Origin of the sequence: Methyloversatilis sp. RAC08 (assembly GCF_001713355.1) — a bacterium.
GTDB lineage: Bacteria > Pseudomonadota > Gammaproteobacteria > Burkholderiales > Rhodocyclaceae > Methyloversatilis.
This window is the reverse complement of the sequence record NZ_CP016448.1, coordinates 1192598-1644393: the sequence shown is the minus strand read 5'-3', so window position 1 is coordinate 1644393 and position 451796 is coordinate 1192598. Positions and strand designations below refer to the sequence as shown.

The 451796-nt window shown below is 65.2% G+C and carries 430 protein-coding genes, 4 tRNA genes, 3 rRNA genes and 2 pseudogenes (2 of these 439 running past the window's edge); 229 read left to right on the top strand and 210 right to left on the bottom strand.

What is annotated here, in order from left to right:
- The 3 genes from BSY238_RS07570 to BSY238_RS07560 all read left to right on the top strand — a co-directional run.
- Positions 1–850, top strand: the final stretch of a protein-coding gene (locus tag BSY238_RS07570) for a serine/threonine protein kinase (protein WP_069038591.1). 1007 nt of this gene lie to the left of the window's left edge; 850 of the gene's 1857 nt are visible here — the last part of the coding sequence; its start codon lies beyond the left edge, outside the window; it ends in the stop codon at positions 848–850.
- A gap of 117 nt (positions 851–967) precedes the next feature.
- Positions 968–1933, top strand: coding sequence for an AAA family ATPase (locus tag BSY238_RS07565; RefSeq protein WP_069038590.1), 966 nt, complete (start codon positions 968–970; stop codon positions 1931–1933).
- Between the two features lie 177 nt (positions 1934–2110).
- Positions 2111–3352: a Coenzyme F420 hydrogenase/dehydrogenase, beta subunit C-terminal domain gene (locus tag BSY238_RS07560; protein WP_069038589.1), complete on the top strand. Its 1242-nt coding sequence runs from the start codon at positions 2111–2113 to the stop codon at positions 3350–3352.
- Here the strand turns inward: BSY238_RS07560 and BSY238_RS07555 are convergent, their stop codons facing one another.
- The 3 genes from BSY238_RS07555 to metG form a co-directional block, all read right to left on the bottom strand.
- Positions 3353–3799 (bottom strand): hypothetical protein, encoded by a 447-nt coding sequence (locus BSY238_RS07555; protein WP_069040539.1) that lies wholly within the window; start codon positions 3797–3799, stop codon positions 3353–3355.
- Positions 3800–3920: 121 nt separating this feature from the next.
- The gene (locus tag BSY238_RS07550) at positions 3921–4238 is read right to left on the bottom strand and encodes an acylphosphatase (protein WP_069038588.1); all 318 of its coding nucleotides are present in this window, start codon (positions 4236–4238) and stop codon (positions 3921–3923) included.
- Between the two features lie 2 nt (positions 4239–4240).
- Positions 4241–6376 (bottom strand): methionine--tRNA ligase, encoded by a 2136-nt coding sequence (metG, locus tag BSY238_RS07545; protein WP_069038587.1) that lies wholly within the window; start codon positions 6374–6376, stop codon positions 4241–4243.
- A 174-nt stretch (positions 6377–6550) separates the two neighbouring features.
- On the opposite strand from metG, the gene apbC reads away from it, so the two are divergent.
- Together apbC and BSY238_RS07535 are read left to right on the top strand one after the other, a co-directional pair.
- The gene (apbC, locus tag BSY238_RS07540; RefSeq protein ID WP_069038586.1) at positions 6551–7639 is read left to right on the top strand and encodes an iron-sulfur cluster carrier protein ApbC; all 1089 of its coding nucleotides are present in this window, start codon (positions 6551–6553) and stop codon (positions 7637–7639) included.
- 29 nt (positions 7640–7668) lie between these two features.
- Complete coding sequence (locus BSY238_RS07535) at positions 7669–7971, top strand: hypothetical protein (RefSeq protein ID WP_069038585.1); 303 nt, start codon at positions 7669–7671, stop codon at positions 7969–7971.
- A 2-nt stretch (positions 7972–7973) separates the two neighbouring features.
- On the opposite strand, the gene BSY238_RS07530 is transcribed toward BSY238_RS07535, so the two are convergent.
- From BSY238_RS07530 to BSY238_RS07480, 11 genes are all read right to left on the bottom strand, one after another.
- A complete protein-coding gene (locus BSY238_RS07530) occupies positions 7974–8600 on the bottom strand; it encodes a class I SAM-dependent methyltransferase (RefSeq protein WP_069038584.1) in 627 nt (208 codons plus the stop codon).
- Positions 8597–9082: a thioredoxin fold domain-containing protein gene (locus BSY238_RS07525; protein ID WP_069038583.1), complete on the bottom strand. Its 486-nt coding sequence runs from the start codon at positions 9080–9082 to the stop codon at positions 8597–8599. Before BSY238_RS07525 ends, BSY238_RS07530 begins: the two co-directional genes overlap by 4 nt.
- Complete coding sequence (locus BSY238_RS07520; RefSeq protein ID WP_223300311.1) at positions 9079–9981, bottom strand: MBL fold metallo-hydrolase; 903 nt, start codon at positions 9979–9981, stop codon at positions 9079–9081. The genes BSY238_RS07525 and BSY238_RS07520 overlap by 4 nt, the downstream gene beginning before the upstream one ends.
- 73 nt (positions 9982–10054) lie before the next feature.
- Complete coding sequence (gene soxB / locus BSY238_RS07515; RefSeq protein WP_069038581.1) at positions 10055–11779, bottom strand: thiosulfohydrolase SoxB; 1725 nt, start codon at positions 11777–11779, stop codon at positions 10055–10057.
- 7 nt (positions 11780–11786) lie between these two features.
- A complete protein-coding gene (gene soxX, locus BSY238_RS07510; protein WP_083223960.1) occupies positions 11787–12434 on the bottom strand; it encodes a sulfur oxidation c-type cytochrome SoxX in 648 nt (215 codons plus the stop codon).
- A 10-nt stretch (positions 12435–12444) separates the two neighbouring features.
- The gene (gene soxA / locus BSY238_RS07505) at positions 12445–13251 is read right to left on the bottom strand and encodes a sulfur oxidation c-type cytochrome SoxA (RefSeq protein ID WP_069038580.1); all 807 of its coding nucleotides are present in this window, start codon (positions 13249–13251) and stop codon (positions 12445–12447) included.
- A gap of 91 nt (positions 13252–13342) precedes the next feature.
- On the bottom strand, positions 13343–13654 hold the full coding sequence (gene soxZ / locus BSY238_RS07500; RefSeq protein WP_069040537.1) for a thiosulfate oxidation carrier complex protein SoxZ: 312 nt from the start codon (positions 13652–13654) through the stop codon (positions 13343–13345).
- A 50-nt stretch (positions 13655–13704) separates the two neighbouring features.
- The gene (gene soxY / locus BSY238_RS07495) at positions 13705–14175 is read right to left on the bottom strand and encodes a thiosulfate oxidation carrier protein SoxY (RefSeq protein ID WP_083223959.1); all 471 of its coding nucleotides are present in this window, start codon (positions 14173–14175) and stop codon (positions 13705–13707) included.
- 11 nt (positions 14176–14186) lie between these two features.
- Positions 14187–15215, bottom strand: a complete 1029-nt coding sequence (locus BSY238_RS07490; protein WP_069038579.1) for a c-type cytochrome — start codon at positions 15213–15215, stop codon at positions 14187–14189.
- On the bottom strand, positions 15199–16530 hold the full coding sequence (gene soxC, locus BSY238_RS07485) for a sulfite dehydrogenase (RefSeq protein ID WP_069038578.1): 1332 nt from the start codon (positions 16528–16530) through the stop codon (positions 15199–15201). The genes BSY238_RS07490 and soxC (BSY238_RS07485) overlap by 17 nt, the downstream gene beginning before the upstream one ends.
- Positions 16531–16532: 2 nt before the next feature.
- Positions 16533–16916, bottom strand: coding sequence for an ArsR/SmtB family transcription factor (locus BSY238_RS07480; RefSeq protein ID WP_069038577.1), 384 nt, complete (start codon positions 16914–16916; stop codon positions 16533–16535).
- A gap of 146 nt (positions 16917–17062) precedes the next feature.
- Between BSY238_RS07480 and BSY238_RS07475 the strand changes: the two genes are divergently transcribed.
- From BSY238_RS07475 to BSY238_RS07455, 5 genes are all read left to right on the top strand, one after another.
- Positions 17063–17434: a c-type cytochrome gene (locus BSY238_RS07475; RefSeq protein ID WP_223300310.1), complete on the top strand. Its 372-nt coding sequence runs from the start codon at positions 17063–17065 to the stop codon at positions 17432–17434.
- Complete coding sequence (locus tag BSY238_RS07470) at positions 17431–18705, top strand: NAD(P)/FAD-dependent oxidoreductase (RefSeq protein WP_069038576.1); 1275 nt, start codon at positions 17431–17433, stop codon at positions 18703–18705. Before BSY238_RS07475 ends, BSY238_RS07470 begins: the two co-directional genes overlap by 4 nt.
- A gap of 122 nt (positions 18706–18827) precedes the next feature.
- On the top strand, positions 18828–19394 hold the full coding sequence (gene dcd, locus BSY238_RS07465) for a dCTP deaminase (protein WP_069038575.1): 567 nt from the start codon (positions 18828–18830) through the stop codon (positions 19392–19394).
- A 155-nt stretch (positions 19395–19549) separates the two neighbouring features.
- The gene (locus BSY238_RS07460) at positions 19550–20218 is read left to right on the top strand and encodes a PEP-CTERM sorting domain-containing protein (protein ID WP_069038574.1); all 669 of its coding nucleotides are present in this window, start codon (positions 19550–19552) and stop codon (positions 20216–20218) included.
- Positions 20219–20377: 159 nt separating this feature from the next.
- Positions 20378–22630, top strand: coding sequence for an arginine/lysine/ornithine decarboxylase (locus BSY238_RS07455; RefSeq protein WP_069038573.1), 2253 nt, complete (start codon positions 20378–20380; stop codon positions 22628–22630).
- Between the two features lie 66 nt (positions 22631–22696).
- On the opposite strand, the gene BSY238_RS07450 is transcribed toward BSY238_RS07455, so the two are convergent.
- Positions 22697–23125: a dihydrofolate reductase gene (locus BSY238_RS07450; protein WP_236952621.1), complete on the bottom strand. Its 429-nt coding sequence runs from the start codon at positions 23123–23125 to the stop codon at positions 22697–22699.
- Positions 23126–23187: 62 nt separating this feature from the next.
- The gene (locus tag BSY238_RS07445) at positions 23188–23982 is read right to left on the bottom strand and encodes a thymidylate synthase (protein ID WP_069038572.1); all 795 of its coding nucleotides are present in this window, start codon (positions 23980–23982) and stop codon (positions 23188–23190) included.
- 165 nt (positions 23983–24147) lie between these two features.
- Here BSY238_RS07445 and BSY238_RS07440 point away from each other — a divergent pair, with 165 nt between their 5' ends.
- Entirely contained in the window at positions 24148–25617 is a 1470-nt protein-coding gene (locus tag BSY238_RS07440) for a hypothetical protein (RefSeq protein ID WP_190295067.1), read from the top strand.
- Positions 25618–25829: 212 nt separating this feature from the next.
- Here BSY238_RS07440 and BSY238_RS07435 read toward each other — a convergent pair whose 3' ends face one another.
- Positions 25830–26414, bottom strand: a complete 585-nt coding sequence (locus BSY238_RS07435) for a YqiA/YcfP family alpha/beta fold hydrolase (protein ID WP_069038570.1) — start codon at positions 26412–26414, stop codon at positions 25830–25832.
- Positions 26414–27238 carry an undecaprenyl-diphosphate phosphatase gene (locus BSY238_RS07430; RefSeq protein WP_069038569.1) on the bottom strand — a complete coding sequence of 275 codons (825 nt, stop codon included), beginning with the start codon at positions 27236–27238 and terminating at the stop codon, positions 26414–26416. The genes BSY238_RS07435 and BSY238_RS07430 overlap by 1 nt, the downstream gene beginning before the upstream one ends.
- 215 nt (positions 27239–27453) lie before the next feature.
- Between BSY238_RS07430 and BSY238_RS07425 the strand changes: the two genes are divergently transcribed.
- From BSY238_RS07425 to mtgA, 3 genes are read left to right on the top strand one after another with little or no spacing between them, the layout of a single operon-like run.
- Positions 27454–28326 carry an energy transducer TonB gene (locus BSY238_RS07425; protein ID WP_069038568.1) on the top strand — a complete coding sequence of 291 codons (873 nt, stop codon included), beginning with the start codon at positions 27454–27456 and terminating at the stop codon, positions 28324–28326.
- Positions 28327–28330: 4 nt separating this feature from the next.
- Positions 28331–29164 (top strand): shikimate dehydrogenase, encoded by an 834-nt coding sequence (gene aroE / locus BSY238_RS07420; protein ID WP_069038567.1) that lies wholly within the window; start codon positions 28331–28333, stop codon positions 29162–29164.
- A 14-nt stretch (positions 29165–29178) separates the two neighbouring features.
- Positions 29179–29871: a monofunctional biosynthetic peptidoglycan transglycosylase gene (mtgA, locus tag BSY238_RS07415; protein ID WP_069040533.1), complete on the top strand. Its 693-nt coding sequence runs from the start codon at positions 29179–29181 to the stop codon at positions 29869–29871.
- Between the two features lie 191 nt (positions 29872–30062).
- On the opposite strand, the gene mog is transcribed toward mtgA, so the two are convergent.
- The gene (gene mog, locus BSY238_RS07410; protein ID WP_069038566.1) at positions 30063–30662 is read right to left on the bottom strand and encodes a molybdopterin adenylyltransferase; all 600 of its coding nucleotides are present in this window, start codon (positions 30660–30662) and stop codon (positions 30063–30065) included.
- Positions 30649–31230 carry a ribosome biogenesis factor YjgA gene (gene yjgA, locus BSY238_RS07405; RefSeq protein ID WP_069038565.1) on the bottom strand — a complete coding sequence of 194 codons (582 nt, stop codon included), beginning with the start codon at positions 31228–31230 and terminating at the stop codon, positions 30649–30651. The genes mog and yjgA overlap by 14 nt, the downstream gene beginning before the upstream one ends.
- A gap of 124 nt (positions 31231–31354) precedes the next feature.
- Between yjgA and pmbA the strand changes: the two genes are divergently transcribed.
- From pmbA to BSY238_RS07385, 4 genes are read left to right on the top strand one after another with little or no spacing between them, the layout of a single operon-like run.
- Positions 31355–32695, top strand: a complete 1341-nt coding sequence (gene pmbA / locus BSY238_RS07400; RefSeq protein ID WP_069038564.1) for a metalloprotease PmbA — start codon at positions 31355–31357, stop codon at positions 32693–32695.
- Positions 32692–33789 carry a TRAP transporter substrate-binding protein gene (locus BSY238_RS07395; protein WP_069038563.1) on the top strand — a complete coding sequence of 366 codons (1098 nt, stop codon included), beginning with the start codon at positions 32692–32694 and terminating at the stop codon, positions 33787–33789. The genes pmbA and BSY238_RS07395 overlap by 4 nt, the downstream gene beginning before the upstream one ends.
- Before the next feature lie 43 nt (positions 33790–33832).
- A complete protein-coding gene (locus BSY238_RS07390) occupies positions 33833–35410 on the top strand; it encodes an MBOAT family O-acyltransferase (RefSeq protein WP_069038562.1) in 1578 nt (525 codons plus the stop codon).
- Positions 35411–35417: 7 nt separating this feature from the next.
- Positions 35418–36491 (top strand): hypothetical protein, encoded by a 1074-nt coding sequence (locus BSY238_RS07385; protein WP_069038561.1) that lies wholly within the window; start codon positions 35418–35420, stop codon positions 36489–36491.
- A 75-nt stretch (positions 36492–36566) separates the two neighbouring features.
- Here BSY238_RS07385 and metK read toward each other — a convergent pair whose 3' ends face one another.
- Positions 36567–37730, bottom strand: a complete 1164-nt coding sequence (gene metK, locus BSY238_RS07380) for a methionine adenosyltransferase (RefSeq protein WP_069038560.1) — start codon at positions 37728–37730, stop codon at positions 36567–36569.
- Between the two features lie 170 nt (positions 37731–37900).
- Between metK and BSY238_RS07375 the strand changes: the two genes are divergently transcribed.
- The 13 genes from BSY238_RS07375 (at position 37901) to BSY238_RS07315 (ending at position 50457) form a co-directional block, all read left to right on the top strand.
- On the top strand, positions 37901–38782 hold the full coding sequence (locus BSY238_RS07375) for a lysophospholipid acyltransferase family protein (RefSeq protein ID WP_069038559.1): 882 nt from the start codon (positions 37901–37903) through the stop codon (positions 38780–38782).
- A 9-nt stretch (positions 38783–38791) separates the two neighbouring features.
- On the top strand, positions 38792–39220 hold the full coding sequence (locus BSY238_RS07370; RefSeq protein ID WP_069038558.1) for a CoA-binding protein: 429 nt from the start codon (positions 38792–38794) through the stop codon (positions 39218–39220).
- Between the two features lie 10 nt (positions 39221–39230).
- Complete coding sequence (dapF, locus tag BSY238_RS07365) at positions 39231–40064, top strand: diaminopimelate epimerase (RefSeq protein WP_069038557.1); 834 nt, start codon at positions 39231–39233, stop codon at positions 40062–40064.
- Positions 40065–40071: 7 nt separating this feature from the next.
- Positions 40072–40722: a DUF484 family protein gene (locus BSY238_RS07360; RefSeq protein ID WP_069038556.1), complete on the top strand. Its 651-nt coding sequence runs from the start codon at positions 40072–40074 to the stop codon at positions 40720–40722.
- 230 nt (positions 40723–40952) lie between these two features.
- Entirely contained in the window at positions 40953–42179 is a 1227-nt protein-coding gene (locus tag BSY238_RS07355) for a class I SAM-dependent rRNA methyltransferase (RefSeq protein ID WP_069038555.1), read from the top strand.
- A gap of 69 nt (positions 42180–42248) precedes the next feature.
- Complete coding sequence (gene dksA / locus BSY238_RS07350; RefSeq protein WP_069038554.1) at positions 42249–42686, top strand: RNA polymerase-binding protein DksA; 438 nt, start codon at positions 42249–42251, stop codon at positions 42684–42686.
- A gap of 15 nt (positions 42687–42701) precedes the next feature.
- Positions 42702–43031 (top strand): hypothetical protein, encoded by a 330-nt coding sequence (locus BSY238_RS07345; RefSeq protein WP_069038553.1) that lies wholly within the window; start codon positions 42702–42704, stop codon positions 43029–43031.
- Positions 43032–43176: 145 nt separating this feature from the next.
- Complete coding sequence (locus BSY238_RS07340; RefSeq protein ID WP_223300309.1) at positions 43177–45138, top strand: TonB-dependent receptor; 1962 nt, start codon at positions 43177–43179, stop codon at positions 45136–45138.
- Positions 45139–45288: 150 nt separating this feature from the next.
- The gene (locus tag BSY238_RS07335) at positions 45289–46509 is read left to right on the top strand and encodes an STAS domain-containing protein (protein ID WP_069038551.1); all 1221 of its coding nucleotides are present in this window, start codon (positions 45289–45291) and stop codon (positions 46507–46509) included.
- Positions 46510–46575: 66 nt separating this feature from the next.
- Positions 46576–47115, top strand: coding sequence for an ATP-dependent protease subunit HslV (gene hslV / locus BSY238_RS07330; RefSeq protein WP_069038550.1), 540 nt, complete (start codon positions 46576–46578; stop codon positions 47113–47115).
- Between the two features lie 26 nt (positions 47116–47141).
- The gene (gene hslU, locus BSY238_RS07325; RefSeq protein ID WP_069040532.1) at positions 47142–48464 is read left to right on the top strand and encodes an ATP-dependent protease ATPase subunit HslU; all 1323 of its coding nucleotides are present in this window, start codon (positions 47142–47144) and stop codon (positions 48462–48464) included.
- Positions 48465–48545: 81 nt separating this feature from the next.
- Positions 48546–49025, top strand: coding sequence for a disulfide bond formation protein B (locus BSY238_RS07320; RefSeq protein ID WP_069038549.1), 480 nt, complete (start codon positions 48546–48548; stop codon positions 49023–49025).
- Positions 49026–49134: 109 nt separating this feature from the next.
- The gene (locus tag BSY238_RS07315) at positions 49135–50457 is read left to right on the top strand and encodes an NAD(P)/FAD-dependent oxidoreductase (protein WP_069038548.1); all 1323 of its coding nucleotides are present in this window, start codon (positions 49135–49137) and stop codon (positions 50455–50457) included.
- A gap of 24 nt (positions 50458–50481) precedes the next feature.
- Here the strand turns inward: BSY238_RS07315 and BSY238_RS07310 are convergent, their stop codons facing one another.
- The 5 genes from BSY238_RS07310 to gpmA form a co-directional block, all read right to left on the bottom strand.
- Positions 50482–51234 (bottom strand): HesA/MoeB/ThiF family protein, encoded by a 753-nt coding sequence (locus tag BSY238_RS07310; RefSeq protein WP_069038547.1) that lies wholly within the window; start codon positions 51232–51234, stop codon positions 50482–50484.
- 26 nt (positions 51235–51260) lie between these two features.
- Positions 51261–51722: a hypothetical protein gene (locus BSY238_RS07305; RefSeq protein ID WP_069040531.1), complete on the bottom strand. Its 462-nt coding sequence runs from the start codon at positions 51720–51722 to the stop codon at positions 51261–51263.
- Between the two features lie 85 nt (positions 51723–51807).
- Positions 51808–53196, bottom strand: coding sequence for a S41 family peptidase (locus tag BSY238_RS07300; protein ID WP_069038546.1), 1389 nt, complete (start codon positions 53194–53196; stop codon positions 51808–51810).
- Positions 53197–53229: 33 nt separating this feature from the next.
- The gene (locus BSY238_RS07295) at positions 53230–54456 is read right to left on the bottom strand and encodes a murein hydrolase activator EnvC family protein (protein WP_069038545.1); all 1227 of its coding nucleotides are present in this window, start codon (positions 54454–54456) and stop codon (positions 53230–53232) included.
- Positions 54453–55271: a 2,3-diphosphoglycerate-dependent phosphoglycerate mutase gene (gene gpmA, locus BSY238_RS07290; RefSeq protein ID WP_069038544.1), complete on the bottom strand. Its 819-nt coding sequence runs from the start codon at positions 55269–55271 to the stop codon at positions 54453–54455. The genes BSY238_RS07295 and gpmA overlap by 4 nt, the downstream gene beginning before the upstream one ends.
- Before the next feature lie 266 nt (positions 55272–55537).
- Between gpmA and BSY238_RS07285 the strand changes: the two genes are divergently transcribed.
- Genes BSY238_RS07285 through BSY238_RS07265 form a run of 5 tightly spaced genes read left to right on the top strand, consistent with a single transcriptional unit; the run spans position 55538 to position 58186 of the window.
- Positions 55538–55948, top strand: coding sequence for a rhodanese-like domain-containing protein (locus BSY238_RS07285; protein WP_069038543.1), 411 nt, complete (start codon positions 55538–55540; stop codon positions 55946–55948).
- Positions 55949–55952: 4 nt separating this feature from the next.
- On the top strand, positions 55953–56210 hold the full coding sequence (gene grxC, locus BSY238_RS07280) for a glutaredoxin 3 (RefSeq protein WP_069038542.1): 258 nt from the start codon (positions 55953–55955) through the stop codon (positions 56208–56210).
- Between the two features lie 41 nt (positions 56211–56251).
- Positions 56252–56731, top strand: a complete 480-nt coding sequence (gene secB, locus BSY238_RS07275) for a protein-export chaperone SecB (RefSeq protein ID WP_069038541.1) — start codon at positions 56252–56254, stop codon at positions 56729–56731.
- Positions 56731–57177 (top strand): SH3 domain-containing protein, encoded by a 447-nt coding sequence (locus BSY238_RS07270; RefSeq protein WP_069038540.1) that lies wholly within the window; start codon positions 56731–56733, stop codon positions 57175–57177. Before secB ends, BSY238_RS07270 begins: the two co-directional genes overlap by 1 nt.
- 16 nt (positions 57178–57193) lie before the next feature.
- Positions 57194–58186 carry an NAD(P)H-dependent glycerol-3-phosphate dehydrogenase gene (locus tag BSY238_RS07265; RefSeq protein ID WP_069038539.1) on the top strand — a complete coding sequence of 331 codons (993 nt, stop codon included), beginning with the start codon at positions 57194–57196 and terminating at the stop codon, positions 58184–58186.
- A 6-nt stretch (positions 58187–58192) separates the two neighbouring features.
- Here the strand turns inward: BSY238_RS07265 and BSY238_RS07260 are convergent, their stop codons facing one another.
- Positions 58193–58675 (bottom strand): tRNA (cytidine(34)-2'-O)-methyltransferase, encoded by a 483-nt coding sequence (locus BSY238_RS07260; RefSeq protein WP_069038538.1) that lies wholly within the window; start codon positions 58673–58675, stop codon positions 58193–58195.
- A 52-nt stretch (positions 58676–58727) separates the two neighbouring features.
- Entirely contained in the window at positions 58728–59435 is a 708-nt protein-coding gene (locus tag BSY238_RS07255) for a ComF family protein (protein WP_069038537.1), read from the bottom strand.
- Positions 59436–59506: 71 nt separating this feature from the next.
- Between BSY238_RS07255 and bioB the strand changes: the two genes are divergently transcribed.
- The 8 genes from bioB to BSY238_RS07215 all read left to right on the top strand — a co-directional run bounded on the left by bioB (position 59507) and on the right by BSY238_RS07215 (position 69049).
- A complete protein-coding gene (gene bioB / locus BSY238_RS07250; RefSeq protein ID WP_069038536.1) occupies positions 59507–60487 on the top strand; it encodes a biotin synthase BioB in 981 nt (326 codons plus the stop codon).
- Between the two features lie 62 nt (positions 60488–60549).
- The gene (locus BSY238_RS07245; protein ID WP_223300308.1) at positions 60550–61407 is read left to right on the top strand and encodes a methyltransferase domain-containing protein; all 858 of its coding nucleotides are present in this window, start codon (positions 60550–60552) and stop codon (positions 61405–61407) included.
- Entirely contained in the window at positions 61404–61577 is a 174-nt protein-coding gene (locus BSY238_RS18530) for a transposase (protein WP_069038534.1), read from the top strand. The genes BSY238_RS07245 and BSY238_RS18530 overlap by 4 nt, the downstream gene beginning before the upstream one ends.
- Before the next feature lie 2 nt (positions 61578–61579).
- The gene (locus BSY238_RS07235; protein WP_223300307.1) at positions 61580–62377 is read left to right on the top strand and encodes an MFS transporter; all 798 of its coding nucleotides are present in this window, start codon (positions 61580–61582) and stop codon (positions 62375–62377) included.
- Positions 62378–62687: 310 nt separating this feature from the next.
- Positions 62688–63044 carry a hypothetical protein gene (locus BSY238_RS07230; protein ID WP_223300306.1) on the top strand — a complete coding sequence of 119 codons (357 nt, stop codon included), beginning with the start codon at positions 62688–62690 and terminating at the stop codon, positions 63042–63044.
- A gap of 126 nt (positions 63045–63170) precedes the next feature.
- On the top strand, positions 63171–65120 hold the full coding sequence (locus BSY238_RS07225) for a 5'-nucleotidase C-terminal domain-containing protein (protein ID WP_069038532.1): 1950 nt from the start codon (positions 63171–63173) through the stop codon (positions 65118–65120).
- Positions 65121–65205: 85 nt separating this feature from the next.
- Positions 65206–68295 carry an ExeM/NucH family extracellular endonuclease gene (locus BSY238_RS07220; protein ID WP_069040530.1) on the top strand — a complete coding sequence of 1030 codons (3090 nt, stop codon included), beginning with the start codon at positions 65206–65208 and terminating at the stop codon, positions 68293–68295.
- Between the two features lie 25 nt (positions 68296–68320).
- Positions 68321–69049 carry a PEP-CTERM sorting domain-containing protein gene (locus BSY238_RS07215; RefSeq protein ID WP_069038531.1) on the top strand — a complete coding sequence of 243 codons (729 nt, stop codon included), beginning with the start codon at positions 68321–68323 and terminating at the stop codon, positions 69047–69049.
- Between the two features lie 9 nt (positions 69050–69058).
- Here the strand turns inward: BSY238_RS07215 and BSY238_RS07210 are convergent, their stop codons facing one another.
- Both BSY238_RS07210 and msrP read right to left on the bottom strand, forming a co-directional pair.
- Entirely contained in the window at positions 69059–69619 is a 561-nt protein-coding gene (locus tag BSY238_RS07210) for a sulfite oxidase heme-binding subunit YedZ (RefSeq protein ID WP_083224131.1), read from the bottom strand.
- Between the two features lie 112 nt (positions 69620–69731).
- Positions 69732–70685, bottom strand: a complete 954-nt coding sequence (gene msrP / locus BSY238_RS07205) for a protein-methionine-sulfoxide reductase catalytic subunit MsrP (RefSeq protein ID WP_069038530.1) — start codon at positions 70683–70685, stop codon at positions 69732–69734.
- A gap of 84 nt (positions 70686–70769) precedes the next feature.
- On the opposite strand from msrP, the gene BSY238_RS07200 reads away from it, so the two are divergent.
- The gene (locus BSY238_RS07200; protein WP_069038529.1) at positions 70770–71582 is read left to right on the top strand and encodes a ferritin-like domain-containing protein; all 813 of its coding nucleotides are present in this window, start codon (positions 70770–70772) and stop codon (positions 71580–71582) included.
- Here BSY238_RS07200 and BSY238_RS07195 read toward each other — a convergent pair.
- Entirely contained in the window at positions 71561–72211 is a 651-nt protein-coding gene (locus tag BSY238_RS07195) for a c-type cytochrome (protein WP_083223957.1), read from the bottom strand. The genes BSY238_RS07200 and BSY238_RS07195 overlap by 22 nt on opposite strands.
- A gap of 145 nt (positions 72212–72356) precedes the next feature.
- On the opposite strand from BSY238_RS07195, the gene yihA reads away from it, so the two are divergent.
- Entirely contained in the window at positions 72357–72986 is a 630-nt protein-coding gene (yihA, locus tag BSY238_RS07190) for a ribosome biogenesis GTP-binding protein YihA/YsxC (protein WP_069038527.1), read from the top strand.
- A gap of 287 nt (positions 72987–73273) precedes the next feature.
- Positions 73274–74284 (top strand): porphobilinogen synthase, encoded by a 1011-nt coding sequence (gene hemB, locus BSY238_RS07185; protein ID WP_069038526.1) that lies wholly within the window; start codon positions 73274–73276, stop codon positions 74282–74284.
- On the opposite strand, the gene BSY238_RS07180 is transcribed toward hemB, so the two are convergent.
- The 14 genes from BSY238_RS07180 to BSY238_RS07115 all read right to left on the bottom strand — a co-directional run bounded on the left by BSY238_RS07180 (position 74271) and on the right by BSY238_RS07115 (position 86729).
- The gene (locus BSY238_RS07180) at positions 74271–74864 is read right to left on the bottom strand and encodes an HAD-IA family hydrolase (protein WP_236952620.1); all 594 of its coding nucleotides are present in this window, start codon (positions 74862–74864) and stop codon (positions 74271–74273) included. The two genes, hemB and BSY238_RS07180, sit on opposite strands and share 14 nt — an antisense overlap.
- A gap of 71 nt (positions 74865–74935) precedes the next feature.
- On the bottom strand, positions 74936–75838 hold the full coding sequence (gene argB, locus BSY238_RS07175; RefSeq protein WP_069038525.1) for an acetylglutamate kinase: 903 nt from the start codon (positions 75836–75838) through the stop codon (positions 74936–74938).
- A 109-nt stretch (positions 75839–75947) separates the two neighbouring features.
- Positions 75948–76370, bottom strand: coding sequence for an Hsp20/alpha crystallin family protein (locus BSY238_RS07170; protein WP_069038524.1), 423 nt, complete (start codon positions 76368–76370; stop codon positions 75948–75950).
- Between the two features lie 71 nt (positions 76371–76441).
- Complete coding sequence (nudB, locus tag BSY238_RS07165; protein WP_069038523.1) at positions 76442–76891, bottom strand: dihydroneopterin triphosphate diphosphatase; 450 nt, start codon at positions 76889–76891, stop codon at positions 76442–76444.
- Complete coding sequence (locus BSY238_RS07160) at positions 76888–77343, bottom strand: barstar family protein (RefSeq protein ID WP_069038522.1); 456 nt, start codon at positions 77341–77343, stop codon at positions 76888–76890. Before BSY238_RS07160 ends, nudB begins: the two co-directional genes overlap by 4 nt.
- A gap of 2 nt (positions 77344–77345) precedes the next feature.
- Positions 77346–77735, bottom strand: a complete 390-nt coding sequence (locus BSY238_RS07155; protein ID WP_069038521.1) for a ribonuclease domain-containing protein — start codon at positions 77733–77735, stop codon at positions 77346–77348.
- Positions 77736–77744: 9 nt separating this feature from the next.
- Positions 77745–79538 carry an aspartate--tRNA ligase gene (gene aspS, locus BSY238_RS07150; protein ID WP_069038520.1) on the bottom strand — a complete coding sequence of 598 codons (1794 nt, stop codon included), beginning with the start codon at positions 79536–79538 and terminating at the stop codon, positions 77745–77747.
- A gap of 44 nt (positions 79539–79582) precedes the next feature.
- Complete coding sequence (locus tag BSY238_RS07145) at positions 79583–80212, bottom strand: DUF502 domain-containing protein (protein WP_069038519.1); 630 nt, start codon at positions 80210–80212, stop codon at positions 79583–79585.
- Positions 80212–80532, bottom strand: a complete 321-nt coding sequence (locus BSY238_RS07140; RefSeq protein ID WP_069038518.1) for an FmdB family zinc ribbon protein — start codon at positions 80530–80532, stop codon at positions 80212–80214. Before BSY238_RS07140 ends, BSY238_RS07145 begins: the two co-directional genes overlap by 1 nt.
- Positions 80533–80653: 121 nt before the next feature.
- On the bottom strand, positions 80654–81508 hold the full coding sequence (locus BSY238_RS07135) for a prepilin peptidase (RefSeq protein ID WP_069038517.1): 855 nt from the start codon (positions 81506–81508) through the stop codon (positions 80654–80656).
- Positions 81509–81526: 18 nt separating this feature from the next.
- Entirely contained in the window at positions 81527–82759 is a 1233-nt protein-coding gene (locus BSY238_RS07130) for a type II secretion system F family protein (RefSeq protein ID WP_069038516.1), read from the bottom strand.
- A 59-nt stretch (positions 82760–82818) separates the two neighbouring features.
- Positions 82819–84534: a type IV-A pilus assembly ATPase PilB gene (gene pilB / locus BSY238_RS07125; protein ID WP_069038515.1), complete on the bottom strand. Its 1716-nt coding sequence runs from the start codon at positions 84532–84534 to the stop codon at positions 82819–82821.
- 101 nt (positions 84535–84635) lie between these two features.
- Positions 84636–85913 carry an HlyC/CorC family transporter gene (locus BSY238_RS07120; RefSeq protein WP_069038514.1) on the bottom strand — a complete coding sequence of 426 codons (1278 nt, stop codon included), beginning with the start codon at positions 85911–85913 and terminating at the stop codon, positions 84636–84638.
- A gap of 3 nt (positions 85914–85916) precedes the next feature.
- A complete protein-coding gene (locus tag BSY238_RS07115; RefSeq protein ID WP_069038513.1) occupies positions 85917–86729 on the bottom strand; it encodes a cytochrome C assembly family protein in 813 nt (270 codons plus the stop codon).
- 37 nt (positions 86730–86766) lie between these two features.
- Here BSY238_RS07115 and ffh point away from each other — a divergent pair, with 37 nt between their 5' ends.
- Positions 86767–88122: a signal recognition particle protein gene (gene ffh / locus BSY238_RS07110; protein ID WP_069038512.1), complete on the top strand. Its 1356-nt coding sequence runs from the start codon at positions 86767–86769 to the stop codon at positions 88120–88122.
- Positions 88123–88141: 19 nt separating this feature from the next.
- Complete coding sequence (locus BSY238_RS07105; protein WP_069038511.1) at positions 88142–88768, top strand: response regulator transcription factor; 627 nt, start codon at positions 88142–88144, stop codon at positions 88766–88768.
- Between the two features lie 6 nt (positions 88769–88774).
- On the opposite strand, the gene BSY238_RS07100 is transcribed toward BSY238_RS07105, so the two are convergent.
- Positions 88775–89386 (bottom strand): lytic transglycosylase domain-containing protein, encoded by a 612-nt coding sequence (locus BSY238_RS07100; RefSeq protein ID WP_069038510.1) that lies wholly within the window; start codon positions 89384–89386, stop codon positions 88775–88777.
- Entirely contained in the window at positions 89386–91113 is a 1728-nt protein-coding gene (locus BSY238_RS07095) for a proline--tRNA ligase (protein WP_069040527.1), read from the bottom strand. The genes BSY238_RS07100 and BSY238_RS07095 overlap by 1 nt, the downstream gene beginning before the upstream one ends.
- 144 nt (positions 91114–91257) lie before the next feature.
- Between BSY238_RS07095 and BSY238_RS07090 the strand changes: the two genes are divergently transcribed.
- The 3 genes from BSY238_RS07090 (at position 91258) to coq7 (ending at position 93126) form a co-directional block, all read left to right on the top strand.
- Positions 91258–91833 carry an RNA pyrophosphohydrolase gene (locus tag BSY238_RS07090; protein ID WP_150123897.1) on the top strand — a complete coding sequence of 192 codons (576 nt, stop codon included), beginning with the start codon at positions 91258–91260 and terminating at the stop codon, positions 91831–91833.
- A gap of 126 nt (positions 91834–91959) precedes the next feature.
- Positions 91960–92502 (top strand): CNP1-like family protein, encoded by a 543-nt coding sequence (locus tag BSY238_RS07085; protein WP_190295066.1) that lies wholly within the window; start codon positions 91960–91962, stop codon positions 92500–92502.
- Entirely contained in the window at positions 92503–93126 is a 624-nt protein-coding gene (gene coq7, locus BSY238_RS07080; RefSeq protein ID WP_069038508.1) for a 2-polyprenyl-3-methyl-6-methoxy-1,4-benzoquinone monooxygenase, read from the top strand.
- A 12-nt stretch (positions 93127–93138) separates the two neighbouring features.
- Here the strand turns inward: coq7 and BSY238_RS07075 are convergent, their stop codons facing one another.
- A complete protein-coding gene (locus tag BSY238_RS07075; RefSeq protein WP_069038507.1) occupies positions 93139–93561 on the bottom strand; it encodes an OsmC family protein in 423 nt (140 codons plus the stop codon).
- Positions 93562–94061: 500 nt separating this feature from the next.
- On the opposite strand from BSY238_RS07075, the gene rplM reads away from it, so the two are divergent.
- From rplM to erpA (BSY238_RS07045), 6 genes are all read left to right on the top strand, one after another.
- Positions 94062–94490 (top strand): 50S ribosomal protein L13, encoded by a 429-nt coding sequence (rplM, locus tag BSY238_RS07070; RefSeq protein ID WP_069038506.1) that lies wholly within the window; start codon positions 94062–94064, stop codon positions 94488–94490.
- A gap of 13 nt (positions 94491–94503) precedes the next feature.
- Positions 94504–94902: a 30S ribosomal protein S9 gene (gene rpsI, locus BSY238_RS07065; RefSeq protein ID WP_069038505.1), complete on the top strand. Its 399-nt coding sequence runs from the start codon at positions 94504–94506 to the stop codon at positions 94900–94902.
- 122 nt (positions 94903–95024) lie between these two features.
- Positions 95025–96056, top strand: a complete 1032-nt coding sequence (gene argC / locus BSY238_RS07060) for an N-acetyl-gamma-glutamyl-phosphate reductase (protein ID WP_083223954.1) — start codon at positions 95025–95027, stop codon at positions 96054–96056.
- Between the two features lie 101 nt (positions 96057–96157).
- The gene (locus BSY238_RS07055; protein ID WP_223300305.1) at positions 96158–96784 is read left to right on the top strand and encodes a DUF6776 family protein; all 627 of its coding nucleotides are present in this window, start codon (positions 96158–96160) and stop codon (positions 96782–96784) included.
- A 23-nt stretch (positions 96785–96807) separates the two neighbouring features.
- Complete coding sequence (locus tag BSY238_RS18015; RefSeq protein WP_083223953.1) at positions 96808–97209, top strand: bactofilin family protein; 402 nt, start codon at positions 96808–96810, stop codon at positions 97207–97209.
- A 47-nt stretch (positions 97210–97256) separates the two neighbouring features.
- Positions 97257–97607 carry an iron-sulfur cluster insertion protein ErpA gene (gene erpA / locus BSY238_RS07045; RefSeq protein ID WP_069038502.1) on the top strand — a complete coding sequence of 117 codons (351 nt, stop codon included), beginning with the start codon at positions 97257–97259 and terminating at the stop codon, positions 97605–97607.
- 16 nt (positions 97608–97623) lie between these two features.
- On the opposite strand, the gene BSY238_RS07040 is transcribed toward erpA (BSY238_RS07045), so the two are convergent.
- A complete protein-coding gene (locus tag BSY238_RS07040) occupies positions 97624–98712 on the bottom strand; it encodes an anhydro-N-acetylmuramic acid kinase (RefSeq protein ID WP_069038501.1) in 1089 nt (362 codons plus the stop codon).
- 108 nt (positions 98713–98820) lie between these two features.
- On the opposite strand from BSY238_RS07040, the gene tyrS reads away from it, so the two are divergent.
- The 9 genes from tyrS (at position 98821) to recQ (ending at position 110219) form a co-directional block, all read left to right on the top strand.
- Positions 98821–100020, top strand: coding sequence for a tyrosine--tRNA ligase (gene tyrS, locus BSY238_RS07035; RefSeq protein ID WP_069038500.1), 1200 nt, complete (start codon positions 98821–98823; stop codon positions 100018–100020).
- Positions 100021–100371: 351 nt separating this feature from the next.
- Positions 100372–101904, top strand: a 16S ribosomal RNA gene (locus BSY238_RS07030).
- Between the two features lie 126 nt (positions 101905–102030).
- Positions 102031–102107, top strand: a tRNA-Ile gene (locus BSY238_RS07025).
- Between the two features lie 29 nt (positions 102108–102136).
- Positions 102137–102212 (top strand) — tRNA-Ala (locus BSY238_RS07020).
- 300 nt (positions 102213–102512) lie between these two features.
- Positions 102513–105400 (top strand): 23S ribosomal RNA (locus BSY238_RS07015).
- Positions 105401–105518: 118 nt separating this feature from the next.
- Positions 105519–105632 (top strand): 5S ribosomal RNA (gene rrf / locus BSY238_RS07010).
- Together the 16S, 23S and 5S rRNA genes with 2 tRNA genes alongside form the textbook arrangement of a ribosomal RNA operon.
- A gap of 141 nt (positions 105633–105773) precedes the next feature.
- Positions 105774–106562 (top strand): tRNA threonylcarbamoyladenosine dehydratase, encoded by a 789-nt coding sequence (locus tag BSY238_RS07005; protein WP_069038499.1) that lies wholly within the window; start codon positions 105774–105776, stop codon positions 106560–106562.
- 193 nt (positions 106563–106755) lie between these two features.
- Positions 106756–108348 carry a DEAD/DEAH box helicase gene (locus BSY238_RS07000; RefSeq protein ID WP_069040525.1) on the top strand — a complete coding sequence of 531 codons (1593 nt, stop codon included), beginning with the start codon at positions 106756–106758 and terminating at the stop codon, positions 108346–108348.
- Between the two features lie 62 nt (positions 108349–108410).
- On the top strand, positions 108411–110219 hold the full coding sequence (gene recQ / locus BSY238_RS06995) for a DNA helicase RecQ (RefSeq protein WP_069040524.1): 1809 nt from the start codon (positions 108411–108413) through the stop codon (positions 110217–110219).
- A gap of 478 nt (positions 110220–110697) precedes the next feature.
- Here the strand turns inward: recQ and BSY238_RS06990 are convergent, their stop codons facing one another.
- The 6 genes from BSY238_RS06990 to BSY238_RS06965 form a co-directional block, all read right to left on the bottom strand.
- Positions 110698–111237: a c-type cytochrome gene (locus tag BSY238_RS06990; protein WP_069038498.1), complete on the bottom strand. Its 540-nt coding sequence runs from the start codon at positions 111235–111237 to the stop codon at positions 110698–110700.
- Positions 111212–112486 (bottom strand): sulfite dehydrogenase, encoded by a 1275-nt coding sequence (gene soxC, locus BSY238_RS06985; RefSeq protein ID WP_083223952.1) that lies wholly within the window; start codon positions 112484–112486, stop codon positions 111212–111214. The genes BSY238_RS06990 and soxC (BSY238_RS06985) overlap by 26 nt, the downstream gene beginning before the upstream one ends.
- A gap of 8 nt (positions 112487–112494) precedes the next feature.
- A complete protein-coding gene (locus tag BSY238_RS06980; RefSeq protein ID WP_150123896.1) occupies positions 112495–113598 on the bottom strand; it encodes an FIST signal transduction protein in 1104 nt (367 codons plus the stop codon).
- Between the two features lie 19 nt (positions 113599–113617).
- Positions 113618–113989 carry a PhaM family polyhydroxyalkanoate granule multifunctional regulatory protein gene (locus BSY238_RS06975; RefSeq protein WP_223300304.1) on the bottom strand — a complete coding sequence of 124 codons (372 nt, stop codon included), beginning with the start codon at positions 113987–113989 and terminating at the stop codon, positions 113618–113620.
- Positions 113990–114243: 254 nt separating this feature from the next.
- Entirely contained in the window at positions 114244–116106 is a 1863-nt protein-coding gene (locus BSY238_RS06970) for an ATP-binding response regulator (protein WP_069038495.1), read from the bottom strand.
- Complete coding sequence (locus BSY238_RS06965; protein ID WP_069038494.1) at positions 116103–116777, bottom strand: response regulator; 675 nt, start codon at positions 116775–116777, stop codon at positions 116103–116105. Before BSY238_RS06965 ends, BSY238_RS06970 begins: the two co-directional genes overlap by 4 nt.
- A gap of 238 nt (positions 116778–117015) precedes the next feature.
- Between BSY238_RS06965 and BSY238_RS06960 the strand changes: the two genes are divergently transcribed.
- Positions 117016–117636 carry a response regulator transcription factor gene (locus BSY238_RS06960; protein WP_069038493.1) on the top strand — a complete coding sequence of 207 codons (621 nt, stop codon included), beginning with the start codon at positions 117016–117018 and terminating at the stop codon, positions 117634–117636.
- 25 nt (positions 117637–117661) lie between these two features.
- On the opposite strand, the gene BSY238_RS06955 is transcribed toward BSY238_RS06960, so the two are convergent.
- The 4 genes from BSY238_RS06955 to mutY all read right to left on the bottom strand — a co-directional run bounded on the left by BSY238_RS06955 (position 117662) and on the right by mutY (position 120758).
- Positions 117662–118360 carry a hypothetical protein gene (locus BSY238_RS06955; protein WP_069038492.1) on the bottom strand — a complete coding sequence of 233 codons (699 nt, stop codon included), beginning with the start codon at positions 118358–118360 and terminating at the stop codon, positions 117662–117664.
- Between the two features lie 44 nt (positions 118361–118404).
- The gene (locus BSY238_RS06950; RefSeq protein ID WP_069038491.1) at positions 118405–119238 is read right to left on the bottom strand and encodes a class I SAM-dependent methyltransferase; all 834 of its coding nucleotides are present in this window, start codon (positions 119236–119238) and stop codon (positions 118405–118407) included.
- Positions 119239–119388: 150 nt separating this feature from the next.
- Positions 119389–119643 carry a YkgJ family cysteine cluster protein gene (locus BSY238_RS06945; protein ID WP_069038490.1) on the bottom strand — a complete coding sequence of 85 codons (255 nt, stop codon included), beginning with the start codon at positions 119641–119643 and terminating at the stop codon, positions 119389–119391.
- Complete coding sequence (gene mutY, locus BSY238_RS06940; protein ID WP_069040522.1) at positions 119640–120758, bottom strand: A/G-specific adenine glycosylase; 1119 nt, start codon at positions 120756–120758, stop codon at positions 119640–119642. Before mutY ends, BSY238_RS06945 begins: the two co-directional genes overlap by 4 nt.
- A gap of 201 nt (positions 120759–120959) precedes the next feature.
- Between mutY and BSY238_RS06935 the strand changes: the two genes are divergently transcribed.
- The gene (locus tag BSY238_RS06935; protein WP_069038489.1) at positions 120960–121460 is read left to right on the top strand and encodes a flavin reductase family protein; all 501 of its coding nucleotides are present in this window, start codon (positions 120960–120962) and stop codon (positions 121458–121460) included.
- Here the strand turns inward: BSY238_RS06935 and BSY238_RS06930 are convergent, their stop codons facing one another.
- The 3 genes from BSY238_RS06930 to BSY238_RS06920 all read right to left on the bottom strand — a co-directional run bounded on the left by BSY238_RS06930 (position 121461) and on the right by BSY238_RS06920 (position 123340).
- Positions 121461–122489 carry a DUF481 domain-containing protein gene (locus BSY238_RS06930; RefSeq protein WP_069038488.1) on the bottom strand — a complete coding sequence of 343 codons (1029 nt, stop codon included), beginning with the start codon at positions 122487–122489 and terminating at the stop codon, positions 121461–121463.
- Between the two features lie 244 nt (positions 122490–122733).
- Positions 122734–122807: transfer RNA gene (locus BSY238_RS06925), tRNA-Gly, on the bottom strand.
- An 80-nt stretch (positions 122808–122887) separates the two neighbouring features.
- Positions 122888–123340, bottom strand: a complete 453-nt coding sequence (locus BSY238_RS06920) for a hypothetical protein (protein ID WP_223300303.1) — start codon at positions 123338–123340, stop codon at positions 122888–122890.
- A gap of 184 nt (positions 123341–123524) precedes the next feature.
- Here BSY238_RS06920 and BSY238_RS06915 point away from each other — a divergent pair, with 184 nt between their 5' ends.
- The 4 genes from BSY238_RS06915 (at position 123525) to trmB (ending at position 127602) form a co-directional block, all read left to right on the top strand.
- Positions 123525–125717, top strand: coding sequence for a TonB-dependent receptor family protein (locus BSY238_RS06915; RefSeq protein WP_069038486.1), 2193 nt, complete (start codon positions 123525–123527; stop codon positions 125715–125717).
- 111 nt (positions 125718–125828) lie between these two features.
- Positions 125829–126032, top strand: a complete 204-nt coding sequence (gene thiS / locus BSY238_RS06910; RefSeq protein WP_069038485.1) for a sulfur carrier protein ThiS — start codon at positions 125829–125831, stop codon at positions 126030–126032.
- A 15-nt stretch (positions 126033–126047) separates the two neighbouring features.
- Positions 126048–126842, top strand: coding sequence for a thiazole synthase (locus BSY238_RS06905; protein WP_069038484.1), 795 nt, complete (start codon positions 126048–126050; stop codon positions 126840–126842).
- A gap of 67 nt (positions 126843–126909) precedes the next feature.
- On the top strand, positions 126910–127602 hold the full coding sequence (gene trmB / locus BSY238_RS06900) for a tRNA (guanosine(46)-N7)-methyltransferase TrmB (protein ID WP_069038483.1): 693 nt from the start codon (positions 126910–126912) through the stop codon (positions 127600–127602).
- Positions 127603–127752: 150 nt separating this feature from the next.
- Here the strand turns inward: trmB and hemW are convergent, their stop codons facing one another.
- From hemW to BSY238_RS06875, 5 genes are read right to left on the bottom strand one after another with little or no spacing between them, the layout of a single operon-like run.
- On the bottom strand, positions 127753–128973 hold the full coding sequence (gene hemW, locus BSY238_RS06895; RefSeq protein ID WP_069038482.1) for a radical SAM family heme chaperone HemW: 1221 nt from the start codon (positions 128971–128973) through the stop codon (positions 127753–127755).
- The gene (rdgB, locus tag BSY238_RS06890; protein ID WP_069038481.1) at positions 128970–129572 is read right to left on the bottom strand and encodes an RdgB/HAM1 family non-canonical purine NTP pyrophosphatase; all 603 of its coding nucleotides are present in this window, start codon (positions 129570–129572) and stop codon (positions 128970–128972) included. The genes hemW and rdgB overlap by 4 nt, the downstream gene beginning before the upstream one ends.
- Positions 129569–130291 carry a ribonuclease PH gene (gene rph, locus BSY238_RS06885; protein ID WP_069038480.1) on the bottom strand — a complete coding sequence of 241 codons (723 nt, stop codon included), beginning with the start codon at positions 130289–130291 and terminating at the stop codon, positions 129569–129571. Before rph ends, rdgB begins: the two co-directional genes overlap by 4 nt.
- Before the next feature lie 2 nt (positions 130292–130293).
- On the bottom strand, positions 130294–131214 hold the full coding sequence (locus BSY238_RS06880; RefSeq protein WP_069038479.1) for a PP2C family protein-serine/threonine phosphatase: 921 nt from the start codon (positions 131212–131214) through the stop codon (positions 130294–130296).
- Complete coding sequence (locus BSY238_RS06875) at positions 131211–132179, bottom strand: serine/threonine protein kinase (protein ID WP_069038478.1); 969 nt, start codon at positions 132177–132179, stop codon at positions 131211–131213. The genes BSY238_RS06880 and BSY238_RS06875 overlap by 4 nt, the downstream gene beginning before the upstream one ends.
- Positions 132180–132342: 163 nt before the next feature.
- Here BSY238_RS06875 and BSY238_RS06870 point away from each other — a divergent pair, with 163 nt between their 5' ends.
- Positions 132343–133197: a YicC/YloC family endoribonuclease gene (locus BSY238_RS06870; protein ID WP_069038477.1), complete on the top strand. Its 855-nt coding sequence runs from the start codon at positions 132343–132345 to the stop codon at positions 133195–133197.
- 184 nt (positions 133198–133381) lie between these two features.
- On the opposite strand, the gene BSY238_RS06865 is transcribed toward BSY238_RS06870, so the two are convergent.
- The 8 genes from BSY238_RS06865 to BSY238_RS06835 form a co-directional block, all read right to left on the bottom strand.
- Positions 133382–134119, bottom strand: a complete 738-nt coding sequence (locus tag BSY238_RS06865) for a PEP-CTERM sorting domain-containing protein (protein WP_083223951.1) — start codon at positions 134117–134119, stop codon at positions 133382–133384.
- A 361-nt stretch (positions 134120–134480) separates the two neighbouring features.
- Complete coding sequence (locus BSY238_RS18920; RefSeq protein ID WP_150123895.1) at positions 134481–134603, bottom strand: plasmid stabilization protein; 123 nt, start codon at positions 134601–134603, stop codon at positions 134481–134483.
- 33 nt (positions 134604–134636) lie between these two features.
- Positions 134637–134798, bottom strand: a complete 162-nt coding sequence (locus BSY238_RS18525; RefSeq protein ID WP_190295064.1) for a hypothetical protein — start codon at positions 134796–134798, stop codon at positions 134637–134639.
- Positions 134799–134842: 44 nt separating this feature from the next.
- Positions 134843–135076, bottom strand: a complete 234-nt coding sequence (locus tag BSY238_RS06855; RefSeq protein WP_069038475.1) for a YlcI/YnfO family protein — start codon at positions 135074–135076, stop codon at positions 134843–134845.
- Positions 135077–135382: 306 nt separating this feature from the next.
- Positions 135383–136600 (bottom strand): acetate/propionate family kinase, encoded by a 1218-nt coding sequence (locus BSY238_RS06850; RefSeq protein WP_069038474.1) that lies wholly within the window; start codon positions 136598–136600, stop codon positions 135383–135385.
- A complete protein-coding gene (locus tag BSY238_RS06845) occupies positions 136597–138030 on the bottom strand; it encodes a bifunctional enoyl-CoA hydratase/phosphate acetyltransferase (RefSeq protein ID WP_069038473.1) in 1434 nt (477 codons plus the stop codon). Before BSY238_RS06845 ends, BSY238_RS06850 begins: the two co-directional genes overlap by 4 nt.
- Positions 138031–138135: 105 nt before the next feature.
- A complete protein-coding gene (gene fabI, locus BSY238_RS06840) occupies positions 138136–138915 on the bottom strand; it encodes an enoyl-ACP reductase FabI (RefSeq protein WP_069038472.1) in 780 nt (259 codons plus the stop codon).
- Between the two features lie 51 nt (positions 138916–138966).
- Positions 138967–141285, bottom strand: a complete 2319-nt coding sequence (locus BSY238_RS06835) for an alpha/beta fold hydrolase (RefSeq protein ID WP_069038471.1) — start codon at positions 141283–141285, stop codon at positions 138967–138969.
- A 399-nt stretch (positions 141286–141684) separates the two neighbouring features.
- Between BSY238_RS06835 and BSY238_RS06830 the strand changes: the two genes are divergently transcribed.
- Together BSY238_RS06830 and BSY238_RS06825 are read left to right on the top strand one after the other, a co-directional pair.
- Positions 141685–142266 carry a hypothetical protein gene (locus BSY238_RS06830; protein WP_083223950.1) on the top strand — a complete coding sequence of 194 codons (582 nt, stop codon included), beginning with the start codon at positions 141685–141687 and terminating at the stop codon, positions 142264–142266.
- A 261-nt stretch (positions 142267–142527) separates the two neighbouring features.
- Entirely contained in the window at positions 142528–143037 is a 510-nt protein-coding gene (locus BSY238_RS06825) for a hypothetical protein (RefSeq protein ID WP_083223949.1), read from the top strand.
- 54 nt (positions 143038–143091) lie between these two features.
- Here BSY238_RS06825 and BSY238_RS06820 read toward each other — a convergent pair whose 3' ends face one another.
- Both BSY238_RS06820 and BSY238_RS06815 read right to left on the bottom strand, forming a co-directional pair.
- Positions 143092–143679: a hypothetical protein gene (locus BSY238_RS06820; RefSeq protein WP_150123894.1), complete on the bottom strand. Its 588-nt coding sequence runs from the start codon at positions 143677–143679 to the stop codon at positions 143092–143094.
- The gene (locus BSY238_RS06815; RefSeq protein WP_150123893.1) at positions 143591–143956 is read right to left on the bottom strand and encodes a hypothetical protein; all 366 of its coding nucleotides are present in this window, start codon (positions 143954–143956) and stop codon (positions 143591–143593) included. The genes BSY238_RS06820 and BSY238_RS06815 overlap by 89 nt, the downstream gene beginning before the upstream one ends.
- A 265-nt stretch (positions 143957–144221) precedes the next feature.
- Here BSY238_RS06815 and BSY238_RS06810 point away from each other — a divergent pair, with 265 nt between their 5' ends.
- From BSY238_RS06810 to BSY238_RS06770, 9 genes are all read left to right on the top strand, one after another.
- Positions 144222–144461 (top strand): RNA-binding protein, encoded by a 240-nt coding sequence (locus BSY238_RS06810; RefSeq protein ID WP_069038469.1) that lies wholly within the window; start codon positions 144222–144224, stop codon positions 144459–144461.
- Positions 144454–145560: an efflux RND transporter periplasmic adaptor subunit gene (locus tag BSY238_RS06805; RefSeq protein WP_083223947.1), complete on the top strand. Its 1107-nt coding sequence runs from the start codon at positions 144454–144456 to the stop codon at positions 145558–145560. Before BSY238_RS06810 ends, BSY238_RS06805 begins: the two co-directional genes overlap by 8 nt.
- Positions 145561–145572: 12 nt before the next feature.
- Positions 145573–148629, top strand: coding sequence for an efflux RND transporter permease subunit (locus tag BSY238_RS06800; protein ID WP_069038468.1), 3057 nt, complete (start codon positions 145573–145575; stop codon positions 148627–148629).
- Positions 148626–150044 carry an efflux transporter outer membrane subunit gene (locus tag BSY238_RS06795; protein WP_069038467.1) on the top strand — a complete coding sequence of 473 codons (1419 nt, stop codon included), beginning with the start codon at positions 148626–148628 and terminating at the stop codon, positions 150042–150044. Before BSY238_RS06800 ends, BSY238_RS06795 begins: the two co-directional genes overlap by 4 nt.
- A 219-nt stretch (positions 150045–150263) precedes the next feature.
- Positions 150264–150884 carry a guanylate kinase gene (gene gmk / locus BSY238_RS06790; protein WP_069038466.1) on the top strand — a complete coding sequence of 207 codons (621 nt, stop codon included), beginning with the start codon at positions 150264–150266 and terminating at the stop codon, positions 150882–150884.
- A 2-nt stretch (positions 150885–150886) separates the two neighbouring features.
- Positions 150887–151093, top strand: coding sequence for a DNA-directed RNA polymerase subunit omega (gene rpoZ / locus BSY238_RS06785; protein ID WP_069038465.1), 207 nt, complete (start codon positions 150887–150889; stop codon positions 151091–151093).
- 55 nt (positions 151094–151148) lie between these two features.
- Positions 151149–153410: a RelA/SpoT family protein gene (locus BSY238_RS06780; protein WP_069040517.1), complete on the top strand. Its 2262-nt coding sequence runs from the start codon at positions 151149–151151 to the stop codon at positions 153408–153410.
- 28 nt (positions 153411–153438) lie between these two features.
- Complete coding sequence (locus BSY238_RS06775; protein ID WP_069038464.1) at positions 153439–153645, top strand: DUF3460 family protein; 207 nt, start codon at positions 153439–153441, stop codon at positions 153643–153645.
- 43 nt (positions 153646–153688) lie between these two features.
- Positions 153689–155143: an exonuclease domain-containing protein gene (locus tag BSY238_RS06770; RefSeq protein ID WP_069038463.1), complete on the top strand. Its 1455-nt coding sequence runs from the start codon at positions 153689–153691 to the stop codon at positions 155141–155143.
- Between the two features lie 67 nt (positions 155144–155210).
- Here BSY238_RS06770 and BSY238_RS06765 read toward each other — a convergent pair whose 3' ends face one another.
- The 6 genes from BSY238_RS06765 to lptM form a co-directional block, all read right to left on the bottom strand.
- A complete protein-coding gene (locus BSY238_RS06765; protein WP_069038462.1) occupies positions 155211–157634 on the bottom strand; it encodes a two-component system response regulator in 2424 nt (807 codons plus the stop codon).
- A complete protein-coding gene (locus BSY238_RS06760; protein ID WP_223300302.1) occupies positions 157631–158710 on the bottom strand; it encodes a sensor histidine kinase in 1080 nt (359 codons plus the stop codon). Before BSY238_RS06760 ends, BSY238_RS06765 begins: the two co-directional genes overlap by 4 nt.
- 148 nt (positions 158711–158858) lie before the next feature.
- A complete protein-coding gene (gene fae, locus BSY238_RS06755; protein WP_069038461.1) occupies positions 158859–159395 on the bottom strand; it encodes a formaldehyde-activating enzyme in 537 nt (178 codons plus the stop codon).
- A gap of 61 nt (positions 159396–159456) precedes the next feature.
- A complete protein-coding gene (locus BSY238_RS06750) occupies positions 159457–159870 on the bottom strand; it encodes an RNA-binding S4 domain-containing protein (RefSeq protein ID WP_069038460.1) in 414 nt (137 codons plus the stop codon).
- A gap of 4 nt (positions 159871–159874) precedes the next feature.
- A complete protein-coding gene (lysA, locus tag BSY238_RS06745) occupies positions 159875–161116 on the bottom strand; it encodes a diaminopimelate decarboxylase (RefSeq protein WP_069038459.1) in 1242 nt (413 codons plus the stop codon).
- Entirely contained in the window at positions 161113–161298 is a 186-nt protein-coding gene (gene lptM / locus BSY238_RS06740; protein WP_069038458.1) for an LPS translocon maturation chaperone LptM, read from the bottom strand. The genes lysA and lptM overlap by 4 nt, the downstream gene beginning before the upstream one ends.
- Positions 161299–161313: 15 nt before the next feature.
- Here lptM and cyaY point away from each other — a divergent pair, with 15 nt between their 5' ends.
- Positions 161314–161634: an iron donor protein CyaY gene (gene cyaY, locus BSY238_RS06735; RefSeq protein ID WP_069038457.1), complete on the top strand. Its 321-nt coding sequence runs from the start codon at positions 161314–161316 to the stop codon at positions 161632–161634.
- Here cyaY and BSY238_RS06730 read toward each other — a convergent pair.
- Complete coding sequence (locus BSY238_RS06730; RefSeq protein ID WP_069038456.1) at positions 161594–164029, bottom strand: penicillin-binding protein 1A; 2436 nt, start codon at positions 164027–164029, stop codon at positions 161594–161596. The two genes, cyaY and BSY238_RS06730, sit on opposite strands and share 41 nt — an antisense overlap.
- 168 nt (positions 164030–164197) lie before the next feature.
- Between BSY238_RS06730 and BSY238_RS06725 the strand changes: the two genes are divergently transcribed.
- The 10 genes from BSY238_RS06725 (at position 164198) to BSY238_RS06680 (ending at position 178400) form a co-directional block, all read left to right on the top strand.
- A complete protein-coding gene (locus BSY238_RS06725; protein WP_223300301.1) occupies positions 164198–165277 on the top strand; it encodes a pilus assembly protein PilM in 1080 nt (359 codons plus the stop codon).
- Positions 165274–165849 (top strand): PilN domain-containing protein, encoded by a 576-nt coding sequence (locus BSY238_RS06720; RefSeq protein ID WP_069038455.1) that lies wholly within the window; start codon positions 165274–165276, stop codon positions 165847–165849. The genes BSY238_RS06725 and BSY238_RS06720 overlap by 4 nt, the downstream gene beginning before the upstream one ends.
- Positions 165846–166514: a type 4a pilus biogenesis protein PilO gene (locus tag BSY238_RS06715; protein WP_069038454.1), complete on the top strand. Its 669-nt coding sequence runs from the start codon at positions 165846–165848 to the stop codon at positions 166512–166514. Before BSY238_RS06720 ends, BSY238_RS06715 begins: the two co-directional genes overlap by 4 nt.
- Complete coding sequence (locus BSY238_RS06710) at positions 166511–167038, top strand: pilus assembly protein PilP (protein ID WP_069038453.1); 528 nt, start codon at positions 166511–166513, stop codon at positions 167036–167038. The genes BSY238_RS06715 and BSY238_RS06710 overlap by 4 nt, the downstream gene beginning before the upstream one ends.
- On the top strand, positions 167035–169155 hold the full coding sequence (locus BSY238_RS06705) for a type IV pilus secretin PilQ (protein WP_069038452.1): 2121 nt from the start codon (positions 167035–167037) through the stop codon (positions 169153–169155). Before BSY238_RS06710 ends, BSY238_RS06705 begins: the two co-directional genes overlap by 4 nt.
- Positions 169156–169232: 77 nt before the next feature.
- On the top strand, positions 169233–169760 hold the full coding sequence (locus BSY238_RS06700; RefSeq protein ID WP_069038451.1) for a shikimate kinase: 528 nt from the start codon (positions 169233–169235) through the stop codon (positions 169758–169760).
- The gene (aroB, locus tag BSY238_RS06695) at positions 169748–170836 is read left to right on the top strand and encodes a 3-dehydroquinate synthase (RefSeq protein ID WP_069038450.1); all 1089 of its coding nucleotides are present in this window, start codon (positions 169748–169750) and stop codon (positions 170834–170836) included. Before BSY238_RS06700 ends, aroB begins: the two co-directional genes overlap by 13 nt.
- Complete coding sequence (locus BSY238_RS06690) at positions 170829–171950, top strand: deoxyguanosinetriphosphate triphosphohydrolase (RefSeq protein ID WP_069038449.1); 1122 nt, start codon at positions 170829–170831, stop codon at positions 171948–171950. Before aroB ends, BSY238_RS06690 begins: the two co-directional genes overlap by 8 nt.
- A gap of 301 nt (positions 171951–172251) precedes the next feature.
- A complete protein-coding gene (locus tag BSY238_RS06685; protein WP_069038448.1) occupies positions 172252–176919 on the top strand; it encodes a glutamate synthase-related protein in 4668 nt (1555 codons plus the stop codon).
- A gap of 14 nt (positions 176920–176933) precedes the next feature.
- A complete protein-coding gene (locus tag BSY238_RS06680) occupies positions 176934–178400 on the top strand; it encodes a glutamate synthase subunit beta (protein WP_069038447.1) in 1467 nt (488 codons plus the stop codon).
- A 624-nt stretch (positions 178401–179024) separates the two neighbouring features.
- Here the strand turns inward: BSY238_RS06680 and BSY238_RS06675 are convergent.
- Positions 179025–179540: a DUF4124 domain-containing protein gene (locus BSY238_RS06675; RefSeq protein ID WP_069038446.1), complete on the bottom strand. Its 516-nt coding sequence runs from the start codon at positions 179538–179540 to the stop codon at positions 179025–179027.
- A gap of 156 nt (positions 179541–179696) precedes the next feature.
- On the opposite strand from BSY238_RS06675, the gene glmU reads away from it, so the two are divergent.
- The 3 genes from glmU to BSY238_RS06660 all read left to right on the top strand — a co-directional run bounded on the left by glmU (position 179697) and on the right by BSY238_RS06660 (position 184744).
- Positions 179697–181055 carry a bifunctional UDP-N-acetylglucosamine diphosphorylase/glucosamine-1-phosphate N-acetyltransferase GlmU gene (glmU, locus tag BSY238_RS06670; protein ID WP_069038445.1) on the top strand — a complete coding sequence of 453 codons (1359 nt, stop codon included), beginning with the start codon at positions 179697–179699 and terminating at the stop codon, positions 181053–181055.
- A gap of 49 nt (positions 181056–181104) precedes the next feature.
- The gene (gene glmS, locus BSY238_RS06665) at positions 181105–182943 is read left to right on the top strand and encodes a glutamine--fructose-6-phosphate transaminase (isomerizing) (protein ID WP_069038444.1); all 1839 of its coding nucleotides are present in this window, start codon (positions 181105–181107) and stop codon (positions 182941–182943) included.
- Positions 182944–183229: 286 nt separating this feature from the next.
- A complete protein-coding gene (locus tag BSY238_RS06660; RefSeq protein ID WP_069038443.1) occupies positions 183230–184744 on the top strand; it encodes a ComEC/Rec2 family competence protein in 1515 nt (504 codons plus the stop codon).
- 21 nt (positions 184745–184765) lie between these two features.
- Here BSY238_RS06660 and BSY238_RS06655 read toward each other — a convergent pair whose 3' ends face one another.
- Positions 184766–185950 carry an AAA family ATPase gene (locus BSY238_RS06655; protein ID WP_069038442.1) on the bottom strand — a complete coding sequence of 395 codons (1185 nt, stop codon included), beginning with the start codon at positions 185948–185950 and terminating at the stop codon, positions 184766–184768.
- Positions 185951–186365: 415 nt separating this feature from the next.
- On the opposite strand from BSY238_RS06655, the gene BSY238_RS06650 reads away from it, so the two are divergent.
- On the top strand, positions 186366–188108 hold the full coding sequence (locus BSY238_RS06650; protein WP_223300300.1) for an ATP-binding cassette domain-containing protein: 1743 nt from the start codon (positions 186366–186368) through the stop codon (positions 188106–188108).
- Positions 188109–188364: 256 nt separating this feature from the next.
- On the opposite strand, the gene BSY238_RS06645 is transcribed toward BSY238_RS06650, so the two are convergent.
- Positions 188365–189099, bottom strand: coding sequence for a YkgJ family cysteine cluster protein (locus tag BSY238_RS06645; RefSeq protein ID WP_069038441.1), 735 nt, complete (start codon positions 189097–189099; stop codon positions 188365–188367).
- A gap of 105 nt (positions 189100–189204) precedes the next feature.
- Positions 189205–190572 (bottom strand): chromate efflux transporter, encoded by a 1368-nt coding sequence (gene chrA, locus BSY238_RS06640; protein ID WP_069038440.1) that lies wholly within the window; start codon positions 190570–190572, stop codon positions 189205–189207.
- Positions 190573–190940: 368 nt separating this feature from the next.
- Here chrA and BSY238_RS06635 point away from each other — a divergent pair, with 368 nt between their 5' ends.
- From BSY238_RS06635 to BSY238_RS06610, 6 genes are all read left to right on the top strand, one after another.
- Positions 190941–191735, top strand: coding sequence for a hypothetical protein (locus BSY238_RS06635; RefSeq protein WP_223300299.1), 795 nt, complete (start codon positions 190941–190943; stop codon positions 191733–191735).
- Between the two features lie 268 nt (positions 191736–192003).
- The gene (locus BSY238_RS06630; RefSeq protein ID WP_223300298.1) at positions 192004–193749 is read left to right on the top strand and encodes a PQQ-dependent dehydrogenase, methanol/ethanol family; all 1746 of its coding nucleotides are present in this window, start codon (positions 192004–192006) and stop codon (positions 193747–193749) included.
- 4 nt (positions 193750–193753) lie between these two features.
- Positions 193754–194551: a substrate-binding periplasmic protein gene (locus BSY238_RS06625; RefSeq protein ID WP_069038439.1), complete on the top strand. Its 798-nt coding sequence runs from the start codon at positions 193754–193756 to the stop codon at positions 194549–194551.
- A 62-nt stretch (positions 194552–194613) separates the two neighbouring features.
- Positions 194614–195027, top strand: a complete 414-nt coding sequence (locus tag BSY238_RS06620; protein WP_069038438.1) for a c-type cytochrome — start codon at positions 194614–194616, stop codon at positions 195025–195027.
- A 33-nt stretch (positions 195028–195060) separates the two neighbouring features.
- Complete coding sequence (locus tag BSY238_RS06615) at positions 195061–195561, top strand: GlcG/HbpS family heme-binding protein (protein WP_083223945.1); 501 nt, start codon at positions 195061–195063, stop codon at positions 195559–195561.
- 105 nt (positions 195562–195666) lie between these two features.
- Positions 195667–196278, top strand: coding sequence for a hypothetical protein (locus BSY238_RS06610; RefSeq protein ID WP_069038437.1), 612 nt, complete (start codon positions 195667–195669; stop codon positions 196276–196278).
- Positions 196279–196986: 708 nt separating this feature from the next.
- Here the strand turns inward: BSY238_RS06610 and thiC are convergent.
- Positions 196987–198936, bottom strand: a complete 1950-nt coding sequence (gene thiC / locus BSY238_RS06605) for a phosphomethylpyrimidine synthase ThiC (protein ID WP_069038436.1) — start codon at positions 198934–198936, stop codon at positions 196987–196989.
- 469 nt (positions 198937–199405) lie between these two features.
- On the opposite strand from thiC, the gene BSY238_RS06600 reads away from it, so the two are divergent.
- The 3 genes from BSY238_RS06600 (at position 199406) to BSY238_RS06590 (ending at position 202921) form a co-directional block, all read left to right on the top strand.
- Positions 199406–200587 (top strand): porin, encoded by a 1182-nt coding sequence (locus BSY238_RS06600; RefSeq protein ID WP_150123892.1) that lies wholly within the window; start codon positions 199406–199408, stop codon positions 200585–200587.
- 69 nt (positions 200588–200656) lie between these two features.
- Complete coding sequence (locus BSY238_RS06595) at positions 200657–202339, top strand: pyrroloquinoline quinone-dependent dehydrogenase (RefSeq protein ID WP_069038435.1); 1683 nt, start codon at positions 200657–200659, stop codon at positions 202337–202339.
- Between the two features lie 186 nt (positions 202340–202525).
- The gene (locus BSY238_RS06590) at positions 202526–202921 is read left to right on the top strand and encodes a c-type cytochrome (protein WP_069038434.1); all 396 of its coding nucleotides are present in this window, start codon (positions 202526–202528) and stop codon (positions 202919–202921) included.
- A gap of 68 nt (positions 202922–202989) precedes the next feature.
- On the opposite strand, the gene BSY238_RS06585 is transcribed toward BSY238_RS06590, so the two are convergent.
- Positions 202990–205041: a sigma-54-dependent Fis family transcriptional regulator gene (locus BSY238_RS06585; protein WP_069040509.1), complete on the bottom strand. Its 2052-nt coding sequence runs from the start codon at positions 205039–205041 to the stop codon at positions 202990–202992.
- Between the two features lie 296 nt (positions 205042–205337).
- On the opposite strand from BSY238_RS06585, the gene BSY238_RS06580 reads away from it, so the two are divergent.
- The 8 genes from BSY238_RS06580 (at position 205338) to BSY238_RS06545 (ending at position 212588) form a co-directional block, all read left to right on the top strand.
- Complete coding sequence (locus BSY238_RS06580) at positions 205338–206417, top strand: ATP-NAD kinase family protein (protein WP_083223944.1); 1080 nt, start codon at positions 205338–205340, stop codon at positions 206415–206417.
- A gap of 142 nt (positions 206418–206559) precedes the next feature.
- Positions 206560–207534 (top strand): thiamine pyrophosphate-dependent dehydrogenase E1 component subunit alpha, encoded by a 975-nt coding sequence (locus tag BSY238_RS06575; protein ID WP_069038433.1) that lies wholly within the window; start codon positions 206560–206562, stop codon positions 207532–207534.
- Between the two features lie 33 nt (positions 207535–207567).
- On the top strand, positions 207568–208578 hold the full coding sequence (locus BSY238_RS06570) for an alpha-ketoacid dehydrogenase subunit beta (RefSeq protein ID WP_069038432.1): 1011 nt from the start codon (positions 207568–207570) through the stop codon (positions 208576–208578).
- Positions 208578–209687, top strand: coding sequence for an acetoin dehydrogenase dihydrolipoyllysine-residue acetyltransferase subunit (locus BSY238_RS06565; protein ID WP_069038431.1), 1110 nt, complete (start codon positions 208578–208580; stop codon positions 209685–209687). The genes BSY238_RS06570 and BSY238_RS06565 overlap by 1 nt, the downstream gene beginning before the upstream one ends.
- Before the next feature lie 141 nt (positions 209688–209828).
- On the top strand, positions 209829–210779 hold the full coding sequence (gene lipA, locus BSY238_RS06560; RefSeq protein WP_069040507.1) for a lipoyl synthase: 951 nt from the start codon (positions 209829–209831) through the stop codon (positions 210777–210779).
- A complete protein-coding gene (thiS, locus tag BSY238_RS06555) occupies positions 210772–210990 on the top strand; it encodes a sulfur carrier protein ThiS (protein WP_069038430.1) in 219 nt (72 codons plus the stop codon). Before lipA ends, thiS (BSY238_RS06555) begins: the two co-directional genes overlap by 8 nt.
- 1 nt (position 210991) lies before the next feature.
- Entirely contained in the window at positions 210992–211804 is an 813-nt protein-coding gene (locus tag BSY238_RS06550) for a thiazole synthase (protein ID WP_269465914.1), read from the top strand.
- Between the two features lie 43 nt (positions 211805–211847).
- Positions 211848–212588 (top strand): SDR family NAD(P)-dependent oxidoreductase, encoded by a 741-nt coding sequence (locus tag BSY238_RS06545; RefSeq protein ID WP_069038429.1) that lies wholly within the window; start codon positions 211848–211850, stop codon positions 212586–212588.
- Between the two features lie 20 nt (positions 212589–212608).
- Here BSY238_RS06545 and BSY238_RS06540 read toward each other — a convergent pair whose 3' ends face one another.
- A complete protein-coding gene (locus tag BSY238_RS06540; protein WP_069038428.1) occupies positions 212609–213361 on the bottom strand; it encodes a YdcF family protein in 753 nt (250 codons plus the stop codon).
- Between the two features lie 110 nt (positions 213362–213471).
- Here BSY238_RS06540 and BSY238_RS06535 point away from each other — a divergent pair, with 110 nt between their 5' ends.
- The 8 genes and pseudogenes from BSY238_RS06535 to BSY238_RS06505 all read left to right on the top strand — a co-directional run bounded on the left by BSY238_RS06535 (position 213472) and on the right by BSY238_RS06505 (position 221682).
- On the top strand, positions 213472–213957 hold the full coding sequence (locus BSY238_RS06535; RefSeq protein WP_069038427.1) for a DUF2802 domain-containing protein: 486 nt from the start codon (positions 213472–213474) through the stop codon (positions 213955–213957).
- Positions 213954–214757, top strand: a complete 804-nt coding sequence (locus BSY238_RS06530; protein WP_069038426.1) for an SPOR domain-containing protein — start codon at positions 213954–213956, stop codon at positions 214755–214757. Before BSY238_RS06535 ends, BSY238_RS06530 begins: the two co-directional genes overlap by 4 nt.
- Positions 214758–215253: 496 nt before the next feature.
- Positions 215254–215508, top strand: a pseudogene (locus BSY238_RS18725) (methyl-accepting chemotaxis protein); the annotation flags it as partial.
- Positions 215482–215967: a CZB domain-containing protein gene (locus BSY238_RS18720; RefSeq protein WP_335625447.1), complete on the top strand. Its 486-nt coding sequence runs from the start codon at positions 215482–215484 to the stop codon at positions 215965–215967. The pseudogene BSY238_RS18725 and the gene BSY238_RS18720, both read left to right, overlap by 27 nt.
- A 127-nt stretch (positions 215968–216094) precedes the next feature.
- Complete coding sequence (locus BSY238_RS06520) at positions 216095–216475, top strand: RidA family protein (protein ID WP_069038424.1); 381 nt, start codon at positions 216095–216097, stop codon at positions 216473–216475.
- A 28-nt stretch (positions 216476–216503) separates the two neighbouring features.
- Positions 216504–218528: an ATP-dependent DNA helicase RecG gene (recG, locus tag BSY238_RS06515; protein ID WP_069038423.1), complete on the top strand. Its 2025-nt coding sequence runs from the start codon at positions 216504–216506 to the stop codon at positions 218526–218528.
- A gap of 66 nt (positions 218529–218594) precedes the next feature.
- Complete coding sequence (locus BSY238_RS06510; RefSeq protein WP_069038422.1) at positions 218595–219707, top strand: FIST signal transduction protein; 1113 nt, start codon at positions 218595–218597, stop codon at positions 219705–219707.
- 13 nt (positions 219708–219720) lie between these two features.
- The gene (locus tag BSY238_RS06505; RefSeq protein WP_069038421.1) at positions 219721–221682 is read left to right on the top strand and encodes a hybrid sensor histidine kinase/response regulator; all 1962 of its coding nucleotides are present in this window, start codon (positions 219721–219723) and stop codon (positions 221680–221682) included.
- A 91-nt stretch (positions 221683–221773) separates the two neighbouring features.
- Here BSY238_RS06505 and BSY238_RS06500 read toward each other — a convergent pair whose 3' ends face one another.
- The 7 genes from BSY238_RS06500 to BSY238_RS06470 all read right to left on the bottom strand — a co-directional run bounded on the left by BSY238_RS06500 (position 221774) and on the right by BSY238_RS06470 (position 229167).
- Positions 221774–223159 (bottom strand): alkaline phosphatase PhoX, encoded by a 1386-nt coding sequence (locus BSY238_RS06500; RefSeq protein ID WP_069038420.1) that lies wholly within the window; start codon positions 223157–223159, stop codon positions 221774–221776.
- A 173-nt stretch (positions 223160–223332) separates the two neighbouring features.
- Positions 223333–224460 (bottom strand): response regulator, encoded by a 1128-nt coding sequence (locus BSY238_RS06495; protein ID WP_069038419.1) that lies wholly within the window; start codon positions 224458–224460, stop codon positions 223333–223335.
- On the bottom strand, positions 224453–225562 hold the full coding sequence (locus tag BSY238_RS06490; RefSeq protein ID WP_069038418.1) for an HDOD domain-containing protein: 1110 nt from the start codon (positions 225560–225562) through the stop codon (positions 224453–224455). Before BSY238_RS06490 ends, BSY238_RS06495 begins: the two co-directional genes overlap by 8 nt.
- The gene (locus tag BSY238_RS06485) at positions 225553–226671 is read right to left on the bottom strand and encodes a sensor histidine kinase (RefSeq protein ID WP_069038417.1); all 1119 of its coding nucleotides are present in this window, start codon (positions 226669–226671) and stop codon (positions 225553–225555) included. The genes BSY238_RS06490 and BSY238_RS06485 overlap by 10 nt, the downstream gene beginning before the upstream one ends.
- A 2-nt stretch (positions 226672–226673) precedes the next feature.
- A complete protein-coding gene (locus tag BSY238_RS06480; RefSeq protein ID WP_069038416.1) occupies positions 226674–227789 on the bottom strand; it encodes an FIST N-terminal domain-containing protein in 1116 nt (371 codons plus the stop codon).
- A gap of 82 nt (positions 227790–227871) precedes the next feature.
- Complete coding sequence (locus BSY238_RS06475) at positions 227872–228312, bottom strand: DUF2721 domain-containing protein (protein WP_069038415.1); 441 nt, start codon at positions 228310–228312, stop codon at positions 227872–227874.
- Between the two features lie 9 nt (positions 228313–228321).
- Positions 228322–229167 carry a 23S rRNA (adenine(2030)-N(6))-methyltransferase RlmJ gene (locus BSY238_RS06470; RefSeq protein WP_069038414.1) on the bottom strand — a complete coding sequence of 282 codons (846 nt, stop codon included), beginning with the start codon at positions 229165–229167 and terminating at the stop codon, positions 228322–228324.
- 125 nt (positions 229168–229292) lie between these two features.
- Between BSY238_RS06470 and BSY238_RS06465 the strand changes: the two are divergent.
- A pseudogene (locus BSY238_RS06465) lies at positions 229293–230021 on the top strand (YoaK family protein); the annotation flags it as partial.
- Between the two features lie 92 nt (positions 230022–230113).
- On the opposite strand, the gene BSY238_RS06460 reads toward BSY238_RS06465, so the two are convergent.
- From BSY238_RS06460 to BSY238_RS18520, 5 genes are all read right to left on the bottom strand, one after another.
- Positions 230114–232150 carry a methyl-accepting chemotaxis protein gene (locus BSY238_RS06460; RefSeq protein ID WP_069038412.1) on the bottom strand — a complete coding sequence of 679 codons (2037 nt, stop codon included), beginning with the start codon at positions 232148–232150 and terminating at the stop codon, positions 230114–230116.
- A gap of 91 nt (positions 232151–232241) precedes the next feature.
- A complete protein-coding gene (locus BSY238_RS06455) occupies positions 232242–233096 on the bottom strand; it encodes a TraB/GumN family protein (RefSeq protein ID WP_223300297.1) in 855 nt (284 codons plus the stop codon).
- Positions 233097–233131: 35 nt separating this feature from the next.
- Positions 233132–234082, bottom strand: coding sequence for a Nudix family hydrolase (locus BSY238_RS06450; RefSeq protein WP_069038410.1), 951 nt, complete (start codon positions 234080–234082; stop codon positions 233132–233134).
- A gap of 103 nt (positions 234083–234185) precedes the next feature.
- A complete protein-coding gene (locus tag BSY238_RS06445) occupies positions 234186–235058 on the bottom strand; it encodes an ATP-binding protein (protein ID WP_069038409.1) in 873 nt (290 codons plus the stop codon).
- The gene (locus tag BSY238_RS18520) at positions 235045–235194 is read right to left on the bottom strand and encodes a hypothetical protein (RefSeq protein ID WP_190295063.1); all 150 of its coding nucleotides are present in this window, start codon (positions 235192–235194) and stop codon (positions 235045–235047) included. Before BSY238_RS18520 ends, BSY238_RS06445 begins: the two co-directional genes overlap by 14 nt.
- Before the next feature lie 112 nt (positions 235195–235306).
- Here BSY238_RS18520 and mltA point away from each other — a divergent pair, with 112 nt between their 5' ends.
- From mltA to BSY238_RS18010, 18 genes are all read left to right on the top strand, one after another.
- Positions 235307–236602: a murein transglycosylase A gene (gene mltA / locus BSY238_RS06440; protein ID WP_069038408.1), complete on the top strand. Its 1296-nt coding sequence runs from the start codon at positions 235307–235309 to the stop codon at positions 236600–236602.
- Between the two features lie 25 nt (positions 236603–236627).
- The gene (locus BSY238_RS06435) at positions 236628–237437 is read left to right on the top strand and encodes an enoyl-CoA hydratase-related protein (protein WP_069038407.1); all 810 of its coding nucleotides are present in this window, start codon (positions 236628–236630) and stop codon (positions 237435–237437) included.
- Positions 237438–237757: 320 nt separating this feature from the next.
- Positions 237758–238477, top strand: coding sequence for a flagellar brake protein (locus BSY238_RS06430; RefSeq protein ID WP_069038406.1), 720 nt, complete (start codon positions 237758–237760; stop codon positions 238475–238477).
- A gap of 175 nt (positions 238478–238652) precedes the next feature.
- A complete protein-coding gene (locus BSY238_RS06425) occupies positions 238653–238943 on the top strand; it encodes a hypothetical protein (RefSeq protein ID WP_223300296.1) in 291 nt (96 codons plus the stop codon).
- A gap of 70 nt (positions 238944–239013) precedes the next feature.
- Positions 239014–240114 carry a mechanosensitive ion channel family protein gene (locus tag BSY238_RS06420; RefSeq protein ID WP_069038404.1) on the top strand — a complete coding sequence of 367 codons (1101 nt, stop codon included), beginning with the start codon at positions 239014–239016 and terminating at the stop codon, positions 240112–240114.
- A gap of 94 nt (positions 240115–240208) precedes the next feature.
- Positions 240209–241456: an NnrS family protein gene (locus tag BSY238_RS06415; protein ID WP_069038403.1), complete on the top strand. Its 1248-nt coding sequence runs from the start codon at positions 240209–240211 to the stop codon at positions 241454–241456.
- A 3-nt stretch (positions 241457–241459) separates the two neighbouring features.
- Positions 241460–241912 carry an RrF2 family transcriptional regulator gene (locus BSY238_RS06410; RefSeq protein ID WP_069038402.1) on the top strand — a complete coding sequence of 151 codons (453 nt, stop codon included), beginning with the start codon at positions 241460–241462 and terminating at the stop codon, positions 241910–241912.
- Positions 241912–242211, top strand: coding sequence for a metal-sulfur cluster assembly factor (locus BSY238_RS06405; RefSeq protein WP_069040505.1), 300 nt, complete (start codon positions 241912–241914; stop codon positions 242209–242211). Before BSY238_RS06410 ends, BSY238_RS06405 begins: the two co-directional genes overlap by 1 nt.
- On the top strand, positions 242205–243281 hold the full coding sequence (locus tag BSY238_RS06400; protein ID WP_069038401.1) for a hypothetical protein: 1077 nt from the start codon (positions 242205–242207) through the stop codon (positions 243279–243281). The genes BSY238_RS06405 and BSY238_RS06400 overlap by 7 nt, the downstream gene beginning before the upstream one ends.
- A gap of 70 nt (positions 243282–243351) precedes the next feature.
- Positions 243352–243753 (top strand): ribonucleotide reductase subunit alpha, encoded by a 402-nt coding sequence (locus tag BSY238_RS06395; RefSeq protein ID WP_223300295.1) that lies wholly within the window; start codon positions 243352–243354, stop codon positions 243751–243753.
- Positions 243754–243777: 24 nt separating this feature from the next.
- Positions 243778–244182 (top strand): SirB2 family protein, encoded by a 405-nt coding sequence (locus tag BSY238_RS06390; RefSeq protein ID WP_150123891.1) that lies wholly within the window; start codon positions 243778–243780, stop codon positions 244180–244182.
- Positions 244183–244207: 25 nt separating this feature from the next.
- Positions 244208–244864: a 5-formyltetrahydrofolate cyclo-ligase gene (locus BSY238_RS06385; protein WP_069040502.1), complete on the top strand. Its 657-nt coding sequence runs from the start codon at positions 244208–244210 to the stop codon at positions 244862–244864.
- A 16-nt stretch (positions 244865–244880) separates the two neighbouring features.
- Positions 244881–246338 carry an AAA family ATPase gene (locus BSY238_RS06380; RefSeq protein ID WP_069038400.1) on the top strand — a complete coding sequence of 486 codons (1458 nt, stop codon included), beginning with the start codon at positions 244881–244883 and terminating at the stop codon, positions 246336–246338.
- Positions 246335–247945, top strand: a complete 1611-nt coding sequence (locus tag BSY238_RS06375) for a VWA domain-containing protein (RefSeq protein WP_069038399.1) — start codon at positions 246335–246337, stop codon at positions 247943–247945. The genes BSY238_RS06380 and BSY238_RS06375 overlap by 4 nt, the downstream gene beginning before the upstream one ends.
- Positions 247942–248817 carry a Rossmann-like domain-containing protein gene (locus BSY238_RS06370; protein WP_069038398.1) on the top strand — a complete coding sequence of 292 codons (876 nt, stop codon included), beginning with the start codon at positions 247942–247944 and terminating at the stop codon, positions 248815–248817. Before BSY238_RS06375 ends, BSY238_RS06370 begins: the two co-directional genes overlap by 4 nt.
- Positions 248818–248933: 116 nt before the next feature.
- On the top strand, positions 248934–252116 hold the full coding sequence (locus BSY238_RS06365; RefSeq protein ID WP_069038397.1) for a BPTD_3080 family restriction endonuclease: 3183 nt from the start codon (positions 248934–248936) through the stop codon (positions 252114–252116).
- Positions 252113–252547 (top strand): type II toxin-antitoxin system VapC family toxin, encoded by a 435-nt coding sequence (locus BSY238_RS06360; protein WP_069038396.1) that lies wholly within the window; start codon positions 252113–252115, stop codon positions 252545–252547. Before BSY238_RS06365 ends, BSY238_RS06360 begins: the two co-directional genes overlap by 4 nt.
- Positions 252544–255204 (top strand): site-specific DNA-methyltransferase, encoded by a 2661-nt coding sequence (locus BSY238_RS18010; protein WP_083223943.1) that lies wholly within the window; start codon positions 252544–252546, stop codon positions 255202–255204. The genes BSY238_RS06360 and BSY238_RS18010 overlap by 4 nt, the downstream gene beginning before the upstream one ends.
- A 125-nt stretch (positions 255205–255329) precedes the next feature.
- Here the strand turns inward: BSY238_RS18010 and BSY238_RS06350 are convergent, their stop codons facing one another.
- The 3 genes from BSY238_RS06350 to BSY238_RS06340 all read right to left on the bottom strand — a co-directional run bounded on the left by BSY238_RS06350 (position 255330) and on the right by BSY238_RS06340 (position 257199).
- Positions 255330–255593, bottom strand: a complete 264-nt coding sequence (locus BSY238_RS06350; RefSeq protein WP_069038394.1) for a CopG family ribbon-helix-helix protein — start codon at positions 255591–255593, stop codon at positions 255330–255332.
- 252 nt (positions 255594–255845) lie between these two features.
- Complete coding sequence (locus BSY238_RS06345; RefSeq protein WP_223300294.1) at positions 255846–256382, bottom strand: LEA type 2 family protein; 537 nt, start codon at positions 256380–256382, stop codon at positions 255846–255848.
- A 166-nt stretch (positions 256383–256548) separates the two neighbouring features.
- The gene (locus BSY238_RS06340; RefSeq protein WP_069038392.1) at positions 256549–257199 is read right to left on the bottom strand and encodes an OmpA family protein; all 651 of its coding nucleotides are present in this window, start codon (positions 257197–257199) and stop codon (positions 256549–256551) included.
- 397 nt (positions 257200–257596) lie between these two features.
- Between BSY238_RS06340 and BSY238_RS06335 the strand changes: the two genes are divergently transcribed.
- From BSY238_RS06335 to arsA, 3 genes are read left to right on the top strand one after another with little or no spacing between them, the layout of a single operon-like run.
- A complete protein-coding gene (locus tag BSY238_RS06335) occupies positions 257597–258520 on the top strand; it encodes a DnaJ C-terminal domain-containing protein (RefSeq protein WP_069038391.1) in 924 nt (307 codons plus the stop codon).
- Between the two features lie 3 nt (positions 258521–258523).
- Positions 258524–258832: a chaperone modulator CbpM gene (locus tag BSY238_RS06330; protein ID WP_069038390.1), complete on the top strand. Its 309-nt coding sequence runs from the start codon at positions 258524–258526 to the stop codon at positions 258830–258832.
- A gap of 10 nt (positions 258833–258842) precedes the next feature.
- On the top strand, positions 258843–260636 hold the full coding sequence (gene arsA, locus BSY238_RS06325; protein ID WP_069038389.1) for an arsenical pump-driving ATPase: 1794 nt from the start codon (positions 258843–258845) through the stop codon (positions 260634–260636).
- On the opposite strand, the gene BSY238_RS06320 is transcribed toward arsA, so the two are convergent.
- Both BSY238_RS06320 and BSY238_RS06315 read right to left on the bottom strand, forming a co-directional pair.
- Positions 260623–261210: a lipocalin family protein gene (locus tag BSY238_RS06320; protein WP_069040501.1), complete on the bottom strand. Its 588-nt coding sequence runs from the start codon at positions 261208–261210 to the stop codon at positions 260623–260625. The two genes, arsA and BSY238_RS06320, sit on opposite strands and share 14 nt — an antisense overlap.
- A gap of 65 nt (positions 261211–261275) precedes the next feature.
- Positions 261276–261638 (bottom strand): putative quinol monooxygenase, encoded by a 363-nt coding sequence (locus BSY238_RS06315; protein ID WP_069038388.1) that lies wholly within the window; start codon positions 261636–261638, stop codon positions 261276–261278.
- Between the two features lie 303 nt (positions 261639–261941).
- Between BSY238_RS06315 and BSY238_RS06310 the strand changes: the two genes are divergently transcribed.
- On the top strand, positions 261942–262745 hold the full coding sequence (locus BSY238_RS06310; protein ID WP_069038387.1) for a PEP-CTERM sorting domain-containing protein: 804 nt from the start codon (positions 261942–261944) through the stop codon (positions 262743–262745).
- A gap of 437 nt (positions 262746–263182) precedes the next feature.
- On the opposite strand, the gene BSY238_RS06305 is transcribed toward BSY238_RS06310, so the two are convergent.
- The 11 genes from BSY238_RS06305 to BSY238_RS06255 all read right to left on the bottom strand — a co-directional run bounded on the left by BSY238_RS06305 (position 263183) and on the right by BSY238_RS06255 (position 277826).
- Positions 263183–263614: a hypothetical protein gene (locus tag BSY238_RS06305; protein ID WP_223300293.1), complete on the bottom strand. Its 432-nt coding sequence runs from the start codon at positions 263612–263614 to the stop codon at positions 263183–263185.
- The gene (locus tag BSY238_RS06300) at positions 263608–264306 is read right to left on the bottom strand and encodes a carbonic anhydrase (RefSeq protein ID WP_069038386.1); all 699 of its coding nucleotides are present in this window, start codon (positions 264304–264306) and stop codon (positions 263608–263610) included. The genes BSY238_RS06305 and BSY238_RS06300 overlap by 7 nt, the downstream gene beginning before the upstream one ends.
- 6 nt (positions 264307–264312) lie before the next feature.
- A complete protein-coding gene (locus BSY238_RS06295; protein ID WP_069038385.1) occupies positions 264313–265095 on the bottom strand; it encodes a peptidylprolyl isomerase in 783 nt (260 codons plus the stop codon).
- 10 nt (positions 265096–265105) lie between these two features.
- Positions 265106–265843, bottom strand: a complete 738-nt coding sequence (gene narI, locus BSY238_RS06290) for a respiratory nitrate reductase subunit gamma (RefSeq protein ID WP_069038384.1) — start codon at positions 265841–265843, stop codon at positions 265106–265108.
- Positions 265840–266541 (bottom strand): nitrate reductase molybdenum cofactor assembly chaperone, encoded by a 702-nt coding sequence (narJ, locus tag BSY238_RS06285; RefSeq protein ID WP_223300292.1) that lies wholly within the window; start codon positions 266539–266541, stop codon positions 265840–265842. The genes narI and narJ overlap by 4 nt, the downstream gene beginning before the upstream one ends.
- 2 nt (positions 266542–266543) lie before the next feature.
- Positions 266544–268067 carry a nitrate reductase subunit beta gene (narH, locus tag BSY238_RS06280; RefSeq protein WP_069038383.1) on the bottom strand — a complete coding sequence of 508 codons (1524 nt, stop codon included), beginning with the start codon at positions 268065–268067 and terminating at the stop codon, positions 266544–266546.
- An 11-nt stretch (positions 268068–268078) separates the two neighbouring features.
- Entirely contained in the window at positions 268079–271873 is a 3795-nt protein-coding gene (locus BSY238_RS06275; RefSeq protein WP_069038382.1) for a nitrate reductase subunit alpha, read from the bottom strand.
- A gap of 54 nt (positions 271874–271927) precedes the next feature.
- On the bottom strand, positions 271928–273583 hold the full coding sequence (locus tag BSY238_RS06270) for an MFS transporter (protein ID WP_069038381.1): 1656 nt from the start codon (positions 273581–273583) through the stop codon (positions 271928–271930).
- Between the two features lie 148 nt (positions 273584–273731).
- A complete protein-coding gene (locus tag BSY238_RS06265; RefSeq protein WP_069038380.1) occupies positions 273732–274979 on the bottom strand; it encodes an MFS transporter in 1248 nt (415 codons plus the stop codon).
- A gap of 238 nt (positions 274980–275217) precedes the next feature.
- Positions 275218–275919: a response regulator gene (locus BSY238_RS06260; protein WP_069038379.1), complete on the bottom strand. Its 702-nt coding sequence runs from the start codon at positions 275917–275919 to the stop codon at positions 275218–275220.
- Positions 275916–277826: a type IV pili methyl-accepting chemotaxis transducer N-terminal domain-containing protein gene (locus BSY238_RS06255; RefSeq protein WP_069038378.1), complete on the bottom strand. Its 1911-nt coding sequence runs from the start codon at positions 277824–277826 to the stop codon at positions 275916–275918. The genes BSY238_RS06260 and BSY238_RS06255 overlap by 4 nt, the downstream gene beginning before the upstream one ends.
- A gap of 170 nt (positions 277827–277996) precedes the next feature.
- On the opposite strand from BSY238_RS06255, the gene BSY238_RS06250 reads away from it, so the two are divergent.
- Entirely contained in the window at positions 277997–280645 is a 2649-nt protein-coding gene (locus BSY238_RS06250) for an ATP-binding protein (protein WP_083224130.1), read from the top strand.
- Between the two features lie 10 nt (positions 280646–280655).
- On the opposite strand, the gene BSY238_RS06245 is transcribed toward BSY238_RS06250, so the two are convergent.
- From BSY238_RS06245 to BSY238_RS06210, 8 genes are all read right to left on the bottom strand, one after another.
- Positions 280656–281537: a phosphoribosylaminoimidazolesuccinocarboxamide synthase gene (locus BSY238_RS06245; protein WP_069038376.1), complete on the bottom strand. Its 882-nt coding sequence runs from the start codon at positions 281535–281537 to the stop codon at positions 280656–280658.
- A gap of 8 nt (positions 281538–281545) precedes the next feature.
- The gene (gene fba / locus BSY238_RS06240; RefSeq protein WP_069038375.1) at positions 281546–282610 is read right to left on the bottom strand and encodes a class II fructose-bisphosphate aldolase; all 1065 of its coding nucleotides are present in this window, start codon (positions 282608–282610) and stop codon (positions 281546–281548) included.
- A gap of 19 nt (positions 282611–282629) precedes the next feature.
- The gene (gene pyk, locus BSY238_RS06235) at positions 282630–284078 is read right to left on the bottom strand and encodes a pyruvate kinase (RefSeq protein ID WP_069038374.1); all 1449 of its coding nucleotides are present in this window, start codon (positions 284076–284078) and stop codon (positions 282630–282632) included.
- A 58-nt stretch (positions 284079–284136) separates the two neighbouring features.
- Positions 284137–285303, bottom strand: a complete 1167-nt coding sequence (locus BSY238_RS06230; RefSeq protein WP_069038373.1) for a phosphoglycerate kinase — start codon at positions 285301–285303, stop codon at positions 284137–284139.
- A gap of 145 nt (positions 285304–285448) precedes the next feature.
- Complete coding sequence (gene gap, locus BSY238_RS06225) at positions 285449–286462, bottom strand: type I glyceraldehyde-3-phosphate dehydrogenase (RefSeq protein WP_069038372.1); 1014 nt, start codon at positions 286460–286462, stop codon at positions 285449–285451.
- A 123-nt stretch (positions 286463–286585) separates the two neighbouring features.
- Positions 286586–288616 (bottom strand): transketolase, encoded by a 2031-nt coding sequence (tkt, locus tag BSY238_RS06220; protein ID WP_069038371.1) that lies wholly within the window; start codon positions 288614–288616, stop codon positions 286586–286588.
- Between the two features lie 225 nt (positions 288617–288841).
- Positions 288842–289726, bottom strand: coding sequence for a phosphoribulokinase (locus BSY238_RS06215; RefSeq protein WP_069038370.1), 885 nt, complete (start codon positions 289724–289726; stop codon positions 288842–288844).
- A gap of 10 nt (positions 289727–289736) precedes the next feature.
- On the bottom strand, positions 289737–290831 hold the full coding sequence (locus BSY238_RS06210) for a class 1 fructose-bisphosphatase (RefSeq protein ID WP_069038369.1): 1095 nt from the start codon (positions 290829–290831) through the stop codon (positions 289737–289739).
- 437 nt (positions 290832–291268) lie between these two features.
- Between BSY238_RS06210 and BSY238_RS06205 the strand changes: the two genes are divergently transcribed.
- On the top strand, positions 291269–292189 hold the full coding sequence (locus BSY238_RS06205) for a LysR family transcriptional regulator (RefSeq protein WP_223300290.1): 921 nt from the start codon (positions 291269–291271) through the stop codon (positions 292187–292189).
- A 21-nt stretch (positions 292190–292210) separates the two neighbouring features.
- Here the strand turns inward: BSY238_RS06205 and BSY238_RS06200 are convergent, their stop codons facing one another.
- Together BSY238_RS06200 and BSY238_RS06195 are read right to left on the bottom strand one after the other, a co-directional pair.
- Entirely contained in the window at positions 292211–293011 is an 801-nt protein-coding gene (locus BSY238_RS06200; protein WP_069038368.1) for an inositol monophosphatase family protein, read from the bottom strand.
- A 4-nt stretch (positions 293012–293015) separates the two neighbouring features.
- Positions 293016–293573, bottom strand: coding sequence for a thioredoxin family protein (locus tag BSY238_RS06195; RefSeq protein WP_069040497.1), 558 nt, complete (start codon positions 293571–293573; stop codon positions 293016–293018).
- Between the two features lie 74 nt (positions 293574–293647).
- On the opposite strand from BSY238_RS06195, the gene BSY238_RS06190 reads away from it, so the two are divergent.
- The 6 genes from BSY238_RS06190 to BSY238_RS06165 all read left to right on the top strand — a co-directional run bounded on the left by BSY238_RS06190 (position 293648) and on the right by BSY238_RS06165 (position 300616).
- Positions 293648–294370, top strand: a complete 723-nt coding sequence (locus BSY238_RS06190; protein ID WP_083223941.1) for a 16S rRNA (uracil(1498)-N(3))-methyltransferase — start codon at positions 293648–293650, stop codon at positions 294368–294370.
- Positions 294370–295854 (top strand): polyphosphate:AMP phosphotransferase, encoded by a 1485-nt coding sequence (gene pap / locus BSY238_RS06185; protein ID WP_069038367.1) that lies wholly within the window; start codon positions 294370–294372, stop codon positions 295852–295854. Before BSY238_RS06190 ends, pap begins: the two co-directional genes overlap by 1 nt.
- 55 nt (positions 295855–295909) lie before the next feature.
- Positions 295910–297232: an amino-acid N-acetyltransferase gene (argA, locus tag BSY238_RS06180; protein ID WP_069038366.1), complete on the top strand. Its 1323-nt coding sequence runs from the start codon at positions 295910–295912 to the stop codon at positions 297230–297232.
- Positions 297233–297256: 24 nt separating this feature from the next.
- The gene (locus tag BSY238_RS06175) at positions 297257–299320 is read left to right on the top strand and encodes a sensor domain-containing diguanylate cyclase (protein ID WP_069038365.1); all 2064 of its coding nucleotides are present in this window, start codon (positions 297257–297259) and stop codon (positions 299318–299320) included.
- 67 nt (positions 299321–299387) lie between these two features.
- Positions 299388–299660: an oxidative damage protection protein gene (locus BSY238_RS06170; protein WP_069038364.1), complete on the top strand. Its 273-nt coding sequence runs from the start codon at positions 299388–299390 to the stop codon at positions 299658–299660.
- A gap of 71 nt (positions 299661–299731) precedes the next feature.
- The gene (locus tag BSY238_RS06165; RefSeq protein ID WP_083223940.1) at positions 299732–300616 is read left to right on the top strand and encodes a tetratricopeptide repeat protein; all 885 of its coding nucleotides are present in this window, start codon (positions 299732–299734) and stop codon (positions 300614–300616) included.
- 144 nt (positions 300617–300760) lie between these two features.
- On the opposite strand, the gene BSY238_RS06160 is transcribed toward BSY238_RS06165, so the two are convergent.
- The 4 genes from BSY238_RS06160 to BSY238_RS18515 all read right to left on the bottom strand — a co-directional run bounded on the left by BSY238_RS06160 (position 300761) and on the right by BSY238_RS18515 (position 304873).
- Positions 300761–301834: a S1 family peptidase gene (locus BSY238_RS06160; protein WP_083223939.1), complete on the bottom strand. Its 1074-nt coding sequence runs from the start codon at positions 301832–301834 to the stop codon at positions 300761–300763.
- 98 nt (positions 301835–301932) lie between these two features.
- Positions 301933–302514: a flavin reductase family protein gene (locus BSY238_RS06155; protein WP_069038363.1), complete on the bottom strand. Its 582-nt coding sequence runs from the start codon at positions 302512–302514 to the stop codon at positions 301933–301935.
- Positions 302515–302518: 4 nt separating this feature from the next.
- Positions 302519–304294 carry a glutamine--tRNA ligase/YqeY domain fusion protein gene (locus BSY238_RS06150; protein ID WP_069038362.1) on the bottom strand — a complete coding sequence of 592 codons (1776 nt, stop codon included), beginning with the start codon at positions 304292–304294 and terminating at the stop codon, positions 302519–302521.
- A gap of 159 nt (positions 304295–304453) precedes the next feature.
- Entirely contained in the window at positions 304454–304873 is a 420-nt protein-coding gene (locus tag BSY238_RS18515; protein WP_069038361.1) for a SoxR reducing system RseC family protein, read from the bottom strand.
- Positions 304874–305429: 556 nt separating this feature from the next.
- Here BSY238_RS18515 and nifA point away from each other — a divergent pair.
- The 7 genes from nifA to BSY238_RS06110 all read left to right on the top strand — a co-directional run bounded on the left by nifA (position 305430) and on the right by BSY238_RS06110 (position 310904).
- Complete coding sequence (gene nifA / locus BSY238_RS06140) at positions 305430–307103, top strand: nif-specific transcriptional activator NifA (protein ID WP_069038360.1); 1674 nt, start codon at positions 305430–305432, stop codon at positions 307101–307103.
- 208 nt (positions 307104–307311) lie between these two features.
- Entirely contained in the window at positions 307312–308451 is a 1140-nt protein-coding gene (nifV, locus tag BSY238_RS06135; RefSeq protein WP_069038359.1) for a homocitrate synthase, read from the top strand.
- Positions 308448–309275 (top strand): serine O-acetyltransferase, encoded by an 828-nt coding sequence (gene cysE, locus BSY238_RS06130; RefSeq protein ID WP_069038358.1) that lies wholly within the window; start codon positions 308448–308450, stop codon positions 309273–309275. Before nifV ends, cysE begins: the two co-directional genes overlap by 4 nt.
- The gene (gene nifW, locus BSY238_RS06125; RefSeq protein ID WP_069038357.1) at positions 309268–309600 is read left to right on the top strand and encodes a nitrogenase stabilizing/protective protein NifW; all 333 of its coding nucleotides are present in this window, start codon (positions 309268–309270) and stop codon (positions 309598–309600) included. The genes cysE and nifW overlap by 8 nt, the downstream gene beginning before the upstream one ends.
- 23 nt (positions 309601–309623) lie before the next feature.
- Positions 309624–310073, top strand: a complete 450-nt coding sequence (locus BSY238_RS06120) for a hypothetical protein (RefSeq protein ID WP_069038356.1) — start codon at positions 309624–309626, stop codon at positions 310071–310073.
- A 22-nt stretch (positions 310074–310095) separates the two neighbouring features.
- Positions 310096–310419, top strand: coding sequence for a (2Fe-2S) ferredoxin domain-containing protein (locus tag BSY238_RS06115; protein WP_069038355.1), 324 nt, complete (start codon positions 310096–310098; stop codon positions 310417–310419).
- A complete protein-coding gene (locus tag BSY238_RS06110; protein WP_069038354.1) occupies positions 310416–310904 on the top strand; it encodes a hypothetical protein in 489 nt (162 codons plus the stop codon). Before BSY238_RS06115 ends, BSY238_RS06110 begins: the two co-directional genes overlap by 4 nt.
- A 286-nt stretch (positions 310905–311190) precedes the next feature.
- On the opposite strand, the gene BSY238_RS06105 is transcribed toward BSY238_RS06110, so the two are convergent.
- On the bottom strand, positions 311191–311808 hold the full coding sequence (locus tag BSY238_RS06105) for a DUF938 domain-containing protein (protein WP_069038353.1): 618 nt from the start codon (positions 311806–311808) through the stop codon (positions 311191–311193).
- Entirely contained in the window at positions 311805–312341 is a 537-nt protein-coding gene (locus tag BSY238_RS06100) for a GNAT family N-acetyltransferase (RefSeq protein ID WP_069038352.1), read from the bottom strand. The genes BSY238_RS06105 and BSY238_RS06100 overlap by 4 nt, the downstream gene beginning before the upstream one ends.
- 471 nt (positions 312342–312812) lie before the next feature.
- On the opposite strand from BSY238_RS06100, the gene BSY238_RS06095 reads away from it, so the two are divergent.
- Positions 312813–313016 carry a DUF1178 family protein gene (locus tag BSY238_RS06095; protein WP_236952613.1) on the top strand — a complete coding sequence of 68 codons (204 nt, stop codon included), beginning with the start codon at positions 312813–312815 and terminating at the stop codon, positions 313014–313016.
- Between the two features lie 162 nt (positions 313017–313178).
- Here BSY238_RS06095 and BSY238_RS06090 read toward each other — a convergent pair whose 3' ends face one another.
- From BSY238_RS06090 to BSY238_RS06055, 8 genes are all read right to left on the bottom strand, one after another.
- Complete coding sequence (locus BSY238_RS06090; RefSeq protein WP_069038350.1) at positions 313179–313790, bottom strand: nitrogen fixation protein NifQ; 612 nt, start codon at positions 313788–313790, stop codon at positions 313179–313181.
- A 32-nt stretch (positions 313791–313822) separates the two neighbouring features.
- On the bottom strand, positions 313823–314131 hold the full coding sequence (gene fdxB / locus BSY238_RS06085; RefSeq protein WP_069040495.1) for a ferredoxin III, nif-specific: 309 nt from the start codon (positions 314129–314131) through the stop codon (positions 313823–313825).
- A gap of 69 nt (positions 314132–314200) precedes the next feature.
- Complete coding sequence (locus tag BSY238_RS06080; protein ID WP_069038349.1) at positions 314201–314398, bottom strand: CCE_0567 family metalloprotein; 198 nt, start codon at positions 314396–314398, stop codon at positions 314201–314203.
- Positions 314399–314408: 10 nt separating this feature from the next.
- Positions 314409–314885, bottom strand: a complete 477-nt coding sequence (locus BSY238_RS06075) for a NifX-associated nitrogen fixation protein (RefSeq protein WP_069038348.1) — start codon at positions 314883–314885, stop codon at positions 314409–314411.
- A complete protein-coding gene (gene nifX / locus BSY238_RS06070) occupies positions 314878–315294 on the bottom strand; it encodes a nitrogen fixation protein NifX (RefSeq protein ID WP_223300289.1) in 417 nt (138 codons plus the stop codon). The genes BSY238_RS06075 and nifX overlap by 8 nt, the downstream gene beginning before the upstream one ends.
- Before the next feature lie 32 nt (positions 315295–315326).
- Positions 315327–316766 carry a nitrogenase iron-molybdenum cofactor biosynthesis protein NifN gene (gene nifN / locus BSY238_RS06065; protein ID WP_069038347.1) on the bottom strand — a complete coding sequence of 480 codons (1440 nt, stop codon included), beginning with the start codon at positions 316764–316766 and terminating at the stop codon, positions 315327–315329.
- Between the two features lie 10 nt (positions 316767–316776).
- Positions 316777–318171 (bottom strand): nitrogenase iron-molybdenum cofactor biosynthesis protein NifE, encoded by a 1395-nt coding sequence (gene nifE, locus BSY238_RS06060; RefSeq protein WP_069038346.1) that lies wholly within the window; start codon positions 318169–318171, stop codon positions 316777–316779.
- Positions 318172–318371: 200 nt separating this feature from the next.
- Complete coding sequence (locus BSY238_RS06055) at positions 318372–318686, bottom strand: hypothetical protein (protein WP_069038345.1); 315 nt, start codon at positions 318684–318686, stop codon at positions 318372–318374.
- Positions 318687–318804: 118 nt separating this feature from the next.
- Between BSY238_RS06055 and BSY238_RS06050 the strand changes: the two genes are divergently transcribed.
- From BSY238_RS06050 to BSY238_RS06035, 4 genes are all read left to right on the top strand, one after another.
- Positions 318805–319230 (top strand): response regulator, encoded by a 426-nt coding sequence (locus BSY238_RS06050; protein WP_069040493.1) that lies wholly within the window; start codon positions 318805–318807, stop codon positions 319228–319230.
- A 10-nt stretch (positions 319231–319240) separates the two neighbouring features.
- Entirely contained in the window at positions 319241–320950 is a 1710-nt protein-coding gene (locus tag BSY238_RS06045) for an AAA family ATPase (RefSeq protein ID WP_069038344.1), read from the top strand.
- 26 nt (positions 320951–320976) lie between these two features.
- A complete protein-coding gene (locus tag BSY238_RS06040; protein WP_069040492.1) occupies positions 320977–321519 on the top strand; it encodes a flavodoxin in 543 nt (180 codons plus the stop codon).
- A gap of 267 nt (positions 321520–321786) precedes the next feature.
- Positions 321787–322314 (top strand): REP-associated tyrosine transposase, encoded by a 528-nt coding sequence (locus tag BSY238_RS06035; protein WP_069038343.1) that lies wholly within the window; start codon positions 321787–321789, stop codon positions 322312–322314.
- 509 nt (positions 322315–322823) lie between these two features.
- Here BSY238_RS06035 and nifK read toward each other — a convergent pair.
- The 3 genes from nifK to nifH all read right to left on the bottom strand — a co-directional run bounded on the left by nifK (position 322824) and on the right by nifH (position 326953).
- Complete coding sequence (gene nifK, locus BSY238_RS06030; protein ID WP_069038342.1) at positions 322824–324383, bottom strand: nitrogenase molybdenum-iron protein subunit beta; 1560 nt, start codon at positions 324381–324383, stop codon at positions 322824–322826.
- A gap of 121 nt (positions 324384–324504) precedes the next feature.
- Entirely contained in the window at positions 324505–325959 is a 1455-nt protein-coding gene (gene nifD / locus BSY238_RS06025; RefSeq protein WP_069038341.1) for a nitrogenase molybdenum-iron protein alpha chain, read from the bottom strand.
- 115 nt (positions 325960–326074) lie between these two features.
- Positions 326075–326953 (bottom strand): nitrogenase iron protein, encoded by an 879-nt coding sequence (gene nifH, locus BSY238_RS06020; protein ID WP_069038340.1) that lies wholly within the window; start codon positions 326951–326953, stop codon positions 326075–326077.
- A 410-nt stretch (positions 326954–327363) separates the two neighbouring features.
- Between nifH and BSY238_RS06015 the strand changes: the two genes are divergently transcribed.
- The 3 genes from BSY238_RS06015 to BSY238_RS06005 are packed head-to-tail and all read left to right on the top strand — an operon-like array spanning position 327364 to position 328878.
- Positions 327364–327831, top strand: a complete 468-nt coding sequence (locus BSY238_RS06015; protein ID WP_083224129.1) for a group II truncated hemoglobin — start codon at positions 327364–327366, stop codon at positions 327829–327831.
- Positions 327812–328405: a hypothetical protein gene (locus BSY238_RS06010; protein WP_069038339.1), complete on the top strand. Its 594-nt coding sequence runs from the start codon at positions 327812–327814 to the stop codon at positions 328403–328405. The genes BSY238_RS06015 and BSY238_RS06010 overlap by 20 nt, the downstream gene beginning before the upstream one ends.
- Positions 328406–328446: 41 nt before the next feature.
- Complete coding sequence (locus BSY238_RS06005) at positions 328447–328878, top strand: ArsC/Spx/MgsR family protein (protein WP_069038338.1); 432 nt, start codon at positions 328447–328449, stop codon at positions 328876–328878.
- Positions 328879–329045: 167 nt separating this feature from the next.
- Here BSY238_RS06005 and BSY238_RS18510 read toward each other — a convergent pair whose 3' ends face one another.
- Positions 329046–329213 carry a hypothetical protein gene (locus BSY238_RS18510; protein ID WP_190295062.1) on the bottom strand — a complete coding sequence of 56 codons (168 nt, stop codon included), beginning with the start codon at positions 329211–329213 and terminating at the stop codon, positions 329046–329048.
- A 44-nt stretch (positions 329214–329257) separates the two neighbouring features.
- Here BSY238_RS18510 and BSY238_RS06000 point away from each other — a divergent pair, with 44 nt between their 5' ends.
- Positions 329258–329533: a DUF6156 family protein gene (locus BSY238_RS06000; RefSeq protein WP_069038337.1), complete on the top strand. Its 276-nt coding sequence runs from the start codon at positions 329258–329260 to the stop codon at positions 329531–329533.
- A 247-nt stretch (positions 329534–329780) separates the two neighbouring features.
- On the opposite strand, the gene BSY238_RS05995 is transcribed toward BSY238_RS06000, so the two are convergent.
- The 17 genes from BSY238_RS05995 to BSY238_RS05915 form a co-directional block, all read right to left on the bottom strand.
- Complete coding sequence (locus tag BSY238_RS05995) at positions 329781–330152, bottom strand: hypothetical protein (protein WP_069038336.1); 372 nt, start codon at positions 330150–330152, stop codon at positions 329781–329783.
- Between the two features lie 3 nt (positions 330153–330155).
- Positions 330156–330389, bottom strand: a complete 234-nt coding sequence (locus tag BSY238_RS05990; RefSeq protein WP_069038335.1) for a hypothetical protein — start codon at positions 330387–330389, stop codon at positions 330156–330158.
- 32 nt (positions 330390–330421) lie between these two features.
- Positions 330422–330718: a 2Fe-2S iron-sulfur cluster-binding protein gene (locus BSY238_RS05985; protein ID WP_069038334.1), complete on the bottom strand. Its 297-nt coding sequence runs from the start codon at positions 330716–330718 to the stop codon at positions 330422–330424.
- A 34-nt stretch (positions 330719–330752) separates the two neighbouring features.
- The gene (locus BSY238_RS05980; RefSeq protein ID WP_190295061.1) at positions 330753–331595 is read right to left on the bottom strand and encodes an SIR2 family NAD-dependent protein deacylase; all 843 of its coding nucleotides are present in this window, start codon (positions 331593–331595) and stop codon (positions 330753–330755) included.
- Between the two features lie 27 nt (positions 331596–331622).
- A complete protein-coding gene (locus BSY238_RS05975) occupies positions 331623–332771 on the bottom strand; it encodes a DegT/DnrJ/EryC1/StrS family aminotransferase (protein WP_069038333.1) in 1149 nt (382 codons plus the stop codon).
- 14 nt (positions 332772–332785) lie between these two features.
- Positions 332786–333049, bottom strand: coding sequence for a hypothetical protein (locus BSY238_RS05970; protein WP_223300288.1), 264 nt, complete (start codon positions 333047–333049; stop codon positions 332786–332788).
- A gap of 1 nt (position 333050) precedes the next feature.
- The gene (nifT, locus tag BSY238_RS05965; protein WP_069038332.1) at positions 333051–333266 is read right to left on the bottom strand and encodes a putative nitrogen fixation protein NifT; all 216 of its coding nucleotides are present in this window, start codon (positions 333264–333266) and stop codon (positions 333051–333053) included.
- Positions 333267–333298: 32 nt separating this feature from the next.
- The gene (locus BSY238_RS05960) at positions 333299–334450 is read right to left on the bottom strand and encodes a cysteine desulfurase family protein (protein ID WP_069038331.1); all 1152 of its coding nucleotides are present in this window, start codon (positions 334448–334450) and stop codon (positions 333299–333301) included.
- Positions 334447–334761 (bottom strand): DUF3024 domain-containing protein, encoded by a 315-nt coding sequence (locus BSY238_RS05955; RefSeq protein ID WP_223300287.1) that lies wholly within the window; start codon positions 334759–334761, stop codon positions 334447–334449. The genes BSY238_RS05960 and BSY238_RS05955 overlap by 4 nt, the downstream gene beginning before the upstream one ends.
- A 72-nt stretch (positions 334762–334833) precedes the next feature.
- Entirely contained in the window at positions 334834–335103 is a 270-nt protein-coding gene (locus tag BSY238_RS05950) for a nitrogen fixation protein NifZ (protein ID WP_069038329.1), read from the bottom strand.
- Complete coding sequence (locus tag BSY238_RS05945; RefSeq protein ID WP_069038328.1) at positions 335096–335449, bottom strand: nitrogen fixation protein NifZ; 354 nt, start codon at positions 335447–335449, stop codon at positions 335096–335098. The genes BSY238_RS05950 and BSY238_RS05945 overlap by 8 nt, the downstream gene beginning before the upstream one ends.
- Positions 335442–336239 carry a 4Fe4S-binding leucine-rich repeat protein gene (locus BSY238_RS05940; protein ID WP_069038327.1) on the bottom strand — a complete coding sequence of 266 codons (798 nt, stop codon included), beginning with the start codon at positions 336237–336239 and terminating at the stop codon, positions 335442–335444. The genes BSY238_RS05945 and BSY238_RS05940 overlap by 8 nt, the downstream gene beginning before the upstream one ends.
- Complete coding sequence (locus tag BSY238_RS05935; RefSeq protein ID WP_069038326.1) at positions 336239–336799, bottom strand: tetratricopeptide repeat protein; 561 nt, start codon at positions 336797–336799, stop codon at positions 336239–336241. The genes BSY238_RS05940 and BSY238_RS05935 overlap by 1 nt, the downstream gene beginning before the upstream one ends.
- Positions 336800–336809: 10 nt before the next feature.
- On the bottom strand, positions 336810–337232 hold the full coding sequence (locus tag BSY238_RS05930) for a HesB/IscA family protein (RefSeq protein WP_069038325.1): 423 nt from the start codon (positions 337230–337232) through the stop codon (positions 336810–336812).
- 10 nt (positions 337233–337242) lie between these two features.
- Positions 337243–337497 carry a 4Fe-4S binding protein gene (locus BSY238_RS05925; RefSeq protein ID WP_335625445.1) on the bottom strand — a complete coding sequence of 85 codons (255 nt, stop codon included), beginning with the start codon at positions 337495–337497 and terminating at the stop codon, positions 337243–337245.
- Positions 337498–337501: 4 nt separating this feature from the next.
- Positions 337502–339076 (bottom strand): nitrogenase cofactor biosynthesis protein NifB, encoded by a 1575-nt coding sequence (gene nifB, locus BSY238_RS05920; RefSeq protein ID WP_069040488.1) that lies wholly within the window; start codon positions 339074–339076, stop codon positions 337502–337504.
- 203 nt (positions 339077–339279) lie between these two features.
- Positions 339280–340857: a flavin monoamine oxidase family protein gene (locus BSY238_RS05915; RefSeq protein WP_069038323.1), complete on the bottom strand. Its 1578-nt coding sequence runs from the start codon at positions 340855–340857 to the stop codon at positions 339280–339282.
- Between the two features lie 219 nt (positions 340858–341076).
- On the opposite strand from BSY238_RS05915, the gene BSY238_RS05910 reads away from it, so the two are divergent.
- Genes BSY238_RS05910 through BSY238_RS05900 form a run of 3 tightly spaced genes read left to right on the top strand, consistent with a single transcriptional unit; the run spans position 341077 to position 343314 of the window.
- A complete protein-coding gene (locus BSY238_RS05910) occupies positions 341077–342588 on the top strand; it encodes a protein adenylyltransferase SelO (RefSeq protein ID WP_069038322.1) in 1512 nt (503 codons plus the stop codon).
- Positions 342589–342620: 32 nt separating this feature from the next.
- A complete protein-coding gene (locus BSY238_RS05905; protein WP_069038321.1) occupies positions 342621–343082 on the top strand; it encodes an Ohr family peroxiredoxin in 462 nt (153 codons plus the stop codon).
- A complete protein-coding gene (locus BSY238_RS05900) occupies positions 343072–343314 on the top strand; it encodes a hypothetical protein (RefSeq protein WP_069038320.1) in 243 nt (80 codons plus the stop codon). The genes BSY238_RS05905 and BSY238_RS05900 overlap by 11 nt, the downstream gene beginning before the upstream one ends.
- A gap of 85 nt (positions 343315–343399) precedes the next feature.
- On the opposite strand, the gene fdx is transcribed toward BSY238_RS05900, so the two are convergent.
- Genes fdx through BSY238_RS05870 form a run of 6 tightly spaced genes read right to left on the bottom strand, consistent with a single transcriptional unit; the run spans position 343400 to position 348035 of the window.
- The gene (gene fdx / locus BSY238_RS05895) at positions 343400–343732 is read right to left on the bottom strand and encodes an ISC system 2Fe-2S type ferredoxin (RefSeq protein WP_069038319.1); all 333 of its coding nucleotides are present in this window, start codon (positions 343730–343732) and stop codon (positions 343400–343402) included.
- Positions 343729–345600, bottom strand: a complete 1872-nt coding sequence (hscA, locus tag BSY238_RS05890) for a Fe-S protein assembly chaperone HscA (protein WP_069038318.1) — start codon at positions 345598–345600, stop codon at positions 343729–343731. The genes fdx and hscA overlap by 4 nt, the downstream gene beginning before the upstream one ends.
- A gap of 44 nt (positions 345601–345644) precedes the next feature.
- Positions 345645–345968, bottom strand: coding sequence for an iron-sulfur cluster assembly protein IscA (gene iscA, locus BSY238_RS05885; RefSeq protein ID WP_069038317.1), 324 nt, complete (start codon positions 345966–345968; stop codon positions 345645–345647).
- 13 nt (positions 345969–345981) lie between these two features.
- Positions 345982–346359, bottom strand: a complete 378-nt coding sequence (gene erpA, locus BSY238_RS05880) for an iron-sulfur cluster insertion protein ErpA (protein ID WP_069038316.1) — start codon at positions 346357–346359, stop codon at positions 345982–345984.
- Between the two features lie 11 nt (positions 346360–346370).
- Positions 346371–346778 (bottom strand): Fe-S cluster assembly scaffold IscU, encoded by a 408-nt coding sequence (gene iscU / locus BSY238_RS05875; RefSeq protein WP_069038315.1) that lies wholly within the window; start codon positions 346776–346778, stop codon positions 346371–346373.
- A 48-nt stretch (positions 346779–346826) separates the two neighbouring features.
- Positions 346827–348035 carry an IscS subfamily cysteine desulfurase gene (locus tag BSY238_RS05870; protein WP_069038314.1) on the bottom strand — a complete coding sequence of 403 codons (1209 nt, stop codon included), beginning with the start codon at positions 348033–348035 and terminating at the stop codon, positions 346827–346829.
- A 332-nt stretch (positions 348036–348367) separates the two neighbouring features.
- Between BSY238_RS05870 and rsxA the strand changes: the two genes are divergently transcribed.
- The 12 genes from rsxA to BSY238_RS05815 all read left to right on the top strand — a co-directional run bounded on the left by rsxA (position 348368) and on the right by BSY238_RS05815 (position 358815).
- On the top strand, positions 348368–348958 hold the full coding sequence (gene rsxA / locus BSY238_RS05865) for an electron transport complex subunit RsxA (protein ID WP_069038313.1): 591 nt from the start codon (positions 348368–348370) through the stop codon (positions 348956–348958).
- A gap of 1 nt (position 348959) precedes the next feature.
- Positions 348960–349496, top strand: coding sequence for an RnfABCDGE type electron transport complex subunit B (locus BSY238_RS05860; protein WP_069038312.1), 537 nt, complete (start codon positions 348960–348962; stop codon positions 349494–349496).
- Positions 349497–349500: 4 nt separating this feature from the next.
- Positions 349501–349674 carry a hypothetical protein gene (locus BSY238_RS18715; protein WP_223300286.1) on the top strand — a complete coding sequence of 58 codons (174 nt, stop codon included), beginning with the start codon at positions 349501–349503 and terminating at the stop codon, positions 349672–349674.
- Positions 349658–351007, top strand: coding sequence for an electron transport complex subunit RsxC (gene rsxC / locus BSY238_RS05855; protein ID WP_236952612.1), 1350 nt, complete (start codon positions 349658–349660; stop codon positions 351005–351007). Before BSY238_RS18715 ends, rsxC begins: the two co-directional genes overlap by 17 nt.
- Positions 351004–352077 carry an RnfABCDGE type electron transport complex subunit D gene (locus BSY238_RS05850; RefSeq protein ID WP_069038311.1) on the top strand — a complete coding sequence of 358 codons (1074 nt, stop codon included), beginning with the start codon at positions 351004–351006 and terminating at the stop codon, positions 352075–352077. Before rsxC ends, BSY238_RS05850 begins: the two co-directional genes overlap by 4 nt.
- Positions 352074–352724, top strand: a complete 651-nt coding sequence (gene rsxG / locus BSY238_RS05845; RefSeq protein WP_069038310.1) for an electron transport complex subunit RsxG — start codon at positions 352074–352076, stop codon at positions 352722–352724. Before BSY238_RS05850 ends, rsxG begins: the two co-directional genes overlap by 4 nt.
- On the top strand, positions 352721–353404 hold the full coding sequence (locus tag BSY238_RS05840; protein ID WP_069038309.1) for an electron transport complex subunit E: 684 nt from the start codon (positions 352721–352723) through the stop codon (positions 353402–353404). The genes rsxG and BSY238_RS05840 overlap by 4 nt, the downstream gene beginning before the upstream one ends.
- 12 nt (positions 353405–353416) lie before the next feature.
- Positions 353417–353701, top strand: a complete 285-nt coding sequence (locus BSY238_RS05835; protein WP_069038308.1) for an RnfH family protein — start codon at positions 353417–353419, stop codon at positions 353699–353701.
- Positions 353688–355382: a SagB/ThcOx family dehydrogenase gene (locus BSY238_RS05830; RefSeq protein WP_069038307.1), complete on the top strand. Its 1695-nt coding sequence runs from the start codon at positions 353688–353690 to the stop codon at positions 355380–355382. Before BSY238_RS05835 ends, BSY238_RS05830 begins: the two co-directional genes overlap by 14 nt.
- Complete coding sequence (locus BSY238_RS05825) at positions 355379–356200, top strand: ankyrin repeat domain-containing protein (protein ID WP_069038306.1); 822 nt, start codon at positions 355379–355381, stop codon at positions 356198–356200. Before BSY238_RS05830 ends, BSY238_RS05825 begins: the two co-directional genes overlap by 4 nt.
- Positions 356201–356320: 120 nt before the next feature.
- Positions 356321–357262, top strand: a complete 942-nt coding sequence (locus BSY238_RS05820) for a VTT domain-containing protein (RefSeq protein ID WP_069038305.1) — start codon at positions 356321–356323, stop codon at positions 357260–357262.
- A 299-nt stretch (positions 357263–357561) separates the two neighbouring features.
- Positions 357562–358815, top strand: coding sequence for an Hsp70 family protein (locus BSY238_RS05815; protein ID WP_069038304.1), 1254 nt, complete (start codon positions 357562–357564; stop codon positions 358813–358815).
- A gap of 272 nt (positions 358816–359087) precedes the next feature.
- Here the strand turns inward: BSY238_RS05815 and BSY238_RS18505 are convergent, their stop codons facing one another.
- Complete coding sequence (locus BSY238_RS18505; RefSeq protein ID WP_069038303.1) at positions 359088–361169, bottom strand: sigma-54 interaction domain-containing protein; 2082 nt, start codon at positions 361167–361169, stop codon at positions 359088–359090.
- 54 nt (positions 361170–361223) lie between these two features.
- Entirely contained in the window at positions 361224–362729 is a 1506-nt protein-coding gene (locus tag BSY238_RS05805) for an efflux transporter outer membrane subunit (protein WP_069038302.1), read from the bottom strand.
- 81 nt (positions 362730–362810) lie between these two features.
- On the opposite strand from BSY238_RS05805, the gene BSY238_RS05800 reads away from it, so the two are divergent.
- The 4 genes from BSY238_RS05800 to BSY238_RS05785 all read left to right on the top strand — a co-directional run bounded on the left by BSY238_RS05800 (position 362811) and on the right by BSY238_RS05785 (position 368551).
- On the top strand, positions 362811–363443 hold the full coding sequence (locus tag BSY238_RS05800; RefSeq protein ID WP_069038301.1) for a TetR/AcrR family transcriptional regulator: 633 nt from the start codon (positions 362811–362813) through the stop codon (positions 363441–363443).
- A 203-nt stretch (positions 363444–363646) separates the two neighbouring features.
- Complete coding sequence (locus BSY238_RS05795) at positions 363647–364657, top strand: efflux RND transporter periplasmic adaptor subunit (protein WP_223300284.1); 1011 nt, start codon at positions 363647–363649, stop codon at positions 364655–364657.
- The gene (locus tag BSY238_RS05790; protein ID WP_069038299.1) at positions 364654–367764 is read left to right on the top strand and encodes an efflux RND transporter permease subunit; all 3111 of its coding nucleotides are present in this window, start codon (positions 364654–364656) and stop codon (positions 367762–367764) included. The genes BSY238_RS05795 and BSY238_RS05790 overlap by 4 nt, the downstream gene beginning before the upstream one ends.
- Before the next feature lies 1 nt (position 367765).
- Positions 367766–368551 (top strand): SDR family NAD(P)-dependent oxidoreductase, encoded by a 786-nt coding sequence (locus BSY238_RS05785; protein ID WP_069038298.1) that lies wholly within the window; start codon positions 367766–367768, stop codon positions 368549–368551.
- A gap of 133 nt (positions 368552–368684) precedes the next feature.
- Here the strand turns inward: BSY238_RS05785 and BSY238_RS05780 are convergent, their stop codons facing one another.
- From BSY238_RS05780 to pdxR, 4 genes are all read right to left on the bottom strand, one after another.
- A complete protein-coding gene (locus tag BSY238_RS05780) occupies positions 368685–370058 on the bottom strand; it encodes an FAD-dependent oxidoreductase (RefSeq protein ID WP_069038297.1) in 1374 nt (457 codons plus the stop codon).
- 5 nt (positions 370059–370063) lie between these two features.
- The gene (locus tag BSY238_RS05775) at positions 370064–370369 is read right to left on the bottom strand and encodes a ferredoxin family protein (RefSeq protein WP_069038296.1); all 306 of its coding nucleotides are present in this window, start codon (positions 370367–370369) and stop codon (positions 370064–370066) included.
- A 7-nt stretch (positions 370370–370376) separates the two neighbouring features.
- Positions 370377–372509 carry a molybdopterin-containing oxidoreductase family protein gene (locus BSY238_RS05770; RefSeq protein WP_069038295.1) on the bottom strand — a complete coding sequence of 711 codons (2133 nt, stop codon included), beginning with the start codon at positions 372507–372509 and terminating at the stop codon, positions 370377–370379.
- Between the two features lie 174 nt (positions 372510–372683).
- Complete coding sequence (gene pdxR, locus BSY238_RS05765; protein ID WP_069038294.1) at positions 372684–374162, bottom strand: MocR-like pyridoxine biosynthesis transcription factor PdxR; 1479 nt, start codon at positions 374160–374162, stop codon at positions 372684–372686.
- Between the two features lie 331 nt (positions 374163–374493).
- Between pdxR and BSY238_RS05760 the strand changes: the two genes are divergently transcribed.
- A complete protein-coding gene (locus BSY238_RS05760) occupies positions 374494–374766 on the top strand; it encodes a DUF2789 domain-containing protein (protein WP_069038293.1) in 273 nt (90 codons plus the stop codon).
- Here the strand turns inward: BSY238_RS05760 and alkB are convergent.
- Together alkB and ada are read right to left on the bottom strand one after the other, a co-directional pair.
- Positions 374744–375388 (bottom strand): DNA oxidative demethylase AlkB, encoded by a 645-nt coding sequence (alkB, locus tag BSY238_RS05755; RefSeq protein WP_069038292.1) that lies wholly within the window; start codon positions 375386–375388, stop codon positions 374744–374746. The two genes, BSY238_RS05760 and alkB, sit on opposite strands and share 23 nt — an antisense overlap.
- The gene (gene ada / locus BSY238_RS05750; RefSeq protein ID WP_069038291.1) at positions 375389–376480 is read right to left on the bottom strand and encodes a bifunctional DNA-binding transcriptional regulator/O6-methylguanine-DNA methyltransferase Ada; all 1092 of its coding nucleotides are present in this window, start codon (positions 376478–376480) and stop codon (positions 375389–375391) included.
- Between the two features lie 138 nt (positions 376481–376618).
- Here ada and BSY238_RS05745 point away from each other — a divergent pair, with 138 nt between their 5' ends.
- The gene (locus BSY238_RS05745) at positions 376619–377239 is read left to right on the top strand and encodes a DNA-3-methyladenine glycosylase family protein (protein WP_069038290.1); all 621 of its coding nucleotides are present in this window, start codon (positions 376619–376621) and stop codon (positions 377237–377239) included.
- 10 nt (positions 377240–377249) lie between these two features.
- Here BSY238_RS05745 and BSY238_RS05740 read toward each other — a convergent pair whose 3' ends face one another.
- Positions 377250–378026 carry a ferredoxin--NADP reductase gene (locus tag BSY238_RS05740; RefSeq protein WP_069038289.1) on the bottom strand — a complete coding sequence of 259 codons (777 nt, stop codon included), beginning with the start codon at positions 378024–378026 and terminating at the stop codon, positions 377250–377252.
- A 213-nt stretch (positions 378027–378239) separates the two neighbouring features.
- Here BSY238_RS05740 and BSY238_RS05735 point away from each other — a divergent pair, with 213 nt between their 5' ends.
- The 4 genes from BSY238_RS05735 to BSY238_RS05720 all read left to right on the top strand — a co-directional run bounded on the left by BSY238_RS05735 (position 378240) and on the right by BSY238_RS05720 (position 382297).
- Positions 378240–378941 (top strand): hypothetical protein, encoded by a 702-nt coding sequence (locus tag BSY238_RS05735; RefSeq protein WP_223300283.1) that lies wholly within the window; start codon positions 378240–378242, stop codon positions 378939–378941.
- Positions 378942–379153: 212 nt separating this feature from the next.
- Complete coding sequence (locus BSY238_RS05730; RefSeq protein ID WP_069038287.1) at positions 379154–379411, top strand: hypothetical protein; 258 nt, start codon at positions 379154–379156, stop codon at positions 379409–379411.
- Positions 379412–379521: 110 nt separating this feature from the next.
- On the top strand, positions 379522–380574 hold the full coding sequence (locus BSY238_RS05725; protein ID WP_069038286.1) for an alpha/beta fold hydrolase: 1053 nt from the start codon (positions 379522–379524) through the stop codon (positions 380572–380574).
- Positions 380575–380656: 82 nt separating this feature from the next.
- Positions 380657–382297 carry a 3-(methylthio)propionyl-CoA ligase gene (locus BSY238_RS05720; protein WP_069038285.1) on the top strand — a complete coding sequence of 547 codons (1641 nt, stop codon included), beginning with the start codon at positions 380657–380659 and terminating at the stop codon, positions 382295–382297.
- A 391-nt stretch (positions 382298–382688) separates the two neighbouring features.
- Here BSY238_RS05720 and BSY238_RS05715 read toward each other — a convergent pair whose 3' ends face one another.
- From BSY238_RS05715 to BSY238_RS05705, 3 genes are read right to left on the bottom strand one after another with little or no spacing between them, the layout of a single operon-like run.
- Positions 382689–383105 (bottom strand): DUF2177 family protein, encoded by a 417-nt coding sequence (locus BSY238_RS05715; protein WP_069038284.1) that lies wholly within the window; start codon positions 383103–383105, stop codon positions 382689–382691.
- Positions 383102–384394, bottom strand: coding sequence for a PQQ-dependent sugar dehydrogenase (locus tag BSY238_RS05710; protein WP_069040487.1), 1293 nt, complete (start codon positions 384392–384394; stop codon positions 383102–383104). Before BSY238_RS05710 ends, BSY238_RS05715 begins: the two co-directional genes overlap by 4 nt.
- A gap of 47 nt (positions 384395–384441) precedes the next feature.
- Positions 384442–384600, bottom strand: a complete 159-nt coding sequence (locus BSY238_RS05705; RefSeq protein WP_069038283.1) for a DUF3309 family protein — start codon at positions 384598–384600, stop codon at positions 384442–384444.
- A 229-nt stretch (positions 384601–384829) separates the two neighbouring features.
- Between BSY238_RS05705 and BSY238_RS05700 the strand changes: the two genes are divergently transcribed.
- The 5 genes from BSY238_RS05700 to BSY238_RS05680 all read left to right on the top strand — a co-directional run bounded on the left by BSY238_RS05700 (position 384830) and on the right by BSY238_RS05680 (position 389643).
- Complete coding sequence (locus tag BSY238_RS05700) at positions 384830–385375, top strand: hypothetical protein (RefSeq protein ID WP_069038282.1); 546 nt, start codon at positions 384830–384832, stop codon at positions 385373–385375.
- Between the two features lie 81 nt (positions 385376–385456).
- A complete protein-coding gene (locus BSY238_RS05695; RefSeq protein WP_069040486.1) occupies positions 385457–386278 on the top strand; it encodes an alpha/beta fold hydrolase in 822 nt (273 codons plus the stop codon).
- A 63-nt stretch (positions 386279–386341) separates the two neighbouring features.
- Positions 386342–388435, top strand: coding sequence for a catalase (locus tag BSY238_RS05690; RefSeq protein ID WP_069038281.1), 2094 nt, complete (start codon positions 386342–386344; stop codon positions 388433–388435).
- Positions 388436–388485: 50 nt separating this feature from the next.
- A complete protein-coding gene (locus BSY238_RS05685) occupies positions 388486–388839 on the top strand; it encodes a hypothetical protein (protein ID WP_069038280.1) in 354 nt (117 codons plus the stop codon).
- A gap of 138 nt (positions 388840–388977) precedes the next feature.
- Complete coding sequence (locus tag BSY238_RS05680) at positions 388978–389643, top strand: DUF1566 domain-containing protein (RefSeq protein ID WP_069038279.1); 666 nt, start codon at positions 388978–388980, stop codon at positions 389641–389643.
- Here BSY238_RS05680 and BSY238_RS05675 read toward each other — a convergent pair.
- On the bottom strand, positions 389594–390649 hold the full coding sequence (locus tag BSY238_RS05675) for a glycosyltransferase family 8 protein (RefSeq protein ID WP_190295060.1): 1056 nt from the start codon (positions 390647–390649) through the stop codon (positions 389594–389596). The genes BSY238_RS05680 and BSY238_RS05675 overlap by 50 nt on opposite strands.
- 303 nt (positions 390650–390952) lie before the next feature.
- Between BSY238_RS05675 and BSY238_RS05670 the strand changes: the two genes are divergently transcribed.
- On the top strand, positions 390953–391519 hold the full coding sequence (locus BSY238_RS05670) for a hypothetical protein (protein WP_069038277.1): 567 nt from the start codon (positions 390953–390955) through the stop codon (positions 391517–391519).
- 587 nt (positions 391520–392106) lie between these two features.
- Here BSY238_RS05670 and msrA read toward each other — a convergent pair.
- From msrA to BSY238_RS05635, 7 genes are all read right to left on the bottom strand, one after another.
- Positions 392107–392649, bottom strand: coding sequence for a peptide-methionine (S)-S-oxide reductase MsrA (msrA, locus tag BSY238_RS05665; RefSeq protein WP_223300282.1), 543 nt, complete (start codon positions 392647–392649; stop codon positions 392107–392109).
- Between the two features lie 80 nt (positions 392650–392729).
- Complete coding sequence (gene msrB / locus BSY238_RS05660; protein WP_069040484.1) at positions 392730–393236, bottom strand: peptide-methionine (R)-S-oxide reductase MsrB; 507 nt, start codon at positions 393234–393236, stop codon at positions 392730–392732.
- A gap of 303 nt (positions 393237–393539) precedes the next feature.
- Positions 393540–394829 (bottom strand): RNA polymerase sigma factor, encoded by a 1290-nt coding sequence (locus BSY238_RS05655; protein ID WP_069038276.1) that lies wholly within the window; start codon positions 394827–394829, stop codon positions 393540–393542.
- Positions 394830–394845: 16 nt separating this feature from the next.
- A complete protein-coding gene (locus BSY238_RS05650) occupies positions 394846–395259 on the bottom strand; it encodes a YciI family protein (protein WP_069038275.1) in 414 nt (137 codons plus the stop codon).
- Positions 395260–395352: 93 nt separating this feature from the next.
- A complete protein-coding gene (locus tag BSY238_RS05645; protein ID WP_069038274.1) occupies positions 395353–395712 on the bottom strand; it encodes a YciI family protein in 360 nt (119 codons plus the stop codon).
- A gap of 71 nt (positions 395713–395783) precedes the next feature.
- Entirely contained in the window at positions 395784–396272 is a 489-nt protein-coding gene (locus BSY238_RS05640) for a VOC family protein (protein ID WP_069038273.1), read from the bottom strand.
- A gap of 127 nt (positions 396273–396399) precedes the next feature.
- Positions 396400–398496, bottom strand: a complete 2097-nt coding sequence (locus tag BSY238_RS05635; RefSeq protein ID WP_150123887.1) for a diguanylate cyclase domain-containing protein — start codon at positions 398494–398496, stop codon at positions 396400–396402.
- 520 nt (positions 398497–399016) lie between these two features.
- Between BSY238_RS05635 and groES the strand changes: the two genes are divergently transcribed.
- The 7 genes from groES to BSY238_RS05600 all read left to right on the top strand — a co-directional run bounded on the left by groES (position 399017) and on the right by BSY238_RS05600 (position 405045).
- Positions 399017–399307: a co-chaperone GroES gene (gene groES, locus BSY238_RS05630; protein WP_069038271.1), complete on the top strand. Its 291-nt coding sequence runs from the start codon at positions 399017–399019 to the stop codon at positions 399305–399307.
- Positions 399308–399352: 45 nt separating this feature from the next.
- On the top strand, positions 399353–400999 hold the full coding sequence (gene groL / locus BSY238_RS05625; protein WP_069038270.1) for a chaperonin GroEL: 1647 nt from the start codon (positions 399353–399355) through the stop codon (positions 400997–400999).
- Between the two features lie 420 nt (positions 401000–401419).
- On the top strand, positions 401420–402094 hold the full coding sequence (locus BSY238_RS05620; protein WP_069038269.1) for a response regulator transcription factor: 675 nt from the start codon (positions 401420–401422) through the stop codon (positions 402092–402094).
- Positions 402081–403595, top strand: coding sequence for a sensor histidine kinase N-terminal domain-containing protein (locus BSY238_RS05615; RefSeq protein WP_069038268.1), 1515 nt, complete (start codon positions 402081–402083; stop codon positions 403593–403595). The genes BSY238_RS05620 and BSY238_RS05615 overlap by 14 nt, the downstream gene beginning before the upstream one ends.
- Complete coding sequence (locus BSY238_RS05610) at positions 403592–403918, top strand: hypothetical protein (protein ID WP_069038267.1); 327 nt, start codon at positions 403592–403594, stop codon at positions 403916–403918. Before BSY238_RS05615 ends, BSY238_RS05610 begins: the two co-directional genes overlap by 4 nt.
- A gap of 56 nt (positions 403919–403974) precedes the next feature.
- Positions 403975–404050, top strand: a tRNA-Phe gene (locus BSY238_RS05605).
- Between the two features lie 335 nt (positions 404051–404385).
- On the top strand, positions 404386–405045 hold the full coding sequence (locus BSY238_RS05600) for a PEP-CTERM sorting domain-containing protein (protein WP_069038266.1): 660 nt from the start codon (positions 404386–404388) through the stop codon (positions 405043–405045).
- Between the two features lie 197 nt (positions 405046–405242).
- On the opposite strand, the gene BSY238_RS05595 is transcribed toward BSY238_RS05600, so the two are convergent.
- From BSY238_RS05595 to BSY238_RS05575, 5 genes are all read right to left on the bottom strand, one after another.
- Positions 405243–407027, bottom strand: a complete 1785-nt coding sequence (locus BSY238_RS05595) for a putative bifunctional diguanylate cyclase/phosphodiesterase (RefSeq protein ID WP_069038265.1) — start codon at positions 407025–407027, stop codon at positions 405243–405245.
- On the bottom strand, positions 407024–408334 hold the full coding sequence (locus tag BSY238_RS05590; RefSeq protein WP_069038264.1) for a sensor domain-containing diguanylate cyclase: 1311 nt from the start codon (positions 408332–408334) through the stop codon (positions 407024–407026). Before BSY238_RS05590 ends, BSY238_RS05595 begins: the two co-directional genes overlap by 4 nt.
- 13 nt (positions 408335–408347) lie before the next feature.
- Positions 408348–408740 (bottom strand): phosphonate transporter, encoded by a 393-nt coding sequence (locus BSY238_RS05585; protein WP_069038263.1) that lies wholly within the window; start codon positions 408738–408740, stop codon positions 408348–408350.
- A gap of 153 nt (positions 408741–408893) precedes the next feature.
- A complete protein-coding gene (locus tag BSY238_RS05580; protein ID WP_069038262.1) occupies positions 408894–410132 on the bottom strand; it encodes an AMP-binding enzyme in 1239 nt (412 codons plus the stop codon).
- Positions 410129–411694: an HAL/PAL/TAL family ammonia-lyase gene (locus tag BSY238_RS05575; protein WP_069038261.1), complete on the bottom strand. Its 1566-nt coding sequence runs from the start codon at positions 411692–411694 to the stop codon at positions 410129–410131. Before BSY238_RS05575 ends, BSY238_RS05580 begins: the two co-directional genes overlap by 4 nt.
- Before the next feature lie 288 nt (positions 411695–411982).
- On the opposite strand from BSY238_RS05575, the gene BSY238_RS05570 reads away from it, so the two are divergent.
- A complete protein-coding gene (locus tag BSY238_RS05570; protein WP_190295059.1) occupies positions 411983–415291 on the top strand; it encodes an ATP-binding protein in 3309 nt (1102 codons plus the stop codon).
- 135 nt (positions 415292–415426) lie between these two features.
- Positions 415427–416893 carry a PEP-CTERM sorting domain-containing protein gene (locus tag BSY238_RS05565; RefSeq protein ID WP_150123886.1) on the top strand — a complete coding sequence of 489 codons (1467 nt, stop codon included), beginning with the start codon at positions 415427–415429 and terminating at the stop codon, positions 416891–416893.
- A 134-nt stretch (positions 416894–417027) separates the two neighbouring features.
- Here BSY238_RS05565 and BSY238_RS05560 read toward each other — a convergent pair whose 3' ends face one another.
- The 3 genes from BSY238_RS05560 to BSY238_RS05550 all read right to left on the bottom strand — a co-directional run bounded on the left by BSY238_RS05560 (position 417028) and on the right by BSY238_RS05550 (position 420626).
- Positions 417028–417951: a PEP-CTERM sorting domain-containing protein gene (locus BSY238_RS05560; protein ID WP_069038258.1), complete on the bottom strand. Its 924-nt coding sequence runs from the start codon at positions 417949–417951 to the stop codon at positions 417028–417030.
- 171 nt (positions 417952–418122) lie between these two features.
- Complete coding sequence (locus BSY238_RS05555; RefSeq protein ID WP_069038257.1) at positions 418123–419844, bottom strand: hypothetical protein; 1722 nt, start codon at positions 419842–419844, stop codon at positions 418123–418125.
- A complete protein-coding gene (locus BSY238_RS05550) occupies positions 419841–420626 on the bottom strand; it encodes a PEP-CTERM domain protein (protein WP_069038256.1) in 786 nt (261 codons plus the stop codon). Before BSY238_RS05550 ends, BSY238_RS05555 begins: the two co-directional genes overlap by 4 nt.
- Positions 420627–420983: 357 nt before the next feature.
- Here BSY238_RS05550 and BSY238_RS05545 point away from each other — a divergent pair, with 357 nt between their 5' ends.
- Together BSY238_RS05545 and BSY238_RS05540 are read left to right on the top strand one after the other, a co-directional pair.
- Positions 420984–422630, top strand: coding sequence for a flavin-containing monooxygenase (locus tag BSY238_RS05545; protein WP_069038255.1), 1647 nt, complete (start codon positions 420984–420986; stop codon positions 422628–422630).
- Positions 422631–422856: 226 nt separating this feature from the next.
- On the top strand, positions 422857–423750 hold the full coding sequence (locus BSY238_RS05540; RefSeq protein ID WP_069038254.1) for a helix-turn-helix domain-containing protein: 894 nt from the start codon (positions 422857–422859) through the stop codon (positions 423748–423750).
- Here the strand turns inward: BSY238_RS05540 and BSY238_RS05535 are convergent.
- Complete coding sequence (locus BSY238_RS05535) at positions 423722–425419, bottom strand: sulfatase-like hydrolase/transferase (protein ID WP_069038253.1); 1698 nt, start codon at positions 425417–425419, stop codon at positions 423722–423724. The genes BSY238_RS05540 and BSY238_RS05535 overlap by 29 nt on opposite strands.
- A 152-nt stretch (positions 425420–425571) precedes the next feature.
- On the opposite strand from BSY238_RS05535, the gene BSY238_RS05530 reads away from it, so the two are divergent.
- A complete protein-coding gene (locus BSY238_RS05530) occupies positions 425572–426408 on the top strand; it encodes a creatininase family protein (protein ID WP_190295058.1) in 837 nt (278 codons plus the stop codon).
- A gap of 16 nt (positions 426409–426424) precedes the next feature.
- On the opposite strand, the gene BSY238_RS05525 is transcribed toward BSY238_RS05530, so the two are convergent.
- Positions 426425–427549, bottom strand: coding sequence for a GTP cyclohydrolase II (locus BSY238_RS05525; protein ID WP_069038252.1), 1125 nt, complete (start codon positions 427547–427549; stop codon positions 426425–426427).
- 97 nt (positions 427550–427646) lie between these two features.
- Here BSY238_RS05525 and BSY238_RS05520 point away from each other — a divergent pair, with 97 nt between their 5' ends.
- Positions 427647–428507 (top strand): RibD family protein, encoded by an 861-nt coding sequence (locus tag BSY238_RS05520; RefSeq protein WP_069038251.1) that lies wholly within the window; start codon positions 427647–427649, stop codon positions 428505–428507.
- Here the strand turns inward: BSY238_RS05520 and BSY238_RS05515 are convergent.
- The 5 genes from BSY238_RS05515 to BSY238_RS05495 are packed head-to-tail and all read right to left on the bottom strand — an operon-like array spanning position 428447 to position 432798.
- Positions 428447–429391, bottom strand: coding sequence for a lysylphosphatidylglycerol synthase transmembrane domain-containing protein (locus BSY238_RS05515; RefSeq protein WP_069038250.1), 945 nt, complete (start codon positions 429389–429391; stop codon positions 428447–428449). The two genes, BSY238_RS05520 and BSY238_RS05515, sit on opposite strands and share 61 nt — an antisense overlap.
- A complete protein-coding gene (locus BSY238_RS05510) occupies positions 429388–430302 on the bottom strand; it encodes a hypothetical protein (RefSeq protein ID WP_069038249.1) in 915 nt (304 codons plus the stop codon). Before BSY238_RS05510 ends, BSY238_RS05515 begins: the two co-directional genes overlap by 4 nt.
- The gene (locus BSY238_RS05505; RefSeq protein WP_223300281.1) at positions 430299–431360 is read right to left on the bottom strand and encodes a glycosyltransferase family 4 protein; all 1062 of its coding nucleotides are present in this window, start codon (positions 431358–431360) and stop codon (positions 430299–430301) included. The genes BSY238_RS05510 and BSY238_RS05505 overlap by 4 nt, the downstream gene beginning before the upstream one ends.
- Positions 431357–431755 (bottom strand): 6-pyruvoyl trahydropterin synthase family protein, encoded by a 399-nt coding sequence (locus BSY238_RS18710; RefSeq protein ID WP_069038248.1) that lies wholly within the window; start codon positions 431753–431755, stop codon positions 431357–431359. The genes BSY238_RS05505 and BSY238_RS18710 overlap by 4 nt, the downstream gene beginning before the upstream one ends.
- Before the next feature lie 35 nt (positions 431756–431790).
- Positions 431791–432798 carry a zinc-dependent alcohol dehydrogenase gene (locus BSY238_RS05495; protein WP_069038247.1) on the bottom strand — a complete coding sequence of 336 codons (1008 nt, stop codon included), beginning with the start codon at positions 432796–432798 and terminating at the stop codon, positions 431791–431793.
- 146 nt (positions 432799–432944) lie between these two features.
- Here BSY238_RS05495 and BSY238_RS05490 point away from each other — a divergent pair, with 146 nt between their 5' ends.
- Positions 432945–433724: a CDP-alcohol phosphatidyltransferase family protein gene (locus BSY238_RS05490; protein WP_223300280.1), complete on the top strand. Its 780-nt coding sequence runs from the start codon at positions 432945–432947 to the stop codon at positions 433722–433724.
- The gene (locus BSY238_RS05485; RefSeq protein WP_083223935.1) at positions 433721–434332 is read left to right on the top strand and encodes a YceI family protein; all 612 of its coding nucleotides are present in this window, start codon (positions 433721–433723) and stop codon (positions 434330–434332) included. The genes BSY238_RS05490 and BSY238_RS05485 overlap by 4 nt, the downstream gene beginning before the upstream one ends.
- A gap of 31 nt (positions 434333–434363) precedes the next feature.
- Here BSY238_RS05485 and BSY238_RS05480 read toward each other — a convergent pair whose 3' ends face one another.
- On the bottom strand, positions 434364–435113 hold the full coding sequence (locus BSY238_RS05480) for a PEP-CTERM/exosortase system-associated acyltransferase (protein ID WP_069038246.1): 750 nt from the start codon (positions 435111–435113) through the stop codon (positions 434364–434366).
- 60 nt (positions 435114–435173) lie between these two features.
- Positions 435174–436031, bottom strand: coding sequence for an outer membrane lipoprotein-sorting protein (locus BSY238_RS05475; protein WP_223300279.1), 858 nt, complete (start codon positions 436029–436031; stop codon positions 435174–435176).
- Positions 436032–436049: 18 nt separating this feature from the next.
- On the opposite strand from BSY238_RS05475, the gene BSY238_RS05470 reads away from it, so the two are divergent.
- From BSY238_RS05470 to BSY238_RS05455, 4 genes are read left to right on the top strand one after another with little or no spacing between them, the layout of a single operon-like run.
- Positions 436050–436799 carry an ABC transporter ATP-binding protein gene (locus tag BSY238_RS05470; RefSeq protein WP_069038245.1) on the top strand — a complete coding sequence of 250 codons (750 nt, stop codon included), beginning with the start codon at positions 436050–436052 and terminating at the stop codon, positions 436797–436799.
- Positions 436800–436822: 23 nt separating this feature from the next.
- Positions 436823–438199 carry a DUF1302 family protein gene (locus BSY238_RS05465; RefSeq protein ID WP_190295057.1) on the top strand — a complete coding sequence of 459 codons (1377 nt, stop codon included), beginning with the start codon at positions 436823–436825 and terminating at the stop codon, positions 438197–438199.
- Between the two features lie 19 nt (positions 438200–438218).
- Entirely contained in the window at positions 438219–439352 is a 1134-nt protein-coding gene (locus BSY238_RS05460; RefSeq protein WP_069038244.1) for an NAD-dependent epimerase/dehydratase family protein, read from the top strand.
- On the top strand, positions 439349–440557 hold the full coding sequence (locus BSY238_RS05455; RefSeq protein WP_223300278.1) for a glycosyltransferase: 1209 nt from the start codon (positions 439349–439351) through the stop codon (positions 440555–440557). The genes BSY238_RS05460 and BSY238_RS05455 overlap by 4 nt, the downstream gene beginning before the upstream one ends.
- A gap of 101 nt (positions 440558–440658) precedes the next feature.
- Here BSY238_RS05455 and BSY238_RS05450 read toward each other — a convergent pair whose 3' ends face one another.
- The 3 genes from BSY238_RS05450 to BSY238_RS05440 form a co-directional block, all read right to left on the bottom strand.
- Positions 440659–441669, bottom strand: a complete 1011-nt coding sequence (locus tag BSY238_RS05450) for a PEP-CTERM sorting domain-containing protein (protein ID WP_069038243.1) — start codon at positions 441667–441669, stop codon at positions 440659–440661.
- A 208-nt stretch (positions 441670–441877) separates the two neighbouring features.
- On the bottom strand, positions 441878–442945 hold the full coding sequence (locus tag BSY238_RS05445) for a nitroreductase family protein (protein ID WP_069038242.1): 1068 nt from the start codon (positions 442943–442945) through the stop codon (positions 441878–441880).
- Between the two features lie 26 nt (positions 442946–442971).
- Positions 442972–443847, bottom strand: coding sequence for a ThiF family adenylyltransferase (locus BSY238_RS05440; protein WP_069040476.1), 876 nt, complete (start codon positions 443845–443847; stop codon positions 442972–442974).
- 118 nt (positions 443848–443965) lie between these two features.
- Between BSY238_RS05440 and BSY238_RS05435 the strand changes: the two genes are divergently transcribed.
- The 7 genes from BSY238_RS05435 to BSY238_RS05405 form a co-directional block, all read left to right on the top strand.
- The gene (locus BSY238_RS05435; RefSeq protein WP_069038241.1) at positions 443966–445195 is read left to right on the top strand and encodes an ABC transporter permease; all 1230 of its coding nucleotides are present in this window, start codon (positions 443966–443968) and stop codon (positions 445193–445195) included.
- A 6-nt stretch (positions 445196–445201) separates the two neighbouring features.
- Complete coding sequence (locus BSY238_RS05430; RefSeq protein WP_069038240.1) at positions 445202–446413, top strand: ABC transporter permease; 1212 nt, start codon at positions 445202–445204, stop codon at positions 446411–446413.
- Positions 446414–446498: 85 nt separating this feature from the next.
- Positions 446499–447125 carry an XrtA/PEP-CTERM system exopolysaccharide export protein gene (locus BSY238_RS05425; protein ID WP_069038239.1) on the top strand — a complete coding sequence of 209 codons (627 nt, stop codon included), beginning with the start codon at positions 446499–446501 and terminating at the stop codon, positions 447123–447125.
- A gap of 36 nt (positions 447126–447161) precedes the next feature.
- Positions 447162–448769 carry an XrtA system polysaccharide chain length determinant gene (locus tag BSY238_RS05420; RefSeq protein ID WP_069038238.1) on the top strand — a complete coding sequence of 536 codons (1608 nt, stop codon included), beginning with the start codon at positions 447162–447164 and terminating at the stop codon, positions 448767–448769.
- Between the two features lie 9 nt (positions 448770–448778).
- Complete coding sequence (locus BSY238_RS05415) at positions 448779–449774, top strand: XrtA-associated tyrosine autokinase (protein ID WP_069038237.1); 996 nt, start codon at positions 448779–448781, stop codon at positions 449772–449774.
- On the top strand, positions 449722–451323 hold the full coding sequence (locus BSY238_RS05410) for a TIGR03016 family PEP-CTERM system-associated outer membrane protein (RefSeq protein WP_223300277.1): 1602 nt from the start codon (positions 449722–449724) through the stop codon (positions 451321–451323). Before BSY238_RS05415 ends, BSY238_RS05410 begins: the two co-directional genes overlap by 53 nt.
- A gap of 67 nt (positions 451324–451390) precedes the next feature.
- Positions 451391–451796, top strand: the beginning of a protein-coding gene (locus BSY238_RS05405) for an XrtA/PEP-CTERM system-associated ATPase (protein WP_069038236.1). 710 nt of this gene lie beyond the right edge of the window; 406 of the gene's 1116 nt are visible here — the first part of the coding sequence; it begins with the start codon at positions 451391–451393; its stop codon lies off the right edge, out of view.

Below are 451796 nucleotides of genomic sequence, written 5' to 3'. Positions count from 1 at the left end.
GATCGGCGTGGCGTCCAACGGCTCCTCGCAGAACCGGCTGAAGCCGCTGCGCGAGGTGACTTCACCGGGACCGGCTTTCCCGACGCTGCACGACGAACCGGAGATCGCTGCGGGTGTTGCGCTGCCAGCAGCGTCGAATGGCGCGGGGCCGGCTGCGCCGGCCTCTGCGGCGTCGTCGCTGCTGGCTGATCTTGCCGGAGAGGCGCAGCGCATCCGGACGCACAACGCGCAGATGCAGCGCGGCGAGCGGGCGGTGCGCACCGAAGCGGAACAGGCGCTCGCTGGCCGCCTTGTGCTGGTGCGCGACTACCTGACGCAGTTGGCCGGCCAACTCAACGTGATCAAGCCGCAAATCGCGCGCGACTATCCGCTGCTTGGTCTGGGCGTGCTGCGCGGACTCGCCTGGCAGGCATCCGACGTCAATACCCGCAATCGTGGTCCGGAGGCGCCGGATCAGCTGGCCCGCGTATCGCTGGCCTGGCTGCTGCGGGGTCAGGCCCTGATGCGCTGCGAGCGCGAGCCGCAGGCGGCCGGCGCGCTGCGCGTTGCGTTGCGCGAGCACGGTCTGCGCTTTGAGGAGCAGGCCTCGCGCGACGAACAGAACCGCCTGCGCGCCCAGGTGTTCGATATCGCGCCCGAAGTGCGCGGCCGGGTCGAACTGAACGCTGATTACACCCGGCTGACGCTGCGCCTGACCTTGCAGAATGTCGAACGTTTCGGCATCGTCGATTACCAGCCGCCCTCGGAAGACAACGGGACCGAATGGCTGGACGAACTGGCGAAACTGATACTGGGTCAACCGAGTCGCTTCGCCGCGCTTGCCCGGCTGATCGTTCCGACGCCGCAGTAGTGGCACGGTTGATGCATCGGATGACGCGTCACCCATGCGCCTGCGGACCCGACTCAACTTCCCGGGGCGCGCGACGTTAGACCTTCAGGTGGGTGCAGCAACATCGGGAGACGAATCATGCAAGGGGCTGAGTTTCAGATTCCATTGGCCGAATGCCGCGAAATCTACAGCGTTGGCGCGGTGGACCGGGCGATGGAATCGGGTGCCACATCGCGCAACGAGTCGCTGGTGGCGTACTACGAAAAGATGAAGCAGCTGGGTGGCGTGCGGTACGTCGTCAAGCCTTCGTCGTTCGACGGGCTCGATCCGCTGTACGCCCGCTGTCCGAATTTCGCACCCGTGCTGGACGACCTCAAACGCTATCTCGCGCTGGCGGTCGCCGGCAACGAACCGATGCATTTCACGCCCATCCTGCTGCTCGGCGAGCCGGGCATCGGCAAGACCCATTTCGCGAAGCAACTCGCCAACGTGTTGGGCACCGGCTTCGAGTTCGTGTCGATGTCGTCGCTGACCGCCGGCTGGATACTGAGCGGCACTTCTTCACAGTGGTCGCATGCGCGACCCGGCAAGGTCGCTCAGGCGCTGGTGTCCGGCGATTACGCCAATCCGCTGCTGGTGCTCGACGAGGTCGACAAGGCCGGTGGCGACCCGCGCTACGATCCGATGGGTGCGCTTTACGGCCTGCTGGAGCAGGACACCGCACGTCAGTTCAAGGACGAATTCATCGAGGTCGACATGGATGCCAGCCACATCATGTGGGTGTCCACGGCGAATGACGAGCGCTCGATTCCCGAGCCCATCCTGAGCCGCATGAACGTGTATACCGTGCCGCGCCCGGATCACGATCAGGCCTGTGCGATTGCGCGCACGCTGTACGGCGAGATTGTTGCCGCCCATCAATGGGGCTTCGACGAGGATGCGCCGGAGGACGTGATCGACGGTCTGGCCCGTGTGCCGCCGCGTGACATGCGCAAGGTGCTGATGGCGGCCTTCGGCAACGCCAAGCTGGAACGGCGCGACCACCTGCTGCCGGCCGATCTGGACGCCGGCCGCGCGACACGGCAGAAGAAGATCGGCTTCTAGGGGCTGTTGTCATTGAATTGCGGGCCGCGCGCGGTGCAATGACATCCGACCCTCGGCTCGCGGGCTCTGGTACGCTGCTGGCGCATGAACCACCCGAGTCTCCCAGCGCTGAACGCCGCACAGCCGAGCGCTGCCCCATCGGCCGGAGCGCCTTCATCCTCAGGCGTATGGCGGCCGATGGTCGGCCCGGCCGCCAGCCGAGATCTGTGCACCGATTGCGGCATTTCGCGCAGCAGCGACGACAAGCGCTGCGGCCGCGCCTGCCAGTTCATCAAGCCGGACTATCCTGATCTGGAAACCCGTGTGCACGGGCGCGCACGCGACCCGCAACGACCGGACGAGGTGCACTTCGGGCCGCATCGCCGCATGCTCCGTGCGGCACTCAAACCGGCCAGAGCCGACGCGCAATGGACCGGCATCACCACCCGCATCGCCGAACGGCTGCTGGAAACCGGCGCGGTCGACGCCGTGCTGACCATGGCGCCCGATCCGGATGATCGCTGGCGACCGGTGCCGGTGCTGGTCACGCGACCCGAAGGCATGGCGCAGTGTCGAGGCATGCGCATGGGCTATGCGCCGCTGCTTGCGCTGCTTGAGCCGGCACGCGCGCAGGGCTACAAGCGCCTGGCTGTGATCGGCATTCCGTGTCAGGTGTACGCGCTGCGCGCACTCGAAGCCGAACTGGGCTTCGACAGGCTGTACGTGATCGGCACGCCCTGCTCGGACAACACCACCACCGAGCGTTTCCACGAATTCCTCGAACTGCTGGCGCGTGAAACCGACGTTGCTGCCGACGACATCACCTATCTGGAGTTCCGCGCCGACTATCACGTCGAGCTGCGCTACCGCGACGGTACGAAGCGCGCCATCCCGTTTCTGATGCTGCCGCTGTCGCAACTGCCGAACGATTTCTTTCCGCTGACCTGTCGCACCTGTGTCGATTACACCAATGTGCTGGCCGACATCACGGTCGGCTACATGGGCGGCGAGGGCGAACAGTGGTTGCTGGTGCGCAACGAACGCGGCGAAGAACTGCTGGGCCTGCTCGGCGACGAAGTGGTGACGCGCGCACCGGGCAGTGCGGGCAAGCGGCAGGGACCGGTCAAGGGCTTCCTCGCCAATGTGGAGCGCGCCGCGGGCGGTCTGCCGCTGCGCCGCATGCCGCAATGGTTGCGCCCCATCGTCGGCTGGCTGATGCCGCGAGTCGGTCCCAAGGGGCTGGAATTCGCGCGTGCCCGGGTCGAAATGAAGGCGGTCGAAACCGTCATCCACCTGCGGCGCGAAATGCCGCAACGGCTGAAGAGCATGGTGCCGGCGCACATCTGGAAGCTGGTCGCGCCGTACGCGCTGACGCCGGTGCCGACCGAATTGCCGGTCGAGCGGGACACCCATGCATCGGGCAGGGAGGATGCCGGCTGATCAGTGCAGCGTCATCGGGTCGATCAGGAAGGTGCGGCTGCCCCGCGTGAGGTCGAGTTCGCCCCGCATCAGGCAGCCGGTTTCGAGGTCGATATCGTTGGCGACCCAGGTTTCGCGCTCCTTCGACACCAGATAGATCACCACGATGTCGCGCGTGACCGGTGGCTGGTCGGGTTCTTCGTCATCGAATTCGGCCAGCTGCATCAGGCAGCTCAGGCCCACCACATCGATGTCCGGGTGAGCGACTGTTTCCTGCACGAAGCGGGTCACCGCGACCTCGTCCAGCATGTCCATGTGGGCGAGTGCTGCGCTGCGGATGCGACCGTGCTCGATGTGCGCCATCAGAGCGGTCGGTCGGGGCGGGTCGCCGCGCGCAAGCAATGCGTCGGCGTGATCCTGGCAGGCGCGCAACACGGCGCTAAAACACGCTTCCTCCATTGGCAGCATGATTGTCTCCTCCACAGAAGTGGGTTGCGTCCATGTGCGCGCCTGTTGAAGAGACTAGACCTGTGTCTGAGGAATGTCTTGACGCACTGCCATGGCGGCAGTGCACCAAAAGAACGTGCTTTCAGTCGGTTTTCGACAGCGGATCGCCGACGGTAGGGCGTTGCAAGAAGTCGTGCAGTGCACTGTCGGCAGCGATCGGCGCAATCAGACATTCATCGACCCGCGCGCCCGCCGGGCCGCGCTCGGCCCAGGCAACGAGCGCATCGAGCGCTGCCGGCACGCCGCAGGCGAAAGCCTCGACCGAACCGTCGCGCCGGTTGCGCACCCAGCCTGTTACGCCGAGCCGGCGCGCCTCGTTGATCATGGCGTAGCGGAAACCCACGCCCTGCACCCGCCCGCGGATGGCGAAGTGCAGCGCCTCGATCTCGCGCTCGTTCACGCCTATTTGACGCGCATGCCCGGCGCCGCACCGCTGTCCGGCGACAGGATGAACAGGCCCGGCACTTCGCCGGTGTCGTCGGACGCCGCCAGCACCATGCCCTCGCTCATGCCGAACTTCATCTTGCGCGGCGCGAGATTGGCCACCATGACGGTCAGCCGGCCGACCAGCAGCGCCGGGTCGTAGGCCGACTTGATGCCGGCGAATACCTGGCGCGGCGCGGCTTCGCCGATGTCCAGCTGCAGGCGCAGCAGCTTGTCAGCGCCCTCGACATGCTCGGCGGCGACGATTTTCGCGATGCGCAGTTCGACCTTCGAAAAATCGTCGATCGAAATATGGCTGGCTGCGGTCGTCGGTGCGGTGGCCGCGGTTTCGGGCTTCTTCACCGGCTCGGCAGTGGGTACGGGGGCTTGCGTGCTCACGAGGGTTTCCTTGTTGGCGTCGACCAGCGCGATGACCTGCTTGGGGTCGATGCGGGTCATCAGGTGCTTGTACTCATTGATGCTATGGCCGGGGGCCAGCGTGCTGCCGAAATCGTCCCAGACCAACGGTTCGATGTTCAGGAAGCGCTCGACCTCGGCAGCCAGATGCGGAAGCACCGGCTTGAGCAGCACGGTGAGCTGGCGGAACAGTTCCAGCGCGGTGCTGCACACGGACTGCAGCTTTTCGTCCTGACCGTCGTGCTTGGCGAGCACCCAGGGTGCATGGTCATTGACGAACACGTTGGCCTGATCGGCGCAGGCCATGACTTCGCGCAGCGCACGCGCGTAGTCGCGTGACTCGTAGGCGTCGCGGATCGACACCTCATGCCAGTGAAAAGGCACGGTCGGCGCCGACAGCCTGCCGCCGAAGCGCTTCGTGATGAACCCCGCGCAGCGGCTCGCGATGTTGATGTACTTGCCCACCAGATCCGAATTGACCCGCGCGACGAAATCGTCGAGGTTCAGGTCGATGTCCTCCATCGAGCCGTTGAGTTTGGCGGCGTAGTAGTAGCGCAGCCATTCCGGATTCAGGCCGAGGTCGAGATAGCTCTGCGCGGTGATGAAGGTGCCGCGGCTCTTGCTCATCTTCTCGCCATTCACGGTGAGGAAGCCGTGCGCGTTGATCTGGGTCGGCGTGCGGTAGCCGGAGTGTTCGAGCATGGCGGGCCAGAACAGGGCGTGGAAGTACAGGATGTCCTTGCCGATGAAGTGAACCATCTCGGTGCCGGCCGCCTTCGCGCCCGCGGCATCGAGGAAGTCCACCTCGCTGATGTCGCGGCCCAGCGCCTGCTGCTTCGCCACGTAGTTGCGGAAGCTGCCGAAGTAGCCGACCGGCGCATCGAGCCAGACGTAGAAGAACTTGTTGTCGGTGCCAGGGATGCGGAAGCCGAAATAGGGCGCGTCGCGGGAAATGTCCCAGTCGGACAGGCGGTTGTCGCCCGGCTCGCCCAGCCATTCCTTCATCTTGTTGGCGGCTTCGTTCTGCAGCCGGTTCGAGCCCTGCGTGAAGTCACGCAGGAACTGCTCGCACTGCGGCGCCGACAGGCGGAAGAAGTGGTGCTCGCTGGCGCGCCGCTCGGGTGTGGCGCCGGACACCACCGAATACGCGTTCTTCAGTTCGGTCGGCGCGTAGGTGGCGCCGCACACTTCGCACGAGTCGCCATACTGGTCCTTGGCCGAACACTTCGGGCACTCGCCCTTGATGAAGCGGTCGGGCAGGAACATTTCCTTCACCGGGTCGTAGAACTGCTCGACCGAGCGCTGGGCGATCAGGTCGGCCGCCTTCAGCTTGGCGTAGATGTCTTCGCAGAAGGCGCGGTTCTCGTCCGAATCGGTCTGGTGATAGTTGTCGAAACTGATCAGGAAGCCACCGAGGTCGCCGGCGTCGCTGCGGGCAGGCAGTCCGCCGAAGAAGTCGCGCGCGTGTTCGTGCAGCACGCGCTCGACCAGCTGGCGCGGCGTGATGCCTTCCTTTTCGGCGCGCAGCATGATGGGCGTGCCGTGCTGATCGTCGGCGCCGACGTAATGCACCTCATGGCCGCGCATGCGCTGGAAGCGCACCCAGATATCGGTCTGGATGTATTCGACCAGATGACCGAGGTGGATGGCGCCATTGGCGTAGGGCAGGGCGCTGGTAACGAGCAGGCGGCGGGACATGGCGGGCGGCGAAGTGGAAGCCAAAGCAGGAAAGCCCGCAATTCTACTGCCCGAGCACGGGCTTCCGGGATACGGACCGCGATGATCGGTTAAACTGGAGTAAATCAATCAGGTATTGCCTGCAGCGGCGCCGCATGACGCGGCCCGGTGGGCACACCGCCGTTCGGAGTTCATATGTCCATCAGCGAAGCCCAGGTCCAGAGTGCGCTCAAGGAACTGATCGATCCCAATACCGGCAAGGATTTCATTACTACGCGCAGCGCGCGGAACATCCGCGTCGATGGCGTCGACGTATCGGTCGACATCGAACTGGGCTATCCGGCGAAGAGCCAGATGGATCACCTGCGCCGGATGGCCATCGCCGTGCTGCGCGCCATTCCGGGTGTCGGCAATGTCAGCGTCAGCATGACGCAGAAGATCGTGTCGCACACGGTGCAGCGCGGCGTGAAGCTGCTGCCCGGCGTGAAGAACATCATCGCTGTGGCGTCCGGCAAGGGCGGTGTCGGCAAGAGCACCACCGCGGTAAATCTTGCGCTCGCGCTGGCTGCCGAAGGCGCGACGGTCGGTCTGCTCGACGCCGACATCTATGGTCCGTCGCAACCGCAGATGCTGGGCATCACGGGCCGCCCGGATTCTCCGGACGGCAAGTCCCTCAGCCCGATGATGGCCTACGGTATCCAGGCGATGTCGATCGGCTTCCTGATCGATGTCGAAACACCGATGGTGTGGCGCGGCCCGATGGTGACGTCGGCGCTGGAACAGCTGTTGACCGAAACGCGCTGGGACGACGTCGATTACCTGGTGATCGACATGCCGCCGGGCACTGGCGACATCCAGCTGACGCTGGCGCAGAAGGTGCCGGTGACCGGCGCCGTCATCATCACGACGCCGCAGGACATCGCACTGCTGGATGCACGCAAGGGATTGAAGATGTTCGAGAAGGTCGGCATCCCCATCCTCGGTATCGTGGAAAACATGAGCATCCACACCTGTTCGAAGTGCGGCCACGAAGAACACATCTTCGGCGAAGGCGGCGGTGCGCGCATGGCGGCCGACTATGGTCTGGACGTGCTGGGCTCGCTGCCGCTGGCGATGCAGATCCGCGAACAGGCAGATTCCGGCAAGCCGACCGTGGTGTCCGACCCGGACGGCCGCGTGGCCGAAATCTATCGCGACATCGCGCGCAAGGTGGCGGTCAAGATCGCCGACAAGGGCAAGGACATGAGCGCAAAATTCCCCAGCATCGTGGTGCAGAACACCTGACCGCAAGATTCACCCGGAGGCAAGCCGTCATGAGGCCGAACGCGCTGTTGCTCGCTGCATGCTGTTGTATCCCTGCCGCGGCAGTTCAGGCCGCCGATCCGGCAAAGGGTGGCGAACTGGTGGTCGAGGCGCAGTGCGAGAACTGCCATGTGGAGAAACTGGGTGGCGACGGATCGCAGATCTATCTGCGCAAGGACCGGCGGGTGAATTCTCTGGCCCAGCTCGCCACCCAGGTCAGCGTGTGCAATTCGCAGCTGAATACCGGCTGGTTTCCCGACGATGAGGCGCATGTCGCGGCCTATCTGAACCAGCGGTACTACAAGTTCAAGTAAGGTCAGCTTGCCGAGCGCCGGCAATAGCAATAGACGAACTGCTGCACCGCGCCGCCCGGCGTGTGATGGGTTTCGCGGCTGTGTTCTAGCAGCTCGAAGGGCACGCCGAATTCGGCGTGCAGCGTGTCGGCGCCGTAGCGCATCACCGGCAGGCCGCTGCAGCGATCCGGCCCGTCCTCGGCGAAGGTGGCGACGATGACGTGGCCGCCGGGTTTCACCGCGCGCAGCACCCGTTCGACATAGGCCTGCCGCTGCGCGGCATCGGTCGGGAAGTGGAAGACCGCTCGGTCGTGCCAGAGGTCGTAGCGCTGCGCAGGCAGAGCGACTTCCGTGATGTCCGCCTCTAACCAGCGAACCCGTCGGGCGTCGTCGCCAAGCCGTGCCTGCGCCGCATCGAGCGCGGCAGCGGAGAGGTCGAGCACGGTGAGGTCGTGATAGCCACGCGCCAGCAGATCGTCGACCAGGGTCGATGCGCCGCCGCCGACGTCGATGATTGCGGCATCGTGCGTGAGGCCGGTGCGGGCGATCAGATCCAGCGAATGCTCCGCGTGCGGCTGGAACCAGCTCACGCTGTCGGGAGTCCTGCGGGCATAGACGTCTTCCCAGTGGTTTTTCGTATCGTCGTTCATCGAGTGGCCGCCTTGACACCGATCGCGATGGCGTCATCGAGGTAAGCGCCGTAGAAGTCGGCCTTGCCGGCACCGACCAGCGGCGAAGCGACTTGCCGGCCGTCGGCGTCGAGGAACAGCACGGTCGGCGCGAACTGCACCTTCATGCGTTGCGCGAATGCGGCCTGCGTCGTGTGGCTGCCGTCGAAGTCGATCAGCTTGCGTGCGCTGTTCAGGTCGACTTCGCGGATCATCAGCCGGCCGCGCTGGGTGGCATCTCGCGCCAGCGGGGCCAGATAGTGGCTGCGCACTTCTTCGCAGTAGTGGCAGCCGGGCAGCGAGAACAGCACGATGACCACGACGCCCGGCTTGCCGGCATCACGCACGTCCTTTGCTGCATTCGTCAACGTCGGCAGCGCCGGCCCGGTGGTGCGCACCGGCGCGGCGAACAGCACCGGACTCAGCAAAAGCGCCAACAGGGCGAAGAATGCGCGCGCGGTCATCTGTCGAGCGCCTCCTGCTCCATGCGCAGATAAGTGCCATAGGCGTTGACGCGGTTGGCGGCGTCGAAGGCCGGCATCTTTTCCCAGCGCCTCCAGTCGGTGCGCGCATAGGCTTCGTCGAACGGCATGAAGTCGCTGACCGCCCGACCCATTTCGGTGCGCAGATAGGTCAGATAGTCGCGTGTCAGGCCGAGGTCGCGCGCCGGGTCGGTCGACGCCGGGCCGTGACCGGTGACCAGCGTGCCGGGCTTGAGCGCAAGCAGGCGGTCCATCGTCGTGAGCCAGCGTTTGCTGTCGGCGTCACCGACAAAGGGGATGCGGCCGATGAACAGGATGTCGCCGGAATAGATCACGCCGTCTTCGCGTACCACGACCACCATGTCGTCCGGTGCATGTGCCGGCCCCATGTGGATCATTTCGAAACTGATGTCACCCAGGCGGAAGCTGGTGTCGCCCTCCAGCCAGAGGTCGGCGGTGATCAGCCGCGTCTTGCCGTCGACCCACGGGTCGAGATCGCGCCGCCGCTGTTCCAGCCGCGCCCGGCCTTCCTCGCCTTCGATGTACTCGCGACCGCTGCGGTGCGCCCACACTTCGGCACCGACCGCCTTGAACGCCTGCAGGCCGTAGAAATGATCGGCGTGGTAATGCGTGACCAGTACGCGACGGATCGGCTGGTCGGTCACGCGGCGGATGGCGGCGATCAGCGCCTCGCCCAGCGCGGGGGTGCCGAGCGCATCGATCACGACCACCCCGTCGCCGGTGACGACGAAGCCGGCATTGGAGTTGTAGCCCGCATTGGCCAGACTGGCCGGACCGGCCTCACCCTGTACATACCAGCTGTGGGTACCGACCTGTATCGGCTTGAGCGCCGGATGAACAAGAGATGCGTCGCCCGCCATCGCCCATTGCGCAAGGAGGGCAGCGCAAGTCGCGAGAATTGTCCGCATCGACGGACGACGCAAAAGCTGCATGTCAGGCCATGCCCGGGTTGCCGGCCACACCCTGCAGTTCGGGCAGGTTCAGCTTGACCGGCTTGATGGTTTTCACATCGCGCAGATAGCGCGCCATCAGATCCCAGATCGGTTCGCCGCCGGCGTTCTTCGCCTCTTCCGACACCGGCGCCCAGCCCGCGACGCGATAGGTTTTCGACGCCTCGATCGGCTTGCCGCCAAGCGACATCGCAGTGATGCGGCTGCCCATTCTCGCGTTCGGGTCGCAGCGGTACTGCAGACCGCCGACGCGCACCATGTCGCCGCCCTGCTGATAGTAGGGATCAGGGTTGAACAGGTTGTCGCAGACGTCCTCCAGCACCGTCCTGATGAATTCGCCGGTCATCGGCGTCAGCGTCGTGTACGGATAGGTGATTGCGGTCTGGTCGAGCAGGTTTTCCATCGTGATCGGGTCGCCCGGCAGCAGGCTGGTCCCCCAGCGGAAGCCGGGCGAGAACGCGATTTCTGCGTCCTTCATCTTCATCAGGCCGTCGAGGATGAGCTGGTCGAAACTGCCGTTGAAGTTGCCGCGGCGATACAGCAGGCCTTCGGTCACCGCGAGCTTTTCATTCAGTTTCGCTTCGTGCGGTGCCCGCAGCTTCGCAATCAGCGACGCCATGTCGGCGTCCGGCTGGATCAGGTTGGAAAACACCGGCAGCAGGTGGTAGCGGAAGTCCGACACCTTGCCGCCCTTGACGTCGAAGTCGAGCACGCCGAGGAATTTGCCGTTCGAACCTGCATTGGTGACCAGGGTCTGGCCGCCGCCGTTCTTCACGATGACCGGGGCCGGCACGCCGTCGTGCGTGTGCCCGCCGAGGATGGCATCGACACCGCGCACCCTGGAGGCCATCTTGATGTCGACATCCATGCCGTTGTGCGACAGCACGACCACCACCTGCGCGCCCTTGGTGCGCGCGGCATCGACGTGTTCCTGCAGGCTTTCGTCATTGATGCCGAAACTCCAGTCCGGCGTGAAGTAGCGCGGGTTGGCGATCGGTGTGTAGGGAAAGGCCTGGCCGATGATGGCCACCGGCACGCCGTTGATCGGCTTGATGACGAAGGGCGGAAATACCTGGTCGCCGAAGTCGGTTGTTTTGACGTTCTGTGCAACGAAATCGATCTTGCCGGCGAAATCGCCGTCGACGATCTGTTTCACCCGCTCCGCGCCATAGGTGAATTCCCAGTGGCCGGTCATGACGTCGACGCCGAGCAGCTTGCAGGCGTCGACCATGTCCTGCCCCTTCGTCCACAGCGACAGGCCGGAGCCCTGCCAGGTGTCGCCGCCGTCAAGCAGCAGCGCGCCCGGCCGGCTCGCCTTCATGCGCTTGACCAGCGTGGCGAGGTGGGCGAAGCCGCCGACCTTGCCATAGGTCTTCGCCGCCTGCGAGAAGTCGAGGCAGGTGAAGGCGTGCGCCTGCGCACTGCCCGGCGCGATGCCGAACTGCTTCAGCAGCTTTTCGCCGACCAGATGCGGTGGCCGACCCATCATGTCGCCGATGCCCAGATTCACGTCCGGTTCGCGGAAGTGGATGGGCATCAGCTGCGCGTGGCAGTCGGTGAAATGCAGCAGGCTCACGTTGCCGAAGCGCGGCAGTTCGTACATCTGCCCAGCCGCGCTCGCAGCGTGGGCGAAGTTGCCATGCAGGGCCATGCCGCCGGCGCTGGCGGCCGCCAGCACCTGCAGGAATTCGCGGCGATTCATGCTCATCGGGCCATCACTCCGCGTTGACCGGCGACTTCGGGTCGAGCAGCAGCGCCACGATGTGGCGGATCTGCTTTTCGTCCAGGATGCCGTGCGTGCCGAAGCGGGGCATGTTGGTGCAGGCGCTGTAGGCGTTCGGATTCCAGATCTTGGCCCACACATACTTCTGCGTGGATTCCGTGTTGCCATGCACCTTGCCGTACTGGTACAGGCTGGGGCCGATGGTGCCGTACGAAATTTCCTTCTTCGTGATGCGGTGGCAGTTGTAGCAATTGCCGCCGTTGGCTTCACCGGCCTTGTCGGTCCAGGTCAGGCCGCGACCGCTCTGCGCGATCTTTTCGCCTTCCTTCCAGTCGCCGATGTACTTGCCGTCGGACGGCCACTTCACCTCGGCGAGCGCCGCTGCCTGGAATCGTTCGCGCAGTTCGTCGTCGAGGCTGTGCCCGAATTTCGAGCAGGCGACCATGACTTCGTCCTGCGTCAGGCGATCGGTCTTGACGATGCCCTGTTCGCGGAAGGATGCGGCCATGACCGCCGCGGCGTCCTTGTCGTAATCGGCTGAGGAGACGGTGGGCGCGCCGGTGCCGGCGCAGCCTGCGACAGTGGCTAGCGTGGCCAGCACGGCGAGCGCGATTGCGCCCTGGCGGATGCGGATATTCATCGTGCTCTCCTTAACGCTTGATGGCCGGGGCGATGCTTTCGACCGTGCCATTTGCGGTCACGCCCAGATAGCTCGACAGGGCGATGGTCACGTCCGAGCCGTACACCGGATACGGGAAACGCTGCTGGCGGAAGCAGTCGTTGAGCCGCCGCTGCATGCTCCACAACTCGCCCGACGACACCCGGTAGGCCGGCCACGATCCGAAGCCGCGCGCGGCGTCCGGGCCCTTGGTCAGGTTGGGCAGATCCTGCAGGCGAATGCGCTTGCCATCTTCGCCATGACAGGTGACGCAGCCGAAATCGTGTGTGCCGCCGCGATAATTGAAGGCGCGTTTGCCGATTTCGTACATGCGCTTTTCCTCCGGGTGCGCCATCGGCAGGTTGAACTTCATGCCGCGCGATTCGGCTGATATCCACGCGACCAGCGCCTCGATGTTCTTCTGTTCACCCTTGCCGAACGGCGTCTTGGCCACCTCGTCGGCCGGAATGCCCTGCAGCGTTTCCATGCAGGTCAACAGGCGGGATTCCAGATCCTGCACGCGGCCGGTGTCGGCGAAATGGCGCGGCAGCGTGACGAAGGCGCCCTTGACGACGCCCGGCCCCTGGCCGAGATCACACTTTTCGAGTGTGGCCTTCTTCGGGCCGCGCGCCTCCTTCCACAACTCCTCGCCGCGCATTTCCCACAACTCGGCCGGATTGCCCTCGGCCAGCGCCTCGCGGTACTTGGCAATGCCCTCGGCAGTGGCGTCTGCCAGCACCGGCGTGGCAAACATGAGCGCGGACGCGGCAACGCAGGCAGCGTATGTGCTGTTCTTCATGATCTCTTCCTCCAGTCCTTGACGGAATGACCTGGCTGATGACGGGACCGGCCTGCTTCGGGTCGATCCTCGATGCAACGACGAGCGGGGTTCAGGCCACGACGACTTCGTCGGTGCGCTTGTCGCCCTTGTTGTCCACCCAGCTCACGCTGACCTTGTCGCCCTTGGCGCCGCCGGCAAACTTGAACTGCAGGTAAGGGTTCTTCGATACCGCCGGGCCGAACTGGGCGGCCAGCACGACGCGGCCGTTGTGGGTGGCCGTCAGCTCGGTGATGTGATGGGCCGGGACCAGGGCGCCGGACGCGTCCTTGCGCTGGCCGGTTTCCATGTCGTGGCTCATCAATACTTTCACTTCGGTTTCAGTGCCATTGCTGGCGGCGCGGATGCGCATCGGACCTGCCATGTCTTGCTCCTTGGGTTGTGCGTGGGATGTGAACGAATTGCCGACCGCGATCAGCCGCCGCAACCGCCCAGCGTCACCTTGATTTCCTTGGACACCATGTAGAAGCTGCCGCCGGCCTTGACCAGTGCGAACACATTCGAGGTCTGGCCCATCTTCACGCGGGTGCTCACGTCAGCCATCGTGCCGGCCGGCAATGTGAAGCTGGCAGCCAGCATGCTCGGGTTCTTCTCGATCAGGATGGCGATGAATTCGGTGTCGGCGAGCGCGCTCTTGACGCCGACCGGCACCACCGCGCCGTTCTCGGCAATGTCGGGGCCGCTGATCTGTACATCCTTCGAATCGGCCGGCTTTCCGGCACCCAGCGCCTTGAGCGCCTCCTCCATCGCCTTGGCTTCGAACGCCGGCTTGTCCCATCCGGCAGCCTGCGCCTGCTGGGTCGTGATCAGGCCGGCGGCCACCAGCAGGCCGAACAATCCGGCCGCGCTGCCGCTCTTCAGGACTTCCCTTCGCTGCGTGTTCATCCGTTTCCTCCTCAGTTTTCGGGCGAGCCCGACAATATCCATTTGATCAACGCAGCCGTGTCCGCGTCGCTGACATGCGCCTGGGGCGGCATTGCCACATCGCCCCACGTGCCGCCGCCACCTGCCTTGACACGGCCGATGAGCTGCGATTCTGCCCCCTTGTCGTCCTTGTAGCGCTTTGCGACATCGCGAAAGGACGGCCCGAGTAGCTTGCTGGCGATGCCGTGACAGCCACTGCAACCGCTCTTCTTCATCAGTTCCAGTGCCGGGTGTGGCGCGGGCGCTGCGACACCGCTGCCGGCGCCCTCGGTGGTCCGCTGCCCGCGTACGGCGCCGATCACCCGGTTCTGATCGGCGAGATTGCCGTGTGCGTCGCGTGCGTAATCGGGCAGGCTCGAGCCCATCGTGATCTGCGTCTTGCAGTTCTTCATGCAGGCCACGTTCTTCACGTCAGGCTTGCCCTTGATGTCCCACATGCCATGTCTGGTCGTCATGCCGTTGCGGTTCGGCATGCGTTGCTGCACCTCGGCAATGTTCTTGTCCGACAGCGTGAAGTCGGCCGGCACGATTTCGCCCAGATGCAGCAGGTAGGCGAGCACCGCGTACACCTCGTCCGGGCTGAGCGACTTCGGAGCATTCCACGGCATGGCGCGGTTGATGTAGTCCCACAGCGTCGACAGCGTCGGCACCTTCATCAGCGTGCTGCGTTGCGGCGCGTCCTGCCGGATGTAGGCGCCGACACGGCCGGTTTCGATGTCTTCCTTCGTCGTGCCGCCGACCAGCGGGGTGAACACCTCGTTGCTTTCGCCGAAACTGCCGTGACAGGCCGTGCATTTGGCCTCCCACAGTTCGATGCCCTGATCCACCGACCCCTTGCCGGGTGGCAGGCCCTTGAAATCGGGGCGCACATCGATGTCCCACGCCTTGACTTCGGCCGCGGTCGCCGCCCGGCCGACACCCGGAAAACTGCTGGTGGCCGAGGCGCAGGCGGTGGCTGCAATCAGGCAGCTTGCGAGGAGAAGTTCAGAAAACCTGGACATTGCTCACGTCTCCGCTGTCCGCCAGTTTCCACGACTGGATGGCGTTGTTGTGATAGATCGACCGCGTGCCGCGCACCGCGCGCAACTGTGCATAGGTGGGCTGCACGTAACCGGTTTCGTCGATGGCGCGCGACTGCAGGATGGCAGGGCTGCCGTCCCACACCCAGTCGATGTTGAAGCGGGTCAGCGCCTTCGACAGCACCGGCGTTTCAAGCCGCGCGGTGCGCCAGTTGCGGCCGCCATCGACCGACACGTCAACCCGCTTCACCTTGCCGCGGCCCGACCAGGCAAGACCGGTGATGTTGTGGAAGCCCTTGTCGAGCAGGGTCTGGCCGCCGGACGGCGTCGTGATGACCGACTTGCATTCCTGGATCGAGGTGTATTGGCGGTGCGTGCCATCGGGCATCAGGTCGATGTAGTGAACAGCTTCGTCCTTGGTGGCCCATGGCTGGTCGCCGACTTCGATGCGGCGCAGCCACTTGACCCACGACACGCCCTGGACGCCGGGCACGACCAGGCGCAGCGGATAGCCGTTTTCCGGGCGCAGCATTTCGCCGTTCTGGCCCCAGGCGACCAGTACGTCGTCCAGTGCGCGGTCGAGCGATATCGTGCGGGTCATGCTCGATCCGTCAGCGCCTTCGGCCAGCACGAACTTCGCGCGCTTGCGATCGATGCCGCAATCGTCGAGCAGAACCGACAACGGCACGCCGGTGAACTCCGAACAGGACAGCATGCCGTGCGAGTACTGCACGGTCGGCACGGCTACATTGCCCCATTCCATGCCGGTATTGGCGCCACATTCGATGAAGTGGATGCGTGACACCGACGGCAGGCGCATCAGGTCGTCCATCGTGTAGACGCGGGCTTCCTTCACCAGGCCGTTGATCATCAGACGGTGACGCGCCGGGTCGATGTCATGCCAGCCCTGATGGTGGCGCTCGAAATGCAGGCCTGACGGCGTGATGATGCCGAACAGGCCCTGCAGCGGCGAGAACGATACCGACGATCCGGCCACGCGGGTCAGTCCGGGGCTTTCGCGGCGACGCAGGCCGGCTTCGAACTGTGATGGCGCCCCGTACGGACGTTCGGCGACCGGACGGCCCAGCGTGGTGCTGTGCTCGGGCAGTGTCAGGATGGCCGGATCGCCATCGGCGGCCCGTGCAGCAGACGTTCCTGCAACGGCGAGGCTGGCACTGGCAAACGCTGTGCGCAGGAAGTCGCGACGCCCGGCGGATACTTCCCTTATCTGCTCCGGCGACAGGAAGCCTTCCGGTGCGCGCTGGATGCGCCCGGGGCGGCGGGTGATCTGGGACATGCTTACTCCTGTTCGGACGCGAGTTCGAGCGACTTGCCCACCTTCTTCAGCGATGCCTTGCTGGGCCGGTGTGGCATGTTGAGCGAGTTGCCGGAGGCAATCTGGATGCAGACGGTGCGGCAGATCGACGGGAAATTGGGGTCGATGAGCTTGTAGAACACCATGGCGCCATCCTTGCGCCGGCCGACGATGCCGGCGCGGTACAGCATGTTGAGGTGGCGGGAGGTGTTGGTCTGGCTCAGACCGGACTGATCGACGACATCGGCAACCGAACGTTCGCCGTCGCACAGGCAGTGCAGGATTTTCAGTCTTGCAGGTTCGGCCAGCAGTCCGAAGTAATCGGCCACCGACTCAAAAACCTTGTCCAGCTCGGGATCGTAATCCACAGCTGCTCCTCGTCTTGTCCTTGTTGAAATCAAACATATGCGCAAATGCGCATATGGTCAAGAACAAGTTTATTATTTTTTCTACTTGAGACGCGACGCGTTTTTGTCTAGCGTGTCGTTAGCTCGCAAGGTTCTTCACGGCAGACGTGGAACAGGCGTGCCCGGATTACCACGAAGATTCCACGGAGGAGAACATTTTGAAAAAGAAACTGGCGGGCACGGCGCTGCTGTGGCTCGGCCTCTCAATGGCCTGTGCCCAGGCCGCCGATCCGAACCTCGGCCGCAATCTTGCAGCCACGTGCGCCAACTGCCACGGCACCGACGGCAACAGCGCCGGCGGCATTCCTGGCCTTGCAGGGATGTCGAAAGCCAAGATGCTCGGCCTGATCAATGAATTCCGCAGTGGCGCCAAGCCGGCGACCATCATGCATCAGCTGTCCAAGGGCTACACGGACAGCCAGCTTGACCTCATTGCAGACTATTTTGCGTCGCGCACACCGGTCGGAGGTGCCAAATGACCACAGCGCGTCGTGGATTCATCAAGGGCACGCTCGGCCTGTCCGCCATGGCGGCACTTTACGGCTGCGCTGGCGCCGGCAAGGGTGCCAAGGGTCATGTCGTCGTGGTCGGTGGCGGCTACGGCGGTGCGACCGCCGCAAAATACATCTCGATGTGGAGCGAAGGCGGCATCCGCGTCACGCTGGTCGAGCGCAACGCCGCGTTCGTGTCCTGCCCGATCTCCAATCTCGTGCTTGCCGGTGAGAAGCAACTGTCGGACATCACGATCGGCTATGAAGGGCTCGCAAAGTACGGCATCACCGTGGTGCAGGATGACGTGACGGCGGTCGACGCCGAGAAGCGCATGATCAGGCTGGCCCGCGGCGGCGACCTCGCCTACGACCGACTGGTGCTGTCGCCGGGCGTTGACTTCATGTACGAGTCGCTGCCCGGCATGGCTTCGGCAGCGGCGAAGGACAGCGTGCTGCATGCGTGGAAGGCCGGTCCGCAGACGGTGGCGCTGCGCAAGCAACTTGAAGCGATGCCCGATGGCGGCGTTTTCGCGATGACCATCCCGAAGGCACCTTATCGCTGCCCGCCCGGGCCGTATGAGCGCGCCTGCATGGTTGCCCATTACCTGAAACAGAAAAAGCCGAAATCCAAGGTGCTGGTGCTGGACGCCAACGAGGAAATCGTGTCGAAGAAGGGTCTGTTCACGAAGGCCTGGGCTGACAGCTACAACGGCATGGTCGAGTATCGGCCGCAGAGCGAGTTGCGCGATGTCGATGCCGGCAATCGTACCGCCATCCTTGAGTTCGACCAGGTCAAGGCGAGCGTGCTCAACGTCGTACCGCCGCAGCGCGCGGGCGACATCGCCGCCAAGTCCGGCCTGAAGCTCATCAACAACCGCTGGGTCGACATCAACTGGCTGACGATGGAGTCCACCAGCACGCCGAACATCCACGTGCTGGGCGATGCCATCTTCCCGGCTCCGACGATGCCCAAGTCCGGTCACATGGCCAACCAGCACGCCAAGGTCGCGGCGGCGGCCATCATCAACCTGATGTCCGGGCAGCCGCCATCCGACGCGCCGCTGGTGATGAACACCTGCTACAGCTTCGTCGATGCGACGAACGTGGTGCACGTGGCATCCGTGCATCCGTACGATGCGGCGACCAAACAGCCCCAGCCGGTCAAGGGCGCAGGGGGGTTGTCGGCAGCACCGACCGAGATGGAAGGCAAGTACGCGCTCGCCTGGGCGCGCAACATCTGGGCCGACATGCTGACCTGATCAGACGTCGACGTATCGTTGCGCGGCCCCGGTCATCTCCGGATGATCGGGGCCGTTTGCATCTGGCCGCCAGAGATACAATCGCGTTCCTTTGCAGATCGCCCAAGGCAGAAAGCACGCAAATGAGCATCAAGTCCGATCGCTGGATACGCCGCATGGCCGAGGAACACCGGATGATCGAGCCGTTCGAGGCCGGTCAGGTGCGCGAGGTCGATGGCCGGCGCATCGTGTCCTACGGCACCTCGAGCTACGGTTACGACGTGCGCTGCGCGGCCGAATTCAAGGTGTTCACGAACATCAACTCGACCATCGTCGACCCGAAGACCTTCGATCCGAATTCATTCGTCGAGATGAACAGCGAATCCTGCATCATTCCGCCGAACTCTTTCGCGCTGGCGCGCACGGTCGAGTACTTCCGCGTGCCGCGCAATGTCCTGGTCGTTTGCCTCGGCAAAAGCACCTATGCGCGCTGCGGCATCATCGTGAATGTGACCCCGCTCGAACCCGAATGGGAAGGCCATGTCACGCTTGAGTTCTCCAACACCACGCCGCTGCCGGCCCGCATCTACGCCAACGAAGGCGTGGCCCAGATGCTGTTCTTCGAGTCGGACGAGCCGTGCGAAACTTCGTATCGCGACCGTGGCGGCAAGTATCAGGGGCAGACCGGCGTCACGCTGCCCAAGATCTGACGCTGTTTTCGTGCGCAAATGCACGCTTTCTGCATGCGTTTCGCCGTGAATCGATACCAAGCGTTACACGGCGCAGCGACGTGACTTTATGAACAGTCCGCGCTGACCGCTCCACCTAGACTCCGCTCACTTTCACGAATCACTGCGGAGCCGTCATGTTCAGGAATCTTCTTCTCGCTTCAAGTCTTGCCATTGTTTCGACGGGCGCCTTTGCATCGCTCGACGTGTCCTGGATCGACGGCCTCGAAAACACCGGTACCGGCTTCGATGCCGGCCAGACCGATACCCGCTACAGCTTCACCGCCCTCGCCGGCACGGCGACCGGCACCGATGGCTATGGCGTCGTGACCACCGGTTCGGGCTTTCCTTTCGGTTCCTGGCTTGCCAACAACTGGGATTCGGTCTGGCTGACGCCGTCGGCCAACGCGGCGCAGAGCTACGACCCGTCGTCGGCCGGCCTGTACAAGTGGTCGATCAGCTTCGATCTCACCGGCTATGACCCGGCAGCGTCCGCATTTTCCGGTCGCTGGGCGTCGGACAACAGCGGTTATGTCGTCTTCAACGGCAGCACCATTTCCACCGGCTCGTCCTTCAGCAGCTGGACCTCGTTTGCGGCCAGCACAGGCTTCGTTGCCGGCTTGAACACGATCGATTTCTTCGTGAACAACAGTGCGCATCGCAGCGGCAACCCGACCGGCGTGCGCGTCGAATTCCTCGACAGCTACACCGCGGTCGCTGCTCCGGTGCCGGAACCCGCGTCGTACGCGATGATTCTTGCCGGCCTGCTGGTCGTCGGTGCCGTCGCCCGCCGTCGCCTCGGCTGACCGCATCCGCAGCACCCGCAGCATCCCGTCCGGGCCGCCCAGTGCGGCCCGGATTGTTTTGAGACATCGAACTGATACCATCGCGCGCTCAGGATTGCAGGTTCTCTGCAACCCGGGGCGCCGTGCCAGGGCGCTCCTGCCACCACACAGGTTGACGCCATGCGCTTCGAGTTTCCGATCATCATCATCGACGAGGACTTCCGTTCCGAGAACGCATCCGGCCTGGGCATCCGTGCGCTGGCCGAGGCGATCGAGAAGGAAGGTCTGACGATACTGGGGGTCACCAGCTACGGTGACCTGACCTCGTTCGCGCAGCAGCAAAGCCGGGCATCGACCTTCATCCTGTCGATCGACGACGAGGAATTCGGCGGCGGCAGTGCGGCGGAAATTCAGGCCGTGCTGCAGAACCTGCGCGAATTCGTGGCGGAAATCCGCCGTCGCAATGCCGACATCCCGATCTTCCTGTACGGCGAAACGCGCACCACGCGCCACATCACGAACGACATCCTGCGCGAGCTGCACGGCTTCATCCACATGTTCGAGGACACGCCGGAATTCGTCGCGCGTTACATCGTGCGCGAAGCACGTGCCTATCTCGATTCACTGCCGCCGCCGTTCTTCCGTGCGCTGGTGCACTACGCGCAGGACGGTTCCTACTCCTGGCACTGCCCGGGCCACTCCGGCGGCGTCGCCTTCCTGAAAAGCCCGGTCGGGCGCATGTTCCATCAGTTCTTCGGCGAAAACATGCTGCGTGCCGACGTGTGCAACGCGGTCGAGGAACTGGGTCAGCTGCTCGACCATACCGGCCCGGTGGCCGCGTCGGAGCGCAACGCGGCGCGCATCTTCCACGCCGACCACCTGTTCTTCGTCACCAATGGCACGTCGACGTCGAACAAGATGGTGTGGCATTCGACCGTGGCGCAGGACGACATCGTGGTCGTTGACCGCAACTGCCACAAGTCCATCCTGCACTCCATCATCATGACCGGCGCGATTCCGGTCTTCCTGACGCCGACGCGCAATCACTACGGCATCATCGGCCCGATTCCGCTGTCCGAATTCAGTCCGGACGTGATCCGCGCGAAGATCGAGGCCAATCCGTTTGCGCGCAAGGTGTCGAACAAGAAGCCGCGCATCCTGACCATCACGCAATCGACCTACGACGGCATCCTGTACAACGTGGAAGCCATCAAGGACGTGCTCGACGGCGAGATCGATACCCTGCATTTCGACGAAGCCTGGCTGCCGCACGCGTCCTTCCACGATTTCTACGGCGACTACCACGCCATCGGCGAAGGCCGGCCGCGCTGCAAGGATTCGATGATCTTTTCCACGCAGTCGACGCACAAGCTGCTGGCCGGCCTGTCGCAGGCGTCGCAGATCCTGGTGCAGGATTCGCAGACCCGCTCGCTCGACCGCGACGTGTTCAACGAGGCTTACCTGATGCACACGTCCACCAGCCCGCAGTACGCGATCATCGCGTCGTGCGACGTGGCGGCGGCAATGATGGAGCCGCCGGGCGGCACCGCGCTGGTCGAGGAGTCACTGGCCGAAGCAGTCGAGTTCCGCCGTGCGATGCGCAAGGTCGGTGCGGAATTCGGCGCCGACTGGTGGTTCAAGGTGTGGGGTCCGGAACATCTGGCGGAAGAGGGCCTGGGTACGCGCGAAGACTGGACGCTGCGCGCCGGCGAGCGCTGGCATGGCTTCGGCGATCTGGCCGAAGGCTTCAACATGCTCGATCCGATCAAGGCGACGGTGATCACGCCGGGCCTGGACGTCGATGGTGACTTTGCCGACTGGGGCATTCCTGCCGGCATGCTGACGCGCTACCTGGCCGAGCACGGCATCATCGTCGAGAAGACCGGGCTGTACAGTTTCTTCATCATGTTCACCATCGGCATCACCAAGGGCCGCTGGAACACGCTGGTGACCGAACTGCAGCAGTTCAAGGACGACTACGACAACAACGAACCGCTGTGGAAGGTGATGCCGGAGTTCGTGGCAGCGCATTCACGCTACGAACGCGTCGGGTTGCGCGACCTGTGCGTGCGCATCCACGAAATGTACAAGAAGCACGACATCGCGCGCCTGACGACCGACATGTATCTGTCGCCGATGGAACCGGCGATGAAGCCGGCCGAAGCCTGGGCGCGCATGGCGCACCGCGAGATCGATCGTGTGCCGATCGACGACCTCGAAGGCCGCATCACCAGCGTGCTGCTGACGCCCTATCCGCCGGGTATTCCGCTGCTCATTCCGGGCGAGCGCTTCAACCGCACCATCGTCAATTACCTGCGCTTCGCACGCGAATTCAATCGAGCCTTCCCGGGCTTCGAAACCGACATTCACGGTCTGGTCGGCGACGGCGAGGGCGAAACGATCAACTATCTGGTCGATTGCGTGCGCGACTGAACGCCGTGGGTGCCTGCACGCCCGGGTCGTCGGCTGTGCAGGCGTGGCGCCGCTTCGCGCCGTCGCTCAGCGCCGTGCGTAATCCACGAAGGCGTAGTGCAGCCCGCTGTTGCTGATGCCCGCTTCGCGGGCGGTTTCGATCCATTCGCTGCGGTCGAACGCGGGAAACACCGTATCGCCGTCGAACGGGTCGGCGATTTCGGTCAACAGAAGCCGTTGCACATGCGGCAGCGCCAGTGCGTACAGCTGGGCGCCACCGATGAGGAAGGCGTCCGCGCCGCCCTCAGCCTGTGCCGCAGCCAGTTGCGCCGCAGCCAGCGACGGCACGACGATGGCACCTGGAATCGACAATCCGGGCTGCCGGCTGACCACGATGCTGGTGCGACCCGGCAACGGCCGGCCGAGCGAATCCCAGGTCTTGCGGCCCATGATCATCGGGTGGCCCATCGTCAGCGCGCGAAAGCGCTTCAGATCCTCCGGCAAGTGCCAGGGCATGGTGTTGTCGCGGCCGATCACGCCATTGGCGGACAGGGCGGCAATCAGCGACAGGCGCGGCGTCACACGGCCACCTTCGCCGGGATGTGCGGCCACGGGTCATAGCCGTCGAGACGGAAATCGTCCGGCACGAACGCGAACAGGTCGGTCACCGCCGGGTTGATGTGCATCACCGGCAGCGGCCGCGGCGCGCGCGACAACTGTTCGCGGGCCTGATCGACGTGGTTCAGGTACAGGTGCGCGTCACCCAGCGTGTGGATGAATTCGCCGGGCTTGAGCCCGCATACCTGGGCCATCATCATCGTCAGCAGCGCGTAACTCGCTATATTGAAAGGTACTCCGAGAAATATGTCGGCGCTGCGCTGGTACAGCTGGCAGGACAATGCACCGTCGGCGACGTAGAACTGGAACAGCGCATGGCAGGGCGGCAGCTTCATGGACGGGATGCTGGCCGGATTCCACGCGCTGACGATGTGACGGCGCGAATCCGGATTCTGGCGCAAGCCCTTGACCAGTTCGGCGATCTGGTCGATGTGGCGCCCGTCCGGCGTCGGCCAGCTGCGCCACTGGGCGCCATACACCGGACCGAGGTCGCCGTTTTCGTCGGCCCACTCGTCCCAGATGCTGACGCCGTTTTCCTTCAGCCAGGCGATATTGGTGTCGCCGCGCAGGAACCACAGCAATTCGACGATGATGGAGCGCAGGTGCAGTTTCTTCGTCGTCAACACCGGAAAGCCGTCGGCGAGGTTGAAACGCATCTGCCAGCCGAACACCGAACGGGTGCCGGTTCCGGTGCGGTCGGTCTTGAGCGCGCCCTGTTCGAGCACATGGCGCATGAGGTCGAGATATTGCCGCATGGAAAATATCGCGCAGTCGCGTTACGCTAGAGGGTCGGGATTGTAGTCCAGCGCGCGGTTCCGGCGGGGTCTGCATGCAGTACGGACGAGGCATGGCGCTTCGTCCGACGGACGATTGATGATCAGTACAATCGGGGCGCATCCCGAGCGGCGGAGGTGGCAGGTATGTTCGGTGTCTTTTCTTCATCCCCGGCGAGTGTGCTCGGCAATCCGGCCGAGCTGCGCCGTGTGCTGGCCGAAATAGCCGCCGCGCAGCCCGATCTGGCCATCAACGAACTGACCGGCTGGGTCGAATCGGTCAGTGAAGCGGCCAATATCGACATCGCGCACCACGTCAATCTGCTCTATCAGTTCGATTCCAGTGCTCAGCCGCATCTGCGCAAGCTCGACAGCGCCTACGTCGAGCAACCCGAAGGCAAGGACGTGGTGTGGCGAACCGGCCGTGACTTCTGGTCCATCCTGTCGTCCGCCTACGAATTCGCGCTCGATCGCTACATGTCCGACCCGGCGCAGGCGTCGGTACTCAGCGGCCTGTCGCGCCTGGGCTCGCGCACCGTGCGGGCGTGCCGCCAGCGCTTCAAGTGGGACGTCTATCACAATGGTCCGGTCGACGCCGGTCTGTGGCAGGTGGCCGGCCAGGCTTACCTGCTCGCGCAGGCATCGGGTGCCGAAGTGCGCGAGGTGGTGAACGCCGCCGACGAAGCGGCGACGTCGGTCGAACGCGAGTATCTGCGCCTGATAGCGCTGCATGTGGCAGCGCCGGAAGGTCTGGTGCCGGCAGGTGTGCGACTGGCCGAGCAGCTCACCAGTTATTTCGCGGCCCGTTTTTCGATGGCGTCCACCGTCGAGCGCGGCACCACGCACTGGCTGGATGCCAACCAGCCTGCTCCGCCGCTGCGACTGGTGCGTGCACCGCTCACCACCGACGGCATCCGCTACTTCTCCGGCATTGCGGCCGCAGATGCCGCACTCGCGATGGCGCGCAAGCTCGAAGCCGGCGAATGGCCGGATTCGCTGCATTTCGATGAAGAGCCGTCGCCGGAACAGCTGGGTCGGCTGCTGCGTCACCTGTCGATAAACTGGGCACTCGACCCGCCGACCCGGCAGTACCGCCGCCACACGCTGGGTGGTGCGCTCGCGGTCGCCAATGGCATCAAGCATCTGCACCATGTGCTGCGCGGCGCACGCGACGAGGCGGTGATCTATCGCTGGGAAATGTCCGACGCCAGCCTTGGCGGCATCGGCGCCACGGCACCCACTGCCAGCGCAGAATGGGTGCGCGTCGGTTCGCTCGTCGGCATGCAGCCGTCGGGCGGAGACAACTGGCTGGTCGGTGTCGTGCGCCGATACATGCGCGGCCGCGATGCACGCGGTACGGTCGGCATCGAAACGCTGTCGACCACTGCCCGCCCGCTCGAGGTGTTTTCCGAGCGCAACAGCGGCGAAGCCGTGGCGCTGGATGATCCGATCACCGGCGCCGTCGTGCGCCTGGCGATCAACGGCACCGGTTATTCGGCCGAATACCCGTTGCACGCATCGATCAACGGCCGTCATGTCAGGCTCGATCCGGTCGAACTGATCGAGCGTGGCGCCAACTTCGATCTCGCCCGATTCCGCGTCAGCGACTTTCGGTAGCGCGGCCTTTGTAGGGGGCGGGTGTTGGGCATCGCTGCGCTCACCCCAACCTACGGCAGCGAATGCTTTCGCCGGCAGTCACGTTGCCCATCCCCTGTCGGTTTGGGGTGAGCGCAGCGATGCCCAACAATCAGGCTTCCGTACGTCGCGTCGCCCCATCGCCCCGTAGGTTGGGGTGAGCGCCAGCGATGCCCAACAAGCTGTAATCGCCCTCAGCGATCCGGCAGCAGGAATTCGGTCATCCGAGGAAGTTCTTTCGCGAAGCTCTGCAGGCTGTGGTCGCCACCGGCATGGACGACCAGGTTCGCGCCGCGCAGCTTCAGCACCGCCTGCCACCAGTCCAGTACCTCGTCGCCGGTTTCCAGCAGCACCAGGTAACGTTCCGGCCGGGTGACGGCCGCAACGTCCAGCTCCGCCAGTTGTTCGACATGTTCCTGCTCGAAGCGGAACACCTCGCCTGTATACATGTGCTCATGTTCGCCGACATAGTCGCCGAGCGATTTCGGTGCGACCACGGCCGGGTTGATCAGCGCCGCATGCAGGCCGTGCTTTTCCGCCAGATGCAGCGCATAGAAGCCGCCCAGCGACGATCCGGCCAGCGCAACCTCATCGCCGTCCGCCACCGCGGGGCACAGCACCGACTCGATCAGCGCGATTGCGTCGAGCGGGCCGGGTGGCAACTGTTCGCACCACAGGTCGCCGGCCTGACCCTGGCGCGCAAGGTGGGCGCGCAACTGCACCGCCTTGACAGACTGTGGGCCGGAGCGGAAACCGTGCAGATAGATCAGCTTCCGCATCAGTGATCCGCCCAGTCCACCCAGCCGCCGGCTGCCGTCAGCAGCACGATGATGCCGAAGGCGATGCGGTACCAGGCGAACACCTCGAAAGTGTGGGTGGAGATGTAGCGCAGCAGCCAGCGCACGCTGAAGAAGGCGGCCAGGAAGGACGCCACGAAGCCGGTCGCGAACACCGGCAGATCTTCGGCACGCAGCAGCGCCCAGTTCTTGTACACGTCGTAGGCGGTGGCCGCGAACATGGTCGGAATGGCGAGAAAGAAGCTGAATTCGGTCGCCGCGCGGCGCGACAGGCCGAAGATCAGGCCGCCCATGATGGTCGCACCCGAACGCGACACGCCGGGGAACATCGCCACGGACTGGGCGAAACCCACCTTGAGCGCGGCACGCCAGTCCATGTCTTCCACGGTTTCGTAGCGCGGCTGGTGATTGCGCCGCTCGATCAGCAGGATGAGCACGCCGCCGACGATCAATGCGCCCGCCACGGTCAGCGGGTTGAACAGATAGGCCTTGATCACGCCGTGCAGCAGGAAGCCGAGTACTGCCGCAGGCATGAAGGCGATCAGCACCAGCGTCACGAAGTGGTTGGCCTGCGGGTCGCGTGCCAGCACGCCGCTGCCGACATCGATGAGCTTGCGCCGGTATTCCCAGCAGATCGCCAGTATCGCAGCCAGCTGGATGACGATCTTGAACACGCGACTGGTGTCGTCGGTATAACCGAGCAGGCTGCCGGCGATGATCAGGTGGCCGGTGCTGGAAATGGGCAGGAACTCGGTCAGACCTTCAATGATGCCGAGGATGAAGGCCTTGATCAGCAATGGATCCATGGAGTCTGCTGCACACGAAAGACCGGCGATTATAGGGCGCCCGTCGTGACACGCTGGCGACACCGCGTTGTCTCATTTCCTGCCGGGCGGCGGTATTTCACCGGCCGCCTGTAAAATCCCGCCCCATGCCACGAAAAAGCGCTGCCGCCCGCACCCGCCCGAAGTCCGCGGCCACGCCCGAGAGGGCGGTGCTCACCAGCGTTCGGCCAGCCGCCATGACCGCAGCGGAGCCGGCGCTCCCGCCGCTCGCCATCGGCATCGCAGTGTCGATTCTGGTGCATGGCTTCGTGCTGGCGATCAATTTCGCGCCCGACCTCAAGCCGAAGCAGAAGGCGGTCGATCAGCCGCTGGAAGTGGTGCTGGTCAATGCGCGCGGCAAGCAGAAGCCGGTCGATCCGCAGGCGCTGGCTCAAGCCAGTCTCGATGGGGGTGGCAATACCGATCAGGACCGCCGCGCCAAGACGCCGCTGCCCGCAAGCAAGCGCGACCAGGCCGGTGATCAGCTGGTCAGCACGCAAAGCCGCGTGCAGGAACTCGAAGCGCTGCAGCAGAAGCTGCTGGCCGAGGCGCAGGCCAGAACCGAGGTGAAGGAGGAAGAGCGTCGGGTCGAGCAGCCGGAGCCGACGCCGCAGGCCGTGCCGCTGCCGACCGGCGCCGACCTCGCTGCGCGCGCCATGGCGATGGCGCGGCTCGAAGCCGAAATCGCGCGCAATGTGGATGACTACAACAAGCGGCCGCGCAAGAAGTTCGTCGGCGCGCGCACGCAGGAGTACCGCTTCGCGCAGTACATCGAGGACTGGCGGCAGAAGGTCGAGCGCATCGGCAACCTGAACTACCCGAGCGCGGCGCGCGGCCGCATCTACGGCAACCTCACATTGACAGTGGAGATACGTTCCGACGGCGAAATCGAACAGATCTACGTCAGCCGCTCGTCCGGTCAGCCGCTGCTCGACGAAGCGGCGCAGCGCATCGTGCGCATGGCCGCACCCTATGCGCCGTTTTCACCGGATATCAAGCGCGACTTCGAAATCCTGTCCATCACCCGCACCTGGAGCTTCACCCAGGGCGACCAGCTGGAAGCACGTTAGCCCGATGCCAGACCGTTACGCCGTGGTGGGTCACCCCATTTCGCACAGCAAGTCACCCGCCATCCACGCTGCCTTCGCCGCGCAGACCGGGCAGGACATGATTTACGAAGCGCTGCTGGCACCGCTGGAGGGTTTCGCCGCCACCGTCGAACGGTTTCGTGCCGAGGGCGGGCGCGGCATGAACATCACGGTGCCGTTCAAGGAAGAAGCCTGGCGGCTGGCGGATACGCTGACCGAAAGGGCGCGCCTGGCTGGTGCAGTCAATACTTTCGTGTTCGACGAGCAAGTGCTCGGCGACAACACCGACGGCGCCGGGCTGGTGCGCGACCTCGAATGGCTCGGCAGCCGGCTCAACGGCGCGCGCGTGCTGCTGCTCGGTGCCGGCGGCGCCGCGCGCGGTGTCGTGCTGCCACTGCTCGATGCCGGCGTGGCGCGCCTGTTCATCGCCAACCGCACCGCCGACAAGGCGCGGGGCCTCGAAGCGCACTTCGCCGGCCACGACACCCGTGCCGCGCTTGCCGCCGGTGGCTGGCAGGACGCTGCCGACGCGCCGTACGACATCGTGATCAACGCCACCAGCGCAAGTCTGAGCGACCAGGCGCCGCCGCTGCCGCAAGGGCTGTACGCGCCGGGCAGCCTTGCGTACGACATGGTCTATGGCCGTGGCCTGACCGCCTTTCTGAAACAGGCGCGCGTGCAGGGGGCCAGCACGCTGTCCGACGGCCTGGGCATGCTGGTCGAGCAGGCGGCCGAAGCTTTCGCGCTTTGGCGCGGCGTGCGGCCGGACACGGCGCCGGTGCGCGACATGCTGCGCGCGGCAACGCCGCCGCTCGCCTGAGCGTCGCCCCCGCCATGCTTCGCTTCCTTCGCCTGCTGAAATGGCTGCTGGCCGCTGCGGTGTTGCTTGCGCTGGCCTATCAGCTGTGGATTTTCGGCCACCTGCTGTGGTGGACGAAATTCAATCCGGACGAAACCCGCTTCATGTCGCTGCGCCTGTCCGAGCTGCGCGAGCGTCAGCCCGACGCGCAGCTGCGCAAGCAGTGGGTGCCGTATGACCGCATATCGGTACACCTGAAGCGCGCCGTGATCGCTGCCGAGGACGATGGCTTCGTCGATCACGAAGGCTTCGACTGGGAAGGCATCCAGAAGGCGATGGAAAAGAACCGCAAGAAGGGCCGCGCGGTGGCCGGTGGCTCGACCATCAGCCAGCAGCTGGCAAAGAACCTGTTCCTCAGCCCGAGCCGCAGCTATCTGCGCAAGGGGCAGGAGGCGGCCATCACCTTCATGATGGAAGCGGTGATGGACAAGCGGCGCATTCTGGAAATCTATCTGAACGTGGTGGAATGGGGCGACGGTGTGTTCGGCGCCGAAGCGGCCGCGCAGCGCTACTACCGCGTGTCGGCGGCAAAGCTCGGGCCGGATCAGGCGGCACGGCTGGCCGTCATGCTGCCCAACCCGCGCAAGTACGAAAAAACCTTCGGCCCGCGCCTCGCGGCACACGCCTCGCGCGTCGCCGCGCGCATGCACTACTCGCAGGTGCCTTAGCGGCAGGGTCGGGCGCGACCGCTTTTTGCGCGCGGCGTCTCTGTGGGAGCGGCGACCCCGCCGCGATAGTGCAGTGACCATCATCGTGCAGTGACCATCATCTTGCAGAGTGCGCATCGCGGCGGGGCCGCCGCTCCCACAGGGGCCGCTCCGCCGTGTGGCGGCTGACGACCGAAGGTGCGCGGCGACCTTCAGGCTCTGGGCGGCCGGATCGCGGATTTCGGGCGGAAGGCCTTCACCACGGCTTCGTCGGTTTCGATGTAGGGCCCGCCGATCAGGTCGATGCAGTAGGGCACGGCGGCGAAGATGCCGGGCACGATCTGGGTGCCGTCTGCATCCTTCACGCCTTCCAGCGTTTCCCGGATCGATTTCGGCTGCCCGGGCAGGTTCAGGATGAGCGTCCGGCCGCGGATGGCGCCGGTCTGGCGCGACAGGATGGCGGTCGGCACGAAGCGCAGGCTGATCTGGCGCATCTGTTCGCCGAAGCCGGGCATCAGCTTGTGCGCCACCGCCGCGGTGGCATCCGGTGTCACGTCGCGCGGCGCCGGGCCGGTGCCGCCGGTGGTCAGCACCAGATCGCAGCCGGCGCTGTCGCACAGTTCGATCAGCGTCGCCTCGATCACCGGCTGTTCGTCCGGAATCAGCCGGGTTTCGAAGGCGACCGGCGTCTTCAGTGCTGCGGACAGCCAGTCCTGCAGCGCCGGAATGCCCTGGTCCTGATAGACGCCGGACGAGGCGCGGTCTGACACCGACACCAGGCCCACGGTCAGCAGATCATCATCCTTGCTCATCGTCGTGTTCATCCTCTGCAGTTTCGGTGGTGTCCGGCGTACCGGCACGGTCGAGCTGGCGCAGCACGCGGAAGATTTCGCGGAACGCTCGTGGCGGCTTGTCCAGTTCGGTTTCGCGCAGCGCGTTGCGGCGCAATGTGCGCAGCTGGGTCAGATCGGCGTCCGGCCACTGCGCGGCGATGTCGCCCAGCACCTGTTCGTCGGCGATCAGCCGCTCGCGCATGCGCTCCAGCATCTGTTCGCGTGCGACCGCGCGGGCGGATACGCCGCGTATGGCATCGAGCGCCTCGATCAGCGGTGCGGTATCGATGTTGCGCATCACCTTTCCGACATACTGCATCTGCCGGCGCAGCCCTTCGCGGCTGCGCGTGCGGCGCGTTTCCTCGATCGCGCGGCGCAGGTTGTCCGGCAGGTCGATGCGCTTCAATTGCGTGTCGGACAGCGCGACCAGTTGTTCGCCGATGTCCTGCAGCGCATGCGAGTCGCGCTTCTTCTGGCTCTTGCTCGGGCCGTCGTACTGCGGCTCGTCGTCGGGGATGTCGTGGGTCGATATGGATTTCGGGCGCATGGGGCGGGGCGAAGCGTGGCAAGCGGCTATTATTGCAGCTTTGCCGCAACCCGCTCGTGCAACGCCATGGCGAGGCGAGGCGGCTGCGGATTCCCCACCCGATTTCACTGCGAGATAGGCCCCCATGTCCCGACAGGGTTTCAGCTATACCGATGACAGCCTGCGCGACATTGCGCAGGATCTGCTGGACCATGCACGTGCCGGCGGCGCCACCGCGGCCGAGGTCGATGTGTCCGAAGGCTTCGGCCAGTCGGTCACGGTGCGCCGTGGCGAGGTCGAAACGATCGAATACAACCGCGACAAGGGCATCGGCGTCACCGTCTATGTCGGCCAGCGCAAGGGTTACGCCAGTTCGAGCGATTTTTCGCGCGACGCACTGCGAGCTTCGGTCGACGCGGCGCTGTCGATCGCCCGCTTCACCGCCGAAGACGACTGCGCCGGCCTGCCGGACAAATCCCTGCTGGCGACCGAATTCCGCGACCTCGATCTGTACCACCCGTGGGAGCTGCCGGTCGAACAGGCGATCGAGATCGCCAAACGCTGCGAGGATGCCGCGTTCGCCACCTCGCCGGATGTCCGCAATTCGGAAGGCGGTTCCGTGTCGGCCCAGCAGTCTCAGTTCATTTCAGCGAACAGTCTGGGCTTCATGGCGGGTTACTCGAGTTCGCGTCAGTACATCACCTGTTCGGTCATCGCCGGCGAGGGCGACGCCATGCAGCGCGAGGACTGGTACGCCAGCCAGCGGTCGGCGGCCGATCTGCCGTCACCTGAAGCCATCGGCCGCTATGCCGCAGAGCGTGCGCTGGCGCGGCTGGGCGCACGGCGCGTCAGGACCACGCGGGTGCCGGTGCTGTTCGAAGCGCCGCTGGCCATCGGCCTGATCGGCCATTTCGTGCAGGCCGCCAGCGGCGGCTCGCTGTACCGCAAGTCGTCCTTCCTGCTCGACAGCCTGGGCAAGCAGATCTTCTCGCCGCTGATCAGCATCGCCGAACGGCCGCACCTGCCGCGCGCCATGGGCTCCGGCATGTTCGACGACGACGGCGTGGCGACACATGACCGCGAAATCGTGCAGGACGGCGTGCTCAACGGATACTTCCTCAGCACCTATTCGGCGCGCAAGCTGGGCATGCAGACCACCGGCAACGCCGGCGGCTCGCATAACCTCATCGTCAAGCCGGGCACGCGCAGCCTGGCGGACATGATCGGCTCGATCAAACGCGGCCTGCTGGTGACCGAATTGCTGGGGCACGGCGTCAATTACGTCACCGGCGACTATTCGCGGGGCGCCGCCGGCTACTGGATCGAAAATGGCCAGATCGCCCATCCGGTGCAGGAAATCACCATCGCCGGCAATCTGCGCGACATGTACATGGGCATCAAGGAAGTGGGGGCCGACACGCTGGTGCGCGGCTCGAAACAGTGCGGCTCGATCCTGATCGACCGCATGAGGATAGCCGGCGCGTGAGCGCGCGCGGGCGGCGGTCCTTCCTGCAGGCGGCGCCCGCCGCGCTGTTGGCCGCGCCGGCCGTGGTCGGCGCGCAGCCGGCGATCCGCTGGCGGCTGGCGTCGAGCTTTCCGAAGGGGCTCGATGCGCTGTTTCCCGCCGCCGAGCAGGTGGCGCAGCAGGTCAGTGCCGCGACCGGTGGCCGCTTCCAGATCCAGGTATTCGCCGCCAACGAACTGGTGCCACCGTTCGGCGTGCTCGACGCGGTGCGCGAAGGCACGGTCGAGTGCGGTCATTCCGCGTCCTATTACTACATCGGCAAGGACCCGACCTTCGCCTTCGACTGCGCGATGCCGTTCGGCCTGAACAGTCGCCAGCAGAGCGCGTGGCTGCTCGACGGCGGCGGCATGGCGCTGATGCGCGAACTGTTCGCCGGCTACAACATCGTCAACTTCCCATGCGGCAACACCGGGGCGCAGATGGGCGGCTGGTTCCGGCGCGAAATCCGCACCGTTGCCGATCTGAAGGGTTTGAAGATGCGGGTCGGCGGGCTGGCCGGTCAGGTCGTGACCCGGCTGGGCGTGGTGCCGCAGCAGATTCCGGGCTCCGACGTCTATCCGGCGCTGGAAAAGGGTGCGATCGACGCCGCCGAATGGGTCGGGCCGTACGACGATCTGAAACTCGGCTTCTACAAGGTCGCGCCCTATTACTACTACCCCGGCTGGGCTGAAGCCGGGCCGCAGTTGAGCATCTATGTGAATCGGCAGGCACACGAAGCCTTGCCGGAAGAATATCGGCACATTCTCGAAGCCGCCTGCGCGGCCGCGCATGTCGGCATGCAGGCACGCTACGACGCGCGCAATCCGGCGGCGATGAAGAAGCTGATCGCGGGCGGGGCGCAACTGCGCATGTTCTCGCGCGACATCCTGCTCGCCTGTCAGAAGGAGTCGTTCGCGCTGTACCGCGAACTGGCCGCGTCCAATGCGGGTTTTCGCAAGGTGTTCGAGCCCTGGAACCGCTTCCGCTCGGAACAGCACCTGTGGACGCGGATATCGGAGAACAGCGTCGATGCATTCGCCGGACGGCACCCGGTCGACTCGCCCGCAGCGCCCTGAGCCACCGGACACTCCATCGAGCTGAACGACCGCGCGCACCGCAATGCTGTTCAACTCTTACGAATTCATCCTGGCCTTCCTGCCGGTCGTGCTGATCGTGTTCTACCTGCTCGGGTCGCGCGGCTGGACCGAGGCGGCCATCGTGTGGCTGGTGGCAGCATCGCTGTTCTTCTACGGCTGGTGGAATCCGCTCTATCTGGGTCTGCTGTGCGCATCGCTGGCGGCAAACTTCTGGCTCGGCCGAAAGCTGGTGCCCGATGCGCCGCAGCCGGGCGGGCGCAAGGCCTGGCTCGTCGCCGGCCTGCTGCTGAACCTCGGATTGCTCGCCTATTACAAGTACGCGAACTTCTTCGTCGATTCGCTCGGCAAGGTGACCGGGTTCGACGGGTCGATCGGCGCCATCGTGCTGCCGCTGGCCATTTCCTTCTACACCTTTCAGCAGATCGCCTATCTGGTCGATGCCTATCGCGGCGACACGCGCGAATACAGCTTCAGCCACTACTGCCTTTTCGTGACCTTCTTTCCGCAACTCATCGCCGGTCCCATCGTGCATCACCGGGAGGTGCTGCCGCAGTTCGCCCGGCCCGGGGCGTTCCGGCTCGATCACCTGAAACTGGCCATGGGCCTGACGCTGTTCGCGATCGGACTGTTCAAGAAGGTGGTGCTGGGCGACGGTATGGCGGTCTATGCCTCGCCCGCGTTCGCAGCCGCGGCGAGCGGCACGACCCTGAGCTTCTTCGAGGCCTGGCTGGGCACGCTGGCCTACACGCTGCAACTCTATTTCGACTTTTCCGGCTATTCGGACATGGCGTGCGGCCTCGCGCTCATGTTCGGCATCCGGCTGCCGGCGAATTTCCACAGCCCGTACAAGGCGGTCAACATCATCGATTTCTGGCGGCGCTGGCACATGACGCTGTCGCGCTTCCTGCGCGACTACCTCTATATTCCGCTGGGCGGCAACCGGCACGGGCCGTGGCGCCGCCATGTCAATCTGATGATCACCATGCTGCTCGGCGGTCTGTGGCACGGTGCCGGCTGGACCTTCGTGCTGTGGGGTGCGCTGCACGGCGCCTATCTGGTCATCAACCACCTGTGGCATGCGCTGCTGCGCCGCTGCGGGTTCGCGCCCGGCGCCGGCGGCCGGGCCGCGCGATGCGCTGCCGGTCTGCTCACCTTCGTCGCGGTGGTCGTGGCCTGGGTGCCTTTCCGCGCGGCGAATATCGACACCGCGCGGTCCGTACTGTCATCGATGGCAGGGCTGAACGGCATCGGACTGCCGTCCGGGCTCGCCGCGCCGGTCAGGTCGCTCGCGCCGTGGGCGACGCAGAAGTTCGGGCTGAACTTCGACGGCGGCTTTCCGAACAATCTGGTTTTCTGGGCCGACGGATTGCCGTGGATGGGTGTGCTGCTGGTCATCGTGTTCGCCGCGCCCAACAGCAACCAGCTGTTGCGCCGCCATTCTGCGGTGCTGTTGCCCGACCACCTTTCGCCGGAGCGCGGCGCTCCGCGTTTTCCGGTCTGGGCGCCGGGGCCGGCGAGCGTGCTGGTTACGGCGATCGCACTGGTGTGGAGCCTGACCTGGATGACCCGGGTCAGCGAATTCCTGTACTTCCAGTTCTGACCGGGCGATGAGCGCGCGCACCTACAACATCGTGCTGCTCGGGCTGCTCGCCTGCTTTCTCGCCGTGGTCATCCATCTCGTCGTGACGCAGGAACCGGTGAGCGGCGACCTGACGCGGGTCGGCGGGCTGGCCGAGCACGATTTCGGCTGGCGGGGGCAGAAGGCTCGCTTCGATCCGGAACTGGTGCGCTACCGCAAGCCGGGCCAGCCGGTCGTGAGCGCCCAGGTGTTGGTCATCGGTGACTCGTTTTCGCATCAGTCCGGGCATGGCTTCGGCTGGCAGAACCACTTCATTGCACGCACCGGCCTGGATCTGCTCGTTTATCACCTGCGCGGACAGCCGGCCGACAAGTTGCTGTCCGATCCGGCAATCCGCCGCGATCCACCGAAGCTGGTGATCTACCAGAGCGCCGAACTGAGCCTGCCGGATCATCTGCCGCGCTATGCGGGAGACTGCGCGCTGCCGCAGGAGAGGCGCTGGGCACCGCTGCCCGTTCATCCCGTGCCGTATCGCTCGAAAGTGTACGAGCGGCGCACGACCTGGGGCGGCGACATGAAGCCGCGCATCGACCAGGCGATGCACGTGATCAAGCTGAACGGTTTCTGGAACACGAACCCGGCGCGCATCCGCCTGCTGCCGCTGACAAGGGGTGATCTGTTCAGCAGCCGTGACCAGACGCTGCTGGTCTACGGCTACGACGTGCCAGCCGACGACTGGCGTTCGCTTGAGATCGAGAAGATGGCATGCGGGCTGCGCAACCTGAAGACCTTCGTCGAGCGGGAACTGGGCGCGCCCTTCGTCGTGCTGTACGCGCCGGGCAAGCTGTCCGCCTATTCCGGGTACGTCGCCGGCACCCGGCCGAGCTTTGCCGGCTTCATTCCCGCGCTGATCGAACGAAGCGGCATTGCGGCGCCGCCGGTGCGCGAACGCCTGATGCAGGCGATCGCGTCCGGCAGCCGTGACGCGTACCTTCCCAACGACTCGCACTGGGGCGAAACCGGGCACCGTATCGCCGCCGACGCGCTCTATGAGTATCTGCTGTCCTCTGGTCTGATCCGGCCGGAAGGTGCAGCACCCTGATGCGGACCTGCGGACGCCGGACGTGACGAGGGCCGCATGCGCGGCCCTCGTCTTCCGTCGGTCAGCCTGGAATGCTTACAGACCGGCGTCAGCCCGCAGCGCGGCCGCCTTGTCGATCGCTTCCCACGTGAATTCCGGCTCGTCGCGGCCGAAGTGGCCGTAGGCGGCGGTCTTCTGGTAGATCGGACGCAGCAGGTCGAGCATCTGCACGATGCCCTTCGGGCGCAGATCGAAGTGGCGCTTCACGAGTTCGGTCAGCTTTTCGTTCGAAATCTTGCCGGTGCCGAAGGTGTCCACCATGATAGAAGTCGGCTGGGCGACGCCGATGGCGTAGCTCACCTGCACCAACGCCTTCGAAGCGAGGCCGGCGGCAACGATGTTCTTCGCCACGTAGCGAGCGGCGTAGGCGGCTGAGCGATCGACCTTGGACGGGTCCTTGCCGGAGAATGCTCCTCCGCCGTGCGGTGCGGCACCGCCGTAGGTGTCGACGATGATCTTGCGGCCGGTCAGACCGCAGTCACCCTGCGGGCCGCCGACGACGAAGCGGCCGGTCGGATTCACCAGATACTTGATTTCACCCTTGACCAGCTCCGGCGGCAGCACCGGCTTGATCACGTCTTCGATCACCGCCTCGCGGATGGCTTCGAGCGACATGTCGGGCGCGTGCTGGGTGGACAGCACGACCGTATCGATGCGCTCGGGCTTGCCGTCGACGTAGCGGAGGGTGACCTGGCTCTTGGCGTCCGGGCGCAGCCAGGGCAGGCGGCCGTCCTTGCGCAGGTGGGCCTGGCGCTCGACCAGACGGTGCGACAGGTGGATGGCCATCGGCATCAGCACCGACGTTTCGTCGCAGGCGTAGCCGAACATCAGACCCTGGTCGCCGGCGCCCTGGTTCAGGTAGTCATCGCTGGCGCGATCGACGCCCTGCGCGATATCGGGGCTTTGCTTGTCGTAGGCCACCAGCACGGCGCAGCCCTTGTAGTCGATGCCGTATTCGGTGTTGTCGTAGCCGATGCGCTTGAGCGTATCGCGCGTGACGTGGATGTAATCTACGTTGGCCGTGGTGGTGATTTCGCCCGCGAGCACGACGAGCCCGGTGTTGCACAGCGTTTCCGCGGCCACACGGGCGGTCGGGTCCTGCGCGAGGATGGCGTCGAGGATGGCGTCGGACACCTGGTCGGACACCTTGTCCGGGTGACCTTCTGAAACCGATTCCGACGTGAAGAGGTAATCTGACATGCGTCTGCTCCTTTGAATCATCCCTGTGCTGGTTCGTCGAACCAGCCCCGGGAAGCGAGCAGGCGACGCTTTAGCAGTATTTTTAATCCGCCCTGCAAGTTGTCTCGTTTAACTCGGCGGAAGCTTTAGTCTACCGCGTCCCGTTGTTTCCGTGCGCCACGCATTTCTCGATGTCTGCAGTTGCTCACACCCCGGCAAGCCGGCTCGCCGGCGCTGTCTTCGGCCTGTTGTCGCGCTGTTCGCTGCGCGTCCTGCAGCGGGCAGGTGCGTTCGCCGGGCGTCGGATGCACGCGTGGTCGGGCAAGTTCCGCCGCGAGTTCGATGCCAACCTGAAGCGCGCAGTGCCCGATGCCGATGCCGCACTGATCGATGCTGCAGCCGCAAGCGCCGGGCGCGTCGTGTTCGAGTTGCCGTGGGTGTGGATGCGGCCGCGCGAGGAGGTGCTGGCGCGGGTGACAGCCGTCACCGGCTGGGAAAATGTCGAGGCGCTGCACGCGAAAGGACGCGGCGTGGTGCTGCTGACGCCGCACATGGGCGCTTTCGAGGTGGCGGCGCAACTGATCGGCTCGCGCCTGCCGATCACCGTGCTTTATCGCGAGCCACGCCAGGCCTGGCTGGGCCCGCTGATGGCACGCGGGCGAGACGGCGGTGGCGTGTCGCTGGCCGCGGCCGACGGCGGCGGCGTTCGCCGGCTGCTGCGTACGCTGCGTGACGGCGGACTGGTCGGCATCCTGCCCGATCAGGTGCCGGCCAATGGCGAAGGTGTGTGGGCGGATTTCTTCGGCCGTCCGGCCTACACGATGACGCTGGCGGCGCGCCTGACCGAACATGCCGAAGGCCCGCTGATGGTGTTCGCCGAGCGATTGCCGGACGGGCAGGGCTTCCACCTGCACTTCCTGCCGCCCGAGGTGCCGGTCACCGGCGACACGCGGGCGCGCGTCGAGGCGATCAACCGCAGCGTCGAGGCGCTGGTGCGCCGCTATCCCGACCAGTACATCTGGGGTTACAAGCGCTACAAGTGCCCGCCCGGCGTGCAGCGGCCCGCGCTGTAGAATGCGCGCATGTTCGAAAATCCTTCGCCGCAGGCCATCGGCGCGCTGTTGCGGCGCGCGCGCACCGTGGCCGTCGTCGGCCTGTCCCCGAATGAAAACCGCCCGAGTCATCGCGTCGCGCGCGCCATGCAGGGCTTCGGCTGGCGCATCGTGCCGGTGCGCCCGGCCGTGTCCGAAGTGCTCGGCGAGCCCGCCTACGCCTCGCTCGATGACATTCCCGAAGCACTGCGGCGTGAAATCGATCTGGTTGATGTCTTTCTGGCATCGGAACGCGTCGGCCCGGTGGTCGATCGCGCCATCGCGCTCGGTCTGCCGGCCATCTGGCTGCAGGACGGCGTGATCGACGAAGTCGCCGCCCAGCGTGCCAGGGAGGCCGGGCTCACCGTGGTGATGAATCGCTGCGTGTGGCGCGACTGGGTGCCGCTGGCAACTGAATGATCGGATCTGCATGAAGCTGCGTTTTTCCAAGATGCACGGCCTCGGCAACGATTTCGTCGTGATCGATGCCATCCGCCAGCAGGTCGACCTGACGCCCGCGCGCGTGCGCTTTCTGGCCGATCGCCACTTCGGTGTCGGCTGCGACCAGTTGCTGCTGGTCGAGCGCGCACAGCAACCGGGCGTCGATTTCCGCTACCGCATCTTCAATGCCGACGGCGGCGAGGTCGAACAGTGCGGCAATGGCGCGCGTTGCTTCGTGCGCTTCGTGCTCGATCAGGGACTGACCGACAAGCGGCAGATCCGCGTCGAAACGATGTCCGGCGTCATCACGCTGACCGCGGAAGACGACGGTGAAATCACCGTAAACATGGGGGTGCCGGTGTTCGAACCGGCGCGCATCCCGTTCGATTCCGCCTCCGATGCCTTCGTGCAGCCGCTCGACGTGGCGGGTACGGCGGTGCCGATCACTGCCGTGTCGATGGGCAACCCGCATGCGGTGCAGGTGGTGGCCGACGTCGATGCCGCGCCAGTCGCGCAGCAGGGGCCGCTGATCGAATCGCACGCGCGCTTTCCGGCGCGCGTGAACGCCGGTTTCGTGCAGGTGGTCGATGCGCATCACATCCGGTTGCGCGTGTACGAGCGCGGTGCCGGCGAAACGCTGGCTTGCGGCACCGGTGCCTGCGCCGCCGTGGTGGCCGGCGTGGTCAGGAATCTGCTCGAAAGCCCGGTGCGCGTGACGACGCGCGGCGGCGAACTGAACATACGCTGGGCTGGCGAAGGTGAGCCGGTCTACATGACCGGCCCGGCCGTGACCGTTTTTGAAGCAGACATTCATCTGGAGTGACCGAGGCATGAGAGCCGACGACATCGCGCGTTACCTGCAGGACCACCCGCAGTTCTTCGAGGATTACCACGACCTGCTGGCGCAGTTGTACGTCCCGCATCCGCATGGCGGCCGCACCATTTCGATCACCGAGCGGCAGATCCTGACGCTGCGCGAAAAGGCCAAGGCGCTGGAACTGAAGTTGACCGAACTGCTGCGTTTCGGCGAGGACAACGACCTGATCTCGACCCGCGTGCATGCGCTGTCGGTCGCGCTGCTGACCGCCGGCAGCTTCGACGCGCTGATGAACGTGCTGCGCGAACAGCTGGCCGAGGCCTTCGCCGTGCCGCAGCTGGCACTGCGCCTGTGGAACAGCGTGCTGACGCGCGACAGTGACGTGTTCGCGCCGGTCGAGGAGCGCATCCGCGTGTTCGCCAACGATGCGAAGCACCCCTATTGCGGCCCGGTGAACGATCTCGGCGTGGTGGCCTGGTTCGGCGACGCAGCGCCGTCGGTGCAGTCGATTGCGCTGATCCCGCTGCGCCGCGAATCCCGCATCGTCGGTCTGCTGGCACTCGGCTCCGATGACCCGGCGCGCTTCGTGTCCGACATGGGCACGCTCTATCTCGAACGCATCGGCGAGTTGCTCGGCGCGTCGCTGATCCGCGAGTTGGGCTGAGAGGTGGGGCCCCCACGCTCACTTCGTTCGCTGCCCCCCAGGGGGGCTGCGCTCGCCCTCGGGGCGGCCCTGCGGGCGGCGCGTCTGCCCCCACGCTCACTTCGTTCGCTGCCCCCCAGGGGGGCTGCGCTCGCCCTCGGGGCGGCCCTGCGGGCGGCGCGTCTGCCCCCACGCTCACTTCGTTCGCACGGGGTCGGCTTTGCACAGCCGACCCGTTCGGGCGGCGCGGTGTGACCGCCACCCTGATCCTCGCGCCGGGCCGGGAACGCTCGGTGCTGCGGCGCCATCCGTGGATATTCGCCGGTGCGGTCGATCGCATCGACGGTCGCGCCCGGCCGGGCGATACCGTCGTGGTGCAGGCCAGCAACGGCCGTGCGCTGGGGCGTGCAGCGCTGTCGCCCGAGTCCCAGATACGCGCCCGCATGTGGACCTTCGTCGATGAAAGCATCGACGACGCCTTCTTCCGCCGCACCGTTGCGCGCGCAGTCGAACAGCGGCGCGATCTGCCGGAACTGGCGCCCGAATTCGAGGCGTCTGGCGGCGTGCGGCTGCTGCACGGCGAATCCGACGGCCTGCCCGGCGTGGTGGCCGACCGCTACAGCGATGTGATCGTGCTGCAGATCACCAGCGCCGGTGGCGAGAAGTGGCGCGATGCCATCGCCGACGCGCTGACCCGGGTCACCGGCATTGCCCGCATTTACGAACGGTCCGACCCGGACGTACGCGCGCTCGAAGGTCTGGTCGCGCGCACCGGCTGGCTGACCGGCGCCGCAGGGAGCGAGGGCGAGGCACCGCGCCCACTCATTGCCGAGCGCGCCGCGAGCGGCCGCGTCAATATAGAAGTGGACGTGGCCGGCGGCCACAAGACCGGTTTCTACCTCGACCAGCGCGATAGCCGTCGGCTGTGCGGCGAACTGGCGCAGGGGCGGCGGGTGCTGAACTGCTTCTGCTACACCGGCGGCTTTTCGCTGCACGCGCTGGCGGGCGGGGCGACCGAGGTGCTGTCGATCGATTCGTCCGGTCCGGCGCTTGATCTGGCACGCGCCAATCTGGCGCACAACCCGGGCCTGGAAGCCGCCCGCGCGACCTGGCTCGAAGCGGATGTGTTCCAGCACCTGCGCACGCTGCGCGCAGAAGGCCGCAAATTCGATCTGGTCGTGCTCGACCCGCCGAAGTTCGCGCCGTCGGCGTCGCATGCGAAGTCGGCCGCGCGTGCCTACAAGGACATCAACCTGCTCGGATTGCGCCTGCTGGCGCCGGGCGGCCTGCTGATGACCTATTCGTGTTCGGCCGGCATCGACCCGGCGATGTTCCAGGGTATCGTCGCCGATGCGGCGGCCGATGCCGGCATCGGCGCACGCGTTTTGCGCCGGCTTTCGGCCGGGGTCGATCACCCGGTCGGGCTGGCTTTTCCGGAAGGCGAGTACCTGAAAGGGCTGCTCATCCGCGTGGCGTGACAACACGGCTCTTGTTTTACTGCAAACATTGGTATCCTCCCGCTCTTTCCAACTTGGGAGTCCCCGCGGATGGCCACCAAGAACGCCGGCAAGGCAGACAAGCCGCTGACCGAAGCCGACATGCTGAAAATGCCGGAAAAGGACTACATGAACGAGGCGCAGCTCGCGTTTTTCCGCGGCCTGCTCGCGCGCATGCGTGACGACATCCTGCGCAAGGCCGATGAAACGGTCGAGCACATGCGGGAAGTCGATAACGTGTCCGACCCGGCCGACCGCGCGACGGTCGAAGAGGAACACACGCTGGAACTGCGCGCCCGCGACCGTGAGCGAAAGCTGCTGAAGAAGATCGAACAGGCGATCGACCGCATCGACGCAGGCGAGTATGGCTATTGCGACGAAACAGGCGAGCCGATCGGCATCGGACGCCTGCTGGCACGCCCGACGGCAACGCTGACCATCGAAGCGCAGGAACGGCGCGAGCGGCTGCAGAAGCTCTACGGCGACTGAAGCCGCGTTGTCGTCATGAATCTCCTGTTCGTGCTTCGCCGCGTACTGCTGCTGCTGTGCCTGCTCGGCGCACAGCATGTGGCGCTGGCGCATGCGTACGAGCATCATCCGGTGCCCGGTGTGCAGCGGGTCGCGGGATCGGAACACGGCTCGGGTCTGCACGTGGTGTCTTGCGCAGACTGCCTGTCCGTTCAGGCGCTGAATTCTGCGCTACCGGTCACGCTGCCCGGGCTGCGCCACGCCAGCCTCGATCACGAGTTCAGCAGCGCTTCGTCGCTGCCTGCGACGGCTTGCCGCCTGCCTGAGCAGCGCGCGCACGGCCCGCCTTCACACACCCTGATCTGACGCAGCGCGCCGCCTTCAGGCGCGATCCACCCAGTGACAGACCGGCCGCGCCGCGTGCGCGGCCACGCCCTTTCGGGCCAGGGGAACATCCATGCATCACTCGCATTCAGTGCGAAGCGCCATCCTGGCTGCTTCGATAGCCGCCATGGCCGCGCCGGTCGCGGCGCAAACCATCAAGGATCTGCCCACCGTCGTCGTGACCGGCAATCCGCTCGGCAGCGACCTGTCCGATCTGGTCAGCCCGGTATCGGTGATGGACGGCAACGATCTGACGCTGCGCGGCGCCAGTACGCTGGGCGAAACCGTGGGCACGCTGCCCGGCGTCAGCAGCACCTGGTTCGGCCCGAATTCGAGCCGTCCGGTCATCCGCGGCCTCGACGGCGACCGCGTGCGCATCCTGAGCAACGGCGGCGCGACAGTCGATGCGTCGTCACTGTCGTTCGACCACGCGGTGACGACCGATCCGCTGGTGATCGAACGGGTCGAGGTGGTGCGCGGCCCGGCGGCGCTGATGTATGGCGGGAATGCGGTCGGCGGCGTGGTCAACACGCTGGACAACCGCATTCCGCAGGGCGCGCTGTCCGGTGCCAGTGGCCGCCTTGACGGAATTGTCGGCGGCGCCGACTCGACGCGGGCGGTCGCAGGTCGGGCCGAATACGGCGCCAATGGATTCAATCTGCATGTGGATGGCTTCAGCCGCCGCACCAGCGACCTGCGCATTCCGCGCAGCAGCGGCGCATCGCGGCTGCGCAATTCGGCAGCCGAAAGCGAGGGCGGAGGCATCGGCTTTTCGCTGGCCGGCGACAAGGGTTATGTCGGCGCGTCCTACGGTCAGTACGACACGCTGTATGGCACGGTCGCCGAGCCGTCGATCACCATCGACATGCGCAGCGAACGCTGGGATCTGGCCGGCGAGGCGCGCGATCTGGGCGGTTTCATCACCGGCCTTAAATTCCGCGCCGGTCACACCGACTACAAGCACGTCGAACTGGATGACGGCGCGCCAGAGACGCGTTTCTTCAACAAGGGGACTGATTTCCGGGTCGAAGCCAGTCACGCGCCGATCGGTGCCTTCCGCGGCGTATTCGGCGTGCAGCTGGACAGCAGCGACTTTTCGGCGCTCGGCGCGGAGGCCTTCGTGCCCTCGACCAGCACCGATACGCGCGCACTGTTCGTGTTCGAGGAAACGAAGGTCGGCGACCTCAAGCTCACCTTCGGGGGGCGTCTCGAACGCGTGAAGGTGGGTACCGATGGCGGCGGGCCGGATGACGCGAACAATCCCGGTACGCCGCGCTTCGACCCCTCGCAGGAGCGGCGCTTCACCGCGCGCAGCGCGGCCTTCGGTGCCATCTATCCGTTGAACGACATGTTTTCGGTGGCCAGCCAGCTGGCCCACACGGAGCGCGCACCGACCTTTTACGAGTTGTTTGCCAATGGCCCGCATGCCGCCACCGGCAATTACGAACTGGGCAACACCACGCTCGATACCGAAAAATCGAACTCGATCGACCTGCAGCTTCGGGTCAAACGCGGTGATCACAGCGGCAGCGTCGGCGTATTCCACAGCCGCTTCAACAACTACATCGCGCTGTCGGGTAGCGGTCGCAACCGCGAAGAAGACGGTCTGATCGACCCGGCAGGTGAATTGCCTGAATTCACCTACAACGCGGTGCCGGCCAAATTCACCGGTGTCGAGGCGCAGGCGCACCTGCTGCTGTGCCGCTGCGCCGGCGAACTGCACCTCGACCTGCAGGCCGACATGGTGCGTGCCAGCAACCGCGACACCGGTGAGCCGCTGCCGCGCATTGCGCCGATGCGTGCGCTGGCCGCGCTGAACTGGCATCGCGACCGGCTGCAGTTGCGGCTCGAGGCGCAGGGCGTGCGCCGGCAGGACAGGGTTGACGATGGTGGTACACCGACCGCCGGCTATACGCTGGTCAATGCATTTGCCAGCTACGGCTTCTCCGCGGGTGGCATGGGATGGGAAGCCTGGCTGCGCGGCAACAACCTGTTCGATACCGAAGCGCGCAATCACGTGTCCTTCCTGAAGACCATTGCGCCGCTGCCCGGACGCAGCGTGATGGCGGGTCTGCGGATGAATTTCTGAGCGCAGTGACCCGGTGGGCGGACGCCTGTCACGTCTGCTTACCGGATCGGCGCGCTGCGCAGAGGGTTTGCGGGGTAAAGTGAAGATCTGTATCGATTTTGTGCTCGCAGTGCCGTTAACCCTTCGGGTTGACCCGATATATTTCCTCCCGTGGCCTTTTCATTCTTCAAGAAATCACCTGCGCCGCAGGTCGAGACGCGCAAACCCGTGCAGCCCGCCCGCGGCGGCACGGCGTCGCGTCCGCCTCAGAGTGCGCCGCCCCAGAGCGCCCCACCCAGCGGGCCGCTCAGCGTCTCGCCATCGGGCGGGCTGATTTCACTCGACTTCATCTCGCGCGATCCGCTCGAGGGCGCGCGCCGCATGGGCAAGGGCGAGCTGGAAGTGCAGGACGTTTCCAGCGGACTGCACCCGGTAGTCGAAGAAGCGGCGATGCTGTTTGCCAACGGTGAGGATGAAGCCGCGCTGAATGCGCTCGAGCGCGCCACCTTCGACGATCTGGGCAGTTCCGCCGAGCAGGTGTGGGCGATGCTGTTCGACCTGTGCCACGCGCTCGGCCGCTGCGACGCCTTCGAGGCGCACGCGCTGGCCTACGCCGAACGTTTCGAGCGCTCGGCGCCGACCTGGCCAGCCAGCCCGTCCAGAGGCGCGGCGAACGGCCCGCCGACGCTGACGCTGTCGGGGAAGCTGTGCGAAGCCAGCCGCGCGATGATCGACCAGTTCGACCGCCTCGCCTGCAAGACCCCGCTGCTCAGGCTGGATACCGCACGCGTGCAGGACGTGGACGAGGACGGCGCGAAAATGTTGACCGAGGCGTTGGTGAAAATCAGGCGCAGCGGCCACCGGGTGGCGATGATCAACGCCGCGCACCTGCGCGATCTGCTGGCACCGCGCGTCGTTCCGGGCACGGCAGCGCAGCCGGAACAATGGCTGCTCTATCTGGAAGCGCTGCAGCAGCTGGGCGACGAAGCAGCCTTCGAGGAATTTGCCATCCAGTACGCAGTGACCTTCGAACAGTCGCCGCCATCATGGGATGCGCGCTGGGTGTCGGCCACGCTGCTGCCGTCGACGCCTGAACCGGTCAAGCCGGTCGGCAAGCCGGCGGTGGCATTGCAGGGCGAAATCACCGGCGCCAGGCAGGACGCCTTTGCCGTACTGACGGCCGGCGATCATCCGCCGGGTGTGCTTAAGGTCGAATGCTGCGATCTGAAGCGCATGGATTTCATCAGTGCCGGTCTGCTGTTCAACGTGATCACGGCCGTACAGGCCACTGGTCGCCAACCGAGATTCGTCGAGGTGCGCCCGATGATTGCAGCGCTGTTCGTGCTGATCGGCGTGGCTGCCGTGGCAGAAATCCAGCAGCGGCATTTCTGAATCGACCCACTGGGTCGCGCCGGCAAGGGTAAAGTACGCGACCTCTCTGCTTCATCAGGATCAGGCATGGAACAGTTTCACGGCACGACCATCCTTTCGGTGCGCCGTCCGGGCCAAGTTGCGCTCGGCGGCGACGGCCAGGTCACGCTCGGCAACATCGTCGTCAAGTCCACGGCACGCAAGGTGCGTCGTCTTTATCAGGGCCGCATCCTGGCCGGTTTCGCCGGCGGTACGGCCGACGCCTTCACGCTGTTCGAGCGTTTCGAAACCAAGCTGGAGAAGCATCAGGGGCATTTGCTGCGCAGCGCGGTCGAACTGGCCAAGGACTGGCGCACCGATCGCATGCTGCGCCGGCTCGAAGCCATGCTCGCCGTGGCCGATCGCGAATCGTCGCTGATCATCACCGGAAACGGCGATGTGCTTGAACCGGAAGGCGGCATCGTTGCCATAGGGTCGGGCGGTGCATACGCCCAGGCTGCCGCCCGCGCACTGATCGAAAACACCGAACTGTCCGCCAGCGACGTGATTTCGAAATCGCTCGGTATCGCCGGTGACCTGTGCATCTACACCAATCAGAGCCACACCATCGAAGTGATCGAATGGTGACGAATACTGCCGCTTCCAGTCACACCATGACGCCATCCGAAATCGTGTCCGAACTGGACAAGCACATCGTCGGGCAGACGCGCGCCAAGCGCGCTGTTGCCGTAGCGCTGCGCAACCGCTGGCGCCGCGCCCAGGTGGCCGAGCCGCTGCGTACCGAAATCACGCCGAAGAACATTCTGATGATCGGGCCGACCGGTGTCGGCAAGACCGAGATCGCGCGCCGGCTGGCCCGACTGGCCAACGCGCCCTTCATCAAGGTCGAGGCGACCAAGTTCACCGAAGTGGGCTATGTCGGGCGCGATGTCGACAGCATCATCCGCGATCTGATGGAAATCGCGATCAAGGACCTGCGCGAGCGCGCGATGAAGGCGTCGCGCACGCGTGCCGAGGACGCCGCGGAAGACCGCATTCTTGACGTGCTGCTGCCGCCGGCCCGCCCGACGGGTTTCGGCACCGACGCCCCACCGGCGGAAGAATCCGGCACGCGACAGAAATTCCGCAAGAAGCTGCGCGAGGGCGAACTGGACGACAAGGAGATCGACATCGAGGTCGCGCAGTCGGCGCAATCGATGGAAATCCTGACGCCGCCCGGCATGGAGGAGTTGTCCGGTCAGCTGCAGTCGATGTTCCAGAACATGGGCAACCCGCGCCGCAGCCGGCGCCGCATGACCATCGCGGAAGCGATGCGCGTGCTGACCGACGAAGAGGCCGCGCTGTTGGTGAACGAGGACGAGGTGAAGCAGCAGGCGCGCGTTGCGGTCGAGCAGCATGGCATCGTGTTCCTCGATGAGATCGACAAGATCGCCACCCGCTCCGAACATGGCGGTGCCGACGTGTCGCGCCAGGGCGTACAGCGCGACCTGCTGCCACTGGTCGAAGGCACAACCATCAGCACCAAGTACGGCATGGTGAAGACGGATCACATTCTGTTCATCGCCAGCGGCGCTTTCCACCTGTCGCGCCCGAGCGACCTGATTCCGGAAATGCAGGGCCGCTTCCCGATCCGGGTCGAACTCGAATCCTTGTCGGTTGACGATTTCGAACGCATCCTGACCGCCACCGACGCCTGCCTGACGCGCCAGTACATTGCACTGCTGGGCACCGATGGCGTCACGCTGGATTTCACCGCCGACGGTATCCGCCGGCTCGCCGAAGTCGCCTGGTCGGTGAACGAGCGCACCGAGAACATCGGCGCGCGCCGCCTGCACACGGTGATGGAAAAGCTGCTGGAAGACGTGTCCTTCGACGCCGGCCGACACGACAGCGCACTGACTGTGGATGCCGCCTATGTCGACGTCCGTCTGGGCGAACTGTCGCAGAGCGAAGACCTTGCCCGCTATGTACTTTGAGCGCACTCCGTTGCGCATCGCTCTGTCCCGCTATCCGAGTTTTCGCCGCAGCGTCCGCCTGTCCGTCCTCATGAGCGTCCGATGACCCCGATCGCCCGTACCCGCCTGCTGTTCTTGCTGTCCTACCTCTGTTTCGGCCTCGTCGCCTATGCGCTCTACCTGCAGCATGTCGAACGACTGGCGCCGTGCCCGCTGTGCATCCTGCAGCGCTACGCCTTCGCCGGAGCCGGCCTGTTCCTGTTGCTGAGCGCATTGTTCGGCGGTGCGCTGTCGCGCAGCGGGCTGTGGCTGACGGCGCTGGTCGCCGGCTCGGGTGCGGCGATTGCCGCTCGCCACGTCTATGTGCTGTACAACCCTTCGGTCAGCTGCGGCCTCGATCCGGTCGAGGACTTCGTCAACAGCCTGCCGCCCGCACAGTGGCTGCCCCAGCTGTTCTTCGCCGACGGCGCCTGCGGTGCCAAACTGCCGCCGATCTTCGGGCTCGACATTCCGGAGTGGTCGCTCGCCTGGCTGGTGGCCCTGACGCTGATCGCCGTGCTGCTTTCGTGGCGCCGGCACTGAGCCGCGGTACCCGCTGTTCCGTTTGTGCAGCATCCGGACGGGCGCCGAGCACAAGCAACGGTTGCTGATGCACAATCCGCGTGCATCAACCTTTCTGCTTCCGGACACTATGAACCATCAGAAAAAACCCGTCATCGTGGTGGTGGGCGGCGGCGCAGGCGGACTTGAGCTCGCGACCAGCCTCGGAGACCGCTACGGCGAAAAGGGTCTGGCCGACGTGGTGCTGGTCGATGCGTCGCCGATCCACATCTGGAAGCCGCACCTGCACGAAGTCGCGGCCGGACGCATGGATATGCACATGCACCGGCTCGAATACGTTGCCCAGGCGCGCTGGCACAGCTTCGAGTTCCAGCTTGGCCGCATGACGGCGCTCGATCGTGAGAACAAGACCATCCACATCGAGGCGGTACCGGACTTCGACGGTGACCCCATGCTGCCGGAGCGCGAGCTGCATTACGACTATCTGGTGATCGCCATCGGCAGCACGGTGAATACCTTCGGCATTCCGGGCGCCGACGCATTCACGATGGCACTCGACTCGACCCACGACGCCGAACGCTTCCGGCAGAAGCTGGTGGCCGCCTGCATGCGCGCCGACGCGCGCGCCGAGCGCGGCGAGCCGCACCAGGTGTCGATCGCCATCATCGGTGCCGGCGCAACGGGTGTCGAACTGTCGGCCGAGCTGCGGCATACCAGCAAGGTGTTGCGGGCTTTCGGGGTGCACAGCATGGACCCGCGGCAGGATGTCCGGATCACGTTGATCGAGGCGGCCGATCGCGTGCTGCCGGCTCTGCCGATGAGAATTTCCGCTTCAGTCGAGGGCCTGCTCAGGAAGATGGGCATCGATGTGCTGAAGTCCGAACGGGTCAGCGAAGTGAGCAAGGATGGTCTCGCCACGGCCAGCGGTCAGTTCATCCGTGCTGACCTGATGGTGTGGGCGGCCGGCATCAAGGCGCCGAACATGCTTGCCGGTTTTGGCGGTCTGGAATCGAACCGCATCAACCAGCTGGTCGTGGATGATCACCTGACGAGCACGCGCGACCCGGACGTGTTCGCCTTCGGTGACTGCGCTGCCTGCGTCTGGCTGGACGGCGAAGGCACGATTCCGCCGCGTGCCCAGGCGGCACACCAGCAGGCCAGCTATCTGGTGAAGATTTTCGACATGCGCCTGTTCGGCAAGGGCGATCCCGGCCCGTTCAAATACAAGGACTTCGGTTCTCTGGTGTCACTGGGCAAGACCGGTGCAACCGGCAACCTGATGGGCGGCATCATCGGCGGCAGCATGTTCATCGAAGGTCTGGTGGCACGCGCGATGTACCGCTCGCTGTACCAGATGCACCAGATTGCGCTGCACGGCTGGATCAAAAGTTCGATCGACGCGCTGGCGCGCATCATCAAGCGCAGCACGGAGCCGCACGTCAAGCTGCATTGAAGCCGGTGCAAGGGGGAAGGAGGGTCAGGTCCGGGGGCCGCAGACTTCGCACGCGGGGTCGCGCGGCAGCGTGATGCTGCGCCACTCCATGCCCAGGGCGTCGAGCAGCAGCAGGCGGCCAGCCAGCGACCGGCCGGTTTGCGCCAACAACTTCAGCGCTTCGGCAGCCTGCATCGTGCCAATGATGCCGGTCAGTGGTGCGAACACGCCCATCACCGCGCAGCGCACCTCGTCGGCGTCGCCGCCTTCCGGAAACAGGCAGTGGTAGCAGGGTGCTTCGGCATCGCGGCTGTCGAACACCGACACCTGACCGTCGAAGCGGATCGCTGCGCCCGACACCAGCGGCGTGCGCGCGGCCACGCAGGCGCGGTTGATGGCATGGCGGGTGGCGAAATTGTCGCTGCAGTCGAGCACGACGTCGGCCGCCTCGACCTGTTCGCGTAAAGCGTCGCCAGCCAGCCGGGTCTTGAGTGCGATCACCTCGATGCCCGGGTTGATGTCGTGCAGTGTTTCTCGCGCCGACTCGACCTTGGCCCGCCCGACCGAATGCTGCCGGTGCAGCACCTGCCGCTGCAGATTGGTCAGGTCGACCTCGTCATCGTCGGCGATCACCAGCGTGCCGACACCAGCAGCCGCCATGTAGAGCGCGGCCGGGCAGCCCAGGCCACCGGCGCCGACGATCAGGGCCCGCGAGGCGAGCAGTCTGTCCTGACCTTCTATGCCTATCGGGTCCAGCAGGATGTGCCGGCTATAGCGCAGCAGTTGTTCGTCGTTCATTGAAGATAGGTTGCCGCCGTGCGGTGTCAGCGGTAGTCGCGCAGTTCGGTCGGCGTGTCGTCATGGTCGCCGTGCGGATGGTGCTGCCAGGCCTTGACATAGATTTCGTTCGATTTCTTGATCAGCCGTTCCGGTTGCCGCAGATTGCGCAGCTGGGTGTCTTCGCAGAAATACAGCAGTGCGCGCACGATGCGCATCACCAGTCCGGTGTCGGTGTGGAAGCCGTGCTGATCCAGCATCCGTTCGATGCTGCGGAAACTGTGCTCGGCCAGACTGTATTCGATGGCCAATGCGCGACCGCGGCGACCGGTGACGGTGATGTTGCCCTGCGCGGTCAGGAACCGGCTGGCTTCATCGATACGCTCGTAGCTGCGCAGGCTGAAGCGCAGTTCCCGGTGCTTCATCAGGCCGGCCTGTGGGCCGTAACCCGGCTTGCGCGGGGCGCGGTGCTCGCGACCGAAACGACGCTGGCTTGCATGCGCGGCCATCATTCAGCTCCTCAATCCGGTAGGTCCGACGGCCCGCAGGCGGACGCCGGACATGCTGGCCGGACCGCGCAGGCGCGGTCGCAGCTCAGTTCTTCTGCATGATCTGCAGGCCCTTCAGCAGATTCAGCGCCTGTGTGAACTGGTAATCGGTCTTGGTCGCGAATTCGAACGGCGCAGCCTGCTTGTCGTCCTCGTCCTCCTTCGCCGGAGCCGGTTTGCCCTTGGCGCCCGGATCGGCCGGCATTGCAGGGATTTCCACGTCCTTGTCGTTGTTCAGGTGGCGGTCGAGATCGGCCTCTCGCAGGCGCATTCCGCTGCTGCCGTTGGCGCTTTCCTCGACGACGATGTCCGGCACGATGCCCTTGGCCTGGATCGAGCGGCCGTTCGGCGTGTAGTAGCGCGCCGTGGTCAGCTTGATCGCCGTGTTGTTGGTCAGCGGCATGATGGTCTGCACCGAACCTTTGCCGAAGGTCTGGGTGCCCATGATGACGGCGCGCTTGTGGTCCTGCAGCGCGCCGGCAACGATCTCCGAAGCCGAAGCGGAACCCGAATTCACCAGCACCACCAGCGGCACCGACTTGGCACCCGCCGGCAGGGTCTGCAGGAAGTCGTCGCGACTGCCGCGCAGGTAGTCTTCCGGCGATGCGATGAAGCGGCGCTTTGCGTCATCGGTACGACCGTCGGTCGATACCACCAGCGCCTTCGGCTGCAGGAAAGCCGCAGACACGCCGACCGCACCGTGCAGCAGGCCGCCCGGATCGTTGCGCAGGTCGAGCACCAGACCTTTCAGCTCACCATCCTTGTAAAGCTTGCCGATGTGCTTGGCCAGATCTTCCGCGCTCTGTTCCTGGAACTGGGTCAGCCGCAGGTAGCCGTACCCCGGCTCGACCAGCTTGGACTTCACGCTCTGCACCTTGATCACTTCGCGCATCAGCGTCACTTCGATCGGCTTGGTTTCGCCCTTGCGCGCGATGGTCAGGCGGATGCTGGTGTTCGGCTTGCCGCGCATGCGCTTGACCGCATCGCTGAGGTTCAGCCCCTTGGTCGAGGTGTCATCGAGCTTGATGATCAGGTCGCCGGACTTGATGCCGGCGCGAAACGCGGGTGTGTCCTCGATCGGTGACACCACCTTGACGAAACCGTCTTCCATGCCCACTTCGATGCCGAGACCGCCGAATTCGCCCTGGGTCCCGGCCTGCAGATCCTTGAACGCATCCTGGTCGAGGTAGGCGGAATGCGGGTCGAGCCCGGACAGCATGCCGCTGATGGCCTGGGTGATCAGCTTCTTGTCATCGACCGGCTCGACGTAGCTGGCCTTGACCGCATTGAGGACGTCGGCGAACTGGCGGAGCTCTTCCACCGGCAGACTGCTGCCCGGCGTCTTGTTTGCATTGGCGGAGAAATTGAGACTGAGCAGCACGCCTGCACAAAGCCCGATCATGATCAGGCCGGTTTGCTGCAGCTTCTTTTGCATCGAAAGCACTCCGCGTGTGTATCGGCCGGAAATCTAGCGGGAAACCCATTTCAAGGGATCCAGCGCCTGTCCCTGATGCCGCAATTCAAAGTATAAACCCGATTCCAGAGCCCCACCGCTGCTGCCGATCGAGGCGATGTTCTCGCCGCTGCCGACGCGTGCGCCCACCCCTTTGAGCAGGGCTTCATTGTTGCCGTAGATGCTCAGGTAATGGTCACCGTGGTCGACGATGATCAGGTTGCCGAAGCCGCGCAGCCAGTCGGCGAACACCACGGTGCCCGCTGCCACGGCTTTCACGTCGCCGGCACCGGCACGGATGAAAATGCCGCGCAGCGGTGTGCCGCCATCGGCGCTTTGGGCACCAAAGCGGCGCGCAAGTTCGCCGCTGGCCGGCCACGGCAGTTTGCCGCGCAACTTCACGAAGGGCTGGCCGCCGTGATCGACCGGCAGCGACTGCACGACCGGACCGGTGTCTGCCTTGTTGCGGGCGGGTTCCGGGTCGTCTGCGGGTGGGGCTGCACCGGGCGCCGGACGCGGCACGGTGCGCGCACTTTTCTTTGACAGGGCTTCGATCAGCCGGCTGAGTCTCGCCTCGTCGCGCTTCAGCGTGGCCAGTTCGCGCCGTTCGGTGCGCAACTGGGTGGCCAGCCGGTCGAGCACCTTGCGGCGCACAGTGTTTTCGGCGGCCAGTCGTTCGCGTTCGCGTTCGCGTTCCGCCTCCAGCGTGCGAACCTGTTCGAGCTGGCTGTCCTGCTGCGCCAGCAGATCGCGCTGCTTCGCCAGCGCGGCGCGATGGGTGTCCATCAGCGCGAGCTGGCTGCGCGACAGGCTGCGCAGGTAGTGCAGGTCGCGCGCGCTCTGGTTCGGGTCGGTGCCCGACAGCAGATGGCGCAGCGCATCGGCTTCGCCGGCGCGCTGGTGGCCGCGCAGCAGTTGGGCGAGCTGTGTCTGCTGGCGCTGCAGCGTTGCTTCGCCGGTGGCGATGTCGGTGCGCGTGCGGGCAAGTGCCGTCTCGACCTCCTTGCGCTGCCGGCTGATGTCGCGCAGCGCGCGGGTGGCGTCCGAGATGGCCTTTTCGGAACCGCGCAGTTCATCGCGCGCCTCGCGGTGAGCGCTTTCGGACTGGTTCAGCTCGTCCCGCAGCGCTTCCATGCGCTGCTGCAGTGCCTTGAGCTGCTCCGGACTGGACTGGACCGCGCGTTCAGCCTGCGCGGTCAGTGGCAGCGCGCACAGCAGGGCAAGGAGGAACCGGAGCTTCACTCCATCCACGGCGGGCGTTGCTCGGTCTGCGTCTCCTCCGTATCCGGAATCGGTGGTCGCTGGCGCTGCGGAACGGCGCGGCTCTGGTTGGCAACGGCGTCGATGGCGGCCCTGATCGCCTCCTGGTCGCCCAGGTAGTAGTGGCGGATCGGCTTCAGGTCATCGTCCAGCTCATAGACCAGCGGCTGTGCGGTCGGGATGTTCAGGCCGAGGATGTCCTGCTCGGACACGTTGTCGAGATACTTGATCAGCGCACGCAGGCTGTTGCCGTGAGCAACGATGAGCACGTTCTTGCCGGACTTGATCTGCGGCACGATTTCCGCGCTCCAGAATGGCAGCACGCGGGCCACGGTGTCCTTCAGGCATTCGGTGCGCGGAAAGCATTCGTTCGGAACTTCGGCGTAGCGCGGGTTCTTGCGGTCGAGGCGCGGGTCGTCCTCTTCCAGCGCTGGCGGCGGCGTGTCGTAGGAGCGGCGCCATGCCAGCACCTGTTCCTCGCCGAAGCGCTGCGCCGTCTGCGCCTTGTCCAGACCCTGCAGGGCGCCGTAGTGACGCTCGTTCAGGCGCCAGGTCGGGCGGATCGGAATCCACATCAGATTCATCTGTTCGAGCGCAACATACAGCGTCTTGTTGGCACGCTTGAGCACCGACGTGAAGGCCACATCGAAGCGGTAGGACTCGCGGGCGAGCAGGCGGCCGGCTTCGCGCGCCTCGATTTCGCCCTTTTCGGTCAGACCGACGTCGGTCCAGCCGGTGAAACGGTTTTCCTTGTTCCAGACGGATTCGCCATGGCGCAACAGAACGAGCTTGTACATGAGGTGGGATCTGTAGGGTGGGATCGGGTCGGGCGCGGCATCCTGCGGCGGAACGTTGCGCTACTGATTCGTGGTCGGTAGGTGAGCCGCGCGCGCTTGGGCTAAAATCGACATTTTCCCAGAAAAAGCATTTCGCGGTCCGGTAAAAAATCGACATACCTGCGCGTTTCGACGCGTACCGAATGGTCGGATGCTTCCGCACGACGACCCGCTCACCCGGGCACGCGACTTCATTCCGACTCTTACACTGGCTGCCCTCAGACTCCATGGACTTCGTAACGACCAATTACATCTGGGCCATCACCGCTTTCATGAGCGGTGCCGGGCTCATCATCCTGACCATTCGCCAGAAGGTGTCCGGGCCGCGCCTGTCACCGGCCCAGGCCACCCAGCTGATCAACCGCGAAGACGCGCAGGTGATCGACGTGCGTGATCAGGCGGAATGGTCAAAGGGTCACATCAATGGCGCACGGCACATTCCGGCGGGCGAAGTCGCCCAACGACTCGGCGAACTGGAAAAGTTCAAGCAGCGAGCGCTTATCGTCGTCTGCGCCAGCGGCCAGCGCTCGGCGAGTGCCTGCTCGGCGCTGCGCAAGGCGGGTTTCGAGAAGGTTTTTGCGCTGGACGGCGGGATCGGTGCCTGGGAACAGGCCGGCCTGCCGCTGACAAAGAAGTGATGCCATGGCACGCGTGCTGATGTATACAAGCGGCTTTTGTCCGTATTGCTCGCAGGCCGAACGCCTGCTGACGAGCAAGGGTGTGACCGACATCGAGAAGGTGCGCATCGACATCGATCCGGATCGTCGCTCCGAAATGATGGAGCGAACCGGCCGTCGCACGGTGCCACAGATCTACATTGGCGATTACCACGTGGGCGGGTGCGATGATCTTCATGCGCTCGACCGCGAAGGCAAGTTAGACCCCCTGCTGCAGGCGTGAGCCGGTTTTTGCAGCCTTAACCCCCAACCGAGAAGCGAAAAATGGCCGAAGAAGCAGTGCAACCCCAACAGCCCACGGGCCCGGTGTTTTCCATCGAGAAGATCTACGTCAAGGACCTGTCGCTCGAAGTCCCGAACGCACCGGAAATTTTCCTCACCCGCGAAAATCCGACCGTGCAGATCCAGCTGCAGACCGAAGGCAAGGCCGTGCAGGAAGGCGTGTTCAACGTGACGCTTACCGTCACCGTCACCGCCAAGCTCGAAGAGAAGACGATGTTCCTGGTTGAAGTCCGTCAGGCCGGCATCTTCCAGATCCGCAACGTGCCGGCCGAAGACATCCAGCCCATCCTCGGCATCGCCTGCCCGACCATCCTGTTCCCGTACGCCCGCGAAAGCGTGTCGGACGCGGTCAATCGCGCCGGCTTCCCGCCGGTCGTGCTGGCACCGGTCAATTTCGAATCGATCTACCAGCAACGCACGCAGCAGCCGCCCGAAGGCCAGAACGGCGCCACGGTGCAGTGATGAAGCAGGCCGCGTGTGCGGCACTGGTCGCCCTCGTCTGTCCGCTTGCCGCACAGGCGGCGGGCGTCGAGTATCGGTCGCTGTCGGACGTTGCGGTCATGTACGACGCGCCGTCCCGGCAGGCGCGCCAGCAGTTCGTCATCGCGCGCCACACGCCGGTCGAGGTGGTGCGCAGCCAGACCGGATGGGTCAAGGTGCGCGAGCCGGGCGGCATGCTTGCGTGGGTCGAGGCGTCCTCGCTCGCGCCCGTACGCATGGTGATCGTCACCGCGGAGCGGGCGCGCGTTCTGGTCCGTGCAGAAGACGATGCACCACTGGTTTTCGAAGCGGAACGCCGAGTGCTGCTCGAACCGCTCACCGAGGCCGCACCCGCAGGCTGGGCCAAGGTGAAGCATCGAGACGGCCAGAGCGGTTTCGTGCGCATCTCCCAGGTCTGGGGGCTGTGAGCCGGGTCTTGCCGAAATGAAGCTGTGCATCATGGGTGCCGGCGCCTGGGGTACGGCGCTTGCCGTGGCCTATTCGCAGGATCACGACGTGACGCTGTGGTCGCGAGATGCCGACCATGCGTTGTCGCTGCGCAGCACACATTGCAATGAACGCTATCTGCCCGGCATTGCGCTGCCGCCGGGCATTGCGGTGTCGTCTGACGCCGCGTCTGCGCTGAAGGGCTGCGATCTGGCACTGGTCGCGACGCCGATCGCCGGCCTGCGCGCTGCGCTCGAATCGGTCGCGCGCAGCGGGGCACCCGCCGTATTGTGGGCCTGCAAGGGTTTCGAGAGCGGCAGCGGTCTGCTGCCGCACCAGGTGGCGCTGGATGTTTTGCCGGCACAGGTTTCGCGCGGTGCCTTCAGCGGGCCCAGTTTCGCGATCGAGGTGGCACGCGGCCTGCCCACCGCCATCACCGTGGCGAGCGATGACATCGAATTCGTCAGTGCGCTGGTCGCGTCACTGCACAGTCCCCGGCTGCGCCTCTATGCCAATGACGATCTGATCGGCGTCGAGGTCGGTGGCGCCGTCAAGAATGTCATGGCGATCGCCACCGGCGTGTGTGACGGGCTCGGCTTCGGCATGAACGCCCGGGCCGCGCTGATCACCCGCGGTCTGGCCGAAATCGCCCGCCTGGGCGTGGCCCTGGGCGGCCGCAGCCAGACCTTCATGGGACTGGCCGGCATGGGCGACCTCATCCTGACCTGCACTGGCGACCTGTCGCGCAACCGGCGCGTCGGCCTGCTGCTGGCGGAAGGGCGCTCGCTGGATGAGGTGCTGACCACGCTGGGCCATGTGGCCGAAGGTGTGCCGACCGCGCGCGAAGCCGCTGCGCTGGCCGAGCGCCTGCAGGTCGACATGCCTATCACGCAGGCGGTAGCGGCGGTGCTCGACGGGCGACTGGCTGCAGCCGACGCGGTCGAGCGTCTGCTGTCGCGTGACCCGAAGGCGGAAACGCCGCCGCCGTAGTCGGTTTCAGGGCGTTGCCGCGCCGTTGAATCCGCATTGGCGCCACGCTTCATAGGCGACGATGGCCACCGAATTGCTCAGATTCAGGCTGCGGCTGTCCGGCTGCATCGGAATGCGCAGGCGCTGTGCCACCGGCACCGAGTCGAGCAGCGCACCCGGCAGTCCGGCGGTTTCCTGACCGAACAGTAAAATGTCGCCGGCGCGGTACCGCGGTGCCGTGTGTGCGGTGCGCCCGCGCGTGCTCAGGGCGTACAGCCGCGGATCGTCGGGCTGCAGCGCCAGTGCGGCCGCCAGCGCCGCCCAGTCCTCATGCAGCGTCACATTCACCAGGTCGCGGTAGTCCATGCCGGCGCGCGCGAGGTGCTTGTCGGTGATTTCGAAGCCGAGCGGCTTCACCAGATGCAGCCGGAAGCCGCCATTGGCGCACAGCCGCATCACATTGCCGGTGTTGGGCGGAATCTCTGGCTGATACAGGACGATGTGGAACATGGGCGTGCGCCGGGTCGGGGAGCGCGATTGTGCCGTGGCGCGAGCGGTGAAGCTACTTCCCGCGCAGCCGCGGCGTGCGCGCCAGCACCAGATTGGTCACCGTCAGCGCGCCGGCCGACTTGAGCGTGCGCGCGACCTCATGCAGGCTGGCACCGGTCGTCAGCACGTCGTCCACCACGGCGACATGCCGGCCCGCGACCTCGGCGCGCACCGCAAAGGCACCGCGTACATTGCGCCGTCGCTGCGACCACGCGAGGTCGCGCTGCGGCGGCGTGTCGTACAGGCGTACCAGACCGAAGGCATCGAAGTTCAGCCGACCGAGCTTGCCGAGGGCGCGGCCGATCTCAACCGACTGGTTGAAGCCGCGTTCGCGCAGCCGGTCGGGATGCAGCGGCATGGCGAGCAGCAGGTCGCAGGGCGGCAGGCCGAGCGCATGCAGTTCGTGCGCGAACCAGCCGGCCAGCGGCAGGCGGGCGCGGAACTTCAGCGCGTGGATCAACTGGTCGGCAGGTTCCGCGTAAGCCCACACAGCCAGCGTCGCATCGAAGGCCGGCGGATGTTTCAGGCAGCGGCCGCACACGTCGGCGGTCGGAACCGGCAGCGCGCAGACCGGGCAATGCGCCGCGGGCAGGCGTGGCAACTCGTCATGGCATCCGGTGCACAGCAGCGCATCGCCCGATGGCAGGCCGCACAGCCGGCACTCCTGCGGCAGCAATCGCCGGCGAACGGCCCGCGCGGCGGCGATCACGCGGTGCAACATGGGCAGGCCGTTTTCGCGGAAAATGTCGGCTTCGCCGTTTCGGCGCCGATGCGCCCGCCAGATTTCACATCATGCATACCCAGGTCATCCATCTTCCGCCGTCCTCCCGTTCGCAAGTGCCCCAGCGCTGGACCACAGAACAGGTCGAGGCACTGTTCGCGCTCCCGTTTTCCGATCTGATGTTCCGCGCCCAGCAGGTGCACCGCGAGCATTTTGATCCCAATGCCATACAGAGATCCACCCTGCTGTCGATCAAGACCGGCGGCTGCCCGGAAGACTGCGGCTATTGCCCGCAGTCGGTGCGCCATGACACCGGCGTCACCAGCCAGGACCTGCTGCCGGTTGAAGACGTACTGGCCGCCGCGCGCGCCGCGCGCGATGCCGGTGCGACGCGTTTCTGCATGGGTGCGGCCTGGCGCGGCCCGAAGGATCGCGACGTCGAAGCGGTCGCCGAAATGATTTCGGCGGTGAAGGGCCTGGGTCTTGAAACCTGTGCCACGCTGGGCATGCTGCGCGAAGGTCAGGCCGAAACGCTGAAGAAGGCGGGGCTGGATTACTACAATCACAACATCGATACCGCCCCGGAATTTTACGGCGAGGTCATCGGCACGCGCACGCAGGAAGACCGCTTCGACACGCTGGAAGCGGTGCGCGAAGCCGGCATGAACGTGTGCTGCGGCGGCATCGTCGGCATGGGCGAATCGCGTCGCGGCCGCGCCGGCCTGATCGCCACGCTGGCCAGCATGGACACGCCGCCGGAATCGGTGCCGATCAACAATCTGGTCAAGGTGGAAGGCACGCCGCTGGCCGATACGCCGGATCTTGATCCGTTCGAATTCGTGCGCACCATCGCCTGCGCCCGCATCACGATGCCGAAGAGCCATGTGCGTCTGTCGGCCGGGCGCGAAGCGATGAACGACCAGATGCAGGCGCTGTGCTTTCTTGCCGGCGCCAATTCCATCTTCTACGGCGACAAGTTGCTGACCACCGGTAATCCGCAGGCCGACAACGATCGGCGATTGCTGGAGCGACTGGGCATCCGGTCGGTCTGAGCGCGGAGCGCCCGACCATCGTCGCTGCGGTTCCGCCCGATCTCGCACTCGATGCACGCGCAGTGGCGCGAGGCTTCGAGCGTGCCGCAGCGCGCTTCGACGACGCGGCGGTGCTGCATCGTGAAGTGGCCCGGCGCATGGCCGAGCGGCTTGACATGGTCATGCTGAAGCCGGCGCGCCTGCTCGATCTGGGGTGCGGCAGCGGCGCCGATCTGCAGCCGCTGCGCGCCCGTTACCCCGATATGCAGATGATAGGCATAGACCGATCGGCCGCCATGCTCGCGCAGGCAGCGGCCCGCACGCCGCGCTGGCGGCGCTGGCTGCCCGGTGTGCTGGGCGGCCGACAGACCGCGCTGGTGCGTGCAGATATCGCGCGGCTGCCCATTGCGCCGCGCAGCATCGACATGGCATGGTCGAACATGGCGCTGCACTGGCAGGCGGACCTGCCGGCGACACTGCGCGAAGTGCAGCGCTGCGTGCGCGTCGGCGGACTGTTCATGTTTTCCATGCTTGGCCCTGACACGCTGCGCGAGTTGCGTGGCGCGCTGGCTGAAGCCGGGTTGCCTTTGCGTGCGCATCGCTTCATCGACATGCACGATGTCGGCGACATGCTGGTCGAAGCCGGCTTCGCCGAACCGGTGATGGACATGGAACACATCACGCTGACCTTCGACACGCCGGCCGCGCTGTACCGCGATCTGGCCGATACCGGCGGTCACTGCGCGCTGGCCGCACGGCCGCGCGGACTGTTGACGCCGCGTGCCCGCGCGCGGCTCGATGACGCGCTGCTGCGGCTGCGCGACGACGGCCGCCTGCCGGCGACGATGGAAATCATCTATGGTCACGCCTGGCGCGGCGAGCCGCGCCAGACCGAAGACGGCCGCGCCATCATCCAGTTCGAACGCGGCCGGCGGCGATGAAACGCAAGGACGCCGTGCGGGTCAGCGCCAAGGGACGCCGCCTGAAGCCGCGCAATCCACTGGCCACCGCCGCGCTGATGAAGAAAGGCGGCGCACACGCCCGGCAGGACAGGAAGGCCAGCCGCGCACGCTTCAAGGCCGAACTGCTGAAAACGACGGACGGCGACTGACGATGTCGCCGCCAGCCCGGCTCACGCTGCTGATGTGCGCCGCCGAGACGCTGGGCATGACCGGCTTTGCCGCGTATCCGTCCTTCCTGCCGTTGCTGACGGGGGTATGGCGGCTCAGCGGCGCCGAAGCAGGACTGATCGGCGGCGCCCTCTTCTTCGGCTACATGTTGGCCGTGCCCTTTCTGTCCGGTGCCACCGACCGCATTGATGCGCGCCTCGTCTATGTCGCGTCCTGCGTGCTGATGGCAGCCGGCACGCTGGGCTTCGCGCTGCTCGCCCGGGGCGTATGGAGCGGCGCATTCTTCCAGGCGCTGTGCGGCGCCGGGCTGGCCGGCTGCTACATGCCCGGCTTGCGCGTGCTGACCGATCGCGTGTCTACGGCCGCAAGCAATCGACCGATCGCGTTCTACACCGCGAGTTTCGGCATCGGCACCAGCCTGTCGCTGCTGCTGGCCGGCGGCCTCGGCAGCCTGATGGACTGGCGCATCGCGATCGCACTGATGGCGGTCGGCCCGCTGCTGGCGGCCGTCATCGTGTTCGCGGCCACCGCTCCGCATGCGCCACCCGGTGCCGCCCTCGCGCGCTGGCTGCCGCGCTTCGGACCGGTGCTGGCGCATCCGCGGGTGCGCCAGCTGGTGACCGGGTATGCGGTGCACTGCTGGGAGCTGTTCGGCCTGCGGTCGTGGATGGTGGCCTTCATCGCGTTCGCCTACGGTCTGTCGTCGGCGCAGGCCGCGCTGTCGCCGACCGAAGCGGCTGCGCTGATCAATCTGCTCGGACTGCCGATCAGGGTCTGTTGAGCTTGAATCGTGTCCGCGCGCGAATCCTGTTGCGCCCAGATCAAGGCGGACCGACGCAGGCTGACTGGCCGTCAGGCCAGGAGGCCCAACGCGGAGCTGGGCGCAACAGGACCCGCGCCCTTCGGGTTTGCAGCGTGCACGCCACGGACTGCGTTGCGCTCCTGGTCGAGACGGCCAGTCTCGACTTCGTCGTGCGCCTTGTCCGTGGCGTGCGCGCTGCAAACGCGGCCGCGATTCAAGTTCAATAGACCCTGGCATTCTGGGCAACGAAATGGCCGGGCGTGTCGGGCGACGGCGCTGGATCGTCGCCATGATGATCGCCTCGGGCCTGCTGTGCTGGCTGGCCGGCGCTTCGGCGGTGCTGCCCTGGTGGCTCATGCTGTGCGTGCTGGCGCTGTACAACATCGCCGTGATGGCCGATTCGGCCTCGCTGACCGCCGGCCTCGTGCATGCTGCGCCGGCCGCACAGCGCGGAGCGGCGATGGCGCTGTATTCGCTCGGCGGCTTCGGGGCCGGTTTCATCGCACCGCTGGTGTTCGGCGGCGTGCTCGACATGACCGGGGGCATCACCTCCCCTGTGGCATGGACCTTCGCCTGCGGCACGCTGGGCATCGGTTGCCTGCTGTGGGCGCTGGTCGCACTGCGTCGTCCGGCGAGCGCCGCATAGTCCGTTCAGATCATGCCGCAAGGCTTTCTCGGCCACAGTCCGGTCATCTTCGCGCCCTAACCTTCGGCTCACATCGCCGGGTGCCTCTGCGCACCCGACGTCCGACAACGGTTCCGGAGATGACACATGAAAGCCACCCTCGTCGTGCGCAGGCACACGCTTGCCATCCTGATTTCGTCGCTGTTCGCCGGGCCGGCGCTGGCCGAAGGTCTCACACTTCTGCACGTTGGTGACCAGGAGTCGTGGCTGCTGTCGGCGCAGGGCAACCTGCGTGACAACGCATCGCAGGCAGTGTCGTTCTACGGCGGAGTCGATCGCCTCGCCAGCGTCATGTTCGCCGCCGAATCGGCTGCCGCACTGGCTGGCAACACGGTGTTCAAGCTCAACGCGGGTGACGCCTTCCTGCCCGGACCGCGCCTGAACGCGAGTTTCGTCAATCTGGGTACGTCGTACATCGACGGCGGGCAGGATTTCTATGACGCGATCGCGATGCGTCACATCGGTTTCGATGCTGCGGTGTTCGGCAATCATGAATTCGACCTTGGCCCGGATGTCGCGGCGCGCTTCGCCGAGGTTTCAGGCACCACCTACCTGTCGTCCAACCTGAACTTCAGTGCCACACCCGCCTTCGCGTCGCTGGCGGCGACCGGCACGGTCGCGCCCTACACGCTGCTGAGCACGAATGGCGGCAACAAGGTGGCGGTGGTCGGTGTCACGACACCGCGGCTGCCGAACATCAGTTCGCCGGGTGCGGTGAATCTGACGGCGGGCTGGAGTGCAGGCAATACCGAGACGCAGAACCTGCAGGCGCTGGTGCCTTTCGTGCAGCAGCAGATCGACGCCGCGCGCGCAGAAGGTGCGGGCAGCGTCATCGTGATCAGCCACCTGCAGAACGCCGCCAACGAGCGCGACGTGCTGATCCCCGGTCTGCGCGGCGTCGATGTCGTGCTGTCCGGCGGCGGCCACGAATTGATGGCCGATGCCGACGATGTGCTGATTCCGAACGATGTGCGCGCCATCACCGGCCTGCCGCAGATGATTGCGGATGCCGACGGCAAAAGCGTGGCCATGGTGACCTCGAACTTCGGCAACCGTTACGTCGGGGAACTGAACCTCACGCTGCACGACACGACGGGTGTCGTGACCGCGATCAACGGCGCCAATCTGTACCGTGTGTCGGGCGCACTGGCCGACGCCGACGCGGTGGTCGGTGACAGCTTCCTGAAGACGGCGGTGGTCGATCCGGTCAAGGGCTATATCGATGTACTGAATGCGACCGTGATCGGTCAGTCGGAGGTCTTCCTGAATGGCAACCGCGGCGCCGCCGGTGCCCCGGGCAGCTTCCAGGCGGGGGTGCGCAACGCGGAAACCAATCTGGGCAATCTGGTTGCAGATGCCATGCGTCATGCCGGCGGCACCGATATCGCGATCCAGAACGGCGGCGGCATCCGTACTTCGATCAACGTCGGCGACGTCAGTGTGGGCAACACGTTTGACGTGCTGCCCTTCACCAATCTGGTCGATGTCGCACCGAGTGTCAATGCGGAACAGCTGAAGACCATCATGGAACATTCGGTTGCCACTGCATCGGCCAGCGGCAACGCAGACGGCCGCTTCGCCCAGGTGTCCGGCATGCGTGTCGTGTATGACACGACGCGGGCGTCGGGCGACCGGATCGTCAGCATCGTGCTCGATGACGGCACCGTGCTGGTGCAAGACGGCGAAGTGGTGGATGGCGCACGCAGCTTCTCGCTGACCACGATCGATTTCACCGCCAACGGTGGTGACGGCTACCCGTTCGCCGCCGCCGGCATCGAATTCGAGAATGCCGTCAGTTCGATCACCTACCAGCAGGCGCTGCAGGAATACATCACCGACGCGACCTCGGAAGGGGGTCTGGGCGGTGTCATCAGCGCCAGCCGCTACGGTGTTGCAGACCCGCTCGACCCGGCCGGTCGTCTGGTCGATCTGGCGATTTCTCCGGTGCCGGAAGCCGATACCTGGGCCATGCTTCTTGCCGGTCTGGGCATGATCGGCGCGTTTGCCCGCCGTCGCGCTTACGCCGCGGCTGTCTGATCGGGCTGCTGCTTCACCTTGTCTCGCGGCCCGTCCCGTATCGCGGATGGGCCGCTTCGATTATCCTGCCCCTCTGGAAATCCAAATGTCATCAAACGATCGCATCGTTTCGCCCCGCCTCGCCCTGACGCTTGCCATCGTCGGTCTGTTCGCTTCGGCCGCGCACGCCGACAGCACGCCGCAAACCCTGCCTTTTGCGCAGGACTGGACGAACATCGGCCTGATCACGACCAATGACGACTGGAGTGGCGTACCCGGCATCACCGGCTATCGCGGCGATGACCTGACCAGCGCGACCGGCGTCGATCCGCAGACCATCACGGCCGACGGCACCTCGTCGCCGGTCGACGTGAACGCCAACCAGACCAATCCGAACACCTTCAGCACCGGTGGCGTCACCGAATTCCACCTGACCGACCCGGTCGTCGCACTGACCGGCTCCGGCACCGCCGATGCGCCGTTCATCCTGCTGTCGCTGAACACCACCGGCCACAGCGGCATCGTCGTGCGCTACGACCTGCGCGACCTCGACGGCTCGGCGGACAACGCGCAGCAGCAGGTTGCGCTGCAGTACCGCGTCGGCGCCAGCGGCAGCTTCATCAATGTGCCGGACGCCTACGTGGCCGACGCGACCGAAGGCCCGTCGCTGGCTGGCAAGGTGACGCCGGTGCAGGTCACGCTGCCGGCCGACGCCGACAACCAGCCGCTGCTGCAGCTGCGGGTGATCACGAGCAACGCGCCGGGCAACGACGAGTGGGTCGGCATCGACAACATATCGGTGCAGGGCGGCGGCAGCGGTGCGGTGAATCAACCCATCGTGACCACCTGCCCGGCGCTTGCGCTGCAGGCCGGCGAAGCGGGCAGCGTGACGGTGGCGGCCAGCGATGCCGACAGCGTGGTCGAGGGCTTCTCGCTGACCGGCACCCTGCCGGATGGCGTGACGGTCGACGGTTTTGCCCCGGCGACCGCCGACGGCGGCAGCGCATCGGCTCAGGTCAGCGTCGCGGCAGGCACTGCGACCGGTCAGTACAGCATCGGTCTGCGATTCACGAACAACGAGGCGCAGGAAGGAACGTGCAGTGTCGACATCACGGTCGCGGCGCCGGCGGCCATCGTGCCCATCCCGGCGATCCAGGGCAGCGGTGACGCCAGCCCGCTGATCGGTCAGGTCGTCAGCACCGAAGGCGTGGTCAGCGCCGTATTCCCCGGTCTGAACGGCTACACCCTGCAGGACGACGCCGGCGATGGCGACGTGAGCACATCGGATGGCATTTTCGTGTTCGCCCCGGGCAATACGGCCGTGGTCGGCCAGCGGCTGCGTCTGACCGCGAATGTCACCGAGTTCAACACGGTGACCCAGCTCACGTCGCCGAGCGCCGTGCAGGTGCTGGGCAGCGGCGTGACGATCACGCCGACCGACATCGTGCTGCCGGAGGCAGTCGAGGGCGAATTGGAGCGCTACGAAGGCATGCTGGTGCGTATCACCTCGCCGCTCACCGTGTCGCAGAACTACTTCCAGGGGCGCTACGGTCAGGTCACGCTATCGGCCGAAGGGCGCATGGAAATCCCGACCAACCGCCATCCGGCGGGCAGCGCCGAAGCACTTGCGCTGCGCGACGAGAACGCGCGTCGCCGCATCGTGCTCGACGACGGTTCGACCGCACAGAACCCGAACCCGATTCCGTTCATCGGCGCCGACAACACGCTGCGTGCCGGCGACACGGTGAATGGTCTGACCGGCGTCATCGACCATGGTCTGATCACCGCGTCGAGCACCGGACCGCGCGACTACAAGCTGCATCCGGTGGTGACGCCGGAATTCAGCCGCGACAATCCGCGCACCGCCACGCCGACCGCGGTTGGCGGCAATGTGCGGGTGGCCAGCTTCAACGTGCTGAACTACTTCAGCACGATCGACCAGGCGGGTGCATCGTGCTTCCCGACCAGCACGCGCAGCGACTGTCGCGGCGCCGACAGCGCACTCGAATTCACCCGTCAGCGCGACAAGATCGTCGCCGCGCTGCAGGCGATGGATGCCGACGTGGTCGGCCTGATCGAGATCGAAAACAACGGCCAGGCCGCGGTGAACAATCTGGTCGCTGCGCTGAACGCGTCCTACGGCGGCACGGTGTATGCGGCAGTCGGGCTGCCGGTCGGCGGTACCGGCACCGACGCCATCCGTCAGGCCATGATCTACAAGCCCTCGAAGGTCGTTCCGGTCGGCAGCGCGATCAGCGACACCGCGGCGGTCCATAACCGTCCGCCGCTGGCGCAGACCTTCGCCGCGGCCAACGGCGAGCGCTTCACCGTCATCGTGAATCACTTCAAGTCGAAGTCCTGCGGCGATGCCGCCGGTATCGAGGCCGATCAGGGCGATGGTCAGGGCTGCTGGAATCCGCTGCGCGTGCAGCAGGCGGCGGCGCTGCAGACCTTCATCCAGCAACTGCCGGGCCTGGGTGGTGCGGCTGACGTGCTGGTCATCGGCGACCTGAACGCCTATGCGAAGGAAGATCCCGTCCTCGCGCTCACCTCGGGCGGGCTGAGCGATCTGGCCGCAGGCATCGAGCTCAACTACACCTACACCTTCGACGGCGAAAGCGGTGCGCTCGACCATGCGCTGGCCAGTGCCGCGCTGGCCGGCAAGGTGAGTGGCATCACGCAGTGGCACATCAACACCGACGAGCCCTTCGTGATCGACTACAACACCGAGTTCAAGCCGCAGGACCTTTATGCGCCGACCGCCTTCCGCTCGTCGGACCACGATCCGGTGCTCATCGGGCTGAACCTGCTGCGCACGATCAACGGCGGTGCGGGTCGCGACACGCTGACCGGCACGCCGGGCGATGACGTCATCACCGGCGGCGAGGGGGCAGACCTGCTGACCGGCGGCGACGGTGCGGACACCTTCGTCTATCGAAGCGTGCGCGATGCGCTCGACACCATCACCGACTTCGATCCGCAGCAGGATCGGCTGGATGTGCGCCAGCTGCTGGCAGGCGTCACGACCGGCAGCGACCCGCTGACCAGCGGCCATATCAGTCTTCGCCAGACCGGCCCGAACACGATGGTGCTGTTCGACGCTGACGGCTCGGCCGGTCGCGCTGCTGCCCGTCCTCTGGTGACCCTGCGCAATGTGCTGCCGGCCCAGCTGGGCAGCGCGTCCTTCCGTTATTGAACCCTGACGTTCCGGAGATACGAACATGACCTTCAAACCCCTTGCCGCTGCAGCGTTGTTCGCTTCGCTGTTCGCCACCGCTGCGCACGCCGACGTGAGCTTCAGCGAAAACTTCAACAGCGGATACGCCGCCAACTGGCAGACTGCAGGCGATGTATCCGAACAGGACAACTCGGGCGACCTTTACGTCGCACTGACCACAGCGTCGCCACAGTTTCAGGACGACTTTCCGCTGCCGGCCGGCGTGTTCAATCTGACCGGGGTGGCACCGGTCGAAGCAGGTCTTGCACTGGAAACGCTGATCGGCGCAGCGCCGGGCGCATTCGACCGCGGAGATGAGTTTGCTTACGAAGGCTCGGCCATCTGGCGCACCGTGAACGTGAATGTCGGTGACATCCTGCGCTTCGACTGGCTGCTGGCGACCAACGAAGTCGGCGCCGAAGCGCGGCCGGACTTCGCCTTCCTGTCGGTCGACGGCGACATCACGCGCATCGCTTCGGTCGCTGACGCCACGTCGGCGCCGATTCTCGACTTTGTGGCCGACACCGGCATCCGCAGCTTCGAATACGTGTTCACGCGCGGCGGTGCAGTGCAGCTGGCGTTCGGCGTCGTCGATGTGGGCGACTTCGGCGTGACGACCGCGCTGGCGATCGACAACGTGAGCATCACCGCGGTGCCGGAACCGGAAAGCTGGGCGCTGATGTTGGCGGGCCTGATCGGTGTGGCGGGCGCCGCCCGTCGCGCGCGTCGCTGAGCGACACCCTTACGCCGTCTGCGCCGCCACGAGCGCGCGCAGACGGCGGGCATGCCACAGGCGCACGGCAAACAGCGTGGCGAGGATGCAGGCGTACAGGATGGGTTCGGTCAGGTCCTTCTTCACCAGCCACCAGTAGTGCGCCACACCGAGCACGCCGACCACGTACACCAGCTTGTGCAGCCGCTGCCAGGTCCGGCCGCCGAGCCGACGCACCATGCCGTTGGTTGAGGTCACGACGAGCGGCAGCAGCAGCAGGAACGCACCGAACCCGATCGTGATGAAGGGCCGCTTGATGATGTCCTTCACGATGTCTTCGATGTCGAAGAACTGGTCCAGCCACAGATAGATGAGCAGGTGCAGGCTGGCGTAGAAGAATGCGTAAAGCCCGAGCATGCGGCGCAGGCGTACCAGCCAGTGCCAGCCGGTGATCTGGCGCAGCGGCGTCACGGCCAGCGTCACCAGCAGCAGGCGCAGCGTCCAGTCACCGGTGGCGCGCGTGATGTATTCGATCGGGTTGGCGCCCAGCCGGTCGGCGTAGGCGCCGAATGCCAGCCATAGAAGCGGCATCAGGCACGCGACCCAGACGACGCGCCACAGCCAGCCGAACGTGGTGCGCCCCGGTGTCCAGGCGCGCGCGTTGCGGCTGGCGGGCTGTGCGGTCGAGGCGCGCGCCTGCACCTCAGTAATACTTCCTCAGGTCCATGCCGGTGTAGAGCGACGCAACCTGATCGCCGTAACCATTGAACATCAGCGTCTTGCGCTTCGAAAACTCGCCGATGCGCCGTTCGCGTCCCTGGCTCCAGCGCGGGTGGTCGACGTCCGGATTCACATTCGAATAGAAGCCGTACTCACGCCCGGCGGCGCGCGACCAGGCGCTGAGCGGTTCCTTGTCGGTGAAGCGGATCTTCACGATCGATTTCGCGCTCTTGAAGCCGTACTTCCATGGCACCACCAGTCGCATCGGCGCGCCGTTCTGGTTCGGCAGCACTTCGCCGTACAGGCCTACCGCCATCAGGGTGAGCGGATGCAGGGCTTCGTCAAGCCGCAGGCCTTCGACATACGGCCACTCGAGCACGGCGCTGCGCACCCCGGGCATGGTTTTCGGATCGGCCAGCGTGGTGAATTCAACGTATTTTGCACTGCCCAGCGGTTCGACCTGCCTGAGCAGCGCTGACAGCGGAAGGCCGACCCAGGGCACGACCATCGACCACGCTTCGACGCAGCGCAGCCGGTAGATGCGCTCCTCGAGCGGTGCCAGTTTCAGCACCTCCTCGATGCCCAGCGTCTTCGGCTTCTGCACCAGGCCCTCGATGCTGACCGTCCACGGCCGGGTGGACATGCGGTGGGCGTTCTTCGAGGGATCGCCCTTGTCGGTACCGAATTCGTAGAAATTGCAGTAGCTGGTGATGTCTTCGTAGTCGTTCAGTTTTTCGTCGGTCGAGAAAGGGCTCTTCACCAGTGGCCCGAGTTTTTCGCCACGCTTGCCCTGCGCGCCGGCGATCTCCGGCAGGCCGCCGAGCAGCGCCGCACCGGCGCCCAGTCCGGCCGCACGGATGAAGTCGCGGCGAGTATCGAACAGCGCGCGTGGCGTGATGTCGGACGGCGCGATGTCGGCCGGGCGTCTGATAAGCATGGTGAAGCTCCTCGTTGTACGCTGCAGGGTGTCAGACCAGTGCTGACCGGCCGCATCGGCGCGACCTTACCCGTATGACTGCAGATGAACCGAAAGATTTTTCCCGAACTGCTCGAACTGCTGATGTGCGAGGTGCCGCAGGCCAAGTGCGCTGCAGTGGCTTCACTGTGGGCAGACTGGCAGGCGGGCGTGGTGTTCGATCGCGCGGCAGCGCTGCCGCATGCCATCGACGAACCCGGCCGTCCGGTGCGACCTGAACTGGTCGAGCCCTCTGCGCTGCGTTCGCGCCGCGTGGGCACGCGCGAAGGTCATGCGGCAATGATCCATGCGATCTGCCACATCGAATTCACCGCCATCAACCTTGCACTCGACGCCGCCTGGCGCTTCCGGGATCTGCCTGACGCCTACCTGGCCGACTGGCTGTGCGTGGCGGCCGACGAAGCGCGCCACTTCGGTCTGCTGCGCGCCCACCTGCAGACGCTGGGCTTCGACTATGGCGACTTTCCGGCACACGCCGGCCTGTGGGACATGGCGCGGCGCACTGCCGATGACGCGCTGACCCGAATGGCGCTGGTGCCGCGCGTGCTCGAGGCGCGCGGGCTGGACGCAACGCCTCCCATCATGGACAAGCTGCGCACCATCGGCGACGCGCCGGCGCTGGCCATTCTCGACCTCATCCTGAGTGACGAAATCACCCACGTCGCGATCGGCGACCGCTGGTTCCGTCATCTTTGCGCGCAGCGCGGACTGGCGCCCGAAGCCACCTTCCTCCAACTGTTCAATACCTTCAATGCACCGCGCCTGCAGCCACCGGTCAACGAAAAAGCCCGCCTGGCGGCGGGCTTTTCTGCAACCGAAATCGACAGCCTGAGCGCTCAGCGCAGGCCGGCCGCGTAGTCCGAAACTGCCTTGATTTCCGCATCGGTCATTTTGACCGCAATCATGCGCATCATCTTGGCCGGATCATTCGCGCGTTCAGCAACGCGGAAATACTTCAGCTGCGTTTCAGTGTATTCGGCGTGCTGGCCAGCGATGCGCGGATACTGAGCCGGCATGCCGGCACCGGCCGGGCCGTGGCAGCCGGCACAGGCGGGCAGACCCTTTTCGAGGTCGCCGCCGCGCCACAGGCGCTGGCCCAGTTCGATGCTTTCGCGATTGCCCTTGGCCTTCTCCGGCGTCTGGGTCTGGCTCGCGTAGTAGGCCGAAACATTGCGCATGTCGGCTTCCGACAGGCCGGACGCCAGTGCGCCCATGATGGCGTTGGCGCGCTCCGGCGGCTGGCCGTCCTTGCTGCGGAAATTCATCAGCTGCTTGTACAGATACTCCGGATGCTGGCCGGCCAGCTTCGGGTTGACCGCGATGACGCTGTTGCCGTCTGCACCATGACAGGCCGCGCACACCTGCGTCGCGACGGTCTTGCCGGCTGCAATGTCCGCTTTCGGGGCGGCTTTTTCTTCAGACGCCAGCGCGCTGGCGGAAACCAGGGTCAGAGACAGGGCAAAACCGAAAGACTTGAGCATACGCATGACTATCCTTGAACGATGAATCCGGTCTGTGGCCCGGTCGATGGCCGGGTCGGTGCCGGATGTATCTGTGGCCGGTTGAATAGGGTGATACGGTAAACTCCTCATTTTACCGTGTTTTCCTGGGCGCGCGTGGCGCGTAATCGATTTGTCCTCTCTGTTCCGCGGTGCTGCATTTCATCTGTCCGTCGCCAAGCCATCGGGCCTGCCGGCGCCTGCCGGGCCGGAAATCGCCTTTGCAGGGCGTTCCAATGCAGGTAAATCGAGTGCCATCAATACCCTGGTCGGCCACACGCGCCTGGCCTTCGTCAGCAAAACGCCGGGGCGTACCCAGCTGATCAACTACTTCACGCTGGTGCGTGGCGGCTTCCTGGTCGACCTGCCCGGCTACGGCTATGCCCAGGTACCGATCGAAGTCCGCAAGGCCTGGGCCGGGCTGATCGAGCGCTATCTGAAGGAGCGCGAAAGCCTGGCCGGCCTTGTGCTCATCATGGATGCGCGCCACCCGCTCACGCCTCTGGACTGGAACATGATCGAATGGTTCTCGGTAAGCGGCAAGCCGATGCATGTTTTGCTGACCAAGGCCGACAAGCTGACCCGCAGCGCTCAGGCGGCAACGCTGGCCGACGTGCGCAGACAGCTGTCCGGCATGGGAGACCAGGTCAGCGTGCAACTGTTCTCCAGCCTGAAGAAGACCGGTGTCGAGGAAGCCGAAGCGGCCGTTTCGCCCTGGCTGGCCGCGCATCTGCCCGATCAGGCGTCGTCGACACCCGTCTGAGGCCTGCTGCACTGAAACGGCCCACGGCGCACAGAACGCCGGAGCCGGAAAGAAAAAAGCCCACGGCCAAAGGGGATGGAAGCCGTGGGCTCGAAACGCCTCTTGAAGAAGCACCCGCTCAGGGAGGTGAAGCGGGTGACGGCTTGCACCGTCGCTTGCTCTGACCGGGTCGCGTCGGCGCGAGTTCCGGAATTGTTGCGTCGCCGCAGCGCGCGCCGGCTTGTACCGGCACGCGGAGCCGGGCGCCCTCGTACTATCATCGCGGCTTTGCGAACCGGGCCCCTGCAATGTCCTTTCCTCCCGCCAGCCATTTCCCGTCCACCCGCCTGCGCCGCATGCGCCGCGATGATTTTTCGCGCCGACTCATGCGCGAGCACACGCTCACCGCCAACGACCTGATCTATCCGGTATTCGTGCTCGACGGCCCGACGCGCAGCGAAGCCGTGGCATCGATGCCCGGCGTGAGCCGGGTCAGCGTCGATGTGCTGATGGGGCTGGCCGAGCAGGCGGTTTCGCTCGGCGTACCCGCGCTGGCGTTGTTTCCGGTGATCGACGCCCCGCTGAAGACCGACGATGCGGCCGAAGCGTGGAATCCGGACGGGCTGGTACCGCGCACGGTACAGGCGTTGAAGGCGCGGTTCCCCGAACTCGGCGTGATCACCGACGTTGCGCTCGATCCCTACACCAGCCACGGTCAGGACGGCCTGATCGATGCGACCGGCTATGTGATGAACGACGAAACGCTCGAGGCGCTGGCCAAACAGGCGCTCTGCCATGCGCGCGCCGGCGCCGATGTCGTCGCGCCTTCGGACATGATGGACGGGCGCATCGGCCGCATCCGGTTCGAACTCGACGCGCACCGCATGATCCACACGCGCATCCTCGCCTATTCTGCCAAGTACGCGTCGGCCTTCTACGGCCCGTTCCGCGACGCGGTGGGTTCGGCCGGCAACCTCGGCAAGGGCAACAAGTACACCTATCAGATGGACCCGGCGAACAGCGACGAGGCGATCCGCGAAGTGTCGCTCGACATCGCCGAAGGTGCGGACATGGTCATGGTAAAGCCGGGCATGCCGTATCTGGACATCGTGCGCCGCGTGAAGTCGGAGCTGGGTGTGCCGACCTATGCCTACCAGGTCAGTGGCGAATACGCGATGCTGAAGGCTGCGGTAGCCAACGGCTGGCTGGACGAGCGCGCCACCGCGATGGAAGCGCTGCTGGCGTTCAAGCGCGCCGGGGCAGACGGCATCCTGACGTATTACGCGCTGGACGCGGCGCGCTGGCTCAGGGACGCCTGACCCGAAGCAGTCGTATGGCGTGCGGCAGCTTCAGCACCGAGGTCAGCCGCAGGTCGACGTAGTTGTGGTGGCCTGCGCCGCGGCTGATCCACACGGTGCGCATGCCGAGCTGTTTAGCGGTGCGCAGATTGGCCGCGGTGTCCTCGACCATGATGCAGTCCGACGCCGTCACGTGCTGGTCGCGCAACAGATGCAGGAAGCCTGCGAGCCGGGGTTTCGGCACGTAGCGCGAATGTTCGATCGCATGTACCGCGTCGAACAGGTGACGCATGCCCATCACCGCCAGCACCGCTTCGGCGTAATGCGCCGGTCCGTTCGTGAATACGATCCTGCGGCCCGGCAGGCGGGTCAGCATGTGGCGCAGCGCGCGGTCGAACACGACACACGGACGCAGCGCCTCGACGTCGTGCGTCCCGCGCAGGAAATGTGACGGCCGCGTGCCGTGGTGGCGCATCAGGCCGAGCAGCGTGGCCCCGTAGCGGTGCCAGTAGTGCGTTCTCAGCCGGTCCGCTTCGGCGTGTTCGAGCGCGAGCTCGGTCATGAGCCAGGCGGTCATCGCCCGGTTCAGGTGCGGAAAAATGTGCGGATTGGCGTCGTGCAGCGTGTTGTCCAGATCGAAGATCCAGACCGGAGATCGCCCCGCCTGCGGGCTCACTTGCTCTTGATCAGCGTGCCGACGCCGTCGTTGGTCAGCACTTCGAGCAGCAGCGCATTGGGCACGCGCCCGTCGATGATGTGCACGCTTTTCACGCCGCTGCGCGCTGCATCGAGCGCCGAGCCGATCTTGGGCAGCATGCCACCGGACAGCGTACCGTCCGCGATCATGGCGTCCACGTCACGCGGCGTGATGCCGGTCAGCAGATTGCCTTCCTTGTCCAGCACGCCCGGTGTGTTGGTCAGCAGCACCAGTTTTTCCGCCTTCAGGATTTCCGCCAGCTTGCCGGCCACCACGTCGGCGTTGATGTTGTAGCTTTCGCCATCCGGGCCCACGCCGATCGGCGCGATCACCGGAATGAAGTCGCCGCTGTCCAGGAAGTTGATGATGGTCGGGTCGATCGACACGATGTCGCCGACCAGACCGATGTCGAGCATTTCGTCCGGCTTGTCCTTGTTCGGCATCATCAGCTTGGTGGCCCGGATGAAGGACGCGTCCTGCCCGGTCAGTCCGACCGCCTTGCCGCCGGCCTGATTGATCAGGTTCACGATGTCCTTGTTCACGTGGCCGCCGAGCACCATTTCGACGATGTCCATCGTTTCATCGTCGGTCACGCGCATGCCCTGCACGAAGGTGCCCTGCTTGCCGACCCGCTTCAGCAGGTCGTCGATCTGCGGTCCGCCGCCATGCACCACCACTGGATTCATGCCGACCAGCTTGAGCAGCGTCACGTCGCGCGCGAAACCCAGCTTCAGTGCAGGGTCGGTCATGGCGTTGCCGCCGTACTTGATGACGATGGTGCGGTCCTGGAAGCGCCGGATATAGGGCAGCGCCTCCGAAAGCACGGCGGCCTTGGCGTGGGGTGACAGTCCGGAAGTCAGGTCGGAAGAGTGGGGCATTTCGGGTGTCCGGCAGCTGGAGATGATGGTGGCGGATTCTAGCCGTGCACTGCACAAACAAAAAGCGGACACCCCGGGGTGTCCGCTTCCGATGCAACGCCGGTCCGATTTACTGGATGGTCAGCTTGCGCGACGCAGCGACCACCTTTTTCGGCAAGGTCAGTTCCAGCACGCCGTCGCTGAAACGGGCCTGGGCGTTCGCCTCGTCGATATCCTGGCCGAGCTGGAAGCTGCGCGACACCTTGCCGTAGTGGCGTTCCGAGCGCAGCACGCGCTCGCCATCCTTGTTCTCGACCGTGCGCTTCTTCTCCGCACTGATCGACACCACCGGCCCTTCGATGCTGACGTGGATATCGTCCTTGGTCACGCCCGGAAGATCGGCATGCACCGTGTAGGCGTCCTTGTCTTCTTTCACGTCGACCTTCAGTGCCGGTACGTCCGGATTGCCGGCGAGATCAACCGGCTGCAGCACGAGGCCGCGGAAGTCCTTGAACAGGTTTTCGAACGGATCCCAACGGTTAACTTGATTCATGGCTTTCCCTTTCATGTCTGGTGCGGGGGAGCGCCCGCGTGTTTCCAAACTAGGGTCGGGGAAAAATGATTTCAAGACCGCCGCTGCAAGGGCTTGCGCTGGATCAACATCCTTATCGCATCGCGATTTGTCCAGGAAAACACGGCGTCGAGCGCATCGCGCCACGGCAGCCAGCGCCAGTCGCGGTGTTCGTCGGGAGCCAGGGTGATCGGTGTGTCGCGCGGCACGCACAGGCTGAACAGATGTTCGGTGTTGTGGGTGACGCCGGGCGGATAGCGGTGGCGCCACATCGGGAATATTTCGAAACGACTGCTGTGGTGCCAGCGCTCGAACCGTGCAGCCGGGGCGACGATGCCGGTTTCTTCCGCCACTTCCCGCTGCGCAGCCTCGGCCAGCGATTCGCCGGCTTCGACGCTGCCGGTGACCGATTGCCAGAAGCCCGGGTGCTTCGCCCGTTCGATCAGCAGGATGTCGCCACAGGCACTGTGGATCAGCACCAGGACCGACTGCGGTCGCTTCATGCGCTGGCCATGAAGGGGCGTGCCAGCGTATTCGGCTGGTCGATCAGCACCCAGAACGGCGTGCCGCGCGCGCGCCATTCGGCGGCGGCCTCGTCGAGCACGGCGACGATGGCGTTGAAGTCGTCCTTGCAATGTTCGACCGGCTTCGCGCAGCCACTCAGATGCACCAGATATCCGCCGGCCGGTATCCATGACAGGTCACCGAGGCAGTCGCCGAGCGCGTCGAGGTTGTGGCCGAAGGTGGCGGGAAAGCCGAAGGTGTCGGCAAAGGCCTGGAACAGCGAAGCGCGGTCGCGCGCGTCCTTGAGATCGAGACCGATCAGCAGCAATCCGGCCTGATCAGCCACGCGCGCTGCGCGGGCAGCCGCAGTGGGCTGCGCGAAAAAAACGCCGCTGCGCGAGGCGTCGCGCAATCGGGCCTCCATCGATGTCGGTGGCGGCAGGGAAGACATGGTTACTCCTTGATGCGGCGGAAACTTCGGTAGTGATCGCCAGTGTAGTAATACTCGCCCGAACTGCGCACGTCGCGTTCGGCGCCCTCGCCCGCGACGATGCGCCGCGCACCGCGGTGGTTCAGACCCGGGGTGCGAACCGTGTACTCACGGTAATAGCCGCGCTGGCGCGCCGGCAGCAGACGTTCGCGGTTCTGGAAAACGATGCCGTCACGCGGGTACGGAAACGGCCCGCCCTGCTTGATCAGCATCAGCGTGCGCGCGGCTTCCGGCGGCAGTCGGTCGAGCTCGACCTCGGGCAGGCTGCCGGGCGGCGCAAAGCCGCTGAGCAGCAGCCAGAGCAGTGCAAGCATCGCACTGCGGCTGGCCTGGCGACACAGTCCCGAGGTCATCAAGCGTGCCTACTGCGCCGCGTCCGCCTTCGCGGTATTGCGCAGGCGGATGTGCAGGTCGCGCAGCTGACGCTCATCCACCGGGCTCGGCGCCTGCGTCAGCAGACACTGTGCGCGCTGGGTCTTCGGGAAGGCGATCACGTCGCGGATCGACTCGGCACCGGTCATCATCGTGACGATGCGGTCCAGACCGAAAGCCAGGCCACCATGCGGCGGCGCGCCGTACTTCAACGCGTCGAGCAGGAAGCCGAACTTGAGCTGTTGTTCTTCCGGGCCGATGTTCAGCGCCTCGAATACGGTTTCCTGCACCGCAGACTGGTGAATACGCACCGAGCCGCCGCCGATTTCCCAGCCGTTCAGCGCCAGATCGTAGGCCTTGGCCAGACACTTGCCCGGATCGGTCTTCAGCAAGCCGATGTGGTCGTCCTTCGGGCTGGTGAAGGGATGGTGGCAGGCGTTCCAGCGTTTTTCGTCCTCGTCGTACTCGAACATCGGGAAGTCGATCACCCACAGCGGGCGCCACGCGTCGCCGGTGACGTACTTCTTTTCATGGCCGATCTTCAGGCGCAGCGCGCCGAGCGCGTCCGACACCACCTTGCTCCTGTCGGCACCGAAGAAGATCACATCGCCACTTTGTGCGCCGGTGCGCGCCATGATGGCGGCCAGAGATTCAGGGCTCAGATTCTTGACGATGGGCGACTGCAGCCCTTCCTCGTTCAGTTTCGTGACGTCATTGACCTTGATGTAGGCGAGGCCGCGCGCGCCGTAGATCTTGACGAATTCGGTGTAGCTGTCGATCTCGCCGCGCGACAGCGATGCGCCGCCCGGCACGCGCAGCGCGGTGACGCGGCAGGCCGGATCGTTGGCCGGGCCCGAAAACACCTTGAACGCAACGTCCTTGACCGCATCGGCGACATCGACCAGTTCGAGCGTGACGCGCAGATCAGGCTTGTCGGAACCGAAGCGGTCCATCGCTTCGGCGTAGGTCATGCGCGGGAAAGGCGACGGCAGTTCGACCGCGAGCGCCTCCCTGAACACATAGCGGATCATTTCCTCCATCAGCGCGGTGATCTCGTGCTCGTCGAGGAAGCTGGTTTCGATATCGACCTGGGTGAATTCCGGCTGACGGTCGGCGCGCAGGTCTTCGTCGCGGAAGCACTTGGTCAGTTGGTAATAGCGGTCGTAGCCGGCCACCATCAGCAGCTGCTTGAACAGTTGCGGCGACTGCGGCAGCGCGAAGAAATGACCATCGTGCACGCGGCTGGGCACCAGGTAGTCGCGCGCGCCTTCCGGCGTGCTCTTGGTCAGCATCGGCGTTTCGATGTCGATGAAGCCCTTTTCGTCGAGGAAGCGGCGGAAGGCCATTGCGGTCTTGTAGCGCAGCATCATGTTCTTCTGCATCGCCGGGCGACGCAGGTCGATCACGCGGTGCGTCAGGCGCACCGTTTCCGACAGGTTCTCGTCGTCGAGCGGGAAGGGCGGCGTGACGGACGGGTTCAGCACCTCGACTTCATGCGCCAGCACTTCGATCTGACCGGACACCAGATTGGCGTTGGTCGTGCCTTCCGGGCGGCGGCGCACGCGGCCGGTCACCTTCAGGCAGAACTCGTTGCGGACCGATTCGGCGACGGCGAAGGTTTGCGCGCGGTCGGGGTCGCACACGATCTGCACCAGTCCTTCGCGGTCGCGCAGGTCGATGAAGATGACGCCGCCGTGATCACGCCGGCGGTGCGCCCAGCCGAACAGTGTGACGGTCTGATCAAGATAGCCCGCATCTAGCAGGCCGCAGTATTGCGTACGCATGGTGTGTTTCCGGAAGAGAGAAGGGGCGCGGCCGCGCCCCGGTTTCAGTTATCGAGTGCGGGTACGACCGCTTTCTGTACCCTGGGTTTGCGGGGGGGCGGCACAACGCCCATCGACACGATGTATTTCAGCGCTTCGTCCACCGTCATGTCGAGCTCGATCGCCTCGCTGCGCGGCACCATCAGGAAGAAGCCCGAGGTCGGATTCGGCGTGGTCGGCACATAGACGCTGATGTGGTCGGTCAGATGATTGGCCACGTCGCCGCCCGGCTGGCCGGTCATGAAAGCAATGGTCCAGCTGCCCTGGCGCGGATACTGGATCAGCATCGCCTTGCGGAAGGCCTCGCCCGAGCTGGAAAACAGCGTGTCCGACACCTGCTTGACGCCGTTGTAGATCGACTTCACCACAGGAATGCGCGACAGCAGGCCTTCCCAGTAGCGAAGCAGGCGCTGGCCGATGATGTTGTGACCGACAACGCCACTGGTCAGGATGATCAGCACGGTCAGGATGACGCCCAGACCGGGGATGTCGAACCCGAAAAGCTGTTCCGGCCGCCACTGGTAGGGCACCAGCAGCATGGTTGAATCGAGCGTGCCGAGGATCCACGCGAGCACCCAGAGGGTGATTGCGAGCGGAATCCACATCAGCAGGCCGGTGATGAAATAGCGTTTCATCAATGGCAGGCGCACGGGCCGCCGCACGCCTTCGGCGCGGCCGGACTGCTGTCGGTCGACGCGGGCTCGGCAGAGGATCCGGACGACGCCTCCTTCGGGGCATCGGCGCCGACTGCAGGACTGGCCGGCTTTGCGCCGCCGCCCTTGAAATCGGTCGCATACCAGCCACTGCCCTTGAGCTGGAAGCCGGCCGCGGAAAGCTGTTTGACGAAGGTCGATGCGCCGCAGGCCGGGCAGACCGTCAGCTTCGCTTCGCTGATTTTCTGCATTACATCTTTTTCATGACCGCAGGACGAACAGCGGTAACCGTAAATCGGCATGTCAGGCTCCGGAAAACGCAGAAGTATAGATTAAGGCATTGTTGCACATGCACATTTCAGTCCATGTGCGGCCCTGTCGAGATGAGGGTTGGCGCGCAGGAATCAAGTCCGGGCGCGCGCTTCAGAAAGCACCGAGGTAGGTCTGGTTGATCGTCTGTCCGAAAAACAGCGCCAGCACACCGGCTGCAGCCAGATAGGGGCCGAACGGAATGGGCACGTTGCGGCCGTGCGAGCGAAAGACAATCATCGCGACGCCGACACTCGCACCGACCAGCGACGACAGCAGGATGACCACCGGCAGCATCTGCCAGCCGAGGAAGGCGCCGATCGCAGCGAGCAGCTTGAAGTCGCCGTAACCCATGCCTTCCTTGCCGGTAACCAGTCTGAAGGCCCAGTAAACCGACCACAACACCAGGTAGCCGACGATCGCCCCCGCCACCGCGGACGGCAGATCGGTGAAACCGCCCACCAGATTGAGCGCAAGTCCGGCCCAGACCAGAGGGAGGGTAATGCTGTCGGGCAGGAGCTGTGTGTCGAGATCGATGAAGGTCAGAGCGATCAGCGCCCACACGAACACCAGTGCACCTGCCAGCAGCAGCGTCGGGCCAAAGCTGAGGGCGCAGGCGGCGCTGAGCAGGCCGGTCAACAGTTCGACCAGCGGATAGCGCATGCTGATAGGGGTGCGGCAGGCGCTGCAGCGACCGCGCAGCAGCGCCCACGACAGCAGCGGGATGTTCTGCAGCGCAGTGATCGCGTGACCGCAGGACGGGCAGCGGGAGCGCGGAACGGCGAGCGTCAGTGGATCAGCCGGCGCAGGCGTCTGGCCGGCGAGTTCCGCGCACTGGGTCGCCCACTCGCGTTCCATCATCAGCGGCAGGCGATGGATCACCACGTTGAGGAAGCTGCCGACGGCCAGACCGATCAGGCCGCACAGCAGCGCCAGCGGCCCGGACTGAGCCAGCAGGTCGATGTTCATGATGTGACCTGCCTGTGCTCAGACCGACTGCGCGACCTTGAAGATCGGCAGATACATGGCCACCACCAGGCCGCCGATCAGCGTGCCGAGCACCACCATGATGATCGGCTCCAGCAGGCTGGACAGCGCCTCCACCGAGTCATCCACTTCCTGCTCGAAGAAGTCGGCCACCTTGGACAGCATGGCGTCGAGCTGCCCGGATTCCTCGCCGATCGACGCCATCTGGATCACCATCACCGGGAACACATTCGTGTTCTGCATCGCCACCGTGAGACTGGTACCGGTACTGACCTCGGACTGGATCTGCTTGGTTGCCATGCGGTAGATGTGATTGCCGGCGGCGCCGCCGACTGAATCGAGCGCTTCGACCAGCGGTACGCCAGCCGCGAACATCGTCGACAGCGTGCGCGCCCAGCGCGCGATGGTGGCCTTGCGCACGATGTCGCCCATCACCGGCAAGCGGAGCAGCAACCGGTCGACGGCAATCTGCAGCGGCAGTGATCGCTTGAGCATGTATGCGAAGCTGATGAAGGCGCCGGTGGCAACGAGCGCAATGAGCCACGAGTAGGCGACGAAGGCATCCGAGATCGCGATGACGACGAGCGTTGGTGCCGGCAGGTCGGCACCGAAGCTCGAAAACACCTTCTTGAACTCCGGAATGACGAAAATCATGATCACCGCGGTGATGATGATCGCGATGCCCAGCACCGATGCCGGATAGAACATGGCCGACTTGATCTTGCCCTTGATGGCCAGGATCTTTTCACGATAGGTCGCGAGCCGGTCGAGCAGACTGTCCAGAATACCGGCCTGCTCACCGGCAGACACGAGATTGCAGAACAGCGGATCGAAGTGCTGCGGGTATTTGCGGAAGGCCTGATTCAGGCTGGAACCGGATTCCACTTCGAGCTTGATGTCGCCCAGCAGGCGCGATACGGCGCCATTCGCGGCGCCCTTGCCGACGATGTCGAAAGCCTGCAGCAGCGGAACGCCTGCTTTCATCATCGTGGCGAGCTGGCGGGTAAACAGCGTGATGTCCTTCTCGGTCACCTTGCCGCCACGACCAAAGCTGCGCTTCTTGACCTTGGTGACCAGAATGCCCTGACGGCGGAGTGTGGCCTGGACCATGGCTTCGCCGCCGGCGCGCATCTCTCCGCGCACCTGCTTGCCACTCTTGTCCTTGCCTTCCCAGTTGAATACCTGGTCCTTGGAACCGCTGTCCTTGCGTACGGGTCGGGTTGCGGTGGCCAAATCAAGCTCCTAGCGCGGTATGTCCGCTCATGCTGGCGCGGCGGGGGTGCCGCGACCGTTCATTCATTGGTGCAGGCAAGCACTTCCGCCAGCGAGGTCACACCCTGCTTGACCTTCAGCAGACCCGACTGTCGCAAATCCCTCACTCCGTCGCGCCGGGCCTGCTGCGCGATGTCGATCGAGTTGCCATTGGTCATGATGATATGCGCAATCTCGTCCGAGATCGGCATCACCTGGTAGATGCCGACCCGGCCCTTGTAGCCGCTGCCCTTGCAGCGCTCGCAGCCAACCGGGCCGTAGGGTTGCCAGCTGCCGTCGAGTTCTTCCTCGGTGAAGCCGGCTTCCAGCAGGGCTTCGACCGGAATATCCATCGGTTGCTTGCAGGAGCATAGGCGTCGTGCAAGGCGCTGTGCAGTGATCAATATGACGCTCGATGCAATATTGAACGCTGCAATGCCCATATTGCGCATGCGGTCGAGCGTGGTCGGTGCATCGTTGGTGTGCAGCGTCGACAGCACGAGGTGACCGGTCTGGGCGGCCTTGATCGAAATTTCGGCCGTTTCGAGGTCGCGGATTTCACCGACCATGATCACGTCCGGATCCTGCCGCAGGAAGGATTTGAGCGCCGCAGCGAAAGTCAGGCCGGCCTTGTCATTCACATTGACCTGATTGACGCCCGGCAGGTTGATTTCGGCCGGATCTTCCGCGGTCGAAATGTTCACGCCGGCCTGATTCAGTATGTTCAGACAGGTGTAGAGCGACACGGTCTTGCCCGAACCGGTCGGGCCGGTGACCAGAATCATGCCGTACGGACGCCCGATCGCATGCATCAGCGCCGCGCGCTGCGGGGGCTCGTAACCGAGCGCGTCGATGCCCAGCATGGCCGAGCTGGGATCGAGAATCCGCATGACGATCTTCTCGCCGTGCAACGTCGGCAGCGTGCTGACCCGGAAGTCGATGGCGCGCGTCTTGGACAGCACGAATTTCATCCGGCCGTCCTGCGGCACCCGCTTTTCCGAAATGTCGAGCCGGGAAATGACCTTGATGCGTGACGCGATCTTTTCCCGCAGCACCAGCGGCGGCTGGGTGATTTCGCGCAGTACGCCGTCGGTGCGGTAGCGGATGCGGTAGTACTTTTCGTATGGCTCGAAGTGGACGTCAGACGCACCTTCATTGATCGCGTCAAGCAGGATTTTCTGGATGAAACGCACCACCGGCGCGTCGTCGATCTCGACCGTGCCGGTGTCGTTGCTGGCGGCGTCTTCGTCGGGCGCCATTTCGCCGTCGAAGTCGAAGTCGGCCGACGACAGTGATTCGAGCGTCTTCTCAACCGATTCCGACAACTTGTCGACCAGCGCAAACAGCTTGTCCGTTTCCACGACAACCGGATCGACGGCCAGGCCGGTCTGGAAGCGGACTTCATCGATGGCGCGCAGATTGGAGGGGTCAGCGATCGCCACGGCCAGCCGGTTGGCGCGCTTCTTGAGCGCCAGCACGCGATGCGTGCGCATCAGCTTCTTGTCGATCGCGTCGGTCGCGAACTGCTCGGAGTCGTACTGCGTCAGGTCAAGCAGCGGATAGCCGAAGGTTTCCGATGCGAACACTGCGGCGTCACGCGCACTCATCTTGCCGCTCGACACAAGCTGTGCGACGAAGCCCGCTCCCGACTGATCTCCTTCACGGGTCAGTGTGCTGGCTTCCGTCTCGGTCAGGCGCCCGTGCTGAGCCAGCGCGCGCGCCAGACCTGACAGGGAGCTTTTTGCTGTAGCGGCCATGATCGGAGTCGGAGACGTGTTCTTCGGAAGTTGATAAGTCGCCTTTGATGATGACGATTCAGGCTTGATCTGTAAACGGTTTCTGGCGCTTCAGCGCCGTTTCAACGCTTCGCTTCGTCGACCGGTTTGAACAGGCGCACGCTGCGCACCATTCGGTCCTCGGTATGCAGTATTTCCATCGTCACATTGTCGATCCTTACCGAAAGACCGGATTCGGGGATGTCCTGCAGGTGATCGAGCAACAGCCCGTTCAGTGTTTTCGGCCCCTGAAGCGGGAGGTTGAGCCCGAGCTTGCCATTCAGTTCGCGCAGGCTGCGGCTGCCATCGACGATGACGCTGCCGTCTGCCCATGCCAGCGACAGTGCACTTCCCGGCTGGCCGGTGGTGAATTTGCCGACGATCTCCTCGATGATGTCCTCCAGGGTCACCAGCCCTTCGACCTCGCCGTATTCGTTCACCACCAGCGCCAGGCGCTGCCGGTTCTCCTGGAAGAACTGCAGCTGGCTGTACAGCGGCGTCGCCGACGGCACGAAGTAGGGCTTGGTCAGCAGCGCACGGATTTCGTCCTTGTCTAGCTCGCCCGCCGACAGTGCGCTGACCACGCGCCGCTGCGGCAACACGCCGAGCACCCGGTCCAGCTCGCCGACATAGACCGGTACCCGGCCGTGATGGCTGGTGGCAATCTGGTGCTGGATATCCGGCAGCGGCTGTTCGAGGTCGATCGCCTCGATCTGGTTGCGCGGGGTCATCACGTCCTCGACCGTCACGTCTTCAAGCTCGAACAGGTTGATCAGGATGCGCCGGTGAGCAGCAGGGATGAAATGCCCTGATTCGGTCATCAGCGCGCGCAGTTCATCCGCCGACAGAGCATGACCTTCTTCCTGGTTACCCGGGTTCAGACGGGTGATGCGAAGGATGCCCGAGACGAGCAGATTGACCGACCAGATGACCGGATAGAACACCTTCAGCAACGGCTTGAGCACGAAGGCGACCACCGGCGCGATCGCGTTGGCGTAACCCGCGCCGACCACCTTGGGTGTGATCTCCGAAAACACCAGGATGAGGAAGGTGATCAGCAGCGTGCCGAACGCGAGTGTCAGTTCGCCTTCGCCAAACAGCCCTATCACGATCACCCCGGTCAGCGTGGCGGCGGCAGCATTGACCAGATTGTTGAACAGCAGGATGACGCCGAGCAGCTTGTCGGTCTGCGCCAGCAGGTCGAGCGCGTGCTGTGCGCCGCGCGAGCCGCTCTGGGCCGCCGCCTTCAGCCGGTAGCGGTTGGACGCCATCATCGCGGTCTCGGCCATCGAGAAGAAGCCCGACAGCACCAGCAGCACGGCCAGCGCCACGAACTGCGTGGACAGGGGAATCGAATCCATCGCTCAGGTACGGCCGAGCACGACCTCGAGCACGAAGCGCGTACCGATATAGGCAAGCAGCAGCACGAAGAAACCGCCCAGCGTCCAGCGCAGGGCGAGCCGGCCGCGCCAGCCGCGGAAGTGCCGCCCGGCCAGCAGGATGCCGAACAGCACCCAGGACAGGATGGCAAAGAAAGTCTTGTGGTTGAAGGTGAGCGGCTTGCCGAACACCTGTTCCGAAAACACGATGCCGCTGATCAGCGTTGCACTGAGCAACAAGAAGGCGACCGTGATGAGCCTGAACAGCAGACCTTCCATCACCAGCAGCGGCGGCATGTTGTCGAGCAATCGGGTCAGGCGGCCCTTGTGCAGGCTGCGCTCGACCGCCGACATCAGCATCGCGTGCAGCGCAGCCAGCGTAAACAGGCTGTAGGCCGTCATCGCCATGACGAAATGGGTGCGAAACAGCAGGTTGTCTGCATTGCCGATTGCGTGACGGTCCGGCCAGATGACGGGAATCGCGGCGCACACCGCAGCCACCGGCAGCGCCAGTGTGTGCAGGCCGTCCAGTCGCGACGAAAGGCTTTCCACCCAGTAGAACACCAGCGCCAGCCAGGTCATGACGGCCAGCGCGTCGGCCGCACCGAAACGCATCTGGCCGTCCGGGAAAAGCTGATGCGACAGCACCATGCCGTGTATCACCAGTGCGAAAGCCAGCGCCGCGGTGCGAGTACTGCTGCCCGGTGCCGGCAGTGCCTGGGCCAGCATGGCGGGGCGGGTGAGCCAGAGCGCCAGTGCGGCATACAGGGCGGAGGGGAGCAGTTCGATTAGAATCATTGCTCCCAGTTTAACCCAAGGCGCAGGCCGCCCCGACATGCTAGACAACCTTACCCAACGGCTCGCCAAGGTCGTCAAGACACTGCGCGGTCAGGCTCGCCTGACCGACGAGAACATTGCAGACATGCTGCGCGAGGTGCGCATGGCCCTGCTTGAAGCCGACGTCGCGCTGCCCGTGGTCAAAGACCTGGTCGCGAATATCCGCGAAAAGGCGGTCGGCCAGGAAGTGGTCGGTTCGCTCACGCCGGGCCAGGCGCTGATCGGAGTCGTGCATGACGAGCTCACTGCGCTGATGGGTGGCGCCTCGGTCGGCCTGAACTTCGCAACTCAGCCGCCCGCCATCGTGCTGATGGCCGGCCTGCAGGGCGCAGGCAAGACAACCACGGTCGGCAAGCTGGCCAAGTGGCTGAAGGAGACGCAGAAGAAGAAGGTGCTGACGGTGTCCTGCGACGTCTATCGCCCCGCTGCCATCGAGCAGCTGCGCACCGTCACCGGCCAGGCCGGCGCCGATTTCTTCCCGTCGACGCCGGACCAGAAACCGGTCGACATCGCGCGCGCCGCCGTCGAGTTCGCGAAAACCCGATACTTCGATGTGCTACTTGTCGACACCGCTGGCCGGCTGGCGGTCGACCAGCCGATGATGGACGAAATCCGTGCGCTGCACGAGGCGATCAAACCGATCGAAACGCTGTTCGTCGTCGACGCCATGCTGGGCCAGGACGCAGTCAATACCGCCAAGGCATTCAAGGATGCATTGCCGCTGACCGGCGTCGTGCTGACCAAGCTCGATGGCGATGCGCGCGGTGGTGCGGCGCTGTCGGTGCGCCACGTGACCGGTGCGCCGCTTAAGTTCGCAGGCGTCGGCGAAAAGCTGACCGGGCTGGAGGAATTCCACCCCCAGCGCATGGCGTCACGCATTCTCGGCATGGGCGACATCCTCGGTCTGGTCGAAGACGCACGCCGTCAGGTCGACGAGGATCAGGCGCGCGATCTGGCGCAGAAGCTCAAGAGCGGCAAGGGCTTCGATCTCAATGACTTCAAGCAGCAGATTGCGCAGATGCGAAAGATGGGCGGCCTGTCGGCGCTGATGGACAAGTTGCCGGCGCAATTCGCCGGCGCCGCTCAGCATATGCAGGGTGGCCAGGACGACAAGGCCATCCGGCGCATCGAAGGCATCATCAACTCGATGACGCCGACCGAACGTACCAAGCCCGAACTGATCAAGGCGAGCCGCAAGCGGCGCATTGCCGCTGGCTCGGGCACCTCGGTGCAGGAAGTAAACCGCTTGCTGAACCAGTTCGAACAGACGCAGAAGATGATGAAGCAATTCTCCAAGGGCGGCATGCAGAAGATGATGCGCAGCATGAAGGGCATGCTGCCGGGCATGCGCTGAGCGCGCGGAGCCGGTCGCCGTGGCCCGCGAGCTGGTATGCGTCGTCGATGAAGACGAGCGCGCTCGTCGGGCGCTGGCAGCAGCGCTCGAGGGACCGGAAATCGATGTGCTGATTTTTGCGGGCGCCGGATCGCTGTTGCAGAACCGCAGCGCCATCGCGCGCGCGGCCTGCCTGGTGGTCAGCGCGACGCTGCGGGACATCGGCGGCGTCGAGTTGCAGTCCAGTCTGCGCGCCATCGGCAGCCGCGCCCTGATCGTGTTCGTGTCCGGCCCCTGCGAGGTGAACCAGGCGGTTCAGGCGGTGCGCGGCGGCGCGCTGGATTTCATGCTGAAGCCGGTCGATCCGGTGCAACTGCGCGAACGGGTCGACGAAGCGATCGGCATCCACATTGCGCAGCGGGGTCGGCGCAGTCGCCTTCATGCGGTCGGCCAACACCTGGGAACGCTGACCACTCGCGAGCGTGAAGTGCTCGAACGCGTCATGGATGGACGTCAGAACGCGGAGATCGCGGTCGATCTCGGCATCAGCACGAAGACCGTGGAACAGCACCGCGCGCGCATGATGGCCAAGATGAAGGCCGATTCGCTGGCCGAACTGGTGGTTCAGGTCACCGAATGGCGATTGCTCTCGGAGCCATTGCGCTGACCGGGGTCAGGGGTTGCTGGCGCTCAGGCCGGACCAGGACCAGTGACGCTCCCAGGCACCGCGCACCAGATTCGGGTATTCGGCTTTGCCCAGACTGCCGTTGTAGCGCCCGAGTGCCCGGAAAAGGTTGCCCTTTTCGATGTCTAGATAGTGGCGCAGGATCGTGCAGCCAAAGCGCAGGTTGGTGCGCAGGTGGAAGAGATTGCTCTCCTCGTTGCCGATCAGCTTTACCCAGAACGGCATGACCTGCATATAGCCGCGCGCGCCGGCGGTCGACACCGCGTACTTGCGAAAGCCGCTTTCCACCTGGATCAAACCGAGTACGAGCTGCGGGTCGAGTCCGGCCCGAGTTGCCTCGTAGTGCACGGCCTTCAGGAACTCCATGCGACCGGCTTCGTCCGGCATGCGTTTGGTGAGCCGCTCAGACATCGTGTTCAACCAGAGCTGACGTTCCGGCGATGCGCCGCCTGCTGATTCCGGTGCCGGCCGGTCACTGATCGCCCGGTGCAGCGCTGCTCGCACGCTGTCGGCCAGCGGCTCGTACTGCTGCGACGCGGCCGCGCCGCCCGCCAGGAAAGCGAGCAACAGGGCGATGCAGGCGAGCGGCGCGCGTCTCATCAGTGTCCCGCCGGGGCGCCCAGAAGTCCGCTCACGTCGTCCGGCGCCACCTTGTGCACCACACCCTCGCGTCGGTGCTGATATTCGATCACGCCCTCTTTCAGGCCGCGCTCGCCGACCGTGATGCGGTGCGGTACGCCGATCAGCTCCCAATCGGCAAACATCACGCCCGGGCGCTCGTCGCGATCGTCGAGGATGACGTCGAAGCCCTTTGCCACCAGCGCGCCGTAAAGCGATTGCGCCGCGTCGCGCACGGCGTCCGACTTGCTCCAGCCAACCGGACAGATCACGACTTCGAACGGGGCGATCGTCTGCGGCCAGATGATGCCGCGCTCGTCGTGGTTCTGTTCGATGGCGGCGCCGACCAGCCGGGTCACGCCGATGCCGTAGCAGCCCATCACCATGGTGCGGGGCTTGCCGGTTTCATCGAGATAGGTGCAGTTCATCGCTTCCGAATACTTCGTGCCGAGGAAGAACACGTGGCCGACCTCAATGCCGCGCTGGATGGCCAGCACGCCCTTGCCGTCCGGTGACGGATCGCCTTCGACGACATTGCGCAGATCGGCGACCGCTTCGGGTTCCGGCAGGTCGCGGCCCCAGTTCACACCGGTCAGATGGGCGTCCGGCTGATTGGCACCGGTGACGAAGTCGTTCATGTTGACGACCGTCAGGTCGGCCACGATACGCACGGGCTTCTTCAGGCCGATCGGCCCGAGATAGCCCGGCACGCAACCGAAGTGCTCGATGATCTCCGCTTCGGACGCGAAGCGGAAGCCGTCCTTGAGCCCTGCCAGCTTCGATGCCTTCACTTCATTCAGTTCGTGATCCCCGCGCAACATGAGCAGCCACAGTTCGGTCCTGCCTTCCTTTTCGGCCGCAAGCACGATGGACTTGACGGTCGATGCCAGCGGAATGCCGAGCAGCGCCGCCACATCCTCGCACCGCGTCGTGTCGGGCGTCGGTGTGACGGCCATCGCCTGCGTCGCCGCACCACGTTGCGGAATCAGCGACACTGCCTGCGCCAGTTCTATATTGGCGGCGTAGTCGGACTCAGGGCACCAGGCGATCAGGTCTTCGCCGGTGTCGGCGATCACCTGGAATTCGTGGCTGCGAGAGCCGCCAATGGCGCCGGTGTCCGCGGCAACGGCGCGAAACTGCAGGCCGAGCCGGTTGAAGATGCGCAGATAGGCATCGAACATGATGTCGTAGCTGCGGCCGGCAGCGTCGTCGTCACGATCGAACGAGTAGGCGTCCTTCATCGTGAATTCGCGTCCGCGCATGACGCCGAAGCGCGGCCGGCGCTCGTCGCGGAATTTGGTCTGGATATGATAGAAATTCTTCGGCAGCTGGCGCCAGCTGTGGATTTCCGCCCGCGCAATATCGGTGACGACCTCTTCCGATGTCGGCTGGATGATGAAGTCGCGGTCGTGCCGGTCCTTCACGCGCAGCATTTCCGGCCCCATCTTGTCCCAGCGCCCGGTCTCCTGCCACAGCTCGGCTGGCTGGATCAGCGGCATCAGCAACTCGATCGCGCCCGCCTTGTTCATTTCGTCGCGGATGATGCCTTCGATCTTCCGGATGACCCGCAGCCCCATCGGCATGTAGTTGTAGATGCCGCCAGCGAGCTTGCGGATCATGCCGGCGCGGGTCATCAGCTTGTGCGAAACGACCTCGGCGTCCGAGGGGGCTTCCTTGAGTGTGGAAATGAAGAATTTGCTAGCGTGCATGAAGTTCGCGAACCCGGGAATGGTGAAGTGGCCAACCTGCGATTCTAGCCGCTTGGCACCGATAGGCTGAAGCGGCGACCTTTGCTTCAATTCGGTGACGAATTGTGGAAGAATCCACAAAAATTTCATCAGGCAGGTTCAGTCATGCTCGACCGGGAAGGGTATCGCCCGAACGTCGGCATCATCCTCATCAACGGGCGCAATGAGGTTTTCTGGGGAAAGCGCATAGGCGAACACGCCTGGCAGTTTCCACAAGGAGGCATCAACCACGGTGAATCGCCCGAGCAGGCGATGTACCGCGAGCTCTGGGAAGAGTTGGGGCTACGTCCGCAGCATGTGCGTATCGTCGGGCGCACCCGCGACTGGTTGCGCTATGACGTGCCGCGCAACTGGGTGCGGCGCGAGTGGCGCAGTGCGTACCGCGGCCAGAAGCAGATCTGGTACCTTTTGCGCATGGTAGGCCGCGACTGCGACGTTTGCCTGCGCGCCACCGACCATCCCGAATTTGACGCATGGCGATGGCACGACTACTGGATTCCACTGGATTCGGTCATCGAGTTCAAGCGACAGGTCTATCAGCAGGCGCTGACCGAACTGGCACGGCTGGCCTTCCGAAGCGGCCGTGCCAAAGGCTGCGCAAGCCATGGCGATGACGAGGAGCAGAAGGTTTCGCCGGTTCCGGACGATTCGCGACCGGATTCCGTTTCCCCAGCGCCTTGAGCGCTTCGAATTTAGTCTAGTCCGGGCCGAGCAGGTTCTGCAGCAAGCTGCGGAACCTGCGCCAGTCACGGACCCTCAACGGTTCATATGTCAACCAACCACTCTCTAGCCCCGGGACGTTGCGCTGTGGCTTTGTTGCTGTGCCTCTTGACGACCCGCGCAGGTGCGCAGATCACCGACTGGCAGAAGCCGGATCCCTATCGCGGGGAGGAAGCCGGCGAGCCTGGCGAACTGAAGGAAGACGACTACGCGTTGCCCGATGTTGCACAGGCGACGGACTGGGTCGAATTCCATGTCGGTTCCGAGACGCGAAATCGCTATTTCGTCGCGCGCGCAAGCATCAGCGTGGGCAAGGACGAAGTGACGCGCTTCATTTCGCGTGTGCTGACGGCGGGGGGCGCAGAGACCGTTTCGGTCGAGGGGATCCGCTGCGCCACAGCGGAACGTCGGCTTTATGCCTACCTCAGGGCAGGGGCGGGCTGGGTGACTCCGCGTGGTGTGCGCTGGTCACCGGTCTACACGGGCAATCGTTTCAACGCCTATCACTACGCCCTGTTCGATGGTTTGATTTGCGCGGGCGATCGCCCGCAGAAACCATCTCAGGCGATCGAGTTGATGGCGGCCAGCTTCAAGTCGCGCGTCGGCACACCACTTACGGGCTATCGCTGAATGTTTCCGGATCGTCTGATCATCGAGCTTGATCGCGCGCTGCGCACGTTGGCGGCGCCCGCACGAACCGCGCGCCCGATTCCGGGTTCCGAACTGCCAGAGCCGGATCTCGACGACGGCCAGCGTCGTCACGTAGGCGCCCTGATGCGCATTAACCACGTGGGCGAGATCTGTGCCCAGGCGCTGTATCAGGGGCAGGCGCTGACGTGTCGTGATCCATCGGTCCGCGATGCGTTGCGTCAGGCGGCCATCGAGGAGACCGAACACCTGTGCTGGACTGCGTCACGCATCGGCGAGCTCGGTGCCCGGACCAGTCTGCTGAATCCGCTCTGGTATGGCGGTGCCTTGCTGGCAGGCGTTACCGCCGGACTGGTTGGCGACAAGTGGAATCTGGGTTTCCTGATGGAAACAGAAAGGCAGGTCGAGGCGCACCTGCAGGGGCATCTGGACCGCCTGCCGGCCGCTGACCAGAAATCCTGGAGGCTGCTCGAACAGATGCGGCAGGACGAACGGCAGCATGCGCGCGTTGCGCAAAGGCTGGGCGCCGCAGACTTGCCGGCACCCGTCCGGGCTGCGATGCGTGCGTCGTCGTCGGTGATGACCAGACTCGCTTACCACGTATGAAGGCGCCTGCGATCAGGCAGGCGTTTCGATGATTTCCCAAGTGTGTTCGATGCGTGCGGTCTGGCCGAGCATGATGGAAGCCGAGCAGTACTTCTCGGCAGACAGATGGATTGCGCGCTCGATCATTTCCGGTTTCAGTTGCCGCCCACTGATCTTGAAGTGGAACCCGATGCGGGTGAACACCTTGGGGTCTTCGAGTGCGCGGTCGGCCTTGAGCTCGACTTCACAGCCAGTGACCGCCTGACGACCTTTCTTCAAAATCAGCATGACGTCGAAGGCTGTGCAGCCTCCGGTGCCGGCGAGCAGCAGTTCCATGGGGCGCGGTGCCATATTGCGACCGCCGGCTTCGGGCGCGCCGTCCATGTTCAGCATGTGGCCGGAGCCCGTCTCGGCCACGAAGCTCACGCCGTCCAGCCACTTCACGACACATTCCATTGCGCCATCTCCTGTTAGAGCGCGTGATTGTAATGCTCAGGCGCGATGAATCCGCGAGCGCGGGAATTGGTGCAACGCGTCACGAGCTGGGTGGCAATGCGAAGTAATCCACATTTTCGCAGGGGTGATTCTTTGGTCGTCGAGTGATCAGTTTGCAACTTCATGAATAATAGAGTTTTTTGAGACCTTCGGTCAGTGCTGGTCCTCACGCCGGATGTGCTGTGCCACTTGTGCGATGCAAAAAATTCTTGCTTACGCGGGTCGGCTGGACAATAATCAATGCAAGTTTCGAGAACGGTCGTTCACCTGGCCCCAGTTGCCGGCTTCGCGATCGTTTCTCCGCAGGTGTCTCCTCCACCCTCCTCCTTTGGTGTGGATTTAGCGCGACTCAATGAGTCGCGCTTTTTTTATTCAGGTGTCGAGCATTGACACGCCTGACTACGCGGGCTATATTCGCCGGCTTTTGGGCGATCTGGCCCGAAATCATTGGGACGTTCGAGATGAAAACCTTTTCAGCCAAGCCGCACGAAGTCGAGCGCGACTGGTATGTCGTCGATGCCTCTGACAAGGTGCTCGGGCGCCTGGCCAGCGAAATCGCACGCCGTCTGCGCGGCAAGCACAAGCCTGTATTCACGCCCCACGTCGATACGGGCGATTACATTGTTGTTGTGAACGTCGAGAAGCTGCGCGTCACCGGCAACAAGGCAGAAGACAAGAAGTACTACCGCCATTCGGGTTACCCCGGCGGTATCTACGAAACGAATTTCACGAAGCTGCAGCAACGCTTCCCGGAGCGTGTTCTTGAGAAGGCCGTCAAGGGCATGCTTCCGAAGGGGCCGCTCGGCTACGCAATGCTTAAGAAGCTGAAGTGCTACGCTGGTACGGATCACCCGCACACCGCGCAGCAACCCAAAGCGCTGAACATCTGAGGACGGTCCGGTCATGGCTTTCAATGTTGATTATTACTATGGCACGGGACGGCGCAAAACTGCGGTTGCCCGCGTGTTCCTCCGTCCGGGCAAGGGCGCGTTCGTTGTAAACGACAAGCCGGTCGACGAGTTCTTCTCGCGCGAAACAGGCCGCATGGTCGTGCGCCAGCCGCTTGAGCTGACTGAGCATGTCAGCACGTTCGACATCATGGTGAACGTGATCGGTGGCGGCGAATCGGGTCAGGCGGGCGCGGTTCGCCACGGCATTACCCGCGCGTTGATCGACTATGATGCAACGCTGAAGCCGGCGCTCAGCAAGGCTGGGTTCGTAACGCGCGATGCACGTGAAGTGGAACGCAAGAAGGTTGGCTTCCACAAGGCACGTCGTCGCAAGCAGTTCTCGAAGCGCTGATTCGTCAGCCGCCTCACCGGAGAAGGCCGCCTCGACAGCGGCCTTTTTCGTTTCTGGCATCATGCAGCGTATGAGGAGCTACGAGTTCGCTCCACGCCGCATCCATTCAAAGGGGAATCGAGGTGGCAATCCGGGTTGGTATCGTCGGTGGAACGGGTTACACGGGTGTCGAATTGCTGCGCCTGCTGGCGCGACATCCAGGCGTTGAATTGAAGGCGATCACCTCTCGCGGCGATGCAGGCAAACTCGTGTCCGAGATGTTTCCAAGCTTGCGGGGGCACGTCGATCTGCGTTTTGCCGACCCAGTCGAGGCGGGGCTCGAAGACTGCCATGTGGTGTTCTTCGCCACACCGAACGGAATTGCTATGCAGCAGGTGCCGGCATTGCTGGCGGCAGGGGTGAAGGTGATCGACCTCGCAGCGGACTTCCGGCTCAAGGATGAGGCCATCTGGGAAAAATGGTACGGTATGCCCCACGCCTGCCCGGACATCCTTGCTGAAGCAGTCTATGGTCTGCCCGAGGTCAACAGGGCGCGGATCCGTTCTGCACGCATCGTCGCAAATCCTGGTTGCTATCCGACAGCAGTGCAGCTCGGATTCATTCCATTGATCGAAGCGGGTGTGATCGATCCCGCAGGCCTCATCGCCGACGCCAAGTCGGGCGTGTCCGGTGCGGGGCGCAAAGCGGAAGTACACACGCTGTTCGCCGAAGCATCGGATAATTTCAAGGCCTATGGCGTACCCGGCCACCGTCACTTGCCGGAAATCCGGCAGGGGCTTTCCAATGTTGCCGGCGACGAAGTCGGGCTGACCTTCGTGCCGCATCTGACGCCACTGATTCGCGGCATTCACGCGACCCTGTATGGCCGCTTGCGAAAGGACTGTGACCTGCAGGCGCTGTTTGAAGAACGTTATGCCGACGAGCGTTTCGTCGATGTCCTGCCGACGGGCAGTCATCCCGAGACGCGTTCCGTCCGCGCATCCAACACCTGCCGCATCGCTGTGCATCGCCCGCAAGGTGGCGATACGGTGGTAGTGCTCAGCGTTATCGACAACCTCGTGAAGGGTGCTGCGGGACAGGCGGTGCAGAACATGAATCTGATGTTCGGGTTTGATGAGTCGTGTGGACTAGAGCTCGTACCGGTCTTGCCGTAAAGGCGCGTCGCTGGCGCTCGCGCCACGGCATCGCAGCCCGTCAGGTTGCGGTGCGTTCCCACGCGCCCTGGTATCTCAAGGTGCTTGCGGTCACGGGCGTCGTGGCGATTGCGCTTGTGCTGGCGCAAGTGATTTTTGACGCCGGACGCGGCTGGGTGGGTCTGGACGTTTCGGGCATGCAGTCGGAGGCGCGATCGCTCCGCGCTCGCGTAGCGATGCTGGAAGGCGAACTGGCTGGTATACGTCAGCAGGCCGATGCAGCGCACAGCACGTTGCAGATCGAGCGCAGCGCGCAGGAACAGCTGACGTCTCGCATCCGCTCGCTGGAAAGCGAGAACAGCCGCCTGCGCGAAGACATGCTGGTATTTGAAAATCTGGCCGGTTCATCCGGCGCAGAGCAGGGTTTCAAGATCAACCGATTGGTGCTCGAACCCGATGGCGAAGCCGGGCGCTATCGCTATCGCATGCTGATCATCCGCCAGGGTGGCAAACCCGATCGGGACGCCCTTGGAGCCTACGAGATCGTTGCTACAATTGACCAACAGGGGCACGATGCTAACATCACATTTCCGCCCAAATCCGGCGATACATCGCACCGAGTTGCCTTCAGGCACTTCCAGCGTGTCGACGGAGTGATTACCCTGCCTGACGGCGCGCGACTGAAATCGATTGAAGCCCGCTTTGTTCAGGACGGACAGATCAGGGCGCGCGCGACGGCCGCGGTCTGAATCTGCAACCCACGGAGGACGGCATGTTCGGAAAGAAATCGAAGAAACCCAGCAACCGCATCGACAGCCTGATCGGCGCGGGTACCCGAGTGGTAGGGGACGTGCATTTCCGCGGTGGTCTGCGCATAGACGGTGAGGTGGCGGGCAATGTACGCGCTGACGGAGATGAATCCAGCACACTGGTGCTAAGCGAGCATGCGCGGATCGAAGGTGCTGTATCCGTAACCCACGCCATGGTAAATGGTGTTGTCAACGGGCCCATCGTCTCGTCCGAGTTTCTCGAGCTTCAGCCGCAGGCACGAATTTCGGGCGATGTTGTCTATAACAGGCTGGAGGTGCATCTTGGTGCTATCGTCAAGGGGCAGCTCGAACATCAGAATGCAGCGCCGCGTGCGATAGAGCTGAAATTGGCCAGCGGAAGTTGAGTTGAACGAACCTGCCTTGTAGCGCAGCAACCTTGGAGTGACGAAACATGAATGCAATGACCGAAATGCCGATGCCGCTGCTTTTTTCCGATAGCGCGGCAAACAAAGTCCAGGAACTGATCCTAGAAGAGGGCAACCCTGACCTGAAGCTGCGCGTTTTCGTGTCGGGTGGCGGATGTTCCGGTTTCCAGTACGGCTTCACGTTCGACGAAGTGACCAACGAAGACGACACTGCACTTGAAAAGAATGGTGTGACGCTGTTGATCGATCCGATGAGCTACCAGTATCTGCTCGGCGCAGAGATTGATTACAGCGAAGGTCTCGAAGGTGCGCAGTTCGTGATCAAGAATCCGAACGCGACGTCGACCTGCGGCTGCGGATCGTCTTTCTCGGTTTGATTCTGCAGGCGGATTCCTAGGCCGGCCATACGGCTCCCAGTATCCGGGGGCCACGTGCGCCGGTGACGGCAGGAACGTTGCCTGCCTCGCCGCGCATGGTGCGCCGGGCAAGCCAGGCAAACGCGAGCGCTTCAACGCTGTCTGGCGCCACGCCCCAGCGGGCAGTGCTGAAGACCTCAGCTGACGTATGTGCCTGCAGTCGGTGCATGAGAAAGGCATTGAATGCTCCGCCACCGCACACGGCGATCTCGTCCGCGGTGAACCCGGCGCAAGCCAGTGCCTGGCTCACCGTTACCGCGGACAGCTCGGTCAGGGTGGCCTGCACATCTTCGGCGCGTTCTCTGCCGGTCAAGAAGGCATCCAGCCACTCGAGGTTGAACTGTTCGCGCCCGCAGCTCTTCGGTGGCTGGCGCGCGAAAAACGGATGCGACATCAGGTGATCAAGCAGTTCCCGATCCACCGTCCCGCTTTCTGCCCACGCGCCGTCAGAATCGTAGGGTAGCGCGCGCGCACGCGCGATCCATCCGTCCATCAGCACATTGCCTGGGCCACAATCGAATCCGCGTACCGGTTCGTCCGGCGCCAGCAGCGTCACGTTCGACATGCCACCGATGTTCAGTACCACTCGCGATCGGATTGCATCAGAGAACATGTGAGCGTGGAACGCTGGCACGAGCGGTGCCCCTTGTCCGCCCGCAGCTATATCGCGCGTGCGGAAATCGGCGACCACTGGAATCCCGCTCAGTTCGGCCAGCAGCGAAGGCGCGTTGATCTGCAGTGTGTAGCCCTCGGCTGGTATGTGCCGGACGGTCTGGCCATGGCAGCCGATGGCGCTGACGTCTCTGGTCGATAGCCCGGCAGCAGCGAGCAGCCCGGAGACCAGTTCGGCACTGATGTGAGCCAGCGCGATGGCTGCGCGTTGCGATCGGTGTATTTCGTCCGGCCCGCTCGCGCACAATGCGGAGAGTTCTTCGCGCAGCGTGCTCGTGTAGGGCTGGTGTGCGTGCGCCAGCAGGGCAGGCCGTTCAGCCGAAAAATCGGCCATTACGGCATCAATGCCATCAAGGCTGGTGCCCGACATGATTCCAATGAACAGCTCCTTCATGATCTCTCCCGTCGGCGCGGTCCCGTGCTTGCTATACCATCGCGCGATTTGCATGTCGGCCCGCCTGTTGTGGGGCGGTCGGCATTCCTGGATACCCGGAGTACAGTCATGTCAGATGTCGAACACGCGTTGCAATGGATCAAGCGCGGCGTGGAAGAGTTGTTGCCCGAAGCCGATCTTGTCGAAAAGCTGAAGACCGGGCGCCCTCTGCGGGTCAAGGCGGGCTTTGATCCTACAGCACCGGACCTGCACCTTGGGCACACTGTTCTGCTGAACAAGCTGAAGCACTTTCAGGATCTCGGCCACCACATCCTGTTTCTGATCGGCGACTTCACCGGCTCGATCGGTGATCCGACCGGCAAGAATGCGACCCGCCCTCCGCTCAGCCGTGAGCAGGTGCTCGTGAATGCCCGTACATATCAGGATCAAGTCGGAAAGATACTCGACCCCGCGCGCATGGAGGTTGTGTTCAATTCGACCTGGATGAACGACCTGGGCGCCGACGGCATGATCCGCCTCGCTTCGCGTCATACAGTGGCCCGAATGCTCGAGCGCGACGACTTTGCCAAGCGTTATGCCGGCAATCAGCCGATTGCCATCCACGAATTCCTGTACCCGCTATGCCAGGGCTATGACTCGGTCGCATTGAAGGCCGATGTGGAGCTCGGAGGGACCGATCAGAAGTTCAATCTGCTGATGGGGCGCGAGCTACAGAAGCAATATGGACAGCCGCCGCAGGTCGTACTCATGATGCCGCTGCTTGAAGGGCTGGACGGCGTCAACAAGATGTCCAAGTCCCTCGGCAACTACATCGGTGTATCCGAGCCGCCGAACGAGATCTTCGGCAAAGTGATGTCGGTGTCAGATACGCTGATGTGGCGCTATTTCGAGTTGCTGTCTTTCCGCAGCAGCACCGAGATTGAGGCGCTGCGGGACGAGACTCGGGCGGGCCGCAATCCGCGCGACGCGAAAGTGATGCTTGCGCAGGAGATCGTCGCGCGATTCCATGGCGCGCCCGCGGCTGATGCGGCGCTGCAGGACTTCGAAACCCGGTTCCGGCAGGGCGGTGTGCCAGATGATTTGCCGGAGGTGACGCTGCAGGCGCCGGCGTCCGGTTTGCCGATTGCTCAGGCATTGAAGTCCGCCGGGCTCACGGGAACGACTTCGGAAGCGTTGCGCATGATCGAGCAAGGCGGTGTGCGTCTCGACGGCGAGAAGGTTTCTGATCGCGGCCTGTTGCTTTCACCGGGTGCAAACGTGGTGGCGCAGGTCGGCAAGCGGAAATTCTGCAGGATCATTGTTGGCTAGCATCGAGCGGGTAGCCCGCTGATCGCGCGGGAGAATTTTATACGTCTGTCGTGCTGCATCTGCTCGGTCTGGGTGCAGTGCAAAAAATCTTCAGGATTCTTTCAAAAAGGTATTGACGGCCTTTCGATAATCCGTAGAATGCGCACCTCTCGTTGCTCAGCAGCGAAGCTCTTTAAAAACACAAACAGCCGATAGGTGTGGGCACGGCATGGTTGTAACGGCGTGTAGATGTCGTTTCGGGGAGACCTGGGGCGATGGAAATACGCATGACAACTAAATTGAAGTGCTCATACGAATCAAAGGTTTTAAGCGAAAGCTTATACCTGTGAATTCTGTTGAGTTTTGGGAATTAAACTGAAGAGTTTGATCCTGGCTCAGATTGAACGCTGGCGGAATGCTTTACACATGCAAGTCGAGCGGCAGCACGGGGGCAACCCTGGTGGCGAGCGGCGAACGGGTGAGTAACACATCGGAACATACCCAGTCGTGGGGGATAACACTTCGAAAGAAGTGCTAATACCGCATACGTCCTGAGGGAGAAAGCGGGGGATCTTCGGACCTCGCGCGATTGGAGTGGCCGATGTCAGATTAGCTAGTTGGTGGGGTAAAGGCCTACCAAGGCGACGATCTGTAGCTGGTCTGAGAGGACGACCAGCCACACTGGGACTGAGACACGGCCCAGACTCCTACGGGAGGCAGCAGTGGGGAATTTTGGACAATGGGGGCAACCCTGATCCAGCCATTCCGCGTGAGTGAAGAAGGCCTTCGGGTTGTAAAGCTCTTTCGGCAGGAACGAAACGGCGCGCTCTAACATAGCGCGTTAATGACGGTACCTGAAGAAGAAGCACCGGCTAACTACGTGCCAGCAGCCGCGGTAATACGTAGGGTGCGAGCGTTAATCGGAATTACTGGGCGTAAAGCGTGCGCAGGCGGTTGTGTAAGACAGGTGTGAAATCCCCGGGCTTAACCTGGGAACTGCGCTTGTGACTGCACGGCTAGAGTATGGCAGAGGGGGGTGGAATTCCACGTGTAGCAGTGAAATGCGTAGAGATGTGGAGGAACACCGATGGCGAAGGCAGCCCCCTGGGCCAATACTGACGCTCATGCACGAAAGCGTGGGGAGCAAACAGGATTAGATACCCTGGTAGTCCACGCCCTAAACGATGTCGACTAGGTGTTCGGTGAGGAGACTCATTGAGTACCGCAGCTAACGCGTGAAGTCGACCGCCTGGGGAGTACGGTCGCAAGATTAAAACTCAAAGGAATTGACGGGGACCCGCACAAGCGGTGGATGATGTGGATTAATTCGATGCAACGCGAAAAACCTTACCTACCCTTGACATGTACGGAACCCTGCTGAGAGGTGGGGGTGCTCGAAAGAGAGCCGTAACACAGGTGCTGCATGGCTGTCGTCAGCTCGTGTCGTGAGATGTTGGGTTAAGTCCCGCAACGAGCGCAACCCTTGTCATTAGTTGCTACGCAAGAGCACTCTAATGAGACTGCCGGTGACAAACCGGAGGAAGGTGGGGATGACGTCAAGTCCTCATGGCCCTTATGGGTAGGGCTTCACACGTCATACAATGGTCGGTACAGAGGGTTGCCAAGCCGCGAGGTGGAGCCAATCCCAGAAAGCCGATCGTAGTCCGGATCGCAGTCTGCAACTCGACTGCGTGAAGTCGGAATCGCTAGTAATCGCGGATCAGCATGCCGCGGTGAATACGTTCCCGGGTCTTGTACACACCGCCCGTCACACCATGGGAGTGGGTTTCACCAGAAGAGGCTAGCCTAACCGCAAGGGGGGCGGTCGCCACGGTGAGATTCATGACTGGGGTGAAGTCGTAACAAGGTAGCCGTATCGGAAGGTGCGGCTGGATCACCTCCTTTCTAGAGTCACAATCGTGTCGTGTCCACAACCTATCGGCTGTTTCAAGCAACAAGGGCAAGGAGCTCGGGCAAGTTACGGTAAATCGTGATGAGTTCGCAGTGTGAGCACCCGACCCTGGGATTACCGGGTCTGTAGCTCAGCTGGTTAGAGCACCGTCTTGATAAGGCGGGGGTCGTTGGTTCGAACCCAACCAGACCCACCAGATTGCCTGCAGAAGTACTGCGCGGTAATGGGGGATTAGCTCAGCTGGGAGAGCACCTGCTTTGCAAGCAGGGGGTCGTCGGTTCGATCCCGTCATCCTCCACCACAAACTGGTTGTTCAGACGGTTACCGGGTGGTCAGTGTCTGCTGTTGCTTGATGTGCATTTGAGTGTGAGGCGTGGAATGTAGAAATACTGTCCAGACCTCACCCGCAAGGGTGCATGGAATCTTGATCTTTAAAAATTTGGAAGAAGTAAAGGGATGTCGGCGTTTCAACCGCGTCGGCATCTCATGGGTAGTGATTGCATCGTCCCGCCACTTTGAACCAGCGGCGGGATTGATAGCGCGAGCGCTTGAGAATGATCTGTAACGTGGCGCAAGACGCAAGTCGAGCACAGCGTTATAGGGTCAAGTGAATAAGTGCATGTGGTGGATGCCTTGGCGATCACAGGCGATGAAGGACGTGCAAGCCTGCGAAAAGCGGGGGGGAGCTGGCAATGGAGCTTTGATCCCCCGATGTCCGAATGGGGAAACCCGGCCCGTAAGGGTCATCCCTGACTGAATACATAGGTCAGCGGAAGCGAACCGAGCGAACTGAAACATCTAAGTAGCTCGAGGAACAGAAATCAACCGAGATTCCCAAAGTAGTGGCGAGCGAACTGGGAGTAGCCTGCACGACTAAACCATTTACTTAACAAAACGGTCTGGAAAGTCCGACGATACAGGGTGATAGTCCCGTATGTGAAAAGTAAGTGGCGGGTCTGAGCGTGCGACAAGTAGGGCGGGACACGTGAAATCCTGTTTGAAGATGGGGGGACCATCCTCCAAGGCTAAATACTCGTGATCGACCGATAGTGAACCAGTACCGTGAGGGAAAGGCGAAAAGAACCCCGGGAGGGGAGTGAAATAGATCCTGAAACCGCATGCATACAAACAGTGGGAGCCTCGCAAGGGGTGACTGCGTACCTTTTGTATAATGGGTCAGCGACTTACGTTCAGTAGCGAGCTTAACCGAATAGGGGAGGCGTAGCGAAAGCGAGTCTGAATAGGGCGATTCAGTTGCTGGACGTAGACCCGAAACCAAGTGATCTATCCATGGCCAGGATGAAGGTGCCGTAACAGGTACTGGAGGTCCGAACCCACTAATGTTGAAAAATTAGGGGATGAGCTGTGGATAGGGGTGAAAGGCTAAACAAACTTGGAAATAGCTGGTTCTCCCCGAAAACTATTTAGGTAGTGCCTCATGTATCACTCTCGGGGGTAGAGCACTGTAATGGTTGGGGGGGTCATTGCGATCTACCCCGCCATAGCAAACTCCGAATACCGAGAAGTGCGAGCATGGGAGACAGACGGTGGGTGCTAACGTCCATCGTCAAGAGGGAAACAACCCAGACCGCCAGCTAAGGCCCCCAATGCGTGGCTAAGTGGAAAACGAGGTGGGAAGGCATAGACAGCCAGGAGGTTGGCTTAGAAGCAGCCATCCTTTAAAGAAAGCGTAATAGCTCACTGGTCGAGTCGTCCTGCGCGGAAGATGTAACGGGGCTCAAGCCACGAGCCGAAGCTGCGGATATGTCGTAAGACATATGGTAGGGGAGCGTTCTGTAAGTCTGCGAAGGTGTCTGGTAACGGATGCTGGAGATATCAGAAGTGCGAATGCTGACATGAGTAGCGATAAAGCGGGTGAAAGGCCCGCTCGCCGAAAGCCCAAGGTTTCCTACGCAACGTTCATCGGCGTAGGGTGAGTCGGCTCCTAAGGCGAGGCCGAAAGGCGTAGTCGATGGGAAACAGGTCAATATTCCTGTACCAGTCCATGATGCGATGGGGGGACGGAGAAGGTTATAGCAGCCGGGTGTTGGAAGTCCCGGTTTAAGCAGGTAGGCGTGCTGCGTAGGCAAATCCGCGCGGCTTAGCCGAGATGTGATGACGAGGACCCACGTGGTCCGAAGTGCTAGATACCACGCTTCCAAGAAAAGCCTCTAAGCTTCAGTCATGGAGTGACCGTACCGCAAACCGACACAGGTGGGCAGGATGAAAATTCTCAGGCGCTTGAGAGAACCCAGGAGAAGGAACTCGGCAAATTGATACCGTAACTTCGGGAGAAGGTATGCCCCTCGTACGTGAAGTCCCTCGCGGACGGAGCGGAAAGGGGTCGCAGAGAATCGGTGGCTGCGACTGTTTAATAAAAACACAGCACTCTGCAAACACGAAAGTGGACGTATAGGGTGTGACGCCTGCCCGGTGCCGGAAGGTTAAGTGATGGGGTGCAAGCTCTTGATCGAAGCCCCGGTAAACGGCGGCCGTAACTATAACGGTCCTAAGGTAGCGAAATTCCTTGTCGGGTAAGTTCCGACCTGCACGAATGGCGTAACGATGGCCACACTGTCTCCTCCTGGGACTCAGCGAAGTTGAAATGTTTGTGAAGATGCAATCTCCCCGCGGCTAGACGGAAAGACCCCATGAACCTTTACTGTAGCTTTGCATTGGACTTTGACGGGACTTGTGTAGGATAGGTGGGAGGCAGTGAGACGTGGTCGCCAGATCACGTGGAGCCAACCTTGAAATACCACCCTGGTGTCGTTGAGGTTCTAACCTAGGTCCGTGAATCCGGATCGGGGACCGTGCATGGCAGGCAGTTTGACTGGGGCGGTCTCCTCCTAAAAGGTAACGGAGGAGTTCGAAGGTTCGCTTGGTACGGTCGGACATCGTACCTAAAGTGCAATGGCAAAAGCGAGCTTGACTGCGAGACTGACACGTCGAGCAGGTGCGAAAGCAGGACATAGTGATCCGGTGGTTCTGTATGGAAGGGCCATCGCTCAACGGACAAAAGGTACTCTGGGGATAACAGGCTGATTCCGCCCAAGAGTTCACATCGACGGCGGAGTTTGGCACCTCGATGTCGGCTCATCACATCCTGGGGCTGTAGCCGGTCCCAAGGGTATGGCTGTTCGCCATTTAAAGTGGTACGTGAGCTGGGTTTAAAACGTCGTGAGACAGTTTGGTCCCTATCTGCCGTGGGCGCTGGAAGTTTGAGGGGACCTGCTCCTAGTACGAGAGGACCGGAGTGGACTTACCTCTGGTGTACCGGTTGTCACGCCAGTGGCATCGCCGGGTAGCTAAGTAGGGAAGAGATAAGCGCTGAAAGCATCTAAGCGCGAAACTCGCCTCAAGATGAGACTTCCCGGGGACTCGATCCCCCTGAAGGGTCGTGGAAGACCACCACGTTGATAGGCTGGGTGTGGAAGTGCAGTAATGCATTAAGCTAACCAGTACTAATTGCCCGTGCGGCTTGACCCTATAACCGTGTGTTCAACACCGCGGCTATACATCAAATTCAAAAGTGCCTCGCGCACAATCACACCATCCTTTACTTCTTCCACATGGCGGGCCAAAACCCCTCCATGACAAGCTTCAGCCTGGTGCACATAGCGCTGTGGAACCACCCCTTCCCATCCCGAACAGGACCGTGAAACGCAGCCGCGCCAATGATAGTGAGTACTACGCTCGCGAAAGTAGGTCAGTGCCAGGCTACCCTACGCTCCAACACAAAACGCCCGATCACAAAACAACGTGATCGGGCGTTCGTGTTTGCAAACAGCGAAACTGCATCAAAACAAACCCCTTCCTACACCACCCCCTTCGAACAGAGCGAAATCATGATTGCGCTCCCATGAATTCAACTCACGACGAACGCGAAACACCTCGCGCTTTCTCCGGTGTTGACCGGCTGCATGGCCGCGGAGCGCATGCAGCGCTCGAACGCGCTGCCGTACTTGTCGTCGGCATCGGCGGAGTCGGTTCATGGGCAACGGAAGCGCTCGCCCGAAGCGGCATTGGTCGTATCGCCCTCGCAGATCTTGATCACGTTGCCGAATCAAACATCAACCGCCAGATCCAGGCGCTTGTTCCGACGCTTGGCATGGCCAAGACCGAAGCCATGGCGCAACGTATCAGCGCCATCAATCCAGCTTGCGTCGTAACGACAATCGAGGATTTCGTGTCTCCGGACAATGCGGCCGAGGTGCTTGGGGCGCAGTACGATGCAGTCATTGACTGCACCGATCAGGTGTCGGCCAAGGTTGCCATGGGGCTGCACTGCCACGCGATGCGCATCCGGCTGTTCATGGCGGGGGCTGCGGGAGGGCGTACTGATCCCACGCGCATCCGATGCGCCGATCTCGCGGCCGCACAAGGCGATGCACTCCTGGCACGCGTACGGCAGCTGCTGCGCAAGAGCGGGCAGATGAACTTGCCCGACAAGGCGTCATTCGGCATCGACGTCGTGTTCTCGCCAGAGTCGATGCGTCGCCCTGAAGCGCAGAACTGCGATACCGGAAGCGCGCCGCACGGGCTGAACTGTGCCGGGTACGGCTCCAGCGTCTGCGTCACAGGCGGATTCGGCTTCGCTCTTGCCGCGGCGACGATCGATCATCTGCTCGCTCACCGAACCGCCGGATGAAACGGTTGCCGTGTGCAGCAATGCAAGACTTCCGCCCGGAAGCCCTGTACACTCTGCTTGTGCCTAACCAATAGGCACCTTCCGTCGTCACACTGACGACAGGAGGCACCCGCCTCCCCACTGGAAGTCACTCATTTGTCTGCCTGTATTGGTGTCACTCAGCTTGAGCGACGGGCCGTCGCTGGAGATCTGTTTGAACACTGAAGTCGATTTCGCCGGGCTGGGCCTGGCTGAACCGCTGTTGCGCGCCATTTCGGAAGAGGGCTACACGCAACCCACCCCCATTCAACAAAAGGCCATTCCGCTCGTGATGGCAGGGCGCGACCTGCTGGCCGCAGCGCAGACGGGTACCGGAAAGACCGCCGGATTTACGCTGCCCATCCTGCACACGCTGATCAACCGCCCGGCAAAGATTCCGCCTGGCCGCCCGCGCGTTCTGGTGCTCACGCCGACGCGCGAACTGGCTGCCCAGGTCGAGGAATCGGTACGCACCTACGGCGTGCATGCCGGCATGCGCTCGATGGTCATCTTCGGTGGCGTCGGCATGAATCCTCAGCTGCAGGGGCTGAAGCAGCGCGTCGACATTCTGGTCGCGACGCCTGGCCGTCTGCTTGATCACCTCGGCGAAAAGACGCTGGATCTGTCCGGCGTTGAAATCTTCGTGCTCGATGAAGCCGATCGCATGCTGGACATGGGTTTCATCCGTGATATCCGCAAGGTCATCGCCGCATTGCCGAAGACCCGCCAGACGCTGCTTTTTTCGGCCACCTTCTCGCCGGAGATCCGCGAGCTGGCGCATGGCCTGCTGAACAATGCCGCCGAGGTCGAGGTCGCGCCACGCAACACGACCGCCGAGCGTGTGGATCAGAGCGTCTACATGGTGGAACAGAAGCAGAAGCGCCATCTGCTTGCACATTTGATCAATACGGGCGAATGGACACAGGTGCTTGTGTTCACGCGCACCAAGCATGGCGCCAACCGGTTGGCCGAACAGCTCGACAAGCAGGGCATCAGTGCGCTGGCGATCCACGGCAACAAAAGTCAGAACGCGCGTACGCGAGCGCTGGCCGATTTCAAGAGCAATTCGCTGCGCGTGCTGGTCGCGACAGACATCGCTGCGCGCGGACTGGACATCGACCAGTTGCCGCACGTCGTCAATTTCGAACTGCCCAGCGTGCCGGAAGATTATGTGCACCGCATCGGCCGCACCGGCCGTGCCGGCGCCAGCGGCTCCGCGGTGTCTCTTGTGGATCGTGAAGAGGTCAAGCTGTTGAGCGCGATCGAAAAGGTCACTCGCCAGGCGATTCCCAAAGCGACCGCTGAAGGATTCGTGCCCGGCATCGTGGTCGAGGAACCGGACCGCGGCCCTCGTCCGCCGGGCCGCGGTGCGCGCAACACCGACTCTCCGCGTCGCAAACCGGTCGCAGGCAATGCGCCGCGCGCCAATGGTGAACGTCCGGCGCGTGCCGCTCAGCCCAAGGCTGCAGGCGGGGCTCCGGCACCGCGTGGAGCCGGTCGCGGCCCGGGCGGTGGCGCACCGCGCAACGGCAATGCAGGAGGTCGTGCGTCGGGGGCTGGCAATGGCGGTAGCGGTAACCGCGCACCCGCGCGTGCGCATGATGACGACGATGACAACCGCGGCAACCGCATCCAGCCGGCTGCCGCCGCGCCGCGCGAAGTGAATGGCAATGTGATGCCGCGTGCGGGCGATGCCCGTCGCGGCGATGCGCGCCGTCCGCAGGCGCCGGCGCTGTTTTCGCCGCGCAACCGCTCGGGTTCGCGCTGAAGGTCGCGTTCGGGCGATGCTGATGCTGGGGCTGCGAGCCGACGGTGACCGGGCGCAACGTGATGCGTGAAAGCGCGCTGCGCGTCCTGAAGGACGTGTTCGGTCATCCCGGTTTCCGCGGGGCCCAGGGCGACATCGTCGAACATGTCGCTGGCGGTGGGGACGCACTGGTACTGATGCCCACCGGCGGCGGCAAATCACTTTGCTACCAGGTTCCGGCGCTGCTGCGACCGGGAACGGCAGTGGTGGTGTCACCGCTGATCGCGCTGATGCAGGATCAGGTGGCGGCGCTGACGCTGCTCGGAGTGCGCGCCGCCTTCCTCAATTCCACGCTCGACCTCAATCAGGTACGCGACGTCGAGCGACGTCTGCTCGACGGCACGCTCGACCTGCTGTACGTCGCGCCCGAGCGGCTGAACACGCCGCGCTGCCTCGATCTGCTGAGCCACATCCGACCGGCCCTTTTCGCCATTGACGAAGCCCATTGCGTCGCGCAGTGGGGGCATGACTTCCGTCCCGAATATCTGCAGCTGTCGGTGCTGCACGAGCGCTTCCCCGACGTGCCGCGCATTGCGCTGACCGCGACCGCCGATCCGGCGACCCGTGCTGAAATCATCGAACGGCTTGCGTTGCAGGATTCGCGCGTGTTCGTGTCCAGCTTCGATCGCCCGAACATCCGCTACACCATCGTGGACAAGGACGACGCGCGCAAGCAACTGCTGCGTTTCATCCGCGCCGAGCATCCGGATGATGCAGGCATCGTCTACTGCCTCTCGCGCAAGAAGGTGGACGAAACCGCCGAATGGCTGGTTGCGCAGGGTGTGAATGCGCTGCCCTACCATGCCGGCATGGACACCCAGGCACGTGCCGCCAATCAGGCGCGCTTCCAGCGCGAGGAGGGCATCGTTGTCGTAGCCACGATCGCGTTCGGCATGGGCATCGACAAGCCGGACGTTCGCTTCGTCGCACATCTCGACCTGCCGCGTTCGATCGAAGGCTACTACCAGGAAACCGGTCGGGCCGGTCGCGACGGCACGGCGGCGGACGCCTGGATGGCTTACGGTCTGGCCGATGTGGTGCAGCAGCGTCGCTTCATCGACCAGTCGGAAGGCAATGAGGCCTTCCGACGCATTTCGAGCAGCAAGCTTGATGCGCTGCTCGGGCTGTGTGAAACCGCGCACTGCCGGCGCGTGCATCTGCTGGCCTATTTTGGCGAGCAGGGCGCGCCGTGCGGCAACTGTGACAACTGTCTGAACCCTCCGGAAACCTGGGACGCCACCGTGGCATCGCAGAAGGCGCTCTCAACCATCTACCGCACCGGCAACCGCTTCGGCGCCACCCATCTTATCGACGTGCTGCGCGGCAAGGACACCGAACGCATCCGTCAGTGGGGCCACGACAAGCTGTCGGTGCATGGCATCGGCAAGGCGGAAGACGAAAACCTTTGGCGCAGCGTGTTCCGCCAGTTGGTGGCGCTCGGGTTGGCGCGCGTCGATCAGGAATCCTTTGGTGCCCTCGTGCTCACCGACGCCGCCCGCCCGGTGCTGCGCGGCGAACAGAAGGTGACGATGCGGCGCATCGTCGAGCGTGTGAAGGACTCCGGCGCACGACGCAGTCGGGCGGCCGCTCCGATCTCGACGGAAGGCGTTGATGCCGACCTGCTTGCCGCATTGAAAGCATGGCGCCTCGACGAGGCGCGTACCCAGTCGGTGCCGGCCTACGTCATCCTGCACGACAGCACGCTGATCGAACTGGCGCGCAACCGGCCGGCTGACTGCGACGAGCTGGCCGACATCGCCGGTTTCGGTGGCCGCAAGATCGAGCGCTACGGCGACACGCTGGTAAGATTGATCTCCGAATTCACCGTGTGATCACTGCTTCAAGATTGCTGCACTGCAATAGTGCGCCTGCATCCTGCTTGTCCAAGCTGGTGCGGGTCAGAGACGACGCTGCGAATGTTAGATATTTGAAAACAGACACTTGATCCATCTCGCGCTGCTGGCCCCGATGTTGCATGTCCTTCAACTGATAATGCCATCAAGGAAGGGGTGCATCATGCGTTGCAACATCCGATCTCTTCTCCCGCGAATTGCCCTGTGTTCGACCCTGCTGGTTGCACTGCCCGTCCTTGCACATGACGCACCTGGTGCGTGCGACGGTGCAACCGGTGCGGCGACAGGCCCCGTTTGCAACGAAGTCCGGGCTTCGTCAGTTCAGAACGTCCGACAGAGCTATCCGCTTGCCGGTTTGCTCGATCAGTCGTCCGAATCCGGCCTCGGTCTTGCCTTTGCGGCAGTCATGATCGGCGCGCTTGCATTGCGTGTCGGGCTACGCTGACGCGCGGGTGACTCAAGGCGCTTCAATCCGGATGAAGCCGTCCCGGTTGGGCATGCGCAACGCAGACAGCCGTGGAGCATCCATCACCGCGTCGGCGGCAAGCACGCCATTGGCGTGCAGAAGCCATGCACTCAGCGCATACACCTCGTCCGCATTCAAGGTGCCGGGCGCACCCATCGGCTTGGCGCGACGGATGAAGTCGAACAGCGTGGTGGCATACGGCCAGTAGCTGCCTATGGTCTTGTCGGCTGCCGGATGGTCGAGCGGCCGGCTCGCACCTGTCAGTTCCTCTGCCGTACCGCCGCGCCCGTCCTTGCCGTGGCAGCCGGCGCAGTGCTGGGCGAACAGCCGCGCACCCTCTGCCACCGAACCTTGTCCGGGCGGAAGACCGCGACCGTCCGGAAACACGTTGAGCGTCTGTGCAGTCAGCGCGTCGGCAGCGATCGGCGTGCCCAACTTCGGCGCCTCGACACGCGGTGCCAGCGGCGTGGCGCAGCCGGTCAGCAACGCGATCAGCGCTCCGCCGTTAATAAGTATGCGAAACCAGTCCATCGTCCTCGACCGCCCAGGCCACGATCGCGTGGTAATGGAAATAGCCGGCCCGGCCGCGCTCCGCGATCAGTGCCGCGCGTTCCGGCTGTACATTTCCGGCTTCATCGGTGGCGCGGCTTTTCAGCACCGCCGGCTTGCCGTCCCAGCGCCACGGCAGGCGAAAACGCGTGAAGCAGCGCGGCAATGCGGGTGACTGCAACGCCGCGTCGGTCCAGTGGCGACCATTGTCGGCCGACACTTCAACCCGCGCGATGCGTCCGTGACCGCTCCAGGCCAGACCGGTGATCTGATACACGTCCGGCTGGCGCAGTGTCTGTCCATGCGAAGGCGACGTGATCAACGACTTGCAACCCATCGTGAAGGTGAACTGGCGTGCCTTGCCGGACGGCAGCAACTCGGTGTACTTCGAGGTCTCGTTGCGCGACATTACCGGCTGGTCGGCGACTTCCAGCCGCTGCAACCACTTCACATGCAGCACGCCTTCCCAGCCGGGCACGATGAGCCGCATCGGATAACCATTTTCCGGGCGCAGCCGTTCGCCGTTCTGGTACAGCCCGATCAGGCAGTCTTCGCGCATCTTGCCGAGCGGTATGCTCATGTTCATCGCCCCGGCATCCGCCCCTTCGGCGATCACCCAAGAGGCTTCCGGATCCACCCCGGCCTCGTCGAGAAGGATGGACAGCGGCACACCCGTCCATTCGGCGCACGACACCAGGCCATGCACCGAACCGGCCGGGCGCTGTATCGGTTCGGCGTGCCAGCCGGCGTTGCTGTTGCCGCCGCATTCGATGAACAGCACCTGCGAGCGCATCGGGTAGCGCAGCAGCGACTTCACGTCGAAGCTCAGCGGTTGGCGCACCCGGCCATGCACGACCAGACGGTGCTGCACCGGATCGATCTGCGGTACGCCGTTGTGGTGGCGCTCGAAATGCAGGCCGTTCGGCGTGATCGTGCCTTCGAGTTCTTCCAGCGGGGTGAACGACACGCCGTTTCCGGCAACCGCGCGGTTGGCGCCGATGCGCCGTGCGGTGTAGCGCTCGTGCGGCGAAGGCTGTCCGTAGACAGAAAAGGGCTGGCCCGGCACATGCAGCCAGGGCAGATCGCCGCCGGACTGTGCTGCCGGTGCGCCGGCCGCTGCAGTGGCACCTGCAAGCGCAGCGCCCTGCCTCAGGAACCGGCGCCGGTCGAGCCGCTGTTCGCCTATGCCAACGGGCGGCTGATCAGGGTTGCCGTTCGGGTGTCGTGCCATCGCGTCCGCTACAGAAACAGGGTCAGTACGCCAGTGTAGCCATACAGCTGATCATGCGAAATCTCGCCGCCGGCGAAGAAGCCGGCCACTGGCAGGCCTGGGAACACGGCTTCCAGCATGTCCGGTTCGGCGTTGTCGTTGCCGAACATGTGCTCGCCGCGCGCCGCACATGACACATACAGCGCCGCTTTCGGTGGCGCATCGAGCGAATCGCGCAGCTCATGCAGCATGCGCATCATGTCGGCGCGTGCGCAGTCGCCATCGCGCCGGTAGAAGCGAATGCGCTGCCCGACCTCGACGGCATCGTTGATGGCGAACACGCCGCTTGCCGGATCGAGCGCGATCACATTGCGTACCCTGAACTCGGCGTCGTCACGCCCCGGAATGCCCAGTCCGGGAAGGATGTAGCGTGCAGCACGGCGCAGATCCTGGCCGAGCGAAGTACCGGCCGCTTCAAGGAAGGCATCGAGCGCAGGCCGTCCATCGATCTCGGTCACCACGTTCTGGTCGCAGGCGGTGACGATGCGTGCCTGGCCGACGGCGCAACAGCCTTGTGTCAGCCTGGTCGTGATGCTCACCTGCTCGTTGAAGGCCACGCCGCTGATGCCGCCGTACAGTGCGCCGTTGGCGATCATCGGCGCCTGGCCGCGCGACAGTGCCAGCCCGCCGGTAATGAAACCGCTCGACACCTTGGTTGCCATGTCGGTGATCAGGTCGCTCATGTCCGGCGTCGACGGGTCTGCGTGTACGACGGCGAAGTAAGGCTGCTCGCGCCCCGCATCAATGCCCAGCATGTTGGGCAGGCGATCGCGCCCCGAAAAGACCTGGAAGCTGCCCTCGGGCAGGCAGGCGACCAGCAGCGCCAGACCGGGGTGGTTCTGTGCGGCGCTGCTTCGGCCGATCACGCCGAGCGAGCAGGTGCCGACCCAGTTGGGGATGCCGGTCAGCAGCGTCAGCCGGTCAACCATGGCCTGCACGTCGCTGCCGTACTGATCGGTGAAATAAACGAAACCGAGATTGGCGCCGCCGGGAATGTCCAGTGCGCCAAGAGCCCGGTCCATCGCAACCGGCCAGTCTTCATGAAAGGCGGTGCTCGCTGCAAAGGTATTCACGGACTAGTTCCTGCGGCTGTTATCCATCACTGGGTGGGGCCTGATTGACGTCCGGTGCGGCGGCGGGCGGGGGGGCGGCACTGTTCTGCATCACCGACCATGGCCACATGGCCGCATTGCCGAACGCCTGCATCGGGTTTGCGGCAGTGGCGGGCGCGGGTGCGGTGCCTCCGGCGTGCGCCGCCATCGCCTGCATCGTCGCCAGTGTGGCGCGCTGGACTTCCAGCCCCTGGATGCTGGTCTGCAGCATGCCCATGTTCATGCGCAGCCAGCCTTCGACTGCCTTGAGATCGGCAATCCGCTTGTCGAGTTCGCCCACGTCGAGCGTCGGCGTCACGAAACCGGGTACCGGGAAGGGCATCTGCCCCCATACCGAGCGGAGAAATTCCATTGGATCGTACTGGGAAGGATCGCCAGCCATGTCGTCACCTCTGTCGCGGAATGTCGGCAAAGCATAGCAGCGGCGCGCGAGGTGAGCGCGCTTCCCGTCCCCGGATCGTTTCAGCCGCCATGCAAAGCCGGCGCACAAAAGAAAACGCGGCCTTTGCAGACCGCGTCAAGGGGACACAACGTGCACAACAACTTCATTCTGTTAAACGGGATGTCGGGCAGCAATCGTCCTTTCGGTCTAGACCTGTGCATGCCTCAGGCCTTCACGGCTTCCTTCAGCTTGAACTGGATCAGCGTGCGCAGCTTGGCCGGCATGACCGGCTTGAGCAGCAGGTGATGGCCGAGATCGCGCGCTTCTTCCAGCCGCTCCGGCGTCGCGCTGCCGGTCACAAGAATGGCCGGGATCTCGGTGCCGAAATGCCGGCGAACCGCGGTCACCACTTCCGGTCCGATTTCACCGTCGCGCAACTGATAGTCGGCAATGATCAGGTCGGGTGGCGCGTTGCGTGCTGTGACCTGCGCCATGGCCTCGGCTGCGGTACCGGCGATCAGCGCTTCCGCCCCCCAACTGCCGAGCAGCGCGCTCATGCCGTCGACGATGCTTGCCTCGTCGTCGATTACCAGAATGCAGCGCCCGCCCAGATCGGCCTGGCTGCGCTCGGCTCGGGCCGCTGCGACGCGCACGACTGGCGCGCGCCCCATCGGAACATCAACCCGGAACACTGTTCCACGACCGGGGCGTGACGACAGGCTGACCGGATGGCCGAGCAGCGCTGCCAGCCGCTGCACGATGGACAAGCCGAGCCCGAGTCCCTTGCGACGGTCGCGCTCCGCGTTCGCCAGCTGTACGAACTCTTCGAAGATGCGCGCCTGATCGTCGGGCGCAATGCCCATGCCGGTATCCCACACCTCGAATCGAAGCCTGCCCCTGCGCAGCCGGGTGCTGACCAGTACGCCACCGCTGCGCGTGTAGCGCATTGCGTTGGAAATCAGGTTGCGCAGGATGCGTTCCAGCAGCACCGGGTCGCTGCGTACCCAGGCACTTCGCGATGGCATGCGGAACGACAGCCCGCGGTCGAACGCTTCCGGCTCGAAGTCCATGCGCAGTCGGTCGAACAGTGCCGTGACCGAAACGTCGGTGATTTCCGGCTTCACCTTGCCGGAGTCGATCTTCGAAATGTCGAGCAATTCGTTGAACAGGCCTTCCAGCGCCTCGACCGAACTGCTGATGCTGGTCACCAGATTGGCCACGTCGGGTTCGCGTGCCTTGGCCGACAGGGCGGCGGCGAAAAGGCCCATCGCGTGCAACGGCTGGCGCAGGTCATGGCTGGCTGCAGCAAAGAACTGACTTTTCGCACGGCTGGCCTGATCGGCGCGGTCGCGCGCCTGCGACAGTTCGATATTCTGTGCCTCCAGCCGTTTGCTCAGCACCTCATTGGCGTAGCGGCTGCGCAGCGCGCGTTCGATCAGCGCATTGAAATTGCGGCCCACCTTCCATAGCGCGATCATGAGCACGGTCACGATGAACGCGATCAGCAGGTCATAACGACCGCCTTCCCATATGTAGCGCGCGATTACCGGCAACAGTGTCGTGAACAGGAAGGCGTAGTAGCTCGGCAGATGCATCGACGTGATGGCCACCGCCACACCGCACACCGACACCAGCAGCGACATCAGCACGATCTGTTGCTGCGGTGCATCCGGGCTGAAGAACAGCCACAGTGTGGAACTCCACAGCACACCCGAAACCACTGCGCCGGCCAGCCAGTAGTTGCCCCAGCGCGGCGCATCGTCGGCATTCGGAGCGGCGCGGTTGTACATCCGCAGCAGCACCAGACGCGAAATCTGGTTGGCAACCGACGCGGCAAACCAGATCGCGACCGTCATCAGCGGGAAGGCGGTGTACATGGTGATCGCCACCAGCACCGTGCCGAGCACCTGGCCGCCGAAGGCGGTGCGCAGGTTGGCGTACAGCATGTCTATCTGGGTGGCGCGCACCTGCTTGTCGAGCAGCGCCTGTTCCAGCGCATCGAGCCGGGCTGCCGCATCGCCGCGTTCGCGGGTCAGCGATTCGATCGTCGTCTTTTCGGGCACCGTAGTGCCCGGCTGCACCGTCATTGCGTACCGCCCGACGGACCGAGCTTGAGGCCGATGCGGCTTGCCGCGACGACAGCCTGGGTGCGGTTGGTGGCGCCGAGCGCCTTCAGGATCGCCGTGATGTGTACCTTTACCGTGCCTTCGGCAAGATTCAGTTCGCGGCAGATTTCCTTGTTCGGCATGCCCTGAACCATCAGCGTCAGCACTTCGGACTGGCGTTCGGTCAAACCGATGTCCGATGCGGTCTGCGGCTTGCGCGGGGCGTCATCGCGCCGAGGTGCGCCGAGACCATATTCGCCCGCGATCGCCTGGCGCGGCACGTACACGCCGCCGGACAGCACGAGGCGCAGTGCGCCCAACAGCACCTCATTGCTGCTGGACTTCGGAATGAAGCCCATGGCGCCTTCGTCGAGTGACGAAATGACGGTGTCCGTGTCGTCGAAGCCCGACAGCACCACGATCGGAAGTGCCGGTTGCGCCGAGCGGAAGGTGCGCAGCGCATTCATGCCGCTGCAACCGGGCAGAGTCAGGTCGAGCAGTGCGAGGTCGAGATCCGGATGCTGATCGGCCAGTGCCAGGCCGCTCTCCAGGTCCGACGCGTCATACAGCCGGATGTCGGCGGCGAGGCCGGGCAACACGTGGCGCAGTGCCTCGCGGATCAACGGATGGTCATCAACGATCAGAATCTTCATGGTGCTTGCGCAGGGGTGTCATTTACCAGCTTACCTTTTCACAGGCATCCATGATGGCGGAAACGACACGATACCGCGCTGAAAAATATAACTTAAGACGTAGTCTCTATGGATGAACCAGGCTGGGTTTGCGCGCGATTAGAATCGATGTGCAGCACATCCGGGCATATGTTTCGTGGGCCCGCATCATGTGAGCCGGAGCGGTCATGCTGCGATCAGCCGAGCAAAGGAGCTTCCGTTGGGTTGCATATTGGTCATAGACGACCACGCGCTGGTGCGCGAGGGGCTGGCGCAGACACTTTCCCGACTGGGCGGGACCCTGAGCGTCATAGAGGCGACCGACGCGGCGCACGCGCTCACACTGATCGACGAACGCGACGACATCGATCTGGTGATCACCGACCTGATCATGCCGGGAATGAACGGATTTTCGTTGCTAGCGACGCTGCGCGAGCGCGACCCTTCGCTACCGGTGCTGGTGGTGTCGGCACTCAGTGACAAACCGACTGTTAACCGGGCCATGCGTCACGGGGCCTCAGGTTTCGTGTCGAAGGGCGATTCGGGTGCGCAACTGGTCGAGGCGGTGCGCGAAGTGCTCGATGGCAATCTCTATACGCCACCCGCGCGGTCGAAGGTTGACGATCGTCCGGCGACCAATGGCCTGACGCGTGCGCAGCAGCGCGTGCTGCTGCTGCTGGCCGAGGGGTGCAGCAATCGTGAAATCGCCGAGTCGCTGGGACTGGCCGAAGGCACCGTCAAGGTGCACGTGAGCCGCATCCTGAGTGCCTACAAGGTGGCTTCGCGCGCCCAGTTGCTGATCGCACTGGCGCGCGAGCAAGCTCGCCGGCGCTCGCACTGACCCGCGCGCGCCGCTGAGTGGCCAGTCAGTGGGCGCCGATCGCGGCGTCCACCTCGCGCCGGGACTGCGTCCGGGCGTGTTCGTCCATCGTGTCCTCGGCATCGATATCCACTTCCTCGTGCTCGATGCGCAGGATGTCGAGCACCGGTGCGGCAACCCTGCGGCAGGCATTGGCCAGCGGCGACGGCAGCGTGTCCGGGATGCGCTTCTGCAGCAGTTGCTTTGACGACGAAATTGCGAACACCGGCTCCAGAATGCGGTTGCGGTAGGCACCGAGCTGAGCTTCGATAGTTCGGTCGGCCGCTTCGCGTGCCCAGCTGTTCGTCGGCCACTGCATCGGCAACGCCAGCGCGCGCGGAAAGGCTTCCAGATCCTGCTGCACGGTGCGCATGTCCTCGTGCGAATCGCGGAACGGCAACAGCACCAGGTGTGCGAGGCTGTAGAGATGGCGGTCCATGTCGCTGCGATTGGCGCCGCCATCGATGACGCCGATCCATTTGTTCAGGCCGCGGATCTTCTCCACCACCTTGGCCAGTGCATCGCGTGACCGCGCATCGGCAGTGAGGTAGCGGCGCCCTTCCGGATCCAGCGGTTCGCGGCCGATGTCGGTCAGCACGCATACCGAACGCTGGTTAAGCAGCCCCAGCCCCTGACAGAGCATGTGCGACAGCGTGGTCTTGCCGGTGCCGCCCTTGTTTCCGATGACGCAGATGATTTCAGCCATGGTGATGGTCCCCGTCGGATCCAGTGCAGTTCGATGAGTGATTGTTACGCGACCAGTCCGCCGGCATCGCCCGGAAGTGCGGCCGGAACCGGCGCCAATTCCGCGTTCGCGCCCGTTGCAGCAGGTTCGTTGTTGCTGCGTCGGCAGGCAAAACTGTAGACATACAGCTCGCGTGCTCCGGGTTCGCCCTCGACGATGCGGTCCGCGCTCAGTCCGGGTATTTCGAAGCTGTTGGCGATCAGCAGCGCACCGGGGCGCATTTCCAGCGCTGCCTTGCGCCCCAGCTTCGGCATCGGAACCGGTGACAGGAAGGCATACACCACGTCGAAGTGACCGAGATGGGCAGACCACAGGTCAGCGCGACGTATGGTCACGTTCGGCAGGTGGCGGTTGCGCAGATGGGCGATCAGCCAGGGCAGCGGTGCGTTCTCGATGCCGGTGAAGCGGCAGTCCGGGCGCGACATGGCCAGCCGACGCAACAGGCTGCCGGTGCCGCAGCCCAGATCGACCAGGTGTATCGGCTTGTCCTGCGGCAGTGTCAGGAGCAGCGCGCGTGCGGTCGCCCGATTGGTCAGGAACAGCGGTACCCGTGTCCGGAAGGTCGACCAGAAGATGGCCGACAGTGCGATGAAGGCGAACAGATACCAGGCGGGCGCGATGTCGAGCGCGCGCGCGCCGACCACCAGAGGCGAAAAAAGCAGGTGGATGATGACCCACCAGCGCGGCGCACCCATGGCCAGCGCCAGCGCAGCTGCGATGCCGCCCTGCATGATGACGACCGCAGTCAGGCCGGCGGGTGGCGACACGGTGTACAGCAGGGCGAACACGGCAACGGCCCACGCGATGAACTGCACGGTTAGGGCGCGGAACAGGTGCATGGCAGATGGCCCACGGAACGCAATGCGACAACGGTACTCCGTGTGATGCCGGTCACAGGCGTCGATAAGCGAGCCCTATCTGCCGTATTCCCGGGTTTCTGTCCCGAGCGGGCCCGCGCCTGCGGCCAGCCTGCGCACCCGGCCAGATGCTCAACTGTCGGTTGCGCGCTGTAACGCTGCCAGCCACACCAGCGCATGGGCACGTCCGTCGCCGCACATGTCGGCCGACGGTTGCAGGCCGCCGCAGCACGCAGGGCGCTCGGGCAAACCGAAAATGCGGCAGCGCTCGTGTTCGTCAAGTTGTATGCAGCGGACACCGGCGGGCTTGCCTTGAGGCATGCCCGGAATCGGGCTGGAAATGGAAGGTGCGATGCAGCAGGCGCCGCAGCCGTCGCGGCACTTCATGGCAGGCCTCGCGGCGTACGATGGCACGCATCGCGCTGCGCGAGCAGCTTGCGTATCGGCGCCGGCAGCGCCGCCTCGGTGGCGCCATCAAGCGGCTGCCAGTGCAGCGCGGTTTCAGCGGCCAGCAGAGGTGCTGCGCTGTTCCCCATGGATACATGCAGCGGCACCAGATGCAACTCGAAATGCGTGAAACCGTGGACCACCGGCGACATCGCCTCGACGGCGTGGTCCGACAGACCGTGGCTCGCCAGCCAGCGTCCTGCTTCGACGAGCGCATCGGGCAGGGTTTGCGCCGCCAGTTCCGGCAGGCTCAGCAGGCCGCCCCAGATACCCTGGCCTGGGCGGCGTTCCAGCAGCACGCGGCCTGCGCACTCGATCAGCAGTGCAAAGCGCAGACGTTGCGGCCGCACCTTCGCCGGGCGCGGCGCCGGCAATTCCCGCTGGCGGGTGTCGCGCCGAGCCACACATCTGTCGCGGAGCGGACAGTCAGCGCAGCGCGGGCGGCCGCGCGTGCACACTGTGGCGCCCAGATCCATCAAGGCCTGTGTATATGCAGCGCCGTTGCACGCCGGCATCAGTCCGCGTGCCAGCGCCCACATCTGCTGTTCGACCGCACGCGCGCCCGGAAAGCCTTCGATGCCGAACACGCGGGCGAATACCCGCTTCACATTGCCGTCGAGTATCGGTTCGTGCGCGCCAAAGCAGAAGGTGGCGATGGCGGCGCCGGTCGAGCGGCCGATGCCGGGCAGACTGGTGATGTCGTCGACCGCCGCCGGGAAGCGCCCGTCGAAGCGCTGCATGACCTCGCGCGCTGCCCGGTGCAGATTGCGCGCGCGCGCGTAGTAGCCCAACCCGCTCCATGACTCCATGACACTGCCTTCGTCGGCCGCCGCAAGCGCAGCCAGCGTCGGGAAGCGCGCCATGAAGCGGGCGTAGTAGCCGATCACCGTCTGCACCTGGGTCTGCTGCAGCATGATCTCCGACACCCATACCCCGTAGGCGTCGCCGTTCTGCCAGGGCAGGTCGTGGCGGCCGTGCAGACGCTGCCAGCGCACCAGCGTCGGGGCGAAATCGTCGGCCTGCAAGTCGGGGGATTCGTCGGTTTGTGGCGCCATGTCGTGTCGTGAGGCGTGGTTCGGCAGCGGATTGTAGGCGTCGAGCGCTGGCCGGCCGTGCAAAAGCGGCGATAATCTGCGCTCACAAACGTTAGTCCGCCTGATGACCTACCCGACCGCCCGACCCGCGCGTGCTGCCGTGCAGGCAGTACCCTGTCCGATCTGCCTGGCGGACGCGACCACGCGCTCCCGCACATCGCGATGAACAACCCTGCCCGCGACAGCCGCGCCTTCCGCGATGCACTTGGGCTGTTCGCCACCGGCATCACCATCGTCACCACCCGCGCGCCAAACGGCGATCCGGTCGGCCTGACGGTGAATTCCTTCAATTCGGTGTCGCTCGATCCCCCGCTGGTGCTGTGGAGCCTGATGTGCGGTTCGCCCAGCGAAGAGGCTTTCCGTGCCTGCTCGCACTACGCCATCCATGTGCTGGGGGCTCACCAGCAGTCGCTGTCGAGCCGCTTCGCCGGCAGTCGCGAACAGCGTTTCGCCGGGCTTGCCACCGGTCAGGGCCTGGGTGACGCGCCGCTGCTCGAAGGTTGCCTCGCGCGTTTCGAATGCCGCAATGACATCCAGTACGCCGGCGGAGACCACCTCATTTTCGTCGGCCGGGTGGAGCGTTTCGAGCGCAGCGCCGGCGATCCGTTGCTGTATTTCGGTGGTGGATATCGCGGCATCGACAAGCCACAAGACAAGCCCTGACTACCAGGCGTAACCCAGCCCGAGCAGCAGCGTCGAATCCACCGCCTTGCGACCGGGCGCCGGCGTGCGCTCCCAGTCGGCATTGAGTTGTGCCGATGCGGTCATGCCGGCGGCGATCGGCAGGCGCACGCCGGATTTCGAGCGGATGGTCAGCTGTTTGGTATCGGCGACACTCCAGAAACCGTCCTGGTCGTGGAACAACTCGGCGCGTCGGTCGAACAGCCAGTGCGATGCACGCACGCCCCAGCCCAGCGCCGGATAGTCGTCGTCCTGGCTGACGATGCGGTCGACATTGACGTAATCGAGGCCGGTGCGCAGCGACAGCTTCGTCTGTTCATCCTCGTAGAGCTGCCAGCCGTAACCGGCACCGACCGTCGTACGCAGCTGGATGTCCTTGATCTTGTCCTGCTCGAATGAGGTACGTGCGTAGATGAACTGACGCTCATTGACGAAGTGGTCGTAGTTGCCGTTGAGCAGCCACTGCTGCGCCGTCTTCACGCCCCGGTCCTTGCGCCGGTCCACCTTCATGCCGAGCCCCCAGGCGTAGCCCTTGGCGCGCGCGTCCAGTGCGCCATCTCCGTAGATGCGGTCGTTCTCGGCGTTGCCGCGCACCAGGGCGGCCGACATATTGACCCGGCCGCTGTAGCTCACGCCATTGCCGGACTGTTCCGGTGTCGGATTGATGAAGGCGATGTCCTCCCGCTTCACATTGCCTTCGGTGCTCGGATTCGACAGCGCCACCTTGTCGGCTTCGCTGGCGGCCAGCTGCGCGCTGTTGAGCAAATCCCCACCAGCGGTCATCACGGTAACCGGTTCCGAGGTGCGCAGGCTTTTCACGAGGTCCCAGCGCAGCCGGAGTTCGCCAGCGTAGTCGGTGCGCACAACCAGCTCGTTGCCGGCCTTGGACACGATGCGCCCGGTGATGCGGTCACCGTTGGTCAGTTCGATCTCGTCCGCATGACCGGGCGCACTCAGCATGAATGCAGGAAAAAAAAGGGCAAGCAATGGCGGCAGGCGTCGCAGGCGCATGGAAATCTCCCGGATTGTGTGACGTGCGGACCGATTGTTCGTCGGCCTGGAGAGCGGGTCATGGACCCGGTGTGCAGTTTGGGTGGTGAGGACACCCGGAGCTGCCGTGAAGCGGAGGAAAAAACGGCCTCCAGTCTAGAGGTGCTGACCGTCGCTGGCTGTAGGACAAGAGGAAGTGCAGGGTCGCCGGCGGTGGCTTTGCCGGCAGCGGGAATGCGGGGGAGGGGACATCAAACGTATTGCCTGGAGCGGGTGATGGGAATCGAACCCACGTATGCAGCTTGGGAAGCTGCCGTTCTGCCATTGAACTACACCCGCGGCGGGGGGGATTGTACGCCGGAACCGGCCGTGACCGGAACGGCTGCGCGTCCTGTCGTCAGGGTGCGCAGCCGCGGTTGCTACTTCACTTCTATCGTTGCGCGCATGCCGCCGTCGGCGAGCTTTTTCGTTGATATCACGTCGTCAAATACGCCGGTGCGCACCGGCAGGAACCACCACTCTGTCGTGTGGCCGGCCGAAATCTCGAGGCGGCGTATCGGTCCATAGACTTCGGCAACCACCTTGCCCGCCGCATCCAGTGCCACGACCTTGCGCGTGTAGACCATGTCGGCCAGGCCGGCCGAACCGAAGTAGTAGGGCTGGCTACCGGTGTTTTCGAGCCGCAGCTTGTACAGCTTGCCGGCTTCCAGCGTCAGCGAATCGGGGGTGAAGCGGTGCTGCCCGTCGACGGTGCCCAGTTTGAGCGTGACGGTGACCGGTTCCTGCTTGGTCAGGTCGGCGGCCTGTGCAGCCGTCGAAACGGCGAGCGATGCCACCAGGGCAATACGAATCAATCGACGAATGCTGTTCACCACAAGTCTCCCAAGTGTCTGTGCAGGCGCGTACGACCGCGCCGGACAAGGTTTGTTGCGAAAAAGCCTCACTACACGCCAGTCGGGAAACTCTCCCTACGACCATGCGACGTGACTCTCTATATTGCGCCGGCGTCAAATTCATTAGAGCACAAATAGTTAATTGTCCAACCGAGGAGCTTCCATGCACAAGCCCACGCTGCTCGCAGCAGCTATCGCCGGCTGTTTCATCCTTCCGACGGCGACTTTCGCGCAGGTCACTGCGCCGAAAACCGTCGAGGTCGATACGATCAACGTACGCGGCAGCATCCTGCCCTACAAGCTCGAACACATTCCGGGTTCCACCTCGGTACTCGAGACAGAACAGCTGGAAGCCCAGCGTCCGTTCTCGATCAAGGAAGCGCTGCGCACCGTGCCCGGCGTGCATGTGGTCGATGAGGATTCCTTCGGTCTGGGCCTGAACATCGGCGTGCGTGGTCTTGATCCGCGCCGCAGTTCGCGCACGCTGCTGCTCGAAGATGGCATGCCGCTTTTCCTCGCGCCCTATGGTGATCCGTCGGCGCACTATTCCACGCCGATCGACCGGGTGGAGCGCATCGAAGTGGTGAAGGGCTCGGGTCAGGTGCTGTACGGCCCACAGACCATCGGTGGCATGATAAATTTCGTCACCAAGCCGATTCCTAAGCAGGGCGTCGCCGGCAGCGTCAGCGCGACCTGGGGCAACAACGACTATCAAGGTCTGCAGGCCAATGTGGGTGTAGGGGGTGAGCGCGGCGGCATCATGCTCGACATCACCGAAAAGAAGGGCGACGGCGTGCGCAAGAATCACGACTTCGACGTGTTCGAGGTCGCCATCAAGGGCCAGCTCAACCTGACGAAGAACCAGACGCTGATCGGCAAGATCGGCTACTACAAGGAAGACTCGCACATCACCGAAACCGGCCTTGGTTCGGTCGAGTATGCGGAAGACAAGTTCCAGGCGCCGACCGGCAAGCAGGACCGCTTCCTGCACGAGCGCAACAGCTTCCAGCTGCAGCACATCTATCAGATCAACGATGCGGCGAAGCTGAGCACGCAGGCCTACTACGTGGATACGGACCGCGCCTCGTTCCGCCAGATCAACGATCCGGGCGGCTTGAACGGCCGTTCGGAGATGGACCGTTGCTCCGGCGTCGTCGCGACCGAAGCGAATTCGCGCCTGTGCGGCGGCCGCTGGCGCCCGCGCAGCTACGAGTACTGGGGTGTCGAGCCGCGGCTCGATTTCAAGCACAACGCCTTCGGCCTTGCCAGCGATGCCGTTGTCGGCTTCCGCTACCACGAAGAAGACATCAACCGCGCCCAGTTCCGTGGCGCAGATCCGCGCTTCCAGAGCCAGAGCTTTGCCGAATCCTTCGTCGGCGTGAATGGCGGAACCGGTCACCGCGAACAGATCGACATCCGGGTCGAAGCCAAGTCCTATTACTTCCAGAACACCTTCTATGCAGGTGATTTTGCGATCACGCCGGGCGTGCGTTACGAAGACGTCCGGATCAAGACGGATGTGCGTCGGGCGGAAGGCCAGCCGCAGGACAACCCCGAGTCCTATCTGAACAACAGCCAGTCCAAGGTCATCCCGGGCTTCGGCATTGCGTGGAACGGCATCGACAACACGACGGTTTTTGCAGGCGTGCACAAGGGCTTTGCACCACCGCGCCCGGACCGCGACATCGAAGCACCCGGCGGCGCCAACACCGCCGTGGTCAGCAAGACCCGTCCGGAAGAGAGCACCAACTGGGAACTGGGCGTGCGCTCGAAGTACTTCAAGGGCATCGGTCTGGAGTCGACGCTGTTCCATACCGATTTCGACGAGATCGTCATCCAGGACAACGGCCGCTTCTTCAATGGCGGCGAGTCGCAGCAGACCGGTCTCGAAATGGCGGGCCGCATCGATTTCGGCCAGATCTACAACACGACGCACAACGTCTATCTGACGGCGTCCTGGACGAATCTGTTCACTGCCAAGTTCAAGAAGGACGTCGCATCGGAGAACATTTCCAGCGGCAATCGCCTGCCGTATGCACCGAAGCATCTGCTGTCGGTGGCGGTCGGCTATCAGAATCCGCTCGGCTTCGATGCCCGCCTCGGTGCCGACCGTGTCAGCGAGCAGTTCGCGGACGGCGAAAACACGACGGTGGAAGTGGACAGCGGTCAGGAAGGCACGATCCCGTCCTACACCGTGTTCAACGCGACGATGAATTTCCGTCCGCAAGGCTCGAAAACCAGCTATTTCCTGAGCGCCTACAACCTGACCGACCGCGAATATCTGGTCAGCCGGGTCGATGGCAAGTTCGCCGGCCGCGAACGTCAGGTGATCGCCGGCATCCGCTACGCGTTCTGATCACGCGGTTCCCTTGGCGAGGGCCACTCTGCAGAGTGGCCCTTTTTTTGTTTGCCGGGCGCGGGGGACGAGGTAGGCCATTCGCTGTAGACTTCGCACGTGACTTCCCACATGTCCTCCATCACCCTGAATGGCGAAACGCGGGCGCTGGCACCGGATACCACGATCGGCGCGCTGCTCGCGGCACTCGATCTGGCCGGCAAGCGTGTCGCGGTCGAGCGCAATGGCTGCATCGTGCCGCGAGCGCAGCATGCCGATACGCGCCTCGCCGATGGCGACCGGGTCGAAATCGTCGTTGCGGTGGGTGGGGGCTGATCCGGACATATACAGATGAGCAGCGATACATGGCAGGTCGGCCGCCGCACCTTTTCGTCGCGGCTGCTGGTGGGTACGGGCAAATACCGTGATTTCGACGAAACGCGGGACGCGATCGATGCGTCGGGCGCCGAAATCATCACGGTGGCGATCCGTCGCACCAATATCGGACAGGAACCGGGCCAGCCCAGCCTGCTCGACGTGCTGCCGCCGGATCGCTACACGCTGCTGCCCAACACCGCCGGCTGTTACACCGCCGACGACGCGGTACGCACGCTGCGGCTGGCGCGCGAACTGCTCGACGGCCACAACCTGGTGAAGCTCGAAGTGCTGGGCGACGCCGACACGCTGTTCCCCGACATGCCGCAGACACTGGCTGCCGCCGAAACGCTGGTGAAGGACGGTTTCGACGTCATGGTGTATTGCTCGGACGATCCGATACAGGCCAAGCGGCTGGAAGAGATCGGCTGCGTGGCGGTGATGCCGCTGGCCAGCCTGATCGGCTCCGGCATGGGCATCCTGAATCCATGGAACCTGCGGCTCATCATCGACAATGCGCGGGTACCGGTCATTGTCGACGCCGGCGTCGGTACCGCGTCCGATGCCGCCATCGCGATGGAACTGGGCTGCGACGGAGTGCTGATGAATACCGCGATTGCCAAGGCACAGCAGCCGGTGCTGATGGCCAGCGCGATGAGAAAGGCGGTCGAAGCCGGCCGCGAAGCCTTCCTCGCCGGCCGCATGCCGCGCAAGCTGTACAGCGCTGCGCCCAGTTCGCCCACCTCGGGTCTGATCACGCCGGGCAACTGATCCGTCGCTGCCTGTTGCCAACGTCCGACACCGCGGCCCGGACGGGCCGCCCGCCTGATTGCCTTTCATGACCGATACCCCGGACAGCCCTGAACACCGTCACATCCGCAGCTATGTGCTGCGTCAGGGCCGCATGTCGCCTGCGCAGACGCGCTCCATCGAAGAGGGCATGCCGCGCTGGGGCATCCCCTACGCGGCTCACGCGCTGGACTGCGCGGCCGTGTTCGGCAGGAATGCGCCGGTGGTGCTGGAAATCGGTTTCGGCATGGGTTTCACCACCGCCGAAATCGCAGCCGCGCGACCGGATACCGATTTCATCGGCATCGAGGTGCACGGGCCGGGCGTGGGCTCGATGTTCAAGCTGATCGCCGAACAGGGCCTGACCAATGTGCGGGTGATCCAGCACGATGCGGTCGAGGTGCTGCGCGACATGATTCCCGTTGCTTCTCTGGCCGGCATCCATGTCTATTTTCCCGACCCGTGGCCGAAGAAACGCCACCTGAAGCGCCGGTTGATCCAGCCGCCGCTGGTGGCGCAGCTTGCGTCGAAACTGGCGCCCGGTGGCTATCTGCACTGTGCGACCGACATCGAGGACTACGGCCAGCAGATGCTGGACGTGCTGTCCGCCGAACCCTTGCTGGAGAACACCGCCGACGGTTTCGCGCCGCGTCCGGACTATCGCCCGCTGACCAAGTTCGAAGCGCGCGGCCTGCGGCTCGGACACGGCGTGTGGGACGTCATCTTCCGCCGCGTCGCCTGAGCTCTGACCGGTGTTGGGCATCGCTGCGCTCACCCCAACCTACATGCCGGGCTGGATTCGCAACCTCGCCTCACTCGTAGGTTGGGGTGAGCGCAGCGATGCCCAACGCTCCACACCCAGCCAACCGTCCCCCGCCGTCGGCTCGACGATTCAGTCCAGAAAGCGCTGCAGCAGTTCGTTCAGAAATCGCCGTCCGCGCAGGGTAGGTGTCACGCGGCCGGCATCCAGCTCCAGCAGCCCGTCTTCGCGCGCCGCCAGCAGTCGCGGCATCAGCGCGTCGAGCGGCAGGGCGGTATGGCGCTCGAACAGGTCGAGCGCGAAGCCGTCATTCAGGCGTGCGGCATTCATCATGAATTCGAATGGCAGCTCGGCCGCGCCGACCTCGCGTGATTCCTGCACGAAGCGGCCCTGCGCTGCGGCCTCGAGGTAGGCGCCCGGGTGCTTGTACCGCATGTCGCGCCGTACCCGGTCGTGAAAACTCAGCTTGCCGTGTGCGCCGGCGCCGATGCCCAGGTAGTCGCCGAACTGCCAGTAGTTCAGGTTGTGCAGGCATTGCCTGCCGGGCTGTGCAAAGGCTGACGTTTCGTAGTGCAGGAAGCCGGCGTCCGCCAACCGTGCCTCGATGGCCTCCTGCATGTCGGCCGAGGTGTCGTCGTCCGGCAGTTCGGGCGGATGGGCCGCGAACGGAGTATTGGGTTCCAGCGTCAGGTGATAGCAGGAAAGATGGGTCACCCCGGTGGCCAGTGCGGTGTCGAGGTCGCGCAATGCTTCGTTCATCGTCTGCTGCGGCAGGGCGTACATCAGGTCGATGTTCACCCGCTCGAAGGTACGCTGCGCCAGTTCGATCGCGCGCTGCGCCTCGTTGGCGTCGTGGATGCGGCCGAGTGCGGCGAGGTGACGGTCATCGAAGCTCTGCACGCCGATCGACAGCCGGTTCACGCCAGCGTCGCGAAAGCCGGCGAAGCGTTCGGCTTCCACCGTGCCCGGGTTGGCTTCGAGCGTGATTTCCGCGCCCGGCGACAGATTCACGCGGGCGCGTACCGCCGTCAGCAGGCGGTCCAGCCCGGCGGGCGACATCAGGCTGGGTGTGCCGCCACCGAAGAAGATGCTGTGGATGCGCCGGCCCCAGATGTCGGGCAGCGATGCCTCAAGGTCGGCGACCAGTGTCGCCAGGTAGGCGTCTTCCGGAATGCCGTCGCGCACCGCATGCGAGTTGAAGTCGCAATACGGGCACTTGCGCACGCACCACGGAAAGTGGATGTACAGCGCGAGCGGTGGCGGTACGGTGAATTCGAGTACGGCTGGCCGGTCTGCCGGCGCGTGCCCCAGGCTGAGCGAGCGCGCCGGGACCAGCGGAATGACCCGGCTCATCCGCCAGTGAGCGCCTGCAGCCGCGTCAGCAGGTGACGCATGGCCGAGGCGCGATGCGACAGCGTGTTCTTCAGTTCGGGCGCCAGCTCGGCGGCGGTCTGTTCGAGCGACGGCACCCAGAAGTGCGGGTCGTAGCCGAAGCCGGCATCGCCACGCGGCGACTCGATGATTTCGCCGTGCCACTCGCCGTCGGCGATCAGCGGCCGCGGGTCGTCGGCGTCGCATACCAGCACGATGACCGAATAGAAATGTGCCCGGCGGTCCTCGATGCCGTGCAACTCGGTCACCAGTTTCGCGTTGTTGGCGACATCGGATTTCGGCTCGCCGGCGTAGCGCGCCGACAGCACGCCCGGCCGTCCGCCTAGCGCACTCACGCACAGGCCGGAGTCATCGGCCAGCGCGGGCAGACCGGTTGCGCGCGACGCATGGCGGGCCTTGGCCAGCGCGTTCTCGACAAAGGTGATGTGCGGCTCGTCCGCTTCGGCGACGCCGAGCGAGGCCTGCGTGACCACTTCGATGCCGAGCGGCGCAAGCATCGCCGACAATTCGCGCAATTTGCCGGCGTTGTTGCTGGCCAGTACGAGTTTTTCGATTTTCATGAAAGTCCGAGCGCGCGCCGTTGCGCGGCGATCAGCCCTTCGATGCCGGCTTGCGCGAGATCCATCAGCATGCCCAGCTCGGCGCGCGAGAACGTCTTGCCTTCGGCCGTGCCCTGCACTTCGCACAGGCCGCCGCTCGCGGTCATGACGACATTCATGTCGGTGTCGCAGGCGGAATCTTCCGGGTAGTCCAGATCGAGTACCGGCGTGCCTTCATGGATACCGACCGACACCGCAGCCACCAGTTCGCGCAGCGGGTTGCGCTCGATCAGGCCCTGGCTCACCAGGCCGCTCAGCGCATCGTGCAGTGCCACGCAGGCGCCGGTGATGGACGCGCAGCGCGTGCCGCCGTCGGCCTGCAGAACGTCACAGTCGAGCGTGATCTGGCGCTCGCCGAGCGCGACCAGATCGGTTACCGAGCGCAGGCTGCGGCCGATCAGGCGCTGGATTTCCTGCGTGCGCCCGCTCTGCTTGCCCTTGGCCGCTTCGCGCGCGCTGCGCGTGTGGGTCGAGCGAGGCAGCATGCCGTATTCGGCGGTCACCCAGCCCTGACCCTTGCCGCGCAGGAAAGGCGGCAGGCTTTCCTCGACGCTGGCGGTGCACAGCACGCGCGTGTCACCGACTTCGATCAGGACCGAGCCCTCCGCATGCTGCGTGAAATTGCGGGTGATGCGCAGCGTGCGCGCTTCGTCGGGCCGGCGGCCACTGGGTCGGGTCACTGTCACTGTCCTTTGGAGGAATACTTGTTGATGGCGGAATTGATTTCGGAGATGGCCGCCTCGATGGCCGACTCGTCCCAGTCCTCGCGGATCGGCACGCGGTCTCCGAAGCCTTCTAGCACCGTGGTGTGGCGGTCCAGCGGCAATGTTTTGGTCGTCACCGAGCCGCGAGGTTCCTCGGCATAGCTGTCATGCCAGTTCAGCGCGACCATGGTCAGGTTGTCGCAGGTTTCGCCACCTGCGACTTCGGCGCTGTCCATCACGCGCGGCACCGCCTGCATCACGTCGATTTCGGTGAACAGCCTGAGCAGCTGGTCATTGCCCAGCGGCCCCCACACGCCGTCGCTGCACAGGAACACCGTATCGCCGGCGAGCAGCGGCGTCTTGCGCGAGTACTCGATCTGCGGCGCGATCGGGCCACCGAGGCAACTGTAGATGCGGTTGCGGTGCGGATGGGTCATCGCGCCGTCCTCGTCCAGCAGGCCGCGATCGATCATGCGCTGCACACGCGAGTGGTCGCGCGTCTGCGTCATCACGTGACCGGCGCGCAGCACGTACAGGCGCGAGTCACCGGCGTGCGCCCAGTAGGCGACCGAATCCTGGATCACGCAGGCGACACAGGTGGTGCGCGGTCCGTCCTCGATGTCGCGCTCGTCGGCGTAGTCGAGAATGGCGCAGTGCGCATTGGTCAGGCCGCGCGACAGGAACAGGAAGGGATCGGCCAGGCGCGGCTTGGCTTCGCGCTGGAAGGATTCGACCATGTACTGCACGGCGATCTGCGCCGCGACTTCGCCCTGCAGGTGACCGCCCATGCCGTCGGCGATGACCATCAGCAGCGCATCGCGCGAATACGAATAGGCCATGCGGTCCTGATTGGACTTGCGCTTGCCGACCCGGCTTTCCTGAAAGATCGTGAATCTCATTTGCCCACCAGCGCGCTCAGCCGGGCGCGTACGCGATCCAGCCAGTTGTCTTCGGTGCTTTCGACCGGCGTCACGGGCTCGACCTGATCGCGCTCCCAGGTCGCCAGCGCCTTCTGCAGCGCAAACACGCTCTGCGGCCGCTTCAGATGGTTCAGATCCATGCACCAGTCTATGGTTTCGAGCAGTTGCGGCGAGTACTGGCCGATCCAGCGCTGCGACGCGAGGATCACGCTGTCGCTGTCCAGCCGCTGGTCTGCGGCCTGCGGCGGTCCGCCCGACAGGCAGGCGTACATGCTGGCGCCTACGCTGTAGATGTCGCTCCATGGCCCGAGCAGATCGCGGTTGCGGTAGTGCTCCGGCGCTGCGAAGCCGGGCGTGTACATCGGCTTGAGCATCGGCGTGTCGGCCATCAGCGTGGTGCGCGCCGCGCCGAAGTCGAGCAGCACCGGCGAGCCGTTGTTGCGCAGATAGATGTTCGACGGCTTCAGGTCGAGGTGCAGCAGCTTGTGCGCATGCACTTCGCGCAGGCCGTTCAACAGGCGCGTGAACACGTAGCGGATGAAGCTTTCGCGAATTTCGCCGCGTCGCCGCGTGATGTACTCCTGCAGCGTACGGCCGCGCTCGTAGCGCATCACCATGTAGACGGTTTCGTTGGCGCGGAAGAAATTGAGCACGCGCACCACGTTCGGATGATTCAGGCCGGCCAGCGCACGGCCTTCCTCGAAAAAGCACTTCATGCCGTAGCGGAAGGCGGGCAGGAATTCTTCGGGAATGTTCGGCGTGATCTGGCCGTCTTCGCGCAGCGCCAGCGCGTTGGGCAGGTATTCCTTGATGGCAACCGGCGTCTCGTCGCGGTCATGCGCCAGATAGACGATCGAAAACCCGCCCAGGCTCAATTGGCTGTGGATGCGGTACTGATCGAGTTCGAAGCCCGGCGGCAGGGCGCAATTGACTTGTGGGGGCATTCTGCGGGCCGCTATGATCCTGGTTTTGGCGCGATTCTGGGCGTTTGGTAACACGCTGTAAAGCTGCCCGACAGCCACTCAGGCGATCGCGCAGACCATCGGTGACCACGCGGATCATGCCTGACAATCATTGAGGGAACATCGCGTGGCAAGCATTCACAGCATGACCGGTTTTGCGACAGCTGCAGTGGCTGTCGGCCAGACAACGCTGAACCTTGAGCTGCGGACGGTTAATTCTCGTTTCCTCGACCTGCATTTCCGCCTGCCCGACGAATTGCGCGTTGCCGAGCCGCTGCTGCGCGAGCAGATCACCGGCGCGCTGTCGCGCGGCAAGGTGGATTGCCGTGGCGGCCTGCAGGCAGGCGGCGACAGCGCGCGCGAACTGGCGCTCAGCGCGCCGCTGCTGGCCCGGCTGGTGGCGCTCGATGCCAGCGTGCGCGACGCCCTGCCTGACGCCGCGCCGCTGTCGGTGGCCGAAGTGCTGCGCTGGCCAGGCATGCTCGGTGACGAGGCGGTGTCGGCCGAAGCGCTGGTTGAGGCGGCGGGTCGCGCCGTGCGGCAGGCGCTGGGCGAACTGACCGCATCGCGCCAGCGCGAGGGCGTACGCCTTGCGGCGATGCTGATGGAGCGCGTGACGCGCATGCGCGAACTGGTTGCGCAGGTCACGCCGCGCGTACCGGAAGTGGTGCAGGAGTATCAGGCGAAGCTCACCCAGCGGCTGCAGGAAGCGATCGGCAGTGCCGACGACGATCGCATCCGCACCGAAGTGGGCCTGTTCGCGGTGCGCATCGACGTGGCCGAGGAACTGAACCGCCTGAGTGCGCACCTCGAGGAAGTGGAACGCATTCTCTCGAAGGGTGGTTCCGCCGGCAAGCGGCTCGACTTCCTGATGCAGGAACTGAACCGGGAAGCGAATACCCTGGCGTCCAAGTCGGTCGCGCAGGACGTCGGCAACGTGGCGATGGAACTGAAACTGCTGATCGAGCAGATGCGCGAACAGGTGCAGAACATCGAGTAAGCGGGTGAAGTGCCGAGCTGTCCTGCGGTGTCACCGGGCCAGCGGGCCCAGCAAGTGGCGGCGGTCGTCCCGACCCCGGATACCGGTCGTCGACGGGAAACGAAACGGCCACGCGCAAGCGAAAAAACCCGCCGCTGGGGGCTACTGCCCCCAACTCCCCAAAAAGACCCGAAGCACCCACGCCTCAAGATGGCTGCTTTCTGCGCGCCACCACCTTCGCGCCCAAAGCCAGCAGCACCAACGCCAGCGTCTGTGGTTCCGGCACAGAGGTGGCCACATCGCCGGGACGCACAGCCACAGCACGCAACGCATTGCTCTTTTCGGTGACGCCCTGGAAGCTGGAGGGGCCGAAGATCCACGCGCGGCCCGAATCCAGCGCGTCCGCCGTACCGGACCAGTAGCCGAAGGGCTGCACAGTCTGCTCACCGTCCTCATTTTCGAACAGGGCCAAGTTGGCGATCTGCACGGCCGTGTCGCCCTCCTGATTCAGAACGGACTCACGGGGCTTGTTGCCCAGGTCGGTGACGAACAGGCCACTCAGTTCACCGCCGGTGCAGTTGAAACCGAAATACACGATGGAAAAGCTGCCACCGGGGTCGAAGCTGTTGTCGCAGCTCGTGTCCGCCGGATTCAGCATCGGCAACCGCCAGTCGCTGAATCCGCCATAGACAAGCTGGCCCGCCCACGCGACAGCGGCATCCCAGCCCATGCGGCCATTGGTCAAGATCTGGTTTGATCCAGTACTGCCCGCGTTCGCCCCCGCGTACCCCGAACTGAGCGCGTAGTTCATATCCGCCAGCCACGTGATGTTGCGCGTGCTGTCGTAGATCATGCCGCCGCCGCGGTCGATCAGCGCGGCTTGCGCCACGCCCGAAAGGGCCACCATGGCGGCTGCAGCCACCCAGGTTTTAAAAGCAATCATGTATGCCTCTGGTCGAAGGGATTGAGAAATCGCAAAGGACGCAGCAATACTTGCGCCATCCACCTCCCTTCAAAAACATTCATTTGAAACAGATGCTTTTCAATTCTTTTTCACGCGGTGCGGGATGTTCTGTAAAGAAACCTGACAGATCTCAATAGGCGCTTACCCGCACACTGCGGGCCTCGCACCGTGCGCAGCGCACGCGTCGACTGCTCCTCCGGCCGCTTCGGGGCTCACGGCGGGGTGACGTCTATGGGCCGCAATGCATAGCTTTGCATTGCGAACCGCCGGGCAGACAGACCGCAGTCGTTCGCTGGTGCTTGGGGGCACGAGAGGAGCGTGTGGGGGCGCAACCTTCAGTTCAGTGGTTGTCGCCTTCGAGCCAGCGGCGTGCGGCGATGACGGCAATGGTCGATTGGTCCTCGATCTCGAACAGCGTAACGAAGCCCGATCGCCGGACTGAAATGATCAGTTCCCTGAGCAAGGGACTGTTGCCCGCCTTTTGGCAAGTCAAGGGCTAGGATTTCAGTCTCGCGGAGCCGGCGCGCAGTGCGCTCATGGCCTGCTCCGGCAGATCCGGATTGTCGCCGTAATGGGCCAGTTCCCATTCGACGAGGAAATCGAGCAGCCGGTCCAGGTCCGTCCCGGCGACTCGCGTCAGCCGGACTTTGAAAGTCACTTGTCCTTTGCGGCGATGCGGACGCGCGCGGCATCTAGCTTGCGCTACAGGCCGTCAAGCGCGATCTCGGCGTCAACGTAGTCGCCGGTGCGCCGCGTTTCGTCTCGTGAGCGCAGTCCGCGCGCCACAAACTCTTCACGGATACGATGCCGCGCGACGCCCGCACGAACAGCTGTTTCGACAAACTCGGAAAGCGTCTCGCCATCTGCCAGCACGGACTCTATCTCTGTGCAGAGGTGGGGTTCTACGCGAACGGACGGGATGGCGGCAGTCTTCATCAAGGAAGTGCATCGCAGATGCGACGCAAGTTCCGGCGGGTCTGCACAAACCGGATGCGGCGCCCCCTATTCGTCCCGGCTTCAGTTCGAAACCAGAATCGGCAGTCATTACTGGGATGGCCGCAGCGTTCCGATCAATGCCGGCGGTGCGCGCGACGATGGAAGATCACCTCATTGTTCTCCTCGTGCTGATTCGGTAGAGGGAAGCAGGCCCCTCTGACCTTGCCGCCGTCCCCTCTCCCGCTGATTCGGGCGAGGGGCGCAATCCCCGCATGACGCTGCGGCATCGGGTGGCACCGCGGTGGGTCAGGACAGGAGTTCGGCGGTGTGGCGCGCGATCATCCACTCTTCGTTGGTCGGGATGACGCAGACGGCTACGCGGCTGTCCGGTGTGCTGATGCGGGGGGCGGCGCTGGCGGTGGATGAGTTGGCGGCAGCGTCGAACGCGATGCCCATCCAGCCCAGTAGCCGGCAGATCCGCTCGCGCACGGCGGCCGCGTGTTCGCCGATGCCGCCGGTGAACACCAGTGCATCGATGCCTTCGAGGGCGGCGGCCAGTGAGCCGATTTCCCTTACCGCCCGATAGCAGAACAGATCGACCGCCTGCGCCGCTTCCGCGGTATCCGATGCGAGCAGGGTGCGCATGTCCGAGGACAGGCCCGACACGCCCAGCAGACCGGATTCGCTGTACAGCAGGCGGGTCAGTGCCGGTGCGTCCATGCCGTGCTGTTCCATCAGGTAAAGCAGCACGCCGGGGTCGAGGCTGCCGGTGCGGGTGCCCATCATCAGTCCGTCGACCGCCGTGAAGCCCATGCTGGTCGCCTGGCTGCGGCGCGCGCGCATGCCGCACATCGATGCACCGTTTCCGAGGTGCGCGACGATGACCCGGCCATCCGCCTGCGCAGCCGGCAGATGGTGCGGCAGCACGTCGGCGATGAATTCATACGACAGGCCATGGAAGCCGTAGCGCAGCACGCCCTCGGCGGTGATCCGGCGCGGCAGCGCGAACATCTGCGCAATGTCCGGCTGCGTGCGGTGGAACGCCGTATCGAAGCAGGCCACCTGCGGCACGCCGGGCAGCGCGCTTGCCATCGCATCGATGCCGGCGAGGTTGTGCGGCTGATGCAGCGGCGCCAGTGGAATCAGATCGCGCAAGGTGGCGATCACCTGCGCATCGAGCAGGACCGGTGCCGAAAACCGGCGCCCGCCATGCACCACGCGATGACCGACCGCCGTGATGCGCAATCCGGCATCGCAATCAACGAGCCATTGCGCCAGACGGCGCAGCGCCTCGCGGTGCTGCAGTTCCGCCGACCCCTCGATCGGCAGTTCGGCATCTTCCAGCCGGTTGCCCGCCGCATCCTCGGCCGTCAGTCGGGCCGCCCGCCCGGCCGCTCCGATGCCGTCGATGCGGCCGGTCATGCGGGCTTGCTGCGGCACGTCGCGACCGTTCGCCGGCAACGCGAACAGCGCGAACTTCATCGAACTGGAGCCGGCGTTGAGCGTCAGCACGGCATCGCTCATGCGTCGCCCCTCGTCACTGCGTTGCGCTTGGCATGCGCCATGACGACTGCGATGGCGGTCGAGGTGGTCCGGGTTTCGGCGGAATCGGCACGGCTGGTCAGCACGAACGGTACGCGGGCGCCCAGCACGATGCCGGCGGCTAGCGCCTCGGCGAGGTATTCCATCTGTTTGGCGAGCATGTTGCCCGACTCGATGTCGGGTACGACGAGGATGTCGGCCTGCCCCGCCACCACCGACCGGATGCCCTTGGTGAGCGCCGCCGCCGCCGAGATCGCGTTGTCGAAGGCCAGCGGGCCGTCGAGCAGTCCGCCCCGGATCTGACCGCGATCCGCCATCTTGCACAATGCGGCGGCGTCGATCGTCGACGGCATCGCCGGATTGACCGTTTCCACTGCGGCAAGCAGGGCGACCTTCGGCTCCGGAATGTGCAGGATGTGCGCGAGGTCGATCGCGTTCTGCACGATGTCGGCCTTTTCCAGCAGTGTCGGCGCCACGTTGATCGCGGCATCGGTGATCAGCATCAACCGCGGATAGGTCGGCACGTCCATCACGAACACATGGCTCATGCGCCGCGCTGTCCGCAGGCCTGTGTCCTTCCGGATCACCTCGCTGACCAGTTCATCGGTGTGCAGGCTGCCCTTCATCAGGGCTTCGCACTCGCCGGCGCGGCACAGTGCCACCGCGCGCTCGGCCGATGCATGGCTGTGCGGGGTGTCGACGATCCGGCAATCGCCGAGATCCATGCCGAACTCCTCGGCAAGCCGGCGAATCTTCGCCTCGGGGCCGACCAGTGTCGGCACGATCAGGCCGCGGTCGCGCGCCAGCAGGGCGCCGCGCAGCGATTCAGCGTCGCAGGGATGCGCCACCGCCATCGAGATCGGCGTCAGGCCGTGCGTGATCTGCATCAGGCGTTCGAAGCGCGTCTTCCTCGTGTCGGACAGCCGGAATTCCGGCAACTCCGTCTTGACCAGCCTGACCTTGTCGCTCGGTGCCAGCACTTCGGCGGTGCCGTGAATCACCTTCTCTCCGTGCTGATTGATGCAGACGCAGTCGAGAATCATGTGCTTGTTGTGATCGAACTTGCGATCGCAGCGCACGGTCACGGTGACGGTGTCGCCGACCCTTACCGGGCGGCTGAAGTGCAGTGTCTGGTCGACATAGATCGTTCCGGGACCGGGAAACTGGGTGCCCAGCAGGGTGGAGATGAGAGCGCCGCCCCACATGCCATGGGCGATGACCTCGGTGAAGATGGACGAGCGGGCGTACTCGGCATCGACGTGCGCCGGGTTGATGTCGCCGGACATGATGGCGAACATGTGGATGTCTTCGTGGCGCAGCGTGCGCAGCAGGGTGGCCGTGTCGCCCACCGCGATTTCGTCGTACGTACGGTTTTCTATCCAGAGCGAATCGGGATCGGTGAAGTGGTTCATGAGCTGTCCGCGTTCAAGGTGTGTCGGTGTTGTCTGGAAAGTACGCGCCGCGGCTGGTTGGCCGGGAACCGGTTCAGCCGGGAGCGCCCCGGGTCTGCCTCCGCATCAAGCCATGATGTTGTGGCCGCCGTCCACGTAGAAGGTCGAGCCGGTAAGTCGGCGCGCGTAATCGGTGGCCAGATAGGTCAGGGCGACGCCCACATCGTCGATGTCGACGAGTCCGCTGATCGGCGACTTCTGGACCGCCTCATACAACAGTTCATCGAATTCCTTGAGTCCGGACGCCGCCCGGGTGCGCAGCGGCCCCGGCGAAATGGCATGCACGCGGATGCCCTTCGGCCCGAGCTCGAACGCCAGATAGCGCACCGAGGCCTCGAGCGCCGCCTTGCACGGGCCCATCACGTTGTAGTTGGGCACCACCTTGTTGGCACCCATATAGCTCATCGCGAACAGCGAGCCGCCGTCGGTCATCAGCGGAGCAGCCAGCCGGGCCATGCGGATGAAGGAATGACACGACACGTCCATGGCCTTGGCGAATCCATCGGCCGGGCAATCGATCAGACCGCCGGCCAGTGCCTCCCTGGGTGCAAACGCGATCGAGTGCAGCGCAATGTCCAGGCGACGCCATGTGCCCTGAATCGTCGCGAACACGTCTTCCATCTGACCCGCCACCGACACGTCGAGCGGCAGCAGCAGTTCGGCGCCGAGTTGCTGCGCCAGCGGTTCGACAAAGGGTTTCGCCTTGTCGTTGAGATAGGTGATCGCCAGTTCGGCACCCGCCGCGTGCAACGCACGCGCGCAGCCCCAGGCGATCGAGTTTTCGTTGGCGATGCCGATGATCAGCGCGCGCTTGCCGCTGAGAACGCCCTTGTTGCTGTTAGCCATGTGCAGCCCTCGATACGAGATGAGAATTCTTTGGCGGGCATCCGAGTACTTTCAACTCGAACGCCCCGACTTACGTTTCGATAGTGGCACCGTTATCTTGCGCTCTGATGGCGTCGGGGCGATGGCTTCCCGAATCCTGCGGATCATCTGCTCCTGATCCTGCGTCAGTTGCATGGCCCGCACGCGCGGTTCATCGGTCAGTGCAGCGAGCAGCGCAAGCATTCGCACACGGTCCTCGTCTCGCTGCAGAAGCGTCGGCAGACTGGAAATCGCCTTGTCCGGTTCGAAGCAGACGATGATTTCCTGTTCGCCGCGAATGCGCCGCAGTTCGTCCGGTGCGCCGGAAGGCATCAAGTGGGCAAGGTCTTTGGCGAGATCGACGCGCAGCTCCAGCCGCGAAAGCGGCATCGGCGCGCCGTGCCGGTGCAGCAGAAAGCCGAGGCGCGCAGCCGCTTCGGTATAACCGCCGTCACTCAGTTTGCCCAGCGCGGCCTTCACCATGGGCAGATTCCTTGGCTCGATGGCGGCCTCCGGCGTGTTGCTGCCAGCGTTGGTCGCAGTCAGCGTGAAGAGATTTCCGTACGTGTGGAAGAAAAGACATTCCTTCAGCGCATTGCCGATGTCACGCTGGAAGTCCAGCGAAGCCGAAAAGATGTCCGAGGCCGCGGCTTCGATGACTCGCCACGGGTGATCGCCACCCAGCGGCGTGCGTTGTGCCCTGACCGCCTGCGCTGCCGGAGCGAGCCAGCCGAGCCAGGGGTTGATGTCGGAAATCGCCCAGCGCTGGAATCGCAGGGGGTGAAAATCGCGCGCCAGCTTTGCCGTCGCCTCGTTGGCCATCCCCTGCACCAGCGGCCGGGCAAACAGTTCATAGGCGCGTTGGTTGAAACCGGAAATCGCGGCCACCGTCTCGAAGGGCTTCTCGTCCTGCCGGGCGTAGCGGTTGAGCCGACGGCTCACGTCTTCGAGTCGCTGCTCGATGAACTCCACTTCGTACCGTTCTTCTCCACCGTCGGACCGGATGGTCAGGATGTTCATGCCGTACAGCCCGGGCGGCAGCGCTTCGATGGATTTCATCACCGAAACGATCTGGGCGTGCTCCTTGCGTGCCACCGCACCGGACACGAAGATACCCAGGTGACCGACGTCCGCATGCAGCAGACCGACTATCACCTGGCCACGAGCCTTGATTTCTTCGGTTGAGCCGTAGATGTCGGCGACCCAGTTGAAGGCCTGTTCGGGTGGTGTGATGTTGTCGCCCATCGATGCGAACAGGACGATGGGCGAACGGATGTCCCGCAGATCCATCGGGCGCCCGGATTGTGCCTTGACACCGCCGTCCCACAGTGTGTTGCCGATGAAAAGAGTCTGTGTGATCCACTCGATCTCTTCGCGATTCATCAGATAGAAGCCACCCCACCAGCGCTCGAACTCAAGAAAGCGCGCCGGCTCGGTATCGATATTGGCGAACAGGTGGTAATACTTCTTCCAGTACGAGTTGGCGGGGTTCAGGTTCTCGAAATTCTGGACCAGCCAGGCGCCATCGAAAATGCCGTCCGAAAGGTCGGAAATCATCGATGACATCCACGTCCCACCCAGAAGTCCTCCGGCATATCGCATTGGGTTGTCGTGGTCACCGTCTTCCCATGCGCCGCCCCAGTAGGACATCGGTGCGCCGTTGATGACCACCGGTCCGGCTTCCTCCGGGTGTGTTGCTGCCACCATCATCGCCGCCCAGCCGCCCTGGCAATTGCCGACGATGACGGGCTTGCCGCTCTGCGGATGAAGTTCGCGCACCTTGCTGACGAATGCCGCCTCGGCTTCGGTGACGTCAAGCAGGGTCTGACCGGGCTCGGGTTCATGGAAGAAAGTGACGAAATAGACCGGGTGGCCCGCGCGCAGCGCGACGCCCACCTGGGAATCATCCTTGAAGCCGCCGATGCCGGGACCGTGACCGGCACGCGGATCGATGATCACGTAGGGGCGACGCTCCGGATATACCGTCACCCCCGCCGGCGGCACGATGCGGAGCAACGCGTAGTTGACCGGCCGGCCGAACGTTCGCGCGTCAAGCACCGTTTCGTACTCGAACCCCAGTACCGGAGGCAGGCCGGCTTTCTGATGCGCGACGAACTGGTTGCCGCGCTGGTGCAGGGTGTCCCAAAACAGCACCGAGCGCTGCATCACGTCCGTCATGTACTCCGCCCAGCCTTCGGCCAGAGTGGTCCAGTCCGGCGCCTCACGGGTGGTGGTGTCATGCACGCGCTGCCGGAATCGCCCGTTTGCGCCGTCGATGCGTCTGGCCAGCAAGGCGGAAATCTTCCGGCTGGTCTCGCGGATCTGTTCGGCCCGCTGCACAAAATCAGTCATCTGCGTATCCCGTCGGAAAGACGATGCGGATGCAGTCGGAGCCGTTCCCGCGCTCCGGTTCAGGGTGCGGTCGACGGCGGAAGCCGGGTTTGACGACTGTGCGCCGGGGGCCTCGCCGGTCACGCAGCAGCCGTTGGCGTGCGCTGCGGTCGCATCGTCACCCGCAGAGCGTTTCCGCCGTCACTTAAACAAAAGGTGGCCCGGTTTCACAGCGCCTGCGGCCCATTTTGGGCGGCCCGTGCAGAAACCGGGCGAGCTTGTTGATAGATTTCCGCGAGCCGTCGGAGGCAGGCGGCGGCCTGGATCGGCAGCGCCTGGCTGAAACCGAGGCAATCGTGGCAATCCGCGCGCCGACCGATCACTGATCATCACGAATGTGTCTGCCAATGGAAGGCCGCAATGAAAGGGAACGCAGCGGTCCTGTCGCTTCGCCTGAGGTCTGCGGACGCCGGCATCGACCGGGCGTCGGCTCTGGCCGAACCAGGCATCACGGCCGAGGTGTCCGACCGGCTGGTCGAACTCGCGAAAAAGGCAAGGCGATCGCAGGCGTTCATCATCGAACTGGTCGTTGACGCTTCGTCATGGCCGGCCTGCGAGAGTGATCGTCATGCCGTTGTCGATGCCGCTGCGCCCGCCATGAAGCGTCACTTCCGCAACATGGCTGATGTGCACACCCAACGTATCGCCAACAACTTCCAGTACGCCCGGTTCAGCAGCCTGATGGGGCTTCTGTGTGTCGTCATCATGCTCGGAAGTGCTCAGGCTATTCCGGACGACGCGGGCAGCGTGCTGTCGAGCATTCGCGAAAGCCTGACCATCTTCGCCTGGGTTGCCATGTGGAAACCGGCCGAGCTGTGGCTCTATGCACACTGGCCGGAACGCTACTGGCGGCGACTTGCAGGGCGGCTTGCCGACGCGAGGGTGGTTGTGCGCATCGAAGGCGCATCGCTTCCGCTGGATGCTTCCTGGACGTCAAGGTAAGCGGGTGCTGCCGCGGAGAACGGATTGACGCGGCGGTCAGGCAAGAAAGTCCTGCCATGTCAGGTGTGATGCGTGCGACCTGTGGCGGGGGATACCGTGCGTCGCTCATTTCGGATTAGTCTTGCGGGTGTCTTGCGCCCGTCCCGAACCCGGCGACGTAACATCCATCCCGCGCCGTGTTGGCACCCTTCTGGACTGTGCCGCGCGGGCGAGCGAGACATCCCGACCTCAAGTCGCCTCATCGTGCACAGGAGTCACGACGTGAACCGCACCCCATCACCGCTGATCCCGGCGGATTTCGACCAGCGTTACGAGCGCGGATTCGGACTTCTCGCCTTCGTCTGCAACCGGTTCGTGCTCAATCACATGCGCCGGATCGGCATCGAGCTGGAGATCGATCTGGAGTCGGCCATGATATGGGGGATTCTGGCGCACATGAACAACCTTCCCTTTCTGCCGATGAATGCCGATCCGATGGAGGTGCTCGACGAAATCGGCATGAAATCCGGCGGGGATCTTGCGCCACTGCGGCTGGCCGAACTGACCATGATCACCGGGCTGCCGAAAGAGACGGTCAGGCGCAAGCTCGAGCGCTTGCGTGCGGCGGGAAGGGCCGATCGGACGCCGGACGGAAAATGGGTATTTACACGCTCGGCCATCGGCGAAGCAGAACGTGAATTCACCAGACAGACCGTCCTGCTGCTGCTGCAGACGGCGGAAAGTCTCCAGCGGATACTGGAGCGGGTCGAGGTCAGATCTAAAGGCAAGTGAGCCGACGGCCGGGGCGTCCCCGGTGCCCTTGCCGTCCGCCTGCCGAGCCGGGCATCACTCGGCGAGCGGAATCTGCTGCAGCAGACCGGCTCTGACCTGCGCATCGAGCAGCACTTCGATCTGGTACAGACGCATCTGCTGCTGTGGAGCGAGGAATTCACCGAGGCTGCGGATGAACTGCTGACGGTTACCGATACGCACCGTTTCATCCGCCATGCCGTCGTTCAGCAAACGGGTGGCCGTGGCGTCGTCAAGCGTGCCCGAATTGAGCGCATCTGCATAATCGACGAGCGCTGCGAGCTGTTTGTCTCGCAGCGCAATCCGGTTTCTCAGGTAGGCGTTGTAGGCAGGCCAGAACTTGCGTGCAACCGGCAGTGGCAGGACCAGCTCGCGGCTGACGTGGTCGATGCGGTTCCGGTCGACCTCGGCGAACGAACGCCGGACGTCATCCAGCGTGGGCTCCGTCCGGGTGTCATCGGCAGCGGCGAGAGGCGCGCAGCACATCAGCGAGCAGGCCATCAACAGTGCTTTGGTGCAGCTCATGCGCCATTCCTCAATCATCGCGATAACGCTGCCATTCACTTTGCCGCAGCAGCGAACGGCATTCGTCCCGGTCCAGCCGCTTGCCCAGGAAGCGGCCACGTTCGTAGGCCTTGTCCCGCGCATCCAGCGCTCTTTCCTTCTCGCGCCTCGACATGCCGTCGACTTCGCGCGCGATCCGCATGCGAACCCGCTGGTAGCGCGACCCCTTCTCGTCATGCTTCTCTTCGCAGTATTTCATGGCGCCCGAAAAGGCACCCAGTCGGCGCGGCGAATAGCCGTCTTCCGTCGCCAGCACGGTGCCGGACAGGCAGATCAGTACGCCCGATAACAGCGGCAGGGATATCGAGCGCATACGCTTCGGCAGGGGAGTATTCATGTGAGGACTCCGGAATGAGCCGCTGCAGGCCCGACTGTGGCAGCGCGTGAAGCCACTGCCAGAACGCCTTCAGCATACCCAGGCGGACAGTCGACGGCGAGATGAGTGGCCCATTTCGGGCGGCTCCCATTGCGCCTCCACCGGGTAGCACGTGGGTCCCGGTGAGGCGGCCCATTTTGGGCCGACTTCTATTGTTCGGCGATGCCGATCCACTAAAATCGGGCGGTTTTCCCACCCATGCCATGGCTGCGCGCCGGAGGTTTTCATGAAGATCATATTGACCGGCCTCCATGAGGACGCCGACATGGAAAAACTGCGCGAGCGCATGTCGCATTTCGGTCCGGTGCTCGACATTCAGGCGGTACGCGACGGTGATCCGGACAAGCCCTGGTTCGTCGTCAACATGGATATCGATGTAGCGGAAGCGACCAAGGTCGCGCGGCGCATCGATGGCATCTATTACAACGACCGCTTTCTGCACGCGCGCGTCATGTTTCATGGCTGATCGCCGCTGTCCGGAGGCCGTCGCAGCGCTCGTTGACCTCAGCCGGCTGCCGGGCGCCTGGTCATGTGCGGTGCTGTTGCTGTTGCTGACCGGTTGTGGAAAGCCGGAAACGTCGCCGGTCGCGGCGGATATCGTGCGTCCGGCGCTCATTCGCGAGGTGGGTACGGCAGACAACGGCGCGAAGTTGCGCTTTCCCGGCCGGGTCCGCGCGGAGCGACGTGCCGAACTGTCGTTCAGCGTTCCCGGCTTCGTGACCGAATTCGCATTGAACGAGGGTAGCCGGGTCAAGGTGGGGCAGATCGTTGCGCGCCTGGAGGACGGGGTGTTCAAGGCCCAGCTGAATGCCGCGCAGTCCGAGTTCGAGCGCGCGAAGACCGATCTCGAACGCTACCAGCGGCTGTGGGAATCCGAACTCGCCGTCGCCCGTTCGGAAGTGGATGACCGGCGCGCCCGGCTTGAAGTGGCGCGTACCCAGCTCGCCACCGCGCAGCAGAATCTGGACGATGCGGTCATCAGGGCGCCCTTCGACGGGGTGATCACGCGCAGGCGGCTGGAAGCGTTCGCCAATGTACAGGCCAATCAGCCGATCGCAGATCTGCAGGATCTGCGCGCGCTGGAGATCGTGATCAACGTGCCCGAACGCATCGTGCGAAACGAATACGCCCAGGATGTCGGTCAGGCGGTGTTCGAGGGGCAGGATGCACTTTCGGTGCCACTTCGCCTGAAGTCATATGCCGCCGAGGCGGACCCACAGACGCAGACCTACGAGATCGTGCTCGCCCTCGGTTCTCCGCCGGGCGGGCTGAAGCTGCTGCCGGGCATGTCGGCGACCGTCATACCCTTTGCCGGCACGGTGAAGTCGTCCGATGCGCCGCTGGTCGTGCCGCTCACGGCCATCGCCGCCGACGCGACGGGCGACCGGTCCGTCTGGGTCGTCGGCGCCGGCGGACAGGTTGCGCGTCGTACCGTGCGGACCGCAGACGTTCGCGGCAGCGATGTCGTGATCACGTCCGGTCTCCAACCCGGCGAGCGCGTCGTGGTCGCCGGCGTGAGCGCGCTGCGCGAGGACATGAAGGTGCGCCCGCTCGATGAACGCTGAGACGTGCGCGCGATGAATCCCGCCGAGTACACGCTGCGCAATGCGGTCATCGCATGGGTGGTGACGGTCCTGCTGCTGATCGGTGGCTACCTGGCCTATGAACGCCTTGGCCGCTTCGAGGATCCGGAGTTCGTGATCCGTCAGGCCGTCATCGTCACCGCTTACCCGGGTGCCTCGCCGGCGCAGGTGGCCGAGGAGGTCACTGACCTGATCGAAGGCGCTGTGCAGCAGATGCAGGAGGTGGAAGAGGTCATTTCGGTGTCCCGTGCCGGCGAATCGCTGGTCAAGGTCGAAGCGAAGCTGGCCTTTTCGCATTCCCAGGCCGAGCTCGATCAGGTGTGGGACAAGCTGCGCAGCAAGGTTTCCTCGGTGTCCCGTTCCTTGCCGCCGGGCGCAGCCCAGCCGGTCGTGAATGGCGACTTCGGCGACGTTTTCGCGCTCTTCTACGCCGTGACCGGCGACGGCTACACGCCCCGTCAGCTCTATGACTACGCGGACTTCCTGCGTCGCGAGCTGGTGCTGGTGCCGGGCGTTGCGAAAGTTGCGCTGTTGGGCGAACGCCCGGAGGCGATCTTCGTCGAGATATCCCGTGCGCGCGCCGCGCAGCTCGGCGTGCCGCTTGAAAAAGTGCATGCGACGCTGCGGGCGCAGAACGTGATCAGTCCGGCGGGCAACGTGCTCGCCGGCGATCTGCGACTGCAGATCAACCCCGACGCGACGGTCGAGTCGGTGGATGCGCTGAAGCATCTGGTGGTCGCCGGTGATTCGTCGAGCGGCCTCGTGCGCTTGCTCGACATCGCGGACATCCGGCGCGAGTACCTCACGCCCCCTGCGGCGCTCGTGCGCCACGAAGGACAACCGGCCATCGGGCTGGGCGTATCCAACGTCCTGGGCGGCAACGTGGTCGAGATGGGCGACGCGGTGAAGCGTCGGCTGGCCGGGCTGGAAAATCAGCGACCGGTAGGCATGGAGCTCAGCGCGATATCGATCCAGTCGGACTCGGTGCGCGCCGCAGTGGATGGCTTCGTTGCGAATCTGGTTGCTGCCGTCGCCATCGTCGTTGTAGTGCTGCTGTTCTTCATGGGTGTGCGCAGCGGTCTGATCATCGGCGCCATATTGGTACTGACCGTGGCTGGCACGCTGATCGCCATGCTGATGGACGGGATCGCGATGCAGCGCATTTCACTCGGTGCGCTGATCATCGCGCTCGGCATGCTGGTCGACAACGCCATCGTGGTTACCGACGGCATCCTGGTGCGCATGCAGCGGGGCGAAGCCGCGCTTGCGGCAGCAACGGCCGTCGTGAAGGCGACGGTCTGGCCGCTGCTCGGCGGCACCGTGGTCGGCATCCTCGCCTTCAGCGCCATCGGCCTGTCGCCGACCGACATGGGCGAATACGCCGGTTCGCTGTTCTGGGTGATCCTGTACTCGATGATGCTGTCGTGGTTGTTCGCCATCACGCTCACTCCGCTGTTCTGCGTCGCCCTGCTAAAGGTGAACGATCAGCCCGTCCCGGTTCGTGACGGTCGCGTCATGACGGCCTATCGGCGGCTGCTGCGCAAGGCGCTCGCGTACCGGCGCAGCAGCGGTGCGCTGCTCGTCGCCCTGCTGGCGGCCGGTGTCGTCGCCTTCGGTTTCGTGCCGCCGGGCTTCATGCCGGACTCCGCCCGGCCGCAGTTCGTCATTGACCTCTATCTGCCCCAGGGCACCGATATCGACGCCACGGCACGCGTGGTCGCCGAGGTCGAGCGGAAGGTGAAGACAAAGCCGGGTGTGAGCCGGGTGACCAGTTTCATTGGGCGCGGCGGCCTGCGCTTCATGCTCACCTACAGTCCGGAAGACCCCAACCCGGCTTACGGCCAGGTGCTGGTCGACGTCGAACGCTTCGAGGACATCGCAGGACTTATCGCGGCACTTCAGCCGGAATTGGGGCTGACCTTCCCGCACGTTGACGTCAAGGTGTGGAAATTCATGCTGGGCCGTGGCGGCGGAAAGAAGATCGAAGCCGCCTTCCGCGGTCCGGATCCGCAGGTGCTTCGTCGGCTGGCCGACGAGGCGAAGGCGGTCATGGCGAAAGATCCGGAGGCGCTGGCAATCCAGGACGACTGGCGTCAGCAGGTCCCGGTGGTGGCGCCGCGCTTTTCGGTCGAAGCGGCGCAGCGCGCCGGCGTACTGCCGTCCGATATCGCCGGCGCGCTCGAATACAACTATGTCGGTCAACAGATCGGCGTCTACCGCGAGCGCGAAAAACTCATCCCCATCGTCGCCCGCGCCCCTGCAGCGGAGCGCGAAGGCGTGGAGGATCTGCGCAGCGTGCAGGTGTTCAGCCCGACGGCGGGGCGCTTCGTGCCGGTCGAACAATTCATCGAAGGCACGGAGACGCGCTGGGAAAACGCCATCATCCGGCGCGAGAACCGTTTCCCGATGATCAAGGCGCAGTGCGATCCGCCGGCGGGGCAGTTGTCGGCGCCGCTGTTCGAGCGCCTGCGTCCGCAGATCGAGGCGATCGCGCTGCCGCCCGGCTACGCGCTTGAGTGGCACGGCGAGCACAAGGCTTCGACCGAAGCGAACGAAGGCCTTGCCACGGCGGCGCCCTATGGTTTCGTCGCCATGGTGCTGGCCGTCATCGTCATGTTCAATGCGTTCCGCCAGACGGCGGTCATCTGGCTCACCGTGCCGCTGGCGGTGCTCGGCGTGGCGATCGGGCTGCTGCTTTTCCAGGCGCCGTTCGAATTCATGGCCATCCTCGGTTTCCTGAGTCTCACCGGCATGCTGATCAAGAACGCCATCGTGCTCGTGGATCAGATCGATACCGAAATCCGGGATGGCAAGCCGCGCCATGAGGCCGTGCTCGATGCGTCCGCAAGCCGCGCCAGACCGGTCTTCCTCGGTGCCGCGACCACAGTGCTGGGCGTGGCGCCTCTGCTGGTTGACCCGTTCTTCCGCAGCATGGCCGTGACGATCATGTTCGGCCTGATCTTCGCGACGCTGCTGACCCTCGTGGTGGTACCGCTGCTGTACGCCACGTTCTTCGGCATACACGCCGACGAAGCCGGGCACGGAGCATGAGGGCGGGCGCCGCACGGGTTCTCGGGCTCGTCGCGTGGACGCTGGTGCTGGCGGCCTGCCAGCCGGCGTCCCATGTGCGGCCCGAGCCGGTGGTTCCCGCGCACTGGCCGCAGCACCCGGGCATTGCGCAACCTTCATCAGGCGGCGCCGTCAGCCTCGCCGCCCAGCCGTGGGCGCAGGTGTTTCCGGTGCCGGAATTGAGTGCGCTGGTCGATGAAGCGCTCGCGGGCAGCAGCGACCTGCGCATTGCGGTCGAACGCATCGAGCTGGCGCGGGCCCAGTTCGGCTTGCAGCGTTCGGCGCAGTTTCCATCGATCGGCATCGGTGCGTCAGCGGCGCGCGAGCGGATGCCCGGCGTGCATCCGCGCAACAATCGGGTCGGTGAGTACGGGGCCTTGTCACTGACCATGCCGGCGTGGGAGATCGACCTGTGGGGCAAGCTTGCCGACCGCAGCGAAGCTGCGCGGCGCCAGCTGCTGGCCACCGACGCGGCGTCGCAGGTCGTGCGCATCAGCCTGGTGGCACAGGTATCGGCGCTCTACCTTGACCTGCTGGATCTCGATAATCAGCTCGAAATCAGTCGGCGCACGCTGGACACGCGGCGCCACGCGCTGCGCCTGACCCGCGCACGTTTCGACGAGGGCATTTCGTCCATCATCGACGTGCGTCAGGCCGAGTCCCTGCTTGCGGTGTCCGAGGAGGCGATTGCCGATCAGCACAGACGCCGCGCCCAGTCGGAGAATGCACTTTCCGTGCTGATCGGACGCAATCCGGGGCCGGTCGCGCGCAGCGTGCGGCTCGAGGACCTCATGCTGCCCTTCGACGTCACGGCGGGCCTGCCGTCCGAACTGCTCGTGCGCCGCCCCGACATCCTGGCGGCCGAAGAGAGCCTGCGCAGCGCCAGCGCCAGCGTTGACGCCGCGCGCAAGGCTTTCCTGCCCAGTCTGTCGTTGACCACGATGCTTGGCTTCGCCAGTCCCGAGCTCGGGCAGTTGTTCGACAGCGGACGTTTTGCGTGGTCGATTCAGCCCGCCATCGGCCTGCCGTTGTTCACGGCGGGCAGGCTGCAGGCAGGTGTGAACCAGGCTGAGGCCCAGCAACGCATCCTGGTCGAGCAATACAAGGCAACAGTGCGCCAGGCCTTCCGCGAAGTCAGTGACGCGCTGGTCGCCTTCGAACAGAGGAAACTGCAGCAAGAGGCGACGCAGCGCATCGTGCTGGCTGATCGCGAACGACTGCGGGTTACCAATGTGCGCTATCTGTCGGGTATTGCCAGCTACTTCGAGGTACTCGACGCCGAACGTCAGTCGTTCGACAGCGAACTGGCGCTGTCGCAGGCGGCGCGGGCGACGCATCAGGCTGTCGTGCAGCTTTACCTTGCGTTGGGCGGCGGCTGGTCCCGGCCGGCCGGCTGAAAAATTCCCTGCGCCGCGCGGTCTGCGACGGCAATTCATGCTTCAGTCCGCATTGGCGGGGCGTGCCGATCCTGCTTGACTTCCGTTCCGAGGCCGCCCGAGGGCGTCGGACGTACGGTCGCAAGTAGAATCCGTAACATTCCGGTGACGCTTCTTGTCTCATCCGCACGCCCACGGCACCATCCCGAAGACCCCGTTTACACTGAACATCACCGAATCATGGCAACACGCGGCCTGCTTTTCATCGTCAGCGCCCCTTCTGGCGCCGGCAAGACCACCCTGGTGCGCGGTCTGCTCGAACGCGACCCGCAGATTCAGCTGTCGATCTCGCACACGACGCGCGCAGCGCGCCCGGGCGAAGTCGACGGCGTGGCCTATCATTTCGTGTCCGCCGCCGTTTTCGACGCCATGCGCGCGGCGGGCGACTTTCTCGAATGGGCGCAGGTGCATGGCAATTGCTACGGAACGTCGCGCCGCTGGCTCGACGAACAGCTGTCGGCCGGCCGTGATGTGCTGCTGGAAATCGACTGGCAGGGCGCACAGCAGGTGCGCACGCTGTTTCCCGAGGCAGTCGGCATCTTCATCCTGCCGCCGTCGCTGGACGCCCTGTCCGCGCGGCTGAACGGGCGCGGACAGGACGCGGCCGACGTCATCGAGCGGCGGCTGGCCGCGGCACGCGACGAGATACGTCATCTTCGCGAATTCGATTTCGTTATAATCAATGACATACTGAGTCAAGCTCAAGCTGAGCTGGTGTCCGTCGTGCAGGCCGCGCGCCTGCTGACGACCAGCCAGATGGCGCGGCATCCTGAAACATTCAAATCACTGGGCATCGACTGAACATGGCACGCATCACTGTTGAAGACTGTCTCAAGCGCATCCCCAACCGTTTCCAGCTGACGCTGGCCGCCACCGTACGTGCGCGTCAGCTCGCTGCCGGCAGCACGCCGCAGGTCGAAGCCGAGAATGACAAGCCCACCGTGGTTGCGCTGCGCGAGATCGCCGCCGGCAAGTTCGGCGTCGAAATACTGAACCGGGGCCAGGTCTGATGCGACCGGGCCTCAGGCTCTGAACTGAACCATGCGGCCGGTGGACGACATACTCATGCCCAACCCGGTCACACACCCTTCGCCTGAACCATCCGTTGTCGCCCTCGGTCTGGCCGACAACGATCCCCACGCGGGCAATCCCGCCGGTCCGCACGGCGGCGATTTCGATCGCCTGATCGCATCCATTTCCGCCTACCTGCGGGAAGAGGATGTGCAGCGCGTGCGCGACGCCTACGCGCTGTCGGCCAGCGCGCACGCCGGCCAGTTCCGGATGAGTGGCGAGCCTTACGTGTCGCATCCGGTCGCGGTGGCGGAAATCCTCGCCGGCTGGCAGCTCGACAGTCAGGCGCTGTGCGCCGCGCTGCTGCACGACGTGATGGAAGACACCGACATCACGAAGGAGGAGATCGCCGAACGCTTCGGCAAGGTGGTCGCCGAACTGGTCGATGGTGTTTCCAAGCTCGACAAGATCGAGTTCCAGTCCAAGGAAGACGCGCAGGCGGAAAACTTCCGCAAGATGCTGATGGCCATGGCGCGCGATGTGCGCGTCATCCTGATCAAGCTGGCGGACCGCACGCACAACATGCGCACACTCGGCTGTGTGCGGCAGGACAAGCAACGGCGCATCGCGCGCGAGACACTCGAGATTCACGCGCCGATCGCCAACCGGCTCGGCCTGCATGCGGTATATCGCGAATTGCAGGATCTGGCTTTCCAGGCCATGTACCCGCTGCGCTACCGGGTGCTGGACCGCGCGATGAAGGCGGCGCGCGGCAACCGGCGCGAAGTGGTCGGCAAGATCACCGACGCCATCCGTACCCGGCTGCCCGAGCGCGGGCTCGAAGCCGACGTGTTCGGGCGCGAGAAGAGCCTGTATTCGATCTTCCGCAAGATGCGCGACAAGCACCTGACGTTTTCGCAGGTGCTCGACATCTACGGCTTCCGCGTCGTCGTGCCGGACGTGGCCGCCTGTTACCTGACGCTGGGCGCGCTGCACGCGCTGTACAAGCCGGTACCGGGCAAGTTCAAGGACTACATCGCGATTCCGAAGGCCAATGGCTACCAGTCGCTGCACACCACGCTGATCGGTCCGTTCGGCACCCCGGTCGAAGTGCAGATCCGCACCTCGGAAATGCACCAGATCGCGCAGAACGGCGTGGCGTCGCACTGGCTGTACAAGGACAGCGAACAGTCGCTGGATGATCTGCAGGCCAACACGCACCGCTGGCTGCAGTCGCTGCTTGAACTGCAGAGCTCGGCGCCCGATTCGGCCGAATTCCTCGAACACGTCAAGATCGACCTGTTTCCGGGCGAGGTCTACGTGTTCACGCCCAAGGGCAAGATCATGTCGCTGCCACGCGGTGCGACCGCGGTCGACTTCGCCTACGCGGTGCATACCGATGTCGGCCACTGCTGCGTGGCCTGTCGCATCAATCACGAACTGATGCCGCTGCGCAGCGAACTGAACAGCGGCGATCAGGTGGACATCATCACTGCGACGCATCCGAATCCGAATCCGGCCTGGCTGGGCTACGTGAAGACCGGCAAGGCGCGTGCGCAGATCCGCCACTTCCTGAAGAACATGCAGGTCGAGGAATCGGCCCAGCTCGGCGAACGGCTGCTGACCCAGGCGCTGCGCCAGTTCGGCGTCACGCCGGACGAAATCAGCGATGTGTCGTGGACACACTGGCTTGAAACGGCCGATATCCGCAACCGCAAGGACGCGCTCGCCGACATCGGTCAGGGCAAGAGCTCGGCCACCTTTGTCGCGCGCAGCCTGCTCGAGCTGCAGACCGCACGCGAGGCAGGCAGCGGCATCGAGGTGCCTGAAAGCGCGCTGCTGATCCGTGGCTCCGAAGGCATGGCGGTGCAGATCGCGCGCTGCTGCCAGCCGATTCCGGGCGACCCCATCGTCGGCCAGATGCGCAAGGGGTCGGGCCTGATGATTCATGCGCACGACTGCCCGACACTGCGGCGCAACCGCAAGGAAGGCGACCAGTGGGTCGATGTCGAGTGGGAGCGCGACACCAGTCGCGTGTTCGAAGTCGGCATCCGCGTCGTGTCGGCGAATCGTCCGGGCGTACTGGCCAAGGTGGCGTTCGAGATCGCCGAGTGCGGCGCCAACATCCAGAATGTCGGAATGGAAGAAGATGGCAGTCTGTACACGCAGATTCATTTCACGCTGCAGGTGAGTGATCGCGTGCATCTGGCGCGCATCATGAAAGGTTTGCGTCGCGTACCGGAAGTGGTGCGCATCAACAGGGTGCGTGCCGGCAGTGAAAAGGCCGAAGAAGGCCGCCGGGGCGCTCAGCAGTAATCATCGAAGTTTCTGTCTGGAGTCTGAAGTGGCTGATTACGAATCGGATCACACGCGTTTCATGCGTGAGTACCTGGAGAAGAACCCGGAGCAGGTTGAAGAGCAGCGCAAGGGACGCGCGCTGTGGTGGGACAAGCCGCAGGATCTGGAAAGCCAGCGTCGTTTCAACGAAGCCGGGGTGCCGCAGAAGGCCTATCCGTATCAGGCTGACCTGACGCCGGGCGAGTCACACTGAATCCGGCACCGGGTTCGCCGCTGCGCACATTCGTATTCCGCCGATGAGCCTGCTCGCCACGCCGCTGGCCGTCGTCGATCTGGAAACGACAGGCGGCGACCCGGCGCTTGATCGCATCACCGAGGTCGGCATCGTGCTGGTGGACGGGGATCGTCGCGTCGAATGGTCCAGCCTGGTCAATCCCGGCATCCCGATTCCCGGCAACATCCAGCGTTTCACCGGCATCACCGACGAAATGGTGCGCCGCGCCCCGAGCTTTGCCGACCTCGCGCAGCAGGTGTCCGCGCTGCTGAGTGACCGTCTGTTCGTGGCCCACAACGCGCGCTTCGACCATGGCTTCCTGCGCAACGAATTCGCCCGTTTGTCGCTGACCTTCGCGCCGCGTGTGCTGTGCTCGGTCAAGCTGTCGCGCGCGCTCTACCCGGGGTATCCGCGGCACGGGCTGGATGCCGTGATGGAGCGGCTCGGGCTGAGCTGCGATGCGCGTCACCGCGCATTGGGCGATGCCCGCGTGGTGTGCGATGTGCTCGATATCGTGAAACGCGACTTTCCGGTTGCGCAGATCGATGCTGCGATCCGCAAGGCCGGGCTGACCGCTTCGCCGGTCCCGGGCTTGGCACCAGGTGCCGTGGGAGACCCGCCGGAGGCGCCGGGTGTGTATCTGTTCTATGGCGCACCCGCAGCGCCTGGCGCGGCCGCAGACCTGTTGCCGGCAGCCGCTGAAACCCCGCTTTTTGTCGGGCGCAGCCGCAATCTGCGAGCGCGTGTGCTGTCCCACTTCAGCGGTCCGCAGAAGGCAGGTCTGGCGGCACGGCTCGCGCGCGAGACGCGGCGCGTCGAATGGACCGAGACCGCCGGCGAACTGGGTGCGCTGCTGCTCGAAGCGAAGCTCGTGAAACAGTTGCAGCCGCCCTACAACAAGCCGCCACGCGCCGCCGGTCCGGCCGTGGCGTTGCACTTGCTGGGTGGTTTGGGCAACGAGGTCGCTGCTGGCGAGGCGGCGCTGGTTGTGGTCGATCTAGACCGCGTCGCGCCGCAGCAGCTGAGCGGTCTGTATGGTCCGTTCCGCTCGCGCCGCGACTGCATGGCGGCGTTGCGCGAAATGGCGACAGCGTGGCAGTTGTGCCCGAAACGCATCGGCCTGCAGGGGCACGAAAGACGCACTGCCGCCTGTGTGAATGTGCAGATCAAGCGCTGCCGCGGCGTGTGCTGCGGGCGCGAGGATGTGCGGCAGCACGATCTGCGGATGATGAGTGCGCTGGACGGCCTGCGGGTACCGGACTGGCCCTGGCCGGGCCGGGTGGTGGTGCGCGAACGACGACCCAGCGCACTGCGTGGCGACCGCCACTGGCTGTCCCATTGGTGCTACCTGGGCAGCGCAGCTGAAGAAGCGAGTGCCTTGCCCGCAGGGGTCGTCGCACGCTTCGACTACGACCACTACCGCATCCTGCGGCGCCACCTGGAGACACTGCCGGTCGAGGCGGTCGAGCCGGCATAGCCCGGTGCCGTTGTCGGTTGGCGCCCGACGACCTCCTGCGCTGTCCAATCGCCTGGCACCGCTGCGCTCAATGCCGTCCGGCGAGCAGCTTGCGCAGTGAGTCGAGCGGCATCGGCCGTGCAAACAGGAAGCCCTGTCCTTCGGCGCAGCCGAGACGGCCCAGCAGTTCGGCCTGGGCATCCAGCTCTATTCCTTCGGCAATGGTGATCATGCGCAGCGACCTGCCCAGCGTGAGCATGGCATCGATCATGGCACGTGCATCGTCGCTTTCAGTGAGGTCGATGATGAAGGAGCGGTCAATCTTTATGCGGTCGATCGGCAAGCCGCGCAGCACGCTGAGCGACGAGTAGCCGGTGCCGAAATCGTCAATGCTGATGGATACGCCAAGCCGCTTCAGGGCATCGAGTATGCCGGCAGTGCGTTCAATGACCTGCAGCGTGGATTCGGTGATTTCCAGTTCCAGCGATGCGGCGGGAAAGCCGGTTTCTGCCAGTACTTCGAGTACCTGGCCGACGAAGTCGTCGTGCAGGAACTGACGTACCGACACATTCACCGCCAGCCGCATCTGCTGGCCCTCGCTGTCCGCCAGGCCGACGATGTCATGGCATGCGCGGCGCAGCACCCACCGTCCCATCGCCTCGATGATGCCGCTTTCCTCCGCCACCGGCACGAAGCGCGACGGCGACACCATGCCCCATTCCGGATGTGGCCAGCGCACCAGCGCTTCCACGCCCACGATGTGACGGTCGCCCAGACGCAGCTGCGGCTGGTAATGCACCTGCAGCGCATCGGCTTCAATGGCGCGCCGCAGACCCTGCTCCATCTGCATGCGTTCATGCGTGCGCTCCGACATGTCCTCTGAAAAGAACTGGTAGCGATTGCGGCCCTGCGACTTGGCGGAATACATCGCGATGTCCGCAGCACGCATCAGTACATTGCGGTCGATCCCGTGGTCAGGGAACACCGCGATGCCGATGCTGGCCGAGATCCGGATCTGCTCCTTGCCCAGTTCGAACGGCTCGTTCAGCGCATCGAGAAGCTTGAGTGCGAGACGGGAAGCTTCTTCCGGCTGGACGCTGCCGGTCAGCACGACGAACTCGTCCCCGCCCAGACGGGCCAGCGTATCGCTGCGGCGCAACGCCGCACGCAGGCGCTGCGCCACAGTGCGCAGAAGGTCGTCGCCGACAGCGTGTCCCAGCGTGTCATTGACGCCCTTGAAGCCGTCCAGATCGAGGAACAGAAGGATGCAGCGATGCTCCAGGCGACGCGCCTGTTCGATCGCCTGTTCGAAGCGGTCGTCGAACAGCAGCCGGTTGGGCAGATCGGTCAGCGCGTCGTGATGTGCGAGATGGTTGAGCTTGGCTTCGATCTGGTGGATGGCCGTGAAGTCCGACAGTGCTGCGACAAAATGGGTGACTTCGCCACTTTCGCTGCGCACCGCACTGATGCTCTCCCACGCGGGAAAACTGTCGCCGGACGCGCGGCGGCACTGCACCTCGCCCTGCCAGTAGCCCGCACCGGCGGAGGCGGCGAGTGCGCTGTAGAAGGCGTCGTCGTGACCTGTGCCGAGTACCTGCTCGGGGTCGAGCGCGATCACGTCGCACTCGGCATGCCCGGTAATGCGGGTGTACGCGGCATTCACCGCAACGATGCGCCGCTGCAGATCGCTGATGACGAAGGCTTCCGCGGCCGTGTGGAACACCACGCTGGACTGGCGCAGGGCCGCTTCGTCGCAACGTCGCTGGGTGACGTCCTGCAGGATGCCGACGAGGCGCCGTTCGCTGTGCGACTCACCATATGCGCGGGCGTGTGCTTCAAGGCTGCATGCGCCGCCATTGCCCGCGGTGCGGAACTCGATGCGCACAGGGTCGCCACGTTCCAGCGCTGAGTCAAGCGCTTCGGTGATGCGCGCCCGGTCGTCCGGATCGATCCGTGACAGAAAGATGTCCCAGTTTTCGTCCAGCGGTACGGGCCGGTCACCGAACAGGCCGCGCAGATGACCATCGCCGTGCAGCCGCATCGAATCGCCCTGCCACTCCAGCACGCCGAGCGAGGCCGCATCCAGCGCCAGCTTGAACAGTTGTTCGCTGCGTTCGACGTGCGCTTCGACTTCACGACGGGCAAGGGCCATCTGTATCGTCGCGTGCAGTTCGCGCGCCTCGCATGGTTTCACCAGATAACCGAACGGCCGGCATTCCATCGCCCGCTTGAGCGTGTCGTCCTCGGCGTAGGCCGTCAGGAACACCACCGGTACCCGGAAGCGGGCCTGTATCTGCAGCGCGGCATCGATGCCGTCGAGAGCGCCGTCCAGATGAATATCCATCAGCACCAGATCGGGCGCCACGTCGGTGACGCGATCGACGGCCTGTTCGCCGCTGGCCAGCACGGCGCCGACTCTGTAGCCGAATGACTGCAGCTGGTTCTTCAGGTCGAACGCGATCACCCGTTCGTCTTCGACCAGCATCAGATTGATCGGAAGCGGGGCGTTCATGGCGTACCTCGTATCGAAAGGGCGGCCGGGAAGGTGATGCGGTAATGGGCGCCGCCCCCGGGCAGTATCTGCAGCTCGCCGTGCAGCTGGTCTATCAGCAGCGGGACCAGCTGAAGCCCGAGCGACTTGACCGCTTCGAAATCGAAATTCTCCGGCAGGCCGACGCCGTCATCGCGCACAGCCAGTGTCAGCCGCTGGCTGTCGCCGGACAACGTGATGGTGATGTCGCCGCGGCGCTGGTCCGGAAAGGCGTGCTTGAACGCGTTGGTGACCAGCTCGTTGACCATCAGTCCGCAGGGGATGGCGCGTTCCAGATCGAGGTACACCGGCTGCTCCGGCCGTTCGAGCTGCAGTTCGACGCCGTTCGAGCCGCTGCGATAGGTGCCGCGCAACAGCTGGGCCAGCCTATCGAGGTAGTCGCCCAGGTCCATGCGCGAGAAGTCCTTGCGCTCGTACAGCAGCTGGTGGGTAAGTGCCATGGCGCGCACGCGGTTCTGGCTCTCGTTCAGGATGTCGCGCACGCGCGAATCGCCGACGTTGTTGGCCTGCAGGTTCAGCAGGCTGCTGATGACCTGGAGATTGTTCTTGACCCGGTGGTGTACCTCGTTGAGCAGCACCGTCTTCTCGAGCAGGGCCTGTTCCAGCACCTGCTGCGCGCGGCGTCGTTCGGTGATGTCGACGATGGACGCCAGCACCATGACGCCATTGCCCGTGTCCATCGGATTGAGACCGATCTCGACCGGGAACTCGCTGCCGTCGGCGCGGCAGGCGAACAGGTCGCGCCCACCACCCATCGGTCGTGGGCTGGGTGATGAAAGGAAGCTGCGGCGGAAGTCGGCGTGATGCGCACGCGTAGCGAAGGGCACCAGCATGTCGACCGAGCATCCTATGAGTTCGGCGCGTGGATAGCCGAACAGCCTCTCCGTCTGTTCATTGACCAGCACGATCATGCCTTGGTCATCGACCAGCACCATTGCACTCGGGGCGTATTCGACTACGCGCCGGAACGCGTCGTCACTCATTTGCGGCATGGCCGCATTCTCGCGCCGCGGTGTGGCGTCGCCCCGAACGTCCATCGGCATTCCTCCCTGCCCGGCCAACAGCCAAGCTTCATTCATTCTGGATGCCGATGGAGATCAAAACAAGGTTGTCCTACAAGCGGTCAGGCCGCAAAAAAAAGCCCCTGCACAGGGCAGGGGCTTTCGCTTGAGTGACGCAGCTCGTTCAGGCGTCCGGGTCGTACATGCAGTGCTTGATCTTGTGGCGGTTGGCGATCAGTTCTTCCATCGTCGGCTTGCCGGTCATCGCGCGCTGGATGGCCAGCTTCATCGCTTCATAGTTGGTGCGGTACAGGTCCTTCATGTCGAGATTGGGGTCCTTGACCGCATTCGGATCCAGCCACACCAGATCGATGATGACGAGTTCATCCACCAGTTCCTTCGGGATGACGCCCTCTGCAACGCTGTCGACGACGGCATCGGCAGTGGCCGACTGCACCACGCCGCCCAGCAGTTCGACCGTGCGCGAATTCTTGATCGTCACCTTGGGCACCATCATGGTCGCCGGCTTGGCCATCTGGTTGCAGTCGCGCACGGCGAGCATGCGTGTGTGGCCGGCGGTCTGGCCCATCATCTGGGCGAAGGCCTGGCCAACCGGGCCGTCGATGGAACCGATGACGATTTCCGGCATGGCGTCGGTGAACTGGCCTTCCTTGGCGAAGACGGTGGCTTCACCGATCTTCATCACGATGCGTTCGGACATATTGCTTCCTTTTCAACAGATTAAAAATTCGGTCGCCGCGAAACCCGCTTCGGGCCGCAGCTCATTCACCACGAATTCTAGCGCGCAGGCGGTCGATCTCGCGCCGCTGTGTCTTGGTCGGCCGGCCGTGCAGGCCGACCGAAGGTTCAGGCTGAAGCCGGCGCAGTTCGCGGGCCGCCTCGCGCGCGGCCATGCTTTCGGCCGTCTCTTCATACAGCGTGCGGGCGACCTCGGCCGGGCCGCGCTTGCCCGACAGCGCCTGCACGATCACCGTGTAGCGCACTTCGCCGGTCTGGATGTCCAGACGGTCGCCGATGCGCACTTCACGCGACGGTTTGGCGCGCGCCTCGTTGAGCTGGATGCGGCCGGCGTCGATCGCGTCCGCCGCCAGCGTGCGTGTCTTGAAGAAACGGGCCGCCCACAGCCACTTGTCCAGCCGCAGCCGCTCGCGCGTGTCGTCGTTCTGCCCGCTCATCGCATCACGGCAGCAGGCGCTCGCCCGCGTAAAGGTCTTCGATGCGCTCGCGGGCGCGGATCAGGTGGCAGGTGTCGCCCTCCACCATCACTTCGGCTGCGCGCGCGCGCGTGTTGTAGTTCGAACTCATGGTCATGCCGTAGGCGCCGGCGGAAAAGATCACCACCAGGTCTTCCGGCTCGACCGCCAGTTGGCGCGCGCGGCCCAGGAAGTCGCCGCTTTCGCACACCGGACCGACCACGTCGTAGGTGTCGGGCGCGCCGTGCGGACGCACTTCGGCGATGCGGTGGAAGGCGTCGTACAGAGCCGGGCGGGCGAGGTCGTTCATCGCCGCGTCGATGATGGCGAAGTTGCGGTCCTCCCCGCGCTTCAGGTACTCGACCTTCGACAGCAGCACGCCGGCGTTGCCGACCAGCGAGCGGCCGGGTTCGAGCAGCAGCCTCTCCTTGCGGCCCGCGATCACGGACAGCAAGGGGGCGAGATAGTCGCGCGTAGCGGGTACCGCCTCGTCGTCGTAGCGGATGCCGAGACCGCCGCCCAGATCGAGGTGATGCAACTCGATGCCGTCGCGGTTCAGTGCTTCGGCCAGCGCGACCACCTTGGCGGCGGCTTCGGCGACCGGTGCCGGATCCAGCAGCTGGGAGCCGATGTGACAGGCGATGCCGCGGATGTCCAGCTGCGGCATCTCGGCCGCGGTCAGATAGAGCGCGTGTGCATCGGTGATCGGCACGCCGAACTTGTTGCACTTCAGGCCGGTGGAGATGTAGGGATGCGTCTTCGGATCGACGTCCGGATTCACGCGCAGCGCGATCGGGGCGCGCTTGCCAAGACTGCCGGCGACTTCGGCGAGGCGGTGGAGCTCGGGTTCGGATTCGACGTTGAAACAGTAGATGCCGTGTTCGAGCGCCGCGCGCATTTCGTCGCGCGTCTTGCCGACACCGGAAAAGACGACCCTGGCCGGATCACCGCCTGCGGCGAGGACGCGTGCCAGTTCGCCGCCGGACACGATGTCGAAGCCGGTACCGAGGCGCGCGAACAGATTCAGGATGGCGAGGTTCGAATTCGATTTCACCGCGTAGCACAGCATGGCGTCGCGCCCGGTCAGCGCCTCGGCGTAGGCCGCATGGGCGTCGGTCAGCGCGGCGCGGGAATAGACGAAGGTCGGGGTGCCGAACTCGGCGGCGATGCGTTCGAGCGAAACACCTTCAGCAAACAGGCTGCCGTCGCGGGATTCGAAGTGCTTCATTGCGCGGGCACCTTGCTATCATCCCGGGAAGGTGCTGCCGGAGCCGTCTTCGGCGTGGCAGGGGCTGCGGCTGCCGGTGGCCGCACCGTGTCTTTCGGCGGCAGCGTCAGGGGGCCCTTGGTGCCGCAACCGGCGAGGATCAGGGTCAGTGCGGCAATGCGCACGAGCGTGCTGGAAAACATGTCAGGTAGCCGGTAATGAACGAGAACGAATTTAACAAATTGGCCGATGCAACGCTGGCCAAGATCGAGCAGGCCGTGGAACGCAGCGGTGCCGACATCGACTATGAACTGCAGGCCGGCGGCGTTCTTGAACTCGAATTCGCCAACGGCTCGAAAATGGTGATCAACCGGCATGGCGTGGCCCAGGAAATCTGGGTGGCGGCGCGCTCCGGCGGCTTTCATTTCCGGCCGGAAGATGGTCGCTGGATCGGGACGCGCGACGGGGCCGAGTTGATGCAGGCACTGGAAACCCTGCTCAGCCAGCAGGCCGGCGAACCGGTGCGCCTGATGCCCTGAAGTCGGCTGCGCCGCCGATCCCTGCAGACCCGGGAACGATGTGGCCCGAGGGCGACGGTCCGGAAGGCGGTACAGGTGTCGGCGGCGCATCCGGCACGATTTCCCCTTCGGACGCCGGTCCTTCGGGTTCGTCGGGAATCGACTCCGGTGCGGGCGGCATGTGTTCCTCGTACATCAGATCGGTGCGCGGATTGCCCCGCGCGTCCTCACCGGCGTTGATGCTGATCAGACCATCGGGCAGGGGCAGTCGCTCCTCCGGAACGTCCTTCAGCGCGTGGCGCATGTAGTCCACCCACATCGGCAGCGCGGCAGAACCACCGGTTTCGCCTCGGCCTAGCGAGCGCGGCGTGTCGAAACCGATCCACGCAACCGTGACATGCGACGGCTGATAACCGCAGAACCACGCATCGAGGTATTCGTTCGTGGTGCCCGTCTTGCCGGCAAGATCGCTGCGCTTGAGCTGCAGTGCGCGCGTTGCGGTGCCACGGCGCACCACATCCTGCATCAGGCTATCCATCAGGTAGGCATTGCGCGCGTCGATCACGCGCTGTGATTCGTCACGCGGCGCGGTCGGCGTGAAACGTGCGAGCACCTTGCCGCTTCCGTCCTGAATTTCTCGCACCACGTAAGGCTCGACCCGGAAGCCGCCGTTGGCGAATACCGCGTAGCCGGACGCCATCTGCCATGGCGTCACCGACCCGGCGCCGAGCGCCATCGTCAGATACGGCGGGTGACGCGCCGCATCGAACCCGAAGCGCGTGATGTAGTCCTGCGCGTAGCGCGGCCCGATCGAACGCAGCACGCGGATCGACACCATGTTCTTCGACTTGGCCAGCGCCGTTCTCAGCGAGATCGGTCCATCGTACTTGCCGTCGTAGTTCTTGGGCTGCCAGCTCTGGCTGCCGGTTTCTCCTGCCGACACGACGAGCGGCGTGTCTTCCTCGACCGTCGACGGTGAGTAGCCTTTTTCGAGCGCGGCCGAATAGATGAAGGGCTTGAAGCTCGACCCCGGCTGACGCCAGCCCTGGGTCACGTGGTTGAACTTGCTGCGGTTGAAGTCGAAGCCGCCGACCAGCGCACGCACGGCACCATCGGCGCTGTCGATCGACACCAGCGCCGCCTCGACCTCCGGCATCTGGGCGATCACCCAGCCCAGCTTGGCATCCGGCATCACGCGAACCAGGGCACCGCGACGCAGCCGTCTTGCCGGCGGGGCCTTGTCGTCAAGCATCGAGCGGGCGAAGCGGATGGCGTCGGCGCCGAGCTTGAGCACCTCGCCACCGCGTTTGTAGACCTTGATCGCGGTCGGGCTGGCTTCAAGAACGACCGCCGCGTGCAGGCCGGCGGCGTCCGGCTCGTCCTGCAGCAGGTCATCGAGCATTTCATCGTCATCAGCGACTACGTCCTTCAGGTCGATGAAGGCCTCCGCGCCCCGATAGCCGTGCCGGCGGTCGTAATCGAGCACGCCCTTGCGCACCGCTTCGATCGCCGCTGCCTGATCGGTGCGGCGTATCGTCGTGACGACGCGCAGCCCGAGTCCGTAGGCATTCTCGCCAAATTTCTCCACTGCGATCTGGCGCGCCATCTCGGCCACGAAGTCCGCGCGCTGTTCGGACTGGGCGCCGTCGCGGCGCACCGGCAGCTGCTGTTCGACCGCGGCCGTCCGCGTGGCGTCGTCGATGTACCCGAGGTCCTTCATGCGGCGCAGCACGTAGGCCTGACGCAGCGCGGCGCGCTTGGGATTGACGACCGGGTTGTATTTTGACGGTGCCTTGGGCAGCCCGGCCAGCATCGCTGATTCTGCCACGCTAAGGTCTGCGAGGTTTTTGCCGAAATAGGCTCTGGACGCGGCAGCGAAGCCGTAGGCCCGCTGCCCCAGATAGATCTGATTGATGTAGAGCTCGAGTATCTGGTCTTTTGTCAGGCTGTTCTCGATTTTGAATGCGAGCAGGGCTTCATAGACTTTGCGGCGCAAGGTGCGCTCGCTGGACAGGAAGAAGTTGCGCGCCACCTGCATGGTGATGGTGCTTGCGCCCTGACTCCGTCCGGAGGTGGTCATGTTGGACAGGGCGGCACGGGCGATGCCCACGTAGTCGATGCCGTAATGCTGGTAGAAGCGCTCGTCCTCGGCAGCGATGATGGCCTGCTTCAGCGAATCGGGAACCTGGGCGATCGGAACGACCGATCGCCGCTCTTCACCGAACTCGCCGATCAGATGCCCGTCGGCGCTGTAGACGCGCAGCGGGATCTTGGGCCGGTAGTCGGTGAGGATGTCGAGCGACGGCAGTTGCGGGTAGGCAAGCAGAACGACGATCAACGCAAGTGCGGCGCCGATGAGCAGCAAGCCCGCTAGAGCAGCCAACGGGTAGAGGAGCCAGCGAAGGACGGGGGGCAAGAGGACGGATTTCCGGACAGGCAACAAGCGCGAATTATAGCTGGCGGACCCGAAGAAGCCCCGCCTCGCGCTTACCCAAAATTTGTTTACTTGTCGATACCTTGCTGCTAGCATCTTAATGTAAATTGTGAGTATTGGGTCTAATTCACTGTCTTAAAAGGAAAAAGCTTGGCCTTCGACCTGTCGATTTTTAACCCGGGAGCGCGCCCTTTACTGGGGTTGGATGTGTCGTCCTCGGCGGTCAAGCTGGTCGAGCTGTCACGGACAGCGAAAGGCGAGCACCGCATCGAGCGCTATGCCACGGAAAATCTGCCGCGCGATTCGGTGGTGGATGGCAACATCGCCAAGCTCGATGACGTGGCCGATGCGGTCCGCCGCGCCTGGAAGCGCATGGGTACGTCGACGCGCAATGTCGCGCTGGCGTTGCCCGCAGCGGCGGTCATCACCAAGAAGATCATCGTTCCGGCCAATCAGCGCGAGCAGGAGCTCGAAGTGCTGGTCGAGTCGGAAGCCAATCAGTACATCCCTTTCCAGCTCGATGAAGTGAATCTCGACTTTCAGGTGGTCGGCCCGGCGCCGGGCAGCCCGGATGAAGTCGAGGTGCTGATCGCCGCATCGCGCAAGGAAAAGGTGGAAGACCGCGTGGCCATCGCCGAAGCGGCCGGCCTGCGCGCGGTGGTCGTTGATGTCGAGTCCTACGCCGCACAGGCGGCATTCGAACTGGTCGAGAAGCAGCTGCCCGACGGCGGCAAGGACACCAACATCGTGCTGGTCGATGTCGGTGCCAACGTGATGAACGTGATCATCCTGCGCAACGACCAGCCGGTGTATTCCCGTGAACAGGCTTTCGGCGGTTATCAGCTGACGCAGGACATCATGCGCAACTACGGCATGAGCCCGGAAGAAGCGGAGGCGGCGAAGCGCACCAATACGCTGCCGGAAAACTTCGAGAACGATCTGCTGCGCCCCTTCATGGACAACCTGGCGCTCGAGGTGTCACGCGCGCTTCAGTTCTTCTTCACCTCGACGCAATACAACAGCGTCGATCACATCGTGCTCGCTGGAGGCTGCGCAGTCATTCCGGGGCTCGATGAAGTGGTGGCCAACCGCACGCAGGTGGAAACACGCATCGCCAATCCATTTGTTGATATGCAGCTGTCTTCCGCGGTCACCGCAAAGCGCCTGAGTCAGGATGCGCCGTCGCTGCTTGTCGCCTGCGGCCTCGCCTTGAGGAGGTTCGACGCATGATACGGATCAACCTGCTTCCTCACCGCGAGGAAAAACGCAAAGCAAGACGCCAGCAGTTCGTGGCATTTTCCGGCGCGACACTGCTGTTCGGCGCACTCATCGTCGGTCTGGTCAATGGCGTGATAAATGGTTACGTGTCGGCGCAGGATGAAAAGAACGCCTTCCTCAAGACCGAGATCGCGGTGCTCGACAAGTCGATCGACGAGATCAAGCGTCTGCGCGAGCAGACCGACGCGCTGATCCAGCGCAAGCAGGTCATCGAGTCCTTGCAGGGCAACCGGTCCGAAGCGGTCGGCCTGTTCAACGAACTCGCCAAGAATGTGCCGGAAGGTGTTTACATCCGGAAGGTGTCGCAGCAGGGTGGAAAGATCAACCTGATCGGTTACGCGCAGTCGAACGCCCGCGTATCCAGCCTGATGCGCAACCTCGAATCGTCGCCCCTGCTCGAGCGGCCGACACTGGTGGAAATCAAGGGGTCGAACGTCGACAAGCGTCGCATGAACGAATTCAACCTCGATCTGCACATCACGCGGGCCGCGGACGAAACCGTCGCCAAAGGCAGGAAGACATGAAGGACATCCAGCTTCCGAAGATCGATCTGTCGCGCATCGGGGATGATTTCAGGAACCTCGACCCGAAGGATGTCGGCAACTGGGCGATCCTGCCGAAACTGGCAGTGCTGCTCGGCCTGCTGATCGCCGCAGTCGCTGCCGGCTGGTGGTTCCTGTGGGAACCGCTGATGGTGGAACTGGAACAGAAGCGCGCCGAAGAGCAGACGCTCAAGGAGCAGTGGCTGCAGAAGAAGGGTGAAGCAGTCAATCTCGAACAGTATCAGCAGCAGTTGAGCGATATCGACCGGTCTTTCGGGGCCCTGCTGAAGCAGCTGCCGAACAAGGCGGAAATGGAATCGCTGCTGGTGGACATCAGCCAGGCCGGCCTGAGCCGTGGCCTGCAGTTCGAGATCTGGCGTCCGGGCAGCGAAGCGGTCAAGGATTTCTACGCCGAACTTCCAATCACGCTGCGGGTGACCGGCGGATACCACGATCTCGGCAGTTTCGCGGGTGACGTGGCCAAGCTGTCGCGCATCGTAACGATCGGCTCGATCGGCATCGAGTCGGGCAAGGATGGATTGTTGAAGATGGATGCGGTGGCGACCACTTACCGCTACCTGGACGAGGAAGAACTGGCCCGCGTGAAGCGCGAAAAGGCAGAGCGCGAAAAGGGGAACAAGAAGTGAGGCGCGCATTGACCCTCGCCATGCTGTGCAGCGGTCTGGTGGCCTGCGGTTCGGAGGACCATCAAGACCTGCGCGCATGGATGGAACAGAGCACCCAGGGGCTGAAGGGACAGGTCAAGCCACTGCCCGAAATCAAGCCTTCGATCATCGTCGCCTATGAAACCGAGTCGCTGATCGACCCGTTCAGCGCGGCCAAGATCGAACCCGAGCGCAAGAAGGGTGGCGGCGGTGGCGGTGTGGGTCCGGATCTGGATCGCCGCAAGGAACCACTCGAACAGTACCCGCTCGATTCGCTTGCCATGGTGGGCGTGCTGCAGCAAGGCAAGGTCGCGTATGCGCTGATCAAGGCCGACACGACATTGCACCGGGTCAGGTCAGGGAATTACATGGGTCAGAATTTCGGTGTCATCACGGCCATTGCGGATGACGGCATCACCCTCAAGGAAATCGTTCAGGACGCGGACGGCGAATGGGTCGAACGTACCAGTACGCTCCAGTTGCTGGAGCAGGAGACAAACAAATGAATTTCGTCCGCAAGATCGCGTGCCTGATCGTGGCCCTTGGCGCAAGCCTGATACCCGTTACGGCGCTTGCCCAGAGCCAGCCCAACAGCATCGAATCCATTCTGGTGTCGCAGCAAGGCGGCGAGGTGCTGATCAAGGTCACCACCAAGACCGAACTGCCTGCGGTTCCGGCCAACTTCAGCGTCGCATCGCCCGCACGCGTGGCGTTCGATTTCCCCGCCACCGGCAATGCCGTGGGGCGCAACTCGCAGACCGTGAATGAGGCGCATCTGCGCAGCTACAACATCGTCGAAGTCGGCGATCGCACTCGTCTGGTGCTGAATCTGAACAAGCTGTCGCCGTTCAATACCCGCATTTCCGGGCGTGATCTCTACATCAGTCTCGCGATGCCGGCCAGTTCCGAGGCAGTTGCCCAGTCCGACAACGTGTCGCGCTTTGCCGAGCCGGGTGTGTCGCAGGACGCGCAGATGCTGCGCAACGTGGGGTTCCGTCGCGGCAAGGATGGCGAAGGCCGCGTGGTGGTCGAACTGTCCGACCCGAATACCGGCATCGACATCCGTCAGCAAGGTTCCAAGCTGGTGGTCGAGTTCCTGCGCGCTTCGGTGGCCGACGAATTCCTGAAGCGCTACGACGTGACCGATTTCGGCACGCCGATCACCCAGATGGAAGTCGTGCGCTCGGGCGCCAACACGCGCCTCACCGTGACGCCGACCGGCCTGTGGGAGCACAACGCCTACCAGAGCGAGAATCAGTTCATCCTCGAAGTGAAGCGGCTGGTCGAAGATCCGAACAAGCTGGTTCAGGGCAGCAAACCCGGCTACCAGGGCGAAAAGCTGTCGCTGAATTTCCAGAACATCGACGTCCGTTCCGTGCTTCAGGTCATTGCCGACTTCACCGACAACAACATCATCACGTCGGACACGGTGGGCGGTTCGCTCACCCTGCGTCTGAAGGATGTGCCGTGGGATCAGGCGCTCGACATCATTCTCGACGCCAAGGGCCTCGACAAGCGCAAGACCGGCAATGTGATCTGGATCGCGCCGCGCGACGAGCTGTCGGCCAAGGAAAAGCTTGCTCTGGAAAGCCAGCAGCAGGTGAGCGAACTCGAGCCGCTGCGTACCGAAACCTTTCAGTTGAATTATCACAAGGCCGATGTGCTGCACAAGGCGATCACCGACGACAAGGACAAGCGTTTCCTGTCCAAGCGGGGTTCGATCGTGATGGACGTGCGCACCAACAAGCTGATCGTGACCGACATCCCCAGCCGCCTTGAGGACATCCGCCGCATCCTGAGCGAACTCGATATCGCAACCCGTCAGGTGCTGATCGAAGCGCGCATCGTCGAAGCGAACGAAGACTTCGCCAAGAACCTGGGCGCGCGTCTGGGTCTGAACCAGGCACAGTCCGGATCGGTGCAGCTTGGACGGGCCGGTTTGAACATCGGGGGTTCTTCACTGGCGACCGGCTTCCAGACCGGTCAGGTACAGAGCCAGCCCAACTTCACTACGGATTCGCTCGGGGTCAATCTGCGTGCATCGAACATCAGCGGCCGCTCGCCGGGCCAGCTGTCCTTCGTGCTGTTCAACTCGGCAGCGACGCGTTTCCTGAATCTGGAATTGTCCGCCCTCGAACAGGACGGCAAGGGCAAGGTGATTTCGAGCCCGCGTGTCATGACATCGGACCAGAACGAGGCACTGATCGAACAGGGTGTTGAAATTCCGTATCAGCAGGCCACCAGCTCAGGCGCGACCAGCATTTCCTTCCGCAAGGCCAACCTGATGCTGAAGGTGAAGCCGCAGATCACGCCGGACGGACGCGTACAGATGGCACTCGACATCAACAAGGACACGCCGAACACCCAGCTGGCCACCGGTGCCGGTGTGGCCATCGACACCAAGCACGTCAAGACCGATGTGCTGGTCGAAAATGGCGGCACGGTGGTGATTGGCGGTATCTACACCCAGGAAGAGCGCCGCAGCCAGACGCGCGTACCCTTCCTCGGCGACCTGCCGTATGTCGGCTTCCTGTTCCGCAACACGGAAACCCGCGACAACCGCGCCGAGCTGCTCATCTTCGTGACACCGCGCATCGTCAGCGACAACCTCACGTTGCGCTGATCCTGAATCCACCGGTCGGGCGGCCCCAAAAATGAGGCCGTCAGCCGGGGCGGGCCGGCACTGCTAGAATCCGGCCCGTGGAACACAGCGACAACATCATTCTCGTCGGCCTGATGGGCGCCGGCAAAACCACGGTCGGACGGCAGCTTGCGCGACGCCTGCGCAAGCGCTTCGTCGACTGCGATCACGAGATCGAAGCGCGCACCGGCGTCAGCATTCCGACCATCTTCGAAATCGAGGGTGAAGCGGGCTTTCGCCGGCGCGAAAGCGCGGTGATCGAGGCGCTCGCCCAGGAATCGGGGCTGGTACTGGCTACCGGCGGTGGCGCCGTACTCGACCCGATGAACCGGAAGCACCTGCAGGCCGGTGGCTGGGTTGTCTATCTCGACGTGCCGCCCGACGTGCTCTGGCATCGTACGCGCGGCGACCGCAACCGGCCGCTGCTGCAGGTCCAGGATCCGCGTGCCCGGGTGCGCGAACTGCACGGCATCCGCGATCCACTGTACCGCGAGGTCGCGGATTTCATTGTCGAAAGCGGGCTGGGCAGTCCCCTGACCATCGTTCGTCAACTTGAACGGGAATACCTGAGCCGATGCGCAGCCTGAATGTCGCCCTCGATGAGCGTGCCTACGACATCCATATCGGTCGCGGCCTGATCGATCGTGGCGACCTGTTTGCGTCGGTGCTCAAACGCAAGCGCGCGGTCGTCATCAGCAATGAGGTGGTGGCGCCGCTGTACGCCGCGCGCGTGCTTGCGGCCCTCGATTCGGTCGATGTCGCCCATCAGCTGGTGGTGCTGCCCGATGGCGAGGCGCACAAGGATTGGCCGACGCTGAATCTCATTTTCGATGCGCTGCTGGGCGCCCGGGTCGAACGTTCGACCACGCTAATCGCACTGGGCGGCGGCGTCATCGGCGACATGGTCGGTTTCGCCGCGGCCACCTATCAGCGCGGTGTGCCCTTCATCCAGGTGCCGACCACGCTGCTGTCGCAGGTGGATTCCAGCGTCGGCGGCAAGACCGCCATCAATCACCCGCTGGGCAAGAACATGATCGGCGCCTTCCATCAGCCGAAGCTGGTGCTGGCCGACATCGACACGCTCGATACCCTGCCGGAGCGCGAACTGAAGGCCGGCCTGGCCGAAGTGATCAAGTACGGCCTGATTCGCGACCGCGAATTCTTCGACTGGCTGGAAATCAACATGCCGCGGCTGCTGGCGCGCGACGCCGACGCACTGGCTTTTGCCATCGAACGGTCCTGCCGAAACAAGGCCGAGGTGGTGATCGAGGACGAAACCGAAACCGGTGTGCGGGCGCTTCTCAATCTGGGTCACACCTTCGGCCATGCGATCGAAACGGGTCTGGGCTACGGCGAATGGCTGCACGGCGAAGCCGTGGCGGCCGGCACGTTGATGGCGGCCGAGCTGTCGCGCCGGCTGGGCTGGCTGGGCGACGCCGATATCGCGCGCATCCGCGGCATTCACGAAGCCGCCGGCCTGGCGCTGCGCGGCCCGCGCCTGGGCGTCGACCGCTATCTGGAACTGATGTCGCACGACAAGAAGGTCGAAGCCGGCAAGCTGCGGCTGGTGCTGCTGCGCGCCATCGGCGATGCAGTGGTGTGGGGTGAGGCGACAAGGCTCGACGTCGCATCGGCGATCGAACAGTGCTGCGCCGATGTCTGAACTGGCGCCGTACGCCGCATGCGAAGGCAACTCGCGGGGCCGTGTGCATGCCGAAGACGCACCGTCCGAGCGCAGCCAGTTCCAGCGCGACCGCGACCGCATCATCCACAGCACTGCGTTCCGCCGCCTTGAATACAAGACGCAGGTGTTCGTCAATCACGAGGGTGACCTCTTCCGGACGCGGCTGACGCACAGCATCGAAGTGGCGCAGATCGCCCGCTCGATCGCACGCGCGCTGCGGGTGAATGAGGACCTGGTCGAAGCGATCTCGCTATCGCATGACCTCGGCCATACGCCATTCGGCCACGCCGGCCAGGACGCACTGAACGAGTGCATGCGCGAACACGGCGGTTTCGAGCACAACCTGCAGAGTCTGCGCACGGTCGATCTGCTGGAGGAGCGCTACGGCGCCTTCGACGGGCTGAACCTCACGTTCGAAACGCGCGAAGGCATCCTGAAACACTGCTCGCCGGCCCGCGCGCGAGACCTCGGCGATCTGGGTCGGCGCTTCATCGAGCGCACCCAGCCGACCATCGAGGCGCAGATCTGCAATCTGGCCGATGAAATCGCCTATAACAACCACGACGTCGACGACGGTCTGCGCTCCGGCCTGATCACGCTCGAACAGCTGGAAGACGTGCCGGTGTTTGCGCGCTACCGGCGCGAAGTGCTCGCGCTGTACCCGCAGATCACCGGGCGGCGCATGATCCATGAAACGATCCGGCGCATGATCAATGCGCAAGTGGTTGATCTGGTGGCGGAATCCCGTGCGCGCATCGCAGCGGCAGCGCCGGAGTCGATCGAGGACGTGCGCGGCGGGCCGGAGCTCGTCGCCTACAGTGACGCGATGCGAGCGGAACAGCGCACCCTGAAGCACTTCCTGCGCGACGAGCTGTACCGCCATTATCAGGTGCTGCGCATGACGGCCAAGGCGCGACGCATCGTGGCCGAACTGTTCGGCGCTTTCCACGGTGATCCGAAGTTGCTGCCGCCGCAGTACCAGTCCATGGCGAAGGATGACCGCGCGCGTGCCATCGCCGATTACATCGCCGGCATGACCGACCGTTACGCCATGCGCGAACATCGCCGGCTGTTCGCCGTCGGCGACATCTGAAGCGACCTCCGCACGCCGCGCCTCACGCCAGATCCCGTCACGTTTTGATGCACCGCGGAACGAGTATTGTCTGCGGCCGTGCATGTCCGTATACTCCGTCGTCCACCCCAAAAGTGCCCGGAGCGGCTTCAGCGTTGAAGCGGCCAGGCCACCCGAGCCGGTGCCCACATCGTCCCGCCGTCAGGCGATGATCGTGGAAGCCGGCTTTTTCACGGGCTTGGAGGTGCGAATTCCCGCAGTGCGACAGGCCGCAGGGCCGGTTCCGTGCGCGGTTGGCAAACGAGTTCCGAGGACGAATGCAATGGGTCTTCCCCATACTCAAGGTCTGTACGACCCCGAAAACGAGCACGATGCATGTGGTGTGGGTTTCGTTGCGAACATCAAGAATCGCACGTCGCACGACATCATCGAAAAGGGTCTGCTGATCCTGAAGAACCTCGACCATCGGGGTGCCACCGGTTACGACCCGATGCTCGGCGACGGTGCGGGCATCCTGATCCAGCTGCCCGACGCGTTGCTGCGCGACGAGGCCGGCAAACTCGGCATCACGCTGCCCGCCGCTGGCGATTACGCCTGCGGAACCGTTTTCCTGCCGCAATCCGCCAATGGCGCCGCCGCCTGTGAATCGGTCGTGGCGCGCATCATTCATGAAGAGGGCCTGACCTTCCTCGGCTGGCGCGACCTGCCGCGCGACAGCAGCGTGCTGGCCGAAGCGGCCCGTGCGATGGAGCCGCAGATGCGCCAGGTGCTGATCGCACGCCCGGACACCGTGGCCGACCAGACCGCCTTCGAGCGCAAGTTGTTCGTCGTGCGCAAGCGCGTCGAACATGCGGTGCGCGCGCTCAAGCTGTCCGATGTCGGCCAGTTCTACATTCCGTCGCTGTCGTCGCGCACCATTGTTTACAAGGGCATGCTGCTGGCCAACCAGGTGGGCGAGTACTTCCTCGATCTGCAGGACAGCCGCGCGATGTCGGCGCTGGCCCTCGTGCATCAGCGCTTCTCGACCAATACCTTCCCGACCTGGGATCTGGCCCATCCCTTCCGCATGATTGCCCACAACGGTGAAATCAACACCGTACGCGGCAACATCAACTGGATGAAGGCGCGCCAGAAGTCGATGAAGTCGGCCGCGCTGGGTGATGACCTCGACAAGCTGTGGCCGCTGATCGTCGAAGGCGGCTCTGACTCCGCATCGTTCGACAACGCGCTCGAACTGCTGGTGATGGGCGGCTACTCGCTCGCCCACGCCATGATGATGCTGATCCCGGAAGCCTGGGCCGGCAATCCGCTGATGGACGAAGAGCGCCGTGCGTTCTACGAATTCCACGCCGCGATCATGGAGCCGTGGGACGGCCCGGCCGCCGTGGCCTTCACCGATGGCCGCCAGATCGGCGCCACGCTCGACCGCAACGGCCTGCGCCCGGCGCGCTTCCTGGTGACCGACGACGACATGGTCGTCATGGCGTCCGAAATGGGCGTGCTGCCGATTCCGGACGAACGCATCATCCAGAAGTGGCGCCTGCAGCCGGGCAAGATGTTCATGATCGACCTCGAAAAGGGCGCGATCATCGAAGACGGCGCGCTCAAGCACGAGCTGTCAACCGAATACCCGTACGACAAGTGGATCACCGATTCGCGCTTCTTCCTGACCGAGCTGGAAGAGGTCGAGTACGCGAACAGCCGCACGGAAACCCTGCTCGATACGCAGCAGGCCTTCGGCTACACGCAGGAAGACATCAAGTTCATTCTCGCGCCGATGGCCTCGGCGGGCGAAGAAGCCGTCGGCTCGATGGGCAACGACTCGACGCTGCCGGTGCTGTCCGACCGCAACAAGCCGCTGTACAGCTACTTCAAGCAGCTGTTCGCGCAGGTGACCAATCCGCCGATCGACCCGATCCGCGAAGAGATCGTCATGTCGCTCGCGTCCTTCATCGGCCCGCGTCCGAACCTGATGGGCGTGGCCGACAACGAAGACGGCCTGACGCCGCGCCTCGAACTGACGCAGCCGGTGCTGACCAACCAGGACCTGATGCGCCTGCGCGACATCGAGCGTCTGACCGGCGGCAAGTATCGCTCGCTGGTGCTCGACATGACCTATCCGGCCGCCGATGGCGCCGCCGGTTGCGAAGCGACCCTCCAGCGCCTGCAGAACGCCGCCGAAAAGTCGGTCGCCGACGGCTTCAACATCGTGCTGCTGTCCGACCGTGCGGTGTCGCGCGAGCGCGTCGCGGTACCCGCGCTGCTCGCCACGTCGGCCGTGCATCACCATCTGGTGCGCAAGGGCCTGCGCACGCTGACCGGTCTGGTCATCGACACCGGTTCGGCACGCGAAACCCATCACTTCGCACTGCTCGCCGGTTATGGCGCCGAGGCGATCTGTCCGTGGCTGGCCTTCGATACCATCGCCGAAATTTCCAACGAGCTGCCGTCCGGGCTGTCGACCAAGGAAGCGTCCAAGCGCTTCATCAAGGCGGTCGGCAAGGGCCTGAACAAGGTCATGTCCAAGATGGGCATTTCGACCTACCAGTCGTACAGCGGCGCGCAGATCTTCGAAGCCATCGGTCTCAATTCGGCCTTCGTGAAGCGCTATTTCACCGGCACGGCCACACAGGTCGAAGGCATCGGCCTGGCGGAAGTCGCCGAAGAGGCGCTGCGCACGCACACCCTGGCCTTCGGCAATGACCCGGTGCTGGCCAATGCGCTCGATGCCGGCGGCGAATACGCCTTCCGCGTCCGCGGCGAAGAGCACATGTGGACGCCGGACGCGATCGCCAAGCTGCAGCATTCGACGCGCGCCAACAAGTACGACACGTACAAGGAATACGCGAAGATCATCAACGACCAGACGAAGCGTCACATGACGCTGCGCGGTCTGTTCGACATCAAGCCGGCCGGCCCGCCGGTGCCGCTGTCGGAAGTCGAATCTGCGGCGGACATCGTCAAGCGCTTCGCCACCGGCGCCATGTCGCTCGGCTCCATCTCGACCGAAGCGCACACCACGCTGGCCATCGCGATGAACCGCATCGGCGGCAAGTCGAATACCGGCGAGGGCGGTGAAGATCCGATCCGCTTCAAGCCGGTGACCGAAGACACCACGCTCGACAAGCTGATCGGCTCGTCGCGCGTCGAAGTCGCGCTGCCGCTGAAGAAGGGCGATTCGCTGCGCTCGAAGATCAAGCAGGTCGCGTCCGGCCGTTTCGGCGTCACCGCCGAATACCTGGCCAGTGCCGACCAGTTGCAGATCAAGATGGCACAGGGTGCCAAGCCGGGCGAGGGCGGTCAGCTGCCTGGCCACAAGGTGTCGGAATACATCGGCTTCCTGCGCCATTCGGTGCCGGGTGTCGGCCTCATTTCGCCGCCGCCGCACCATGACATCTACTCGATCGAAGATCTGGCACAGCTGATCCACGACCTGAAGAACTCGAACCCGCAGGCGTCGGTGTCGGTCAAGCTGGTGTCGGAAATCGGCGTCGGCACTGTCGCCGCTGGCGTGTCGAAGGCCAAGGCCGACCACGTCGTGATCGCCGGTCATGACGGCGGCACCGGTGCCAGCCCGATTTCGTCGATCAAGCACTGCGGTACGCCGTGGGAACTCGGCCTGGCCGAAACCCAGCAGACCCTGGTGCTGAACCGCCTGCGCGGCCGCATCCGCGTGCAGGCCGACGGCCAGATGAAGACCGGTCGCGACGTGCTGATCGGCGCGCTGCTCGGTGCCGACGAATTTGGTTTCGCCACCGCGCCGCTGGTCGTCGAAGGCTGCATCATGATGCGCAAGTGCCATCTGAATACCTGCCCGGTCGGCGTCGCGACCCAGGATCCGGTGCTGCGCAAGAAATTCACCGGCCAGCCGGAACACGTCGTCAATTTCTTCTTCTTCGTAGCCGAAGAGGTGCGCGAATTGATGGCGTCGATGGGCATCCGCAAGTTCGAAGACCTGATCGGCCGCGCCGACCTGCTCGACACGCGTGCCGGCATCGAACACTGGAAGGCACGCGGGCTCGATTTCTCGCGCATCTTCTTCATGCCGCCGGTGCCGGCCGAAGTGTCGCGCTGCCATTCGGAAACGCAGGACCACGGCATCGACCGCGCGCTCGACCATGCGCTGATCGCCAAGGCGAAGGACGCCATCGAAACCGGCAAGCCGGTGGTCATCGAATCGCCGATCACCAATGTGAACCGTACCGCCGGCACGATGCTGTCGCATGCGGTGGCCAGCCGGTACGGCCATGCCGGCCTGCCCGACGGCACCATCACGGTGAAGCTGTCCGGTACCGCAGGCCAGAGCTTCGGTGCCTTCATCGCACGCGGCATCACGCTGGAACTGACCGGACAGGGCAACGACTACGTCGCCAAGGGCCTGTCGGGCGGTCGCATCATCATCAAGCCGAGCGATGCGTTCCGCGGCAAGGCCGAACAGAACATCATCGTCGGCAACACCGTGCTGTACGGCGCGATCGAAGGCGAGTGCTACTTCCGCGGCGTGGCCGGCGAACGCTTCGCGGTGCGCAATTCGGGCGCCATCGCGGTGGTCGAAGGCACCGGTGACCACGGCTGCGAATACATGACCGGCGGCACCGTGGTCGTGCTCGGCCAGACCGGCCGCAACTTCGCCGCCGGCATGTCGGGCGGCGTGGCCTACGTGCTCGACGAGGACGGCAGCTTCGCGAAACGCTGCAACATGTCGATGGTCGAGATCGACTCACTGAGCGGTGATCTGGCGGACGACGCCGACGTCGACGTCATCGGTCGCGCGGTGGTGAATCATGTCGACATGTGCGACGAAGAGATCATCCGTCGCCTGGTCACCCGTCACCTGCACTTCACCGGCTCGGCGCGCGCGCGCGACGTGCTCGACAACTGGGCGCAGTGGCGCGCGAAGTTCGTCAAGGTGATGCCGATCGAATACCGTCGCGCGCTGCGCGAAATGGCTGCCAAGGCGGAAGCGCCGAGCGCAGCCCTGGCCAAGTAACAGGAACACGAGTCATGGGAAAGTCCACCGGTTTTCTTGAATTCCAGCGCCTGTCCGAGGCGTCGCTGCCGGTCGCCGAGCGCGTCCACAACTACCGCGAATTCGTGCTCCACCTGAGCGACGAAGAAGCCAAGGTTCAGGGGGCACGCTGCATGGATTGCGGCATCCCGTTCTGCAACAGCGGCTGCCCGGTCAACAACATCATTCCCGACTTCAATGACCTGGTGTATCGCCAGGACTGGAAGCAGGCGATCGATGTGCTGCATTCGACCAACAACTTCCCGGAATTCACCGGCCGCATCTGCCCGGCGCCGTGCGAAGCCGCCTGTACGCTGACCATCAACAGCGACGCGGTGGGCATCAAGTCGATCGAGCACGCCATCATCGACAAGGCCTGGGAAATGGGCTGGGTCGTGCCGCAGCCGCCGGCCGTCAAGACCGGCAGGAAGGTGGCTGTCGTGGGTTCCGGCCCGGCGGGTCTGGCGGTGGCGCAGCAACTGGCGCGTGTCGGTCACGACGTGACCGTGTTCGAGAAGAACAATCGCGTCGGCGGCCTGCTGCGTTACGGCATCCCCGACTTCAAGATGGAAAAGTCGCACATCGACCGTCGCGTCGCGCAGATGGAAGCCGAGGGCGTCACCTTCCGCACCGGCGTGCGCATCGGTGATCTGCCTGAAGGTTCGCCGGTGCACAGCGACGCCGCAACCGTCATCAGCCCGGCGCAGTTGAACGCCGAGTTCGACGCCGTCGTGCTGGCCGGCGGTGCCGAGCAGCCGCGCGATCTGCCGGTGCCGGGGCGCGACCTCGATGGCGTGCATTTCGCGATGGACTTCCTGCCGCTGCAGAACCGCGTGGTCGCCGGCGACACCGTACCGAACCAGATCATGGCAACCGGCAAGCACGTGGTCGTGATCGGCGGCGGCGACACCGGTTCGGACTGCGTCGGCACGTCGAACCGCCACGGCGCAGCCAGCGTCAGCCAGTTCGAACTGCTGCCGCAGCCGCCGGAAACCGAAAACAAGCCGCTGGTGTGGCCGTACTGGCCGGTCAAGCTGCGTACATCCTCGAGCCACGAAGAAGGCTGCGAGCGTGACTGGGCGGTCGCGACCAAGGAATTCATCGGCGAGAACGGCAAGGTCAAGAAGCTCAAGGCCGTGCGCGTCGAGTGGAAAGACGGCCGCATGCAGGAAGTGCCCGGCTCGGAAACCCTGATGGACGCCGATCTCGTGCTGCTTGCGATGGGTTTCGTCAGCCCGGCCGCCAGCATCCTCGACAGCTTCGGCGTCGAGAAGGACAGCCGTGGCAACGCCAGGGCCACGACCGACGGTGACGGCTGCTACGCGACCAGCGTGCCCAAGGTGTTCGCCGCCGGCGACATGCGTCGCGGCCAGTCGCTCGTCGTGTGGGCGATCCGTGAAGGTCGTCAGTGCGCCCGCGAAGTAGACCAGTTCCTGATGGGTTCATCGACCCTGCCACGCTGATTGCCCGCCCTTCCCGGATCGCCCTGCGGGCGAAAAGGGACGCCGGCCGACCGGCCGGCGTGGCGAACGTCGTCAGTGCGCCCGCGAAGTTGATGCCTTCCTCATGGGTGAGTCGACCCTACCACGCTGATCGCTCGCCCTTCCCGGATCGCCCTGCGGGCGAAAAGGGACGCCGGCCGACCGGCCGGCGTGGAGAGGGTCGTCAATGCGACCGAGAAGTGGATCAATTCCTGATGGGCTCGTCGACCCTGCCACGCTGATCGCTCGCCCGTCCCTTTTCGCCCTGCGGGTGAAAAGGGATCTGGGCGCGGCACTTGTGGGAGCGGCGGCCCCGCCACGATCCTCACTTCGATCTGCGACCATCGCGGAAAGATCGCGGCGAGGCCGCCGCTCCCACAGGCGCAGCGTTCCTCCGGTGACCACAGCGAGGCTTTAAACGCAGGGATTTGTGGGAGTGGCGGCCCCGCCACGATCGGCGCGTCGATCAACGGTAATCGCTGCATGATCGCGGCGAGGCTCTCCCACACGCCGCCGCTCTCACACTAACGCCACGCCCACGAAAAGCCGGTACCCCGGCATCCAGCCTTGGCAGACGCTTGCGACATGGACGCACGACGCTTCTCGTTACGGCAACTTCCGCATCAACATGGGCCGCTCGGCCGGTTGCGCGGGGGGGCGGATCGGCGGGTACAGCGGCTGGGTCGGGAAATGGCGCCGCACGATGCGTGGCGGCACGCCGTACAGACTGTCGTCGAGCACCGCCGGATCGTCGCAATCCACCCTGCGCTGCGCTTCACAGCGCTTTCGCGCCGCGAGGCGGGCGTTTTCTTCCTGCTCGCGGGCTTCCGCGGCCTGGTTGGCTGACTGCTGGCGCAGCGCCTGTTCGACTTCATCGCGTACCGCGCTTCGATCAAGATTCGCCGGTGACACGGGCGCAGCCTGTACATCGGCCGTCGCGCCCGGCGGCCGCGTCACTTTCAGCGGATCCACCGTCGGCACCGGCGTCGAGCGCACGCCGGCCGGCGGCGTGTAGCCGTAGTTGATCACGCCGTTCTCGTCCTTCCAGCGATGCACCGTGTCGGCGGTCGCGATCGTGCTGAAAGAAATCAGCGCGGCGATGTAAAGCGATACGTATCTCATGTCGTAAGTACTCGAAGCCATAGCCTTCATTGGTCCGCACGCGCGGGCTCAGGTTGCATTGTCGGACCACTTTCCCGGCTGTGCGAGAACTGCTGCGCAGCAGGCCAATGTCCCCCAATGCTAGAGTTGATGCGGTTTTCCGCTACAGGGTGTCCGATGCAGATTGTTATCCTCGCCGCCGGTCAGGGCAAGCGCATGCGTTCCGCGCTGCCCAAGGTATTGCAACCGCTTTCCGACCGCCCGCTGCTCGGGCATGTGCTGCGTACCGCGGCTTCGCTGAATCCCTCGCGCACCTGTGTGGTGTATGGCCATGGCGGCGATGCCGTACGGGCCGCCTTCTCCGATCTGCAGGTCGACTGGGCGCTGCAGGCCGAACAACTGGGTACCGGCCATGCGGTGATGCAGGCGATGCCGGCGCTCTCGCGCGAAGAACCAGTGCTCATTCTTTATGGCGACGTGCCGTTGCTGCGCGCCGACACGCTGGTCAAGCTGGCCGAAGCGGCCAGCGACGACAAGCTCGGCATCCTGACCGTCACCCTTGACGACCCCACCGGCTACGGTCGCATCGTGCGCGACGCCGCCGGGCGCATCGTGCGCATCGTCGAGCAGAAGGACGCGACCGAGGGCGAGCGCAAGATCCATGAAGTGAACACCGGCATCATGGTGGTGCCTGGCGCACGGCTGGCCGGCTGGCTGACGCACCTGTCGAACGACAACGCGCAGCGCGAGTACTACCTGACCGACGTGGTTGCCGCCGCGGTGCGCGACGGCGTGCCGGTGGTGAGCACGCAACCGGCGCGGGTTTCGGAAACGCTCGGCGTGAACGACAAGGCGCAACTTGCCGACCTTGAACGCACCCATCAGCGCGAGAACGCCGAGCGCCTGCTGAATGAGGGCGTCACGCTGCGCGACCCGGCGCGCATCGACGTGCGCGGCGAGCTCATCTGCGGGCGTGACGTCGAGATCGACATCGGCTGCATCTTCGAAGGTCGCGTCGAACTGGGCGACGGCGTTGTCGTCGGTGCCCACTCGGTGCTGCGCAACGTCACCATCGCCGCCGGCACGCGCATCGCGCCGTTCTGCCACTTCGATGACGCCACAGTCGGCGCCGGCTGCCAGCTCGGCCCGTACGCCCGCCTGCGCCCCGGCGCCAGACTGGCCGAAGATGTGCACATCGGCAATTTCGTCGAAGTGAAAAACAGCGACATCGCCGCCCACAGCAAGGCCAACCACCTGGCCTACGTTGGCGACGCCACCGTGGGCAGCCGCGTGAACATCGGTGCCGGCACCATCTGCTGCAATTACGATGGCGCGAACAAATTCCGTACCGTGATCGAAGACGACGTGTTCATCGGCTCCGATACCCAGCTTGTGGCGCCGGTCACCGTCGGCCGTGGCGCCACGCTGGGCGCCGGCACCACGCTGACCCAGGACGCACCGCCGGGCCAGCTCACGATTGCCCGCGCCCGCCAGATCACGATCACCGGCTGGACCCGGCCGGTGAAGAAGAAGTAAGGCTTTTCCCTACCCGAATCTTGCGCAGCTCTGCTTAAAGGATTGACCCATGTGCGGCATCGTCGCGGCCATCTCCGGCCAGAATATCGTCCCTGTCCTGCTCGAAGGACTGCGCAAACTCGAATACCGCGGCTATGACTCGGCCGGGCTGGCCGTGCTCAACGGCGCCCAGGGCACGCAACTGCGCCGCCTGCGCTCGGTCGGCCGTGTCGCCGAACTGGCCGCCCAGGCCGACGAACAGAAGCTCGAAGCATCGATCGGCATCGCCCACACGCGCTGGGCAACGCATGGCGTGCCGTCGGAGCGCAATGCCCACCCGCACATCAGTGAGGGTCTGGCCGTGGTGCACAACGGCATCATCGAAAACTTCGAGCCGCTGCGCGCCCGCCTGACCGGGCTGGGCTACACCTTCACTTCGGAAACCGACACCGAAGTGATCGCCCACCTGGTGCGTCACCACCTGAAGACCACGCCTGATCTGATCGACGCCGTGCGCGCCACCTGCAACGAACTGATCGGCGCTTACGCCATCGCCATCGTCACCGAGGGCGAAGATTCGCGCATCGTCGTGTCGCGCCACGGCTCACCGCTGGTGCTCGGCCTGTCGGACAACGGCAACTACGCCGCGTCCGACACGTCGGCGCTGCTGCAGGTCACGCGCAACATGGTCTATCTGGAAGACGGCGACATGGCCGAACTCACGCGCACCTCGATGCGCGTGTTCCGGCTCGACGGTACGCCGGTCGAGCGCGCGGTGCAGGTGAGCCAGCTGTCGGCCGACGCGGTCGAACTGGGCAACTTCCGCCACTACATGCAGAAAGAGATTTTCGAACAGCCGGCCGCGCTGTCGAACACGCTGGAAATGCTCGCCCAGGCGCGCTCGATCACGCCCAATCTGTTCGGCGCCGAGGCCGACAATGTGTTCCGCTCGGTGCGCCGCGTGCTCGTGCTCGCCTGCGGCACCAGCTACCACGCCGGTCTGGTCGCCCGTTACTGGCTCGAAGACGTCGCCGGCATCGAATGCAGCGTCGAAATCGCCAGCGAATACCGCTACCGCAAGCCGGTCGCCGACCCGGATACGCTGGTCGTCACCATTTCGCAGTCGGGCGAAACCGCCGATACGCTGGCCGCGCTGAAGTACGCCAAGTCGCTCGGCATGCTGCACACGCTGTCGATCTGCAACGTGCCCGAATCGGCCATCGTGCGAGAGTCGTCGCTCCGCTTCATCACCCGCGCCGGCCCGGAAATCGGTGTCGCCTCGACCAAGGCCTACACCACCCAGCTCGCTGCACTTGCGCTGCTGACGCTCGCGGTCGCCAAGACGCGCGGCACGCTCAGCGTCGCGCAGGAAGAGAAATACCTGAAGGCGCTGCGCCATCTGCCCAGCGCGGTCACCCGCGTGCTCGAACTCGAGCCGCAGATCCAGGCCTGGGCCGAACGCTTCGCAATGAAGCAGCACGCGCTGTTCCTCGGTCGCGGCCAGCACTACCCGATCGCGCTCGAAGGCGCGCTGAAGCTGAAGGAAATTTCCTACATCCACGCCGAGGCCTACCCGGCCGGCGAACTGAAGCACGGCCCGCTGGCGCTGGTCGACCGCGACATGCCGGTCATCGCCATCGCGCCGAACGACGCGCTGATCGAGAAGCTGAAAAGCAATATCCAGGAAGTGCGCGCGCGCGGCGGCGAACTGTACGTCATCGCCGACGCCGGCACCGAAATGGTCGAAGGCGAAGGCCTGCACATCCTGAACATGCCGGAGAACTACGGCCTGCTGTCACCGGTGCTGCACGTCATCCCGCTTCAGCTGCTGGCCTATCACGCGGCACTGGTGAAGGGCACCGATGTGGACAAGCCGCGCAATCTGGCGAAGAGCGTGACGGTGGAGTGAAGCCGAAGGGGCGGCGGCTCGCCTGAGCCGATTCCCCGAACCGCAATCGCAGCCGGGTCTTTTGTGGGAGCGAGCTTGCTCGCGATTGCTGCCTGAAACTAAGCGGCGGGCGAACCCTGCCGTGTGGACAAGTCCGCCAAAGCCCGTCGTATCGCGTGCGGTTCAGGCTACGCCGTTGTCCTTGTGCTAGTTTTGACCACACGAGTCCGCCTGGCGCACCCGATCCGCGTCCCGGGGCCACGCCGCGGCTTCATTTCACTCGCACCTGACTCCGCAGGGGAATGCCATGGCACACCGGTTCGTCGCGTTGCGCAAGGACGGCAAGAAGACCTGGCTCCATGACGAGGCCGGCCGCAAGGTGCGCGAAGTCATCTGGGGCGACTACCTCACGGTGAAGCGCACGCTGGATGACGGCCGGCTCGAGATCGACTGGGCGGCGCGCTCGCCCGACAAGCGCCGCACGCTGTACATCGCGGCCGAAGACACCGTCGAGCGGCGCCCGCTCGAAATCGTGTTCGTCGACGTGGGGCAGGGCGACGGCGCGGTGCTCATCTCGCCCGAAACCGGCAAGGACGAACGCATCATCGTCATCGACGCCGGCAAGGAGGGCAATATGCGCGCCTTCCTGAACGCACGGTTCAAGAGCTACCGCGGCTTCAACTTCCACGCGGCGGTCGTGACGCATCCCGACAACGACCACTATCTCGGCTTCCAGGCGCTGTTCAGCGACCACAAGATCGGCTTCAAAACGGTCTATCACAACGGCCTGGTCGAACGCGCCGTCACCGGCACCTGGGCCAAGCTCGGCGGCGAACCGGTGCGTGACCCGGCAAGCGGCGTGTCGTACGTGACCGCGCTCGCGGTCGACAAGGCCGACCTGACGCGCCTGTTCGGTGCGCTGCCGGCCAACACCCGCTACGAGTTTCCTAAGCTGATGCAGGCGGCGCTGCAGAACCCGAAGATCGGCACCCTGCGCATGCTGTCGACCGATCATGCCAAACGCGAAGGCGGCATCGCGTGGATGCCTGACTTCGCGCCGTCGAACCGGCGCGGCTACACCATCCGAGTGCTCGGGCCGGTGGTCGAAAAAGGGCCCGGCGGCAAGCCTGCCCTGCGCCGCCTGAAGAGCTACGGCGAAACGAAGAACGGTCATTCGGTGCTGCTCAGGCTGCAGTACGGCCAGTTTTCCGTGCTGTTCGGCGGCGACCTGAACGAGCCGGCTGAGAAGTTCCTGCTGCAGCACTACACCGGCCGCGCCACGTTCCCGAAACCCGGCACGCCCGACCACGACGCCATGGTGGCCGAGGCGCAGAAAACCTTCCGCTCCGAGGTGATGAAATCCTGTCACCACGGCTCCGAGAAGGTGACCGACGCCTTTCTCGCCGCAGTCAATCCGGCCGCCTTCATCATTTCATCGGGCGATCAGGAAGGGCACGTCCATCCGCGCCCCGACCTGCTGGGCCGCCTCGGCCGCTACGGCCGCGGCGACGCGCCCGTCATCCTGTCCACCGAACTGCAGCGCTCGTCGCGCCCGCTCGAAGACGGCGCGCAGGTGCAGAAACTGCTCGACCGCATCGACGCCCTGGCCACCACGCTGTCATCCGAAGCGCTCGACGCCATCAAGCTCGACGTGAAGGAACTGGCGCGCAGCAATGTGGAGGTGTACGGCGCGATCTACCTGAAGACCGACGGCGAGCGGCTGATGACAGCCTTCCGCATCGAGACCGGATCGGAGCTGGAAAAGTGGTTCTCGTTTCGGTATGCGTTCAATGCGAAGGGGGAGTTGGTGCGGACGGATTAGACGTACCGCTACCGGCAGCAGTCAATCGTCTTCCAGGGGAAGCATCCCCTGAGGTGGGCTGGGTGGCCAGGTTTCGGTGCCCACACGCGCTTCGAACCAGCGGTGCATGGCGGCATCTTCCAGAGCGTATTCGCCGCGTGCCGATTTCCACACCAGTGCCGGCATGCGCTGGCGCAATGATTCCAGTGCCTTCTGTGCCTGCGTCACACTGACCGGCTGGCCTGACTTGTCGCGGTAAAAGCGCAGTGCCTCGGCGTCGTAAGGCCGAAACATCGGCCCCTGCGCCAGCATGCGCCAGAGCACCGCCTGCTCGACAGGCCGGAGCCCCAGGTAGTCGGATTCCATCTGCGCTTCATCCTGTGCTTGCTGCCGCATGGCCGCCTCAAGCAGGGCGGGTTCGAAACGTCCGCTCAGGGCGGCGAGGGGGCTCAGCACCTGACCCAATGCCGCCATGAAAAACTGTGGCCTGAATCCGAACATTTCGAAGGCCTGCTGCAGCAAGGTCTGATCCACCGTCCCCAGTTCAGGTCTTTGCGCCTCGATCAGGCCTGCCACGTGAGCGATGAAGTCCGGCCCCAGCGGCGGCATGCGCTGTATTTGCGAACCGTAGAACGGGGCGCCTGCGGTGTTGACCAGTCGCAGCAGCTTGTCGCGGTCAGAGCCCGACATGACCAGCATCAGATTGACGGCACCCGGCTTGTTGAGCTGGTCACGCGCGGATTTCAGTGCCGTCATCGCCGCCTCACCCGCGTCACTGGTCAGCGCATGCTGGGCTTCGTCGATGATCAACGCCACCGGTTGGCCCGCACTTTCATGCAGCAGTCGCAATGCGTCGGTCAAGGTGAGGCCATCGACCTTGCCTATCCTGCTGGTGTCCACCTCAAGCCCGCCGACCTTCACCTTGTCCAGGCCCGCCTTCCTCGCCGTGCGCGCCACCAGGCTCAGTTGAGGCTGCAGTGCCCGGGCAATGGCTTCGGCGATCAGCGCGCCGGGGTCGCGCCGCGTATCCGCCCACAAGTCCACATAGACGACCACCACGCCCACCGCTTGCAGGGCCGGTTGCAGGTCACCCTGCAGGAAGGTGGATTTGCCGGTGCGCCGTGGTGCGGCCAGAAACAGCCCGTTGTGGGCATCGCCGAGCAGGGTCTTGCCCTGCAATGCAGCCACCAACTCTTGGGCCAGCGCAGTACGGGGGAAGGCGATCATCGCGATTATCCAAAATTATCTGAATTCGGATAATTTATCTTATTTCAGATAAAAGTCGATAGTTTGAGGTGTCGACTGCTCGCCGACGAGGGGCGACCGCGACATGCCGGTCATCGCCATCGCGCCGAGCGACGCGTCAATCGAAAAGCTAAATCGCCCCTGTTATCGCGGAGGCTTCGACTTTGAAGAAGTTGAAGCCACGAAGAGATCACGGAAGTTCTCATTTGATGTTTGCGAGCGAGTTGCGCGGCTGGTGCAGGTGCACCGTCGACGCTCGGCAAGATAAAGGATTAGCGGGCGGCCTCACGCGCAGAACCACGCACCGGTTGTCCTGAGTCTCTGAAACAACAGCTACGACGCTCTTCTTCTCAAGTGATTCGTGGTCCGAGGAATCGGCCTAGGTCACAATTCCCGAATGTCTTCACCCAACGCTGTTCCTCTTCAGCCCGCCATCAGCCTCCCCACCGCCGCCCGCGATCTGTATCGCGCGCTGTGGCGCCATGCCGAGGGCGTGCGGCCGCAGATGCTGGGCGCAGCCGCGCTGCTGTCCGGCGCGCAACTGATGCGGCTCACCATGCCCTGGCTTGCGGCGCAGGCGATCAATGCGCTGCAGCAGGGCGACATGGCGACGGCCGGGCGCTGGATCGCCTATCTGATCGGCATCTATCTGCTGTCGTGGTTGCTGCACGGGCCGGGTCGGGTGCTGGAGCGCAACGTGGGGGTGCGGGTGCGCGTTCGGCTGGCCGATCAGCTGTACGCGCGCATCGCCGCGGCGCCGCTGGCCTGGCGCGACGGGCGGCATTCGGGCGAGCTGCAGCACCGCGTGATGCAGGCCAGCCGGGCGCTGTCGGATTTCGCGCAGAACCAGTTCGGCTATCTGCAGAACGCCTTCAACTTCGTGGGTCCCCTGGTCGCGCTGGCGTTGCTGTCGCGCACCAGCGGGGCGATCGCGATCACCGGCTATGTCGTCATCTCATTCATCATCCTGCGCTTCGACCGTACCTTGATGCAGCTCGCCCGTGCCGAGAACGACGCCGAGCGCCGCTATGCCGCGGCACTGCTCGATTTCGTCGGCAATGCCGGCACGGTGATCGGCCTGCGCCTGCAGGCGGCGTCGCGCACGCTGCTCGGCCGGCGCATGGACGCGGTGATGGCGCCGCTGCGCCGCGCCGTGATGGTGAACGAAGGCAAGTGGTTCACGGTGGATCTGCTCGGCATGGGGCTCACGTGGATACTGGTGGTGGTCTATGTCGTGCAGACGCGCCAGCCGGGTCAGGCGGTGCTGCTGGGCACGGTGTTCATGATCTATCAGTACGCGCAGCAGGCGGCCGGCGTGGTGGGCTCGATGGCGTCGAACTTCCAGAGCTTCGCGCGCATGCACACCGACTACGGCAGCGCTGAGCCGATCTGGGCGGCGCCGGCCGACCCCGACGCGACCGTGCCGGCCGTGCTGCCCTATGCGCCCTGGCAGACGCTGGCATTGCGCGGCGCCACCTGGCGCTATGGGGACGACACGCGCGGCGGACTGCATGGCGTGGATCTGGAATTGCGGCGCGGTGCGCGCGTCGCGCTGATCGGCCCGAGCGGCGGCGGCAAGAGTACCTTGCTGCGCACGCTGGCCGGCCTCTACCCGCCGCAGCACGGCGAACTGCTGCGCGACGGCGTGCCGGTGCCGTGGGCCGAGTTGCGCTCGCTGGCCACGCTGATCCCGCAGGAAGCCGAAGTGTTCGAAGCCAGCGTGGAAGAGAACCTCACGTTCGGCCAGCCGGCCGATGCCGCGGCGCTCACATCGGCCATGCATACCGGCGTGTTCGACGAGGTGCTCGAACGCCTGCCCGACGGGCTGCACAGCGGCCTGAGCGAACGCGGCGGCAATCTGTCGGGCGGACAGCGGCAGCGACTGGCGCTGTCCCGCGGTGCGCTGGCGGCGCAGGGCAGCTCGCTGCTGCTGCTCGACGAACCGACCAGCGCACTCGATCCGCTGGCCGAAGCACGCGTATTCGACCGCATCGTCGCCGCCTTCCCGTCGGCCTGTATCGTCGCCTCGGTGCATCGCCCCAGCCTGCTCGCGCGCTTCGATACCGTCGTCGTGGTGGATGCCGGGCGCGTGGTCGATGCGGGGCCGCGCGACGAAGTGCTGGCGCGGCGGGTGAATTGAATCGCCGTACGGTGGCGTGGCACGTGTCGGATGGCCGCGATATGAGGTCGATGTCCGCGATGATTGGGTGGGGGGGCGACGTGTGGGTGGGGTGGTGTTGCGAGGTTTTGGGTGGGGATGTTGGGCATCGCTGCGCTCACCCCAACCTACGGGGGGCGGGGCGGCGATGTGTGGGTGGGGTGGTGCGTTACAGTGGCGCCGTATCCGTAGGTTGGGGTGAGCGCAGCGATGCCCAACAACGGACGTTGCCCGGGCGCTACGCCCCTTTGAGCCAGTCGAAGGTGCTGGCCATTTCGGCCGGGCTGACGTCGTCGATCTGGGCGTCGGCGAATACGTCTTCCCCGGCGCGCCAGGCGGCCTCGCTTCCGGGTTGCGACATGGCCAGCATCAGCGCGTGGTTCAGTTCGTAGGCGCCCCAGGCGTAGCCGGCGTCGCGCAGCGCGGCCTGCAGCGCGTTCTGCACCAGGCTGCGCACCATGCGGTGGGCTACGGAATACGGGATGTCGTCGACCTGCCCGCAGGCGGCGAGCGAACAGGCATGGCGGTCGTGCGAGGCGTGGCCGCGGCAGGCCAGTGGTCGCACCGGGTAGATGACACAGGCGCCGTCGTCGTCGACGACAAAAGGACAGGGGCTGTGCTGCGCCACCCGCTGCGCTTCGCCTTCGAAGCGCGTGCGCGCGTCGGCTTCGGCGATGCGCTGCACGACGCGCCGGCAGACCGCCGGATCGCAGGCCATGAGATGACGTGCGACGTGCAGCACTTCGGGTGCTGTGGCGGTGACGCGCAGCGTGCAGCAAGTGGCGCACCCCCGGTCGCAGGCGAGTGGTGCACCGGTATCGGTCCGCGCCTGCAGCGCCTGGTCGAAGCCGTCGAAGGCCTCGTCGAGCAGATGCGCCAGCAGCGCTTCATCGTCGTTGTGCGCGTCGAGTATCTGCGCGAAGGCCGCATGCCGCGCGCGGAAGAAGCGCAGGTTGTCGTCGTCGTGTGCCATGCCGTGCCGCTCCGTCCGTAAGACCCCAGCGTCGCACTGTAGGGAAGGTCGCGGCAGCGGCGGTTGATGCATCGCAAACGATGCCGATGCCGCAGCACCCGACGCTCATCCGAACAGGGTTTTCGCCACCAGCCCGACCACCGCACAGCCTGCGATCACGTGCATGACGTTGCGCTTGTAGCGGAACAGTGCCACCGCGGCGCCGGCCGCGATCAGCGCCGACAGCGCGTCGAAGCGGCCGTCGAAGCCGTCCGGCCACAGCACGTGGTAGCCGAAGAACAGCGCCAGATTGACGATGACGCCGACTACCGCGGCGGTGATGGCGGTCAGCGGGGCGGTGAATTTCAGGTCGTCGTGCGTCGATTCGACCAGCGGGCCGCCGGCCAGGATGAACAGGAAGGACGGCAGGAAGGTGAACCAGGTGACCAGTGTTGCGGCCACCGCGCCTGCGAGGAACAGGCCGTCCGGGCCGAACAGCGCCCGCATTTCGGCACTGAGGTAGCCGCCGATGAAGGCGACGAAGGCCACCACCATGATGAGCGGGCCGGGCGTGGTTTCGCCGAGCGCAAGGCCGTCGATCATCTGCGTCGGCGTGAGCCAGCCATAGTGTCCGACCGCGCCCTGATACACATAGGGCAGCACCGCATAGGCGCCGCCGAAGGTGAGCAGCGCGGCCTTGGTGAAGAACCACGCCATCTGCGTCAGCGTGTGGCCCCAACCGAAATGCAGCGTCAGCAGCGCCATCGGAATCACCCACAGCAGCGCACCGATGGCCGCCACGCGCGCCAGCCGTGACCAGCGGAAACGTGCGTGCTCGGGTGTCGGGGTGTCGTCGTCGATCAGCGCCGGGCCGAACGACTTGACCACCTTGCCGTTCCCGCCGCCTGCGCTGAATGTATCCGGCGCGAGGCGCCCGCCGACATGGCCGATCAGCGCCGCCGCGGCGACGATGGCCGGGAAGGGCACGTTGAGCGCAAAGATGGCTAAGAAGGACGCGCCGGCGATCGCCCACATCCAGTTGTTCTTCAGTGCGCGCGAGCCGATGCGATGCGCCGCCTGCAGCACGATGGCGGTCACCGCCGGTTTGATGCCGTAGAACAGACCGGCCACCAGCGGCACGTCGCCAAAAGCGATGTACACCCAGGACAGTGCGATCAGGATGAACAGCGACGGCAGCACGAACAGCGCACCGGCGATGATGCCGCCCCGGGTTCGGTGCATCAGCCAGCCGATGTAGGTCGCCAGCTGCTGGGCCTCGGGGCCGGGCAGCAACATGCAGTAGTTGAGCGCATGCAGGAAGCGGCGCTCGGAAATCCAGCGCCGGTTCTCGACCAGCTCCTGATGCATGATGGAAATCTGCCCGGCCGGCCCGCCGAAGCTGATGAAGCCCAGCTTGAGCCAGAACAGGAAGGCGTCGCCGATAGGCACGGTCGGAGCGGGGCGGGCGGCGTCGGCAGTGTCGGGCAGCGGCATGGTGAGCTTGATCAGTGCGGTGGTGCGGGCGGCAGGGTTGGACAGGGAGTGTGGACGCTAATCGCGGTCGTGCGGGAGCGGCGCCCTGTGGGAGCGGCGGCCTCGCCGCGATACGCACTCTGTACAACGATGGTCGCGGCACGATCGCGGCGAGGCCGCCGCTCCCACAGGAACAGCTCCCACAGGAACAGCTCCCACAGGAACAGCTCCCACAGGACGCCGCGCCACACGTGCCGCACCCCGAGCGTACCGCAGCTTCATGACGCTGCGCCCCGGCGATGCTGCAGCATCCGCGCAACACCAGCCCGCTGACGGGCGCCGCGCATCGCGCTATCCTGCGGCCAGTTTTTGCTGCCAGGCCATCGATCATGTCCCAGCCTTCCCTGTCCGTTCCGGTTGACGCTGCTGCGAACGACCCCGCGCCCGACGCCACGATGCTGCGTGCCGTGACAGCAAGCGCGCTGCAGACTTCGCCGTTCGAGCATATCTATATGCAGAACGTATTCTCGCCCGTCTTCTACGAGCGGCTGCTTGCGCTGATACCGGCGCGCGAGCGCTTCCACGATCTGCGCCACAAGGACGCGATGCGCGCCGACGGCAGCAGCGCCCGGCGGCGCATGTATCTGTACCCTGAACATCTGTGGCGGCTGCCGGCCGAACAGCGCGCGCTGTGGAGCTCGATCTCGCGCGTGCTGCGTTCGCGCGATATGCAGGACGCATTCAAGCTCAAGTTCAGACAGTCACTCGAAACCCGCTTCGGCCGCAGCATCGACCAGATCGATCTGTACCCCATCCCCATCCTGGTGTGCGACCTGCCTGGCTACCAGATCGGCATCCACGCCGACGTGATGGCCAAGGCCATCACGGTGCAGTTCTATCTGCCGAAGGACGCCTCGCAGCGCCACATCGGCACGGTGTTCCACTACGGTCGCACAGGGCCCGAGGCTGAGAAGACCATCGCGATGGATTTCATGCCGGCCAGCGGCTACGCCTTCGCCGTGATGGAGCGGGAAAGCTGGCACAGCGCGCGCCGCACCACCGAAGCCGACGGCGAACGCTGGACCCTCATGCTGACCTACTATGTGCAGGACACGCCCAAGGCCTGGTTCAAGCGCCGCTGGGACCGCTTCCGCACCTTCTTCGGCCTTGGTCCGAAGGGCTGACCGGCGGGCGCGCCTGCGCCCGCATCCCTGAGACACCTGTAGCCTCTGCGCGCTGAGACGTTCGTCTCATCCTGCTGTGCGCCCGCCTGCTGCAGGAATAACCCCGTTTCGTTTGGGGAAATTTACCCGCATTGATCACAAAGGATTTTTTCCCGTACGGCGCCGTCGTGCCCGGCCTGCTCGATTCTGGCATGGATGATGCAATTATTCTCACGCGCGTTGTCGCCGGATGCCGCTGTGCGCATCCGAAAAAAACGGAGGAGAACCCATGAACAAGCAAACCGGTCGCCTTGCCGGACCTGTCCTGACCTGCCTGGTCGCGATGTTCGGCCTGAATGCCGCCGTGCAGGCCGAAGATCCGGAACCGCCGCTCGGCGTGAACGTGCTCGAAGCCACCTTCAAGTGGCGTCCGAACTACGTCAGCGACGACATGCTCATCCACGCCGACAAGGACGCCAACAACTGGCTGCACTACGGCAAGGACTATCAGGGCTGGCGCTTTTCGCAGCTCGGTCAGGTGACGCGCGACAACGTGAAGAAGCTGGTGCCGAAGTGGAATCTGTCGTTCGGCGTCAATGACGCGCAGGTCAGCCAGACCACGGTGGTGAATGGCCGCATCTACGTCACCGCCAGCCAGAACAAGGTGTTCTCGCTCGATGGCTCGACCGGACGCATGATCTGGAAGTACGAGCGCTCGCTGCCGGGTGACCTCGGCCCGCGCCTGTGCTGCGAAGCGGTGAATCGCGGTGTCGCGGTGTACAAGGACATGGTCTACATGGCCACGCTCGATACCCACATCGTCGCGCTGAACAACACCACCGGCCGTGTCGTGTGGGAAAAGAAGATGGGCGACTACACCAGCGGCGAAATCTACACGTCGATGCCGCTGGTGGCCGACGGCAAGATCGTGGTCGGCAATTCGGGCGGTGATGTCGGCGGCAACGTCGGCAAGATCACTGCGCTCGATCCGGATACCGGCGAAATCGTCTGGCAGACGCTGACCCGGCCGAACAGCCCGAGCGACCCGCACGCCGCCACCTGGGCCAACGATTCGTGGCGCACCGGTGGCGCGTCGGCCTGGCTGACCGGCAACTACGAAGCCAAGACCAACACGATCTACTGGGGGGTCGGCAATCCGTCGCCCGACTTCGATCCGTCGGTGCGCAAGGGCGACAACCTGTACAGCAACTCGACGCTGGCGATGGACGCGAAGACCGGCAAGATCAAGTTCCACTTCCAGTACACGCCGAACGATGCCTGGGATTACGACGGCAACAACGAAACCATCCTGGTCGACGACGAGAAGGGCCGCAAGGTGTGGCTGCACGGTGACCGCAATGGCCACCTGTATTCGATCGACCGCACCAATGGCAAGTGCAACTGGGTGGTGCCGATTGCGCGCGTGAACTGGGTGACCGGCTTCAAGGACAACTGCCGCCCCATCGTCAATCCGGACAAGGTGCCCGGCTACGACAAGATCGCCACCGACATCGCCCCGATTCTCGACGGCGGCAAGGAATGGCACCCGGCGGCCTACAGCCCGCAGACCAAGCTGCTGTATGTACCTTTCATCGACAGCTCGATGGACGTCCAGGCCAAGAAGATGGAATGGAAGCGCGGCGAGTGGTTCCTGTCGTCCAGGGTGCTGAAGGCCAACCCGTACACCGGCGGCATCAAGGCGTTCAACGCCACCACCGGCGAACAGGTGTGGTCGCGTCCGCAGAGCACGCCGGCCACCAGTGGCCTGCTGGCGACCGCCGGCGGTCTGGTGTTCTCGGGTGATGCCGAAGGCTTCTTCTCGGCCATGCGCGATGACTCGGGCGAAACGCTGTGGCGCTTCAACGTCGGTACCGGCATCCACGGCAACCCGACCACCTTCACGGTCGACGGCAAGCAGTACGTCGCCATCGTGTATGGCCCGGGCGGCGGCAGCCTGTGGCCGCTGGTCTACGGCGAGCTGTTCAAGCAGCAGAACCGCGGCGGCGGAATGATGGTGTTCGGTCTTGCGGACTGAACGCATGACGCGCAGCGCGGCACGTTCATTGCGATGCCTGTTCGGGTTGCTGGCGTGTGCCGCGCTGCCGATGTCGGCGGGCGGGGCGCCCGCCGCGCTCGCCGTGTGCGTGGTCGAACAGAACCCGCCGTTCTCTTCGCGCACGCTCCCACCGGTGGGTGTCGACGTGGATGTCGCCCAGGCCATCGCGGCGCGTCTTGGCCGCGCGGTGCACTGGCAGTGGATCACGCTGCAGGAGCGCGGCGGTCTGGGTCGCGCACTCAAGGAATCGGTGCAGGCCGGCAGTTGCGAGCTGTTCGCCGGCATGCCGGTGACCGAAGGCAGCGATGACGACCTCTCGACACGCGGACTGGTGGCGTCGCAGCCCTATGTGTCGGTCGGCTACGTGCTGCTGACGCCGGCGGCCAGCGCGATCGGATCGATGGCCGCGGTGGGCGCGCAGAAGATCGGCGCGGTCACCGCCACGCCGGCTGATCTGTACCTGCTGGCCGGCGGCTTCAACCGCTCGCCGTTCTCCGGCAGCGCGGCACTTCTGGACGCGCTGGCGAAGGGCCAGGTCGGCGCCGGCCTGCTGTGGGCAGGACGGGTGGCGGGTGATGCATTGCCCGCAGGTGTGGTCGTGCGCGAAGCGCTGCAGGCGCCCGCACTGCAGACCCGCTTCGTCATGGTCAGCCGGCGCAGCGACACGGCGTTGACAGCGGCGGTGGAGGCGGCACTCGGCGCGCTGCAGGCCGATGGCTCGCTCGACGCGATCGCCACGCGGAACGGACTGCCGACCGGCAAGCAGCACGGCGGCAGATGATGGAGATGTACTGGCCACGCGGGCGTTGTCTGCCCGCGGGCTGCAACAGGAAGGAGTGGCAGATGATTCGATACACAGCACGGTGTGTGCTGCTGCTGGCGCTGGCTGGCAGCGTGCAGGCGTTCGGCCCGGGCCAGGCGCCGGCCAATAATCCGATGGCGGGTGATCGCAGTGCGGCCGGCAAGGGTGAAGAACTGTTCGGCCGCAACTGCCAGCAGTGCCACAACTCGCGCGGCAAGGGCGGCAAGGGGCCGCAGCTGGTCAAGGGCGCCTGGGGCCCGGGTGGCGCGAACAGTGATGGCCAGATGTTCGAACTGATCGCCCACGGCCGTGCCGGTACCCAGATGGGCGGCTTCGCCAACTCGCTGAAGGAAGAGGAAATCTGGCAGATCATCGCCTTCCTGCGCGAGGAAGCGCTGCGCGTGCAGGCGGCTGACAAGATCGCCAAGGATGAAGACGAGATTCCGTATTACTGAACCGCTCCAGCACGACTCACCGGAAAGAACCTGATGAACAACGAACGATTCAAGGCTGCATCACGCGGCCTGCTTGCCGCCTTCGCCTGCGCAGGCGCACTGATGGCCGCACCCGCGCTGGCACAGTCGGCACGCCCCACGCTCGACCTTGCCACTGCCCGTCTGATGGCCGACGCGTGCGAACGCCATGCGAAGGAAAAGGGCTGGCGCATGATCATCGCGATCAACGACGAAGCCGGCAATCCGAAGCATTTCAGCCGGATGGATGGCAGCATCCTGATCAGCATCCGCGTCGCGCAGCTGAAGGCCGACACGTCGGCCGGCGCGCCGTTTTCGACGCGCCAGTTCCGCGAATTGTCGAAGACGGTGATCGGCGCCGAGCTGATTCCTCACACCACCACCATAATAGGCGGTCTGCCGATCGTGACCTCGAAGGGCGCGCATATCGGCAGCATCGGTGTCAGCGGCGGCTCGGAAGAGGAAGATGAGGTGTGCGCGCAGAAGGCGCTGGACGCAGTCAAGCACCTGATGTGAGGGATTGGGCCGGCACCTCTCTGGCCTTTTTCTTGCTAAGAAGATGGATGCACGCTGGCGCCGAGCCGCGGCACAACACATACCAAGAATTCAAAAGGAGCCAGAATGAAATCCCTGCCGATATCCGTCGTGCTCGCCACGCTGTTCCTGTCCGGCTGCGCCGGTCTCGGGACGAAAAGTGCCGGGCGTGATGAGGCGCCGGACAGCCACAAGCAGTATTGGGCGAAGTACGACCATTCACTGAAGCCGGTGACACCGGCGGTCACGCTCAGCGAAAAGCTCGGGATGGCCGAGCCCGCGCGTCCTGCGACGGGTGCTGGGGCTGGCGCTGTTGCAGCGGCGGCGGCAGTTCCCGCTGCTGCCCCGGCACCTGCCGTCCGCAGCTGCGCGGAAGCCGCGCCGGACGCCACCCTCAAACTCATCGCACGGCTGGAAGCGACGCAGGGCAAGTCGCAAGGCGGATCGGCGGAGCTCGACGCGTCGGTCGTCAGGCTGGCCGAACGCACGCAGATGCTGTCCTTCCTGCGCGAGTCGCTCTACCGTACCTGCGAGCGCGCCGCCGCCGGCCAGATCAGCAAGGAAGAAGCCGCTGCCGCGTACGACAAGGTGATGAACTCGGTGCACGCCATCATCGAAACCGACCGCGACCGCGCCCGTGAATCGGCGGCGAAAGCGGTAAAGGGTCTGTCACCGGAGCAGATCAAGGCGCTGCAATAGGCGCCCCCTGAACCACTTGCCCGTCCTTGAGCGCAGGGACTGTGGGAGCGGCGGCCTGAGGGGTTGACCGCTGTGGGAGCGGCGGCCTCGCCGCGATCAGTGCAGCGATGGTCGAAGATCAGCGCGCGCATCGCGGCGAGGCCGCCGCTCCCACAGCAAGCTCCCACAGCAAGCTCCCACAGCAAGCTCCCACAGCAAGCTCCCACAGCAAGCTCCCACAGCAAGCTCCCACAGCAAGCTCCCACAGCAAGCTCCCACAGCAAGCTCCCACAGCAAGCTCCCACAGCAAGCTCCCACAGCAAGCTCCCACAGCAAGCTCCCACAGCAAGCTCCCACAGCAAGCTCCCACAGCAAGCTCCCACAGCAAGCTCCCACAGCAAGCTCCCACAGCAAGCTCCCACAGCAAGCTCCCACAGCAAGCTCCCACAGCAAGCTCCCACAGCAAGCTCCCACAGCAAGCTCCCACAGCAAGCTCCCACAGCAAGCTCCCACAGCAAGCTCCCACAGCAAGCTCCCACAGCAAGCTCCCACAGCAAGCTCCCACAGGGGAGGCGCCCCTGGCGCCACGGCCCGTCCTTCAGCGCAGGGACTGTGGGAGCGGCGGCCTCGCCGCGATGGATGCCGTGATGATCGTTGATCAATGCGCCGATCGCGGCGAGGGCACCGCTCCCACAGGAACAGCTCCGGCGAGAGCCGCCGCTGCGCGCCTCACACCTTTCTGTACACCTCGGCACCCTGTTTGACGAACTCGATCGACTTCGTCTCCATGCCCTGCTGGAGCGCGGCCTCGTTGGTGAGGCCCTGGGCGGCGGCGTAGTCGCGTACGTCCTGGGTGATCTTCATGCTGCAGAAGTGCGGGCCGCACATCGAACAGAAGTGCGCGAGCTTGGCGCCGTGCTGGGGCAACGTCTCGTCGTGGAACTCGCGCGCCTTGTCCGGATCGAGCCCGAGGTTGAACTGGTCGTCCCAGCGGAATTCGAAGCGTGACTTGGAGAGCGCGTTGTCGCGGATCTGCGCGCCCGGGTGGCCCTTGGCCAGATCGGCGGCGTGGGCGGCGAGCTTGTAGGTGATGATGCCGGTCTTCACGTCGTCCTTGTCCGGCAGCCCCAGGTGTTCCTTGGGCGTGACGTAACAGAGCATGGCCGTGCCGTACCAGCCGATCATCGCCGCGCCGATGCCGCTGGTGATGTGGTCGTAGCCCGGCGCGATGTCGGTGGTCAGCGGGCCCAGCGTGTAGAAGGGCGCCTCGTCGCACCAGTCCAGCTGCAGGTCCATGTTCTCCTTGATGAGCTGCATCGGCACGTGGCCCGGGCCTTCGATCATCACCTGCACGTCGTGCTGCCAGGCGACCTGGGTGAGCTCGCCCAGCGTCTTGAGCTCGGCCAGCTGCGCCTCGTCGTTGGCATCGAAGATCGATCCCGGACGCAGCCCGTCGCCGAGCGAGAAGCTCACGTCGTAGGCCTTCATGATTTCGCAGATCTCTTCGAAGTGCGTGTAGAGGAAGCTCTCCTTGTGGTGCGCCAGGCACCACTTGGCCATGATGGAGCCGCCACGGCTGACGATGCCGGTCATGCGGTTGGCGGTCATCGGGATGTAGGGCAGGCGTACGCCGGCGTGGATGGTGAAGTAGTCGACGCCCTGTTCGGCCTGCTCGATGAGCGTGTCGCGGAACATTTCCCAGGTGAGCTCTTCGGCCTTGCCGTCGACCTTCTCCAGCGCCTGGTAGATGGGCACGGTGCCGATGGGCACCGGCGAGTTGCGGATGATCCACTCGCGGGTTTCGTGGATGTGCTTGCCGGTGGACAGATCCATCACGGTGTCGCCGCCCCAGCGGATGGCCCAGGTCATCTTGTCGACCTCCTCGCCGATGGACGAGCCCAGTGCGGAGTTGCCGATGTTGGCGTTGATCTTCACGAGGAAGTTGCGGCCGATGATCATCGGCTCGCTCTCCGGGTGATTGATGTTGGCCGGGATGATGGCGCGCCCGCGCGCGACCTCATCGCGCACGAATTCGGGGGTGATTTCGGCCGGGATGGACGCGCCGAAGCTCTGGCCCGGGTGCTGGCGCCCGAGCAGGGCGGCCATCTTGGCACCGGTCGGGCCGGAGGCCTTCAGCGACTCGATGTACTCGCGCCGCTGCAGGTTCTCGCGGATGGCGATGTATTCCATCTCGGGCGTGATGAGGCCCTGGCGGGCGTAGTGCATCTGCGAGACGTTGCGTCCGGGCAGCGCACGGCGCGGGGCGCGGTGCAGGCCGGGGAAGCGCAGGTGGGCGGTGGCGGCATCCAGGGCACGCTCGGTGCCGAAGGCTGAACTCAGACCCGACAGCTGTTCGGTGTCGCCGCGCTCGGCAATCCAGCCCGAGCGCACGCCGGGCAGGCCGGAGCGGATGTCGATGGCGGCGGCAGGGTCGGAGTAGGGGCCGGAGCAGTCATAGACATAGACCGGCGGATTCTTCTCGGCGCCGAAGGAGGCGGGGGTGTCGGACTGGGAAATCTCGCGCATGGGCACGCGGATGTCCGGGCGCGAACCTTCGATGTAGACCTTGCGCGAATTGGGCAGCGGCGCGATGGCCGCCGAGTCGACGTGCGCCTGCGCGGCGAGGAAGGTATCGCGGGAATCGCGGGAGTCGGGGGATAGCGGGTCTTTGGCGTTCATGAAAGCTCCTGTGGGGCGCGGCTGCGGTGATGTCACCACAGGCGCACGGTGTGCGTCTGTACCGTTCAGCAATTTCCAGTCCACGAAACGGGCACATGACGCAGCGGCGGCGCGCGGATACACGGTGCGGCCGTCAGTCGATTCCGGGGCCGGATCGGCGCCCGCCGGGCGCACTGGGTGAGTTGTCATCCGCCGAAGCAACGGTCATCGGACGCACGCCAAGGCGTCTCGCGAGACACCTGCGACGCCCTTCGCGCGGTCGATACAGATGTCGCAGTTTCTCGGCCTTTGCCAAGACATCTGTCGCATGTCTCTCCGGGTGATTCTCAGGGTCCGGGAAAAATACCCAGTCAATTCAATGCCGTGAGCGTTGGCATGGATTCTGCCCTTGTGTTCTCCGACGAAGGTGTCGCCGAAAGCGGCGCCGCGTCGAAGCTCGAAGTTTCGACATCAACAATCGGAGGGGAGTATGAAAAAGAAGATCTCTGGCGCGTCGGCGCAGGGCGCACGCAACGCATGCACGCTGGCAGCGGCAGTCGCTGCGGCAATGATGATGGTTCCCGGTGCGGCGCAAGCCGACATCGTGATCGGTGAAGTGGCCGGTACCAAGCTGTCGATGTTCGGCATCATCGACGTTGGCCTGCTGTACAACAGCAAGGCGAACGCCAGCGGTGACAGCAAGACTTCGATGGAAACCAGCGGTCTGCGTCAGACTGTTATCGGTTTCAAGGGCGAGCGCGAACTGCAGCCGAATCTCACCGCGTTCTTCAACCTCGAATCGCACTTCGATACCAACGACGGCTTCCTGCACGGCACCGGTGATGCGCCGCGCGGGGGTACGAACAACACGCCGCTGTTCCGGCGTCAGGCGAATCTGGGTGTGCGCGGCGACTGGGGTAGCGTGACGGTCGGCCGTCAGTACGGCCCGGCACTGCTGGCCCACATCGGCACCGAACCGCGTGCCTTCAAGGAACAGTTCTCCAACCTGTATGCGTGGGCCTACGGCCAGTTGTTCACGACCGCCAATGCACCTGGCGGCGACCGCAACACCAACAACGATGTGGGTATTTTCTTCAGCAACGCCGTGCAGTACAGACATACTGTCGGCCCGGTGAATTTCGGCGTGCTGTACGCGTTCGGCGGTCAGCCCGGTTCGGCCAAGGACAACAGCTCGTATGCCCTGGGTGCGACCTACAACGGCCCGATCACGCTGTCCGCGTCCTACCAGGCGATGAACGACGAGCAGACCGGCAAGAGCAACATCGAGCACACGTCGCTCGGCTTCGCGATTCCGTTCGGCGACTTCATCTGGAAGAACAACTGGATGAACGCGAAGAACGATGCGCGCACCGGCGCCGAACTGGCCGACATCAACGGCTTCGGCACGGGCCTGGACTGGAAGTGGCACGCCAAGAATTCGGCCACCGTTGCGTACTACATCAACAAGGACGACAGGAACAAGACCGACGAAACGAAGTTCCTCGTCATCAGCAATGACTACCAGTGGCGGCCGGACACCACGCTGTACGTGCAGTTCGCGTACGCCGATGCCGATGCGGGTGCCACGCTGCGCACCAGCATCGTCGCCGCAGGCGTGACCGCCGGCGAGAAGAGCACGCTGCTCAATGTCGGCCTGAATTTCATGTTCTGAAGCAACGCGACTGTCTGAACACCCGGGGCTGAACCCGGGTGAATGAACCCAGTGAATGGAGATTGATAGATGACCGCCTCACGCAAGATGTTCCGCCTGTCGGCTGCCCTTCTGGCAGGCTCGGCGCTGTCCTTCCTGACCGCGGCACCCGCCATGGCGCAGGGCAAGGCTGGCTTTGAAGACCCGAACAACTGGCCCGAATATCACCGCACCAGCAATGCCTGGCGCTTCAGCCCGCTGAACCAGATCACGCGCGAAAACGTGAAGAAGCTGAAGGTGGCCTGGGTGCACCAGCCGGGCAACATCACGCACGGCCTGCAGTCGACGCCCATCGTCATCGATGGCGTGATGTACACGATTTCGGCCAACAACAATGTATGGGCGATCGATGCCGCCACCGGCAAGACGCTGTGGCAGTTCGCTCCGAAGCTCGACAAGATCGTCGAACAGGTGTTCTACGGCGCAGCCAGCCGCGGCGTGACCGTGGGTCGCGGCAAGGTGTTCGTGGGTACGCTGGATGGCCGCTTCATCGCGCTCGACCAGAAGACCGGCAAGCAATTGTGGTCGACACAGCTCACCGATCCGAAGACGCAGTACGGCGCGTTGTTCTCCGCTCCGCCGCAGCTGGCCGGCAATATCCTGTTTGGCGGCACCACCGGCGGCGATCAGCCGATCTCGGGCAAGATCTACGCCGTCAATGCCGACACCGGCAAGCCGGCGTGGACCTTCGACGTGATCAAGAATGATCCGAAGAGCTGGCCGGGCGACAGCGGCAAGGTCGGTGGCGGCAGCGCCTGGATGCCGGGCACCTACGACGCGAAGACCGACACGATCTACATCGGTACGTCGAACGCAGCCCCCGACTACTACAACTACGACCGCAAGGGCGACAACCTCTATACGGCTTCGCTGCTCGCGATCGAAGGCAAGACCGGCAAGCTGAAGTGGCATCGTCAGGAAGTCCCGAACGATTCGTGGGACTACGACTCGGCGTACGAAGCGCTGGTCGTGCAGAAGGACGGCAAGGACGTCATCGTCCACCTGAACAAGGGTGGCTTCGTGTTCGTGATGGACAAGAAGGATGGCGCACTTGAAAACGTGTGGCAGTTCTCCGAGAACGTGAACTGGGTCAAGGGCATCGACCCGAAGACCGGTGCGCTGATCGATCCGATCTACCCGGAAGTCGACAAGGTGAAGACCTTCTGTCCGAACCTGCTCGGTGCGCGCAGCTGGAATCACGGCGCCTACAACCCGGGCACCGGCCTGTGGTACTCGCATGCGATGGAAGTCTGCAACGAGGTGGTGGCCGGCAAGGATGATCCGGACAACCTGAAGGCCGTTTCGGCGCTGTCGCTGGGCATCGAGTCGATCAAGCTGGTGGCGCCGCCCAACAGCAAGCCGCATGGCCGTCTGGACGCACGTGATCCGCTGACCGGCAAGCTCAAATGGTCGATCAAGTACGACATGCCGCCGCTGTCTTCGGTCCTCACCACGGCAGGCGGGCTGGTGTTCACCGGCGATCTGGAAGGCAAGATCTTCGGCTACGACGCTGAAACCGGCAAGGAACTGTGGTCCTTCAATTCGGGCTCGGGCCTGCGTGGCGGGCCGGTCAGCTACTCGGTGAAGGGCAAGCAGTACATCGTGTTCCCGACCGGTCTGGGCTCGCATGCTCCGGGCTTCCTCGCAGGTGCATTCCCGCAGATCAAGGATCTGCCGGGCGGCGCTGCAATCATCGCTTTCACGTTGGAGTAGCAACGTTGGAACCCCCGGCGCGTGGCTCCGCGCCGGGGTGGCATGTCTCCTCATTCACAGGCGGTTACTCATGTTGCTGCCTGTTTTTTTTCGTTCACACTGTTGCTGGGGTCTGCTGACATTCAATCGGATCGTGATGGAATGTCACGAGACCCTGATTGGGAAACCCGACGAGGACTTCAAGCAATGACTCATGAAACTCCACGCAGCAATGCCGCAGGCCGGCTGACCGTAAGCGCACTGGTGATTGCCCTGGGCATGATCTGGGCCGCGCCGTCACCCGCCATGGCAACCGAAGAACCGATTGTTGCACCATCCTTCGATCTGACCGATCCGGAGCGGATCGCCCTCGGCAAGAAGCGTTTCAACAAGACCTGCGCGGGCTACTGCCATGGTTCGGATGGTGTCGGCGGGCGCGCCCCCGATTTCAAGGGACGCACCGATCTGGCGGACGAAGAGGCTTTCCGCACGATCTTCCACGGACGTCGCACGTCGGACATCATGCCGCCCTGGGGCGCAGCGTTTTCGACCGATCAGATATGGGAACTGGTGGCTTACATCAAGTTTCTCGGCACGCAGTAGGACGTGGCCGGAAGGGCTGCGGTGTCCGTCCCGCAGCGTGAGGCTGCAGCGGGACGGATGCCAACGGTTCAGCCCTGCTGGGCGGACCGCTCGGCGCTGTCGAGGTAGTTGGGCGCCACGATGCGCAGACGTGCCATCTTGCGGTAGAAGGTGGCTCGCGACATGCCGAGCTGACGCGCCGTTTCGGTCACCTTCCAGTGATTGCGGCGCAATGCCTCGAGCATCTTCTGGCGCAGCTGCAGACACATTTCACTCAATGGCTCGCCGCTGTCGTCTTCGCAGGCGTCATACGCAATGGCTGCGACCACCGGCTGCTGCTCCGGCGGTGGCGGAAGGGCGACGCGCGCTGGCTTGTTGCCGGCGCGCAGCTCATGCGGGAAATGTTCGAGTCGCACCTGCGGACCTTCCGCAATGGCGCAGGCGTAGCGAACAGCGTGCCGCAGCTGGCGGATGTTGCCCGGCCAGCTGTAGGCCAGCAGCACGTCCATGGTCTGTGCCTCGATCGAAATGCCGATGCGTTCCATCGCGGTGCTTTCTTCCAGCATCACCTGTTCGATCAGCGCCTGCTTGTCCTCGCGCTCGCGCAGCGGCGGCAGCGTGAACGAGGCGCCGTTGAGGCGGTAGAACAGGTCTTCGCGGAAGCGCCCCTCGCGCACCAGTTCCGGCAGGTCCTGATGGGTCGCGCAGATCACATGCAGGCGCACCGGCGTCGGCTGTTCGGCGCCGAGCGGCACCACCTCGCCTTCGGCGAGCACGCGCAGCAGTCGGCTTTGCAGCGACAACGGCATGTCGCCGATTTCGTCGAGAAACAGGGTGCCGCCGTCGGACTGAAGGATCTTGCCCTTCGAGCCCTTGTTGCGGGCACCGGTGAAGGCGCCGTCGCGGTAGCCGAACAGTTCGCTCTCGATCAGGCTTTCCGGGATCGCGGCGCAGTTGAGCGCGACGAACGGCTGTTTGGCGCGGTCGCTGAAATCGTGGATGCCGCGCGCGAACGCCTCCTTGCCGGTGCCGGTCTCGCCCAGCAGCATGACCGGAATGTCGCGGTTGGCCACGCGCACCGCGCAGCCGACATTGGCCTTCACGCGCGGGTCGCCCAGCGCGAGGTGGCGGAATCCGCGTGGCGCCGTCAGGTCTTCCGCCTCGGCGACCGGCTTGGCGGCAATCTGCGGCAACGTGCGGGCGTGCGGCGCGCGCAGCACGGCAAACAGGCGCTGACCGGTGGCGAACATGCGCAGCGGAAACGGTGCGCCCGGGCTGGCATGCGCAGCAGCCATGATGCCGCTGGCGGTGCATTCGAACAGGTCGTGCAGGTATTCGGCGCGGCGCCCGTTGTGGTTGATCAGTTCGTGGCGGGCGCGCCGGTTGCCGCCGACGATGCGGCCGCTGTCGTCGAACGCGATCAGGTAGTCGGTTTCGACCGGCAGGAATTCGGCGATCGGGCCGAGCTGCAGTATCCAGTGGTTGCGCAGGCTGTAGTGGGCGTAGGCGTCCTCGATCAGGCGCGCCTTGTCGAGCACCATGCGGTAGATCAGCAGCTGGCTTTCGCGCTGTTCAGGCGAGTACAGCGCCGATGCATCGAGCACGGCGATCGGCTCGTCTTCAAGACCGACAATGGGCACCGAACTGCAGGTGAAGCTGATGTTGTGGGCACGGAAGTGTTCGCCGCGATGGACCAGCGTGGGCTGGCAGTCGATCAGGCTGGTGCCGACGCCACAGGTACCTTCGTGTTCTTCCGCCCAGCAGGTGCCGTTGCGAAAGCCTTCGTCCTTCAGTTCTCGCTCGAGGTGCGGCACGGTGCGGAAATCGACCGTCACGCCCTGGGCGTCGGTCAGCAGCACGCAGTAGTCGGCGAGCAGCACCTGATGGTGCAGTCGCTCGACGCCTTCGCGCGCGATGCGCATGAAGGTTTCGAGGCGGTCGCGATGTTCGCGCAGTTCGTAGGCGGTGACGACCTTTGGTGTCGTCGCCCGCCCGGGGTCTATCGAGTGCTTGTTCAGCGACCGGTGCCACGAGCGCGTCAGCCGGTCGTGCTCCGCATGAAGCGGAGCGGATCGGCTGGGTGCTTCGATGGCCTTGAGTACCCGGCCGACGTGTTCCGAGATTGTGTGTCCGCGGTCCATGTCCATCTCCTCACGAATATGTACAACTATCGAAACACCGCGTGCGACGGCGTCTGCCGCGGCGTTTCACTTTTGTGAATTGAGGGTAAGCCCTGAACCGCCTGAAATCAACGCGACGAATGTCTCCGAAAAGTGAGACAGGTGTCTCAATGACCCGTTGTCGCAGCCGGCGGCGATGCGACAGGTGGGTGGCCGCGTGTTGCGTCGACGCGGACCAGGTGCCGAAGAGCGCTTAAGAATCATCCGCTTGTCAGCGCCGGCGAGGCTGGCGGGATGGCGCTGGCACGGCCGATGCAATGACACAGGTAATCAACGCCTGGAGTCGCATCGCCGTGCTGTCCGTCCCGCCCCGTCCCGCCCTCGTCGGCATCATCGCGAATCCCGCATCGGGCCGGGACATCCGCCGCCTGACGTCGCGGGCGTCGGTGTTTCCGAACGCCGAGAAGGCCAGCATGATGGTGCGGGCGATCGCCGGGCTGGAAGCGGCCGGCGTGCGCGACGTGATGATCATGCCCGACACGGGCGGCATCTGCGGCCCGCTGTTCCGCGCGCTGTCGGTGACCACCGGTTCCCCGGTCACGGTGCAGCCGCGCTTCATCGACATGCCGGTGACCGGCTCGGCCGAAGATACGCTGCTGGCGACCGAGCTGATGTGTCAGGCGGGTGCCGGCGCCATCATCGTGCTCGGCGGCGACGGCACGCATCGCGCCGTGGCGGCGCGCTGCGGCCAGGTGCCGCTGCTGGCGCTGTCCACCGGCACCAACAACGCCTTTCCCGAAATGCGCGAAGCCACGGTCGCCGGACTGGCGGCCGGCCTGCTGGCCACCGGTGCCGTGCCGGCCGATGTCGGCGTGCGGCGCAACAAGCTGCTGCGCGTGCGCTGCGATGACCGCACGGACATCGCTCTGGTCGATGTGTGCGTCACGCGCCACAACTACGTCGGCTCGCGCGCCGTGTGGGACAGCGCGCTGCTGGAAGAACTGTTCGTCGCCTTCGCCGGGGCCGATGCGATCGGTCTGTCGGCGATCGCCGGCCAGCTCGAACCGGTCACCCGCAGCGCGCCGCACGGCCTGCATGTGCGCTGCGCCGACACGACGCTTACGCCGCAGCAGGTGATCGTGCCGATTGCCCCGGGACTGATCAGCGCGGTCGGCATCCGCGAGTACGGCCGCCTGTTGCCCGGGCAGCCGGTCGAGCTCGCGCCGCAGAGCGGCACCATCGCGCTCGATGGCGAGCGCGAGATCGAGTTCGATCCGTCGAACCGCATCAGCGTCCAACTCGACCTGCACGGCCCGCTGACCATCGATGTCGCCGCCGTACTCGAAAACGCGGCGCGCCGACGCGTGCTGCGCCACTACGCAGGGAGCCCGGCATGAGCCGCGTGCGCGCCCTGTCCCGTCTCTCCCCGGAGGTGCCGGCGCCAGCCGCCAGCGCCTTCGTGCCCGGTTCGTCCGGCCAACCGCCCGCAGCTGCCGGAGATCAGCGGGCTTGTCATTCCATCCACAACGAGGAGCACCCATGAGCAGTTCATTGACCAGGGAAGGCCTGCTGCAGGCTTACCGGACCATGCGCACGATCCGGGAATTCGAGGAACGTCTGCACGTCGATTTCGCCACTGGCGAAATCCCCGGCTTCGTCCACCTGTATGCCGGTGAGGAAGCGTCGGCGACCGGCATCTGCATGCACCTGAACCGCGACGACTACATCGCCAGTACCCACCGTGGCCACGGCCACTGCATCGCCAAGGGCGTCGATCCTGTCGGCATGATGGCCGAGATCTGGGGCAAGCGCACCGGCACCTGCAAGGGCAAGGGCGGCTCGATGCACATCGCTGATCTTGACGTCGGCATGCTGGGTGCCAATGGCATCGTCGGTGGCGGCGGCCCGCTGATCTGCGGTACCGCGCTGGCGTCCAAGCTGCGCGGCAGCAACAACGTCGGCGTGTGCTTCTTCGGTGATGGCGCGTCCAATCAGGGCACGATTTTCGAGGCCATGAATCTGGCAGCCGTGTGGAAGCTGCCGGTCATCTTCGTCGGCGAGAACAACGGCTATGCCGAAGCGACCGCCAGCAAATTCTCGGTCGCCTGCGAGAACATCGCAGACCGTGCCTCAGCCTTCGGAATGCCGGGCGTCATCGCCGACGGTTTCGATTTCTTCGCCGTGCATGAAGCGGCCGGCGAAGCGGTCAAGCGCGCCCGCGAAGGCGGCGGACCGACGCTGCTCGAAGTGAAGCTGTCGCGCTACTACGGCCACTTCGAAGGCGACCAGCAGACCTACCGCGCACCGGGCGAAGTGCAGAAGCTGCGCGAAACCAAGGACTGCCTGATGCAGTTCGCACGTCGCGTGACGTCTCGCGGCGAACTGTCGATGGCCGAGCTCGAAGCCATTGATGTCGAGGTGAAGACCCTGATCGAAGCATCGGTGGTGAAGGCCAAGGCAGATCCGCTGCCCTTGCCCGAAGACCTGATGGCAGACGTCTACGTCTCTTACTGAACCCACGCCACACGCTGACAGGAGAAATATCAGATGGCACGAAAGATCACTTACCAGCAAGCCATCAACGAGGCGCTGGATCAGGAAATGGCACGCGACCCGAGCGTCATCGTCATGGGCGAAGACGTGGCCGGCGGCGCCGGCGCACCGGGCGAGGAAGACTCGTGGGGCGGCGTGCTCGGCGTCACCAAGGGCTTGTATGCGAAGCACCCTGGGCGCGTGCTCGACACGCCGATCTCGGAATCCGGCTACATCGGTGCCGCGGTCGGCGCAGCCTGCAACGGCATGCGTCCGGTGGCAGAACTGATGTTCATCGATTTCATGGGCGTCTGCTTCGACCAGATATTCAACCAGGCTGCCAAGTTCCGCTACATGTTCGGCGGCAAGGCGAAGACGCCGGTGGTCATCCGCGCGATGTACGGTGCGGGCTTTCGCGCCGCCGCGCAGCACTCGCAGTGCCTGTACAACATCTTCACCCACATCCCCGGGCTGAAGGTGGTGCTGCCGTCGAATCCGTATGACGCGAAGGGCCTGCTGATCCAGTCCATCCGCGACAACGATCCGGTGATCTTCCTCGAGCACAAGGCCCTCTACACGATGGAAGGCGACGTACCGGAAGAAAGCTACATCGTGCCGTTCGGCGAAGCCGCCGTGGTGCAGGAAGGCGACGACGTGACCATCGTGGCCTTCGGCCGCATGGTGAATTACGCCAAGGATGCGGGTGCCAGCCTGCGCAAGAAGGGCGTCCAGTGCGAAATCATCGATCCCCGCACGACTTCGCCGATGGACTTCGACACCATTCTCGAAAGCGTCGAGCGTACCGGCCGTCTGGTCATCGTCGATGAATCGCATCCGCGCTGCAGCATGGCGTCCGACGTGTCGGGCTTCATCGCGCAGGAAGCATTCCGCGCGCTGAAGGCACCGATCCAGATGGTGACCGCACCGCACGTACCCGTGCCCTTCGCAGCGTCGCTCGAAGATCTTTACATTCCCAGTCCGGCGCGCATCGAAGAAGCCGTGATGCGCGTCAAGGAGTACCGCTGATGTCCTCGATTCTTACTGTCACCATGCCCAAGTGGGGCTTGTCCATGCAGGAGGGCAAGGTCAACCTGTGGCTGAAGGAAGTCGGTGACACGATCGCTCCGGGCGAGGAAATCGTCGAAGTCGAGAGCGAGAAGATTTCCGGCGCCGTCGAGGCGGCCGTCACCGGCGTGCTGCGCCGGCAGGTCGCCCAGCCGGACGAGGTGCTGCCGGTCGGCGCGTTGCTCGGCGTGATTGCCGACGCCGATGTGTCGGATGATCTGATCGATGATCTGATCGCCCGTTTCCAGGCGGAATTCGTGCCGCCGACCGACGACGAGGCCGACGCCGGACCGCAGACGCAGACGGTGCAGGTCAATGGCCGGCAGTTGCGCTATCTGAAGCGCGGCGAGGGCGGCACGCCGCTCCTGCTGATCCACGGCTTCGGTGGCGACCTGAACAACTGGCTGTTCAACCATGAAGCGCTGGCCGCTTCGCGTGCCGTCTATGCGATCGACCTGCCGGGTCACGGCGCCTCGACCAAGGTCACCGGCGCGGCGTCGCTCGACGATCTGGCCGATGCGGTGAGCGGGTTCATGGATGCTGTCGGCATCGCGTCCGCCGATGTCGTCGGCCATTCGATGGGTGGCGGCGTGTGTCTTGCACTGACCCGCCGCGCGCCGCAGAAGGTCAAGTCACTGACGCTGATCGCGAGTGCCGGTCTGGGCAGCGACATCAACGGTGCCTACATCGACGGCTTCGTCGCCGGCAACACGCGCAATGCACTCAAGCCGCTGCTGGCGCAGCTCTTTTCGGACGCCGGTCTGGTCACGCGTCAGCTGATCGACGACATGCTCAAGTACAAGCGGCTGGAAGGTGTGGACGAGGCGCTGGCCACGCTGGCCGGCGGGCTGTTCCCCGGCGGCCGGCAGTCTGCGCTGCTGGCCGATGTCGCGGCGGCAAGCGGCAAGCCGGTGCTGGTGATCTGGGGCGAGAACGACCGGATCATTCCGGTTGCGCATGCTTCGGCCATCCCGTCGGCCAAGGTGGTCGTGCTGCCGGCACAGGGTCACATGGTGCAGATGGAATCGGCCAGTGAAGTGAACAAGCTGATCGGCGAGTTCACGAGCTGAGTACGAACTGAGCCCGATCCGGGCTCAGGTTGAGCAGTCACACCGTCCGCCCTGTAAAGGTGATGGACAGGGCGGAGCATCCGTTGCGGGTGTTCCGCCTTGCTGCGGCATGCGCCGCAGCAACCCGATGAAGGACAAGAAATGAGTACAGCAGTCGTGGGGGAAGGACTGCGCGGACGCGACAAGCTGGCCCGCATTCCGGTCAAGGTTCGCGAAGACGTGGCGTCGCCGGCGAAACCTGCCTGGCTGCGCGGTCGCGATCAGGACACGCCGGCGGTGCGCGCACTGCAGGGCGTGCTGCGTGACCACGCACTGCATACGGTGTGCGAGGAAGCGGCCTGCCCGAACATCGGCGAGTGCTTCGGTCGCGGCACTGCGACCTTCATGATCCTCGGTGCCATCTGCACGCGCCGCTGCCCGTTCTGCGATGTGTCGCACGGCCGGCCGCTGCCGCCCGATGCCGACGAACCGCAGCGTCTGGCGCGCACGGTGGCGGCGATGAAGCTGCGCTATGTGGTCATCACCTCGGTCGATCGCGATGATCTGCGCGATGGCGGCGCGGCGCACTTTGCGCAGTGCATGGCCGACATCCGGGCGCTGAGTCCGGACATCACGATAGAGGTGCTCACCCCCGATTTCCGTGGCCGCGAGGCGGCCGCACTCGACGCGCTGGCGGTGTCGCCGCCGGACGTGTTCAACCACAACATGGAAACCGTGCCGCGCCTGTACCGCGAGGTCAGGCCCGGCGCGAACTACGAAGGCTCGTTGAAGCTGATCCGCGATTTCGGCGCGCGTTTCCCCGGTGTGCCGACCAAGACCGGCCTGATGCTCGGTCTTGGCGAAACCGAAGACGAAGTGGTCGAGGTGATGCGCGACCTGCGCGCGCACGGCTGCGACCTGCTGACGCTGGGCCAGTACCTGCGGCCGTCGCCGGCGCACCTGCCGGTGATCGAGTACATCACGCCGGCACGCTTCGACGCACTGCGCGAGAAGGCGCTCGAACTGGGTTTCAGCGAGGTGGCAGCCGGCCCGCTGGTGCGCTCGTCCTACCGCGCTGACGTACTGCATCAGGCGCACGTCGATCATGACTGACCCGCGCCCTTCGCTGGTCACCGTCAATGGACAGATCGAGCGGCTGGACGCCGTCATGTCGGTCGGCAGCCTGCTCGACGGCAAGGCCTTGCGCACACGCCGCATCGCGGTCGAGCGCAATGGCGAAATCGTACCGCGCAGTGCATTCGACTGCACCTGGCTCAATCACGGCGACCGCGTGGAAATCGTCGTCGCAGTGGGAGGAGGTTGACGTGAATCCACCATTGAGCCCCTGTCTGAGCGACTCGCTGGTCATCGGCGGCCAGACTTTCGAATCGCGCCTGCTGGTGGGCACCGGCAAGTATCGGGACCTGACGGAAACCGCGCGCGCGCTCGATGCCAGCGCCGCCGAAATCGTCACCGTGGCGATCCGCCGCGTGCCGCTGACGTCGCGCGACGGCGCGCCCGGCCTGCTCGACGCGCTGCCGGTCGGTCGCTACACACTGCTGCCCAATTCCGCCGGCTGCTACACCGCAGACGATGCGGTACGCACGCTGCGGCTCGCGCGCGAACTGCTCGACGGCCACGATCTGGTGAAGCTCGAAGTGCTGGGCGACGCGAAGACGCTGTTCCCCGACATGCCGGAAACGCTGCGCGCGGCCGAAGTGCTGATCCGCGACGGCTTTCGCGTGATGGTGTACTGCTCGGACGACCCGATACAGGCGCGCGTGCTCGAGAGCATGGGCTGCGTGGCGGTGATGCCGCTGGCCAGCCTGATCGGTTCGGGCATGGGCATCCTGAATCCGTGGAACCTCAAGATCATCATTGCCGAGGCCGGCGTGCCGGTCATCGTCGATGCCGGCATCGGCACCGCATCGGATGCGGCCGTGGCGATGGAACTCGGTTGTGACGGCGTGCTGATGAATACCGCCATCGCGCACGCACGCGATCCGGTGCTGATGGCCAGCGCCATGCGCCACGCCGTCGCTGCCGGCCGCCAGGCCTTTCTGGCCGGGCGCATGGACCCGGTGCCGTACCGCGCCGTGGCGTCGTCGCCGCAGGTCGGATTGATCACCCAGATGTAAGTACAGCAGGAAGCACCCACTACAAAAACAGGGAGGAATTCGGATGTCTTCAGCAGGAACACGCAAGGTTGCACTGGTCACCGGCGCATCACGCGGCATCGGTGCAGCAGTCGCCGGACGGCTCGCACGCGATGGCTTTCATGTCGTGGTTCACTACGGTCGCGGGGCGGACGAGGCGCGGGCGGTGTGCGAAGGCATACGGCAGGCGGGCGGCAGTGCGTCTGTCGTGCAGGCGGATCTGGCGGCGCGCGATGGCGCCGACCAGCTGCTCGCCGGCCTGGCCGAACAGCAGGTCGACGTGCTGGTGAACAACGCGGGCATCGCGCCGTTTGCATCGATCAGCGACATGGATGTCGACAGCTTCGACGAGCTGTCGGCGGTCAACATGCGGTCGGTGTTCTTCGTCACGCAGAAGGTGTTGACGCGCATGGGCAGCGGCGGTCGCATCATCAACCTGTCGTCCGTGGTGGCGCGCACAGCCTTCCCCGGCATGCCTGCCTATTCGGCCACCAAGGGTTTCGTCGATGTGCTGACGCTGCACCTTGCGGCCGAACTGGGTCCGCGCGGCATCACCGTGAATGCCGTGGCACCGGGCGTCATCGAAACCCGCCTCACCACCCGTCTGCTGGAGGGCGGTGGCGCAGAGGCCGTGCAGTCCATCCAGGCGCTGTCGGGCATCGCCGGGCCAGATCGCGTGGCCGGCATCGTCGCCTTCCTCGCCGGTGCGGACGGCGGGTGGACGACCGGTCAGGTGATCGACGTCAGCGGTGGCACCAAGCTCTGAGCGCTGTGGCTGGCGCCGGCTTACGCCACGCGCAGGTTCATCGCGATCCAGCCCAGCCATTCGTGCAGCGCGACCCATGATTGCGACAGCGCGCGCATGGTCGGCACCAGATCGCCCGCCGTCACGCCGCCTTCGCGACGGATCAGTGTGGGGGCGGCGAGCGGCGTCAGCCCGGCGCGACGGAAGTGTTCCATCGCGCGCCGCATGTGGAAGGCGTGCGTCACCAGCGCCACGCGGGTGATGCCGTCGCTGCCGAGCGCAGCAGCGGACAGTGCGGCGTTGTCGCCGGTATCGCGCGATGCCGACTCAATCCAGCGCACCGGTACGTTCTGTTCCTGCAGCGCGTCCGCCATCATGTCTGCTTCCGGTTTGCCCTGCCACACGACGCCACCGCTGACCAGCACCGGCAGGCCGGTCTGGCGCGCCAGCCGGGCGCCGGCGCGCAGACGTTCAAGGGCGAAGCCATTTACCGTCTGTCCGTCGTAATCCACCAGATTGTCGGTGCTGCCGGCGCCGAGGATGACGATGGCCTGGGCCTCCGACAGGTCGGCCACGGCATCGGTGGCATAGGTCGAACGCTCGAGCCAGCCCGATACCACCGGCGTGGCGAGCAGCCACAGCGCGATCAGACCGCTCCACGCCAGCGCTGCGCCGGTGCGCGGATGGCGCCGGCGCAGCAGCAGCCCACAGGTGCTGACGAGCAGCGGACTGACCGGCGGCAGCAGCACGGTGGACAGCAGCTTCTTCAGGGCGAACAGCAGCGAAGCCAGCATGGGCGCCTATCCGGGCAAAAAGACTTATTATCCGGGCCAATGCGCCTCATGGCGACGGGAAGACCACGGCGCCCCTCTTGCCCGGAACGGCGCCTCAACGGAGCGTGCTCTTGATCGATGTATCGGCTATCGGCTGGAAGGAAGCGGCGCTCGTTGCGCTGGTCATCCTCGCCACATACATGGGTTATGCACTGATGCGCCTGTCCACCCTGAACGCCCGTCGCGTGCAACCTGAGCCGGAACCGGTTGCCGACCCCGATCCGCCGACCATCGTGCCGACTGCGCCGGCGCTGCAACCGGAGCAGATCGAGGCGATGCTCGACACCCTGCTGGACCGCCGGCTGGCGCCGCTGATGCAGCAGATGGAAATCCGTCTTGATCAGGCCGAGTTGCGCATCGACGAACTCGGTCGCCGGGTGGAAACGGTCAATCAACTGCCGCCGGTGGCGCCGCAGTACAGCGAGGCGTTGTCGCTGGCGGCACGCGGCTTGAGTGCCGAAGACATTGCCGACCAATGCGAAATGTCGGTCGGCGAAGCTGAACTGGTGCGGACGCTGGCCAAAAGCCGCGGCATGGGCGGGGGAGACGAAACATGAGTGCGGCAGTGGCGCGGGCGCGTCTGGGTGTGAGAAGCGACGCCGAAGAACAGGCGGCGGAACAGCGCACTGCGCTGCTGCGCCGGGTGGTGGTGGCAGGCGGTCTGATCGCGCTGCTGATCGGTGGCCTGGCACTGTTCGACGTGAGTCGCAAGCCGGCCGAGCCCTTGCCGCCACCGATGGCCGGCGTGCAGCCCGAGCCGGCCGTCGCCGAAACCGAGCCGCCGGCCGAAGAAACTGCATTGCCACCGTTGCCAGCGGCCGATGAAGGCGCAAGCGATCCGGGTGCCTCCGACGACACCGCGGCACAGACAAGGAACGTCAATCTGCCGGATACCCCGCCGCCGCTGCCCGAAGGCACGGCACGTCCCGAAGCGCCCGCCGGAACCGCCGAAGCGGAGCCCGCTCCCACCGCTCCCGCACCGGCTACGCCCGGTCGCCTGGTGATCGGTGACGGTGAACCTCGCGCGCCCGCAGCCACGCAGCGGGCGCCGGCGCAGGCTGCAGCGCGCGCGCCAGCCGCCCAGCCGCTCACGCGCACGCCGCCGCCGGCGGCGGCCAGTCAGGGCGAAATCACCGGTTACCGGGTGCAGGTCGGCGTGTTCAGCAGTGTGGCCAACGCGGAAGACGTGCGCGCGAAACTGGCGCTCAAGGGCATTCCATCGCAGATCGAGGCGCGCGTGCACGTCGGCCCGTTCAAGACGCGCGCAGAAGCCGATCAGGCGCGCGCGAGGCTGCGCGCACTGGGCATGGACAGTGGCGCGCCGGCGCCCGTGCGGGCCACGTCCGGCCACCCGTGAAAACTGCCTCGCCGTGAATCCCGACAGACTCTAAAGCCCGTGTTCGGTCCGGACGTAATAACGATCCCGATCGACAAGAACATGCGAGGCTGCGATGGCGCTTCTGGGCTGGGTGAAAAGGACAGAGCTGGATGCACTGGCGGATGAAGGAAAGCGTCTGCGCCAGGAGGTCGGCACCTTGCGCGTGGATATCGAACGCCTTGAGAGCGAGCGGGCCGAACTGCAGCGAAGCAACGAGGACATCCGCGCTCAGTGCGGCTTCAACGCCGGGCTGCTGTCCAATCTGACGGCTTACGCCGGCTCCTTCCAGCGTTTCCGGACAACGCTTGCATCGCTGGCCGACATCGTCACCGGCGAAGCCGAGCGCGCCGCCGACACGGCAGCCCGCATATCGCAGACGGCCGAAGGCAGCCGGGTCATCGCAACTGGCCTGGAGGGCTATTCGGCGCGGCTGAAGGACACCGCACTGAGCGTCGACACGCTGCGCGAACGCGCCGAGCGGATCGGCGGCATCGTGGGTCTGATCCGAGAAATCGCCGACCAGACCAATCTGCTGGCGCTGAACGCCGCCATCGAAGCAGCGCGCGCCGGCGAACAGGGTCGCGGCTTCGCGGTCGTGGCCGACGAGGTGCGCAAGCTGGCCGAACGCACCGGTGCCGCCACGTCCGAAATCGTCGGGCTGGTCGATGGCATCCAGCACGACACCGCGCAGGCGACCGAGCGCATGCAGGCCAATTCGGCCGACGCCGACGCGTATTCGGCCCAGGGGCTGTCGGCAAGTTCTCAGCTGGATGCACTCAGCAGCCAGGCCGGAGCCAATGGCGCGCACATGGCCGCAACCTCGCTGCGCACCTTTGCCGAACTGGCAAAGGTCGATCATCTGGCCTACAAGATGGATGTGTATCAGGCCGCTTCCGGCCAGTCGGGCCTCACGCCCGACAGTTTTGCCAGCCATGTCCAGTGCCGGCTGGGCAAGTGGTACTACGAGGGCGAGGGCCGTCGTTGCCACAGCCACCTGGACGGGTTCCGCGAACTCGAAGGGCCGCACGAGGCGTTCCACCGCGTCGGCATCGAGGCGCTCGAACATGCCCGGGCCGGGCGTTTCGATGCCGCGCTGAGCGGCATCGCCCGCATGGAAAGCCTGAGCGTCGACGTGATCAGCCAGCTCGACCGCATGAGCGAATCGATCGATCACCGGCATCCGCACTGAGCGTTTTGCCTGACGGGCACGCAGCGCCGCGCCGTGTGCCCGTGAATCCGCGATAATCCGGCGTCGTCCGGCGCGCGACCATCAGGTCGCCGCGCCGCATTCCCCCTGCTGACTTCCGGAGATACGCATGTCGCGCACCATCGTTTCCACCCCTGACGCACCGGCCGCCATCGGCACCTATTCGCAGGCCGTGAAGGTCGGCAACACCGTCTATCTGTCGGGCCAGATCGGTCTCGACCCTGTCAAGATGGACATGGTCGACGGCATCGACGCCCAGATCGCCCGCGTGTTCGACAATCTGAAGGCGGTCGCAGAGGCGGCCGGCGGATCGCTCGACGACGCGGTCAAGCTCAATGTCTACCTCACCGATCTCGGCAATTTCGTCAAGGTGAATGAAGCCATGGCGCGCTATCTGAAGCAGCCCTATCCGGCGCGCGCCGCGGTCGGCGTGTCGGCGCTGCCGCGCGGTGCGATGGTCGAGATCGACGGCGTGCTGGTGATCGACTGACCCGGCCCCGGTTGTTGTCGGCCGCGCGGTGAGTCCCCGGAGCGAAGCGCTCGCCGCGGCGCTGGACAAGCTCGGCCTCGGCGCGGACGCCGCGCTGGTGCTGCACTTTCCGCTGCGCTACGAAGACGAAACCCGCCTGACGCCGCTGGCGCAGGCGCGCGCCGGCGCGCCGGTACAGGTTGAGGTCGAGGTGAGCGCAAGCGAGGTGAAGTTCAAACCGCGCCGCCAGCTCATCGTCAGTGCCTTCGATGACAGCGGCACCGTGACGCTGCGCTTCTTCAATTTCTATCCGTCGCAGCAGAAGCAGCTCGCCGTAGGGCGCAGGGTGCGCCTGTTCGGCGACATCAACCCCGGTTTCTTCGGCGCCGAAATGCTGCACCCCCGCGTGCGCAGCGTGGGTGAGGACACGCCGCTGCCCGACCGCCTGACGCCGGTCTATCCGACCACGGCCGGCCTGTCGCAGGCCAGCCTGCGACGCGCCATCGATGATGCGCTGGCACGCGTCAGCCTTGACGACAGCCTGCCGGACGCCCTGCGCCGGCACTATGGATTGATGCCGTTCGCCGACGCGGTGGACGCGCTGCACCGGCCGCGACCGGGCGAATCGCTGCGCGACATGGATGAGCGGCTCGCACCCGCCTGGCGGCGCATCAAGTTCGACGAACTGCTGGCGCAGCAGATCAGCCTGAAGCGCGCGCACGACGCACGGCGCAGCCGCGACGCACCGTCACTGGCCGGCAAGGGTGCGCTGATCAAGCGCTTCATGGCCGCGCTGCCGTTCCGCCTGACCGGTGCGCAGGCACGCGCCTGGAAGGAGATTTCCGCCGATCTGGCGCAGCCCTTTCCGATGCAGCGGCTGCTGCAGGGCGATGTCGGCTCGGGCAAGACGGTGGTGGCGGCGCTGGCCTGCCTGCGCGCCGTCGAAGCCGGCTATCAGGCGGCCTTCATGGCGCCGACCGAAATCCTCGCCGAACAGCACTACCGTAAGCTGGCCGGCTGGCTGGAGCCACTCGGTATCCGCGTGGCCTGGCTGTCGGGCAGCCTGAAGGTGCGCGACAAGCGCGCGATGAAGGCGCTGATCGCCAGCGGCGAGGCGCCGGTGGCGGTCGGCACGCATGCGCTGATCGAGGACGCGGTCGACTTCGCCCGCCTCGGTGCGGCGGTGGTCGACGAACAGCACCGTTTCGGCGTGCGCCAGCGCCTGGCGCTGCGCGCCAAGGCCGGCGGCATCAGCCCGCACCAGCTGATGATGAGCGCCACACCCATCCCGCGCACGCTGGCCATGAGCTACTACGCTGACCTCGATGTATCGGTCATCGACGAGTTGCCGCCGGGCCGCACGCCGGTGCTGACCAAGCTCATATCGGCGGCGCGGCGCGAACAGGTGATCGCCCGCGTGCGCGACGCCTGCGCGGTCGGTGCCCAGGCCTACTGGGTATGTCCGCTGATCGAAGAGTCGGAAACCCTGCAGCTGCAGACCGCGATCGACACCCATGAACAGCTGGTTGCCGCGTGCGCCGATCTGAAGGTGGGCCTGGTGCATGGCCGCATGAAGCCGGACGAGAAGGCGGCGGTGATGGCCGCCTTCGTCGCCGGCGACATCGACCTGCTGGTGGCGACGACGGTGATCGAGGTCGGCGTCGACGTGCCCAATGCCAGCCTGATGGTGATCGAGCACGCGGAGCGCTTCGGCCTGTCGCAACTGCACCAGTTGCGCGGCCGGGTCGGGCGCGGCAGCCGCGAATCGGCCTGCGTGCTGCTGTACGAAGGTCCGCTTTCGCAGACCGCGCGCGAGCGGCTGCGCGTCATCCATGCCTACACCGACGGCTTCATGATCGCCGCCGAAGACCTGAAGCTGCGCGGACCGGGCGAATTCATCGGCAGCCGCCAGTCCGGCCAGCCGTTGCTGCGCTTCGCCGACCTGCTGCTCGACGAGGCGCTGGTCGAGCTGGCGCGCGAAGCTGCAGCGACCTTGCTGCGCGACGACGTCGCAGCGGCCGAACGCCATCTGGCGCGCTGGCTGGCCGGGCGCGAGGATCTGCTCAAGGCCTGAGGTGCCTATCCGTTAAGGAAAGGATGTGGCGCTCAGTCTGCGAGCGCCTGATCCTTTGGAGCAGAAATGGATATCGCACTTGATCGCAGCGGCAGCGTCGCTGCGCTGGCAACCCTGCTGGAAGATGTGGCGGCACGCCCGGGTGTGGGTGGTCTGCTGGTGCTGGCGTGCGACGGCAACGGCTTCACGGCAGAACAGCTTGATCCCTTGCTGCGTGCAGCCGCGCGGCCGGTGTTCGGTGGCACTTTTCCGCAGATCATCCACGGTCGCGAGCACCTGGAGCGCGGCACCCTGGTGGTGGGTCTGCCGGTGGCACCGCGCCTCTGCATCATCGAGAACCTGAGTGACCCCGGCACCGACATCGATGCCGCGCTTGCTGGACTGGACTCGCCCGGGAGCACATTGTTCGTGTTCGTCGACGGTTTCAGCAGGCGGATCGGCGCCACCATTACCGCCTTGTTCGAGAACTTCGGCCTGCTGCCCAACTACATCGGTGGCGGTGCCGGCTCGCTGAGTCTCGTGCAGAAGCCTTGCCTGATCACGCCGCGCGGGCTGCTGCAGGACGCCGTCGTGCTGGCCGGCACCGATCTGCGCAGCGGCATCGGTGTGGCGCACGGCTGGCAGGTGGTGTCCGACGCACTCAAGGTGACCGCCTCCGACCGCAACACCATACTCACGCTGAATGGTCGTCCGGCTTTCGACGTCTATCGGGAACATGTCGAGCCGCTGGCAGGCGCCACGCTGGATGCCGCCGGGTTCTTCGACATTGCGAAGGGCTTCCCCTTCGGCATACGCCGGCTGGACAGCGAGGTGGTCGTCCGCGACCCGCTGATGGTGGGCGAGAGGGGCGCGCTGGTGTGTGTCGGCGAGGTGCCGGAAGGCGCCTTCGTACATGTGCTGCGTGGTGCGCCGGAAAACCTGCTCGCTGCCGCCGCCCAGACGGTGCGCAAGGCGGCCGATGCTTTTGACGGCGAGCCGCCTGTGCGCGCGACGCGCATGTTCATCGACTGCATATCCCGCGTGCTCTACCTCGGCGAAGACTTCGGGCGCGAACTGGATGCGGTGGACCGCGGCGAGCCGCTGTTCGGCGCCCTGACGCTGGGCGAAATCGCGAACAGCGGACGCGAGTTTCTCGAGTTCTACAACAAGACGTCCGTCATGGCCCTGATCGAGGGCTGATGCGCGCAATGACATGAAGCTCGCTCTCGAGACCGAAATCCTGTTTCGCATTTCGCTGTCCATCGGCGACAGTACGCAGCTGGAGCCGATGACGCGACGCGTGCTGTCGGAGACGTTGCGTCTGCTCAACGCCAGCGGTGCTGCCGTGTATATGCGCAGCGGCGATGCGCTCGAACCGGTCTGCATTCTGCCGCGTACGCTCGAGCGCAGTGCGCGCTTTCCGCCGCTGCGGGCGTGCTGGCCCTCGCCGGCCGATGTGGCCGCTCAGGGATGGATGAATGTGGCACTGGATGGCGTCGTCCACCACCTGGTCGATCTGCCTGAGTTCGGATTGCTGGTGATCGAGCGTAGCGGCCCGGTGCTGCAAAGCAGCTTCCTCGACAGCTTTCTTGCCCTGGCCCGCAAACTGGCCAATGCCTGTCGCGCATGCCTCAGCGACGAGGCGCTCGAGCGCGAGAAGCAGCGGCTCGAAATGGCCACGTCAGCGGCCTCGTTGGGCGTATGGAGCTGGACGCCAGCGACCGGCGCGCTTGATTGGGACACACTCATGTGCGCCATGCACGGTGTCGAGCCGACGGTGTTCGGGCAGCGGCTCGACGCCTGGCTTGATCGCCTGCTGCCGATCGATGTGGGGCGCCTGCGAAGCGGGCTGGACACGGCATTGGCGGGAAAGAAACCCCTCGATGAAGACCTGCGCGTGCAACAGCCTGACGGCAGTGTGAGGGTCGTACGCGTGCTCGGACGTGCAACCGCGCACCAGATCGCAGGAGTGGCACTCGACGTCACCACCCGACGGGAAACGAATGATGCCCTGCGCCGGGCACGCGACGCCGCCGAGGCGGCCAGCCGCGCCAAGAGTGAATTTCTGGCCAACATGAGCCATGAAATCCGTACCCCGATGAATGGTGTGCTCGGCATGCTCGACCTTGCGCAGGACGCGGCAAGCGAGACGGAGTTGCGCGAGTACGTCGCGGTGGCGCGCAGTTCCGCGGAGTCGCTGCTGGCCATCATCAACGACATACTGGACTTTTCCAAGATCGAAGCGGGGAAGGTCGAGATCGAATCCGTACCGTATGACCTGGGCGACCTGCTGGGTGAAGTGGTGCGCATGATGGCCGCGCAGGCAGGTCAGAAATCCCTGCCGTTCAAGCTCGAGTGCGATCCCGGGCTGCCTCGGCTGCTCTGCGGCGACCCGTTGCGCGTGCGTCAGGTGCTGATCAATCTGGTCAGCAACGCCATCAAGTTCACCTCACAAGGCAGCGTCACGATCCGGGCTGGCGTGCGCGTCGAATCCGCTGCACAGGAGCGGCTGTCCATCTCGGTGATCGATACCGGCATCGGTATTGCGCCGGACAAGCAGGGTCACGTATTCGAAGCGTTTGCACAGCAGGACAGTTCGACCACGCGAAGTTATGGCGGCACCGGTCTGGGTCTGTCGATTTCCAGCCGCCTCGCCTCGCTGATGAGCGGCCACATCGCCCTCAGCAGTACACCCGGAAAGGGCAGCGTGTTCTGCCTCGACCTTCCGCTCGTGCGCGGCAACGCGGTGCCGGTCGAATCGACTGCTGCCGCAGCGGAACGGCCGGTTATCGCATTCAGCATCCTGCTGGTGGAAGACCATCCGGTGAATCAGAAAGTGGCCGAAGCGGTGCTGACGCGCAGCGGTCACCGGGTCACGCTGGCGGAGAACGGCATGCAGGCGCTGGAGATGATGGTCGATGGTGGATTCGACCTGGTGCTGATGGACATGCAGATGCCGGTGATGGGCGGCGTCGAGGCGACGCGGCTCATTCGTGAAATGGAGTGCGAACTCCGGCGCCCGCCAGTCCCCATTTTCGCGATGACCGCAAACGCGCTGGAAGGCGACCGCATGGCCTGCCTCGAAGCCGGCATGAATGATTTTCTGACCAAACCGCTGCTGCCGCGCGTGCTGCGCGAGAAGATCGCGGCGCTGGCAGAAGGCATGCCCGGATGAAGGTGCGTGTTGCCGCGCGCAGGGACTGCACATGCCGGACGAAAAAGAGGGGGCCGAAGCCCCCTCCCGTTGCTGCGGTGCTGGCGAAGGATCAGCCGACGCGGCGACGCGCCATCAGACCCATCAGGCCGAGGCCGGCGAGGAACATGACATAGGTTTCCGGCTCCGGCACGGCCGTGATCTGCAGCAGCGTGTCGTTGCCGCTCGCCGGGTGCTGGATGTTGACGTAGGCAACATTCGGGTTGAACTTGTCGAAGTACAGGCCAGTCGGCTCTGCACCCACGGTCGACATCGACGCCCAGCGGCTGATGGACTCCGCCACGCCATCTCGGTCGGCATCATTCGCAAACCAGATGTCCGCGCGACCGCCCGGCTGGTCTTCGCTGATGTAGATGTTGCCGTTGGCATCGATCGCCACATTGTCCGGACTGGTGAATTCGCTGCCGACGGCGGCACCGGTGACCGAATTGAAGGTCGCGCGGCTGACGAACAGCTTCATTTCGTTGGTGGCGAGATTCAGCGAATACACCTCGTTGGTGGTCGTGGTGGCGATGTACAGCAGTTCATCGCCATTCGCCAACGTCTGCAGTTCGATGTCTTCCGGACGCTGGTAGTTGGTGCCGCCGACCATGTCGGCCGCGGCACGGCCGTCCATCGAGAAGCTGCCGCCGCCCATGTTCAGCATCGCGCCAGCGGTGGTGGCCAGCGGAGTACCGGTGCCGGTCGTGATGGCTTCCCAGGTCGAAGCGCCGACGGCATTCGAATTGCTGCCGCCGTTGGTCTTCAGAACGAAGGTCTGACCCTTGTCGAAGTAGCTGTTGCCGATGGTGGCAGCCGGTGCGGCCGATACGTACTTGTAGATCGAACCGCCGTTGAATTCGTCGATGAAATAGAAGCTGTTGTTCTTGTCGAATGCACCACCTTCGTGCGACACGCGCGGCACCACGTTGCGATGCACGAAATCGGCAGTGTTGGTGTCGGCAAGCGGGTTGGTCACTTCAAACAGGCGACCCTTGGTGCTGTTCGTGCCCCACGACTCTTCAGCCGTCATGTAGGTGCCCCACGGGGTCCAGCGCGAGAAGTCACCGGACACGAAGCCCTGCGTACCCGACGCCACGATGGTCTTGGTGACGCCGGTCCACAGGTCGGTGCGCTGCACGCCGCCCGCGCCCGTTTCGAACGGTGCGTAGAGGTAACGGCCGGCATCGGTGCCGGTTTCGTTGGCGGTGATCATGTCCCAGTTGCCGCTGTTCGATTCGCCGAGACCGAGCTGGGTGTTGCGATCGGCCAGAACCTTCTGCGAGAAGAACGGCGACGACAGTTGCAGCGGTGCGCTTTCCGGCAGCGAGCCGGCGGCGACATTGCCCGGCAGCGCAGCAAAATTGTCGAAGTAGGTGTTGTCGGCCGCGGAAACCTGGTGGGCGGAAGCGCCCATCAGGCCAATGGCGGCAGCTATGGCGAGTTTGCGGAACTGCATTATTGGACTCCCTGATTGAATGCCTTGCGAACGACAAGGTGAAAGCAGGGTATTCAGCGCGCGTGATGCTGCCGTGATGCAGATTGATGGGGGCGCTGGTCCGATCGGCGCATGGTTTGTTAACCCGGCTTAATGTTCCGGAATCCGCTGTGTGAGCTTGCGGCGGGCGTGCTTCAGTCAGCGTGGCTGCACACCCGTATCGGTTCGCGGATGGCGTGTGCGGCGAGCAGCCTGCTCAGCGCGGCGATCGCCGTATCGGTCAGTTCATGACCACGCGACAGCACCATCAGTCCGTTGGTGCAGCGCACGTCCTCATCCACGACCCAGCCCGGCACCAGATCGCGTACGCGTGCTGCACGGTGGTGGTTCACCTCGCTGCGGAAATCGGACAATGCCTTCACGATGTAGTCGGGTATGGGCGGACGCACGGTGCGCAGCACTTCGCGTGGGCTGCGCATGGCCTTGGTGTGCGACCAGTCGCGTTCAAGTTCCAGCGCAGCGCGCAGCAGCGGCGCACCGCGTATGACTTCAAGCGGCACCCCGGGCGGCGGATTGTCCGTCTGCCAGCGGATGATTTCGGCCGCCAGTTCCAGGCGCGGAATGGCCGCCACCAGCCGGCTGGCCACCTCCGGATGTTCGCGCAACAGCTTTTTCTCGTCGGCGTTGAGTGGGCGCTGCGCGGCGTCCGCCTGCATCAGCTCGGGCGGTATGCCGACACAGCCGAGCTGGCTCAGCGCGGCCGCGATGCTGTAGATCCAGCCGTCCGACCACTCGAGTCGGGACAGCGCATGCTGCACCGCCGAGTGGGCGAAGCTGGCGCGCTGGAAGGCCCAGGGCGCCACCATGGCGAGCACCTCGGTCAGCGTGTTGACCGCTGCGGTGAGCGTGGTTTCGAGCAGTGCCTTCTCGGCACGTGTCCGGTCATGCTGGCGCACCGCTTCATCGAGCGTGGCGATCAGCGTTTCGGTGGGGCAGGGTTTGCACAGGTAGCGGAAGATGGCGCCGCGGTTGATGGCGGCGATCGACGATTCGACATCCGCCTGACCGGTCAGCAGCACGCGTACGGAGTCGGGCGCCAGTTCGCGCGCGTGGGCGAGGAAGGCGGCGCCGTCCATGCCCGGCATGCGCATGTCGGACACGATGACCGCGAACGGCTCGCCCCACTGCATCGCGTCCAGCGCAGCCACGCCGCCGTTGGCGACCACCACGTCGAAGCGGCCGTGCAGCGCGCGTTCCATTGCCGACAGCAGGTTTGGTTCGTCGTCCACGCAGAGCACGCGAGGCAGGGTGTCTTCAGTCATCGTCAGGGTCCGGGGTAAGCGCGGCATTGCTGGCCTGCCAGTGCGGCCACTGGTCAAGCACGCCGGTATGTTCGAGATAGGCGAGGTCGGGGGGCTGTCCGTTGGCCAGCGCAACGGCGACGTGCACGGCACCCGCCAGACCGAAGCCGGTGGCGGCAGTGCGGCCCGGATGGGTGTGGCGGGCGACGGCATCGACGATGTCCATCGGCAGTCCCCACAACGCCAGCAGATAGGCGCCGACAGCCGCCTGCAGCGGCGTGTCGCAGCCGGTCTTCGCTTCCTGCCCGGCGTTGTCGCGCAGGTCGTGCACCAGCAGTCCGATGCGGGCAAGCAGTGCAGCGGTCGCTGCCTGCGGTTTGCCGCCGGCAGCAATCTGCGTCGCCAGTTGCGAGGCCTGCATCGATCGCCGCTGCAGATGATCCACGAAGGGGTCTTCGGCTGCGTCGGCGAACACGTGCGAGGCCAGCACCAGCAGGCGTACCTGGTCGATGCCGAGCCGGTTGATCGCATCGCCGACACTTCTGATCGCCCCGCCGCCGCCACCGGTGAAATAGGCGGAATTGGCCAGCTGCATGATGCGCGCACTCAGCGCAGGGTCGCTGCCGAGCAGGCGCGACACCTGGCGGGCGTCGCTGGCCGGGTCGGCCAGCAGACGGGTCAGTTCGGCGAATACGCGGGGAGCCGACGGCAGGCGGTTCACCCGGCCGATGACGTCCCTTACCGATGGGTCCTTGAACAGGGCACGCAGCGACAGCGCGCCTTCCAGCGTGGAGAGCAGCACCGCGTTGTCGCAGGGTTTGGAAACGAACTGGTGCGCCACGTCGAGCATGCGCAGTGCGCATTCCGTGTCCGAATAGCCGGACAGAATGATGCGCAGCGTACCGGGCCATTGCTCGCGCACCTTGCCCAGCAGGGCAGCGCCGTCCATGAAGGGCATGCGCATGTCGGACACGACCACGTCGGCCGGGCAGTCGGTGATCGCATCGAGCGCTGCCGGGCCGCTGGTGAAGAAGCGGCAGTTCCAGCCCGTGTCGTTCATCGCCAGCGTGCGTTCGATGCCGGCGAGCACCCGGCTTTCGTCGTCGACGAAAACTACTTCCATGGCGCTTCGCCGTTGTCGGCAGAAAGCGGCAGGCGCATCGTGAAGCAAGTGCCATGGCCGACTTCCGAGTCACAGCGGATTTCTCCGCCGTGCTTGTCGACCACCGTCGAATAGACGATGGCCAGTCCCTGACCGGTGCCCTTGCCGACCGGTTTGGTGGTGAAGAAGGGGTCGAAGATGCGGCCGCGGATGGCTTCCGGGATGCCACTGCCGTCGTCGGCGACACTGATGGCCAGGTGCCGTTCGCCCGCCCGCTCGACCGTGATGCAGATGCGGCCCTTGTCGCGCAGGCCGCTCTGCAATGTGTCGGCCACGGCATGTGCCGCGTTGACCACCAGATTGAGGATGACCTGACCGATCATGTCGCGCATGCAATACAGCGCCGGCAGATCGTCGGCATAGCGGGTTTCAAGTTCGGCGACGTACTTCCATTCGCTGCGCGCCACGGTAACGGTCGTGTTGATCACGTCGCGGATGTCGAGCAGCTCCTTGCCGCCTCTTGACGGGTGCGAGAACTCCTTCATTGCGCTAACGATGCGCGCAACGTGATCCAGCCCGTCCTTCGACTGGGCGAGCGCTTCGGGTATCTGACGGCGCAGGTAGTCGAGTCTGGCCTTCTTCAGCGCTGCATCCAACTCCGCGACCAGCGCGTCGGCAGGTTGCCCCGCGCGGGTGGCATCGACCACCTGCAGTGACCTGTCGAGCAGCATCATCAGGCTTGCGGTCGCCATGCCGATGAAGCCGATGTTGTCGGCGACATACTGCGTCGGCGTGTTGATTTCGTGCGCGATGCCGGCCGCCAGCTGGCCGATGGATTCCATCTTCTGCGCCTGCAGCACCTGCGATTGCGCCAGTCGCAGGTCGGTCAGCGCCTTCTGCAGTTCCTGTCGTTCGCGCTCGAGTTCTTCGGTCTTGAGCGCGATCACCTTGCTCAGGTTGAGGGTCTGTTCGAGCAGGGTGAAGGACGAGGCGCCATCGCCGTCGGCCTGCTGCTGAATGCGCTTCTTGAGGATATCGATGGTCTTGTCGCGCGCCCGCAGCTTGCGTTCGTGTTCGACGGCCGGGACCGTGTCTGCGGACAGTGCGTCGGATGCGGGGGAAAGCGACATGTTCAGCCTCCGATGGCGATCGCGGTCAGCGTCTGGTTAACATGCACGCCGTTGTACTGTTCACCATAGGTGAAGAATCCGAATACGCGGTTCAGCGCCATCAATTCGCTCATATCCTGGTCGATCCGGGTCTGCTCGAATTCGAGCCGGCGCAGGATGCAGTCGCAACCGATCACCAGCGCCGGCGCCGGCATCGTGCGGTGCAGTTCGGCGAAGGCGCTGGTAATCGTCTGCAGTGGGTCGAGCGCCTTGCCGAGGGTAACGATCAGCCCTTCGTCGATCGCGCAGAGGCAGGACAGTGAAAGGTCTTCGTTCATGTTCCGGATGGAACGCACCAGGGCATTGCCGCCGATGGACAGCACCAGCGGGTGGCGCGAAAACACGCACGGTGTCAGCTCGGCCACAGACAGGCCGAGCGCCTCGGCGTAGGCGATTGCCGCCGGTTCGCCGTTCATTTCGTGGACGATGCGCTTGTCAGGATCGGCGCCGGTGATCACCAGTTCGATGGGTCCGGGCGCGAAGTGCTGCGACTTGAAGGCGGTCACCGGCCGTTCGCTGGCGAATAGCGCGAACACCGCGGCGTCAGACAGGAAGCGGCCGTCGCCGGCGTAGACGTGGGTATGCTTGAACAACAGATTGTCACCGGCCGAGCCGCCGATGATCGGCAGATTGCCGACCCTCCGGTACAGCTCGGCGACCAGCCGTTCTTCGGCCATCGACAGGCCATCGACCAGCAGCATTCCGAAGCGGTGCCGGTGGGGATCGCTTTCGCGCGTTGCACGGATGTCGTCCGCGATGACGGCCACCTGTTCGGCATGGCTGGCCAGCGGCGTGACGAGGTAGGGGCGCAGCTGTATGCCGCCGCCGGAAATGGCGACACCGAGGATGCCCGAGCGCTGGAAGCCGTCGGGGCCGAAGTGGCCGCACGACGTGCAGCCTATGGTCGGGCAGGTGAAGCGGTCCTTCAGCGCGAGCCCGAGGGCCTGCAGGTCGAAATCCGGGGAACAGAAGAACAGCACCGCATCCATGTCGGGGCCGTCGATCAGTGCGGCCAGTTCCGCCACGGCCTGCGCCGGATCGGTCGATTCACTGGCGCCGAACCGGGTGTTGATGGCCATCGATGCTCTCCTCGTGTGAGCATCGGTTAACGACCCCCGCCGCGGCTGCCTGAAGCCAGCGGGGCCGCCGTTCGTCGGCTGTTTAGCGGTTGGCGTGGGTGGCGGTGAACACCGCCACGAACACTTCGCGCAGGAACAGACTCAGCGACAGGATCAGCGACAGCATGGCCAGTACGAAGAAGCCGGCCAGCAGGTCGGACAGCACGACCGTGAACAGCACGCCGAAGAAGGCGCACGACACCACCAGACAGACCATCAGCGCCGACAGTACGGCGAACAGCACGGCCAGATAGACCAGTCGCGCACGCTGCGACAGCAGCGCGAGTTCGGTCGCGTTGCTCATGGTTTCGTCTTCGCATTGCTTGCCACCCCGCGCCAGCACGACGCGGCGGCGGTCGATGATGCGACCGAGCCGGTTGTTCAGCGTACCGATCAGCGTGGCGATCGCGGTCAGCAGGAAGACCGGTGCCACGGCCAGGCCGATGGCGTGCGTGATGGTGTCGATGGTGGTCTGCAGAACCATGGCCGTGCCTTACGGAATCTTGAAATCGAGTTCGAATTTGGCGCCGTCGTCAAGCGCCAGCGTGCGCGTGAGCCAGGGCAACACGGTCTTCAGCGTGCCTGGAAGCGTCCACGGCGGATTGACGATGAACAGGCCGCTGCCGTGCATGCCGAAGCCGTCCGGCGACGGCTTGCGCGTGGTCAGCGACACATGCAGCCAGGCCGGCACCGGCAGGCGTTTGAGTTTGGCCGGCAGGTCGCGCGATTCCATGCGGTGCAGCTGCGGATACCACAGGCAGTAGGTGCCGCTCGGAAACCGCGTGTTGGCGTCGCGCAGCGTTTCGAAGGCGAGCCGGTAGTCTTCGCGGATTTCGTACGGCGGGTCAATCAGCACCAGCGCACGACGCGGCGGCGGCGGCAACAGGGTGCGCAGGCCGGAAAAGCCGTCGGATTTTTCGACCTTCACGCTGCGACCGGCCTCTGCGAAGGCGGCGTTCAGCAGCTTGTTGTCGGCCGTGTGCAACTCGAACAGTCGCATCCGGTCGTCGTCGCGCAGCAGCGCGCGCGCAATCATCGGCGAGCCCGGATAGGCGCGCAGTTTGGGGCCGCTGTTGAAGGCGCGCACCAGATCGACATAGGTCGCAAGCTGCGGCGGCAGGTCGGGCGCCGCCCACAGTCTTGCGATGCCGCTGGCGTACTCGGCGTTCTTGGCCGCGAAGCCACTGTCGAGCGCATAGCCGCCGGCACCGGCGTGCGTATCGATGTACCAGTAAGGTTTGTCCTTCTGGTTCAGGTGCTGAAGCAGTTCAACGAGGACGAAGTGCTTGAGCACATCGGCCGGGTTGCCTGCATGGAAGGCGTGGCGGTAACTGAGCATGGCGGGGCGGGGGAGGTGGAACGCAAGTATACGTCGCCGCCCGGTGCGCCAACCGGCGTTGTGGGGCGATGCGATACGATCCGGACTTGGGCTGGTTGCCTTCCGCTCGGGAAAGAAGTGCTTCGATGCCTATACAGTACGTCCGGCAGCTGACGGGACGTGTCCGGACGCCGGACGCCAACCGTCACCTCGGCTTTGCGCTCGCGTTTGTCGCGGGTGCCATCAACGCGGGCGGGTTCCTCGCTGTCGCTCAGTACACGTCGCACATGACAGGCATCGTGTCTGCGATTGCCGACGATCTGGTGCTGCGCGAATACGGCCTGGTGCTCGCCGGGCTGGGCGGTCTGCTGTCATTCCTGAGCGGTGCCGCCTGCAGCGCCATCATGATCAACTATTCACGTGGCCGGAAGCTGCACGGCGAATATGCGCTGCCCCTGCTGCTGGAAGCCGGCCTGCTGCTGTGTTTCGGCTTGCTCGGGGCGCGGCTGTCGGAGATCCAGGGCCTGTTCGTGCCGCTGACCGTCATGCTGCTGTGTTTCATCATGGGCTTGCAGAACGCCATCATCACCAAGCTGTCGCACGGGGAAGTGCGCACGACGCACCTGACCGGCGTGATCACCGACATCGGCATCGAGCTGGGCAAGCTGATCTACTGGAACCGCGGGCGAGCCGCCGGCCAGCAGGTGAGCGCGGATCGTGATCGTCTGCGCGTCCTGCTGTCGCTGACCGCCTGCTTCTTCGGGGGTGGAGTGGCCGGGGCACTGGGTTTCAAGCATGTGGGCTACGTGTCCACCCTGCCACTGGCAGCGCTGCTTGTCGTGCTGGCGCTGATCCCCGCTCTCGATGACCTGAGGCCTCTCTTCCGAAGGGCGCCGCGGCGCTGATCTGCCGCGGTGGTCACGTCGATCCGACGCCGCGTCCGGATACCTCGCCCGGTAGTCGATACTCAGACCACGAAGCGGCCGACGTTTTCCTGCAGCTGGCCGGCGAGCTTTTCCAGACCGAGTGTTTCACCGTCGGCGCGCCGGGTGACGTCGGCATTCTGTTCCGCCATGCCGGCGATGCGTTCCACACCCTGCGCCACGCTCTGGCTGGCGCTGCTCTGTTCGCGCGTGGCAGCGGCGATTTCCTTCATCGCGGAGGCGGTGCGTTCGCTTTGCTCGCTGATGACACGCAACACGGCACCGGCTTCGGTCGCCCGGCTCACGCCGGTGGCGACCTGATCGCTGACTTCGCTGATGCGCTGCACGACCTTGTCGGCGTCGGCCTGCACGCTGCTCACCATGCTGGCGATTTCCTTCGTCGAGGCGGCCGTGCGTTCGGCCAGCTTGCGCACTTCGTCGGCCACCACGGCGAAGCCGCGGCCGGATTCACCGGCGCGTGCCGCTTCGATGGCCGCGTTGAGTGCCAGCAGATTGGTCTGTTCAGCGATTTCCTGGATGATGCGGCCGACATTCGAGATTTCGCGTGTGCGGCCGGCCAGATCGGTCACGGCGGTCGAGGCGTCATTGATGTCGCGCGCGATGTGCTGCATGCCATCGACCACGGCGTGCAACTGCCGCTCGCCGTCCATCGCGGCACTGCGCGCCTCGCGGCTGACCGCATCGGCCACACCGGCGCTGTCGGCCACGTGGGTGATGCTGACCGACAGTTCTTCGATTGCGGCGGCAAGGCCGGCCGCGGCGCTGCTCTGTTCGGTCGAACCTTCGACCACTTCGCTCGAGCCGGCACGCAGCGAACGCGCCGCTGCGCCCACCGCGCGGGCCGCGTCAGCCGTGGCGGTGATCAGCGCGGCCGTCTTGCGCGTCGCTTCGTTGATCTGCACGGTGATCAGGTCAAGTTCATTGCGGCTTTCGCCGGCCTGCACCGCAAGACGCTGGCTGAAATCGCCATTGCCCAGTCGGGTCATCGCCGCCGACACATCCTTCAGCCGCACGAGACGGCTGTGCGCCAGCCACCAGGTCAGCGCCGCCAGCAGCAGGGCGGCGCCGACGCAGATCATGATCAACTGGTTGCGCAGCCGCACGCCGGCGGCCGTGAATTCAGCGACATGCGCGCCTGAGGACACCATCCAGCCCCAGGTATCCGAGGTGCGGAAGGTGGCGAGCTTGGGTGCCAGGCTGCCATCGGCGAGCGGCCAGTCATACACCAGCTGGCCATTCTTCATGTCGAGTTGTTGTGCGATGACACTGGTCAGCGCCGGGTTGCCGATGTCGGCGATCGACTTTCCGGCGTGTTCGGGGTGCAGGATCATTTCGCTCGCGTCTGCCGACTCGCCCGGCTTCAGGATATGCAGATAGCCGGTGTCGCCGATGCGCAGGGTTTTCAGCGACGCGAACAGCTGGTCGATGCCCTGTTGAACGTCAACCCGTGCCGACAGCGCGCCGACCACATTGCCCGAAGCGTCCTTGATCGGTTCCAGCGAGGAGATGTAGAAGCGGCCATTGCGGACCACAACGCCCGAATACGGCTTGCCGGCGAGCAGGGTGTCGGTTTCCTTGCTCTTGCTGATGGCCTTGCCGGCCATCGACTTGCCGTCCTTGTCCTTCAGCAGCGTCGCCACGCGGACGAACTCGTCACCGACGCGCACCATGATCGCCGGATCGGCACCGATCAGGTCGCGCAGCCCGCTGACGCGGTCGGTGTCGCCATTGAGTGCCGCGCCATTGACGCGTGCGATGCGTACCGCGCCGTAGCTGCCCATTGGCATCGTGTCCTCGCCGATCACCACGTCACCGCCGAGCCCGCGTTTCAATGCGCTCATGCCCTTTTCGGCACTGGCCATTGCATTGTGATAGCTCAGGTCGAGCAGCTTCACCGTGGCATCGGCCTGCTCACCAAGATGCGCTTCTGTCTGCTGCAGCGTGGAACGCTGGGTGGACATCGATACGATGACGATCAGCGAAGCGAAAATCACCGCGCAAAGCAGGCCGATCGAAATCGAAAGCTGATGGACCACCGAAAGGCGGCTGAATGCGTTCATGAGAAGTCTCCTGTGGGGCCCCGCAGTGCCTTGAGTGGCCGCGCGAGGCGATTTGCCAAGAGATTCACGGCACAGGCGCGGAAAACTGGAGTCAGGCGATGCGGTCCGTCGTGCAGCCGGCCTGCAGCAGGCGTGCGAGCACGCCTTCCGGTCCGGTGAGGTGGGAGGCGCCGAAAGCGGCAAACACGCCGCCCTCGCGGATCTGCGGCAGCAGGCGTTCCACGAATCGCGCATTGCGCTGGCCGAGCAGCGACTGCATGAACAGGTCGGCATGGCGCCGCAGCGCCTTGTCATCGCCGATCAGCCGGGTATTGATGCGTGCCAGCTCGCCGGTGTCGCCGGCCAGCCAGGCGTCGGTCATCGGCGACACACCGGCCTGTATCGCATCGTGCCGGCGCGCGCTGTCGATCAGCAGCGCCATGACCGTCGCGTCGGGCAGGCGCGCGATCGCATCGATCTGTTCCTGCACGTTTTCGATCGGCAGGATTTTCCGGCCTGAGGCACGCGCGCGGCGCACCAATACCTCGTCTAGCGTGGGCTGCGCGCCGCCGACCGGCTGCAGCAGCGTCACCAGCGCCGCCCACGGGCGCAACCGCGGCTGCACGCGTTCGTCGACGCCATGCAGCGCAAGCTTCTGCGACACCTGCGGCCAGTGCTTCCTGCCGACCTTTTTCGGCAGGTCGTCGGCGTCCGAAGTGCTGGCAGCCATGAAGGCATTCACGGCGTCGGCATCGGCGACCAGTTCCGGCATGAAGACGCGCGCTGCATCTATATAGGTGTACAGCGGTGCAGCACGGTCGAGCACGCGCGGCTCACCGCTGTGCAGCGTGCCGAACAGATGGCTGACCGGTGCGTCACCGAGCGTGATCTTCCACAGCAGGCCGTGATCGTACGGGGCGGTCGGCGCCGCGGGCAGTGCCGTCGGCAGCGCGGTCGCCAGGGCCATGGCGCCGCACTGACGAAGAAAAAGGCGACGCGCTGTCATGTCGTCCAGGCGCCGCGAATGGCAGCGATGCCGTGCGCACCGCAGGCGTGCGCCGCCTGCCTGTGCGATGCGTCGAGCCCGCCGATGGCGAACACCGGAATGCCGCAGTCGGCAACCAGCGCCGTCAGCGTGTCCCAACCGAGGCCAGCTGCGCCGGGATGAGTGGCGGTCGGCAGCACCGGGCCGACCACCGCGTAGTCGAGGCCCAGCCGCTGGGCCTGCGCGAGTTCGTCGGCCGTGTGGCAGGACGCGCCGACCCATTCGAAGTCGGGTCGGGCTGCCAGCGCGGCAAGCTGCGCCGACTTCAGATGCACGCCATCGGCGCCCAGCGCGCGGGCGAGCGCCGGCTCGCCGTTGACGACGGCAGGCGAACCGCCGGCGTGCGCCAGCCGGATCGCGTCGGCGGCGAAGGCCTGCGTCGCGTCATCCATCACCGGTTCACGGATCTGCAGCATCAGTCGCTGCCGCGCGCAGGCGCGGCGGATGGCGTCGAGCTGCGCCGCATGGCCGATCTGCCAGGCATGGCTGATGGCCATGAAACCGGGCAGGCGCAGCGATTTGAGCACCGGCCCGTTGGCCGGCAGCATCGGCCCGACGGTCAGCACATCGGCCTGCTGCCAGCTCAACGCGCTGTGTACATGGTCCTGCAGCGCGCCCTTCCAGGCTTCGACCCGGAAAAAGTGCAGCCGCACGAAGGCGTGCTCGTATTCGTGCGACAGCGTGAGCCAGGGCGAACAGGCGGTGACCGTGATGCCCAGTTCTTCGTCCAGCTCGCGCTTGAGCGCATCGACCGGCGCTTCGCCCGCTTCCACCTTGCCGCCGGGAAACTCCCAGTAGCCCGGATAGAAGGTGCCCGGCGCGCGCTGGCCGAGCAGGAATTCCCGTCCGCGTGCGCTGTCCCGGAAAATGACGGCCGCCGCGACGGCGACCTGTTTGCGTTCGGTCATGAAGGTTGTGGCGTCCGAAAAAACCTGTTGCCGCGGCTGAGCGCTGGACAAACGGATGGGGACAGCGCCGTCAGGCGCCGACTTTCAATCCGCAGCGAGGCATTCACTGCCGGGCATGCTGGCCCGCCCAGTCGCGCGCGAACTGCCAGGCGACACGGCCGCTGCGCGAGCCGCGTTCCAGCGTCCAGCGCAGCGCATCGGCGCGACATGCTTCGATCTGGTCTGGCGGCACACCGAGCTTCTTCAGCCAGTGGCGCACGATGTCCAGATACGCTTCCTGATCGAAGGGGTAGAAGGACAGCCACAGGCCGAAGCGCTCGGACAGCGAAATCTTCTCCTCGGTCGCTTCGCCCGGATGCACTTCGCCGTCGACATGCTTCGCTTCGTTGTTTTCGGAGAAGTATTCCGGCATCAGGTGACGCCGGTTCGACGTGGCGTAGATGAGCACGTTGTCGAGCACCGCCGACACCGAGCCGTCGAGAATGCTCTTCAACGCCTTGTAGCCCGGCTCGCCGGATTCGAACGACAGGTCGTCGCAATAGATGATGAAGCGCTCGGGCCGGTTGGCGATCAGGTCGGTGATGTCGGGCAGGTCGACCAGATCGTCGCGGTCGACCTCGATCAGGCGCAGGCCTTTCTTCGAAAAATCATTCAGCAGCGCCTTCACCAGCGAACTCTTGCCGGTGCCGCGCGCACCGGTCAGCAGCACATTGTTGGCCGGCTTGCCGTCGACGAACTGCTTGGTGTTGGTGGTGATGCGCGCCTTCTGCACGTCGATGTCCTTCAGGTCGGACAGGCGCAGCTTGTGCGGGTGGGCGACCGGTTCCAGCCGGCCGCGACCGTTGCTGCGTCGCCAGCGGTAGGCGGTCGCCTTCCAGTCGGGTGGCGCCGGCGGCGCCGGGATCATGTGTTCGAGGCGATCGAACAGCGCATGCGCGCGGGCGATCAGGCTTTCGAAACCGTCACGGTCTGTCATGGTCATCCTTCTTGTCGGTGAGCGCCTTCGGCGGCTCGGTGTCGGAGGCGTCCTTTTCCTTGCGCGGCAGCGTCCACCACAGGATGAACAGAAGCAGCGCCAGCGCAACGCCGGCTTCGAGGAGGAATATCCACATGGGTGAAGTGTCTGCGAAACGTCCGTCTTGAATGCAGCCGTCCGGCAGGACCGCTGCTCGTTATCATTGCACCCTCAGCGTCTGCGGGCGCGCCAATCTAAAGCACATCACGATGTTCCAGCAAATCCGCCGCGGCGTCCGGCTTGCCGTGCTCGCTTCGGCCACCGCATTGCTCGCCGCCTGCGGCTCGGCCCCGAGGCCCGGGCCGGCGAGCCCTGCCGTCATGACGTCCTGCCCCGATGTGCAGCCAGCCGCCGCGACGCCGCAAGTCTGCCCGACCTGCCCGGCGTGCGCCGCCTGCCCGGTCTGCCCACCCGCCGTACCGGTGCCCGAGGCGAAGCTGCCGCCGAAGTTGATCGCCGCCGAGTGGTCCGCGCTCGAAGGCTGGGCCGACGACGATCTGCGCGAAGCCTTGCCGGCGATGCGTGCCAGCTGCAGCGCGCTGGCCAGCCGTGCCGAGTGGCGCGCGCCGTGTGCCGCGCTCGCGTCGCTCGTTCAGGAAGACAGCGCTGCGGTGCGCGCGTTCTTTGAATCCACCTTCCGTCCGTGGCAACTCCTCAATGGCGACGGTACCGACCAGGGCCTGGTGACCGGCTATTACGAACCGCTGCTGCGCGCGAGCCGCACGCGTGGCGGTATCTATATGCACCCGATACACGGTGTGCCGGACGACCTGCTGGTGATCGACGTCGCCAGCCTGCACCCGGATCTGAAGCACCTGCGGCTGCGCGGTCGCGTCGAGGGACGCAAGGTGGTGCCTTACTGGTCGCGCAGCGAACTAGACGCGCGCGCGGCTGAACTCGACCGCAAGGTGCTGTTCTGGGCGGCCGACGCGCTCGATGTGTTCTTCCTGCAGGTTCAGGGTTCCGGCCAGGTGGAACTGCCGGATGGCAGCCGGGTACGCGTGGGCTATGCCGACCAGAATGGCCACAGCTATCAGTCGATTGGTCGCTGGCTGGTCGATCAGGGCGAGCTGAAACTCGAACAGGCGTCGATGCAGGGCATCCGGCAGTGGGCGCGCGCCAATCCTTCGCGTGTCGCGACAATGATGGCGGCCAACCCGAGCTATGTGTTCTTTCGTGAGCTGCCGATCGGCAAGCAGGCGCCCGGGCTACCGGAAGGACCGCTCGGTGCGCTCGGCGTGCCGATCGCCGGCGAGCGGGTGATCGCGGTCGATCCGCGCAGCGTGCCGCTGGGCGCGCCGGTGTGGCTGGACACGACGCGCCCGAACAGCGCCGATCCGCTGCGTCGGCTCATGATGGCGCAGGACACCGGTGGCGCGATCAAGGGAGGCGTGCGCGCCGATTTCTTCTGGGGCTTCGGTCCGGAGGCCGGCGCGCTGGCAGGTCGCATGCGCCAGCAGGGCCGCATGTGGGTGCTGCTGCCGGTCGGCGTCACGCCGCCCTGAGCGGCGGGATGACAGGGAGGGTTCGATGAAGGATCAGGTAGACGGCCACATACTCAGTGCGTGCGAAAAGGGCATTGCGACGATCACCATTTCGAATCCGGCACGACGCAACGCGTTTTCGGTGGCCATGCTGCAGGCCATGCGCCGGGCGGTGGACACGAGCCTGGCCGACCCGGACTGCCGCGTGCTGGTGTTGCGCGGTGCGGGCGGCTGCTTCAGCGCCGGCGGCGACATCAACGATTTCCGCGCCACCCTGTATCTGGAGGCGCCGGCGCGGCTTGATGCCTATCGTGCCTTGATCGAGAACTGGGTCAATCCGGTCATCCTTGCGCTGCGCCGCGCGCACCAGCCCGTGCTGTCGCTGGTGCAGGGTGCCTGTGCCGGCTACGGGCTGTCGCTCGCGCTGGCATCCGACTGCGTGATCGCCGCCGACGATGCGGTATTCAGTACCGCTTATACCGGGCTGGCGCTGCCGTGTGATGGTGGCCAGTCAGTGTTCCTGATGCAGGCGCTGGGCGAGCGGCGGGCGCGCGAACTGATGTGGTCGGCGCGGCGGGTTGCTGCGCCGGAAGCGCTGGCGCTCGGTCTGGTCGAACAGGTGGTGCCGGCCGCCGGGCTGGATGGCGCAGCGCAGGCGCGCATTGCGCACTTCGCCCAGGGACCGCGTCACGCACTGGCGGAAATCAAGCGCCTGCTGGTGGCTGCCGGCCCATCACTTGAAGCGCAGCTCGCGGCCGAGGCGCTGGCGTTTGCGCGCTGCGCGGCGACGATGGATTTCGTCGAAGGGGTGACGGCGTTCGCAGACAGACGCGCACCGGTGTTTCGCGGGCGCTGAACGTTCCGTCACTGGGGACATCCGTTGTCCCATCGGTCCCATGGCGGACTCAAGCTGGTTCGGCCTGAGTCGATATCACTCGCGGGCCATAATGAAGGTCGCTGCTTGCCCACGTCGCCGTCAGGTTTTCCGATCTCGGCATGGCCGGATATCTGCCGGATCAGCATGCATTTCGAGACACAGTTCCGAAAGGAATCGACATTCCTGACCGTTATCGATAAAGAATTTGTTGTGCTGACCTGAGCGGGTGCGGCGTGCGCCGTGCCCGGGTTCCGAATTTCCGATGCTGCGCGGCATCGACCACTGATTCCGGCAAAACGATGAACAACAGCGAAGCGGGCATGATCGAGGCGGTGGCGCAGGGCGTCAATGCGCCCGGTGTCGTCAAGGACGTGCTGTTCAAGGACATCGGTCTCAAGATCGGCGACCGGCTCATTCTTGAACCGCCGCCGAAGCTTGGCGAACAGCTTGGCATGGTCAAGCTGATCGGCTATGTCAACGATGTGAGCGTGCTGGTCACGATGCCCGACACCCGCGCCTGGGCCGGCCCGCCGATCGAAGGCGACGAATTCGCGGTGCGCGCGTTCTCGGGCCGTCATGCCTACGGCTTCTCGACCACGGTCGGCAAGCGCTCGGTCAACCCCTTCGAGTACCTGCACCTTCAGTTTCCGCGCCGCATCACGATGCGCCAGATCCGCAATGCGGAGCGAATTGCCACAACCATCAGCGCGCGCGTGCTCGACGGTGCCGAGCCGGTATCGACCACGGTGACCAATCTCAGTGCCACCGGTGCCGAAGTGCGCGCCTGGGACCCGCCGCGTGCCATCGGGGAAACGATTTCCCTGGAGTTGATTCTCGACATCCACAAGGTGCGGACCCGGGTGGTGGTCAGCGCAACCATCCGCAATACGCACGACATCGTCGACACCGGCGAGGCCGCGTACGGCGTCGAGTTTTCCGACGTCAACGCGCAGACCAACATCTTCCTGAAGAGCTTCGTCTACCAGAATCTGGTGGAACAGCCGCACAAGCGCCTGTAGCCGGCGTGACCGGTGCCCTGCGCATGACAGGCGTCAGCGGGCGCCGATAGGCGAGAACCGCGCTTGCGATGTACTGTCCTGTCTGTAGCAGACAACAGGAATCGCAGTCATGGAACGTAACAGGCACACTCCGCGTGCGCGTGGCGCGTCGGCAGGCCTTCAGCCGGCGGGACCGTTGGGCAAGATATTCGCCGCACTGATTGGTTCTATCCTGCTGGTGCTCGGCCTGATGTTTTCCGTCGTGATCATTGCGGTCGCGATCGCATTCGGCCTGATCATCTGGGGCTGGATCTGGTGGAAGACGCGTGCGCTGCGCCAGCAGATGCGCGCGCAGATGGAAGCCGGCATGGCGGCCGGAGCGGGCGCTTCGGCGACGTATTCCGACGGTGAAGGGGCACCATCCAGCGGACGCGTGATCGAGGGAGAGGTCATCCGCGCCGACGATCCGCCGCCGCCGGAGCGCTGATGGCACCCTTGCTTCTCTGGAGCGCCTGTTTCGGCGCTCGTTTTTCTTCAATTTCCGTCCGGAACAGTCCATGACAGAGTTCGTCCATCGCGTCGGCCTGGGTTTTCTCGCCGAGCCCTGGATTACCCGCATCATCATCATTCTGGCGGTTACGGCGGCGGCCAATCTGCTGGCCGAATTCCTGCTGCGTCACGTCCGTCGTGTCACGGTGCGCACGGTCACCGTATGGGATGACGCGCTGGTGGGCTGCGCCAGCCGGCCCATGCTGGTCGTGATCTGGCTCATCGGGCTGTCGCTGGCCGTTGACATCCTGCGACGCCACGTCGACGAACCCTTCCTTGAATATGTCGTGCCGTTGCGCAACATCGGCATCGTCATCTGCCTTGCCTGGTTCCTGCTGCGCTTCATCGGACGGGTCAGCGAAAACATCGTTGCCGCGCGACTGGTGCGCGGCGACGAGATCGATCGCACCACGGTCGATGCGCTGAGCAAGCTCGGCCGGCTGGTGGTGGTGGTGTCGGCGCTGCTGCTGTGCCTGCAGACGCTCGGGGTGAGCATCGCAGGGGTGCTGACGCTGGGTGGCATCGGCGGCATCGCGGTGGGTTTTGCCGCCAAGGACCTGCTGGCCAATTTCTTCGGCGGGCTGACCATCTACCTCGACCGGCCCTTCAGTGTCGGCGAATGGATACGCTCGCCCGACAAGGCGATCGAAGGCACCGTGGAGTACATCAGCTGGCGGCACACGCGCGTGCGCGCCTTCAACAAGAATCCGATCTACGTGCCGAATGCGCTGTTCACCACCATCGTGGTGGAAAACCCCTCGCGCATGACCAACCGGCGCATCCGCGAAGTGATCGGTGTGCGCTATGACGACCTGCCGAAGGTGGCCGCCATCGTCAGCGACATCCGGGCCATGCTGCAGGCACATCCCGACATCGACAACGCGCAGACGCTGATCGTCAATTTCACCGCCTTCGCCGCGTCGTCGCTCGACATCCTGATCTACACCTTCACCCGCACCACGGTGTGGACCGAGTACCACATGGTCAAGCAGGATGTACTGCTTGAGATCGCCGACATCGTTGCCCGGCACGGCGCGCAGATCGCCTTTCCGACGCAGACGCTGCATGTCGACCTGGAGCCGCCGCCGCCGGACGTCGCACGGGCTTGATCCGGATCAAGCAGGTTTTGAAGACGGGCTTTGAAGATATACATAGAATATATGTTAAAACCTGTCTTCAATACTCAATTCCCGGAGCCCGATCATGGCCACCCTGCTGTCGATACAGGAAGCGGAACAGCCCCTGGCCCCTGCGCCGTCGTGGGGCGCCTTTCTCGAACTCGGATTTCGCCCGGTCTATCTGGCCGGTGCGCTGTGGGCGCTGATCGCGGTCGGGCTGTGGATTTTTGCGCCGCACTGGCTGAGCGGCCCGCTTGCCGGGGTGGCCTGGCATGCACATGAAATGCTGTGGGGCTTCGTGGCCACCATTGCGGTCGGCTTCCTGATGACGGCCGGCGCCGCCTGGACCGGCATCAATCCGGTGCAGGGTCGCGCGCTGGCGATCCTGTGCGCGCTGTGGCTGGTCGCGCGGCTGGGCTTTCTCGCCGGTGCCGGGACACCGTTCCTGATCGCCACCCTCGCCGAACTGCTGTTCTTCACCCTGGCTGCCGCGGCGCTGCTGCGCGCCGTGGTCGTGTCGCGCAATGCGCGCAACTATGCCGTCCCCGTTCTGCTGCTGGCACTGGGCGTGTCCGATGCCCTGTTCCTGCTGGCCGCGCATGACGGCGACTACGCGCTGCTGATGCGCCAGTTCAATGCCGGCCTGCTGATCATGACGCTGATCGCCTTGCTGGTGGCGCGCCGGGTCATTCCGTTCTTCGCCATGCGCGCCGTGCCGGGCCTGCAGATTCCGATGCAGCTGCGCAGCGGCCACATCCAGCTTGGCGCCAGCGGCATCGCCGTTGCGTGCCTGCTGGCCGATCTGCCGATCGCACAGGCGCTGGCCCTAGCGGTGGCCGGCGTCCTGTCGCTGCAGCACTGGGTCAGCTGGAAGCCGCAGGCCGTGCTGCACAAGCCGCTGCTGTGGATACTGTATCTGGGCTACCTGTCGCTCGGCATCGGCCTGCTGCTCGCCGCGGCCTCCGTCGCGGGCGTCGGCGTGCGTCCGGCGCTGCACATTCACGTGATCGCGATGGGCGGCTTTTCGCTGCTCATCATCGGCATGATCACGCGCACCGCGCTCGGCCATCTCGGACGGCCGCTGGAAGCCGACCGCAGCATGGTCGCCAGCTACGCGCTGGTGATCGCGGCCACCGTGTTCAGACTGCTGGCACTGCAGCCGTCCGCCCTCGCCATCCACCTGCTGCATGTTGCCGCGTTCCTTTGGGTGGCGGCCTTCGCGCTCTATCTGTGGCGCTTCGTGCCGATGATGATCCGGCCGCGTGCCGATCGTCCGGCGCCAGCCGCCGCGCCGGTGGCCACGCCTGCGACCATCGTCCGCCCGGGGCGCTGAGTCATGCGCCTGACCACGATGACCGACTACGCGCTGCGCCTGCTGATGCACGTGGGTCAGCATCCGGACCGCCTGTGCACGATTGCCGAAGTCGCGCACGTGCATCAGGTGTCGGTGGCGCATCTGATGAAGGTGACCCACCAGCTCGGGCTGGCCGGCTGGATCGAAACCGTCCGCGGCAAGGGTGGCGGCATGCGGCTCGCGCACGCGCCGGAAGCGATCGGTCTCGGTGCGGTGGTGCGCAGCGTGGAACCCGACTTCAGACTGGTTGAATGCCTCGATGGCGGTGGTCACTGCCGGCTGCAGGGCGGTTGCCGCCTGGCCGGGATATTCGATGACGCCCTGCACGATTTCCTGGCCCGCCTGGACCGCCACACGCTGGCCGACATCCTGCCGCCGGGCGGGCCGCCTGCCGCGCCCGGGGTCGCCCCGCTGACATGGCAGAAGGTGTCGTGATGCCCACCGAAGAGACGCTGCGGGCCGCGCTGCACACGGTTGCGGACCCGGAACTCGTCGAAAGCATCGTCGAACTGGGGCTCGTCAAGTCGATTGCCATCGGTGAGGCGCGCGTCGACGTGGTGCTGATTCCGACCAGCGCGACCTGCCCGATGGGCGAGCTGATCATCGAAGATGCGACCTCGGCGCTGCGCGCGGTCTGCCCGCCGGGCTGGATTGTCCAGGTCGAGTTCGACTGGGATTGCGAGTGGCACCCCGGCCGCATGAGTCCTGCCCTGCGGGAGCGATTCGGATGGTGAGCGTGACGACGCCAGCGCTCTGGCGCACCGGCATCGCGGTCTGTGCGCTGCTCGCACTGTCGGGCATGCTGGTCGGCATCGCCACCGGGCTGGCACGTTTCGGCGTGCCGATACCGGCGGTGCCGGTCGCGCTGCACGGGGCGATGATGATCTGCGCCGTCTTCGGCACCGTCATATCGCTCGAGCGCGCGGTCGCGCTGCAGCGTCTGCCCGGCCTGCTGTCACCCCTGGCGGCGGGGCTCGGCGGGCTTGTCGCGTGGACGATCGGCTCGGTGGTCGCGGCACAGCTGCTCTGGGCCTTTGCCGCCGCGGTGCTGGTGCTGCTCTACATCCATGCCGGACGTAGCCGCGCGTGGTCGCTGCATCTCATGGTCGAAATGGCGGGTGCTGCGTGCTGGCTGATCGGCGTGCTCGTGTGGGCGGCGGGTGACCTGTCGGCTGCCGTCATCTGCTGGGTCGCCTTTCTCGTGCTGACCATCGCCGGAGAACGGCGCGAACTGATGCAGATGATCCGCCTTCCGCGCGTCGCCCGCGTTCTGTTCGGGCTGGCGGTGGCGATGGTGCTGCTGGCGGTCGTCCTGTCACCGCTCAGGGCAGGTCCGGCAGCGCTGCTGCTGTGGCTGGCCTGCGCGCTGCTCGCGCTGTGGCTGTTGCGTTGGGACATGGCGCCGCGCAAGTGGGCGGCACCCGGCTGGCCTGGCCATGTCGCTCAGTGCCTGACGGTCGGCTATGTGTGGTTGCTGGTCGGTGCGCTGCTCGGGCTCTACGGTGCTCTGTCGCCCGGTGCGCTGCCCGCGGCAGGTCTGCATGCAGTGCTGCTCGGCTTCGTGCTGGCCATGGTGTTCGGTCACGCGCCCATCATGCTGCCGGCGCTGCTGCGCCTGCGACCCGTGTATTCGGCCTGGGCGCGGGTGCCGCTGTGGCTGCTGGCGGCCAGCCTGCTGCTGCGCCTGGGCGCCAGCAGCGCCGGCGACCTGCCTGCGCTGGCGCTGGCCGGCGTCGGGCATGCGGTGGCCATCGTGCTGTTCGGCGTCGTCATGGTCGCAGCCGTCCGGCGCAAACTGTCATGATCCGGTCCGGGCGGCCCTGTCGCGTTCCCGTTGTTCCTTTCCTTCCCACACCATCTTGCGGAGACCTGCCTTGACAGCAACTTTCGACGGCCTGATCGCGGCCATGCGCGAAGAAACCGAACCGCAGCGACTGCTGATGGTATTCACCGTGGCCGAACTGCCTGACGATGCCTCGCCCGAGGAGCATGCGCGCTTCGAGGCGGGGCAGGGCGGCGCGCTGGTGCCCTATGTATGCGTGGACAAGACGCTCGACGAGTTGCCGGGCTTCGCCGCCCTGCTCGAAGAGACGGCGTCTTTCGATACGCAGTGGGCCATCGTGTTCGTGGCCGCGCTGGCAGGACGCGACGGCCGGGCGCCCGCCAGCGCGGATGCGGATGCGCCGCTGGAAAGCATGATCAGCGCGATCCGCACCGGCCGCCTCGACAAGCTGATCGCCTTCGACCGCACGGGTGAAGCCGTAGATGTCGGCTGAGCGAAATGCCGACACACCGGACGCATGGACCTGATCGATACCTATCCACTGACGCGACAGGCCCATATCGGACTGGTCATCGCCAGCGGAACGCTGTTCGCGCTGCGTGGTGTCGGCGTGCTGTCGGGCGCACGCTGGAGCATGCAGCGCAGCGTGCGCATCGCGAGCCAGATCATCGATTCCGGTCTGTTGATCGCCGCGATGTTGCTGCTCGCCATGCTGCAGCTGAATCCGTTCGTCGTGCCCTGGCTGGCGACCAAGCTCGCATTGCTGGTGGTCTACATCGTGCTGGGCAGCCTTGCGCTGAAGCGCGCGCGCAGCGCGCGGGCGCGCCTCGCGTGCTTCATCGCTGCGCTGCTGACCTTCGCCTTCATGCTGGGCGTGGCGCGCGCGCACCATCCGCTCGGGCTGCTGCACGGGGTATCGTGAGACCGGATCTGCTCGGGAGTTGAATGTGGATGCACAGACCGATCTGCCGGCCTGGCGGCGCACCGAAAGGCAGCGACTGATCGCCGCACGCGAAGGCTTGTCGGCCGAGCAGCGTGCCGCGCGCAATGGGGTGATCACCGCCTTGCTGGAACACGGATTCCCGGTGCTGCGCCGGCTGATCATCGGCTTCTGCTGGCCTTACCGCGGCGAATTCGATGCGCGCTTCGTGATCCGTACGCTGCGCAGCGCCGGCGCACGCGCTGCACTGCCCGACGTGGTGGCGCGCGCCACGCCGCTGGTGTTCCGCGAATGGTGGCCCGGCGTGGCCATGACGAAGCGGGTGTTCGACCTGCCGGTGCCGGACGGCACGGCTATCGTGCAGCCGCAGGCGCTGCTGATTCCGCTGGTCGGGTTCGACGCATGCGGCTACCGGCTCGGCTACGGCGGCGGATACTTCGACCGCACGCTGGCGGCGCAGGCCACTCAGCCACTCAGGATCGGTGTCGGCTTCGAGTCGTCGCGCATGCCGACCATCCATCCGCAGCCGCACGATGTGGCAATGGATTTCATCGTCACCGAAGCCGGCATTCATGTCGTCACGGCCGGCGGATTGCAGCGCATCGACGCGAGCGAAAGTGCGCGTTGTGCGCAGGCCCTCATCGAAGAACGTTTTCCCTGCTGACTTGCCATCGACTGTCATGAATCCTCTGATACCCCCGTCGCTGTCCGATCGTCTGCGTGCGCTGGCCGGGCAACTCGAATGCGGGCTGGTCGAACGCCGTGTCGTCGTTCGCCGCTGCCTGCTGACCGCGCTGGCCGGCGAGCACACCTTGCTGATCGGCCCGCCCGGTACGGCCAAGAGCGAACTGGCGCGCCGCCTGCGCAGTGCCTTCCGCGATGCGCGCTATTTCGAGCGCCTGCTGACCCGCTTCACCGTGCCCGAAGAGCTGTTCGGTCCGTTGTCGATCCGCGCGCTGGAAGAGGATCGCTACGAGCGGCACACCGCCGGTTTCCTGCCCGACGCGTCAATCGCCTTCATCGACGAGGTGTTCAAGGCGAACAGCGCCATCCTGAATGCCCTGCTGACTTTGCTCAACGAACGCGAATTCGACAACGGCGCCGGCCGCCAGCGCTGTCCGCTGGTCAGCGTGATCGGCGCCACCAACGATGTGCCCGAAGACGAGGTGGGCGAAGCCTTCTTCGACCGCTTCCTGACCCGCCTGCCGGTCGCGCCGGTCAGTGCCGACGGGTTTGCCGCGCTGCTCGACACCGGTTGCGCCGACCCCTGGTCGCTGGCGGATGACGCGCTGGCGCTGGCTGACGCAGACCTCGCCGCACTCGCGGCCGCTGCGCGCCAGGTGGCGCTGCCGGCCGGGGTCGTGGCGGTGCTGTCGGCACTGCGCACGCATCTCGCGGCGCAAGGCGGCTACGTGTCCGACCGGCGCTGGGTCAAGACGCTGTGGTTGCTGCGCGTGGCCGCTGCGAGCGAAAGGCGCACTGCCGTCGGCGCGTGGGACCTGCTGCTGCTGCCCGCCTGCGTCGCCCCGGATGCCGCGCGCCAGGGTGCCGTCGCCGACTGGCTGACCCACCACCTCGGCGTGCGCGAGGCCTGCGCACCGGCCCGCCTCACGCGCGTCGTGCAGGCTTTCGAAGCGCAGCTTGAAGCCGAACGGAAAGCCAATGATCTTGACTACGACGACGCCGGCCGGCTGCGTTTTTCCGCATCGGACATATCGGCCGGAATGACCAGCGATTTCGCGACCGACCTGGCGGAAAAGATCGGCGACGCCAAGGGCGGGGCCGGAGCGTTGCGCATGAGCTACAGCCGGCAGCGTCGTTACGGCCCTGCGCACATCGGTGCGCGGACCGCGCAGATCGATGACCTGCTCGTCCGCATCGCCGGCTATCAGACAGAACTGGACGCCGAACGCGCCAGTCTGGCCGACTGCCGGCGCACCACGCTCTGGCTGGACGACGCGGAACTGGCGCAGGTCGAGCGCCATCTCGCGGCGACCGCGTCCGCCCTCGCCGATCTCGCCGTCCGCGCCCGCGATGCCCAGCGCGGCTTCGAAAACCTGCCGCGCCTGCCGGCCGATGTCGCGACCGCGGTCGGCGACGCGGTACCGGAGCCGGTGCTGCACGAGCCGCTGATGTGAGCGCAGATCCGCAGCGTCTGTTCGCGGCACGCGAGGCGCGTCTGGCGGCGCTTGAAGCGCTGCCGCGCACGCTGTGGCTGTCCGGCCTGACGCATGCGCAGGGCATTCTGGAGCCGCGACTGGCCGCACTGGTCGCGCTGCGCGACGCACTGATCGATGGCCGTGTGCCGGCGTCCGATGCCTGGGGCTGGCCGTCACCCGACATCGTCGCGGCGTTGTGCGACACCTTCCGTACGCTCGATCTCGCCGCGTACTGCAGCGCGCGTCGGGAACTGACCGACACCGTCTTGCTGAGCCTGCTGTTCCATCTCGATTTCATCGACGACTATCGCGATCGTGGCGCCACGGCGGCGCGCGCCATCCGGATGGCCGTCGAGGCCTTCGAGTCCGACTGGCAGGACCGGCGCGGTCAGATGGACGAACTGATCGATGTCTTCGGCAAGCTGCCGGACGATGGCAAGAACGCGCGCTGGGACCTCATTCCCGGTCTGCTGCGCAGCGAGGGCTGGCGCGAGGTGGTGCGCATCCGCCGGCTGCTTGAACGACTGCCTGAACTGGCGCGATGCATCCGCCGGCTCGGGCGTGCCCAACCGGCGGACGAGATCGATGCCGCGCAGCGTGACCCGGTGACGGTGCTGGAGGACGCCATCGCACGTCGCACGGAATCGCGCAGCGTGCGCGTGCCCGACATGCCGGGCGAGACGCGCGGCATTCATCGCGCCGATCGCATTGCCCGCATGCTGCCCGCCGAAGCCGTGCTGCTCGGTCACCCGGTGCTGCGCCTCGTGTGGCACGCGCGCCGCGCCGAGCGCACGCTGCTCTGTTACGAAGACGACGACCGGCTGCACGAGGTGCATCAGCTCGATGCGCCGGTGCTGCAGGCGCGCCCCGACCTGCAAGCCGATCGCCGGCTCGAAATGGGCCCGCTGCTGGTGTGTGTCGATACGTCCGGTTCGATGCAGGGTGGCGCCGGTCAGGTCGCCAAGGCAGTGGTGCTCGAAGCGGTGCGCACCGCGCATGACCAGGGTCGCGCCTGCCACGTGTTCGCCTTCGGCGGTCCGGACGAGGTAGTGGAACTGGACGTCGCCGTCGATGCGTCGGGCATCGAGCGGCTGATCCATTTTCTCGGCCAGGGCTTTCGCGGTGGCACCGACATCTGCGGCCCGCTCGACCGCGCCCTCGCGCGGCTGGAACAGCAGGCCTGGCAACGGGCCGACCTGCTGATCGCGTCCGACGGCGAATTCGGCGCCACGCCCGAACTGGTCGCGCGGCTCGACGCAGCCAAGGCGGCGCTCGGCCTGCGCGCGCAGGGCGTGCTGATCGGCGACCGCGAAACCATCGGCTTGCTCGAAGTGGCGGACGACATCCATCCGGTGCGCGACTGGCGTCGCTACGGCGACGATGCCCACGCCCACGGCAGCGGCGACTCGCCGCTGCACACCCACCGCCTCACCGCACTGTATTTCCCGGGCGCCTTGCGCACGCCGGAAAACCGCGACGCCACGGTCAGCGGCGAAGCGGCCTCGTCCGCGGTACGCGCCGGGCTGCGCCGCGATCAGGTGCAGCCCGGATCCATCCAGAAACCCGACCCGGCCGACACACCATGAGCTTCGCCACCGATTACCTCGCACAGATCGAAACCATCGCGGCTCGCATGTCGTTGCCGCGCGTGCGCGCGCTGCACCTGCCGCTGGCGCGTCCCGACGAACCGTGTCGCGATGGTGCAAGTGGTCATGCTCGTGGCGAGTTCTGCGCGCTCGAACTGGACGACGGCAGCATCGGCTTGTCGTATGTACTGCTCGACGATACGCTGGAGCGCCTGCGCAACGGCCCCGGCCTCACCGACCTGAAAGGCGCCGACGCACTCGCGCTGGCGCGTCGCTACGTGAGCGGGCAGGGCGTGGACCGCACCCTGGGCTTCGTCTGCGCCAACGCCATCACCCGCTGCCTGTACGACCGCGCCGGCTACCGGCCGGACGGCAGCAGCGATTCCATCGGCCGGATGGATCCGCAGCCGGATGAAGCCATCGGCATGATCGGCCTGTTCGGCCCGCTGGTGGAGCGCATCGTCGCCGCCGGCGCCCGGCTCACCGTGATCGAACTGGACGAGCGCGCCGTCGGCGAGCGCGAAGGCTGGCGCGTCACCACCGACGCCACAGCGCTGGAATCCTGCGGCAAGGTGCTGTCCACCAGCACGCTGCTGCTCAACGACACGCTCGACCGCATGCTCGCCCACTGCCACGCCGCCCGCTGGTTCGCCATGGTCGGCCCCAGCGCCGGCTGCCTGCCCGACGCCCTCTTCGCGCGCGGTGTCACCCTGCTCGGCGGCAGCTGGGTCGAGGATAGTGCGGCCTTCATCGAAGGGCTCACATCGGGTGACAAGGACAACCGGAAGGGGCGCAAGGCGACCAGCAAGTTCGCGCTGACGGCCGATGCCTATCCGGGGTTTGACGCGTTGCTGGAGCGGGCAGCGGGCTGATGCTCGCCCAGGCGCTCCAGGCGCACCGAAGTTGCCGTCCGCCCGACTTCGTTGGCCGTCGTCCCTGTTAGACTCGCGCGATCCGTGCTTGCGGGCAGTTATGACAGACGACAGGAATGAGCAGCGCCGATAACAATCCCATCCTGAACTCGCCCTACGACGAGCCAGCCCGACATTACGCGACCGACAACGGCGGCAACCTGAATTACCGGGATGTCCGCAAGGGAAGGCGCCTGTTCGTGCCCGATGTACCGCAGGTGCCGCTTGGGCAGCAGCCGCAGGGCAGCATGTTCGACCTGAATGATTTCCAGGCTGAGTACGGAACGCATCTGGTCAATCGGCTGAGAGACGAGGTACGCCGCTGGCGCCAGTCCGGCTATCAAGGTACGACCAGCCGCGTGACCCGCGACCTGCTCGATTTCTGGTTTTGCAACCCGGAACGTCAAGCTCACCAGAGCCTGTTCTTTGCCCAGCGCGAAGCGGTCGAAACCGCCATCTGGCTCAACGAGCAGGCTGCGCTGTGCAATGCGGGCAACCGCACGCTGAAGGAGTTGCGCGATGTGCACGTCGATCAATCCGACGGCCTTCACCGCATCGCATTCAAGATGGCGACCGGCAGCGGCAAGACCGTGGTCATGGCCTGCCTCGTGCTGTATCACTTCCTGAATCGGCGCGAGTATCGCAACGACACCCGCTTTGCCGACTACTTTCTGGTGCTGGCACCGGGTATCACCATCCGTGACCGGCTGTCGGTGCTGTTTCCCGACGCTGGCGATCTGCGCCCTCACGAAGCGCACGACTACTACCGTGCCCGTCATCTGGTGCCGCCCGCTTACGAGGGCGCGTTGCACGAACTCGCTCACCGGCTGGTCGTGACCAACTATCACGACTTCCTGCCGCGGGTGCTGTCCGGTAACAAGCGCGCACCCACCGACGGCAAGATCGGTCTGGACGGCAGCAAGACCGAAGCACGCGAGGACGCGGCGCTGGTGGTGCGCCGTGTACTCAAGGGCTTCAAGGCCGGGCGGCGCATTCTCGTCATCAATGACGAGGCGCATCATTGCTATCTGCCGCGCGCCAGGGGCAAGGACACCGAACTGGACAATTCGGAAACCGAAAACGCGCGTGCCGCCGTGTGGTTCTCGGGTGTGCGCGCCGTGGCGCAGCGATTCAAACTTCAGGCGGTCTATGACCTTTCGGCCACGCCCTATTACCTGTCGGGCTCCGGCTACACCGCGTATTCGCTGTTCCCCTGGGTGGTCAGCGACTTTGGCCTGATCGAAGCCATCGAGGCGGGTCTGGTCAAGATTCCCTACCTGCCGGTCGAAGACAGCAGTCACGCCATCGACGAACCGGTGCTGCGCAATCTTTACGAGAACTGCCGCGACCAGTTGCCGAAGAAGGGCGCGCGCGGGCAGCGCAAGGCGGAGAAGGGCAAGGCGGGCGAACCTGCTGCACCGGGGGTCGGCGAAGCCGAACCGAATCTGCCGCCGCTCGTGCGCTCGGCGCTGGAGCAGTTCTATCGCCACTACGCCGACTACGACGAAGGGCTGAGAAAGAAGGGCGAGCAGCGCGTCGACCTGTTCTCGGAACCGCCCGTGTTCATCGTCGTCTGCAGCAACACCCAGGTGTCGCGCGAAGTGTTCAAGCACATCGCCGGTTATGAAACCGTGGATGACAGCGGTGAGCCCTATGTCGTACCGGGCCGCCTCGATCTGTTCTCCAATTTCGATCCGGTCACCCGCCTGCCGCGCAGCCGTCCGCCAACGTTGCTCATCGACAGCGACGCGCTGGAACATTCCGGCCAGATCGACGACAGCTTCCGCAAGATATTCGCGCCCGAGATCGAGCGCTTCAAGCGCGACTACCGGCTGCGTCATCCGGAGCGCAGCGTCGAGCTGCTGACCGACGGCGACCTGCTGCGCGAGGTCGTGAACACCGTCGGCAAGCCGGATGCGCTTGGCAGCCACATCCGTTGCGTGGTCAGCGTATCCATGCTCACCGAAGGCTGGGACGCCAACACCGTCACCCATGTCATGGGGTTGCGCGCCTTCGGTTCGCAACTGCTGTGCGAACAGGTGGCCGGGCGCGCGCTGCGCAGGCGCCAGTACTTCATCGATCCGAAGACCGGAAAGTTTCCGCCGGAGTACGCCCACATCATCGGTGTGCCGTTCAAGCTCTACCAGGGCGGCGATGCCGCCTATGCCGAACCGCCCGAATACGCCACGTTGCGCGCGCTGCCCGAGCGCGGCGAACTGGAAATTCGTTTTCCCAACCTGATCGGCTATCGCGTCGAGACCGAACCGGCAAGGCTTCGCGCCGATTTTTCCGCAGTGCCGAAGTTCGGCATCGACACCACGAAACTGCCGGTGCAGAGCATCCTGGGTACCGCGGTCTCCGGCGACCAGCAGGCACTCGAACTGCGGGTAGACGAACTGCGCGACCAGCAGGTGGTGTTCGACCTCGTCCGCATCTTCATGCGCGGCATGGCCGACGATGCGCCCGGTCGCGCCGACCTGCGCGTGTTCAGTGCGGTGCGTGCCATCGTGCAGCATTGGTACGACGAGGTGCTCACCGTCATCGGCGAGGCGGATGCGAAGTGGAAACGTCTGGTCATCCACGAAAACCCGGTTGCCATCGTCGAGAGCATCAACCGCGGCATCATTGCCCATGCAGCCGAACGCGAGCGCGTGCTGCCGCTGCTCAACCACTACAACCCGACCGGCAGCACGGCCAACGTATTCGGCCACACCGCGAAGCCCACCTATCCGGGGCGCAAGAGCCACGTCAATCTGGTGGTGGCCGACACCGACCTGTGGGAACAGGTGGCGGCCAAGCATCTCGACCGCATCAAGGAAGTCGAGAGCTACGTCAAGAACGCCTTTCTCGGCTTCGTCATTCCTTATGTGCAGGATGGCAAGGAACACAAATACCTGCCCGACTACATCGTGCGGCTGCGCACGCCCAAGTTGCGGCGGGCGAACCTCATTCTCGAAATCACCGGCTTCAACAAGGACAAGGCGATCAAGCGCTGGTATGTGCGCGAGCGCTGGCTGCCCGCGGTGAACAACGCCCGCGTCAAGCTCGGTCTGCCCCCGTGGTATTTCGAGGAGGTCGAGGACATCGATAACCTCAAGCCCCAGCTTGAAGCCGCCATCCGCCGCATCGTTGCGGAAGTCGATGCGGCACCGGACAGCGTGGGCGAGGCGCTCGATCTGCTCGCCCGCCTGCCGGCCGATTTCTATGTCGAGGGCCGCGAGGACAGGCCCGTCTTTGAACAGCGAGAGCCCTTCGAATGAGTGCCACACCGCGTTACCTGCTCGATACCAATATCTGCATCGCCTACAAGAAGCAGCGGCTGGGTGTTCCTGAACGCATAAGGGCGCTGTCAGCCGGTGAAGCCGCCATGTCGGTCGTCACCTGGGGCGAACTGGTGCTCGGTGCCGAGAAGTCGCAACATCGCGCCGCGAGCTTCGACATCCTGAAGCGCATACGCGAAATCATCCCGGTGCTTGGCATGGACGACGACACCGGCAGCCACTACGGCGCCATCCGCGGCACGCTCGAAAAGCAGGGCACGATCATCGGCCCGAACGATCTGTGGATTGCCGCGCATGCCCGCGCGCATGGCCTGAACCTCGTCACCAACAATACCCGCGAGTTCCAGCGTGTGCCCGATCTGGCACTTGAAGACTGGACCCGGCCCGATCCCGCCACGGAAGCACCATGAGCGACGACAAGAAGATAGACAGCCTCAAGCACCGGCGCGATACGCGGCGCCGCATTCCGTCGCGCGAGGAAGCCGGCATGGAAGACGCCGCGCCCGACGCGAAGCGTGGCAAGGCCGACTACCCGCTGAACCCGGTCGTGCATCGCGGGCAGGACCCGGAACTGTTCTGGCTCGGCAAGTACGGCGACGACGACCGCGACGACGTACTGAGCACCGACATCCGCTCGCTCTACCGCGTCGAGCACATCGGCCCGGAAAAGCTCATCCAGCGCCTGTACAGGCTCAAGGTCGAGGAAAGCGCGCAGTCCGGCCTGTTCGCACCCAGCGTGGACGAACTGTTCAACAACTACACCGACGTCGATGAACTCGACAAGCCCACCTACTACTACAAGCAGGCGGACAAATGGAGCAACCGCCTGATCCAGGGCGACAGCCTGCTGGTGATGGCCAGTCTGCTGGAACGCGAAGGCATGCGCGGTGCCGTGCAGACGATCTACATCGACCCGCCCTACGGTATTAAGTATGGTTCGAATTGGCAGCTTCGGTTAGATGAACCAAACATGCCGGACAATGACCCTGATGATTCGTTGACAGGGGAGCCGGAGGTTATTCGAGCGTTCCGCGATACTTGGGAATATGGCATTCATTCGTATTTGTCCTATTTGCACCAGCGTCTTCTATTGGCGCGGGATCTGCTGAATCCATCGGGTTCTGTTTTTGTTCAGATTTCATCTGAAAACGTACATCTCGCCAGGGGGCTGCTTGATGAGGTGTTTGGTTCGTCGTGCTTCGTTGCTGAAATTCTCGTGAAGAAAAAGGGGTTTCAGAAGGGTGATTATATTCAGCCGGTAAATGATTTTGTCTTGTGGTACGGACGGGAGCCAAAAGACGAAGGGCGGATTAAATTTAGGCCGTTTTATACTCGCAGGGAAATTGATTCGGATGCGCTTGGTGAATTCAAGTTTTTCGAATTAGAGGATGGTTCAATTTACAAGGTGTCAAATGCTCTGACTCCGGGAGGTGAGTGGTTTGATTACAGGCTAAGTCCTAAGAGGCTGAATCTGGATTATCCGAGAGCGCGGCTATTTCGCGCAAACCCTATGACTAGTGGTGGTGAGCGAAAAAACCAGAGCTTGCCCTTCGTTCTAGACGGAAAAGAATATTCTCCGGGTAAAGGAAACTGCTGGAAGACAACGGTTCGTTCGGATGATGGACGTAAGCCTGGGATGACCCGTCTTCAGGAACTCGGACGACTTATTGGAGGGGCAGGGCAACTTCGGTTTAAATCATATTTTGATGATTTTGGATTTAATCGAATTTCTAATTGGTGGGATGGGCTGGGTGGAGCAAGTGATCCCGTTTATGTCGTTCAAACCAACGAGGAAATCATAAAACGTTGCATCCTCATGACATCCGACCCCGGCGACCTCGTACTTGATCCGACCTGCGGTTCGGGCACGACCGCCCATGTGGCCGAACAGTGGGGCCGTCGCTGGATCACCATCGATACCTCGCGCGTGGCGCTGAACATCGCCAAGACCCGGCTCATGACGGCCACCTATCCGTGGTACACGCTGGCCGACGAGAAGAACGGCGTGGCTCGCGCCGACTGGGATGTGCGCCACGGCTTCGACTACAAGACCGTGCAGCGGGTGACGCTGGGTTCGCTCGCCAACGACGAACCGCCGGAAACCGTCACGCTGTTCGACCAGCCAGCGCTGGACAGGAAGAAATTGCGCGTGGCCGGGCCGTTCACCGTGGAAACGCTGCAGGCCTGGGAGCCGCTGTCGCCGGATGCGGTCGAGGACGCCAGCCTGGATCACGAACAGCTTGAGGTTTTCCAGGCGCGCATTTTCGAGCATCTGAAGTCGGCCGGCGTGAAGAACGGCGCGCGCAACGAAAACGCGGTGTTCGTGCGCATCGATGCGCTCGCCGGCAGCGATCTGCATGCCGAAGGTTATTACGAAGGCGCCGGCGGCGAACAGAAAGCCTATCTGCACATCGGTCCGCAGTTCGCGCCGGTGAGTAAGTTGGCGGTCAATGCCGCGGTGAAGGCCTGCCGCCAGCGTGGCGATGCGCAGTGGCTGATCCTGCTCGGTTTCGCCTTCGAAAGCGATGTCGAGAACTCCACGCAGAACCAGCGCGCCGGCAGTTTCGAAGTGACCAAGGTGCGCATGCACGACGATCTGCTGCAGGCCGGCCTGACCAAGAAGGACAGGAAGGCCGCCAGCTTCGTCACCATAGGCGAGCCGGACATCGCCATCGAGCGCGACGGCGACCACGCCATCGTGGAAATACGCGGCCTGGACATTTACGACCCGGTGCGCGACGAAGTGCGTCCCCGCTCGGTGGCTGACATCGCCTACTGGATGCTCGATGACGACTACGACGGCGCCAGCTTCATGGTGCGCCAGGTGTTCTTCTGCGGCGGCGACCGCGACGAGTTCGACAGATGGAAGAAGGGCCTGTCCGATCTTGCGAAGTCAGGCACGAAGAAAAAGGTCGAGCGCACGCTGAAGATCGAACTCGACGACGACGTGTTCGACCGCCTGTACGGTCACCGTTCGCACCCTCTCCCCTGGCGCAAGGGCAAGCGCGTGGCGGTGCGTGTGGTCAGCCAGTTCGGCGAGGAAAGTACCAAGGTGCTGGTGCTCTAGAACTGCCAGAGCACCGTCGTGCGGTCTTCGGTAATTTTGGCGGGGATGGCCTGCAGGGTGGCGAAGTGACGAATGAAAACGCTTACACGACACTCGCCTCAACAAGCTCGCCTGCGCCTCCTGCGTTAAAGCAGCCGGGATCTGTCCGCATTCAAGCTGGCTGCCCATGCCTTTACGTCCGGATGGCTCACGCCCTTGCCGGCCTCGACGTCCGCCATGGCGTCGAGCGTCAGACGGTAGCGGTCGGCTTCCCGTTCGACGTAGGCGGCGAGGGCTTGCTTCACCCCCCAGCTGCGTGAACGCTCTAGACGCGCCGCGAGATGGTCAACCTGTTCGGCCAGCGTCACGGGCAGGTGGGCGGTCATTACGCGGGTGTCGGCTGAAGACATGAATCGCTCCCAATCATTTTCAATCAAGGTAGTGTGATCCAGCGGCCCTGTCCACCTGGCTCGTCAGCGGGAACGGGGCGCCCCGTATCGCCATGTGCTGCAGGCTGTCGGAGCAATGCAAAGCACGAAAGCAGTCAGACACAGGGCGCACGATGCGCTGCGGCGTGACGGCTGCCCGGACCTGGCTGAGCTCCCGAAGCGAGCGGTGTGTTCCGGTTCAGTGACGCGCGCCGCGTGGTCGATCAGCCGCGTTCAGCGCGCGCTGCCGTTACCCTGAGTCATCCCCGGCAGACTGAGCCGGCCTTCCTCGCTGAAACGCACGGTGCCGAAGGCGCCGCCAGCGAGTTTGCCGCGCAGCGCGAAGGGCAGGTTTTCCAGCGTGCTGCCCTCAGTCATGCCGAGCGCCTGGCGCAGGGCCGACAGGGCCGATACCGTGACCGGCACGCTGATGACCGTTTCGCCGAAGCGCGGCACGCTGCCTCTGGCGTCGCTGACGCCGGTTGCGAATGACCGGTTGTTCACGTCGAGTTCGAGTGCGAGGCCGTCGTAGTCGATCACGCTGTCATTCGGGTTCTGCACCCGCAGCTTGACGGCAAAGCGCAATTCGAAGCCTTCGCCCTGCAGCGGCTCGACGCCGACCAGATTGACCCGGACCGGATCGCGCGCGGTGAGACCTGCGCAGCCGGTCAGCGCGCACAGCAGCGCAAGGCCGAGCGTGACGAGGAGCAGGCGTAGCGAGAGGGCCGGAGTAAGGTGCGGCGACATGGGTGGGGAAAGAATGGCAGGCACGCGGGTCACCTCGGTGTTGATCGATGAGGGTGGGGCGTAAACGGACCAGGGCCTGTGGATGCTCAATCATTGTCTACACGATCAAGCATCTACAGGCCCCGGGCGATCTTGCGGTCGCTCCATTCACGCTGCAGGCGCAAGCGGGTCAGCCACCCGCTTGCGACGTTCAGGTGCGCGGTTCGGCGACGAAGATTTCGACCCGGCGGTTCTGTGCGCGACCCTGTTCGCTGCCGTTGTCGGCCACCGGTTCGCGCGAGCCGCGGCCATCGATGATGATGCGGTTCTGCGCGACGCCGCGGTCGGTCAGGTACTGGCGGGTGCTGGCGGCGCGGTTCACCGACAGCGGATTGTTCACCGCGTCGCTGCCGGTGCTGTCGGTGTGGCCGATGATGCGGACTTCAGTATTCGGGTTCGCGTTGAGCGTCTGCGCGAAGCGTTCGAGCACCGGGCGGAAGTTCGACTTGATGTCGGCGCGGCCGACATCGAATGAAATATCGCTCGGGATTTCCAGCTTCAGCTGGTTGTCGGCGGTCTGTACGACGGCGACGCCGGTGCCGGCCGTGGCCTGTTCCATCGTCCGCTTCTGTTCTTCCATCCGGTTCGACCAGATGTAGGTGCCGATGCCGCCGACCGCTGCGCCGAGCAAGGCGCCGGTGCGCGTCGCGCCGCCGCTTCCGCCGAGTGAGCTGCCCAGTGCTGCGCCGGCGGCTGCGCCGACACCGGTGCCGATGGCCGTGCGCTGCTGCGTTTCCGACAGGTTTGCGCAACCGGTGGCCACAAGGGCACCGATCGAAATGAGTGCGAGGGTTTTCTTCATGATGTTGTTTCCGGGTGAACCGCCGTGTTCTCAAGGTCGTCGGGGTGACGACCATTCAGACGCTTGCCTGATGCGTTCAGGATCGGCCGCGGCTGCATGTCTCCAGCCGCGTGCGACAAGTCAGTGTGGCAGACGAGACGCCCCGAGACGGTGCGCCAGCACACGCAGTAACAAATGAGACACCGTGCCTGTTCGCGGGCACTGGCTCCGCAGCCAGGCTGTTTCTTCCTTGTCATCGGGCTGCCTGTGATTCGCCTGCGGCCATCGGGCAGTGCATCGCCTCATTGATCCGCGTCATGTATCCGGGCGTACCGACGGACCATCATTGGTCTGCGACCTTCTGTCGCAACGTACTTGAATCGTGGGTCGGCGCAGTCGTCAAAAGGGGAGCGCGTACGTGGACTTCAAGGACTACTACCAGACACTGGGCGTCGCGCGCGACGCCAGCGCGGACGACATCAAGAAGGCCTTCCGCAAGCTGGCGCGCAAGTACCACCCGGACGTGAGCAAGGAGCCGGGCGCGGAAGCGCGCATGAAGGACATCAACGAAGCCAACGCGGTGCTGTCCGACCCGGAAAAGCGCGCGCTCTACGATCAGATGGGCAGCGGGCATCAGCCGGGCCAGCCCTTCCAGCCGCAGCCGGGCTGGGACAGCAATTTCGAGTTCTCCGGCGCCGACGCGGCGGACAGCAGCGATTTCTTCGCCAGCCTGTTCGGTCGTGCCGGCGGTGCGCGCCGTTCGGGGGCTTACCGCATGCGCGGCGAGGATCACCACGCGAAGGTGGAGATCGGGCTGCAGGACGCCTATCGGGGCGCGAGCAGAACGATCAGCCTGCGCCGGCCGCGCGTCGATGAACACGGTCAGGTCGTGCTCGAGGATCACACGCTCGACGTGCGCATTCCCAAGGGCGTGAAGGAAGGCCAGCACATCCGCCTGAGCGGGCAGGGAGCGCCCGGCGAAGGCGGCGCACCGGCGGGCGATCTTTACCTCGAGATTCGCTTCACCCCCGACGCCCGCTATCGCGTCGACGGCCGGGACGTCCATGAAACCGTACCGGTCACGCCGTGGGAGGCCGCGCTGGGCGGACCGATAGACGTGCCGACGCCGTCGGGCGCGGTGACGCTGACGGTGCCGGCGGGGTCGCAGACGGGCCGCAAGCTGCGCCTGAAGTCGCGCGGCATTCCGGGTGATCCGCCGGGCGATCTGTACGTCGTGCTCGAAGTGGTGCTGCCGCCGGCCGACAATGACGCCGCACGCCGCCTTTACGAAACCATGGCACGCGACCTGCACTTCGATCCGCGCCGCACAGCAGGAGCCTGAGCGATGACACACGACGACATCCTGACCGGCGAACTGCTCGATGACGCACGCCTCACCCTCGACGAACTGGCGCGGGCCTGCGCAGCCGAACCCGGTTGGATCATCGAGCGCGTCGAAGCCGGTTACCTGTGCCGCATGGACGCCGGACAACCCGAGGCGTGGCGCTTCGCCAGCGCGGAGCTGGTGCGCGCCCGACAGCTGCGTGCGATGGAGCGCGACTTCGATGCCAACCCCGAACTGGCCGCGCTGGTGGTGGACCTGATCGAAGAGGTCAGGCTGCTCAGGCAGCAGCTCTCGCGCACACGGCGATGAGGGCGACGCCATGGCGATGAAACTGCTGTCCGGCGCGACGCGCTATCTGTTCTTCACCGGCAAGGGCGGCGTGGGCAAGACTTCGCTGTCCACGGCAACGGCGATCGCGCTGGCCGATGCCGGCCGGCGCGTGCTGCTGGTCAGCACCGATGCGGCGTCCAATCTCGATGAAATGCTCGGTGTGCTGTTGAGCAACCAGGCCACGCCGGTGCCCGGCGCACCCGGCCTGTCGGTGCTCAACATCGACCCGGATGCCGCAGCAGAATCGTATCGTCAGCGGGTGCAGGACCGGATGGCGCCTGACACGACCGATGCCGAACGCGCCACCGTGCGCGAACAGCTGTCCGGTGCGTGCACGACCGAAATCGCCGCGTTCGACGAGTTTTCCGGCCTGCTCGCAGGTGCCGCCGACGGCTTCGATCATGTCGTGTTCGACACCGCGCCCACCGGCCACACCTTGCGACTGCTCAGCCTGCCGAAGGCGTGGAGCGGTTTCCTGCGCGGTAACGACCGGGGGGCATCGTGTCTCGGCCCGCACTCCGGACTGAAGATGCAGGAAGCGCGCTTCAACACCGCGCTGGCCACGCTGAGCGATGCCGGCCAGACCACGGTGGTGCTGGTGACGCGGCCCGACCACGGCGCCATCGGCGAGGCGGCGCGCACCTCGGACGAATTGCGCACGCTCGGTCTGGGCAACCAGCGACTGGTGATCAACGGCCTGTTCCGGGCGACTGATCCAGGTGACAAGGTGGCGGCCGCCATCGAAGCGCTGGGGCGCCAGGCGCTGCGCGACATGCCGGACAGCCTGCGCGCGCTGGCGCAGGACGTGGTGCCGCTGCGCGCGTTCGACACCGTCGGCCTGCCGGCACTGCGCGCGCTGCTGTCCGACACGCCGGCGCTTCCGACGCAAGCGGCACGGACTGTGGCCGATCTGGTGGCCGATCGGCCGCCGCCCGCCGACTATCTGGCAAAGCTGGTCGATGAACTGGCCGCCGGCGATCGCGGACTCATCATGGTGATGGGCAAGGGCGGCGTCGGCAAGACCACGATTGCCGCCGCGCTGGCACTGGGTCTGGTGCAGCGGGGCAAGTCGGTGCATCTGAGCACGACCGATCCGGCTGCGCATCTGGCGGCGACACTCGGCACCGGGGTGCCCGGGCTGAAGGTGGATCGCATCGACCCGGTGGCGGAGACGCGACGCTATGTCGACAAGATCATGGCGGCACGCTCGCCCGGGCTGGACGAACAGGAACGTGCGCTGCTGCAGGAAGACCTGCGTTCGCCATGTACCGAGGAGGTGGCCGTCTTTCATGCGTTTTCACGCATCGTCGCCGTGGCGCGCAGCGCATTCGTTGTGCTGGACACCGCACCGACCGGGCATTCGCTGCTGCTGATGGATGCCACCGGCGCCTACCACCGGCAGACCGTGCGCGAATACGAAGGCCGCACGAGCGCGCACTTCGTTACGCCGCTGATGCGCCTGCAGGATGCGACCTACACCCGCATCATTCTGGTCACGCTGCCCGAGGTGACGCCGGTGTCGCAGGCCGCCGCGCTGCAGGACGATCTGCGCCGCGCGCAGATCGAACCCCTTGCCTGGGTGGTCAACAAGTCGATTCTCGCGGCAGGCACCCGTGACCCGCTGCTGTCCGCGCGCCTCGACGGAGAACGCGCGCAGATGGCGCGCATTGCCGCCGGTCTGGCGCGGCATACCTACGTGGTGCCGTGGGTGACCGAAGCGCCGGTCGGTGTGGCCGCGCTGTCTGCACTGCTCGGTGCCGCGGTCCGCACTACTGCGGCGTGAGTTCGATCTTCGGAATGTCGAAGCCCTTTGCAGCCAGTCGTTCGAGCAGCGCCTGATAGCGTACCGGATCGACGCGCGGCGTTTTCGACAGCACCCACAGGTAGTCGCGGCCGGGTTCGCTGACGGCGGCAAGCTGATAGTCGGCGTCGATGTCGATCACCCAGTAGTCGCCCCACAGGAAGGGGATGAAGGACAGCCAGGCCGGCGCGAAGCTCACCTTCAGCCGGGCCGAGGCTGGGCCGCCCTGTTGCAGCGCCGTGCCCTTGGCTTCGTCGAATTCGTCATCGGCCAGCCGGCAGCGGTTCAGCACCTTCAGGCTGCCGTCGCTGTCGAGCGCATAGTCGGCCGTCACCTGGCCGACGCATTTGCGCTGGAACCAGTTGGGATACCGTGCGATTTCGTGCCAGGTGCCGAGGTAACGCTGTACGTCCAGCGTGTCGACGGCGGTCAGCGGGGCGGTGGATGCTGCGCGGTTCTGTGAGTTCGGACTGGTGGACGGGCGATCCTGCGCACTGGCTCCGCCGCATGCCAGGCAGGCGGACACAGCGAGCATGGACAGCAGACGAGCATTCATGAGGTGGTTTCCGGCTGTGCGCACGGCGGCCGCCATCGTCCGGAGAGGCGGCCGCGTCAGCTGCATCAGCGGCGGATGCCGCCTTCTTCCAGCACGAAATACTGCGGCTTCATGGCGGTCAGCGGATCGCGCAGCTTTGCGATTTCCGCCGCCGGTGCGTGGACTTCGAGCTTGATCAGGTAGGCGATCGCGAGGGCTTCCTGCAGCAGCCCGCCGACGTTTTCGAGGTGATGCAGGATGGCCTCTGCGTTGTCATAGCCTTCGCGGCAGTGCGCGGTGCAGCCGCTGAATGAAAATGCGTAATGCACGCAGCCCGGTTCGCTGCGCGTGCGCTCTACAAAGCGCTTGCCGAGCGCCTTGAATTCATCGACCTTGTCGGCCGGCACATCGAAGTAGGGGACAAGGGTGCACACGGTGTCTTGGTTCATGTCTGTTTCCTCCTGAAATTCGAAATCTGCACGATATGGCTCATGCTCGCTGCCGCAACCCGCCCGTCGGGTCGCGGAGTGGCCGGAGTATGCCTGAGCCGGGCAGCATCGGGCAGCGCCCGGCGGCCACGACGTTGCGCCACGCGTGCGCGACGGCGGCTGAGGCCGGTGCAGCCTGTCGGGATTTTTGACATCACCGCTGCGCCTGCATGTCATTTCCAAGAAAAAACAACGATATGTCCGGATGGTCCCGAATTTGCTCGCAGCCTGCGTCGAGTGACCGATTCCCGAAAGGCTGACGCAATGAAACTGCTTGCCCTGACCGTGGCTTCCGCGATGCTGAGTGCAGCATCGCTGGCGCACGCCGCTGCACCGGCTGCTGTGGCGACCTGGAATTTCAACAACACGCTGTCCGCAGACGAAGCAGGCAAGCCGGCGCTCTCCGCCATCGATCCGCTGTCGGCCAGCGGTTTCGTGATGGACACGGTGTTCGGCGAAACGCGCTGGGTGTATCGCTTTGATGGCGACGCCATGCCCAGCCAGCAGGCGGGGCTGTTCGTCGACACCAGCGGCCTGCTCGATGCCGACGACGCCTACTCGGTCGACATCGTGTTCCAGTTCGAAGCCGATGACGCAAGCTGGGAAAACATCTTCGGTGTGTCCAACCGGCAGAGCGACAATGCGCTCTACATCGATCCGGGCCAGCGCCTGGAGGTGTGGCCCAGCGGCGACGGCCCGACGCCCTTCACCTACGGCGAGTACCACCGCGTCACGCTGACCAACAACGGCAACGACACGGTGACCGGCTATATGGACGGCATCTTCCAGTTCACGCTGAGTTCGACTTCGCTGAACTTCAGCGCCTACGCGGCGGCAAACCCGTCACGCCTGATCCACTTCTTCGCCGACAACCTGGTGGGGGGCGGCCAGGGCGAATTCGCCGACGGGCGCGTGGCGTCGATCCGGCTGTACGACATCGAGCTCGACGGCGATCAGGTCGGCGAACTGCCGCCGCTGCCGGCAGTGCCGGAACCGTCGGCCGTCGCGCTGATGCTGGCGGGCCTCGGCGTGATCGCGGCAGCTGCCCGCCGTCGCGAATGGTGTTGAACACGTATTCCGCCTCCAGCCCCGCGCGTTCGACGAACAGCGCCGGCTTGTGGCCGTGATAATAGTCGGCGCAGGTTGAATGGCCGCAGCTTGATGCAGGGCCGGGTCGGCGAGGTCGAAGGGTGGGTCGGGCGCAGAGACGGCTGTATCGCCGCGCGGGCGTTGTCTCACAGCGATTTACCGATGCGCGACGCCAGGCCGGCAGCACTTTCCGCCAGCCTTGTCGTACGGATTCGGTGAACCGGCTTCGGGTCTCCCACCATCTGACCGGAGACTGTGTCGCAGAGCAACCGTGTTGGCGGTGATGACGATCGCGTTGGGCATCGCTGCGCTCACTCCAACCTGCCTGCTGCACCGGGCGCAGGCACGGCACGGTCTTGTGGCGAGCGCAGCGATGCCCAACAGGGTCCCTCCGCCGCGCCCGCCGGAGACCCGGTTCAGCTGCGTTTGCCGGGGCGCAGGTGGCGAAAGCCGGCAGGCGCGTGCGACACGATGGAGGAGGCGACCAGCAGCAGCCAGAAGATGGCGGCGGCCAGCTGGGGCAGCACGATCATGGCGGCTACGCCTGCCAGCTTGAGCGGGATGAACAGGCCGGCCAGTTCGAGCGCATGGCGCGGCTTGCTCCACACTTCGATACCGTACAGGCCGATGCCGGTCACCAGCATCAGTGCGGCCGCTGCGGGCCGGTATGCGTCGTGATCACCGAGCAGTGCGGCGCCGACCAGTACGACGCCGATCAGATGCACCGAACGCAGCGCGACCAGCAGCCAGCGGCGGCCGGGAAAGTCGCGCCGGTTGCTGGGCGTGAAGTCGTGGGGCAGGTCGTTGATCGCCATGGCGCGAGTATGACCGAGCGCCGGGCTCACCATGCATCCACCGGGCTGATGGCGTCGCCCGCGAAAGGCAGGAAAGGGCCGGTACCGCTGTGTGCGGCGCTGGACGCCGGCACGAAGGCGCCCTGGTGCACGTCGAACACATGCACTTCGCCTTCCTCGATCACGTAATGCCAGCCATGCAGCGCGAGCTGCCCGGCGTCGACCTGCCGGCGCACCATCGGGTAGTCCATCAGCCGTTCCAGCTGCAGCACGACCGCGCGTTGCTCGGTGCGGCGCAGCGCCTCGTCGGTGAGCTGCACCGGCAGCACCGCCTCGCGGCCGAGGTCGAGCCAGGCGGCCAGGTTGGGTGCTGTGTCGGGGTCGACACCTTCGTACAGCGCGCGCACGCCGCCGCAGTGGCTGTGACCGCACACGATGATGTGCGCCACCTTCAGGTTCAGGACCGCATATTCGATGGCCGCAGTGGTGCCGTGGAAACCGGCCAGCTGTCCATGCTGGGCGCGGATGTCGTAGGGCGGCACGAAGGCGCCGACATTGCGCACGATGAACAGCTCGCCCGGTCCGGTGCCGGTCAGCAGATAGGGCACGAGGCGCGAGTCCGAACAGCCGATGAACAGGATGGTCGGGTGCTGCCCGTCGCGCACCAGATCCTGGAAACGCTCCCGCGCGCCGGGAAAGGTGTGGTCGTGAAAGCGCTGCAGGCGGGCCAGCAACTCGTCGGGCATGTCGGTCTATTGCACCAGAGGCGAGTCGGCGCGATCCAGGTCGATGCCTTCGATCACCGCCGCGCCGGCCAGCAGGCTCAGATACTGGCGCAAGGCCGTGACGAAGCTCTGCTGGCGCAGCGTGCCTGCCACCGCACCGCGTACCGACTCGTAGCTTTGAGCGATGCCCGGATCGCGTTCCAGCACCTCGACCACATGCAGGCCGAAGCGGCTATGCACCAGACGGGGCAGCACGCCGACCTCGACATGACCGAACACCTCGCGTGCGAACTCGGGCGCGCAGTCGTCGGCGGTGAGCCAGTCGAGTTCGCCGCCGCGCGCGCCGCTCGGGCAATTCGAAAACTGCTCGGCGGCGTGTGCGAACGTGTCCTGCTCCGAGCCGTCATGGCAGCGTACATCGAGCAGCACGCCTTCCGCCCGCTTGCGCAGTGCCACCACGTCGACGCCTTCGGTGACCGCAAACAGGATGTGCCGCACGCGCACCTTTTCACCGGTGCGGTAGCTCGCTTCATGAGCCGCGTAATGCCTGCGGCAGGCATCTTCGGACGGCTCGGGTACCTGAACAGATCGTTCGACCAGTGCATCGATCGCCGACGCGGCCGACTCGCTGATCACGCCATCCGGCGTCGTCTTCTCTTCGGCCGCCAACAGGCCGGCGCTCTGCGCCGCCTGACGCAGCAGTTCGGTGTAGGCGCGCTGCTGCAGTGTCTCCGCGGTCAGCGCTTCGTCCTCGTTGCTGATCTGCACACCGTTGACGCGTGCCACGCGGGAAAGGGTTTCGATTGTCATGGCTATCTCCTCAGACGCTGGCGTCGGGTTGACGCGGCTGGTTGTGGCCGGCCGGCAGATTGAGGCGGCGGGCACGTACCACCTGGTAGGGGCGGAAAGCGTAGAACACCGATGCGAAGCCGCTCCACACGTGCACCAGACGTGTGAAGGGGAAGATCAGGAAGATGCTCATGCCGAGGAACATGTGTGTCTTGAACACCCAGCCTGCTTCGGCCAGCAGTTCCGGCGCACCGGCGCGGAAGGTGACGATGCGCTGGGCCCATTCGGCCAGCTTCATCATCATGCTGCCGTCGAGGTGCTGCGCCGACATCGGGATCGTGGCGAGACCCAGCAGCAACTGCAGCCAAAGCAGCGCGGCGATCAGGATGTCGCTGGTTTTCGAGGTGGCGCGGATGCGCGGCTCGGTCAGGCGGCGATGCAGCAGCAGCGTGAGCCCGACGAATGCAATCAGCCCTGCAATGCCGCCCGAAACCATCGCCACGACCTGCTTGGCACCGGCGCCGATGAAGTGCTCATAGACGAAGTGCGGCGTAAGCATGCCGAAGAAGTGGCCGAAGAACAGGAACAGCACGCCGATGTGGAACAGGTTGCTGCCGAGCCGCAACTGTCCGCGGCGCAGCAGCTGCGACGAATCGCTCTTCCAGGTGTACTGGTCGCGGTCGAAGCGCAGCAAGCTGCCGATGAAGAACACGGCGAGGCAGATGTACGGGTAGTAACCGAACAGCAGGGTGTCGAGCCAGGGGGTCATGGTTGTACTCCTTCGGTGGCGGAGGACTTGCGAACGATGTGGATGGGGTGTGGCGTGCCGGGCTTGGCCTGACCGTTCGATGAGCAGCCGTCGAAGGCCAGCGGTTCGGCCCAGCTTTCGTCGATCGGCTCATCGGGTGCGATGGTGACCGCCTGAGCTTTCTCTCCGGCCATTTCTATCAGGGCGCCGAGCACGCTGGCGTAGGGACTTTCACGCTGCAGCAGTGCCGAAAAGATGACGTTCAGGATGTGCGCCATCTCGGCTAGCAGTGCGCAGGCTTCCTTCGGCGGCTGGGTGGAAGCGAACTCCAGTACCGCCGGCAGATAGTCGGGCAGCTCGTCCGGACCGAGATAGAGTCCCGCTTTCTCGTAGGTCTGCGCCAGATCGATCATGGCTGGTCCGCGATCACGCGAATCGCCATGAACATGCTCGAACAGGTGCAGCGAGGTGCGCCGGCCGCGGTCGAACAGTTCGACGTAGTCCGCTTCGGTCTCGAGGGCGTCACCCCGTTCGAGCGAACCGATCAGCGCGTCGAGTTCGGCCAGTCGGGACGAAGACAGCGCCCGTTCGCTGCGCAGCGCGTCGCGCAGTTCCGGCAGATGCTCGCGCAGTGTGGCATCCGGGTAGGACAGCAGGTGCGCCATCACGCGCAGCGTGAGCGTCATGCGCTCGGGGGCGGGTGCATTGAACAGTCCCATGATCACACCACCGCCTTGATCGGAATCGTGCGCCGTTTCGAACCCCCGAACAGGCTGGTGTCGGAACTGCCTTCCGAGCAGCCGTTGCCGAACGTGAAGCCGCAGCCACCGCGCACATCGAAGGCGTCCTCGGCGTATTCGCGGTGCGCCGTCGGAATGACGAAGCGGTCCTCGTAATTGGCGATGGCCATCACGTGGTACATGTCTTCGACCTCGGCCTGCGTGAGGCCGACCTGATTCAGCGCCGCCATGTTGGTTTCGCCATCGACGTGCTTGGCGCGCTGGTAGGCACGCATCGCCAGCATGCGTTCGAGTGCGCGCACCACCGGCTGCGTGTCGCCGGCGGTCAGCAGGTTGGCCAGATACTTGACCGGGATGCGCAGCTGATTCACGTCCGGGATTTCGCCATTCACTCCGACCTGGCCGGCGTTTGCAGCGGCGGTGATCGGCGACAGCGGCGGCACGTACCAGACCATCGGCAGCGTGCGGTATTCCGGGTGCAGCGGCAGCGCCACCTTCCACTCGACAGCCATCTTGTACACCGGGCTGCGACGCGCCGATTCCATCCACGAATCGGGTATGCCGTCGGCACGTGCCTGCTCGATCACCTTCGGATCGTTCGGGTCGAGGAAGATGTCGAGCTGTGCCTGATACAGATCGCGATCGTGTTCGACCGATGCCGCTTCCTGAATGCAGTCTGCGTCATACAGCAGTACGCCGAGATAGCGGATGCGCCCGACACAGGTTTCCGAACACACCGTGGGCTGGCCCGCTTCGATGCGCGGGTAGCAGAAGATGCACTTTTCCGCCTTGCCCGACTGCCAGTTGTAATAGATCTTCTTGTACGGGCAGCCGCTGACGCACATGCGCCAGCCGCGGCACTTGTCCTGGTCGATCAGCACGATGCCGTCCTCCTCGCGCTTGTAGATCGAACCCGACGGGCAGGAGGCGACGCATGCCGGATTCAGGCAGTGCTCGCACAGCCGCGGCAGATACATCATGAAGGTGTTCTCGAACTCGCCGTAGATCTCCTTCTGCACCTCGTCGAAGTTCTTGTCCTTCGAGCGTTTGCTGAATTCGCCGCCGAGAATTTCCTCCCAGTTCGGGCCCCACTCGATCTTTTCCATGCGCTTGCCGGTGATAAGGCTGCGCGGGCGTGCGGTCGGCGTGGCCTTCGACTCGGGTGCCGACTGCAGGTGGTCGTAGTCGAAGGTGAAGGGCTCGTAGTAGTCATCGATTTCCGGCAGGTGCGGATTGGCGAAGATCTTCATCAGCAGCTGCCACTTGCCACCCTGGCGCGGCACGATCGAGCCGTCGGCCCGGCGGACCCAGCCGCCCTGCCACTTGTCCTGGTTTTCCCATTCCTTCGGGTAGCCGATGCCGGGCTTGGTTTCCACGTTGTTGAACCACGCGTATTCCATGCCGGGGCGGCTGGTCCACACGTTCTTGCAGGTAACCGAGCAGGTGTGGCAACCGATGCACTTGTCGAGGTTGAGCACCATGCCGATCTGAGCGCGTATTTTCATGGTCAGTATCCTTAGGCGTGTGACGTGTCGGCGGCCGACTTTTCGTTGTCGAGCCAGTCGATGCGCTTCATCTTGCGTACCACCACGAACTCGTCGCGGTTGGTGCCGATCGTGCCGTAGTAGTTGAAGCCGTAGCTGAACTGCGCATAGCCACCGATCATGTGCGTCGGCTTGAGCACGATGCGCGTCACCGAGTTGTGGATGCCGCCGCGTGCGCCGGTGATTTCCGACCCCGGCGTGTTCACGATCTTTTCCTGCGCGTGATACATCATCACCATGCCCGGCTTGACCCGCTGGCTGACCACGGCCCGTGCGGCGATGGCGCCGTTGATGTTGAACAGCTCAATCCAGTCGTTGTCGATGATGTCGGCGCGCTTCGCGTCGTCCTCGCTCATCCACACGCAGGGGCCGCCACGGCTCAGCGTGAGCATCAGCAGGTTGTCCGTGTAGGTCGAGTGGATGCCCCACTTCTGGTGCGGCGTGATGAAGTTGAGCGCGATCTCCGGATTGCCATTCGGCTTGATGTTATGGATGCCGGCGGTGGTCTTCAGATCGACCGGCGGACGGTAGCTGGTGAAACCTTCTCCGAAGGCGATCATCCAGGGGTGGTCCATGTAGAACTGCTGACGGCCGGTCAGGGTGCGCCATGGGATCAGTTCATGCACATTGGTGTAGCCGGCGTTGTACGACACGGTTTCCGACTCGATGCCGCTCCAGGTCGGGCTCGAAATGATCTTGCGCGGCTGCGCCTGGATGTCGCGGAAGCGGATCTTTTCGTCTTCGCGGTACAGCGCGAGATGTTCGTGCTTCAGGCCAGTCTGCTTGCCCAGTGCCTGCCACGCCTTCACCGCAACGTGACCGTTGGTTTCAGGCGCCAGCTGCAGCACCACTTCGCAGGCGTCGATGTCGGTATCGATCTTCGGCATGCCGCAGGTGACGCCTTCCGCCGTGACCAGGCCATTCAGCTCGCCCAGCTGCTTCACTTCCGTCTGCGTGTTCCAGCTGATGCCCTTGCCACCGTTGCCGACCTTGTTCATCAGCGGGCCGAGTGCGGTGAAGCGCTTGTACACGTTCGGATAATCGCGTTCCACCACCACCAGATTCGGTGCCGTCTTGCCGGGAATCAGTTCGCATTCGCCGCGCTTCCAGTCCTTTACGTCGAAGGGCTGTGCCAGTTCGGACGGGCTGTCGTGCATCAGTGGTGACAGCACCAGCTCGCGTTCGACGCCGAGATGGCCGACGCAGACTTCGCTGAATTTCCGCGCGAAGCCCTTGTAGATATCCCAGTCGCTGCGTGACTGCCAGGCCGGGTCCACCGCGGTCGACAGCGGGTGGATGAAGGGGTGCATGTCGCTGGTGTTGAGGTCGTTCTTCTCGTACCAGGTGGCGGTCGGCAGCACGATGTCGGAGTACAGGCAGGTCGTGCTCATGCGGAAGTCGAGGGTCACCAGCAGATCGAGCTTGCCCTCGGGCGCCGTGTCGTGCCAGACGACTTCAGTCGGCTTCGCTTCTTCCTTTCCGAGATCCTTGCCCTGCACGCCATTGCTGGTGCCCAGCAGGTGCTTGAGGAAGTACTCGTGACCCTTGCCCGACGAACCGAGAATGTTGGAACGCCATACGAACATGTTGCGCGGCCAGTTGTCCGGATGATCAGGGTCGGTACAGCTCATCTTCAGCGAGCCGTCCTTGAGCCCGCGTACGGCATAGTCCTTCGGATCCATGCCCGCGCTGGCGGCGTCACGCACCACCTGCAGCGGGTTGGTCTGCAGCTGCGGAGCCGACGGCAGCCAGCCCATGCGTTCGGCGCGCACGTTGTAATCGATCATGCTTCCGCCATACATCTTCTTGTCGGCCAGCGGTGAAATCACTTCTTCCATGCCCAGCTTTTCATAGCGCCACTGGTCGGTGTGCGCATAGAAGAAACTGGTGCTGTTCATCTGCCGCGGTGGGCGGATCCAGTCGAGCGCGAAGGCAAGTGCCGTCCAGCCGGTCTGCGGACGCAGCTTTTCCTGACCGACATAGTGCGCCCAGCCACCGCCGCTCTGGCCGATGCAGCCGCACATCATCAGCATGTTGATGACGCCGCGGTAGTTCATGTCGCTGTGATACCAGTGGTTCATCGCGGCGCCGATGATCACCATCGACTTGCCCTTGGTCTTGTGCGCGTTTTCGGCGAACTGGCGGGCGACCGTGATCAGCTGTTCGCGCGGCGTGCCGGTGATGCACTCCTGCCAGGCCGGCGTGTAGGGCGTGTCGTCGTTGAAGTCCTTTGCCGCGAGTTCGCCCGGCAGACCGCGTGCGATCCCGTAGTTCGCCACCTGCAGGTCGAACACAGTGGCCACCAGTGCGTCGCGCTTCTCGCCGGCCTTGCCCAGTGCAATGCGCTGAACCGGCACGGTACGCACCAGTACATCGGTCTGCGCGTTGTTCGGGAAGTGTTCGCTGACAATGCCGCCGAAGTAGGGGAAGCCGACGCGCGCCGTTTCGCTGCTCGGGGCTTCGCCCTCAAGCAGGGACAGCTTGAGTTTCACGTTCGCGCCGTGGCGCGCTTCCTTGGCCTCGAGATTCCACTGGCCTTCGTCGGCACGGCCGTCGGCACCCCAGCGGAAGCCGATGGCGCCGTTCGGGAGCACGACCTTTCCGCTGTCGTCGAAGGCGACGGTCTTCCATTCCGGATTGTTGGCCTGGCCGAGCTTGCCGTTGAAGTCGGATGCGCGCACATAACGGTCCGGCACGAGGATCATGTCGCCATTGGGCAGCTTGTGCTCCTTGAGCATCACCAGCATGGGCATGTCGGTGTAGCGGCGCACGTAGTCGTCGAAGTAGGCGCTGCGTTCGCCGCTGTCCGGGAAGTAGAACTCCTTCAGGATGACGTGGCCCATGGCCATGGCGACGGCAGCGTCGGTGCCCTGCTTGGGTTTCATCCAGATATCGGAGAGCTTGGCGACTTCGGAGTAGTCGGGTGTGACCGCCACCGTCTTCGCGCCCTTGTAGCGCACCTCGGTGAAGAAGTGCGCGTCCGGCGTGCGCGTCTGCGGCACATTGCTGCCCCAGGCGATGATGTAGGTCGAGTTGTACCAGTCGGCCGACTCCGGCACGTCGGTCTGTTCGCCCCAGATCTGCGGGCTGGACGGCGGCAGGTCGCAGTACCAGTCGTAGAAGCTCATGCAGACGCCGCCGATCAGGCTCAGGTAGCGGCTGCCCGCGGCATAGCTGATCATCGACATCGCCGGGATGGGCGAAAAGCCGATGACGCGGTCCGGGCCGTGCTTCTTGATGGTGTAGACGTTGGCAGCGGCGACGATTTCATTCACTTCGTCCCAGCTCGAGCGGACGAAGCCGCCGAGACCGCGCACCTGCTGGTAGTCGCGACGTTTCGCGTCGTTCTCGACGATCGAGGCCCAGGCTTCGACCGGACCGTGCGCGAGGCGCGCTTCGCGCCAGCTCTTCAGCAGGCGGCCGCGCACCATCGGGTATTTCACGCGGTTGGCGCTGTACAGGTACCAGCTGTAGCTGGCACCGCGCGCACAGCCGCGCGGCTCGTGGTTGGGCATGTCCCAGCGCGTGCGCGGGTAATCCGTCTGCTGGGTTTCCCAGGTGACAATGCCGCCCTTTACGTAGATCTTCCACGAGCAGGAACCCGTGCAATTGACGCCGTGCGTGGAGCGCACGATCTTGTCGTGTGCCCAGCGGTTGCGGTAGGCGTCTTCCCAGCTGCGGTCCTCGCCGGTGGTGATGCCGTGGTCGCCCGAAAAGGCTTCCTTCGGGTTCGAGAAGTGACTCAGGCGGTCTAGAAAGTGGCTCATGTGTAGTCTCCGTGATGCTTCGGAATGGGCGCTGTGCGGGCGTTGTTTCGGTGGTCAGGGGTTCTTCACGTACGCGTTGCCGCGCAGGTAGAACCACCAGTTGAGGACAATGCATATCGCATAGAAGATGGCGAAGCCATACATCGCGAGTTCAGGTGTTCCGGCCTTGATCTGCTCGCCGATGACCACCGGTGCGATGAAGGCACCGTAGGCGGCGACGGCCGAAGTCCAGCCCAGCACGGGACCGGCCTGCGTGCGGTCGAAGATGACGCCGATGGTGCGGAAGGTCGAGCCGTTGCCGATGCCGCTGGCGAAGAACAGCACCATGAAGAGACCGAGGAACATCGGGAAGTACTCTTCCGGCGTGGCCGAGCCGTAGGCCTGCATCATCACGTAGCCCACGGCCACCGAAGCGATGGCCATCACGATCGAAATCACCTGGGTGACGATGGAGCCGCCGAGCTTGTCGGAAATCCAGCCACCCAGTGGCCGCACGGCGGCGCCGACGAAGGGGCCGATCCAGGCGTAGGTCAGAGCCGACGGCGCGTTCGGATTCTTCAGCGTGTGCTGCATGACGCCGGTCGCATCGGGTACGTGACTGGTGCCGAAGATGACGGTGATGGCCAGCGGCAGCGCCATCGAAAAGCCGATGAAGGAGCCGAAGGTGACGATGTAGAGCGCCGTCATCGACCAGGTGTGCTTGTTCTTGAAGATCGCGAACTGCTTCGTCACGCCTTCCTTCATTTCGCCGAAGGCAGCGACCTTCATGACCAGCAGGGCTAGGATGATGTCGAGCGGAATCGCGACCCACATGCTCAGCACGCCAAGGCCGGTCGGTGCGGGCAGATACAGCCACAGCATGAAGATGGCGGGCACGAAGGCCAGCGTGTACAGATAGGTGATCTTGGAGAACGCAACCATCGGGTTGCCGGTGTTCGGCGACACCGTCTTCAGGTTGTTCATGCCGAACCAGCAGAGGATGGACAGCGGAACCAGCGACAGCACCCAGGCGAAGCCGGCGTTCTGTATCCAAGTGGGCGTGCCGGCAAGTATCTTGCCGCCGATCCAGCCGCTGTCCTTGACCAGCACCATCGATTCGCCGCCGAAGGCACCGAACAGCCCGACCGTCATGACCAGCGGGATGACGATCTGCATCGTCGTCACGCCGAAGTTGCCCAGTCCCGCGTTCAGCCCGAGCGCAGTGCCCTGAAGTTTCTTCGGGAAGAAGGTGCTGATGTTCGACATCGAACTGGCGAAGTTGCCGCCGCCCACGCCCGACCACAGCGCCATCAACTGGAACACCCAGAGCGGCCACTCGGGATGCTGCAGCGCGATGCCGGTGCCGATGGCAGGTGCCAGCAGCATGGCGGTGGTCAGGAAGATGGTGTTGCGGCCGCCGGCCAGACGGATCAGGAATGAAGCCGGAATGCGCATCGTGGCGCCGGCGATGCCGGCGATGGCGGTCAGCGTGAACAACTCTTCCTTGGCGAACGGGAAGCCCAGGTTCAGCATCTGCACGGTGATGATGCCCCACATGCCCCACACGGCGAATCCGCACAGCAAGGCAGGCACCGATATCCAGAGATTACGGTAGGCGATTTTCTTGCCGGTGGATTCCCAGATCTGCTCGTCCTCCGGACGCCAGTCGGCGATATCGGAGCCGGCTGCGGGAGTGGCCGGTGGTGTCCCGGCGCGGCTGTTGGTGGTCACGTTTGTCCTCTCGTCGGAAGTGAGATGCCAGCCCTGCACAAGGGCTGTTTCCCGTAGGTTTGGGTGAGCGCAGCGATGCCCAACGCATCAGCCCTGTGCATGGGTCGGTTCATCGTGGGTTGGGGTGAGCGCAGCGATGCCCGACAGATCAGCCCTGCACACCGGACGGTTCCCCCATGAGTCGCGTGCGACGGACTTCGGTGAAGTACATCCAGATGAGGGACACCCACACCACGGCGTACATCAGCATGAAGGCGCTGGAACGGATGCCGGTCAGATCGACCAGGGCGCCGAACATGATGGGCAGCACGAAGCCGCCGAGACCGCCGGCCAGGCCGACGATGCCGCTGATGGTGCCGATGTTGGCCGGGTAGTCGTCGCTGATGTACTTGAACACGCTGGCCTTGCCGAAGGCCCAGGCGATGCCGAGGATGAACATCAGCGCGGTGAAGGCATACACGTTCAGGCCGATGTCGAAGGTCTTCGGGCCGTCGACCGTGACGATGGTGAAGTGCGTCTGCGGATAGCTCAGCAGGAACAGGCAGATCCAGCTCACCCACAGCACCCACCAGGTGACGCTGTGTGCGCCGTACTTGTCGCTGAGCCAGCCACCAGCCGCGCGCAGCACACCGCCGGGCAGCGAGAAACAGGCGGCGAGCAGCGCCGCGGACCGGATTTCCATGCCGTACTCGCCGACGTAGTACTGCACCATCCACAGGCTCAATGCGACATAACCGCCGAACACGATGCTGTAGTACTGGCAGTACTTCATCACGCGCGGATCCTTGAGCGCCTTGAGCTGATCCATGAAGCGCACGTTGCTCGGCACCAGATGTGCCGGATCGCTGTGGCTGAACAGCCAGAAGATGACGACCGTGCCGAGCATGATGGCTGCGTAGGCCTGGGGCACCATGGTCCAGCCGAAGGCGACCAGCAGGGCCGGAGCGACGAACTTGTTGACTGCGGCGCCCGAGTTGCCGGCACCGTAGATGCCCATGGCAAAACCCTGCTGACCCTTGGGAAACCAGCGTGCGACATAGGGTGTGCCGACCGAAAAGGAGCCGCCGGCCAGGCCCACGAACAGGCCGATGACGAGGAAGTGCCAGTATTCGGTGGCATAGCTCATCATCCAGATGGCCGGCACGGTGGCCGCCATCAGCAGGGTCATGACGATGCGGCCGCCGTACTTGTCGGTCCAGATTCCCAGCGGCACCCGCACCAGCGAGCCGGTCAGTACCGGTGTCGCGGTCAGCAGACCGAACTGCGTGGCATTCAGATCGAGCGCCTTCTTGATCGGGATGCCGATCACGCCGAACATCATCCACACCATGAAACACACGGTGAACGCCAGGGTGCTGACGATCAGCACCGATAGCGCCTGCCCTTTCCTGGTCATGACTGAACCCTCCCTTGTCGTTGCGACGATGGTAGGCAGCCGACCCGGATGACAACATCCTTCCGTCGGGTATGAATCAGGCGGCAGAAGAACGATGGCGTGAGCGCGCGTCATCGTTCGAAAGAACTATCGGGCGAAAAACTCGCAGGATGTTGCGCAGGGTCAACCCGGTGGAGCCGGCGGGTGGGCCGGATCGACCGGCACAGGCGTCAGGCGACGCCCACCGCAGCAGCCCGGCTCAGGTCAGGCCGCGTTCGACCGCGATGACGGCGACCTGTACCCGAGAGGAAACGCCCAGTTTGCGCAGGATGTGCTGTACGTGAATCTTCACCGTGGTTTCGGCGATGCCCAGATCGCGGGCGATCTGCTTGTTGCTGTCGCCGCGGGCGATGCCACGCAGAATGTCGGTTTCGCGCGGCGACAATGCGCCATTGCCGGCGATGTCGGCGCCAGCTGGCGCGTCGCTGGCTGGCGTCGGCGCGGCAGCGGCCTGGCGATAGACCGCCACCAGCTTGCCGGTCATTTCGTTCGCGACGACGCTTTCCCCGCGCATCGCGCGGTGGATGGCGCTGGCCAGTGCTTCGCCTTCCATGGTTTTCAGCAGGTAGCCGCAGGCCCCCGCGCGAAGCGCGGCGGCCAGATCGTTTTCGTCCTCGCTGATGGTGAGCATCAGCACGCTCGCGTGCGGCGCGGCTTCGCGCAACGCCGGCAGTGCATCAATGCCGCTGACACCGGGCAGATGGTTGTCGAGCAGGATGATGTCCGGCTGCAGGCTTGCGGCACGCCGCTGTGCTTCGCCCGCATCGGCGGCATCGCCGACCACCTGCAGCCCGGGGTCGCGCGACAGCAGCGCCGTGAGGCCGCGCCGGAACAAGGTGTGGTCGTCTACCAGCAGGATGCGGATCGGCAAGTCTGCATCACGCGATGTGCGGTCATTCATGATTCAGAAGTTTCCGCGGCAGTTGCCCGCTCGAAGAGCTCGGTCGAGGGTGGCAGGGTGAGCACCACGGAGGTACCGCGTTGCGGCGTCGAAAATACCTCCACCCGAGCGCCGATGCGTTCGGCGCGCTCCGTCATGATGCGCAGCCCTACGTGTGTTTCATCTGCAGCGCCATGGCTGACGTCGAATCCACTGCCGTCATCGCGAACCTCGAAAACCCACAGCGGCTGCTGCTTCACGTCGAGCCAGACCTGGCTCGCGCGGGCATGCTTGCGCACGTTGGAAAGCGCTTCCTGCACGATGTGCAGCACCTGGATCTGGATGTCCGGTGGCAATGGTATGCCATGATCATGCATGTTGAGCGTTGCATGGACTCCGCTCTGATGTTCGAACTTGCGCAGCGTACCCAGCAGCGCGCCCTCGATGTCTTCGGCGTTGGTGCGGGTGCGGAAGTGCAGCAGCAGTTCGCGCACATCGCCTGTACTTTCGCGCAGCCCGGCGTCCAGCTCACCCAGTATGCGCTCCGTCTGCAGGGTATCCCTCTCGGCCAGTGCGCCACGCATCATTTCCAGTTGCATCTTCATGAAGGCCAGCGACTGGGCGATCGAGTCGTGCAGTTCGCTGGCCAGGAAGTTGCGCTCCTGCGATACCGCTGCTTCGTTACGCAGTGCGGTCAGGCGCAGGTTTTCCATGCCGCTCGCCAGATGGGTGGTCAGTGCCTCGAGCAGTGACCGCGCGGAGGGTGTCAGATCGATTTCGGCATGGAAGAACAGATCGATCTCACCCATCACCCGTTCCTTCAGACGCACCGGTACCGACACCAGTGTTTCAAAGCCGGCTTCGGCGCAGTACTGCAGGCCACCCTGGGTCATCGAACGGATCGGGATGATGCGCGCGTTTGGCGAAGCATCCGGCACACCGCAGTGGCATTCGTTTGCCTTCAGGCAGCGCTCGCCCTCGGTCATGTAGGCGGGCAGGCCCTGCGAGGCCAGCATCAGGTAACGCTGGTTCGATTCGTCGGACCAGCGCAGGCCCACACCATCCGCGTGGAGCGCCCGAGCGACATAGCCGACGAAGCCCTGCGCCAGTTCGTCCAGCGAGCGGGCGGTGGCGATCAGCGAGGTGACCTCGTAAAGCGCTTCGAGGCGCTCCTGCTTTTCCTGCAGTTCCGCGGTCTTGGCATTCACCTTGGCTTCGAGATTTCGATACATGGCCTGAATCTGGTCGGCCATGCCGTTGAAACCATCGGCCAGCGTACCGAATTCGTCATCCGTCGCACGCTCGACCCGGGCACCCAGATCGCCCGACTGGATGCGCTCGATGGCCTGCTTGAGGTGCCCGACGGGTTCCAGCACGAACAGGTAGCCAACGTACAGCAATACGCTGGAACCCAGTACTGCAATGGCAATAGTTGCAAGCTGCAACAGATGCAGCAGCGCTGTCCAGCGCGACATGTGCGCTTCGATGCCCGATACCAGGGCGTCGATGTCTGCACTGAAGGCCGCCGTGTCGGTGCCCAGTGCCTGCAGTCGTAACGGTGGCGCATCCAGCCAGGTTGTGCGGTACTGTTGCCAGCCGGACTCGACGCGCGCGAAGCGGAGCCGGACATCGTCGTCCCACGGCACGAAAAGCGGGCGTTCCGGATCACCGTTGCGCAGCAGTGCGAGACTGCGCTCGAATGTCTCGATGGCACCGGACAGCGCGTCCTGTTCGTGACGGCTGACCTGCAGTGACAGGCGGTAGGCCTGCATGCGCATGCGGCCCGCCTCGTTGACCGCGGCCGCTCCGCCGTCGAGTTGCCACGAGACCCACAAGGTCAGCGTGACCGACAGCAGTGCCAGCAGCGCGAACGGCGCAGCAGACAGGGCGAGTTTGGCGCCAAGGCCCCGAAGTTTGCGAACGTTCATTCGATACAGTGTAGTCAAGCGGGCGCGCAAAGGGGATTGTCGCAGCGCAAGCCTGCGGCGTGCAGTCATTCGGGCAATTGCGTACGCTTGCCTGCTCTGTTCCAGTCTTTCGGCATGGCGACAGTCGGTAGTCTTCAGGTTTGCCCGATGTCCCGGCCGCAATGGAGCGGATGCATTTGAAGGACAGCCCTCAATCAAGACTGCAGGCGGCGACCATGCTGCGCGGTCCGTCCGGCGCAGCGCTGGGGTGCGTGTGCGCGCTGTGGCTGCCGGCTGCGTGGTGGATCGGGCCCGATGCGCTGCTGCTTCAGGCTGCCTGGGCGATCTGGTGTGCGGCCTGCGCCGCGCTGCTGCTGCGGGTGCATCGCCGCACGCCCGTGGCGACGCAGGAAGAGGTGCCGGCGCCCGCCGGGGCCGATTCGGCCGACCACGACATCGTGCAGGCGATTCCGCTGTCGATCTGCGTCTGCGCGCTGCCGGGGGGCGAAATCCTGTTTGCCAACGATGCCATGGTTGATCTGGCGGGCGAACCGCGCGGCAGCCTGCTTGGCCGTGCGCTGGGCGAGTTCTGCGCCCAGACGCATGACCGGGAACGCCTCGGGCTTGCATTGGCGACCGGTCACGGCTTCGACGACGTCGAACTTCCGGTGCGCCGTGCCGACGGCAATGTACGCTGGCTGTCGGTATGCGGCCGCCCGGACGAATTCGCCGGCCGGGCCGCGCTGTTCGTCGTCTGCCACGACGTCACCGTACACAAGCAGGCGCAGCGCTCGCTGATCGCCAGCGAAGAGCGTTTCCGCGTGCTGCTCGGCGCGCTGTCCGAATCGGTGGTGCTGTACGACGCGCAGGCTAAGGTGCTGACCCGCAATCGTGCCGCCGAGGGCTGCACCTGGCTGGATGACGCGCACGCCGGTCTGCCCGGCGGGCATGACGAGGCGCGGTTGTTCGATGAACAGGGGCGGGCGTTGTCGAATGCCCGCCATCCGGTGATGCGTTCGCTGAGCGACGGCCAGCCGCTGCGCGAGGTGGTGATCGGTACCGGTCGTGCGGGCAGCCCGATGCGCTGGCTGTCGGTCACGACGCAGCCGCTGTTTCACGCCGGCGCCAGCCGGCCGTATGCCGTAGTGGCGTCCTATTCCGACCTGACGGCGCGCATCCGTGCAGAACGCGCGCTTCGGGCCAGCGAACAGCGCTACGCCCTGGCACTGCGCGGCATGAATGAAGGGCTGGCGGAATGGATCAACGGCAGCGAGGAGCTGTACGTATCGCCTCGCCTGTCTCACATCATGGGCTATGACGGCGGCGGTCGCCGCATGCCGGTGAAGGATTTCGTTGCGGGCATCCATCCGGCGGACAAGCCGGGCTGGGACGCGATGATGGATGACCTGCTGGGTGGCGGTCACGACGTGTTCCAGCTCGAACTGCGCATGCGCCATGCCGACAGCACCCACCACTGGTTCATGGTGCGCGGCGTTGCGCAGCGTGATGCGACAGGCCGCAGCACGCGGGTGGTCGGCACCATCGGCGACATTTCACTGCGCAAGCGCCTGGAGCAGGTCGATCTGGCAGAACGGGAACTGCTGGCGCGCATCGCTTCCGGTGTACCCCTGGCCGACGTGACCTCGCGGCTGGCCGTGCTGGTCGAAGGGCTTCTGAACGAAGATTCGCGGGTGGCTGTGCTCACCTGCGGTGCATCGGCGGCCGACAGCGTCGACGTGGTGGCGCCCGGTCTGTCCGCCGCCTTCCGGGCTGCGCTGACCCGGTTGCCGCTGCCATCCGGCGCCCTTTCCTCGCCGCTGGTGATCGCCGATCCGGACGGTGCGCCGGGGGCGGACGCGCATCGTTCCGCGCTGGCTGAAGAAGGCCTCCGTGCGCTGTGGGCTTTGCCGCTGGCCGGGCAGGGCGGCATCGCGTTGGGTGCGCTGGTGATCTGTCACCGCCGGCCCTGGCGACCGGGACGGTCGGACGAGAATCTGGTGCAGCGGCTGGTCGACATTGCGCAACTGGCGATCGAACGGGCGCGCGGCGAACGCCAGGTCAGGGAGCTGAACGAGTCGCTGGAACGGCGCGTCGCGGAACGCACGGCCTTGCTGGAACAGGCCAACAACGAACTGGAGGCCTTCTCGTATTCGGTGTCGCACGACCTGCGCAGCCCGCTGCGCGCCATCAATGGTTTCGCCCATCTGCTGACCGAGCACGCCGCCGCAACGCTCGATGACGAAGGCCGGGACATGCTGCAGCGCATCCAGCGCGGGTCGAACCGCATGGGCCAGCTGATCGACGACATCCTGCGTTTTTCACGCATGGCGCGCATCGACATGGCGCACGCTGAGGTCGGGCTGGACAAGCTGGCGCGTTCGGTCGCTGCAGAGCTGCGCGAACAGTATCCGGTCGCGCGCATCACCGTCGCGCCGCTGGGGCAGGTCAGCGGCGATCATGCGATGCTGCGGCAGGTGTTCGCGAACCTGATCGGCAACGCATTGAAATTCTCGGTGCATGCGGAACCGCCGCTCATCGAGCTGTTCGTGGCATTGCAGGACGGCGGGCCGGCGATCTGCGTGCGCGACAACGGGGTCGGTTTCGATCCGCTCTACGCCGACCGTCTGTTCGGGGTGTTTCAGCGCATGCATGGCGCCGAGGAATTTCCCGGCACCGGCGTGGGGCTGGCCATCGTCAAGCGCATTGTCGAGCGCCACGGTGGCCGCGTCAGCGTTCAGGCGGCGCCCGGCAAGGGCGCGACCTTCTGTTTCACCCTGCGGGGTTTCGTGCCGACCGAACCGCTGGGCGGCCCGGTCGGCGAGACGCGGACCGGGACCTGATGGAACCCGATCAGCCGATGAGGCGGGTCAGCGCTTCGCGGTACTTGTCGCCGGTGCGCTGGATGATGTCGGCCGGCAGCGATGGGCCGGGGGCGCTCTTGTTCCAGTCCAGCGTTTCCAGGTAATCGCGCACGAACTGCTTGTCGAAGGACGGCGGATTGACGCCTTCCCGGTACTGGTCGGCCGGCCAGAAGCGTGACGAATCCGGGGTCAGCGCCTCGTCGATCAGAATGAGCTTGCCATCCGGATCGAGACCGAATTCGAACTTGGTGTCGGCGATGATGATGCCGCGGCTCTTGGCGTAGTCGGACGCGGCGCTGTACAGCGCGATCGCGGTGTCGCGCACCTGCGCCGCGAGCGCTGCGCCGATCAGCGCCTCGGTCTGCGCGTAGCTGATGTTTTCGTCGTGATCCCCGGCTGCCGCCTTGGTGGCCGGCGTGAAGATCGGAGCCGGCAGCTTCGACGCCATGCGCAGCCCGTGCGGCAGCGCCACGCCGCATACCGAGCCGGTGCGGGAATAGTCGCCCCAGCCGGAACCGATCAGGTAGCCGCGCACAACCGCTTCGATGGGCAGCGGCTTGAGGCGCCGCACGACGATGGCGCGGCCTTCGACCTGATCGCGCTCGTCGGCGCTCACCACCGATTCCGGCGCGATGCCGGTCAGGTGGTTGGGCGATACGCCGGCCAGCCTGTCGAACCAGAAGTTCGACACGGCAGTCAGCACCTTGCCCTTGCCGGGTATCGGGTCGGGCAGGATGACGTCGAACGCCGACAGGCGGTCGGTGGTCACGATGAGCATCGTCGCGTCGTCGATGGCGTAGATGTCGCGCACCTTGCCGCGGGCGATCAGCGGCAGGCTCTTGATGCGGGATTCGAACAGTGCGTCGGCCATGGTCGTGTTCAGATCACCTGCTGGGCGAGCTTTCCGCTGGCGTAGTTCTGTGCCACCTGCACCAGCGGGATGGCCTTGATCTTGCCGGCCTGGCCTTCGCAGCCGAATTCGATGTAGCGCTGTTTGCAGATGCCCTTGGCGGCTTCGCGCGCCGGCTTCAGGTAGTCGCGCGGGTCGAACTTGCTCGGGTTCTCGAACATGTACTTGCGGATGGCGGCGGTCATCGCCAGGCGGATGTCGGTGTCGATGTTGATCTTGCGCACGCCGTGCTTGATCGCCTCCTGGATTTCCGACACCGGCACGCCGTAGGTTTCCTTCATGTCGCCGCCGTACTGGCGGATGATCGCCAGCAGATCCTGCGGCACGCTGGACGAGCCATGCATCACCAGATGGGTATTGGGGATGCGCTTGTTGATTTCCTTGATGCGGCTGATCGCGAGGATGTCGCCGGTGGGCTTGCGCGTGAACTTGTAGGCGCCGTGGCTGGTGCCGATGGCGATGGCCAGCGCGTCGAGCTGGGTACGCTTGACGAAGTCGGCCGCTTCTTCCGGATCGGTCAGCAGCTGGTCCATGGTCATCGTCGCCTCGGTGCCGTGGCCGTCTTCCTTGTCGCCCTTCATCGTTTCCAGCGAGCCGAGGCAGCCCAGTTCGCCTTCGACCGTCACGCCGAGCGCATGCGCCATGTCGACCACCTTGCGCGTCACTTCGACGTTGTAGTCGTAGCTGGCAATGGTCTTGCCGTCGGCCTGCAGCGAGCCGTCCATCATGACCGAACTGAAACCGAGGTCGATTGCGCCCTTGCACACGTCCGGACTCTGGCCGTGATCCTGGTGCATGACCAGCGGAATGTGCGGCCAGCTTTCGATGGCGGCTTCGATCAGGTGCTTGATGAAAGGCTCGCCGGCATACTTGCGGGCACCTGCGCTGGCCTGCAGGATGACGGGCGCGCCGACTTCATCGGCGGCGCTCATCACGGCCTGCACCTGCTCGAGGTTGTTCACGTTGAAGGCGGGGATGCCGTAGCCGTTTTCGGCGGCGTGGTCGAGCAACTGGCGCATGGAAACCATGGGCATGGCAATTCTCCTGGCTGGATCAGATAACGGTAGAGAGTTGACGATACTCCCCGACCTTGACGATTTTCAGTGTATTGGTGCCGCCCGGCACGCCGATCGGCTCGCCGAACGACAGTACGATGAGGTCACCGACCTGCACGGCGCCGCTGCGCAGCAGTTCGGCTTCGGCATCGACCAGCATGCGGTCGCGGTCGGCGTCCGGGTCGAGCTTGATCATCAGCGGCGTCACGCCGCGATACATCGACAGCTTGTAGCGGGTGCGCACTTCCGGTGTCAGCGCGTAGATCGGCACGCCGCTGTTCAGGCGCGACATCCACAGCGAGGTCGAGCCGGACTGGGTCAGCGTGGCGATCGCCTTCACCTTGAGGTGGAAGGCCGAAAACAGCGCAGCCATCGCGATCGACTGGTCGATGCGGGTGAATACGCGGGTCAGGAACTCCTGGTCCAGCTTCACTTCGGCCGATTTCTCGGCTTCGATGCAGATGCGCGCCATGGCTTCGACCGTTTCGACCGGGTAGGCGCCCGACGCGGTTTCGGCCGACAGCATGACCGCGTCCGTGCCGTCGAGCACCGCATTGGCGACGTCGGACACTTCAGCGCGCGTCGGCACCGGGCTGTGGATCATCGATTCCATCATCTGGGTGGCGGTGATCACCAGCTTGTTCATTTCGCGCGACACCCTGATGATGCGCTTCTGCATCGCCGGTACGGCTGCATCGCCCACCTCGACCGCGAGGTCGCCGCGCGCCACCATGGCGCCGTCGGACGCGTCGAGAATTTCTTCCAGCGCCGGAATGGCTTCCACGCGCTCGATCTTGGCGATCAACAGCGCGTTTGACCCGGCCGCGCGCAGCAGCTCGCGCGCCTGGCGCATGTCGGCGCCGCTCTTCGGGAAGCTGACCGCGACGTAGTCGACATTCAGCGACGCCGCGATCTTGATGTCTTCCATGTCCTTGGGCGTGAGCGCCGGCGCCGACAGACCGCCGCCCTGGCGGTTGATGCCCTTGTTGTTCGACAGCTCACCGCCGTGGCGCACCGTGCAGTGGATCTGCGTGGCGTTGACCGACTTCACGTCCATCACGATGCGGCCATCGTCGAGCAGCAACACGGCGCCCGGCTCGACGTCATTCACCAGTTCCGGATAGTCGAGGCCGACACGGCCCGCGTCGCCCAGCGTGCATTCGATGTCGAATACGAAGGCCTGGCCGCCCTTGAGCATCACCTTGTTGTCGGCGAACTTGCCGACCCGGATCTTCGGGCCCTGCAGGTCGGCCATCACGCCCACCGTACGGCCCGCCTTGGCGGCGGCGACAGCGAGGGTTTCCACGCGTGCGCGGTGGTCATCCGCCTTGCCATGCGAAAAATTGAGCCGCACCACGTCGACGCCGGCCTCGACGAGGCGGGTCAGGGTGGCGAGATCGCTCGAAGCGGGGCCGAGCGTGGCGACGATCTTGGTGAAGCGATGCATGGCAGACGAACTCCTCGTGATGTCGTTGTTGTTGTGGTTTGCTGTGCTTTGCGCGGTATCAGCCGTGGGCGCGCCGCAGCAGGATGTCGACCGCCGGCAGCGTCTTGCCTTCGAGAAACTCCAGAAAGGCGCCGCCGCCGGTCGAGATGTAGCTCACCTGGTCGGCGATGCCGTATTTTGCGATGGCGGCCAACGTATCGCCACCACCGGCGATCGAGTAAGCACTCGATGCAGCAATGGCGCGCGCCACGGTTTCGGTGCCGTGACCGAAGGCGTCGAATTCGAAAACGCCGACCGGGCCGTTCCACACGATGGTGCCAGCCTTGGCCAGCAGGTCGGCCAGTTCGGTCGCCGACTTCGGACCGATGTCGAGAATCATGTCGTCGTCGGCGACAGCATCCACCGACTTCACCGTTGCCGGGGCGTCGGCCGCGAAGGACTTCGCGCACACCACGTCCTGCGGCAGAGGTACCTTGGTCTTGGCCATGACGCGTTTCGCCGCGTCGAGCAGGTCGGGTTCGGCAAGCGATTTGCCGATGTTCTTGCCGGCGGCGAGCAGGAAGGTGTTCGCGATGCCGCCGCCGACGATGAGCTGATCGACCTTGTCGGCCAGATTTTCCAGTAGCGTGAGCTTGGTCGATACCTTGGAACCGGCGACGATGGCGGCCAGCGGGCGTGCCGGCTGGCCGAGCGCCTTGCCCAGCGCATCCAGTTCGCTCGCCATCAGCGGACCGGCGCAGGCGATGGGGGCGTACTGGCCCATGCCGTAGGTCGTCGCTTCAGCGCGGTGGGCGGTGCCGAAGGCGTCGTTCACCCACACGTCGCACAATGCGGCGAGCTTTTTCGACAGCGCGTCGTCGCACTTCTTCTCGCCCTTGTTGGCGCGGCAGTTTTCCAGCAGCACGACTTCGCCCGGGGCGACCGTGACGCCATCGACCCAGTCCGCGACCAGCTTCACGTCGAAGCCGAGCAGTTCCGACATGCGGCGGGCGATCGGTGCCAGCGAATCTTCCGGCTTCAGCTCGCCTTCGGTCGGCCGTCCGAGGTGCGACGTCACCATGACCGCAGCGCCGGCGTCACGCGCGGTGCGGATGGCCGGCAGCGAGGCGCGGATGCGGGTGTCTTCGGTGATGTTGCCGGCGTCGTCCTGCGGCACGTTCAGGTCGGAGCGGATGAACACCCGTTTGCCCTTGAGGTCGAGATCGGAAAGTCGTGTGAACTGCATCGTGTGTCCTCTGCGAAGGCGCGTGAAGGGATTCTGACGGAGCGGATACGAGGTGGGGCGTGTGCAGCGGGGAAAAACGATGCGGGGCGGACGAAGCGGGGCAGGGACGCTGCCGCCATGAACCCCGCCCCGGATCCGGAAGTCCTTACTTGGCCGCCATCAGTGCAACCGTCGTGTCCAGCATGCGGTTCGAGAAACCCCACTCGTTGTCGTACCAGGACAGCACCTTCACCAGCGTGCCACCCATGACTCGCGTCTGCGTCGAGTCGAAGATCGACGAGCGGGCGTCGTGGTTGAAATCGATCGACACCAGCGGCTCGACGTTGTAACCCAGAACCCCCTTCAGTTCGCCTTCCGAGGCGGCTTTCAGGATGCCATTCACTTCGTCTGTCGTCGTCGCGCGTGCGGCCGTGAAGGTGAGGTCGACGATGGATACGTTGATCGTCGGTACGCGCATCGCGAACCCGTCCAGCTTGCCGTTCAGGTCCGGCAGCACCAGACCGACCGCTGCGGCGGCGCCGGTCTTGGTCGGGATCATCGACATCGTGGCACTGCGCGCACGGCGCAGGTCTTCGTGATAGACGTCGGTCAGCACCTGGTCGTTCGTGTAGGCATGGATGGTGGTCATCAGGCCGTGCACGACGCCGATCTTGTCATGCAGCGGCTTGACCAGTGGTGCCAGGCAGTTGGTGGTGCAGCTGGCGTTCGAAATGACCGTGTCGGTCGCCTTCAGCACGCCGTGATTCACGCCATAGACGATCGTGGCATCGACATCCTTGCCGCCGGGTGCGGAAATGATCACCTTCTTCGCGCCGCCCTTGATGTGGGCTGACGCCTTTTCCTTGGTCGTGAAGAAGCCGGTGCATTCGAGCACGACATCGACGCCCAGCTCGCCCCACGGCAGCTCGGCAGGGTTGCGGTTGGCCAGCACGCGGATGCGGTCGCCGTTGACCACCATGTAGTCGCCGTCGACGCTCACTTCGCCCGGAAACCTGCCGTGCGCGGTGTCGTAACGGGTCAGGTGGGCATTGGTCTTGGGGTCGCCAAGATCGTTGATCGCGACGATCTGGATGTCGTGGCGCTTGCCGCCTTCGTAGTGCGCGCGGAGCACATTGCGGCCGATGCGCCCGTATCCGTTGATGGCAACCTTGATCGTCATGTCTGCAACTTCCTTTCCAGTGGGTATGGATTCAATGAAACCTGCGGATTGTGCAGCGCAACTTGTGGTGGCGCTGCGCCGTAGTTGGCACCGTCCGCCGCGCGGTGCCCGGAGTGTGACGACTTACCTGCCGAGCACCTTGCGGGCGGCCGCGGCAACCGCTTCGGCGGTGATGCCGAAAGCCTTGTACAGCTCGCCGGCCGGCGCCGATTCGCCGAAGTGATCGAGACCGATGACGGCGCCGTCGAGACCGACATATTTGCGCCACAGATCGGTCACGCCGGCTTCGACCGCCACGCGCGGCAGCGCGCGCGGCAGGACCTTGTCGCGCCAGGCGGCGTCCTGTCGGTCGAACACCGTGGTCGATGGCATGGACACCACGCGCGCGGCGATGCCGTCGGCTGCCAGCGTCTTCTGCGCAGCGAGCGCAAGTGACACCTCCGAGCCGGTTCCGATCAGCACGACCTGCGCGTCATCGGCGTCCGACAGCACGTAGCCGCCGCGGGCGATGGCCGCAATCGTCGAGGCATCGCGCGCGGTGTGCGGCAGGTTCTGGCGCGAAAACATCATCGAGGTCGGGCCGTCGTCGCGCCTGAGTGCGCTTGCCCAGGCGACTGCGGATTCGACCGTGTCGGCCGGACGCCACACGTCCATGTTCGGCATCAGGCGCAGCGTGGCGGTCTGTTCCACCGGCTGATGCGTCGGGCCGTCTTCGCCGAGGCCGATCGAGTCGTGCGTGAACACGAATACCTGGCGCAGCTTCATCAGCGCCGCCATGCGCAGTGCGTTGCGCGCGTACTCGGAGAACATCAGGAAGGTGGCGGTGTAGGGGATGAAACCGCCGTGCAGCGCGATGCCGTTGGCGATGGCCGACATGCCGAATTCGCGCACGCCGTAGTAGAGGTAATTGCCGCCCGGATTGTCGGCCGATATGCCCTTCGAGCCCGACCACAGCGTCAGGTTCGAGCCGGCGAGGTCGGCGGAGCCGCCGAGCAGTTCCGGCAGCGCCGGCGCGAAGGCTTCGATGCAGTTCTGGCTGGCCTTGCGGCTGGCGATGTTGTCGGCCTTGCCGTCGAACTTTGCGATCGTGTCTGCAACAGTCTGATCGAAATGACCCGGCAACGTACCGTGCATGCGGCGCTTGAACTCAGCCGCGAGATCGGGATGGGCGGCCGCGTAGGCGGCAAACCGGTCGTTCCAGCCGGCCTCGGCCGCTTTGCCGGCGGGCCGGGCATCCCATGCCTCATAGACGTCTGCCGGAATGTCGAATGGCGCGTACGACCAGCCGATGAAGGCACGTGCCGCTTCGATTTCCGCCGCCCCCAGCGGTGCGCCGTGTACGTCGTGGCCGCCCGCCTTGTTCGGCGAACCGAGGCCGATGACCGTACGGCAGCAGATGAGCGTCGGCCGCGACAGGTCGGCCTTCGCCGCGATCACTGCGGCGTTGAGGGCTGTGCTGTCGTGACCGTCGACCGCCGGGATGACCTGCCAGCCATAGGCTTCGAAGCGTTTCGGCGTGTCGTCCGCGAACCAGCCCTCGACGTGACCGTCAATCGAAATACCGTTGTCGTCGTAGAACACGATGAGCTTGCCAAGGCCCTGGGTGCCGGCCAGCGAGCACGCTTCGTGCGATACGCCTTCCATCAGGCAACCGTCACCCGCGAAGGCGTAGGTGAAATGATCGACGATGGTATGGCCGGGGCGATTGAATTGCGCTGCCATGCCGCGTTCCGCGAGTGCCATGCCGACCGCATTGGCCAGACCCTGGCCGAGCGGGCCTGTGGTGGTTTCGACGCCCGGTGCGTAGCCGCGCTCCGGGTGGCCCGGTGTCTTCGAATGCAACTGACGGAATGACTTAAGGTCGTCAATCGACAGGTCGTAGCCGGTCAGGTGCAGCAGTGCGTACAACAGCATCGAACCATGTCCGTTCGACAGCACGAAGCGGTCACGGTCGGCCCAGTCAGGATTGGCTGGATTGTGCTTCAGGTGGTGGCGCCACAGCACTTCGGCGATTTCCGCCATGCCCATCGGAGCGCCCGGGTGGCCGGAGTTGGCTTTCTGGACGGCATCCATCGCCAGCGCACGGATGGCACCGGTGATCGGGTTGAAGCCCCCGCGGGGTGTGATGGTCGGGGTGGCGGTCGAGGCGGTCATAAGGCAGGTTCCGGCCGGAAAAACCCATAATTATCCGCGAAAACAAGGCCTCTGGATAGCGCGCTGCGGTGCGCAAGTCGGCTGCAAGTCACCTTCGCTGACCCCGATCATGCACAGAAGGCCGCGTGATGCAGCGCGGATCGCACGCGCAGGCGCTGACGCCCGGTTGCCGAATGCGCAGAATCTGCGGCCATCCGGACCTTCGGCGCGATCAGCGACAGAAAATCAGTAACGCGCCCGCGCCTTGCGGCCGTTTTCCACCAGCCGCAGGATCAGAGGCGTGAAGATGAGCTGCATGGCCAGTTCGATCTTGCCACCCGGTATCACGATGGTGTTGGCGCGCGACATGAAGGAGCCTTGCAGCATGCTCAGCAGGTACTGGAAGTCGATGCCGCGCGGATTGGCGAAGCGGATCACCACCATCGATTCTTCCGGCGTCGGGATGGCGCGTGCAATGAAGGGGTTCGAGGTATCGACCATCGGTACCCGCTGGAAATTGATGTGTGTGTTTTCGAACTGCGAACAGATGTAGTGCACGTATTCCGGCATGCGGCGCAGGATGGTGTCGGTCACCGCATCGGTCGTGTAGCCGCGCTGCTCGCGATCGCGGTGCAGTTTCTGTATCCACTCCAGATTGATGATGGGTACGACGCCGATGCGCAGGTCGGCATGCTGTCCGACATCGATGCGGTCGGTTTTCACTGCGCCATGCAAACCTTCGTAGAACAGGATGTCGGTGCCCGTCGGAATGTCCTCCCAGGGCGTGAATGTCCCGGGCGGCTGACCAAAAGGTGCGGCTTCCTTGTCGTTGTGCAGATAGGCGCGGGAACGCCCGGTGCCTTCGGCGCCATACTGCCGGAACAGGGCCTCAAGTTCTTCGAACAGGTTGGCATCGGGGCCGAAATGGCTGAAATGTTCGTTGCCGGCCGCCGCTTCGCGCGCCATGACGACCTTCATCTCTTCCCGGTCGTAACGATGAAAGGCATCGCCTTCGACAATGACCGGGTTCACCCCTTCGCGCCGGAAGATGTGCTGGAAGGTTCGCGTGACCGTGCTGGTGCCGGCGCCCGATGATCCGGTGATGGCGATGACAGGATGACGTACCGACATCCGTCAGGCCTCAGAGCGTGGAAAACAGGCCACGGATATTGAAAAGTGGCGAAGTGTATTCACGGTCCAGTCCCTGGTCATTTTCGTGGTGATACTGGGCAATGCGACGCACTTCTTCGCTCGAACCGAAGATCAGTGGCGTGCGCATCTGCAGACTGCGCGGCGGCAGTTCAAGGATGCGGGTGCGGCCGTTGGTCGCCTCGCCACCCGCCTGTTCGATCAGAAAGGCGATCGGATTGGCTTCGTACATCAGCGAAATGCGGCCTGGCGGCTGCGACGGCATGGTGTCGGCCGGATACATGATGACGCCGCCGCGCGTCAGCACGCGATGGGTTTCAGCCACCAGCGAGGCGATCCAGCGCATGTTGAAGTCCGTGTTGCGCGGTCCGGTCTGGCCGGCCAGACATTCCTCGACATAGCGCTTGACCGGCGGTTCCCAGAAACGCGATTTCGACGCATTGATCGCGAATTCGTTCGTCTGCGCCGGAATGCGCATCTTCGGATGGGTCAGGATGAAGGCGCCAATGTCGCGGTCGAGCGTGAATCCGTCAACGCCTTCGCCGGTGGTCAGCACCAGCATGGTCGAAGGGCCGTACAGCGCATAGCCGGCGCACACCTGTTCGGTTCCGGGCTGCAGAAAATCCGACAACTGCGGCTCGGCACCCGGGTTGGGTGCGTGCAGCACCGAAAAAAGCGTGCCGACAGTCAGATTCACGTCGATGTTGTTGCTGCAGTCCAGCGCATCGAACAGCAAAAGGTATTTGCCGCGCGGCGACTGTTCCGGCGTCGGGATGAAGCCGTCGAGGCCATCCGGTGCGAGCGCCGCAAGATGACCGCCCCATTCGCATTCGCGCTGCATCGCCTCGTTGGCGATGGTGTCGAGCTTCTGCGTGACGTCGCCTGCCAGATTGATGGCGGCGCCGCTGCCAATCGCTTCGAAGCTGCCGAGCGAGCCGACCAGCGCGCCCTTGTTAACGTTGTTGGCGATGATTTTCACCGCCGTCGCAACCGCATTCAACAGACTCGAAAAGATCCCGCTCGCTTGCGGGTGTCTCTGCTGGGCCTCGATGGTGTAACGCGTGAGGGTCTTGCGCCCTTCGATCATGGCAACCTCCTTCGCAACCGGTGTCGATTTATCCTAGCTGTCGCCCGCCGCGCTGTCACATCGGCTTGTCGCGCTCCGACAGGTCATCGTGACAGCAAATGATGTGCTGCAACCATGGAACGGTGTGTTCCACTGCAAGCAACACAGTGTGCAAACGCAAAAAAATACCCCGGACTCTTGCGAGCCGGGGTATGAATCCACAAACAAGGTTGTGGAGGAGGAGCCTGGGTCACCTGTCAATTCTTGTTGAGCAGACAGGCTTTGACGCTAAAATCGTGAGCTCTCGAAAACTGCCTTTGTTGCTTCCGGGCTTTGTTTTCTACCGCTGTTGCAGTGCAATATATCTGGAATCCGTCTTGGTTCAAAATAAGTTGTTTTGATACGATCAATTAAATTTCCTGATACCGACTGATATGACGACCCAGTGGACACGAGGAGTGTCGCTACGCCAGCTGCGGATATTCGAAGCGGTCGCCCGCCTCGGATCGATTTCGCGCGCCGCCGAAGAACTGCATCTGACACAACCCGCAGTCTCGATGCAGGTGAAGGCGCTCGACGGGCTGATCGGGCTGCCGCTGATCGAAACCCTGGGCAAGAAGCTGCGAGTGACCGATGTCGGCATGGAAATCGCCCGCCACGCGCGTGCGATCGAACACCAGCTGGCCGAAGCGGAAGCAGCGCTCGCCCAGATGGCGAGCGGTCATGCCGGTCTGGTGTCGGTCGGCGTGGTCAGCACCGCGAAGTACATCGCGCCGAAGCTGCTGATGGCGTTCCGCGAGCGCTTTCCGGATGTGCAGGTCCGCATTTCACTGCACAACCGCGACGACATCTTCCGCCAGCTGGAAGACAACCTGATCGACCTCGCGATCATGGGGCGTCCGCCGGCTGCGCTGGGTTGCGAGGCGCATGTGTTCGCCGAGCATCCGCTTTCCATCCTCGCCTGCGAAGGTCACCCGCTGACCGGCGGCGGCATGGCCAGCGCGGAGGATCTGGGGCGCGAAGCCTTCCTGATCCGCGAGCGCGGATCCGGCACGCGGGTGACCCAGGAAAGCTTTTTGATCGAACACGGCATTCGCCCGACCGAAATCATCGAGTTGCCCAGCAATGAGATCATCAAGCAGGCGGCAATTGCGGGAATGGGGCTGGCGTTCCTGTCGGAACACACCTGCCAGCTCGAACTGCGTACCGGCGTGCTGCGCCGGATCGCTGCACCGGGTACGCCGGTGATCCGTAATTGGCATGTGGTCTATCGCGACCGCAAGAACCTGCTGCCGGCCGCCCAGGCACTGCGCGACTTCCTGCTGGCAAAGGGCGGCGGGCTGGTCAACGCACAGGTCACGTCCGCGCAGCCGGTGTGATGCGGGTTCTGCGCGTGTGGCTCAGCGCGCGCCGTGCGCGTTGAGCCAGTCCATCCATTCCCGATACAGCGCCGCGTTGGCGCCGACAACGACCGGTGTCTTTTGGCCGGGCGACATGTTCAGCGGCTCGCCGTCGAGCATCGAGCACTGTGCGCCTGCTTCGGCGGCAATCAGGGTGCCGGCAGCGAAATCCCACATCATCTGGCCGCCGTGCAGGTAGACATCCAGTCGCGCCGCCGCGACGAAGCACCACTCGAGCGCGCTGGAGCCGAAGTTGCGCTGCGAATAGAACGGTGACTGCGTGGCGAGCGCATCGGCCAGCGGCTTGGGAATGCGCTTGAAATCGACGCCAGCGACCGCGTCCAGCAGATGGCGGGCCGGCGTGCGCAGCGGCAGTGCCGTGCCGTTCAGGAAGGCACCGCCTCCTTCTTCGGCGTAGAAGGCCTCGTCGGTCATCGGGTTGTACACCACACCGTAGCGCGTCCGGCCTTCGGCGATGTAGGCGATCGCCACGCCGAAGAACGGAATGCCGTTGATGAAATTCGTGGTGCCGTCGATCGGATCGATGCACCAGATGCCGTCCTGGCCTTCGTGCCACAGACGCAGCTGCAGCGATTCCGGCATTTCTTCGCCCAGTACCGGACGATCGATGATGCGGGGCAGGCGTTCGATCAGCGCTTCCTGCGCCGCAAGATCGACCACCGTGAACAGGCTGCCATCGTCCTTGGTGTTGCGTTGCGCCGTCAGGAAGTGCGGCATGATGACCTCGCGTGCGACGTCGCGCGCGGTGTCGACGATCTGGATGAGGGTGGGTGAGCTCATGAATTCAATCCTGACGCCATTTGATGGAACAGCCAATGCCGGGCGTCTGCACGCGCGGGCCGTCGCCGGTCAGCGCAACGAGGCGCATGGCCTCGAAAAGATCGCGCGGCGTATCGGGTGGGGCGGCCTCCTTGCGGGAGGCGTCGAAGCGACCGCGGTACTGCAGCTGCAATGCGTTGTTGTAGCCGAAGAAATCCGGCGTGCACACCGCACCATAGGCGCGCGCCACCGACTGGTCGGCGTCCAGCAGATACGGGAAGGAAAACGCCCTGTCTCGCGCCAGTGCCTGCATCGCGTCCGGGCCGTCCTCCGGATATTGGACCGTATCGTTCGACATGATGGCCACCACGCCGATGCCGAGCGCCTGCAGCTCACGCACCGTTACGACCAGCCGTGGCAGTATCGCCTGCACATAGGGGCAGTGGTTGCAGATGAACATCACCAGCAGACCGGCCGGTCCGCGCAATGTGTCCGGCGCATGTTCGCGCCCGTCGGCGTCGCGCAGCCGGAAGCCGGGCGCCGCCAGGCCGAAGTCACAGACAGGTGTAGAAGTGCTGACCATCATGCTTCCATGGGTTTGCCCGCCGTGGCGGGGCACGGGCCGTTATCCTTTCGCGGTGCACCAATGATAATACGATGAATCCACGCTTCTTTTGCCCTCTGCCCGATGAACCGCAGGGCGCGCTGCTGCTGCCGGCGGCAGTGGCCCACCACGTTGAACGCGTGCTGCGTCTGTCGTCGGGCGATTCGCTGACCCTTTTCGACGGTCGCGGTTTCGAAGTCGACGCCCGACTCGAAGGCAAGGGCCGCGACCTCCGGGCAGTGCTCGGCGAACGCCGCGAGCCGCTGCGCGAGCCGGCGCTGCGGATCACGCTGATGCAGTGTCTGGCCGCGTCGGACAAGATGGACTGGATCGTGCAGAAGGCGGTCGAACTGGGCGTTGGGCGGGTGCAGCCGGTGAGTTCCCGGCGCGCTGTCGTGCGGCTGGCCGGCGAACGTGCCCAGCGCCGGGTGGAACACTGGCGCCAGATTGCCGTGGCTGCCTGCGAACAGTGCGGCCGCAACGTCGTGCCCGAAGTGCGGCCGCTGCTTTCTTTCGAACAGGCCGTCGCGGGTGCAGACGGGCAGCGACTGCTGCTGCATCCGGAAGGTGGGGTGCCGTTGCGCGAGGCGGGTCTGAAAGCCGATCAGCCGATCAGCCTGCTGATCGGTCCGGAAGGCGGTTTCGACCACGACGAACTGCAGGCCGCGCGCGGCAGCGGGTTTGCCGCGCTCACCCTCGGCCCGCGCGTATTGCGCACTGAAACTGCAGGTGCGGCCGTGGTGGCTGCGCTCAACGCCCTGATCGGAGATTTCTGATGTTCGATTCGCTGCCCCCGCTCGAAGCGATGGATGAAGACCGGTTCGATCGGGCCGTGGCGCGGCTGCGTGCCGACCTGCTTGATGCGCAGTACTCGATCCTGGAACAGGCGCGCACGCCGGTCATTCTGCTGATCGCCGGCGTGGCCGGCGCCGGACGCGGCGTGGTGGTCAATACGTTGAACGAGTGGATGGACCCGCGCCATATCCGCACCAGTGCGTTCGGGGCGCGCGACGAAGCCGCACGTCTGCGACCCCACATGTGGCGTTTCTGGCAGGCCTTGCCGTCGCGCGGGCGTACCGCCATCGTGTTCGAAGCCTGGTACAGCGAGGTCATCCGCGACCGCGTCGACCGCCGCATCAAGCGACAGGCGTTCGGCCACACACTGCAGTCGATACGCCGTTTCGAGCACTTGCTGGCGATGGAAGACGCCGTCGTGCTCAAGTTCTGGCTGCATCTGGACGCCGATACGCAGCGTGCCCGCTTCAAGGCGCTCGAAAAGGACGCGGCAACGCGCTGGCGCGTCACGTCGGAGGACTGGCACGAACACCGTCATCACCGCAGGCTGTGCAAGGTGGCGGAAGAGGCGATCCGGCAGACCGACGACCCGCATGCACCGTGGCATCTGATCGACGCTCGGGACACCCGCCTGTGCGAATTGGCGGTCGGTCGCACCGTGCTGCGCGCGCTGCGTGCCACGCTGGCCGGGCGACCGCCCCGTCCGGCGCCGTTGCCGCCGCCTTCAATGGCCGTTGCCGAGGCGCCGGCGGCACCGGTCGGCGAAGCAGCGGCCCCGTCGAAGCCGATGACCAAGGCGCAATACCAGCCAGCGCTGGAAGTCCTGCAGGGGCGGTTGAACCTGTTGCTGCGCCAGCCGGCTTTCGAAGATCGCGCGCTCGTGCTGGTGTTCGAAGGCATGGATGCAGCCGGCAAGGGCGGTGCCATCCGTCGCATCACTCATGCACTCGATGCGCGGTTTTACCGCGTTCATCCGGTCGCGGCGCCGTCCGAACATGAGCGCAAGTACCCGTGGTTGTGGCGCTTCTGGCGCGATGTGCCGCGCAATGGCCGGGCGGCACTGTTCGACCGCTCCTGGTACGGCCGGGTGCTGGTCGAACGGGTCGAAGGCTTTGCCGAGCCGGAGGACTGGGCGCGCGCCTACGACGAAATCAACGCCTTCGAGCAGGAATGGGTAGCGCATGGCGCCATCGTCTGCAAGTTCTGGCTCGATGTCAGTCCCGAAGAACAGCTGAAGCGCTTCAACGAGCGCAGTCGCACCCGGTTCAAGCGTTTCAAGATCACGCCGGATGACTGGCGCAACCGCGAGAAGTGGCCGGCCTATCTTCCGGCGGTACGTGAAATGCTGGCGCGCACGCACACCGAGGCGGCGCCGTGGGCATTGATCGGCTCGGACGACAAGTACCGCGCCCGCCTCGACATCCTGCAAACCGTCTGCGACCGTCTCGAATCCGCGATCGGCTGAGCGTTCCGGCGGGTCGCGCTCGGATAGAATCGGGAACTTACCGGACGGAACCTGCATGCACGCTGATCCCGATTCACCGCGCTTCGTCGCCTGGGTGCGCAGCGCCGCACCTTACATCCATGCCTTTGGCGGCCGAACCTTCGTGGTCGCGGTCGGCGGCGAGGTGCTGAAGAGCCCGTTCGCCAATTCGCTGGTGCAGGATTGCAACCTGCTCGCCGCGCTCGGCATCAAGCTGGTGCTGGTGGTCGGCGCACGCCCGCAGATCGAGGAAGAACTGGCGGCGCGTGGCCTGGAACCCCGCTATCACAAGGGTTTGCGCGTGACCGACGCGCCTGCCATGGATTGCGTGAAGCGCGCCAACGGCGCCATCCGCATCGACGTCGAAGCGCTGTTTTCGCAGGGTCTGCCCAATACGCCGATGGCGGGCAGCACGATCGAGGTCGCGTCGGGCAATTTCCTCACGGCGCGTCCGGTGGGCGTGGTGGATGGCATCGACCATGGTTACACGGGTGCCGTGCGCAAGGTCGACGTCGAAGCGCTGAACGACGCACTGGTCGACAGCGACATCGTGCTGATGCAGCCCTATGGCTACTCGCTGACCGGCGAGGTGTTCAATCTGTGCATGGAAGAAGTGGCCGAATCGGTGGCCATCGGGCTGCAGGCAACGAAGCTGATCTACCTGTGCGACGCGCCGGGCATCGTCGATGAAGCCGGAGAGCTGGTGCCGGAACTCACCGCCGACGAAGCATCGCAATGGCTGAAGGCGGGTCGCGGCATCACCGAAGACCTGGGCCTCTACCTGCCGCGGGCGATCCGTGCCGTGAAGATGGGTGTGGCGCGGGCGCACATGATCGATCGCGACCTCGATGGCGCGCTGCTGCTCGAATTCTTCACTACGCAAGGTGTCGGCAGCGTCATTTCGCGCGAACGCCTCGCGCTGATGCGCAATGCGCGCATGGACGATGTGCCGGCAGTGGCGGGCCTGATCGCGCCGATGGAAGCGGATGGCACGCTGGTCAGTCGCGGCCGCGAAAGGCTCGAACGCGAGATCGATCGTTTCAGCGTGCTCGAACACGACGAAGTCATCATGGGCTGTGCCGCCTTCTACCCGTATGCGGAAGAAGAAATGGCCGAACTGGCCTGTCTTGCGGTCATGCCCGAATACCGTCGCCACGGCTATGGGGAACAGATACTCAGCTTCGTCGAGGGGCGGGCGCGTGCCGAGCGCATGAAGCGCCTGTTCGTGCTCACCACCGTGACGGCACACTGGTTCGTCGAGCGCGGTTTCGTCGAAGCCGGCGTCGATGTGCTGCCGCGCGTGAAGCGCGAGAACTACAACCCGCAGCGTCGCAGCAAGGTTCTGGTGAAGGTGCTCTGATGCCGCGGCGGCCGCTCCACTGACATGAAACCGGCCCTGCTTGCACGCATCGGCACGCTGAAGGCACGCCTCATCGGGTCGGCGGTCGTGCTGGGCCTGCTGCTGATGGCAGGCCTCGGGCTCACCCACCACCTGCTGGCCGGCCACCTGATTGCGCAGGAAGATTCGCGTATCGATGCGCTGGCCGCCGACATGCAGACCCGGCTGGCCGATATCGTGATGCACGATCAGGCGCGGCTCGCGGCCGAAGCGGGTGCATTGCGCAGGCTGGGTGGCCTCGGTTACATCGAGGTTCGCGATGCCGCCGGGCGCGTACTGGTGGCGGACGGTGGGCCGGCCGTGCTCGGTGCGCCGCATGCGAATCTGCGTGCCGCACTGGCGGCCGGACGCAGTCGTCACGATTTCCGCATCGCGCTGAGGTCGGCCGACGCCAGCGCGTCGGTTGGTGTGCTGCGCGCCAGTGCGAGCCTGGTTCGTCTCGAAGCTGCACTCGCCACACTGACGACGTCAATGCTGCTGCTGGGCGTCCTGATTCTGTCGCTGCATGTGCTGCTGACCCGCTGGGTGCTCGGCGGTGTGCTTGATGGTGTGACCGCGATCGAAACGCGTGCGATCGCGCTGCGCCGAGCAGAGGTCGTCAATCCGCTTCCGGTGGTCGGCGACGATGCGCTGGCCCGTCTGACCCGCGCCTTCAATCAGATGGTGCAGGCGCTCGATGAGCGGGTCATGGCGTTGCGCAAGAGTGAATCGCGCTTTCATGCGATTGCCGATTTCACCTTTGGCGTCGAAGCCTGGTTCGGACCGCAGGGGCGCCTGATCTGGGTCAATCGTTCGATCGAGCGGGTGACCGGTCACAGCCCGCTGGACTGCCTGCTGAGCGAAAATCTTGCAGGCATGCTGGTCCATGAGAAGGACCGCAAGATATTCGCCACCCGCGCGCAGGAGGCGCTGGCCGGTGCCAGCGGCGAAAATTTCGAAGTGCGGCTGCTGCGTCGCGACGGCGGGGTGGTGTGGGTGTCCCTGAACTGGCAGCCCATCTACGACGAGGCGGGTGTTTGCCTGGGCGTGCGGGTGTCTGCTGACGACATCCAGAGCCGCAAGGAAGCCGAACTGAAGCTGCTCGACACAGTGACCGCGCTGCGTCGCGAACAGGGCCTGCGCGATTACTACCTGACGCGCAGCGAGGAAGAGCGTTCGCGGCTGGAGGCGCTGCTCGACCTGATCAAGCTGGGCGTGCTGTTCGTCGATCGCGACGGGCGCGCGCAGCACGCCAACCGGATGCTGAAGCTGATCTGGGGCATGGCGCTGGACGAAAACCTTTCCGGCATGCGGGACAGTGTGCTGATCGAACGCACCGCGGCGCTGCGTGCGGACGAAGACGGCTACCGGGAGCGCATGACACAGATTCTTGCAACGCGACTGCCGACCGAGCCGATGGACATCCTGCTGCGTGATGGGCGCATCATCCGCGAACAGTCGGCGCTGGTGCCGTCGGCCACGCCCGGGCGTTTCCTCGGGCGCGTGTGGATCTACGAAGACGTTACGGCCGAGCGACGTGCAGCCGAGGCACTCGTTCAGATGGCCGAACGCGATCCGCTGACCAATCTTTACAATCGCCGCCGCTTCCATGAAGAGCTCGAACGCATGATTGCAGACGCCAGCCGGCGACACACGCAACTTGGCCTGCTGCTGTTCGACCTCGATGGCTTCAAGCCGGTCAACGACCGGCACGGTCATCAGGCCGGCGATCAGGTGCTGATGAAGCTGGCGCGCGAGGTCGGCGCCGTCGTGCGCCGGAACGAAATCTTCTTCCGGCTCGGCGGTGACGAATTCGGTGTGCTCGCTCCGGACACCGACGAACAGGCCATCACCGGTCTGGCGCGACGCATCGGCGAGCGTGTGTCGGGCATGAACTTCGAATTTGACGGCGAGCGCGCCTATGTGACCGTAAGTACGGGCATCGGCATCTATCCGGTTCATGCATCGACCGGCGAAGCCTTGCTGGGCGCGGCGGACGCTGCGATGTACGCGGCCAAGAACGATGGCAAGAACGCTTTCCGGATGTACCAACGCCGCCATGGCACCTGACGATCGTCGCAGGCCTTGAGCGGCTGACACGCCTTTTCCGAACCTCATTTTTTGAAGGAGTTACACGATGGCACGCATGGTCAATTGCATCAAACTGGGTCGCGAAGCGGAAGGTCTGGACTTTCCGCCGGTGCCCGGCCCGCTCGGCGCGCGGATTTTCGAGTCGGTATCCAAGGAGGCCTGGCAGCAGTGGGTGAAGTACCAGACCATGCTGATCAACGAAAACCGCCTCAGCCTGATGGACGTGCGCGCGCGCAAATACCTTGCCGAGCAGATGGAGAAGCATTTCTTCGGCGAGGGCGCTGACGGCGTGTCGGGATACGTTCCGCCCGCTGCCTGATTTGACGTGTACCTGCCCGCGCCACAGTAATTCACGGCAAGTCCTTGCGCCGTCATGCTAATTTCGCGCCGATGAATGTTTCCACCCGTACTTCCGGCATCCTGCAGGGCACACGTGGCTGCCCCTACTGCATGAGTCGGAACACCAAAGACTCCAGCTGGAGGAACGCGGCCGAGAAAGCGGGCCGCTTCTGGTTGCGTCCGGTGCGCTGTCGCAACTGTCACAAGCGCTTCGTGCGCTTCCGGCGCGTGCCGCTGGCGGCGTTTGCGGGTCTGGTGTTTCTCGGAATTTCAGCCCTTGTGTTCATCACCGTGCAGAGCGCAGGTTCGCGCATTCCCAGTGAGCACGAGAGGAAGCTGGCCGAGCTCGATCCGCGTGATGTCGCTCGCATCCGGGCCGAAGCGGGCAGTTCGCTGGCACAGTTCGAATACGCGATGCTGTTGTCGCAGGGCGGAACCGGCGAACGCGAAGACCTGGTCGAATCGATCAAGTGGTTTGAAAAGGCTGCGGAGCAGGGGCATGCGCAGGCGCAGTACGAACTTGCACAGGTTTACAAGCTTGGCCGTGGCACGCTGCAGGACTACGACGCAGCCGCCAGATGGTTCTTGGAAGCTGCGCGCAAGGGCCATGTCGCAGCGCAATACCACATGGGACGTCTGCACCGCATCGGCGAGGGGGTGGATCTCGACCTGATCCGGGCCTATGCCTGGTTCAATCGCGCGGCGGCCCTGGGACATGGCGCTGCACGCGGTGCGCGGGACGAAATCGCTGCTTCGCTCAAACCGGAGCAGGTCGAAGCGGCGCAAAAATTGTCGCGCGATCTGCTCTCTGTGCCCACTGGCGCACCCACTGCATCCGGTCCTGCGGCAAACGCGTCCACCCGTGCGGAGCCGGAAGGGACGGCGGAGGTGCCCTCGGAGAACGGTCGGGTCATCGGCGTGACGGTCAGGCCCTAGACTGAATTCAGACGCACGGGGGCGCACATGCAGACCCGATGCCAACCCGTAGTGATCGTGCATCCGTACTCATGGCGCGCGCGCCTTACCGTGGCCGCAAGCCGCCATCGCTGCAATGGCGAGGCAAGGACAGCTGCGCAGCGTTCAACACGTATCGAGTCGCGGACATCCCGGGCTGTTTGCGGGTGCCGGCGGTATTCCGCCGTTTCCGAACGCCTTGTCGAGACGGCTGGCGAGGTCCGTGTCGGCCAGCGCCAGTTCGTTGCGGATATCTTCGGCCTCGCCGCTGCGCCCGATGCGCGACAGCGCAAGTGCGGTGTGGAACAGTATCTGTGGGTGTCCCGGCGACAGGGTGATCGCTTTTTGCAGCGCAGCCAGCGCCTCCGCATGGCGATCGAGTCGCGACAGCGCCACGCCTGACTGATGCCAGGCGTCGGCATTGTCAGGCTGTGCCTGTGTCCATTCGCCTGCCAGTTCGGCGGCGGCTTGCCAGCGCGCCTGGGTGCCCATGCGTGCGACACGCAGGAACCACGGCTGCGCCGTATCCGGTTGTTCCCAGATGGCCAGGCCGTCGATCGGCGCCACATCGCTCTCGGGCAGCGTGCGGACGCGCCGGATCATCTCCGCCGGCATGGCGAAGTAGCCACCGGCGTGGCCGGACGCCAGAAACGTGGTGATGCCCATCAGCCTGCCGCGGGCGTCGAACAGCCCGCCGCCGCTGCCGCCCAGCGCGAAGCCGCTCGAGGTTTCGATTACCGCCATGCCGTCATGCGGATGCGTGGTGGCCACGCGCCCGGGCGCGAAGAAGGCTTCGATCCCGCCCGAATAGCCGTAGTAAAAGGACTTCTCGCCTGCTTTCACTGAAGCCGCGTCGCGCAGCTCGGCGACGCGCAGCGGCATCGGTCCGGTGCGCAGCAGGCACAGGTCATTGGCCATGTCGGCCTTCTGGCCGAATACCGGATACACCAGCGCGCCCTTGGCCACCTCGATGCGCACCGCCTGTCGTGTGACGTGGCAGTTGGTGATGACCTCGTTCTCCGCCACCACGACGCCCGACCCGAAATAGCCCTTGCCGGCGGCATTGAGCACGCGCACCTGCACCACGCTGATCGACAGACCCGTGTAGAAGGCCGAGCCGAATTCGTCCGCCACATCGTTTGCCGTGGCGGCGGAGGAGAGACCCAGACAACAGGCGAACAGGGTGGTCAAGCGGATCATGGGCGGCCTCGCAACGGGTGGCGGTGGGACGATGGACGATCGAACGGCTGCTATCGGAACGTCGTGACCGCAGAAAAGTTCGCGCTGCCGGCGAGCAGTCAGGCGGCGCTGTTGTCCAGCATCGGTCCGGTCACGAAAAATGCGCCACCGGCCACATGGTGGATCGTGCGAAGCGCGTCATGTTCCGGGCCGAAATGCCAGCGCCCAGCGCTGAACACCCGGCTGTCGGCATGCGCCGCGACCACTTCGCCGATGAACAGGTCGTAACGGTTCTGGTTGTGTGCTTCGGGTACGACGCGACATTCCAGCCAGGCCACGCAGCCCTCGATCAGCGGTGCCGCGACCCGGTCGCCGGCGAATGTCGTGATGTCCAGTGCGGTGAACTTGTCCCGCTCGCGGCCGGAATCGCTGCCGACCGCGACAGCAAGCGCGCGCTGCGCCTGCGTCGGCACATTGATGACGAACTCACCCGACGCTTCGATCAGCTCGCGCGTGAAGGTCGACTTGTCGATCACCACCAGCAGCTTGGGCGGATCGAAATCGAGCGGCATGCACCAGGCTGCAGCCATCACGTTGCGCCGTGCCCCGTGCGCGCTGCTGACCAGCACGGTCGGGCCGTGGTTGAGCAGACGATACGACTTTGCCAGCTCCACCGGTTCGATCTGCGGCGCGTGTGTCATCCGCTCATTTTCCCCAACTGTCCTTGAGCGTCACCGCGCGGTTGAACACCGGCTTGCCCGGCGTCGAATCCTTGCGGTCGGCGACGAAGTAACCGTGGCGTTCGAACTGGAACCGGTCATCGGGCGCGGCAGTGGCGAGCCCGGGCTCGACGATGGCCTGCACCGATGTCACCGAATCGGGGTTCATAACGGTCAGGAAGTCGCGTCCGCCAGCGTCCGGATGGGCTTCCGTGAACAGCCGGTCGTACAGCCGTACCTCGGTCGTCACGCCATCCAGTGCGCCGACCCAGGTGATGACGCCCTTCACCTTGACGCTGTCGGCACCCGGGGTACCGCTTTTCGTGTCCGGTACGATGGTCGCCAGCACCGCGGTGATGTGGCCGTCGGCGTCCTTTTCGCAGCCGGTGCATTCGATGACGTAGCCGTACTTGAGCCGCGTGCGGTTGCCCGGGAACAGGCGGTGGTAGCCCTTGGGGGCCACCTCCATGAAGTCTTCACGCTCTATCCACACTTCGCGTGCCAGGTTGAAGCTGCGCTGACCATGTTCGGGGTGGTGCGGATGCACAGGTGCGGAGCAGGCTTCGGTTTCGCGACCGGCGAACAGTGCGTCCCAGTTGGTGAGCTTGAGCTTCAGTGGATCAAGCACCACCATCGCCCGTGCGGCGCGACCGTCGAGATCGTCGCGCAGCGCGCCTTCGAGCGTCGAGTAGTCGATCCATGAATCGGCCTTCGATACGCCGATGCGCTCAGCGAACAGCCTGATCGCCTCTGGTGTATAGCCGCGCCGGCGCAGGCCGACGATGGTGGGCATGCGCGGGTCGTCCCAGCCGCTGACGTGGCCTTCGGTCACCAGCTGCATCAGCTTGCGCTTGCTGGTGACGACGTAGGTCAGGTTCAGGCGGGCGAATTCGTACTGCTTGGGCAAAGGGTGGGCGAGCAGGCCCCCTTCAGCGAGGCGTTCCAGCACCCAGTCATAGAACGGCCGCTGATCTTCGAATTCCAGCGTGCAGATCGAGTGGGTGATGCCTTCGAGCGCATCTTCCAGCGGGTGGGCGTAGGTGTACATCGGATAGATGCACCAGGTGTCGCCTGTGTTGTGATGATGCGCGCGCTTGATGCGGTAGATCGCCGGGTCGCGCAGATTGATGTTGGGGCTGGTCATGTCGATCTTCGCCCGCAGCACCATCGAACCGTCGGCGTGCTTTCCGTCGCGCATTTCGCGGAACAGCGCCAGCGATTCGTCGGCCGGGCGGTTGCGCCACGGCGAATCCCTGCCCGCTTCGGTCAGTGTGCCGCGGCTGGCGCGCATCTCGTCCGGCGTCTGCTCATCTACATAGGCGTGGCCGGCGGTGATCAGGTGTTCCGCTGCGCGGTACATGAAGTCGAAGTAGTCGCTGGCGAAATACAGGTGCGAAGCGCCGAAGGCCTCCCAGCCGAAGCCCAGCCACTGCACCGAATCCTTGATCGATTCGACGTATTCGACGCTTTCCTTCTCCGGATTGGTGTCGTCGAAACGCATGTGGCACACGCCGTCATAGTCGCGCGCCAGACCGAAATTCAGGCAGATCGACTTGGCATGGCCGATGTGCAGATAGCCGTTGGGCTCAGGCGGGAAGCGGGTGCGGATCTTCGCCGGATCGGGCTCGCCTGCAGCATGGTGGGCGGCATCGCCCGGGCTGCGCGCCCAGCGGCGGCTGGCGTAGGTGTGGGAACCGAGATCCTTCTCGATCACGGCACGCAGAAAATTCGAGGCGGGAGCAGCGGAACTGCGATCTGACATGGTGTCCGGGTCTGAAAGTGGCGGTCGACACGAATTCTATCCGGTCGCTGCCGCGCCCGACGGCAGGCAGGCGATTTCAGTCGCGACGAGTCAGCGCCTGACAGCCGCGACCCGCCCTGACACTTTGCGCAAGGGTGGCTTGCGGCCAGCCTCAACCGCTCAGGCCGTACCGCCACCCTGGCAAACCTGTGGCTGCAGCTGGGTCCGCCAATGGCGAGCCAGCAGACGCGAGCCGAGGTGACCGGAAAACAGCCCGCTGCCGCCGCACAGCACGATGGCGATGTCGGGCAATACGAGTGCGCTGCCCGCGGAAATGCCAGCGAGCAGGCCGCCCAGCGGCAGCAGATAGGCTGCCACTATGGCTCGCATGGTCGCTCCGTCGGCGATCGTGACCGACACCTGGTCGCCGGTGCGCAGCCGGCGCGCCAGATCGGCCGCAACCTCGATCTGATGCGTACTGCCATCGCCGGTGCCGCAGGCAGACTTCGACCGGCAGCCGCCGCAGGCTGCCGGGGCATCGACGGCGACGGTGAGGCGGTTGCCTTCAATGGCGATGACGCGTGTTGGCTGCGCTTTCATGTCCCGCTCCGGCCTGTGCAGTGAGGAACACTCTGCAAACGTCGTGCCATTTCGCGATCCACTGCGGCAATACGGCGTCGCGCCGGTCGGGCACGGCGATTGTGGCCGGGCCGGACGTCGTGCGGCAGGTATGTAGCGTGTGACAGGGTTTGTCGGCTTTGCAGCATCAGCGACAGCCTGCGCGCGCACTGTTTTGGTATTGCGCCGCACCAACCCGGACGGCATTGAACAGCGGCTGAACGGCAAGCGAGCGGGGTCGTGCTCGCGGGTCTCACGCAAATGGCGTCCTGCCGGCATTCGTGCTTTCGGCCGCCATCGTGCACCATAACCCTGCTCCGGGTACGGGCTTTGCTTGGAGGTATCCGGGCGGAGACAAATGCGGGCTAACCCACCATCTGGAGCAAGCCGCCGGACGGTCGCCAGCGTCGGCGACAAGGTCGCTCGCCCGCCTTTCCCCACCATAACAAGACCTCCAGGGGCCACTGCACAGTGGGAACCCGACGCGACCGCACAGGCGTCGCTTCGGATTTCCGGACCAACCGCCGGGGGCTGCATCATGGGTGTCAATGGAATCGAGCTGAACGCTCGTGCCAATGTAGAACTGGTGACGGTCTACGAGATCAGCAAGATCCTGAGCTCGTCGCTTGACGTCACCAAGACGCTGCGAGAAGCGCTCAATGTGCTTGCGCATCATCTCGATTTCCGACGCGCAATGATTGCGCTGGCTGACGAGGACGGCGAATCGCTGAGCCTCGCGGCGGCGGTCGGGCTGAGCGCCAAGGAGTGGGCGAGCGGACGCTATCGGGCGGGCGAAGGGATACTCGGACGCATCTACAGATCGGGTTCGCCCATGGTCGTGCCCGACATTTCGGTCGAACCGCTGTTCCTTAACCGCACCGGCGCCCTGGATGAAGCCGACGGCCACACGATCGCCTTCATCGGTGTGCCGATACGCGGCAGCAGCGAAGCCCTTGGCGTGTTGTGCGTGGATCGTGCCGTGACGCCGCGCGGCAGTTTCAGCAGCGATGTTCGCGTGCTGACCATGGCGGCCAATCTGGTCGGACAGTCGGTGGCGCTGCGCCGCGTCGTCCATGAAGAACATGAACGTCTGCTGAACCAGGCCAAGCTGGCGCGGCGGGAAACGCGCGGCCGCTTCAAGCTGGACAATGTGGTCGGTTCTTCGCCCCGCATGCAGGAAGTATTTGCCGAAGCGCACCAGGTGGCGCCGTCGCGCGCCACCGTCCTGTTGCGCGGCGAGAGCGGTACCGGCAAGGAAGTCATTGCGCGCGCGATCCATGAATTGTCGACCCGCAAGGGCGGTCCGTTCATCAAGCTGAACTGTGCGGCGCTGTCCGAATCGCTGCTCGAGTCGGAATTGTTCGGCCACGAAAAGGGGTCGTTCACCGGCGCCAGCGGCGAGCGCAAGGGGCGCTTCGAACTGGCCGACGGCGGCACGCTGTTTCTGGACGAGATCGGCGACATATCGCCGGCGTTCCAGACCAAGCTGCTGCGCGTGCTGCAGGAGCGCGAATTCGAGCGGGTCGGCGGCTCGCGTCCGATCAAGGTCGATGTGCGGCTGGTCTGCGCCACCAACCGGAATCTGGAAAAGATGGTGGCGGCCGGTACCTTCCGCGCCGACCTGTATTTCCGGATCAATGTGGTGAGCATCTTCCTGCCGTCGCTGCGCGAACGGCGCGAGGACATCCCGGCACTGACCCGGCACTTCCTCGAGCGCTTCAATCGCGAGAACGATCGCACCATGAAGCTGGCACCGAGCGGGCAGACGGTGATGATGCAATGCTACTGGCCAGGCAATGTTCGCGAGCTGGAAAACTGCATCGAGCGCACCGCGACGATGGCGCACCACGATTCGATCGAGGCGTCTGACTTTCCCTGTTCATCAAACCGATGTCTCACCCAGGTGCTGCATTTCGTCAAGAAGGACGACGCCGTGTCGCCGGTACTGGTGAGCGCGGCACTGCATCATCCTGACGACTCTTCTGCGGACGATACGGTGGAGGCTGCCGCGCAGCCGGCACGCGGGGAGGCCGGCGCATCGGCAGCGCGGCCGACTGATGACGACAAGCCGCAAGGCGAGCGTGAACGGCTGGTGTGGGCGATGGAACAATGCGGCTGGGTGCAGGCCAAGGCGGCCCGGTTGCTCAACATCACGCCGCGCCAGATGGGCTATGCGCTGAAGAAGTACGACATCGAAGTCAGGCGCTTCTAACCTGTGATGACAGCCGGTCATGGCGCGCGCGCCCCTGTTCCTCCCCTGTTGCAAACGACACAAAGCCGACAGGCGCGCTGCGCCGCTTTGTTTCACTGCGGACGGGCGAGTGGGAGCGGCTTGGAAAACCCCTTTTGTCTCATGGTGTTGCGATCAGATCGGATGATGGCATAGCGCTTGCTGAATGACTGTCGGGAGGAATCGCGACATGGCAGCCGACTTCATCATCAATGACACCACGCTGCGCGACGGCGAACAGACTGCCGGCGTTGCGTTCACGGCAAACGAAAAATGCACCATCGCCCGTGCCCTGGCGCTGGCCGGCGTGCCCGAGATGGAAATCGGCATTCCGACGATGGGTGAAGCGGAGATCGAAGTCATCCAGGACATCGCTTCGCAACATCTTTCGTCGCAGCTGATGGTGTGGGCGCGCATGGTCGATGCGGATCTCGATGCCGCGCTGCGCTGTCCGGTGGACATCGTGCACATGTCGCTGCCGGTGTCCGACCTGCAACTCGAATCCAAGCTGCGGCGCAGCCGCGAATGGGTGCTGGCGCAGATCGTGCCGCACGTCGCACGTGCGCTCGATGCCGGCGTCGACGTCAGCGTCGGCATGGAAGACGCGTCGCGTGCCGACATCGACTTCCTGTGCCGCGTAGCCGAAGAAGCGCAGCGGGCCGGCGCACGCCGCGTGCGCTTCGCCGACACGCTGGGCATGCTCGATCCCTTCGGCACCTGGATGATGGTGTCGCGCCTGCGCCGCGCGGTCGACATCGAAATCGAAATGCATGCCCACAACGATCTCGGGCTGGCTACCGCCAACACGCTGGCCGCGTTCCGCGCTGGGGCGACACATGCCAACACGACCGTAAACGGGCTGGGCGAACGCGCCGGCAATGCGCCGCTGGAAGAGGTGGTGATGGCGATGCGCCACATTCACGGAGCCGATGCCGGCATCACGACGCAGTCGCTGTTGCAGATATCGCATCTGGTCGAGCGCGCATCGGGTCGGCGCATTGCCGCCAACAAGAGCATCGTGGGTTCCGACGTGTTCACGCATGAGTCGGGCATCCATGTCGATGGCCTGATCAAGAACCCGCGCAACTACCAGAGCTTCGACCCGGCCGAACTGGGCCGTTCGCACCGCATGGTGCTGGGCAAGCATTCGGGCTCGCACGCGGTGCTCGCCGCCTATGCGCAGCTCGGCATGTATCCGTCGGTGCCGGAGGTAGCGCAGATCATCGAGCGCATCCGCGCCTACGCCACGCGCAACAAGTGCGAACCGGACGCGACCCAGCTCGCCGATTTCTACCTCGAGGTCATGCGCACGCAGCGGGAGACTTCATGAACACGGACAACGCCACCTTGGATTCCTGCATCGATCCCTCGCCGCCGCCCGCAACGCTGGGGCTGTTCGCCATGCTGCGCGAAGATGTGGCCTGCGTATTCAAGCGCGACCCGGCGGCACGCAGCACGCTCGAACTGCTGACCATCTACCCCGGCATCCAGGCGCTGGTGATGCATCGACTGGCACACGCGATGTGGCTGCGCGGCCTGCGCTATCTGCCGCGCCTGCTGTCCTTCGTCACGCGCTTCCTGACCAATGTGGACATCCATCCGGCCGCCTGCATCGGCCGGCGCTTCTTCATCGATCACGGTGCCTGCGTGGTGATCGGCGAGACCGCGGAAATCGGCGACGACGTGACGCTGTATCACGGCGTCACGCTGGGCGGCACCACCTGGAGTGCCGGCAAGCGCCACCCTACGCTGGGTTCCGGCGTCATTGTCGGCGCCGGCGCCAAGATACTTGGGGCGATCACGGTCGGTGACTGCGCGCGTGTGGCCGCCAATTCGGTGGTGATTGAAGACGTGTCGCCCGGAATGACCGTGGTCGGCATTCCCGGCCGCATGGTGCTGCCGAAGAGTCAGCGCCGCATCACCGACGGCGGCATCGACCTCGACCACCACCAGATGCCCGATCCGGTGGGCAAGGCACTCGCCTGCCTGCTCGAACGCATCGCCGATCTCGAATGCGAGATCGGCCGCCTCAAAGGCGACCTGCCCGCCATGCAGGGCGCCTGTCGCGACTGCGACGACACCTGTTCTCAACCCGCCTTCGACGGCAGCCTGCACGCCGCCGACATCCCACAAGGAGTGAAACGTCATGGATGAACTGACCCAGCGTCTGGCCACACTTTCGTCGGCCGAAGATTTCCTGGAATTCTTCGCACTGCCCTTCGACCAGTCGGTCGTCAATGTGAACCGGCTGCACATCCTCAAGCGCTTCTACCAGTATCTGCGCGGCGAGCAGGGCGTCGCCGAAGGGGAGGCTGGGGTTGTCTATGCACGCTATCGAGCGCTTCTGGCCCGTGCCTATGAGGACTTCGTGAAGTCCACGCCGGCGCAGGAGAAGGTGTTCAAGGTGTTCCAGGACGCGGACGGACAGCAGCGCGTATCGCTCGCCAGCCTGCGCTCGACGCTGCCCTCGGTGGTCTGACGTGTCGACGAAGGAGCACAGCCATGGACGACAGCGATACCTTCCTCGCCTGCGTCGGCGCGCTTGAAAGCGAAGCCGCCGCGCATTACGCAGTGGCCGCACGGCACGCGCTGAACGCCGGCGACGCCGACCTCGAAGCCTTCTTCCAGGATCTCGCCGAGCTGGCGCGAATGGAGGCGAGCGAGGCGCTGCCCGGCAAGCCCTTGTCGGCGGCCGCCGCACTGCCGCGCATCCGTCCGATCGAAGTCGAAAAGCCGCGCACCGCCATCAAGGTGATTTCCGACGAGGTGCTCGACCTGCATCGCGCACTTGAACGCGCGCTCGACCTGAAACGTCGCAGCCACAGCTATTACGCGACGATGGCCGTGCTCGCGCCGGATCCCGGATTGCGCAAGATGGCGCGCGCCTTCGCACACGACGACGCCGCCCATCTGAACGAAATCGAACGCTGGATTTCGCGCCACACCGCCTGACCGCCACCCTGAAGGACACATCATGCCCAAGCCGCACAAACACGTTTTCGTATGCAGTCAGCAGCGCCCGAACGGCCATCCGCGCGGATCGTGTGCACAGAAGGGCGGCGCTGAAGTGCTGCAGACCTTCTGGGCTGAACTGCAGGCACGCAACTGCTTCGACAGGATTGCCGTGACCTACTCGGGCTGCCTCGGCCCGTGCGACCAGGGCACCAATGTCGTCGTCTATCCGGAAGGCGTCATGTACTCGAACGTGACCAAGGGCGACGTCGCCGAAATCTTCGACCGGCATCTGCTGGGCGATGCGCCGGTCGAACGCCTGCTTGCCGGCGAGGCAATCTGGTGAATCTGTTCACCGGCGAAAGCGCCGACGAGTACTTCGGCGGCAGCGTGCCGCCCGCGGTGCGGCGTCTGCTCGACGAAGCGGTCGGCGCGCCACCACCACGGGTCGAAGCGCTGCTATGGACCGCGCAGGCCAGCGCGCCGGAATGTCTGCCCGTGTACTACCTGCTGTACAAGTTTCACGCCGGGCGGCGCCAGTTCGAGCTGGCCGAAAAGGCCGCCCGCAAGGGTGTCGACATGGCCGGCAGGCAGGCGAAGTTGAATGTCGACTGGACGCAGGTGCACCCCGGCGACGGCGATTTTTCGTCGACCGGTCCGGCTCGCTTCTGGCTGTTCAGCCTGAAGGCGCTGGCCTTCATCTGCCTGCGTTCCGGCCGCAGCGACGAAGCCCACGCGCTGGTCGGACACATCACCCGTCTGGATCCCACGCAGGGGCTGGGCGGTGAAGTCCTCACGTCCCTGCTCGACGGCAGCGCCGCCAGCGACTGAGTCCGGACGCGTTTGTCGTCCTTCCGGCGCGCACCGCGGGAAATGTTGGGCATCGCTGCGCTCACCCCAACCTACGGGCTCGTCGCGCACTTGTAGGTTGGGGTGAGCGCAGCGATGCCCGACAAGCGCCCGCAGCAACCCGCACCCCGGAGCGAGCCCCCATTCAAGAATCCCGCACGTCGGCCCGAGCGATGCGCCATCCCGTCCCGCGGCGAGTCCGTAGGTTGGGGTGAGCGCAGCGATGCCCGACAACGACTTCATGCTTGCGCTGCAACCCGATTGCATGTCACGAGGCGCCCTTTGTGAGCCGCCACATGACACACCTGTTGTTGGCCGGCATTTCGTGATCCTCGATCAGCTGCAGCCCGGCGTTCCTTGCCAGCGCATCGACTGCCTCGAAATCACGGATGCCCCGGTGCGGCGCGCCCGCCTTGAGCGAGCGGTCGAAATCGGCATTGCTTTCGCTGGTGAAGCGCCCGTCGTAGTTGAACGGACCGTAGATCACCAGCACGCCACCCGGCGACAGCACGGCCGGCAGCGCGGCAAACAGGGCGACGACCTCTTCCCACGCCATGATGTGCAGCGTATTGGCGCTGAACACGGCGTCATGCCAGGCATCCGGCCAGAACCGGCTGACGTCGAGCGGCAGCGGTGGCGGCGTGTTGGGCAACGCCGCCTCATCGAGCCACATGCGGATGCCCGGCAGCATGTCTTCGCGATCGCTGCATTGCCAGCACAGATGGGGCAGTGCGGCCGCGAAGTGCACGGCGTGCTGGCCGGTGCCACTGCCGATCTCCAGCACCGTCCGCCGATCGGCGAAGTGGATGCGCAGGCGCTCGAGGATGACGTCGCGGTTGCGATCGCAGGAAGGCGCGTACGGCTTGTCGGGTGACGGGCTGTTCATGTCCGTACTTTGGCATGAACGAGCACGTCGCGCGGCGCCGGTGATACGTTGGGATGCAGGATGTAGCGGCGCAGCAGCCCCTCTGTCTGCATGCCGACGCGTTCGAGCGTGCGCGCCGAACGCGTGTTGTCGATGTCGCTCACCGCCTCGATCCGGTACAGCGATTGATGGCTGAATGCTTCGTCGAGGATGGCCGCGAGGGCTTCCGAGGCGAGGCCGCGGCCCCACAGATCATGTGCCAGCGCGAACCCGAGCCGCATCGAATGCCCTTGTCCGAGCAGTTGCAGCAGGCCGCCGGGTTCGCCGTCATCGCTCACCAGCACCCAGGTGCGCGCCGCGTTGCGCTGCCAGCGCGCGAGGTCGTGCGAAATCTGACGCTGTGTCTGTGCCAGTTCGGTGTGAGCGGTCCAGCCGAGAAAGCGCGTCACGCGTGCATCGCCGCTGACGCGCGCAAACAATGCCGGGGCGTCATACGGCAGTGGCTTGCGCAGCAGGCAGCGCGCGGTGTGCAGCGTCGGTGCCCAGTCAGCCATGTGTCAGCCGGCCCGTCCTGTGTTTGCCCGCCAGCATCGCGCTCATGATCGGACGCGCGTGGCCACACTGTCGGGAGTGTCCGGTTGTGGTGTCATGTTTGTTGCGTTGGTGCGGGCCTTGGAGTGCTGCACACCACAGTGCATGTTCCGGGCCAGCGGCCCATCAACGGTCAGGCATCTCGCCGGGCCATACGCACTGAAGGTTGCGGTCGCCGACCGGGCCGCGCAGCCCCTGCCTGCACGCCGCAGGCAGGGGCGATTTTCGGCGAGCCGCATGCCTGTCTCTCGTGGTTCGCCCGCACGATGTATGTGCCTGACAGCCGGGAGCTGCGCTCGACATGGAGCGAAGGACGTGCGAATTCCGCGCCAGGTCAGGCCGGTCCAGGACCTCTTCTTGCTTTGTACCTCGCAGGTCCAAAAAGGAGAATCACTGCGATGCCGCTGCATGACTTTCACTGTCGCAAATGCGAAATGAACTTCGAACGCCTCGTTCGCGGCGACACGCCGATCACCTGTCCGGGGTGCGGCAGCGACCAGGTGGACAAACTCCTGTCGGCACCGCAAGCCCCTGGCCGCAGCAAGGACATCATCGCAGCCGGTCGCGCCGCCGCTGCGCGAGAAGGGCACTTCAGCAACTACTCGGCGAGCGACCAGGCCAGGACGCGACGCAAGTGACGAGCTGCTTGTTGGGCATCGCTGCGCTCACCCCAACCTACGGACTCGTCACACCATTGTAGGTTGGGGTGAGCGCAGCGATGCCCAACAAGCGCCCGTGGCGAACCTTCACCTCGGGTCGCGTCCTCGGAAAAACGCGAAAAGGACCACACCGAGCAGCGCCTATTCTTCCGGGCCGAAGCAGGCGACGTAGTCGGTACAGGCGCCGCAACTGGGCGACTTGCACACGCGGATGTCGGCGCGTTCGCACAACTGCAGATAGAGGAATTTCTTCCACTTCATGTCCTGCGTGTTGCGTACCGCTAGCGTCGTGAAATGGTCGTGCATGAGTGCGGACAGCATGCTGCGGTCCGGCAGGTCCATGTCCTGCCACAGGTGGTCGGCGCCGACGCAGGCCGTGGCGACCGCGTGGGCGAGCCACAGATTGTCTTCGTCGGCCTGCGTACGGTGATCGGCAAGCAGCGTCACGACGTCGTCGATCTCGATGGCTTCGACGAAGTCTTCGGGCGTGTCGAGCCACAGGTCGGGCAGCCATTCCGCCCCGGGAAAATGGCGCGTAAGCAGGCGACGCGTGGTTGCCGTGTCGAGGCCATGCAGCGGCAGCCTGTGCAGGCCATGCTGTCGCCAGCGCCGTCCGATCACGCCGGCCAGCGCATGCGTCAGCGTGCTTTCCGGATCGCGCGCGAGGCGCATCAGCAGGCTGCGGAAGCTGACGGCGCCGGGCCGCGTTGCGGAGACGGCACAGTCTTTCAGCGGTTCGGTGCGAGTGTCCATGTCGGCCTCCGGTTCGCGTCGGGTCGCCGGATCTAGACTTCGGCCGGCTCGTGCGTGTAGCACTTCTTCGGGCACACCTTCGAACAGGCCTGGCAGCCGATGCAGTTGGCCTGATGCCCGATCGTCATGACCTTTCTTTCGTACTCGTCGTCGTCATCGTCGTTCTCGGGATCGACCACGACGAGGTCACCGTCTTCGGTCATGCCGGCCAGCGCGAGCACGTTGTTGGCACACACCTTGACGCAGCGCGCACAGCCGATGCAGTTGTCCTGGTTCAGCTTGCTGACGAACTTCGGGGTCCAGATTTCGCCGCTGGGCAGCGTGACGGAAAAGGTGGCCATGATGTGTCCTTCTGTCAGGAGGTCCATCCGGAAGCACGATGAACATCGCGCCTTCGGCGTCAGTCGTATTCAGGCGCTCGCGGCCGCCAGTTCCTTGCGCGCCGCCATCAGCGACTGGTGTGCGTCGTACGCCGTCTGCGCCACGTCGAGGATCTTTTCCCAGTTGGTCGGCAGGTCTTCCGACAGATCGTGCAGATCCATCTTGGCCTGCGTGGCCCGTGCGTTGAGCTTCTTCACTTCGGCTTTCAGCGTTTCGATGTCAGGCATGGCGTGCTCCTCAACCCCAGTTGGCAACTTCGTTGTACTTGGTCACCATGCCGACGCCCTCTTCGACGTACTTCTGTCCCGCCTCGGCCAGCTTGGCGTAGCTGGGGAAGCCGAATCGGTGGGCGTCGCGCAGCTGCTTGTTCACCGCGATCAGGCGACCGGCGATCAGCACCATGCGGCCGAAGCCCTCGTGCGACATTTTCATCATCGGCGTCACCATGACCTTGGTTTCGCGTTCGATGGTGAGGCCGACGGCGTTGAAGAACAGCTCGATGCGCCACAGCGTTTCCGGGTCGGGGTCGCCCATCAGCGGCAGCGCGCGGCGTGCCTCGGCGCTCAGGATGTAGGGTTCGAGCAGTTGCGCATCGCTCTTGCCTTCCCACGCGCCGTGCATGTCTTGCGCGCGGAACTGCTTGATCAGCTCGCTCAGGAAGGGGGTTGCCAGTGCCGCACTGTCTTCGGCGGTGATGTCCAGGGTTTCAGCCATTTTGTTCAACCTCGTCTTCAAAATCGAAATCGCGCCGCGCATCCTTGTCCAGTGCCTTGCGCAGCCACGGCGGCGGCGTACCGCGCAGCACTTCCTGCAGCTTGTCCAGAATGTCCATGATGGGTTCCGGCTGGTTCACCTTGATCGGGTGGATCTTGCTGGCCACCACGCGCGCGGCCGCCGAGCCGCCGATGGCGGCGACATAGACGATGGCGACGTCCTTGATCGCTTCGAGCTTGGGCGCGAGCTTGTCCTCGTCGCCGTCTTCGTCGAGCTTGCCGCCGAAGTCGAAGCTTTCGAGAAAGTGGTAGCCGTCGCGGTCGATTTCGTACACCGCGAGGTGTTTGGCCCAGCCGAAGTGCGCATCGACGCACTGCTTGTCCTGGGTGGCGAAGGCGATCTTCATCATCTGCTCCTCATGGTTTCGGTCGATGGTTGGCGTCAGGCGCCGACCGCATCGGGTACGACGTCGATCGGTGCGACGTTACTGGCGCAGCCACTGCTGCCACACGCCGCGGTGCTTTCGCCACTGGCCGCGCGCCGGCTTTCTTCCGGCAGCGGCCAGTCCTGCGGCGTGTTCTGGTGTTCGTCGGCGAGGAAGGTGTTGGCCCAGCCGTTGATCAGTTCGCGCGTGCCGCGGTAGCCCACCATCAGCATGTGCGCCGCCCCGAGGCGGTCGAACATCGGGATGCCGACGCGCGCCAGCGGCACGCCGAGCCGTTCGGCCGCCTGGCGGCCGTGCGAGTGGGTGATCAGCAGTTGCGCGCCGCCCGCCTTCGCCCGCATTTCGAGGTCTTCGAGGTCGCCCACCAGCACTTCGTTACAGGGCACGCCTTGGAGCACGCGCGAGTGCGTCGTGGTGACCGCGGCCACCACGTGCGCACCCATTTCGGCGGCGGTGGTCGTCAGCGCGTACAGCAGGTCGGGTTCGGCGGCGAAGGCCATGTTCTTGCTGCCGACCCAGAAGTGGGCGTCGAGCATCACGTCCTGCAGCTGGCTGCGCTGGCGCCGGTACTTGGGCGGCACCGGCCGGCCCGACAGCTGCGACAGGTATTGCAGGAAGTCGTCCACCGCGGCCAGCCCGGTCAGCCGGTCGAACACGCGGTAGGGCACGCCGCAGCGTTCTTCGATCGCCGCCGCGGCGGCGTCCATGCGTGCGCCGACGGCCAGCGTGGCCTTGGCCGCACCCAGCTGGCGCAACGCGTCGGGCGTGGTGCCGCCGAGCGTGGTCGGCGTGAAGTTTTCCGGAATGTGGCCGTCCATCGAGCCCGATATGTCGGGCATCACGCGTGCCTGCAGGCCGAAGGCCTCGATCATTTCGCGCAGTTCGTCGATGTCGGCAGGCGTCAGGTGGGCGCCCGGCAGCAGGTTCACCAGATGATCGTCGCGCACCGCACAGGGCTGGGCGAAGGCGTCGACCACGGCCAGCACGGCCTTGCCCCAGCCGTCTTCGAAGGCGCCGACGTAGTCGGGGGTCGATACGTAGACGATGTCGGTGCCGGTCAGCGTTTCGCCGTGCTTCTTGCGGATCAGGTTCAGGTAGCCGTCGACGTCGTCACCCTTGGTTTCAGTGAGCCCGGTCGAGGCGATGGCGATGAGCGACGGATTGGCGCGCTTCTTGATGTTGAGGATGGCCTGCTCGATGTTCTCCAGGCCGCCGAGGATGGTGCTCACCTCGTTCATCGCCGTGGTCTGCATCGGGATCGCCTCTTTGAAATGGCGCACCAGCAGTACCAGGCCGAAGGAGGTGCAGCCCTGCGAGCCGTGCATCATCGGCATGCAGTTGTCCAGCCCCATGAAGGCATAGCACGCGCCCAGCGGCTGGCTCATCTTCAGCGGATTGACGGTGCAGGCTTTCTTCGAATCGATGACGGTGGCCATGGCGTGATCCTCAGGCGGCGACCACGTCCCAGGGCGCCGGACGGCGCACCTGTTCCCAGATCGGGTTGTGCAGCGCCTTGTCGATCTCGCGCACCAGATCGACCATGCCTTCGTAGCCGGCGTAGGCGTGGTGGCGTTCCTGGTTGATGTCCAGCCAGGGCATCTTGGCCTTGAGCGCGATGAACTGGCTGCGGCCACCGGACAGCATGATGTCCGCCTTGGCGTCCTTGAGCATCGCGTACATTTCGCGCGGCGTCATGTCGTCGATCATGTGCGCGTCCTGCCCCATCAGCTCCTTGATCTTTTCCTTGTCTTCCTTGGTCGATTTCTTGACGCTGGTGCCGACGATTTCCAGCCCGGCTTCCTGCAGCGCGGCCACCACCGACCAGCTCTTCACGCCGCCGGTGATGAGCAGCACTTTCTTGCCTTCGAGCCGCGGCCGATAGGCGACGATGCGTTCGAAGGCGCGCTTTTCCTCGACCGCGATCAGCGCTTCTGTGCGCGCCTTCAGCTCTTCCGGCGCGCCCTTCTCGACCAGCAGGCGGGCGATTTCGCGCAGCGTTTCCGACATGTCGCCGATGCCGTAGAACGAGCCTTCGAAGAACGGGATGTCGTAGCGCTCTTCCATCTTGCGCGCGATGTTGATCATCGACTTCGAGCACACCATCATCGCTGCCTTCGCGCGGTGGCTGTAGGCGACTTCGCGATAGCGGCCGTCGCCCGAAATGCAGGACAGGATGCGCACGCCGAGCGCGTCGAGCAGCGGCTTGATCTGCCACAGTTCGCCGGCCAGGTTGTATTCGCCGATGATGTTGATGTCGTAGGGCGTGACGAAGTCGGGCTCTTCGGTACCGATCACGTAATCGAGCAGCGCCTCGGCGCCGAGCTTGTTGCCGAGGTTCTTCGGCCCGACGAAGCCGGGCGCGTTGACCGGAATGACCGGCTTGCCGAACTTTTCGGTCGCCCGCTTGCACACCGCCTCGATGTCGTCGCCGATCAGCGCGGTGACGCAGGTCTGATAGACGAACACCGCCGGCGGGTCGTATTTCTCGATGATTTCCTTCACCGACCTGAACAGGCGCTTCTCGCCGCCGTAGATGACGTCCAGTTCATTGATGTCGGTGGTGAAGCCGGTGCGGTAGAGCTGCGAGGTGCTGGACGACGAATTGCGGTTGTCCCACGAATTGCCTTCGCAGGCGATCGGGCCGTGCACCAGATGGGCCACGTCGACGATGGGTTGCAGCGCGACCTTGGCGCCGTCGAAGGCACAGCCGCCAGCGGCCGCACCGGGCGACAGCTGCTTGGTGCAGCCCTTCTTCTTTTCCTTGGCCGACTTGTTCTGGTTGTGCTCGCAGGCGGGTTCTTCGAACACGTCCTGGATCTTGGCGGATACACGGGCATCCATTGCACACCTCCCATTCGGTCACTGCATCCGTCGCAGGCGACGGCCCTGCATCCACTTCAGCAGGAATGATGCCAAGCCGCTGCAGCGCACAAAGCGGCCATCTAATCAGCGCAGTAGCGGCGCAACACGTTCCGGCCCGACAAACAGTGAGCGGTTTGCGACACGTCTTTGTCGGGTTTGGCAGGGTTCGCGTCGCGCGCCTACTCGATGCCGTCCATCCGCGCCTTGTTGTAGATGGCGGCCTGCAGACGGCGCGCGATGCCGCCCGGGCTGGCGTCGAAGTCGCGGCTGGCCGCATTGAGGGCGTCCTGTGCCACGGCTGATTCGGCCAGCGTCAGCGCAATGCGTCCCGCCATGTGGGTGGCGTCCGGCAGCGCCCGCAGGATGGCCTGACGGTTCGGATGCTCGATCAGCGGCACCAGTTTCGTGGCTTCCGGCCGGCCGTCAAGGCATACGGCATCGTCGATCACTTCGACCTTGCGGCCGTCTTGCGTCGTTTTCACATGGATCGTCATTTCGCTTCTCCCGTCAGGATGGGTTGCACACGGGGGGCTCGAAGCAGGAGACGTGCCGCGACGGGAACGAAGCTTGCTCATGGGTCGGCAGACACCCATCGACACGGAGGCACCCAGCATGCAGATCGGCGTAGACAGCCAGCGCGCGGTGGAGAACAAGCGCGTATTCGTGGTCGACAACGACGACGTCGTCAGCATGGCGCTGCAGTTCATGCTGGCCGACGAGATGGAAACGCATGTGCTCGCCGACAGCGCCGAAGCGCTGGCCAAGGGCCGCGGCGCCCCACCCGACCTGCTGCTGCTCGGTGCCGGCGTGCTGGCGAGCGAAGGCGTGGACGTGGTCACCCGCCTGAAGGAAGGCCTGGGCGGCGTGAAGATGCTCGTGGTGTGCACCGATGCCGACGACGAGGACGTCAGAGCGGCGCTGGCGCTGGGTGCGGAGAGCACCTTGCTGCGCCCGCTCAAGGTGGAAACCGTGCGGCGCAAGGTCGACACCCAACTGGGTCGGCGCGCGCCGCTCGAAATCCCGGTCGTGCTGCGCTGAGCGCCCGGCGATGAAAGTCCTGATCGACGCCCCGCACGTCGAGAGCATGATCGACGCCTTCCCCGATCTGGCGACGCTGCGCGAGCAGCTGCGCTTCGGCAACCGGGTCGAAGTGCCGGTGTCGCGGCTGTCGATCGATGCCATGCGCTTCCTCGGCAAGCTCTACAGCGAGGCGGGGCCGGCCATGCAGGCGCGCGCCGCGCACCTGGCGACGCTGCAGCGCGCGCTGGAAGGCGACGGTCGCCGCTTTGCTGCCGGCGACCTCGAATCGCTGGTGCCGGCGCTGGCGCGCCACCTGGCGACCGACGCCATTCGCGGCTGGCTGTTCACCGCCAACCTGATGACGCGGCCGCTGCCCTGGGTGGTCAGCCGGCTCGATTACACGCCGGCCGGCAACGACGAAACCGGCAAGGTGTTCATCGAGCTGAAGGCCAACGTGAAGGCCACGCTGGCAACCGCCGTCATCCGCATCTACGGTGCCGACGTGGTCGACCGCACGGTCGGCGAAATACTGGCCGCCAAGGGCTTCCTCAAGGAGACGCCGGAACTGATCGCCGCCTACGACGACACCATCGGCCGCTACTTCGACTGGCGCGGCCGCTACGGCGAACAGTTCTCGGGCACCGGCACCGGCTTCCACGCCGAAGATCCGGCTGCCAGCCACCGCGACACCGACTGGACGCGCAAGGACATCGTCGTGCTGTCGGCCAGTGGCGGTGCAGCGCGCCTGGTCAACGACGAAGGCATCCTGCCGGCGCGCACGCTCCTGCTCGACGCGCCGGGCGACATCCTCGGCCCCTATCTGCGCAAGGCGGCAAAGAGCAACCGCTACGACGCCGAAGAAGAGGTCGGCGCGTCGCGCGATGCGATGCCCGAGGGCCTGTTTTCGCAGCTGCCGGTGCACCCCTACATCCTGATGTTCCACCTCGACCTGCACCACTACCTGTGGGTGCACGTCGACGACATCACGCCGTACGCCTATCAGCCGGCGCTGAAGCAGAAGCTGGTGCTGCCGCCGGAACAGACCGACCTGATCGACATCCTGACCGCCGAGATGGACGTGCTGATGGACGACATCATCGCCGGCAAATCGGGCGGCACCACCGTGCTGTGCGCCGGCCCGGCCGGCGTCGGCAAGACGCTGACTGCCGAGGTGTATTCGGAAATCATCCGCCGCCCGCTGTACCGCGTGCACTCGGGCCAGCTCGGGCTGAACGTCGCGGCGATGGAAACCGCGCTGAAGGACGTGCTCACCCGCGCCCAGCGCTGGGGCGCGGTGATGCTGATCGACGAGGCCGACGTCTACATCAAGCGGCGCGACGACAACATCACGATGAACGCCGTGGTCGGCGTGTTCCTGCGCGTGCTCGAGTACTTCAACGGCCTGCTCTTTCTGACCACCAACCGCGTCGACGACATCGACGAGGCCATCGTGTCGCGCTGCATCGCGCTGATCAAGTACGTGCCGCCCGATCATGCGGCGCGCGCCCGCATCTGGCAGGTGATGGCGGCGCAGTTCGCGCTCGACATCGACGACGCGCTGATCGAACAACTGACCGTGCTGTTCCCCGCCGCCACCGGCCGCGACATCAAGGGCCTGTCGAAGCTGGCGGCCAAGTACTGCCAGCACAAGGCCTGTTCGCCCACGCTCGACGTGTTCAAGCGCTGCGCGATCTTCCGCGGCATGGACCAGGCGCAGGAAACCGAAACCGCTTACTGACCCACCTCATCTGAATGGAAACCACCATGGCACGCATCGGACTTTTCTTCGGCACCAACAGCGGCAGCACGCGCAAGATCGCCAAGCAGATCAAGAAACGCTTCGACGACGACACGATGGCCGAGCCGGTCAACATCAACAAGGCGACGCCGGCCGATCTGGCCGCCTACGATTTCCTGATCCTCGGCACGCCCACGCTGGGCGACGGCCTGCTGCCCGGGCTGGAAGCCGAGTGCGACGACGAGAGCTGGGCCGAGGCGCTCGACAAGCTCAAGGGCACCAGCTTCGCCGGCAAGACGGTAGCGCTGTACGGCCTCGGCGATCAGGACACCTATGCGCACGAATTCGTCGACGGCCTGATCCTGCTGTACGACTTCTTCAAGGGTGCCGGCGCAAGGATCGTCGGTGCATGGCCGACCGACGGCTACAAGTTCGACGTGTCGCAATCGATCATCGACGGCAAGTTCGTCGGTCTGGCCATCGACCAGGACATCCAGCCCGACCTCACCGCCGAGCGCCTCGACGCCTGGCTGAAGCTGATCGCTCCGGACTTCGGCCTGCCGCTCTGATCGAGGCCGCGTGTTGGGTAACGCTGCGTTCCCCCCAACCTACGCGCTGAGTGGGACGTTCGGTGATTGGGACGATGTAGTGTTGGGCATCGCCGTTGGCTGACCCCAACCTACGGGTCGGTCGGGCGGGGACGCGGGGGTGACGGTTCGGTGTCGGGCATCGCCTTCGGCTCACCCCAACCAACGTGATGCTCCGTAGGTTGGGGTGAGCGCAGCGATGCCCAACAGCCACAGCCGAAAAATACGCCATGCGTTTATCATCGACGCATGCGCTACCGTCGTTCGTCCGCGCCCGGCGCGACCTTCTTCTTTACGCTCGTGTTGGCCGACCGGTCGTCCGGTCTGCTGCTTCGCCACATCGGGGCGCTGCGCTCGGCCGTTCGGGTCACGGCGCTGCACCACCCCTTCCACATCGATGCTGCTGTCGTTCTGCCTGACCATCTGCACATGTTGTGGACGCTCCCGGCCGGCGATGCCGACTACGCGACACGCTGGATGCTGGTCAAGGCGGCCTTCTCGCGCGCGCTGCCACGCGACGAAACGATCGATGCAAGCCGCGCCCGCAAGGGCGAACGCGGAGTGTGGCAGCGGCGCTACTGGGAACACCTCGTTCGCGACGACGACGATTACGCGCGCCACGTCGACTACATCCACTTCAATCCGGTGAAACACGGTCTGGTCGCCCGCGTCGTCGACTGGCCGCATTCGTCATTCCACCGCTACGTCGAGCAGGGCGTTCTGCCGGCTGACTGGGCCGGAGGCAGCACGATGATCGAAGGCGGGTTCGGGGAATGAGGCGGGTGTCCGCCGGATCAGGTTCCGGTGTTGGGCATCGCTGCGCTCACCCCAACCTACGGGTGGGTCGGGTGGGACGCGGGGTGACGGTGCGGTGTTGGGCATCGGCTTCGGCGCACGCCAGGCCGCATGAGGTTCCGGTGTTGGGCATCGCTGCGCTCGCCCCAACCTACGGGTGGGTCGGGTGGGACGCGGGGTGACGGTTCGGTGTTGGGCATCGGCTTCGGCGCACGCCAGGCCGCATGAGGTTTCGGTGTTGGGCATCGCTGCGCTCACCCCAACCTACGGGTGGGTCGGGTGGGTCGGGTGGGACGTGGGGTGACGGTTCGGTGTTGGCAATCGCCTTCGATTCGCCCCAAGCCGCGTGAGGTTCCGTAGGTTGGGGTGAGCCGAAGGCGATGCCCAACAGCAGCCGCAGCTTCGTCGTGATGCAGAACGGGCTGCCCGGTTTCCCGGGCAGCCCGTCGGGACTGCTCTGAGCGGACCAGGGTTGCCCCCGGTGCCGGTGCTCAGCGGATGATGTCGTACGAGTAGTCGGTCTTGCCCGGAACGATGGTGTTCACATCGATGGACTCGAAGAACTCGTCCAGCAGCATGACCAGCACGCGCAGGCCGCCCTCGTAACCCCAGATCGGGTAACGGTGGTAGTGGTGGCGATCGAAGATCGGGAACACCATGCGGATCAGCGGAGTGCCGGTGTCGCGTTCCAGGTACTTGCCGTAGGTGTTGCCGATCAGGAAATCCACTGGCTCCGTGTAGAGCAGCGAACGCATATGCCACAGGTCGCGCTTCGGGTACACCTTGCAGCCGGCGCCGTAGGGCGACGCGTCGAGCACGTCCTGAACCTTCTTCGCCCATTCCTTTTCACCGTTGGTGGCCAGGATGTGGACCGGCTCCGCACCCAGTTCGAGCAGGAATTCGGTCATGCCGAGCATCATGTCCGGATCACCGTACATGGCGTAGCGCTTGCCGTGCAGGTGAGCCTGGCTGTCGGCCATTGCGTCCACCAGCTGTCCGCGCTCCAGCTCGAGCTCGGCCGGGATCGGCTTGCCGGTGATGCGCGACAGTTCCATCAGGAACTTGTCGGTGCCGGCGACGCCGATCGGGCTGTGCAGCACGACGACTTCCTGGCCATGCTCGGCGATGAACTTGCTGGTCTTCTCGCAGCAGTAGCCCTGGAAGATGATGGTTGCCTTGGCGTTCAGCGCGCGCTCGACCGTGGCTTTGGTCGTGCCGCCTTCGTACATCCTGAATTCGCCGTCGGTCGGTGTGTTCCACACTTCCGACGGATCGCACAGGATGTTGTAGTCGATGCCGAACAGACCGAGGATGCGCTTCATTTCCTTCATGTTGCCGACGACGAAACCATCGAAGCCGAAGATGAAGTTGATCGACTCGTCCGGCACACGCTCGAGCTTCGGTGCGGTGTCTGCCTTGCCGTCCCAGAAGTGGCGCAGGATGCCCAGCAGCGCGTTGTCGTAGCCGGTGATGTGGCTGCCGACGAAGGCCGGGGTGTGGGCGAACGGCACGTCGAAGTCGGCCGGCACGCTACCCTTTTCCTTCGACGTCTTGATGAAGGCGTTCAGGTCGTCACCGATGACTTCCGCCATGCAGGTGGTCGACACGGCGATCATTTCCGGCTTGTACAGGTTGAGCGTGTTGGCCAGACCGTCGATCATGTTGTTCAGGCCGCCGAACACGGCCGCGTCTTCCGTCATCGAGGACGACACGCACGAGGTCGGTTCCTTGAAGTGGCGCGAGAAGTGCGAGCGGTAGTAGGCCACGCAGCCCTGCGAGCCGTGAACGAAGGACAGCGTCTTGGCGAAGCCGTTGGCGACATACACCGCGCCCAGCGGCTGGCAGGCCTTGGCCGGATTGACGGTGAGTGCCTCACGGGCGAAGTTCTTCTGCTTGTAATCCTCGGTCTTCGTCCATTCGACGATTTCCTGGATCTTGCTGTCGGCATGGTTGAACTCGAACTCGGACTTCTTTTCGGCGAGCATCTTCTGGTACTCGGGCTCGCGGAACAGCAGTTCGTGATCGAGAATCTTTTCGGCTGATTGAGGCATGGTTGATTGCTCCTTGATGTAGGGTGGGCCGGCAGCATCAAGCCACCCGGCCCGTCGACACGCGGGTCGTTCGTGGTGGGTTTCGGTGCCCTCAACCCACCCTACGTTTCACTGCAGATGCTTACTTCTTCCAGGGCGTCTTCGACAGGCCCCAGATAGGCGAGCTGATCGCCATGTCCATGTCGCGGGCGAAGATCGCGAAACCGTCGTAGCCGTGATACGGGCCCGAGTAGTCCCAGCTGTGCATCTGGCGGAAGGGCACGCCCATCTTCTGGAACACGTACTTTTCCTTGATGCCCGAGCCGACCAGGTCAGGCTTCACCTTCTCGACGAACTTCTCGAATTCGTGACCGGTCACGTCGTCGTAGATCAGCGTGCCGTCTTTCACGTAGTGCGTGGTGCGCTGGTAGTCGTCGTTGTGGCCGAATTCATAGCCGGTACCGACCACTTCCATGCCCAGATCCTCGTAGGCGCCAATGACGTGACGCGGGCGCAGACCGCCGACGAACAGCATCACCTTCTTGCCTTCGAGGCGCGGGCGGTACTTGTCGATGACGGCCTGCATCAGCGGCTTGTACTTGGCGATCACCTTCTCGGCGTTGGCCTTGATCGTGTCGTCGAAGTGCGCAGCGATCTCGCGCAGCGACTCTTCGATCTTGGTCGGGCCGAAGAAGTTGTACTCGACCCAGGGCACCCCGTACTTCTCTTCCATGTGCCGGCTGATGTAATTCATCGAGCGGTAGCAGTGGAGTACGTTGAGCTTGGCCTTCGGCGTGTTTTCCAGCTCGGCGATGGTGCCGTCGCCCGACCACTGGGCGATCACTCGCAGACCCATCTCTTCGAGCAGGATGCGGCTCGACCAGGCGTCGCCGCCGATGTTGTAGTCGCCGATGATGGCAACGTCGTAAGGCGTCGACACGAAGTCGGGGCGCTTGTCTTCGGTCTTGTCGAACACCCAGTCACGGATCGCGTCATTGGCGATGTGGTGGCCGAGCGACTGGCTCACGCCGCGGAAGCCTTCGCAGCGCACCGGCACGATCGTGTGCCCGTCGTACTGCTTCGATTTCTTCTTCGACACCGCTTCGATGTCGTCGCCGATCAGGCCGATCGGGCATTCCGACTGCACGGTGATGCCCTTGTTCAGCGGGAACAGGTTCTGGATCTCGTCCATGATGACTTCCAGCTTCTTGTCGCCGCCGAATACGATGTCCTTCTCCTGGAAGTCGGAGGTGAATTGCATCGTCACGAAGGTGTCCACACCGGTCACACCGATGTAGTAGTTGCGTCGCGCAGCCCACGAATACTGGCCGCAACCGACCGGGCCGTGCGAAATGTGGATCATGTCCTTGATCGGACCCCACACCACGCCCTTGGAACCGGCATAGGCACAGCCGCGGATGGTCATCACGCCGGGCAGCGACTTGATGTTCGACTTGACGCCACAGTCAGGCTTGCCTTCCTCGTGCACATTGAGGTGCTTGGCCCGCTTCTTGGCGGTCTTTTCCGGGTAGGCCTTCAGCACCTCTTCGATGAGAGCTGCGTTCTGGGCCTTCTTTTCGTCAATCGTCATGCTCATTTGAGTACTCCTGTACGTATCGAGAGCGGAGGGAGGAGAACCGTGGGTCGCCGGCGGAGGCCGGGAGCCTGCGGCCCTTTCGACCCGCGGCTCCCGACCCTCGACTCTCGGTTTCTCAGGCGACTTCGGTTGCCTTCTTGCCGACCTGCGACTCGTCGATCTGCTTCATGATGCCGTGCTCCATCAGCAGGTCTTCGAGCTGGTCCATCGTGATCGGCGTCGGGATCGTGCCGTTGCCGGCGTTGGCGTGGATCTTCTCGGCCAGTGTGCGGTACTCGCCCGCCTGCTTCGAATCCGGTGCGTACTCGAGCACCGTCATGCGACGCAGTTCGGCGTGCTGCACGATGTTGTCGCGCGGCACGAAGTGGATCAGACGCGACCCGAGCATCTTGGCCAGCGACTCGGCAAGCTCCAGCTCCTTGTCGGTCTGGCGCTCGTTGCACACCAGGCCACCCAGGCGTACGCCGCCCGAATTGGCGTACTTCAGAATGCCCTTCGAAATGTTGTTGGCCGCGTACATGGCCATCATTTCGCCCGACATCACGATGTAGATTTCCTGCGCCTTGTTTTCGCGGATGGGCATCGCGAAGCCGCCGCACACCACGTCGCCCAGCACGTCGTAGCTGACGTAGTCGACGCCGTCATAGGCACCGTTTTCCTCGAGGAAGTTGATCGAGGTGATGACACCGCGGCCGGCGCAGCCGACGCCGGGTTCCGGGCCGCCGGACTCGACGCAGCGGATGTCCTTGTAGCCGATCTTCATGACGTCCTCGAGCTCGAGGTCTTCCACCGAACCGGCTTCAGCGGCCAGCGACAGGATGGTGTCCTGTGCCTTGGCGTGCAGGATCAGGCGGGTCGAGTCGGCCTTGGGGTCGCAGCCGACGATGAGGATCTTCTGGCCCAGATCCGACAGCGCGGCCAGTGTGTTTTGCGAAGTGGTCGATTTGCCGATGCCACCCTTGCCATAGAAGGCGATTTGCCGAAGTTTTGCCATTTCGATGTCACTCCTGAGTCGATGAACAGTTGGATGCCGCCGACCGTGTGGTCTTTGGCGCTTACCGTGCCACCGGATGCAGCCCCTCGTGCCTTTATTGGTCTTCGTGGTTGCCACTGCGGCGAGTCATGGTCGGTGCGAGGTCACTTCAGCAACTGCCGTGCCACTCGCGTTCAACATCCCCCAAAGCCTTCCCACACGCCGTTTCGTGGCGTCGTGCCGTGGTCTGTACGGTGGACGGACGGATGTGACAAACACGACATTCGGCGCAGGGCTGTGTGGAATGGCCGGGTCGGTGCAAGGTCTGTCGTGAATGCTGCAAACGGCATGCAGGCGGGCATTCGGCGCTTCAGGCAGCGAGCGGGTACGGGGCTTGCTGTATGCCTGCACCCACCTGCGTAGCCGATGCCATGAACACCCGCCCGCCTGCAGCCAAGCCTGTCGCCCCCTCGGTCAGCTCAACCGCTGCCGGCGGCAATCCCCACTTCGACCGCATCGGTGGCGAAGCCGCCATCGAACGTCTGGTGGAGCGCTTCTATCACCACATGAGCACGCAGCCGGCGGCCGCCGGCATCCGTGCAATGCATCCGGACGACCTTCGATCGGTGCGCCAGATACTGGTGAACTACCTGGTCGAGTGGACCGGCGGTCCGCAGCGCTATTCGACCGAACGCGGTCATCCGCGGCTGCGCCGCAAACACCTGGCATTTCCGATCGGCTCTGCCGAACGGGATGCCTGGATGGACTGCATGCGACAGGCGCTGCAGGAAGTCGTGAACGATGCCGCGTTGCGGCAGCAGCTCGAGCAGGCTTTTTTCAAGACCGCGGATTTCATCCGCAATGATCAGGGGAACCACCATGAGCATCACCATAGCTAGCTCCGCATTTGCCACGCTGGAAAACGAGAAGCGGATGCTCAATGCCGTCTTCAAGGGACCGACCCACAAGGCCGATCGGGTCGGCTTCCGCGGCGACATCGCGCTGAAGTTCGCGCAGCAGTTCGCCGACGAGGCGCGTCCGCCGGAAATCAGCATGGACCAGGTCATCGCCGCCGCGCACGAGGGCGAGCAGCAGATCCCCTTCCTGACCGGCTTCCTGCTGTCGTTCGAATACCTGAAGTTGCTGGCCGACGTGCTCGGCGAGGCGCTGTCGCCGACCGGCAAGTACTTCCTGTTCTGCGACAACATCGACCTGTCGAAGAAGTACCAGGTGCAGTACGGCGGCGCGACCTTCTACATCCTGCCGATCGACGAGGCGACGGTGTACAACGAGCTGCTCGAACTGCTCTATCTGGAAAAGACCGAACTGAAGAAGTTCGACACTGCCGGCAAGGTCGATGCCGTGGCCGACGCCGCACTCAAGTTCACCGGCAAGTTCCCGGAAATCACGTTCGAAGAAGGCCTGAAGCTGATGGGTCCGATCCGCAACCTGTACGAGAACCGCCCGGTCTGACGCGACTGCGCCCGGCGGCAGCGCCGGGCGCGTGCATTGCCATGAGTCACATCGTCTTCTTCGAAAAACCCGGCTGCGGCGGCAACGCGAAGCAGAAGCAGTGGCTGCTCGACGCCGGCCACACGCTGGACGTGCGCAGCCTGCTCGCCGAGCCGTGGACGGCCGACGCCCTGCTCGCATGGCTCGCTCCGCTGCCGGTTGCCGACTGGTTCAATCGCGCCGCCCCGCGCGTGAAGTCGGGCGAAGTCGTGCCGGAAGCGGTCGATCGCGACACGGCGCTCGCGCTGCTGCTGGCCGAACCGCTGCTGATCCGGCGGCCGCTGATGCAGGTCGGCGACGAACGCCGGGTGGGCTTCGATCCAGCCGTCGTGGACGCGTGGGTCGGGCTCGACAGTCAAGCGGCGCAGCGCTCTCGCGCGCAGTCGGAAGGCTGTGCTGCCGGCATGAGCGAAGGCGGGTGTGCGGCACCGTGACCGGGGGCGCATCAATCGTGCGCTCGAATTGTCCGTCCCCGCATGTTCGAGCTTGGGGTGTTGGGCATCGCTGCGCTCACCCCAACCTACGATATGCACCAGCCCCGGTAGGTTGGGGTGAGCGCAGCGATGCCCAACAATCCCCCCGAAAAAGCCGTACCGACTGCTCAGTCGGGCGTCATGTCCGGCTGCAGCACCGCCTCGTCCGGCAGACCATTGTCGTTGTGCTGCACATCGATGCCGCCCAGCGGCGAGTATCCCTCGTCGCTCTCGAGCAGCACGGTCGCCTCGGATGGCAGCGTGCGCAGTTTCTCCATCAGTTGTCCGACATTCATCGCGGGCGACTCCCTTCACTTGACGACAGTGGCGACGACGTGACATGAATGCCACGACCACGCTGCAACGCTACTTCCTGACCTATCGCGGCGTGAAGCTGCCGCTGCAGTTCGCCGAAGAACTGGCAGCCGACGCGCTGAGCAACCGCAACACCTATTTCGTCGCCTCCTACGATGACGCCGGGCGCATGCTGCGTTGCGAGAAGCGCGTGTACGGCGAAGTCGAAATGAGCCATCTGTATACCTATGACGACGCCGGCCGGCTGGTGAGTGCCTGCATCACCATCGGCGACGACGAGCCGCAGTGGATGCATTTCTGACGCTGCACTTGTTGGGCATCGCTGCGCTCACCCCAACCTACGAGGGGTGAGGCGCGGTGCGTGCGTTTCGCCGCGCTTGTCGGGTGTCGCTGCGCGCACCGCAACGTACGGTGTGGTGGGCGGTTTGGCCGTGTGCTCGTGGCTTGTTGGGCATCGCTGCGCTCACCCCAACCTGCGAGCCTGGCGCATATCGTAGGTTGGGGTGAGCGCAGCGATGCCCAACACCCGGCCGGCGACCGAAGTGCCGTCAATCGGGGCATGCGGTGAAGGCGAACAGCGCGGGCTGTTCCTGGCGATAGACGCGCAGCCACATCAGCGTGGCGGGCACGAGCGAACCGACCGCGAACCACAGGGCGTCGTCGGTCCCCGGGCCGCCGGCAAGCGCGCGGGCGGTGAGATCCCAGCCGTCCCGGTCCAGTTCGGGCAGCCGCGTACGCGCGTCGGCGGGCAGGCACTGCAGGCAGTCGACAATGATGCGCAACTGGCGGCAGATCTCTGCCCGGGTCAGCCTCGAGCGCAGGAATTCGTCACGCTCGAGACCCTCGCCGAGAATGAGCACGCCACCGCAGGCCTCTTCGAGAATCGCCAGCGATGCAGCACTGAACAGGGCATCGGGCAAGGTTCAGGCGCCGATGCGGTTCTCGAAGTTCAGCGCTTCGACCTTGCCGACGGCGCCGCACTTCACGCAGCGCCAGCCGGCCGAAAAGGCCTGGCCGGTACAGGCGTCGTCGTAGGTTTGACGGCAGCCGACCTGACCGCATTCGCAGCGAAATGTCTGGCCATTGCACTTGCCGTTCAGGCCGGTGCGGTTGCCGAGGCACAGGCCGCGTTCGGTCTTGATGAGGTCATAGCTCATGATGTTCTTCCTGTAATCGGTTCTTGAGAGGTTCAGACGAAGCTGAGGATTTCCACGGTCACGTTCTCTTCGCCCATCTGGGCCTGACAGGCCAGGCGCGACTTGGAACTGACGCCGACGATTTCGTCGAGCTTCGCGTTCTCGGCGCGCTGGATCTTCGACAGGCTCTTGCGTCCTTCATTGATGGCGACGTGGCATTCGCCGCATTTCGCTTCGCCTTCGCACTTGCTGACCAGCTTTTCGCCGGCGGCCAGAATGGCGGCCAGCAGCGTGGTGCCGGCGGCAACTTCGCTGGTACGCCCGGACGGCATGATGGTGAGGGTGGCCATGGGGTGTTTCTCCTTTTATGTGAGGGGTGAAGAATCAGGCGGCTTCGCTGAGCGGGGCCACGCGTGTCGCGAATTCGGCCAGCGACATGTCGATGCGGGTGATGTTCTGCTCCGCCAGGAACTTCGCTTCCATGCGCGTCGGCTCCTCGGATAGCAGCGCCCAGTGCGTGTCGCTCGAACGCTTCATGATCTGGCGTGCGAAGGTGCGTGTGAGCTGGTCGTTGAAGCGGCAGCCGATGAACAGGAAGTGGCGGCCGCTGCGCAATGCCTGGATCTCGGCCGGAATCGGCGTCTGGATGTCGATCTCCGTCAGTACCTCGACATAGTCGGAATCGGACACCAGGTAGTTGCCGGCCGGGCTGCTGCCACCGATCGGCTTGTACAGGATGGTCTGCCAGTCAGGCGTGCGGTCGGGCAGCGGATTGCCGTCGCTGTCGTACCAGCCGGTCCACGTGCCGAAGTGTTCCGATTGCGACAGACCCTGCACCTCGCCCCACTTGACGCCCGCCGCCTGCAGCGCCGCCGCCATCGCTTCGTCGTACCAGGTGTCGACGATCAGTGGCACGCCGAGCGAAGCCAGCCAGCTGTGCATGGCCGAGTAGTGCGGCGCCGCAGCGAATGCGGTATTCATCTGGTCGACCAGCGTCTTGCGGTGCTTGAAGTTCTCGATGAACTGCGCCGCCTGGGTAAGTCGGCCGCGGATCTTGTGCGGCACCGATACCTTCGCCGTGAGCAGCGCAACCAGTGCGTCGGGCGAACCGGGCACCGCGTAATCGGGTACCAGCGACAGTACGTGCTGGCCCAGGTAGGGCACGATGCGGCCGGCGCGCAGGCCCTGTTCGAGTTCGGCGGGCAGGTCGGTGAGAGTGCGGGTCATGATGGGTCCTTGAGCGATGCGTCGGGTTCAGTAGATGGCGGCGCCGGCGCCGACATTGGTCGCCGCGTCCTTCAGCGTCTTCACCACGAAGCGCACTTCGTCCTCTTCGATGAAGCCGTGGAAGGGCAGCGCCAGCGAGCGGTCGCCGATGCGGTCGGTGTTCTTGAGCTGGCCGCGTTTGTAGCCGTACTGCTGGTAGTGGAACTGGTGGTGCAGTGGCCGGCAGTAGGCGGCCACCTCGATCGCTTCGGTGTCGAGGTCCTCGACCAGTTGCGCGCGCGCGCTCAGCGTGAAGCGCTTGCCCAGGTGCACGACGTAGAGCATCCAGTGGACCTCGTCGACGTCCTGCGCCAGATAGGGCGGCTTGATGCCTTCGAAGGTCTGCATCTGCTGGTGGTACCAGACCTCGACCTGCTTGCGCCGGGCATGGATTTCGTCGATGCGTTCGGCCTGCGCGATGCCGATGGCCGCCGCGATGTCGCTCATGTTGGCTGCCAGCGGCACGCGGCTGCCGACCGACACCGAATTGCGGTCGGCCAGCGCATGCGAACGCAGGTAGCGCAGTTCGCTGGCCAGGCGGGCGTCGTCGGTCAGCACCATGCCGCCTTCGCCGCAGTTCAGCGCCAGCGGCTGCGAAAAGTCGAAGACGGACATGTCGCCGAAAGTGCCGACCAGCTGGCCCATGTAGCGCGAGCCGATGGCTTCGGTCGAATCCTCGATGAGCGCGATGGCGTGCCGGTCGGCCAGTGCGCGCAGTTCGGCCCACGCCGCCGGATGACCATTGCAGTTGTTGGCCAGGATGGCGCGCGTGCGCGGCGTGATGGCGTCGGCAACGGCCTGCGGTGCGACCGCACCCGACCAGTAGTCGATGTCGGCCAGCACCGGTGTCGCACCGGCATGCACGATGGCGTTGGCCACGTGGTGCCAGCTGTAGGCGCTGGCGATCACCTCGTCGCCGGGGCCGATGCCGAGCGCGCGCAGTGCCAGCCAGGCACCCATCATGCCGCTCGACACGGCCACCGCGTACTTGCGCGCATGCAGGTCGGCAAACACCGATTCGAACGCCTCGACCATCGGACCGCCGGACAGCCGGCCCGAGCCCATGACCTGCGCTACCAGCTGCGCTTCGCGCGCGCCGAGGTCGGCAATCGAAAGTGGAATCCAGTCGCTGTCCATGGGCGTCTCCGGCGTCAGGGGTTCTGCGTCAGCACGATGCCGTCGGCGACCAGCGGATCGCTGGTCACCGACCAGCAGTGGCCGTCGGTGTGCATCAGGAAGAGGTCGCGATCGCCGATACGCAGCGCCGGCGTTTCGCCGCGCATGTCGAAGGCATCGACGGTCGACGCGCGCAGGCCGGGAATGACCCGGCGCACGCCGTCGACCGCCTCGCGCAGGCTGGCGGCGGCGAGCGTGATGCGGGCAACCTCGGTCAGTTGTTCGGCGTCGAGTCCCATGTCAGTCGCGCCCCCCGGTGAGCCTCGCCTCGACGGTGATCGGCAGTCGCGTGTCGGCCGCCATCTCCGGCAGGTCCAGCGTCCAGCCGTTGGCCAGCGTGATCTGGCCGCCCCACATGTCGGGCCGTTCCATCTGCACGATCGGCTCTTCGAGGTCCTTCTTCGGCACGTAGAGCGACAGTTCTCCCTTGCTGCTCTTGCGGATCATCACTTTCATTGCCGGCTCCGTTCAGGATGGTTCATCGATGTTCAGTGGGTGGTCGCTGCAGCGGCAGCCAACGGCTGTTGCGGTGCGAGCGAGGACAGCGTCTGGACGACGCGGGCGATCTGTTCCGCGTCGTTGCCACGGCCGAGCGACAGCCGCACGGCGCCGAGCGCATCGGCGGCTGGTACGCCCATCGCGCGCAGTACGTGCGAAGCTTCGGTGCCGCCGGACGAACAGGCCGCGCCGGATGAGGCGAAGATGCCCTGTCGTTCCAGACAGTCGAGTACGCGGTCGGCCGACAGGCCGGTGATGGCCAGCATCAGCGTGTTCGGCAGTCGCGGGGCCGCTGCGCCGAACACGGTCAGACCGGGCAGCGTTTCGCGCAGGGCGGCTTCGAGCGTGTCGCGCAGCGCGCCCAGGCGCAGCCCGTCCGGCTGCATCGTTGCGCGGGCTGCCCGTGCCGCCACCGCGAAGCCGGCAATGCCCGGCATGTTTTCGGTGCCGCCGCGCCGGCCGCGTTCCTGCTGGCCGGACAACAGCGGCGGCCAGTTCAGACCCTTGCGCACGATCAGCGCGCCGCAACCTTTCGGGCCGCCGAACTTGTGTGCCGACATCGACATCAGGTCGGCACCCCAGCCGGCGAAGTCGAGCGGCAGCTTGCCGGCCATCTGCGTGGCGTCGACATGGAAGGGCACGCCGGCGGCGCGCGCCTGCGCGGCGATGTCGGCCACCGGCTGCAGCACGCCGGTTTCATTGTTGGCGGCCATCACCGACAGCAGGGCGGCGGGCTCGGCCAGCGCTGTCGCCAGCGCGCCCGGCTGCAGGCGACCCTCGCCATCCACCGGCAGCAGTTCGACTGCGATGCCGACTTCACGAAGCCGCATTGCGGCCTTCATGAAGCCGCTGTGTTCGGTTGCCGACAGCAGCACGCGCGGCGCTGCGCCGGAACGGGCCAGTGCACCGCTGAGCGCGTGGTGATTGGCTTCGGTGGCGCCGCTGGTGAACACCACCTCGACCGGCTGCGCACCGGCCAGTGCCGCCACTTCGGCGCGTGCCTGCGCCAGTGCGCTGCGTGCCTGCTGACCGAAGCCGTGCTTCGACGAAGGGTTGCCCCAGCCGCTGCGCAGGCATTCGGTCACCGCTTCGATCACTTCCGGCAACGGCGGCGTGGTGGCGTTGTGGTCGAGATAGATCATGGCCAGAACACCCGCTGCGGGTCTTCGCACAGCACGTCGAGCAGGGTGTCCAGTCGAGCGCCCTTCGAATGTCTGACCCAGCGCGCACCTGCATGGTCGCGCCGGCTCAGGATCCAGCCACCTGCCGTGCGCTGCAGCAGCGCGATGTCGATGACGCCGCCCTCCGGATCGATGTTGCGCGAACAGCACGGACTGCTGACCACCCAGCCTTCACCCGATGCCTGAACCTCGGGCCGCACGTAGCGGTAGCGCTCGCGCCGCTCCAGTGCGCGCAGCATGCGTCGGCGCAGCAGTTCACTTTCCGCGACCACGGCGGGCGGTGCGTGCTGCGGCTGCCGGGAGGGTGGGCGTGTGCGCGGGTTCATGGGGCAGGCGCGCGGCGGTCAGGCCGGCGCGATTTCCTCTTCCAGCACGCCGACCACGCAGGGTCGCGGCTTGTCGTCCGGACCCCGCGGGCCGTCGGCGAATTCGACCATGTAGACCGGCAAGTTGGCTTCTTCGTGATGCCCGATCTGCACGATTTCGCCGGCCGCGCCTTCGGCCACCAGCAGGGCATCCAGCGGCACTTCCGGGTGCGAGCCATCGTTGAACAGATCGGTCAGCGCCGTGACGCGCTGACCCCATTCGAATTTCGGTTCGCGCAGTTCAAACACGTTCGTCTCCCGCCTTGATGGCCGCCAGCTGCGTGATGCGATCGCCGAGCATTTCGACCACGTGCGGCGGCAGGTTGTCGAGCGATACCAGCTCCCGACCGCGCATGCCGACGCGATGGCCAGTGCCCAGGAACTCGACTGCATAGATGTAGTACTGCTGCAGGAAGGTGCCGATCGACGTGACGAAGCCGACGTCGCCCTTCTTCGCGAGCACTTCGCCGATGTCCTTGCCGCAGTACGTGCCGTCGTTGCGGATCGTGAAGCGGCTGACCACCTTTTCGCCGTACTGGAATACCGGGTCGGCGGTCAGTTCGACCGTGTCGCTGTCGCGGCTGATGTCACTCATGCTGTTCTCCCGTCTGCTGATCCAGTGTTCTCAGGCGCGCGAGCGCTTCGTCGCGCACCTCCGCTTCCTCGTCGCCGTGCGCCATCAGGCGCGCAAGTTCGCGCCCGGCGCGCTGCGCCACTTCCCAGCGCACTTCCCACGCCGGGTCGTGTGCCATGCGGTACAGCTGCGCCACCGGCAGCCGCGCCACCACCTCGCGGCGGACGGCGATTTCGCGGTCGTCGCACATGCGCAGCAGTGCCGGCATTCCGACCCGCTTCACGGCTTCGAGGCGCACCTCCCACTCGCGGTCGTCGAGCATGCGCGGCACCAGTGCTTCGGGCAGCCGGCGCGCCACCAGCTTGCGCACGTAGTAGTCGTCGTCGTTGGCCATCGCCAGCAGTTCGCGCCCTTCCAGGCGCATCGCCACGCGGATGCGCACTTCGCGGTGCGGGTCGCTGCGCAGACGCACCGCCTGCGCCAGCGGCAGGCGCACGGCCACCGACAGGCGCACGGTCTCGTCCTCGTCGTCGATCAGCGGCTGCAGGCGGAATACATCGGCCTGCCGGCAGGCGATGGCGCGTACTTCGAAATACGGGTGTGTCAGGTAGTCGTTGCTGACCTGCGGATTCCAGCGGAAGAAGCGGTCGATGCGCTTGGCGTAGCGGTCCTGCACGCAGGCGTGGCCGCGTTCGCATCGGATGAGTTCGCTGCGCGTACCGCAGACCGTGCAGTCGAGCGGCACGCCGTGCCAGTCGACCGGCGGAATGTCGTCCTCGACGCCGACCGGATCCGTGGGTCCGGTGATCATCACGCCACCACCCGGCTTGCCGCGGCCACGTCGGGGCAATCTTCGTAGCCGATGTCGTCGCGTCCCATGCGGGCGAGCACGTCGTCCAGCACGCGGTGACCGACCCGGTTTGCCGGATCCAGGTCGGCCAGTCTGGCGAGCGCGGCGCGGCCGGTGTCGAGATCGCCCAGGCGCAGGCTCAGATAGGCAAAGCCCTTCAGCGAAAACAGATAGAAGCGCGGCAGCGGTTCAAGGGCGCCGAAGCGTGCATCCGCGCTCACCTGACGCCAGTCGGACGGCAGCCCGAGCGCGCTCGACGCCATGGCGAGTGCGCGCAGCGAAACGGCACGCGCCTCGTCCAGCCGGTTGCCGTAGAAATGGAAGCGGTAGAGCGCGATCAGTGTGGCCGGGTGCTGCGGTGCCAGTGCGTGCGCCTGGTCGAGCAGCGCGAGCGCTTCGGTGACCTGGCCCCGGATGAGGCCGGCGTGACCGATCAGGCGCTCGGCTTCGGCCGGCAGGCCGCCGCCGAGCACCGCCAGATCGAAGTCGGCGATGTCATCCGCGCAGAGTTCCGGCTGCATCGCATCGTCCTCAGCTGCGCCGGATCGCGTCGATGCCGACCGACACGACGCCGGGCATGGCATGGCTGTCGCCATGACCGCTGGCGTGGCTGTGCGTCGCCTGCGTGCCGGTCGAACTGCTGCTGCACGCGCACGGCGCCTGGTTCGGGTTGATGAAGGTGAGGCCGCTCTTGGTCGGTGTGTCCGAGAAATCTATCGTCACGCCGTCGAGCAGCAGGCGCGATTCGGCCGGCAGGAACAGGCGTACGCCGGAGGTCTCGACCAGCGCATCGCCCGCCTGCAGCTGGGCCTCGACGGTGAACTCGGAGTTGAAGCCGGAGCAGCCGCCCGCGCTGACCTGCAGGCGGAAGCCGGCGCCTTCCGGCTCGCCGGAGAAGCGCACCATGCGCGACATGAACTTTGCTGCTGCGGGTGTCAGGGTTACGTTTGTCATTTGTCTTTCCTCACGCTGCCAGGGGGAGAATGCAATGGTCGACCGGACACACCGCCACACATTGCGGTGTGTCGTAGTCGCCTTCGCATTCGGTGCATTTATCGGGGTCGATGATGAAGATGTTCTTTTTTTCGCTGATGGCTTCGTTCGGACATTCCGGCTCGCAGGCCGAACAGCCGGTACAGAGGTCGGCGATGATCTTGAGCGACATGGTGATCTCCCTTCGTAAGTGACCGCGGCACACCGCCGCGGTCGCGTGGGTCATCGGGTCATGCGGCGGCCGTGAAGGCGCCCTGGCGGATCGATGCGTCGCCGCGCGCGACATGCACCGTCTCGCCGCGGGCGACACGCCCGGTGTAGTCGGCAAACCACGACAACGCGGCCTTCTCGATGAACTCATCGACGTAGTTGTCGACCGGTTCGATGCCGGCGGTCTTCAGTTCGTCGCGCGGGCAGGCACCGATCTTCGACACCAGCACGGCGTGGCAGTCGTTGATCGCCGTGACGATGGACGGCAGCTTCTCGTCTTCGCCGTAACCGCCCTGGCAGAACAGGTCCACCCGGCGGTGACCGACGAACAGCGCCTCGCCGGCCGACACCTCGAAGATCTGGAATTCGTCGGCGTGGCCGAAGTGCTGGTTCACCCGGCCACCGCCTGTCGTGGCGACCGCGACCAGCACCTTGATGCCCTCGGCGGCGCCGGCGTCCTGCGTCGCGGCCAGCGCCTCGACCTTGGCGGCGTGCTGCGCCTGGCGTTCGGCTTCGACCCGGTCCTGGTAGGAACGGCGACGATCCAGGTCGTACACCACTTCCATCTCTTCGATCTTGTCGAGCGTGAATTCCTCGCTGCGGTCTTCGCCCAGCAGGCCGACTGCGTCGGCGCGACACTGCCGGCAGTGGCGCATCAGGTTGGCACCGCCCATGCACGCATCCTGCACCGCCTTGAGTTCCTGCGCCGTCGGGCCGCGCTGGCCGGTCAGGCCGAACACCGTGCCGTGCTCGGCTTCCGAGATCAGCGGCATGATGTTGTGCAGGAAGGCGCCGCGCTTCTTCACTTCGCGGTTCACCTCGATCAGGTGCTCGTCGTTGATGCCGGGGATCAGCACCGAATTGATCTTGGTCAGCACGCCGCGCGCAGTCAGCATTTCCAGCCCCAGCATCTGCTGCTGGTGCAGGATGGTCGCCGCTTCGACGCCGATGATGCGGCGGTGGTCCCAGAAGATCCACGGATAGATCTTGGCGCCCACTTCGGGATCGACCATGTTGATCGTGATGGTCACGTGGTCGATGTTGTACTTGCAGATTTCATCGACCAGACCGGGCAGCGCGAGGCCGTTGGTGGACAGGCACAGCTTGATGTCCGGCGCCTGTTCCTGAAGCATGCGGAAGGTTTCGAAGGTCTTCTTCGGGCTGGCCAGCGAGTCGCCCGGGCCGGCGATGCCGAGCACCGTCATCTGCGGGATTTCGCTGGCGACTGCGACCACCTTCTTCACCGCCTGTTCCGGCGTCAGCTTCTGCGACACGACGCCCGGACGCGACTCGTTCGAACAGTCGTACTTGCGGTTGCAGTAGTTGCACTGAATGTTGCAGGCGGGCGCCACGGCGACGTGCATGCGGGCGTAGTGGTGGTGCGCCTCTTCCGAGTAACAGGGGTGGTTCTTGACCTTGTTCCAGACGTCGGCCGGCATGTCGTCCGGACCATCGGAGGTACCGCAACTGGCTTTGCCTTCGCCGCCGGAGGTACCGCATCCGGCGTGCGCGGGCGCCTCGACCGGCTCGGCCAGCGCATTGCGGTTGGATTTCAGGGCATCCAGACTGACGTAACTCGCTGCTGCACTTTGCATGACGAACTCCTTGTTCTGCTGATACGCCAATGGGCAATCAGGGCGATCCGGGCGAATGGGGCTGGCAGGTTTCTTTTAGCCATTTCCGTGCCACCGATGGTTTTCCTTTCTATTCAATTGCTTGGCCTGCCTTGCCCGGCGTGGCCGGAACCTTACGCTTGCGACAAACACCACACTTGCGCGGTGCGGGACCGACATGCCCGTCAATGAAGCGCCCCGGGGTGGTCGGCCTTGTCGATCAGCAGTGCATTGACCGACTGCGCAAAAGCGCGCCAGGCAAGCGCAAGATCACGCCGGATGTCATGCCGGTAACGGGCCGACGGCCGCGCCTCGTCCGGGAAGTTCGAAAGCGCACAGGAGGTGCCGTTGTGCTGCAGCGCCTCGCCCAGCAGGTCGTCACTGAGGCCGGAGAAGGGCGCCAGCACGGCGGGTGTCAGCGCGGAGCGGCCCTGTTCGACGGCCACGCCACGGGTGTCGAAGGACAGGGTGGCAAGTTCGGCCAGTGCGTCGGAATACAGCTGGTCGATCACGTCGAGCAGCACGTTGCGCGTCAGGTCGGCGCTCTGCTGCGCCGCCAGCGCGCGTGCGATGCGCTGGCGGTACAGAGTGGCGCACAGCCTGCGCTGGTCGGCCAGCCAGCCGGTGAAGTGGCGCACGCTGCCTTCGTTGGTGGGTGACCGCAGCGCATGGGCTGTGGCTGCGCGCGCCAGCAGACGGTTGGCGATGCGCGTCGCGGCGTCGAGCGCGCCTTCCAGATAGCCCGCGCCGCGCGTCGCGGTTTCGCTGCCGCCGAGCAGCAGTCGACCGTCCCAGCGGTCGGCGGCCAACGCTTCGCAAGCGTCCTCCGGGTGCTGACTGGGGGCTGCCGCGTCGCGCGCGCTGCAGGTCAGCGGCTCGCTCGCCCAGTCGCGCAGGTGCAGTTCGCCCTCGTCGGCGGGCGGACCGAACAGCTGCGCCAGCTGGCTGCGCACCAGCAGTTCCAGCGAAGCTGCGTAAGTCTGGCGTTGCGCCGGCGACAACGCGACGAAGCCGCCCAATGCTGCGGCGTCGCCGCGCTCGTCGCAGGCGTCGAAAATTTCTGCCAGCACGGCCTGCGGATGCGACACGAAGGCATTGCCCGACAGACCGGCATCGCGCCAGAAGGCCTGCCGGTAGCGCATCGCGGCCTTGGCCTGGGCCGACATCCAGGTTGGTGTGTCCTGCAGCGCCTGCATGAGTGGCGCGTCGAGCGCCGGCTCGAAGGCGATGTGCTCGGCCACCAGACGCGGCGGCATCGCCAGCACCACGTGTCGCGCAGCGATGACGAATTCCTCCTGCGGACTGCGGCAGTGCGCCTCGACGAAGTCGCCGCGGTCGACCAGTCGCAGCAGCCTGCAGCCGGTGCGCAGGCGGTCGGGCGCCAGCCGCTGCACCAGCGCTTCGACGATGGCGCCCATGCCGCCGATGACGCGGTGCGCACCGTTGTGCACGCCATTCTGGGCCAGCGCTTCCGGACTCGAATCCGTGCTGGCCAGATGCAGGATGAGGCCGCTGTCGTGCTGCGCATGTCCGTCAAGCCCGAGTTCGGCGAGCAGCTTCACCATGCGCGGTTGCGTCTGCGGCCAGTACCAGCCGGGCCCGAGGTCGAGCGCTGCCTTGCCGGCCGCGCCCGGCACGGTTTCGATGCGCCCGCCGGCGCGCGGTCGCGCATCGATCAGCAGAAAGTCGCGTCCGGCCGATTGCAGCCGGCCGGCGATGCTCAGGCCGCACAGTCCGGCGCCGACGATCAGGGTATCCAGCATGGTGCGGTCCTCACGGTGGCAATCACATGAGGGGCGTCGAGCAAGCATCGTTCCACGGCGCCCCGGCGCGCCGGACGGCAGCGCTGTGGTGGTGAAGGGCGGACGCGACGTCGGCTTTGTCGTGTTTGGCACATCGCCGGCGTGCAGTCGTGCGCCGACCGGCTGCTGCGCGGGCGTGCGCGATTCTTGCTAGGTCAGGCTGATGACAACAGGCCCGACATGAACGCACCCCCGAATCCGCCGCCCGGTCTTGCGCTCGAAGCGCTCGCCTTCGACAACCGCTACGCGCGGCTGCCTGCCGCCTTCCATTCGCGGCTGTCGCCGTCGTCCTTGCCGGCGCCGCACGTGGTGGCCGCGAGCGACGATGCGGCGGCGCTGATCGGCCTCGACGCGCGCGAACTGGCGCGCCCGGCCTTCGTCGACGTCTTCGCCGGCAACACGCTGCTGCGCGGCAGCGACCCGTTGGCGGCGGTCTATGGCGGCCACCAGTTCGGCAGCTGGTCGGGGCGTCTGGGCGACGGCCGCGCCCACCTGCTCGGCGGCGTGCGTACGCCGTCCGGCACACTGGAGCTGCAGCTCAAGGGGGCGGGGCCGACGCCGTACGCGCGCTTCGCCGACGGTCGAGCGGTGCTGCGTTCGTCGATCCGCGAATTCCTCTGTTCCGAGGCGATGGCCGCGCTCGGCATACCGACCACGCGCGCGCTGTGCGTCATCGGCTCGTCGTTGCCGGTGCAGCGTGAAACGATGGAAACGGCTGCGGTGGTGACGCGCATCGCGCCCAGCTTCGTGCGCTTCGGCAGTTTCGAATACTTCGCCGACAAGGACGATGTCGCCAGCCTGCGTACGCTGGCCGATCACGTGATCGACGGCTTCCTGCCGCATTTGCACGATGCGCCGAAACCGTTCGAAGCGCTGCTGGCCGACGTCGCCCGCCGCACCGGCGAAACGATCGCGCACTGGCAGGCGATCGGCTTCATGCACGGCGTGATGAATACCGACAACATGTCCATCCTCGGCCTGACGCTGGACTACGGCCCGTTCGGCTTCATGGAAACGTTCGACGCCGGACACATCTGCAATCACTCCGACACGTACGGGCGCTACGCCTTTCGCGCGCAGCCGCGCATCGGCCTGTGGAATCTGTACGCGCTGGCCGACGCCCTGGGGCCGCTGATCGGCCATCCCGACATCACGCGTGCGCTGGTCGACGACCACTTCACGCCCACCTTCGACGCGCACTTCGCGCAACGGATGCGGGCCCGCCTCGGCCTTGCGACGCCGCTGCCCGGCGATGCCGACTTCATCGGCGCCACGCTCGGTCTGCTGCAGCTTGAGCGCATCGACTACACGCTGTTCTTCCGCGCGCTGTCCAGTCTGCCCGGAGCGGTTCTGCGCGAGTCGCGCGCCTTAATTGACGCGCCGCTGCGCGACCTGTTCGCCGACCGCGAGGCGTGCGACGCCTGGCTGCTCGGCTGGCGTGCGCGACTCGCCCGCGAAGGCAGTCGCGATGCGGTGCGCCAGCCGGCGATGCGCGCGGTCAATCCGCGCTATGTGCTGCGCAACTGGATGGCCGAGTCGGCGATCCGCCGCGCGCGCGACGGTGATTTCGGCGAAGTGCGCGGGCTGCTCGACTGTCTGCGCAGGCCCTTCGACGACCAGCCGGACCGTGCGCATTACGCCGCGCCGCCGCCGGACTGGGCGGGCGCCATGTCGGTCAGCTGTTCGAGCTGACGACGCAACTGTTCTTTCAACCGGGAGCTGTCATGGACCTCATCTACAAAACCCGCGTCTTCAGCCAGGGCGGCCGCAACGGCCGCGTGCAGAGCGAAGACGGCACATTGAAACTCGACCTCGCCGCGCCGCCGGAAATGGGTGGCAAGAAACCCGGCAGCAATCCGGAGCAGCTTTTCGCGGCCGCCTGGGCCGCCTGTTTCGAGAACTCCGTGCGGCACATCGTGCGCGCCGACCGGCTGCCGGTGAAGGGCTGCATGGTCGAGGCCGAGCTGTCGCTGTTCAAGAACTTCGAGGAGGCCTACCGCATGGCGATCCGCTTCACCACGGTGCTGCACGGCATCGACCAGCCGACCGCCGACTCGCTGGTCGAGCGCGCGCTGAAGGTGTGTCCGTATACCGATGCGACAAAGAACAACGTCACCGTCAGTGCGGTCGCGGTGCTCGAAGCACCGGCGACGGCTTGGAACCGGGAGACATGCGATGACCAGTGAAAACGGCTATTTCATCGACTGGAACGGCAAGGCGCGCAGCGTGCAGGACCCGGGTGGCGATTTCGTCATCGAGGTCGACCTGCCGTCGAAGTATGTCGCGCTGTACACCACCAAGGGCACGCTGATGCACGAAGCGACCTTCTACCGGACGCTCGACGACATCGCGAAGAAGGGATTGAAGGTGGAACTGGTGCCCGGTTCGCATCCGTGGGGCATGCAGAAGGAGTGGTAGGCCGGCAGCCGGAAAAAGGGCGCGGCGAAACTTCTCGCCGCGCACCGAAAGTGCCCGCTTCAACGCGCCCGGACATCCGGGCGTTTCACTCGCGCGCGAGGTTGCGCGTGTGCATCGGCAGTTCGATGGTCAGATCCGCGTTGCCCAGACGGACGCAGCAGGCCAGTCTGGATGCGGCTTCAAGGCCCCAGGCGTCATCGAGCTGGTCCTCTTCGTCATCGTCCGGCACATTGACCGACGACCCGCCCTGGCGCACGTAGATGTGGCAGGTCGCGCAGGCGGCCACCTTTTCGCACGCATGCTCGATCGCAATGTCGTGCGCCAGCAGCGCATCGCACACGGTCGTGCCGGCTGCGGCGTCGAAGCTGGTGCCGGTCGGGCACAGCTGCGGATGAGGCAGTACGGTGATCCGGCTCATGTCTGCAGCGCCGATATGCGTGTGCCGGACAGCGCGCGGCGGATGCCGGCGTCCATGCGCAGCCCGGCAAAGTGGGTGGTGGCGGTGTTCAGCGCCTCGCTGGCGCGCTTGAGCCGTTGCAGGTCGCCGCCGCTTTCCAGTTCTTCGGCCAGCGCGAACATCGCCGACTGCACGGCCACGAATTCGTCGTGCGTCAGCAGGGCGTGGCCGTCTTCGGCCAGCGCGGCTTCGGTCGCATCGACCAGACGGCGGGCATCCACCTGCGCCTCGCGCAGCATGCGCGCCGCCATGTCGACGTCGGCCTTGCCCCAGGCGTCGGTCAGCATGTCGGCGATCTGCGTGTCGCTCAGACCGTAGGACGGCTTGATTTCGATGTGCGCCTCGGTGCCGCTGGTCTGTTCGCGAGCCGACACCGACAGCATGCCGTCGGCGTCGATCTGGAAGGTGACGCGGATGCGCGGCGCCCCCGCAACCATCGCCGGAATGCCGCGCAGTTCGAAGCGCGCCAGCGAACGGCAGTCGCTCACCAGCTCGCGTTCGCCCTGCACGACGTGAATCGCCATCGCGGTCTGGCCGTCCTTGTAGGTGGTGAATTCCTGCGCGCGTGCGGCGGGCAGCGTGGTGTTGCGCGGGATGACCTTTTCGACCAGCCCGCCCATCGTTTCCAGCCCGAGCGACAGCGGACAGACATCGAGCAGCAGCCAGTCGCCGCCGCCGGGGTTGTTGCCGGCGAGCACATTGGCCTGCATGGCGGCGCCGAGTGCCACCACTTCGTCCGGATCGAGGTTGCTCAGCGGTTCGCGGCGGAACAGCTTCCCGACCGCGTCGCGCACCTGCGGCATGCGGGTCGAGCCGCCGACCAGCACCACGCCGTCGACCTCGTCGGCGGCGATGCCCGCGTCGCGCAGCGCGCGCCGTACCGGCGCCATGCTGCGCGCCACAAGATCGGCGGTCAGGCTTTCGAACTGTTCGCGCGTCAGTTCGAAACTGAAGCTGCGCCCATTGTCCAGCTGGCCGGCGATCGATGTCACCGGTGCACTCGACAGCGCCTCCTTGGCGCTCCGCGCCCGCGCCAGCATCATGCGCGTCTCGCCGGCGGAGGTCGCTGCGAGTGCCAGGTTCTGCCGCAGCCAGTCGGCGATGCGATGGTCGAAATCGTCGCCGCCGAGCGCGGCATCGCCGGCGGTGGACAGCACTTCGAACATGCCCTGCGATAGCTTCAGGATCGAAATGTCGAAGGTGCCGCCGCCCAGATCGTAGATGGCGAACACGCCCTGCGCCGCGTTATCCAGCCCGTAGGCGATGGCGGCAGCCGTGGGTTCGTTGAGCAGGCGCAGCACATTGAGGCCGGCCAGGCGCGCCGCATCCTTGGTGGCCTGACGCTGCGCGTCGTCGAAATAGGCCGGCACCGTGATGACGGCGCCCACCAGGTCGCCGCCCAGGCCCTCTTCGGCGCGCTGGCGCAGCGAACGCAGGATGTCGGCCGACACTTCGACCGGCGAGCGCACGCCGCTGCGAGTGGCCAGACTGAGCATGCCCGGCGTGTCCACCAGCGTGTAGGGGGTATGCACCGACGCGTCGAGATCGGCCAGCGTGCGGCCCATGAAGCGCTTCACCGACACGATGGTGTTGCCCGGATCGTCAACTTGCGCCGCCTGCGCGGCGTGGCCGACGACGATGTCGCTCTCGGCGTAGCGCACCACCGAGGGCAGCAGCCGGCGCCCTTCGGCGTCGGGCAGCACGCGCGACAGTCCGCTGGCCACCGTGGCGACCAGCGAGTTGGTGGTGCCCAGATCGATGCCCACGGCCAGCCGGTGCTGGTGCGGTGCGGCGCTGAGGCCCGGTTCGGCAATCTGCAGCAAGGCCATGATGGGCTGCTCCCGTTTCGGTGATGACGCCGGCGCGGCAGGCTTCAGACGCCGAAGCTTTCGCCGCAGCCGCAGGCGGCCTTGACGTTGGGATTGTTGAACTTGAAGCCTTCGTTCAGGCCTTCACGCACGAAGTCGAGTTCGGTGCCGTCGAGAAAGGGCAGGCTTTTCGGATCGACCAGCACGGTGACGCCATGGCTTTCGAAGCGCACGTCCTCCGCCTCGGCGGCGTCCGCGAACTCAAGCGCGTAGGCCAGCCCGGAACAGCCGCTGGTCTTCACCGCCAGCCGCAGGCCGACGCCCTGGCCGCGTTTGGTCAGACTTTTCTGCACGTGCCGCGCCGCGGCTTCACTGATGGTGATGGTCATGGCCGGACTCCGCTCACATCGAGAAGGAACTGCCGCAGCCGCACGACGACGTCGCGTTCGGGTTGCGGATGATGAAGCGCGAGCCTTCGAGTCCGTCCTCGAAATCGATCTCGGCGCCCATCAGGTACTGCAGGCTCATCGAGTCGGCGAGCAGCGTGACGCCGGACTGCACGATGTGCGTGTCGTCCTCGTTCACCGTCTCTTCGAAGGCGAAGCCGTACTGGAAGCCGGAACAGCCGCCGCCGGTCACATAGACGCGCAGCTTCAGTGCCGGATTGCCCTCTTCGGCAATCATTTCGGCCACCTTGCTGGCAGCGGCTTCGCAGAAGGTGATCGGCGACAGGGCGGGCGGGGTTGCCGCGGCGAGGGTGTTTTCGGTCAGCGTGTTCATGACGTGTCCTTTCAGGCGCCTTCGACGGCCGTGTTGGCGGCGGTCTGCTTGGTGCGGTAATCGGCGACGGCGGCCTTGATCGCGTCTTCGGCCAGGATGGAGCAGTGGATCTTCACCGGAGGCAGTGCAAGCTCTTCGGCGATTTCGGTGTTCTTGATCGCCAGTGCCTCGTCGAGCGTCTTGCCCTTGACCCATTCGGTCACCAGCGACGACGAGGCTATCGCCGAGCCGCAGCCGTAGGTCTTGAATTTCGCGTCTTCGATGATGCCGTCGGCACCGACCTTGATCTGCAGCTTCATGACGTCGCCGCAGGCGGGGGCACCGACCATGCCGGTACCGACGTCTTCGTCCTGGTTCGAGTAGCCGCCGACGTTGCGCGGGTTGTCGTAGTGGTCAAGCACCTTGTCGCTGTATGCCATGGTGGTTCTCCGCTGAAAGAGGTGAGTGAGGGGTGTTGCCTGAGTCGCTCAGTGACTGGCCCACTGAACCGTCGCCAGATCGATGCCTTCGTTGTGCATGTCCCACAGTGGCGACAGTTCGCGCAGCTTGTTCACCGCAGTGCTGACTTTCTCGATCACCGCATCGACCTCCTGCTGCGTCGTGAAGCGGCCGATCGAGAAGCGGATCGAGCTGTGCGCAAGTTCGTCGCTGCGGCCCATGGCGCGCAGTACGTAGGACGGCTCCAGGCTGGCCGAGGTGCAGGCCGAGCCGGACGACACGGCGACGTCCTTCATGCCCATCAGCAGCGATTCGCCTTCGACGAAGTTGAAGCTGAGGTTGAGGTTGTGCGGCACGCGCTGTTCGAGGTCGCCGTTGACGAACACCTGATCGAGGGCCATCAGCCCGTTCATCAGGCGATCGCGCAGCGAGCGGATGCGTTCGTTCTCGCTGCCCATGCTGTCGCGTGCCAGCCAGTAGGCTTCGCCCATGCCGATGATCTGGTGGGTCGCCAGCGTGCCGGAACGCATGCCGCGCTCGTGGCCGCCGCCGTGGATGATGGCGTCGATTCGCACGCGCGGCTTGCGGCTGACATAGAGCGCGCCGATGCCTTTCGGGCCGTAGGTCTTGTGTGCCGACAGCGACATCAGGTCGACCGGCAGCTCGTCCAGACTGAACGGCACCTTGCCGGTTGCCTGCGCGCCATCGACATGGAACAGCACGCCCTTTTCGCGGCAGATGGCGCCCAGCGCGGCGATGTCCTGGATGACGCCGGTTTCGTTGTTCACGAACATGACCGACGCGATCACCGTGTCCGGCCGCAGCGCGGCGCGGAATGCATCGAGGTCGAGCAGACCGTTTTCCTGCACGTCGAGCACCGTCACGTCGCAGCCGGCGCGTTCGAGTTCGCGCACCGTGTCGAGCACCGACTTGTGTTCGGTCTTCACGGTCACGACATGCTTGCCTCGGCCGGCGTGGAACTGCATCGCGCCCTTGATGGCCAGGTTGTTCGATTCCGTGGCGCCGGAAGTCCACACGATGGAACGCGGATCGGCGCCGACCAGCGCCGCCACCTGTTCGCGGGCCAGTTCCACCGCTTCTTCCGCGGCCCAGCCGTAGGCATGCGAGCGGCTGGCCGGATTGCCGAAGTTGTCGAACAGCCAGGGCATCATCTTTCCGACCACCCGCGGATCGACGGGTGTGGTGGCGGCGTAGTCCAGATAGATCGGGCGGTTCATGTCGGACTCTCCTGCATGGAAGGGTGTTGCAGGGACTACGCAACTTGCGGGCCAGTTTGAAAACTTGATATGGATCAGAGACTTGCTTTTCCACGCGTCGCGAGCGCCGCGATCGTCAGACAAGTCATGTCGAATTTGTAGGGTTGCCGACGCGCCGCAGCACGACACGCACCGCGCTGCCGGATCGGCGAGCGGAATCCGCGCCCGGCGGCCGAAAGTCGCGCCGGCACGGCCGTTGCGGCGGATCTGCCGGGTGGCGACGGCAGCGCTGCGCCAGGTCGGCGCGGGCATGGCACGCCGCATGCATTGAGACCTGCAACAAGGAGGTCGCAATGCGTGATGTCTTGCTTGCAGTAATCGGCATAGCGCTGGTCAACAACGTGGTGCTGGTCCGCTTCCTCGGCCTGTGCCCCTTCATGGGCGTGTCGAAGAAGATCGACAGCGCCTTCGGCATGGGGCTGGCCACCACCTTCGTCATGACGCTGTCGGCGCTGGCGGCCTGGGTGCTCGAGTACGCGCTGCTGCGGCCGTTCGATCTGGGCTATCTGCGCATCCTGTCCTACATCGTCGTCATTGCCGCAGTCGTGCAGTTCGTCGAAATGGCGATGCGCAAATCCACACCCGATCTGCACCGCGTGCTCGGCATCTACCTGCCGCTGATCACCACCAACTGCGCGGTGCTCGGCATCCCGCTGCTCAATGCGCAGTCCGCGCTCGGCGTCGGCATGAGCGTGCTGACCGGCTTCGCCTCCGGCGTCGGCTTCACCCTGGTGATGGTGCTGTTCGCCGGTCTGCGCGAGCGCCTGCAGCTGGCGCGCGTGCCGGACAGTTTCGAAGGCGCACCGATCGCGTTCGTCACGGCCAGCCTGCTGGCGCTGGCATTCATGGGTTTCACCGGGCTCGTACCCGCAGCAGGAGGCTGAAATGGAACAGATGATCACCGCAGTGATGAGCCTGGCCGCCATCGGCTCAGGTCTTGGCGTCGTGCTCGGTGTGGCGGCGCGCAAGTTCGCCGTCGAGGGCGACAGCCGCGTGGAAGAGATCGTGGCCATGCTGCCGGCCGCCAATTGCGGTCAGTGCGGCTTCCCCGGATGTGAAGGTGCGGCGCAGGCCATCGTCGAGGGCGAGGCGTCGCCGACCTGCTGCCCGCCGGGCGGCAAGGTCGTGGCGCTGGCGATCGCCGGACACCTCGGCATCACGCTGGGCGACGACGATATGGATGAAGCGCCGAAGATCGCGGTCATCGAGGACGCGATCTGCATCGGCTGCACCAAGTGCTACCGCCTGTGTCCGTCGGACGCCATCGTCGGCGCGATGAAGCAGCTGCACGGCGTGTTCGTCGAAGCGTGTACCGGCTGCAACCAGTGCGCCGAGAAGTGCCCGACCGGTGCCATCACGATGCAGGAACTGCCGACCACCGCAGGCACCTGGGTGATGCCGAAGCCACCGATGGCGGCCTGACGTCATGGCTCACGTCGTCATCCCGCCGATCCGGCGCCTGCTCACGCGCTGGGGCATCCATCCGGACAGCCACAAGTTCCCGGCGGCCGGGCTGGCCATCGCCGATGCCGGGTTGCCGCCGCTGCTGGTGCTGCCGCTGTCGCAGCAGGCCGGCGCGCCCGGTGGTGAAGGTCGGTGACCACGTGCTGCGCGGTCAGCTGGTGGCCGAGGCGGTCGGCCATGTGTCGGCGCACGTGCATGCTTCGACCTCCGGCACCGTGATGGCGATCGGCGACGCGCCGATGCCGCATCCGTCCGGACTGCCCGGGCAGGGCATCACGCTGCGCCCGGATGGTCTCGACCGCTGGGCGCCGCGCGACGTCGAACCGTATCCGATCAATCTGGCGCCGGAAGAGATTGCCCGTCGAGTCGCTGCCGCCGGGGTCGTCGGCATGGGCGGCGCCGCGTTTCCGGCCGCGGTCAAGCTGGCGCTCGGCCAGCGCAGCGGCATACACACCGTCATCCTCAACGGCAGCGAATGCGAGCCTTACCTGTCATGCGACGACCGGCTGATGCAGGAGTGCGCCAGCGACATCATCGAAGGGGCGCGCCTGCTGCTGCGCGCCACCGGGGCGCAGCATCTGCTGGTGGGCATCGAGGACAACAAGCCGGATGCCATCGACGCCATGAAGGTGGCGGCGCATCCCTACCCGGAAGTGTCGGTCGTGCGCATTCCGAGCCGTTACCCGATGGGTGCCGAGCGCCAGCTCATCCACACCCTGCTCGGGGTCGAGCCGCCTGCCGGCGGGCGGGCGGCCGATGTCGGCGTGGTGGTGCACAACGTGGGCACGGCGGCGGCGGTGTGGCGCGCGCTGCGCCACGGCGAAGCGCTGACCGAGCGGGTGATCACGGTGGCCGGTGGTGCCGTCGCGGCGCCGCGCAACATGCGCGCGCGCGTCGGCACGCCGCTGTCATGGCTGGTCGAGCGCGCAGGCGGACTGACTCGCGAGCCGGCCCGGCTGGTGGTCGGCGGACCGATGATGGGTGTGGCCGTGCCCGACCTCGACGTGCCGGTCGGCAAGGGTGCCAGCGGCGTGCTGGCGCTGACCGCGGCCGAAGTCGGTGCACGCGAGCCGAGCGCCTGCATCCGCTGCGGCAGTTGCGTCGTGGCCTGTCCGGTCGGCCTGATGCCGCTGGAAATGGCCAACCGCATCCATGCCGGCGAACTGGAGCAGGCCGAGGACATCGGCCTGCGCGACTGCCTCACCTGCGGCGCCTGCGGCTATGTGTGCCCGTCGCGCATACCGCTGGTGCAGTACTTCGCGCACGCCCGCGGCGAACTGATGGCGCGCGAACGCGAACGCAAGCGGCTCGACGAGGTGCGCGAACTGACCGAGGCGCGCGCCGCGCGCCATGAACGCGAGGCGCGTGAAAAGGCCGAAATGCACGCCCGCCGCAAGGCCGAACGCGCGGCCGCACAAGCGGCCGAAGCGGCGGCGAAGGCGGCCGCCTCGCACGAGGAATCGGCATGAACACGCCGGTGCAGGCGTCGCCGCATGCGCTGTCGCGGCGCACCAGCGGCCAGATCATGGCGCTCGTCATGGCGGCCCTGGTGCCGGCCACCGTGGCCGGCTTCTGGCAGTTCGGCTGGCCGGCCTTCTGTCTGTGGGCGGTCACCGTGCTGTCCTGCGTACTGGCCGAAGCACTGTGCCTGCAGGGGTCCGGCCGGCGCGTCGCACCGGTGCTGTCGGACGGCTCGGCCGCGCTGACCGGCTGGCTGCTCGCCATGTCGCTGCCGCCCTGGGCACCTTGGTGGATCGGCGTGCTTGGAGGCTTCATTTCCATCGTCATCGCCAAGCAGGTGTTCGGCGGGCTCGGCTGCAACGTTTTCAATCCGGCCATGGTGGGACGCACCGTTCTGCTGGTGTCGTTCCCGGTTCACATGACGCAGTGGGTGAGCCCGCAGGTGCTGGCCCAGGGCACCGACCTCGCGCAGGCGATCGCCATCGGCCTGAACGGGGGCATCCCCGATGCGCTGACCAGCGCCTCGCTGCTCGGCCACGTGAAGACCGAACTCGGACGAGGCCTGACGCTGGTCGATGCGATGCACGGCTTTCTGCCAGACGAGGCGCTGCTGGGCCTGCGGGCCGGCAGCCTCGGCGAAACGTCGGCGCTGCTGATCGGCGCCGGCGGGCTGTTCCTGGTGTTCAAGCGCGTCATCGGCCTGCGCATTCCGGTCGGCTTCCTCGCCGGTCTGTGCATTCCCGCAGCCATCGCGCACGCTGCGGCGCCGCAGGCCTTCCTGCCGGCGTCCACCCATCTGCTGTCGGGCGGTGCGCTGCTGTGCGCCTTCTTCATCGCCACCGACTATGTCACCTCGCCCAGTGCGCCGTTCGGGCAGTGGATATTCGCGCTCGGCGCCGGCCTGCTGACGTGGTTGATCCGCACCTGGGGCGGCTATCCGGAAGGTGTCGGCTTCGCCATCCTGCTGATGAATGCCGCCACACCCCTGCTTGACCTGTGGGCCCGGCCGCGCATCTTCGGCCGGCGCATCGGCGGCAAGCCACTGGACGCGCGTCGGGCACAGGAGGTCACGCGATGAGCGGTTCGCGCGCACCTGACGCACTGTGGTTTCCGGGCGCCTCGCTGGGCGTGGTGATGCTGGTCACCACCGCCTTCCTCGCCGTCGGTCAGTTCGCCACGCGCGAGCAGATCGCGCAGGCGCAATCGGATGACACGCGGCTGCAGCTCGAACAGATCCTGCCGGCCGGCTATGCCGACAACAACCTGCTGACCGACACGCTGCAGCTGGCCGGGCCGGACGGTGCGCCGCTGACCGTGCATCGCGCCCGCAAGCAGGGCGTGTTGCGGGCGCTGCTGTTCGAAATGTCGGGCTACGGCTACGGCGGGCGCATCGTGCTGCTGATGGCGGTCGATGTCGACGGCCGCATCGTAGGCGTGCGGGTGACGAAGCACAACGAAACACCGGGCCTGGGCGACAAGATCGAGGTCGCGCGGCATGACTGGATACGTTTCTTCGACGGCAAGTCGCTGCAGCAGCCGGCACCGGCGCGCTGGGCGGTGAAGAAGGATGGCGGCGACTTCGACCAGTTCGCCGGCGCGACCATCACGCCGCGCGCGGTCGTCGCCACGGTGAAGAAAGGCCTCGAATTTCTCGCCGCGCACCGCCCGGAACTGACGGCTGAAGCGAGCGGCGAGGCGGTGCCGGTCAGCGGGGAGAAGCCATGAGTGACAGTCCGTCAGCGAAGACCGTCGCGCGCGACGGCCTGTGGGACAACAATGCGGTGCTCGGCCAGATGCTCGGCCTGTGTCCCGCGATGGCGGTGACCAGCAGCGCGACCAACGGTCTGGGCATGGGTCTGGCGACGATGGTCGTGCTGGTCATGTCGAATGCGCTCATTTCGTCGCTGCGTCACTGGGTCAGCGACGAGGTGCGCATTCCGGTCTTCATCGTGCTGATAGCCGGCATGGTGACGCTGGTCGATATGTGCCTGAACGCCTGGTTCCACGACCTGTACAAGGTGCTCGGCATCTTCATCGCGCTGATCGTCGTCAATTGCGCGGTGCTCGGCCGCGCCGAAGCCTTCGCGTCGCGCCAGTCGGCGGCGCTGTCGGCGTTCGACGGTCTGGCGACCGGCCTCGGCTTCACGCTGGCGCTGACGGTGATGGGCGCGCTGCGCGAAATCACCGGTGCCGGCACGCTGTTCGCGAATGCACATCTGCTGCTCGGGCCGCATTTCGCATTTCTCGAAACGAAGGTGCTGCCGGCGGATTCCGGCGCGCTGTTCATGATCCTGCCGCCGGGCGGATTTCTCGCTCTCGGCCTGCTGATCGCGGGACGCCGCTGGCTGCAGCGGCGCGCCGATCGGCGTGCGGCTGCGCTGACCGGCGCGCAGGCCGCTCACTGAAGGAGGCGCGCCATGCGGATTGCCGTTGCCTATGCGGGCAGTGTCGCCAGCCACTGGCTGAAGATCGACGTGCCGGATGCCTGCACGGTGGCCGAAGGCATCGAACTGTCGGGCATCCTGAAGCTGTGCCCGGACATCGACCTCAGCCGGCAGAAGGTCGGCGTATTCGGCAAGGTGGTGAAGAAGGACGCACCGTTGCGCCCGGGCGACCGCATCGAAATATATCGACCGATCATCTGCGACCCGGAAACGGTGCCGCGCAAGAACGGCATGTCGGACGACGATGACGACGACTGAAACGCGGTCTGCGCCGGACGCGTCCGCGTCTGCTGCCGAGGTCGTGCGCGCCTATCACGTGCGCACCCGCCACCGTTACGCCGGCTACGCCGCCGGCCCGGAAACGCTGGACTGGGACGCGCAGCCGGCGGCGTTCCGGCACTTCGACGGCGCGCCGCGCCGCGCGCTGCCGCTGGCGACCGACGACGCCAATCCGGCCCGGCCGCGACTCGATCTGGATTTTGCCGCACTCGACACGCCGCTGCTGCCGTTGCCGCTGTCGCTGCACACGCTGGGGGCGCTGCTGCACCTGTCGCTCGGCCTGACGGCATGGAAATCGAGCGGCCCTGACCGCTGGGCGGTGCGCGCCAATCCATCCAGCGGCAACCTGCACCCGGTGGAGGCCTACCTGGTGATACGCGGGCTCGACGCGCTCGCCGACGGGCTGTACCACTACCTTCCCGAAACGCACGAGCTTGAATGCCGCGCCCGCCACGGCGTACGTGCCACCGGGAGCGCCGGCGTGCACATCGTGCTGACGTCGGTCATGTGGCGCGAGGCGTGGAAATACGGCGAGCGCGCTTTCCGCTATTGTCAGCTGGACACCGGTCACGCAGTCGGTGCGATGCGCTACGCGGCGGCCGTGCTTGGCTGGACGCTAAAGGCGCAGCCGGACATCGACGCGGCGTCGCTGGCGGCGCTCGTCGGCACCGATCGCCTGCAGGATTTTCCGGCGCGCCGCGCCATCGATACCGAAATCGAGGAGGCCGAACTGCTGCTCGGCATAGGCTGCGACGGCAACGATGCGCTGCCGCTGCCCGCCATCGATGCCGTGCAGTGGTTCGGACCGGCGAGCACGGTGGACCGCCATCCGATGTATCGCTGGGCGGCGGTGGGCGAGGTGGCGGCCGCCACGCGCGATGCCGTGCAGGGCGCCGCGCCCGTTGCCGCCGGGCATCCGGCAGGCGCACGCGCAACACGCGCGGCTGCCGCGCCCGCAAGACGCGGGCGATCGATCGGCGAGGTGTTGCTCGGGCGGCGCAGCGCGCAGCGCTTCGACCCGCGGACGGTCATGGCGCGCGACGCCTTCGATCGTCTGCTGGAACGCCTGCAGCCGTCCGGCGGCATGCCCTGGGACGCGCTGCCCGGTGGCTGGCGCATCGACCTGCTGCTGTTCGTGCACCGCGTCGAAGGCCTGTCGCCCGGGGTCTATCTGCTGTCGCGTGGCGGTGTCGAACAGGGTGTGCCGGCGCGGCTGGCCCGTCAGCACGACCTGCTGCCGGTGGACGATGCCGCAGTGCCGCTCTACCAGCTGGCGGCGATGGAGCCGATGGCGCTTGCGCGGCTGGCACGCAGCCTGCACTGCCATCAGGACATTGCCGCCAACGGCTGTGTTGCGCTCGGCATGCTGTGCGAATTCGAAGCTGCGCTGGCGGCGTCTGCCGCCAACTATCGCGACCTGCACCGGCAGGCCGGGCTGATCGGCCAGGTGCTCTATGCCGAGGCGGAAGCGATGGGCCTGCGCGGCACCGGCATCGGCTGCTTCTTCGACGACGCGGTGCACGAGCTGATCGGCCTCGAAGGCACGGCGCACCAGACGCTGTACCACTTCACCCTCGGGCGCGCGATCGACGATGCGCGCATCGAATCATCGCCGGCCTACGCGCAGCGCACACCGGCCGCATCGGAACCCACGCCATGAACGACCACGCGACCGCTTCCCGCCATCGCTGCATTCCCGCCGACCAGGCGGCCGACCTGCTGCTGCGCCATCGCAGCGGCGCGCTTGCATCGCTGGCGCTGTTCGACACGCGCGACCGTGCCAGCTTCGAGCGCGCGCACATCGCCGGCGCACAGCACCTGACCGAAGCCGGGTTCGGCGCCGCGATGCAGACGGTCGGCCGCGCGACGCCAGTGCTCATCTACTGCTATCGCGGCAACGCCAGCAAGACCTGGGCGGGCATGTTCGCCGACTTCCGCTACGCCGAGGTCTACAGCGTCGACGGCGGTCACGACGCGCTTGCCGCGGCGCTTGAACGGCGCGCATCGGCAAGTGCCGGGCAGCCTTCGTCGGCCGGTGGTTCGGCTGCACTGCAGGCCTTCGTGGCCGAACAGGGCTTCGACGCCACCGATCTCGACGCGCCGCGCGAACACGGCCTGACGCCACTGATGCGCGCGGCGCTGTCCGGCCGGGCCGACCTCGTGTCCGAACTGCTGGCGCTCGGGGTTGCCGTCGACCGGCGCAACGGTGACGGCAACAACGCGCTGTGGCTGGGCTGCGTGTCCGGTCAGGCCGTCATCGTGCGTGCGCTGGTGGCTGCCGGCATCGATCTCGACAACCGCAACGACACCGGCGCCACGGCACTGATGTACACCGCATCCAGCGGCAAGCACGACATGCTGGCGCTGCTGCTCGAATGCGGCGCTGACCCGATGATCCGCACCGATGACGATTACCTCGCCGCCGATCTCGCGGCCACCGCCGAATGCCTGCGCCTGTTGCGTCACACGGTGCGGTGAAATGATCCGGCCAGCGCGGGTCGCAATTCCGGCTTTTGTCCCCATGTGCGGCTGACAAGGCGCATCGCGTCACGACGATGTGTCATCGTTGACCGATGCGCGAGTCTGCAGGGGAAAGACGTGAGTGGATTGCTGGCCGAATACGGCCTGTGGCTGTTGTTTGCAGTGGTGCTGGCGGAACAGCTCGGGTTGCCGATTCCGGCCATGCCGCTGGTCATGCTGGCCGGCGCGCGCGTGGCGGACGAACCGATGTACGGCGTGATCGCGCTGCTGGTGGCAGTGCTCGCGTCAACGCTGGGTGATCTGGCCTGGTATGTCGCCGGACGGCGTCACGGCCATCGCGTGCTGAAGCTGCTGTGCCGCATTTCGCTGTCGCCCGACACCTGCGTGCGCACCAGCGAATCGACCTTCACGCGTTACGGACTGGCCACGCTGGTGATCGCCAAGTTCGTGCCCGGCCTGTCCACGCTGGCCCCGCCGCTGGCCGGTGCGCTGGGCATGCGGCCGAGCGCCTTCATGCTGTTCAACACCGCCGGTGCGCTGCTGTGGGCCGGTGCCGCGCTGGCCATCGGGCTGGTGTTCCACGAACAGATCGGCGTCGTGCTCGACTATCTGGCCGGACTTGGTTCAGCGGCTGCCGCCGCGGTCGGCACGCTGCTCGCGCTGTATGTCGGTTACCGCTGGTTCGACCGCCAGCGCGCGATGAAGGCGCTGCGCGCGGTCAGGCTGGCGCCCGCCGACCTGCTGGACATGCTCGACAGCGGCGTCGACGTGACGGTCATCGACGTGCGCTCCGCGTTGATCGCCGATGCCGAACCGGTGCGCATCCCGGGCGCGCTGCACATCGCGCTCGAACATATCGATGCCGCGGCGCATCGGCTGCCGCGCGACCGGCCCGTCATCGTGTATTGCGCGTGCCCGAATGACGTGTCGGCAGTGCGCGCCACCTTGAAGCTGCGCGCGGCCGGCATCGTCGACGCGCGGCCGTTGCTCGGCGGCATCGACGGCTGGAAGGCAGCCGGCTACCGTCTGGAAATGATCGAACCGGCCGCCGGCGTTTGACCCGGCTTGCGCAGCGCCGTAGGCTGCGCGCCCGTGTTGTCCCTGCACTGAACCTGAACACCTCAGTTGATCGCTTGAAACATCGATGGAAGACATTGCCCTTGCAACTTTCCTGCTTTCGCCAGGCCTTCGCCCTCCGGGTGAGCGCGCTTCGCCGCCCTGTGCACGGCCGGCGGGGTGCCCGGCTGCGTTGCTCGTCCTTGCAGGTAGCCATCCTGCCGCGTCCTCGCGCCTTGCCGTACGCCCCGCCAACCATACCCATGGCGTCGATCAAATGAGGTTTTCAGGTTGAACGCATCATGAGCCTGACCGCCTGCGGCATCGATTTCGGTACCTCCAACTCCACCGCCGCGGTGCACGACGGTGCAGTCGCCCGTCTGTTGCCGCTGGAAGCGGGTCGGCTGACGCTGCCGTCGGCCGTGTTCTTCAATCTCGACGAAGACACGATGTCGTTCGGCCGCGCCGCGCTGAACGAATACCTCGAAGGTTACGAGGGGCGGCTGATGCGTTCGATGAAAAGCCTGCTCGGCAGCGGCCTGATGGATACCGGCACCGATGTCGGCGGCCGTCATCTCGCATTCCGCGACCTGATCGGCGGCTTTCTGGCCGAAATCCGCAAGCGCGCCGAAACCGCGGCGCGCTGCGGCTTCGACCAGGTGGTCATCGGCCGGCCGGTGTATTTCGTCGACGATGACCGCGAAGCCGACCAGCTGGCCGAAGACACGCTGGCGCAGATCGTGCGCGGACTGGGCTTTCGTGACGTCAGTTTCCAGTTCGAACCGATCGCCGCGGCGCATGCTTTCGAGCAGACCGTCGACCGGGAATCCCTGGTGCTGGTGGTCGACATCGGCGGCGGCACGTCCGACTTTTCCTTGGTGCGCCTGTCGCCCGAGCGGCGCAACGCGACTGACCGCAGCGCCGACCTGCTGGGCACCAGCGGCGTGCATATCGGCGGCACCGATTTCGACAAGCGGCTGTCGCTCTCCTGCGTCATGCCGGAACTGGGCATGGGCGGCCTGCTGGCCAGCGGCGCCATCCTGCCCAACACCACCTATTTCCAGCTCGCCACCTGGCACACCATCCATCTTGCCTATCCGCGCGCCGTGCTGGCCAGCCTGCAGGACATGCGGCTCGACGTGGTCGACACGAAGCGCTTTGACCGCCTGCTGCGCGTGGTGCGCGAACGCAGCGGCCACCGCATCGCCATGCGCTCGGAAGCGGCAAAGATCGAACTGTCTCAGGCGCTCGCCTGCGAGCTCGATCTCGATGTGGCGGAAGCCGGACTGGCGGTGACCCTGACGCGCCCGCAGTTCGAAGCCGCCATCGCAGCCGAGATCGAACGGGTGTGCGCCGCCGCGCAGCGCTGCCTCGATCACGCCGGCGTGCGTGCGGACACGCTCGACACGCTGTTCTTCACCGGTGGCTCGAGCGCCGTGCCGGTGCTGCGTGATGCGCTGTCCCGGCGCTTTCCGAAAGCGCGCCCGGTCGAGGGCGACCTGTATGGCAGCGTCGGCTGCGGCCTGGCCGTCGTGGCGAGGCAGCGCTACGGTTGATCGGCCGTTGCCCGGCCGCAGGTGTCGCGGCAGCAGTTTTGCGAGCGGCACTGCGGGAGCAGCGGTGGTTTTGTGGGAGCGGCGATCCACTGCCGGCCCTGCATGGCCGGCCGGCTCTGCGGGCGGCGAGCAATGCTCGCCGAAACCCCCGCTCCGCCCTCGCCGCGATCAGCGCAGCGATGATCGATGATCAACGTGCGTATCGCGGCGAGGCCGCCGCTCCCACAGTCGACACCGCTCCCACAGTCGACAATGCCCGGAAAGGCGCCTACCTACCCAACTGCCCGCGGGCGCTCGATGCCGAGTTTCTTCATGCGCGAGCGCAGTGTGCCGGCGGCCAGACCGAGGGCGGCGGCGGCGCCGGATTTGCCTTCGATGACCCAGTTGTGGTCGCTCAGCATCTGGGTGATGTGGCGGCGTTCGACCGATTCGAGATCGACGGCGGTGGCTGGAGTCGGTGACGACGGACCGGCGTTGTCGCCCAGCGGCGGCACATCGAGCACGCTGCCGCGGCACACGATGGTGGCGCGCTCGATCACGTTCTGCAGCTCTCGGATGTTGCCCGGCCAGTCGTAGGCCTGCAGCCGCTCCAGTGCGCGTGCCGACACGCCATCTATCGCCTTGCCGTGCTCGGTCGAGAATTTCTTCAGGAAATGTGCGACCAGTGCCGGAACGTCTTCGCGCCGCTGGCGCAGCGGCGGCAGTTCGACCGGGAACACGTTGATGCGGTAGTACAGGTCGGCGCGGAAGCTGCCGTCCTTCACCATGGCCTTGAGGTCGCGGTGGGTGGCGACGACGATGCGCACATCGACCTTGATTGTGGCCTGTCCGCCGACGCGCTCGAATTCGTGTTCCTGCAGCACGCGCAGCAGCTTGGCCTGGGTGTCCGGCGGCAGTTCGCCGATTTCGTCGAGGAACAGCGTGCCGCCGTCGGCCAGTTCGAAGCGGCCGAGCCGGCGTGTCGCCGCACCGGTGAAGGCGCCTTTTTCGTGGCCGAACAGTTCGCTTTCGACCAGATTCGCCGGGATGGCCGCGCAGTTGAGCTTGATGAAGGGCTTGTCCTTGCGGTCGCTGCGATCATGCAGTGCGCGCGCCAAGGATTCTTTGCCGACGCCGCTTTCGCCGAGGATGAGCACGGTGGCCGAGGTGCCGGCGACCTGGTCGATGCGCGCCAGCACCTCGTTCAGCTTCGGGCTCTGGCCGACGATGTCCGATGACGGCGTCGCGGTCAGCATTTCCGCCTTCAGGTAGACGTTCTCGTCGGCCAGACGCTTGCCCAGTTCGCTGACTTGACCCAGCGCATCGTTCAACGCGCGTTCGGCGTCGCGTTGCGCGGTCACGTCCACCGGGTAGGCGTGGAACACCTGATCCTGTTCGATGTAGTGCGCCTTGCAGTGCAGGACGCGCCCGCCCACCGGGTATTCCCAGTCGGCCGACGGCGGAGTGGCCTCGCGCAGCGCGCGCAGCCGCTCGGCGAGATCGTCCGGCAACAGCCGCTGCGGCTCGCCGCCGGCATGACCGACGCCCGCCAGCAGGTCGCGCGCACCCGGGTTGGCGTAGGTGACCACACCGGTGCCGTCCAGCCGCAGCACGGCCGACGGGTTGCGCTCGGGAAACAGCGCGATCGTGCGCTGGTGGCTGCTGGCGTCGAAATAGCGCTTCAGGTTGAACGCCACCAGCGTGCCGAGCAGCAGCAGGAAACCCGAGTAGCCATAGACGATGAAGGCGATGAAGCGCGTCGCCGCGTGGGTTTCCTCGACGCTGGCGCTGAATTCGCGGCGGATGTCTTCGACGATACCTGCCAGTTCGCCGCCCATCTGGTCGGCATGCATGCCCACCTGCGACAGCAGCGCCATCGCTGCGCCATCATTCGGACGCGGGCTCGACAATGCAGTCTCCAGCTGTTCCGCCAGGCTCTGCACCTCGCCCAGCCCGATGCGGCAGATCGTTGCGTCCTGGTCGTCGAGCGCGTGCTCCAGCTTGTTCAGATGGGTCAGCAGCATGGCGTGATTGCTGCGATACAGCTGCCGGAATTCGTCCACGTCGCGGCTGGCGTAATAGCGGTACAGGATCGCCTGCTGTGCTGCGATAGGTCCGCGCAGGCTCGAGATCGCCTCCAGCGCGGGCAGGCGCATCGTGAACAGTCTTTCCGACGCCTGTTCGAGCGCCCGCGTCTGCAGGTAAACCGCGCTGGCCAGCACCACGCTGATCACGGTCGCGACGATGAAGGCGATGACCAGCCCGCGGGCGGGCGGCTTCACCAGCTCGCTGGCGTGGGCGGAGCGCGCGTCGGTTTCCGGCAGCGGAAGGCGGAAGGAAACGGGCGGGTGTGGGTGCGGGGGTATCGCGGGCATCGGTCATCACGGGGTCGCTGGACCCTCGATCAGACCGGCGCGGCAGCGCCAACCTTACCCGTCGCTGCCCAGCGTACCCGCGACCGGTCGTGGCCGCGTGTCATCCGTCACGGCCGGCTGCCAGCCGCCGCCCAGCGCGCGGAACGACGCCACCGCGGCGCGCGCCGCGTCGGCTTCAGCCTGGATGCGGGCGTCGCGCGTGCGCAGCAGTCGGCTGTCGGCGTCGAGCACCTCGACCAGACTGACCACGCCGCCCTGCCAGGCCGCGAAGGCGCGCTCGCGCGCACGGGTGAGCGCCGCCTCGCCGGTGCTCAGCGTCGCAGCCTGCGACTCGCGCTTGACCAGCGTGGTGAAGGCGTTTTCTACCTCTTCGGTGGCGCGCAGCACCGCCTGCCGGTACAGCGCCAGCGCTTCGGCTTCGCCACCGCGCGCCGCAGCCACTTCGGCATCGACGCGCCCGAAGTCGAACAGCCGCCAGCGCAGGCCGGCGGCCAGACGCGCCTGCGCGGCGCCCGACGCGATCAGGCTGCCGCCACCCGCCGTGGCAAAACCCAGCAGGCCGGTCAGCGCCATGCGCGGATAGTACGCGGTGATGGCTTCGCCGATGCGTGCATTCGAGGCGGCCAGCCGGTACTCGGCCGCCATCAGGTCGGGTCGGCGGCGGATCAGGCTGGCGGGACCACCCGCTGTGGCGATGGCCGGCGCACGCGGCAGCGCAGCGGGCGGCTCGAGTTCGGCGCGCCAGTGGCCCGGGGTGTCGCCGGTCAGCACGTCGAGCGCGAACATCGCCGCATCGCGCCCGGCTTCGAGTGCGGGCAGCGCGGCCTCGACCTCCGCCAGCGCGCCCTGCGCCTGATCGTGCTGCAGTTCGGCGGCCAGACCGCGCGACACCTGCAGCGCAATCAGCCCGACCAGACGGCGCTGCGTATCGATCTGTTCGTGCAGCACCTGCAGCCGCGACTGCAGCGCCCGCACATATATATAGGTGTCGGCCGCCTGCGCCACGACGGCCAGTCGTGCGCCGGCCTCGCCGGCACCTGCCGCCAGATAGTCGGCGCGGGCGGCGTCCTCGCCGCGCTGCAGGCCACCGAACAGGTCCAGTTCCCAGCTGGATCCCGCGTTGAGCGCGTATTCGTCGGCCGTGCGGTCAAAGCCGGGGCGCGCGTCGAGCAGGCGACCCAGTGGCGTCTGCATCGACAGTCGGCCGGTGGCCGCCTCGGCGCCCAACTGGCCGTACGGGCGCTGGATCGCCGTGCGCACCGCCAGCCCGGCACGTGCCTGTTCGAGCCGCGCCGCCGCCACCGCAAGGTCGAGGTTGCCGGCCAGCACGCGCGCGACGATGCGATCGAGCAGCGGGTCGTCGAATCCCGCCCACCAGCGGGCAGGATCTTCCGCGCCCACCGGGGCGCTGCGCGCGGCCACCGCGCCGGCCGACACGAAGTGCGTACTGGCTGGCGGCTCGGGGCGGCGGAAGTCGGGGCCGACCGCGCAGCCACCCAGGGTGAGGCCGGTCAGCATCCATACGGCGGCGGTCGGCAGGCGGCGGAGGGATGACGGCATGGCGCGCTCCTGATAAAGAGTTACAAGTTTATATACTCGTTACTCGTTGTCAATGCGGGGTCGACCTTGTAACCTTGCTTCATGGATGACATCGCAGCCCACGACACCCCTTTGGCGACCGGTCAGCGCGGCCCGGTCGAACACGAACGGCGCGAGCAGATCATCGCCGCCGCTGACGAACACTTCCGTCACTACGGTTACCAGAAGACCACGGTGGCCGACCTGGCGCGCGCCATCGGTGTGTCGAGCGCCTACGTCTATCGCTTCTTCGAGTCCAAGCAGGCGATCGGCGAGGCGGTCTGCAGGATGACGCTGCAGCCGCTGGATGAACGGCTGATGGCCATCGCGAGCGAGGACGCGCCTGCCGCGGATCGGCTGAGACGCTTCTACCGCGCGCTTTTTGAAGAAGGCTTCGAACTGTTCTTCAACGAGCGCCGGCTGCACGACATCGTGGTGGCGGCGGTCGAAGAGGGCTGGGGCTCGGTGGCGCAGCACAAGGACGCCATCCTGCAGGCGCTGTGCCGCATCGTGGCCGACGGCCGGGAGCGCGGCGAGTTCGAGCGCAAGACACCGCTCGACGAGGTGTGCCGCGCGATCTTCGTCACCACGTCGCCGTTCTGCCATCCGGTGATGCTCGAACAGACGCCGCGCGAGGAGATCGCCACCAATGCGGCGGCGGTGTCCAGCCTGGTGCTGCGCAGCCTTTCGCCCTGAGCGAATGTTTTCAGGTTACTAGTTGACTTATTCGTAACTTGTTACGAAACTGGGCGCTCTCTTTCCGAAAGTGCCCGGTCATGGATGCCCGCCCGCTTCGCCTCCCCGCCGTTATCGGCCTTGTCTTCGCATTCCCGCTCGTTCTTGCCCTCGCAGCCTGCACCCAGCCGGCGCAGCCCGACCCGCGCACCGGTGTGCCGCGGGTGGCCGTCGCCGTCGTGCAGCCGGACCGGGCGGCCTCGCAGTCTTACACCGGCGTGGTGACGTCGCGCGTGGTCGGTGATCTGGGTTTCCGGGTCGCCGGCAAGGTCGTGGAGCGCCTGGTCGATACCGGCCAGACGGTGCGGCGCGGCCAGCCGCTGATGCGGCTCGATGCGGCCGATCTCGATCTGGCGCTCGCGGCGCAGGCCGCGGCGGTCGAGGCGGCTCGGGCGCGCGCGGTTCAGGCGCGCGCCGACGAGCAGCGGCTGCGCGGAATGGTGGAGCAGGGTGCCGTGTCGGCCCAGGTGCGCGACCAGGCGGTCGCCGGCGCCGACAGCGCGCAGGCGCTGCTCGACGCGGCGCTGGCGCAGCAGCAGGTGGCACGCAACGCTTCCGGCTACACGCTGCTGGTGGCCGACAGCGACGGTGTGGTGGTCGATACCCTCGCCGAACCGGGCCAGGTCGTGCGCGCCGGCGAGCCGGTCGTGCGGCTGGCGCGCGCGGGGGCACGCGAGGCGCAGGTCAATTTGCCCGAATCGGTGCGTCCGGCGGTCGGCTCGCGCGCCACCGCCACCTTGCACAGTCTGCCGGGTGCCACTTTCACGGCCCGGCTGCGTCAGTTGTCCGACGCGGCCGACCCGCGCAGCCGCACCTTCGAAGCGCGCTACCTGCTCGACGGCGCTGCAGCGCAGGCACCGATCGGCAGTACGGTGACGCTTGCGCTCGACAGTCTGCCGGGTGAGGGGGCCGGCGAGCGGGTGCGGGTGCCGATCGCCGCGCTGCACGACACCGGCCATGGCCCGGGCGTGTGGGTGATCGAGCAGGCAGGCGATAGCAGCCGAGTCGCCTTCCGCGCGGTCACCGTGGCCGGCCTGGGACACGACAGCGCGACGATTTCCGCCGGCCTGCGCGTCGGCGAACGCATCGTCGCGCTCGGCGCCCACCTGCTGCGCGATGGCAGCGCCGTGCGCGGCCTCGACACGGCACTCGCCGCCGCGGGGCGTGCGCCATGAGCCGCCTCAACCTGTCGGCGCTGGCGGTGCGCGAACGCGCGGTCACGCTGTTCCTGATCATCGCGGTGGCGCTGTCCGGCGTGTTTGCCTTCTTCAAGCTGGGCCGGGCCGAAGACCCGGTGTTCAGCATCAAGGTGATGACCTTCAGCGCCGCCTGGCCGGGCGCCACCGCGCAGCAGATGCAGGATCTGGTGGCCGAGCCGCTGGAAAAGCGCATGCAGGAACTGGCTGGCTACGACCGGGTGGAAACCTTCACCCGGCCCGGCCTGATGTTCGCCACGCTGACGCTGAAGGATTCGACCCGCCCGGCCGACGTGCCGGAGCAGTTCTACCAGGCGCGCAAGAAGCTCGGCGACGAGGCGCGCCGCCTGCCGCCCGGCGTCTACGGGCCGTTCATCAACGACGAATATTCCGACGTGAATTTCGCGCTCTATGCGCTCAAGGCGCGCGACCTGCCGCAACGCGATCTGGTGCGCGAGGCGGAGCGGCTGCGCGAGCGGCTGCTGCGCGTGCCCGGCGTGAACAAGGTGAACATCATCGGCGAGCGGCCGGAGCGGGTGTTCGTCGAGTTGTCGTACGAGCGGCTGACCACGCTGGGCATCGATGCGCGCGACATTTTCGACGCGTTGGCGCGGCAGAACGCGGTGACGCCGGCCGGCTCGGTCGGTACCGACGGCCCGCGCGTGTTCCTGCGGCTCGACGGCGCCTACGCCGGTGTCGACACGCTGCGCGACACCCCGGTGCGCGCCGGCGATCGCACGTTCCGGCTGGGCGACATCGCCGACATCCGGCGCGGCTTCGAGGATCCGGCCACCTTCCTGATCCGCCATGACGGCGAACCGTCGATGGTGATCGGCGTCGTCATGCGACCCGGCTGGAACGGCCTGGAGCTGGACCGCGCACTCGCGGCCGAAGAGGCCGCGCTGACCGCCGAACTGCCGCTCGGCCTCAGCTTCACGAAGATTTCCGACCAGGCGGTGAACATCACCCAGGCGGTGGACGAATTCATGCTGAAGTTCTTCGTCGCGCTGGCGGTGGTGACCGGCGTGAGCTTCCTGTCGCTCGGCTGGCGCGAGGGCGTCATCGTCGCGGCCGCCGTGCCGCTCACGCTGGCGGCGGTGTTCATCGTCATGCTGATGACCGGGCGCGAGTTCGACCGCATCACGCTGGGTGCGCTCATCCTATCGCTCGGCCTGCTGGTGGACGACGCCATCATCGCCATCGAAATGATGGTGGTGAAGATGCAGGAAGGCATGGCGCGCGTCGAAGCCGCCGCACACGCATGGACGGTCACCGCCGCGCCCATGCTGTCCGGCACCGCGGTGACCGTGATCGGCCTGATGCCGGTGGGCTTCGCCGCGTCGAGCGCCGGTGAGTACGCCGGCAACATCTTCTGGATCGTGGCCTTTTCGCTGCTGATGTCCTGGCTGGTCGCCGTGGTGTTCACGCCCTATCTGGGGGTCAAGCTGCTGCCGGCCGTGGCCGCCGTGCCCGGCGGCGCCCGTGCCATCTACGACACGCCGCGCTACCGGCAGCTGCGCGCGCTGGTCGCGTGGTGCGTGCGGCGCAAGGGCACGGTGGCCCTGGTCGTGCTGCTCATGTTCGGTGCATCGATGGCTGCGATGGTCGTCGTGAAGAAGCAGTTTTTCCCGGTGTCCGAGCGGCCGGAACTGATCGTCGAGGTGACGCTGCCGTCCGGCAGCGACATCGCCGCCACGCAGCGCACGACCGAAAAGGTCGAGGGCTGGCTGCGGCTGCAGCCGGAATCGAAGGTCGTCACGGCCTACATCGGGCAGGGCGCGCCGCGCTTCTTCTTCTCGCTGTCGCAGGAACTGCCCGATCCGGCATTCGCCAAGATCATCGTGCTGACCCCGGGCGCGGCCGAACGCGACATCCTCAGACAGCGCCTGCGCGAGCGCGTCGCCGAGGGCCTGGCGCCGGAGGCGCGCGTGCGCGCCACACAACTGCTGTTCGGCCCGCCGGTCCCGTTCCCGGTGTCCTACCGCGTCAGCGGGCCCGACCTCGACCGGCTGCGCGCGATCGCCAGCGACGTCGAGGCGGTGATGCGCGCCCACCCGGACATGCGCGAGGTGCACCGCGACAACACCGGGCCGGCCGCGACGCTGCGCTTCGTGCTCGATCAGTCGCGGCTGCGCCAGATCGGGCTGTCGCCGGCCGAGGCGGCACAGCAGCTGCAGTTCCTGCTCGACGGCGTGACGGTGACCGAACTGCGCGAAGACATCCGCTCGGTGGCTGTGGTGGCGCGCGTCGGCGGCTCGATACAGGCAAACCCGCGCAGCGACCCGGCTTCGCTGGATGCCCTGTCACTGATCGCCGCCGACGGCCGGCGCATTCCGCTGGCGCAGATCGGGCGCACCGAGGTGCGGCAGGAAGAGCCGGTGCTGCACCGGCGCGACCGCCACCCGACCATCGTGGTGCGCGGCGACATCGCCGAGCACGTGCAGCCGCCGGATGTGTCGGCCGGGATCGACCGCGCGCTGACCGACCTGCGCGCCGCGCTGCCCGACGGCTACCGCATCGACACCGGCGGTTCGATCGAGGAAAGCAACAAGGCCAACCTTGCGCTGGCGGCGGTATTCCCGGTCATGCTGCTGCTGATGCTGACGGTCATCATGATCCAGGTGCGTTCGTTTTCCGCGATGACCATGGTGTTCCTGACGGCGCCGCTCGGGCTGATCGGTGCGGCACCCGCGCTGCTGCTGTTCGACCAGCCCTTCGGCTTCAACGCCATCCTCGGCTTGATCGGGCTGGCCGGCATCCTGATGCGCAATACGCTCATCCTGGTCGGCCAGATCGAGGCCAACGGTGCCGCCGGCATGCGTCCGTACGACGCCGTGGTCGAAGCCACCGTGCAGCGCGCCCGACCGGTGCTGCTGACCGCGGTGGCCGCGGTGCTCGCGTTCATCCCGCTGACCACTTCGACATTCTGGGGGGCGCTCGCCTATACCTTGATCGGGGGCACGGCGGTCGGCACCGTGCTGACATTGCTTTTCCTGCCGGCGCTGTTCGCGCTGTGGTTCCGCATCGGCGCACCGGCGGCCGAACAAGGCCGCTCGCCTCCCCCTCGCTTGCAGACGGAGCACTGACATGCAGACATCGAACAGCGGCAACTGGGCACTCATCACCGGCGCCTCCAGCGGTCTGGGCGTCGAGTTCGCCCACCTCCTCGCTGCCCGGCGCATGAACCTCGTGCTCGCCGCGCGCGGCGTGGCCGACATGGAACGCTTGGCCGACACGCTGCGCAGCATGCACGGCATCGACGTGGTCGTGGAAGGCATCGACCTGTCCCAGCCCGGCGCCGCCGCCGAGCTGAAGCGGCGCACCGATGCGCGCGGGCTGCGCATCGAAACTCTGATCAACAACGCCGGCTTCGGTCTGCACGGTCCGCTGCTTGACGCCGATCCGGTCCGGCTGGCGCAGATGCTGCAGCTCAACATGGTCACACTGACCGAGCTCACGCAGCAGTACGCGCAGGACATGGCGCGTCGCGGGCGCGGCCGCATCCTGCTGGTGGCCAGCCTGCTCGGCTTCATGCCGGCGCCGTTCTACGCCGCGTACGCGGGCACCAAACACTATGTGCTGGCGCTGGGTGAGGCGCTGCACGACGAACTGGCGCCGGCCGGTGTGACCGTCACCGTGCTGTCGCCCGGCGTCACCAAGACGGCGTTCTTCGAAGGCTCTGGCCACCATGTGTCGGCCACGTTGAACCTGATGATGATGGCGCCGCGCCCGGTCGCCGAAGCCGGCATCCGCGCGCTGATGCAGGGCCGCGCCGGCGTGGTACCGGGGCTGGCGAACAAGCTGTCCGCCTGGTCCGCACGCCTCGCGCCGCGCAGCGTGCAGCGCCGCATCATGCAGGCGCTGCTGGCCTGAAGTGCGCTGCTGACCGCTGTTGGGCATCGCTGCGCTCACCCCAACCTACAAAAGCATCCGACAGCGGCGTGACGACCCGTAGGTTGGGGTGAGCGCAGCGATGCCCAACAGCGCCCGTTGCACAGCGCATCGCCTACGGCGGCGCGCCGCGCGCTGCTGCGAGCATGTCGTCGATGCGCACGAACTTCTCCGCTGGCTTGTCGAGCGCCTGACCGCGCGCCTGTTCGACACGTTCGATGGCCTGCCAGGCGGCGAAATCGATCACCCGGTGCGACCGGCTCTCGAGCAGGGACGCCAGGGCCTGCCGGCCAGGTCGGGGTGCGGCAAGGCCCGACACGTCCTGCAGCAGGCCGGCAACGGTATCCATGCTGTCGGCGCGGTTGGTGCCGATGACTCCGGTCGGGCCGCGCTTGATCCAGCCGGTGACATACCAGCCCGGCAGCGGCTGGCCCGAGGCATCGACAATGCGGCCGCCGGCGTTCGGGATCACGCCGGCGCGGGCATCGAACGGCAGACCCGGCAGCGCGGTGCCGCGGTAGCCCACGCTGCGGAACACCAGGCCGGCGTCCAGTTCGTACTGCTCTCCGGTCGCGACGGCCGACTGCGCACCCGCCTCGCCGGACAATTGCTGGCCGCCCAGCACGAGCCGCTGCACGCGGTTGTCACCGTGCAGCGCCGCCGGCGCGCGCAGGAAGTGCAGGTGGATGCGTCGTCCTGCCTCCATCGGCCGGGCCGCGAAGCCGCGCAGGATGTCCAGATTCTTCGCCGCATGCACGACGTGGGGCAGCGTCAGTTCGCGTCGGCAGGCCTCACCCGGTTCGAGCGCGGCCGGATCGACCACCGGCTGCCAGCCGGGCAGGGCGCCCAGTTCGCGCAATTCCTTCGGCGTGAATTTCGCCTGCACCGGACCGCGTCGGCCGATCAGGTGGATGTCGCGGATGCGCGAGCCGGCCAGTGCGTCGAGCGCGTGCTGCGCAATGTCGGTGCGGCGCAGTTCGTCCACCGGCCGGGCGAGGATGCGGCACACGTCGATCGCCACATTGCCCTGACCGATGACCACCGCCACCTCCTGCGACAAGTCGAACGAGAGGTGGGCGTGATCCGGGTTGCCGTTGTACCAGCCGACGAAATCGCCCGCCGCGTGCACGCCCGGCAGGTCTTCGCCGGGAATGCCCAATGTGCGGTCCGCCCCGGCGCCGCAGGCCACGATGACAGCGTGGTACATCGCCGCCAGTTCGTCGGCGGTCACGTCGCGTCCGAGCGCCACATTGCCGAAGAAGCGCACTTTCGGGTCGGCGGCAATCTGTGCGAACACCGCGCTGACCGACTTCAGCTTCGCGTGATCCGGCGCCACGCCGAAGCGCACCAGCCCGTAAGGCACCGGCAGGCGCTCCAGCAGGTCGATCTCGACATCGAGCCCGCTCGCCAGCAGCGCCTCGGCGGCATAGAAGCCGCTCGGTCCGCTGCCGACGATGGCGACGCGCAGCGGCTTTCCGGCTTCCGACATCGCGATCAGAAGCCGAGCTGGCGGCGCTTGTCGTCGGCCCCGTCCAGCGGCGGCAGCTTGGTGCGGATCACCGGGTAGCGCTCCGCCGCCTTCGCATTGATGTCCATCCAGTGCATCTGGTCTTCCGGCAGGTCGAATTCCTCGACGATGGCGCGCACCGGGCAGGCCGGTATGCACGCCCCGCAGTCGATGCAGACCTGCGGGTTGATGTAGACGCGCACCTCATTGACATGGAAGCAGGCCACCGGGCAGGACGTCACGCAGTCGGTGAAGCGACAGCCGCGGCAGCTTTCGGTCACGACATGGGTCATGGCGCCCTCACACCTTCCGCACTTCGACCAGGTTGTCGCAGTAGGTGCCTGCCTGACCCAGATTGCAGTGGCGCGCCGAGGTGGTCGAATTGACCGCAGTGCCGCTGCGGTTCAGTCCGGGCCAGTGGCCGACATTGGTCATCATCAGCCCGGGCGACACATCCTCGCTCAGTTCGGCGCGCGCTTCGAAGGCACCCCGCTCGTTGAACACGCGCACATAGCTGCCGTGCTCGATCGCCCGCTTTCCCGCATCGACCGGGTGGATCACGATGAGCTGTTCGCCCTGCCGGCGCTGCTGTGTCGGCTCGTTGGCGTACTGCGTGTTCAGGAAGGCGTGCGGCTTGGGCGACACGAGATTCAGCGGATAGCGGCTGGCCGCTTCAGAGGCCGCGTTTTCGTGCGACGGGATGTAATTGGGCACCGCATCGACCGGCGTGCCCGGCTGCATGCCTTCGTAGCCCGACCGCCACACCGGCACGACGAAGTTGCCGCCGGCCGCCGCGCTGGCCGCGAATTCGCACTTGCCGGACGGCGTCTTGAAATTGCCCTCGGCATGCGGCGCGCGTTCGCCCGGCAGACCGACGTTGAGCCTCATCCAGCCCTTGTCCTTCAGCTTTTCCAGCGTGATGCCCTCCATCGCCGGTGCGTCCCAGTCGTACGAGCGGCGGATCATTTCCTCGTCGCTCAGCGACCAGTGCTCGTCGGTGAAGCCCATCGCACCGGCCAGCCGGCGGAACAGTTCGACATTGGGCACGCACTCGCCCGGCGGCGCGATCGCCGGCGTATTGAGCATCACGTACAGATGACCCCAGGTCACCATCAGGTCGAGCTGTTCCGCCTGCATGGTGGCCGGCAGCAGGATGTCGGCGTACTTCGCGGTGTCGGTGATGAACAGTTCGCTGGCCACCGTGAACAGGTCTTCGCGCATCAGGCCGGCAACGATCTGGCCGGCGTTCGGTGCCTGCGACACCGGGTTCGAGTTGTAGACGAACAGCGACTTGATCGGCGGGTCGAGTGGCATGGCGCCGGTCAGCGCCGCACCCAGATCGAGTTCGTTGATGACGCGCGTGCCCGGCTTGATCCAGTCCGGCCGGCACATGAAATCGAAGCGGAACGGAAATTCCCAGATCGGCATTTCCACCGTGCCGCCGCCGACATGGCGCCAGGCGCCGGTCAGCGCCGGCAGACAGGTGATGGCGCGGATCGCGTCGCCGCCGCCCGGGCTGCGTTCCACCGCCACGCCCTGGCGGATCGCCGACGGCTGCGTGGTGGCGTATTCGCGCGCCAGCGTCAGGATGTCCTGCACCGGAATGCCGGTGATCTCGGACACCCGCTCGGGCGGAAACTCGGCCGCGCGCGCCGCCAGCTGGTCGTAGCCCACGGTGTACTTTTCGACGTAATCGGCATCGACCAGGCCTTCGGCGATGATCACATTCATCATGCCCAGCGCCAGCGCGCCGTCGGTGCCCGGCTTGATGCGGATGTGCCAGTCGGCCTGTTTCGCGGTCCGCGTGCGCACCGGGTCGATCACCACCACCTTGGCGCCCTTTGCCTTCGCCTCGACGATGAAGGGCCAGGCGTGCAGATTGGTGTTGAGCATGTTCATGCCCCACACGATGATGTACTTCGAGTGCGCGAGGCTTTCCACGTCCAGCCCGCCGGTCGGGCCCACGGTCATGATCCACGCGGTCGACGAGCCGGATTCGCAGTAGGTCTTTTCCGCCACCGACGAACCCAGCCGGTTGAAGAAGGCGTCGCCGGCGGTCAGGCCGTTCAGCGTGCCCTGATGGCCGAGGTAGCCGTGCGGCATGATGGCCTGCGAGCCGTACTGGTCGATGATGTCGGTCCAGCGCGTCTTGATTTCGGCCAGCGCAGCGTCCCAAGAAATGCGTTCGAACATGCCCGAACCCTTCGGCCCGACGCGCTTCATCGGGTACAGCAGGCGGTCCGGGTTGTAGTGGTGCTCGGCGAAATTCTTCAGCTTCACGCACAGCCCGCCACGCGTCATCGGGTGATCCGGGTCGCCGGTGACCTCCACCAGCTTGTCGTCCTCGACGTGGTACAGGAAGGCACAGGTGTCCGGACAATCCTGCGGACAGGCGCCGCGCACGACGCGCGTTTCACTCAGATGCACTGACATGGAAGTCTCCCGGGTGGCGTTGAAGGCTGGGTCGCCAGGCGCGTCGATGACGCGCTGGCGGCGCTGTGGCACCCATGGAAGATAGGAGACGAAGCACCTGAGGCGACAGGGCCAGTCAGCGAAAAAAGGGGGGTGCCAGGGGGCGCAAAGCGCAGCGGGTGCGTCCCCGAGGGGTCAGCCCTGCCGTACCGCCTGCCCGATCAGCTCAATCCCCTGTGCGATCTGTTCTTCGCTCAGATGCGTGTAGCCGAGCAGCAGGCAGCGATCGGCATCGTCCAGATGTTCGAAGAACCAGGCCGGGCTGTCCGCCAGCGGCTGTACGCCCACACCCAGTTCGAGCGCGGCCTGCTGCACGGCGGCGGCCGTCGGGGCCTCGGGTGGCAGCGTGACCAGCACGTGCGAGCCGGCGTCGGCGCCGCTGACGCGTGCGCCGGGAAGGTGGGTGCGCAGCGCGCTGACCAGGACGTCGCGGCGCGCTTCGTTGGCGTGCAGCAGGCGGCGCAGATGGGTGTCGAAGCTGCCGTCGCGCACGAACTGCGCGAGGGCGGCCTGTTCCAGCCAGGCGAGGCCGTTGTCCATCAGCGACTTGATGGTGACCGCGGTGCGCATCAGGTCGCGCGGCACGACCATGTAGCCGATGCGCAGCCCGGGGCCGATCGAGCGCGAGAAGGAATTCAGGTAGATGACGCAGCCGTTGCGGTCGAGTGACTGCAGCGACGGCAGCGGCGCGCCGTCGTAGCGGTAGTCGCCGTCGTAGTCCACTTCCAGGATGTACGCGCCGGCCTTGGCCGCCCATTCGAGCAGCGCGAGCCGGCGGTGCAGCGGCATCGTGACGCCGGTCGGAAACTGGTGCGACGGCGTGACATACACCAGTTTCACCCGGCTTTCCGGCAGTCGGCCGACGTCGATGCCGTGCTGGTCTACCGGCACCGGAATGATGTGCGCGCCATAGCTTTCGAACAGGAAGGCCGCGCCGCGATAGCTCGGCGCTTCCATCACCACCGGCGTGTGCGTGCCGACGAAAAGATGCGCCACCAGATCGATGCCCTGCTGGAAGCCGGCCACCAGCAGCACCTGTTCGACCGACGCCACCATGCCGCGCGTCGGGCCGAGCCGGCTGGTGATGAGCTGCCGCAGTTCGGGCAGGCCGGCCGGGTCGATGTATTCGCTCATGCGCTCTGCCGCGCCGCCCAGACATTCGACGATGAGCTTGCGCCAGATCTTTTCCGGGAAACTGCGCGGGTCGGAGCGGCCGAACACGAAGTCTGCGATCAGGCGCGGCGCGCTCGGCCGGTGCAGCCCGGTCAGGCCACGTCCGCCGTAGGGCAGCGGCAGGTTCATCGCGCGGTGCAGGCTGCCGCTGCGATGCTCGGCGCGCGCCGGCGCGCGGCCGATCAGCGTGTCCGGCAGCGTCTTGCAGACGAAGGTGCCGACCGCCCGCTCGGTGTACAGATAGCCTTCGCTGATCAGTTCGTCGTAGGCCGCGGTGACCGTGTTGCGCGACACGTGGAGCTGGCGGCCGAGGTCACGCGTCGCCGGCACCGGCGCACCGGGCGCCAGCCGTCGGTCGAGGATGAGCGCGCGCAGCTGCGCCGCGATCTGCGAATGCAGCGTCGAGGACGACGAGGCATCAATGGAAATGGGCAGTTGCAACGGCGCTCCGTCCGGACAGAAGTGAATGAAAGCCTGACCTTCAACCCGGCTTCGGCCGCACTGCCTGAACGTGGTTCCCGCCATGCTACCGATTCGCCCGGCTCCCCGGCGAACTTGGTGCTCTGGCTAACAGACCGGACGCCGACAGACGCGCACGCTGGGTGCGAAGATCGATCGCGAAGGCCAAGCGTGTCAACGTCGGGCTGAACGCCTGACGCCATGACGCGTCAACCCTGTACGCCACGCTTGGGCGCATCGGCGGCTGAACCATCCGCCTGCCGGTCCGCGCGGCAACGGCATCCTGCTCCACCATCCGACACGGGAGATCCTCATGGACGCACCGGTACACAGCACTGCGCAACTGTTCGCACAGCTCGGACTGCCTTCAGATCCGGGATCGATCTACCGCTTCATCGACCAGCACCGGCCGCTGCCCGACTGCGTGAAGCTGTCCGAAGCGCCATTCTGGACGCCTTCGCAGGCGGCCTTCCTGCGTGAAGGCCTGCAGGCCGATGCCGACTGGGCGCCGATCATCGATGCGCTCAACGCGGCGCTGCATGAAACCTCCGATCAGCCCGCGCTCAGCTCGCCTTGCGAAATGTGAGATTGATGCGGCACGCCCCGGTCATCGGGTGCGTGCCGTGCGCCAGCGGCAGCACGCCGTGAAAGCGCAGCCGCGCCGGTCCGCCCCACACCACCACATCACCGTGTGCCAGATGCAGTTTGAGCGTTGGGTCGGTGCGCCTGATGCCGCCCAACAGGAAGGTCGCGGGCAGTCCCAGCGACACCGACACGATGGGTGCGCCGAAGTCGCGCTCGTTCCGGTCCTGGTGCAGCGTGAGCCGTGCGCCGGGGGCGTAGCGGTTGATCAGGCAGGCGTCCGGTTCGAAACCGGGGAAGCCGGCCTGCGCCGCCGATTCGCGTGCCAGCGTGCGGAACAGCGGCGGCATGGCCGGCCACGGCAGGCCGCTGTCCGGATCGCACGCGGCGTAGCGGTAACCTTGTGCGTCGGACGTCCAGCCCATTTCGCCGCAACTGGTGGTGGCGACCGACATCGTGTAGCCGCCGGGCGTCACCATGTGGCGCAGCGGTGCAAGCGCGGTCACCGTGTCGATCGCGGCCAGCAGGGCTGACGCGTCGTCCTGCGCGAAGCCGCGCAGCAGGGCGGCACCCGGTGCGAGGATGACCGGACCAGCCGCGCGTTCGAGTGCATCGAACAGCTCCATTCACTCCGTCTCGCGGTCGATCAGCGCGCGCTTGCGTGCCACACCCCAGCGGTAGCCTGACAGCGCGCCGTCGCTGCGGACCACGCGGTGACACGGGATGGCCACCGCCAGCGTGTTGGCCGCACAGGCGCCGGCGACTGCGCGCACCGATTTCGGGACGCTGAGCCGCGTCGCGAGTTCGCGGTAGCTCAGCGTGTGCCCGGCCGGAATGTCGCGCAGCGCCTGCCACACGCGCTGCTGGAACGCGGTGCCGCGCAGGTCGAGTGGCAGCGCCAGCCCGATGCGCGGGGCATCCACGAAGCCGACCACCTGTGCCACGCGCCGTTCGAATGCCGCGTCGCCGCCGATCAGCCGCGCCTGCGGAAAGCGGTCCTGCAGCGCGCGCGCAAGCGCGTCGGGGTCGTCGCCCAGCGAAATCGCGACCACGCCGAGCGGGCTTTCCGCAACCAGGATGGCGCCGAGCGAACACTGGCCGAGTGCGAAGCGGATGTCGGTGTCGGCGCCGCCCGCGCGATAGCGGCCCGGTGTCATGCCGAGCAGGGCGCCGGACGCCTCGTACAGGCGGCTGCTGGAACCGTAGCCGGCGTCGTGCAGCGCGTCGGTCACCGGCGCACCCTCCGTCAGATGGTCGCGCAGGCGCTCGGCCCGGCGCGCGGCAGCCCAGGCGCGTGGCGTCAGACCGGTCACCGACTTGAACAGGCGGTGCAGATGAAAGGCGCTGACGCCGGCGTGCGCCGCCAGCGCATCGAGCGGCGGGGGCGAGTCGGAGCGCTCGATCAGCCGGCACAGGTCGGCGACGAGGGCGGCCTGCCGTTCGGTGCGCGGCGGCTGGTCGGGCCGGCAGCGCCTGCAGGCGCGGAAACCGGCGCGTTCGGCGTCGGCCGCGCTCGCGTGGAAGGCGACGTTTTCGGGTCGCGCGGTGCGCGCGGCGCACGACGGCCGGCAGTACACGCCGGTCGTTTTCACCGAATAGAAGAAGTCGCCGTCCGCCGCGGCATCGCGCGCGACCACCGCCGCCCAGCGCGGGTCGGCCAGCGTGGCGGCCGCGCGCGTGGCGACATCCGGTGCTTCATGGCGGGGCGATGCGTTCATCCGGAATCCTTCGCGCCTGCGTGTCGATGGCCGCACTGTAGTCGCCGTTCGGCGCATGCGCACTCCGCACCTTGCTTTCGAATTCCGCCTTGCCGGTATCGCACGGCGCATCGATACTGATTCGCCATGACGCACCCCATGACGCACCCCCGGAAAGCGCTGGACGACGCCGAACGCCATCTCGCCGCCCTCGACGACGACTGGGCGCGGCTGATCGCGACCGTCGGCCCGTGTGGCCTGGCGCCCGGCCCGGTGCGCGAGCCCTGGCAGGCGCTGGTGCGCGCCGTCGCCTACCAGCAACTGCACGGTCGCGCGGCCGACGCCATCATGGGGCGACTGCTGGCGCGCCACGGCGGCAACTTCCCGACGCCGCAGCAACTGTTCGAGACGGATGCGGAGGCCTTGCGTGCCTGCGGCTTTTCGGCGCGCAAGGCCGACACGCTGCGCGGCATCGCCGAGGGCGCGCTGAACGGCCACGTACCGGGTCGCGACGAAGCGCTGGCGCTCGCCGACGAGGCGCTGGTGTCGCGCCTGACCGCGCTGCGCGGCATCGGCCGCTGGACCGTGGACATGCTGCTGATGTTCACGCTTGAACGCGGCGACATCCTGCCGGCCGACGATTTCGGCGTGCGTGACGGCTACCGGCGGCTCAAGTCGCTCGATGCACTGCCCACCGCACGGCAGATCGCCGCACTGGGTGCGCCGTGGGCGCCGCATCGATCGGCGGCGAGCTGGTACTTGTGGCGGGTGCCGAAGTGACGGCAGGCCGCTACCAGTACTTCTCGAACAGCATGCTGCCGGCGTTGCCGCGCCGGCATGGCACGAAGTCGCGCGCGTTCAGCAGGGCGCGCATGTCGGTCGTGAAATCCGGATTGCCGCACACCATGACGCGGCCGGTCGCCGGATCGAGCGGTGTCTGTGCGTGCTGCGCCAGCGTGCCGTCGGCGATCAGCGCGGGAATGCGCCCGCTCAGCGCCGACGCGCCGGCTTCGCGGGTGACGATGGGCAGATAGCGCAGCCGCGTGTCGGTCACGGCCAGTGCTTCGAGTTCGTCGCGGTAGGCCAGTTCGGCCGCCAGCCGCACGCTGTGCACCAGGATCAGGCGCCGGTAACGGTCCAGCGCGCCCGGCGTGCGCAACAGCGACACATAGGGCCCGAGCCCGGTGCCGGTCGCCAGCATCCACAGGGTGTCGCCGGGCGACAGTTGCGGCTCGAGGAAGAAGCCGAAGATGGACGACGACAGCATGACCGGATGGCCAGGCTCGATGCCCGCGAGCGCTTCGCTGAAGGCGCCGCCCGGAATCAGCACGATAAGGAATTCGAGCTCGTCGTCCGCTTCGACCGACACGATGGAATACGGACGCCACACGGCATCGTCCGCGCCCGCCGGCAGCCCCAGCTTGACGTAGTGGCCGGGCGAGAAGCGGAATCCGTCAGGCCGGTCGATGCGCAGCGACAGCAGCGTGTCTGTCCAGCGCCGCACGGCGGTCACGGTCTGTGTGGTCGAGCGCGGCAGATCAGCGTTGCGGGTCGCCAGCGTGTTCATCTTCTCTTCCTTCGGCGGAATGTTCCGGAAAACGCATTGCCGGGATGACTGCGGGTCAGCGGTTCATGACCTTAATAAAGATCAAAGATCACCTGCCGGCACGGTGATCCAATCGAAACGGATCTGACCTGATCCGCCCCGGGCGTAGCGGGGCTGCAGGACGCAGCGTAATCGATCACCCGGGCTTGTCCGGACAAGAAAAGGAGATGGCAGATGAAGACTCACGATAACCGTCGCGCGCTGCGCAGATCCATTGCAGCAATGCTGGTCGGCGCTGCCTGTCTGGCCGGCGGACCGGCGACGGCGGCCAGCACGCAAGTGGTCTTTTCAGGTACGGTCAGTAGCATCAGCGTGCCTTACGCGATACCCGGAATCGAGGTTGGGGAGGCGATTTCAGGCTCGCTCGACTACGATCCTGCCACGTCCGACACCCAGCCGCTCAACTGGATCGGCCTTTATCAGGACGCCATTTCCCGTTTCAGCGCCGTGATCGGTGACCAGACTTTTGCGATGGTCGCGTCTCCGCCATCGCCGACCAGTGAAATCGTCGTGCTGAACGATGATTTCGTGGCGGGGCTCTATCGCGACAGCCTCTATTTCAGGGTGGCGGTCGAAGACGTCGCGCAGCCCGGCATCGCCCGTTTCCTGCAGCTGACATTTTCCGTCGGCTCGGCGACCCGCCCGTCGGCGCTGCAGGGCGATGCGCTTCCGGCGACGTTCGACCCGGCAGACTTTCAGGTGACCAGTGGCTTCGTCACCTATCTGCCCCCCGGTGCAAGCCAGGGCAACAACCTTGTGCTGACCGAGGTGTCGGTCACGCCGGTGCCCGAGCCGCAGTCATGGCATCTGCTGGCCGCCGGCATGACGCTGCTGCTTGCGCTGCGTCACCGCGAGAGGCTGCGCCGACGGCCCTGATGGCGGCGTCCGGGGCCGGTGCCTGTGCCCCGGACTTCCGCGCAGTGCGGTCGCCCGGCAGAATTTCGTGTCACGGTTTTCCACGGAACACGAACGCGATGAAGCCCGTCCTGCGTTTCGCACTGACTTTCGTCGTGTTCTTCGCGATTTACATGCCGGGCTGGGTGGCGTCGCTGTTCCTGCCCCTTGGCGATCTCGACTGAATCGGCACGATGGTATCGCTGGCGGTGACCCGCTACGCGTGGGCGCGGCTGGACGATCCGCCCGGATCGCTGTTCGGTCACGTCCTGCGCGGCGCCGCCATCGTCGGCGGCATCGGTTTCGCGCCTGGCTTCGTCGGCCCGATGATCGTCTCGCCCGGCGCCAATCAGGGGCCGCTGCCGGGCTTGTTCGTCACCAGCCCGGCCGGTGCGCTGATCGGTGCGCTGGGCGGGCTGCTTCACGGTCTGCATGTGCGCCGCCAAGGCTGACGGTTCGCGCCGCAAGCACACTCCGCTATCATCGCTGCGCCCGCTGCCCGAGCCTAACCCTCTGCGGGCAGGCACCCGAGACCGGCACCACAACAACAGGAGGAGACAGCATGACCGAGCACGCCTATTACAACCAGGCCATCCACGGCCCGTACGACACCCACAGCATCGGCGACCACGTGCTGGAAGAGGGCGGCACGATACGCGGCTGCACGCTGGCGTACGCGACCTTCGGCACGCTGAACGCGGCCAGGGACAACGCCATCCTGGTGCCGACCTGGTACTCGGGCACGACCAAGATCATGGAGCAGGTGTATATCGGCGCCGGTCGCGCGCTCGATCCGGCCAAGTATTTCATCATCGCCATCAACCAGATCGGCAACGGCCTGTCGACGTCGCCGCACAACACGCCCTTCCCGGGCGGCGGCCCGAATTTCCCGCGCGTGCGCATCGGCGACGATGTGCGGGCGCAGCACAAGCTGATCACCGAAAAGTTCGGCATCGAAAAGCTGGCGCTGGTGGTCGGCGGCTCGATGGGCGCGCAGCAGACGTACGAGTGGGCGGTGCGCTACCCGGACATGGTGCGCCGCGCGGCACCGATCGCCGGCACCGCGAAGAACACGCCGCACGATTACCTGTTCGCCGAGACGCTGATCGAAGCCATCACGTCCGACCCGGCGTTCAAGGGCGGCTGGTACGGCTCTCCGCTCGAAGTGCATCAGGGTCTGCGCCGCCACGCCAAGATGTGGGCGGTCATGGGCTGGAGCACCGAATTCTTCCAGCAGGACCGCATCAAGGCGCTCGGCTTTTCGTCGGTCGATGATTTCATCACCAATTTCATGAACGGCTACTTCGGCGTGATGGAGCCGAACGACCTGCTGTGCATGGCGTGGAAGTGGCAGCACGGCGACGTGAGCCGCCACACCGGCGGTGACCTGAAGGCGGCGCTCGGCCGGATCAAGGCGAAAACCTTCGTCATGCCGATCTCGACCGACATGTTCTTCCCGCCGGCCGACTGCGCTGCCGAGCAGAAGCTGATCCCGAACAGCGAACTGCGCGTGCTCAATACGATAGACGGCCACCTCGGCCTGTTCGGCACCGACGCCGGCTACACCGAACAGGTGGACAAGCACCTGCGCGAACTGCTGGCTTCGGCCGCCTGAGCGCAGTCCGTCGTCACACCCCGGGCGGCTGCGTCGTGGCCGTCCGGGGTGCATCCGTCCGTCGTCGTGTGGAGGGCAGCGCATGAATCCGGTACCCGGCCAGATGATGCAGATGCCGCTGCTCATCTCGAACCTGATCCGCCACGCGGCGCGCCACCATGGCGACACCGAAATCGTGTCGCGGCGGGTCGAGGGCGACATCCATCGCACGACCTATCGCGAAGCCGAATTGCGCAGCCGCAAGTTCGCACAGGCGCTGGCGCGGCTCGGCACGCAGCCGGGCGAACGCATCGGCACGCTGGCCTGGAACGGCTATCGCCACTTCGAAATCTATTACGGCGTGTCCGGCTCGCAGCGGGTGTGCCACACCATCAATCCGCGTCTGTTCCCGGACCAGATCGCATGGATCGCCAATGACGCGGCCGACCAGGTGCTGTGCTTCGATCTGACCTTCCTGCAGCTGGTCGAGAAGATCGCACCGGAGCTGACGCAGGTGCGTCATTTCGTGCTGATGACCGATCGCGCGCGCATGCCGGCGTCGACGACGCTGCCCAGCCTGCTGTGCTACGAGAAATTGATCGACGCCGAGGACGGCGACTACCGCTGGCCGGAGTTCGACGAGAACACCGCGTCCAGCCTGTGCTACACCTCGGGCACCACGGGGCATCCGAAGGGCGCGCTGTACAGCCATCGCTCGTCGGTGCTGCATGCCTATGGCGCGGCGCTGCCTGACGCGATGGGCTGTTCGGCCGCCGACGTCATCCTGCCGGTGGTGCCGATGTTCCACGTCAACGCCTGGGGTCTGCCGTACAGCGGGCCGATGGTCGGCGCCAAGCTGGTGTTCCCCGGTCCCTTCCTCGACGGCAAGTCGCTGCACGAGCTGTTCGAACAGGAACAGGTGACGTTCAGCGCCGGCGTGCCGACCGTGTGGCTGGGCGTCATCAACCACCTGAAGTGCGCCGGGCTGAAGATGTCCAGCCTGAAGCGCACCGTCATCGGCGGCGCAGCCTGTCCGCCGGCCATGCGGCAGACGCTCGAAGAGGACTACGGCGTCCAGGTCATACACGCCTGGGGCATGACCGAACTGTCGCCGCTGGGCACGCTGTCGCGGCTCAAGGCGCAGCACGCGACGCTGCCGCCGGACGCGCAGCGCGCGCTGCTGAACAAGCAGGGCCGCGCCATCTGCGGCATCGATCTGGCCATCGTCGGCGACGACGGCTGTGCACTGCCGTGGGACGGCCGCAGCAGCGGCGACCTGCTGGTGCGCGGCGCCTGGGTGATCGAGCGCTATTTCGGCGAAGCCGGCTCGGCACTGCGCGAACTCGACGGCCAGTGGTGGTTCGCCACCGGCGACGTCGCCACCATCGATGCCGACGGCTACATGCAGATCACCGACCGCAGCAAGGACGTGATCAAGTCGGGCGGCGAATGGATCAGTTCGATCGAGCTGGAGAACATCGCCATGGCGCATTCGGCCGTGCTCGAAGCGGCGGTCATCGCGTGCCGCCACCCGAAATGGGACGAGCGCCCGCTGCTGGTCGTCGTGAAGAAGCCCGGCGCCGAACTCGATCGCGCCGGGATGCTCGCGTTTTACGAAGGCAAGATCGCCCGCTGGCAGATCCCGGACGATGTCGTGTTCGTGGATGAAATCCCGCACACCGCCACCGGCAAGATGCTCAAGCTCAAGCTGAGACAGCAGTTCGAGGGGCATACGCTGCCTTGAGCTGCGGCGCCGCCGGAGTCCCCTTGCGGGAGCGGCGCAGGTTTTGTGGGAGCGGCGCAGGTTTTGTGGGAGCGGCGCAGGTTTTGTGGGAGCGGCGGCCTCGCCGCGATCGGCGCGTTGATCAGCGATCATCGCGCCGATCGCGGCGAGGCCGCCGCTCCCACAGGTCTCAGCTCCCACAGGTCTCAGCTCCCACAGGTCTCAGCTCCCACAGGTCTCAGCTCCCACAGGTCTCAGCTCCCACAGGTCTCAGCTCCCACAGGTCTCAGCTCCCACAGGTCTCAGCTCCCACAGGTCTCAGCTCCCACAGGTCTCAGCTCCCACAGGTCTCAGCTCCCACAGGTCTCAGCTCCCACAGGTCTCAGCCCCCGCAATGGACGCCCCGCCAACCTCAGCCCGCCGAGAGCCGGTCGAGCATCCACTTGCCTGCGGTGGCCGAGACGGCGCTGACGAAGATGCCCCAGGCGATGTCGATCAACACGATGCGGACCGGCCAGTCCTTGAGTGTCGCAAGGTTGGTCAGGTCGTAGGTCGCGTAGGCGAAGAAGCCGAACAGCGCGGCGGCGATGACGGTCTGCCCGAGACCGGGTACCGCTGCGAATGGCCGGATGGTGAATATCGTCAGTCCGACCGCATAGATGACGTAGAACAGCACGGCCACCGGAATGACCGGCCGATCGGCCATCAGGTGGCCGATGCCCTGCTGGTAGGTCGATTTCGCGATGACGCCGAGCCAGACAAGGTCGAGCACGACCATCACGATGAGCGTGGTCGTGGCGGCTGCCGCGAGCCTGATGGTCGTGCTCATTTCGCCGCAGCCGTGACGCGCCAGATCGTGTTGCCGACATCATCGGCCACCAGCAGCGCGCCCTTGCCGTCGAGCGCGACACCCACCGGTCGGCCATAGGCTTCGCCGTCTGCGCTCAGGAAGCCGGTCAGCACATCGATCGGTTCGCCCGCGGGCTTGCCGTCGCCGAACGGCACGAAGATGACCTTGTAGCCGCTGTGCGGCCGGCGGTTCCACGAGCCGTGCTGGCCGATGAACATGCCGCTGGCGAACGCCGCAGGCAGCGTAGTGCCGGCCGACGACGCCAGACCGAGCGAGGCGGTGTGAGGCCCGAGCGCGTAGTCGGGCTTGCGGGCGCGGGCGACCAGTGCCGGCTGCTGCGGCTGTACCCGCACATCGACATGCTGGCCGAAATAGCTGTACGGCCAGCCGTAGAAGTCGCCGTCGCGCACCGAGGTGAGGTAATCGGGCACCAGATCGCTGCCGATCTCGTCGCGTTCATTCACCACCGTCCACAGGGCCTTGCGATGCGGGTCCCACGCCAGTCCGTTCGGGTTGCGCAGGCCGGTGGCGAACAGGCGGTGCGTGCGCGTCGCCAGATCCACCTCCCAGATGGCGGCGCGACCTTCTTCGGCCGCCATGCCGCGCTCGGCGACGTTGCTGTTCGAACCGGTCGTGACGTAAAGCAGACTGCCCTCGGGATTGGCGATCAGGTTCTTCGTCCAGTGATGGTTGATCGGCCCGCCGGGCAGATCGACCAGCTTGACGCCGGCTGCGGTGATTTCAGTGCTGCCGGTGACGTAGGGAAAGCCGAGTACGGCGTCGGTGTTGGCGACATACAGCGTGTCGCCGACCAGCGCCATGCCGAAGGGCGAATTCAGACCGGCGAGCAGCACGCTGCGCTGGTCGGCGATGCCGTCACAGTCGCTGTCGCGCAGCAGGGTGATGCGGTTGGCGCTCGGCACGCCGGCGCCGGCCCGCTTCATGACCAGTCCGCTGATCCAGCCCTTGAGGCCCTTGCCGTCGTCCGGTGTTGCCGGCGCATTGCTTTCCGCCACCAGCACGTCGCCGTTGGGCAGTACGTGCAGCCAGCGCGGGTGATCGAGGCCGCGCGCGAAGGCGGCGACCTGCGTGCCGGGTGCAGCAAGGGGTGCGCCGCCCGCGGGCCAGCCGATGGCGGGCGCGATATGCACGGTCGGCAGCAGGCTGCTGACAGGCGTCGGCAACATCGGCTCCGGCCCGGTACCTGCGGCGACCTGAAGTTTCGCCGTATCGCCGCAGCCGGCGAGCAGCACGCAGAGCGCGAGCATCGCCCCCGTCAGATGGCCCGGGCGCGATGCCGCAACCCTGCGCTGCGTCATATGCGACCCATCAGCAGCAGCACGATCAGCACGATGACGATCAGACCCACGCCGCCGCTCGGGCCGTAGCCCCAGTTGCGGCTGTGGCCCCAGGTCGGAATGACGCCGATCAGGATCAGTATCAGCACGACCAGCAATATGGTTCCAAGACTCATGAATTGTTCTCCGACATAGAGGTATACGGGCTCGTATCGTGGTCATTGGCTCAATCCTTGTCTGTGCGCTGACGGACACAGCGCGGGCGGGGCGTTCCCGGGCTGAAGGCGGAAGTCCGGATCATGGGTCGACGGCGCGTGCGCTGCCGAACAGACCCGATGGCAGCGGGTGAATACAACGGTACGCATGTTCCAGCGGACCGCACCTCCTGCATCGGATGATCGCACCATGAACCTTCCGTTCCCCATCCTCGCCTCCTGCGCGCTCGTGCTGCTGTCCTTGCCGGCACTTGCAGCCGGGCCGATGAGCCGCTTCGAGTTCGAACTTGAATCAGGGCGCATCGCGTCGACCTTCACGAACGCGAGGGCGGTGTGCGATGAACTGACCAGCAACAGCAAGGACATTTGCGTCGAGGAAGCGCGCGCCGTGCAGGCGGTGGCGCATGCCGAACTCGCCTTCCGTCGCAGCGGCCATCTGTCGGATGCCGCTGCCATCCCCGTGGTGCGCGCCGAGGCGGAGTACGCAGTTGCGCGTGAGCGATGCGATGAGCAGGTGGGCGCAGACAAGGCGCGCTGTCTTGCCGACGCCAAGGCGACACAGACGAGCGCGCTGGCCAAGGCCAAGGCCGGCGCCGGGGGCAGCGTCGCACAGACGCCAGTCGACACGCGCCGTGATGCCGACTACCAGCGCGCAGTCGCGAAATGCGAAGCCATGGCGAGCGATACGCGCAGCCACTGCCTCACGGCCGCCCGCAAGAAGGCCGGCAAGACCTGAAATTCCCGCGCTTCGGGAATGACCGTCCGGCCGCGCTCCGCGCGAACCGGCATGCACTGCATCGAAGAAACGGAGATCACCATGAACCATGTCACCACGCGCGACGGCGTGAAGCTTTACGTGAAGGACTGGGGTCAGGGCCGCCCGGTCGTCATGACCCACGGCTGGCCGTTGTCGGCCGACAGTTTCGACGACCTGTCGATGGCCATCGCCGACGCCGGCATGCGCGCCATCAGTTACGACCGGCGCGGCTTCGGCCGCTCGGACCAGCCATGGACCGGTTATGACTACGACACGCTGTCCGACGATCTGGCCGACGTGCTGGAACAGACCGGTGCGCATGACGCCACCCTGCTCGGCTTTTCGATGGGCGGCGGCGAGGTGGCGCGCTACATGTCACGCCACGCCGGCAATCAGGTGAAGCAGGCCGTGCTGGTGGCGTCGACCTTGCCGTTCCGGCTGAAGACCGACGACAACCCGGAGGGTGTCGAGCAGGCGAAGTTCGATGAAACCGCCGCCGCCATCGCACAGGATCGCGCCGCCTTCTGGCCACCCTTCTTCAAGAACTTCTTCGGCGTGGGCATGGTGTCGCACCCGGTCAGCGACGAGGTGATGGCGTGGGCCTGCTCGGTATCGATGCAGGCCAGCCTGAAGGCGACGCTCGCCTGCGCGAAGGCCTTTTCGAGTACCGACTTCCGCGGCGACCTGGCGTCGTTCACGGTGCCCACACTGATCATCCACGGCAGCGACGACAAGATCGTGCCGATCGAATCGTCATCGCGCCTGACCGCGCGCGCCATCCAGCACGCCCGCTTCATCGAATACGAAGGCGCGCCGCACGGCCTGTTCGCCAGCCACAAGGAACGCTTCATCGCCGACGTGCTCGAATTTCTGCACGGCTGAACCCGGCGCCACCGATTTCCCGCGCGCCTCCGCGCCCCACAGCACAGCCGAAGGACACACCGCATGAAGAAGCACGACAGCACGGAAAAGACCACCGCCCCTCGATCGGCCGGCGCTTGCCCCGGCAACGGCGGCGAGCTGCATCAGCCGGCCGGCGCAGACCATCCGGTACTGACCACGAATCAGGGGCTGGAGATTGCCGACAACCAGAACTCGCTGCGTGCCCATCCGCGCGGGCCCACGCTGCTGGAAGATTTCATCCTGCGCGAGAAGATCACCCACTTCGACCATGAGCGCATTCCGGAGCGCATCGTGCATGCGCGCGGCAGCGGCGCGCACGGCTACTTCGAACTGACGCACTCGCTGGCCGAGTACACCACCGCTGCAGTACTGACCGAAGTCGGCACGCGTACGCCAGTGTTCAGCCGCATGTCGACGGTGGCTGGCGGCTCCGGCTCGGTCGACACGCCGCGCGACGTGCGCGGCTTCGCGATCAAGTTCTATACGCAGCAGGGCAACTGGGACCTGGTCGGCAACAACATTCCGGTGTTCTTCATCCAGGATGCGATCAAGTTTCCCGATCTGATCCATGCCGTGAAGATGGAACCGGACCGCGGCTTTCCGCAGGCCGGCTCGGCGCATGACACCTTCTGGGACTTCATTTCGCTGACGCCGGAATCGATGCACATGGTCATGTGGGCCATGTCCGACCGCACGCTGCCGCGCTCGCTGCGCATGATGGAAGGCTTCGGCATCCACAGCTTCAGGCTGATCGATGCGGCCGGCAAATCGACCTTCGTGAAGTTCCACTGGCGTCCGGTGCTCGGTCTGCAATCGACCGTGTGGGACGAAGCGGTAAAGATCGCCGGCGCCGACCCCGACTTTCACCGGCGCGACCTGTTCGAGGCCATCGCCGCCGGCAACTTCCCCGAATGGACCTTTTCGGTGCAGTTGTTCACCGAAGAAGAGGCGGCCACTTTCCCGTTCGACCATCTCGATTCGACCAAGCTGATTCCGGAGGAGCTGGTGCCGCTGCAGGAAATCGGCCGCATGGTGCTGGATCGCTGGCCGGACAACTTCTTCGCCGAAACCGAACAGGTGGCGTTCTGCCCGTCGCATCTGGTGCCCGGCATCGACTTTTCGAACGACCCGCTGCTGCAGGGGCGGCTGCATTCCTATCTCGACACCCAGCTGTCGCGTCTCTGCTCGGCCAATTTCCACCAGATTCCTGTCAATGCGCCGAAGTGCCCGTTCTCGAACCAGCAGCGCGACGGTCACATGCAGATGGGACAGCCCAAGGGGCGCGTGGCCTATGAACCGAATACGCTGGCCCCGGATGTGGCGCGCGAATCACCGGACACGGGCTTCCGCAGCATGGCCATCGACGAAGGCGGACAGCGTGGCCGCATCCGCGCCGACACGTTCGCCGACCACTACAGCCAGGCGCGTCAGTTCTGGCGCAGCCAGACCGAGCATGAACAGGCGCACATCGCCTCCGCACTCGTGTTCGAACTGTCCAAGGTCGAGCACCCGCATATCCGCGCCGCGATGGTCGGTCATCTGCGCCACATCGACGAGGCGCTGGCGCGGCGCGTGGCCGACGGTCTCGGCCTGTCCGACATGCCTGCGCCGCCCGCTGCGGCACGACCGGTGCAGGACCGCGCACCGTCACCGGCGCTGCGCACCATCGGCAACGGTCGCAACACGCTGACCGGACGGGTCGTCGCCATCCTGATGAATGACGGCACCGACGATGCAGCGATCGAGGCGCTGCACACGGCGCTGGAGAAAGCCGGTGCCACGGTGAAACTCGTCGCACCCAAGGTCGGCGGCGCGAAGCTGCGCGACGGTTCGACGTTTGCGGCCGACGGCCAGCTCGCCGGCACGCCGTCGGTCATGTTCGACGCGGTGGCCATCGTGCTGTCGTCGTCGGGTGCGGTCGAACTGTCTGCCGATGCCGCGGCCATCGATTTCGTGCGCGACGCCTTCGGTCATCTGAAGGCGCTGATGCTCGACGATGGCGGCCGCACGCTGCTGAAGGCCGCCGGTGTGATCGCCGACGCGGGCGTGTTCGATGTCGACGATCACACCGGCTTCATCGCCGCCGCAGGCACCCGCCAGTGGGCGCGCGAAAAGACGCTGCGCAATCTGGCCTGACGCACCGCTCCACCGCTCGCGCCTGCAAGGCGCGAGCGGTGGAGCGGTGATTGTGGAAGCTCCCACAGTCAGTCTTTGAAATCCTGCAGAGCTTCACAGGCGAGGCCTACCGCGTCGAGTGGTCCTCGGCCGACTGGCGTTCCGTCGCGACCGACGTGTATGACGACGAGTCGAATATCCTCGGCCGCGGCCTCTACATCGGTATCACCTCCGGCAACGGTCTGGCCGACGACGCACATTTCGTCGGCTCGCTCACCGTCGCGCCGCCCATTCCCGAGCCCTCACCTGGGCCTTGCTGCTGGCCGGTCTGGGTCTTGCCGGCTACGCAGCACGCACCCGCCGGCACTGAGTATCCGGCCGAAGTCATCTTTTGCGGCCGGGCAGAGCCGGCGTTCTTGAGCTAAACCTTGATGAAGGCGCGCCCCCGGCCACATCAGGGCGCACGGCGTTGCCTGCCGCGCGAATGCAGTCGTCCGGTTTGCGCATCCATCATTACTCCGTGGGTCATTCTTCAGTGCCTGTCGGCAAGGAGGTGCGAGGTCATGAAGCTGCAAAACCTGATTGTTCTTTCCGTTCTGGCGAGTGCGCTGTCCGGCCCGGCTCGCGCCGAACTGCTGCCGCGGCTCGGCGGGCTGGCGTATTACGACACCATCGCCGATCTGACCTGGCTGGCCGATGCGGACTACGCACGGACTTCCGGCTTCGACGCGGACGGACTGATGACCTGGGCGGACGCGAAAGCCTGGGCCGCTGGGCTGGACATCGGCGGTGTCACCGGCTGGCGACTGCCCTACACGGCGCAACCGGATTCAAGCTGCAGTGCGCAGGGATCCGGGTTTTCGCTCGGCACCGGGTGCACCGGCAGCGAGCTGGGCAATCTGTTCTACAACGTGCTCGGCGGCGAGGCGACGATTGCCATCACCGACACCCACAACGCCAACTTCGACCTGTTTTCCAACATCCAGGTATCGGGCTACTGGTCGGCCGACGCCTTCGCCGGCGATGCGACCGGCCAGACGGCGTGGGCCTTCGGCATGGGCGGCGTGCAGGTCTTCGTCAATGTGTCCACGCTCGAACCCCGTGCCTGGGCGGTGCATGACGGCGACGTGTCGGCGGTCCCGATGCCGGCGGCCGTATGGCTCTTCGGCTCCGGGTTGCTCACCCTGCTGGCCGTGCGGCGCGCACGCCGGTTTCTGCCGGCAGGTTGAAGGTCCCGGCCGCCCAGCGGCGCGGCCCGACCGCTGGCTTCCACGTGGCGGGCCGGCAGGAGAAGTCGGTGTCGAAGCGGTTCAGGTAGTCGGTCATGGCGCCGATGCTCAGCAGGTGCTTGAGGTAGGCGCGCGCAAGTTTAGGCGGCCAGCCGCGGCGCGCCGGGTCGATGGCGGCTAGATCCGTTCGCGCCGGGTAATGACGCTGGGCGAACATCCGGTAGGCGCGCCGAAAGCGCGGCGGCAAGGTGCATGCGGTGTCGCGCCAGGGCTTGTTCGGGCCGATGAAGTGGATGAACCTGGGCTCCACCAGATCGGCGAAGAAGCGCGACGACCAGGTGTATTGCCAGTTCCACACCGGGCTCAGTTCGGTCCAGTGGCCGTCCAGCACGAGGTTGAGCAGCGACTGGTCATGCCGCAGCACGGCTTCGGGCGCGTCGGCAAGCACCGTCAGGCAGCGCTCGAGTACTCGCTCGAACCGATAGCGCTCGACGTCGATCAGCAGCATGCCCGAGTTGAAGTAGGGCGAGGACGGTCGACCGAGCGTGCGGTTTTCGGGCACGCGTCGCCGCGGCGTACGCCATTGCACGTTGTCGCGCACCGCGCCGATGGCCGCGCCGAGCAGATCGATGTCGAGCAGCTGATCGATGCCGGCACTCATCGGCATGATGTCACTGTCAAGGTAGAGGATGCGCCGATAGCAGCCTGCGACCGCACCGGGAATGAGCAATCGCAGGTAGGCCGCGGCGCCGTGTCGATCGGCGTGAGTACCGCTCTGGAATGGGTTGCCGGGCGGCAGCTTCATCAGCCTGAGTCCGGTGGCACCCAACGCCGCGGGCAGGTCGAGGTTGTCCTGCGAAAACACGCAGATGTCGAAGGTGCGGTCAGGGTGCAGCAATGCGATCTGCTCGGCCATGAAGAACGCGTAGGGCGCGTAACGGGCGTCGCATGCCATGACCACGGCGGTGTCATGCGCTGCGCCCTGCCGGATGTCAGGTTGCGTCATGGGGTGGCTGACCGGAAACTTGCCCATCTGTCGGGACTGACCGGCGCATCCTGAAGGTGCGACATTAAGTGGCGCTTAACGCGACTCCGAACGCACATTGAGGCGTATCCGGCAGGGACGCCGACGTGCGCATGCCCAGCTCTCGCGGCCGGTTCGCCACCGCACAGACCTGGCACATCGTGGCTGCCATGCTGCGCCAGTCGAAGCGTCCGATGGTCGGGCGCGCGTCCACCGCGGAAGTCGTCGGGTGCTCTTCGGCGCAGCAACACGGAATCCGCATGGCATTCACACAAAAGGGCAGTCATGACATCCATCATCGCCGGGCGCCTGCAGCGCCAGGATCAGGTTGAACTCGCCATCACCGAACTGCTGGCCGCGGGTTTCCCGCGCGACGGCATCAGTACCTTTTACGTCAATCCGGCCGGGCAGCACGATCTGTATCCGATCGGCGGCGACCGCGACGAATCACCGGGCACAGGCGAAGCCGACGAAGGCCTGCTGCGCGGCGCGGCCACCGGCGGCGCCATCGGTGCCGCGGTCGGCGTAGCCGGCATCGCCGTGATGGGACCCGTCAGTTCGGTCCTGGGCGCGGCGGTCGGCGCGCACATCGGCACGCTGGTGGGCAGCCTGTCGCAGATGAAGGAAGGCGGCGAAGACGAGGCAGGTACCGATCACGCGCTGCCGCAGCGTGAATCCGGAATGGTGGTGGCCGTGGCGATGAACGGGCAGGGCACCGAGGCACAGGTGATCGCCATCCTCGAAGCGCTCGGTGCCGACCAGATCGAACGCGCCGACGGCACCATCGCCGCCGGCGACTGGGGTGACTTCGACCCGCGCGACGCGCCGAACCTGATCCGGCATCCGGCGTGAGCCCTGTGGGAACGGCAATGGTGTGAGCGCCACCTGTGGGAGCGGCGGCCTGTGGGAGCGGCGGCCTCGCCGCGATCGTGCCGTGACCATCGTCGTGCAAAGTGCGTATCGACCTGTGGGAGCGGCAGCCTCGCCGCGATCGTGCCGTGACCATCGTCGTGCAAAGTGCATATCGACCTGTGGGAGCGGCGGCCTCGCCGCGATCGTGCCGTGACCATCGTCGTGCAAAGTGCATTATCAACCTGTGGGAGCGGCGGCCTCGCCGCGATCGTGCCGTGGCCATCGTCGTGCAAAGTGCATATCGGCCTGTGGGAGCGGCGGCCTCGCCGCGATAGTGCCGTGACCATCATTGTGCAGACCGCGTATCGCGGCGAGGCCGCCGCTCCCACAGGGACACCCCACAGGGACACCCCACAGGGACACCCCACAGGGACACCCCACAGGGACACCCCACAGGGACACCCCACAGGGACACCCCACAGGGACACCCCACAGGAACAGCCCTCAGCGCTCCCGGTGTGCGACCGTGCCCCGGACTTTGCGGGTGATCAAGCCGTCACGGAGGCAGGGCGGGGATGCTCAGGTGCTCACTTCCCGCCCCACAGCTCCTTAAGTCGCGCATCGCGGCCGCAGCTCCAGCGGTAGTACTGGTAGCGCGCCGGGTTCTTCCTGTAATAGTCCTGGTGATAGTCCTCTGCCGGGTAGAAGGTGCTCGCCGTGTTGATTTCGGTGACGATGGGCGCCTTGAAGGGCTTGGTCTTTTCCAGCTCGGCCAGCGAGCGCCGCGCGGCGTCGAGCTGAGCGGCGTCATGCGCGAAGATCGCGCTGCGGTAGGAGTGGCCGGCGTCGCAGAACTGGCGATTTTTCGTGGTCGGATCGATGCTGCGCCAGAAATGAGCCAGAAGCTGTTCGTAGCTCACCTTTGCCGGGTCGTACTCGATCAGCACCGCTTCGGCGTGGCCGGTGGTGTCGGACGACACCGTCTTGTAGGTCGGATTTGGGGTCTTGCCGCCGGTGTAGCCGGATGTCGTCGACAGCACGCCCGGCACCTTGTCGAAATCGACTTCGACGCACCAGAAGCAGCCGCCGGCGAACGTGGCTTTCGCAGTCGCCGTTTGTGCGGCGGGCACGGCGGCCGGCGCTTGCGCAAAAGCGACGGCACACAGGGCGATACCGGCAATTGCCCCGATCAGTTGTTTCGGCACGTCGCTCACGCTTCGGCCGGCGCGAAACGCAGCGCGATGCCGTTGTTGCAGTAGCGCTTGCCGGTCGGCGCCGGGCCGTCGTCGAACACATGACCCTGATGGCCGCCGCAGCGTGCGCAGTGGTATTCGGTGCGCGGCAGGATGGCCTTGAAATCGGTCTTGGTGCCGAGCGCACCGGGCAGTGCCGTATGGAAGCTGGGCCAGCCGGTGCCGCTTTCATACTTCGTGTCGGACGAAAACAGCGGCAGGTCGCAGCCGGCGCAGTGGTAGGTGCCGCGCCGCTTTTCGTCGTTCAGCGGGCTGCTGCGCGGGCGCTCGGTGCCTTCATTGCGCAGTACCGCGTACTGGCCGGGCGACAGGCGCTTGCGCCATTCGGCGTCACTGAGCTTGAGCGGGGTAGTTGCGCCGCTGGCGGTCGCGGCGGCTGCGGGTGCGTCGGCCGCGATCACGCGGGCGGCGACTGCGCCGAGCGCGCCGGCTGCGATCACGCCCAGCCATTCGCGTCGGTTGATGTGACGGTTCATGCAATGTCTCCTCATGGGTATGCAGTATGCGGAGCGTGGCTCCGCAGCTGACGCGCCCGTGCCGGTTCGCGTCTTGCAGGATCAGACCGGTAGCCCACGGCCATGCTTACAACAGCCGGCGGCGTGAGTGCGCACTGCGACACGCAGTGCATGCGCGTACGGGGGAAGCCGTGCACACCTGCCTCGGACAGTGGCGGACGCTGCGAAATCCCGTGTCGCGAAATAGGGAGACGACCGGGCAGCGGTGCAGGTCACCGCCGCCGCACATGCTGCGACCTCTGTCCTCTCGACTCAGCCGCCCCCTGCGTTGCGCGCGCAGCGTGCAGCGCGCTCGAGCAGCAGCGTGCGCTCGCGCCCGTTCTGCGTGAGCGCCGCCGCGCGCCTGAACTCCGCGGCGGCTTCGTCGAGCCGGCCGAGCTTGTCCAGCAGATCGCCGCGCACGCCGGGCAGCAGGTGGTAGTGACGCAGCGCGGGTTCGTCGAGCAGCCGGTCGATGATGTCCAGCCCGGCCTGCGGCCCGAACGCCATGGCCAGGGCGACGGCGCGGTTCAGCTCGACCACCGGTGATGGCGCCCGTTCGGCCAGCGCGTCGTACAGCGCGGCGATGCGGCCCCAGTCGGTGTCGGCGGCAGTGGCGGCGCGTGCGTGGCAGGCGGCGATGGCGGCCTGCAGCGCATACGGGCCGTAACCGTCGGCTGAGGCAGCGCGTTCGAGTGCCGCCAGGCCGCGCCGGATCAGCAGCCGGTCCCAGCGCGTGCGGTCCTGCTCCAGCAGCAGGATGGGTGCGCCCGCTGCGTCGACGCGCGCGTGCAGCCGCGACGACTGTATTTCCATCAGGGCGACCAGTCCGTGCACTTCCGGTTCGGCCGGCGCCAGCACGGCCAGGATGCGGCCCAGCCGCAGCGCCTCTTCGCACAGTGTCGGGCGCATCCAGTCGTCGCCCGCGGTGGCCGAATAGCCTTCGTTGAAAATCAGGTAGAGCACCTTCAGCACCGACGACAGCCGTTCCGCCAGTTCGGCCGGCGGCGGCAGTTCGAACGGCACGCGCGCCTCGGCCAGCGTGCGCTTGGCGCGCACGATGCGCTGGGCGATCGTCGCTTCCGGCACCAGGAAGGCGCGCGCGATGTCAGGCGTACCCAGGCCGCCGATCAGGCGCAGCGTCAGCGCCACGCGGGCTTCGAGCGACAGCACCGGGTGGCAGGCGATGAACACCAGGCGCAGCACGTCGTCGCCGAGCGGATTGTCGACGGCGGCTTCGAGCGCGGCGTCGGGCGCCGGCGGTGCGCCGTCCTGCAACTGACCTTCGAGTTCGAACGCGATGTCATCAGCCTTGCGCGCATGCAGCGTGCGCTGGCGCAACAGGTCGATGGCGCGGTTCTTTGCAGCAGTCATCAGCCAGGCGGCCGGATTGTCGGGTATGCCTTTCGCCGGCCACTGTTCGAGCGCCGTGAGCAGCGCGTCCTGCGCCAGCTCTTCGGCCAGGCCGACGTCGCGCACCCGGCGCGCCAGCGCACCGACGATGCGCGCCGATTCGATGCGCCACACCGCATCGAGCGTGCGGTGGATATCGGGCGCGCTCATCGGCCGCGCCTTTGCATCATGAGGCGCCGGCGTCCATCGCGCGGAAGCGGTCGATCGCCTCGCCCGGCGCGAAGTCGTCCAGCTCGAACAGCTGCCTCACTTCTATTTCGGCGTCGACGCCTTCGCCGGCCGGGTTCGGAAAGCGACGCGTCCATTCCAGCGCTTCTTCGCGGCTGTTCACCTGGATCAGCGTGTAGCCGGCGATCATTTCCTTGCTTTCGGCGAAGGGTCCGTCGGTCACGCTGCGCGTGCTGCCGCAGTAGCGGATGCGCCAGCCGTCGGCGCTCGGCTTCAGGCCCGAGGCGTCGAGCAGCACGCCCGCCCGCATCAGCGCTTCGTGATAGCCGGCCATCGCGGCCAGCAGCGGTTCTTCGGGCATCACGCCGGCTTCGGTGTCGCGCGTGGCCTTGACGATGATCATGTAGCGCATGGCGGGCTTCCTCTGCGGTTGCTTGCGAACGCAACGGACGGATGGCGCACGGGCGGCCCGGCGCCGTCGCCTGCGTCACTCATCCTTTGTCACTCATCCTTTTTCGAAGCACGGCCCGACGCCGCGCACTTCCACCGTCGACCAGGTGGCGGCCGGGCAGGCGCGCGCGATGTCGATCGCTTCCTGCCGGCTGTCGGTGGCCAGCAGGAAGAAGCCGCCGACCATTTCCTTGGCTTCGGCGAACGGCCCGTCGACCACGCTGGTGCGGCCTTCGCGCGTTTCCACGCGGGCGCCGGTGGCAGTCGAGTGCAGCGATTCGCTTGCGATCAGCAGGCCGCGCGCCTGCAGGTCGGCGCCGAAGCGCATCATGCTGTCGTACAGCGCGCGGCCTTCCTCTCCGGTGCGTTCGGCGCGCTGGCCGACCGGTTCGACGATCAACAACATGTGCGGCATGGTGTGCTCCTTCTTCGGGACCGGCGGTGCCGGTCGGTTGGATGAACGGGATACGGCGCCCCGGTCCGATCTCACTGGCCGCCCGGGTTGTCCGCATCGTTGCTGCACATCGCCCGCACCGCGGCCTGCAGTTCGTCCGGGCCGACATCGCGAATGTGGGTGGCGACCGACCACTCGTGCCCGAAAGGATCGCGGAGCTTGCCGTAGCGATCGCCCCAGAACGCATCGTCGACCGGCATCGTGACGGTTGCGCCGGCCGCCACCGCGCGGGCGACGACGGCGTCGACATCGGTGACCTGCAGGTGCAGCGTGACCGGCGAGCCGCCCAGGTGTGTCGGGTCGAACAGGCCGCAGCCGGCAAAGGCATCGACCAGCATGACCGTCGAGTCGCCGATGCGGATGGCGGCATGGATGATGTTGCCCTGCGGCGCAGCAAGGCGCATCTGCTCCTCGGCACCGAAGGCGGTCTGGTAGAAGGCGATCGCCGCGGCAGCATCGGCGCACACCAGATGCGGGGTGACGGTGTGCATGCCGTCGGGGATGGGCTTGACGTGGGACATGGTCGGGTTCTCCTGTCGGGCGCCACCGTTCGGGGCGCTTCACCCTGACGACGAAGCAGGCAGCGCCAGATCGACACGCTACGCCTGCATTCTTTGCGCACGACAGCCGATCCTGCGCCGAACCTGGTCAGCCCGGGCGGTCCGGCGTCGGGAACAGTGCCTGACTCATCCGCTGATAGCGCTGGGTGCAGTTGCGACCGCGGGCCTTGGCCTGATACATCGCCTCGTCGGCCCGCTGCAGCAGCGGCTCGGCCTCGTCCGCATCGTCCGGAAACGTGGCGATGCCGATGCTGGCGGTGACGATGGCGTGCTGGTCGGCACCGATCGAGAAGGGGCGGGCAAGCTCTGCCAACACGCGTCCGATCACCGCTTCATGCTCATCCACATCGTCCATGTCGGTCAGCATGAGCACGAATTCGTCGCCGCCCAGTCGGCAGACCGTATCGTTCGTGCGCACGCAGCCCAGCAGCCGCGTGGCAACCTGCTGCAGCAGGCGGTCGCCGGCGGCGTGTCCCCAACGGTCATTGACCGGTTTGAAACCATCCAGATCGAGGTAGCACAGCATCAACGGTCGATGCGTGCGCCGCGCCTGGCTGATGGCCTGGACCAGGCGGTCGTTCAGCAGCCGCCGATTGGGCAGGCCGGTCAGGTCGTCGTGCAGCGAGAGGTATTCGGAGTTTTCCTGCGATTTCCGCAGCCTTGTGATGTCGGCGAAGATCCACAGCCATTCCTCATGATTGGCCGACATGCGGGTGCCGCTGGCATCGATCCAGACGCGCTCGCCGTCCTTGCGCATCATTTCGAATTGCAGGCGGAATACCTCCCCGGCGCCCGCCCTCGCGTAGACCTGATGCCCGAGCACCTCGAATGCCTCGTCGTCGGCGTACAGCTGGCGAGTGTTCCGGCCGGTCAGCTCGCCGGTTGCGTAACCGAAGATGCGGTGCGTCGCCCGGTTGGCCCAGATGATCCGCCGATCGCGCAGCTTCACGATGCCGACCAGATCATTGTCGAGCATCGCGTCCTGCTCGCGCGCTAGCTGGCGCAAGGCGTGTCGCGCCTCGCTGAGTTCGGTGATGTCGAACATGACGGACCGGCTCATCAGGAATTGTCCGTCGGGTCCGGTCACGGCGGTGGCGCTGGCGTTGACACGGCGCAGATCGCCGCCAAGGCTGAGGAGGTCGAAATCCAAGTTGCTGACCGAGCCCTCGGCCTTGAATTTCTGGAAGGTTTCGGCGAACAGCGCCTGGCCTTCCGGGGTCAGCACGTCGGGCAGCTTCAGTTTGCCGATGACGGCGTCGCGCGTGCGCCCGAGCCAGTTCAGCCCGGTTTCGTTCATGCGCAGGATGGTGCCGTCGCCCGACAGCGAGTAGTAGGCACACGGCGCATTTTCGTACAGGTCCTGCAATTCGTTCAGCGACTCGGCGAGCCGGGCCTCGAGACTTTTGCGGTCGGTGATGTCGCGCCCGACGCTCTGCACCTCGAGCAGCGCCCCGCCATCATCGAAAAAGGCGTGGTTGACGAACTGCGCCCAGCGCACGCTGCCGTCGGCGACGACGACCCGGTTCTCGATGACCACCATCGGGTTATCCGGCGACAGTCTGGCCAGTTCGCGTTCGATGTGCGCAAGATCGTCGGGAACCACGAGCGGGTGCCACTTTCCGCGCACGATGTCGTCCGCTGACGCGCCGAAGTAGCGGCAGTAGGCTTCATTCACATAGATCACGTGACCGTCCGCCCGGAAGCGGCAGATCAGGTCGCTCTGGTCTTCGAGAATCGCCTGATAACGGCCCTCGTTCAGCGCAAGCGCTTCCAGCGTCTTGCGGGCGGCCGCACTCGCCGACTGCAGTTTCACCACGACCAGACCGATCAGCGCACTGGTCGCCGAAAACACCAGCAGCGACACGGCGCCGTTAGGGCCGACGCTGAAACTCGAATACGGCTGCGAAAAGAAATAGACGCCGGCGATGCCACTGAGCACCACATTCAGCACGCCCGGCCCGGGGCCGCACAGGTAGAAGGCCACGACGACGCCCCAGTAGAACGTCAGGTAAACCAGCCCGGCGTCGACCGGCAGCAGCACGAAGCGCAGCGCCGTGGCCAGCGCGACGAAAGCCATCGACAGCAGGATGCGCACGGCAAGCGGCAGGCGCGTATGCAGGCTGTCAAGGGCAGGCATCGGTTTCAGGACGGGAAAAGGTAATGTTCGCTTTGAACATGATGCCAAGCCGTACGGGCTTGTGCACGCTGTTCAAGGCTTGAAGACATCAAATTGTGATTCCTGCGCCACACCCTTCACAGGTCCGGCGCAGGTGTAGACAGGCGGCGGCCGGACGGGGTGGCTGGCGCCGCTGCATCTATATATATGCAGCGGCGGATCGTCGGCACGGGCGCTGTTCCTGTGGGAGCGGCGGCCTCGCCGCGATCAGTGCCGCGATGGTCGTTGTGCAGCGTGCGTATCGCGGCGAGGCCGCCGCTCCCACAGGCAAGTGCTCCCACAGGCAAGTGCTCCCACAGGCAAGTGCTCCCACAGGCAAGTGCTCCAAACAGGCAAGTGCCCCAAAAAGCAGCGCTCCCACAAGCACTCTGCGGCGCCACTCGCGATCAGGACTTGAAATTGCAACACCCAGCCCCTATTATTAGCACTCGTTGGCAGTGAGTGCTAACAAAGCGGTGTGCAAGGCGCGCCGCCCGGATATCGACCATTTCGCGACCTTGTCGCGATTTATTTTTCAAGGAGTCATTGCATGAAAATCCGTCCGTTGCACGACCGTGTGCTGGTCAAGCGTCTGGAAGAAGAGCGCAAGACCGCCTCGGGCATCGTGATTCCCGATGCTGCTGCAGAGAAGCCGGATCAGGGCGAAATCATCGCCGTCGGCGCAGGCAAGATTCTCGAAGACGGCAAGATCCGCCCGCTGGCAGTCAAGGCAGGCGACCGCGTGTTGTTCGGCAAGTACTCGGGTCAGACCGTCAAGGTCGATGGCGAGGAACTGCTGGTCATGCGCGAAGAAGACATCATGGGCGTGGTCGAGGCCTGAGCGCTTCCTGCAACCTGAATCTTTCAAACTTTCAAGGAGTTGAACATGGCTGCAAAAGAAGTACGTTTTGGTGATTCCGCCCGTGAGCGGATGGTGACCGGTGTCAACATCCTGGCCAATGCCGTCAAGGTGACGCTGGGCCCGAAGGGTCGCAATGTGGTGCTCGAGCGTTCGTTCGGCGCCCCGACCGTGACCAAGGACGGCGTGTCGGTCGCCAAGGAAATCGAACTGAAGGACAAGTTCGAGAACATGGGCGCCCAGATGGTCAAGGAAGTCGCTTCCAAGACCTCGGACGTCGCCGGTGACGGCACGACGACCGCCACCGTGCTTGCCCAGGCCATCGTGCGCGAAGGCATGAAGTACGTGGCTGCCGGCATGAACCCGATGGACCTGAAGCGTGGCATCGACAAGGCCGTCGCCGGCATCATCGAAGAGCTGAAGAAGATTTCGAAGCCCTGCTCGACCACCAAGGAAATCGCCCAGGTCGGTTCGATCTCGGCCAATTCCGACACGTCGGTCGGCGAGCGCATCGCTGAAGCGATGGACAAGGTCGGCAAGGAAGGCGTCATCACCGTCGAAGACGGCAAGAGCCTGAACGACGAGCTGGAAGTGGTCGAAGGCATGCAGTTCGACCGCGGCTACCTGTCGCCGTACTTCATCAACAACCCGGACCGCCAGATCGCCGTGCTGGAAAGCCCGCTGGTCCTGCTGCACGACAAGAAGATCAGCAACATCCGTGATCTGCTGCCGGTGCTGGAACAGGTCGCCAAGGCCGGTCGTCCGCTGCTGATCATCGCCGAAGACATCGAAGGCGAAGCGCTGGCCACCCTGGTGGTGAACAACATCCGCGGCATCCTGAAGACCGTCGCCGTCAAGGCTCCGGGCTTCGGCGACCGTCGCAAGGCCATGCTGGAAGATATCGCCATCCTGACCGGCGGCACCGTGATCGCCGAAGAAGTCGGCCTCACGCTGGAAAAGGCCACGCTGGCTGATCTGGGCCAGGCCAAGCGCATCGAAGTGGGCAAGGAAGAAACGACCATCATCGACGGCGCCGGCACCGAAGACGCGATCAAGGCCCGTGTTGCCAACATCAACACGCAAGTCGAAGCCGCCACGTCCGACTACGACCGTGAAAAGCTGCAGGAACGCAAGGCCAAGCTGGCCGGCGGTGTTGCGCTGATCAAGGTCGGTGCCGCGACCGAGTTCGAAATGAAGGAAAAGAAGGCCCGCGTCGAAGATGCGCTGCACGCCACGCGTGCCGCCGTTGAAGAAGGCATCGTGGCCGGCGGCGGTGTGGCGCTGGTGCGCGCACTGCAGAACCTGGGCAACCTGAAAGGCGCCAACGCCGATCAGGACGCAGGTATCAAGCTGATCATGCGTGCCGTCGAAGAGCCGCTGCGCCAGATCGTCGCCAACGCCGGTGAAGAGCCGAGCGTCGTGGTGAACAACGTGAAGGAAGGCAAGGGCAACTACGGCTACAACGCGGCCACCGGCGAGTACGGCGATATGGTCGAAATGGGCGTGCTGGACCCGACCAAGGTCACGCGCACCGCGCTGCAGAACGCCGCTTCGGTTGCTTCGCTGATGCTCACCACCGACTGCATGGTGGCCGAGCTGGCCGAAGAAAAGCCGGCTGGCGGCGGCATGCCGGGCGGTATGGGCGGCATGGGCGGCATGGGCATGGACATGTAATGTCCGACGCGGCCACCGCAAGGTGGCTGCACCCGGTCACCCGATCCGAAAAAACCCGCGCGAGCGGGTTTTTTCGTTAACAATCGGTCTGCGGCAGAAGTGCGAATGGCAACATCTGTCAGGATCATCGACCGGGTCGGGCACGACTTCGAAAAAACCAGGGAAAACGAAGCAGAAAGATCCGAAACAATCCGCTCGAAAAGCGGCTGAGAACAGGCAGGAAAGAAAAGGTGGCGGAGGATGCCCCGTGCAGGGAAATGGGGCACCCTCCGGAGCGGGTGCCGGCGTGCCGGCTGCGCCCCCGAAGACCAAAAGACGGAGAACTGCAGAATATTCAGGTGGGCTTACATCTGCCTTACACTTGAATGACGAATGCAGTCACGCGCTCATCGAGGAGGCGGCCGCGAGGCCGCAAGCGACATGCACATACTGCTTGCAGAAGACGATCCGGTCATATCCGACGCCGTGGTGCGTGCGCTCAAGCGCGCCGGCTACGCGGTGGACAGCGTGGCCAATGGCAGCGAAGCCGACGCCGTGCTGCACGGTCAGGGCTTCGATCTCGCCATCATCGACCTCGGCCTGCCGCGCCTGTCCGGCATCGAGGTGATCAAGCGCATTCGGGCGCGCAAATGCACCGTACCCATCCTGATCCTCACGGCGCAGGACGGCATCGATGACCGCGTGCGCGGACTCGACGCCGGCGCCGACGACTACATGTGCAAGCCTTTCGCGCTGCCCGAACTCGAAGCGCGCGTGCGCGCGCTGACCCGGCGCGGCACCGGCATGCCGACGCGCATCGAAGTCGGCCCGCTGGCCTACGATCAGGCTGACCACGTCGCCAGCGTCAACGGGCAGGCCATCGAGCTGTCTGCGCGCGAAACGGCGCTGCTCGAAGTGCTGCTGCTGCGCGCCGGCCGGCTGGTCAACAAGGAACAGCTCGTTGACCACCTGTGCGGCTGGGGCGAAGAGGTCAGCAACAACGCGATCGAGGTGTATGTGCATCGGCTGCGCAAGAAGATCGAGCACAGCGGCCTGCGCATCGTGACGCTGCGTGGCCTCGGCTACTGCCTGGAACGACCGGATGCCGTCGCGTGAAAAGCTGAGGCAGCGCCGCAACAAGGCCGACGAGAGGGCGGCCGGCGAACACAACTCGCTGTTCGGCGAAATCCTCGACTGGATGCTCGCGCCACTGATGTTCGTGTGGCCGATCAGCATCGCCATCATCCACAACGTGGCGGACGACATCGCCCACGCGCCGTACGACAAGGTGCTCGGCGACAGCGTCTATGAACTGAGCCGCCAGGTGCGCTCGACGCCGGTCGGCGCCGCGCTGGTCAAGCCGCCGCAGATGCGCGACCTGTTCCACATCGACGGCGAAGACATCATCTACTACCAGGTGCTCGACGGCAGCGGCCGCCTGCTGGCGGGCGACGCCGAAATTCCCGACGTGCCGCAGCACCTGCCGTGGAAAGCCGGCGAGCTGTATTTCCGCGAAGGCCGCGTGAACAACGAAGACGTGCGCATCGCCTACATGTTCCAGCCGGTCACCACCCTTCCGGATTCCTACGTGACCGTGCAGGTCGCCGAAACGCTGAACAAGCGCGAGGCGCTGACGTCGCGCATCCTGTCCGGCGTGCTGCTGCCGCAGTTCGTCATCATCCCGATCGCCGTGGTGCTGGTGTATTTCGGTCTGGCGCGCGGCCTGCGGCCGCTCAACCGGCTGCAGCGCATGATCGAAAAGCGCCGCCCGACCGACCTGTCGCCGATCGAAGTCCGGCGCGCGCCAGAAGAACTGCGGCCGCTGATCAGTGCGCTCAACGACATGATGCTGCGGCTCGAACTGAATCTGGCGGCGCAGCGACGCTTCATCGCCGACGCCGCGCACCAGATGCGCACCCCGCTGACCGGGCTCAAGAGCCAGGCTGAACTGGCGCTGCTGGAAAACGACCCGGCGCAGATCCGCGCCTGCATGGAACAGATTTTCGTCAGCGCCACCAGCTCGGCCCACCTGATCAACCAGCTGCTCGCGCTGGCGCGTGCCGAATCCAGTACCGAAAAGGTGCATGTGGTCGAGCGGCTGGAACTGAACGGCCTGGTCGAGCGGCTGGTGGCCGACTGGGTTCCCGCCGCCCGCCTGCGCCGCATCGACATCGGCTTCGAGCGCGCACACGTCCCGCTGCATGTCGATGGCAATCCGGTGCTGCTGAACGAAATGTTCAAGAACCTGATCGACAACGCCATCAAGTACACACCGATCGGCGGCATGGTCACCGTGCGTCTGCGCGCCGACATCCGCGCGCTGTTCGAAGTCGAGGATTCCGGCCCGGGCGTGCCGGCAGAAGATCGTCAGCGCGTGTTCGAGCGCTTCTACCGCGTGCTCGGTACCCAGGTCGAAGGCTCCGGCCTGGGGCTGCCCATCGTGCGCGAAATCGCCGAACTGCACCGCGCCGACGTCGAACTGCTCGACGCGCGCAGCGAGTTCGGCCTGCTGGTGCGCGTGTCCTTCCCGCGCGTCATGCCCGAAACAGAAGCGCCGCGCGACGACGACGCGCCGAGCTGGCACGCCGCCCCTGCCGGTGCCGGACGGCCGGCATGAGCGCCGGCGCCGATACGCTCGAACTGGCCCTGCGCGTCTTCGTCGTCCTGAAGGGGCTCAACGAGCTGCTGCTGCTCACCTTCATCGCCCAGGGTGCGCTGTGGCTGCTCGCCGGCAGCCAGCGCCAGCACAACCTGATCTACAACGCCTTCAACCTGGTCGGCGCGCGCATCCTCGCCATCACCCGCCGCATCACCCCCGCCTTCGTGCCCGACCGCCACCTGCCGGCGGTCGCACTGTTCTGGCTGCTGCTCGCCGAACTGCTGCTCATCATCGCCAAGATCAGCCTCGTGCTCGAACTGCAGGCCCGCCCCGCCGCCTGAATACGCCAAACTCTTTGACACTGCCTGCCCGACGCATTACCATCGCGGCCTCGCGTGGCCTGGTAGCTCAGTTGGTAGAGCAGCGGATTGAAAATCCGCGTGTCGGTGGTTCGATTCCGCCCCAGGCCACCACCCCTTCAGACGGCTCGCCATCACGGCGGGCCGTTTTCGTTTCGGCTTGTTAGGCGTCAGAACACTGGCGCAACGCGACAGGCGAAACGACGCGAAAAGAAACGCGCGCTCCGTCGTCGCTCGTAGCCACCCAGTGGCCGTCCACCACATCCTCAAAGCGCAGCAATTCAATGATGATTCGCCGTCGATGAAATTTACACTTTCGTTCTTTGCGATGATCTCTATTGTCTAGAAGCTTGTTTATGAAGACCAACGTCATTAATGGTCTAGGACTTGCTTATCTGTGATTCCAAGTTCAGTTCCGTGCATTAGATAACTTTCCCGGGGAAAAACCGATGCCGATCAATAAGTCTCTTGTGGCTCTTCTTTTGCTCACTGCCGCTGCCACTGCCAATGCAGCGACCTACACGATCACGCAGACCTTCAATGACCTGATGTATTCCGACTTCGGCGCAGGCATCGGCTTCGGAGAGATACCGACCGGCGATTGGATCTTCAGGGCGACGCTGGAAGCTGATGGGGAGGATCTATCCCCAGTCGAGCTCAGCAGCTTGTACGCCTTGACCAGTCTGACATTCACTCAAGAGTCGATTGGGGCGATTGACGTCAGGATCGTGAATGTTCCGTATCTCTACTTCACACCCAATGCGTTCGGCTTCACGTCGAGCATGCATGAAAGCGGTTCGCCGATGGTGCCGCTAACGGAAACGTTTTACGGATTCAATTACCACTTTGCAGGAGCAAAAACACTTGCCGAACGCATTGTGCTGATCCCGGATGTTCAGTCACCCGCGGAATCGGGATTAAACAACATTCCATTTGCCGCGTACGGGATCGGGTTTCAGTTTGAAGACGGTCGGGCTCTGTACGGGAGCGCGATCTCTACGCCAAATAGCACAATCACGGTGTCGGTCGTTCCTGAGCCGTCTTCAGCGGCGATGATGATCCTCGGGTTCGGTGCGGTCGTATCATTCGCACGTCGAAGCCGTTCCTAACGCCGATAGGACGATTGAGGGTGATGGTGTCTGCTGTCCACTCATCAGGCGTTGAATCGCCCCGGGTTTTCTAGACACTTTCACGCACAAAAGCAGGGCGATGGCGCGCGCTGCGAATGGTGCCAGACCAAGGCACCACATCGTACGGTCACGTCAGCCGACAGGCTCTAGTGCAGCGTCCGCATCCCCCCAAACCCTCAACGCACCGCAGCCGGCACGGCTTCAACCGGCCGGCTCGCTTCGCTCTGCGCTGCGAGCCACTGCGTGGCGTCGCGGGCGGTCATGGGGCGGGACCACAGGTAGCCCTGGCCCTTGTCGCAGCCCAGCGTGGTGAGCAGGGTGGCCTGACCGTCGGTTTCGACCCCCTCGGCGGTGGTGCTCATGCCGAGGCTGCGGGCGACGCGTACGGTGGCTTCGATCAGGACGCGCTTGTGCAGATTGGTTTCGGCGTCGGCAACGAATGAACGGTCGATCTTGACGACGTCGATCGGCAGCTGGCCGAGACAGGCGAGCGATGAGTAGCCGGTGCCGAAATCGTCCAGCGCCAGGGCGATGCTGAGCGCCTTCAGTTCGAGCAGGCGGGTGCGGATGTCATCGCCCTGGGCGGCCATGCTCTCGGTCACTTCGAGCTGCAGTGACGTGGCCGGCATGCGGGTCGTGCGCAGCACGCGCTCGACCTGACGGGCGATGTCGGCATCATTCAGCTGGGCGCGCGAGAGGTTGACCGAAATCATGCGGGGCATGCCGGGGCCGAACTGTCTTTGCCATGCCATGTGCTGGCGGCATGCCGAATGCAGGACGAATTCGCCGAGTGCGCCGATCAGGCCGCACTCTTCGGCGATTTCGATGAACTCGATCGGCGACACGACACCGCGTTCCGGGTGCTGCCAGCGCACCAGCGCCTCGAAGCCCGCGACGCGGCCATCGGGCAGTTCGACGATGGGCTGATAGACGACGAACAGTTCCTTCTGTTCGAGCGCGCGCCGGAGCTCATGCTCCATGACGCCGAGTCGGGTCGCCCTGTCCTTGATCGACGGGTTGAACAGCACGTGGCGTCCGCCGCCGGCGCGCTTTGCTTCCTGCATGGCGAGGCTCGCGTCCTGCAGCACCGTGTTGGCGAGCGATGCGGTATGCACGCCGGCTACGACACCGATGCTGGCTGATACATGGACTTCGACGCCATTGATCAGATACGGGCGCGACAGGGTGTCGATCAGCCGCTGCGCGACGCTGTGCACATCTTCGCTGTCGCGCATCCCGTCGAGCAGAAGCACGAATTCATCGCCGCCGAGTCGCGCCGTCGTATGCAGGGATTCGTGCGGCGAGCCGACCGCATCGCGCTGCCGGACGGTGCTGTTCAGCCGCTCGGCGACCATGCGCAGCAGCCGGTCGCCACCTTCCTGTCCGAGCGTCAGATTGACCCTGTTGAAGCGGTCGAAGTTGATGAACAGCACCGCGAAGTGGGGCGGGGCCTCACCTTCCGAACGCGCGAGCGCCTGCTGTATGCGTTCGAGCACGGCGGCACGGTTCGGCATCTGGGTGAGGCTGTCGGTGCGCGACGCGTCGCGCATCCGCGATGCCAGCCGCTGCTGCTCCAGTTCCACCTCGTGCGTCACATCGTTGACGCAGCCCATGATGGTGTGGGCATCGAGTCGCAGCAGGCTGAGGCCGAGCACGCGTCTGCTGCGGGTCGGCGGCAGCACGGGCATGCGCAGTCCTTCGCACACCAGCGCGCCCGGTTCGGCTGCGGCGGCGACCATTGCGCGCAGGTCGGGCGCGACTTCGGCCAGCACCTCGAACAGATTGTCCAGATTGCCCTGTCGCGCGAGCGGCATCAGCAGCTGCGCAGAGCGCGGATTCATCATCGTTACCGAGCCGTCGGGCCGGATCTGCAGCAGGCCGGTCGGCGCCTGGTATAGGAACTGGATCAGCGCTTCGAGATTGGGCGGCTGGAGCGCCTCCGCATCAAGGTCTGCGCTCATCGCACGGCAGCCGGCAGGGTGGCAGGTTGCCAGCGTTCGACCCGGTTGCGACCTTTGGCCTTGGCGGCGTAGAGCGCCTCGTCGGCACGCTGCACCAGCGCGTCGAAATCGGTCGCGTCGGCATCCATGGCCGCCACGCCGGCGCTGACGGTGTACCGCACCATGTGCTCGCCGACCACGGCCGGTGTGGCCTCGATCAGGCGACACAGTCGCTGTGCGACCTGCTCTGCGCCTTCCAGGGACGTGTCCGGCAGCAGCACGATGAATTCCTCGCCACCGAAGCGCGCCAGCACATCCATTGCCCGGAAGGTGGCGGTCATGCTGGCGGCCAGATGGCGCAGCACGCCGTCGCCGATGACGTGTCCGTACTGGTCGTTGATCCGCTTGAAGTGATCGGCGTCGATCATGACCAGCGACAGCGGTCGCGGCGAGCGGGCCCAGCGCTGCATTTCCAGTTCGGCCGCTTCGACGAAGGCGCGGCGATTGAACAGCCCGGTCAGGTGGTCGCAGGACACGGCCGTCAGCATCGCTTCGGCCGCCTCGCGCCGATCCGACACGTCGCGGATGATGAGGCTGTAGGCATGTTCGTCCGACGGGGTGTCATCGCTGTCGTGCAGCGGGGCAATGAGGCAGCTGCCCCAGTAGCGGCTGCCATCGGCGCGTATGCACCATCCTTCGTCCAGGCTCCAGCCTGTCAGATCGGCCTCGTGCAGGCGGTCCAGCACGCGCTGGCCGGACATGGCATCGGCCGGGTAGAACATCGACAGGCTGTGACCTTCGACCTGCTCCCGGCTGAAGCCGCTGATCCGGCTGATGCTCGGGTTCCAGCCCTGCACGCAGCCGCGGTGGTCGAGTGAAACCAGGGCGTAGTCGCTCAGGCCGATGGCCAGGGTGTTGATCCAGGCCTGGCTCTGGCGCAGTTCGCGCTCCCGGCGGACCGACTGCGTCACGTCCGAAAGCACGGCCATCAGACGTTCGGCGTCCAGCTTGAGCAAGGTCAGCGACAGCACCTGGTGCTGCCTGCGGCCCGCCTGGCCAGTCGAGATCGGCACTTGCTGGGCGTCGCAGATGGTGCCGTGCGCATCCGGAAATTCCCTCACGCGCTGGCGCAGGTCGGGCACGACGGCTTCGAGTGCCGTAAACAGGTTGGCCAGCTGGCCATCCGGGGACAGCGGCATCAGCAGCTGCGCACAGAGCGGATTGACCATGGTGATTTCGCCGTCCGCCAGCGTCTGTACCAGGCCGATCGGCGCCATGTACATGAACTGCAGCAGCGCTTCGTATTCCTGTTCTACCGGTGCGCTCATGCTGGGCTCCGCCTCAGGCCTGACGATGAACCAGCACGTAGCGCAAAGCGCTGCCGGGTCGGGCGAGCAATCTGAGCTTCACCTTGACCGGCCGCATGCGCAGCGTCAGGACGTAATCGATGATGTCGTCGAGCGCGCTGCCATCCTGCTGCGCATCCTCGAAGCGCTGGGCGATCATGAAGTTGTTCATGCACGGCGCGACGACCGTGAACAGCGCATGGCCGAGCACGCGATCAGGCGACAGGCCTGCAGCGGTCGATTCGAAACGGTTGTAGCGCGTCACGCGCGCGGCGTCATCCATGCCGATGACGCCGAAATCCAGTCCGTCCAGTTCGGCATCGCTGGCGCGCTCAAGAAAGTCGAGGATGGCTGCGTCTGCAAAGGACACGGTATGTTCAGTGTTCATGGTGCTCCTTGGGTCTGAATCTCCGGCTGCGACGAGGCGCACCGGATGCCAAAGCGTGGGTGATGGCTACTTTAGTTAGCGTTCTAAATATCGGCATTTTGCCGCCAAACTTGAGCGGATCTGAGCGGAGCCCGGTGCTACCCAGCCCCCGCATCAGCGCGCCTGCGGTGCGATGGACCAGTCTGCAAGCTTGCCGCGTTCGTCCCTCGGAAGCCGGTCGCCGAAGGTCCATCCGCGCGGGCATTCCGGGGCTGTCAGCCGCTCTTTCACCCACGCCTCAAGCTCGGGCAGCAAGGCAGCGGGGGCCGTGCCCGCGCGCGCCACGACGAAGGCCTTCAACCGCTCGCCTTCTCCAGCCGACATGCGGCGCACTGCGCAGGCCTCGACCTGCGGATGTTCCAGCAGCACGGCGCGCACCCGGGCCGGAAACACATTCACGCCGGCCACCTGCACCGCCTCGTCCCGCCGGCCACCAAGCCGGAAGCGCCGGTCGCCGTCAGGCACCCATTCGAGGACGTCCTGCAGCAGGGCCTGAACCGGCGTGCCGTCGGCCGTCGCCCGTGTCAGCACTGTGTCGCCGTTGTGTGCGTCACCTTCCGTGCGCCGCCAGTGCGGCATCAATTCATAGGGCGCGCCTGCGGCATCGCGCCAGCCGACGCCCGCCGTTTCCGAACTGCCGTAGATCTGGATCAGGCGCGCCAGACCTTTCGCGATCAGCGCGTCGGCGAGGGCGTCCGGGCAGGGCGCCGTCGACGTGATGCCGACGATGTCGGCGGGCAGACGCGGGCAGAAGCGGTCGACCAGTGCCCAGTGTGCCGGGTGGCTGACGATCAGGTCACCCGCGTGCAGCCGACCTTCCAGCGCCAGCGGCGACAGCTGCCGGATGTCTTCCGTGCCGGTGGCGCCCAGCCGGGGCGGAAGCAGCACCCCGAAAATGAAGCCGTAGATGTGATGAACCGGTACGGCCAGCAGCACCCGCCTGCGCGGCCCGATGCAGTCCGCCAGCGCGTCGGCTTCGGCTTCGAGTGTGTTCAGCGCATGCCGGCAGGGTTTTGGCGTGCCGGTACTGCCGGACGTGCGGAAGGTCAGGTGCGTGTCCGCCTGCGCGAGCCCTTCCGCCGCCAGCGCACACCACTGTCCGAACTGCTGTACCCCGGGCAGTGCATCGATCACCGAAGATTCGTGAAGCTGCAGCATTTCGGCGATCGCTGCGGCCACCGTGTAGCGTTCGAGCGAGTCGAGTCCGAAACCGGTCTCATCCAGCGCCATGTGCGCCGGCCAAGGCGGCGGCGGGGCGCTGCCGCCCGGTCTAAGGCGACGGATTTCTTCGGCGATCAGGTCGGCCAGCACGCGCGCGACCGCCGCTTCGTCGGCGTACCAGGGCGCCGTCATTCACCCGACTCCAGCACGTTGCCGGCGCTGTTTCCGCGCAGCGCACTGACCAGATGCATCAGTTCCTGATCAAGTGCGCGGTCTTCGACGACCAGCGGAATGTGTGCTTCGAGCCATGCCTGCGTGTCCGCCAGCACCGGCGGCAAGCTGCCGCCGTCGATGCGCAGTCGCAGCGTGACGGCCTGCCGCGCCGCGATCAGCATGGCGGCCAGCACCTGGTCGCCCAGATCGAGGGTGCGCTGGCAGTCGCGCGCCGCGATCGTGCCCATGCTCACCTTGTCCTGGTTGTGGCACTCGGTCGAGCGCGAGAACACCGACGCCGGCATCGTCATCTTCAGCGCTTCGGCGGTCCACGCCGACACCGCGATCTGCAGCGCTTTCAGCCCGTGGTTGATCGCGCTGCGGTCGGCGGTGGCGGCCGACAGGTTGTCGGGCAGGCCGTGGCTGAAGCGGCTGTCCACCAGCAGTGCCAGTTGCCGGTCCAGCAGGTCGAGCACGTTGGCCACCGCGGTTTTCAGGCAGTCCATCGCGAACGACACGTGACCGCCGTAGAAATGGCCGCCGTGCAGCACACGACCCGACTCGGGGTCGATCAGCGGATTGTCGTTGGCGCTGTTCAGTTCGTTCTCGATCAACGAACGGGTGAACGGCAAGGCGTCTTCCAGCACGCCGATCACGTGCGGTGCGCAGCGCAGTGAATAGCGGTCCTGCAGTCGCGCCGGATTGCGTCCGGCGGCTTCATCCGCACAGGCCAGGTCGCGGCGCAGCCAGCGCGCGACCGCGCGCGGGCCCGGATGCGGTTTGGCGTCGAACAGCAGTGTGTCGAAGTGGTGCGGATTGCCCGCCGTCGCGAACACGTTCAGCGCCGTCAGACGGGTGGCGATGCGGCTGCACCGTTGTGCCCGCTGCCAGGCGAGGCAGGACAGCGCGGTCATGACGGCGGTCCCGTTCATGATCGCCAGACCTTCCTTCGGCTGCAGCGCCAGCGGCTCGACACCGGCCTGTTCCAGCGCCTCTTTCGCCGGCATCCGCCGGCCCTGCCACAGCACGTCGCGCTCGCCGCACAGTGCGGCGGCGACATACGACAGCGGCGTCAGATCGCCGCTGGCGCCGACCGAACCTTCGGCCGGAATGCACGGCAGGATGTCGTGCTGCAGAAAAACCTCGATTTGCTGCAGCAGTGCATGGCGCACGCCCGACATGCCCTGGCACAGCGACGCCAGCCGCACCGCCAGCACGGCGCGCGTCTCTTCGGCGTCGAGCAGGCGTCCCATGCCGACACCGTGATAGGCGTAGAGGTGATGAGGCAGTTCGGCGATCTGGGCGGGCGGTACCGGCACCGTGCACGATTCGCCATAGCCGGTGGTGACGCCATAGATCACGCCGTCGTCGGTAAGCAGTTGCAGCACGGCCCGGGCGCCGGCATCGATGCGTTCGCGGAACCGCTGATCGGTGGACAATTCGGCGCGCCGCGTGCCGTGCGCGATGGCATCGATGGCTTCGATGTCGAGTGGCTGACCGTCGAAAACAACGGCCTCCGGGTGCTGTGCAGCTGCGGTCATGAAAGCAGGTTCGGATGTGTGCAGGGGGAAAGCATGGCATCTGTCGGCCGGGATGCCTATCGCCCTCCGTGTGTGCCCGCCGGAATCTGCATGGACATGCGCGAGGCCGGGCAGTTTCCGCGCGAGGGCAGGCATCGCGTCCACGAGGCAAGGCGCTGTCATGTCATCGGGATTGGCGCCGCTCGAAGTCGGTCCGTGACTTGTCCGCGGCATATCGTCTCGTTATCATCGACCGCGTGCAGACAGCAAACGCCCCGCGCCCTCGCTCGAGGGACAGGCGAGACGAACATGCTGCAATTGCAGTCCCTTGGAGACCTGACGGTGGTCGTGGACGGCGTTGCCGTTCCCTCGCTGACCAATTCGAAGGCGGCGGCGCTCTGGTTGTACGTTGCGCTGACCGGTGGGGCGTGTTCGCGCGCCCTGCTGTGCCGGATGTTCTGGGGTGAACTCGACGAAGCCGCCTCACGCGCCAACCTGCGCTTCGTTCTGACCCGTTTGCGGCAGGAGCTTCCCGCTTATGTCCAGGCTGATCGCACGACAGTCCGTGTGCCCGCGGATGCGGGCTGGAACCTCGATCTTTTCGCGCTGGATGCCCCGCTGTCCGCAGTCGGGGAGAGCATCCCCACGTTGCTTGCGCTGCGCATCGAGAATTTCCTGGGTGGATTGCGTCTGCGAAAGGCGCCGGATTTCGAGGACTGGCTTTCACTGCAGCGCGAAACCCTGGGCGGTAAATATCTTGGACGTCTCGATGAAGCCGCCACTGCGCTGCGTGCCGCCGGCGATCATCGGGGCGAGGCGGAGGTGCTTCGGCGCTGCCTGTCGATTGCGCCCTGGTCCGAACCCCATCATCAGGCGTTGATCCGGAGCTACATCGACATGGGGCAGCCGGCGTCGGCGATTGCCCAGTACGAGGCGTGTGCAAAGGCCTTGCGGCGCGAGCTCGATGCGGCGCCCGATGCCGACACGCTCGCACTTTACGAGTCTGCGCTGCATGCGGACAGCGCTGTCGATGCCGCACCCGCGGCCTGCATGACGGCCGTCGGCACGTCTGGCGCGCAGACGCTGCCAGTGCGCAGGGTGACGCTGGACGAAACCCTCCCGTGGGTCGGGCGTAGCGAAGAGCAGGCGCGCATCGTATCGTTGCTGTCCAGCGCCGAGGCGCGTGTGGTCACCCTGGTCGGCCCGGGCGGTATCGGCAAGACACATCTTGCACTGGCCGTGGGTGCGCTGCTGTCCGCGCATTTTGCGGATGGCGCGTGCTTCGTGGACCTGTCCGATCTGGCGCCGCAGACCGGTGCCGAGTGCGCGGCGCTGGTCGCGCACCGGGTGGCGGCTGCGCTGGGCATCGCCCTGCCAGCGGGGCGCGAGCGCGAATCGTTGCTTGAAGTGCTCGCACCAGGTCGGCAGCTGCTGATTCTCGACAACTTCGAGCAGGTGGCCGACGCACGCGATCTGGTGGCGACGCTTGCCCGCCATGCCACCGGCCTGCGCATTCTGGTCACCAGCCGGCATCAGTTGGGGCTGGCGACCGAGTGGATCGTCAGGCTTTGCGGCCTGCCGTTCCCGGATACCGAGCGTTGGACACCGGAACTGCGCAGCGCGCCCGCACCCAGCCTGTTCTGCGAACTCGCGCGTCGCCAGCAGCCCGGCTTCGATGCGGACGCAGACGGCGTTCACGTCCTGCGGATATGCCGCGCAGTCGAGGGGTATCCGCTCGGTCTGGTGCTGGCGGCCCGCTGGCTCGCAACCCTGTCGTGCCGGGACGTGGCCGATCGACTTTGTGCGGGCGCTCACGTGCTCGGCGAGGCGCCGGCCACGTTGCCGGAGAATCCCCGCCACAGCGACATGGCTTCGGTGTTCGATCATTCGTGGCGTCTGCTGGAACCGGCGGAGCAGCAAGTACTCAGCGCCCTGTGCATGTGCCGGGGTGGCTTCACGCCTGACTCCGCCCTGGCTTTCTGTGGTGGCACGCTCACGATCCTCGCGGGCCTCACCGCCAAGTCGCTGCTGCAGCCCGCTCGCCATGGGCGGCTCGACGTACATCCGCTGCTGCGCGATTTCGGGGAGCGCAAGTTGCTGCATTCCGGGGCGAACGGAGCCGTGCGTGATGCCCATGCGCGGCACTTTCTGGCGCTTCTGCAGGCTGGCCATCAGCGATTCGAGGCCCATGCGGACACCGTCGCGCTGGACGCGCTGCGCGCGGAACAAGGCAATCTGCGAGTGGTGTTCGACCATCTCGTGAGTTCCGGGGCCATTGACGCGCTTGCGCGCCTGCTGCCCGGGCTGTGTGCCCTGTACCGGATGCAGGGCTGGTTCGACGAACTTGCCGGTCTGCTGCAGCGGGCACTCGCCATGCAGGGATTGCCATCGGCTTGCGCTTCGAGCTGGCAACTCTGGCTCAGCGATGTTTTCTTCCAGCTCGGTCGTCATGCGGAGTGCCGCGCCGCGGCGCTCGAGTGCCTGGCCCGGCAGGGTGACATCGACATGGAGCAGGGCTCGCCGAACCGGCACATGCTGCGAGAGTTCGCGCGTACGCTGAACGGTCGCTGGTGGCGGCACGGGAACCTCGATGCCGACGCCGAAGTGCTCGTTTCCCGTGCCCACAACAGGCTTGCGCAGGTCTATTTCTTCGAAGGCGACAGGCCGAGATTCGTCGCAAGCTCCCTGCGTTCGATCAACATCGTGCGCGCCGGCAGTCGCCCCGAGCATCTTGCCTCCGGTGCGCTCGTGCTCAGTTACACGCCGTTCAAGTCAGAGGCCGCGCGCTATGCGGCCAGGGCGGAGCGGTGCCTGGATCAAGCCGGAATGGCCGAGCAGGCGTGGACCCACGAGCAGCTCTGTCTCTACCGGCTTGCCGGTGGCGACCTGGACGCCGCTCGGGGGCACGGACAGACGGGTGCCGACATCTTCTGGCGGCTGCGTCAGTACAGGAACTGGGGCGAATGCACGGCCCTGATGTCCTATGCCAACGATTTCGCAGGTCGGCTCGAAACGGCCCGCACGCATATGCTCACGCTGTGCGAGGAAGGACGGCGTGTCCGCGAGGCCGCGTCTGAACTCTGGGGGCTGCTCGCCTTGTGCACGATGGACCTTCGCGTCGCGGCCTCGACGCCGCATGTGGACCTGCACACCATCGACAGGCTGGCGGCCAGGGTGGTGGACCCGAATACCCAGCTTCTCCGCCACGGCGTGCTCGCCTGGTGGTTTGCGCGAACCGGGCGCAAGGCAGAGGCGCTGTCATCGATCGACACCTTCTGCCGCGTGTTCGACCGGGCAACGATGACGTCCATCTATGCCCTGAACGGCTTCACCGGCTGTGCCATGGCGCTGGTGGTGGTGGCGCATCATGAGACCGGCGATCGACGCGCCCTGGTCGCGGCCGGCGAAGGCCTGATCGGGCGTGCCTTGCGGTTTGCGCGCCTGCTGCCAGCCGCACGGCCGCGCGTGAGGTATCTGCAGGCGCTGTGGTGGATGGCGAGCGGTCGCCGCACACGCGGCGAACGTCGGCTGGCGCGGGTGCTGAATGATCTGCCGGCCGACATCGATCGTGCCGGATTCTCGGCCGGACTGCATTTGCCCCGAGAAGGAAGCAAATAAAATCAATGAGATAAAAAAATAACAGCGCGATCTCCGCAAACTAACGCGCAACTAACGACCTGTGCTTCATTGTTGAATCCCGCACCGCGCTGTCGTCTGCTCGGTCGATGTGCCCACCGGACTCTGGAGACCACAATGAAGATCAATCCTTTATGCAGCCGCAGTCGCGCCCTTGCGACGCTGATGGCCGGACTGCTTGCAGGCGTCGCGGCATCCGACGCCCGAGCGCTTGAACTGCTCACACAGAACGTGTCGTTCAACACCGCCGGCCAGAGCATCTGGAGCGAAGGCGATGCGTTCGATTTCAGCTACGCCCAGTTCTTCGGCGCCACATCACCGCGCAAGACCAATGTCTACAACCCGAATGCGGTGTCGGGCAAGGTTGAAATCAAGGTGCTGCCCGACTTCGACTGGTACGTGAATCCGTACTTTTCCCTCACCACGGAGCTGACGGCGGGCATCGAAGTCGGCGCCAACATTCATGGCGGCTCCATCGATGCGAACCTTGACTACGCCATCGCCATTTCCGCGCCCGGGCCGATCGTCCGGGGTGAATATTTCCAGCTCGAGGCGGTCGCCAGCACCCGCGGCAGCAGCGCCTTTGCGACCCGCCCGGCCAACGCATCGGCCTGGGTGGATGGTATTCTGGACGCGTATGCGCAGAGTTTCATCCGGTTTGAGACTGCACGTGATCTCGGCGACCACGACTATCGCCTGACCACCACGCTGGCCAATGTCGATGTGCGCAAGGAAATCGTGTCCTTCAACCGCGATGACAGCGGCCGACTGCGCATCATCGGAGCCGGAGACGTGGGCGGCGTCGGCAGTGTCTACACGCTGCCTGCTGCCGCCCTGAACGGCTCCACGAACGTGACCGCCGGCGACTGGCGGGTGTCGGCGAACGGTGCGCTCGGCACCGATACGCTGACCGGTGCAGGCCAGACAACGCTGCTCACCGCGGATATCGACGTGGACCAGTTTCTGCTGAGCGGATCGGACGTACTGGGGACGCGGCTGCGCAGGGATTTCGGCGTCATCGACATCGATTTCGGTTACGAAGTTGTGGATCTGGACGCTGCACTGACCGTCGGGCTGCAACAGAGCTTCGAGGTGTCCGGCGACGTGCTCATGCAGCTCAGCTTCAGTGAGGCTGTGCGGCTGGAGAATATCGGCGAAATGACGCAATGGATCGGCCGGATCGACGAACTCCCGGCGATCGCCGTGCTGGGGGGCGATGTGACGGTGGATGCCCGGTTCCTTGTCGATGCGACGCTGTCCAACCGGACCGGCATCACGTTCGGCGCGTCCCTCGATCTGACCTTGCTGGAGCTGTTCGCCCGCGCGAGCTATGACGTGTCCTATTTCGGATCCGATCGTCGCGGGCAGTTCCTCAATGCCCGGTACGGCCCCGTGTTTCAGTGGTCGTCCGCCTCCAACGCACTGGAAATCCCCGTGTTCGACAACGAATTCGCGCTGGGCGGTTTCCAGTCGGTCGACGGCGGCACTTTCGTGCTGAGTGCGGTGCCGGAGCCCCGCACAGCAGGCCTGCTGTGCGCGGGTCTGCTCGTGCTGGGGCTGGCGGTGCGCAGACAACGGATCTGACCCGGGTTTCCAGCAGGACATCCGTCCGGCGCCGAACGTTGCAGCAACGCAGTGCCGGTAAAGAGGTTCGTCCCACTCCGAAGCGCGCCTGAGGCGATCACAGCGCGCCGATCGGGCACCGTGTCCGGGCAAGGTCAGGGTGTGTTGCGCCGGCGCTGCAGCGCGCGCGTGCCCACTACGGCCAGGCCCAGCAGCATGAGCAGTGCCATGTGCGGCTCGGGAATGGCGGGCGGCTGCACGTAGTCGTAGCCGCCCACGCCATCGATGTAGACATCGACGGCGGGGTCGGCCGAAGCGAAATACAGGTACGCGGAGTTGCCATAGCTCGAATGCGATGTGCGACCGTTCGCCACTTCGTCCGCCTGCCAGGCGGCAGTGCTGACACCGGTCGAGGCGCGCAGGCTGTAGTCGACGTCCAGCGTTTCTCCGATGTAGGCGATGAACGAGCCACCCATGCCCGCAATGCTTCTTTGCGCGCTGTTGGACGATTCGGTATCGCCGAACAGGACCGTCTCGATGCCGTCGCGTCTGGCGACCACGTTCAGATACAGCGTGCCCTCGCCGATGCCGGTGATGTTGAATACGGTGCTCAGTGTGACGGCCGTTCCGTTGGCGAGTGTCGAAGACCGGATCCTGATGCGGTCTTCGACCGCCGCATAACCGTAGCCGCTGATGCCGGGCACGAAGGCGCCACCCGTGCCGGTGACTTCGACCATGACCGAGGCGTGCAGCGAACCCGGCAGCGCGAGTGCGAAGGCATCGCCGGTCAGCCGGAAGTTCGGAGAGCCGCTGGTATTGCCCGGTGCATACACTTCGCGCAGCAGCTGGCTGCCGGTCGATACGCCATCCGGGTCGCTGACCAGCAGCGGCTGGTCGAGCAAGCGATTGCACTCGCGCGTGTCGTTGTTGGTGGTGCAGGACGTGTTGCCGGGACCGATGACGTTCGGCTCGTATTTCGTCTCGACGTGCGCATACACGGAGGCGGTTGCGGCATGTACGGTCGGGCTGGCAATCGCGAAGAGGGCCGCGATGGACGAGCTTGCAATGGCAATTCGCATGCTGGCGACTCCCCGGACTGACTGACTTCAGTGTAGGTCACCGCCACGACATGTACAGGAATGTGGTCGATCACATGCATCCGATCGTCGCATCACCGCCCACCGTCCCGCGAAAATGGCGCTTGCCCGCAGCCGAAGTCCGTCGCCGATGCAGCCACGACGCCAGCCGCTTCACCCGCTCGACCGACGCTTTATCCCAAGCACCAGCGCCAACCCCGCCGCGAACAGCGCATGGGTCGCCGGCTCGGGAATCGGCGCTGCCAGACCGGTGACTTCAAGACCCAGCGTGTGCTCGCCGAAGTGCAGCGCATAGGTGTAGCCGGCGCGCGCCGCTTCGCCCGCGGTGGAGAGCGCGAAGGCGCCGCTGCGCGCACCGAAGGTCATCAGTTCGAAGGTGTCACCGAGTGCGGGCAGGAATCCGTCGGCGAAGCGGACTTCGAGCAGGCCGTCGAGACGGGCATCGCCGGCCACGGCAAACGGCCCCGCGAAGCCGCCCAGATCCACCGCCAGCGTGCCGTCGGCGGTCTGCTGGAAATCGACGGCCGCAGACACCCGGCCGGACTTCAGCACGAGGCGGCCCTCATTGACGAACTCGCTCATGCTGAATGCAAACTCGCCGGTGCCCGTGTCGCGCTGGACGATACCCTGATTGACGAACCGCCCGGGGCCGAAGATGCCACCGGTGCCGGTGGGCGTGGCATCGTTGGTGACCCGCAGCGAGGCGCCGGACAGCACGGTCAGCGTGGCGTCATTGCCGACGCCGAGCCCCACATTGCCTTGCACCACGGTATCGCCGCCCAGTTCGACCAGCCCCGAATTGACGATGAAGTTGCCATGAAGGTCCAGTCCGTCGGCAAACCGTGTGCGGCTGCCCGCGCCGCCGATGACGAAACCGATGCCGTCGACCCGTGCCCGGTTGATGACGGTCACCTGCCCCTGCGGCAGGAAGTTCGCGCTATTGAAGCGCAGGTTCCGGATGCTGCCGTCACCGCTCCAGATGCCCTTGGCGCCGTTCTCCAGCGTGACCGTCCCGTCGAGCGCGAAGCGGGCGGCGTCAACGGTGAAGTCTTGGAACTGGGAGAAGGTGACGTTTCCCGTACCGGAGAGGGTGTTCGCGAAGCTGTGCGCGCCCGAGAAGCGCAGTTCCGCGCCGGCATCGACCGAGAAGCTGCCTGCGTGCGTGAGCGTATCGAATCCGCTGATGAAGGACAGCACGCCGGTGCGGTTGCGCACCGCGCCCTGATTGCCGCCGCCGCGTAGGAAGATTTCGAATGTGCCGGTGCCGGCGCTGCGGTCGATGGTGCCGTCGTTGATCAGGCTGCTCTGCACGGCAAACCGGTCGCCCGACCGGATGTCCAGGGTCGCGCCCGATGCGATGTGCACCGGCACGGCGCCGAACAGGATGCCGACGCCGCCTTCGATGATCGACGTGCCCTGCAGTTCGACCGCGCCTGCGTTCATGCCCACCAGCCCGGGTGCAGTCAGGTGCAGGCCCTTCCGGAAGGTCCAGGTACCGCTCGGAATCGAGCTGTCCACATGAATGACACCGCCGCTCCAGTTGAAGGTGTCCTCGAAGGTGGCGTCGCCCCTGACCAGCAGCGAGCCCCCGGCGTGTTCGAACGGCGACTTCGCCAGCAGGCTGGCGACGGTGTAGCGGGACAGGGGGGAGGACGGCGCTCCCGGCAGCTGCCGCACGACGGCGACCGCGCTGCCGAGATCGACCGTGACGTCGTCGGCGCCGGTCGGCAGCGCCGCGCCCGGCCAGTGGGCCGGATCGTCCCAGAAGCCGCTGCCGGGCGTGGCCCACGTGACATCGGCGGCCAGCGCCGCCGAACCTGCTGCCTGGAGCAGTGCCACGGCAAGCAGGCGCCGCAGCCAGTGTGCTTGAGTCATTTCGAAGGCGCTCCTGCGACCGCGCGGTCAGGCTCATCCGGCGCCACCGATGTGGACGGTCCCTTCGCGCGAGCCGGCCGCCGCCGCGCTGCCCACAGTCCTGCCGCGCCCGCCGTTGCCAGCAGCAACAGGCCGTCGGGTTCCGGTATCGGGGCGGTCGGGCGATTGTCGAAGGTTGCCGAGAAGGCGAGGTCGGTTCCTGCGGTGAATCGCCACTGTGAGGCGAGTGCGGTGTCGAGGTCGGCGAATGCGGAAGCCGGAATGTTGTAGGAGCCGCCTGGGAGGTCGCTGCCTGCGGTGGCCAGCCGCAGTCGCGAATCGTCGGGGATCTCCAGCTCGAAATTGTTCGCGAACAGAAACATCATGTAGGTGCTGCCGGCGATGATCGCCGCATCGATGTCGAACCTGTACAGTTCGAACTGCAGTGCGGACGTGACCGGGACAGTGATCTCGGCGCTGCTGTACAGCGTCGGGCCGACGATGAAGCGGGTGAGCGGGTTGTACTGCACCAGATGCGCCTGCATCACGACCGGCACCGGATTCGTGTTGCTGCCGTGGACCCCGTCACTCAGCAGGAAGGTGAAGTCGATGAGGCGGTTGGTGCCCGTCGGTGCGACGAAGAACTGTCCCCACGCGGAGAACCCTGAAGAGCCGAAGTCGCCGATGCTGGCGCTGCCGTTCCACGACGGCAGGGTGCTGACGACGATGGGCGCAGCGGCTGCATCGCGCACTGCGCCGGCCAGGGTGCATGCAAGGCAGACCATCAAGGTGATCGATTTCATGTCGGCATCTCCGGCGGCATAAGGAACGGTGACCGATGCCGCCAGCCTTTGTGCAGCGGATCGTGCAGGTACCCGGTCGTCACGGTGCCCGGATCGGGGCCGAATATGCGCCATGCCTGCCGTGTGCATTGTGTTCAGAGGATGTACTGCGAGGCAATACGCATATGTTCGTACGCCGGCTGCGTGAAACATCGCCGCCCGGTTCGTTCAAGCGATCGCCTCTTGTGGTCATGCCGTGCGGCGCGCAGGGCCGCTACAGTCCGGCTTCAATGGCATTCGTCCGGTGGTACGGTTAGTCTTGCACCACCTGCGGCGCGCCAGTGAGCGGCTCACAGACCCATAAGAGGAGGAGAAGAGATGAACACATCTACCGTGGCTGCCAGGGCAGCCGATGTGCAGGGCAAGGTAACGACCTTCGATGCAGTGGTGATCGGCGCAGGCGTGGCCGGCATGTACCAGCTGTACCGGCTGCGCCAGCAGGGTCTGAACGTGGTGGCCATCGAAGCCGGCTCGGCCGTGGGCGGCACCTGGTACTGGAACCGCTATCCCGGCGCACGCGTCGATTCGCAGGCCTACATCTATCAGTACTGGTTCTCGGAAGACCTGGCGAAGGAGTGGAACTGGAGCGAGCGCTTCCCGGCCCAGCCGGAAACCGAGGCTTACCTGAACTTCATCGCCGACCGCTGCGACCTGCGCAAGGACATCCGCTTCAACACCCGCGTCGTCGGCGCCCGCTTCGACGAAGCGACGAACCGCTGGCAGATCCGTACCGATGCCGGCGACGTGCTCGATACCAAGTATTTCGTTTCGTGCGCCGGCATGCTGTCGGCGCCGCTGACCTCGACCTTCCCGGGGCAGGAAACCTTCAAGGGCCCGATCTTCCATACCGCGCGCTGGCCGAAGGAGCCGGTCGAGCTCGCCGGCAAGCGCGTCGGCGTCGTCGGCACGGGCGCGACCGGCATCCAGGTGATCCAGACCATTGCCAGCCAGGTCGGTCACATGAAGGTGTTCCTGCGTACGCCGCAGTACATCATTCCGATGCGCAACCCGAAGTACGCCGACAGCGACCGCGCCGCGCAGAAGCAAGGTTTCCAGGACATGCGCAAGCGCGTGCAGGGCACCTTCGCCGGGTTCGACTACGACTTCGCCGGCGACAGTTTCTACGACATGACGCCGGAAGCGCGTCGCGAACTGATGGAAAAGGTATGGGCCGACGGCTCGCTCAGCTTCTGGCTCACGCTGTACCCGGAAATGTTCACCGACCAGAAGGTGAATGACGAGGTGTCGGAATTCGTGCGCGAGAAGATGCGCGAACGCATCAAGGATCCGGTGCTGGCCGAAAAGCTGATCCCGACCAGTTACGGTTTCGGCACCCATCGCGTGCCGCTGGAAACGCAGTTCCTCGAAGCCTTCCTGCGGCCGAATGTCGAGATCGTCGACGTGAAGGCCTCGCCCATCGTGTGCGTGACGCCGGAAGGTGTAAAGACGGCCGACGGCAAGATCCACGAACTGGATGTGCTCATCCTGGCCACCGGTTTCGACGCCGGCACCGGCGCGCTGACGCGCATGGACATCCGGGGTCGCGGCGGCCGCTCGCTGACCGAAGACTGGAACAGGGACATCCGCAGCACCATGGGCCTGATGGTGAACGGCTATCCCAACCTGTTCACCACGGCTGCGCCGCTGGCGCCGTCGGCGGCGTTCTGCAACATGACCACCTGCCTGCAGCAGCAGGTCGACTGGGTGACCGACTGCATCAAGTACATGGAAAGCCATGACCTGAAGGTGATCGAGCCGACCCGGGAGACGGAAGACAAGTGGGTGGCGCACCATGACGAGATCGCCAACGCGACGCTGGTGACCAAGACCGACTCCTGGTACATGGGTTCGAACATCGAAGGCAAGCCGCGCCGACTGTTGTCCTACATCGGTGGGGTCGGCACCTATCGCCAGAAGTGCGATGAGGTGACGGCGTCGAACTACGCCGGATTCAATCTGCAGTAACGCACCGCCGGTCGCGGACGCACGGGACGGGGGCCTTGGGGCCCCCGTTTTCATGTCGGCTGCGGCACGCTCCGGTCGCGACCCGGTCACAGCCGGGCCGGCGACGCTCTGGTAAGCTCGGCCCAGGGAATGCAACGCGTCGGCACATGTCGAACGCAGACTAAGCCCCGACGATAATGTTCAGGGCAGGCGATCAGCCGCACCGGACCGGCAGGAGGAGAAAACGATGGGACGCGCCATCACACCGGAAGAACTGCTTGACTGGGTACCGGGAACCATACTGTCGTCGAGCGACAAGCTCGGCTGGAAGGGGGTTTCCCACCGGGCCTATCACTACACCGGGCTGGACGTATTCATCCCCCCGCTCGACCACTTCATGGTCGTGCGCTACGCCGCCGGCCAGACGCCGATGGACCGCTGCTTCGACGATCGCTGGTCGCGTGCCCAGTGCGCGCCGGGCGACGCCTCGCTGCTGACGATGTCGCAGGCGTCGCACTGGCACTGGACGCAGGATGTCGATGTGTCGCACGTCTATCTGTCGAACACCCTGATGGACCGTGTGGCCAGCGAGGTCACCGAACGCTCGGTGGCCGAGGTGAGGCTGCGCGATGTGCTGTGCGCCAAGGACCCGACGCTGGTCGCCATCACCGACGCCATCACCAGTGAAGCGACGCAGCACGGCATGGGCGGCCCGCTGTACGTCGAGGCGCTCGGCACCCAGCTTGCGGTGCACCTGCTGCGCAATTACGCCGATGTGCGCTTCCGGTCATCGAAAGATCCGGGGCGGTTGTCGTCCGCCCAGTTGCGGCGCGTGCTCGATCTGATCGAATCGCGGCTGCACGAGGCGCTGACGCTGGAAGACATGGCCGTAGCGGCGGGGCTGGGCGTGTGCACCTTCAGTCGCCGGTTCCGCGAAACCCAGGGACGCGCGCCGCACGCCTTCGTGATCGACCAGCGCGTGAAGCGGGCGCGCGAACTGCTGACGATAGGCGATCTGGCGGTGAAGGAAGTTGCGGCCTCGTGCGGTTTCTCCGATCAGGCGCACATGACCCGCGTGCTGCACGCCCGGCTCGGCCTGACGCCGGCAAAACTCAGGGCGTCCGGGCGTTCCGCTGGCTGAGATCGCCGGCAAACGCGTCGATCAGCGTTTGCGTCAGGCCATGCATCGGCCCGATCGCCGTCACGTCGGGCTGCAGCCCGCGACGGAATCCGGCGGTTTCCAGGCGCGCCAGCAACGCCGCATCGGTGCCGATCACATGCACCGGAACCTCCCATGACGCATTCGGCCCGGTGACGCCGCCGATCGGCTGGTGGTCGCCGATCACGATGAGCAGCATGTGCCGCGGCGCCTCTTCACGCAGCCAGCGGGTCAGCCAGTCGAACTGGTAGTGCATCGCATCGATGTAGGCTGGCGTCGGGTCGGTCCACGACACGGGTGCGTTCAGCGCCCGGCTGACATCCTCATCGGAGAACGCGTCGTCCGCGAGCAATCGCTGCGGGTCGGCCAGATACGGCGGCACCGGCCGGAACGGCGCGTGCGTGGTGAGCGTGGGGAACACGATGAAGCGCGGCGTGCGCGGCGCCGACGCGTCGGCGGCATGCAGCGCCACGGTGCGCAGGCCGTAGCTGGCGGCGTCATGCCCTGCGCCCGGCAACTCCTGTTGCTGCAGCAGCGCGATCGACACCTGATCCGGAATGCGCCAGTAGCCAAAGGGCAGGCCGGCATAGCCGGTGTTGTCGGCGTCCGCCAGACGGTCGAAACCGTAGAAGGCACCCTCGGGCCAGGGCCGTTGCAGGCCGGGCATCCAGCCTATCGTTCGGTAGCCGTGCTGCGCGAAGTGGCTGACCAGTGTCGGGCGCTGCGTGGTGAGCAGCAGCGCGTAGTCGTCCGGGTCGTGCGTGTCGATGCCGGACAGCAGTGCCGCGTGCGCCAGCCACGATGCACCGCCGAAAGTGGGCGACGTGACGCGCGCCGACACGACCTGCCGGCCGCCGGTGTCGAGCGCGTGCTGCAGCGCACTGCGGCGTTCCGCCAGCGCGGCGGCCAGTTCCGGGCGGTCGAACGTGATCGCGCCATAGGCTTCGGCGAACAGCACGAACACGTCGGCGCCGCCGAGCGCAGCGATATCGCCGTCGAACACCGGTCCGGGGCCGAGCCGCTGTTCGCCTGCGCTGCGCGACAGCGCACGGCTCAGCAGGCTGGCCTGCGCCGCCACCATCGTACCGACCGGCGGCGCGAACATCCGCTGCAGGTCATGGTGGGCGACCGACGCCGCGCCGTGCGTCAGCAACACGGCAGTCCCGAGCGCGGCCAGCGGCAGCTGCCAGCGTGGCCTGGCGGCCGCGGCGGCAAGCGCGCGCACGCAGGCGCGCACCAGCATGAACAGCAGTGCCAGCCCGGCACAGGCGGCGAGCAGTACGGCGGCAATCTGCCAGCCGGCGGCGAATTCGCCACCCATGCGCGCCAGCTGCCACAGGTGCTGGCCGTCCCAGTAAGCGTTGACCGGCCGGCCGAGCAGCGCCGGAATGGTCACGTCGATGTAGTGCAGCAGCACCCACAGACAGGCGAGCGCCGCGACACCGCCGATTACCCGCGCCGATACGCCACCGCGCCAGCGCGCCCACAGCACCAGAACAATGAGGGCGCCGAACAACTCGACCGACAGGCGCGCCTCGGGGCGCGGCCAGGCGCTCGGCCACAGATTGCCGAAGGCGAGCAGCGCATTGAGCACGATCAGCGCAAGCAGCAGTCGAAGAACGCTGTGAAGCGTCGCGATAACGTGGGGCATGAAAGGACTCAAAATGGCTCAGAGAAGCTCGGACTCCGGCGCTCCGACTTCCGGGTCGGGACCGTCGGCGCGGTGCGGGTGCGCTGCCGGTCGACGAGCCCGGTAGTATCGGGCCGGACAGGCGGCGCCAGAGCGTTCAACGGAGACAGCGCATGACAGACGGTGCAGGTGCAGGTGAAGTGCAGTCGGGCGACAGCCCCTGGTGGCAGGACCTGACGCCGCAGCGTATCGCACAGCGCGCCGCGCGCGGCGGCGTGGCGGTGCTGCCGCTGGCGGCGATCGAACAGCATGGCGAACACCTGCCGCTGAGCACCGATCTCGATATCGCGAACGGACTGGTCGCCGCAGCGCTGCCGCGTGTGCGCGCCGGTGTGCCGGTGTGCGTGCTGCCGCCGCTGACCGTCGGGCTCAGTCTGGAACACACCGCTTTCGCCGGCACCCTGAGCCTGAGCCCCGAAACCGCGCTGGCTGCGCTGTGCGAACTGGGCGACAGCGTGGCGCGTGCCGGTTTCCGGCGCCTGGTGCTGTTCAACAGCCATGGTGGCAACAAGGCGCTGGTCGATCTGGCCGCGCTGAAGCTGCGCGCCGCGCACGGCATGCTGGTGGTGCGTGCCCATTACTTCCGCTTCGCACTGCCGGCGGGCGTGCTCGATGCAGACGAACTTCGGCATGGCCTGCACGGCGGCGCGCTGGAAACCTCGATGATGCTGCATCTGTTGCCGCACGCGGTGCGCCGCGAGGCGCTCGGCGACTTCCGCAGTCTGGGTGCGCGCATGGCGGCCGACGGCTGCCTGCTCGGACCGGAAGGTGAAGCGGGCTTTGGCTGGATGGCGCAGGACCTGCACATCTCGGGCGCCACCGGCAACGCGCAGCACGCCAGCGCCGCACTGGGCGCCCGGCTGGTCGATCACTACGCCGCCCGGCTGGCGCAGCTGATCGACGAGGCGCATGACTTCGATCCGGCACCGCTCAAGCCGGTGCCACGCTGAGCGGGCCGCGGCGTGCTCAGGCACGGCCGGCGCCGTCGGCCAGCGGCCGCATGCCGAGCAGCTCGCCCAGGCTGTGCCCCTGCCGGCGCGCCTTGGTTTCCAGGTAGCGCTGGTTCTGCGACGTGAGGTCACCGTAGATAGCCTGTCGCGCCACCACATTGATGCCGGCATGGCGCAGCGCGTCGATCTTGCCCGGATTGTTGGTCAGCAGCAGCACGCGCGACACGCCCAGCTGATCGAGGATCTGGTGCGCGATGCGGAAATCGCGCTCGTCGTCGCCGAAACCGATGACCTGGTCGGCATCGATGGTGTCGAGGCCGTCGTCCTGCAGCGCGTAGGCGCGCAGCTTGTTCGCCAGCCCGATGCCACGCCCTTCCTGCGACAGGTAGAGCAGTACGCCGCCGCCCTGCGAATTGATTGCCGCGACGCCGCGGCGCAGCTGTTCGCCGCAGTCGCAGCGCAGACTGCCGAACAGATCGCCGGTCAGGCAGGACGAATGCAGCCGCACCGGCACCGGTTCGGCCCAGTCGTCCGGCTCGCCGATGACGATGGCGACGTGCTCGCGCACGCCGTCGGCCTCGCGGAACAGCACGAAGCGTGCTTCTTCGGCGTCGGCCAGCGGAATGCGTGCTTCGCTGATGCGCGTGAGTACGCCGTGACCGCCGTCGCACAGCGCCAGCACGTCGGCCGTACTGACCGACAGCAGATTGCCGCAGGCGATTTCGCCGGCGACCAGCGCGGCGCGCGCCGACAGCACCGGGAAGGCGACCGCTGCCGGCAAGAGCTGTGCGCGTCCGAGCAGGCGCAGCGCGGCTGCAGCGGCCGCGCTGGCCGGCGCGCGCCGCAGACCATCGGGCAGCCGGGCGTCGCGCGCACTGGCCAGCCGGCGCAGCAGCGCGCTGTCGGTCACGCCGGTCGATGTCAGCGCCTGCGCCTCATCGCTGATAAGGTGGCCAAGTGAGGCCAGGCGATGGCGCGACAGCACAAGTTGCGGCACGCTGCCGGTCAGCAGCTGTGCGTCGGCCAGCGCGTCGTCGGTCAGCGCTTCGACCGGCAGGATCAGGGTGTCGCTGCCGGCGTCGGCCAGCAGCACCGGGACGCCGCGTCGCAGGTCAAACAGGGCTCGTTCGGCTTGGCGCATGTCGTGTTTCCGATTCGATATGGATGTTGTTCGAAGACGCCCGCTGCCCGTCCGTTGTCGTGTCGAGGCAGTCACCCCATGAAGGAATGTGTTGCGGATGTCGCTGACCGAAGTCGCCGAAGATGAAGCGTGGGCCCTCGTCCTTCAGGCCCGTTGCGTCGATTGGTCCGCAATCGCGCTGACAAGTTTCCGTCATGAGCACGTCACGCTCGACGTGGCGCAGGGCGGCGGGTGGACGAGTACCCCGCCGGCCGGCCCAGCAGCGGCGGCGCTGTTCGACATCTTCCTGCCGCTGGTGGCGCGTGGCGGGCTGCTCGCCATCGCGCAGATCGGCCAGAGCCTGGACGGACGCATCGCCACCGACAGCGGTCATTCGCACTATATAAATGGCGACGAGGCGCGTCGCCACCTGCACCGGCTGCGTGCGGTGGTCGATGCGGTCGTGGTGGGCGTCGGCACCGCGGATGCCGATCGACCGCAGCTGACGGTGCGCCACGTCGCCGGGCCGCATCCGGTGCGCGTCGTACTCGACCCGCGCGGACGCGCGCAGCGCAGCGGACCGCTGTTCGAACAGGCCGATGCGCCAACGCTGCATGTGGTCGCAGACGGTCACGACAGCGTAGCGTCGCGGGCGTCCGCGCACGTCGAGTGTGTCCATCTGGCCGCCACCGACTGCGGGTTCGCGCCGCAGGCAATGCTCGCGCTGCTCGCCTCGCGCGGGCTGAAGCGGGTGTTGATCGAGGGGGGCGGGGTGACGGTATCGCGCTTCCTGCAGGCCGGCGCACTCGACCGGCTGCACATAATGGTCGCGCCACTGCTGATCGGCTCCGGCCGGCCCGGTCTGACCTTGCCGCCGATCGGCACGCTCGACGAGGCGCTGCGGCCGCGATCTCGCAGCTATGCCTGCGGCAGCGATACGTTGTTCGATCTCGAATTCGACCCGATGCGGGTGCGCTGACGCAGCAGCATCCACGCGCCGGGCAGGCTGGACAGCAGCACCACCAGACCGTAGGTCACGGAAATCGCCACGCCCTGCGCCGGGTCCAGCCCGGCGGCCGCCCAGATCAGGGCGGCTGCGCCTTCGCGCACGCCCCAGCCGGCGACCGACAGCGGAATCGCCATCGCGAACAGCACCCAGGGCAGCAGCGGCCACAGTTCGGCCGTCGGCAGCGTCACGCCGATCATGCGCGCACAGCATATGTATACGGTGATGTAGCTCAGCACGACGCCGGCCGACGCCACAAGCTGCACCGGCCACACCTCGCGCGCCAGCAGGCTGCGCCTGAGCACTGCACCGATGCGCCCGGACAGCTGAGCACGGCGGCGCAGCAGCACAGCCACCGCCACGGCGGCGGAGAGCAGCGCGGCGATGATCCAGCCGGCCCTGCCGTCGACTGCGCGCACCAGCGCAAACTGCAGTGGCGCCGACGCGGCCAGCCCTGCCAGGGCGCACAGCAGCAGCACGAACTGGCCGGATGCGCGCTCGATCACCACCGCCTGCCAGGCGGCGTGGCCGGCATCGCTCTCTCGCGCATGTCGCCATGCACGCGCCGCATCGCCAGCCACGCCACCCGGCAGCACCTGGTTCAGAAAGGTGGCGAGGTAGTACTCGGCGTACGCCTGCCGCCGGCCCAGCGGCGCGCCCAGCCGGGCGGCGGTGTAGCGCCAGCGCCAGGCCGACAGCGCCACCTGCGGCACGCTCAGCAGCAGTGCGGCGATCAGCCAGCCGGGCGATGCACTGGCGATGGCGGCGCCGATCGCCGCGCTGTCCAGCGTCAGAGCCAGGCCGATCAGCAGCGCGGCACCGAGCGCGTAGCGCCGTACGGCGCGGCCTGTGATCATGTGCGTGCGCCCGGCTCGGCGTACAGATCGAAATGGCCCACTTCGATCCGGGTCGAGTCATGCGCCAGTGCCAGTTGCCGGCGCGCGTGCCAGGCTTCGATGCGCGCGGCCGCGTGCGGGCACTGCTCGACGGCTGCGGCGCGCCAGCCGTCGAGCAGTGCGGCCGCGAGCGCGCGCTGGCCGATATCGACCATGTGAATGACCCAGGGACTGTAGGCCAGCGTGACGACAAAACCCTGCGCTTCGAGCAGCGTCGCCAGCCGCGGCGCGGCGCGGGCGCCGAGCGCCGGCCCTGACTTCCTGCCCACACCACCATCGCCAGCGCCCTTGTTTCTTTGCTGGTGCGCGTTGAACGCAGTGCGCACGAAGGCGTCGTCCGGATCGGCCACCTCGCCATCGTCGATCACCCAGTGACCATCCACGCTGAGCACGATCAGCACCGCACAGCCGGCGTAAGTACAGGCGTCGGCAAAGCGGACCAGCCAGCCCTCGTCGACCAGATCGATCAGCGCCGAAGCGCTGACCAGATCGCTGCCGGCAAAGTCGTCCTCGGCCAGCCCGTTCAGCGTACGCAGCCGGGTGTCGACCCCGATCGGCTGGCCGTCGCTGTCGCACAACGCGCCGCAGCTGCCTCGTGCCAGCTCGAGCAGCGCCGGGTCGTGATCGACCAGCAGCCAGTGCTGCGGTCCGGGCAGCCGGGGCGCCAGGTAGTGCGGATTGGCGCCGCTGCCGCTGCCCAGATCGATCAGTCGCAGCGGCCGGCCGGCCCGGGCGCGCAACCAGTCGTGCGCCAGCCGGTTCAGTGTGTCGGCACGGGCGGCTGTGTCGGCTGGGCAGCGCAGTGCGAGCCAGCCGGCGTCGAAAATCGTGTCCGGGTGCGGCGCGTCATATTGCCGAAGCGGGGCGCTCATGCGGCGTGCCTTTCCACGGCGAGCAGATCCCGCAGTGCGCTGGCGAAGGCGTCACCCGCGGCAGTCCAGTCCGGCAGGCCGTCGCGCGCGGCGCGTGCGCCGACGCGCAGCGCGTGACGAGCCGGGGCGTCGCTGATCAAGTGACGCAGCGCAGCCGCCAGCGCCGCCGCATCACCCGGTGCTACGGCGACACCTGCACCCGGCGGCAGGGTGTCGGCCAGCGCGCCGCCGGTCGTCGTGAGCACCGGCAGGCCATGCGCCAGCGCTTCGGTGATCACCATGCCGTAGCCTTCGTAATGCGATGGCAGCACGAACAGGTCGGCCGCCCGCCAGGCGGCGCCCAGTGCGGCATCGCTGCATTCGCCGTGCAGGCGGATGCGCGAGTCGAGGCCGGTGCCGGAAATCTGCGCGGCGACACGCGTCGCATGGTCTGGCGTGCGGGTGGTCGAGCCGATGCAGTCGCAGGTCCAGTCGAGGTCGGCGATCGATGCCAGCGCCGCCACCAGTACATCGTGGCCCTTGCGCGGAGTCACCGTGGCGACGCACAGCAGGCGCGGCGGTTCGTGGTCGGCAGCGGCCAGTGGCGCGGCATCGACACCGGGTTCGACCACTGCGATCGCTTTGCCTTCGACGCCAAGGTGGACCAGCCGGCGCGCGGTGAAGGCACTGCTGGCGATCAGGCCCGCCATGTGTGACAGCGCTGTGCATTCGCTGCGGAGCAGGGCGCTGCGTCGGTCGGCGTTGAGACCGGTTTCGTCGGCCAGCGGATGATGGATCAGCGCGATCAACCGCAGCCGCTGCGCGTGCGCGGCCGCAACTTCAGGCAGACCACCCAGCGCCAGACCGTCGATCACCACGGCGCTGCCATCGGCCAGCGCGGCCAGCGTGCGCTGCAGCGCGCGGCGCGCGCTGTCGTCGGCGTCGGGGAAGCGGCCGGGCAGGCCGGTCACCTCGACCGTCCAGCCGCGTGCGCGCAGCGCGGCCACGATGCGCGCGTCGTAGTGGTAGCCGCCGGTGTGCTGCGCCGGGTTGCCCGCGACGATGAAATGCAGCGTCACAGATCCGCTTCGTAGCCGGCCCAGGCGACATGCGATTCGTGCAGCGTCACCTTCAGTCGGTCCAGCCCGCGACCGCTGTCGCCCAGCCGGCCCTCGCGCGTGGCGGCCGCAATGCGGTCGAACACCACGCGCGCCATGAATTCGGTCGTTGTGTTGCGGCCCTTGAAGGCCGGCTCTTCGTCGAGATTGCGGAAGTTCAGGTCGGCCAGCACCTCGTGCAGCACGGTACTGGCGAGGCCGATGTCGATCACCAGTCCGTCGGCGTCGAGTTCGGCCCGCTGAAAGCACACATCGATCAGGTAGGTGGCGCCGTGCATGCGCTGCGCCGGGCCGAAGATTTCGCCCTGGAAGCTGTGTGCAATCATGATGTGGTCGCGGACGGTAAGGCTGTACATGGGAGTTCCTTGGTAACGGATGCGTGAATGAATACTCAGGCGGATGCGTAACGGATGCGGTGGCACAGCACACCGGCGCCATCGGAGGCCAGCGCGGGCATCAGGTGGGGCAGATCGGCGAAATCGCTTTCACCGCTGATCAGTACATCGAGCCTGTCGTCGACGAGCAGCGACAGCGCGAGTTCCATGCGCCGCCGATAAGACCAGCGCGGCAGCCGCGCAGGCGGCAGATGACCGACCTGGCTGGAACGCAGCGTGAGGCGCTTCGCGTGGAAGGCCTCGCCAAGCGGCAATGCGACCGCCTGCTGGCCGAACCAGCTCATTTCGATCACGGTGGCTTCGAAGCCGGCCATCGCCAGCGCGCTGCGCAGGCCGGCGGCGCTGCCGCTGGCGTGGATGACCAGATCACATTCCGTGGCCGCAGCATCCGGCGTGCGCAAGACGAGGCCGAGCGCGGCAGCCGGCGCGGCGCGGCCCGGGTCGATGTCGAACAGTTCGACCTGCGTGCCCGGGATGCGCGCACACAGCCAGGCGACCAGCGTGCCGACCACGCCGGCGCCGATCACCGCAATGCGATCGCCGACCGATGGCGCAGCGTCCCACACCGCGTTGATCGCGGTTTCCATATTGGCGGCCAGCACGGCGCGCGCAGCCGGCAGGCCGTTGGGCAGCGGCACGACTGCGTCGGCCGGCACCACATAGCGCTGCTGATGCGGATGCAGGCAGAACACGGTGCGGCCGCGCAGCGCCGCAGCCTGATCGTCCATGCCGTCTTCGACGACGCCGACGCTGATGTAGCCGTATTTCACCGGAGCGGGGAAATCACCCTGCTGGAAGGGTGCACGCATGCGCTGGTATTCGCTCGCCGGCACTTCGCCGCGGAACACTAGGCTTTCGGTGCCGCGGCTGATGCCGCTGTAAAGCGCGCGTACGCGCACCTCACCGGCGCGCAGCGCCGGCAGTACTTCGGTGCGCAGTTCGCCGGTGCCGGGCGCGACGGTCCAGAATGCAGACGTCTGGTCGATGGGCGTGTCAGTAGACATGGTTTTTCATCGTGAGCGAACGATTCGGTGCGTCAGGGTATCGAAACGCGAGTTGAAGTATGCAGTCCGATGGACGTGCCGCCATGACTGAAGGTTGCACGATGTCCGACTCTGCAGACCTCGGGACAGCACTCTGGGAGATCGGCGTGGCAGCAGGACTGGACGATGCGCGACCGCGGAACGCGGTGCCGCCGATGTGGGTGGATCTGCTGGCGGGCGGGGCGTTGCTCGCCATTCTGGCAGCCACCTTCACGCATGCATTCGATCAGCCGCCGCGGGTCGGCTTTGCCGTTGTGTTTGTATATATTGCGATGGCTACGCTGCTGCTGCGCCACTGGCCGGACAGGCGTCGGCCGTTGGGCGCGGCGAACCGCGTGACGCTGTTTCGCGCGCTGCTGGTGGCATTGCTGGCCGGCACGCTGTCGAGCCCGGATGCGCTGGCAGCGCAGGCGACGCCATTCGCTGTGCTGGCGCTCGCTGCGTTGCTGCTCGACGGGGTCGATGGCTGGGTCGCGCGCCGCTTCGATTCGGCCAGCGATTTCGGTGCGCGCTTCGACATGGAACTCGACGCCTTCCTGATCGCAGTGTTGTGCCTGGCGCCGGTGCTGCTCGGCAAGGTCGGGCCCTGGGTGTTGGCGATCGGCGCGATGCGCTACGTGTTCGTCGCCGCGATGCCGGTCTGGCGCTGGCTCGACCAGCCGCTGCCGGACAGCCTGCGGCGCAAGGCAGTGTGCGTCGCGCAGGTGGCCTGCCTGCTGGTGTGCCTGCTGCCGGTGGTCGATGCGCGCAGCACCGCCGCACTGCTGGGGTTCGCGCTGCTGGCGCTCGCGGCATCGTTCTTCATCGACATCCGCTGGCTGTACCGCCGGCGGATGCACACTGATTTTCGTCGGATTTCCGACGCCAACCGGGAGGGCTTCCCATGAAAACGACGCATCCGCTGCTGCAGCATCTGTATCGCCCGCTGCTCGTCGCGCTGGCCTGCGGCACATTCGGCACTACGGCACAGGCCGAACCGCGGACCTATGACATCGATCCCGATCACTTCTCGATCGGCTTCGGGGTTGCGCACATCGGCTACGCCGACATCCTCGGTATGTTCCTGAAGGGCAAGGGCAGCTTCGTCTATGACGAACAGACCCGCAAGCTGAGCTCGGGCCGCGTGGTGGTGTCGGCCGACAGCGTGTTCAGCAATCACAAGGCGCGCGACAACCACATTCGCGAGAACGATTTTCTGGATGCCAAGCAGCATCCGGACATCGTGTTCGAAGCGACGGGCTACGAGACGACCGGCCCGACCGCCGGCAAGCTGGCCGGAAAGCTCACGCTGCTCGGCCAGACCCGGCCGGTCACGCTGGACGTGACGCTGAACAAGGCCGCCAGTTATCCGTTCGGCCACAAGAAGCACACGCTGGGCATTTCGGCGCGCACGGCGATACGGCGAAGCGAATGGGGCATGACCTACGGCGTGGAAAAGGGGCTGGTCGGCGATGAAGTGGCACTGACCTTCGAGCTGGAGGCGATCAGGCAGTAGCAGGCTCGCCGCCGATTGAGGGCTGCCGAATTCAGGCCGGCTCGCACGCGTACTGGCGCGACATGTCCTGTTTCATCTGGTCGTACAGCGGCTGCATGAAGGGCGGCAGGTGTGCCATCAGCTCGGTGCGGTAGATGACCGAAGGCACGCGCTTGCCGCGATGTTCGATCGCCCGGCCGATCAGATGGATGCGGAAGCCCAGCGCGGACAGGTGCCGTGCCAGCCGCGCTTCGGTGAGCGTGAACAGGTGTTCTATGCCGTGCAGTTCCGCGGCTACGAGCAGGCCCAGATACAGACCCACCGGTATGTAGGGGAAACGCGGCTGATCGCGCGTGCCCATGTCTTCTTCGGAAATCGCCATCGGGCTGCCGCTGTCGCCCTTCCGCTTGCGGTAGTCGGACAACACCGCCAGGCGCGAAATTTCGACTATGGCACGTCGATCCACCTGCGCCGGATCGATGATCGACCGGTCTATGGCGTCGGTGCAGAGCTTCTCGAATGGCAGCAGCTTTTCCGGCGTATCGGGATCGCACTGGACCAGCCGGACACAGCCGACGATGCGGCCGTGTGCCTGAGCGCGCAACGCAATGTGCAGCGAACGCGCATCGTAGCTGTCGGTTTCCTGGTGGTCGGGATTGGTGTTTTCGTAGCCGAGCTCTTCGCAATACACCGCGTGCCTGACGCGAAACACCTCGTGCTTGAGTTCCTCGGTGACGGCCGCTTCCACCGAAAAATACTTCGCGAAATTCTCTTTTAGGTTTCCGACTTCGAGCAGAAACATGATGATCTGACCACGAAAGACGACGCTGGATGCGTTCCGCGACGTGACGGCAGTATGCGGCTACTCCACCTTCTTCAGATATTCCTTTGTGAATATCTTGTCCGGGAGTTCGCGCAACTGCAATGCACTGTATTCAAGCACAGATTGATCGCCTTCCCTGAGGGCATCCTGCATGACCAGTCGCGTCGGACGCAATTTTCCGCCCAAGGTCTTGTACTCGTCGTAAATACAGGTTTTCAGCAGCTTTCCGGAGACTGAATAGAATTCAGCCTTGTGCGGCGCGCCATTGTTCGCACGGACCCAGTACAGAACGCGGGCGTAGGTCACCGAGCGATCCACTGCCGTGAGCTCCAGTGCGTGGTGATCGACGCCGTCGATCTTCTCGACGCCGATCAGTCTGGGCGTGTAGTCACCGGAAAAATTGGCACGCGCCAAGTCACCGTTGGCAACCTGACCGGTCAGCCGCTGGGCGAGGGACAGGCGTACGGGCTGCGACACGGTCGGAAGGAATGCCCACAGGTCGCGTTCCTTCATCAGCAGTATCTGTCCGCGCTCGGACGCCGGTTCGATGGTCTGGATGATCGTGTTGCTGCTGCCCTTGGACAGAATCCTGAACTTGCGGAATTCTTCACCGCTCGCGCTGTTCGACGTGATGCTGACTTCGACCTGGAAGGCCTCACGCGGGAAGCGGATCGAGTCGGCCTTTTCCACTATACTCGCGGCATCCTGAGCAAAGGCAGGCTGGGCAACAAGAAATGCCGAACCGAGTGCGACAGAAGCGAGTACGGCGCGCGCAAGCGATGCCAGGCGATTCGGGACGGCTGCAGGGTGCAGGAAGCATGTCGGCCGTGCAGCCGGACGGATGCAGGAAAGCAATGCCATTCGTGATGTCTCCAGTGGCGGGCGTTTCGCCCTCAACTCTAGCCGGGCGTATTGATGAATAACGTCGTCCAGATCCGGAACGTGAGCCGCAGTTACATGCTGGGCGGCCAGCTGGTGACCGCTTTGAAGAATATCACGCTCGATATTGAGGACGGCGTCTTCATCGCCATCGCCGGCCCGTCCGGCAGCGGCAAGTCGACCCTGCTCAATCTGATCGGTTGCATCGATACACCGACCAGCGGGCAGATACTGATAAACGGTCAGGATGTGTCCGGGCAGACGCCGGATCAGCTGGCCGGTCTGCGCGCACGCACCATCGGTTTCATCTTTCAGACCTTCAATCTGCTGCCGGTTCTGACCGCCTACGAAAACGTCGAGTATCCGCTGCTTCAGCTGCCGGAAGTCGGCAAGGAAGAACGTGACCGTCGCGTCCGCTATTTTCTGGACGTGGTCGGACTGGGCAAAAAAATGAATAATCGGCCGAACGAACTGTCCGGCGGCCAGCGCCAGCGCGTGGCGATCGCCCGTGCGCTGGCCGTGCAGCCCACCATCGTGCTGGCAGACGAACCCACCGCGAACCTTGATCGCAAGACGGGTGACGCCATTCTTGAATTGATGCGTGAGATCAACCGTACCTTGAAGACAACCTTCATTTTTTCCACGCACGACAAGCGCGTCATGTCGATGGCCGACCGTCTGGTTCGCATCGAGGACGGCGAATTGACCGCACTGGGCGTACAGAAATCGCCGGGTGAGTGGTCTTATGTGAAGCCGCCGAAGCCGGCTGCCAACAAGGCGGCGTGATGATGTCCCGAGTCAAGTCCCCGATGAAGCGGAACGCGGTCCTATCGTTGCTGGCTGTCGCGCTGCTTGCTGCATTTGCGCCGGCGCACGCCGCAGATCCGCTGGATGACCTGTTCCTCGACGCGCCGGCTGCAGACACGCCGGCGAAGTCGGAAGCCGGCAATGCATTGCCTGATCTGGGCGAAGCGTCGGCGCCCGCGACCTCCGGCTGGAAGGGTTTCACGCAGTTTGAGCTGGCTCGCACGGTCGCCGGCGAAAGTCACTGGTCGAAGGCACGCTGGCGCAATGAACTGGGGCGTAGCGGCAGCTTCGGACAGGGCATCAAGTGGAAGGCTTTCGGGCGCGTCGATTACGACTTCGCCTATGGCTGGGAAGACGACTTCTATAACGCGAACGTGCGCGACGACAAGCGCAGCGAGTTCCAGTGGCGCGAAGTGTTCGTCGACGTGCCGCTCGGCAACATGGAGCTTCGGCTCGGCCGCCAGCACATCGTGTGGGGGGAAATGGTCGGTCTGTTCTTCGCCGACGTCGTATCCGCCAAGGACACCCGCGAGTTCTTCAACCCGGAATTCGACCAGTTGCGCATTCCACAGTGGGCCGCGCGCGCCGAGTATTTCATGGGCAACGTGCACGCCGAAATCGTGTGGATACCCTATGTCAGCGTCGACAACATCGGGCGTTTCGGCGGCGACTACTACCCTGTCCAGCCTGAGATCTCCGGGCTGACGGCGGTCTACAACGATCAGGTGCGACCGGATCGCAAGCTGAGCAATTCCAATTACGGCTTGCGCGTCAGCACGCTGGTCAAGGGCTGGGACCTTTCGGCCTTCTATTACCGCAGCCTCGACGTCAATCCGACCTTTGCCCGCCAGATCGTCGGTCCGACCGCGGTCTATACGCCGGAACATGACTGGATACATCAGTACGGCTCGACGCTGAGCAAGGATTTCGGCCGCGTACTGCTGCGTGCAGAAGGCGTGCTGACGCTGGACCGTCGCGTGCCGACGTCGCTGCCCGGCGCGGACGGTCTCGTCAAGCAGAACATGGTCGACTACGCGGTCGGCCTCGACTTCCCGCTCGAGAACGAAGCACGTTTCAACGTCCAGTACTTCGAGCGATATCACAACGATCGCCCACCGGAACTGCTGGCGTCCAAGCGCGAGAACGGCATGTCGCTGCTGTATCACCACAAGTTCGGCGAACGCGTGGAAGGCGAGGTGCTGTGGGTGCAGTCATTGGTGCGCAACGACTACATGTTCCGGCCGAAGGTCATCTGGCGCGTGCAGTCGAATCTGCGTGCCATGTTCGGCGCCGACCTGTTCGGCGGCAACTCGAACGGTTTCTTCGGTCGTTACGGAGAATCGGATCGCTACTACGGCGAAATGCGCTACTCATTCTGAGCCGAAAGCGGGGTCGTCAATGCGAGTACTGATTACGGGTGGCGCGGGTTTCATCGGCTCGCATACCGCCGATGCGCTTCTCGCATGCGGTCACAGCGTGCGTGCGCTCGACATCCTGGATCCGCAGATACACGGAGAGGACCGACAACGACCGGTCTACCTCGCGCCTGAAGTCGAGTTGATGGTCGGAGACGTGTGTGATGCAGCCGATGTCGCACGCGCACTGGAAGGCGTGGATGCCGTGTTTCACTTCGCGTCGCTGACCGGCGTCGGGCAGAGCATGTACGACATGGCCCACTATGTGCGCGTGAATTGCCTCGGCACGACGACCCTGATCGAGGGCATCGTGAAGGGCGGACACAAGCTCAAGCGCTTCCTGCTGTCATCGTCGCGGGCCATCTACGGCGAGGGCGCCTACCGGTGCGCCGAACATGGCGTGCAGTTTCCTGGCGCCCGTGCCCGGGAGCGTCTGCAGGCGGGCCGGTTCGCCATGCCCTGTCCGGTGTGCGGGGCTGACCTCGAAGTAATTCCGACGCCCGAAAACAAGCTGTCAGAGCCGTTTTCGGTCTACGCGATCACCAAGAAGCAGCAGGAAGATTATGTGCGGTACGCCGCATCGACCTTCGGTATACCGGCCACCATCCTGCGTTACTTCAATGTGTTCGGCTCACGCCAGTCCCTGCGCAATCCGTACACCGGCGTGGTGTCGATCTTTTACTCGCGCATCTGTGCCGGTCAGCCGATCTCGGTCTACGAAGGTGGCCTGCCAGTGCGCGACTTCGTGCATGTATCGGATGTGGTGGCTGCCAACCTGCTGTCGCTCACGCAGGACGTGGCGCCCGGCGCCGTCTTCAATGTGGGTGCGGGGGTTTCCAGCACCATCGCAGACATCGCGAACGCGCTCGCCCGCGCCGCCGGAAAGCCGGTGTCGATGGAAGACAAGGGCGAGTTCCGGGTGGGCGACATCTTCGGTTGCGTCGCAGATCTGAGCATCTCGCGCGCGCAGCTCGGCTATGAGCCGGCCTGCACACTCGATGCCGGCATGGCCGAATTCGAGACCTGGGCGCGTACGCAGGCGTCCGAAGATCGTTATCAACAGACAGTTTCCGAGCTGACCCGTTTCGGACTGTTCGGTCGCGCCGGAGGCGCATGATGACGGCGCGCCGCCGCGTGCTGTTCGTGGCGGAAGCGGTGTCGCTGGCGCACGTCGCCCGCCCGGTCGTGCTCGCTCAGGCGCTCGCGCCAGAATGTGACGTCAGTATTGCGTCGGCCGGGGCTTTCGACCTGTGCCTGCGCGGTACGGGTCTGTCGCGCATCGGCCTCGACAGCATTCCGCCCGCGCTTTTCCTCGAGCGTCTTGCCGAAGGTGCGCCGTTGTACACCCAGGCCGAACTCGCGCGCTACATCGAGCAGGATGTCGATCTGCTCCAGCGCGAAAAGCCCGATGTCGTGGTCGGCGACTTCCGGCTGTCGCTCAGTGTGTCGGCGCGGGTGGCGGGCATTCCTTACATGGCGTTGTGCAATGCGCACTGGAGTCCGTGGTCTGTGCATCGGCGCTTTCCTCTGCCCGACATCACGCTCACCCGCCTGCTCGGCCCGGCCCTGGCCACACCCATTTTCCGGATGGCGCAGCCCATCGCGTTCCGCCTGCATGCCCGACCGCTCAATGCACTGCGGCGCAAACATGGCTTGTCGACCTTTTCCGATGTCCGATACGCCTATACCGATGGCGATTTCACGCTGTATGCCGACACGCCCTCCCTGGTGCCGGTCAGCGCAGACTGCCCGTTGAATCATCACTTCATCGGCCCCATCGTCTGGTCACCGGATACGCCGTTGCCCGAGTGGTGGACGCAGATTCCCGTTGGGCCGCTGGCTTATGTGACCCTGGGGTCGACCGGACGTGTTGACCTCCTGCCGGCACTGTTCGAAGTGCTGGAGCAGCAGGGCGTCCGGTGCATGACCGCCACGGCCGGGCGCTCGAACATCGCCGCCAGCAGTGCATCATGCTTCGTCGCGGACTATCTGCCCGGTGCTGCGGCGGCCGCGCGCGCGGATTTCGTCATCTGCAATGGTGGCAGTGCGACCGTCTATCAGGCGCTATCGGAAGGTCGGCCGGTGATCGGGCTGTGCTCGAACATGGACCAGTTCCTCACCATGTCGCGGGTGCAGGATGCGGGAGCCGGCATCTGTCTTCGTGCAGGGACGGTGAACAGTGATGAGTTGCGGGCCGCCGTTGATCGCATGGTCGGCGAACCGGGCTTCAGGGATGCAGCTACGCGCGTACGCGCCGATTTCGCCGGTTTCAATGCAGGCATGCGATTGCACGACCTGATCAGGGCACATATCAGGGTCTGAATCACCCACCTTGAAGAAGGCGGGATTCGATCTGCCTGCGATTTCAGGACGAAAAAAAACGGGAGCTCGCGCTCCCGTTTTTCTCAATCGGTTTTAACCGATCAGGCCTTGCGGCGACGTGCCAGGCTGAGAGCGCCCAGAGCGAGGCCAGCCAGTGCCAGCGTGCCGGGTTCCGGAATGCCTTGAGCAACCCCGTTGAAGTCAGTCTGGAACAGGATGTCCGGACCCGCAGCGACCAAACGGTCGTTAATAATAACCGTACCGCCATTGACCAAGCCGATATTCGGGACCTGTCCAACGATCACCGCAGAGGCATCCACCGACTGGAACGGGAGATTCTGGCTGATGTTCGTGATCACGAACGAGGTGAGCTCGACGTTCCAAAAATTAAGATCATAGACAGTCGGAGTGACCGTCAGCAGATCAAATTCGGGAGTCGCACCTGAGCCGGTAACCGACGGGGTACCCTGAAACGGGCCGGTACCATTCGAGGCATCATTGTCACCACCAACCACGCCCAGCGTGGTACTGGCAGTGAAGGTCGAAGTCGTGCCTGCACCTCCGGCTCCGATCGTGCCTTCAAACACCAGCGTACCGGTGTTAAAACCCGTGCCGGCGGCGTAGTTGGACGCTGCAGTAGCGTCCAGATCCTTCACGAAAATACGGAAGAAATTATTCGTCTGGGTCGCAGCCAGGTCGAACCGTGCGAGGTTCTCGCCACCATCCGGGATCGCCAGGTAAACGATCTCGTCGTAAGCAAGCTCGAAGGTGATTTCGTACTTGTTGGCCGTGCTGCCCGAGCCATTGAACAATTGCGCCGTTGCGCCAGTGCCGCCGAGGAAGGCGGACAGGCGACCCTGCGAATAAACCGTGAATTGGTTGCCGAATGTATTCCCGCGAGCGCCGGCAACACCGTCGTTGATACCGTTTGCCAGATCGACAAACGCTTGATTGCCATTCTGGGCGAGAACCGGCGACGGTGCCCAGTCAAATGCCGTGATACCACTGACAACGCCGTTGGGGGTAGTGATCGACACGGGATCGGCTTGCGCCGCCATCGAAAAACCACCGGCGAGCGCTGCTGCTATTGCAAGCTTCGAAAATTTGATCATTTTGAACTCCGACTGGTAGGTGACTAGAACCACGAGTACCGATAAGCAATCTACGAGCCAGTTTGTTTGATTTATTTTAAGTCAATGAATTAAATGAATTTTATTTTTTCCAAAGAGGCGTCTGAAGCGGTTCGGTCAGGCTCTGCTTCAGATTTGTAAAGTATTTCGACAGGTCTTTTATGCCGGCTCCCGCGATGTTGTGAGCCACTCACGTCAAGCCCGCTCGAAGACGTTGCAAGGTCTTGCGCAATGAGCGTCCCGGGGCGCCGCGGGACCGGCCCACACGGCATAGCCATGCCGCGCGATCAAGATCACCCTTGCCGAGCATGGATTCAAGCGTATCGCTCAGCGCACGAGCGCTGGTCAGTGCGCTGTCGGACGTCGTGAAGCGCAGCCCGCTGCGCGTGTAGTGGCTGAAAATGAGGGGTGTCATTTCCGGCTGGTGCTGCAGGCCGAGCTGTTCGCAGGTCAGCCAGAAGCGTTGAACCGCGGCGCCGGCGTTCACCCGCTGCTCGACTGTTTCCATGGGCTCCGGCGCGATCAGGCAGGCGTGCGCCGAGCATGCGATGCCGGGAATCAGGTCGAGCTGGACGCGCGGCGCGAAGGTACCGGCGAGCCACGCGTTAAAAAACTCGACACGCGGCCAGCTGTGCATGACCCACTTCATCATTTTCGCCGTCATCGGGTCCACACCGACAGCCGCTTCGGGAATGCGATCCTCGCTGAACCGCGCGCCCCAATCGATCACCCGCTTGTGGACTTCGTACGCTTCGCGGATGGTCAGGCGGATCTTGGCGTTGGCGAAATTCAAACGGGCGATCGACCAGCGTTCCGATCTTGATTCGAACCAGCGTACCTTGAGCGGAAGCGCCGCGCTTTCCAGTGCAGTGCGCTCGGCATGTGTCAGGCGGGCGCCTGGCATGGGGCGTCGCTGCACGCTTCGCTTCTCTATATATGCAAGGAGTGGATCTTCCCTCAATGTCGGGTCGGGCTGCAGTCGTACGTCGTACAGCAGATGGGTATCCGGCGTGCCGGCCCGGCGAGTCCACCCGGCCCGCAGGCCGTGCCGGGTGGCGGCGATGCGCAGTGTTTCGAGCAGTGCGCCGTGCGCAAGCTGGCTGGCGTGGCCTTCCAGGTCATACACGCAGTCGTGGCGCGTGTCGAAGCCGTGGATCAGTACATGGTCGTCGGCCAGGATTTCGAAGCGCCAGGGCTGGGTGTTGTCGCCGCTCGGAGCCCATCGGGCCAGGTCGAGGATCTGTTCGATGACGCGCATGGAGGTGCCTCGCGTGGGGTGGGGAGTCAGACCGAAGGTTTGCGTGCGAGCTGACGACGACCGATGGACATGATCAGCCGTTGCAGCGGGTGGTTGTTGCCGCCCGGCCGCCAGGTGCGCACCAGCTTGTTGCGGAAGGCGTCGTACTGCAGGCCCCAGGGTGCAGCGCGCACCTCGCCGCGGCCAAGCAGCAGCTTGATGCCTTCGGCGGCGGCAAAACCCGCGCACAGGTTGCACGCAATCATGGTCGACGGGCCTCGTCGCGCTGCCAGATCGATGCGCGAGGGTTCGACCAGATACGGGCGGTGCAGGCCTGCCGGCGCCAGACCGACGAGAAAGCGCAGCGCCTGTTCGGTTTCGTCGCACCCTTCGAGCCGGAAGTACGCTTCGAAACTCATCCGGTCGGGCAGGAAGACGAGCAGGGCCGAACCCATGCCAAGCGGCGCTGCAGTGACAGCCGGAATGCGCAGCCGATGACAGGCTGCAAAGGTCGCGCGGCGCGCCGAAAAGGCGAAGAAATCGAGCCCGTCTATATATATATCCGCACCGCGCAGGAAGTCGTCGGGAGATTCGGCCGAAACGCCCAGAGGAAAAAGCTTCAGCTCGACTTCAGGGTTGATGTCTCGCGCCTGGGCGGCCAGTACGTCAAGCTTGCGTTGCCCCAGCGTACTCATCGTGGCGCCTACCTGCCGGTTGAAGTTGGCGACGTCGAAGGTGTCGAAGTCCGCGATGTGGAAGCGACCGACCCCGAGTCGCGCCAACGTCAGCAGGTGGATCCCTCCAACACCGCCCAGCCCGGCGATGGCGACCGTGCTGGTGCGCAGTTTTTGCTGCTCAACCTCGGTAAACCACCCAAGATTCCTGCTGAATGCTTCGTTATAGTCAAATGCGGAGTGATTCATCTTCGTCCTGCCATTCGGCAATCGCTCCAGCGCGTTTTTGCCCTGAAGGCTCACGGCTGCTGGAAAGTAAAAAACTGTTATGCTGGCAGTACCTTAGCATCTTACCCCTCGAATCCGCATGAAGTTTTGGCTGCTTGATCTGCGACTGGCCATGCGTAGCGTGCTGCGACAGGGGCGGCGCACGATGATTGCGATCGGAGCGGTCAGCTTCGGCGTTGTCGCCATGATCCTTTCGGCCGGCTTCATCGAGTGGTTGATGGACGGGATGCGCGAATCGACGATCAAGTCACAGCTCGGTCACATCCAGGTCGTCAGGCCAGGGTACGTTGAACGCGGTACATCGGATCCGTTCGGCTTCATCATCGAAGGCGAGGAGGCGGCGCGTGCGGCGGTGCAATCCAGCGCCGGCGTGAAGGTGATCGCACCACGACTCAGTTTCAACGGCCTGGCGAGCAAGGGCGAAAACACCTTTGCCTTCCTCGGGCAGGGCGTGTCGCCGCAGGCCGAGGCCGTGCTGTCGAGTTCGATCCGCATCAGTCGCGGGCGTAACCTCGCCGTGGACAGTGCGAACGAGATGATCATGGGGCGTGGCCTGGCGATCAATCTCGATGCCCAGGTCGGCGACACCATCGTGCTGCTGACCACGACAGCCGGCGGCAGCATCAATGCGATCGAGGCGCCCATCGTTGGTCTGTTCACTTCGGTCAGCAAGGAATACGACGATTCTGCGCTGCGCATGCCGATTGCGCTGGCTCAACAGCTGGTCAAGGTGACCGGTGCACAGCAGTGGCTGGTGCTGCTTGAGCGCACCGACGCCACTGACAGCAAGATCGAGGAGTTGCGCAAGGTGCTTCCGGCCGCCAGGCTTGAGCTCGTGCCGTGGTACCAACTGGCCGACTTCTACAACAAGACGCGCGACCTCTTCTCCAGTCAGATCAATGTGGTGCGGCTGATCATTTTGATGATCATCGTACTGAGCATTTCGAATACGCTGTCCATGAGCGTCATGGAGCGGGTCAGCGAGATCGGTACCTGCATGGCACTGGGCCTCACGCGCAGTCGCATCCTGCGCATCTTCGTGTCCGAGGGCCTGATGTTGGGTGTCGTGGGCGGTGGCTTGGGCGTGGTGCTGGGTTGCCTGCTGGCGGTCGGAATCTCCGCGGTGGGCATCCCGTTGCCGCCGCCACCCGGCATGGAGGAAGGGTTTGACGGCAAGATCATGCTGACCTTCAATATCGTGGCGCAGGCCATGCTGGTTGCGGTGGTCAGCAGCTTCGTGTCGAGCCTGTATCCCGCCTGGAGAGCGTCGCGCATGAACATCGTCGACGCCTTGCGCCAGAGTCGCTGAGCCGCCATGTTCAAACTTGCCCTGCGCAACATCCTCCGTCAGAAATCGCGTACCGCGATGACTCTGGCTGCCATCGTGTTCGGCGTATCCGGTCTGATTCTGACCGGCGGTTTCGTGGCGGATGTGCTGACCCAGCTGGGCGAAGCCACGATCCACAGTCAGCTCGGCCACGTGCAGGTGTTCAAGCAGGGTTTCTACGAGAAGGGCTCGCGTTCGCCGGAAAAGTACGTCATCGACGACGCCGACCAGATCGCGCGCTTCGCGGCCAAGATGCCCGAAGCGGATACCGTGCTTCAGCGTATCCGGTTCGCCGGCCTGCTCAACAACGGCAAGGCGGACTGGGCCATCGTCGGCGAGGGCGTCGAGCCGGACAAGGAAAATCACCTCGGTACGTTTGTCCGGATCACTGCGGGCCGGCAATTGAAGGACGAAGACACGTCGGGCGTGCTGATCGGCGACGGTGTGGCGAAGGCGCTGGCGCTCGAGCCCGGAGATACCGTCACGCTGATCATGAATACTGCGGACGGCGCCCTGAACACGACCGAACTGAACGTGGTAGGCGTTTTTCAAAGCTTTTCGAAAGATTTCGATACCCGTGCCGTAAGAATTCCCATTGCGGCAGCGAGGGAGCTGCTGGCGCGCGACGGCGCCAATTCGATCGTGTTGTTGCTGCACCGCACGGCCGATACTGCGCTGGTGAAGGATTTGCTGATTCCGCGGTTGCAGTCGCTGGGGTTCGATATCCGCGACTGGGTGGAGCTGTCTGATTTCTACGCGAAGACGGTCGAGCTGTATCGCACGCAGTTCGGCGTGCTGCAGTGGATTGTGCTGATCATGGTGCTGCTCAGCGTGTTCAACACGGTAAACATGAGCGTTTTCGAGCGTGTGGGAGAATTCGGTACGCTGATGGCGCTGGGCAACACGCGTGGCTATGTGTTCAGGTTGGTGATGGTGGAGAACGCAATGTTGGGTCTGTTTGGCGCCGTGGTGGGTGTCGTGCTGGGTACGCTCGCGGCGCTGGCGATCAGCGAGGTCGGCATCCCGATGCCGCCGCCGCCGAATTCCAACGTCGCCTACACCGCTACCGTCAGGGTGCTGCCCAATACGGTGTTACTGGCATTCGGGGTCGGTCTGATCGCCACCCTGGTGGCCGCGCTTTTGCCGGCCCACCGGGTGTCGCGCACGCCAATCGTCGATGCGCTGCGCTACAACATCTGATGAGCCGTGACGGAATAGAGCGCACTTTCGGGTGCATTGGCTATGATTCGCGGCTTGTTTCGCCGCTGTCCTTCTGGAGGATGCAATGCTTCGTTCGATCTTTCTGATGTCCGCCCTGCGCAAATGTGCGTTGCTCCTGGCGCCGCTTGCGCTGGTGGCCTGCACCTCGTCACCGTACCCGGCCGCCCCGACGCAGGCTTACAGTGATGGTTACAACTACATCCTGGGCCCGGGCGACTCGGTCAATATCGTCGTCTGGCGCAACCCCGAAATCTCGTCGACGGTCACCATCCGGCCGGACGGCAAGATCACCGGTACGCTGTTCGAGGACCTGCCGGCCGCGGGTCGCGATCCCACGACACTGGCGCGCGAAATCGAGCAGGTTCTGTCCAAGTACATCCGTGATCCCATTGTCAGCGTGATCGTGGCGGGCGGCATCGGTCCCTACAGCGAACAGATCCGGGTCATCGGCGAAGCGGCCAAGCCGCAGGCGCTGGCCTACAAGCAGAAAATGACCCTGCTTGACGTGATGATTGCGGTGGGCGGCATCACCGACTTCGCCGATGGCAACGCGGCGACCATCCTGCGCACCTCCGAAGGTGACAAGCAATACAACGTGCGTCTGAAAGACCTCATCCGGCGTGGTGACGTCAGCGCGAATGTGGATGTCAAGCCTGGCGACATCCTGATCATTCCGCAGAGCTGGTTCTGAGCTCCATGAGCCACGATAAGAGGGAGGTCTTTGCACGTGGATGATCTTCTACGCCAGTTGTCCGGTTACATAAGGCAGGCGTGGGGCTACCGTTGGGTAGGTCTGCTGACGGCTTGGTTGGTCGGAACGATAGGCATGGGCGTCGTGCTCATCCTGCCGGATCAGTATCAGGCCTCGGCGAAGATTTATGTCGATACGCAATCGATCCTGCGGCCGCTGATGTCCGGTTTGGCCATACAGCCGAACGTCGATCAGCAGATCAACATGCTTAGCCGGACGCTCATCAGTCGCCCCAGCATTGAGAAACTGATCCGGATGGCCGATCTTGATCTGGAGGCGAAGACAAAAGCCGAAAAGGAAGCGCTGGTCGATGAACTGATCAAGAAGGTCGTCCTGTCAGGATCGGGACGAGACAACCTCTATTTCGTGTCTTTTCGCGACGAGAAGCCTGCTCGCGCGCAAAAGGTCGTTCAGGCAATCGTGACGCTGTTCGTCGAATCGGGTCTTGGTGGCAAAAGACAGGATTCAGACCAGGCTCGCAAATTCATCGAAGAGCAGATCAAGGCGTATGAAGCCAAACTTTTCGAAGCCGAAAATCGCCTCAAGGAGTTCAAGCTGAAAAACCTCGAGCGTCCAGGCGGCGGGCAAAAAGATTTTTACGGCAGTCTCGGAGATGCCCAGCAGCAGCTTAACCAAGCACAGCTGGAACTTCGTGAAGCATCGAATTCGCGAGATGCACTCGCCAGACAACTGCTCGGCGAAGAACCGACGATTGCGTCAGAGTCTACGTTCCCGGGCATGACCTCGTCGAGCGGCGGGCCTTCAACAGCGGAGATTGACAGCCGCATTGCGTCGATGAACAACGACATTGAAGCGCTTTTGCAGCGGTATACCGATCGTCATCCGGATATCGTTCAGCTGCGTTCGCGCATACGGACACTCGAAGCCGAGCGGAAAAAGATTGTTGAGCAGTATGCCGAGGAGGCCAAGGAGGCAGAGTCGAGCAAGGAACCGGCGGCTGCAAAGAAGATGGTGGCCGGTGCTCAACAAATACCTAATCCCGTTTATTTGCAGATCAAGGTTGCATTGGCATCGGCCGAAGCCTCGGTTGCTTCGCTGGGTGCCCGCGTCGCGGAGTATCAAAGTCGCCTTGAAAAACTACGTCAATCTTCCCGGCTCGTGCCTGAGCTCGAGGCCGAATTCACGCAACTGAATCGGGATTACGAGGTTCACCAGACCAACTACAACAACCTCGTATCGCGGCGTGAGTCTGCATCGATGTCGGAAGAGATGGACGCGACCGGCGTAGCGGAGTTCCGGCTTATCGAACCCCCGCGGGTTTCCCCCGAGCCTGTGGCACCCAACCGCCTCATTCTGCTGACAGTCGTGATCGTCGCGGCGCTCGTTGTGGGCATCGCGTCTTCAGTTGTCGTTTCCCAGATACGCCCCGTGTTTCACGACGGACAAACACTCGCTGACGTTGCTGGTTTGCCGGTCCTTGGCTCGATTTCGATGCTGCTGGCCGATGAACGCAAGCGATATGAGCGGCGACGTCGCATCGTGTTCCTCGGTGGCGTTGGCGGTCTGGTTGCGGCCTACGTTGCCATGCTTGCGTTCGTCTCGCTTGTGATGCGCAGTGCGTGAGGAAAAATCATGAGCATCATTGAACAAGCTGTTGCACGGATGGGGCTGCTCAAGCGAGCAGGCGTCGAGATCGGTTCCATTGAGGAAATCGATCTGCACGAGGCGATCAACAAGCCGGAGGAAGATGAGCCTCTGGAGCGCTCAAGCGCAGGGGGCACGGCTGCACGTGCCCCAGCTGGTAAAGCACCGGGTGAGTTGCGGCCTGTCGACACGATGCCGGACGCGACATCGCGTCTGGTTGAACTTGACCTGAATCGGCTGGATTCGATGGGCCTGGTGGTGCCCTCTTCGCCGCGATCCCAGGTTGCAGAAGAGTTTCGGGTCATCAAGCGGCCAATTCTTGCAAACGCCCACGGCAAAGGCGCAGCGCCGGTGGATAACGGCAATCTCATCATGGTGACAAGTTCTGTCCCCGGTGAAGGCAAGAGCTTCAATTCCATTAATCTGGCGATGAGCATCGCGATGGAACTCGACAACCGGGTTTTGCTCGTGGATGCGGATGTAGCCCGTCCATCCGTGCTCAACCTGCTTGGATTGCCTCCTGCAAAAGGCTTGATGGATGTTCTCCTCGATGATGCGGTCAGTTTGCCGGATGTGCTTTTGCGTACAAATGTCGAAAAGCTGACGATATTGCCGGCGGGCATGCCACACAAGAACGCAACGGAACTGCTTGCGAGCGGAGCGATGCATGCGCTTCTCGTCGAACTCGCGCATCGTTATTCGGACCGGATCATCATTTTTGATTCTCCGCCGCTGATGGTGACAACCGAAGCGCCTGTTCTTGCTCAATCGATGGGTCAAATCGTGGTTATCGTCGAGGCGGGGCGTACCACGCACGCAACGCTCAAGCAGGCACTGTCACGAGTTCGCAACTGCCCGGTCAAGATGGTGGTTCTCAATAAGGCGCGCTATGCGCGTACGGATGGCTACTATGGTTATTACGGATACGGCTATGGCTATGAGTCTGACCGGAACCGAGTGCCGGGCGAGAAGGTTGTTGATTAGTCGGCAAAGCTTCCGCGGAGGGCGTTTTTTTGCTGCTGCGCTCCTCGTCGCCTTGAGCGGCCTGGATGCGCCGGTTGCGCAGGCAGAGAACTGGAGGGTTACGCCCACGTTGTCGACCCGGATGGTTTCATCCGACAACATCAGCTTTTCTGCGACAGATCCGCAGTCTGATACCGTATTTGAGGTGAACCCGGGGATCAGCGTTCGACGGGTGAGCCCCCGGATCAATCTGGCGGCTGCCTACACGCCGCGCTACTTTCATTATGTGGATGAAACTTTCTCGTCCAGGCTGTCGCATGCCTACAACGTGAATGGTCGCTTCGAAGTTGTCGATGATCTGTTCTTCATTGATGTGCGTGCCATTTCAAGTCAGCAAAACAGGTCGGTCTTCAATGCGGTACCCACCGATAACGTACTTTCCGCGAACCAGCTCAACAACACTAGAACCTTTTCGGTTACGCCTTCTTTCCGCGGCAAGTTGAGGCTGGGTGATATCGCCACCTGGTCTTCCAGCTTCTCGTCGGCTCGAACTGAATCGTCCCGTAATCTGGGCAGCGTCAGCACCGAAACTTTCACCGGAGCGCTTGAAAGTAAGCCGGCCAAGATCGGTTGGCGGGCGGACGTCAGTTCGACGTCGACCGATTCGGATCGTGGCAACACCAAGCGCGATCGCATCACGGGTTCCCTCATCTTCCGCCCGGATGCATCGCTGCAACTGTCGGTGCGCTATGGATTCGAGAAAGGTAATGCTTTCAATGCCGGGCGAAATCCTTCCGCGCAGGGATATCAGGATACCTATGGCCTCGGTCTGGTCTGGACACCGACCCCTCGCACCTCCATCAGGGCCGATATCGACAAGCGACCCTTTGCCACAACGAGTTTGCTGAATGCCACGCATCGGATGGCGCAGATGGCTTTCACCGCAACGCATACGCGCACGCTGACCAATCGCGCGCAGCAACTTCTCGAGCCGACAGGCGTGTCCGATCTTTTTGACAGCCTTTCACAGATTGAGCCCTTCGCCAGTGTCACGGACACGATTCAGCGCGAGCAATTGATGAACGAGTTTCTCTTAAGTCGAGGACTCGATCGCTTTGTCGTCGGACTCAGCCCCATCCTTACTGATCTCGAATTTCTCCAGACTCGATCGCAGTTTTCGATTACACGCACAGGTGCTCGCAGCACTCTGTTGCTGAGTGTCTTTTTGAACGAGAGCGACAGGGGAATTGGCTCGGGCGGCATCACGGGTGGGGATGACTTCGATCTCGCCAGCGTGATCCGGCAGCATGGCTGGAACGCGACCCTGTCGCATCGCGTTGGATCAACTTCATCGCTGGTGCTCAACTACACATCCACCCAGTCGAACGGTCGATCGAACTCCCTGTCCGGGTTGAGCAGCAACAGGGATGTCCTGAATCTGACGCTGTCGACCCCGTTAGGCGCCCGCACGAATGGTTCGATAGGTTTGCGCATGACACGTGCCACAGTCATCAGCGGAGATGTGGACGAAAATGCGCTCATCGCAACCTTGACTACACGTTTCAACTGATTGCACGGGGCGTGCCAGGTGAAGTGTTTCAGTCGGACAGGTCGCTCCACCTCATTTCGCCTGCTTAATGTACGAATCCTTTTACGGCCTCTCCGGCAAGCCTTTCCAGCTCAACCCCGATCCGTCCTTCTTCTTTGGCAGCAAGGGGCACCGCCGCGCGCTCGCCTACCTTGAGTACGGGCTGCACCAGAGCGAGGGCTTCATCGTCATCACGGGTGAAATCGGTGCCGGCAAGACCACGCTGGTGCGCAGCCTGCTGCAGAAACTCGATGTCAAGAAGGTCGTGGCGGCGCAGTTGGTCAGTACGCATCTTGATGCTGAAGACACCTTGCGTCTGGTTGCGGCCGCTTTTGGCCTGCCGAACAAGCAACTGAAGAAGGCCGACCTGCTGCTGTCGATCGAAATGTTCCTGCTGTCGCTGACCGCAGCAGGCAAGCGCGCGTTGCTGATCGTCGACGAGGCACAGAACCTGA

Bases quoted from the DNA above. Each gene is read 5' to 3' on its own strand.
- BSY238_RS07565 (WP_069038590.1), top strand. From the start codon at position 968: ATGCAAGGGGCTGAGTTTCAGATTCCATTGGCCGAATGCCGCGAAATC.
- BSY238_RS07560 (WP_069038589.1), top strand. From the start codon at position 2,111: ATGGTCGGCCCGGCCGCCAGCCGAGATCTGTGCACCGATTGCGGCATT.
- BSY238_RS07555 (WP_069040539.1), bottom strand. From the start codon at position 3,799: ATGCTGCCAATGGAGGAAGCGTGTTTTAGCGCCGTGTTGCGCGCCTGC.
- metG (WP_069038587.1), bottom strand. From the start codon at position 6,376: ATGTCCCGCCGCCTGCTCGTTACCAGCGCCCTGCCCTACGCCAATGGC.
- apbC (WP_069038586.1), top strand. From the start codon at position 6,551: ATGTCCATCAGCGAAGCCCAGGTCCAGAGTGCGCTCAAGGAACTGATC.
- BSY238_RS07535 (WP_069038585.1), top strand. From the start codon at position 7,669: ATGAGGCCGAACGCGCTGTTGCTCGCTGCATGCTGTTGTATCCCTGCC.
- BSY238_RS07530 (WP_069038584.1), bottom strand. From the start codon at position 8,600: ATGAACGACGATACGAAAAACCACTGGGAAGACGTCTATGCCCGCAGG.
- BSY238_RS07525 (WP_069038583.1), bottom strand. From the start codon at position 9,082: ATGACCGCGCGCGCATTCTTCGCCCTGTTGGCGCTTTTGCTGAGTCCG.
- BSY238_RS07520 (WP_223300311.1), bottom strand. From the start codon at position 9,981: ATGGCGGGCGACGCATCTCTTGTTCATCCGGCGCTCAAGCCGATACAG.
- soxB (WP_069038581.1), bottom strand. From the start codon at position 11,779: ATGAGCATGAATCGCCGCGAATTCCTGCAGGTGCTGGCGGCCGCCAGC.
- soxX (WP_083223960.1), bottom strand. From the start codon at position 12,434: ATGAATATCCGCATCCGCCAGGGCGCAATCGCGCTCGCCGTGCTGGCC.
- soxA (WP_069038580.1), bottom strand. From the start codon at position 13,251: ATGAAGAACAGCACATACGCTGCCTGCGTTGCCGCGTCCGCGCTCATG.
- soxZ (WP_069040537.1), bottom strand. From the start codon at position 13,654: ATGGCAGGTCCGATGCGCATCCGCGCCGCCAGCAATGGCACTGAAACC.
- soxY (WP_083223959.1), bottom strand. From the start codon at position 14,175: ATGAACACGCAGCGAAGGGAAGTCCTGAAGAGCGGCAGCGCGGCCGGA.
- BSY238_RS07490 (WP_069038579.1), bottom strand. From the start codon at position 15,215: ATGTCCAGGTTTTCTGAACTTCTCCTCGCAAGCTGCCTGATTGCAGCC.
- soxC (WP_069038578.1), bottom strand. From the start codon at position 16,530: ATGTCCCAGATCACCCGCCGCCCCGGGCGCATCCAGCGCGCACCGGAA.
- BSY238_RS07470 (WP_069038576.1), top strand. From the start codon at position 17,431: ATGACCACAGCGCGTCGTGGATTCATCAAGGGCACGCTCGGCCTGTCC.
- dcd (WP_069038575.1), top strand. From the start codon at position 18,828: ATGAGCATCAAGTCCGATCGCTGGATACGCCGCATGGCCGAGGAACAC.
- BSY238_RS07460 (WP_069038574.1), top strand. From the start codon at position 19,550: ATGTTCAGGAATCTTCTTCTCGCTTCAAGTCTTGCCATTGTTTCGACG.
- BSY238_RS07455 (WP_069038573.1), top strand. From the start codon at position 20,378: ATGCGCTTCGAGTTTCCGATCATCATCATCGACGAGGACTTCCGTTCC.
- BSY238_RS07450 (WP_236952621.1), bottom strand. From the start codon at position 23,125: ATGCCCTGGCACTTGCCGGAGGATCTGAAGCGCTTTCGCGCGCTGACG.
- BSY238_RS07445 (WP_069038572.1), bottom strand. From the start codon at position 23,982: ATGCGGCAATATCTCGACCTCATGCGCCATGTGCTCGAACAGGGCGCG.
- BSY238_RS07440 (WP_190295067.1), top strand. From the start codon at position 24,148: ATGTTCGGTGTCTTTTCTTCATCCCCGGCGAGTGTGCTCGGCAATCCG.
- BSY238_RS07435 (WP_069038570.1), bottom strand. From the start codon at position 26,414: ATGCGGAAGCTGATCTATCTGCACGGTTTCCGCTCCGGCCCACAGTCT.
- BSY238_RS07430 (WP_069038569.1), bottom strand. From the start codon at position 27,238: ATGGATCCATTGCTGATCAAGGCCTTCATCCTCGGCATCATTGAAGGT.
- BSY238_RS07425 (WP_069038568.1), top strand. From the start codon at position 27,454: ATGACCGCAGCGGAGCCGGCGCTCCCGCCGCTCGCCATCGGCATCGCA.
- aroE (WP_069038567.1), top strand. From the start codon at position 28,331: ATGCCAGACCGTTACGCCGTGGTGGGTCACCCCATTTCGCACAGCAAG.
- mtgA (WP_069040533.1), top strand. From the start codon at position 29,179: ATGCTTCGCTTCCTTCGCCTGCTGAAATGGCTGCTGGCCGCTGCGGTG.
- mog (WP_069038566.1), bottom strand. From the start codon at position 30,662: ATGAGCAAGGATGATGATCTGCTGACCGTGGGCCTGGTGTCGGTGTCA.
- yjgA (WP_069038565.1), bottom strand. From the start codon at position 31,230: ATGCGCCCGAAATCCATATCGACCCACGACATCCCCGACGACGAGCCG.
- pmbA (WP_069038564.1), top strand. From the start codon at position 31,355: ATGTCCCGACAGGGTTTCAGCTATACCGATGACAGCCTGCGCGACATT.
- BSY238_RS07390 (WP_069038562.1), top strand. From the start codon at position 33,833: ATGCTGTTCAACTCTTACGAATTCATCCTGGCCTTCCTGCCGGTCGTG.
- BSY238_RS07385 (WP_069038561.1), top strand. From the start codon at position 35,418: ATGAGCGCGCGCACCTACAACATCGTGCTGCTCGGGCTGCTCGCCTGC.
- metK (WP_069038560.1), bottom strand. From the start codon at position 37,730: ATGTCAGATTACCTCTTCACGTCGGAATCGGTTTCAGAAGGTCACCCG.
- BSY238_RS07375 (WP_069038559.1), top strand. From the start codon at position 37,901: ATGTCTGCAGTTGCTCACACCCCGGCAAGCCGGCTCGCCGGCGCTGTC.
- BSY238_RS07370 (WP_069038558.1), top strand. From the start codon at position 38,792: ATGTTCGAAAATCCTTCGCCGCAGGCCATCGGCGCGCTGTTGCGGCGC.
- dapF (WP_069038557.1), top strand. From the start codon at position 39,231: ATGAAGCTGCGTTTTTCCAAGATGCACGGCCTCGGCAACGATTTCGTC.
- BSY238_RS07360 (WP_069038556.1), top strand. From the start codon at position 40,072: ATGAGAGCCGACGACATCGCGCGTTACCTGCAGGACCACCCGCAGTTC.
- dksA (WP_069038554.1), top strand. From the start codon at position 42,249: ATGGCCACCAAGAACGCCGGCAAGGCAGACAAGCCGCTGACCGAAGCC.
- BSY238_RS07345 (WP_069038553.1), top strand. From the start codon at position 42,702: ATGAATCTCCTGTTCGTGCTTCGCCGCGTACTGCTGCTGCTGTGCCTG.
- BSY238_RS07340 (WP_223300309.1), top strand. From the start codon at position 43,177: ATGGCCGCGCCGGTCGCGGCGCAAACCATCAAGGATCTGCCCACCGTC.
- hslV (WP_069038550.1), top strand. From the start codon at position 46,576: ATGGAACAGTTTCACGGCACGACCATCCTTTCGGTGCGCCGTCCGGGC.
- hslU (WP_069040532.1), top strand. From the start codon at position 47,142: ATGACGCCATCCGAAATCGTGTCCGAACTGGACAAGCACATCGTCGGG.
- BSY238_RS07320 (WP_069038549.1), top strand. From the start codon at position 48,546: ATGACCCCGATCGCCCGTACCCGCCTGCTGTTCTTGCTGTCCTACCTC.
- BSY238_RS07315 (WP_069038548.1), top strand. From the start codon at position 49,135: ATGAACCATCAGAAAAAACCCGTCATCGTGGTGGTGGGCGGCGGCGCA.
- BSY238_RS07310 (WP_069038547.1), bottom strand. From the start codon at position 51,234: ATGAACGACGAACAACTGCTGCGCTATAGCCGGCACATCCTGCTGGAC.
- BSY238_RS07305 (WP_069040531.1), bottom strand. From the start codon at position 51,722: ATGGCCGCGCATGCAAGCCAGCGTCGTTTCGGTCGCGAGCACCGCGCC.
- BSY238_RS07300 (WP_069038546.1), bottom strand. From the start codon at position 53,196: ATGCAAAAGAAGCTGCAGCAAACCGGCCTGATCATGATCGGGCTTTGT.
- gpmA (WP_069038544.1), bottom strand. From the start codon at position 55,271: ATGTACAAGCTCGTTCTGTTGCGCCATGGCGAATCCGTCTGGAACAAG.
- BSY238_RS07285 (WP_069038543.1), top strand. From the start codon at position 55,538: ATGGACTTCGTAACGACCAATTACATCTGGGCCATCACCGCTTTCATG.
- grxC (WP_069038542.1), top strand. From the start codon at position 55,953: ATGGCACGCGTGCTGATGTATACAAGCGGCTTTTGTCCGTATTGCTCG.
- secB (WP_069038541.1), top strand. From the start codon at position 56,252: ATGGCCGAAGAAGCAGTGCAACCCCAACAGCCCACGGGCCCGGTGTTT.
- BSY238_RS07270 (WP_069038540.1), top strand. From the start codon at position 56,731: ATGAAGCAGGCCGCGTGTGCGGCACTGGTCGCCCTCGTCTGTCCGCTT.
- BSY238_RS07265 (WP_069038539.1), top strand. From the start codon at position 57,194: ATGAAGCTGTGCATCATGGGTGCCGGCGCCTGGGGTACGGCGCTTGCC.
- BSY238_RS07260 (WP_069038538.1), bottom strand. From the start codon at position 58,675: ATGTTCCACATCGTCCTGTATCAGCCAGAGATTCCGCCCAACACCGGC.
- BSY238_RS07255 (WP_069038537.1), bottom strand. From the start codon at position 59,435: ATGTTGCACCGCGTGATCGCCGCCGCGCGGGCCGTTCGCCGGCGATTG.
- bioB (WP_069038536.1), top strand. From the start codon at position 59,507: ATGCATACCCAGGTCATCCATCTTCCGCCGTCCTCCCGTTCGCAAGTG.
- BSY238_RS18530 (WP_069038534.1), top strand. From the start codon at position 61,404: ATGAAACGCAAGGACGCCGTGCGGGTCAGCGCCAAGGGACGCCGCCTG.
- BSY238_RS07235 (WP_223300307.1), top strand. From the start codon at position 61,580: ATGTCGCCGCCAGCCCGGCTCACGCTGCTGATGTGCGCCGCCGAGACG.
- BSY238_RS07230 (WP_223300306.1), top strand. From the start codon at position 62,688: ATGATGATCGCCTCGGGCCTGCTGTGCTGGCTGGCCGGCGCTTCGGCG.
- BSY238_RS07225 (WP_069038532.1), top strand. From the start codon at position 63,171: ATGAAAGCCACCCTCGTCGTGCGCAGGCACACGCTTGCCATCCTGATT.
- BSY238_RS07220 (WP_069040530.1), top strand. From the start codon at position 65,206: ATGTCATCAAACGATCGCATCGTTTCGCCCCGCCTCGCCCTGACGCTT.
- BSY238_RS07215 (WP_069038531.1), top strand. From the start codon at position 68,321: ATGACCTTCAAACCCCTTGCCGCTGCAGCGTTGTTCGCTTCGCTGTTC.
- BSY238_RS07210 (WP_083224131.1), bottom strand. From the start codon at position 69,619: ATGCCGCTTCTATGGCTGGCATTCGGCGCCTACGCCGACCGGCTGGGC.
- msrP (WP_069038530.1), bottom strand. From the start codon at position 70,685: ATGCTTATCAGACGCCCGGCCGACATCGCGCCGTCCGACATCACGCCA.
- BSY238_RS07200 (WP_069038529.1), top strand. From the start codon at position 70,770: ATGAACCGAAAGATTTTTCCCGAACTGCTCGAACTGCTGATGTGCGAG.
- BSY238_RS07195 (WP_083223957.1), bottom strand. From the start codon at position 72,211: ATGCGTATGCTCAAGTCTTTCGGTTTTGCCCTGTCTCTGACCCTGGTT.
- hemB (WP_069038526.1), top strand. From the start codon at position 73,274: ATGTCCTTTCCTCCCGCCAGCCATTTCCCGTCCACCCGCCTGCGCCGC.
- argB (WP_069038525.1), bottom strand. From the start codon at position 75,838: ATGCCCCACTCTTCCGACCTGACTTCCGGACTGTCACCCCACGCCAAG.
- BSY238_RS07170 (WP_069038524.1), bottom strand. From the start codon at position 76,370: ATGAATCAAGTTAACCGTTGGGATCCGTTCGAAAACCTGTTCAAGGAC.
- nudB (WP_069038523.1), bottom strand. From the start codon at position 76,891: ATGAAGCGACCGCAGTCGGTCCTGGTGCTGATCCACAGTGCCTGTGGC.
- BSY238_RS07160 (WP_069038522.1), bottom strand. From the start codon at position 77,343: ATGTCTTCCCTGCCGCCACCGACATCGATGGAGGCCCGATTGCGCGAC.
- BSY238_RS07155 (WP_069038521.1), bottom strand. From the start codon at position 77,735: ATGACCTCGGGACTGTGTCGCCAGGCCAGCCGCAGTGCGATGCTTGCA.
- aspS (WP_069038520.1), bottom strand. From the start codon at position 79,538: ATGCGTACGCAATACTGCGGCCTGCTAGATGCGGGCTATCTTGATCAG.
- BSY238_RS07145 (WP_069038519.1), bottom strand. From the start codon at position 80,212: ATGAAACGCTATTTCATCACCGGCCTGCTGATGTGGATTCCGCTCGCA.
- BSY238_RS07140 (WP_069038518.1), bottom strand. From the start codon at position 80,532: ATGCCGATTTACGGTTACCGCTGTTCGTCCTGCGGTCATGAAAAAGAT.
- BSY238_RS07135 (WP_069038517.1), bottom strand. From the start codon at position 81,508: ATGAACATCGACCTGCTGGCTCAGTCCGGGCCGCTGGCGCTGCTGTGC.
- pilB (WP_069038515.1), bottom strand. From the start codon at position 84,534: ATGGCCGCTACAGCAAAAAGCTCCCTGTCAGGTCTGGCGCGCGCGCTG.
- BSY238_RS07120 (WP_069038514.1), bottom strand. From the start codon at position 85,913: ATGGATTCGATTCCCCTGTCCACGCAGTTCGTGGCGCTGGCCGTGCTG.
- BSY238_RS07115 (WP_069038513.1), bottom strand. From the start codon at position 86,729: ATGATTCTAATCGAACTGCTCCCCTCCGCCCTGTATGCCGCACTGGCG.
- ffh (WP_069038512.1), top strand. From the start codon at position 86,767: ATGCTAGACAACCTTACCCAACGGCTCGCCAAGGTCGTCAAGACACTG.
- BSY238_RS07100 (WP_069038510.1), bottom strand. From the start codon at position 89,386: ATGAGACGCGCGCCGCTCGCCTGCATCGCCCTGTTGCTCGCTTTCCTG.
- BSY238_RS07095 (WP_069040527.1), bottom strand. From the start codon at position 91,113: ATGCACGCTAGCAAATTCTTCATTTCCACACTCAAGGAAGCCCCCTCG.
- BSY238_RS07090 (WP_150123897.1), top strand. From the start codon at position 91,258: ATGCTCGACCGGGAAGGGTATCGCCCGAACGTCGGCATCATCCTCATC.
- coq7 (WP_069038508.1), top strand. From the start codon at position 92,503: ATGTTTCCGGATCGTCTGATCATCGAGCTTGATCGCGCGCTGCGCACG.
- BSY238_RS07075 (WP_069038507.1), bottom strand. From the start codon at position 93,561: ATGGAATGTGTCGTGAAGTGGCTGGACGGCGTGAGCTTCGTGGCCGAG.
- rplM (WP_069038506.1), top strand. From the start codon at position 94,062: ATGAAAACCTTTTCAGCCAAGCCGCACGAAGTCGAGCGCGACTGGTAT.
- rpsI (WP_069038505.1), top strand. From the start codon at position 94,504: ATGGCTTTCAATGTTGATTATTACTATGGCACGGGACGGCGCAAAACT.
- BSY238_RS18015 (WP_083223953.1), top strand. From the start codon at position 96,808: ATGTTCGGAAAGAAATCGAAGAAACCCAGCAACCGCATCGACAGCCTG.
- erpA (WP_069038502.1), top strand. From the start codon at position 97,257: ATGAATGCAATGACCGAAATGCCGATGCCGCTGCTTTTTTCCGATAGC.
- BSY238_RS07040 (WP_069038501.1), bottom strand. From the start codon at position 98,712: ATGAAGGAGCTGTTCATTGGAATCATGTCGGGCACCAGCCTTGATGGC.
- tyrS (WP_069038500.1), top strand. From the start codon at position 98,821: ATGTCAGATGTCGAACACGCGTTGCAATGGATCAAGCGCGGCGTGGAA.
- BSY238_RS07005 (WP_069038499.1), top strand. From the start codon at position 105,774: ATGAATTCAACTCACGACGAACGCGAAACACCTCGCGCTTTCTCCGGT.
- recQ (WP_069040524.1), top strand. From the start codon at position 108,411: ATGCGTGAAAGCGCGCTGCGCGTCCTGAAGGACGTGTTCGGTCATCCC.
- BSY238_RS06990 (WP_069038498.1), bottom strand. From the start codon at position 111,237: ATGGACTGGTTTCGCATACTTATTAACGGCGGAGCGCTGATCGCGTTG.
- soxC (WP_083223952.1), bottom strand. From the start codon at position 112,486: ATGGCACGACACCCGAACGGCAACCCTGATCAGCCGCCCGTTGGCATA.
- BSY238_RS06975 (WP_223300304.1), bottom strand. From the start codon at position 113,989: ATGGAATTTCTCCGCTCGGTATGGGGGCAGATGCCCTTCCCGGTACCC.
- BSY238_RS06970 (WP_069038495.1), bottom strand. From the start codon at position 116,106: ATGACGGTGCAGCCGGGCACTACGGTGCCCGAAAAGACGACGATCGAA.
- BSY238_RS06965 (WP_069038494.1), bottom strand. From the start codon at position 116,777: ATGAAGATTCTGATCGTTGATGACCATCCGTTGATCCGCGAGGCACTG.
- BSY238_RS06955 (WP_069038492.1), bottom strand. From the start codon at position 118,360: ATGGCTGAAATCATCTGCGTCATCGGAAACAAGGGCGGCACCGGCAAG.
- BSY238_RS06950 (WP_069038491.1), bottom strand. From the start codon at position 119,238: ATGCACCTGTTCCGCGCCCTAACCGTGCAGTTCATCGCGTGGGCCGTT.
- BSY238_RS06945 (WP_069038490.1), bottom strand. From the start codon at position 119,643: ATGAAGTGCCGCGACGGCTGCGGCGCCTGCTGCATCGCACCTTCCATT.
- mutY (WP_069040522.1), bottom strand. From the start codon at position 120,758: ATGGCGCCACAAACCGACGAATCCCCCGACTTGCAGGCCGACGATTTC.
- BSY238_RS06935 (WP_069038489.1), top strand. From the start codon at position 120,960: ATGAACAACCCTGCCCGCGACAGCCGCGCCTTCCGCGATGCACTTGGG.
- BSY238_RS06930 (WP_069038488.1), bottom strand. From the start codon at position 122,489: ATGCGCCTGCGACGCCTGCCGCCATTGCTTGCCCTTTTTTTTCCTGCA.
- BSY238_RS06915 (WP_069038486.1), top strand. From the start codon at position 123,525: ATGCACAAGCCCACGCTGCTCGCAGCAGCTATCGCCGGCTGTTTCATC.
- thiS (WP_069038485.1), top strand. From the start codon at position 125,829: ATGTCCTCCATCACCCTGAATGGCGAAACGCGGGCGCTGGCACCGGAT.
- BSY238_RS06905 (WP_069038484.1), top strand. From the start codon at position 126,048: ATGAGCAGCGATACATGGCAGGTCGGCCGCCGCACCTTTTCGTCGCGG.
- trmB (WP_069038483.1), top strand. From the start codon at position 126,910: ATGACCGATACCCCGGACAGCCCTGAACACCGTCACATCCGCAGCTAT.
- hemW (WP_069038482.1), bottom strand. From the start codon at position 128,973: ATGAGCCGGGTCATTCCGCTGGTCCCGGCGCGCTCGCTCAGCCTGGGG.
- rdgB (WP_069038481.1), bottom strand. From the start codon at position 129,572: ATGAAAATCGAAAAACTCGTACTGGCCAGCAACAACGCCGGCAAATTG.
- BSY238_RS06880 (WP_069038479.1), bottom strand. From the start codon at position 131,214: ATGAGATTCACGATCTTTCAGGAAAGCCGGGTCGGCAAGCGCAAGTCC.
- BSY238_RS06875 (WP_069038478.1), bottom strand. From the start codon at position 132,179: ATGCCCCCACAAGTCAATTGCGCCCTGCCGCCGGGCTTCGAACTCGAT.
- BSY238_RS06870 (WP_069038477.1), top strand. From the start codon at position 132,343: ATGACCGGTTTTGCGACAGCTGCAGTGGCTGTCGGCCAGACAACGCTG.
- BSY238_RS06865 (WP_083223951.1), bottom strand. From the start codon at position 134,119: ATGATTGCTTTTAAAACCTGGGTGGCTGCAGCCGCCATGGTGGCCCTT.
- BSY238_RS06855 (WP_069038475.1), bottom strand. From the start codon at position 135,076: ATGAAGACTGCCGCCATCCCGTCCGTTCGCGTAGAACCCCACCTCTGC.
- BSY238_RS06850 (WP_069038474.1), bottom strand. From the start codon at position 136,600: ATGAGCGATGCCGTGCTGACGCTCAACGCCGGCTCCAGTTCGATGAAG.
- BSY238_RS06845 (WP_069038473.1), bottom strand. From the start codon at position 138,030: ATGAACCACTTCACCGATCCCGATTCGCTCTGGATAGAAAACCGTACG.
- fabI (WP_069038472.1), bottom strand. From the start codon at position 138,915: ATGGCTAACAGCAACAAGGGCGTTCTCAGCGGCAAGCGCGCGCTGATC.
- BSY238_RS06835 (WP_069038471.1), bottom strand. From the start codon at position 141,285: ATGACTGATTTTGTGCAGCGGGCCGAACAGATCCGCGAGACCAGCCGG.
- BSY238_RS06830 (WP_083223950.1), top strand. From the start codon at position 141,685: ATGAAAGGGAACGCAGCGGTCCTGTCGCTTCGCCTGAGGTCTGCGGAC.
- BSY238_RS06815 (WP_150123893.1), bottom strand. From the start codon at position 143,956: ATGAATACTCCCCTGCCGAAGCGTATGCGCTCGATATCCCTGCCGCTG.
- BSY238_RS06810 (WP_069038469.1), top strand. From the start codon at position 144,222: ATGAAGATCATATTGACCGGCCTCCATGAGGACGCCGACATGGAAAAA.
- BSY238_RS06805 (WP_083223947.1), top strand. From the start codon at position 144,454: ATGGCTGATCGCCGCTGTCCGGAGGCCGTCGCAGCGCTCGTTGACCTC.
- BSY238_RS06800 (WP_069038468.1), top strand. From the start codon at position 145,573: ATGAATCCCGCCGAGTACACGCTGCGCAATGCGGTCATCGCATGGGTG.
- BSY238_RS06795 (WP_069038467.1), top strand. From the start codon at position 148,626: ATGAGGGCGGGCGCCGCACGGGTTCTCGGGCTCGTCGCGTGGACGCTG.
- gmk (WP_069038466.1), top strand. From the start codon at position 150,264: ATGGCAACACGCGGCCTGCTTTTCATCGTCAGCGCCCCTTCTGGCGCC.
- rpoZ (WP_069038465.1), top strand. From the start codon at position 150,887: ATGGCACGCATCACTGTTGAAGACTGTCTCAAGCGCATCCCCAACCGT.
- BSY238_RS06780 (WP_069040517.1), top strand. From the start codon at position 151,149: ATGCCCAACCCGGTCACACACCCTTCGCCTGAACCATCCGTTGTCGCC.
- BSY238_RS06770 (WP_069038463.1), top strand. From the start codon at position 153,689: ATGAGCCTGCTCGCCACGCCGCTGGCCGTCGTCGATCTGGAAACGACA.
- BSY238_RS06765 (WP_069038462.1), bottom strand. From the start codon at position 157,634: ATGAACGCCCCGCTTCCGATCAATCTGATGCTGGTCGAAGACGAACGG.
- BSY238_RS06760 (WP_223300302.1), bottom strand. From the start codon at position 158,710: ATGGACGTTCGGGGCGACGCCACACCGCGGCGCGAGAATGCGGCCATG.
- fae (WP_069038461.1), bottom strand. From the start codon at position 159,395: ATGTCCGAACGCATCGTGATGAAGATCGGTGAAGCCACCGTCTTCGCC.
- BSY238_RS06750 (WP_069038460.1), bottom strand. From the start codon at position 159,870: ATGAGCGGGCAGAACGACGACACGCGCGAGCGGCTGCGGCTGGACAAG.
- lysA (WP_069038459.1), bottom strand. From the start codon at position 161,116: ATGAAGCACTTCGAATCCCGCGACGGCAGCCTGTTTGCTGAAGGTGTT.
- lptM (WP_069038458.1), bottom strand. From the start codon at position 161,298: ATGTTTTCCAGCACGCTCGTGCGCATTGCCGCACTGACCCTGATCCTC.
- cyaY (WP_069038457.1), top strand. From the start codon at position 161,314: ATGAACGAGAACGAATTTAACAAATTGGCCGATGCAACGCTGGCCAAG.
- BSY238_RS06720 (WP_069038455.1), top strand. From the start codon at position 165,274: ATGATACGGATCAACCTGCTTCCTCACCGCGAGGAAAAACGCAAAGCA.
- BSY238_RS06715 (WP_069038454.1), top strand. From the start codon at position 165,846: ATGAAGGACATCCAGCTTCCGAAGATCGATCTGTCGCGCATCGGGGAT.
- BSY238_RS06705 (WP_069038452.1), top strand. From the start codon at position 167,035: ATGAATTTCGTCCGCAAGATCGCGTGCCTGATCGTGGCCCTTGGCGCA.
- aroB (WP_069038450.1), top strand. From the start codon at position 169,748: ATGCGCAGCCTGAATGTCGCCCTCGATGAGCGTGCCTACGACATCCAT.
- BSY238_RS06690 (WP_069038449.1), top strand. From the start codon at position 170,829: ATGTCTGAACTGGCGCCGTACGCCGCATGCGAAGGCAACTCGCGGGGC.
- BSY238_RS06685 (WP_069038448.1), top strand. From the start codon at position 172,252: ATGGGTCTTCCCCATACTCAAGGTCTGTACGACCCCGAAAACGAGCAC.
- BSY238_RS06680 (WP_069038447.1), top strand. From the start codon at position 176,934: ATGGGAAAGTCCACCGGTTTTCTTGAATTCCAGCGCCTGTCCGAGGCG.
- BSY238_RS06675 (WP_069038446.1), bottom strand. From the start codon at position 179,540: ATGAGATACGTATCGCTTTACATCGCCGCGCTGATTTCTTTCAGCACG.
- glmU (WP_069038445.1), top strand. From the start codon at position 179,697: ATGCAGATTGTTATCCTCGCCGCCGGTCAGGGCAAGCGCATGCGTTCC.
- glmS (WP_069038444.1), top strand. From the start codon at position 181,105: ATGTGCGGCATCGTCGCGGCCATCTCCGGCCAGAATATCGTCCCTGTC.
- BSY238_RS06660 (WP_069038443.1), top strand. From the start codon at position 183,230: ATGGCACACCGGTTCGTCGCGTTGCGCAAGGACGGCAAGAAGACCTGG.
- BSY238_RS06655 (WP_069038442.1), bottom strand. From the start codon at position 185,950: ATGATCGCCTTCCCCCGTACTGCGCTGGCCCAAGAGTTGGTGGCTGCA.
- BSY238_RS06650 (WP_223300300.1), top strand. From the start codon at position 186,366: ATGTCTTCACCCAACGCTGTTCCTCTTCAGCCCGCCATCAGCCTCCCC.
- BSY238_RS06645 (WP_069038441.1), bottom strand. From the start codon at position 189,099: ATGGCACACGACGACGACAACCTGCGCTTCTTCCGCGCGCGGCATGCG.
- chrA (WP_069038440.1), bottom strand. From the start codon at position 190,572: ATGCCGCTGCCCGACACTGCCGACGCCGCCCGCCCCGCTCCGACCGTG.
- BSY238_RS06635 (WP_223300299.1), top strand. From the start codon at position 190,941: ATGTCCCAGCCTTCCCTGTCCGTTCCGGTTGACGCTGCTGCGAACGAC.
- BSY238_RS06630 (WP_223300298.1), top strand. From the start codon at position 192,004: ATGAACAAGCAAACCGGTCGCCTTGCCGGACCTGTCCTGACCTGCCTG.
- BSY238_RS06625 (WP_069038439.1), top strand. From the start codon at position 193,754: ATGACGCGCAGCGCGGCACGTTCATTGCGATGCCTGTTCGGGTTGCTG.
- BSY238_RS06620 (WP_069038438.1), top strand. From the start codon at position 194,614: ATGATTCGATACACAGCACGGTGTGTGCTGCTGCTGGCGCTGGCTGGC.
- BSY238_RS06615 (WP_083223945.1), top strand. From the start codon at position 195,061: ATGAACAACGAACGATTCAAGGCTGCATCACGCGGCCTGCTTGCCGCC.
- BSY238_RS06610 (WP_069038437.1), top strand. From the start codon at position 195,667: ATGAAATCCCTGCCGATATCCGTCGTGCTCGCCACGCTGTTCCTGTCC.
- thiC (WP_069038436.1), bottom strand. From the start codon at position 198,936: ATGAACGCCAAAGACCCGCTATCCCCCGACTCCCGCGATTCCCGCGAT.
- BSY238_RS06600 (WP_150123892.1), top strand. From the start codon at position 199,406: ATGAAAAAGAAGATCTCTGGCGCGTCGGCGCAGGGCGCACGCAACGCA.
- BSY238_RS06595 (WP_069038435.1), top strand. From the start codon at position 200,657: ATGACCGCCTCACGCAAGATGTTCCGCCTGTCGGCTGCCCTTCTGGCA.
- BSY238_RS06590 (WP_069038434.1), top strand. From the start codon at position 202,526: ATGACTCATGAAACTCCACGCAGCAATGCCGCAGGCCGGCTGACCGTA.
- BSY238_RS06585 (WP_069040509.1), bottom strand. From the start codon at position 205,041: ATGGACCGCGGACACACAATCTCGGAACACGTCGGCCGGGTACTCAAG.
- BSY238_RS06580 (WP_083223944.1), top strand. From the start codon at position 205,338: ATGACACAGGTAATCAACGCCTGGAGTCGCATCGCCGTGCTGTCCGTC.
- BSY238_RS06575 (WP_069038433.1), top strand. From the start codon at position 206,560: ATGAGCAGTTCATTGACCAGGGAAGGCCTGCTGCAGGCTTACCGGACC.
- BSY238_RS06570 (WP_069038432.1), top strand. From the start codon at position 207,568: ATGGCACGAAAGATCACTTACCAGCAAGCCATCAACGAGGCGCTGGAT.
- BSY238_RS06565 (WP_069038431.1), top strand. From the start codon at position 208,578: ATGTCCTCGATTCTTACTGTCACCATGCCCAAGTGGGGCTTGTCCATG.
- lipA (WP_069040507.1), top strand. From the start codon at position 209,829: ATGAGTACAGCAGTCGTGGGGGAAGGACTGCGCGGACGCGACAAGCTG.
- thiS (WP_069038430.1), top strand. From the start codon at position 210,772: ATGACTGACCCGCGCCCTTCGCTGGTCACCGTCAATGGACAGATCGAG.
- BSY238_RS06545 (WP_069038429.1), top strand. From the start codon at position 211,848: ATGTCTTCAGCAGGAACACGCAAGGTTGCACTGGTCACCGGCGCATCA.
- BSY238_RS06540 (WP_069038428.1), bottom strand. From the start codon at position 213,361: ATGCTGGCTTCGCTGCTGTTCGCCCTGAAGAAGCTGCTGTCCACCGTG.
- BSY238_RS06530 (WP_069038426.1), top strand. From the start codon at position 213,954: ATGAGTGCGGCAGTGGCGCGGGCGCGTCTGGGTGTGAGAAGCGACGCC.
- BSY238_RS18720 (WP_335625447.1), top strand. From the start codon at position 215,482: ATGCAGGCCAATTCGGCCGACGCCGACGCGTATTCGGCCCAGGGGCTG.
- BSY238_RS06520 (WP_069038424.1), top strand. From the start codon at position 216,095: ATGTCGCGCACCATCGTTTCCACCCCTGACGCACCGGCCGCCATCGGC.
- BSY238_RS06510 (WP_069038422.1), top strand. From the start codon at position 218,595: ATGGATATCGCACTTGATCGCAGCGGCAGCGTCGCTGCGCTGGCAACC.
- BSY238_RS06505 (WP_069038421.1), top strand. From the start codon at position 219,721: ATGAAGCTCGCTCTCGAGACCGAAATCCTGTTTCGCATTTCGCTGTCC.
- BSY238_RS06500 (WP_069038420.1), bottom strand. From the start codon at position 223,159: ATGCAGTTCCGCAAACTCGCCATAGCTGCCGCCATTGGCCTGATGGGC.
- BSY238_RS06495 (WP_069038419.1), bottom strand. From the start codon at position 224,460: ATGACTGAAGACACCCTGCCTCGCGTGCTCTGCGTGGACGACGAACCA.
- BSY238_RS06490 (WP_069038418.1), bottom strand. From the start codon at position 225,562: ATGGAAGTAGTTTTCGTCGACGACGAAAGCCGGGTGCTCGCCGGCATC.
- BSY238_RS06485 (WP_069038417.1), bottom strand. From the start codon at position 226,671: ATGTCGCTTTCCCCCGCATCCGACGCACTGTCCGCAGACACGGTCCCG.
- BSY238_RS06480 (WP_069038416.1), bottom strand. From the start codon at position 227,789: ATGGCCATCAACACCCGGTTCGGCGCCAGTGAATCGACCGATCCGGCG.
- BSY238_RS06475 (WP_069038415.1), bottom strand. From the start codon at position 228,312: ATGGTTCTGCAGACCACCATCGACACCATCACGCACGCCATCGGCCTG.
- BSY238_RS06470 (WP_069038414.1), bottom strand. From the start codon at position 229,167: ATGCTCAGTTACCGCCACGCCTTCCATGCAGGCAACCCGGCCGATGTG.
- BSY238_RS06460 (WP_069038412.1), bottom strand. From the start codon at position 232,150: ATGAACGCATTCAGCCGCCTTTCGGTGGTCCATCAGCTTTCGATTTCG.
- BSY238_RS06455 (WP_223300297.1), bottom strand. From the start codon at position 233,096: ATGGCCCTGGCGACCGCGCTGCCGACGGCACTGCCCGCGGCGCCGACC.
- BSY238_RS06450 (WP_069038410.1), bottom strand. From the start codon at position 234,082: ATGACCGAACGCAAACAGGTCGCCGTCGCGGCGGCCGTCATTTTCCGG.
- BSY238_RS06445 (WP_069038409.1), bottom strand. From the start codon at position 235,058: ATGACAGACCGTGACGGTTTCGAAAGCCTGATCGCCCGCGCGCATGCG.
- BSY238_RS18520 (WP_190295063.1), bottom strand. From the start codon at position 235,194: ATGTGGATATTCCTCCTCGAAGCCGGCGTTGCGCTGGCGCTGCTTCTG.
- mltA (WP_069038408.1), top strand. From the start codon at position 235,307: ATGTTCCAGCAAATCCGCCGCGGCGTCCGGCTTGCCGTGCTCGCTTCG.
- BSY238_RS06435 (WP_069038407.1), top strand. From the start codon at position 236,628: ATGAAGGATCAGGTAGACGGCCACATACTCAGTGCGTGCGAAAAGGGC.
- BSY238_RS06430 (WP_069038406.1), top strand. From the start codon at position 237,758: ATGAACAACAGCGAAGCGGGCATGATCGAGGCGGTGGCGCAGGGCGTC.
- BSY238_RS06420 (WP_069038404.1), top strand. From the start codon at position 239,014: ATGACAGAGTTCGTCCATCGCGTCGGCCTGGGTTTTCTCGCCGAGCCC.
- BSY238_RS06415 (WP_069038403.1), top strand. From the start codon at position 240,209: ATGGCCACCCTGCTGTCGATACAGGAAGCGGAACAGCCCCTGGCCCCT.
- BSY238_RS06410 (WP_069038402.1), top strand. From the start codon at position 241,460: ATGCGCCTGACCACGATGACCGACTACGCGCTGCGCCTGCTGATGCAC.
- BSY238_RS06405 (WP_069040505.1), top strand. From the start codon at position 241,912: ATGCCCACCGAAGAGACGCTGCGGGCCGCGCTGCACACGGTTGCGGAC.
- BSY238_RS06400 (WP_069038401.1), top strand. From the start codon at position 242,205: ATGGTGAGCGTGACGACGCCAGCGCTCTGGCGCACCGGCATCGCGGTC.
- BSY238_RS06390 (WP_150123891.1), top strand. From the start codon at position 243,778: ATGGACCTGATCGATACCTATCCACTGACGCGACAGGCCCATATCGGA.
- BSY238_RS06380 (WP_069038400.1), top strand. From the start codon at position 244,881: ATGAATCCTCTGATACCCCCGTCGCTGTCCGATCGTCTGCGTGCGCTG.
- BSY238_RS06370 (WP_069038398.1), top strand. From the start codon at position 247,942: ATGAGCTTCGCCACCGATTACCTCGCACAGATCGAAACCATCGCGGCT.
- BSY238_RS06365 (WP_069038397.1), top strand. From the start codon at position 248,934: ATGAGCAGCGCCGATAACAATCCCATCCTGAACTCGCCCTACGACGAG.
- BSY238_RS06360 (WP_069038396.1), top strand. From the start codon at position 252,113: ATGAGTGCCACACCGCGTTACCTGCTCGATACCAATATCTGCATCGCC.
- BSY238_RS18010 (WP_083223943.1), top strand. From the start codon at position 252,544: ATGAGCGACGACAAGAAGATAGACAGCCTCAAGCACCGGCGCGATACG.
- BSY238_RS06350 (WP_069038394.1), bottom strand. From the start codon at position 255,593: ATGTCTTCAGCCGACACCCGCGTAATGACCGCCCACCTGCCCGTGACG.
- BSY238_RS06340 (WP_069038392.1), bottom strand. From the start codon at position 257,199: ATGAAGAAAACCCTCGCACTCATTTCGATCGGTGCCCTTGTGGCCACC.
- BSY238_RS06330 (WP_069038390.1), top strand. From the start codon at position 258,524: ATGACACACGACGACATCCTGACCGGCGAACTGCTCGATGACGCACGC.
- arsA (WP_069038389.1), top strand. From the start codon at position 258,843: ATGGCGATGAAACTGCTGTCCGGCGCGACGCGCTATCTGTTCTTCACC.
- BSY238_RS06320 (WP_069040501.1), bottom strand. From the start codon at position 261,210: ATGAATGCTCGTCTGCTGTCCATGCTCGCTGTGTCCGCCTGCCTGGCA.
- BSY238_RS06315 (WP_069038388.1), bottom strand. From the start codon at position 261,638: ATGAACCAAGACACCGTGTGCACCCTTGTCCCCTACTTCGATGTGCCG.
- BSY238_RS06310 (WP_069038387.1), top strand. From the start codon at position 261,942: ATGAAACTGCTTGCCCTGACCGTGGCTTCCGCGATGCTGAGTGCAGCA.
- BSY238_RS06305 (WP_223300293.1), bottom strand. From the start codon at position 263,614: ATGGTGAGCCCGGCGCTCGGTCATACTCGCGCCATGGCGATCAACGAC.
- BSY238_RS06300 (WP_069038386.1), bottom strand. From the start codon at position 264,306: ATGCCCGACGAGTTGCTGGCCCGCCTGCAGCGCTTTCACGACCACACC.
- BSY238_RS06295 (WP_069038385.1), bottom strand. From the start codon at position 265,095: ATGACAATCGAAACCCTTTCCCGCGTGGCACGCGTCAACGGTGTGCAG.
- narI (WP_069038384.1), bottom strand. From the start codon at position 265,843: ATGACCCCCTGGCTCGACACCCTGCTGTTCGGTTACTACCCGTACATC.
- narJ (WP_223300292.1), bottom strand. From the start codon at position 266,541: ATGGGACTGTTCAATGCACCCGCCCCCGAGCGCATGACGCTCACGCTG.
- narH (WP_069038383.1), bottom strand. From the start codon at position 268,067: ATGAAAATACGCGCTCAGATCGGCATGGTGCTCAACCTCGACAAGTGC.
- BSY238_RS06275 (WP_069038382.1), bottom strand. From the start codon at position 271,873: ATGAGCCACTTTCTAGACCGCCTGAGTCACTTCTCGAACCCGAAGGAA.
- BSY238_RS06265 (WP_069038380.1), bottom strand. From the start codon at position 274,979: ATGACCAGGAAAGGGCAGGCGCTATCGGTGCTGATCGTCAGCACCCTG.
- BSY238_RS06260 (WP_069038379.1), bottom strand. From the start codon at position 275,919: ATGAATGACCGCACATCGCGTGATGCAGACTTGCCGATCCGCATCCTG.
- BSY238_RS06255 (WP_069038378.1), bottom strand. From the start codon at position 277,826: ATGAACGTTCGCAAACTTCGGGGCCTTGGCGCCAAACTCGCCCTGTCT.
- BSY238_RS06250 (WP_083224130.1), top strand. From the start codon at position 277,997: ATGCATTTGAAGGACAGCCCTCAATCAAGACTGCAGGCGGCGACCATG.
- BSY238_RS06245 (WP_069038376.1), bottom strand. From the start codon at position 281,537: ATGGCCGACGCACTGTTCGAATCCCGCATCAAGAGCCTGCCGCTGATC.
- fba (WP_069038375.1), bottom strand. From the start codon at position 282,610: ATGCCCATGGTTTCCATGCGCCAGTTGCTCGACCACGCCGCCGAAAAC.
- pyk (WP_069038374.1), bottom strand. From the start codon at position 284,078: ATGCATCGCTTCACCAAGATCGTCGCCACGCTCGGCCCCGCTTCGAGC.
- BSY238_RS06230 (WP_069038373.1), bottom strand. From the start codon at position 285,303: ATGCAGTTCACACGACTTTCCGATCTCGACCTCAAGGGCAAACGGGTG.
- gap (WP_069038372.1), bottom strand. From the start codon at position 286,462: ATGACGATCAAGGTTGCCATCAACGGATACGGGCGCATCGGCCGCAAT.
- tkt (WP_069038371.1), bottom strand. From the start codon at position 288,616: ATGACCGCCTCGACCGCCACCCCGACCATCACACCCCGCGGGGGCTTC.
- BSY238_RS06215 (WP_069038370.1), bottom strand. From the start codon at position 289,726: ATGTCGGTACGTCATCCTGTCATCGCCATCACCGGATCATCGGGCGCC.
- BSY238_RS06210 (WP_069038369.1), bottom strand. From the start codon at position 290,831: ATGATCGAAGGGCGCAAGACCCTCACGCGTTACACCATCGAGGCCCAG.
- BSY238_RS06200 (WP_069038368.1), bottom strand. From the start codon at position 293,011: ATGAGCTCACCCACCCTCATCCAGATCGTCGACACCGCGCGCGACGTC.
- BSY238_RS06195 (WP_069040497.1), bottom strand. From the start codon at position 293,573: ATGGTCAGCACTTCTACACCTGTCTGTGACTTCGGCCTGGCGGCGCCC.
- BSY238_RS06190 (WP_083223941.1), top strand. From the start codon at position 293,648: ATGAATCCACGCTTCTTTTGCCCTCTGCCCGATGAACCGCAGGGCGCG.
- pap (WP_069038367.1), top strand. From the start codon at position 294,370: ATGTTCGATTCGCTGCCCCCGCTCGAAGCGATGGATGAAGACCGGTTC.
- argA (WP_069038366.1), top strand. From the start codon at position 295,910: ATGCACGCTGATCCCGATTCACCGCGCTTCGTCGCCTGGGTGCGCAGC.
- BSY238_RS06175 (WP_069038365.1), top strand. From the start codon at position 297,257: ATGAAACCGGCCCTGCTTGCACGCATCGGCACGCTGAAGGCACGCCTC.
- BSY238_RS06170 (WP_069038364.1), top strand. From the start codon at position 299,388: ATGGCACGCATGGTCAATTGCATCAAACTGGGTCGCGAAGCGGAAGGT.
- BSY238_RS06165 (WP_083223940.1), top strand. From the start codon at position 299,732: ATGAATGTTTCCACCCGTACTTCCGGCATCCTGCAGGGCACACGTGGC.
- BSY238_RS06160 (WP_083223939.1), bottom strand. From the start codon at position 301,834: ATGATCCGCTTGACCACCCTGTTCGCCTGTTGTCTGGGTCTCTCCTCC.
- BSY238_RS06155 (WP_069038363.1), bottom strand. From the start codon at position 302,514: ATGACACACGCGCCGCAGATCGAACCGGTGGAGCTGGCAAAGTCGTAT.
- BSY238_RS06150 (WP_069038362.1), bottom strand. From the start codon at position 304,294: ATGTCAGATCGCAGTTCCGCTGCTCCCGCCTCGAATTTTCTGCGTGCC.
- BSY238_RS18515 (WP_069038361.1), bottom strand. From the start codon at position 304,873: ATGAAAGCGCAGCCAACACGCGTCATCGCCATTGAAGGCAACCGCCTC.
- nifA (WP_069038360.1), top strand. From the start codon at position 305,430: ATGGGTGTCAATGGAATCGAGCTGAACGCTCGTGCCAATGTAGAACTG.
- nifV (WP_069038359.1), top strand. From the start codon at position 307,312: ATGGCAGCCGACTTCATCATCAATGACACCACGCTGCGCGACGGCGAA.
- cysE (WP_069038358.1), top strand. From the start codon at position 308,448: ATGAACACGGACAACGCCACCTTGGATTCCTGCATCGATCCCTCGCCG.
- nifW (WP_069038357.1), top strand. From the start codon at position 309,268: ATGGATGAACTGACCCAGCGTCTGGCCACACTTTCGTCGGCCGAAGAT.
- BSY238_RS06120 (WP_069038356.1), top strand. From the start codon at position 309,624: ATGGACGACAGCGATACCTTCCTCGCCTGCGTCGGCGCGCTTGAAAGC.
- BSY238_RS06115 (WP_069038355.1), top strand. From the start codon at position 310,096: ATGCCCAAGCCGCACAAACACGTTTTCGTATGCAGTCAGCAGCGCCCG.
- BSY238_RS06105 (WP_069038353.1), bottom strand. From the start codon at position 311,808: ATGAACAGCCCGTCACCCGACAAGCCGTACGCGCCTTCCTGCGATCGC.
- BSY238_RS06100 (WP_069038352.1), bottom strand. From the start codon at position 312,341: ATGGCTGACTGGGCACCGACGCTGCACACCGCGCGCTGCCTGCTGCGC.
- BSY238_RS06095 (WP_236952613.1), top strand. From the start codon at position 312,813: ATGAACTTCGAACGCCTCGTTCGCGGCGACACGCCGATCACCTGTCCG.
- BSY238_RS06090 (WP_069038350.1), bottom strand. From the start codon at position 313,790: ATGGACACTCGCACCGAACCGCTGAAAGACTGTGCCGTCTCCGCAACG.
- fdxB (WP_069040495.1), bottom strand. From the start codon at position 314,131: ATGGCCACCTTTTCCGTCACGCTGCCCAGCGGCGAAATCTGGACCCCG.
- BSY238_RS06080 (WP_069038349.1), bottom strand. From the start codon at position 314,398: ATGCCTGACATCGAAACGCTGAAAGCCGAAGTGAAGAAGCTCAACGCA.
- BSY238_RS06075 (WP_069038348.1), bottom strand. From the start codon at position 314,885: ATGGCTGAAACCCTGGACATCACCGCCGAAGACAGTGCGGCACTGGCA.
- nifX (WP_223300289.1), bottom strand. From the start codon at position 315,294: ATGATGAAGATCGCCTTCGCCACCCAGGACAAGCAGTGCGTCGATGCG.
- nifN (WP_069038347.1), bottom strand. From the start codon at position 316,766: ATGGCCACCGTCATCGATTCGAAGAAAGCCTGCACCGTCAATCCGCTG.
- nifE (WP_069038346.1), bottom strand. From the start codon at position 318,171: ATGGATGCCCGTGTATCCGCCAAGATCCAGGACGTGTTCGAAGAACCC.
- BSY238_RS06055 (WP_069038345.1), bottom strand. From the start codon at position 318,686: ATGACGATCCATGTGAAAACGACGCAAGACGGCCGCAAGGTCGAAGTG.
- BSY238_RS06050 (WP_069040493.1), top strand. From the start codon at position 318,805: ATGCAGATCGGCGTAGACAGCCAGCGCGCGGTGGAGAACAAGCGCGTA.
- BSY238_RS06045 (WP_069038344.1), top strand. From the start codon at position 319,241: ATGAAAGTCCTGATCGACGCCCCGCACGTCGAGAGCATGATCGACGCC.
- BSY238_RS06040 (WP_069040492.1), top strand. From the start codon at position 320,977: ATGGCACGCATCGGACTTTTCTTCGGCACCAACAGCGGCAGCACGCGC.
- BSY238_RS06035 (WP_069038343.1), top strand. From the start codon at position 321,787: ATGCGCTACCGTCGTTCGTCCGCGCCCGGCGCGACCTTCTTCTTTACG.
- nifK (WP_069038342.1), bottom strand. From the start codon at position 324,383: ATGCCTCAATCAGCCGAAAAGATTCTCGATCACGAACTGCTGTTCCGC.
- nifD (WP_069038341.1), bottom strand. From the start codon at position 325,959: ATGAGCATGACGATTGACGAAAAGAAGGCCCAGAACGCAGCTCTCATC.
- nifH (WP_069038340.1), bottom strand. From the start codon at position 326,953: ATGGCAAAACTTCGGCAAATCGCCTTCTATGGCAAGGGTGGCATCGGC.
- BSY238_RS06015 (WP_083224129.1), top strand. From the start codon at position 327,364: ATGAACACCCGCCCGCCTGCAGCCAAGCCTGTCGCCCCCTCGGTCAGC.
- BSY238_RS06010 (WP_069038339.1), top strand. From the start codon at position 327,812: ATGAGCATCACCATAGCTAGCTCCGCATTTGCCACGCTGGAAAACGAG.
- BSY238_RS06005 (WP_069038338.1), top strand. From the start codon at position 328,447: ATGAGTCACATCGTCTTCTTCGAAAAACCCGGCTGCGGCGGCAACGCG.
- BSY238_RS18510 (WP_190295062.1), bottom strand. From the start codon at position 329,213: ATGAATGTCGGACAACTGATGGAGAAACTGCGCACGCTGCCATCCGAG.
- BSY238_RS06000 (WP_069038337.1), top strand. From the start codon at position 329,258: ATGAATGCCACGACCACGCTGCAACGCTACTTCCTGACCTATCGCGGC.
- BSY238_RS05990 (WP_069038335.1), bottom strand. From the start codon at position 330,389: ATGAGCTATGACCTCATCAAGACCGAACGCGGCCTGTGCCTCGGCAAC.
- BSY238_RS05985 (WP_069038334.1), bottom strand. From the start codon at position 330,718: ATGGCCACCCTCACCATCATGCCGTCCGGGCGTACCAGCGAAGTTGCC.
- BSY238_RS05980 (WP_190295061.1), bottom strand. From the start codon at position 331,595: ATGACCCGCACTCTCACCGACCTGCCCGCCGAACTCGAACAGGGCCTG.
- BSY238_RS05975 (WP_069038333.1), bottom strand. From the start codon at position 332,771: ATGGACAGCGACTGGATTCCACTTTCGATTGCCGACCTCGGCGCGCGC.
- BSY238_RS05970 (WP_223300288.1), bottom strand. From the start codon at position 333,049: ATGGGACTCGACGCCGAACAACTGACCGAGGTTGCCCGCATCACGCTC.
- nifT (WP_069038332.1), bottom strand. From the start codon at position 333,266: ATGAAAGTGATGATCCGCAAGAGCAGCAAGGGAGAACTGTCGCTCTAC.
- BSY238_RS05960 (WP_069038331.1), bottom strand. From the start codon at position 334,450: ATGATCTATCTCGACCACAACGCCACCACGCCGCCGTTGCCGGAAGTG.
- BSY238_RS05945 (WP_069038328.1), bottom strand. From the start codon at position 335,449: ATGAGTGACATCAGCCGCGACAGCGACACGGTCGAACTGACCGCCGAC.
- BSY238_RS05940 (WP_069038327.1), bottom strand. From the start codon at position 336,239: ATGATCACCGGACCCACGGATCCGGTCGGCGTCGAGGACGACATTCCG.
- BSY238_RS05935 (WP_069038326.1), bottom strand. From the start codon at position 336,799: ATGCAGCCGGAACTCTGCGCGGATGACATCGCCGACTTCGATCTGGCG.
- BSY238_RS05930 (WP_069038325.1), bottom strand. From the start codon at position 337,232: ATGACAAACGTAACCCTGACACCCGCAGCAGCAAAGTTCATGTCGCGC.
- BSY238_RS05925 (WP_335625445.1), bottom strand. From the start codon at position 337,497: ATGACCCACGCGACCGCGGCGGTGTGCCGCGGTCACTTACGAAGGGAG.
- nifB (WP_069040488.1), bottom strand. From the start codon at position 339,076: ATGCAAAGTGCAGCAGCGAGTTACGTCAGTCTGGATGCCCTGAAATCC.
- BSY238_RS05915 (WP_069038323.1), bottom strand. From the start codon at position 340,857: ATGCTGGATACCCTGATCGTCGGCGCCGGACTGTGCGGCCTGAGCATC.
- BSY238_RS05910 (WP_069038322.1), top strand. From the start codon at position 341,077: ATGAACGCACCCCCGAATCCGCCGCCCGGTCTTGCGCTCGAAGCGCTC.
- BSY238_RS05905 (WP_069038321.1), top strand. From the start codon at position 342,621: ATGGACCTCATCTACAAAACCCGCGTCTTCAGCCAGGGCGGCCGCAAC.
- BSY238_RS05900 (WP_069038320.1), top strand. From the start codon at position 343,072: ATGACCAGTGAAAACGGCTATTTCATCGACTGGAACGGCAAGGCGCGC.
- fdx (WP_069038319.1), bottom strand. From the start codon at position 343,732: ATGAGCCGGATCACCGTACTGCCTCATCCGCAGCTGTGCCCGACCGGC.
- hscA (WP_069038318.1), bottom strand. From the start codon at position 345,600: ATGGCCTTGCTGCAGATTGCCGAACCGGGCCTCAGCGCCGCACCGCAC.
- iscA (WP_069038317.1), bottom strand. From the start codon at position 345,968: ATGACCATCACCATCAGTGAAGCCGCGGCGCGGCACGTGCAGAAAAGT.
- erpA (WP_069038316.1), bottom strand. From the start codon at position 346,359: ATGAACACGCTGACCGAAAACACCCTCGCCGCGGCAACCCCGCCCGCC.
- iscU (WP_069038315.1), bottom strand. From the start codon at position 346,778: ATGGCATACAGCGACAAGGTGCTTGACCACTACGACAACCCGCGCAAC.
- BSY238_RS05870 (WP_069038314.1), bottom strand. From the start codon at position 348,035: ATGAACCGCCCGATCTATCTGGACTACGCCGCCACCACACCCGTCGAT.
- rsxA (WP_069038313.1), top strand. From the start codon at position 348,368: ATGCGTGATGTCTTGCTTGCAGTAATCGGCATAGCGCTGGTCAACAAC.
- BSY238_RS05860 (WP_069038312.1), top strand. From the start codon at position 348,960: ATGGAACAGATGATCACCGCAGTGATGAGCCTGGCCGCCATCGGCTCA.
- BSY238_RS18715 (WP_223300286.1), top strand. From the start codon at position 349,501: ATGGCTCACGTCGTCATCCCGCCGATCCGGCGCCTGCTCACGCGCTGG.
- BSY238_RS05850 (WP_069038311.1), top strand. From the start codon at position 351,004: ATGAACACGCCGGTGCAGGCGTCGCCGCATGCGCTGTCGCGGCGCACC.
- rsxG (WP_069038310.1), top strand. From the start codon at position 352,074: ATGAGCGGTTCGCGCGCACCTGACGCACTGTGGTTTCCGGGCGCCTCG.
- BSY238_RS05840 (WP_069038309.1), top strand. From the start codon at position 352,721: ATGAGTGACAGTCCGTCAGCGAAGACCGTCGCGCGCGACGGCCTGTGG.
- BSY238_RS05835 (WP_069038308.1), top strand. From the start codon at position 353,417: ATGCGGATTGCCGTTGCCTATGCGGGCAGTGTCGCCAGCCACTGGCTG.
- BSY238_RS05830 (WP_069038307.1), top strand. From the start codon at position 353,688: ATGACGACGACTGAAACGCGGTCTGCGCCGGACGCGTCCGCGTCTGCT.
- BSY238_RS05825 (WP_069038306.1), top strand. From the start codon at position 355,379: ATGAACGACCACGCGACCGCTTCCCGCCATCGCTGCATTCCCGCCGAC.
- BSY238_RS05815 (WP_069038304.1), top strand. From the start codon at position 357,562: ATGAGCCTGACCGCCTGCGGCATCGATTTCGGTACCTCCAACTCCACC.
- BSY238_RS18505 (WP_069038303.1), bottom strand. From the start codon at position 361,169: ATGCCCGCGATACCCCCGCACCCACACCCGCCCGTTTCCTTCCGCCTT.
- BSY238_RS05805 (WP_069038302.1), bottom strand. From the start codon at position 362,729: ATGCCGTCATCCCTCCGCCGCCTGCCGACCGCCGCCGTATGGATGCTG.
- BSY238_RS05800 (WP_069038301.1), top strand. From the start codon at position 362,811: ATGGATGACATCGCAGCCCACGACACCCCTTTGGCGACCGGTCAGCGC.
- BSY238_RS05790 (WP_069038299.1), top strand. From the start codon at position 364,654: ATGAGCCGCCTCAACCTGTCGGCGCTGGCGGTGCGCGAACGCGCGGTC.
- BSY238_RS05785 (WP_069038298.1), top strand. From the start codon at position 367,766: ATGCAGACATCGAACAGCGGCAACTGGGCACTCATCACCGGCGCCTCC.
- BSY238_RS05780 (WP_069038297.1), bottom strand. From the start codon at position 370,058: ATGTCGGAAGCCGGAAAGCCGCTGCGCGTCGCCATCGTCGGCAGCGGA.
- BSY238_RS05775 (WP_069038296.1), bottom strand. From the start codon at position 370,369: ATGACCCATGTCGTGACCGAAAGCTGCCGCGGCTGTCGCTTCACCGAC.
- BSY238_RS05770 (WP_069038295.1), bottom strand. From the start codon at position 372,509: ATGTCAGTGCATCTGAGTGAAACGCGCGTCGTGCGCGGCGCCTGTCCG.
- BSY238_RS05760 (WP_069038293.1), top strand. From the start codon at position 374,494: ATGGACGCACCGGTACACAGCACTGCGCAACTGTTCGCACAGCTCGGA.
- alkB (WP_069038292.1), bottom strand. From the start codon at position 375,388: ATGGAGCTGTTCGATGCACTCGAACGCGCGGCTGGTCCGGTCATCCTC.
- ada (WP_069038291.1), bottom strand. From the start codon at position 376,480: ATGAACGCATCGCCCCGCCATGAAGCACCGGATGTCGCCACGCGCGCG.
- BSY238_RS05745 (WP_069038290.1), top strand. From the start codon at position 376,619: ATGACGCACCCCCGGAAAGCGCTGGACGACGCCGAACGCCATCTCGCC.
- BSY238_RS05740 (WP_069038289.1), bottom strand. From the start codon at position 378,026: ATGAACACGCTGGCGACCCGCAACGCTGATCTGCCGCGCTCGACCACA.
- BSY238_RS05735 (WP_223300283.1), top strand. From the start codon at position 378,240: ATGAAGACTCACGATAACCGTCGCGCGCTGCGCAGATCCATTGCAGCA.
- BSY238_RS05730 (WP_069038287.1), top strand. From the start codon at position 379,154: ATGGTATCGCTGGCGGTGACCCGCTACGCGTGGGCGCGGCTGGACGAT.
- BSY238_RS05725 (WP_069038286.1), top strand. From the start codon at position 379,522: ATGACCGAGCACGCCTATTACAACCAGGCCATCCACGGCCCGTACGAC.
- BSY238_RS05720 (WP_069038285.1), top strand. From the start codon at position 380,657: ATGAATCCGGTACCCGGCCAGATGATGCAGATGCCGCTGCTCATCTCG.
- BSY238_RS05715 (WP_069038284.1), bottom strand. From the start codon at position 383,105: ATGAGCACGACCATCAGGCTCGCGGCAGCCGCCACGACCACGCTCATC.
- BSY238_RS05710 (WP_069040487.1), bottom strand. From the start codon at position 384,394: ATGCTCGCGCTCTGCGTGCTGCTCGCCGGCTGCGGCGATACGGCGAAA.
- BSY238_RS05705 (WP_069038283.1), bottom strand. From the start codon at position 384,600: ATGAGTCTTGGAACCATATTGCTGGTCGTGCTGATACTGATCCTGATC.
- BSY238_RS05700 (WP_069038282.1), top strand. From the start codon at position 384,830: ATGAACCTTCCGTTCCCCATCCTCGCCTCCTGCGCGCTCGTGCTGCTG.
- BSY238_RS05695 (WP_069040486.1), top strand. From the start codon at position 385,457: ATGAACCATGTCACCACGCGCGACGGCGTGAAGCTTTACGTGAAGGAC.
- BSY238_RS05690 (WP_069038281.1), top strand. From the start codon at position 386,342: ATGAAGAAGCACGACAGCACGGAAAAGACCACCGCCCCTCGATCGGCC.
- BSY238_RS05680 (WP_069038279.1), top strand. From the start codon at position 388,978: ATGAAGCTGCAAAACCTGATTGTTCTTTCCGTTCTGGCGAGTGCGCTG.
- BSY238_RS05675 (WP_190295060.1), bottom strand. From the start codon at position 390,649: ATGACGCAACCTGACATCCGGCAGGGCGCAGCGCATGACACCGCCGTG.
- BSY238_RS05670 (WP_069038277.1), top strand. From the start codon at position 390,953: ATGACATCCATCATCGCCGGGCGCCTGCAGCGCCAGGATCAGGTTGAA.
- BSY238_RS05655 (WP_069038276.1), bottom strand. From the start codon at position 394,829: ATGAGCGCGCCCGATATCCACCGCACGCTCGATGCGGTGTGGCGCATC.
- BSY238_RS05650 (WP_069038275.1), bottom strand. From the start codon at position 395,259: ATGCGCTACATGATCATCGTCAAGGCCACGCGCGACACCGAAGCCGGC.
- BSY238_RS05645 (WP_069038274.1), bottom strand. From the start codon at position 395,712: ATGCCGCACATGTTGTTGATCGTCGAACCGGTCGGCCAGCGCGCCGAA.
- BSY238_RS05640 (WP_069038273.1), bottom strand. From the start codon at position 396,272: ATGTCCCACGTCAAGCCCATCCCCGACGGCATGCACACCGTCACCCCG.
- groES (WP_069038271.1), top strand. From the start codon at position 399,017: ATGAAAATCCGTCCGTTGCACGACCGTGTGCTGGTCAAGCGTCTGGAA.
- groL (WP_069038270.1), top strand. From the start codon at position 399,353: ATGGCTGCAAAAGAAGTACGTTTTGGTGATTCCGCCCGTGAGCGGATG.
- BSY238_RS05620 (WP_069038269.1), top strand. From the start codon at position 401,420: ATGCACATACTGCTTGCAGAAGACGATCCGGTCATATCCGACGCCGTG.
- BSY238_RS05615 (WP_069038268.1), top strand. From the start codon at position 402,081: ATGCCGTCGCGTGAAAAGCTGAGGCAGCGCCGCAACAAGGCCGACGAG.
- BSY238_RS05610 (WP_069038267.1), top strand. From the start codon at position 403,592: ATGAGCGCCGGCGCCGATACGCTCGAACTGGCCCTGCGCGTCTTCGTC.
- BSY238_RS05600 (WP_069038266.1), top strand. From the start codon at position 404,386: ATGCCGATCAATAAGTCTCTTGTGGCTCTTCTTTTGCTCACTGCCGCT.
- BSY238_RS05595 (WP_069038265.1), bottom strand. From the start codon at position 407,027: ATGAGCGCAGACCTTGATGCGGAGGCGCTCCAGCCGCCCAATCTCGAA.
- BSY238_RS05590 (WP_069038264.1), bottom strand. From the start codon at position 408,334: ATGAGCGCACCGGTAGAACAGGAATACGAAGCGCTGCTGCAGTTCATG.
- BSY238_RS05585 (WP_069038263.1), bottom strand. From the start codon at position 408,740: ATGAACACTGAACATACCGTGTCCTTTGCAGACGCAGCCATCCTCGAC.
- BSY238_RS05580 (WP_069038262.1), bottom strand. From the start codon at position 410,132: ATGACGGCGCCCTGGTACGCCGACGAAGCGGCGGTCGCGCGCGTGCTG.
- BSY238_RS05575 (WP_069038261.1), bottom strand. From the start codon at position 411,694: ATGACCGCAGCTGCACAGCACCCGGAGGCCGTTGTTTTCGACGGTCAG.
- BSY238_RS05570 (WP_190295059.1), top strand. From the start codon at position 411,983: ATGCTGCAATTGCAGTCCCTTGGAGACCTGACGGTGGTCGTGGACGGC.
- BSY238_RS05565 (WP_150123886.1), top strand. From the start codon at position 415,427: ATGAAGATCAATCCTTTATGCAGCCGCAGTCGCGCCCTTGCGACGCTG.
- BSY238_RS05560 (WP_069038258.1), bottom strand. From the start codon at position 417,951: ATGCGAATTGCCATTGCAAGCTCGTCCATCGCGGCCCTCTTCGCGATT.
- BSY238_RS05555 (WP_069038257.1), bottom strand. From the start codon at position 419,844: ATGACTCAAGCACACTGGCTGCGGCGCCTGCTTGCCGTGGCACTGCTC.
- BSY238_RS05550 (WP_069038256.1), bottom strand. From the start codon at position 420,626: ATGAAATCGATCACCTTGATGGTCTGCCTTGCATGCACCCTGGCCGGC.
- BSY238_RS05545 (WP_069038255.1), top strand. From the start codon at position 420,984: ATGAACACATCTACCGTGGCTGCCAGGGCAGCCGATGTGCAGGGCAAG.
- BSY238_RS05540 (WP_069038254.1), top strand. From the start codon at position 422,857: ATGGGACGCGCCATCACACCGGAAGAACTGCTTGACTGGGTACCGGGA.
- BSY238_RS05535 (WP_069038253.1), bottom strand. From the start codon at position 425,419: ATGCCCCACGTTATCGCGACGCTTCACAGCGTTCTTCGACTGCTGCTT.
- BSY238_RS05530 (WP_190295058.1), top strand. From the start codon at position 425,572: ATGACAGACGGTGCAGGTGCAGGTGAAGTGCAGTCGGGCGACAGCCCC.
- BSY238_RS05525 (WP_069038252.1), bottom strand. From the start codon at position 427,549: ATGCGCCAAGCCGAACGAGCCCTGTTTGACCTGCGACGCGGCGTCCCG.
- BSY238_RS05520 (WP_069038251.1), top strand. From the start codon at position 427,647: ATGTCGCTGACCGAAGTCGCCGAAGATGAAGCGTGGGCCCTCGTCCTT.
- BSY238_RS05515 (WP_069038250.1), bottom strand. From the start codon at position 429,391: ATGATCACAGGCCGCGCCGTACGGCGCTACGCGCTCGGTGCCGCGCTG.
- BSY238_RS05510 (WP_069038249.1), bottom strand. From the start codon at position 430,302: ATGAGCGCCCCGCTTCGGCAATATGACGCGCCGCACCCGGACACGATT.
- BSY238_RS18710 (WP_069038248.1), bottom strand. From the start codon at position 431,755: ATGTACAGCCTTACCGTCCGCGACCACATCATGATTGCACACAGCTTC.
- BSY238_RS05495 (WP_069038247.1), bottom strand. From the start codon at position 432,798: ATGTCTACTGACACGCCCATCGACCAGACGTCTGCATTCTGGACCGTC.
- BSY238_RS05485 (WP_083223935.1), top strand. From the start codon at position 433,721: ATGAAAACGACGCATCCGCTGCTGCAGCATCTGTATCGCCCGCTGCTC.
- BSY238_RS05480 (WP_069038246.1), bottom strand. From the start codon at position 435,113: ATGTTTCTGCTCGAAGTCGGAAACCTAAAAGAGAATTTCGCGAAGTAT.
- BSY238_RS05470 (WP_069038245.1), top strand. From the start codon at position 436,050: ATGAATAACGTCGTCCAGATCCGGAACGTGAGCCGCAGTTACATGCTG.
- BSY238_RS05465 (WP_190295057.1), top strand. From the start codon at position 436,823: ATGAAGCGGAACGCGGTCCTATCGTTGCTGGCTGTCGCGCTGCTTGCT.
- BSY238_RS05460 (WP_069038244.1), top strand. From the start codon at position 438,219: ATGCGAGTACTGATTACGGGTGGCGCGGGTTTCATCGGCTCGCATACC.
- BSY238_RS05455 (WP_223300278.1), top strand. From the start codon at position 439,349: ATGATGACGGCGCGCCGCCGCGTGCTGTTCGTGGCGGAAGCGGTGTCG.
- BSY238_RS05450 (WP_069038243.1), bottom strand. From the start codon at position 441,669: ATGATCAAATTTTCGAAGCTTGCAATAGCAGCAGCGCTCGCCGGTGGT.
- BSY238_RS05445 (WP_069038242.1), bottom strand. From the start codon at position 442,945: ATGCGCGTCATCGAACAGATCCTCGACCTGGCCCGATGGGCTCCGAGC.
- BSY238_RS05440 (WP_069040476.1), bottom strand. From the start codon at position 443,847: ATGAATCACTCCGCATTTGACTATAACGAAGCATTCAGCAGGAATCTT.
- BSY238_RS05435 (WP_069038241.1), top strand. From the start codon at position 443,966: ATGAAGTTTTGGCTGCTTGATCTGCGACTGGCCATGCGTAGCGTGCTG.
- BSY238_RS05430 (WP_069038240.1), top strand. From the start codon at position 445,202: ATGTTCAAACTTGCCCTGCGCAACATCCTCCGTCAGAAATCGCGTACC.
- BSY238_RS05425 (WP_069038239.1), top strand. From the start codon at position 446,499: ATGCTTCGTTCGATCTTTCTGATGTCCGCCCTGCGCAAATGTGCGTTG.
- BSY238_RS05415 (WP_069038237.1), top strand. From the start codon at position 448,779: ATGAGCATCATTGAACAAGCTGTTGCACGGATGGGGCTGCTCAAGCGA.
- BSY238_RS05410 (WP_223300277.1), top strand. From the start codon at position 449,722: ATGGCTATGAGTCTGACCGGAACCGAGTGCCGGGCGAGAAGGTTGTTG.